Raw genomic sequence first — 461,373 nt, forward strand, 5'->3', positions numbered from 1 at the left:
CATTATCTGTAAGATGTCCGTCATTTTCAGCATAGGTTGTATTATCTACGGTCACTGTCAATGCATCACTAGAATCTGCTGTTCCCTCAATTATTGGGGTGGTGTCTGTGGTTACTTGAGAGATTACCGTTGGAATACTAGGAGCATTCGTATCGATTATCAATTCGTCTGTTGTCGTATCCGAAGCAGTATTTCCAACCGTATCCTCAACAGAAGCATCTACATCATAGGTTCCATCTAATAATTCACCTCCATCAGGTATTTGTAGTGACCACGTATCATCACCATTATCGGTAAGATTTCCATCACCTTCGGTATACGTAACTCCATTTACAATTACTGTTAGCTCATCAACAGAATCTGCTGTACCTGTAATCAGTGGAGTGTTGTCATTGGTAGTTTGCGGATCAACCGTTGGCGTCGTTGGGGAAGCAGAGTCAATGGTTAATTCATCAATTGTTATATCAGAAGCCGTATTTCCAACCGTATCTTCCACAGAAACATCTACATCATACGTTCCATCTGGAATTTCGTTTCCATCAGGAATTTGTAGGCTCCAAGTATCATCACCATTATCGGTAAGGTTTCCATCACCTTCGGTGTAGGTAGCTCCATTTACAAGTACTGTCAGCTCATCATCAGAATCTGCTGTACCTGTAATCAGTGGAGTGGTGTCATTTGTAGTTTGAGGATCAACCGTTGGCGTTGTTGGGGAAGCAGAGTCAATGGTTAACTCATCAGTAGTAATATCAGAAGCCGTATTTCCAACCGTATCTTCCACAGAAACATCTACATCATAGGTTCCATCTGGTAGTTCATTTCCATCAGGAATCTGCAAGCTAAAAGTGTCATCACCATTATCGGTAAGGTTTCCATCACCTTCGGTGTAGGTTACTCCATTTACAATCACTGTCAGCTCATCATCCGAATCTGCTGTACCTGTAATCAGTGGAGTGGTGTCATTTGTGGTTTGAGGATCAACCGTTGGCGTCGTTGGGGAAGCAGAGTCAATGGACAATTCATCAATTGTTATATCAGAAGCCGTATTTCCAACCGTATCTTCCACAGAAACATCTACATCATACGTTCCATCTGGAATTTCGTTTCCATCAGGAATTTGTAGGCTCCAAGTATCATCACCATTATCGGTAAGGTTTCCATCACTTTCGGTGTAGGTGATTCCATTTACAATCACTGTCAGCTCATCATCCGAATCTGCTGTACCTGTAATCAGTGGAGTGGTGTCATTTGTAGTTTGAGGATCAACCGTTGGAGTTGTAGGCGCAGTAGCGTCAATTATCAATTCGTCGGTAGTAGTATCAGAAGCAGTATTTCCAACCGTATCTTCCACAGAAACATCTACATCATACGTTCCATCTGGTAATTCATTTCCATCAGGAATTTGTAGGCTCCAAGTATCATCACCATTATCGATAAGGTTTCCATCACCTTCGGTGTAGGTCACTCCATTTACAATCACTGTCAGCTCATCATCCGAATCTGCTGTACCTGTAATCAGCGGAGTGGTGTCGTTTGCAGTTTGAGGATCAACCGTCGGCGTCGTTGGCGCAGTAGCGTCAATGGTTAATTCATCAGTTGTAGCATCTGAAGCAGTATTTCCAACTGTATCTTCCACAGAAACATCCACGTCATAAGTTCCATCTGGTAGTTCGCTTCCATTAGGAATCTGCAGGCTCCACGTATCATCACCATTATCGGTAAGGTTTCCATCACCTTCAGTATAGGTGATTCCATTTACAATTACAGTCAGCTCATCATCCGAATCTGCTGTACCTGTAATTAAGGGCGTGGTGTCATTGGTAATTTGCGGATCAACCGTTGGCGTCGTTGGGGAAGCAGAGTCAATGGTTAATTCATCAGTAGTATTATCAGAAGCAGTGTTTCCAACCGTATCTTCAACAGAAACATCCACGTCATAAGTTCCATCTGGTAGTTCGCTTCCATTAGGAATCTGTAAAGACCAAGTATCGTCACCATTATCGATAAGGTTTCCATCACCTTCAGTGTAGGTGATTCCATTTACAATTACGTTCAACTCATCATCAGAATCTGCTGTACCTGTAATCAATGGCGTGGTGTCATTGGTAGTTTGCGGATCAACCGTTGGGGTAGTAGGTGCTGTTGCGTCAATTACTAGCTCGTCTGTTGTTGTATCCGAAGCAGTATTTCCAACCGTATCTTCTACAGAAGCATCGACATCATAAGTTCCATCTGGTAATTCATTTCCATCAGGAATCTGCAGGCTCCAAGTATCATCACCATTATCGGTAAGGTTTCCATCACTTTCGGTGTAGGTGATTCCATTTACAATCACTGTCAGCTCATCATCAGAATCTGCTGTACCTGTAATCAGTGGAGTGGTGTCATTTGTAGTTTGAGGATCAACCGTTGGAATCGTTGGGGAAGCAGAGTCAATGGTTAACTCATCAGTAGTAATATCAGAAGCCGTATTTCCAACCGTATCTTCCACAGAAACATCTACATCATAGGTTCCATCTGGTAGTTCATTTCCATCAGGAATCTGCAAGCTAAAAGTGTCATCACCATTATCGGTAAGGTTTCCATCACCTTCAGTGTAGGTTATTCCATTTACAATCACTGTCAGCTCATCATCAGAATCTGCTGTACCTGTAATCAGTGGCGTGGTGTCATTGGTAGTTTGCGCAGTAACTGTTGGAGTAGTAGGCGCAGTAGCGTCAATTACTAATTCATCAGTTGTATTATCAGATGCAGTATTTCCAACTGTATCTTCTACAGAAGCATCTACATCATAGGTTCCATCTGGTAGTTCGCTACCATCAGGTATTTGTAGAGACCACGTATCATCACCGTTATCGATGAGGTTTGTATCACCTTCAGTGTAGGTTACTCCATTTACAATTACTATTAGCTCATCGTCAGAATCTGCTGTTCCTGTAATCAGCGGAGTGGTGTCATTGGTAGTTTGCGGATCAACCGTTGGGGTAGTAGGTGCTGTTGCGTCAATTACTAGCTCGTCTGTTGTTGTATCCGAAGCAGTATTTCCAACTGTATCTTCCACAGAAAGATCAACATCATAAGTTCCATCTGGTAGTTCATTTCCATCAGGAATCTGCAAGCTAAAAGTGTCATCACCATTATCGGTAAGGTTTCCATCACCTTCGGTGTAGGTGATTCCATTTACAATCACTGTCAGCTCATCATCCGAATCTGCTGTACCTGTAATCAGTGGAGTGGTGTCATTCGTAGTTTGAGCAGTAACCGTTGGCGTTGTAGGGGAAGCAGAGTCAATGGTTAATTCATCAATTGTTATATCTGAAGCCGTATTTCCAACCGTATCTTCCACAGAAACATCTACATCATAAGTTCCATCTGGTAATTCATTTCCATCAGGAATCTGCAAGCTAAAAGTGTCATCACCATTATCGGTAAGGTTTCCATCACCTTCGGTGTAGGTTACTCCATTTACAATCACTGTCAGCTCATCGTCAGAATCTGCAGTACCTGTAATCAGTGGAGTGGTGTCATTTGTAGTTTGAGGATCAACCGTTGGAGTCGTTGGGGAAGCAGAGTCAACGGTTAACTCATCAGTAGTAATATCAGAAGCCGTGTTTCCAACCGTATCTTCCACAGAAACATCTACATCATAGGTTCCATCTGGTAGTTCATTTCCATCAGGAATCTGCAAGCTAAAAGTGTCATCACCGTTATCGATGAGGTTTCCATCACCTTCGGTGTAGGTTACTCCATTTACAATCACTGTCAGCTCATCCTCAGAATCTGCCGTACCCGTAATTAGCGGAGTGGTGTCATTGGTAGTTTGTGCTGTTACTGTTGGAGTTGTAGGCGCAGTAGCGTCAATTATCAATTCGTCGGTAGTAGTATCAGAAGCAGTATTTCCAACCGTATCTTCCACAGAAACATCTACATCATACGTTCCATCTGGTAATTCATTTCCATCAGGAATTTGTAGGCTCCAAGTATCATCACCATTATCGATAAGGTTTCCATCACCTTCGGTGTAGGTCACTCCATTTACAATTACTATTAGCTCATCATCCGAATCTGCTGTACCTGTAATCAGCGGAGTGGTGTCGTTTGTAGTTTGAGGATCAACCGTCGGCGTCGTTGGCGCAGTAGCGTCAATGGTTAATTCATCAGTTGTAGCATCTGAAGCAGTATTTCCAACTGTATCTTCCACAGAAACATCAACATCATAAGTTCCATCTGGTAGTTCGCTACCATCAGGAATTTGCAGAGACCAAGTATTATCACCGTTATCGATGAGGTTTCCATCACCTTCGGTGTATGTAATACCATTTACAATTACGGTCAACTCATCATCCGAATCTGCAGTACCCGTAATCAGGGGAGTACTGTCGTTTGTAGTTTGAGGATCTACTGTTGGAGTTGTAGGTGCAGTAGCATCAATTACTAATTCATCTGTAGTTGTATCAGAAGCAGTATTTCCAACCGTATCTTCCACCGAAGCATCCACATCATAGGTTCCATCTGGTAGTTCGTTTCCATCAGGGATTTGTAAAGACCAAGTATCGTCACCATTATCGATAAGGTTTCCATCACTTTCGGTGTAGGTGATTCCATTTACAATCACTGTCAGCTCATCCTCAGAATCTGCTGTACCTGTAATCAGTGGAGTGGTGTCATTGGTAGTTTGCGCAATAACCGTTGGCGTCGTTGGGGAAGCAGAGTCAATGGTTAATTCATCAGTAGTAATATCAGAAGCAGTGTTTCCAACAGTATCTTCCACAGAAGCATCTACATCATACGTTCCATCTGGAATTTCGTTTCCATCAGGTATTTGTAAGCTCCACGTATCATCACCATTATCGATAAGGTTTCCATCACTTTCGGTGTAGGTCACTCCATTTACAATCACTGTCAGCTCATCATCCGAATCTGCTGTACCTGTAATCAGTGGCGTGGTGTCATTGGTAGTTTGCGGATCAACCGTCGGCGTCGTTGGACTGTTAATATCTACTGTGTAAGCCTCACTATCAATAGCTGTGGCAGTACATATAGAACCAACAACCGTTATAGATGCATCAATGGTTGAATCTGCGTCAGCTACTAATTCTGCGCCTGAGATATCTGTAGCGAAGCTTAAGGTTGCATCTAAGAATGCTGTGTAATTTGTATTATTTACCGTTATAGTTACCTCATCGTTTTCTTGAGCATCACCTGTAACTACACCAGAAATGGTAATATCATTATTTTGCTCAATACTATTAACGACATCATCTGCGGTAATATTTTCCGTGAGATTTATAGAGACATTTGGGGTATTTGCAAGAATTATAGACACTTGTCTCAAATCACCAGAACTATTTTCACAACCAGTAGCAGGGTTAATGGTTGATATAAATATATTATCAGGATTATTTACCTCATTTAATCCAGTAATTTCAAGCTTACTGTCATTAATTACATATACAATACCATCTGCTGTAAGGCCATTAGTAATCTCTTCATTTTTATTAGAATCAAAATAATATTTGAAGTCATTTGAGATGGTACTTGACGGAGCAATCTCTAATACTTCTGGTAAGCATATAGCAGTATCAAATCCTGCTACTAGAATATCAGAAGCTTTAGGAGTAGGGTTAATGGTAACTAAAACAGCAGTTCTCACAGACGCTACAGTACATCCATTTGCGGTAGCAGCAGCATAGAAAGTAGCACTTTCTGTTAACGATGGGGTGGTAAAAGCTTCACCGCTATCAACTGTTGCAAGTAAAGTCCCACCTTGCTCTGCATCATACCAATTTATTTGTGAGTTTGTAGTATCAGTAGTAGCAGTAAGATCTGCAGTGTTATTTTCACATAAGGTAATATTTTGCGAGTCTGCAGCAATTTCTGGAATAGCAGGAGTCACCGCAACATCATATAAATCAAGTCGCTGACTCAATGAGGTATTCAATAATGAAGAATAACTAACTACAATCCTATCTACAGGAGCCGAAACGTCAAAACCAATATCTACCGGGTTATTACTCTGTAATAAATTAATAAGCTCAAGATTTAACAGCGAGCCTAAATCTCTTGTGGCAACTAGATCTATACCATTATAAGCCTCAAATTGAATATTATTTGCCACTCCTAGTGCTAATAAACTTGGATCGACAGCAAGGCGAATTTTAAAATCTTCTGTAGGCTGTGTTGCATTTTGAAAATAAATTTCTTGTTCTATAGTTGCAGCAACTGATAATACTCCCAAACTTAACTCTGAGAATGTTGTAAGATCTCCATCAATAGCATTTTCAATATTTGTAACTCCAGCGCCTCCTAGGTTTATTAAATCTAGATTAAGTCCCGTCCCATCAAAAGATGTAAATGAAGGAGTATTACAAATAGGTGTATCTGCCCCAAAGAAAGCCCCATAAACTCTTAAAGAACGTTCCTGACTTAGTCCTATTAAAGAGCCTATACTATTTGTGATTTCTATGCTACTATAAGGTTGGTCTGGGGTGAGAGCTATGTAATAATCACCCTGAGCATCTGTCACGATTTGTGTTCTAGCACCGCTAAATGAATTTGGGTCTGATGACACTGCGCTTAATACAGTAGTGTTACCATTTAATGCCTTTACCGTAAATTCTTGATTACCTATTAATACAATTCCCAACACATCTGCAAGTAAATTACCAAGATTACCACCTAATAAAGAAGGTAATAGGTCATCTTCTGTCTCAATTTTAATATATGATGTGGTATTTGCAGGTAGTAGTTCTCCGTATGATAACTCAAGTATGCCGTCATATGCACCAAAAAAGAGTGTTCCAGAGTTTGCTCTAACCTCGGCAAAATCAGTTAAGTTGCCATTTACAGAAAGATTTGCATTGTCAACATTCTCTTGATTGAGAATGGTGGTTGCAAATGATTGTTCTTGCGCATTCATTGAGAAGCAGGCAAGAAAGAAAATCACTATGAAACTGTTCAAGGGTGATGGATAGGTAGTTTTTCTCATCATGGTAGTCGTTTTAAATTATTTTAATAAAACATCTAACTAATGAATGTCGAGTACACATCATTAAACAATAAAATTCAAATTTGATTAATCGTATAAGAGTCCGTTTAATCAAAGTGATACCTACTGCTTGTTCTGTTTAAGACTAGTGCTTGGTATCTGAGTAATTAAGAACTTTTACTTGTACAAAATTGGTTGTAGAATGTTGATTTATACAAGTTTAATATGTAAGAAAATTAATAATTTGTTTTAGTATAAGCAAGACTAAATACTATTAAAATGAATAAATTAACACTTTGCCTGAATAAATTAGCATTTCATAGAATATTACAAGTATAAAGTAATGAGATTGTTAACTCTGATTTATATAATTTCGTTTTCGCGAAAGCAGGATTAAACAAAATTGTTAATAAAAGTATTTTTGTTTTACAATATTATACTTGTACAATAATTGATGTAGTTACATTTGAGTAAAAAAGACCTATACTATTAGTAGGAAAGACCAATAAGTAATCACTTAAATTTGCAGTTATAAGAGAACTCTAGAAAAGAGAATACTGTACTATGAATACACTACAATTAAGAACTGTAAATGTTGTGCAATACTTGCAACCTTTACGAGAAGGAGGATCACTTCCAGCTTTAGTTAAAGCAGATGATGATTATTTATATGTGCTCAAGTTTAGAGGAGCGGGGCAAGGAAAGAAAGCACTTATAGCCGAACTTCTAGGAGGCGAAATAGCCAGAGCGATAGGACTTCAGGTTCCTGAGCTTGTGTTTATGAATCTAGATGACTCTTTTAGTAAAACAGAGCCAGATGAAGAGATTCAAGATTTACTGAAATTTAGCGTAGGGTTAAACTTTGGGCTTCATTTCTTATCAGAAGCGATTACTTATGATCCGCTGGTTAGTACGGTAGATGCGCTTACTGCTTCAAAAATAGTGTTACTAGACTGTATTATCAGTAATATAGATAGAACCGCAAAAAATACAAATCTCCTGCAGTGGCATAATGAGATATGGGTGATAGATAACGGTGCGAGTTTTTATTTTCACCATGACTGGAAAAATTGGAAAAATCACCTAGAGCGTACATTTCCGCTTGTAAAAGATCATGTATTGTTAGAGAAAGCAACACGCTTAACAGAAGCGGCAACTGCAATCAAAGAGCTATTAACGCAAGAAAAGCTAGAAGATATTATAGCACATATTCCAGAAGACTGGTTAATATCTGAGTTTGATACCATGACGCCTGGTGACATGAGAGCAGCCTATCTTGAGTTTGTAAATTCTAGATTATCAAAAATTGATATCTTAGTAAAAGAAGGAGAAGATGCAAGATAAATATACCTTTGAGTACGCCACCATTAGAATTGTGCCTAAAGTAGAACGAGAAGAGTTCTTTAATGTAGGTGTCATTGTCTTTTCAAAAAAGAAAAAATATCTAGGCATAAAGTTTCATATATGTCCAGATAAGTGGAAAGCCTTCTGTACAGATGTAGAGATTGCCAAGTATCAAGCATATCTAGAAGCCTGGGAGCTTGTGTGTAAAGGAACACCTGCTGGAGGTCGCATAGGCGCAATGGAACTATCAGACAGATTTAGATGGCTTACTGCTTGTAGAAGCACTATTATACAAAGCTCAAAAACGCATCCGGGTTTATGTGAAGATCCAGCGAGTATGCTAGAAGAGATCTTTGCAAAGAACGTGTTGTAAACTTATAACTCTTTCTAGTTGGCTTTCGCCAAAATTAACGATACCCACCCATGAAGAAAATACTTGTATTATTCTCGCATCCTAAATTTGAAAAATCTAGGGCAAATACGTCACTAGTATCACACATTCAAGATATGGAAGGTGTTACTTTTCATGATCTTTATGAGCAATACCCAGATTTTCATATTGACGTAGATGCCGAAAAGGAGTTGCTTGCTGCACATGATATCATCGTATGGCACCACCCATTATATTGGTATAGCTGTCCGCCTTTAATGAAGCAGTGGATTGATATGGTGCTAGAATTTGGGTGGGCATATGGACCAAATGGTAATGCCCTTAAAGGAAAAACCTGCTTAAATGTGATTACCACAGGTGGCTCAAAAGAGGTGTATTGTGCTCAAGGAAGCAATAGCTTTACCATTAATGAATTTTTAAGACCCTTTGAACAAACAGCAATCTTATGCGGGATGCAGTATTATCCACCATTTGCAGTCATGGGTACGCACCAATTGAGTGACAATCAGTTAAACACTCACTCGAGTACTTATAAATCATTATTAGAGTTACTGCAGAAAGAGGCTGTTGTACTAGGTGTAGATAACTGCGTATTTTTAAATGATTTGCCGCAATTAAAAACTCACTAAATTATGACAGGAAGTATTCTTTTTGAAGCGATAGTCTTTCTTGCGGGAGCAATAATTTGTGTGTCCATCGCAAAGCGACTTGGGCTGAGTTCCGTAATAGGTTATTTACTAGCAGGCGTACTCATAGGCCCTTACGTATTAGGGTTTATAGGTCAAGAGGGAGAAGATATATTACACTTTGCAGAGTTTGGTGTGGTGGTAATGTTATTCTTAATAGGCTTAGAAATTGAACCTAAGAATTTCTGGAACATGCGCAAGACCATCTTAGGCATGGGAGGACTGCAAGTAGGAGGGACCATGCTACTAACATATTTCTTGTTCACCTTTCTAGGCTACGACTGGAAAGTCTCTCTTGTAATCTCTATGGCCGTAGCACTATCGTCTACAGCAATTGCTTTGCAAACCATAAAGGAGAAAGGGATGATGGATACCACTTATGGAGCATCCTCATTTTCTATTTTACTTTTTCAAGATATCATTGTAATTTTCATGCTAGGTGCATTGCCACTGCTCTCTACTGCTACAACGGTGGCTGGTGGTGAAGGTCATGGAGCGTCTGAGAATTTATTAGATGGTTTGCCTATCGGTTTTCAAACGCTCGCAATTATTCTTTCTGTAGTTATTATCATAGTTGCTGGTAAATTTTTAATTGTACCTATGCTGCGTAAAGTCGCAAATACAGGAGTACGAGAACTACTTATAGCCTCTGCATTATTGATTGTATTTTCTATTTCTTTTTTAATGGAATATGTAGGTCTCAGTCCTGCGCTAGGTGCTTTTCTAGGTGGCGTAGTGTTATCTAATAGCGAATTCAAACATGAGCTGGAGAGCACCTTGGAACCTTTTAAAAATCTACTGTTAGGCTTGTTTTTTATGGCAGTGGGAGCCTCTATCAATTTTATTGTGATTGCTAAAAATCCGCTCACTATAAGTGGAATATTAATTGCAATTGTAATCGTAAAGGCGCTTATCTTATTTATTACCGGTTATGTTTTTAAACTAAAATTAGATCAGAAGTTACTGCTCACTTTTAGCTTATCACAGATAGGAGAGTTTGCCTTTGTCCTGCTTTCCTTCGCGTTTAGCTTGCAATTATTAGAGCAAGATCAAATGGACATGATGCTAGTAATTACAGCACTTACTATGTCGCTTACTCCTATTACTGGAATGATAAATGAACGTTATATCTTGCCTAAAATAGGAACTAAAGAATCAATACAGAGACCTATGGATCATATTGCAAAGTCACAAAATGTGATACTTGTAGGTTTTGGACATTTTGGAAGTACCATAGGACGTTTTTTGAGGTCGCACGGAGTAGAAGCTACCATACTTGATCAAGATTCAAATCGTGTAGATTTTCTTCGTAAGATGGGCTTTGAGGTGTATTACGGTGATGCCACGCGCTTAGATTTATTGGAATCTGCTGGAATTGCGCAGGCAAAAATTCTAATTTGTGCGATAGATAATCCTACGGTAACAAAGCAAGTGACAAAACTTGTAAAAGAAAAGTATCCCCATGTAGAGCTTATGATTAGAGCAAGGAATAGGGATGACGCTTATGATTTACTCAACTTAGGTATAGAAAATATTTACAGAGAATCCCTAGATACTTCACTCAGCCTTGCCAGTGACGCATTGCATAAATTAGGGTTTAGAAAATATACGTTAAATAGACAGGTCCAGAACTTTATAAAATACGATGAAGCTATTTTGAGACGTCTTGCCAAGGAACCAAAGAAAGGTACAGATAGCTATATTTTTGTCGCTCGTCAAGAGTTAGAAAAGCAAGAACGTTACCTCAATGAAGACTTCAATAGAGGGATTGTAGCTTATGATAATCACTGGGACAGCGAGCACATTAGAAAAACACTAGAAGAACAGCAAGATAATAGTGAAGTAGATAGCACAAACTAGATGAGTTTTAAAAGTATTTTTTAAGAGTTTTCTTTTTCAGGAACATGAGAAATCTGGAAATATTTATATTAGGTAGACACTCATACAACTTTTAGTAATCTACTACGAGAAGTGATAAAACGAAGTTCTAACTAAAATCCATACCCAAATCTAAATCAATATCATTCTTTACGGCGGCATCTTTATGAGCTGTAAATGTAGTTTTTGGAGAGGTTTGACTAGCAAGGTGATCTGGAAGCTCTTCTAGAAAGTAGGCGCTATTTTCTCCTAGTTCTTCTTGCGTATCCGTTTTATGATGAAAGGCGTTTATGGACTCTGTAGCTCTTGTGATAATGAGTTCATTTTTTGCTCTGGTGAGCGCTACATATAGCACACGTCTATCTTCTTCTACTTCGTCTAGATTCCCCAGACTGTAGGAGGAAGGGTAGGACTTAGGGGATACATTAAGCACAAAACAAACGTCTGCTTCAAGACCCTTAGCCGAGTGTACGGTAGAGATGGTGACGTGATCCTGATGATCTGTGGTAGTTAATTTACTGCCTTCTAAAGTATTTTGACCTGAAACATGTGCAGCATTATCTAGAATCCCTTCTGAGATAAAAGCACCAAGGGTCGCATAGTTTTCAGAAAGCATTTCTAGTACGGGAAAATCACCTTTGCGTTTTTCTGTCCAGTCTTTGCTATATTTCATAGCAAGATCAAACTCCATCGCGCTGTACAATTCTTTGATTGCTTGCTTTACGTTGCCTTTATTATCAAAAACAGTTTTGTAAAACTTAGATACTTTTTCTCCTTCCGTTCCAGAGATGATAGAGGTGAAGGTATCTGGTATTATATCTTCTGGTGCGATTTGCATCACTTCCGTCATATAAGACGTTGCTTTTACAGCACCAATACCGTGAATAAAAGTAAAAAAGCGAATCCATGCAATCTCATCTAGCGGATTGTTAATTACTCTCAATACCGAAACTAAATCTTTTATGTGAGCAGCTTCAAGAAACTTTCTTCCGCCAAAGGTTTGATAAGGAATCTTCTTTTGGAGAAATACTGCTTGTAGTGGTCTTGTGTAGTATTGCGACCTGCTCAAGATTAGAAAATCAGAAAATGAACTTCCGCCACTAGAAAAGGCTTCTAGAATTTTATTGGCTATATAATTTGCTTCTTCAAATTGGTTATTCACATTCAAAATCACAGGTACTTTTCCTGGTCCTCTGCTTGAGATCAGTTTTTTATTATACTGTACAGGTGATTTTTCTAGTAACCAGTTTGAGATATCCAGTATCTCCTGTGTAGAACGATAATTCTTGTCTAGCACTTTTACCGTAGCATCTGCTACACGTTCTTTAAATAAGTGAACATTCTTAAAATCTGCGCCACGGAAACTGTAAATAGATTGGGCATCATCTCCCACACAAAATAGGTGACAGATATGCTCAAAAGGCTTTAATAAAAACCATTGCAGCGGATTAGTATCCTGCATCTCATCAATCAAAATATGCTCGTAGGAGGAAGCTAGAATCTCTCTTGCTTTCTCATCTTTATTTAATCTATTTGCTATAACAAGCAGTAAATCGTCATAATCGAGGTACTGCTGTCTCTTCTTTTGTAGCTGGTACTCTTTAATAAGATGCTCTAGTTGTGGTCGCAACGTAGCGATATCTTCAGTTACTTGAGGATCATCTTTTCCTTTATAGAGCAACTTGCGTATGGTATCAGTGAGGTTACTTCTCGTGTTACGTGCAAAGGAAAATATATCGAGAATTTGCTGCGGTTTAATTCTTACTTTTCCATATTCCTCACTGGCATTTCCACAAGCCATTTTCATCAAACTTAATTGATCATCTGGATCAATTACCGTAAAACTTGCCGCACCAAAAAGATTTGGAAACTTCACAATAAGCTGGTTACACCAGCTATGAAAGGTACTGCCATTAATCGCGCCGCTTGTACCAGCAGGTAATCCTGCTTTTACACGCTCTACAATCTCGCTCGCAGCCCTTTTTGTAAATGTGAGGATCTGTATCTTTTCTGGACGCACGCCAGATTGAATGAGATATTCCGCTCTACCTACAATAGTCTTGGTTTTACCAGTACCTGCTCCTGCAAGTAGTAGTAAGTGTTTACCATCAAAAGTGATGGCCTCACGTTGCTTAGTGTTATATGAATCTATAATAGCAGTTTTTTTATTTTCAAAGATAGGAAATTATTCATAATTTTGGATTTTATCCTACACTTCAATATATTGAGAAGAGCCTTCTTAGATTTACAAACTAACAGCAATAATTTAAAAATAGCGAGCGCTATTGCATTTTCTGTGGTCGTTTTTGATGATGAAGAGGAGTTGTATTATCATGAGAGCCTTATCAAACCGCTTCAAGTGCTTTCCCCAGATCAGGAATTCACTTATGGGATTACTAATATATCACTGCGCAAAGCACCATCATTCATAGATATCGCGAGTTTACTCATCGACAACTTGGAAGACTGTGAGATTGCATATTTTGATAATTTCTCTCAGCAATTGCTACGCGGCTCTTTTAGAGAGATTGGGTATCCACTAAGGAAGTCTTCCCTTATTTTTAATGCTACTTCCTCCAGAAAGAGTAGCAGCGCTGCACAACTATCTTTTGCGGAAACTGCAGCTATTCATTCGGTGGAATATGATTCTTTGAAAGCTGGCATGAATGCTCGAGCACTGTCTCAATTGTTTCAAATTAAGGCTAGTGTGGATGATAATAAGAGTTCCGCTTTCGCGAAAGCGGAACAAAACACCATCGCTACCACAAGCCTATATGACCATTTACCGAAAACAAGTGGCGTGTACTACTTTAGGAATGCAACCGACGAAGTGATTTACGTAGGAAAAGCAGTCGACTTAAAAAAGCGAGTGATTTCGCATTTTAAGAGCAGATTAGTTTTTGAAAAGACACTGTGCAAAGAAACCGTCGCTGTAGAATATGTTGAAACCGGAAACGAGTTAATCGCTTTACTCAAAGAGTCGGCAGAGATAAAACAGCTTGCACCTACCTATAATTCGCAACAGATAGAGACCAACAACCCTTGGATTGTGGAATCTAAAATAGATGCCAAAGGAATCTTGAGAATTGTACCCACAGAAAAGAGCTACACAGACTCCTGTCATACCGTTTCTTTTAATAGGGATTCTGTAATCCAGCAACTCAAACTATTACAAATAATGCATGCGCTATGTCCAAGATTTATGGGTGTAGAACGCACTGCTGGTTCTTGCTCTAGCAAAGCTTGTAAGGGCGTATGTAGGGGAGAAGAACCCAAGGAAATATACAATGCAAGAGTATACAAAGCGCTGGAAACTCTCACGAGTAAAGAAGAAACCTACTACCTAGACCTCATAGGGAGAACTAGCAACGAGCGATCATTTGTGCTTGTGGTAGACGGGATTTATATGGGATATGGATATATTACAAATCAAGAGACGGTAAATACCATAGAAGATCTTGAGGCGTATCTTATTCCTCAAGAACATACGTATTACACCAGCCGAAGTATCCTCACACACCTCAAAAAACGCGGAGTTATTAAAAATTTCTTAAGATAGCGCGCTTCAATATTCAACTTTTTACTGCCATTTTGCTGTTTTTATGTTCATTAAAAGGCACTTTTTCTTATTTAATACATCCTCTTGTGTGTAGGAGGTAAGAGCTGTTTTGGTTGATTTTTTTGTCCGAAAATAATATCATTTTCGGTTGTCATAATAATATCTGTTACGGCACTTTTCATTTTAAGAACGCTCTAACACATGGAGTTAAATAAGATTAAATGTCATTTCAAAACTGAGAGTCTCTCGTAATTTTATGAAAAAAAAAGATGGAAAAAGATAAAATAACGAAGACAGATATAAAGGATACAAACGAACGTCCCAACGGATTAGGATATGGTGGAAGAGATAAACCATCATCCAAAGATCTTAGTAAGAACGAGGAAGAGTAGCACTTGTAATATTGCTACGATGTACCGATAACGTGCACATATTAACTAATCATGTGTTTCTTTTAAGAGACACTTTTAAAACTAACAATTATGAAACAGACAACAGCGGAAGCAGCAAGAGAACAATCTCACATAGATATCGTAAACAACTTACAAGGAATTCTAGAAAAGAATTACGATGCAGAGGAAGGATACAAAGAAGCAATGCTCAAGGCAGATAATAGTTACTTAAAAGACTACCTTAAAAACAAGGCAGCAACAAGAGCAACATTTGCCACAGAAATAAGTGACATTATTTTAAAGCTCAATGAAACTCCAAAGGAATCTGGAAGCACAAAAGGAAGTATCCATAGAACATGGATGAGTATTAAAGATGCTTTTAGCTCAAACTCAGACGAGGGAATCCTTGAAGAATGCATACGTGGAGATAAAGCGAGTATAGAGGAGTACAACGAAGTGATGGAAAACCAAGCGTTTCCAGTTGAAATTACAAGCGTACTCACAAATCAATTACTACAGGTAAAAAAATCTGTAAATGATATAAAAAAGATAGAAGATTTGTTCTAGACCCTATCAAGTAAGAAAAAAGTCACCTTCGGGTGGCTTTTTTTTTGCTACCTTATGAAGCAATATGATATTTGGCAAACTTTTTAAATGGATTGGCAGCTCCCCAAAGAGGTTCAAAACCGTTTGTTATATCAGTGAGCACCATTGTAATTTAACTCATTCAGAAGTAAATATACTTCTAAAAAGATCTCAAATTTATAATATTGGACACGGTGTAAATGGTGTTCTTATAAGTGCATCAAATCGATTTTTTCAAATACTAGAAGAAGAGGAAAAGGAAATCAATGAGCTGTTTGAAAGAATTCAAGCAGATAACCGCCATACAAATATTTTAAACCTGTTTAATACAACGATTGACCGTCCATTTTTCTCATCGTACAATAGTTCTTTTAGAGTAGGTCTAGGAAGTGATGAGATTAACGAGATAAATAAATACCTTTCGATTTCCACAAACCATCCCTTTGAAGCAAATGTTGTAGGTATCCTCAATTCCATGGCACTTTCTGCAAGGCTAGCATGAAAACATGAGTTATTGGGATTATAATTTTAAACAGATATTACCTTTAGTCTAACGTTAATAACTGCGGCTACCATTAACACTTCTCCCGCTTCCCGTTAAATTATTCTTTAGGTTTTTATAATGTATATTGAGACACGGCTTTATGTTTTTAAATTTATATAAAACCAATTATTATGAAAGCACAAGCATATTTATCATTTGACGGAAATTGCCAAGAGGCATTAAATTTTTATAAAGGAATTCTAGGTGGAGAGGTTGTAAACCGCGAGACTTGGGAAGGAAAGGAAACAGATATTCCAGAGCACTACCGCAACAAGCTGCAACATGCAGAACTTAAAGGAAAAGGATTTCACTTTATGGCGTATGATGCAGCACCAGATACACCACTTACTTCAGGTAATAAGGTGTGTATGAGTCTAGATTATAGCGATACCGCAGAGGCTCAATCTGCATTTGAGGCGTTAAGCGCGCAAGGAAAAATTAATTCACCATTTCAAGAGACTAGTTGGAACGCACATTATGGACGTTGCACAGATCAATTTGGAGTAGAGTGGATGGTAAATGCCAAATAAATCCACAGAAAACACAAAGTAAAGCCCTCACAAGAGGGCTTTTTTAATCTTAAAAATAAAAATACATGGAAAACTGGATGACCGCATCAATGCCCATTTTAGGTAAAGTATTAATATCAATAATAGCCATATTTACAGTAATGATTATTATCACGAGAATTTCTGGTTTACGCACATTTGCAAAGATGTCAAGCTTTGACTTTGCATCAACCATTGCGGTAGGTTCTGTACTTGCATCCATTATTCTCAACCCAGACCAATCACTTCTTAAAGGAGGAATCGCACTAGCGGGTATTATTGCTTTTCAAACTTTATTTGCCTTGCTAGTGAGGAAAAGTACATTTTTTAAAAATCTAGCTACTAATGATCCATTATTGTTAATGAAGGACGGGAAGATTCTTTATAAAAACTTAGAAAAATCAAATGTAGGTGAGGGAGATTTGATTGCAAAACTAAGAGAAGCAAACGTGCTCGACTACAGTGAGGTAAGAGCTGTTGTACTAGAAAGTACAGGAGACATGTCTGTACTTCATGACGACGGAGACAACAAACTTAATGATCAACTTTTAGAAGGCGTGCGCATTCATTAATTGACTTGTTTTCATTTTTATACTTAAGATAGACATAAATATAGGAGCTGATATAAGTCATAGTTTACTTTCATAGATGTATGTAGGTTTGAGAAAGACCATTACTATTATGAAAAATATTCTCTTACTTACAGACTTTACGTTAAAATCTGATAATGCTCATGCATATGCTTTTGACTTTTTTAAAGGGCAAGAGTGCGAGTTTCACTTACTCAGTATTCAAAAAACGTGGGAGTACACCACAGATGATTTAATGGCCTCTAGTCCTAGAGGCAATATAGACAACGCATTACTTGGTGATAATAGAACCAAGGTGGATGCAATGATTGGTCATTATAAAGAAACTTATAACAGTAGTTCATTCACTTTTCAAGGTCATGTGGATTATGATGTATTTACAGATGCCATAAGCCAGGCTGTTACTGCATATAATATTGATTTAGTAGTATGTGGTACAGATGGCAAAACCGGGATTGTTGAAAATATATTCAGCTCACATGCTCTTAGAATTATAAGAAAAGTGGAGTGTCCTGTACTCGTAATTCCAGAAAAGTATAGATTTATAACTCCTAAAAGAATACAGTATTTACTTGATTATGATGATACTTTTGAGATGTGTGGTAAGGAGCCATTAATTGACATAACTCATAAATATGCATCTAGTATAGATGTTCTGAGACTCACCTTTGGCTTTCATATGGAAGATCATGAATTTGAATATGAGCATACAGAAATTCAGAAGTTATTTCCAAGCACAACCATAAGATACGCTAGGCACATAGATGAAAATCCCGTAGCGGTAATAAGAGAATCTCTATTGAAGAGATCTTGCCAACTTCAAGTACTATCCGCCAAAAATCAAACTTTTTTAGAACGTATATTTTCATATTCGCATCTATCACAGATTGTTAATACTGTGACTACACCCTTGTTGATATTAAGAGATTGTAACTCTTAACCTTAGGTTGTATGCTCACTAGATACCTTCCCGTATTTTTATTACTAGCCTTACTGGCCGAAATTTTAGGAACCGTAGGTGGATTTGGGTCATCAGTATTTTTTGTGCCCATAGCAAATCTTTACTTCGATTTTCAATCTGTACTTGGCATCACGGCACTATTTCACTTGTCTAGCAACGTTACTAAGATCGCTTTTTTTAGAAAAGGATTAGACAAGCGTCTCTTGCTTTACCTAGGTATTCCTGCTGTAATTTTTGTGACGATAGGAGCATTTACAAGCAAGTATGTAGACCCTACATTTCTAGGACTTATACTGGGCATATTTCTCATTCTCTTGAGTCTTACTTTTTTGATATTTAAAAAACTAACCATCAAAGATTCTCCTAAAAATGCAATCACGGGAGGTATACTTTCTGGTTTGAGTGCAGGGTTGCTAGGTACAGGAGGAGCCATACGAGGTATTACTATGGCAGCCTTCAAGATGGATAAGGCAACTTTTATTGCAACTTCTGCAGTGATTGATCTTGGCGTAGACTTTAGCAGGACTGTCATTTATTTTTATAACGGATACATACATAGGCATGATCTTTACCTAGCTCCATTATTACTCGTAGTAGCAGTCGCTGGTACATGGATAGGTAAGAAAATTTTAAACCATTTTTCTCAAGAGCAATTTAGAAGTTTTGTACTTGTATTGATTTTACTCGTTGGTATCGCCAGTATTGCGTCAGATTATATTTGAACGAGTTCAGCTATCTAGAGTTATGAGCTCTCTGTTGTAAATGCTATGATAGATGTAAAAGGTTGTTACGCTTTCGCGAAAGCGTTATTATCACTATACAAAGTCTTGAAAACCTATTTAAAAAGATCAGAATTTTCAAGTTGCTTACAAGCCTCTTCATAACCAATCTCAAAAATCGCAGGAATACTTCGCATGCTGAAAGTGCCAAATTTGGCTAACTTCTCTGGGCATATTAATAAATCACAGTCTTTAAACTTGTTCAGTCCTTTTTGATGTAAGTTGATTTCATAAGCTCTATTGAGTACTTGATATGAGTATTTTAAATCTCCTATTTCAATAGTACTCAGCGGATTTACATAACTACCGATAATGACGTCACACTTGGGTACAAGTGGTTCTATAGGAAAGTCATCTATCACACCGCCGTCAAAGTAATGAACACCGTCAATCTCTATGGGAGTAAAAATCCCAGGAAAAGAAGCAGATGCGATAACTGGATTAATTAAAGGACCAGCGTCAAAGGTGCGCAGTTGGCCAGTAATCACCGTAGTCGCTGTAATGGATAATGGTAGTTGTAGCGACTCAAAACTATCTTCTGAGAAATATGCCGATAGGTCTTTGTGAAATAACAAGGAATCTAAGAAGCCAGGTTTCCTTCGAGCAAATCTTTTTATGGAGAAAACAGGCGTTGTTTTAAAAAAATCATAAATCGCTTCCCAGTCGTGACCAGCAGCATATAGCGCACCTACAATAGCGCCAGCACTAGTGCCAGAAATATGCGTAGGTTTAATATTATGTTCTGATAATGCTTTGAGTACGCCCAGATGAGCAACACCTTTAATTCCGCCTCCAGAAAAAGAAAGACCTATATTCATGATTGATTTATTATAATGCTAAGATAGCAAACCGTGTAACGGAATATCTTAAGATTTACTTACAACTTCACACCATAACTCAAATCTCCAGCATCACCTAGACCCGGAATAATATATCCTTTTGAACTAAGCTTATGATCAATAGCCGAAATCCACAAATGCGTGCTCTCTGGAAATTCCTTTTGCACATAATCAACTCCTTCTTGAGAACCAATTACTGAGATAATGTGTATTTGTGCTGGTGTGCCATGAGGTTTTAATGCATCAAGCACATTTTTAAGCGTTTTACCCGTTGCAAGCATAGGATCCGTAAGGATTAACGTCTTACCCTCAAGCGATGGAGCCGCTAGATATTTTACAATAACCTCAAATTCATCATCATCATTAGGGTGATTTCTATAGGCAGATATAAATGCATTTTCTGCTCCGTCAAAATAATTGAGGAGTCCTTGATGTAATGGTAATCCCGCACGTAATATAGAGCACAACACAATGTCTTGTTGTGGTAAACTCATTTCCTTTTCTCCTAAAGGAGTTTGTACCTTTTTAGTATCAAACTCTAATGATTTACTCATTTCATAAGCTAGAATTTCTCCTACACGTTCAATATTTTTTCTAAAACGCATTGCATCTTTCTGAATATCATGGTCTCTCAACTCATAAATAAACTGGTTAAGGATAGAATGATCTTTAGAGTAATCGTGTATGTGCATATCAAGAATTTTTAATGAGATATAAATATATAGAAAGGCAGACTTATAAGACCTTTTTTAACACGGAGTACATAAAGGATTGTAGTCGGTACATTTCTGTTCTACCTGTTTTTTTTCCTATTCTACCCGCAATATAAAGACCAATCCAAATAAGAAAAAGCAGTATCATGCCTAATAATGGAAATATGTAAGATAGTGTCAAAGTAATGTTAGTGTATAACCATACTGCACTTGCCATAAATAGAATAAAAACTACAAAATGAAAAAACATAAATAGTGTCCATACCGTTGGGCTAGGTCCATAAAGTCCCTTTATTACAGTAGGTTGTGTATCTATTTTATAGACTTCAAGATGTAGTTGTGGAGACCAGAAATGTTGCTCATTCTTAGGTATGCTTATGAAGATATGATCATCTGCTCGATGTACTATAAAGTCTTTTGAGACTGCCCCTACATCTTCATAAGCACGTAGAATCGTTTCTGGAAGCACAGTATACTCAAGCGTAAAACGCGGTCTTAATACAATATCATTAGGAAGTTCCATAGGTCAGATGTTTCTAGTAATTATTATCATACTAGTAGGGCGATGTATATTATAAATATAGTTCTGTTCTATGGTATGTAATATGACCGTTGTCATAGTATTCCCTATACGTAGCCAATAGCTTTGAGTAGTTATACCTCTTAATAATTACGACATATGAAACATCTTTTCCAACTTCTTTTGTTAGGTCTTACCATGTCCAGTTATGCTCAAGTATGGAGTGTAGAGTTACGACCTACTTTACATATTCCTACTCGGGAAGTAGCAAATCAAAAGTTGCGCATAGGTAATGGACTAGAGTTGACAGGAGTTTTATCTATAGGTAAGCGCACAGATCTATATGGCGGTCTTATCTGGAATCGCTTTGATACGGATGAAGGTTTTGAAGAGTCTGATATAGAATTTATACAAAAAGGTTTTCTCTTTGGGGGGATGGTGTCATTCTCTATACTTGAATCCCAGAAAAATCCTTTTTATGTACGAGCTGGCTTAACCCTAATGACCGTAGACACAGAGCGTACTGAAGGAAATTTTATTATTAAAACAGATCCCGCAATTGGTACTCATCTAGGGCTGGGGATGAAAATTATAAGCTTAGGGAACTGGCATGTGCTTCCAGAGGTGCGCTACGGAAACTCTTCACACAGATATCAAGAAGCAGGTGAATATCGCCATATCTCCTTTGGTAATATTTCTATTACAGCAGCATTGAGAAGGAGTTTTTAATAGGATTAATGATGATAAAAAGTAAGTATACAGCAGCTGATAATTATCATAGTATACACTGCTCTTTCTTTCTAGATTTACTGTAAACACTACATATTATGACAATTACATTTCAATACGTAAAAATTCAAGAGAGTGATACATTAAGTGCTGCTACGATAGAGCATCTCAATAAACTTAATAAAAAGTATCCAGAACTTATAAGAGCTCAGGTTTACTTTAAGGTAGAAAATACTTCTGCAGCTGCCCATCAAATATGTGAGATAGAAATAAGTGCTCCTGGGCCTAGACTATTTGCCACTACAACTGCTGTACACTTTGAAACAGCAATGAAGGAAACCATCTCAGACCTCAATAAACAACTGAGTAAACGCAAAGCAATATTAAAAGCACACTAAAACAACTGTTATGAAAAAGATATTAGTACCTGTAGACTTTTCGAAACATTCAGAATATGCACTTGAGACTGCTTCCGCTTTCGCGAAAGCGCACAACGCAGAGATTATATTACTCCACATGTTAGGCTTATCAGATAGTCTTCTTCCTAAGGATGAAAGCGAAGGAGTAAACCAAGCTGTCTTCCATATGAAACTTGCCGAAAAGCAATTTAAAGAGTTTAAGGACAAACCTTATATGAAAGATATCACAGTCACTGAAGAAGTTCAAAATCATACAGTTTTTCAAGATATCAACGAGCTGGCATCTCAGCAGGAAGTAGATTTAATAGTCATGGGGTCGCATGGGGTTAAAGGACTCAGAGAAGAGTTTGTAGGGTCAAATACTGAGAAAGTGGTGCGTAGCTCCACAATTCCCGTGCTAGTAGTTAAAGAAAAAATGACCTCTTTTATACCTAAGAATGTTGTTTTTGCTTGTGACTTTAAATTAGAAAATATCAAAGCATATAGAGACGCAATTCCACTATTTGAAGAAATGGAGGCTCGTATCCATCTTGTATATGTGAATCTCCCTACAGATCGCTTTAAAAGCTCAAAGGAGATAGAAGAAACCATGGCAGCCTTTATGCGTGCAGCAGAGTTTGGGACAGAATTACATCAAGAAGATCTTATGATTGTAAACGGTTATACCATAGAAAGCGGACTTTATGAATATGCAGAAAAGGTAGGAGCAGATGCACTGGCAATGCCTACTCACGGTCGTAAAGGCCTAGCACATTTCTTTGCAGGTAGTGTAGCAGAGAATGTGGCAAATCATTCTAAACTACCAGTATTTACTTTTAAAATGTAACACACAAGTTTCAATAAAAAAGGGTGAGTTTTTCAAGAAACTCACCCTTTTTTTATGCTTGGCGTTAAAATGAATTATCTCGAAGCTAGCAAGAAAGGTAGTTGATAGCGTTCTATAAGATGCATAATTTCTATGAGCGGTATTACAACGCTATACTGGCCGGTGTATGAAGGGCAAATGATACAGTCATCAAAGTAAAACTCAATTGCGTTATCGTTAATTACAAAGTTATTTTTATAGGCTCTAAAATCGGTATCAGATATTTCCCAGCAGTCATAAAACATTTCCCCAGAGTGAATTTGCTCATAAATGGTTTGATTAATTAAATCAAATACTTTCTTCTCTGCTCCAGCGATAAAAAAGTCGTCAAAATAGATGAACTCCTCCTTATCTACATTGTAATTAAGACAGTCAAACATGTAGGTAGAGTGCAACATTCCTGAGTAATAATTTTCTTTATAGAGCAGTATACTCACAAGATTTCTCTCATTTGCGTGAAGTTTAAAATTTATAATACGTTTATCTCTAAAACGTTTAATACTTAAAGTGTCGCATAGTAATTCTTTATCCTCAAGAATCTCATTTACAGTGCGCTCTACATTTAAGTAGCTCTCTGCCATATATTCATTAAACGCCTTGTACTTAGGGTTTATAGTCTCATTAAGATAAGGATAGGTGTAATCTAGAAGATAATCGTCTGCCTCTTTATATAGATTTTTTGACTCTACAACGGCTTTTAAAACTGTGCGATCATCTGGTATTTTGATCAACGCTTCTTTTTTTGAAAGCTGACTTTTTGCTTGAATTTCCATGATGTCCTTATCTGTGAGGTACAGAGAATCTGCAGAGTCTGGATCGAGTAAACCAGCTTCCTTCTGAGGTTCGGTATTTAATGGTGTTTTCTGCAGTTTATCTGTAGGTTCTTTGCAGCTAGCTAGTAATAATATTGTGATTAGGGTTAGATAGGTTTTCATAATAATGTTTTTAAGTGTCGTAAATGTAATTTTGAGATTGATGGATTACTATGATATCCGTCAGCTTAGATGTGTTACAACAAGAAGAAGTACATGTTTTTTTAATTCGCTTTCGCGAAAGCGTACTTTAAAAATCCACCCTACTTTGTGGTAGTTGTAGTCATATTAATGGTGGTAGGAGGCATTTTAATAACCTCAAGAGTGGTAGAGGCGATAACCACTTGGTCATTGGTTTTAAGAATCGCTTCTTGAATGCGAGACTGGAGGAGATCCTTTGTGATTCTACGCTTTTTGTAGTCTACTATATATCTCAAATTAAATTGCACCCAGTTATCTGTGAGCGTGATGGCAAGGGTAGGAGCAACAAGGGCATCTTCTATGTAGTACTTTGCAACAACTTGCTGCCAGTGATCGCGCGCAAAATTTACATAGTCTGCAAGTACCTCTTGTGCAACCTTTGTGATAATCTCTTTTGTAAGTGCCATATCTGAACTATGATGAATGGGGAGATTAAATTCATCCCAGATAAAAGGGAAATCTTGGGAGTAATTATAAATAGGTCCTTTAAAAACAAAGGCATTACTCAGTTTTACAATTCGGTCACTATAATTATCTGAGCTTACCCATTCTCCTATTTCCATCATGGTGGTGTAAATGCTATCTATATCAATTACATCTCCTTTAATCCCATTAATCTCTATGCGGTCTCCAGGCGCATATACTTTTACTAGAAAAATGTACAAGGAGCCAGCAATACTGAGGATAAGTTCTTGTAAAGTAAATGCTATTCCCGCAGAAAATAACCCAATGACGAGCGTAAAGTCTTCTATGTTTCCAGTAAAATATGAAACTGATAATAAGGCTATAAAGACGTAACCCACAATCTCAATCGCCTTTTGAGATTTGTAACGAGTGTTTGTATTGGGTAATCTTTTCTTAAGAAACTTACGTACTAGTTGTACGATTATAACAATAAAAAGTACCCATAAAGCATAGCGTATTACATGAACACCTTCTGGATGCTCCGTAAACCAGTTTCTTATGTATTCTAGTTGATCCAAGATAATTAATTTTTCACCTCACCACATTTGAGAATAATCCCGATTTGTCCTGCGTGATATGCAGTATGTGATGTGATACGACCTAGGGCTTGCGCTTTTGTTTTTGCACCAAACTCTTTGGTTTCAATAACTGTCTCCCAGTCTGCATCTGTTTGCTTCTCTATAATTGCCTTTAAAACAGATTTTGCCCTGATTATGATATCATTAAGCGCTTTGGGATCTATCCACTCACCAGTATCATGCTTTGCTATTACTGTTTTTGCCCTGATTTTTGTGTCTTTTGCTCCAAAAATATTTTTGGCAAATAATAATTCCACCTCTGCAATATGTCTTAGTAAGAAACCTAAACTATTAGGCGATGGAGATAGTTTTTTTTGTAAATCTTGTTCTGTAATTAAATGGAGTTTATCCTCTAGTCGTGTATGCGCTTCTTCCCATAATGCTAGTAATAATGAAGTTCGTGTAGCCATTATTGAAATCTTTTAAGTTGGTTTTCTAGCTCGCTCAGATGATGTTGTAATTTTTCAAGACGTTCTAAAAGATGAAAAATAGTTTCAATACCTGGTAGGTTAATGTCGAGCTCTTGATTAAAAACAAGAATGCGTTCAAGTTTTTGAACTTCTGTTTCTGGTATAAAGAGCGTGTTCTCTTTAGTCACTACAGTAACAAGTCCAAAATTGTTTAAATCTTCTAGAAAAGTAAGTGCAATCTCATGACTTGTGCAGAAGTTTTCGGCGGGTATTAAGATGTGTTTTTCCATAATTAATCAAGTGCTGCAAGTTCTTCATAAAGCTCTTTTTGTGCTGGAGTAAGAGTAGTAGGTATGGTGATTTGATAAGTCACAAACAAGTTTCCGAAGGTGTCATCCTTTTTATAAACGGGAAATCCTTTTCCGCTAAGTTTTACTTTGGCACCATTTTGAGTACCAGGCTTTACCTTGAGCTTTACGGTACTGTCTAAAGTTTTTATGTGAATATCTCCACCTAGTACGGCCGTGGTGAGCGGGATGTTATGTGTAATAAATAAATCTGCTTTTTCGCGATGAAAAGGAGTGTTATTTGTAATTGCAAAAGTGATATACAAATCCCCTTTAGGACCGTTATTAGGACTTTTACCACCATGATTTTTGATCTTAATGGTTTGACCATGTTCTACACCGGCAGGTATGGTAATTCTTATGTTTTTACCATTTACAGTGAGGGTACGCTTTGTGGTTTTAAACACATCCATTAAGTTGAGATGCAACTCTGCTTGCACATCTTGCCCGCGATAAGTAGCTCGCTGTTGCTGTCTTCCAGCACCTCCAAACATATTTTCAAAAAAGTCTGAAAAGTCTTCTTCACCACCTCCAGAATATCTTTGATATTGCTGTCCTGATTGCTGGCTATTACGTTGCTTACTAGCTTTTTCATAAGCCTCTGCATCTTTCCAGTTTTCACCGTATTGATCGTATTTTTTACGATTTTCAGGATGGCTTAAAACTTCATTTGCCTCGTTTATTTCCTTAAACTTATGTTCTGCCTCTTTATCATTAGGATTGAGGTCAGGATGGTACTTGCGTGCGAGTTTACGATATGCTTTTTTAATATCTGCTTCGCTTGCACTTTTGGTAATACCTAGTATCTTATAGTAATCTATAAATTGCATCTTTAAGAAAATATATTAATGTGAGAGCGCTATTTCTAATTTGCCTAGCATGACAAGTTCAGATTTATTAACGCCAGCAAATGCTCGCGCAATTGTCCATGCTGTTTGTAGAATGATGTTCTTAACTTCTAGTGTAAAAAACTGTGGCTGTTCATTTCTATAGGTAATAAATGCATCATACATATCTTGAGGATCTTCATTAAAAGCTTCTACACCTTCAAAAATAATCTCTATGAGATATGCAGCATCAGTGCCAAAAGCATCCTCCAGATCATCAAGATCTAGCCAGTAGTCATGAATACACGATTGGAGTCTAGAAAACTCCTCATCTTTTACAACCTTATCTGCTGCGGCAACAGCATAAAAGAGTTTTCCTAGCTGGTGATAAAATGTATTGTCTTTTTTATTAGTAAGAGCCATTTGGATTGTATTTACACCTGCAAATTAAGTCCTTGAAACGGTGTAGTCTATGATATTTATCATAGGCATATCTTGCTTTTATTCTCAAGTTTATAGGGTATTAAAAGTTATACCCACGAGCACTAGACAGCACATTACCAAGACAAGAAATTACTTTCTTTATGGAATAGTATAAGTACGCTTTCGCGAAAGCGTAAAAAATTAGTAATAAGCGCTGTAATTAACAATCATAAAGTGCCTTTAATATGAGGTGTGCAAGTTTCTTAGTAAGTCGCAAATCAGATTTTGTTTTTGGTGTGTATTAATTTCTAGTTTCATTACTTCATACTTTATTATTCTTGTACTTTTAGACGTATGGAATTTTTTGAAGAAAGTATTGAAGAAGCTTTTATGATTCTCTTTGAAGGAGCGTCTGAGGGGATTGTAGTTGTAAATTCAGACCAGATGATTGTGGCAACAAATCAATCTGCTCGCGACATTTTTGGCTATGAAAAGAAGGAGTTAGAAGGCAGGTCGCTAGAAACCTTAATCCCTATGCGTTTTCATAAGAAGCACGTGGGGCACTTTGATAAGTTTATGCATCATAGTGATAAACGTGAGATGGGCAAGGGACGTGATCTTTATGGGCTATGCAAAGACGGAAGTCAAGTACCTGTAGAAGCCGGACTTAATCCTTTTGTTCTTCACAAAAAGAAGTATGTCATGGCACTCGTGACAGATATTACTGTGCGTAAAAATGCCGAAAAAGAGCTCAAGCAATGGGCAAACATCTTTAACGAGTCTTTAAATGAGATTTTCATATTTGACGCTGCAAGCCTGCGCTTTATTGATGCAAATATAGGCGCAAGAGAAAATATAGGGTATACGCTCGAAGAGCTGTCATTAATGACACCCGTAGATATTAAGCCAGACTTTACAGAAAAACAATTCCGAGATTACATAGCGCCCTTGATTAATGGTACAGAGCGCAAAATGATTTTTAACACCACCCATGAGCGTAAAGATGGAACTACGTATCCAGTAGAGGTACACCTACAACCATCTAATTCTGAAAATACGAGTACTCTTGTTGCCATTATTCTTGATATTACAGAGCGTGTAAATTATACAGATAGACTTGAGAAGACCGTAGAGGAGCGCACCCATCAGCTAGAAGAAGCCTTGCAAACAGAAATAGAACTCAACGAACTTAAAACAAAGTTTTTGTCTCTTGTTTCTCATGAGTTTAAGACACCATTGAGTGGTATTTTAACTTCGGCGACACTCGCAGGAAAGTATACAACAGAAGAGCAACAAGATAAAAGAGTAAAGCACCTTACCACGATACAGAATAAGGTTAAGTATCTCAATACTATTATAGATGATTTTCTATCTATCGAGAGGCTAGAAACTGGAAAAACTAATTATGCATACACGACGTTCCCACTTAGCAAAGTGCTTAACGAGGTAATTTATGATGCAAACATGCACCTTAAACATGGCCAGCATATTAAGTATCCAGCAGATGCAGATGAGTTTATTATTAATTTTGATGAGAAAATTATGGAGCTCGTGTTGAGCAATTTAATTTATAACGCCATCAAATATTCATCTGAAGGAACTATAGTAGATATCCAACTCAAAATGAATAAGCAAGGACTCGAGATTAAGATTATTGATCAAGGAATAGGGATACCAGAACACGAGCAAAAATTTATTTTTAATCGATATTTTAGAGCAGAAAATGCATTGTTAAGTGCAGGAACAGGGATAGGACTTAACATAGTCAAGACGCATTTAGAAAACCTTGGAGCTTCTATTACTTTTGAAAGTAAGCATAATGAAGGTTCTACATTTACAGTTACAATACCAATCACATAGATTATGAAAAAAGTACTTTTAATAGAGGATGATATGGCGCTGCGTGAGAATACAGCAGAACTTCTAGAGCTTTCTAACTATGAGGTTACGACGGCTCCTAATGGTCGCATTGGTATTGACCTAGCTATAGCAAACCCACCACAAATAGTAGTTTGCGATATCATGATGCCTGAGGTAGACGGTTATGGAGTGCTAGAAGCGCTATCTAGCAACCCTAGCACAAGTCATATTCCATTTATTTTTCTTTCGGCTAAGACAGAGCACAAGGAAATTAGAAAAGGAATGGACATGGGAGCAGATGATTATCTTACAAAACCTTTTGAAGAAGAAGAACTTATAAGTGCCATAGAGAGTAGAATTGCAAAGGCAACGATACTTAATAACATATTTAAAGAAGAACCAGTAGTAAAGGAGGAAGACTCACTGCGTAGTCTCAATGAGCTTAAAAACTTTTTTGATGATGAGGGTGAAGAATTAAGTTTCAATAAAGGTGAATCAATCTATAAGGAAGGAGAACATTCTAACATGATTTACCTCATCCTCAAAGGTGTGGTAAAAACACATAAGATGGATGAAAGTGGAAAGGAGCTTATCACCGGACTTTTAAAAGCAGATGATTTTCTTGGTTTTACCTCATTTATTGAAAACATAGCTTACCTCGAGTCTGCTACAGCTATAGAAGATACTGTTGTCGTAGGAGTGAGTAAAAACGAACTAAAAGAAGTGCTTGAGAAAAGTAAGAACGTATCCTTAGAGTTAATGGAACTTCTTACAGATAACCTTGCAGAGGTTAAAGGACAGTTGTTACAGATGGCATACAGCTCTGTGCGTAAGAAAACAGCGCAAACCATCTTACAGTTTGCTGTAATCCTTAATAAAAAGCCAGAAGAAGGAATTAAAATTGCACGTAATGATCTAGCAAGTGTGGCTGGTATCGCTACAGAAAGTTTAATCAGAACACTATCTGGTTTCAAAAAGGAAGGTCTTATTGAAATAGAAGGACGCAACATCAGGTTGATTGACGTGGAAGGACTTGAGATGATAGACTAAATCGTGTAAACTGACTTTTGTCATATTTTATGGCTCAACAGTAAAATACATTTGTACTATTATATATAGTACTCATGAAGCATATTCTTATACCTGTAGATTTTTCTGACCAATCTTGGAACACGGCCTTATGCGCCTTTAACTTGCATAAGAGTGCAGGAGTACGATTCTATATTTTCTTTTCGGAGCAGCATGACTATGCTACAGGTGAGGCAACCGTTATCTGTGAGCATCCCGCACAGCAGCTCTCTTCTTGGGTAAAAAAGCTAGAAAAATTAAAAGGTAGTGGTCAGGTAATCATTCCATTAAAATGGGAGAGCGACTTTATATCAGACATGAGAGGAGCCGTTGCCGATAATAATATAGATCTTATCGTAATGAGCACGCATTATCCCAATATATTTTGTGATGTACTAAAAGGAAGTCATGTGCGAGAAGTAATCACACGTTTAAAATGCCCTGTACTTATCGTGCCTAGAGAGTTTCAATGTAAAAATCCTAAGCAGGTAGTTTTAATTACAGATTACAATTTTAATCATAGGGCAGAGCCCACTTCTGTAATTAATAATTTTATAAAGCGCACAAGTGCACACCTCAATATTCTACAATTATCAAAAACAGGTAATGCGCTTAGTGAAACACAGCAAACTAATAAAACCTTCTTGCAGACTTCTTTTCATGACATACCACACAGTTTTCATTTTGTAATGGAAAGAACAATGGATGAGGCTTTGCAATTTTTTGTAGATGTGCAGCAGGTAGACCTAGTGGTTTTATTTGCAAAAAATATTAATCTGTCTGAGAATGTTCTTTTTTCTCCAGCCCTTTCAGAAGAGAAGGATTATCACAAAAACATCCCGTTTCTAATAGTACACGAATAATTGGCGAGCTGACAAAAGTCATAGTTTACAGAGTGTTAAGTTTCTAGCTTTGAGTATCAATAAACACTTACTACTATGAGAGTTATTATCGTACCCACAGATTTTTCAGAAAATGCTTTTAATGCACTTCGTTGTGCGCAACAGTATTTTAAATATGAAAAAAGTAAATTCATATTAGTTCATACCTATGCAGATGAAGTTTATGAGAATAAAGAGGTTCTCTCAAGAGATATTCTAGAAGAATATAAAGCAGTTAAACATAAAGAAACGGAAGCATCTCTTGCCTTAGTCTTAGAGCGAGCTATGGGTCTAGAGCCTAATCCACATCACACATTTGAATCTAAAGCTATTTTTGGGACATTACTAGATGAAGTAAATTCCCTAGTAAATAGTAAAAACGCAGATCTGATTGTAATGGGATCTCAAGGTAACTCGGCACATCGATCCATTACCTATGGTAGCAACACATTACAAGTTATAAAATATGTAAAATGTCCAGTATTAGGCATTCCGCTAGGGTACAAATATGAGCGACCAGAGCGTATTTTATTCCCTTCAGAATTGTTGATTCCTTATAAAAATAGAGAGTTGAAACTCCTTAGTTGTTTAGCAAAAAGCTATCGTTCTGAGTTGCACTTACTATATATCTCAAACTTTGATAGATTATCCCTTAGACAAGAAGATGTCAAGAGTGGTTGGGAATACCGCTTTCGCGAAAGCGAACAAACCTACACACGTCATGACGAAGGAGATATAGCTCAAATTATAAATGAGCACATAAGTAGCAATAAGATTGACATGGTGGTGCTAGTAAACTCAAAGCATACCTATATGGAAACATTGTTACATACATCGACCATTGATACAGTAGGTCTCAATACCAAAATCCCATTTTTAATTTTACAGAATCTCTCACGCTAAACCATCACTTTATGAAACATATATTAATACCTACAGACTTTTCTAATGCTTCATATAACGCACTTGAGTATGCAGTGCAGTTATTTATAAACGATGCATGTACTTTTTATGTGTTGAATACCTACACACCTGTTGCTTTATATACCACCACTATTTACGATAATCATACAGCGCTTAATATAGACTTGGGTGAGATTTATAAAAACAACTCCTTAGAGCGACTCGAGACTATTATAGATAAAGTAAAATATGCTTACCCAAACAGTAAACATACTTTTACTCCTATAGCAAGCTATAATGTATTAACACTGGAAATAGATGAAATTGTTACAACTTCAAACATTGACGCCATCGTTATGGGAACCAGTGGAGCATCTGGACTTAAAGAAGTTTTTATAGGTTCTCAAACAATGCATGTTGTAAAAGATGCAAAAGTGCCTGTGATAGGCGTACCAGAGGGTTATACTTATAAAGCGCTCAAGGATATTCTGTTTGCTACAGATTATCGCACGGGAACCCATCAAAAGGGGCTTTCACTTTTAGAAGAACTTTGTAGAAAGCATATATCTAGGCTCATTTTTTTAAACGCGTATTTTGGTCTTTCTCTAGATGAAGAACAGCTTGAAAATAAAGAGAGCCTTGATACTTATTTTGAACGCGATGCACATATTAATGAAATAGCAGATGGCATGACTGTGCTTGAAGCCGTTGAAGATTTTCAATCTAAGCATGCGATAGATTTACTGGTACTCGTGCACAATAAGCATAGCTTTTTTGAGAACCTATTGTTTACACCTGTTGTAAATAAGATTGTCCATCATGCAGCTCTTCCTTTTATGATTTTACCACCCGTTAATACTGCTATATAATGATACGTGTTTTAGTACCTACAGATTTCTCCAAGCATGCATTAGATGCATTCACTTATGGGCAGCAGCTTTTTAAAGGAGAAAAAGTGACGTTTACATTATATCATGCTTATGAGCCATCTGCATTACAATTATTAGGAAATAAAAGTCCGCTCGCACTTTCTAAGATCTATAGGGATTTAAAAGACGAGTCAGAAGTGCGCTTACCTGTATTTCTATCAGAAATTCTAAGTAGAGATAAGAGTACGACTTTCTTTTACAAAACGGTAAGCTACTCTGGCCACCTTAAGGATGGTATTGCAGCGCTAGAGGAAAACGCTTATGATTATATAGTGATGGGAACAAAAGGAGCAACGGGACTTAAAGAAGTTTTTATGGGTAGTATGACCCATAGTATAGTAGCACTCCACAAAAAAATACCGCTACTTGTCATTCCAGAAAATGCTGTATTTAATGAGCCCGACAGCATAGGCTTTGCAACAGATTTTGCAAGACCGTATAGCCATGAGGATTTACAACCACTTATCGAGCTTACTAAGTTATGGAAAGCAACGGTGCGCATGGTAGAGGTATATGAAAAACCAGAGATTACTCAAGTAAAAAAAGATCATTTACAACAACTAGAAGACTTACTTTCAGGGGTAGATTATCGATTTCATACAGTCCCTGAGTTTTCATCATTAGAAAATTGTATAAACGTGTTTGATGATGAACTCAACATAGATTTACTTGTGATGATTGATTATCCTAAAACATTTTTTGAAAGACTCACGCGCGAGCCTGTTGTAAAGAAGATGACATTCCATACCACACTACCATTTCTTATACTTCCCAGCCATAACTGATTATTGTCATAGAATAAGAGTGTATCTCTCACTAGTTTAGAGGTATAAAACTTATGAAAATGGCACACATACTAGTACCCACAGATTTTTCTAAGAACGCTTACAACGCATTATTTTATGCAACTAGATTGTATCCTAATGAGGAATGCATAATAACGCTAGTACACTCTTTTGAAAATTTATTTTCCACCAATACGAGTCGTATAGATATAGGTAGAAATGAGCAATTATATGATGAGTTAGAACGTGCAGCTTTTGATAAGCTTGATACGTTGAAGCATGAAATAACACTTGATAGTGAGGGCATTTCTCTTGTTATTGATATGGTAACGAGCGCACAGCCTTTATACAAAATAGTAAATAAGCTTATCATAAATACAAACATAGATGTAGTGGTGATGGGAACTAAAGGCTCTTCAGGAATACGAGAAGTATTTTTAGGAAGCCAAACGGTAAAACTAATTAAGAAAATAAAGCCTGTGCCTGTGCCTGTGTTTGTAGTGCCTCAAAGCGCCACTTTTCAAGCGCCTACAAAGGTTGCTTATGCTACAGATCTTAAAATTGACTATGCTCAGTATCCACTAGAGATTATAAAGGAAGTCATAAGAACACATAAATCTAAGCTGTACATCACGCATATTTATAATCAAATGAGCCCAGGTCAAACTGTGGAGACTAATTATAGAAAACTTAAGCACAAACTGGAAGACGTCTCTTATACTACGCACTGGCTGTCTAGTATCACTAAGATGGAAGATGCACTAGGCCTCTTTATTAATGAACATGATATCAATTTACTAGTATTGATGTACCACAAAAGTGGCCTTTTAAAGAAACTCTTTAATAAATCGTTTGTAGATAAATTAAGCTTTCACTCAGAAATACCTCTACTCATATTACCAGAATCATTCTGATATATATCATAGTTTATACAATAGTACTCCCGTATTTTTAATTAATAATCAAACACTTACACGATGAAAAAGAAGATTCTAATACCTACAGATTTCTCAAAAAATGCTTGGAACGCGCTCACCTATGCAGCCGATCTTTTTAAGCATGAAGAATGTTCTTTCATTGTTCTCAACACCTATAGAACTAAAGGTTACAACTTAGGTGATTTGATGGTTCCAGAACCTGGAACACCATCGTATGAGAGTGCAAAAACGGCATCAGAGAAGCACATGGATAAGTTGGTGAGTATGATAGAATTTAGGGATACTAACCCTAAGCATGAGTATGAAATCATCACAAAGTTTGGTGGTCTTATGGAGGTGATGGAAGCTATAATTGAGCAACGAGATATAGAGTTAGTGGTGATGGGTACTAAGGGAGCAAGTAATAGTAGGGGAGCTCTTTTTGGTACAAGTACCATTCTCGCGATGGAAAAACTACGCAATTGCCCTGTGATGGGAGTGCCTCTCGATGTACGAGTAGCCAGTCTCAAAGAGATTGTAATGCCTACAGGATATAAAACTCATTATAAACGCAAAGAGCTCAGCAATCTCACAACAATTGCAAACCTTCAAGACGCAAATATCTGTGTGCTTTATGTAAACCCAGATGATACGTTAAGTAAACAACAAGAAGCAAATAAAGAGTTGCTGGCAGAGTGCCTAGAAGATGCATCCTTTAGTTTCCACCATCTGAGTGGAGTGGATGCTACTATTGGTGTGAGAAATTTTGTAGAGAGTCGTGATAGCGATATGGTTGCTATCATTAATAGAAAGCATGCCTTTTTTGGGAGTGTTTTTACCACACCTATGATCAAGGAGCTCGGTATGTTCAGCAAAGTGCCATTATTAGTGATGCATGATTTACGCAATTAATGGTGTGATGGTTACGCTTTCGCGAAAGCGTAATTGCACTATTTAGAAAACTAAGTCGCTGTAAAATAATTTGATAACATAAACCCAGCTTTACTCGTGATTAAAAAGTCTATCCAAGTCAAAAAGTCCTCTGGTGAAAAAGTAGATTTTTCACTAGAGAAACTGAAAGCCTCTTTACATCGCAGCGGCGCTGGAGAAAATGACGTAAGTCATATTCTTAATATAGTTCGCGATGAGCTTTATCAAGGCATATCTACTAAAGAAATTTACAATAGAGCCTTTGCATTGCTCAAAAAAAAGAAATCTGTTTTTGCGTCAAAATATAAATTAAAGAAAGCCATTTATGAATTTGGGCCTACAGGCTTTCCCTTTGAAAAATTTATAGGGCAGGTGTTAAAGCATAGTGGCTATGACACAGAAGTAGGAGTTCTTATGGATGGAAAATGTGTACATCATGAAGTGGATGTGGTGGCAAGTAAAGAAAACCGAACGCTTTATGTAGAGTGTAAATTTCACGGTGAAGAAGGGCGTAACTGTAATGTAAAAGTGCCGCTTTATATTCATGCGAGATACAGTGATATTATTGCTGAGACCAAAATTAAAGGAGCTATAAGTACTGAAGGATGGGTAGTTACTAACACTCGTTTTACAAAAGATGCTATAGATTATGGAACCTGCGCAGGTCTTACTTTATTAAGTTGGGATTATCCTAAAGATAACGGACTCAAAGATCGTATAGACAGCTTAGGATTATATCCCATTACCGTTTCTACACTTCTTACAAAGCGAGAAAAAAACTTTTTACTTGGTAGAGATGTTGTACTGTGTAAGCAATTACTAGGTGATAGTTTTTACCTCGATCATCTAGGAATTTCTGAGACTAGGAAGTCAAAAATTTTAAAGGATATTCAATTTCTGTGCAATGTAAGTGAGTAATAAATACTGCTCAATAGCTGATAATTATCATAGTTTAGGTAGCTCTACTACGCTACTTTTAAACTAGTTAACACGTAAAACTCTTTTAGTATGGAAACGACACTCCCACTCACAATAGACCAGTTTCATCAAGATGTCAAGGTCTGGAAATCTAATGTTGCACTCGCAAGCGACGAAATTCAGTTTATAGAAAATCTGACACATTCTTACATTTTTGAACCTAGTTCACCTAATCTTTTTGAGCGTTTAGAGCATTACAAAATAGAAGTTTCTAAAATCAAAGTATTACTCAAGAGTATTGAGGTTTTACTTGTAAAACACGATGCAGAACTAAGCGGGATGCTAGAGTGCGACACCGTTTCTTGCGATGTGTTTTTTCAAGAAAAACACTTGACAATTAAAGAGCAATACAGACAATTTATTGATTCTTATAATAAAACCAAAAGTGAGATTTTTAACTACTGTGGTAATATTCTTAAGACAAAAAAGAAATAAAGTATAAACATATAAATCTTCATATTAATTGGAGATTACATGAAGAGCCACCTCCTGATTAGAGGGGAATCAGGAGTGGTTTTTCTTTGCTTTTGCGAAAGCGTATTCTCAAAAATATCAAAACCTCATAGTTATTATGAAACATCCATTTTTTAATCAGTATAAGTTTAAATATCTTGAGTGGAATGATGCTCAAGCCATACACGATGTCACACTACTCTGGAAATCACAAGTGGAATTTATAGCTGTTGAGCCAGCTTTCTTAGGAGAGCTTTTAACCGAGCATACCCTGCAGCTACTTTCTGAAACAAGCTTTGAATATGCAAGACATCTCGCCGTAGAACTTGATGCTTTTGAAAAAGAAGTTCCAAAATTACTTAAACGTATTACAGAGCATTTAAACGAGGTAAAAGTCCTTATGGATGGTAAAGATGAGTTCCAGAAGGAGCGCACTTTTCAAGATGCCCATATCTTGCTAGAACTTAAAATGGGTGACTATCAAGATAAGTACAAACTCTTAAAAGAGGAGATATTTAAAACGATGAAGTCTGTCTTTGCTAATAGCAAAAGCAAATTAATAGCTTAAAACGTATTAAGATGAGAATATTATTAGTGTGTGTGAGTATATGTATAATAAGTCTGTTGCAAAGTTGTAACAGCTCAGAGCTTATTGAAAATTGGAAAAATCCAGATATCGATGTTTTTCAAGCAGAGAAAGTGCTTGTACTTGCAATGACCAGCGATGTAAAAAACCGAAAACTGTTTGAAAAACGATTAGTAGATCTTCTTAAAGATAAAGGAGTTAACGCGGTAGGAAGCGATGCTTTTTTTAATCCAGAATTTACCTCTAGACCGCGCACAGAAGAAGAGTTAGGAGATCTTGAGAGAGCTATGCTCTCAGAAGGATTTGACGCAATTTTAGTTTCAAAAGTGCTAGGGGCAGAGGATAAGGTGACGCTAGTACAATCTTATCGTAACTGGGATAAAAGTGTAAATGGTTTTGAAGATGATTATTATGCACATCAAGGAATTTATGTGGAGGATGAAGAGATGCAAAAGTATACAGTCTATCATGCAGAGAGTGCACTGTACTGCATCTGCCCGACCAAGGAGCGTGAGATTATCTGGAAAGGATCTATAGATGTTACAGAGCCAGATAATGATCGTAAGGCGATTAAAGATTATATAAGCATGTTAGTATGGGCGCTTGAAGAGCAAGAATTATTAATAATAGGACCTGTCGATTATTAAGCGTATAATTTATAACGCTAGCAACCTGCGATTTTAGTACCACGAGTTGCTAGCGTAATTTTTATAAAACTTTTAAACTTTAAGAACGTCCTCGGTGTGGGAAGTCCTCATACCTATCCTCAAAAGTTTTATCAGTAACATAGTTGTCCTTAAGAACTTTGTAAACCATTACCACCACAGATGCTTGACCTAGCATGGTAATATAAAATATCCAGTTAAAAGCTAGATTCATTGTTGCAAAAATGGTGACTGTAATCAAAAGTAGGGTTGTGATCGCTACCCAGTGCATTGCTGTAATTTTCGTAGTTATCTTTTCTACTAAAGATAATAATTTTTGTAACTATTTAAAAGTGAGCACAGAAAAAGAGGATAATCGCACACAGCAATATCCTCTTTATGATTTTATAGAGCTATGTTCTAATATTGATCTAGTAAATAATTTATTAAGTCTGTAGTGGTAACAATCCCTACTAGTGTATTGTTTTGTAGTACTGGGAGTGCGTGAAACTCTTTGCTAGCAAGAATTTGTGCCACTTCCTTTACGGTTGTATCTGTGGTTACGGTCACAAGTTTTTTTGCCATTACTTGCTCGATGGTAAACATATTATAGACGATGGTATCTACATCTTGCTCATCTTCATCTATTGCATCTGCAAAGCTTATTCTCAATAGATCTGTATAGCTCAAGATACCTATAATATTATTACCGTCTACTACAGGAATATGTCTTATACTATGATTTTTAAAAAGTTGCTCGGCATGCTCTAATGAGTCAGTTTTATGTAGTGTGACCATATTTGAGGTCATTATGCTAGAAACGGGCGTTCTCTTTTTCATCTTTTAGGTTTTAATGATTTCTCAAAAGTAGCTGATGGCTTGCTTGAAAAAGATGATATAAATCAGCTTTTGGGATGACTTCTTGAGTACTCATTAATAGCTCGAAAATTGCCCAATTAATTTATAAAAATCTTCTAAAAATGATATTTGTCATAATTTAAAAACCAACATAATCTCAAATTTGCCATAGGTATAATGGACTTTTTAAAAGTCTGAGCAAATTAGAATTATGGATAATTGTTTCCATTGTGGTGATCCCTGTACAACAGTGATACACCATCAAGAAAAATCGTTTTGTTGTCACGGTTGTAAGACGGTGTATGATATCTTGAGCGATAACGATATGTCGTATTACTACGACCTTGAGAATACACCAGGTACGTCTCCGCTACTTCAAGAAGGTAAGTTTGACTTTTTAGAAAATGAACAAGTAGTTGCCAAACTTTTAGAGTTTGATGAGCAAGGAACACAAGTTGTATCCTTATTAATCCCTACCATACACTGTAGCTCTTGCATCTGGGTGCTAGAAAATCTTAACAAATTGAATCCTGCGGTCAAAACCGCGCAAGTAGATTTTCCTAAGAAAACCATAAGAATCACTTATACATCTAAGGAGTTGTCACTACAAGATCTGGTTATCCTTCTAGCAAGGATAGGCTACGAACCTTACATTTCGTTAGATGATACCACAAAGAAGAAAAAGGCGGTAGACAGGAACTTGACGTATAAGCTAGGTGTGGCTGGGTTTGCTTTTGGAAATATTATGTTTTTATCATTTCCTGAGTATTTTGAGGTAAGTGAGTTTTGGTTAGATAAGTATAAATATGTCTTTAGAGGGTTAATGCTTTTGTTTGCCATTCCGGTAGCCTTTTACTCAGGACGTGACTATTTTATCTCTGCCTACAAAGGATTGCGGTCTAATATCCTCAATATAGACGTGCCTATCGCCATTGGTATTTCTGTACTATTTATAAGATCTACCGTTGAGGTTTTGATGGATTGGGGTTCGGGATTTTTTGATAGTATGGTGGGACTTGTATTCTTCTTGTTGCTGGGTAAATTCTTTCAGCAAAAGACCTACGCGTACCTCTCTTTTGAGCGTGACTATAAGTCTTACTTTCCTATTGCTGTAACACGATTATATAGGGATGATAACGCTTTCGCGAAAGCGCAACCTTCAAGAAAAGAAGAGCAAACACAAGTATACGACCTTAAGAAAGGCGACCGAATTTTAATACGCAACAGTGAGTTATTGCCTGTAGATGGCGTTTTGATTAACGGAAATGCACTCATAGATTACAGCTTTGTTACAGGAGAAGCCGAGCCTGTAGCCAAAAAATCTGGTGATCAGTTATTTGCTGGTGGAAGACAGCAAGCGGGATCCATAGAAGTAGAAGTACTGAAGCCAGTGGCGCAAAGTTACCTCACACAATTATGGTCTAACGAAATATTCTCAAAAGGCAGACAGACCGTTTTTGAAACCCTTACAGATAGTATAAGTAGACGTTTTACGGTGAGTTTACTCATTATTGCTGCGATTGCAACGGCTTACTGGTTATTTATAGACATATCAAAAGCACTTCAAGTATTTACGGCAGTTCTCATTGTGGCATGCCCTTGTGCTATCGCGCTAGCAGCACCATTTACATTAGGAAATATACTACGCATTTTTGGGAGACATAAACTGTATCTAAAAAACAGCGGCGTTATTGAGCAGCTTGCTCATATTGATACCATTGTCTTTGATAAAACAGGAACACTTACTACGAGTGCAAAAAGTGTAATCACTTATGAGGGAGTGGCGCTTACACCAGAAGAGGAATCACTATTAACAAGCACGCTGAGAGCTTCAAACCATCCCTTGAGTAGATCTCTTTATGATTTACTAGAATCTCACGATATAAAAACACTAGACTCCTTTACAGAAGAAGTAGGACAAGGAATCATAGGAACACATAATAATCATACGATTAAAGTAGGTTCTTATGGATTTGTGGCAACTGCACAAACAACTTCTCCAGCAGCCGGTGCCGAACGTACTGCTGTGCACATAAGTACAGATAATGAGTATAAAGGTTGCTACATCTTTTACAATGAATATAGAGAAGGTGTGCAATCGCTTTTTAGTGAATTAAAAAATAACTATGAGATTATCATACTTTCTGGTGATAATGATGGAGAGCGTACTTTTTTATCACAGATATTACCAGATAATGCAACGCTACTTTTCAATCAGAAACCTGGAGATAAATTAGACTTTATAAAAAACTTACAAGAGCAAGGTAAGAATGTACTCATGGTGGGAGATGGGCTTAATGACGCTGGTGCGCTAGCGCAGAGTCATGTGGGTATTTCTATCTCAGAGAATGTAAATGTTTTCTCACCAGCTTGTGATGGGATTCTAGACGCATCGAGATTTACAGACATAGCAACTTTTTTAAGGCTCTCACACAAGGGAGTGAGCATCATTAAGTATGCTTTTATATTCTCATTATTCTATAATCTTATAGGATTGGGGTTTGCCGTTACGGGCAATCTTGCTCCTGTTGTTGCTGCTATTTTAATGCCGCTTAGCTCTATAAGTATCGTCTTATTTACAACGATTGCCACCCATTTTATGGGAGGAAATCTCACTTCAAAAAAACTATAATATGAACAGTATTATTAATCTACAAAGTACACCTCAACTGGCTCAAGTAGCTTTTAAAAAAGCATCTTATACGGAGCGTGATCTTATAGGTCTCTTTCATAAGTCTGCACATAAAGGCGCAGATGAAACGGTTTTTAATAGTTGGGTGAGAGACACCGAGAAGCGAATTTACAGCTTGCAAAGCGGCTTATATGGGCGGTCTTCTGTGTGCAGTACAGTGAGCTTGAGTATTGCATCTATGCTCAACATGTATGTAAATGCGATTACTCGTTTTGAGCAGCAGTTTATGATGAGTTGTCCTTGTGCTACAAATGGAGCAGGACCTATACTCAACAGGCTTAAAAAAGTATCACAAAGTGCGCAAGTAGCGCTTTTGTATGTGGAAGTATAAGTGCCGCTAGCATTATGACTAGTCTATGTTTTAAGAGATAATCTTACGTGCAAAAAGATAAGCTTTAAGGAAAGCATTTTTCGCGAAAGCAAATCCAAAACTATTTATCTAAAACTGACAATTGTCATAATTCAAAAACAACTTCAATCTTAATTTTACACCATAATTCAGGTAGGTATGAGTATTATTTATATGCTTCTCGCAATCAGCGTTGTTGTTGCTCTCGTCTTTTTTGTCGCATTTATTGTGTCTGTAAAGAAGGGACAATATGATGACACCTATACGCCATCTGTGCGTATGCTTTTTGATGACGAGTTAGTAAAAGAAAAAAGTGCTCCTACAACGCCTGATATTATTGAAAAATCCATCCAAATAAAAGAGTAACTAATCAAACTATGGAAGTACAACAATTCTATTACGATAACAAGATCGTACGAAAATTTATAGTGGCTACAATGTTCTGGGGCATCGTAGGGATGAGCATAGGGCTACTTCTAGCCTTTATGTTTTTATTCCCTAATGTAACAGACGGCATCTCGTGGTTGAGTTTTGGGCGTTTACGTCCGTTACACACTAATGCAGTAATATTTGCCTTTGTAGGTAATGCTATTTTTGCAGGTGTATATTATTCTTCACAGCGTTTGCTTAAAGCTCGTATGTGGAAAGACTGGCTTAGTAATGTAAACTTCTGGGGATGGCAAGCCATCATTGTAGGGGCAGCAATTACACTTCCGCTAGGGTTTACTACATCAAAGGAGTATGCAGAGCTGGAGTGGCCATTTGATATTGCGATTGCTCTTATATGGGTAGCTTTTGGAGCCAATTTGATAGGTACTATCCTTAAAAGAAGACAGCGTCACTTGTATGTTGCTATATGGTTTTACTTAGCAACCTTTGTTACCGTTGCAGTACTGCATATTGTAAATAGTATGGAGCTTCCAGTAAGTGCTCTTAAGAGTTACTCTATGTATGCTGGAGTGCAAGATGCACTGGTACAGTGGTGGTATGGACACAATGCGGTTGCATTTTTCTTAACTACGCCTTTCTTAGGGTTGATGTATTACTTTGTACCTAAGGCAGCAAACAGACCTGTGTATTCTTATAGGCTTTCTATTGTACACTTCTGGTCACTTATATTTATCTATATCTGGGCGGGTCCTCACCACTTATTATATTCTGCATTGCCAGACTGGGCACAGAATCTTGGTGTTGCATTCTCCATCATGCTTCTTGCTCCATCATGGGGAGGAATGATAAACGGACTACTTACACTACGTGGAGCGTGGGATAAAGTACGCACAGATCCTGTTCTTAAATTTATGGTTGTTGCGATTACTGGTTATGGTATGGCAACCTTTGAAGGGCCTATGCTCTCGCTCAAAAATGTAAATGCGATCGCTCACTTTAGTGATTGGATTATTGCTCACGTACACGTAGGTGCACTTGCTTGGAATGGTTTCTTCACATTTGGTATGGTGTACTGGATGGTTCCAAAATTATTTAAGACAAAATTATGGTCTACTAAGTTAGCCAACTTCCACTTCTGGATAGGAACGTTAGGTATTATACTATATGCATTACCTATGTATGTTGCTGGTTTTGTACAAGCCTTTATGTGGAAACAATTTAATCCAGATGGAACGCTTACCTACGGTAACTTCTTAGAAACAGTAAGTGAGATTATCCCTATGTACTGGATGCGTGCTATAGGTGGTAGTATGTTTATTGTAGGAGCCCTTATAGGTGTTTATAATATGATCATGACTGCTCGTGCAGGTAGCAACGTTACAGATGAACTTGCAGAGGCTGCTCCTTTACCTAAAGTAACAAAGAAACGTACCTCAAAAGAAGGATACCATACATGGTTAGAAAGACGCCCGGTAAAGCTTACCATTTTTGCAACTATCGCTATTCTTATTGGAGGTATGGTACAAATTATACCATCACTTATTGTTGATGATTATATCCCAGTGATATCAAGTGTGAAACCATATTCACCACTAGAGCTACAGGGTAGAGATATTTATATACGTGAAGGGTGTGTAGGGTGTCACTCTCAAATGGTACGACCATTTAGAAGTGAGGTAGAGCGCTATGGAGAATACTCAAAAGCGGGAGAGTATGTGTATGATCACCCATTCTTATGGGGAAGTAAGCGTACTGGACCAGATCTTATGCGTGTAGGAGGAAAGTACAGTGATAACTGGCACTTAAATCACTTCTATGATCCACAAAGTACTTCGTCTGGTTCTATAATGCCATCTTATAAATGGTTATTACGTAGAGAACTAGATAAAGATCTCACAGAGACAAAAATGGAAGCAATGGTAACCTTAGGAGTACCATACACTCCAGAAGATATTGCAAATGCTCAAGAGTCTATGACCGCACAAGGAATAGCTATAGAGAAGAACCTCTACTCAGATCCAGACTTTGCAAAAACTCATGAGGCAGATAAAAAGTATGCCGAAGAAAACGGTGAAGACTTTGTGGAGATGCGTAACCGTGAGGTGGTAGCTCTTATAGCTTACATACAGCGACTAGGAACAGATATTAAAGTTAAAAACGCAGATGGTACTACATCCATCTTAAACGACTAGCACCATGTTTAAATTTATAAAAGGAAACTTAGAAAATATAGATGGAGTGGAGATCTATCCTATAGTATCATTACTCATATTTTTCATCTTTTTTGCTGCACTATTCTTTTGGGTATTTACAGCAAAGAAAGCACACATCACAGAGGTAAGTAACATCCCGCTTAATGATGATACACTCAACGTAAATACTATAGAAGAATGAGAACCACAGCATCATTTTTAAGAATACTAGGCTTTTCACTATTAGGATATTTCCTCATAGATTACGTAGGGACTACAGGGGAGACTTCTATATTTCTAGAGCAACCGTGGGTCTGGGCTATACTTGGCGTAATCATGCTTTTTTATACAGCAGGAGAAGTGAGCATGGCTGCGCTGCGCAATGTTCTTTACAAAACGCTTAAGCCACAAGCACAAGCAAAGTTTGATGAGCAAGAAGCACTTGCAGAAGCAAATCAGTTTAAGTGGATTAAAGAGAAGTATAAAGCATCTCTAGGAAGTAAAGAGATAGCTCAAGAGCATGAGATTATACTAGATCATAACTATGACGGTATACAAGAGCTTGATAATAACTTGCCACCATGGTGGGTGTATATGTTCTACGCATCAATAGTCTTTGCAGTAATATACTTAGTGCGTTTTGAAGTACTAGACGACTACAACCAAGCCGAAGAATATGAAGTTGCTGTAGCAGAAGCAAAAGCAGAAATAGAAGAATGGAAAAAAACGGCAAAAGATCTTGTCGATGTAAATACGGTAACACTCCTCACAGATGCGAGTGATATCAATGCTGGTAAAGCCATTTTTACAAATAACTGTATTGCTTGTCATAAAGCAGATGGTGGCGGAGGTATAGGACCTAACCTCACAGACCAGCACTGGATTCTGGGTGGAGGAATTAAAAATGTCTTCAAAACTATCTCAGAAGGTGGTCGTGATGGTAAAGGTATGATCTCATGGAAATCAGAACTTAAGGCTGCAGAGATGGCGCAAGTAGCTAGCTTCGTGTTAAGCTTACAAGGCACCACTCCAGCAGAGCCTAAGGAGTCAGAAGGTGAGTTATGGGTAAATCCAGATGCCCCTGCTGCTCCTATAAAGGATGTTGTTACAGATAGCACAGTAGTGCAATTAACGAGTAACTAAATATTAAACGGATGATTCAAGATATAGCGATTGTATTAAGTTCAAGTACTGCTCCGATAATGAAGCCTTATTACGAAAATGATACGACTAAAATTATAGCAATAGGACTTAAAAAGGATGTGGTGTTAGAAAAACATACAGCACCTAGCAAAGCGCAAATCTTGATCATACAGGGAACGGTCACTTTTAGAACAGCGACCTTCTCAAAATCTATAGACACCTATGAGACTTTTGAAATACCATTAGAGGTAGAGCATGAGGTCATAGGTGATACAGACTGTATTTTTCTGTTAATCTTATCTAAGTAATATATAATGGCAGAGCAAGGAAAAGATAACTTTAGAGATACTATGGGAACCCTTGATAAAGAGGGGAAACGCGCATGGGTATTTCCTAAGAAGCCAAGTGGGAAATGGTACGAGTACCGCAAGTACGTAAGCTATGTATTGCTTGCTATCTTACTTAGCTCACCGTTTATAAAAGTAGGAGGGAATCAGCTGTTCATGTTTAATGTGCTGGAGCGTAGGTTCAATATTTTTGGGTATCCATTCTGGCCTCAAGATTTTCATCTCTTTGTGATCATGATGATCATTGGGGTGGTATTTGTAATCCTATTTACGGTAGCATTCGGTAGAATATTTTGTGGCTGGATTTGCCCGCAAACTATTTTTATGGAAATGGTTTTCCGTCGTATTGAGTATTGGATAGATGGCGATCGAGGTAAGCAGATACGTCTTAAGAAAATGCCTTGGAACAAGGAGAAAATTAAAAAGAGAGTTTTAAAGTGGATCATCTTTTTTATCATCTCATTTATTATTGCAAATGTATTTCTTGCGTATCTAATAGGGAGCGATCAGCTTATTAGGTACATCACAGATGGACCTGAGAAGCACACAAGCACACTTGTATCACTACTTATTTTTACTGGAGTTTTCTATTTCATATTTGTATGGTTTAGAGAGCAGGTGTGCATCATAGCCTGCCCTTACGGAAGGTTGCAAGGAGTGTTGCTAGATAACAAATCTATTATCGTTGCTTATGATCATAAACGTGGAGAGAAGGAAGAAGGAAGAGCTAAGTTTAAGAAAAATGAAGACAGACCATCTACTGGAAAAGGAGACTGTATAGATTGCTTCGCATGTGTGCATGTATGCCCTACAGGGATAGACATACGTAACGGTACACAGTTAGAATGTGTAAACTGTACCGCTTGTATAGATGCTTGTGATCATATGATGGAAGCAGTAGATCTCCCTAAAGGTCTTATACGCTATGCTAGTGAAGATAATATTGAAAAGAAAGCGCCATTTAAATTCACACCTCGTCTTAAGGGGTATGTTGCTGTACTAGGTATACTTACTGCGGTACTCATAGGGATGTTGTTTTTACGTAATGATGTAGAAGCTCGCATTCTCAGATTACCAGGCCAACTTTATGAGCATAAAGACAATAACATGATTAGTAATGTCTACACCTTTAAGCTGGTTAATAAAACAGTAGAGGAGATAGAAGATGTGCATTTTGAACTACGCTCTCACAAAGGAACGATAGAAGTAGTTTCGGGTAATAGTTTCAGTGTAGATGCACAGGGACTAGCAGAGGGAACACTATTTATTGAAATCAATGCCAGCGGTATTAAAAGCGATAAAGAACGTTTGGAAATAGAAGTGTACAGCGGCGACCAATTGATTGAGACGACAACAACGGCATTTTTAGGCCCTAGAAGTTATAAGTAAGAGTACGCTTTCGCGAAAGCAAAACAAATAAACGATGAGTACAGAGCATAAAAAATGTTGTGATGGTTGTAAAAAAGGACAGCCAGGAACTAACGAAGCATGCAGCGCAAAGTTAATGATGGAAGCGCTGAAGAAAAATCAAGAAATCACTAAAACACAAGAGTTATGAAATGGAACTGGGGAAAGGGAATTGTAGTGGCGATGGCTTGTTTTATGGGCTTTATCCTGTACATGGTAATCACCATGAGTACAGACGATAATTATAGCCATGATCTTGTGACAGAAGAGTATTATGCTAAAGAAATGGCATATCAAACCGAAATAGATGCAGAGACTAATGCGCGCAATCTCGTAGGAGAGATTAGCGGAAAACGCACGCCAGAAGGATGGTTACTCACCTTCCCATCGTCTATTTCAGAAAGTACAAATAAAGGAACAGTGTTTCTATACAGACCGTCTAATCAGCAACTTGATTTTGAAGTGCCTTTGGCTATTTCAGGATCTAATTTGCTCATACCTGACAATCAGCTGATAGACGGTCGATGGAACATTATCATAGAGTGGACAGACGGGGAAGAGGAATACATGTATAAAAAGTCAATCGTTTACTAATGCTGTGGTCTGCACTCATATTTGGTCTTTTGGGCAGTTTCCACTGTGTGGGAATGTGTGGTCCCATTGCATTTATGTTGCCCGTAGATCGTAAAAGTCCTGTAAAAAGAGCTTTCCAATTAATGAGTTATCACGCGGGGCGTATACTTACTTATAGTGTTTTGGGCTTAGTATTTGGGATTGTGGGTAAAAGTTTTAATTTCTTTGGCATCCAGCAGCAACTATCTATAATCATAGGTGTACTTATGATTGTAGTTATTCTCATACCCACTAAAATTTTCAATAAATACAACTTCTCACGACCATTATATAAGGCAGTTGGTAAAGTAAAGAGCTCCATGGGAACCGCTCTTAAGAAAAAAGATCCAGGTACGTTTTTTACTATAGGATATCTCAACGGCTTATTACCGTGCGGACTTGTATATATGGCGATTTTTGGCGCACTTGCTTCTGGTGGTGCTTGGGAAGGAGGATTGTATATGGCAGTTTTTGGACTAGGTACCATACCACTTATGACCACTGCTATTTATTTAGGTAATTTTTTAAAAGGAAAAGCAAAGCAGCGCATCGTTAAAATGATTCCTGTTTTTGTGGTAATCGTAGGAGTCTTATTTATAGTACGCGGCCTTGGTCTTGGTATACCATACGTATCACCATCAAAGATGGTAAGTGTAGAAAAAGTGGCTGCACAACATTCTTGTCATTAATAACAACCAAACATTTATAATTATGGAACATTTTTTAATACTTCTCGTAGACTGGGGAATGGGAGCATTACTCATAGGAGTATTTGCCTTAGTTTGTATCACTCTTGTACTTATCGTACTAAACATGATAAAGGGAGACTCAAAAAAATCTGATACTGATGAAAAGTAGAGGATTACAAATAGTAAGAGAATATACAAGTACTTTATTAAACTGCTTAGTTTTTAAAGGTCTCGACCTATTTATATCATTACAATGGCTTTTAACTTACAAGAAAGATCGTATTAGTTCGCAAAGATAATCGTGAACTTGATGAGGTCTTATAATCTTCAAGAGCATAAAAAAAGGGAAGCAGTAATGCTTCCCTTTTTTAGTATATGTTGAGGTGACTTTTAAACAGTCATAGAAAATAGCTGAGTCTCTGGTTTATTGCGCTGTAATCTCATGTCAAACGGAAGGCATATATTTCTTACAAAAGGACGTCCCTTTTCTGTAACAATTAATTTTCTTGCATGTATTTCTAGAAGCCCATCGTTTTCAAGTTCCTTTAATTTTATAAGCACATCTGGAAGCTCTGCAAAATTCCCTTGATTATCGTCCCAGGAAGTCTCAAAAGAACACATCAAATTAAGAATATGTTGTCTGATGATAAGATCTTCTTTAGTAAGGATATGACCTCTAAAAATAGGTAGAATCCCATCTTCTATAAGTTGTTGATACTCTTCTATATTTTTTACATTCTGAGCAAAACTATACCAGCTATCACTTATGGCAGATACTCCTAAGCCTATCATAACCTGTGTTTTGCTAGCGTTATATCCCATAAAATTACGATGTATAGTTCCCGCTTGCTGGGCTCCAAATAAAGCATCTGTTTTAAGCGCAAAGTGATCCATACCTATCTCGACATACCCTGCTTTTATAAGCATTGTTTTACCTATTTCATATTGCATTCTCTTTTGGTCTGCGCTAGGTAAATCTCCATCCTTAAATCCTCGCTGTCCGTTTCCTTTTATCCATGGCACGTGAGCGTAGCTATAAAAAGCGATACGGTCTGGCTCAAGAGAGATGGTTTTATTAATGGTATTTATAACATCATCTTGCGTCTGGAAAGGTAGTCCATATATGATATCATGCCCTACAGATTCATAACCTGTTGTACGGGCGTTTTCTGTAGCGCTTTGCACGTGTACATAAGGTTGCACACGATTTATTGCTCTCTGTACCGTTGTATTGTAATCTTGAACTCCATAACAAACTCTAGTAAATCCTTTATTGTACAGAGCTTCAAGGTGTTCTTTTGTGGTATTATTAGGATGTCCTTCAAAGCTGAGTTCAAAAGTGCTAACCTTTTTTGTAAGTGCAAAAATCCCGTCCATAAGACGTTCTAGATGTGCTGGTGAGAAAAATGTAGGAGTTCCTCCACCTAAGTGTAGTTGTTTAATCACCGGCTTGTCTCCTAGTAAAGTTACGTACATCGCAAGTTCCTTAAGTACAGATTGTATATAAGGAATCTCAACATCATGATTCTTTGTAATACGCTTGTTACATCCACAAAAAGTACACATACTCTCACAATAAGGTAAATGTATATAGAGACTTATTCCTTGTGAAGTATTGCTTTCGCGAAAGCTTTCTTGTAAAGTATTCTTCCACTGGGTGAGTGAAAAGTTATCTTGATCCCAATAAGGCACAGTAGGATAACTTGTATATCGTGGTCCTGCCACATTGTACTTTGATATAAGGGTACACATTGATTTTGAGTTTTTTCAAAATTACTATATGACAAAAACAGAGAATATGATGAATATCAGCTTTTGAGAAAATACTATTTATGGACGGTAATAGTAGTTCATTTAAAAAATGATAAATTATACATGTAATTTACCACTCGTCGACACTTAAACGTCATCCGTCTATAGTAAAGGACTCGTTAGACTTAATTATTGAAGAATATTGACTTTAATTGACCAACTTTGGAAATATAAAGATCAATACTTTGGGGACAAGAAAATTAAGAATACTGCTCGTTGAGGACGATGCCATTGAGGTAATGAAACTCAAGCGAGCTATAGCAAAGCTAGAAATGAACCATGAGCTCATAGAGGCAAAAAATGGTGAGGAAGCACTTGAAATACTTAAAGACCACTCGGTCTTACCAGACGTGCTGTTTCTCGATCTTAATATGCCAAAAATCAACGGAATAGAGTTCTTGAAGATTTTGAAAAAAGACGAAATTTTACGATTTTTACCAACAGTCATGCTCACAACCTCAAGTAACCGCAAGGATATACTAGCTTGTTATGACACGGGAGTAGCAGGTTATATTATCAAACCTTTGAAGTACGATCACTACGTTGAGAAAATAAAATCGGCGTTAGAGTACTGGAGTATGAATGAATTAATCAAAGCATAATGAAAGGAATTGTATTTACAGAGTTTTTAGATCTTGTTGAAACAAAATTTGGTTTAGAAATGGTTGACACCATTCTTAATGAATCTGAATTACCTTCTAATGGTGTTTATACAGCAGTAGGAACGTATAGCTTTACAGAAATGGTGAGCTTACTTACTAATTTAAGTAAGGAAACGGGACTTGTAATTGATGATTTATTACTGGTATATGGAGAGCACTTTTTCTCAGTGGTAGAGAAAAGTTATCCTTCTTTTTTAAAGCAATATACGGATCCAATAGAGATGCTTTCATCTATAGAAAACCACATACATGTGGAAGTTAGAAAGATTTATCCAGATGCAGAGTTGCCTACTTTTACCATAGAAGAGAAGACTCCAGAAAGTCTCGTAATGATCTATAAGTCAAGTAGAGCCATGCATGCCTTCGGTCGCGGATTAATGAATAAGACTTTTGAGTTTTTTAATACAAAAGCTACTATCTTAGTTGAAAAATTAAAAGAAAACGGAACCGAAGTAAAATTCAGCATAGCAACATATGAGTGACTCCAAAATTAAGATGTACGAAAGAGCGCTAGCGCGTGAAAAGGCCGCTAGAAAAGAAGCCGAGCGTATTCTTGAGGAAAAGTCATTAGAATTATATCACAAATCTGAGGAGTTAAGAGTTTCAAATTCAAAACTTGAAGATGTTGTAAAAGAACGCACTTCTGAACTTGAGGGAGTATTTGAAAACATAGTAGATGCCTATGTAGTTATGGAGTTATCTGGCAATGTTATCAAAATGAATGACGCAGCCATTACACTTCTTGGGTACACGCTAGAAGATAACTTCAACCTTTGGGACATTGTTCACCCAGATGAAAATGATAAAGTTGTTGAAGGTTTTGAGGTTCTCACCACAAAAGGAGCAATAACAGATTTTCAAATAAAAATAATAATGTCTTCAGGATCCATTAAATTGGTTCACATTAATGCAAGTATTGTTTTTAATGATGAAGGAAAACCTATCGCTGCTCAAGGTATTGTAAGGGATATTACGCAAGACAAGGCAGCCGAGCAGCGCCTTATAGATTCAGAAAATCGATTATCTGCACTTATTTTAAACCTAGAAAGTGGTATTCTACTTGAAGATGAGCATCGCAATATTGTAATCACAAATAATCGCTTCTGCGATTTTTTTAATATTCCATCAAGTCCAGAGCAACTTATAGGTGTAAACTGCGAGCATGCAGCTGAAGATAGCAAACATCTTTTTAAAGATCCAGAAGAATTTGTATCAAGAATAAATACGCTTACGCGAAAAAAAGAACAAGCGCTATCTGATGAGCTTAAATTAGTTGATGGTCGTATCTTGGAGAGAGATTTTATTCCTATTTATGAAGAAGGTATTTATAAAGGTCACCTTTGGACGTATAGAGATGTTACCTTGAGAAGAAAGTTTCGCGAAAGCATAGAAGCAGAACGTCAAAAATATAGTGACATTATTGCAAACATGAACTTGGGACTTATTGAGGTCAATCTTGATGATGAAGTCTTGATGATCAATAACAGTTTTGAATTGTTATCTGGTTATACCGAAGAGGAACTCCTAGGTAAAAAAGCGAAGGAGATATTACTTACTCCAGCGTCTCAAAAACAACTCACTCAAGAGAATAATGATAGGTTGAGCGGAGCGTCAAATTCATACGAAGTGCAGGCTATAACTAAGAGTGGTGAATTGAAACACTGGCTAATAAGTGGTGCTCCAAACTATAATCTTAATGGTAAAGTCATAGGCTCTATAGGAATACACCTCGATATAACAGAGCTCAAAAGTTTAGAGATACAAAAGGAAAATCTTTTAAAGAAGCTTGAAAAAAGTAATGATGAGCTGCAGGAGTATGCACATGTAGTTTCTCATGATCTTAAAAGTCCGCTTAGGAGTATAAATGCACTTGTAAATTGGATTAAGGATGATAATGAAGATGTCTTCACTAAAGAAACAAAGAGTCATCTTGAGATGATAGATACTACTTTAGAAAAGATGGAGCAGCTTATATCTGATGTTCTTGAATACTCCAGTGTAGGATCTGAAAATGCACCTCGAGAAAAAGTAAATTTACAAGAAGTACTAGCAGATATAGAAACTTTACTTCACTGTCCAGAACATATAACATTAAATATTCATCCAGATTTACCTACGGTAAATGGTGATAAAGTCAAGTTACAACAGTTATTTCAGAATTTGATGAGTAATGCTATACGTTATTGTGATAAAGAAGAAGGTCTCATAGAAGTAGGATACACAGAAAACAAAACACATTATACCTTTACGGTTAAGGATAATGGAATCGGGATTCCTAAGGAATACCATGATAAAATATTTAAAATTTTTCAGTCACTTAATAACCATAAAGACTCGACGGGTATAGGACTTTCTATTGTTAAGAAAATAGTAGACCTTTATAAAGGAAGTATCTGGTTAGAGAGCAACGTAGGAGAGGGGACTACTTTCTTTTTTACATTACAAAAATAATATAATGAGAACAGTACAACTACAACGCGACTCGTCTGGTTCATGGCACTATTTAAGTGAATCAATAACACTTAATAATCCGCTGGTGCTTATTCTAGGAAATCGTTTTCTTCTAGAAAAAGAAAGCGTTTTTGAGGAAGTAAGAGACTTATTTCCTTCAGGGCATCTTGTTTTTGGATCTTCTAGTGGTGAGATTGTAGCTGGAGCAGTAAATGATGAACATATCACCATAACTGCCATAGAATTTGAAAAGTCTTCCTTTGAGATTCAAACATTTAATATACATGAAGTAGGAGATGATAGTGAGAAGGCGGGATCTACGATAATTAAGAAGTTAACTGCAGAAGGCCTTAAGCATGTATTTGTGTTATCTGAAGGAAGTTTTGTAAATGGATCTGCGCTCACCAAGGGAATGCAAGGAGCATTGCCTAATGTTTTAATTACTGGCGGACTGTGTGGAGATGATGCACGTTTTGAAAAAACACTTGCTTCTTATAATGAGGCGCCAAAGGAAGGCGAGATTGTAGTCATAGGTTTTTATGGAGAAACTTTTGAAGCGTCATTTTCTATTTATGGTGGGTGGACACCCTTTGGACCAGAAAGGCTAATTACAAAATCTGATGGTAATATCTTATACGAGATAGATGGTAAACCAGCATTAGATTTATACAAAACCTACCTAGGCGATAAAGCAAAAGATTTACCAGGCTCTGCGCTTATTTATCCGCTCAATGTAAAAAGTGCAGAAAATGACCAGTCATTTGTGCGTACTATTTTAAATATAGATGAAGAGAAAAACGCGATGATTCTAGCAGGAGATGTGCCAGAGCAATCTAAGGTACAACTTATGATGACAAATATGGATAGCATCGCTTCGGCATCAGAAACCGCAGCATTGAGGGCTATGGAGGGAAGGAATAATCCGCCACAATTAGCATTGCTTATAAGTTGTATAGGACGTAAATTAGTATTAGATCAACGTATAGAAGAAGAAGTTGAGGAGGTAATGAGTGTGATAGGTGATGATGTAGTGATAAGTGGGATGTACTCTTACGGAGAGATTGCCCCTTTTTACGGAGAACGTAGTTGTAAATTGCACAACCAGACCATGACAATTACCTTAATAAGCGAGTAAATGAATCCACTGTTAAAAAGACAAATACGTAAATATCTTCCTGACGATCTTAAAGAGCGTGAGGATATGCAGGTCTTTTTTAATGCGGTGGCAGCATCGTATGATAATCTTGACGATCAATTCAAGATGAACCAGCGAGCTATGCAAATAAGCTCAGATGAGTTATATGAGGCAAATAAGCAGCTTAGAGAAGAATCAGAACGCCAGCAAGGTTTATTAATACGTTTACAGTCTGTAATAAATGCTGTACAACCTTTTGGTGAAGAAGATGGAGACATAGATATTGGAGAAACAAATCTAGCCGAATATATAAGCCAGCAGGCAGAGCAACTTATCCTAGTAAATAGGGATCAAGAATTACTTGTAAAAGAGCTTGCATTACAAAACCAAGAGCTCAATGATTATGCACACATTGTATCTCATGACCTCAAGTCACCACTGCGCAGTATTGAGGCATTAGTAAGCTGGCTTAAAGAAGATTATGGAGATGCTATAGGCGAGGAGGGAAAAACACAAATAGGGCTTATAGTAACCCATTTAGAAAAAATGGATGCCCTTATTACAGGAATCTTAAATTACTCTTCTATTGATAAGGAAGTTCGTACAGAGCGAAAAATAGATTTAAATATTCTTGTAAAAGAGACTGTAGATCTCATGCATCTACCAGAACATATTACTATTAATGTACATAAGCTGCCCACTATTCTAGCAGATCGTTTTAAAATTCAGCAGTTGTTTCAAAACTTGATAGGTAATGCTGTGAGTAGTATTGATAAGCCTAAGGGAGTTGTAGAAGTAATTGCACGAAATCTTGATGACGTTTTCCAGTTTGAAATAAAGGATAATGGAAAAGGAATTAATCAGGCATACTTCCATAAGATTTTTCAAGTCTTTCAAAAGCTAGAAAATGATTCTGAAAGCACGGGAATAGGCTTATCTATCGTTAAGAAAATTGTCCATTTTTATGATGGTAAGATTTGGTTAGATAGCACCGAAGGTGTAGGGACCACATTTTATTTTACACTACCTCAAACTACATAATATGGAACAGCCTAATCTTAATTATATAAAGGAACTTTCAGGTGGAGACGCAGGTTTTGAAAAAAAACTTATAGGCGTTGTACAAACAGAATTACCTCAAGAAATCGCCGAGTATGAAGGTAATATGAATGATTCCGCTTTCGCGAAAGCGGCCGAAAACGTACATAAGATAAAGCACAAATTAGGAATCGTAGGATTAGAAAAAGGGTACGAACTGGCCATTGCCTATGAAGATGAACTTAAGGAAGGAAAGTCTACCTTGAAAGAAGAATTTGATAGCATTCTAACCGCTGTAATCCATTTCATAAAAGATTTATAATCTGTAAATTGCATAATAAATCACAAAATATCTAAATGTTGAACTGTATAATTGTAGATGATGAAACTGCGGCACGTACTATCGTATCGCATTTATGTAGCCAGGTAGATGAACTCAATGTAATTGATGAGTTTCCTAATGCAATGCAGGCAATCAAGTTTTTAAATAAGAACGAGATTGACCTCATATTCTTAGACATACACATGCCAGATTTTACTGGTTTTGACTTTATAGATTCGCTCAAAAACCCGCCTAAAATTGTACTTACAACATCAGATCGCGACTTTGCGATAGAAGCTTTTGAGTATGATTGTATTGTAGATTATCTAGTAAAGCCTATAACGCTGCCTAGATTTCTCAAAGCCATGCAAAAAGTAGAGAACTTTAAATCTCCGGTTGCACAAAAAACTGCGTTGCCTCAAGAAGCAAAACAAGAAGAGGCTTCAGAAAAGGAGATGTATGTAAACATAGATAGGCGTCTCATAAAAATTGAGTTTGATAAAGTCTTTCTAGTAGAAGCAAAAGGTGACTACGTACTTATAAAAACCGAAGGAAAAAATTATACCGTACATTCTACACTTAAAAAAATAGGAGAAAAACTACCAGATAGTCTTTTCTTAAAAATACATCGCTCTTACATTATTAATATTAAGAAAATAGTTGATATTGAGGACAATAGTGTCCTGATAGCTAGAGATGTAATCCCAATAAGTCGATCTAACAGACCTGAACTTATGAAGCGTCTTAACTTGCTATAAAACGACAAATTCCATTCGTCTACAGTAAATTACCACTCAACGATACAAGTATCAGTGCGGTCGAATAAATTGAAAATCAGGGTATAAACTGCCTAATTTTGTTTCTATAATCACATCAATAGAAGCATTATGATTGCAAATTTCTACTCTCTTACAAGACAATTAATCGCACTAAGCTGCTTGTTGTATTTATTTACAGCCAGCGCACAAGATGTACCTTTTAATTGTGATTATAGTGCATATTTATTTCAATACAATGACGTGTACGCTATTGACCTTGCTTCTGGAAACTCTTTTCTAGCAGCAAAGGATATCACAGCAGGAAACATTAATGCAGCAGCATATAATCCAGCAGATGGGTACATCTGGGGATACTTATCAAGCCCTGCAAAATCTATTGTCAAAATAGGTAAGAACTTTGAGACTACTACTATCACTATAGATGCATTACCTTCTGGTAACAAGTATGTAGGTGACATAAGCGCTACAGGACAATATTATTTTAAAGCTGGTGGGAGCACATACTACACTGTAGACCTCGACCCAAATTCAGAAACATACACAGAGCTTACTGCAACTGCATCATTAACACAAAGTTTAAATATACACGACTGGGCTTTTAATGCTGTAGATAACCAATTATATGCAGTAGAGAAAGTAACAAACATATTATATAGAATTAACCCAGAAAATGGACAGGTGCAACCTTTAGGTATTGTGCCTATCTTATCAGGGCTTAATTACACTTATGGAGCCGTTTATTTTGATGCATCAGGACGTTTCTACGTATCTGCAAATCAAACAGGGACTATCTACGTGATACAGAGTGTTCAAGACCTTGATGGGATAGGAGTAATAGATTCAAATCTTTTTGCCTTTGGGCCATCTAGTGCAAGTAATGATGGCGCACGTTGCCCTACAGCACCAGTGTTACAAGAAATTTGTGATAACGGAATTGATGATGACGGTGACGGACTTATTGATTGTGAAGATCCATCATGTTCAGGATACGGGATGTGTGCGACTATTGACCCAGAAGCATCTACAGGAAATAAAGGAGGACTAGAAAGTAACAATAGACTGTCTAACGCCATTGCAAAACGTAATTTTAATCGTGCAAAGGAGAGTTATGAGTTTAACAAAGACCTTGCACCACTAGTAGATAAGAAAGAAACCTATGCCGTAAGAACTGCACAGGCCTTTACGCTAGCAGATCTTATCCCACTAGAGGAGATTGATGAAGATTATGTAGTAGAGTCTACACCTACAGATCTTGTAGCTATCACAAATGCAACAGATGTATATGCTGTAGATTATATAAAAGGAGAGCTCTCAACCGCATCTATACTTGCACTTAAGACAGAAAATGGCGTGTATGAGCACACTAAGTATATCTGTGATCGTTTATTAGGAGCAGAGCTTATCTCTGTCTCTACCATAGCAATTAATGATCAACAATTTATTAAGTCCCTCATTAAAAATATAGATGGGAGTGTAGAATTTGTTTTAAGCCTTTCGGCGAAAATGGTAAACAACGAGACTGAGTTTGCTGTAGAAAGCCACTGGAATCTTGATAGCTATGAAGATGATGTAACATTTTACAACTTCCAAATATGGGCAAACTCGATAGATGATTTACACAAACTAGGACAACAAGTTTTGAATCTTCTAGAAGTACAGAAGGCAGTAACTTCATATAATACCTCGACACCACCTACCGTATTTGTAAAAAAAGGAAACTATAACAACGGAGCTTTACAACTAGAAATCATCAATACAAACGCAACCGAAAGTGTAACTTTTGACGCAGGAATAAGAGCAACAGAAACAAGCGAGATTGTAACGACGACATCTAGCATCTCACTTGGCGAAAATTACATCACACAAGTAACCATAGATACTGGATACTTATTTGACATAGGCTTTAGAATAGGCGACGGGATTAATACTCCAGATGATTTATTCTTATCTGACGGGCCATGGGGAGTAGATGCATCTCAAGAAGGGACAGAAGTAGTATCCTATGAGATTTCAGAAAATGAAGAAATATACGGGGATGACACCTATGCTATAGAACGCAACCTGTCACTCACTGCAACTACAAACAGTTATGTTGCGTCATATAGAGCACTTACAGCACGTTTTCAAGCAGTAGATGTAAGCATGTTTAATGCATTACAAATGACAGCAAAGGGAACAGGAAACTTAGAAATCACTTTTGTAAAGGAAAGTATAGAAATCTGGGAAGATCAGTATAAAGCAACAATAGTACTTACAGACAACTATCAAGATTTTGATATCTCATTTGAGAACTTTACAAGTCCGTCGGGAACACCGTTGTTGCTTAATGATCTAGTAACGGTAGTATTTACCATGGTCTCTCAAGATGGAACGATGGTTACAAAGGAAATGGATGTTAATGATATACAATTTGCAAACTCAGAAGTACTCTCAACCGAAGAAAATATAGTGGTAGCAGATGCATTAATAAATTACCCTAATCCATTTATATCGCAGACCACAATACGCTTACCACAATCAAGTGCAACAGTACAAATCACAGTAGTAGATATGCTAGGACGCATAGTAGATGTACAAGATATAACAACAAATAACGGAGGCCTAACAGCAGCCTATAACGCTCCAAATTTACAAACAGGTATCTACACTTATAAAATAATAGATAGTGCCTCACAGCAACACAGTGGCAAGTTTGTCATAAAAAGATAAGTAGTTTTTTGATTTGATTTGATTGATGTTTAGCCATCACCGGGGACGGTGGTGGCTTTTTTTTGTGGGGTGGGGTAAAATGTACTTATGAGCGATAATACTACATTGCTTAGTTCGCTTTCGCGAAAGCATACCTCAAGTATGAGAAATAAAACAATTTCATCGCAGTAATAACTAAGCTCTCAAATAAGCTATTACCTTCAGAGAAGTAGTAAGATCAAATGGCGAAAATTATAGGTTAAGATTAGCTTAGAAGTGCTTACTGAGGGGAGTTGAGCTAGGCTTGTGTTTTAATTGAGTTGTTTGTTTTATGGGGATATTCATTGTAGTTTAGGTTGATTATCTAATGCTTCTTTCACTACTTGAGCAACACTGTCTTTCGTAATTCCTTTGTCATTACAGTATTTACTTTCAAGCCATATTTCCAGTAATTTAGCACCTTTACTAGCATTACAAGACATACAACAAAGTGCAATATTATCAACTCCATTGATTCTTATATCATTAACTATATGTTCCCAAGATTGTTTTGTTTTTCTGGATTTGTCGTCTTCCGTAAACGTTACTCCGCAATAAACACAAGATTTATCTCTTGATAACACTAAGTTTTCTACTTCAATCGGAATTCCCCATTTATTTGCCATATTAATTAATCATAAAGACTAGTTATTAAGTTATTCCATTTTTTAGAAGCAAATAATATTCTTCTATTTGTTAAAACATTAGATATTCTTTGAGCTAAAAGTCCTCCATAAACCATAAGTTCTTGAATGTTCATACTACTTTGAATGTGCTGATTACATCTTGCAGAGTAAAGACCAATATTTTCTATCGAACTACTTTTTTCAGGCATTTGATTTTGTGATAGTAAATGTCCCCATTCATATTTTATATAATCAATATTCCAGTCCGAAGGTCTATTCCAACAAAGAGGTAATTCAGTTCCTTCCACGTGAAAAAATGGTCTGTGCTCTTGAGCCTCAAAAAGTAGAATTACTATTTCTCTTAAAATCTCTCTTTTCTGTTTGTCGAATCTAACATTTGAAAAATCATTCCTAATATGGTTAATTATTGATTTAACTAATCGTTCAGATTCTAAATCCGTTTCATATGCTTGAGGATTCTTATTAATAATTCTTCGGTGTTCCATTAGTTTCATCTGTCAAATTATACTTAACAACCTACAACATAAAGCCAGTGCAGCTCTCTTTATCAATCGAGATTGCAGTCGTGTTAGTTTGATTTAAATATACAATGATTATTGCAGTTCTATGCTTCTTAAAACTAACAGTATACTAACTCTATGAAGAAGTATAATCTGTATGTTATAACAAAAAAAAACGCCCAGCTGGGCGTTTTTTTTTGTTAAATAGCATCTTAAAGATTACATCTTTATAATTCCTTTTTCAAGCACTTGCCATCTCAGTTTTAAGCCTACTTCCATGAATTCAAATCCTGCTGCGGTTGCAGAGGCGATGTTACTGTACTTTCCATAAGCACCCACTTGAAAACGGTTAGATATTGCATATTGTAGTCTAGCTTCTAAGCGAAATAGCGTGGTAGCCTCATCTTCTTCTACTACTTGTAAACCTCCAGCAGCGTTTGCTGCATAGCTCCACTTTCCTGCTTGTCCTGTAAGATCTAGAAACAACTCAACTGCTTGGTATTTTGATGGGCTAAAATATAAGGTAGGTACTTGATCCTTAAAACCTACATACTGGTAATTGATACCACCTTTAAGCGTTGGGTTTTTTGTAAAGTTGTAGTATAAAGAAGTAAATAGTAAGTTACGAGAGTTGCCATCCGTTTGCTGCGTGTGCATAAGACCAGAATACCAACCTAAATTAATGTTTGTTCCCATATTGTAATTAAGGGAGTAGTTATTCATAAATATCTTTTCGTCTAGTAGCGCTGCGTTAAAATCTTGTAACGTTCTGCTATATCCTATCTCTAAATATTGTAGTGGTAGTGGTCTTGATTTTATAAAAACAGATCCATTTACATCGGTGTATTCATTTTCGCTTGCATTTGCTTTTACAAACCCTAGCGTACCTTCTAACCACGTATTATTAATCACTCTATAGTGAGCACCTATAGATGCATCTGTATTATATGCCATCGTATTTGTAGTCATATTTTCAGTAGTTCTATAGTTATATGAGAACACTGTTTTAAATCTACTTGTAAATGGTAGGGTTGCCGTCATTCCAGCAGAGTAAGCTTGGTTATCGCCATTATCAGAAGTGTAGGCAGCTCGTGTTTCAATCACTGGAGCAAGGCTACTTTCTATTGTTTTCATTAACCCAGTAGCATCTTTCTGATTAGGGTAGAAGGTTAAGGTATTTTTCGCGAAAGCGTAAGCCTCATCTAGATTCCCCTGTGCGCGGTATGCATTTGCAATCCCTAGGTTTCCGTCAAAAGAGGCACTGTCCTTCTCGAGGATACCGTTATACACCTCGATACTCTTCTTGAAAGTCCCAGTGTACATCCCTAGCGTAGCTTTGAGTGCAGCGACGCGCTGGTTTGTTGGGAATGTCACTTTTAGATCGGCAATGGCAGTTCTTGCCGTGGCGTATTTTCCGTTCCAGATAAGTGCCTGGATATAGCGCTCGTTTGCGGTAATGATTTTTGTAGTGTCCGCTTTCGCGAAAGCGATACTCTCCTGCGCTAGTGATAAAGCAAGTTTGTCGTCCTTCTGTAAGTGAGCAACTAATGACTTTCCTACCTGAGAAGTTAAGGTATCTGAAAGTTGGCTATACATCGTGTTTGCATTCTCATAATCCTTCTTTGCGATATACGTATTTGCAAGCGCGCTTATGATTTGCTCATCGTTAGGCATATCCTCAAGAGCACTTTTAAGCAATTGTATAGCAGCATCATATTGAAAAGCAGTCGTAAGTTGGTTTGCTTTACCCAAACGCATAAACTTTTTTGACACGGCAGCATTTGCATTACCAGGTTGTACCGTAAGTGCTTTGTTTACATAAGTGATTGCAGCGTCATATTCCTTAAGGTTAGAAAGCGTGTTTGCATAACCGAGTAGGGCAGAGAAGCTTGTACTGTCTTTGGCAACGAGGGTTTCATAAAAGTCCTTTGCAGCGCCAAAATCGCTATCCCATAAAAGAGATTCGGCATAGTTTAAGCCAACTTCAAAATCTGTTGGGTAATCTGCTTTTAGTGTTGTAAATAATAATCTAGCTTCTGCGCTATCACCGCTCAGGCCTAAAGCACGACCGTAACAGAGTCTTGCTGTCTTATTATCTGGATAGTCATTAAGTACTTCTCCAAAAAAAACTTTTGCCTCCTCATATTTTCCAGTTTCTAATAAAGTGAAACCTGCAGACATATCTTGAGCGTATGTTGTTGCACTTAAAAGGAAGACGATAATTAATGTTGCTATTCTCATTACGTTTGTTTTACAGTTGCAAGTTATGGTCATGTATCAAGATTTCAATCTGAAGATAATTGCAACTCATCGACACTTATTGTCGACTGGTGGAGGTTAAGATCTGGTAAAGGGTAGTTTTGAGTTTATAGGTAATAAAAATATTCAATATTTAGCCAAGAACCATCTAATTTTTAGGCTTTTATGTTGCGTTGTAAATAGATAGGTGAAAATAGGGTAGTGATGAGTTTTAGGTAGATGTTGCACACATTTTTCAAATGTGGCTTGCTCTCAATCTAAGATTTGAATTATTCCTACTGTTGCTAACATCTCCTCAAATGTGCCTTCCTCTCCTTCTAAGGTTTGATAAATTCTTACTGTTGCGAACATCTCCCCAAACCCCTCTTCGAAGAGGGGCTTTCCCCAAACCCCTCTTCGAAGAGGGGCTTTCTATTTTTTAACTCCTCCTCTTCGAAGAGGAGGCTGGGAGGAGATGTTTTGAGTTCGAGTGAGAAAAACAACAACTAAGTCAATTACAAACATTCCTCTATTCTATCTTCAATAGCAATAATAACGGCATCTATATCTTTAAACACTTCCTCATTTGTAAATCTTAAGAAGTGTACACCTTTCTCCTCTAGACGACCTTGACGAAGTCCGTCTTCTATGATTTGGTTTTCATGAATGCTTCCATCTAACTCAATAGCAAGACCTATTTCATGACAATAGAAATCGACGATGTAATCTAATAACGGCACTTGTCTATGAAATTCTGCTCCGGTTGCCTTTCTTCTGATTTTATCCCAAAGAGTTAACTCTGCTAGCGTCATATTCTTTCTCAGTTCCTGAGCTCGCTCTTTTAAGTCTCTACGGTATGGAATCAATCTTCGCATTAGTTTTTGTTGTAAATATATGTAAATCAATAAAATAGATATTTTTTTAAATATATTAGGTTGCTAATATCTCCCCAAATGTGCCTTCCTCTCCTTCATACTTCAGTCGTCGGAGGCAGGTTCAAAGAGGGGCTTCATTTTTTTTACTCCTCCTCTTCGAAGAGGAGGCTGGGTGGAGATGTTTTGCGTTCGAGTAAGAAAATCGTTGCTACATCTCCCCAAATGTGCCTTCCTCTCATTCCTAAAGTCATTCGTCGGAGGCAAGTTCCAAGAGGGGCTTTCTATTTTTTTACTCCTCCTCTTTCTTGCATCCAACGAGGGAGGAACGACCGAGAGGAATGCACAGAGGCTGGGTGGAGATGTTTTTTGCGTGCGAGTAAGAAACAGAGAAGTTGAAAATTAAATATTTCACACCCTAAAAATCTATAAACCCTCTCCTTATATAGTAACAAGTTAACCTTTCGCGAAAGCGATATAACCCTAAAACATACTTTAAAGAAGAAATCCTACCACTCGTCTACAGTAAAAATGTGCTCATCGAAATTTCAACCGAAAGCCTCTTAATTGCTTGCATCTTTGTACCAGAATCAAACAACAAACTATTATGGGACTTACAGTAATAAACAACAAAAGCACATTAAGAATAGTGCACAACGCAAGAACGATGTCAGCAGGAGCTACATTAAATGTAGTGCATAGAAAGGTTGATAAGCCAGTTATCCAACTAATGACTTATTAATCATCAATCATGATCGCAATCCAACAAAAAATCAAAAAAGCACTTTCACCAGAGCAAATATTTATGCTCAGTGCCTTTGTAGTAAATGGAGGGAATTACCTCTATAACTTAGGCTTAGGTAGAGTACTAGGACCTGGAGCTTTTGCAGATGCTGCTATATTAATTACATTACTTCTAGTATTATCTTTTGTAGCGATGACTTTCCAACTCGCAGTTGCAAAGTTTACTACAGAGTTTGACGCATCAAAACAAGAAGCTTTTGTAAAAAAAGCTTATAAGCAGGCGACGACTTTTGGAATTATACTTGGAGCGATGATTGTAGTTTTTGCAACATCATTGCAATCGCTTTTTCAAACGGCATCTCCTATAATGTTTACCATTTTTGGTTTAGCAGTTCCACTATATTTTGTGATGAGTGTAAATCGTGGAAACCTTCAAGGACGCAAATCTTTTATTGAACTCTCTGTCACGTATCAGCTAGAGATGGTATGTAGACTTGCTCTTACTTTTGCATTCTTACTGTTTTTCAATATAGAATCCTCTGTAGCAGTATCTACAGCAATAGCAATTTCTTTTATAGCTGGAGTGTTTCCTTTTAAGAAACTCACTTCAAAAAAAGCAATAGAGACAGCACTTACCTCAAAAGAGAGTAAGGCCGTAACTCAGTTTTTTGTACTCACAGCATGTTACGAGCTTACTCAGATCATTTGTAATAATAGTGACATATTGCTAGTCAAGCATTTTTTCCCATCGTATGATGCAGGATTGTATGCCTCACTAGCTCTTATAGGTCGCGTTGTATATTTCGTAACTTGGATGTTTGTAATGTTATTACTTCCTACCGTAGTAACCATGCGTAAAGAGGGTAAAAACTCTGTTCCAGTACTTATGAAGTATGTAGGTTACATCACAGCCCTTGCAAGTGCGATTGTATTATTCACTTTTCTATTCCCATCATTTGCCGTTCAGGTCCTCTTTGGAGATCAATATATGGCAATTGCTCCCTTACTTGGTTGGTATGCTCTTGCCACATCTTTTTTTGCTCTATCTAATATTTTTGCCTACTACTATTTATCCCTAGATCATTATAAGCCTATTGTAATTGCGGCCATTTTTGGAGTGTTACAAATAGTGTTAATCATATTATTCCACGATTCGTTATTTGATGTTGTGTTAGCCCAAGTTGCAGCGATGGGTGGTTTACTTATCGCACAACTACTTTACTTCTGGAAAATGCAAGTAAAGTAAAATATACCCCCAGATTGTAGTTTGCCCTCTTATAGAAGCTATTGCTTTGATAAGAGGGTTTTGTTTTAGCAATACTTTATAAAACTGCTATTGCCATGCAAGCGTCGTCCTTTTAATATGTTCTACATTGATAGAAAATAGTTTTGATAGCATTCTTAAGTGCTGTAATATAGTCTGTTGAGCTATATACATGATAAACCGCCTATTTTCAAAAATCGTTTATCGAAGGTCAAATACCATTCGTCTACACTAATGGTCGAGTAAACGTTTTTGGTCCGCTTTCGCGAAAGCAAAGCCGCATATTTGTACTATCAAAAAAACATAACTACTTAAAAATAAATATCATGGCTTTAGAAATCAACAACATTTACGGAGTAACTTGTATCAAAGGAAAAGTATCTAGCACACACGTTCAAGAAGTAAAAGGATACTTCAAAGCATTACTTACAATACAAGATAATGTAATCATCAACCTATGTGAAGTGAAAAAGGGAACTAAGAAGCTAGTAAGTGTTTTAGAAAACTTACAAGCTGAAATTTCAGAAGAAAAATCACTTAAGTTTTTTAGCTATCCAGAGCCAGCAGTAAAAGAATTATATGCACAGCTAAATAGTGAAGCCAACTATTACCAGGCAGCAGCATAAAAAAAGAATACTACTACAACAACATCAAATCTATATATCATGAAATTAGCAATCGTAACGGCCTATCCACCGAGCAAAGTAACTTTAAACGAATATGCATATCACTTAGTTAAGCACTTTCGTCAAAACCAAGAAGTAACAGAACTTGTACTTCTTACAGATGTAACTCCAGAACAAGCAGATATCACTTTTGAAGAAGATGGATGTGCAATCACCGTAAAGCAGTGCTGGAAATTTAACAGCTTATCTAATGTACTATCTATTGCAAAGGCAGTAAGAACTACAAAGCCAGATGCAGTACTTTATAACCTACAGTTTATGAAGTTTGGAGATAAGAAAGTAGCAGCGGCTCTAGGACTGTTTTCTCCTTGGGTTTCTAAGTTAATGGGAGTAAAAACAACGGTGTTACTTCACAATATTATGGAAACTGTAGATCTTGATAGCGCAGGATTTACATCTAATAAACTTAAAATTAAAGCCTATAACTTTATTGGAGAGATGCTTACTCGTGTAGTTCTTAAAGCAGATACTGTAGCACTTACCATCAGTAAGTATGTAACTATCCTAGAAGAAAAATATAACGCAAAAAATTGCGTACTCATCCCTCATGGAACTTTTGAAATTCCATTAGAACCTTCTTACCAAGCTGCTCCGGGTCCTCTTAAGATAATGACTTTTGGAAAATTTGGAACTTATAAAAAAGTAGAAATACTTATAGAAGCTGTACAAAAGGTAAGAGAAAACACAGGACGTGATCTTGAAATCGTAATTGCGGGAACAGATAGCCCTAACACACCAGGATATCTAGCCGAAGTACAAGAGAGATATAAGCATGTTCCTAATCTTACTTTTACAGGTTATGTAGAAGAAGAAGATGTACCAGTGATATTCTCAGAGAGTGCGATGGTAGTTTTTCCATACACATCTACTACTGGAAGTTCTGGAGTATTGCACCAAGCAGGAAGCTATGGTAAAGCAGTAGTAATGCCAGATCTAGGAGATTTGAGCATCTTAGTAAAAGAAGAAGGATATAGAGGTGAGTTCTTTAATCCAGAAAGTATGCACAGTCTTGCATCTGGTATAGAAAACCTAGTAATGAATGAAACGTACAGAACAGAAATAGCAAAAGCTAACTACAAAGCAGCAACAGCATTACCTATGAGCCGTATCGCTCAGATGTATCTAGATGTTTTTGCTGGAAGAAGTACTACTAATAACGAAGTAATATTGAAGGTAGCATAATTACCGGTTCTTAATAATCAAATAGGCATCGTCTTTCACCCCAAGTGTATTCACAATTCCAAAAAAAGCCTGTTTGTTCTTTCGCCACGGTAATCTACCAGCCACTTCAGTCGGTATGTCCCTAAAGTCGTAAAGTGTCCAAGAGAGATAGTGTAAGCTATCTCTTTTCTGGGTTATATAAAACTCCTTAAAATATGCGGCTTGATCGTCCTCATTAGGTCCTAGAGGATTCCATAATCCGTGATAAGCTGCAAGACCAAATTCTTGCAGAACCACAGGCTTAGTAGTGGCATCTGTAAGTACTTTGTGAGCTGCTGCAAGATCCTCAAGGTCTTTGTAATAATGATAAGAGACAATATCTACTTGCTTTTCAAGATGTAGCGCAGCCTCTGGTGAAGACCACCCTATAGTTACTGGATGCGTATTATCTATAGTCTTGAGATAATCTATCGTTTGACTCAGCCACGATAATACTTCCCGCTCCCCACGACTTTCAAAATCGAGGTTAGGTTCATTTTTAATATCCCAACCTAATAATGCAGGATGGTCTTTTATATGCGTCACGATACTATACAGATGAGCATTTGTAATAGTCCAGTCTTGTATGCGATAATCTCCATAAAAGTCAAAAAGTGTGACTACAACCTTAAGTTTTGCTTTTTCTGCTTCGTCTAGAAGTGAGGTGAGTTTCTCAAGCTTTTCTTTAGGAACACGTGCTTTTCCAAAATCTTCAAAACCTACAAAGACTCTTATGGAATTAAGTTTAAGATCATTAATAATTTTAAAATCTGTAGCGAGTGTGTCCTTACTAAATGTAGGGCCAAAGGTGTCCCAAGGACTTCCTTGTGGGTAATAATTCATACCTTCCAGCATAGCAAGATCTAGAGGGATAGTTTCATTTTTAATTTCGACAGGATGTGAGGCTACTTTTTCAAAATGACGTACCCTCCAGAAGCCATCTTCTAGCAGCAATATAATTTTATAGTCATTATTAAAAGCTCGTTGTACGAGAAATTGTTCATTTTTAAAAACACGCTCTACACCAGTCACATTGCGATCTGTGAGCACTACTAGAGTACCATCTGCACTATAAAATTCTACAGAGAGGTGATGTGTAAGCGTTGTGCTTTCTATATAGGTTTTTGTTTCATTATTAAGAGCTAGTAAGTCAAGAACTTTCCCTCGAGCGCGTTCTGTATAATGGTCAAAAATCCCTGCATCTTCTCCGGTGTAAAAAGCCCTATTTTTTACATACCAAGCATCTAGATAGTCTTCTTCTATACTCGCTAGATTTGCTTCTTCCATAGGTCGTCCAGGGTTTTCAATAGATTCCCAAGTAACTTCTGGCACATAATGACGGTCTTTTGTTTCATCCAGATGGAGCATTTTACTTCTATCTGCACCCGTGTTTAAAAAAGCAATCACCTGACTGATGCCATAGAGCACACCTGCATTTATGAGAATAAATCCAGCCAAAATTAAAATACGATATAGCGTCTTATTACTTTTCAATCTATTAATATTTGGGCGTTGCTTTCTAGTCCTAAACAACGTACTACAACGTCATACGTTCCAGTAGGATAATCTTCTTCTTTTAGATAAAAGGTAGCCTCACCATTTTTCGTTTGTCCGTTGCGGGTTTCTTTTCCTATGGTGACAGATACGTCAATTCCGTTTTGCACTAATTGTCCTAAGTAGCTTGTAAGCGGTCCTACAATCAAGTTTCTTTCTGTTATTGTTGGAGTAGGGATAGAGGTAATGATGGATTCAAATTGCTGTATTATGGAGTTGCTTTGTGCAATACCTGTCACGGCTGCTCTTACATTCCACGTGGTAGGAGATTGTGGGTGTAACGCTTTCGCGAAAGCGTACCCATTAACCGTACTCGCTTTATTCTGCCAGTGGGCACCTGTAGCATCTGTCATATAAAAAGTAACGAGCGTTCCATCTGTCATCACATTGCCATGCTCATCGCGTATTTGTGTACTCTGAAAGCTGATGATCTCGTTGCCATCTGCATAGTTATGATTACTATTTGCTTCTATCTGAAAATTTTGAGCAACATCTGGAAACACATCTGCTACGAGTTCTTTTGACGAGATATTTTCTAGCGTACTTCCTGTGCTTACTCTTCCTGTGCGTAGTGGAGAAGAAATGCGTTTCCACACAAAACCAGAGTTTATAGGATGCTTAGTTGTTGTAATAGCCGATTTAAATTGTGACTTAAGTGCTACCTGAGTATTGTCTGGAAGGGTGTTATCTAGTGTGTCTGTCGGGATACTAACCAGCATGGTGTAGTCGCGCACATTTGCAACAATACTGCGCGGACCAAGATATGTCTCAATAGTGCCTAGTTGGTTTGTGTCTGGTAATAAGGTGAACTGACCTTCTTGAGTGATGTTCTCAGTACTATAAAGGCTATAATTCACGACACCGCTTCGTTTAGTAAAACTAGGCGGGATGTAAAACTGTGCTGTATTATCTAGTAATTCTGGTTTAATAACGATGGTCGCGTAGGTACTTGATAGAATTAGATAAACAGTTTGCTCGTCGAGCGCGATGCCTGTTCTAATTGGTATATACAATCCCTTATCTGTAACTGTTTGATCACCTATATCTTCTAATGTTATTGCAGTATGTTGCACTGTTTTTACTGCAGCTTTATCTGAACATGAACAGAACACCGTGAGCAGCAATAGTGCAACGATAGCAAAGGATGATATGTGTGTGCTACGCTTTATCATTTTGGGTTACCTACATAATTGTTAGTGGTAATTGTAATATATGCATACGGCATATTTTTGATAGGTATAAATGATTGCTCACTTCCAGATGCATTTCTTTGTGGCACCACCTTATCAGATATACTCTGGTTGGGTAGTCCGTTTACAGAAGCTGTTTTTAATCCAGAGGCTACTTCTGTAGGTAAGATATCTGAGTATAATAGCTCAGAAAATGGTCTTTTACGTTGCTGGCGCACACTCTCATCTATATACCTACTTTCTACCCATAGCAATTCTTTTTCTTCGTTATAGTAGCCTATAAGCAGTTGTGGTATGGTCGCTTCTTCTATACTTGTATTGAAGAGGAAACCATTAAGTGTATTTTCTTCTTGCTGCACCTTAGAAAGATCTACTGCTTGATATAAATCTGTGGTAGCAACATTTGCGCTCACTTGTACTTCAAAATTTACAGGGATATCTGTAAGATCAACGTCTGTAAAAGCATCTGGTTCATAGGTAGCCGGTTTTTCTTCTGTGGCAGAAGCCCATGCAATACCTTCAAAATTGATACGGTAAAGTGTAGTCTCCTTAGGTAACAATTTATGTTTAACTACATCCTTAGCATTAAATCTGGCTAATTCTTCATTATTCTCATTGTATATTGCTCCCGTCACAGAAATATCTGCAGGGATATTATCTACATTTTGAATTTCTCCTACGATAGCATAGGTTGTATCTAGTTGCACCAGTCTTGCAGAGAGCACCTCTACAACTGGTTGCTTGAGTACATCCTCATGAAAAGTTTGCTCTGATGTTACAGCCCGTTTTCCGTGGTTATAAAATCTAGTTCCACTCTGTATGAGAAGCTGCTCAGGCGGTATATCTGGATCTACAGTTTTAGGAACGATATACCATTTGCTTCTCTTTTTAAGTAGCTGTAACTCGTCGTGAGTTTCAATTTCTTTAAGTGGTGTAATCCACGTAGCATCCACAATTCCTAAAGCAGTGGTATCTGTTTTTGGGATAATGTCTATGTATAGACTATCCAACTTCGCATATGAACTTAATAAACCATCTGAGACAGAAATCTCTAACATAAATTGAGATAGTTTCTTGTCACTATCTGGATCTAGATAAGAATGGGCACGCTCAAATTCTTTAAAATCTACCGCATCATAATATGCCGTTACCACATTGTTAGCCGAAAGTTGGGTGGTGTTTTTAACATAAAATAAATATCCGCCAAAGGCAATCACAATTAGTAAGATAATAGTCCACACCACAGATGCCCGATACAATAGCGACGGTGCACGCTTGTAAACTGGAGCAAAGGCAAAGTATAATGGCAGCTCTTTTTTTCTTTTAAAGGAGCGCGTCCAGAGCGAACCCAAATGAAGTAAAAAAGCAATGATCACTGTGGTAAATGGTATAATTCCCCACATGAGCTTTAAAACTAGCGGAGCATCTTCTCTAGGTAAAACACTTGGCAAAGGAGCGATACCTGCTTTTTCCCATACCATGATACCATTTTCTAGTAGGCTCAATCTATGCCAACCAGCAAAATAGAGTAGAGGGTCATAAAACTTATCGTTTGAAAAGACATACTTCAAGTGGTATTTTTCTGGTACTGTAAGAAACTGCTGGAGCGATCCTATACCTTCTATACCTCTATATTTTGAGTTTTCGAGACGCTCCACCGCTCTTGTGGTAAGCTCTGGTAATCTTCTAGCAGAGTGATAATCACCATCTACCGTAGTAGCCTTAGTTTGCGCAGATAGCCATGCCATTTGGTCTCCAAAACCTAGAGGTAAATATCTCCATTTATAATGCTCATCTTCATTTAAGAAGTTTACAATAGGAGTCATTTTTATAGCATCTGGCTGACTCGGTCTAAACTTCCCTAAGGTTATCGTGAATATGGCGATAAAGATGAATAAAAGTGATAAGAATGCTCCAGACGCTCTATGCACTAGTGTTCCCCATTTTTCTTGCAAGTAGTCTTTATAGTCACCTTCTACAAAGCGATAACAGAACTCTCCAAAAACGGGCAGCGCCATAATAGATGCCCATAATGTAAAACGATCTAAGGTTAATATATTAAAAGCGTTTTCTCCCAGCATTGCAAGAGGTACCGGAGTAGTTCCGCCGGTTCCTAAAATCAATAACAAGGTAAATGATATCCCAAAAAAGAGTAGTCTTTTACTGTAATACCTATAGAAAAAATAAGGCAGTAAGAACATCAAAAGTCCCCAAGGAATCACAAAGAATACTAAACCAGAGGAGAGCACTTCAAGAAAATTATCTCTAGATCCATGCGGAATAGGTACCTGTGTGATGGGATTATTTTTCGTGTTTACCCAATATGGAAAAATGCAACCTACGATAAGTACGAGCGAGCAAGCTCCAAATATAACAATGCGCCTTAAGTGAGTCCATACCGCTTTCGCGAAAGCGATAATAGTAACCTCCTTTGTACTATTCACCTTTTCTCTTGCAGCATCCATAACCACCATACCTAATAAGGGAAATATAAAAAAGACCATCCCAAATATAGGTGTTACGTGATGTGAAGTAACAGTAACCGAAAGTAATGCAAGAGCTTTAAATAGGTGTCGTTTGCGTGCTGTCTTTACCCATAGATAGATTTCGGGGAGGCAGTGCATTAATACGGAGATACCTATAATACTAGGTAGTTGCCCAAAAATGTGCAGCGTCTCTACGAAAGACGAGCTAAAAACAGCCATTAAAGCAGCATATCCTGCAACCTTTTTATTAGGTATTAAGACTTTGGTAAAGCGATAGACACCAGTAATAAATAGCACAACGCCTGTAAGTGCAACCGTAAACATCCCAAATTTGAGTCCACCTATATAAGACAGGGCACCAATAGTTTGATGTACAAGTGGCGGATAGCCCATGACGGTAAATCCAGTATACCAACTATAACTCCATGGCTCAAACCAGCTCGTTGCATAATGATTTGCAAAAAACAAATGTATAAGCGCGTCATATGTGCGCTCTACAGTAAAGAACATAGCTGTCCCGTGGAAAATCATTCCAAGGAGCACGGCGCTTACTAGGTATTTGTTTGTTTTTGACTGCATTGTTTGGGAGTGAAAAGATACCCTTTTTAATATTCTGAATCAAAGATAGTTCTTTCGATAAATGGTTTAACCTTCGACGAGTGGTAACCGTCTATAGTAAGCCACTAGCCATCGAAAACACTGGCTGTCAACGAGAAAAGCGAGGTATGTTTGTACTGTAAAACAATAACAACACACAAAAACACACATTATGAAAACTGGAATAATCATCCCTTGCTACAACGAAGAAAAGAGACTTAACACAAACGCATTTGTGTCATTCATTAAAGAAAACAGCGATTATCATTTATGTTTTGTAAATGACGGAAGTAAAGATAAAACCCTAGAGGTTCTTTATAGTATGAAAGAACAAGCGCCTAATGCAATAAGCATTGTAGATGTAAAAAAGAACTCTGGTAAAGCAACAGCGGTAAGAGCAGGAGCTAGATTCTTATATAGCAAGTCTACTATCTCTACGATAGGATTTATGGATGCAGACCTCTCAACAGACTTCAGAGATTTTAAGGACCTCGTTAAAACTCTGAAGACTGAGGGAAAGCTCGTAGTATTCGGTTCTAGAAACGCTTTAGGAAGCGGTACGATAGAACGTAACTTTATGAGAAACATGTTTTCAAAATTTGTGAAGCAGTTTATCTTACTAATCTTAGGATTACCTATAAGAGACACGCAGTGTGGAGCAAAAGTATTTACAAGAAGCATCGTGCCTGTAGTATATGACAATGCTTTTACTAGCAGATGGTTATTTGATGTTGAGATCTTCTTACGTCTTAAGAGCTACCTAGGAAAAGATAACACAATGAACAACATCTTTGAGCAGCCACTTATGAGATGGGTACATGTAGATGATTCTAAGTTAGGAATGAAAGACGCTTTACAAATCCCAATGAATCTTACACAAATCTGGATGAACTATGCTTTTCAAAGCAATACAGCAGCCAGTGTTATCCCTACAGAATTTGCATTAGACACGATGTCTCAAGAATTTTCTATAGCAGCATAACAATTACTGTTTCCTAGTCCCCATAAAACATCATTTATCCACATCAAATCTACTATTATGAACATCTATCCAATAAAATTTGAGCCTATTCTTCAAGAAAAAATCTGGGGCGGATCTAAACTACAATCGGTACTTAACAAGAAATGTACTAGCGATACGACTGGTGAGAGCTGGGAAATATCTGGAGTAGAAGGAAATATATCGCAGGTAGCAAACGGATTATACGAGGGAGAATCACTGGTTTCTCTTTTAGAAAACCACACAAGCGAGTTTGTAGGAGCTGCAAATTATGAACGATTTGGAAATGAGTTTCCGTTGCTTATAAAGTTCTTAGATGCAAAAACTAATCTTTCTGTTCAAGTACACCCAGATGATGAGATGGCACAAAGGGATCATAACTCATACGGTAAAACCGAAATGTGGTACATCATGGATCACGAAGAAGAAGCAGAGATCATATTAGGCCTTAAAGATAAAAACGCAAATACAGAAATCTTACGTGATGTAACAGGAGATAACGTATATGATGTATTTAATAAAGAAAAAGTAACAAGAGGTGATGCATATTTTATCCCAGCAGGAAAGGTTCATGCTATAGGAGCAGGAGTACTCGCAGCAGAGATACAGCAAACTTCAGATATCACTTATAGAGTATATGACTGGGATCGCAAAGATAAAGAAGGTCAAAAAAGAGATTTGCATCTTGATCAATCTGTTGCCGCAACAAGAGAATTTTATGAGGAGTGTAAAAAAGAATGCCATACAGATGGTAATACTTCGTCAAATGTGGTTGCTTGCGATTACTTTACAACCAACGTGTTACGAGTTAATAAAGCCTATGAAAAGTCTTATGCAAATCTAGATTCTTTTGTAATACTTATGTGTGTAGAGGGTTGTGCCTCTGTAACCGTAAATAATAAGACAGAAATTGTATTTAAAGGTGAGACCGTTTTACTTCCAGCAAATACTAAAGAAGCTTTTTTCTTTGCAAAAGATGCTCAATTTCTAGAAGTATATATTGATTAATAAATTAAATCTGTACGCAAATTCCTTAGTAAATCTAGGATGTACGTTGTTGTTATTGTTACTTCTATTAGATTAAGCAATATTAAGGTTACGTAGAGATTGTATAATAAATCCTCATTGTCATCGGACTGTGAGGATTTTTTGCGTCATCCTAATTTATTAGAAAGGTCCTAAGTGATTATATGAATTAATAATACTTGTAATAGTTACACTTTCGCGAAAGCGTACCACGATTATGCAATAATCTTATGTATAGAAAGACAAAAGCCCCATACAACGTACGGGGCTCTAACCAAATAAACAAACCAATCAATCAATTATTCCATAATCATTCTTTAAGGGTTAATAGTATTCTTTCTGCGCACTAGTGCAATAAATACTAGTCCAGCAATGAGTATGAAAACAAATGCCATAATAGGCGGAAATAAGCTAGCGCGATGTGCTGTTACTTCAGTAAAATTTTTACCATCTACTCGCAGTGATAAGGTGTGATTGTTATCATCATTAAGTACAAAGTGTTTCTTATTAAACCCATCTTTAAGTAGGATTAATGCACTCTGGCTTTTGTGAATATCAACAAACGCTGTGTTTTCTATAACTGCACTTTGTATAGTGGTAGGCACTCCAATCACTTTAAAAACTACCTTAGTTTCATGCCCTAATTGTACAATGCCGTTTAATAGCAATACTTCTTTATTCTCGTCAAAACGTATATGCAGGTTGTTCTTAATATGAGTAAGAACCATTTCTTTAAACTCCTCTGGAGTAGTATAAGGCGTGTCTGAAAAATGCGTGTTTATCTCTTGCTGAAAAGCAGTGAGAGATGCACTCACTTGTAGCACCCATGTTTGATCTTCTTGCTGCACTAACATTGTAGTGGAAGCGTCTGATTGATGTGCAAGTGCTTTAAAGGAAAAACACAATACGCATAGAACAATCAATAATGATTTTAGTTTCTTTCTAGTTTGCATAAGCTCCGTTTAAACAGTTAATAAAGTTATTTGCTCCAGCTGCATCTACATGGTAATGATATCCTCTCACATCATCCTCATGACCTCTACAAGCATCTAGGTCGCTAGGCTCGTTACCATCACTATTAAGTTGTGCATATAGTCCATGTCCATCAAGTGCATAACCTATCATTGCAGCGTGTCCATCTTCTTGGGCTAGCTGGGTAGTAACTCCTGTAGCTGCATGATAGTGATAACCTGCGTTGAGATTGATATGCCCACCAGCATCATCAAATGGTGCTAGTGTATATGCTCCTAGTATGGCATCTGTAGGTGCAGGTGCGTCAAAAACTACTCCGTTAAAAGCTACACCTCGCTGTGATGGGCCGTTTCCTCCCATAGGACCTCCGCCACCAAAATTAATAGAGCTAGCAACTCGTTGAGGTGTTACAGGGATGAGGTACGTTCTTGTGAGGTCTGCCACGTAAGAGGGCAAACATTCTACACAAAAATTCTCATATTCTTCTCCCACGTTTGGGTTTGCGGCATTTGCACAGTCTTCTAGTGAGTCTGTGGTATAAATATCACCGTTGTCGTCATACATAAGCCATGTGGTGTCATTGTAAAAGGAAGCCATATTCTCAATAAATGCTCCATCTACATCATATACTTGACCGTTTTCTAGCCAGATTCCTCCAGCCTCAGCATCATCTGCAATATTATCTGGACACCATGGGCCCATATTGTGATCTGCTGGTGTACTTGTAACAACAAGTTCGTAGCAATCTGTAGTTACTCCATTAGATAAAGTACACGGTACGGTGGTAATAGTAACAGAATTGTCACTAGTATAAAATAGTGATGCATCTACATCTATTACGACACCATCAGTATCTGTAGTTTCCTCTGTTTGAATTGTATTATCGTCGCTTGAGCAAGAGTTGCATCCTATTAATATCATTGAGGATATAAATAATCCTATGAGTGGTAATTTTGAGAAGTATGACATATTTTTTTGATTTTATTGGTTGAGGTTTTTTCCAAGTTAGATGGGAGTGATGTTTGTTATTTAAAAGCTCTGTGATTACTCACAGAGCTTTTGGCTAATTAAAAACAATTCACTTTTTACATATTACTTTTTTTCCCTGCGTTGTGGTTTTGGTGCTTTTTTAAATTCTTTTTCAGAGATGAAACCATCTTCGTTTGTATCTACTTTATCAAAGTCATTTTTTAGTGGACCTTTGATTTCAGATTTTGCAAGTTTGCCATCTTCATTCTTATCCATTTGCTCCAATAGTTCAGCATAGGTAGGTGGTTTTTTTCTATCGTTTCCTCGTTGTGCCTGTGCCTTTGAAACACTTGCAAATGCTACACAAAATATAGCCGTTATTACCGCCGTTTTAAATTTCATAGTTTTCATATTTCTAGTTTTATGTTACACTTATTTGACATCAAATGTACTAGGTTGTTTAATGGTTATGAGTCACTTTAAGTGAATGGGCGCTAGTTTTCTGTGAATGGCATTATCTAGCCTTTTTCTTATAATTTGATACTGTGTAAATGTGCTTATTCTAGCCTATAATAGCTATTCATAAAGGTTTCTTTGATTTGTTTGATGCGTTGTTTTCTTAGATAAATAAGTTGAATTAGCGCATAAAAAAAGCTGGGTAATGATTTCTCATTACCCAGCTTTCTATAAATGTTTTGTTGCTCTTTACAAAGAGCATGTTTTAGTAAGTCACTCGAGATTTAATGCCTTTATATCAGTAATGAGTTGAGCAATGGATGATCTATTTAAACCATTATATATCCCTCTTATGTGCTTATTACTATCAATGAGGAGAAAATTTTCTGTGTGAAGGAAGTCGTCTATTGTTTTTTCTTCTCCTAAGTCATTTTCTACAAAATAGAAGTCTCTTCCTAGTGAGTATATATCCTTCTTATCTCCAGTAACGAGATGCCACTTATTATCTATAACACCATTGTCTTCGGCATACTTTTTTAATACTTCGACAGTATCAGAGGTAGGCATCACGGAGTGAGATAGCAATACTACGTTAGGGTCGTCTTTAAACGCTTCTTGCACCTTGAACATATTATCTGCCATTTGCGGGCAAATACCTGGACACACAGTAAAAAAGAAGTCCGTCACATAAATCTTATTATCAAATGTTTTTTGAGTGATAGTTTCCCCTAACTGATTAGTAAGCGCAAAGTCAGGAATTGTGTGAAAGTCTTTTTCCTCTTGTGATCCTGGTACAATCCAGTTAGGTGTAAATGACTTCTCATTATAATAGGGTAGATACTCTGTTCTACTAGTTTCTACTACTTTGACGTTTTCCTTCTTTACTTCTTGATTACAACTAGTGAAAGAGGTAATTGCTAGAAGTACCAAGAGGCTCATTAGTTTATTTTGTGATAATAACTTCATCTTCTAATTTATAACAGGAGTTAGCTTTTCTCATTCCAAAAATTCGCCCATTACGAGCTTCATAATTCACGTATAATGTTCCGTTCTCAAGCCAAGCTTTTTGCAAACCGCTTTCTTGTCCATTGTCTAAGTTCCTTTGCTTTGCAAGCACGCCAGTAGCATACCATTCTCTTTCTACACCTTCCTTCACTCCTTTACTGTAATTGGATTGAGAAGCCAGAACTCCATTTTCCCACCAGCTTTTATAAATACTATCTAGCCGATTGTTTTTATAGTAAGATTCAATACGAAGTGTACCATTTTCTGACCATTTTTGAGCTATTCCTTCTCGTTTACCTTGGATATATCCTATTTTCTCGGCAAGTGTATCGTTAGGATAAAACCTTAGTGAGTATCCAGAAAATAATTCGTTATTATAATACCAAGCACCTTCTAGCGGATTAAGAACCAGCTCTTTTTTTAATACCTCTATGTCGCTGATAGTTTTAGGTTCATCAGCATGTATAGCAATATCCATTTCCTGTAATGAATAGTCATTACAGGAAATTAATAGGATGCTTAGTATAATAATAAATGATCTAATAAACATGATTTAGTATCCTTGGTAAGGTCCAGCAAAAGCGATATATGAGCCAGTGTTAGAATATAATTCGTTAATAATGTGGTAGTGATATTCCTCATCTCCTTGTGTAAATTGTGTGGTAGTAGTGTGACCTCCAGATGCATCTAGATCTGTAGGATACGTTCCTGTAGCATCACATTTTCTACCATAAAGAAAAACACCGTCTAGCAATACACCTACAAGGTTATCATCATCATTTGTAAATGCTTTTGGTTCTAGGTGATAGTGATATACACCAGGCCCTATGTGAGCTCCTGTCCAGTCTAAACTTGCTGCAGCTTGATCTAGCGCACCGTTTCCTTCTTGATCATTAAATATTGATGCACCACTCACTGCAATACCAATAGTATTTAATTGCGTCATAACAGTGCTACCAGTTAGGTTAGGCGTACCATCTACAGTAATAGTTGTTGCATTATTATTACTACTCATAATAGAAGGCGTCACGGCAACGTCTGGCTCTTCTCTATACAAGGAATTGCCTTCTCCCCAGTATACGGTCTCATGGTTAGGTAAACCAGTAGTCTCAATCACTACGTTAGATCCATCAATATAAATGGTAGTTGCTTCTGTGTCAAATGCAGTATAAGCCTGGTGCAGCTCTGTAAGTGCAACTTCATCATCATTATTTGATGCTGTAGTCACATCTCCCTCATCACTACTACATGCGAGAATAGTAATAGCAGTAGTTGCTAAGATTACGGATAGCGGGACGATTTTGTTCATTAGATTCTTTTTCATCACAAATGGAGTTTTAGCTGTTATCATTAAATCTGAATCTTAGAAAAATCATTACGTAAAATTCTTAAATTCAGTCTTTTGTTGAGGTAAATGTACATCTTAAAGAGATTTTGATTTGCTATCATTCAGCGAACCACCGTAAGTTTTAAGTGAATGACCGTAATTGATAGTTGAGTGCAGATTCTAAGCATTCAAAAATGGCTCATATTGAGAACTGTTACTTAAGAATAGCTTTAATTTGCGGTATGAAAAGAGCGTCTTACATTCTAATACAGATTATATTTTGGGCCGTCGTTTGGTACCTTATGAGTCTTAATCAAAGAAATACTAGTCAGTTTATTCTTGATACAGTACCTACATTTCTATTTCAAATAGGTGCGATAATCTTTGCTACTTATTATCTAATACCACGTTTTCTTTTTACTAAGAAATACCTCTATTTTTTGGCAATCTCCGTTCCTTTATTATTAATTTTTGCCTACTTATCTTCTCTTTTTATTAATCCTATAAACCCTGAAGATATAAGGCCTATGGATCCAAGAAGGCCTTCGCCAGTACTGTTACATTTTCTAGCAATCGCCCTGGCATTTATATTTAATATTCTTATTGAGACTTTTATTTACGTACAAGAAAAGGAAAAGATGATCGCTTTTGCGAAAGCGGAATTATTAGAAAATGAGCTTAAAATGCTTAAGATGCAGATCAACCCACATTTTCTATTTAATGCGCTTAATAATATTTATGCACTTTCTGTAACAAACTCAGATAAAACCCAAGAAAGTATAAGTACGCTTTCTGAAATGTTGCGATATGTCATTTATGATTGTGAGCGACCGAAGGTAACTTTACAGAAAGAGGTGGAGTATATTGAAAATTACATTGCTCTTTTTAAGTTGAAAAGCAGCAAGCCTTTTAATATTTCGTTTGAAAATAATGTGACTAATGCGGGAATGCCTGTAGCTCCTATGTTATTTATACCTTACATCGAGAATGCTTTTAAACACAGTGGTATAGAAAAAGGAGAGGAGCGCTTCATTAATATTGCTCTTACTACAAGTGATAACCAGATTGAATTCATAGTAGAAAATAGTATTCCAGAAACGCCACAGCATATCGATGGAGTAGGGGGAATAGGATTGCAAAATGTAGAAAAACGATTAAACATCTATTACCCTGGGAAGCACTCCCTACATATTGAGACAACTCCAAATTATAGTGTACACCTTAAAGTAACAGTACAATGAAGAAATTGAGATGTATCATCGTAGACGATGAGGAACTAGCAAGAACACTACTCACGACTTACGTCGCTAAGGTTGCCCATGTGGAATTACTGGCTTCTTTTGAAAATCCATTACATGCATTATCATATATCAAGGAAAACGAGGTAGACCTTGTCTTTATGGATATACAGATGCCAGAACTTAAAGGAACCGATTTTGCCGAACTTATCATAAACGACAATATAAAAGTAATATTTACTACTGCATACTCAGAATATGCTCTCAAAGGATTTGAGCTTAATGCCCTAGACTATCTAGCTAAACCTATCACTTTTAAACGTTTTCTAGCAGCAATCAATAAGTTTCCTGTGGTAAGTAAAGAAGCAGAGACTTCGCTAGTAATAAAATCTGGTTATGACTTGCATAGAGTCCTTTTTCAAGATATGCTATACATAGAAAGCGATAGTGAGTATGTAAATTATCACTTTGAAGATGGTAAGAAGATTATGGCAAACCAATCATTGAGTAAATTATTAAATGAATTGCCTTCTCAATTTATAAGAGTGCATAGATCTTATATTGTAAATAAAAATAAAGTCACTAGTCTTAAAGGTAGGTCTTTAATGCTTTCTAATACAGAGATACCTGTAAGTGATAGTTATTTTGAAGCTGTAAAAAACACTGTTTTTAATAAATAATATCAAGGGCTATAAAACAAAAAGGGTCAACATAACAGCTGTTAAGTTGACCCTTTTTATTGTAGTTACGTTGGCTTCTTAAATAGCTAACTGCATTAACTCAAGTGGTAAATCTACCCCTTGATTTTTAATCGTGTTGATTCTATGTAGATAAGCTGCACCTTCTAATAAATGAGTAGCAACATCTGCAACTTTTCTATTTTTAGCTTCGCTTAAATAAGAATTTTTTGTCCACTCATTAAATGCTCCCATTGCTGGGCCACACCATATTTGATAATCCATTACTCTGTCTGGAGTACCTGCATTTGCCCAGTTGGAAGACAGTCCTAAATACCATCTAAAAATTAAGGCCATTTTGCGCTTTGGATTTCCTTGCGCTTTTTCTATTTGTTCTGGATCTCTTTCTTCAAAGAAGCTCACACAACCATCCCAAACTTGTTCTAGTGACATTTTAAAAGTTTTAGTCTCCAGTTTAAGTCTTTCTTCTGCTGGGATATCATCAATCCCGTCATAGCGCGTGTAGACCTCATAAAGTTTTTTTGCTCTCGCACCAAACAAGGTTCCACGTTTCAACACTTGTAATTCTACACCAAGTTCAAACATATCTGACGCTGGTGCCATCGTGACATCTGTAGAGGCAACTTTAGAAAGTAATTCCTTTACAACATCAGAAGTTCCAGACTCTACACAGGCCTGATTAATGGATCCAGTTACTACATAAGCAGCTCCCATAGAAAAAGCAGCTAGGGCAGAGGCTGGAGTCCCTATTCCTCCTGCGGCGCCCACTCTAATTTGCTTTTTGTAATTGTAGGTTGCCTGAATTTCATCTCGCAGTTGTAAGATGATAGGAAACAACACTACCAGAGGACGATTATCTGTATGCCCACCAGAGTCTGCTTCTACCGTAATATCATCTGCCATGGGTACTTTCTGAGCAAGGTCATATTGTTCTTGCGTTATACTTCCAGCAGCCAATAACTTTTCTAAAAATTGAAGCGGAGCTGGAGACATAAAACGTTGTGCGACTTCTTTTCTAGAAACCTTACCTATTACTTTATTGCCAATCACTATTTCGCCTTGAGCGTCAAGACTCAACCCTACCGCTCTATACTTTACAATTTGCTCAGATAAGTTCATATAAGCCGAAGCTTCTACCACCTTTACACCGTGTTCTATATATAAATTTACAGCGCCTTCTTCTAGTGCCTTTTCAATAGGACTGTGTATAAGGTTACACGCATAAGCTTGTGTAGGTAAGGCGTTCTGGATGGTTGCAATGGCTTCCTTAACACGAGCAGGAATCATCCCAGCAGCACCAAAAGAACCTATCATCTCGTTCTTTCCTAAAGCGATTACCATATCTGTAGAGGCAATACCGTTTGCCATAGCGCCTCCTTTATAAGCGTATTTTAACTGGTAATCTTCTTTAAACGAAGTGTCCCCAAAATCGGCAGCAGTAAATGCGGGTACGATGGCTTTTAAAAACAACCCCTTTCCTTTAGACTGGATAGTGCCAGTATTTGTAACGCCAGTGCGACCTGATAAATCCTCAACAATATAACAAGGAGTGGCAGTGTTTTTCAATTTTTCAGACATTCCTTGGATGTCAAATGAAATCTCTCTCGGAGATCCTATCCATTTTAAGTCAATCATTTCTTATTTTTTATTTCAGCACTTATGTAAAATCTTAGATTTTTGATGCGCTGTATTGTTTTATAAATTAATCATCGAATAAGCCTTCCCCAACCCTAAAGGGTGGCTTATTCTTTATCTTTGATTTTCGCTCTCTTTAGGGCAGGGGAAAATAAAAATCATCGAATAAGCTTTCCCCAACCCTAAAGGGTGACTTATTCATCATCTTTAATTTTTGCTTCCTTCATGGCTGGGAAACAAAAATTGGTTCAATATTCTAATTTTTTACGCTTTCGCGAAAGCGTACTCAAACTACTAGATTTCGAATAAGCATTCCCAACCCCTAAAGGGTGGCTTATTCATTTACATTGATTTTGCTCCCTTCAGGGCTGGGGAAACAAAAAATCATCGAATAAGCATTCCCGAGCCCTAAAGGGTGACTTATTCATTTACATTGATTTTTGCTCCCTTCAGGTCTGGGGCAACAAAAATCGGCCCTACGTCTTTTTACTCCCTTCAGAGAGGGGAAAACAAAAAATCAATTCTATATTTTTTTAGCTCCTCCTCTTTGAAGAGGAAGCTGGGAGGAGATGTTTATCTAACCTAACCCTCTTGAATTCCTAGTGCCAAATCTGTCAACTGATAAATTCTTGTACCTTCATTCCAGAGATAGGCATTTGCAATTAATACCAGTGTATCTCCTCGTTTTTCGATGGTTTTAAAATGCACTTCTAGATGCATATTTTCTACATTAACTTTAATTTGACCACGGTATTTCCATTCCGTTTTGTTGTTCTCTACTTGTACAAAACGCGGCTTTTTAAAATCCTTACCTAAATCTTGTTGTAACGCAAATAATTGCATCGCTTGTGAAATCGCCTCTACGCCTAAAGATCCTGGCATTACTGGGTCAGAATAAAAATGACAGGTAAAGAACCAGTCGTAAGTATGTATTGCTTTAGAACAATGGATATATCCTTTACCAAACTCTCCTCCGTTTTTAACCACTAAACCACTGTCTAATAGATCTAGTTGATTTTCGGCCAAGCGGAAGGTATTTGTTTTATCATTTTCTTTATACAGCTTCATTTTTGCATAAAGAGAATCAAGCTTGATTTGGAAGTAATTTTTGGTGGTCAAGTTGTTTTGCACATACCAAGCTGCGACATCCTCTCCTTTATCGAGACCGACTTGCTGCGCTAAGGCCTCTTTAGGGAAGAATCCAAAAGAAGAAAATCCTTTATAAAATACGTGTCCATCTACCGATACTTCAAAAAGGTATTTCTGAATCACAAAACCTCCTAATGAGGTAGAAGACGTTAAAGTCGATTTGTTTGCGATTACTTTTCCTCTAAAATCTGTGCCGGTAGGCAAGTCAAACATTTCTCCGTCACCATCTAGATTTCTAAAGTATAAATCCTTGTCTGGAAACTGTAGCGTACTTCCTAAATATGCACCTAGTAATCCACAAGGTTGTAGAGCGATTTCCATCAATACTGCATACGGCATTGTCATAGAGGCATTTTGCTTGTAATACCAAGCATCTTGAGGCACATCATATTCTGTCCAGATATTTGTTGGCTTTGAAAAATCAAAACGTTTTCCATCAATCTTAATCACACGGCTTACCACTTGTAAGTCGGTATTAGGTTGACGCGACAACGCTCTATTATCATACACCGCATATTCTGGACCAAAGCAATCTGCAAGTCTACCTAAAGCAAATGTTTCAATATCGTTCTCGTTTAAAAGTACATTCTCGGTTATTTTTTTAGGTTGCTCTAAGTATTTTGGATTGTCTTTTTCTCTTAGTTGTAGTCCTAGATTTTCAAAATGAACGGTAATCACACCATCTACAATAATCTCTAAATCACCTATTACATAAGGATCAGGCAATAAGTCAATTTCCTTAATCACTAGACGATATACTAATTTTTTATCAGTAGGCGTCACCTCTTTTCTACATCTTACTTTTTGCGGAAGGTCATAAATAGGCTGGAAACGAGCATCTTTTTTAAGACGTTGTAACCCAAGCATCATCATAAAGAAACGCAATAAGTTACCGCCGCCTTCTGCTTGTAAAGAACCCGCTAGCACTTGGTCATCTCTAAAATGACAAGGAAAATACCAATCGTCTGGACTCAGGTCTTTTTCTGCTATAATTTCTCCTAAACCATAAGCTCCTCCGTGTACATCTGCTTTGGTAATGCGATCTAGCATCAACATTTTTTCTGGAGCTAGACGTATAGATTCATTTCTACCATTTGGGAAATATGAAATATCATCAAAACATTTATGCGCATCTCCATTGATGAGATGTCTTAAATCTTCTATGTCAAAAGCAGTTTTCTTGGTGGTCAAAAAAGGAATGAATTTTTTCTTTTCTACACCTGCCAGTGCTTTCTTTTCGCTGTCTGTGTATACCACTCCGTTTCCTTTACTCAATTCTTCATCAGTAAAGAAACCAGCAACACCATTGGTCATTTTTAAGACCATACGATCTTCTACAAAACACTCGTAGCTAAAGAAAAACAGCAAGTTTCCACCATTTCTTACAAATGAATTGATAGATATATCATAGCGTAATGTTTGCCCTTCAAAAGGCAAATCATCTAGAAAAGTAAGCGTACAATCTAGAAGGCGGTACACATACTCTCCTTTATTTTCAAGATCAATTCCCAGATAAGAAATCAACATCAAATCACACTGCCCAGACTCTACAGAGACTGCCCAAGGAATTTGGGTGTCGGTTGCATAGCCAGAATTGTATGGGATATCATATTCGGTTTGCATTGTAGAAGGCTTGTATTCTCCTAGTTTTGCATCAAGACCTGTTACTCTACTCACCAATAAATATGGGTCCATAGGTAACATTACTCGCCTTTTATACTGATCAATCACATTGTATTCTGCTCCAAAAACATTACCTATTTTTCCTTCAGAAAATTCAATGAGATCTTCTTTGGTGAAAATGATGTTCTTATCTTTTAGATGATTTGGATCATTGTAATCTTGTAATTTCAAACCATTCTCTCCGATTTTAGTCGCAGTTTTTGGCTGTTCTGTATCTATCATACTAGCTATTTTTTCTACTCTATGTGTGGTGGTTGGTTTTACGCTTTCGCGAAAGCATATACTTGCATCTTCAGTTTTTTCTAGAGAAGCTGTTTTTTCTTTTCGTTTGATTGTGGCAAACTGTTGCTTCATCTCCTCAGATAATAACACGTCATATACAGGGTTACCACCTGTTGTTACTTTTTTAGTGAATCGTTTTTTGACGGGTTCTTGATTAGCATTAGGATATAGCAAGCTCAAATCAATGTCGATCCCGTTTGAAATTAATTGTGCTAGACACTCGTATAATGATTGTATAGAACTTGTGCCTTTTTTATCAATCGCACAAGCGGCGTGATTGTTTTGATCTAGTGTATCTTTTATCCAGCCAGTACAGGTACTATTAGGACCAAGTTCTACAAACGTGCTAAATCCGTTGCTAGACATTCTTTTCGCGAAAGCGGGAAAATCAACGGTTTTATAGCACACTTTTGTTGAATTCTCTGCAATTGTGAGCGAATCCTTAGGGATTTTCTCTCCTGTTAAGCTAGAGTAAAAATCAATTTCTGGCTTATTTTCTAATGGGAAATTATGCATTTCAATCAATCCGTCATACTCTTTTTTACAGAACTCATTGTGGATAATATTTTGAAAAGGCACTAATACTGACGGACAATTAAGCACAGCAATCAATGCTTCACATTGGCTTTTATCACCAGAAACGATTAATTCTTTTTCGGAGTTTACAAAAGTGATTGACACTTTATCAAAAGCTGAGATTTGTGTTACTACTTTTTCTTTAGTTTCTAGTAAAATCCAACTCTGCCATCTTGCTTTTGCTTCTTCTGAGCTGATGTTCCATTCTTCGGCTAGGAGTTCTAGATTACCAGAAAACTTGTTTTTAAAAATAGGGGAGTTGCGGAAAACTTTTGTTCCCTCACCTGGATTCCAAATACCAAAGGAATACCACATGGAGCTACATTCTCCCATAGAATAACCCATCGCAGCTTTGGGTTGTACACCAAAATAAGAGGTCAATATGTGCGTGTATAAGGTAGAGTACAATACTCCTGCAGACATCATAGAGATAGCGTCTCCTTGAATATTGGGAGAAGGCGTAGCGCTGTCTTGCTTTTTTGGGAATAAATAGTCCAAGCCAAAGAAGTCTTTCAAGTTGGGGATACGATTTTCAAAATCACTTAACAGATTAGGAAAAAACTGAAATAAATCTTGCCCCAAGCCCTCATAAGTAGTTGCCGAACCTGGATATACAAATGCCAAATCGCCTTTTGTACCACTCGGATTTGGGCTAAAGAAAGAACCGCTAGGTAATTTTATATCTGTATTATCTGCAAAGGACTGCTCGAGTTTTTTATCAATAAAAACGATGTCTTGCGCTATCGTTTTTGTGGTTGACGCAATAAGAACAATACTATAGGTTGCTTTTGTGGTCGCAGCTTTATCAAAACAGGCTTGTGCAACAAAAGCTAAGTCATTAGTAAATATATCTTCATTAAGTTGCTGTAACTGTTCCTTAAGTTCTGCTGGCGAATTTCCTTTTAAAATAAATAAATGCTTCTTTAAGAAATTGTCAATATTGAGAGGTTTAGGTTGTGTAAATTCTGATAATTTTACACGAGAATGTTGACTCAAATTAACTAGCGCTTGTCTGGGTTGTTCTGTTTCATTAACCCAAGGTCGTGATAGGCTAGGGAAGTAGTAATTACTGTTTTTGAAAGCATCATTTTTCGCCGATTGCCAATTTGGAATTCCTGGAATAAATTGATGATATACACATAAGGCTGTTTTTACAATAGAAGCGAGTCCAGCCGTTGCAAACGTATGACCAATGTTTGTTTTTACAGATCCTAAGGCAATTTTACTGACAGGATTAATAGCTAATAGCCGTTCTTGTTCTAATTGGTTTTCGTGATCAAATCCAGAAGCTACAAGCTCTTGTAAGGCGATATTCTCAGTTGTGGCGATATCTCCTATAGCTTCAATTTTTGCAAAGACTGTATCGTTCTCATCAATGCGGTCACTTGCTTTCAATACAATCGCAGAGGCTCCTTCTCCTATTAACCAGCCATAATCATCTACATTAAAAGATAAACTTGGTTGTTTATTTTGATTTATGCTAGTCACTAGATTACGCAACAATACCGCTTCCATACTTGCAGAAAACTCGACGGCTCCCACAACCACAGCATCTACTTCGCCTAGAGAAAGCATATTTTGTGCAACTTCCAGAGCTCTTGTGGTACCGTTATCACCGTTTGTAATCGTAAATGAAGGCCCATTAAAATCCCATAAAGCAGAAATACGACTCGACATAATATTACCCACAAAACTAGTGTGCTGACTAGGCGTTTGTACATTGCCTATCTGGTATAATATATTGCGACACTCGGCAAGTAATGTTTTTTTTTGTGTTTCCTCTAGTGCAATATCAGCACTGTCCAATGCCTTGTCTAATTGCCACTGACTGTCCCAACGCGCTAGATAATGATGTATCGCAAGTTCAGGATTCATAGCAATTAGCACCGCTACGTTTTCTCCTCTTTTTAGATTAGATTTTTGAATCGCTTGATCTGCAACTTTGAGAATAAGTGCCTGTTGTGGCTCCATAGTGCTAATCTCATTAGGCTGGATTTTATAGCGCATCAAATCCATATCAAAGTCCTCTATAAAGTTTCCTTTAATAGGATTTTGAGTATTTAGACCAAACGTAGCGAGCAGTTCGTCATTTTTCTCAAAGCCCTTCCATCTCGTAGATGGCATTACAGAGAAGTGCTGTTTCCCATTAAAAATGGATTGATAAAACGTTTCCAGATTATCACAATCTCCAAAATGAACTTCCATACTCGTGATGGCCATTTCTTTTAATGAGACATCCGTATGTGTGTTAGTTTCCTTTTTTTGATGACTCTCAACAACAAGGTGTGCATTAGTTCCTCCAAAACCAAAAGAATTTACTGCCGCTTGTTTATAATTTGTCTTCCATGCTAGCGGCTCTTCTATGATCTGATCTTGTGTAAACCAGCCGTTTTCAGATTGTATCGCCGTTTCCATATTGATTCCTGGAGGAATACTATTATGCTCCATAGAAAGCAATATTTTCATCAAGCTAGGCATTCCTGCCGCCGTAAGCATATGCCCCATATTTGACTTTACAGAACCTAGACGTACTTTCTCTGGATTGTTACCAAAGAAAGTTTCGAGCGAATTGATTTCTGTAACATCACCCAGCGGCGTTCCCGTCGCGTGGCATTCTATGTAAGAAGTGTCCTCTTTTTTAATGGTGCCATTATACGCTCTTTCATAAGCAAGTGTTTGACCTTTTGGGTTCGGACTCAATAAGAATTTACCTGCGCCATCGTTTGATAATCCTATTCCAGAAATAACACCTATGATATTATCTCCATCTCGCTCTGCATCAGATAAACGTTTTAATAGAATCATTCCAGCCCCTTCAGAAGATACGAGTCCAGCAGAATCTTTATCTAGCGGCGAGTATTTTTTATCGTGTGCCGCATAGGCGTGAAAAATTGAAAAACCCATGTGGATAAACAATTGATCAGACGAGCAAACAGCTCCTGCAAGCATCATATCTGATTTGCCAGTTAATAGCTCATCACACGCCATTTTTATGGCATATAATGAAGAAGCACACGCAGCATCGAGATCAAAATTGGTTCCTTTTAAACCAAGGGTATTCTTCACTAATTCTGAAACATCACCTTCAATAGGATTGTTTTCTGGAATCTGAAATTCAGTTGCTGGCATTTCAAAATCATCGACTTTCAACAAGGTTTTAATTCCTTTTTCAAGTGTTTTTGTATAGACAGGCGCAAGAATCTTGTGAGAAGACTTTGTGGGAAATGATAAGTTCCCAAAAATAACGCCGCAACGATCTAAGGCTTCCTCATTTTTCCAATACCCTCCGTGCTGCAAGGCATCTTTAGTTACCTGTAATCCCCATTGGTACATTTGGTCTAAGTTGTCTAAATTCTCAGTACCAAAATCTGCGCTATTAAAACTATAATCACGTATATATCCACCACGTAGGGAATAACAACTATCTATAGTTCCTTTATCTTTTTTATAAAATAATTCTGGGTCTGCGCCAAAATCATCTTTTGTTGCCATACCGGTTAAGTCCTTTTTATCCATAAGGTTATTCCAAAACTCTTGAAGTGTTTTAGACCCTGGAAAAAGGGATGACATACCAATAATTGCTATTTTTTCTTTCATTATTTCTTGTTAGATGTGGCTTTTGTGGAGGCGCAATGCAATGCGCCTCTACAGTTTGCCATTACCAAACTAATTCTCTTGAAACAGTTAATCCGGCACCTTCCGTAAACAAAATAACATCTTCGTTATCGTCATAAACGGTACAGTCTGCAATCATTTTCGTCTCCGTGTTTTCTTGAATTTTTATGTGTACGTAGTAACTTTTATTAGCTTGAATTTCTCCATACACCATCCCTTTCAAAGTCTGTAATGGCAGGCTATTAGCGCCATTATGATATTTTTGTACCCAAACCACCATTCCTTGATATTGAATATCTAAGAAGAATGCATTCAAACTCGTACTAGGGAACTGACCTTGATCTTCATAAGAAACCGCTGGAGCTTTACATTTTAATAATACCTGCGATTCATCCATCGCAATAACCTCCTCTATGCCTTGGTAAAATGCACCGTGGAATAACGAACCATCTTTATAAAAAGTAGCTCCGTCTATTTTATTCTCAACTAGTTTTGGTGTTTTGAATGTTGGTTTTTCAGTACGCTTTCGCGAAAGCGTAACTGTAGCTCTATAATGATTGAGTGGTAGTTTTGCTCCTTTACTGTACACGCTTACTTCACAGACGATGGTGTCTACTGTTTTTAATTGTTCTTTCACTTTCGTGAAATACACCTCTTTTTCAGTCCCGTCAAAAACAATTCCTTTGAAAAGTTTTACATCTTCTATGCTTGCCAGTTTATAATCTGGAAATAGTTTCACACAAGAATCTGCCATCCAAGCCGTAGCATTTACCATAGGTAATACAGGACTTCCCTGAATTACGTGATGTTGTAAAAACGCATTCTCTTTGAGACTCAAGTTTCTTTGAATCGTATGCGTTTTTAGATCTCCAGAAATATCTGAAATACCAGCTGGTAATGTACCGCCGATAATCACTTGAGATTGGTTATCATATGCTCCGTTTAATTCTTGCACAAAACGAGCAGCGCCTCCAGGGTGATTTACTAGAGAAACACCAGCCTTTTCAAACATTTTTTGTAGCTCTGGACTTACCATTCCGCCTTCCCAAGCTCCCCAGTTTATTGCGGTAACTTTAGTGTTAGGGTGGTTTGTACTAAATAAATGTGCGGCGGTACTTAAAATTTCATTTGCCATTGCATAATCAGACTGCCCTACGTTTCCAAAAAAACCAGCAACAGAGGAGAACATAATGAGATGTTTCAATTCATTGATATTAACCATTTTTAGAAGGTTTAATAAACCGTCCAATTTCACGGAAGTGACATTGTCAAAAATTTCTTCTGTTTTATCTTGAATGAGTTTATCTGCCAGTCGGCCAGCACCGTGTATGATGCCTGTGATTTTACCCCATTGCTTTTCAATCTTTAGCAATTCTGGCTTGATGGTTAAGTTTGTCACATCACCAGCTACATATACTGCATCTCCACCAGCTGCTTTGATTGTAGCAATAGTTTCTTCTATTTCTTTTTTGGCAACATATTTATTGAATAGACTATTTAATCCTTTAATAGAAACTTTCTCTCCGCTAGCTTTCAGATCCTGCATAATCGCGTTCTTAAGCTTGGCAGGATTGTTTTCGGTTAACGCATACGCTGGCAATTCAAAATCTAAGGAAGATCTTCCCAACAAGATAAATTTAGTTTTAAAAGCTGCGTTCATCTCCTTGATACAGGTTGCCGTAACACCTCTACCGCCTCCAGCGACTAAGAAAACATCTTTATCTGTCACCGTTTGTTGGTAATCATCTGTCGCAGCAACTTCATTAGGTGTAACCTTATAGGTCATTCTTCCTGTTTCATTAATGGCTACATCTACATAACGAACATCTGCATCGTGTAATTCTAAAAATAAATTCGTAGCAATTTCTTCTGGGGACAATTCAGGCTGAGCATCAATGGCTCTACAAAAAACAGGAGACCATTCTAAGTTCATACACTTAGTTAATCCTGATAATCCGCCTGCGATGATAGAAATATCTGAACGTTTATCCATCCCAAATTTTCCATCTAAACGAGAAACCGTCATAAAGGCTGTGCGCTGTGTTTTGCTCGTTGTATTTAATGGAGCTTGTAAATGCTTTGCCAATAAGAATGTGGCTTTTAATAAGGTGCGTTCTATCGCAAAATGTTGTGTGAAATTATGACCAGAAAAGGTGAAATGTGGGTGTAAATAAATAAAAGCGCCAATTTCATTGTTGGCTAAGATGGTATCTACAGCGTTCTTAATATTTTGATCGTTTATTTCGGCAATCGAAATTCCATCTTTAATGGACGTATTCTTTTTGATTGCGTTAAATTGAAGTACAATAACTTGATGTCCTTCGTTCTCTAATTTAGTTTTTACAGCAAGTGTCAAAGGACCTCCTTCATCTGTTATGACAACAGGTTTTAAAGAAGAAATATCTTGCACGAAAACATCAACTCTAGGAATAAACTTTAAGCCAATTGATTTTCTTGGTACACTATGAAAATTAGTAGGTAAGGAGAATTCTTGTTGTACTGTATTTTCCTTACCTACTTTGTTGTTCTGATCTTGAGTTACGCTAGGCTCAGGCTTTTTTTTTTACTTGAAATACCAGCTTTTGCAGAGATGTAGTCAACAATTTCTTGTAAGGTTCTAAGCTCTGTTAAGTCGTTAGGGTTAATGTCTGATAGCTTGTCAGATTGCTCTGTAATCGCTCCAAATATCTCCACACGTTTAATAGAATCGATCCCTAGATCTGCTTCCATATCCATGCTTAATTCTAACATCTCTGATGGATATCCTGTTTTATCTGCGACTACGCTTAACATCAAGTCTAGCATTTCTGAATTACCCTCGTTAGGAGCTGCTGTCTCAACAATAGGAGTAGAGAATAAATCGGTGCCAACAACTTCTGGAGAAGCTGTGACTGCTGTTTCAACTGTTGCAGCCGTTGTGCTTATTCCTGCTTTTACAGAGATATAATCTACAATTTCTTGTAATGTTCTAAGCTCTGTTAAGTCGTTCGGATTGATGTCTGATAGTTTATCTGACTGTTCTGTGATTGCTCCAAATATTTCCACACGTTTTATAGAATCGATCCCGAGATCTGCTTCCATATCCATGCTTAGTTCTAGCATTTCTGCTGGATATCCCGTTTTATCTGCTACAACGCTTAACATAAGGTCTAGCATTTCTGAGTTGCTAGAAGTTGTTGTTGTCGTTTGTGCTGCAGGAGCGGCAACAGGAGCGGTAACAACCTCTTTTGCCCTTTGTGCAACTGGAGTTGCGGTTGTACGTATTCCTGCTTTTGCAGAGATATAATCTACAATCTCTTGCAGTGTTCTAAGCTCTGTTAAGTCATTAGGGTTGATGTCTGATAGTTTATCTGATTGCTCGGTAATCGCTCCAAAAATCTCCACACGTTTAATAGAATCGATCCCTAGATCTGCTTCCATATCCATGCTTAATTCTAACATCTCTGCAGGATATCCAGTTTTGTCAGCTACAACGCTTAACATAAGGTCTAGCATTTCCGAGTTTCCAGCGGTTGGTGTCGCTTGTGCTACTGGAACAGTAACAGGAGCTGCGACTACTTCCTTTATAGTTGGAGAAACTGGAGTTGCTGTTGTACTTATTCCTGCTTTTGCAGAGATATAGTTTACAATTTCTTGTAATGTTCTAAGCTCAGTTAAGTCATTAGGATTGATGTTTGAAAGCTTATCAGATTGCTCAGTAATTGCTCCAAAAATCTCCACACGTTTAATAGAATCGATGCCTAGATCTGCTTCCATATCCATGCTTAGTTCTAACATTTCTGCAGGATATCCTGTTTTGTCTGCTACAACGCTTAGCATAAGATCTAGCATTTCTGAGTTACTAGTGGCAGGAGCAGCAGTTTCAGATACACTAGAAGGAGTAGGGGTTGCAACATTCTTTTCTACACTAGGCTGCACAGCAATAGGAGTCACAATCGGTTTTGTCACAGCAGCTTCAGGAGCTGGAGTGTCAATAGATAATGGAGCTGTAGGAGCTTCTAGAATATTTTCATCTGGGGCAAAGTTTCCAGATAATAAGTTTAGTAATTGTGCGGTTTGTTTATTTTGTTCCATCAAGATAGTTTGGAACATATCTAATGTTTTAGATTGATTCTCTTTGATGCCTTCTATGGCACTTTTAATAACATCTACCATCATATCTTCTTCTGTTTCTTGGTCTGTAGGATCTTCTTCACTTGTGTATGTAGGAACTGCGTTTATCACTTCTGAGATAACTTCTATTTCCTTAATATCTTCTTCAGTTTTAATAATATCTGTGGCGCAACTTACTTTGAACCCGTTATTCAACACATCTTTATAGGCTTTTTGCGTTGCTGGACTCACATAGTTATTCCCTGCAATTTTAACGGCTACTTTAGGCTCAGTTACAGGCTTCTTTTCTTGACGAGCATTGCGATCAATTGCATTTAATTTACACCCTAGTACTTGTAGCTGTATTGCTGCTTCTCTGATTTGTAAGTCACTGTCTTTTGTTGCTTTTGCATTTGTAGTAACTACAAAATGCTCTTTGTCTGCCAGTATATCTTTTACCAGGTTTGTAAGAATAGACTTAGGTCCAAACTCAACAAAAACCCTCGCTCCTGCAGCATACATATTTTCGATCTCGCTCTTAAAGTCAACTGAATTTAAAATATGCTGCCCTAAAATTTTCTTTATCTCACTTGGATCAGTTGGATAAGAATTTCCAGTAGAATTTGAGTATACCGGAATGGTAGGGCTAGTAAATTCTATAGTCTCTATACTTTTTTCAAATGGTTTTTGAGCATGACCTACACAATCTGTGTGGAAGGCTGCAGAAACAGGTAATAAGATAGAGCGGTAATTTTTACTATCTAATAGTGTCTTAGCTTTAGTAATACCTTCTGTGGTTCCTCCTAATACTATTTGACTCGAAGAGTTGATATTGGCAATAGAAACATCTGGTATAGCGGTAATCAAAGGTTCGATTTCTGAAGCCGAAGCTTTTACAGCTAGCATTGTACCCGCGTCACCACTTGTATTTTTACCTGCCATGGCATTTCCACGTGCGATAGCAAGCGTCATATAATCATCTTGACTTATAACTCCAGAAGCACAAAGAGCTGTAAGTTCACCAAAACTATGTCCAGCGACCATATCACTTATAAAACCGGCATCTTTGAATACATTGTAGTACCCTAAACTAATAGCCCCGATTGCGGGTTGTGCAAACTCAGTATTAGTAATGTTTTTTTCTAAAATAGCTTTATCCTCTTCTGTGAATACAGGTTTTGGATATATTTTATTTGCTAAATCATATCCTTTTTTGGCATCAAAATCTGCAATGGTTTGTTGTATCCTTTCAAAACTACTGGTAGCTTCTTTTGCCATGTTTGCATACTGCGAACCTTGACCTGAGAATAATGACGCAACTTTTGTAGTGCTTGAAATTCCATTAGGTCTAAAGAACACGCCTCTAGGGTGAGACCAAGCATTCTTATTGCTTTCTAATTGTTTGATTGCAATTTCTAGTTTTGATATACAATCAACTAGAGACTCGGCTACAAAGCCTAAACGAGCTTCACTTTGTTCTGCTGTGCCTTCCTTTGAAATTTCTTTTAAATTGTAAAATGCAGTGTTTCCTTCTTTGCTATTTAAGGAAGTATGAGCATTTTTAAGAAGCGTTAATAAGTCTTCTGTATTCGCTCCTTTAATGTATATACTATGAAAAGATTGATGTATTCTATCTGTAAAAGAATTTTTCTTTTCATATTCCTCCATTGCAAAATGGACATTAACACCACCAAAGCCAAAAGCAGACAATCCCGCTCTACGAGGAACCCCATTTTTAAACCAAGGTCTTGTTTCTGAATTTACGTAAAAAGGAGAGTTTTCTATTCCAAATTTGTCATGCGGCTTTGTAACATTTATGGTGCCAGGTAAAACTTTATGATATAGCGCTAAGGCTGCTTTAATCATTCCGGCTGCACCTGCAGCAGCTTTGGTATGTCCTACTTGTGATTTTACAGAGCCTATCCCAATATTATTTTTTGTCGCATTGTTTTTACCAAAAACCATTGACATAGACTCAAATTCTGCAGCATCACCAGCTCCAGTAGCAGTACCATGACCTTCTATTAGTCTTACGGTAGAGGCATCATAACCTGCTTCATCATAGGCGCGTTGCATAGCTAGCGCTTGTCCTTGTGGACGGGGAGCGTAAACCGATTTATAGCGACCGTCACTAGAAGAACCTACACCAGTAAGTAAACCATAAATTCTATCTCCATCACGCTCTGCATCTTCTAATCTTTTTAAGACAAGCATTCCTACACCTTCGCCTATTAACATACCATCAGAGTCTGTATCAAATGGACGAATACTTCCCTTACGAGAGAATGCTGGCGTTTTAGAAAACGACATGTACATAAAAGGAGAATTGTCTGTATCGACCCCTCCTGTTAACATCATATCACATCTTCCTTCTATTAACTCAGAAACAGCCATTTTTACAGCTGAAAGCGAGGCGGCACAAGCAGCATCTACTACAGAGTTAATACCTCCTAGATCAAAACGATTTGTAATACGGCCAGAAATAACGTTACCTAACATACCTGGAAAAGAATTTTCATTCCATCCTATATATGCTTTCTTCATTTTATCTACAATGTGAGGAATGTCTGTATCGCTTATTCCACTACTTCTCAAAGCAGCTTCCCAAATAGGAGCTTGTAATCTAGAAGTAAGTGGGGTAATCAATTTTTGTCCACCACCTACACCGAGAATTACTCCTGTTTTTTCTTTTAATAACGCTGTAAACTTATCAGATTCTCTACCATAACCCGCATCCTCAAATGCATCTCTAGCAGCTATTAAAGCTAGTAATTGAGAGGCATCTGTTACTTCCAAAATATTAGGAGGCAATCCAAATTCCATTGGATTAAAGTCTACATCGGGAATAAAACCACCTTTTTTGCAGTATGTTTTATCTGCAACCATAGGATCTGCATCGTAATAATCTTCTATTTTCCAACGCGATGCAGGAACATCTACTATACTATCTTTTTGACTTATAATATTATTCCAAAACTGCTCTACATTTATTGCATCTGCAAACATAGCAGATAAGCCAATAATTGCTACAGGCGTTTTTTTGAGTGAACTATTAATAGTGTCCATATTTTCTTATTCTATAGTTAAGTAAAGATGCTTTTGTTTTTCAACTTCCAAAAGACCTTTGTCAGTACATAATCCTCTCAAGTAAGCAACCATAATACCTTCGGTAAGTCTAGCTTTAGAAAAATGTTCTGATGGAAAGACTTTGTTGTTATTACATAATTTCAAAAGAGTTTGAACCGTAGCCATCGTAACTTCTGGGTCCAAGTCTTTCCTGAATAACCCATCTTTTACACCCCATTTAGATAAATAGAGTAACTCTCGAAAAGCAAACTCTGCATTCTTTTTATAGGAGTCTTTTAATATACTAGGGTAATATTTAAGTACCTCTTTATAAAAGTTAGCGTTGCTGTAATCTGCTCTTTTTAAAATCTGTTGCTGAATCATACCCATTGCTTCAATAGCAGAGCTAGAGGTATTAATGATATCGTCATTTTTAGTTCTGATTCCTGCAAGATATTGCTCTACACAAGCTTGCATTAAATCAGTTTTGTCTATAAAGTGATTATAGATAGTACGCTTAGAGGTACTCAACTCCTTACTGATATCTGCCATGGTTACAGATTTTACTCCATTTTTTAAATATAGTTGAGTTGTTATCTCTATGATATGTTCCCTGGTAATCATATTGTTTTCCTAAATTTGACCAAGTGGTACCAAAAAAGTATTAGTTGGTACCACAAAAAAAGGAATTATAAACGAGACTAATTGAGATTTTATCATAAATGTTTTTCAACAATAATAAAATGGGAGAAATTTGGATCGTTAATTTTTCTAATAACAGTCAGCAATTCATCGATGAGGAATTATTAAAAAATTTACCTGAGTCCACAGTCAATAGGGCATTAAGGTATCTCAATAAGGAAAGTTTCTTAAGCTTTATAACGGGAAGATTACTATTGAAAAAAGCAATTTCAGAAAGTGAATATTCAAGTTTTTCAATAGAAAATATCACGTATTCTGATAAGGGAAAACCAAGTTTCACTAATGTCAATTTTTCAATATCGCATAGTAATGGGTACGTAGTTTTAATTTTTGGTACCGTTTTTCAGGTGGGCATCGACATTGAGAAGAGGAAGGATATAGATTTAAAGTTATTTAAATATCTCTTCACGGATTTAGAGTGGAGCGATATTAAAGAAGATAATAATCCATTAGATAGATTCTATTGGTATTGGGTAAGGAAAGAAGCTTTACTCAAAGCAGTAGGTTGTAGTTTGAAGGAAATAAAGAAACTTTTCGTTTTTGAAAAACACGGTATCTATAATAACGAACGATTTTATTTTGAAGTCTTCAATTTTCATTCTGATTATAATGGTATAGTTGCAATGGAGAAAGAACTATTCCTAAAAGTTAGATGTGTTGAATTAGAAGAGTTATTAAATTAATATTTGTCTCAGAATTTTCAAAAGCTAGACGTCTCTATTTGGAAAGTTTAAATAAGTTACTTCATAGTTTAATCATTTAGAAGGCGTTAACTCTTGCAAGTTTAAATGTCTTAATCTTATTAATCAAGCTAGGCTTTCTTTTAATTTTAGGTAAAACTAAAACAACTAACATGAAATTAATAGGTAAATTATTCAGAATAGTTACAATCGCTCAATTAGGGTATTACACTTACGATTGGGTAAAAAATAAACGGTCTTTTAAAGAGAAATTTATTCCAAACTTGAGAAAAATTAAAAGAAAATTAATATAGCTTAATAATTATGGATACTACAGATAGAGCGGCAAACATCGATAGTAAAGAGCATGGTGTTCATAAAGGAAAGCGCATAAATCAGTATAGAGATCAAAATGAGTATTCCACCAAAATTAAACGAGATGCTGGGGAATCTAGTAAAATTGGAAGTAAGACTTTATCCAACTAGGAAAATGCTGTACACTAAAAAAATCATAAGGTATCAGAACAAAAATTAAAATAATAATTTCAATAAAAAAAGCTTGTATGATGCAAGCTTTTTTTATTGAAATTAATTTAAAAACTTATAAAATAAAAAGTCAATATTTATCGTAGAATGGTGATCTCTATAGTTTTGAAATATAAGGATACAGATAGATAAATATAGTTTATTTATGAGACTAAAATTTCATGTAAGTCTAACAGCTGTAAAAGTTTATCACCTAATCAGTCTTAGGAAACCGATAGGAATTGCTTTTCATTTGCGAACTAACTGTAGTTACCAGCGACATGTTAAAGTACAAGAATTCTATTTGATAGATTAACAAATCTATTAGACAACTCCATTACTGTGAAGTAAAACACCTAATTGAAATGATGTTGTAGCTTTGTATTTTTTCTTAAGTTTCATAACTAGTTTCTCTATGTGAGAAACGCTACTAGGCGACTCATTGTTTGCGGCTAATTTTTTTGAAATCTCTAATTGAGTCATTCCTTTTGACATCAATTTTAAAATCTTCTTATCAGTCTTGCTAAGTATTAGATTAGTATTACTCATTATGTTAGTATGTTAAGGGTTTGCAATAGCAAATGTATTCAAATCTATCAATAGAGTTAACTTTACGTCTCATAATTTGAGTTATTGATATTTTTTTAGTATTTCAGTCTGTTATTTGTAAGAAAATGGGAAGATTTTGAATGAAATTTAATTTCATCTATTAGTTGTAGCAAGTTATTGAGCTATTGTATATTAACTAATGAAGATACGTAGGTAATTCGAAAGTACTTTGTGGTAGCAGTTGCTACCTTACATTTTGCAGTTAAATCATATTAAACGAAACCATATAAAATAAAAAACTGCGCTAATCCTAGGATTAGCGCAGTTATGGTGCTTTTTGCAAAGCTTTTCGTGACCTCGACAGGATTCAAACCTGTAACCTCTTGAGCCGTAATCAAGTGCGCTATTCAGTTGCGCCACGAGGCCTAATTGAAAGAATAATTACTTATTCGTTTCGGGGTGCAAATATACAACTGTTTGTTTCATTTAAACAAATAAAATGAAAAAAACATTGCAATTATTTTTTGATATCTTTCTATCAAACTTGAAGTCAAATAATTACGCAAATAGAGTAAATAATTAAGATAGCAGTCTCAACGGATTTAATCGAAAATGCTAACTTTACCCGATGCAAATTTCAGATTACATAAGAGATATTCAAGATTTTCCTAAAGAAGGAATTACGTTTAAAGATATTACCCCATTGTTGGGTGATGCAAACGCTTTCGCGAAAGCGGAAGAGATTTTATATACACTCGTTCCAGAAATTAATATTGATGTAGTAGTAGGGATTGAGGCAAGAGGTTTCTTCTTTGGTACGTTGCTCGCCAAAAGACTTAATGCTGGTTTCATACCCGTAAGGAAGCCTAATAAACTACCATCAGAAAAAATATCACAAGAGTACGCCTTAGAATACGGTACAGATATTCTTGAGATGCATAGTGATGCTATCAAATCTGGAGATAAAGTATTATTACATGATGATGTGTTGGCTACAGGAGGAACAGCCGCTGCCGTAGTAGCACTTATAGAAAAATTAGGGGGAGAAGTAGTACAGTGTAACTTTCTTATCGAGCTAGACTTTTTAAATGGTAGAGATAAACTAGTTGGAAGGCACGTAGCAGCCGCAATTACTTATTAAAAATTATACTGAAAACTAAGGTTTGGTGTAAAGCCAAGTGATTTTACAGTCATTTGCTGGACTTCATTCTTACTGTCAACAAGATAATAGGTATTAAGAATATTATTGTTGTTTAGTAGATTCCAGATAGATGCGCCTATTTGAGCATCATTCTTAAGTATTTTGAAATTGTATATAGTAGAGATATCAAACCTCAGAAAGCTATCTAATGATGAAGAGTTAGGTTTCTCATAAACAATCTGATTATTTTGTAGAATACTTTGATTTTGTGGGCGTGTAAATGGTGTTCCAGAGCGCCAATTAAATCCTAGCGAAAGTTTAAAACGTTCCAGACTATACGAAGTTCCTGCGCTTATAGAATGTCTTATGTCTTTGTTGTTAGGGAATCTGCGGCCTTCATTTAATGTGCTAAAAGTATAATTGTTTTTTGAATAGGAATAACTGAGCCAACTAGTAAAAGATTCAAACCGCTTGCGTGCAAGAAAATCAAGCCCTGTAACATGATAGGATCCAGTAGCATTTGTAAATTGAAATTGGTTCTGAAAGCCTTGACTTCTCGAGGAAATCCCTGCAACTTCTTTTAGATAACCCTCTATACTAAATAACCATTTGTTTCTAGTATAATCTAGGCTTATAGATGCTTGCTTACTTCTTAATACTGGTAATTTTTCGTTATCTGCCGCGACCCATCTTCTTCGTTCAAGTCCTAAAAAATCATTGGGTTGATCAATAATTTGAAAAATAGATTGGTTTTTGCTCTCACCAAGAGCACTTAACTTAAAATAATTTGAAAACCGCTGGCTAAAACGTAGTCTTGGTTCTAAAATAAGCTTGTTAAAACGCTCTAGGTAGCTTGCTCTTGAGCCCACAATAAATTGTGTAGTATTATTGTTAGAGAGAAATGAGAGCTCTGTAAATAGCGCTTGAATACGTGTAATGTGTTTCTCATTTCTAAAAAAGAGCGGATTATTAGTTTGTGCAAGGTTTCTAGTTCCTACCTCTGTAAATTGATATCCATTTCCCCAACCAAAATTATCACCTAGCTTTAATTGTGTGTTTAATGTAAGACCTAGGTCAAGAACTTCGTTTTCTTGGTCAAGTTGTTGGTTATTTTCTATATTAAAATTACGTGACCTTAAATTGTAGTTTGAGGCATATAAATTAAGATCAGTTTTAAATTGTCGATTCCACTGTCTTGCATATTTAATTTTTAAACCTCGGTTTCCTTGATTTATACCACTACGTTCAAAGACTCCTGCCGCCGTCGTGTTTTCATCGTATTCTAACTTATTAAATAGTGTGGTAGCACTTACACTTAGATAATCACGATTGTTTATGTTGTAGATGTATTTTGCGCTAATATCATAAAAAAAGAAATTAATATTTGATGCAGAAATGGGAAGATTTTCGCTCATTTCAAGATCTGTGTCTTGAAAAATACGATTTGTATAATTGCGATATGTAGGCGTTTCGGTTATATCTGTATGAGATCTTCTAGCAGATAGGAGCAAAGAAGCTTTCTTGGTGAGCGGTAGTTTAGCAAACCCTTTAACGTGCAGCAAGTTTGCACTTATGCTTCCGCTTTTTTCATTAGAAAGGCTGTCCTCTAGTCCTATTTTGAGTACTCCAGAAACACCATCGCCATACCTTGCGCTTGTGCCATTTTTTATGACTTCAACTCGTTTAGTTAAATAAGGATTAAAAGCAGATATGAGACCGAAAAAATGGCCAGATTGATACATTTTGATTCCATCCCAGAGTATTAGGTTTTGATCGTTTGTTCCTCCTCGTATATTTAGATTGGATACCGTCTCGTTGGTGCTTATAATTCCTGGTAAGGCTTGGACTGTTTGTAGTACATCTGGCTCTATGACACCAGGGAGAATACCAAATTGCTTTGGAGCTATTATTGTAACCCCAGAGCTAGATTTAGATATTCCCGAAGTTAGTAGGGATGCGATGTAAATATTATCGAGTTCTTGAATTTCGTTAGGACGATTGAGATCTCTTAAAACTATAAAACGATTATTAAGTTTATCAAAATCATAGCCTGTATAGTTGGTTATAAAAAGGAGCGCGTCGTCAAGAGTTTTATCATTTGAAATACGTGGTATTTTAATGGAAGAAACGAGTTCATCTACATATGAAAATCTTACATCATACTTTGTCTCGATGCTTTTTAAAACAGCAACCAGAGGTATTCTCTCGCTATTATTCTCTTGAGATCTTACATCAGAAAAAAATAAAAAGAATATTATAAGAAAAAGTATTGAGAAAACTTTTTTAATCACGAGCTAAAGTTACCTTATTTTCCTCTTTGGTATAGGTTAAATTAAAAGGTAGACTTATAGATTTGAGAGCAATATCTATATTGTCGTGTGTAAATGTTCCCGTGTAAAGCTCTTGAGCAAATACTTCGTCTACATCAACGTGTACTTGATATTGTCTTTCTAATTCTGCAATAACTTCTCTCAAGGGAGTTTTTTCAAAGGAGCTTTCATTGTGAGTCCACGAAGGTGATTTTATAGTGCTAGCAGTTGTAGTTCCTGTAATAAGTACGCTTTCGCGAAAGCGGTCTCCAGCTTTTAATATTACTTCCTGTGCCGCGGTTGTTACTTTTACAGAACCTTCATAACATACCACGTCAAAGTATTCATTTCTATTTTTGATATTAAATTGTGTACCTAATACTGTTACAGTTCCATTTGTAGTTTTCACATTAAAAGTAGTTCCCTTTGCCACTTTGAAATAAGCTTCTCCTTCTAGAGATACATTGCGCTGAGCCTGCCAAGTATCTTCATCATAAGAAATAGAAGACATCGCGTTGAGCATCACTGTGGAGTTATCGGGTAATGTGATGGTTTCTTTTTGAGCAAATTGTGTATTATGATTAGTACCAGTAGATCTTACTGATAGTGCATAATAAACCCCTAGAAATAGTAAAAATACTGCTGCGATACGTAAAAAAGGTTTCAGCGAAATCACTTTAGATTTCTTAGCATTCACACGGGTATGTAGCGCCTCAAGTTGCTTGTCTACATGGTAAGTAGGAATCTCTAGATGTTTGACGGTATCAGAAATACGCGTGTATTGATGGTACTCTTCAAGATTTTTAAATGCTTGAAGCTCACTCTCGCTAAGCTCATTATCGAGCCATTTACGTATTAATTGTTCTTTTTCCATAGCGTTACTATATATGTAACAAGGTTGTTGTTATATTTCCTACCTGAGCTCTGTGATTTCTTTTTTTAATTTTTTTAGAGCACCATAAATTCTTTTTTCTACTGCCTTTGTAGAGATGCCTAAAAGCGCTGCAATTTCCTTGTGTTTTTTTCCTTCTACGCGGTTAAGTAAAAAAGCTGTGCGCTGTGCCTCTGTGAGATTTACAATCGCTTTTTCAAGTTTTTGTTGGTACTCTTGTTCTTCAAGTACAAATTCTGGAGTCTCATTTGTATAACCTTTAGGGGTATTCTTTTTAAATTTTAAAACCACCTTCTGGTGTGCATAGGCGTTAAGCGTAAGGTTATTTGCTATGGTAAACAGATAACTTTTTGCCTTATCTTCTGAAACTTTTGCACAGTTTTCCCAGAGCTTAATAAAAGCCTCTTGTACTTTATCTTCGGGATTGTAGTCGTTCCCGAATTTATAATAAAGAAAATTAAACAGATTTTTAGAATGCGCCTTAAAGACTCTATTGTAAATAGTCTCTTGGCAAACACCCTTTTTATTTTCCTTTTTCATTATGTACAATAATAGAGAATTGTAAATAATAACTTAAATAGGGTAGGAGTTTTTTCTTTAAAGATGTTTTATTATTGCAGTACCTTACAAAAATATGCAAACCACAGTACTCTCATCTTTAAGACCTTTACAGCGGCTATTGTTGCTGGCATTACTATGTATAACAATAGGTTGTCAAGATGATTTTATTGAAGAAGATTCAAGTCAAACAGGCGTAGAGGATAATGCGAGTGCACAGTTAATGCAACTAATGTACAATGTCGCTCTTAATGATGGGTCTCACGATGATATCATTGATAGAGCTCCTTGCTTAGAACTTGTGTTACCAGTTACTGTTACTATAAATAATGAAATTGTTGTAGTAAATGGCACTGAAGATTTTCAAACGGTAGCAGCACTCTTCGAGCAACAAGGAAATGCAGACGATTATGCCATTAATTTTCCTATTACGATACTCACTTCTACACATGAGCAAGTTGCGGTTGCGTCGCAGTCGGCCTTTAATGATCTTATAGGAACTTGTGGACAAACTAACCAAAATGACGCAGATATAGAATGCGTTGATTTTGTATATCCGCTTGGATTTAGCACTTTTAATCCAGAATTTACGATAACAAATACAGTAAGTGTGCAAAGCGACAGAGAGTTGCTTTCATTTGTTAATAGCATGCAAGAAACTAATCTTGTGGCGGCTGTAAACTTTCCTATTGAGATGAGAGCTCATGATGATAGTACTGAGGAGATGTCAAGCCATAGTATGCTATCATCTTCGCTGGTACAGGCTTCTTCAAGTTGTGATGAAGGTGATACCTATTACTTTGAGGAAGATGTATGTTTAGAGAGTGAGGTGAATGATTTTCTCATGAATTGTTACTGGCAGATAACTTCTTACAATAATGAGGACACGCTTAGCAACTACGTATTTTCTTTTGGTGCAAATAATTACCTTCTATATTTTGACGTGAATGTAATTGCAGAGGCTGGATGGAGTACAGCTACAACTACTTCAGGTGTTAGACTTAGCTTTTTTAACCTTCCTATCCTTAATTCACAAGTGGGAGGTAACTGGACGGTAACGCAGTGTGATGAAGAGATGCTACTATTGGCAAAAGGTGATGATATAATGACACTCCAACGAAATTGCTTTCAAGAGCCATTAGATTGTTTTGTGAGTGCTGTACTTAACGTTTGTGATAATGGTCAAGAAGGTGAGGCTACTTTTGATCTTACAGAAACACTTTTAGGTTGTGATACCTCAGAAGTTGATATTGCTTACTACTATACTCAAGAAGATGCGAGTAATCAAACAAACGCGATACCAAATCCAACTAATTACACGACAACTACTAGTCCAGAGCTCCTATGGGTAAGGGCTACACTTTTAAGTGATGATAGCGAGTTTAAAATAATTTTCATTAGTCTTACTGTTGTTGACTGTTGATTTGATTCCTAGGTAATCTTAATTACATCTTGATTTATTTACCTTTATCTGTGTTTCCTTTAGAGCTTATAAGGGGTTACTTAAACGGCGCCACGGCAAATGAATCTGTGGTTGATAGGAATGGATCAGATTACTGCACATTAGTTTTAACCAAGATGCTTTTACTAATCCTATTACTGCAGAAAATAGTACTGCGCAAGGTTTTGAGTATTTTGTAAGACTCTAGTCTAAAATACAAATCTCATTCTTTAGTGATGTAGAAATTATGTTTCAGAAGGGTAGAGATCCAAGTCAAGAAGGGCTTGTAAGAAGTGTATCTAGCTTTAAATACTACTCTTTTTTTTAGATAGTTTTCAATTTGGTGATGAATACACATTGGTATTATCTAGCTATTACCGTAGATGCTACAAATGCTATAAAACTTTACAAGGATGCTATCATTCGTAATGAGGTAATTAACGCCACGCTTGGTATAGGAATTGCAGATTTAAATGAATATACACTTGGCCAGAATTTCCTAGGTCATGTAGATGATCTTAGAGTGTATAAAAACACACTAAATGCTACCGAAATACAACAACTCTTTACTTTAGGAGGTGATTGCTATACTTGTCTGTAAATCTTTAAAAACAAGACTTTATAAAAAAAGGCTAGCTGTATAGCTAACCTTTTCTTTGTTTTTTACGCTTTCGCGAAAGCGTGATACTATAAAGTTGATACTCGCGGAATGCTTTTATAGAGTGAATAGTGTACATCTAATATAGAGACACTTTCTACAAGTATCTTTTTCTAGTTATATTACTTGAAACGATAGCCTATACTGATTCCCGCTCTACCACTCACTTTATCTTGATTGGTTTCAAAAACGTTTCTTCCCATTCCAAAATTTGCTTGTAAAATGATTCCTTCTTTTGAAATCCACTTGTAACCTGCGCCTAAACCTAGAAGTAGATTATTATCTGTATCTGGTATAGCATTGGGCTCAAGGATTTTGGTACTGTGAAACATTGTAAACCCTTCGACAAAAAGTCCGCTGGCATATTTCTTGCTTAAATAGCGTCTATAAAAACCGTTGATTCCACTGTCATAATCATATGAAAAAGCTGCGCCGGAGTCATTAAAAGTGGTAAATAATGACGTCCCAAAAGAAGAGTTTTCATTAATTGTTCTTTCAAATTCTACCTCGATTGTACCTAAGGCGGTAGAGAGCCCGTTTAATTTTAATTCTGAAAAATTTGAATTTTCAAACTGTTCTTGTGCAAACATAGTAGCACAAAATAATAGTAATGATAAAGTGATTAATTGCTTCATGATGAATGAATTATAAAGTTAGTTATAAATTCAAATCTATACGGTTTTCCTTCTTGAAATAGTTAAGAATTTGGTAAATAACATAATGCATAAGCTATTTAACTTTTATTTTGGCAATAAGAATATTGTCGTTGTTCGGGAACTTTCTGCTATAAGAGGTGATTGCTATACTTGCTTGTAGATTTTTCAGCAGCAGACTTTATCAAAAAAGGCTAGCTGTGTAGCTAACCTTTTTTTTGTTTTTTACGCTTTCGCGAAAGCGTAATTCTATACCTTAAAGCAATCTTGCTCTTCTTTTCTTTCTAAAGTCTCTCACGAAGTACCATGCAGCGCAACTTAAGATGATAACGATACTTATAAGGTTACCAAAGATGAGAGTAAGAAGTAAATAGCCTAAGTAAAAGGCGCTAGCATAAAAGGCTACCGCTAGTAACATGACTAAGTATAAAGCAATCGTTTTAATCATTTATAGACACTTCACTATTTAGTTTTAGGCTCAAATACAGGAAGTAATTTTGTCGAAACCTCGCCAAAACCTATGCGTGGATAATCCTTTGTTTTTGAGTAACCACGTATAATTACAGTGTCATTATCTTCAATAAACTTACGATCACCACCTTCTTCAAGTTTAATAGGCTTTTCTCCTCTCCATGATAACTCGAGCATAGATCCGTAAGAATCTGGTGTTTTTCCAGAAAGTGTACCACTTCCCATCATATCTCCAGCATTTACAGGACATCCATTTACAGTATGGTGTGCGAGTTGCTGGCTCATGTTCCAGTACATATACTTAAAGTTAGATTTACAAACGGTAGTCTCTTTCTTTCCTTCTGGTTGTAATGCTACTTCAAGATTGATATCAAAACTCTTCTTTCCTTCATATTGTAAGTAAGGAAGTAGTTCTTTTTTAGGCTTAGGGCCTTCAACACGGAAAGGCTCAAGCGCATCTAGTGTTACGATCCAAGGAGATATTGAAGAGGCAAAGTTTTTTGCAAGAAACGGTCCTAGTGGCACATATTCCCATTTTTGAATATCACGAGCACTCCAGTCATTAAAGAGTACAAGTCCAAAAATATTTTCCTCGGCATCTGTAGTGGTGATAGATTCGCCTAAGTTATTTGCATCTGTAGTAATAAAAGCCATCTCTAGTTCAAAATCTACTAATCTTGATGGGCCAAATATAGGCTCTGTAGCTCCGTTAGGTAATTTCTGACCATTAGGACGGTGTACCGGAATTCCCGATGGTATTACAGAAGAACTTCTCCCGTGATATGCAACAGGTAAGTGCAGCCAGTTAGGCATCAAGGCATTTTCCTCACCGCGGAACATTGTTCCTACGTTTGTAGCGTGTTCTATGCTTGAGTAGAAGTCTGTATAATCACCTATTTGTACAGGTAATTGCATCTCAACTTCTTCCATTTTGAAAATTACAACATCGCGATCTTTCTGATTACCACGTAAAGATTCATTGGTTTCTTCAAAAATTTCGGCAATGCGGTTACGTACTAGTCTCCACGTTTTACGACCATCTGCAATAAAATCATTGAGCGTGTCTTGTAAAAAGATATCATCTGTAAGTGGGATACCTTCAAAGTAACCTAATTGGTGTAAAGCACCAAGATCTATTGCGTAATCTCCTATACGCGTCCCTATTGTAATAACGTCATCACGCGTTAAGAATACACCAAAAGGAATATTCTGTATTGGGAAATCTGTATTTTTTGGCGTTTCGAGCCAAGTTTTTCTAGAGGGATCGTTAGCAGATAGTGGCATTGTCTATATTTTGATAAGTTGTTTGTAATTCTCTCTTCAAATATAGGATTTATCGCATACTTAAAAAGTCTTTGTAGTATTTTTGTATCACTTTAACAAACAATTTTACTATGCAACGTGATACTGCCATTTTTGACCTAATCCAAGAAGAAAAAGAACGCCAATTAAACGGACTTGAGCTTATTGCTTCAGAGAACTTTGTAAGTGACCAAGTAATGGAAGCTGCAGGTTCTGTGTTAACAAACAAATATGCCGAAGGATACCCGGGAAAAAGATATTACGGTGGTTGTGAAGTAGTAGACGAGGTGGAGACACTTGCTATAGAGCGCGCAAAGGAACTCTTTGGAGCAGCATATGCAAACGTACAACCACACTCTGGATCACAAGCAAACACAGCAGTATTCCATGCTTGTTTAAAGCCAGGAGATAAATTTTTAGGTTTTGATCTTGCACACGGTGGTCACCTTACTCATGGATCTCCAGTAAACTTTTCTGGACGTTTATATAATCCAGTTTTTTATGGAGTAGAGAAGGAGACAGGACTACTTAATTATGATAAAATTCAAGAGATAGCAACAAAGGAACAGCCTAAGATGATTATCGCTGGAGCTTCTGCTTATTCTCGAGAGATAGATTATAAACGCTTTCGCGAAATTGCAGATTCTGTTGGAGCAATTCTTCTTGCAGATGTTGCACACCCAGCAGGGCTTATTGCAAAAGGAATCATTGCAGATCCCATCCCACACTGTCACGTAGTAACAACTACTACACACAAAACCCTAAGAGGACCACGCGGTGGAATGATCATGATGGGCAAGGATTTTGAAAATCCTTTTGGGATCAAATTAAAGAATGGAAATCTAAGAATGATGTCTTCATTACTTGATAGTGGTATTTTTCCTGGTAATCAGGGAGGACCGTTAATGCATGTGATAGGAGCAAAGGCAATCGCTTTTGGAGAAGCACTTACAGATGAGTTTTTACATTATATGGTGCAGGTTAAGAAAAATGCAACAATGCTAGCTGATGCACTTGTACTTAAAGGTTATGATATTATCTCTGGAGGTACAGATAACCACATGATGCTTATAGACCTGCGCAATAAAAATGTAACAGGTAAAGCAGCCGAAGAAGCACTAGGAAAAGCAGATATTACAGTAAATAAAAACATGGTACCATTTGATGATAAGTCACCATTTGTTACTTCTGGTATACGTATAGGTACAGCTGCAGTGACCACTCGTGGTCTTGTAGAAGGTGATATGCATGAGATTGCAAACTTTATAGATAAAGCAATACAGCATCACGATAATGATGAAGTACTTGCAAACGTTGCAGCAAGTGTAAACGAGATGATGGGACACAGACCATTGTTTAAAGCATAACACTTGTCACTTTAAAATATAAAAGCCCGCTATATGCGGGCTTTTATATTTTATAATAGTTTCTTACAGCATGTTATACTGCAGTGATGTTATTAAGGTTTCAGTACGAGTTTTATAATCACAAGTAAAGCGATAAAACCCATAAAACCTACCAGCACCCACTTACTTCCTTTGTATTGCTTTTTGTGAAGGGATAAATCCTTTCTATAACTCCATACCATTAGAAGGATGAAAGCCACAATAAAAAAAACAACAAATATAATCTGACCAGTACTAAACATTTAAAGTATTTTAGGAGTTGTAAAAATACGACTGAGTACGCTTTCGCGAAAGCGTAACAAAATAAAATCCTTTATGAAAAATAAAATAGCCGCCGTAACATTATTTCATGACACTTATGGTCTTGATCGAAAAGATAAACCTACTGCAAATCTCCCGCTATCGAAAAATGAGCTACGCTTTAACCTCATGAAAGAGGAAAATGAAGAATACCTAGAAGCTGCAAACGCTGGTGACCTAGTAGAGGTGGCAGATGCCCTAGGGGATATGCTTTACATATTATGTGGAACGATCATCGAGCATGGGATGCAAGATAAAATTGAAGAAGTCTTTAATGAAATACAGCGTTCTAATATGAGTAAACTAGGAGCAGATGGTAAGCCTATCTATCGTGAAGATGGAAAAGTGCTTAAGGGGCCTAATTATTTTAAGCCAGACATTAAGAGTATACTTGACAAGTAATCACATAAAAAAGCCGCTTCTATCTAGTAGAAGCGGCTTTTTTATAAAATATAGTGGAAGATTACTCTTCTACTGTGATTCCTAGTTTTGCAAGAACAGCCATTGTAATATCTGCTGCAGGGTCTGCATATGCAAAGTTGTTATTGTTACCTATAGTAAGGATGTGTGAGTAGCCTTGTTCTTTTGCTACTACAGTTACCATTTCTCCTATTTTCTTGTAAAGTGGCTGTACAACTTCAGATTGCTTTAATTGTAAAAGCTGTGCACCATTCTGACGAAATTTTGAGATATCTTCTTCAAGAGCAATGATTTCTCCTTGTTTTGTTTTCTTGTCTGCATCTGTAAAAGTTGCTTGACCGCTTTGGTATAATTTCACCTTAGCTTCATAGTCTTCAATCTTTGCTTTCATTTGTGTTTCAAGATCAAGATTGTAAGCTTTCACTTTTTCATTTGCTCCTGTAAGCTCGGGCATTTTTGTGAGGATAAAGTCGGCATCTACAGTTCCTATTTTGCTTTGAGCAAAAGCGGTTGTTGTAAATAGCACTACAAACATTCCAAGTACGATTTTTTTCATTGTATAGTATTTATTAAGATTATCATTTGCGCGTGCAAATATATGTGATAGAAGACAATATCTGTGCCAAGTGGTAAGTTTTAAGTAAATAGCTGCCCGCGGTGAGGCTTAAGCGCATCTCTTACGGGCTTCATCGCTTCTCTATCTACCACTAAAAATGCAATGCTGTGGTCTTCTGTAACTTGTTGGGTACCTGTTATGGGAGTGTTTAATGTCTGTGCAGTTGCATACTCCTTTAAGTGAATCTCGTGATGTAAAGCAATTTTATGTGCGTCTGGACCTCTAAAATCCCAGATTAGTTTAAGTCGTTCTTCTGTAGACATAATTTGATTTAATTTCTAGCAAAAATATAGCATATATGTTCTACCTAGCTCAGTAGGTACTAAATATTCTATAATCTCGTTGCTATGGTACAACAGTTCATAATACTTATTTTTGCACATACTTAATACACTATGAAGCACCTTTTTTTATTGCTTATTTTCCTTTGTGGATTTTCGTTTGCTCACGCTCAAAAAGATATTCTTCTTACAATAAATAATGAAGTTATTGATAGTGAAGAGTTTACGAGGGTTTATGAGAAAAATAGCGAACTCATAAAAGAAGATGAGTCTAATGCTCCAGAAGATTATCTAAAGCTTTTTATAGATTACAAACTCAAAGTCCAAGAGGCCTACAGATTGGGACTTAATAATAAAAAGTCTTATCAAGATGAGTTATCTGCTTATCGTGCACAACTTGCAAAAAACTATCTCAATGACGTCAAGGTAACAGAAGAGCTTGTAAAGGAAGCTTACGATAGAACTGTAAATGAACTTAATGCACGTCACATTCTCGTGAGAGTGAGCCCTGATGCTTCACCTAGTGATACGCTAGTGGCCTACCGAAACATTACTCAAGCGAGGGAACGTATTATTAATGGTGAAAACTTTGAAAAAGTAGCAAGAGCGATAAGTGAAGATCCATCTGCCAAAAAGAACGGCGGTAACCTAGGATGGTTCAAAGCTTTTAAAATGGTGTATCCGTTTGAGAATGCAGCCTATAATACCGCAATTAATGAAGTTTCTAAGCCTTTTCGAACCAGTTTTGGATATCATATCGTTCAGCCTATTGCCGCTCGCAAGTCAAAGGGGAAAGTACAAGTTGCCCACATAATGGTTGCTTTAAATCAAAATGATAGTACTATTATCCCAGAGGAAAGAATTAATGAGGTGTCGAAGCTATTAAGTCAAGGCGCTTCTTTTGAGACAGTAGCACTTAATTATAGTGATGATAGGGCGTCTTATAAAAAGGGAGGAAAACTAGAAGAGTTTGAGCAAGGACAATTGAGTAGTGCTGCGTTTGAAAAAACAGCATTTTCACTTGAAAATATTGGTGCTATTTCGCAGCCTTTTAAAACTGAATTTGGATGGCATATCATAAAATTACTGTCTAAAACTCCTGTGCCAACCTATTTGGATGCTCGAGTTGCACTTACCAATAAAGTAACAAGAGATGCTAGAGCACAGGTAATATCAAACAAGTTAGACAGCAAGTTGAGAAATAGATATAATGTAGCTCTTAATGAAGGCTTGCAATCATATCTAGAAAGTCTCTTCCCAGAGAAATATTCTGAAACCAAAATTGTTCTTAATAACGAACCGGCATTAAGTAATGTGGCATTTACTTTAGGCAAAAAGAAAGCTACATACACCTATAAAATGGTAGCCGACTATTTACTGGCGAAGTATCCACGTAATAAATTTAGGTCTAGGAGTCAGTTTGTAGAAGAGGGAATTCAATCTTTTGTTAGTGTTGTACTTAAAAATTATCATTTGGAGCACTTGGAAGAGGAAGATCAGGATTTTGCCGATATATTAAAGGAATACAAAGAGGGTTTATTGTTATTTGATTTACTAGAAACTAATATCTGGAAAAAAGCTCAACAAGATAGCATAGGTCTACAAGAATTCTTCTTAAGAAATAAAGAAGATTATAGAAGTGTAAAGACTTATGAGGCTACAGTATGTACTACAAAAAGTAAGAGTTTAGCGAAAAATTATAGAAAAATTATTTCTAAAGGCCTCTCGCCAGACGAAGCCGTATTATCTTTAAAAAGTAAGAGTGACACTCCTGTGCTATTATCTAATAGAGTTTTAACTCAACAAGAATTTCCGAAAGGACAGTATCTATCTATAGGTATAAGTGATTTAATAGAAGATGGAGATAACTTTATAGTCTATGACGTTACTGCCATCACAGAGGCAAGAGATCAATTACTAAAGGATGTGAGAGGTGTAGTTATAAGTGACTATCAGAAAGAGTTGGAAAATAAGTTTGTAAAGAATTTAAGAGATAAAAGCACAATCACTATTAATAAAGAGATTTTAAATAGGTTAATAACGAAATATGAGAATTAAAAACACTAGGGTCGTTGTATTTCTGCTGTTTACAGTAGTCTCGCTGTCTATAGTGAGTTGCCGCTATTTCAAGAGTGACAACACAGAAACAATAGTTGCTAGGGTAAATAATCATACATTATCAAATCGCACTATTGAAGATGTCATGGCAAAAAATGTGGTGAGTGATAGCGCAGCCTTCGTTCAAAACTATATCAATACTTGGGCTACAAGTCAGCTACTACTTGATGGAGCATTGAGAAATTTACCAAAAGAAGATCAAGAAGAATTTGAGGCGCTCGTCTCATCGTATCGAAGTGATTTGTACACGCGTTTTTATAAAGATGCACTTATTAATAAGCAATTAGATAGTGTTGTTTCTGATAGCGAGGCGATGAAATTTTATGAGAATAATAAAGTAAACTTCTTACTTAATGAGCCGTTAGTTCAGTTTAAATTTATTCAAGTAGATGAAGATTATCAAAATCTTAAATTGCTCAAATCTTATTTTATCGGTACTGATGAAAAGGATAAGTATGCCTTAGATTCACTAAAGTTTCAATACAAGAATTTTTTCTTGAATGACTCTGTTTGGATAAAAAGACGTGTAGTTGTTGATCAAATAAATGCTATAAACAAGGAGAATGCAAACAACTTATTAAAAAAAACAAATTTCTTACAACTGCGAGACTCATTAGGATTATATTTGGTAACTGTAAAAAGTACCCTTGAGCGCGGTGAAAATGCACCGTTGGAATATGTAAGACCAACGATCAATCAGATTATTAAGAATAAAAGGAAATTAGCGCTTATACAAAAGCTTGAAAAGGAGATTAAAGATGATGCTATTAAAAACAAACAATTTGAAATTTACAATTAATATAGTTGTACTGCTTGCAGCAACACAACTAAGTTTTGCACAAGAAACAACAGTAACTCCAGAAGTTACAGCGATAACAGAAACAGCAGTAGCTGCTCAAAAGGATACTGTAAAAACTCCTTTTAAGAAATTTAAGGTAGATGGTGTAGCTGGGGTAGTTGGTGACTACTTGATTTTAGAAAGTGATATTGATCAAAGTCTTATTGAGATAAAGCAAAGAGGTCAAGCTTCGGCAGATATCACATCTTGCCAAGTTCTAGGAAGCTTACTAGAAAATAAACTTCTTACACACCAAGCTGTTCAAGATAGTATCGTAGTACAAGATAGTCGTGTAAATTCTGAGGTAGACCAGATGGTGCAGCGTTTTGCTTCACAACTAGGTTCTGAGCAGAAAGTAGTTGAGTTTTATAGAAAAGAAAGTATGGCAGACTTACGTGCCGAGTTATTTAGCATTAGAAAGAATAATATACTTTCTGATCGTATGAATCAGAAGATAGTGGAATCTGTAGATGTTACTCCAGATGAGATTAAAACGTTTTTTAATAGAATACCAGCAGATGAGCTTCCTACTTTTGGAGTAGAGCTAGAGATTGCACGTATCGTAATTGAGCCTAAAGCTACTGAGGAAGAGCGCCAGAAGGTTATAGACCGTCTTAAAGGTTTCCGTAGAGATATTCTTGAAAATGGAAGTAGCTTTGCAACAAAAGCTGTTTTATATACAGATGATGGAGCATCAAGACCTGATGGTGGTTTAATGGTAATAGACCGTAAAACACCTTTGGTAAAAGAATTTAGAGATGTAGCCTTTAGTTTACAAGATGGAGAAATCAGTGAGCCTTTTGAAACAGAATTTGGTTTTCACATTGTTACTGTAGAAAAAACCAAAGGTGAGCGTAAAGACATCAGACATATACTGCTTGTCCCAGAAATCAAAGAAGCTCAAGAAGAGGAAGCAAAAGATCTTGTAAATAAAGTGAGAAAACGTATCATAGATGGCGAACTAACTTTTGAAGAAGCTGCCAAAGAATTTTCTGATGAGACGGAAACAAAATTTGAAGGAGGAACACTGACTAATCCTCAAACATTAGATAAACGTTTTGAACTAGGTAGACTAGATCCGGATATTTATCCTAAAGTAAATAACCTGGCAGATGAGGAGGTATCATTAGTTTACACAGACCAAACAAGAACTGGGACTAAACAATTTTTAATATATACGGTAGATAATCGACTTGAAGAACACAAAGCAGATTATGTAAAAGATTATATTAAGATTAAAGAACTTGCTCTGCGTGAAAAACAAATTGCTGCAATAGAGAAGTGGCAAAAGGAAAAAATAACAGAGACTTACATCAAAATTAATGGAGACAATCGTGACTGCGAGTTTGTAAGTAATTGGTTAAAAAAATAAAAGATATTTATGTCTGACGTTGCGGCTATCAAGAATCTAGTTGAGAAACACAAGATTCTAAAAGCAGAAATTTCAAAGATTATTGTAGGTCAAGATAAAGTAATTGATGAGATTCTTTTATCTATATTTTCTGGAGGTCACGCTTTACTTATAGGTGTTCCTGGGCTCGCGAAAACCTTGATGGTAAATACCATTGCAACAACTCTCGGACTTGATTTTAAGAGAATACAATTTACACCAGATTTAATGCCCAGTGATATTCTAGGTTCTGAAATTCTGGATGAATCTCGTAAGTTTAAATTTATTAAAGGACCTATATTTTCAAATATTGTCCTTGCAGATGAGATTAACCGTACACCTCCAAAAACGCAGGCTGCACTTTTAGAAGCAATGCAAGAGCGCGTGGTAACGGTTGCAGGAGAGCGATACCCACTGTCGCTTCCTTACTTTGTGTTGGCCACTCAAAACCCAATAGAACAGGAGGGAACCTATCCATTACCAGAGGCGCAATTAGACCGTTTTATGTTTTCTATTAACCTCGATTACCCTTCTTTTCAAGAAGAGGTAGACGTGGTAAAGGCAACGACATCTGCGGCAAAACCTACGGTAAATGCACTGCTAAGTGCACAAGAGATTATAGATGTTCAACAGCTAGTAAGACGTATTCCAGTTGCAGACAACGTAATTGAATATGCTGTAAATCTTGTAAGTAAAACCCGACCTAAAACAGACAAGGCGGCTCAGATTGTAAATGATTACATAGACTGGGGAGCGGGGCCAAGAGCATCACAAAACTTAATACTAGGAGCAAAAACTCATGCGGCTGTGCAAGGTAAATTCTCACCAGATATTGAAGATGTTCAGGCAGTAGCCACCGGTATACTTCGCCACCGAATGATAAAAAATTATAAAGCAGAAGCAGAAGGTCTAAGTATAGAAGATATTATTAAGAGCTTATTCTAATACGCTTTCGCGAAAAATTGCTGCTGTAATCTCAAAAGTAAGATACCTACGGAAGCAGTCTTTTGATAACAACCTATTTATACGCTAATTTGCTAAAAATCTTAAGCCATTATATCCATCTCGTGATATAATGGCTATTTCTATTTCACATAATTTCGGGATTATTGAAAAGGATTCATAAATGTCAATTTTACTTCAATTTTCATGCTTTCTAGATAGCATAAGTGTATATGCGTGATATTATATTCAATAAAATCACATTTTCGCGAAAGCGGACCATTACAATGAGGAAATTTTATGAGGGTTAAATTGTCAATATGATAATTTGAGTTACTTCTTTTTTTGAATTTGATAATTACTTCGCAATATTTAAGATGGTTTATCAATACGCGCTATAGGCTAACTATGGGGCTTGCAGCTATTGTTATTCTTTGAGGTATTTTGTATTTTCGTGAACCGCAAATTTGAGCGGTACTAATTAACAACCCTAATACACTATATATGGCATTTGATATTGATATGATCAAGAAGGTTTATGCAAATATGACTGAGCGTGTAGACGCCGCTCGTGACCTTGTAGGTAAGCCCTTGACACTTTCTGAAAAGATTTTATATTCTCACCTATGGGAGGGAAAAGCTTCTAAAGCGTTTACTCGTGGTAAGGATTATGTAGACTTTGCTCCAGATCGTATCGCTTGTCAAGATGCTACTGCACAGATGGCATTATTGCAATTTATGCAAGCTGGAAAAGATAAAGTTGCAGTGCCAACTACGGTACACTGTGATCACTTGATTCAAGCAAAAGAAGGTGCTGAAAAGGATCTTAAGAACGCAAACGATGTATCTAGTGAGGTTTTTAACTTCTTAGAATCTGTTTCTAATAAATATGGTATCGGTTTCTGGAAACCAGGAGCTGGTATTATACACCAAGTAGTTCTTGAAAACTATGCTTTCCCAGGTGGAATGATGATAGGTACAGACTCTCACACTGTAAACGCTGGCGGACTAGGAATGGTTGCGATAGGTGTAGGTGGAGCAGATGCTGTAGATGTGATGGCTGGAATGGCTTGGGAACTTAAATTTCCTAAATTAATAGGAGTTAGACTTACAGGAAAACTTTCTGGATGGACAGCGCCTAAAGACGTTATTCTTAAGGTAGCTGAGATTCTTACTGCAAAAGGAGGAACCGGAGCAATTGTGGAATATTTTGGCCCAGGAGCTACAGCAATGTCTTGTACTGGTAAAGGTACTATCTGTAACATGGGAGCAGAGATAGGAGCAACAACTTCTACTTTTGGTTATGATGAGTCTATGGAGCGTTACTTACGTGCTACAGACCGTGCAGATGTTGCAGACGCAGCAAATGATGTAAAAGAATATCTTACAGCAGATAAAGAAGTATATGCAAATCCTGAGCAGTATTTTGATCAAGTAATTGATATTAATCTTTCTGAGTTAGGACCTTTACTTAATGGACCTTTTACTCCAGACCTTTCTACAACGGTAGGAAAGGATATGACTGAGAAAGCTACTAAAAATGAATGGCCTCTTAATGTAGAGTGGGGACTTATAGGTTCTTGTACAAACTCTTCATATGAAGATCTATCTAGAGCTTCATCTATTGCGCAACAAGCACTAGATAAAGGAATAAAAATGAAATCAGAACTTGGGATCAACCCTGGATCTGAGCTTGTACGTTATACTACAGAGCGTGATGGAATCTTAGGAATCTTTGAAAAACTAGATGCTAAGATTTTTACAAATGCTTGTGGACCATGTATTGGGCAATGGGCACGTTACAGTGATCCAAAAAATGCTCCTAAAAACAGTATTGTACACTCATTTAATAGAAACTTTGCAAAGCGTGCAGATGGTAACCCTAATACACACGCATTTGTAGCTTCACCTGAAGTTACTGCAGCAATTGCAATTTCTGGACGCTTAGATTTTAACCCTATGACAGATACGCTTCTTAATGAAGATGGTCAAGAAGTTATGTTTGACGAGCCTACAGGATGGGAGCTTCCTCCAAAAGGATTTGAAGTTAAGGATAATGGTTACCTTGCTCCAGTAGAAGATGGTAGTGGTGTAATTGTAAAAGTAGCTGCAGACTCTGAGCGCCTTGAGTTATTAACTCCGTTTGAGCCTATCCTTGATAGTGAAATGCAAGGAATGAAATTGCTTATTAAAGCTTTTGGGAAATGTACTACAGATCACATTTCAATGGCTGGGCCATGGTTACGTTATAGAGGTCACTTAGATAACATTTCTAATAACTGTTTAATAGGTGCTGTAAATGCATTTGGTAAGAAAACAAACTTTGTTAAGAACCAGATGGATGGAGAATTTGGTGGAGTACCAGATACTGCACGTGCATATAAGAAAGCGGGAATTAAAACTGTAGTAGTAGGAGATCATAACTATGGTGAAGGTTCTTCACGTGAGCACGCTGCTATGGAGCCTCGCCACTTAGGTGTAGCTGCCGTGATTGTAAAATCATTTGCACGTATACACGAGACAAACCTTAAGAAGCAGGGAATGTTAGGTCTCACATTTGCAAATGAAGCAGATTATGACTTAATCCAAGAAGACGATACATTCAACTTTATAGATATTGCTAGCTTTGCACCAGACAAGCCACTTACAGTAGAGCTTGTACATGCAGATGGAAGTAAGGATACTATTGAAGTAAACCACACGTACAACGATGCTCAGATAGCATGGTACCGTGAGGGAAGTGCCCTTAATTTAATAAAAAAGGAGAACGCTGCATAAGTAGTAATCTTTTTAAACTATAAAAAATCTCCGCTGGTAACAGCGGAGATTTTTTTTTTGAAGTATGAACACTTTTTATTCTGCGTAGGCTCCAGAAGAATATGTCAACTCATAACTGTGAGTGTATATTTCAAATACAATTCCAAAAGGATCTTCTACGTAACACATCTTATAAGGTTTGTCTTTTGGGTAGTACTCTCTTATGGGCATTCTTTGCTTTCCTCCATAAGAAACAATTTTTTCAATGAGTTCTTCAATATTTGGATCTTGAACGCAAAAGTGAAAAAGTCCTGTATTAAAGGGGTTGAATTCTGGAGCTTCTTTTACACCGTGAGGGAACGAAAATAACTCTACTCCTATACCATCAGAAGTAGATAGGTGTGCTATCTCAAAAGTTTCCCAATCGTCGCCAAAAACATCAATGCACATTTGACCTATTGCAGTCTCTTTTTCTTTTTTTACGACAGATGGAGGCATAATGACATACCACCCCATAACCTCTGAGTAAAACGCAACCGCTTTTTTGATATCTGGAACAGATAAACCAATGTGAGAAAATGATTTTGGATAATTCTTAATAGTGCTCATAATTATATTTTTCTTCAAAATTAGACTATATTGTTTAAGATGTCAATAACTTACCAAAATGTTATATACATTACTAAAAGAGTAAAATTCTGAAATACAATAATATAAACTTAATAAATGAGTAATAAAATTGCCTGCCCGCTTAATTACACTATGAATTTAATAGGTACCAAATGGAAACCATTGGTTTTATTTCACTTAATAGAAGGAGCTTTACGTTCTGGTGTATTACAAAAGAAAGTGCCAGGAATTTCCAATAAAATGTTTACACAAACCGTACGCGAATTAGAAAAAGATGGTCTTGTTAATAGAAAAGTTTTCCCTGTTGTACCACCGAGGGTAGAGTATAGCCTTACAAAGAGAGGGGCTTCTTTAATACCTATTTTAAAAAGCCTTGATGCTTGGGGAGCTATCGATGGAAATAATATTTACTGAAGTGATTGCTTAATGTAAATAGCAGAATGATTTATAAGAGAAAAAAGAAAGCGCTATTTGTATATAAATAACATAAGATGCAATAAGAAGAATTTATCACAATTACGAATCCTAGGCTATGTAGTTATTTTCAAATGTTTATTTATTGTGTTGGTTAGTATGGTTGTAGAAATTGGTTTTGATATGTAATCATCAAAGCCAGCATTAAGCATTTTTTCCTTATCTCCTGACATTGCTAGCCCGGTTTGAGCAATGATTGTAAGTTCTTTATTAGTCTTCCTTATTTCCTCTAATGCTTCATTACCATCCATAATAGGCATATTGATATCCATCAACACTAAGTCTATGTTAGAATTTTTGTGAACTAGCTCAACAGCCTCTTTTCCATTAATAGCTCGTAAAATGGTACAGTCATAATCCGAAAGGCAAGCTTGTATATAAAGAAAACTTAAGTTGTCATCTTCTGCTATTAAGATTGTAAAATCACCACTTTCTAAAGTAGTTTCATTAAATGTATTTGCTAAGTTAGTTTTGCTGACTATTTTTTTATAAGGTATTGTAAAGAAAAATGTTGATCCTTCTCCTATTTGAGAATCGATCCACACTTCTCCATTTAGAAGTTTTATGAGACCTTCTACAATAGAAAGGCCAAGACCTACACCGAGGTTATGAGTTTGCTCGCGTCTTCCTTGTGTAAACCTGTCAAAAATGTTTTTTTGTTCTTCTTCTTCTATTCCAATACCTGAATCTTTTACAAAGAATTTAAGGTTCTTTTCATAAAGGGAGTATCCAAATTCAATTGTTCCTTGTTTAGTAAATTTTATAGCATTCTCTAATAAGTTTGATATAATCTGTACTAATTTATTTTCATCTGTTTCAATGAAGCTATCTGCGTCATCAAGCCCCATTTCTATAATGAGTTTCACTCCTGAATTCTCTAATTTTAAAAGATATTTTGAATAAATATCTTTTATGATAATATTTAGATTAACTCGTGAATTATCAATATGAATAATGTTTGATTCAATCTTGGAAATATCAACAATGTTAGAAATAAAACTTAATAAGCGATGTCCCTCTTTTTCTATAAGTTCTAAGTAGATATCTCTTTTTTCTTCTGATATATTTTTTCTCCTCAATAATTCTGAAAATCCCAAAATACCGTTCATAGGAGTACGCATCTCGTGACTTAAATTTGCAAGAAAAGCAGATTTTAATCTATCACTTTCTTCCGCTTTTTCCTTGGCACTTATTAATTCTCTAGATAATAATTTTTGTTGTGTGATATCTTGATTTGTTCCTGCAAGACTTATGACATTTCCGGCATCATCCATTATAGGTTGGCATATTGCCCGTACAGTTTTTTGAGGATGGTCAGGAATACAAATTCTATATTCAATCTTATATGGCGCACCAGAATTAGTGGCTTCATCTACTGCATTTTTAAGTATTTCTCTATCATCTGGATGAACTCTATCAATGACGCTTAGATACTCAGGGTTGTCCTTTCCATATTTATAACCCCAAATGTTATACATTTCCTTAGACCATTCCATTTTCATAGTTAATGGCTTAACAAGCCAGCTACCTATTTTAGCTAGGGCTTGAGCATCACTTAATTCTTTCTCTGTTTTATCTAATAATAACTTAGCTTTTAGTTTGTCTTTTTCATTCTGTCTCTGCGCAGTTATATCAATGAAAATCATCACAATTTCCTTGATCTCCCCAGTACTACTTAATACTGGGAAGCCATTGAGAGTTACCCAAGTAATATCTTCTTTATCTTCTCGCTTCAAGCCTATAACTTGGTTTTTTATTGACTCTTTTGTCTTTGCAATTTTATTTACAGGATAATCTGCAATTGCTAGTGGGGATGCATTAAGATTTACAAGTTTCAGTTCCATACTTTCACCTGTTTTTCCTTGTACATACTTCTCATCAAAACCTAGAATCTGAGATGCTCTATAGTTGCACTGCACAATTGATGTATCTGGTGCATGAACAACTACACCAGCTTCTAGATTAAGCATTAGTATACGAAAGCGTTCTTCATTTTCTTCTGCACGTTCTTTTGCTTCTTTTATTAAGTTTTCTGTTTTAAAGCGTTCTGTAATGTCATGTATAACTCCAACGATAAAAATATTTCCGTTAGAATCAATAAAGCGTGTCTTTCTTGTAGAAATTCTTTGAGTTTCACCCTCTCTTATAGTCAGTGACTCTTCTGTTATGTTTTCTATTCCATCAATTATTAATTGTTTATCTATACTTAAAAAGGCTTCTCTTTCAGCAGGTGAGACCTCCTCAGCGAGTGTCTTACCAATAATTTCTTGTCTCTCAAATCCAAAAAGTGTGCAGAAGGCTTCATTAACTATTACCAACCTGCTTTGGTCATCTTTTACAAAGACTGGATCTCCTATATTCTTTATTATACTATTTAAATGATTTTTGCTTTCTTCAGCTTTTTCTTTTGCCTCTATTAATGCTTCATCTATAAGTTTTTGCTCTGTAATATCTTGACCGGTTCCTTTTAAACCAATAACAGTTCCGTTAGGACCTAGTACAGGTTCACATATACACCTTATTACTTTTTGTGTTCCATCAGGCAGACATATCCTATGTTCTATATCATATGGAATTCCTTGAGAGCTAGCCCTTTTAATACAACTATCCCACAATTCCATATCATCTGGATGGACATGATTAAGCAATACTTTGTAGGGAGGTGTGCCTTGACTTGGATCAAATCCCCAAATGTGGAACATCACCTTAGACCATTCCATTTTTCTTACATCAGTATTAAATATCCAGCTTCCTACCTTGGCAAGTTTTTGTGCTTCATTTAGATCGTCTTCTATTATTTTCCTATCTGTTATATCTTGAGTTACACCATAAACTTTATCCTTTATAAACTCTATACCTAGGATACTTAGATGTCTTATTTCATTGTTTGTCCTTACAATTCTAAATTCGAACGGCTCCATTGATCTTTCGGTAAAAAGTTTTTTGATAACGTTCTTTACCTTAGATCTATCTTCTTCAAAAATTAACTCCCTTACATTGTCACTAGTAGGATCAAATTCTCCTTTCTTAACACCATAAATTTTATACATTTCATCAGACCAGTAAGCTTCATCTGTTTTCCACTTCCATTCCCAACTACCCATTCTCCCTAATTTTTGAGCCTGTTGTAATTTTAATATAGATTGTTTCTTGGCAGATTGTACGGCTTTTAATTCACTAATGTCTTGGATAGTGACTGGCACTGATTTTTGTTCTAATAAAGTTTGAGGTATACGTACAGATAACAAAGCCTTAAATTCAACTCCCTTTAAGGTTTTATAGTTTACTTCAGAGATGAATGCTTTCTTCTTTTTCCAAATCGCAATTATAAGTTTTGTAAAAACCTTTGATGCTCCTTTTCCAAATGTGTTTTGAATATTATTAAAAAAATCCTCTTTATTTTCTGCTTTAAACAATTTTAAAGTAGCCCCATTTACATTATTTACTTTTAACTTTCCTAATAATGTAGATAAGGTCTCAGGGTTTTTCTTAAGATATTTTTTGATATTGGAGACATTGAGAGTTCTAAGTCTTTCAAGTTCTTCAAATACGAGAGTGAAGTCTTCGTTCCATATAGAAATTGTAGAGTTATCAAACAGCGTTTTATAATCGTGCTCCCTTGCAGATTCTAAATCCTCTATTTGTCTTTCTAATTCTTGAAACTTAGACTTTTTATTTATTTCCATATTTGTTATAGCTTCAGCCATAATGCTGTCATTTAGACGGCTAATTGTCTTATTACTAATTCAATAAATAAAATTATTAAAAATATATAATATACTACTTACATTAATAAAAAAGATTAGATTCCGCTTTCGCGAAAGCGTAAAAACGTCGCAAACGTTTGTAGAATTTAATGCTTTATCGGCTTGTAAATGCGATAGATTAAGATTAATTTTAAATCATTTATCTGTTTGGGCTGATAGAATATAAGCATCATTTTTTTAATAATCTTTAATAGTTGTAAAGATTGTTTTCTTTTATTTTTGTAAGAAAAGACAATCAAATACTCTCTGCGACACCGTGTATTTAGTATTTAAATATATAACTACTTCTTATGGAAGATACCCAGTCTCACCTAGCACTTTATAATGAAGCAGAAAAGTTTATTTACTGTCTAGAGGCGGTTTCAGATGTGGATCACGAGATTACTACAGAGGTAATTACTACGTTAGAAGATATTGCTTTAAAACAAGGAATCGCTAGTATTTATAAAACCTGTGATTCTATAGAAAGCCTAGAGGAAAGCCTCAATATCCTCATCTATGATGACCATAATTTTAAGGATTATGAAATTATTTACCTTATTATGCCAGGCCAGCCTAATAATATCATGCTCAATGATTATTACTACAGCATTGAAGAAATTGCCGAAATTTTTGAAGGAAGAATGACAGGTAAAATCATTCATTTTTCAAATAAAAAAGCACTCGACTTAACTGACGAAGAATCACAATACTTTCTTGATGTTACTGGTGCCCGTGCAATCTCTGGCTATGGATCTAGCAAGAACACATTATCGAGCACAGATACTATAGATAGAGTGTTTTTTAGTATGTTTCAAGAAAACGAAGACTTTAAAGAAGTGGTGGAGGAGATGTTTCAAAAACATTATAAACTCTGTAAACTGCTTGATTTTAGATTGTATTATTAATCGTTACTTAAAGTGTGATTTTGTAAAATTCGCTTTCGCGAAAATGTGAAAAATCAACATTATCTTCTCATTCATTAAGCACATTAATAACAACGGAATGATAAACTCGATATCATTATAATTGTTGAAATATAGTATACTAGAAAGCGCTCTAAAGTAACAGCATAATAAGATTCCCTACTGTTAAAACTTGCAGGACAAAAAGCAGGATGCTCATATCTTTTTTAAAGCGATAACTGATGCCTATTGCAAGAAGAACAAGCAGTGGAAGCACCAGTCCAAAAACTACTCTAAAAGAGTAGATTTGATTCTTATTTGATGAAGCTAGCTTGTACCCATTAACTTCTTTAAAGAGCAAAGACAGTGCATAATCAATTTGTTTATCTTCTGCAGTAGTAGCAACATCCTTTGAAACCGAAAACTGACGAGTAGCAGTCACTACATGATACGTATTGTGCGAGTTTCCGCCAGCATTATAATATTTTTCTTTGTTTTTAGATATGGATACCACATCTTCCGTATACCGAGTTCCAGGCAAGGCAAAATCCATTAGTACCACCAGTGTTATAAGTATGGTAATGCCATGTATTATGCGGTTTGGGAGTGATAGTCGGCTCTTCATAATAAGTTGAAAACTACTATTAATTTGTTAACTCTATAATATCAGGATTTACTTGTTTTATTATGGAAGCTAGGTTGACTTTTTATTTGTCTCGCTATTCAAATATTGTTACAATCTTCAAGTTTTCGAGTCAGAGAAATCATTAGCAAAAGCTTAAATAACTGGCTTCCTATAATCTATTAGCGTACTATTAATCTTCTATCGCGAGACTTTAGACTTTATGGATTTAGTAGTCTCTTAAGTGTAAATATGAGTTGTTATACAATTGTCGTTGCCGTTTTACTCTTTCAACCTTCTCAATCTTTATCAAACATATTCATTCTTAATACATTAATCATAATTATAAAAAAATAATTTAGATTAATTCTAAATAGCTTTTTTGCTAAAAGGAATCATGCTAGTTTTGCGATCTATTTATATTTAATCTAAATAAAAACAAATAATGAAATATTTATTACTTTTCACGCAATTACTTTTTCTATCAGTCACAATGGCTCAGACAAATCCTACTATCGAAGGAACCGCAAAAGGAAAACATAAGGAGGCAATACCATTTGCAAATATTTATATTCCTACTCTCAAACAAGGTACAATGGCAGATGAGGAAGGTATGTACACACTTACTATAAAGAATGAAGGTATTTATAAAATTGAGATAAGTGCCATCGGTTTTGTAACAAAAACCATAGAGGCAAGCTTTATATCAAATCAAATAAACACTTATAATATTGTACTAGAATTTGATAATTCGCTTGAACAAGTGGAAGTCTTTGGAAGACGTAATAGTCATCCAGATAAAATAGAAGCTTTAACTAGGTTACCGTTAGCTCCACACGAACAGATACAAAGTATATCTGTTATTTCTGAAAAACTTATAGAAAAGCAAGGAGCTTTGACAATCTCTGATGCAACAAAAAACGTACCTGGAGTTTACACATTTGCCACATATGGCAATAAAAGAGAAAGTATTTCTTCCAGAGGCTTCAGAGGAATTCCAATTTTAAAAAATGGCGTTCGTGTGCATTCAGATTTTAGAGGTGTGGGTATCCTTACAGATATGCAAGGAGTAGATAATATTCAAGTTCTTAAGGGAGCTGCTGCTATAACTCAAGGTGTAGCTACAGATCTAGGAAGCCCAGGTGGAGTCGTCAATATTGTTACTAAAACTCCTAAATACCGCTTTGGAGGTCAGGTTTCGCAACGCTTAGGGAGTTATGGACTCACACGTACAACAGTAGATGTTTATGGACCGCTTAATGAAAAAGAAACTATAGCTTACAGATTCAATGGGGCTATTCAAAGATCAGATAGTTACCGTTCTGGAATTTCATCACAGCGATTTTATATCAATCCCTCACTTGAGTTTAAGATAGATGATAAGTCAAAACTTACCCTAGAACTTGATCATTTTTATGATAGTCGTACTCCTGATATAGGAACGGTAAATCTTGACGAGAATGATACAAATGCAATTTATGACTTGCCCCATCATCAATTTTTAGGTTTTGAAAATGACAAAGCAATTACCAAGAATACAACATATTCTGTACGATTTGATCGTATTCTCTCAGATAAGCTCACTCTTAAAGCAGCTTACTATGCATCACAGTTAGACCTCCAAGATAAAGGGGCAAGTCTAGGCGGGGCTATTGCTACAAATGATGAGATACAGTACAATCTAAGACAGAGAGGTTACTCAAATTCATATAGAAAAGATGATAACAGTACTTTACAATTAGACTTAGTGGGTAAGGATATTCAAACTGGCGCCATAAAGCATACATTTCAAATAGGTTTAGACTACAGGACAACAAACGCTTCTACTGGTAGTGAAACTATAAATGTAGTAGATACCCTCAATGTATTTAAAGCTAACAGTAGCGTATTACCTAGTATAAGTTTTCAAAATGAAAATCTAAGTTTTGCCGAGACCAATGCTCTAGGGTTTGTAGTACAAGATGTTATTTCTTGGAATAAATGGCTTAACACGTTTATTGGTTTGCGCTATAGCACTACAGAAACAATAACTGTTAATGAAATTACAAGTAGCGACACATTTAGTCCTCTTGTAGGTTTTGTAGTGTCACCAGTATCACATCTTAATGTTTTTGCTTCATATACAAATAGTGCCTACCCTCGTACAGGTAGTAGAATAGATATTAATGGTAATGCATTAGGAAATGAACGTTTTGACCAATTTGAAGCAGGTCTAAAAACGAGCTGGTACAACGATCGACTACGTTTTAATGCAACCTATTTTAAAATAAATAATCGTAACATTAATTTACCAGTTTATGACAGCAACTTTATCGCAACAGGATTTTATGAAAAGGGAGGTAATGACCAGAGACAAGGTATAGAATTAGAACTTACTGGTCGTATATTAGAAAACCTAACGGCAGTAGCTGGGTATTCATTCATAGACGCGCAATATAAAGAGCATACTTCATTTGTGTATGGTTCTTCACCTCTCAATACACCTAGTCATACAGCAAATCTTTATTTAGATTATAACTTTACAAATAAGCTCAAAGGCTTAGCATTAGGTGGAGGTATTTATTATACTGGAGATAGACCTGTGAATGATTGGTCTGCAGGAGCAATAAGCCATGAGGGAATTATACCTAACCAAGAGCCGTTTAACATAGCATCTTTTACTCAAGTAGATCTTCAAGCATCATATACCTTTAATGAGCATTGGAGTGGGAGATTATTAGTCAATAACCTTTTTGATGAGATTGGATATAATGCTTATAGAACAAGATTTATAAACCAGACAGATCCTAGAACGCTATCTGCGGTTATAAGCTATAACTTCTAATTTCCAAATAAATTAATTTACTAAAAATAAAATAGAATGGTCATCTCTTTAAGGTGATCATTCTCATTTTATATAATTTATGACAGCCTATGTTTTATTTACTCAAATAAATCTTCTATGAGTTTTTTTTCTGTCCTTATGCCAAAAGGCAAAAAGGCTACACATATTATATATGAAAGTGAGAACTAGCTATATGTTCTAATCATTTTCTTTTTTTTGAGCTTCTAAAATCACATCAGTTTCAAAATATTTTATTTTACAAATCTATTTTGAATATTTATATCTATTGTGTTCTCATCATTAGTGTACCACTCTACGAATGCGTCATATTCTTTTTGATGAGTATCTAACCATTCATTGTATTCTTTTTCGTTACCAATTTGGAACAAGTAATGATTATAAGCGTCAAATAGATTTTTATCAAGAAGCTCTTTTTGATAAGCAAAAAGTATATTTTGATGTATGCTCAAATCTTCTTGGTAGTAATTCTCAATAAATCGTTCTCTTATTCTTGATAGTGAATTTAAAGTAATTTCTTTTTCTTCAATTATAGCTAGGGTAATATTCTTACCAAAAATGCCGCAAAATGGAAGATTTACAGGCTCGTCAATATTTACTTTTGTTGCATCAATGTTAATCTCACAGAAATCAATAGAGATATCTGTATCTCCAAAAGTAATGGAGGATTTATAGGTCTCATAGAGAAGCTCACTCATCTCGATGGTGCGGTCGGTGGTTCTTTCTAAGTTCATGAATATCTCTCCATCAATTAGACCTGAAAGCTTATCAGGAGAATTTAAATAGAGCTTAGCAAGTCTAAAGTAGTTGGAAGCAAATGTAGGATCAACTTCAATCCCTTTTTGATAGTTGACTATTGCCTGATCATATTCTTCTTGATGGTGATATACGTTTCCTTTTTCAAGATGTAAATTACCGGCATTAGGAAAGCGTTCCATTCCCTCTTCATATTCTTTAATAGCCCTTTCTGGTTTGCCTAAATAACTATAGCAGTTACCAGACATTTGATAGACTTGGCTATTTAAAGTGTCATATTTCTTTATTTTTTTTAGAATTTTTAAAGCTTGGTTGTAGTCTTTAGTTAACACATGGGCGTAAGCAATCTCATAGGGGTAGGAATAGTTTATAGGATCGAGCTTCTGGCTTTCTTCCAAAAGCTTAATGCTTTCATCAATTCTACCCTCATCCATTATAGTGATGGCCTCCTTTGCTTTTTCTAGAGCTAGCTCTTTATTGGTTTGAGCGAAAGCAGTAAATACAATGAGTTGAAGAATGATAAATAGAACTATTTTATTCATAAGATGGTATTGTTATAAAAAGTCAAATTTATATTTAGTTTAATTATTGGGGTTATCCAAAACTCTTTTATCTAATAGTGCTTTTTCATAACACGTTCCAAACCCAATATAACTAATAGCATTTATTTTAATTTTTTCATTTTCAATCCATTCCGCATTTTCATTTATTAATTTTAATTCCACTTCGTTTTCAGATATATTTTCAATTCTTCCTACATAATATGAATCATCATCAGTTTCTGTAAACACTGTAATCAACTCTTCATTCTCTAATATCAACAAGCACTTAAAGAAATTATTCATTTTTTCGAGCGGTAGTTTTCCAATAAAATTCGTGTAATTGTTATTCTTTATTTCACTTAATTCGTTGTCGTCCCATTCTCGATATTTTTGTATTTCAAAATTCCTAATTATTGCGAAACCATCGTATTCTTTTGAGTCATCATTAAAATTGATAAAGACAAAAATATTATTATTCGATTTTAGGTAAATTCCAGAATAAACTTCATTTCGATTTGGAGCTAAGTCAACGTGAATTGGAATTCGATTTTTAATTATCTTTTGCATTTTTATAATTTGAACAAATTTTTGTTAATTCCCTAAAATTACAAAACGATTGTACCTTAATGACTGTGTAGATATCTGATTTAAAAATATTTAGAGTATAGGCTGTGGGATTAAACATACAATAAATTTTAAAGTTATGTGCCGCGCATAATATTACAAATAAAGCTTTAACATCATCTCAATAGATGTCAAAATAACACATCAACCACTTCTTAAAACCCAAAAAGGAGTTGTTAAACATACAACTCCTTTTTATTATTTACATACGGTTATCCGTATTATGGTGGTATTTAATGCAATTATGTGATTAGGATTCACATTTTCGCGAAAGCGTACTTTTAATAACGCACGTCTTTCATATCAATTTCGTCGGCAACTTCTGCTTTGTTATAGTTACCTCCTAGATCTGGGCATGCCATGAGGGTAGCGGCTCCTTTAAAGGGTACGGCTACTTTATTGTATCCATACACATCTGCTAGGGTCTGGGTGAGGTTTTTATCTCCTAGATTAATATCTACATCGTCCATGGTGAGCTGGCAAGGGTGCTCATAGCCGCAGGCGCGAGTGATTTCTAGTAGTTCTTTCTTGAAATTTTTAAAGTAATAGTGTGTGCGCTCTGCCTTATCTGGAATATCTATACCGCGCTGTAACCACTTGTTTTGGGTCGCAACACCAGAAGGGCAGGTATTGTTGTGGCATACCTTTGCTTGTATACAACCTACGGCAAGCATGGCCTCTCGGGCTACATTGATACAGTCTACACCCATCGCAAAAGCCATGGCGGCTTTAGCTGGGAATCCTAACTTTCCTGAGCCTATAAATACCACACGCTCTGTGAGCTGGTATTCCTTAAAAATTTTATAAATATCTGAGAATCCATAAACCCAAGGTAGCGCCACATGATCTGCAAAACTTGGCGGGGCAGCGCCGGTTCCTCCTTCACCACCATCTATGGTTATAAAATCTGGTCCTTTACCAGTAGTTGCCATTATTTTTGCTAGTTCGCGCCACGCATCCAGTTTTCCTATGGCAGCTTTAATTCCTACTGGGAGTCCTGTTTCATGAGCGATACTTTCTACAAAGTCAACCAATTCTGGCACATTAGAAAATGCTTTATGGTTAGGAGGAGAGAGTACATCTTTGCCCACTTCCACACCACGTATTTCGGCAATTTCCTTAGTAATTTTTGATCCTGGGAGTACACCTCCTTTTCCAGGTTTGGCTCCTTGTGAGAGTTTTACTTCTATGGCGCGTACTTGTGGGTTCTCGTCTACAAGTTTTTTCATTTTTGGCATAGAGAATCCGCCGTCTTCGGTGCGCACTCCAAAATAACCTGTTCCAAAATGAAACACTACATCACCGCCTTTTTTATGGTAAGGGGAGAGTCCGCCTTCACCAGTATTGTGATAGGCGTATGCTTTTGCACAACCTCGATTTAAAGATTCTACCGCTTTCGCCGAAAGGCTACCATAACTCATAGCACTTACGTTAATAATAGAACTAGGTCTGTAAGGGCGCGCTCTTCTGCCAGCCCCCATCACTTTTGCACATGCAAGGAAGTAAGGGTCTTTTGCATTAGGGTGATTTTCTTCCACCTTGTAGGGCATCATCGCATTATTAATAAAGATATAATGCGACTGGTTGATGTCACGGTCGGTACCAAAACCTTCGTAGTTATTTTCATTTTTGGCAGAGGCATAAATCCACCCACGTTCAATACGATTAAAAGGAAGTTCCTCACGGTTATTTGCGACAATATACTGGCGTAACTCTGGTCCAATACTCTCAAGCATATACCTAAAATGTCCCACAACTGGGAAGTTGCGCGTAATAATATGCTTTTTGTTGAAAAATATATCTCGTATAGCGACAATTATTACCACCAAAATCAGCCACATCCACCATGAGATATTACCTAAAAACTCAAGAACTCCTTCCATGTATTCAATTTTTGCACTAAAATACAATTTACTATCTCCTAGTCTGAAATTTTAATTCAAGTTTATTACTTACTTCTCTGGGGAAGTTTTGGTTGATGTACTATACGTAACATCTCCCTGACTCCCTCTTCAATGACGGACACTGTTGTGGGGTTTAAGTTTTTTTGCTGCGCAAAAAGAACTTCTTTAGTTCTCCTCTTCCTTGCCTCCGACGAGGGAGAAACGACCGAGAGGAATGCATAAGGTTAGGGGAGCGTTGAGTTCGAGTGAGTACGTAGCATCACATCACATCAAACCACTCACACCCTCACAAATCAAATAACTTATCATAAATTTACGGAAGACTATAAAGAGCACATCTACATTGAAAAAACATAAAACCTTATTAATTATTGGCTTACTTCTCATTCCGCAGATGGTCTTGGTTCGCTGGCTGGCGAGTTACCCGCAACTGGTAGAGCAATATTATAGCAACGGATTGTATCCTATCATGTCAAAGGCGTCTCGATATGCTTTTGGCTGGCTGCCGTTTTCATTTGGTGAAATCATGTATGCTGTGCTTATTGTGCTCGCTTTGCGCGAAATTGTACTACTCATTAAAAACAAGTTTAGAGGATTTAAAACCTTTCTTCTAAAAATGCTAGCCATTACTTCTATAGTGTATGGTGCTTTTAATTTGCTTTGGGGGATGAATTATAATAGGCTTCCCTTGCACGAATCTTTAGGTATCGGTAATGAGTACACCACCGAAGAGCTAGTACAACTTACAGAGAAGCTCATTACAAATAGCAATAACCTCCACAATCAACTTGCCGAAGATGAAAATAGCCGAGTGGTTTATTGTGACAATACAGAAGGTGAAAGTACTTGTCTTCAAGAAATATTTAAGGGAACGCTTAATGGTTATGAGACGCTTAAAACTCAGTTCCCAAAGCTTAGTTACCCACCTCAGGGTATTAAGAATTCGCTATTGCGATACCCTCTGTCTATAATGGGGTATAGTGGTTATCTCAATCCTATTACTAATGAGGCGCAAATTAATGGAATGGTGCCAGCTCATCGATGGCCAGTGATTTCTTCACATGAGCAAGCACATCAGCTCGGTTTTGCAAAGGAAAATGAAGCCAACTTTATTGCTGTGATGGCAACGCTTAATAACGAGGATTTATATTTTCAATATTCAGGGAGTATTTTTGCGTTGCGCTATGCGCTCAATGATGTGTACAGCCGTGATAAGGAATTAGGAGAAGACTTGAAAGCACGTCTTAATCCAGGTATTTTAGTAAACTATCAAGACTCTAGAGATTTCTGGGATGCGATGGATAATCCGCTGGAACCACTGTTTGATCTGTTTTACAGCAATTACTTAAAGGCAAATAATCAACCAGGTGGATTAAAGAGCTATAGTTATATGGTAGCACTTTTGGTTAACTATGATCAGCGTTTTCCAGATACATTCTGATGTTAAAAGTCTCTTAAAAGTTTCCTAAACCTTAATAGAACGTTAATACGGTGGCTATCTTTAGGATCTAAACTTTCAACCTATGTTCTTTAAAAAATTACTTGTCTTTGGGCTAGTAAGCTGCTCATTTACGATGTATGGGCAAGATTATTTTCCAGCAAACGCTGGAGTCAAGTCCAAAAACCAAAATTACACGGTGTTCACAAACGCCACCATTCACACCACTCCTACAGAAACCATTAAAAATGGAACGCTTGTAGTGCAAGATGGAAAAGTGGTCTCTGTAGGCAAATCTTCATCATATGCAAAAAATGCTATTGTTATAGATCTTAATGGTAAACATGTCTATCCATCCTTTGTAGACATCTATACTAATTTTGGTATCGATAAGCCTAAGCGTGCAGGAGGATCTGGACGTGCTTCACAATATGATAACTCTCGCGAGGGAGCTTACTGGAATGATCACATCTTATCTGAGCAAGATGGATATCAAGATTTTAAATACGACTCAAAAAAAGCATCCGAATATCTTGAGGCTGGTTTTGGCGTAGTTGTAACACATCAACACGATGGTATTGCACGTGGTACAGGAGCGCTTATCGCACTTAATAATGATGGAAATACTGCAAACCGCGTGATAGAAGATCGCCTTGGTCAGTATTTCTCATTTGATAAGAGTGTAACCTCACGTCAGTCATATCCATCTTCTAAAATGGGAGCAACAGCATTACTACGCCAGTTGCAGCATGATTTAGACTGGTATGAGAAAGGAAATATAGACACTAAGGATCTTTCTTTGGAGGCGCTTTCGCGAAACAAAGGTCTTCCGCAGTTTTTTGAAGGTGATGGTTTATATGATGACCTTCGTATAGATAAACTAGGAGACCAGTTTGGTATCGACTATGTAATTATTGCCGGTGGTGATGAGTATAAGCGTATCGGAGAAGTTAAGGCGATGAATCGTAAGATGATTCTCCCACTTAAATTTCCAGATGCCTACGATATGGAAAACCCATATGCCGCCGAATATGTAGCGCTTTCTGATATGAAACATTGGAATCAAGCACCTACTAATCCTAAGGCATTACAAGATGCAGGCGTGACATTTGCACTTACTACATTCTCACATAAATCTCCAAAAGATTTTAAAGACCACTTGATGAAGGCAATCAAGTATGGTCTTTCTAAGGAAAGAGCGTTAGAAGCACTCACTACTATTCCAGCAACAATGATTGGAAAGAGCGGTCAGCTAGGAGTTCTTAAAACAGGAGCTTGGGCAAACTTTATGATTACTTCTGGAGAAGTATTTGAAAAAGACACAGAGCTTTATGAGCACTGGATTCAAGGTAACAAAACAGTTATCAAGGATATGAACACAGTTGATATTGACGGTGTTTATACCATGAATATTGATGGAGCAGCATATGAGCTTGAGATTAAAAATTCAACAGAAAAAGCAAAAGCTAGTCTCAAAAAAGAAACAGAAGATGTAAAAAGCGAATTTTCATATAGCGATGAATGGGTAACAGTAACCTTCCCTCAAAGCGAAGGAAAATTTGTACGTCTTGTAGCAAGAGCATCTGCAGATGGTCTAAGAGGTAAAGCAATTCTTGCAGATGGTTCTGAGAAAAACTTTACTTCTACTAAGAAAGCATTAGACGCAAGTAAAGATAAAGACGATAAGAAAGAAGAGGACAAACCTCTTACGGTTATGCCACTTACCTTCCCTAATATGGCTTTTGGTTTTGAAACAAGACCGACACAGCAAGATATTTTAATCACAAATGCCACTGTGTGGACAAATGAAGCCGAAGGTATTCTAGAAAATACTGATGTCTTAATAAAAGATGGAAAGATTAGTGCAATAGGTAAAAACCTTTCTGCTCGTGGTGCTATGGTAGTAGATGGTACTGGTAAGCATGTAACTTCTGGTATTATAGATGAGCACTCTCACATTGCTGCATTTGCAATCAACGAGTCTGGTCATAACTCTACGGCAGAGGTTCGCATGAGTGATGTAGTTAACCCAGACGATTCTGATATTTACCGCAATCTTGCTGGTGGAGTTACAGCTATTCAATTATTACACGGATCTGCAAATCCTATTGGAGGACAGAGTGCAGTAATGAAATTAAAGTGGGGATCACCTATTGATGAGATGGTGATTTCAGATAAGAAGTTTATCAAATTTGCTTTGGGTGAAAACGTAAAGCAAGCAAACTGGAATAGCTTCTCAAGATTCCCACAAACGAGAATGGGAGTAGAGCAAGTATTTGTGGACTACTTTACAAGAGGAAAAGAATACGAAGCAAAGAAAAAGAGCGGTCAACCTTATCGCATGGATGAGGAGATGGAAACTATTGTAGACATCCTTAATATGGATCGTTTAATTTCTTGTCACTCCTATGTGCAAAGTGAAATTAACATGACCATGAAAGTGGCAGAGCAGTTTGGTTTTCATATCAATACATTCACACACATACTTGAAGGATATAAAGTTGCAGATAAAATGGCAGAACATGGTGTAGGAGGATCAACATTCTCAGACTGGTGGGCTTACAAATATGAGGTAAATGACGCTATTCCTTATAATGCAGCAATCATGCATAGAGCAGGAGTAACCGTTGCTATTAACTCAGATGATGGTGAGATGTCTAGACGTCTTAATCAAGAAGCTGCAAAAATTCATAAGTACGGTGGTATCTCTGAAGAGGATGCTTGGAAAATGGTAACTCTTAATCCAGCAAAACTATTACACATGGATGATCGCGCAGGTAGTTTAAAGCCTGGTAAAGATGGAGATGTTGTCATATGGACGGATCACCCACTTAGTATAAAAGCGAGAGCAGAGAAAACGATTATAGAAGGAAAAGTATTTTTCGATATGAACAAGGACGAAGAACTTCGTAATACAGTACAACGCGAGAAAGCACAACTTACTGCAATGATGCTTGCAGAAAAGAATAAAGGCTTACAAACGCAACCTGCCAAAAAGAAAGAAAAACAACGTATGCATTGTGATACAGAACAAACACTTTACTAAGATGAAGACACTACAACAACTATTAGTAGCCGTTGTTTTCCTTTTAGGAGCAACTGCAAGCGCACAACAAACACCGGCCTCAGCGCAATCTGCTGCCTACACTATTACAGGAGCAACCGCTCACGTAGGTAACGGAACCGTAGTAGAAAATGCTACGATTGTTTTTGAAAACGGTAAAATAAGCACGATTCAAAGCGGAGGTGCAACCACTAAAGGTGAAGTCATTAATGCTACTGGAAAGCATATATACCCTGGTTTTATAGCTACAAACACTACATTAGGTCTTGTAGAAGCAGCGGCCGTGAGGCAATCTAATGATGATGATGAGATAGGTGAGTTAATACCGCACGTACGTGGTATTATCGCTTACAATGCAGAATCTAAAGTAGTAGAGAGCATGAGACCAAACGGCGTACTTATGGCGCAAATTCGTCCTGTAGGAGGTACTATTTCCGGTTCTTCATCTCTTGTTCAACTTGATGCATGGAACTGGGAAGATGCTGCTTATAAGACAGACGAAGGTATCTTTATGGACTGGCCTAGTTCTATGCGACGCGGTCGCTGGTGGTTAGGTGAGGAGCCAGGTTATAAACCAAATAAAAATTACAGTAAAGATGTAAACGAAATCAAAACTTTTTTCAATAATGCTCGTGCTTATGGAAAAGGAAACACATCAAAAAATCTTCCTTTTGAAGCGATGCGTGGTATTTTTGATGGAACTCAAAATGTATATGTCTCTGCAAATGATCAGAAGCAAATACTTGATGTGATAGCATTTGCAAAGGAGATGAACCTCAAAAATGTAGTTCTTGTGGGAGGATACCAGTCTTACAAAGTAACTGCAGAACTTGTAGCGGCAAATATGCCAGTAATTTTACAGCGTGTACAAGAACTACCTTCTATGGAGGATCACGATTATGATTTACCTTATAAGTTGCCTAAGTTACTTACAGATGCTGGTGTTACTGTAGCGCTAGGATACGACTCAGAGTACTGGCAAGTGCGTAATCTTCCTTTTTATGCAGGACAGGTTACTCAATTTGGTATGAGTGATGAAGATGCACTTAAAATGATTACAATGAATCCTGCAAAAATCATGGGAGTTTCAAACACTGTTGGGACACTTGAAGTAGGAAAAGATGCAACACTTTTTATAAGTGAAGGAAATGCACTAGACATGAGAGGAAACATTCTTTCGAGAGCATTTATCCAAGGGCGTGATATAAGTTTAGAGTCTCACCAGACCAAGCTTGCAAAGCGTTATGCAGAGAAGTATGGACAAAAGGAGTAATCCTTACTCTTAGTTATATTAATGAATAAAGCCCGAGCAATTGCTCGGGCTTTTATTTTGCGGTAGATTACTAATGGCTATTTAATCACTATACAACCTTTACCAGAAATTCGGCTGGAGTAGCTGTCTACTTGAAGTCCATTACCTTCATAAAGTGCGGTACTTTCAGATAGGTATTGATCTATATCCGCTTTCGCGAAAGCGAGACAAAACATACTAGGTCCGCTGCCAGAAATACCAAAGGCTATGCATCCATTTTTTTGAGAAATCGCTTTAATCTCATCAAAATGGGGAATCAATTGCTTGCGATGTGGCTCTACAAGTACATCTTTGATGCTTTCCTTAAATAATTGCTTATCCCATTCATAAAGCGAGGCAACAAAGCCTGCCAGATGTTGTGATTGTGCAATGGCATCCTTGAGAGGCACGTGCGTGGGTAAAATCTCCCTCGCTTCTTTAGTTTTAATAGTAATATGAGGATGTAAAATCCCGACGAAAACCGTATCCATGGGAGGTAATGCAATTACTTTAAATGGATTGTAGCCAGTAACGAGCGTGGTACCTCCATAAATGCAAGGAGCCACATTATCTGCATGCTCATTGCCACTTGCTAGTGCTTCGCCTTTCATGGCGTAGCGCGTGAGTTCAAGATTAGATAATGGCTGTTCTAAAAACTGATTAATACCATACACCGCACCTGCAGCACTTGCACTACTGCTGCCTATTCCAGAACCGGAGCGTATCTTTTTATGAATTTCTATTTCTACTCCAAAATCTGCATTAACGCCTTCTAGCATTGCATTACCCGCCACACCAGCCACATTATTATGAGCTTCCATTGGGAGCTTATCACCTGTAATTTCTGTAATCGTAACTCCGCGACCTTCAGTTTTTCTAAAAACCATCTCGTCACCTATACCCTCGAGGGCAAATCCTAGCGAATCAAAACCGCAGTTTACATTTGCCACTGTAGCGGGACAAAATACGCGTATCTCAGTAGGATTATCAAGGCTTTGTACCGTGGCTTTTTTATGCATTTCTTGAGACATATAATTATTATCTAAGTCTTATGATATCGCTAAAAAGTCCGCTGGCGGTAACGTCACCACCTGCACCTGCACCTTTTACTATGAGCGGTTGCTCTGGGTAGCGTGCAGTGTAAAATAATACAATATTATCAGAACCTTCAAGGTTGTAAAACGGACTATCTGCACCTACAGATTGTAAGCCTACGCTTGCTTTGCCACTATCTAACTGTGCTACATATTTAAGGCGTTTACCAGCTGCTGTAGCATCGGCAACTAGTTGTTCAAAGTGTGCGGCGTCTTCTTTAAGTGTTTCAAAAAAGTGAGGAACGTCTGTGCTTTCAAGGTTGTTTGCTGTGAGAAATGGAGTATTTACAATATCTTCTAGCTCTAATTCAAGTCCGCTTTCTCTTGCGAGTATTAGGATTTTACGAGCTACATCTACACCACTTAAATCAATACGAGGATCTGGCTCTGTGTAGCCTTCTTCTTTGGCTTGTTGAACTACATCATAAAAGCTATCACCACTTTTAAAGTTATTAAAAACAAAGTTTAAACTTCCAGAAAGTACTGCTTGTACTTTAGTAATACTATCACCAGACGCGATAAGGTTTTGTAAAGTATCTATGATAGGTAAACCAGCGCCTACGTTGGTTTCAAACTTAAAGGGAGCATTATATTTTCTGCTCAATCGCTTGAGATTTGCATAGTATTCTTGTTTTCCAGCAGCGGCAATTTTATTACAAGCAACTACGGCAATACTATTTCTCAAGTATTTCTCATATGCCATCGCTACTGGTTCGTTTGCAGTAATATCTACAAAAACTGAGTTGCGCTGGTTGAGTGCAATTACTTTTTCGCGAAAGCGTACAATATCTGCCTTTTCACCTTGAGCCAGCGCTTCTTCCCAATTATTTAAATCGATAGCTCGTTCTGAGACGAGCATCATTCTACTGTTAGAAAGTCCTAGCACTCTTATGTTAAGGTTAAGGTGGTCTTTTAGATATTTTTTCTGAGTGTTAATTTGATCTAGAAGTTTTGCTCCCACATTTCCTACACCTGTAATAAAAAGGTTGATTTGCTTTCTGTTTCCTTCAAAGAAGACTTCGTGCAGGCTGTTAAGCGCTTTCTTTACATCTTTCTCGGCAATTACTGCAGAGATATTTTTCTCACTCGCTCCTTGTGCAATGGCGCGTATGTTTACGTTGTTTTTGCCAAGTGTAGAAAACATTTTACCAGAAATGCCTTGATGACTTTTCATAGATTCACCAACTAGTGCAATAATTGCAAGCGAAGTTTCAACAATCACCGGGTCAATCTTTCTTAGCGAAAGCTCGTAAGCAAACTCTGTTTCTATTGCTGTTTTTGCACGCAAGGCATCTGCTTCCATAACACCGATACAAATGCTATGTTCGCTCGAAGCTTGGGTAATGAGTATCACATTAATCTGCTGTAAAGAGAGTACTTCAAAAAGACGTTTTGAAATTCCAGAAATACCCACCATTCCCGCGCCTTCTAGCGTGAGTAGCGCAACGTCACTTATATGAGAAATCCCCTTTATAGGGTTTCCATTGCTTCCTTCTTGCTCTCCTATACGAGTTCCAGCTTCTTCTGGAGCCATTGTATTTTTGATATAAATAGGGATGTTTTTACTAAGCGCAGGCACAATAGTAGGAGGGTAGAGCACCTTTGCTCCAAAATGCGATAACTCCATCGCCTCGTGATATGATATGTCCCGTATAGGTTTTGCCTGTTTTACAAGCTTCGGATTTGCAGAGAACATCCCACTTACATCTGTCCATATTTCTAGTTGGTCAACTTCTAGCGCAGCTGCAATTATAGCCGCAGTAAAGTCTGAGCCGCCGCGGCCTAGCGTACTTGTTTCTCCCGTAGCAGTACTTGCAATAAATCCTCCTAGGATGGTGATGTTTTGTGACGCTTTCGCGAAAAATTCCTTGATATTTTCATTAGTGAGATCATACAATACACTGGCTTTGGTATGAGTGCCATCGGTAATGATAACTTGTCTACTGTCTTTTAATGTAGCTTCAATCCCTTGATGGTTGAAGGCTGCCGTTATGATACGACTACTTGTAAGTTCGCCAAAAGCAGCGAGCTTGTCTAGTGTTTTAGGAGAAAGCTCGTTGATTAAGAAAATACCCTTAAGTAAGTCGTCTAAGTGCGACATAAGCGCACCTATATCAGCCATAACTATGGCATCACCTTCGGTAAGTGCTTTTGCAAAAGCTGTGTGTTTTTGGTGTATTTCTAAAAACACATCTTTATAGGTTTCATCTTTTTGAGCAGCAAGCGTTCCGGCTTTTAGCAATAAATCTGTAATTCCACCCACTGCCGAAACAACCACAGCTACTGGATGTGAAGCAGCTTGGTTATTTACAATGGCAATTACTTTTTCTATGTTTTTAACACTCCCCACAGAAGTGCCTCCAAATTTTAATACGCGCATAGTATGCAATTTTACATTTTCGCGAAAGCGAAAATGGTATGAATAAACTAATTAATTTTTGTGTGTGGAAGAGATCCTTGCTCGCGCAAGTAATAGATAGATGATATGTACGACTATAACCCCAACGGGGTAATTGTACCAATAGTAATAGTGGTAGTCAAGAAAATCGAAGTGTATTGTGTTGTTCTCATCTTGTTTATGATATGTTAAATGTAGTACATTTACCTAAGGAGGCAAGATGTAGTTCTGAGTTTTGAGGATATGACAATTCTAGTCTTACATCTAGCACGATACTGATAATGTGATAATTTGACGTTTACTTTCGTGAATATTTAATGAATTAAAGAACATTTTTCTTCATGAAGATGAAGAAACTACCTAATTATAGCTAAATGAAAATATACAGCGCCAAACAAATTTACGAAGCAGATAAAGCAACCATTGAAAAAGAAGGGATTCCATCTTATAATCTCATGGAACGTGCCGGTGGGTACGTTTATGAGTGGATGAACCAGCGTTTACAAGGGCAGCCGGTGCCTATAAAAGTATTTTGTGGTATAGGTAATAATGGTGGTGATGCACTTGTAATAGCGCGTTTACTCCTTAAGAATGGCTATAATGTAGATACTTATATAGTACACTGTAATGATAAGCGATCTCCAGATTTTTTAAAAGCGTATGATGCCCTCAAGAGCGAAGTAAAAAAATGGCCAGAAATCATTAAAAGTGCCGAAGACTTCCCAGTAATCACTCCACAAGATATTGTGGTAGATGGAATCTTTGGGATAGGCTTAAATAGATGTCCAGATGATTGGGTAAAAGCACTTTTTGTAAAAATCAACGAGTCTAAGGCTTACACACTTTCTATTGATATTCCATCTGGAATGTACTCAGATAGAGGACCAGCAAAAGAAGACGTAATTGTACATGCTACTTTTGTACTTAGTTTTATGTCTCCAAAACTTGCCTTTTTCTTACCAGAAACGGGTAAATATATCAATATGTGGGATACCATTGATATAGGACTAGATCCAGAATTTCTTGCAAAAACTCCTACCGACGTTACGCTAATTTCAAAACCTGAACTCCAGCAGATGTATAAGGGAAGATCACAATATTCACATAAGGGAATGTACGGTCATAGCTTAATTATAGGTGGTAGTTTTGGAAAAATGGGTGCTGTGCAACTTGCTAGTAAAGCTGCTTTAAGAGCGGGTAGCGGTCTGGTAACTGCTTATGTACCGCAAATAGGCGTTCCTATATTACAAACGGCACTTCCAGAAGTAATGGTGGAGACCGATAATTATAATGGAAAAGTGTTTGAAGAAATAGATTTTCAAACCGAAGCAAATGCGATTGCAATAGGCCCAGGAATGGGAACCGATGAGAAAACGGTAAGAGCAATGGAGTCTTTTTTAAAGAAGCAAAAACAACCATTAGTGATAGATGCAGATGCGATTAATATCATCTCAAAACGACCATCACTTATGGAGCAAGTACCTCCATTATCTATTTTTACGCCACATCCAGGTGAGCTTGAGCGTTTGATAGGGAAGTGGGATGACGACTTTGATAAGCTAGAGAAAACAGCAAAATTTGCCAAAAATCATAATGTCATTATCGTAATTAAAGGTGCTCATACCATTACTGTTTATGATATGAGACTTTATATAAATACTACTGGTAATCCTGGATTATCTACTGCTGGTACTGGAGATGTGCTTACAGGAGTTATCACTGGACATATAGCTCAAGGTTACCACCCTATGGAAGCCGCTATGATGGGAGTTTATTTTCACGGACTTGCAGCAGATGTTGCCGTAAATCAATATGGAATAGAAGGACTCATAGCAGGTGATGTGACAGAGTTTTTAGGAAGAGCAGTAATGAGTCTCTTTGAAAAACCAGAGCAAGAAGGTGGGGCAGCACCACAGCAATAATTTATAGATATATCAAAAAAAAAATGGATAGCGTGTAAACGCTATCCATTTTTTTATACATGAAAGTTGTCTTATTCTGTAATCGCTACAGGAAAAGAAACTTGCACATCTGTCTCTCCTCCAGCATTACCTAAAGTTCCATCGTTAGGCTTTGTAGGCTCATGACGTAGTGTGATAGTAAGTGTACCAGAACCTGCAGTAGCGCCAGTTGTAAGTGTAACTTGAGTTCCTAGTGGATTACCGTTACCATCAAAATCCTCATAAGTCACAGCAGCGTCAAGGCCTGTACTAGGAGTATAAAACACTTGGTGCTCGTCAGATTCTTCTACTACTTCTTCGGTGATATCCTCGGCTGGGCTTTCTGTTTCATTCAGAAACTCAATACTGCCATTGTAGACAGTACTTACATCTAAGTCACCAGATACTGTTACTATAGGTGCATTAGGTCCATCTCCATCAAGATCTTGTGATGTAAGAACGATAGTGTCAGTACCTGAAGTTAAGGTAAGAGAAACTGTTGTTATAATTTCTTCTTCATTTATAATTTCTGGTATTGTTCCATCATCATCACTAGAACAAGCTGCAAGGCTAATAGCAGTAAGGGCGATAAGTGTGTAATTTCTAAAGTTTTTCATTGTTTGTGTGTTGTTACGCTTTCGCGAAAGCGTGATATTAATAATTAATTTTAAGTTGTAATAATACATTTCTACCTAGATCATCTGCAAAGTAGCGCTGGCGATTTAAGTACTCTCTATAAGAGGTGTCAAATAGATTATTTACCATTAACCCTACATTTAGTTTACTCTTATTACTGATTGCAAAATCAATGGAGCTTCTAAAGTTGAGTAGATGATAAGCATCGGGAGGTGTACTTATATCTACTAACTCTGTAGTGTTTGTTTCTGGTATAAAAACGTCAAAATTTGTATCTGGAAATTCATTTTGACGAAATACATAGTTACTTTCAAGTGACAGCTTTAAGTTATTTACCTCTGGAATACGGTATGTAATCGTATTACGAGTACTTGCCGAAGGCATATTAATTAAAGCACGGTCTAAAGTTTTATCCTTCCCTTTTACCAGTGAAAACTGGTTAGAAAATTCAAAACGATCTGTTACCTGAACGTTGTTATCTATGTCAAAACCTAACAGTCTTGCTTGTGTCTGTCTATACTCCCATACAGGAAAACTACCTCTTATAGTTTGCTGTACGCCTGTAGGCTCTATAAGGATAAAATCCTCAATAAAGTTTGCAAACGGGGCAATAGTAAAACTCCAAGTATCTGTAGATCTTGTAAAATTCAATGAAATTTTATTTGCGACTTCTTGATTAAAACTTAGATCACCTAGTTCTATACGGGCAGCACTCTGGTGTAATCCATCAGAAAATAATTCTGATACATTAGGCGACCGTGAAGCCAGCGCATAGTTTAAGGAAACTGTAGTCGCATCATTTACCTCATAAGAGGCTCCAGCAGTTGCCGAAAAGTTGTGATACTCAAACTCAGGTTTGACAAAAATTTGATTCTGAAATTCTTCGCGCTCAAACTGAGGGAATTGAACATCATAACCTCGGTCTTCCCATAAGCTTGTTGCATAAAACTTTTCTGCATTGATGCGGTTATAATCAAATCTAGCACCAGCTTCTAAAGTCCATTTACCAAAGTTTTTAGAACCTAACGCATATACACCAAAATCAAAAGCTTGGTAATCTGGGATAAGTCTTCTCACTCCGGTAGACGGATCAGGAAAATGATCTTGATAATTACCAGATACTCCCACTTTTGCATTGATGGAATTATCTGCCGTATAATCAAAGTCTATTTTCCCTCCAAAAGTTTCTAGTTGTAAATCAATAGAAGGTCTTAAGTCATCACTATCGCGACGTATATCAAACTCTAGTCTGTTGTTGCGCTGGTAATCTACTTGAGCGCTCAATTTTCCAAAGTTATCAAAGCGATAGAATGATTTAAGTTTTGCTATCTGGTGTGTTACTTCTTGTCTAGGGGCCTCAATATCGTATGTAAATGGCTCTACCACAAATGGCTCTTGGCTATTTATTGCAACCGAGAGATCTGAAGCATTACCTACGTGTGATGAGCGTAAAATACCAGACTCTTTGTCAAAAATCGAGTAACTACCCTCCACACCGTAACGGTATTTATTAACTCCTAAACGTACAGATATATCTTTCTCTGAAAGTGCTGTATTACTCAATACATAATCTGGTGCTTCTGCATCTCCAAAACGTTTTAAAGTCCCGTTTATGCCTCCGTACCAGCCATTGTTATAAGACTTTATCAATGAAGTTGTAATAGAACCTCCACGACCATTGGTCGCGCCGGTAATAATAGTTCTCCCAAAAATTGTGTCTTTAACAGGTACTTGCTCAGGTTCTATAATTATAGTACCACCTATAGCATCACCGCCATATTGTAAACCGGCAGCTCCTTTAATAACAGTGACTTCACCAGCTGCATTCACATCAATATTTGGCGCATGTTCTACACCCCATTCTTGATCTTGTAAACGCGTACCTTCTGTAATGAGAACAACCCTACTAGAGTGTAGTCCTTGTATTACTGGTTTTACTACAGAGTTACCTGTGTTTAATGAAGTGACACCGCTTAGACTTTTAAGCGCATCACCTAGTGAGGCTGCACTGTTACTTTCTAGAAAATCATGGTTTACAATAGCTTCTGTCGCTGTGCGACTTTTACTTTTATGAGCATGTGCTACAACTTCGACATCGCCTAGTGACTCTAGGTGATGTTCCATGTTGATATTACGAGTAGTATTGCTGTTTACATCTACTTTTACTATTTGAGTTTTACATGCAGGATGCGACACTTGTAGCGTGTAATTGTTTGTACAAAGTCCTGTAATAACATATTTGCCTAGGCTATCAGTCATCACAGCATCTTCAGACCCGGCAACTATAATAGTTGCACCAGATAATACTTCATTATCATGCAGGTCTATAATATAACCAGATAGGGTATAGGTACACTCTTGTGCTGTACTCGTAATACTCAGCAAGGCAATGCTAAGCCATAAATAAAATTTCATATAAAATTGTTTTGCTAATTATTGAATGTAATTCAATGCTTAACAAAACGGGGGACCACGATCTGAGGAACTTAAGATGGTGGTTGTGTATGATGTCTGTAATAAAACATCTACTTCTTTTGAGATGTGTATGGTGGGTGATGGGTACGCTTTCGCGAAAGCGTAAACTCCAGCCTTTACAATATGCAAATCACCAAGATCACAATCTAGTTTTGATTCGTGAACATGCACATCTCCTGTGAATTTACAGGTATCATAATGTTCATGGTTTGCTGTGCTGTGAGAAAAAGAAACTACAGCAGGCAACAAGAGAACAAGCATTGTAAGTAATGCTATAAGTCTTATAATAATAGAGTTGTCTTTTTTCAAGCTTTCTTTGAAAATAAAAATCCTAGTCCCATTCTTGAGACCATTTTAGTAGCGAACGCTTTGAAGAACGCATACTGACCAAATATCCATCCAAATATCACCAAAAGAACTTGATAAATGGGAAAAATTAACAAGATTCTAACAGGCCAATAAATCCATCCATTTGTAGCGTCTTTTCCTAAACCTATAAGTTCCATTAAGGGGTTTGAAATACGTCCAGCAGTAGATCCAGTAACCGCAAATGCTAAAAATATAGCGATAAGTTCCCAGCGATACGTCACTCCCCATCGTGAATATAGTTTTTTAAATAGCCAAAGCGTTATCCATATAATTAAGAATGTAATAGGCAAGCTAAGTAATATAGTGGCTATGGGAACTGATGTTTCATAGGCAGGAATATAAATAGCTCTTGCTATTAAGTATCCTGAGAAAAGAGCGGCAATTAATCCAAGTACCACATGAATAAACTGCCAATTTTGAGTGATTTCCCAGCGTTTTTTAAAGTCTTTCATAACGCTGCAAAAATACGATTATCGTAGTTTCTGATTGTTGCGTTCTTGGAAAAATTCAAACCAATTATATAATAGGTAATTAACTTCATACCCATAATCGGTATTAGAATTGTAATCTATGCGCTGGATGTATAGATTAGGGTCGTATTGTGATATGTTATTTACTCTGTTGTTATATTCAGTGACATAAAACCTATTTTTATTTTCTAAGAAAAACTGCCCATAAAACCCTCTAGGTCTTTGTGTAACTAGCCATGTATTAAACCCTGGTTCTATAATAATAATTTCATATTCTAGGCTGTCATTTGCAATGCGTACTGTGTCTGATGTATTATCTGCAGTATTGCCTATATCTTTTGTACCACTTGTAGTTGCGCAACCTATTATGGTTGCGGTAAGAATTGCTAAGTAAATTATCTTTTTCATAATCTTAAAGTTAAAGATTTTACCTGTGATACAGGTTTGTTTTATCGTAGTATTAACGATAGTACTAATTGTTATACCGTGTAAACTTACTAAGCAGTAACCTTTATTTAAAGCTATAATGAGTAAAGGAGACCTCTCAATGAGGGAACAAAAAAAGAGTGCCTGAAAAGGCACTCTTTATATATGAATAAATGTTTAATGGATTATTTTCCAAAAAGTCCTCCTAGAAGGCCTCCTATACCACCTTGTTTTTTATTGCTTCCTAGTACCATTCCTGCTACGTCATCTAAGATGCTTCCATCTCCATCTGCATCTAGTAGGGTAGTGATTAAGCTTTGGTTTTCTTGAGGTTGACCACCTAGCATGCTGCCTAGTAGTGCACTCATACCAGTACCATCACTTACGTTATTTTCTTTAGTTTGCTTTCCCAATACTCCCATAAGTATAGGCGCAGCAACTTTTAATATTTGAGCTACAGACCCGGCATCTACACCAGACTTGCTACTCAATGCATTTTCAACAGCAGGTTGTTTGTTTCCTAAAAGGTGTCCTAAAATTCCAGCACCATCATTTACTACGTCATCACTAGGTCCTCCGTTACCCATAAGGTCTCCAAGTTGGTCTAAAATACCACCACTGTGTTTTCCTGATAAAGCGCCCATTAAACCAGCTGCTCCTTCTGGTGTCTGTACGTTTTTCTTCATAGCTCCCATAAGTACTGGAAGTGCCATGCTTAAAACCTGTGCAGTTGCACCTTCAGATTGTCCTGACTTTGCACTTGCTCCGCTAATAAGAGATTTTCCTATATCACTATTTAATAAATCTAATAATCCTGCCATCGTTGTTATTTTTTAATGTTTACAAGATTCAAGGTACAAAATATTATAAGTCCTAAAATTACACATATAAAAAAACCACCCTTACGGATGGTATTTTTAGAATCTTGTCGATTATAGACAGTTTTAAGTCGATAAACAGTAAATTTTAAATTAAATGTTGGTGCTTACTGCATTTAAAAAAGGTGCTGTTACTTAAGGATTTCGATGATTTGCTCTGCTAGCTCTGTACCTATACGATCTTGTGCTCCACCAGTTGCTGCTCCAATGTGTGGAGATAAACTTACTTTAGGATTCATAAGCACTTGTACCGCTGGAGTAGGTTCGTTTTCAAAAACATCTAAACCTGCAAATGAAAGTTTGTTGCTATCTAAAGCAGCTACAAGTGCTACTTCATCTATAACCCCACCTCTTGCAGCATTTACAAGTGCAGCGCCATCTTTCATAAGATCAAACTCTGCTTTACCTATTACATAGTCTTTTTGTGCAGGAACATGAAGTGTTATAAAATCTGCAGATTTTAAAACTTCCTCTTTTGATACAGAAGTAAGATCAAACGCTACTGACTGTCCGTCAAAAAAAGGAACAGTAACTGTCGCTTTTTCTGTAAACGGATCATGAAAGATAACTTTCATTCCAACTCCCAAAGCAATTTTTGCAGTTTCTTGACCTATACGCCCAAAACCAATTACACCTAGTGTTTTACCACGTAGCTCGGTTCCTTTCGCGTAAGCTTTCTTTAATCCTTTAAATTTTGTGTCACCTTCAAGTGGCATATTACGGTTAGAATCAAATAAGAAACGAACTCCGTTAAACAAGTGAGCAAATACGAGCTCTGCCACAGATGCAGACGATGCTGCAGGTGTATTAATTACATGGAGTCCCTTATCTCTGGCATATTGCACATCAATATTATCCATTCCTACGCCACCACGTCCTATGATTTTTATGGATGGACAAGCGTCAATAAGTTCCTTACGTACTGTGGTAGCACTTCTTACTAAAATGACATCAATCTGTTTTTCATTAATGTAGTTTTCCAGTTGGTCCTGAGCAACATTTGTAGTAATTACTTCAAATCCTCCAGCTGTAAGAGCGTCTACTCCCGTTTGTGATATTCCGTCGTTTGCTAATACTTTCATCGTAAATGCTATTATATGCGGTTTAATATTGTTGTTTTGTCCTTGTGGATCTAAGCTTTTCTTTCTAGTTCGCTCATTACGTCTACTAGTACACCTACACTATCCATAGATAAAGCATTATACATAGAAGCTCTGTAGCCGCCTACACTTCTGTGACCATTTAAACCATTAATGCCTGCTTCTTTCCACATGGCATCGAAGGCATCTTTAAGATCACCATCTGTAAGTGAGAATGTAGCGTTCATGGTAGAACGATCTTCTTTGGCAGCAAATCCTTTAAATAGTGGATTAAGTTCTATCTCACTATAAAGTAATGTCGCTTTTTTATTATTGATTTCTTCAATCGCTTTTACGCCACCTTGTTCTTTTAACCAGCGCATAGTAAGCATTGAGATATATACTGCATATACAGGAGGCGTATTAAACATACTTCCTTTACTTATGTGCGTTTGATAATCCAGCATAGATGGAATCTTACGAGTCACTTTACCAAGAATATCTTCTCTTACTACAATAAGTGTAGTTCCTGCTGGTCCCATATTTTTCTGAGCACCTGCATAGATTAGGTCAAATTGATTAAAATCAATCTCTCTAGAAAAGATATCACTACTCATATCACATATAAGAGGACAATCTACCTCTGGGAAGTGCTTAATTTGTGTCCCAAAAATAGTGTTGTTACTTGTGAGGTGTAGATAGTCTAAGTTTTCTGGAAGTATAAATCCTTTAGGGATGTAATTGAAATTTGCCTCTTTACTAGATGCAACCTCAGCAACTTCTCCAAAAAGTTTTGCCTCTTTGATAGCCTTATCACTCCAAGTTCCAGTATTTATATAACCAGCCTTAGTTTCTAGTAGATTATAAGCGACCATTAAAAATTGCATACTCGCTCCACCTTGTAAAAAAAGTGCTTTATAGCCTTTACCTTCTAAGCCTAGTAATTCTAACGCTAGATTTCTAGCCTCGTCCATTACATCTACAAAGTCTTTACTTCTATGGGAAATCTCTAGAATAGAAAGTCCAGAATCATTAAAGTCTAATATAGCCTGTGATGCTTCTTTAAAAACATCCTGAGGTAAAATACAAGGTCCTGCGCTAAAGTTGTGCTTCTTCATGGTGTGCGTTTTTATGCGTTTTGTGCTTTACAAAGATGCCCAAATCGTTAGAAAAACCCACAGATAAATTGATAAAATATTGGCTATAATGTTGTCAAAAATGTAATAGTATCAACCCCATCTGCATAATCATAAAGCTCAGGTTTCTGAGTTTTTCCAATAGGAGTGAGTTCTTTAACTTTATCCTCTAGTGTAGTATTACCAACGATGCATTGAATACGATCTTTATCTATTTCAAGCTTTTCAACTAGGCTTTCTAGAGACTCATATTTCTCATAAAATAGAGTCGCAATAGGTGAGCCGTAGCTTCCATCTTCCTTAAGCATTAAGAAACCATTCTCTAAGAGCTCAAAAAGGCTCATTAGATATACCGCCTTGTTGTAATCATAATTATTGGCATATTTTGCACCATTCATAATATCGCTCCAGTGATAAATAGCTTTAAAAAAGGCATTAAAATTGTAATCTTGTGGTACATATAATTTTGATACATTACGGCATCCTAAACCGTAATACCTAAATATATCTTCACCTAGTGCAACAAGCTCATCTTCTGTTTCATTACCAGTAAGTACGGCAACAGAATTTCTGTTTTTACGGATAATGTTAGGCTTTTTACCAAAGTAATATTCAAAATACCTAGCCGTGTTATCGCTTCCCGTTGCAATCACTGCATCGTAAGCTGGTAATTTATCTTCAGTGAAGCTTATGGTTTCCTTAAAAGCAGGTTCTGCATATTCTAGATATTTTGCAAGAAAGGGTAGGAGGTGCTTATCATTAGACGATTGTTTTCCTACAAATTTATGCCCAGCAATTAATACGCACATAAAGTCATGAAAGCCTACTAATGGAATATTACCTGCCATGATTACGGCAACGGTTTGTTGTGATTGCGCTTTCGCGAAAGCGGTATCATACCCATCAAGCCACTCAGTAAGTTTTTCTTGAGTAAGTGACTGTGCCCAGCCTTCTAAAGCGAAGAGTATATTTTCTTTAGTGAACCAGCCGTTGTTTTCACTAGCTAGTTTAAACTGATGCTGCATTCCGTCAAAGAAGAGATCATTGTGTAATACTCCTTCTTTTTGGGCAATTGAGTCACGTGTAAACTGACTTAAAAATTTTCCTAGCTCAATAAAAGCGTTAATTCGTAGTTGAAGTGTCATAGGTTTTGGCAAATCGGTGTCTAGGCGTTATTTTTGTGCAAAGTTACCCAAAAAGAAAACTATGGCAATTATCATAACAGACGAATGTATAAACTGTGGAGCTTGCGAGCCTGAGTGTCCTAACACTGCCATTTACGAAGGCGCAGATGACTGGCGCTATGCAGATGGAACAGACCTAGAAGGAAATGTTGTCTTACCTAACGGAAAAGAAGTAGATGCAAATGAAGCACAACAACCTGTGAGTGATGAGATTTACTATATCATTCCAGATAAGTGTACCGAATGTAAAGGTTTTCATGACGAGCCACAATGTGCTGCAGTATGTCCAGTAGATTGCTGTGTACCGGATGATGAGCATGTAGAAACAGAGGAGGTATTGCTAGCAAAACAATCATTTATGCATAAAGATGCATAAGTATCATGCTCTATAAAACAACAAAGCCATCCCGTAAGGATGGCTTTGTTGTTTTAAATAACCGCTAGAAGTTCTCCAGTAATATTATGGATAACTTGCTGTAATCTTCTAGCATAGTCCAGCAACGCTTTAATTTCTTTAATCGTGGCAGGTCGCTCTTTGTTAAAAATAAGTAGCTGATCTCCTTTTGATTCTATGTGGTAATAAGGATTGCTCTCTAAGAAATGAATAAGCTCATTAGAAAAGAAACTCTTAATGGCATACTCGTTTTCTCCTAATAAAAAGAATCGATTAGAAAAATCTGTATGGCCATCAATGTTGATGTCATTCCACCCAGTTATTGCATAAAACTTTTCTAAAAATCCTTCTTTATCTATTGTAAACGATGGAATAGGAGTAGGCAAGTCTATGGTGATCATAGTTGAGCGTACGGTTCCCTGTGCTATAAATTCTCCTTCGGAATAGATAATATCAAAAAGATGCAGCACATTATCATCATCCTTAAACTCGTTATATGAGTGATTTATATGTTTTGTCTGGAAATAAAGGAAATCTGTAAGCTCATGAACATCTTCATTTTTTTCTGGATGATATTCTAGATTATAGCTTTGAGCAAGTTCTTCAAGTGATACTTGGCGTTTGGTTTTACTCTTTGTAAACATCTTAGGCACTGTTATCATCTTGCGAAGTGCAAAAGGATGAGCAGAGTCTGTATCATGCATGTCTAAACCTACAACCTCAAAGTGCCCACCTTTTTTACTGAATACTTCTTGAAAGTCGTGAAGATTCTCCATGACTGTGTGATCTACAAAGCTACATTTTGAAAAATCTACTACCACATCCTGGCTCTCAGGAATAGCTTCGAGCTTTTGTTTGAGTTTGTAAAAGTTTAAAAAAGTACAAAAGTGTTTTACACTCACATAATAGTTACTTCCTCCTTTGTCTCCAGTTTCTTGGAACATCAACACGTTAGGCTTAAACATGTTTCTAAGAAATAGCCCTGTGCTTTTATTTAAAAGAATATGAATGATAAATGTGATGACAATACCTGCTAGAATACCAGATATAAGATCTACAAACAAGGTAGTTAGTAATGTAACAAAGAAAATAAGTACTTGTTCTTTTCCTATGGTAAACATCTTTCTCACAACTACAGGTGAAGCAAGCTTATATCCTGTATATACAAGAATAGCCATTAAAGCCGGCAATGGAATACGTGTAAGTTGTGTGCTAAATAATGCAATAAAAATAACTAAGAATGTAGCGTGGCTAAAGTTGGCACTTCTATTAGTACCTCCATTATTTACATTTACAGAACTTCTAGCAATTACAGTAACCACATTAAGTCCACCTAGAAACCCAGAGCCTACAGTCGCAAGACCTAAGGCCTTGAGGTCACGATTAATATTTGATCTACGTTTGAGGGGATCTAGCTTGTCTACTGCTTTTATACTAAGCAACGATTCTATACTTGCGATGAGGGTAAGTGACAAGACACTTGTCCAGAAGGTAAATGTCCCAACAGACCCAAAATTAGGTATAGGTAAATCCTCTACGATATCTCCTAGTGCTGGGATACCACTTATCATATATTCTTGAGCAATAGGATTAGGTAAACCAAGTACAAGCTCATAATAATAACTAAAACCTATAGAGAGTAACACGATCCACATAGGTGCAGGGACGAGTTGTAAATATTTGTTTCTGATTTTTCCATAAAAAATCATGATTGCAAGACTGCCTACGCCAAAAATAGCGGCAAAGATGAGTCCTGTATCTGTATAACTGAAAACGCCAATAATTGAATTTGGGATTTCAAGTAGATAGTCAATGCTCCCGTCGCGTGTAATTTTATTCCCGAGCATGATGTGGAACTGCTTTCCTAGGATAATAAGACCGATGGCGGCTAACATCCCTTGTATGGCAGAAGAGGGAAAGAAATCTGCTAGTTTTCCCATACGCAGAAAACCTAACAACATAAGTAGTCCGCCAGAACAAATAATAGCAGCATAGGTGCTTTCTAAGCCTAAAGCTGTAATTGCTATGAGTACTACTCCCACAAGACCATTTCCGGGTCCTGTAATGGTCACATTACTACCACCAAGTATGGAGACTAGTATTCCTCCTACAACAGCAGTAATAATTCCTGAGATAGGCGGAGCCTCACTAGCCATTGCAAGTCCTAGACCTAATGGTAGTGCAATAAGACTTACCACGAATCCTGAAAAAATATTTCGCGGAAGCGTTTTAAAAAAATTATTTATGGAATTCTCTTTTGGACTCATCGTACAATTAAAACATCTGTAGGGAGTTCTGTGAGAATATGCTCAATATCATGTGGAAATAAACGATCCAAAAATGATGTTTTTGATGGGGCGTTCATGATTAATAAATCTGCTCTTACGACCTCTGCATAGTGACCGATGGAGTATCCTCGTTTTCCAAAAATGGCTTGAGACCTTGCATCTACACGTTGCTGTATTTCTTTAGGCACTTTATTTATAATTTGCTGTACTCTGCTTTCCTCTCGTCTACGCAGTTTTTCTTTAGCAATATTTGCTCGGCGTAGTGAGGTATCATCATCTACATTTACGTGAATTTCGTTCTCAGTAATTTCTTCTACGATGGTCATTTTATCTGCACTCAGACCGTGAGCAACGTAAAAGGCAGTGGTAATGGTTTGTTCTGTTTTTGGATCTTCAAGCCCATTTACAACTACATGTTTACACGGAATACGTGTAACAGAGGGATTGATAAGTAAGAGCACAGAGCAAGAGGCACCTCGCGTTATTTTTCTGGCAATAGACCCTAAGTAGTAATTGACAAAATTTTCTCTTTGAAGGGCACCAACAATGAGTAAATCAATCTTTAAAGTACTGGCAGCTTCTATCATCACTTTAACAGGGTCTCCAGGCTTAAATACTATTTCAGATTTAAGACCTTCTTGATGAAAACTAGTGAGTAACTTCTCAAAAGATTGATGTTTCACATCTGTATGATCACCTACGTGAATCACTACTAACGTTGCATTAAAATGAATACATAGTCTAGCAGCCTCGTACAAGTTTGCTTTGAGGTTAGGAGAGAAGGTGGCGCCTACGCCTATAATTTTAAAGGGATTGGGACTCACAGAGTCGTTTAGTTTTATGAGTGAGTCAAGGTAACATAATTATACATAACAATGATGTATATCCTGACTTTCCAGATATGATGACAACAAGCTGTTGTAAAACATAACATCCAGATGCTTGAACATCTGGATGTTATTATAATGTAGTTTTTAATTACTGTTTTTTGAGACTGCTGTATATAGCATATTGCTCTTTAGTTAAAAACGTTTGCATATTACCATCTTTACGCTTGGCAAGTTTAGCAAGCTCTTCTTTTTTATCTGCAGCGCTAAGACCTCCAGCTCTAAGTCTATCTTCTGTAGATTTAAATGCTTTTATAGTTTTAGAAATATTTGCTACTTGTTCTGAGCTAAGATTGAGTTTCTGTGTAAGCATGTCAATCTCACTTACTTTTTCTTTATTTACAGTACTTACGCTAGGGCTTTGTGCTTGAACATTTGATATTCCAACAAAGACAAAGAGTACTAATGCGATAATTATTTTCATAATATTTATTTTTAAAATTATAAGCTCAATAGTTTTTCTATATTTTCTAGAGGTCGTCCAATAACGGCCTTTTTTCCGAGAACTACAATGGGACGCTCTATTAATTTAGGATGTTGAGACATAGCGGCTACAACATCCGTATCGCTAAGTTCTTTTCCTTTATAGTTTTCCTTCCAGATAGCTTCGCCTTTTCTTACGAGTTCCATAGGAGCTATATCAAGCATATCAATAAGAGACGTAAGCGCTGATTCAGAAAGAGGATTATCAAGATATTTTATTACCTCAAATTCTTTTCCGGACTCTTCTAGCAAAGCTAGACCTTGCCTACTCTTTGAACAGCGAGGATTGTGATATATTTTAATCATATGTAATAGTTATTTTTTTGTAGTGTTACGTGCACTCCTTTTGATCTAAGTTGGACCGCAAGTGTTTGTGCATCTGCAAAATGAATACCTGTTATTCCAGCCACTTCACAACCTTGGATATTTTTTAGACTATCATCTATAAATAAAGCTTGAGACGGTTCAATCTTATAACGATCCAGCATAAGATCATAGATATCTTTATAGGGTTTGCGAGTTCCCTCATCACCAGACACTAGAATTCCCTCAAACCATTGCAACCAAGGAAACTTTTTAAGCGCAATAGGGAATGTCTCACCACTCCAGTTAGTAAGTGCAAGCACTCTATAGTCGGGATTATCTATAAGCTGTTTTAGGATGTTGAGAGTTCCCTCATGAGTAAAACCTAGCATTTCCTCCCATCGGCCATAATACATTTTTATGAGCCTTTCATATTCTGGAAACATTGCTATGCGTTCTTGTGTAGCTTTTTCTAGAGAATAACCAGCGTCTTGGTTAACATTCCAGTCCCATGCGCAAACGTGATTGAGAAACCAATCCATCTTTGCTCGATCTCCTCTAAATTCTTTGAGATAAACGTATTCTGGACTCCAGTCTATGAGTACACCGCCTAGATCAAATATTATAGTATTTATATTTTGTTCTTTCACAGCGCTTTTTTTAGTCAATAATCGTGTGTGGGACGGTATCTAGATTCCAGTCTATCACTAATCCTCCTGCTAGTGAACGTGCTATTTCTGCACCATATAAGTGTTCTGTAAGGTAGAGTGCAGCCTCAAAACTTTTGGCACCACCAGCAGAGGTGATGTATTTCCCGTCGTGAACAAATAGGGTTTCTTTTCTAATATCAAGGGCTGGAAACTTAGCTCTCATTTTATCTATATCACTCGGGAAAGTAGTAGAAACTTTATCATCGAGAAGTCCTGCCTGTGCAAGCACAAAAGCACCATCACAATGAGAAGTCATAAAAAGAGCTTCTTTATCTACTTTCTGAACAAAAGAAATCATCGCCTCATCATCTAGATCTGTATCTAGGTGATGCTCTGCGCTAGGGATTACTAGAATGTCAATCTTAGGCATTTTCTCTTGTGTATAATCAAAATCGGGTAGGAGGTACATACCTTCAAATGTTCTAATAGGATCCAGTGTATTTGCAACTGTAAACACATTCATCGCTTTAATGCTATCTCTATAGATTGTGTGCTGAAAAATATCAAAAGGCGCAGTGAGTTCCGTATTAAAAGTGCCATCCATAATTAAGAAAGCTACGTTATACCTAGATGTATCTAATACAGGTTGCGCTTTCGCGAAAGCGTTATTTTCATTTGAAGTTTTTTCTTGTAATGAGTTTTGATTGTCCTTATTAGTATTGCATGCTTGTACCACAAGGGCACTTAAAATGATAATGATAATTCTCATAAATCTTATTTTGAAGTTAAAGATACAGGTTCTGGCGGTGTTTCATTTGCAAGCATGCGCTTAACAATATATAACAATAGCCAAGCGATAAGGGTGAGTCCTATCAAAAATATCCACGTTGTTTGAAAACCAAATGCTTCTGTGATTTGCATACCACTATTGTGCCCAAAAATATGCGCTACCGAAAACGACATGCTGTAAACGCCCATGTATGCGCCTTGTCTTCCTAACTTAGAGCGATCTAAAGCAAATTTATTACTAAAGGGAAACGAAATCATCTCCCCAAAGGTTGCGATAATCATCCCAATGACTATAATGCCTACCCATGTTTCCCATAGTAGTAACACAAAACTAGCACCTGTCATGAGTAATCCCAAGATGGTGCTTTGTACGTTAGAGAGGTTTTTCTTTTCCATCCAGGCGATGAGTGGCATTTCAAAAACTACAATCAAAATACCGTTAAGAGCAAGAATGAGTCCTATGGCATCCTCACCAAGCTTATATTCATCTTTATAATATAATGGCACTGTCGAAAAGTATTGCACAAAGACAATCCCAAATAGCGCAAGCGCAACGAGAAACAGTACATAAGGCGTGTCAAGTAAAGGTTTTTTAGGGTTTTCAATCATGACTTCTTTATCAAGTTCCTTTGTTTTTTTAGGATTTAATACTTGAGTCATCAAGATTGCAGCAAAGAGACACGTCAAGCCGTCTACATAGAATAGTGCATCATAGCCTGCTGTGGCAATAAGAATTCCTCCCACAGCGGGCCCTACAGAAAAACCTAGATTAATAGCAAGTCGTATGAGGGTAAGCGAGCGTGTTTTATTTTCTGGTTTTGAGTAGGCACTAAGCGCTACAAAAAATGCAGGACGCCCCATATCTGCTAGTGCCATGAGGATAAAAAATGAGAAGCACATTACCCAGAAAGTCTCTACATGCATCACCCATAAAAAGTTTATTCCAGTAAAAATTAAACTGACAAGGATGACTTTATAATAACCTATAACATCACATAATTTACCGCCTAGCCATGCTCCTGCAAAAGACCCAAGACCATAAGATGTCATGATCCATGCAACATCAGGCAGGCTAAAATGAAGATCTTTATTTAAATAAATAGAAAGAAAAGGAATCACCATCGCACCCGCTCTGTTTATCAATGTGATGAGCGATAGCCACCAGATTTCTCTAGATAGCCCCTTAAAGGTATTTGTATAGTTGCGTAGTAGTGTTTTCATAAATGATAGATTAGATGGTAAAGACCTACGCTAGACCATAAAATTAAAGAGTCCAGCGTGGTGGCCGGACTCTTTTATATTGTTACTCTTTATAATCATATAGTGACAACATATCAAGTCCGGCGCAGCGTTGCGCACGAGATGAATGTATATGTTGTGACTAATATCATACTATGTGTAAAGTTATAAAAATAATTGAGTTGAATACGCTTTCGCTAAAGCGTAACGTTTATACAATCTCTCCTCTTGATTTCAATTCTTTTTTGATAGCCTTTCTTATAATAATCTGCAATGGAACAGTACCCAAGCAAGAAATGCCAACTACTAGTGTACCTATAAAAGAATTTGAGTCTTCTCTTGTAGTAATCCCGTAAATCGAGATACCAATGAGAAATGATATCACGATAAGTAAGGCAATAATAATTACTGTAATCAAGTTAAGATTAGAGCGAAGTTGGGCAGAGGTTTTATTAGAAAGGTCTATTTTCATATTGATTGTGAATATGATTTAAAAACAAATTATAAGTTACGATTACATCTCGCTACCAAAGAAGATAGCGTTCATTAATAATTTATTAGTACCATACCAGAACGCTCTAAAGTTTGTATTATCTGTAAATAAAATAACCTCTCCACGTCCACTACTTTGGTGTACAAATGGTCTTGTTTCTGGAATTGCTTTTAGGTTAATTTTGGAAATATAACCAGCTTGTAAAGGAGTCTTAGTATACTGGATAGGGTTTTTATAACTGGTAGAGTCGGCTTTAACAAAAATAGTGGTGTTTCTAAATAAGGAAACCTTATCTCCTGTATATCCAAAGTTAATAGGGTGAGATCTATCTTGCTTTGCTTCAAAGATTGCTCCTCCTATTACTTGCGCACCGCTAAAATCTCTGCGCTGCTCAAAGCTCACATTCTTAGCAGGATTTTTAGTTTCCTCAAAGGAAATATTCAGCATTTTGTTCCCCTTGAACCAGTTGGCTACATTTTTATATCCTATAAGTGTACCACCATCGCGTACCCATTGTTTAAGATCTTCTGTAGTCCCTTTATCTATAGCGCTTCCCCATAGATTAGGTAGAATGATATCTGTGTATTGAGATAAGTCTGTGCGTCCTAAACTCTTAGTGTCAAGTTTTGTGATACGCATATTATAACGTGTATCGAATAGATGCCAGATTTCTCCTGCATCGTACGGGTTAATGCCTTCTCCTACAATAATGGCAACTTTTGCAGGCTTGAGCGCTCTAAATTGATTACTACCCAGATCTATTCCTTGTGTAAGTCCGGTGCTTACAGCTTTGATGGTTATATGAGCGTCTTGAGCTACCTCATTTATAAAGGCATTTAACTCTTGCGGATTCAATGATTGATTTTGCACAGGAATCATAATAGTCCCATAGTCATAAGTAGCACCTTCTAGGGTGAATTGCTCCATGCCAACTTTTGCTCTTATTCCTTTATTTAAGATACTGTTAAGTGCCTTAGGAGTATAGTAGTCATGCCATTCCATTAAGTATGCATAGGTACTTGAAGCTACGGCAGGCGTTGGTTTCATTGATAGTTCTTGAATCTCATTTCCAGCATTATTTAAAGATGCGTTTTCTGAGAAGTCTACACCAAAAGCTAGTGGGAAAGACCAAGCGCTAATATCATAAAATAAGCTGTCTTGAAATGTAGTTCGTTTTTCAAACATTGCTTTTATAAGACGGCTTTGTTTTTGGTTTTTTGGAACCATATAGCTCATTCCTTTTTTGAAGTTGCTATTACCTTCGGTAAAATCTTTAGCTACTTCATGCACTTTAATTTTATGACGTTTTAGTATTTCGGCAAGGTGATAAGAGCTACTAGCGTCTTTTTCACTTCCAAAAACGTAGGCACCATTCGCTTTTTCGCCTCGAGCGTTATTAAAGAAATCGCGCTGATAGTCTAGTAATTTTGAACGCATTCCTTGCGCTGCTTCTAATGTGGATAAGATAGCAGTAAACTGATTGCGTATGGTGAATTTAAATTCTAGTAATCCATTTTCTGTTTCTTGAGCGTGGCCGCGGCTACTTCCTTGTTCAAAAAGAATCCCAATACCTCCATTTATATCTGGAAATGTAGATCCTTTTCCATAGTAAAAATCATCAAAGCTTTCTTCTGTGTAGTAGAAGCTACCTATTTTATCTAGTGCTGCTGCGTGGTAATTACCTATTTGCTTTGTGAGCTCTTGGTTTAAGGCAGGCGTAAGTGGGTGTGTACGTGATTGTATTCCTGGCTGGAAGAAAAAACTACTGTTAGATCCCATCTCGTGGTGATCTGTAAGAATATTAGGATACCAGTTATGGAAGGTATTGATGCGAGCACGGGATTCTGGAAGTTGTACAGGAAGCCAGTCGCGGTTCATGTCAAACCAGTAGTGGTTAGTACGTCCACCAGGCCATACCTCATTATATTCACGATCTTGTGGATCAGGATTGATGTTTATACTCTTATTAGTATTTGCCCAGTATGCAAATCGTTGTAAACCATCTGGATTAAATGAGGGATCAAAAAGGATAACTGTGTTCTTAAGTAAATCATCGATTTTAGGGCCTTGTGCAGCGGCAAGATAGTAGGCAGCTACAAGTCCAGCATTTGCCCCAGAAGGCTCATTACCATGTATAGAAAGGCCTTGATATACTACGATAGGCATACCACTAGTATTTAAAGAACTGTTTCCGTTTTCTGTAAGTTTTACGTGCTCTGCGCGTATTGCTTCTAGGTTGTTATGATTGCTAGGAGAAGTTATTGTAAGTAAAAGAATAGGGCGACCCTCAAAAGTTTTACCTCTGTTTTCTATTGTAATTCTATCACTAGCAGCTGCGAGTGTACGCATGTACTCAGAAAGTTTATCATGACTTACGTGCCATTCTCCAGGCGTATAGCCTATAATGCTTTCTGGTGTAGGAATAGATTGATCATAAGTTACATCTTTAGGAAGATAGTAATCCATATCTACACTGCCAGTTTGAGCAAGTGTGTTAAGGCAACTTAATAGTAGGGTAGTAAGTGTAAGTAATAAACGCATTCTTTTGGTCGATTTAAAGTTTTTACGCTTTAAAAGTAAACAAAAGAAATCGTGCTCGCACGTGAGAAGTGTAAACTCAAATAATAACTACTAGTAAATGAAAATTAATATTATTTACGTTCCATTTTATCAAGATACCCACAAGCTGCTCCTATAATACCTGCATGATTTTTCGTTTTGGCAGCGACAATAGGGATATCTGTAGTAAGATATTTTTCAAATTCCTCCATGTGTTTGCTTATGCCACCACCTATGATGTAGTGGTTAGGAGTACAAATCAACTCTACATTTTTTAAGAAAAAATTAAAACGCTCTGCCCATTCTTTGTAAGTCAAGTCTTCTGCTTTGCGTACAGAGTTTGCTGCATATTGTTCAATAGGCTTTTTCTTGTATGGTAAACGACCTAATTCAAAATTAGGGATGAGCTGGCCATTATAAAATAATCCAGAACCTATTCCAGTTCCTACGGTTATTACCGCTACAAGACCTTTTAGATTTTTTCCGGCGCCATATCTTACTTCTGCAAGGCCAGCTGCATCTGCATCATTTATGGCAGAGCATGGAAGTCCTGTTTTTTCGGTAAAAAGCTCGTCTATTTGAACACCTTGCCAGCTTTTATGCATATTTCCGTAAGCCATGGCTTTACCATCAACCACGACTGTAGGAAAACCTACACCTATGGGACCTGTCCAATTAAAATGTTTCACAAGTTCTTGTACACACTTTGCAATAGCTTTGGGTTTTGCTGGACGCGGTGTTTCTATTCTAAAACGTTCTCCTAGATATTCTTGAGTTTCGAGATCTACGGGAACTCCTTTAATTCCAGTTCCGCCTATGTCTATGCCTAGTATTTGCATGTAGTGATGGTTTGCTTTGGGAAGTGAAAGATAGGAATTTTGAATAAAACTCAAAGAATGATCTCTAAGTTACGCTTTCGCGAAAGCGTAACCATCCTAATTACAACTTTTTAAAGTACTTCGGTTTCTTTATTAGAAATCTCTTTGCCATATTCATGCTTATAAATCTTAACGATAAGTAGAAAAATACTAACTACAATAGGTCCAAAAATCAAACCGATAAAACCGAAAAGAGGCACACCTACAATCACACCAATAATTGTTACTAACGGATGCACATCTGCAAGTCGTTTCTGTATCACTAATCTAAATAAATTATCTGTAGATCCCACAACGATAATTCCGTACAACGCAAGGACTATAGATTGCCAAACATCACCAGCCGCATATAAGATTATACATACTGGAATTACACCTAAGGCGGTCCCGACAAATGGAATCATAGAGCCAACGGTTACTATGGCAAACCAGAAAAAAGGATCTTCTACACCTAAAATTAAGAAACCTATGAGCGCTACAGCCCCTTGTAAGAGCGCTACTAGCGGTATCCCGATTGCATTAGACTTCACAAGATCTACACTATCTTTTCCTATTAACTTTAAGTTTTTATCACTAAGCGGGATATACTCTAATAGGGATTCTCTAAATGTTCTTCTATTAGTGAGCATATAATAAAGCATAAAGTACATGATTCCTATAGCGATAAAGATGTTAAACGTACTTCCTACGAGGCCTTGAAGATTATTACTAACCCATTCTGTAATGGAGCTTGTATCTATTGAACTAGCGAGATCCATCCCAAAACTAGCCTCTAAAGATGATAATTCCGTTTTTAAGATATCTATAACTTTTCCGCTGTTTTCTACAGCCTTACTTATTTTAGAACTAAGCATAAGTACAAGTCCAGCGATAGGGAGAAGGATTACAAGAAAAGAAGCCGTCATTAACAATCCGGCTGCGACACCTGGATTCCACTTACGTTTTTTTACAAGATGACCTTGCCATTTGCGCATTAGTACAAATAGCGTGATTGCTCCCAATACTCCTGAGAGATAGGTTGCCATTTCTTTAAAAATAAGCCATCCTAATAGTATAATTAGGAAAATAACAAAGGCTTGTCTAAGTAATCCAGGTTTTATTGATTGCATATATTATGTTGCAAAGATTTGAGAATCATCTTTAAAGGCTTTAAATTCTAAAGCATTGCCGCAAGGGTCATAAAAAAACATAGTAGACTGTTCTCCTACAAGTCCTTCAAAGCGGGTATATGGAGCTATTACAAAAGTAACGTGGGGTGCAATTTCCTTAGCAAATTTTTGAAATTGATTCCATTCTAAAACCACTCCAAAATGAGGAACAGGCACAGCTTTACCATCCACCTCATTGCGAACTTCATCAACTATTGATTTTTCTTTATAATGAATCACTAGCTGGTGCCCAAAAAAATTAAAATCTACCCAATGGTCACTGCTGCGACCTTCGGGTAGATTTAAAATATCTCTATAAAAAACTCTTGCTTTCTCTACGTCATCTACGGGGATAGCGAGGTGGAATGGTCGTACTGTCATAGTGGTCATTTTTTAAGTACTAATTTACACCATTTTTTGTTTTGTTTATTTTTCAGATGCAATAGTATCAGTATCTTTTCTATGTTTAAGTAATGAGATGCCTGCAAAGAAAAATACTACGCCAAGTATAGTAAATGCCCATGGACTCATACCAGTACTTAAACTTCCAAATATTCCCATAACGCCCAGCACTAACATTATTGCCCCTGCAACAAGCGCTATTACTCCTATAATCTTAATCATAATGTAAAATTTTATGTTTAGAATTTAAAAGTAATTGATATTAAAGATGGTAATGCATTACTTAACACCGCATTATTATACATTTAATATGACTTTGTGAATATGAGGTAATAATTGACAGAGTTTGGAAAAGCAGTTTTCATTTTGTGGGGTAGTAGCGGCACTTTTATTTAAATTTGCATCCTTTAATACTAATCTTTTAGACGTTCCGCGTGATTACAAAACGAATTATCCCTTGTCTTGATATTAAAAATGGTAGAACTGTAAAAGGAACTAACTTTGTAAACTTGCGTGATGCTGGAGATCCAGTAGAGCTTGCAAAGCTATACTCTAATACTGGTGCAGATGAGCTTGTTTTTCTAGATATATCTGCAACAGAAGAACGTCGTAAGACCCTTGCAGATCTAGTATTGCGAGTAGCATCACAAGTAAATATCCCATTTACAGTAGGCGGAGGAATCTCATCTGTAGAAGATGTAGATATCTTACTACAAAACGGAGCAGATAAAGTTTCTATTAATTCTAGTGCTGTAAAAAGACCAGAATTGATAAATGAATTAGTAGCAAAATTTGGTTCTCAGTGTATCGTCGTAGCTATAGATGCAAAGTTTATAGATGGCGAGTGGATAGTACATTTAGTAGGTGGTAAAGTACCTACAGAGCTAAATCTTTTTGATTGGGCAAAAGAGGTAGAAGTTCGTGGAGCAGGAGAAATCTTATTTACCTCAATGGATAATGATGGTACAAAAGACGGATTTGCAAATGAAGCACTAGCGAGACTTTCTGAAAGTTTAAATATACCGATTATCGCCAGTGGTGGTGCGGGAAATATGCAACACTTTGCAGATACTTTTATAGAAGGTAAGGCAGACGCAGCACTAGCGGCAAGTGTATTTCACTTTAAAGAAATAGAAATAACAGATTTAAAACAAGAGTTAACTTCGCAAGGAATAGCGATGAGATTATAACACTCGTTCATAAAAAAAAGTAATGGAAATAGATTTTAAAAAATACGAGAATGGTCTCGTACCAGCAATCATTCAAGATTCAAGAACTAAGAATGTCTTGATGCTAGGTTTTATGAATAATGAGGCTTATGAGAAGACGATTGCTACAAATAAAGTAACATTCTATAGTCGCTCTAAGCAACGTCTATGGACAAAGGGAGAGGAGACTAAGAATTACTTATTGCTAGATAACATCAAGAACGATTGTGATAATGATGCACTGCTTATCCAGGTAACACCACAAGGACCTACGTGTCACAAAGGAACAGATACTTGCTGGGGAGAGCGCAATAAAAGTAACTTCAGTTTCTTAACTCAACTAGAAGAAATTATAGAAGATCGTTGGAATAATAGGGAAAATGCAGATTCATATGTTGCCTCCTTATTTAATAGCGGTATCAATAAGGTAGCCCAAAAAGTAGGAGAAGAAGCAGTAGAGGTTGTAATAGAAGCAAAGGATGATAATGATCACTTATTCTTAAATGAAAGTGCAGATCTTCTTTTTCACATCATGGTACTATTACAAGCAAAAGGTTTCCATTTACGTGATGTAGAGAAAACTCTTATATCCAGACATAAATAAAAAATCAATGGAGAAGTAGCAATAATACTACTTCTCCAGTTGACCAGCTATCACACTTAATTAGTTGTTATTTGCTATAATTTCTAAGGTTTGAGTAATCCAGTCCCTGTCAAAACTTAATTTGATTTCTGGTTGTACACCTACATATTCATAATTGATAAATTTATGAAAATTCATATCTGTAGGGTATATTGCAAAATGACCAGATGGTGATTCAATTAGATTTCCATAATTAGAACCATAAGCAAGAGCTCCGTAAGTTCTCTGTCCTAAATGTTTTGCATTTTTTAATCCTCTCAATTTGAGAGTAAATTGCTCACCATTACTTCCACACCAGAAGTTTGTAATGACATAAACATTCATTTTGTTCTTTTTAAATATTTTATAAAATGGATCTGAATATTTAGAATTACCTCCAGAATTATCACGTAGATCAACAATAATATTTTTTGCAGTAAACTTATCTTTTGTTTCTTCATAAAATTTCTTGTAAGCACTTACTTTTTCTTCGTTATTAGAAAAAGCACCCATATATACATACTGCGTGTCTGGCGTAAGTTGTTTAAATTCCCAATCTATTTGGTCTTGCTTTACCTCAGAAATCATATTTGTTGCTTCTTTTTTAAGATGCCATAAGCGTCCGTTAGAATGTAATAAACCTCTCACATATCTTAACTTACCGCCTGGAATATCGCTTGTAAGTACATCATACATATTTTCGCCATTTGGAGTAATTCTGTAAGCGATTTGTCCAGGAATCCAGCCTTTATTACTAGAGGTAAGTACAACTCCTTCATAAGCATCACCTTTCTTAATAACGCCTACGGTCATAGAATCTTTTCTTTCATAAATACCTTCTAGACTTTCAAAAGACTTCTCAGATAATGTTGCTATAAGCTCTTCAATACTCGTACTGGTCTTAGGATGATTCTTAAATAGTTCGCTTTCGCGAAAACGGTTCAAAGCTACATTCTCATCTACCATTTCGGAGGTGATTACAGGCTTTATATGGCGTATGTGAGCATGTTTGTCCTTTACAACAGATAGTAGCGTGTTGAGCTTAGAAAAGCAATCTGTCACATTCATTTGTTCAGTTACTTCTCGCTCTAATTTTTTTAAGGTGGTTGTGTATTCTGAGAGTTTATCTCCTTTCATTTGTTTCTTAAATGAAGTCATTTCTTTTATTTGTTCATTAATAAAAGAGAGTTCCTCTACGCAGTTGCACGTTTGAGTAGATTGTGCTTTCGCGAAAGCGGAAAAAAGAAAAAAAACGGCTATTGAAAGTGTGATAAGTGTTTTCATAATAGATGATTTTAAAGATTAATTCTAAAAACTTGATGAGACAAATCTAGAATTACAAAACCAACAAACTCAATAAATACAGTGCTTTGGGGTGAGATGTCCTTAGTTTGTGGTAAAATCTAAGGCTTCTTTTGTGCTAAGTGTAAAAGTTTTAGACACGGGTATAAAGATTTCATGCGAGAGAACGAGGCCTAACTTACCAACTTCTGTTTTGTAGGATAAAAAATGCGAAGGATTTATTAAATAAGAGCGATGCGTTCTCATCATACTAGGCAGTGATTTTTCTAGGTGAGATAATCGAGCTCTAATTAATTGTTTTCTATAGGAGCCATTGTCTTGAAAATGAATTTCTACATAATTATCTGACGCTTCTAATGCTATTAAATCTGATAAGAATAACCTGATTCCTTCATAATTACCATCACCTTTTATTTCTATTTTTTGCTCTTCAATCTGCTTTTGTTTATACTTCCCAAATCCAAAACGCCCTATGAGAACTATAGGGGAAATGGTAAGAACTGCAGGAAGAAAAATAGAAGTTAGATAGTAGTAAAGAGAGTATGGGTTAGGTTCGTCACGTACTACTACGTACATGTAAAAACTACGCATTACGACAAATGACCAAATAACAAACAGAAGAAAAAAGCTAATCTCGTTAATAAGTAACCATTGGTTTTTAGTTTTTTTAAATAACCAATATTGAAATGGTAGTATGGTAACATAGCAAAGTGCGCCCAGAAGACCGTAAAGTGATAAGATAAATAGACGTTCACTATCATGTAGCTGAGAAACATCAAGTGGCTCTGTAAAATATAGAAATGTAAAAATCCACAAAGCCATGCCTAAACCTATAATAAGGTGATGTTTTACGGAAGGATCGAAAGGGTATTTTTTCAATATGAATTATTTTAATTTCAAATTATAAAAATTCACTTCTCTAGTAACTATAATATATACTGAAAGGTAATCGCTATAAAATGCCTAAGAAGAATTTCTTAAACTTAAGAATTAGGAGTTTTACCACCAAACTACAAAGCATTTTTCTAGTACATTATTATCCTTTTTGATCCATAATAGCGGTGCTCTCTTGTTGATATGCTTATCAGCTATGAGTTTAAGTACATTTTTGTGGTTTATATAATCTCTCTCTAGATGGGGCTCGTGAAGCCACTCATTTTTGAGTGTAATATAGAAGGAGTGTGGCTTAAAATCACTGCTGTCGAAATTTTCCATACGTATCCAATATCCAACGATGCACTGCCCGTCAAGTGGCTCAATAATAGTTGATAACTGGCCATAAGGTTTAAAAACCTGCGCTAGAAAATAGGTTTGTTGCTCTAATTCCTCAGGGTTAATATTAAATGCCGAGAGGGTAGCACGTCCTTCTGGAGTAAAAACAAGAGGTAACTGTTTATCTCTCGTTTTTTCCATTTTGGTAAAAAAACTGTCTTTTCTATTGGGTCCTATAAGTCTATGTATAGGATCTTTAATCGTGTCATCCAGAATGTAGAATTTGTAGGTAAGTTCAATGTGGATTTTCTTGTTTTCGCGAAAGCGGTCTTCAACTATAAAATCTAATTCTCCAATAGTGTTCTTACCTCTCAAAATCTGAATATTGTGTGCCAGCACCGCGTATCGCTCTGTATGGTCTAAGAGTTGTTTGAATATAAATTCAATTTGATGGCCTAATCTAAGTTTAGAAGGAATAGGCTGCGCAATGAACGTTGAAAGATTAATGCTAGGCATTTCAAACTGGGAAAGGCCAAATGCTGATTGCGACCAAAGTGATGGCGTAGCTAAAAATCCATTGATATGCTTCATATGTTAAAAATACTCATTATGAATCCATAACAAACAAAAAGAGCTACCGCATTAATTGTGATAGCTCTTTAAGTGATTTGCGTGGAGACTTACTTGAGCCATCCTTTTGATGCGCTATAATGACTCCACCAGTATTCAAAAAGTGCAAGTACAATAATGACGAGTGGAAATATGAGTCCTTCTCCCACACCAAAAAGTTCCATAGCGCCTGCAAAACCTATATTATATACTGTATGTATAATTACAGCTATAAGAGATATAGCATATACTTGAACAGCTTTTGTTTTTCTAGTAATCAATAATATAGCTGCAATGAGACCGCCTATTGTTGAAATACCGTATAATATTTTTGACCATATAGGTGTTGCATTTATAGCAGCCATTTGTTCCTCATTATAAGTGCCAGCGAGTGCATCGGTAAAGAAGTTGTCTACTATAAAAGCACTTGCTCCCATAAAATTCCATAGAAGCAATACAAATGCTATTACCCAAAATAGCGTAGAAGGTTTTTGTGAAGTTGTCATAGAGATTGGTTTTTGATTAGTTGTGTTTTAATTTACAATTATTTTTTAATTATCAAACTTTAATTGGTGTAAGGCAATTACTTTTGAAGAATGTTTGATAAGCGCTTTTATTACCTTCTTAAAATTCAATATCTAGGATTTCGTTATCATGGCTGGCAGAAACAGCCAGATGTTCTCACTGTAGAACGTATGATGGAACGTACTTTTTCATATGTATTAGATCGTAAAAACTTTAAACTGCTCGCTTCTGGAAGAACAGATGCAAAGGTTTCGGCAAATGTGGCTTATGTTGAGTTATTTTTAAATGATAGTCCGCTCCCTGAAGAGGGATTTCTCAAGCTTCTTAATAATAATTTACCTCAAGATATAAGATGCCTTGAGATAACTCAAGTAGATAAGAAATTTAATGTGATGGATGCTCCTATAGCTAAGGAGTATGTGTATCTATTTTCTTATGGAGAAAAAAATCATCCATTTGCTGCTCCATACATGATTAATATTGCTGGATCACTTGATATTGAGTTGATGAAGGAGGCTGCGCGATTATTTGAAGGAGAACATGATTTTAGGTCTTATGCTTATAAGCCCAACCCAGAGACAAAGACTATAGGTAATATATCTTCTTCTCTTATAGAGCCAAACGAACTATACACAGCAAATTTTTTTCCCAAGGAAAGTTTTGCCTTTCGCGTAAGCGGTAAAGGTTTTAAGAGGCATCAAATAAGGTTAATGATGGGGATGCTGTTTGATATAGGCGAGGGTAAGGTAGACTTAGATTTTTTCAAGAAAACATTAGACGCTAGCAATGATATTAAACTGTCTAGAATTGCTCAAGCCAGCGGACTACTTCTTCAAAATGTCCAGATTTAACAATCTTAACAAATAAATCATTGCATTAATAAAGGTTTAACCCAAAGTTCGGTATTGTTATATTCTCTTTAACGGCTACAGCTTTAGTGTCCTAGTATCTTTGTATTATAATTAATTGTATAACCAAAAGATAGAAAGATTATGAATAAGAGAATAGCAATATTAGCAACAGACGGATTTGAAGAAAGTGAGTTAAAATCACCTATGGAGGCTATGAAAGCTGAAGGATTCACTGTAGATATAATAAGTGAGAAAACTGGGACTATAAAAGGATGGGCAGATGGAAATTGGTCTAATTCTTATGATGTAACAGATACATTAGATAATGTAAGTGCAAAAGATTATAATGCACTAATGTTACCAGGAGGAGTTATTAATCCTGATAAATTAAGACGTAATGATGATGCGCTCATCTTCATTAGAGACTTCTTTAAGCAAAGTAAGCCAGTAGCAGCTATATGCCACGCGCCACAATTATTAATTGAGGCAGATGTGGTAAAAGGAAGAACAATGACTTCATTTAATAGTATTAAAACTGACTTAGAAAACGCAGGAGCTCTGTGGGTAGATAAAGAAGTTGTAGTTGATGAAGCTTTAGTAACAAGTAGAAATCCAGATGATTTACCAGCATTTAACGCAAAGTTGATTGAGGAAATTAAAGAGGGAAAGCATGATTTACAACATGCATAATTTATTGTCACATCAATAATTTTAAAAACCATCACACTCATGTGATGGTTTTTTAATGCCATTACATTAGATAATGTATACCTTACCTAAGGTAAAGGATTGCTACTCTAATGCTAGATAACTAATTTAGCAACTCAGCAAAAACAAAATATGACTACTTCGATACCTCAGTCTACTTTATCATTTTTGGAATCTCTACGTGAGAATAATACACGTGAGTGGATGACAGAGCACAAGAAAGATTACCAAGCTAGTGAGAAAGACTTAAAGCAAGTTTATGCATCTATAGTAGATGGACTTAATGAAACTGACGAAATTGAAAAACTCAAGGTATTTCGTATAAATAGGGATGTTAGATTTAGTAATGACAAAACTCCATATAACGTACATCGTTCTGCAAGTTTTAGTAGAGTAGGAGCACATCGCCGAGGTGGATATTATTTGAGAATTGAGCCCGGTAATAAATCTGCAATTGCAGGCGGGTTTTTCAATCCAGAACCAGCAGATTTAAAACGTATACGTACAGAATTTCAAATGGATGCTAGTGAGATACGTGAGATTCTTTCTGATACCGCTTTCGCGAAAGCGTTCGGAGGTTCCTTTGATGCATGGAATCCTGTCAAGACAGCACCTAGGGGCTTTGACGTAAATGATCCGAATATTGATCTCATAAGACTCAAAAACTTTGTAGTTAGAAAGAATTTCACAGATAAAGAAATCACATCTCCAGACTTCACAAAAATTGCCTTGAGTCACTTTAGATTATTGAGACCCTTTTTTGATTATATGAGTGATGTATTGACTACAGACCTCAATGGTGAATCATTACTCTAGTTCTCTTTCTGCTTGTTTTTATTTTTGACCCTTTTTCTGTTTACGAAGTAAACAATAATCAAAAGGACTGGTAGTACTATAAATATTAATAGCTCTATAGGTGATGAAGGATCTATAGGGCTATTATTTTGCGGTTTAGGTACTTCTGTTGGTATTTGCATAATTATATGGTATGTACTGTTTCTATAGGTTTATCAAAGAGTTGAACTTGACTTATGAGGCGTTCCCTTATTAAGTTGGCGATACGTTTATTGTACGCCGAGGAATCTATATTATATAGCAGATACTCATCTACAGTAAAGTGGCCTACAATCATACCTCTCACGCTATTACGAAATTTCATATCCTTATTTACTGCATTCTCGATATATAATAATCGTTTTTCTAAGCTCAGATTATGAAAGACATTCTTTCTCTTTATAATATATGATTTAAATACCTCAATAAGAAGCGGGTTTTGCAGCTTAACTATAGGTCTAAGAGTAGTATTTTGAAACCGCTCTTCATCACTCATCTGGTCGTGTATTTTTGCCTTAGGTACTTCTGGTCTAATTCTTTTAATATCGTTAGGTCTATCATTCATAACACTTTGTTTTTATTTAAAGTTAAGCAATGATTAGGCGCTTAGCAATTGATATACCATAACTTCTCAATACTTTATTAACGAGCAAAGCCCCCGATAAATCGGAGGCTCTGCAATTAACACTTAAAATAATCTTACGACTAGTTAAGTTTAAAAGTAACTCTACGTACTAATTGACGTGCAGGAGCAGAAGCTTTGTCTACAGAAGCATCTTCACCATTTCCAGTAACAGAAAGACGGTCAGCAGATATACCTGCAGCAACCATAATATCTTTTACCATTTGAGCTCTCTTCTCAGAAAGACGTTGGTTTGAAGAAGCATTTCCAATTTCGTCAGCATATCCTACTAATTGAGCAGAAGCACCTGAGTTTTCAGTCATATATTTAATAAGGTAGTTAATAGACTCTAAACTGTAAGTTTCAGGCTTAGTGCTATTAAACTGGAAGTATACGTTTACGTATCCATCCTCGATTAATTTCTTGATTACGTCGTCTCCAGAAGAGATTGATGGAGCGTTAACTTCACCTTTCTTAGCGTAACGTGCATCTAAAGAAGATTCTAATTCGTCAGGAACTCCGTTTCCATTTTTGTCTACAGCGATACCTTTAGTATCTACAGCAACACCAGAAACAGTATTAGGCTCACGATCTAAGTAGTCAGCAACGCCATCTTGGTCAGTATCAATAAGATCAGTCTCTACTTTAGAAAGACGATCTTGTAAGTCTGCAATTTGCTCTTGAGCTACATTTTCTCTAGAGTAAAAATCTGCATGTTTTTCAGCTTTACCTAAGTATATGTTTATACCTGCAGTTGCGTTTACATAAAAACCATCAAATCCTTTAGTTCCTCCAGCTTGAGCACCGTTAAAAGTTAAGTCTTGACGTACATTACCTACAGCAGTAAGATCTGCAACAAGTGCGATTCTGTTTGAAAGTTTAATTTGTGGAGTAACACCAACCATAAAACTTAACATTTGATCTGCATCACCGAAATCTCTTTCAACAGCAGGAGCGTCAGTCGTAAGGGCAGAATATCCCATACCTCCATGTACAAGTACATTAAAAGTATCTGTCCACTCTCTAAAACCAAGAATGTTACCAGCGTTTACAACACCTTCTAAAGAGAAGTTGTAAAGTGCAGTGTCAAATTCGCGGCTTTCATCATCATTTTTGAAGCTGTTGTAAGCAACACCTCCTTTAAGTCCAAATTTTTCGTTGAACATGTATCTCGCTCCACCAGTTACAGTGTAAAGAGAAGGCGTGTTAGAGAAAGATCCAGAAGATAATGGTCTTACAGGTTTGTTTACACCACCAGTAAGCTCTACAGACCACTTATTAAAGTCGTTTGTAGGAGTATCAAGTGTTTCTTGTGCATTTGATGCTAATTGCATTCCGACAAGGGCAACTATAGCAAGTGAAATTTTTTTCATAATAAAGTATTTGTTTTGAAATATTCAAGATGCAAAAATACCAATATTTACATCTTAGTCAAGATATTTGGTATTTATTAACGGCTTATTGTCAAAAGCTTAACACAAAGGTCTTCTTGATAGATTAGTAATAAAATTTCATACATTTTTTTTCATTTTTACGAGTAAAACTCTTAAATAATAGCTATGTTAAAATTTTATTTAAGTAATTGTTAATTATTATTAAATAGACAAGGTATATTTAGTTGTACAAATATTTTTATAAAAAAAAATAAAATGAAAAAAGCAAATACTGATTTTGAAATACTTCCAATATTAGCAAGTAGATGGAGCCCAAGGGTTTTTACTAATGACGTTATTAAAGAGGAAGAGCTAAGAACTATGTTTGAGGCGGGTAGATGGGCAGCTAGCTCTAATAATTTGCAACCTTGGTTAATTATATGGGGCATTAAAGGAACTTCTGCTTTTGATAGAATTTTTGACTGTCTTGATGAGTTTAATCAATCTTGGGCAAAGAATGCTCAAGCACTTTTTTTAGGTGGCTATAAAAAAACTAATGATGACGGCAAGGAAAGTTTTCATGCCTTACACGATTTAGGGTTATTTATGGGTAACGTTTCAGCACAAGCACAACATATGGATATTGCACTACACCAAATGGCTGGGGTAGATTATAAAAAAGCAATGTCAGAATTTAATGTACCAGATAATTATCACATTGCCACTGGTATTGCTGTTGGATATTATGGGGGAGATATTGAAAAGCTTCCTGAAGATTTACAAGAAGAGGAAACAAAAACTCGCTCTAGAAAAAATCAAAATTCGTTCACTTTTAACGGAGACTTTAATGAAAATATTTTCAAAGGAGAATAATTTAAACTTTACTACAAGAAATGAAAAGAGCCACATATTATAATATGTGGCTCTTTTCATTTCTTGTATAAACAATTAATCTACTTGATGTTCATTATCAGTGTTAGATGAAATTTCAGGACTATCACCTACGTTGTGTTTTTCAAGCCCAGCAGAATCTACGTCTATAAATTTCATTGCCTGCGACGGAGAGGTTATTTGCTTTGCCCGCTTGCCTTGTATCAAAATAGGGTTTTGAATAGCATTTGGGTTATTCTGTATAAACTTAATCCAGTGATCATCACTCATTGTTGCATCTTTAACAAAGTCGTCAACATCTGGGTGATCTTTAGATACTAATTCATCTATACTCGCACCTAGTAAATCTGCCACTTCGGTCCACTGCGTACCTGTAAGTCCCGCATCCGATATATTAATCAGATTTAGTTTTGCATCACTACTTTTTGCATAACCAAGTGTTTGTTTTCCAATACTCGATTCTGAAGAATAGATTACTATTAATTCATTATTATCTGTTGCTAGTGTCATATCGGTTGGCATGGTGATTTAGATTAATGGTGAGACTGCATTTTTTCCTTCTTTTTTCTAAGTTGGCGATCAACCTCATTTATAGCTTCTTTTAGTGAAGGATAAAAATCGTCAGAGCTATGTTCTGCAAATAATCTTGGACCAGGCATACTTATTTGTACCCCTGCTATTTTTCCTGTTTGATCACTTGAGGTATTTTCTACTTTAAAAAATACATCTGCTCTATGTGCAAATTGATACTTATCGCTCAATTTTTTTAATTCCGCTTTCGCGAAAGCTTCTAATTCTGCACTTGCAGTTACATCGTGGTATTCAAATATTACTTCCATAGAATTTATTTTTAATTAAGATAGTTATTATTTGTCAGCTAGCTGACGAAGGCTAAGTGGAAATTCTTTCACACCGCCATAAAGTTTAATTTCTTGTATATCTGCTGGCATATAATATCCAGCATCTTCTAAAGCTTCTTTTACATTACGGACTACATTTCCTTTTGTAATCAAAGCTTGTTTTCTAAAATCTTTAGTATCTACCCAAAAATAGACTTTCAGATTTACTGTACTTGTTGCAAGTTCATCTTCAATAACAAAGTTCTCATGGATATTGTCATTAATTACATTTGGTTCTTGTTGCAATGCTTTGAGTACTGTTTCCTTCGCTCCTTCTATATTGTCCTCGTATGCTATACCAATGATAAAATCCCATCTAAAGAAGCCATCCTCTGTATAATTTGTAACAGGTTCAGTGAGTACATCACTATTAGGTATGTAGACGTCTTTACCATCAAAGGTTTTTAACTTCGTGTATCTGAGATCTAAAGTTTTGACTTTGCCAAAATTAGACCCTATTTCAACAGTGTCATCTACATCAAAGGGTCTGTTGAACGCTAGTATAATCCCTGCAATAAAATTTTCACCAATATCTTTAAATGCAAATCCTAAAACTACTGCACTCGCTCCAGCTGCTGTCAATATTCCTGCAGCAATACCGCCTAAGCCTGCAGCTCTCAATGCAAGCATAATTGCTATGATAATAAATGTATATCTAATAGCAGTGCCTAAAAACTTACTCATTAATGGATCTTCTGTTCTGGCAGAAATTCTTCTTCTAGCAAATCTGCCTATCCACCCAGCTATTAAAATTCCCAAGACAACAATAAGAATACCCATTGCTATTTGTGGTAGCTGATCGATAAAATTGCTTACAGAGTTTTGAAATGCTTCTGTAATAGACGTTTTTGTATTTTGTAAAGACATAATTCTGATTGGTTCATTAAAAATACTGCTCCTACCTGCATTTATTCTTAAAACCTTATCAATTCACATTTTGTTAAGACCTTTTAGAACAAGGGCGTTAAAATGCTCTTAACCTTTCTCATTTACCACTAGGCACGTATTAACTTTATAAAAAAATGACTTATGAATATAGTATCTACAAATCCGTACAACGGAACAGAAGTAGCCAAAATAAAAGCACTCAACTTAGAAGAGATAGAAGATAAAATTGAAAATGCACAACAAACGTTTCTTTCTTGGCGCAATACCACTTTTGCAGAGCGCTCACAACACCTTAATAATGTAGCCAAAGAATTAAGAGATAATGCAAGAGAGTACGCAGAAACAATGACTAAGGAAATGGGTAAGCCCATCACACAAGCCATTGCCGAAGTAGAAAAATGCGCTTGGGTGTGTGAATATTACGCAGAAAATGCTCCATCACAACTAGCACCTAAGGAGATAAAAACAGATGCTTCAAAAAGTTATGTACGTTATGAACCTTTAGGCGTTGTGCTTGCGGTAATGCCATGGAATTACCCATTTTGGCAAGTATTTAGATTCATTGCTCCAGCGCTTATGGCAGGTAATATAGGTGTGTTGAAACATGCAAGTAATGTAATGCAAAGTGCAGAAAATATTCAAAAAGTATTTGAACGTGCAGGACTTCCTAAGGGGTGTTTTCAAAACATGGCGATAGGTAGTGAGCGTATTGAAAATATCGTTCGAGATTCTCGTATTAAGGCAATAACACTTACTGGTAGTAAGCCAGCAGGAGCAGCTGTAGCAAGTACAGCAGCAAGCGAAATTAAAAAATCAGTCCTTGAGCTTGGAGGTAGTAATGCACTCGTAGTTTTTGACGATTGTAATTTTGAGGAAACGGTACAAACGTGTGTGCAAGCGCGCTTTCAAAATACAGGGCAGAGTTGTATCGCTGGAAAGAGACTTATAATTCATGAAAAAATTCAAGAGAAGTTTTTAGAAGCTTTCGCGAAAGCGGTGACAGAATTAAAATCTGGTGACCCCATGGATGAGGATACGTACATAGGAGTGATGGCACGTGAAGACCTCGCCGAAGAATTAGAAGATCAACTCAAAAAATCTATTGCCGAAGGTGCAAAAGTGCTTATAGGTGGTCATAGACAGAAAGCTTATTTTGAGCCAACAATTGTCACGGGAGTAACACCAGAGATGACAATATTTAAAGAAGAAACCTTTGGGCCTGTAATAGGAGTTACTACATTTAAATCTGACGAGGAAGCACTAAATCTCGTAAACCAATCTGATTTTGGCCTAGGAGTATCCATTTTTACAGAGAGTGAAGAACGTATGGAAACATTGATTCCGAAGTTTGAGGATGGCGCTGTATTTGTAAATGATATGGTGAAGAGTAATCCTAATCTTCCTTTTGGAGGAACAAAAATTTCAGGATACGGTCGCGAACTCTCTATAGACGGTATACAGGAGTTTGTAAATAAAAAGACAGTTTATATTAAATAGTAGGACGCTTTTGCGAAAGCGCATTTAAAAAAACAGCCGATTCATAATCCTATGAATCGGCTGTTTTGTTGATTATATAAATAACACTGTTTACAACAAGAGCCATATCTCGATGTCTCCTTTCCAATTCCATCAGTAACCTTATCTTAGCTACACAAAATAGAGTTTATGAAATTTGGCGTAGTAGAGCAACCAGAGTTAATTGATTTTACACTACCTCCTGATCATCCAGATACTAAGGGTGTGATTGAGCATGCTTTCGCGAAAGCGGAAAACAAAGAGTTACAAGTCTTCGTAGGTTGTGCAAAATGGAATAAAGCAGAGCTCAAAGGCTTCTACCCAAAAGGTACAAAAGATGAGCTAGGGTATTATGCAAGTCAGTTTAACAGTATAGAGCTTAACGCTACTTTCTATAGATTATTTCCTAAGGAGCAGTTTCAAAAGTGGTATGATAAAGTTCCAGAGGGTTTTAAATTCTTTCCTAAAATTACAAATATGATAAGCCATCGCAAGCGGCTTATAGATTCTCAAGATTTTATTCCGGAGTATGTTGAACACGCAACAATCCTCAAGGAAAAACTTGGTACTGTGTTCTTGCAGATGCACAACAATTTCCAGCCTAAGGATTTTGACCGAGTAGATAATTTTGTAAATCACTGGCCAGAAGATTTATCTATTGCCTTAGAGTTTCGTCATACCGATTGGTTTAACAATCCCGACGTGGCGGAGCGTCTTTATCTTTTACTTGAAGAGCACAACATGGCAAATGTGCTCGTAGATACTGCTGGGCGTCGCGATATTATGCATATGCGTCTTACTAATGGAGAAGCTTTTATACGATATGTAGGAGCAAATCATCCTAGTGATTATGCTCGGCTAGATGCATGGGTAGAGCGCTTGAAGTATTGGGTAAGTCTAGGATTGCGTAAAATTCACTTTTTTATCCATCAAAATGTCGAGGTCGAGTCTACATTACTATCTGCATATTTTATAGATAAGCTCAATCCAGCATTAAACATTAATCTGCACATTCCTCATAGTGCGAGCGGTGGAGTAAATACCTTATTTTAATGAAGAATGTTTACATAGTTATGGGCGTTTCCGGTTGCGGAAAAAGTACCATAGGTAAGATGTTATCAAAGCAATTACAAGTTCCTTTTTACGATGCAGATGATTTTCATCCCCAAGTTAATGTAGATAAAATGGCATCTGGTACACCATTGCAAGATGAGGATCGATGGCCGTGGCTCGATAGCCTAGCTCTAGAGATACAGCAGTGGTCAAATGATAAAGGGGCGGTACTTGCTTGCTCTGCACTTAAGGAGAGTTATAGAGAGCGTTTATTTTCTGATTCCGCTTTCGCGAAAGCAAAACAAAACTTTATCTATCTTGATGCAAATTTTGAAGCATTAAGAAAACGGCTAGCTTTTAGAAAGAATCATTTCTTTGATCCTTCATTATTGCAATCGCAGTTTGATACACTAGAAGTACCCAATTATGGTGTTCATGTAGAAGCGACTCTAGCAAAAGAAGACATCATTAGAAGAATACAACAAATTATAGAACAATAGGTTTATGGATTATCAACTACTTCTGGCAGTAATTGTTGGGATTTCGGTCTTACTTTTTTTAATCCTTAGGCTCAAAATTCAGGCATTTCTAGCACTGCTTATTACTTGTATTGTTGTAGGTGTAATTGCTGGTATGGAACCGAAATCTATTCTCGATTCTGTAAAGAATGGAATGGGAGGGACCTTAGGTTTTGTAGCAACGGTAGTGGGGCTCGGAGCTTTATTTGGCGCTATTTTAGAACGATCAGGTGGAGCACAGCGACTAGCAGAATCCTTATTAAAAAAGTTTGGGATAGATAAATCTCCTTGGGCAATCATGCTCACTGGATTTTTTGTGGCTATTCCCGTATTTTTTGATGTAGCATTTATCATTTTAATACCTATCGTTTACGCATTACAGAAGAAAACGGGAAAATCCTTACTGCTCTATGCTATTCCGCTGCTTGCGGGTCTAGCAATCACGCATACTTTTATACCACCCACACCAGGACCTATTGCTGTAGCCGAAATTTTAGGAGCCGATCTTGGCTATGTCATAATATTTGGATTTTTAGCTGGATTACCTGCGGCTGTTATTGCTGGGCCATTGCTTGCACGATATTTATCAAAAAAGATGCATATCACATCTCCAGAAGATATGGTGACAGAAATGGAAGTGCCAGCAAATGCACCAAGTGCCGGAACAATTCTCTTAATAATCGCAATTCCTATTTTCTTAATAGTGTGCAATACCGTGTTAAACAGTCCGCTATTTGAGGAAGGAACTTTACCTAGTTGGCTGATTTTTGGAGCAGATTTATTAGGTCATCCATTTGTTGCACTTATCATTGCAAATGTTGTTGCGTGGTATTTCTTAGGAATCAAAAAAGGATTTACTAAAGACGAACTTCTTGATATTTCTACAAAATCTCTCTATCCTGCAGGAGTTATTATTTTATTAACCGGTGCCGGTGGAGCTTTTAAACAAATACTAATAGATACTGGCGCAGGAACAATGATTGCAGAAAGTTTGAGCGGTGATTTTTTTCCTCCTGTGGTTTTCGGCTTCCTTGTTGCGGCTATTGTAAGAGTATTGCAAGGAAGTGCAACGGTGGCTATGATTACCGCCGCTGGAATAACAGCTCCGTTGTTAGGACTAACAGAAACTAGCGCGCCACAGCTCGCAGTATTGGTAATTGCAATAGCTTCAGGTGCTAGTATATTTTCTCATGTAAATGACAGTGGTTTCTGGCTTGTAAAGCAATACCTAGGTCTAACAGAAAAAGATACATTTAAGTCATGGACAGTCATGACTTCACTCATTGCAATCGTAGGACTTATTGTCTCTACAATACTTTGGTTTATAGTATAGTTGAGATCTTCCTAATACATCAAAAAAAAAAGGGATAAGCATTGTGCTTATCCCTTTTGTAATTTTATAACGCTTTCGCGAAAGCGAACTACTATATCCCTGTATAATTTTGAGGAGTAATTGCTTTTAATTCTTTCTTAATTGCCGTGCTTACCTCAAGTGTATCTACAAACTCAGCCATAGACTTTTTTGTGATTTTACTATTTACTCTAGTAAGTGCTTTAAGCGCTTCATAAGGATTAGGATATCCTTCTCTTCTTAGAATAGTCTGGATAGCCTCTGCTACTACAGCCCAGTTATTCTCTAAGTCGGCAGCGATTTTTTCTTCATTTATTAATAATTTGTTCAATCCTTTTACGGTAGATCGTAATCCTATTAATGTATGTCCTAATGGAACACCTATGTTTCTTAATACCGTGCTATCCGTAAGATCTCTTTGTAATCTTGAGATAGGAAGCTTTGCAGAAAGGTGCTCAAAAATAGCGTTTGCAATACCTAAGTTTCCTTCACTGTTTTCAAAATCAATAGGATTTACTTTATGTGGCATTGCACTAGAACCTACTTCTCCAGCTTTAATTTTCTGCTTGAAGTAATCCATCGATACATAGGTCCAGAAATCACGATCAAGATCTATTAAAATTGTATTTATACGCTTTAATCCATCAAATAATGCAGCCATGTGATCATAGTGCTCTATTTGTGTAGTAGGGAAGGAGTGGTGCATTTTAAGCGTATCATGTACAAATGACTTACCAAATGCTCTCCAATCTATAGATGGGTATGCTACTTTATGTGCGTTGAAGTTTCCTGTAGCACCACCAAACTTTGCAGCACTAGGAATATCATTTAATAAATTAAGTTGCTCCTCTATACGAACTACAAAAACCTCAATCTCTTTTCCTAAACGAGTAGGAGAAGCTGGCTGTCCGTGTGTACGAGCTAATAAAGGAATGTTTGCCCACTCGTCTACAAGCTGCTTCAGGTGATCTACAACCTCCAATAGTTCTGGAATATATACTTGATTCATCGCGTCTTTAAGGGACATCGGGATCGCAGTATTATTAATGTCTTGAGACGTTAATCCAAAGTGGATAAACTCCTTGTAAGATGCAAGGTCAAGTGCATCAAATTTTTCTTTGATAAAGTATTCAACCGCTTTTACATCGTGGTTTGTTACTTTCTCTATGTCTTTTATTGCTTGTGCATCTTCTGTAGTGAAGTCTTGGTAAATTTCGCGCAAAGCGGTAAAAACACTTTTATCTACACCTTCAAGTTGCGGAAGTGGTAGCTCACACAAGGCGATAAAATATTCTACTTCTACTTTTACTCTGTATTTGATAAGTGCGGCTTCAGAAAAGAAAGGAACTAAAGTTTCTGTTTTTGAGGCGTAACGACCATCAATAGGTGAGATGGCTTGAAGTGGTGACAACGACATTTGTTGTGATTTTAGTTAAGGGACAAATATATATAGAAGACTTCGTCTATCCGAATTCTAATGCAAAAATCGACAGATTATAATAGGCCTCTTGCTTTAATTTCTAGATATTTATTAATAGTACTTACCGTGAGATCATCTGGCTTGGTTAATATGGTTTGAATACCGTATTGTTCAAGTCGAGCAACCATTACTTTTTTATCAAGATCTGCTTTTTGGGCAATCGTTTTATGATACACCTCGGGAAGTGTTTCGGCAGGTGCTGCAATAAGCTGATCGAGTTCTGTGTTTTGGAAAAAGATAACCACCAAGACATGTTTTCGCGAAAGCGCTTTTAAATAAGGCAACTGTCTTTCAAGCGCAGTTATGTGCTCAAAATTTGTGTACAATAGTAGTAAGCTGCGCTGTGTGATTTTACGTTTTACTTGGTTGTACAACGCACCATAATCACTGTCCAAAAACTTAGTGTCAATATTGTAAAGCACCTCTAAAATGGTCTGTAAGTGTGTTTTCTTACTACTCGCAGGAAGGTGATTTTTAATAGTCTCTGCAAAGGTGAGCATGCCTACTTTGTCTTTTTTCTTTAAAGCAATATTAGAAAATGCCAGCGTACTGTTAATCGCATAATCTAATAGCGTCAGGCCTTTAAAAGGCATCTTCATCACACGGCTAGCATCTATGAGTGCATATACAGGTTGTGACTTCTCATCTTGAAACTGATTTACCATCAGGCTTGCACGTTTCGCAGTTGCTTTCCAGTTAACGGTACGTGCATCATCACCAGGGACGTAATCTTTAATTTGCTCAAACTCCATCGTGTGTCCCAGGCGGCGTATTTTTTTCATGCCGTGCATAGTAAGTCTATTATCTAGGGCAAGAAATGCATACTTTTTCATCTGGATAAAAGATGGGTACACCTTTACCATCTGATCTTTCTCAAAGCGGTAGCGACGTTTTACAAGTTTAAGCTTCGTACTCACATACACATTGAGATGCCCAAAGGTGTACTCACCACGCTCTGTAGGACGCAAGGAATATACAAATGATCTTGTTTCTCGTGCTGGGATCTCAATTACTTTACTAAAATCACGTTTTTGAAACTGCTCTGGTATTTCATCAATGATATCAAGTGTTACTGCAAATGGATATTTATTCTCGAGGGTGACAGGAAGCTCGTTTGCATCACTGTTTGAGAATTTTTCTGGTAGCTCTCTCACACCTTTTATTTTTCCGCTTGCGCGAAAAAGAACTAAGGCATCCACAAAAAATGCGAGCACCAGTAAAAGCAATAAGATATTAGTAATTCCAAACAGGCTATGAAACCAGTAGGAAATCAAATAAAGCACACCGATAACTCCCAGCGCATAAAACAGGCGCTGGTGAACAAAAAAACTTTTTATAAATCTTATAATAGCCAATATTATCTTGGTATTTCTACAGATTGAACAATCATATCGATAACTTGTTCTGTGGTCATTCCTTCCATTTCACGCTCCGGAGAGAGTATTAAACGGTGACGCATTACTGGTATGACTGCACGTTTTACATCTTCTGGAATCACAAAGTCTCTACCTGCAATGGCAGCAAATGCTTTTGAAGCATTCATGATTGCTAGTGATGCACGAGGAGAACCTCCAAGGTATAAATGTGGGTGCGTTCTAGATTTTACAACAATCTCTGCGACATAATTTAAAATCTTTTCTTCTATAAGCACCTCTTGTGTTTGCTTTCTAAAATCTGCAAGCTTAGCTGGATTAAGTACGGCTTCAATACCTTTTTGTGGAGCGCCACCTTTACGATCGTGATGACTCTGCAGTATAGCAACTTCTTGTTCTAGCGTAGGGTAATCTACTTTAATCTTAAATAGAAAACGGTCTAGTTGTGCTTCTGGAAGTGCGTATGTTCCTTCTTGCTCTACTGGGTTTTGAGTTGCAAGCACCATAAAAGGAGGTTCCATGGTATATTTTGTGCCATCTATAGTAATCTGGCGTTCTTCCATAGATTCAAAAAGTGCAGCTTGTGTTTTAGCAGGTGCACGGTTAATCTCATCAATAAGGACGATGTTTGAAAATATAGGACCTTTCTTGAATTCGAATTCGCTAGTTTTCATATTAAGAATCGAAGTTCCTAATACGTCACTTGGCATCAAATCCGGTGTAAACTGTATACGTCCAAACTGTGTGTCTAGAGTCCTTGCAAATAACTTTGCCGTTACTGTTTTTGCAATACCAGGAACTCCTTCTATGAGTACGTGACCATCAGAAAGTAAAGCAACAATGAGGAGCTCTATAAATTCGTGTTGCCCAATAATAATTTTACCAAGCTCTGCTCGTATTGCTTCGGCAGCATTGCGTAGTTCTTCTAATGGGATTCTATTAGTAAACGCGATTCCTTCATCTGCTTGATTTACATCTTGCGATGGAGTAGGAGTAGCATTAGTGATTCCATCTGTTGTATTTTCTGGATCTTGTGGTGTGATATCGTCCATTATTTTTGATTTTTAAATGCTTCTATGCGTTTATTAAGTTCTAATAATTCTTCCTGATTTATGATCTGTTTAGCTCTTAGAGCCACCATATAATTAATCAGTAATTTAGTTTGCTCTAGTGTGTTGCCACTTTTAGATGCTAGCTTATTGATAAAACCTTCACTTATTACATTAGTGTCTAGAGCATAATTACTGCGTATAAATTCTAGAAAATGACTTATTTGATGGCTTACGATGCTCTTGTGATCTTTCTTGTCAAGATACATTCCCGCAATAGTCTTTGTAAATGTGAGCGTCTGGTTAGGTAGTGGTTTTATGATTGGGATAGCTCGCTGCTTGCGTCTTCCTTCAAAAACTACCCACAAAAAGGCACCTATGAGCAAGATGTAATAAGCCCACTTCAAATATCTATTCTGAAAGAATATATACAGCGGACTCGTATAAATGGTTTTACCGTTTTTATAGTGATTATCCCAGTAAAGGACTTCATTCTGATCTAGATAGGAGAGTACATTTTTTGTATACGTATAGTTATCCTCTCTCAGTATAAAATAGTTAGTAAATGTCTCAGGCATAAGATGGATGATAATCTCACCTTTGCCAAAATCTTGTTTTATAAAATTTATTCTAGGCTCTGCGACGGTTATGGTGTCTTTGTCAACCATGAGGCCAAACTCCCCTAAAGCAAGGGTATTTATAGTGTCGACCTCTTCAAAAAAACCAGCGGTGGTCTCTACGTCATGATAATAAGGAGTTTCTCTACGTAAGCTTGGGTTTACGAGATTTACAAGCGGCTTGCGCTCAAAATTATCATAATCATAATATAGATCAGTTTCTAGTGATAAGGTATCTAGTATCGTCTCTCCAATACCTCTTGCTGCAATAAATAGCGTGTTACCCTCACTAACCCACGATAACAGTTTGAGTGATTCATCTTCACTAAAAAGGATGTAATCATTTACAAATAAGTAAGTACCACGTGCATCTGTACTATCTGACATAAACTCATAAGGAGGTATGCGCACTTCCTTAAACTTATCCTTTTGCCAGTTGTTTTCTAGTAGATCGTGTAACACATACGTTCCGTATGGAATTTTATCTGTCTTCGTATAGCTAGGATACCAGTTTATATCTTCCTTAGTACTTGACTCCATATAAATAACGAGTGCAAGAGCAAGTAGCAGCACACCGGCAATTACTTTAAATTTATTGCTCATAGCTGATTATTTATTTGGGTGAAAGATGTTTTTGCTTTCGCGAAAGCGGTCTCATCGACCTCAAAATTACCATACCAGATATAGTCGTAAATATCTGTCACTTTTCTGAACTGGTTTCTTAAGTTTAGGTCTTCTATTTCGAATAAATAGTCATGATTTGTTTTCTGTACTTGCCAATCTATAAGATCGTGCTCACTCATTTTCTGAAGTACACGTAGATAATAAAAACGGACAGCTAGTCTGTAATTACCAGCAGCAATAGCCTGTTCTATTAATTGGTCAAGGTCTTGTCTCTGTATGAGCTCCTCATCATCTGAGAGTAACGTTTCAGGAGCTTTTATTTTTTCCATTAATAAGGAACCGCTATCTATTTTCATAAATAGCCATACAAAGAATACTAGTAAACCTACAATTAATAAGTAGGGTAGTAGTTCTACTATGACTGCCCAGACACCTGTTGCTTCGTTACCACCAGTAAGCCAGCGTATGAAAGCGTTATATAAGTCATCAATTTTTCTTTTGAAACGTGACCACCAGGTATCTTCTGGAGTCGCTTCTCTATAATTAAATTCGTCGTCTTGTTTGTACTCATCAAGACTATTTTCAGAGATGGGAAGCGGTATTACTGTTCCCTCATCATAAGAAACAATACCACGAGGATCATGATAGGTGTTTTCGGGATAGATTACTTTCTCTTCAACGATTTCCTCAGTAGTAGTTTCTTCTTGAGTTTTTTGTATAGCGGTAGCTTTCGCGCAAAGCGAACATAGAAACAGCATACATAGCAACCACAGTTTATGCATTAGTGCTGCCTATATTGTTTATCTGACCAAGACTTCCCGTTTGATTTTTACGCTCGTTAAGGTTAAAATAAATGAAGTTTGTAGAGATAGCGAGTATAGTGTATAAGATATAGTTCATTGCAGATGCAAGAACCTGCAACACAAGATAAACGTTATCAAAAAGTGCTGCTGGATCACCCATAGAACCAGATTGTACACTAGTTATGGTCTTAATAAGCGTATAAATAACCACGGGAACTTGAAAAACAAAACCTATTACACCTATTAAAAAACCAATGATGATAAGTGTTATAAACGTCATCCACCATTCATTTTTAATCAAGCTTGAACTTTCTTTTATAGCTTCCTTTATGCTAAGTTTCTTGTCTATAAGTGCAGGAAAGATGACACTTAGCTTTACATACACATAAAGTAATGGAAAGATAGCTAGTATGACAACCAAGACACCTACCGCCTCAGATCCCGTAGCAAATATGGCGCCACCTAATACAACTGGAACTAACGCTACTACTAGCACAATTAATAAGTTTGTAAAACCTAATCCTAAAAAAGTGCCAGTCTTGGATTTAATGGTATCTACCACTGCAGTAGTGTCTGGAATGTCACCTCCAGCGATGTATGCTTTAATATATTCAGAAACACTTCCATAAAGCATTGAGTTGTAAATAATACCTACAATGGCAAGACATACAACCGATATAAAGAAACTACTCATATCTGATCCGTCACCAAAACTTGTTAAGAAGTTTGCGCCTGCCGTAGCGTTGGTATAGAATCCTACAGCAACTATGAGGAGAATAAAAGGGATAGCACACGTGCGCACAAGTACACTAAGAAGTGGTTTTGCATTACGGCGTAAAAAGGTGAATGTATCACTTATTATCTGGCCAAGTTCACGCTGTTTTCTAAATTCCACTAGTTTAGTTAAGGTCATTAATTATAGATTTTCAAGATTAGGAACAAGCGCTAGTCTAGCAGCTTCTTCTTTATGTTTTTTAATAGGGTAGTACACGTAATAAAATATGATTAAAGCGAGGGAGCTAGCAATAATTACTATAGCAAGCCAGTCTGGCATTTCTGTGTGTCGTGTTACAAACCCTTCTAGAAAGCCTGCTATTACAAAAAGAGGTATGGTGCTTACAACGATTTTGAGACCATTTTTCATTCCTCTTTTAAAAGATTCTAGGCGTGTGTATGTTTGAGGAAATAAAATAGAATTACCTAGCACCATGCCTGCGCATCCTGCTATGATTATGACTGAGATTTCTATAGTACCATGTATCCATATAGTACGCACAGATTCCCAACCTACGCCTTGCTCAAAAAAGAAGTATTGAAAACTGCCCAGCATGATAGCGTTGCGCATAATGATATATAAAGAGCCTATAGTTAAGAAGATCCCGTAGACAAAAGCCATCAACGCAACTTTTATATTGTTAATGGTAATTCCTAAAAACATATTGAGCTCTCCTTGTTTTTTATAAACACCCATTGGGTCGCCTTTCTCAATATTACTAAGAGTCATATTGACATAACCATCACCCATAATGCCCCTTACAAAAGAGCCATCATTTGCAGCGCTGTAAGCACCTATAATACTAAACAGTAAAAAAGTTAAGAAAGCTATAAGCAATTGTCGCTGGTAGCGATACATAATAAGTGGGAACTCCTCGGTAAAGAATGTTATAAAGCGCTTGCTTGACTCCCGCTTTGTCTTATAAATGATTTGATGAGACTGAGAGGCGAGGTGATTTAAATACTCTAGCGTCTTACTTTGAGGATAAAATGTTTGTGCATAACTAAGGTGATCTGTCACTTCCATGTAAAGATTAGATAGCTCATCTGGATGAATCTGATCTTTGTTGACCAGAACACTTTCAAATGTTAACCATTTATCCTTATTTTGCTTGACAAAAGCAGCCTCACGCATATACCCTATGTTATAGAGGTAAAGAAAAAGAATATATGGATAACTTTCAAATAGAAACCGCTCAAAATGTAAGTATTTATCAGAATGTTGCGAGCATAGGCGATCGCATTCTTGCATATCTAATTGATGGATTGATTTTGATAGCTTATTGGATTCTTTCTTTGTTTTTGATTGCGCAATTTGGTTTAGACTCGCAGTCTATGGGTGATATATGGGTGTACTATATGGTATTAGGATTGCCCATTTTCTTATATTTTATTCTTTTTGAAACATTTTGGGATGGTAAAACACCAGGGAAAGCAGCAATGAAACTAAGAGTGGTAAAACTAGATGGTTCAAAACCAGGTTTTGGAAGCTATTTTGTGCGATGGATTATGCGCATTATTGATATCGCGGGTTCCTCTGGAGGAATTGCCGTTGTAAGTATCTTAATAAGTGAGAAAGGACAGCGCTTAGGAGATATGGCAGCTGGAACTACCGTAATAACAGAAAAGAAACGCGTGCGTCTTTCTGATAGTCTCATAGTAGATATTCCTGTAGATTATATACCTACCTATCCTCAAGTAACGGTATTTAATGACAAAGATGTGCAGCTTATTAAGACGCTATTCTTAAATGCTAAGCGTAATGGTAATCACAATGTTATTGTAAAACTAGCAGATAGACTCAGGGAGAAAATGGATGTAACTACTCCAGACGAGAATAATATTCAATTTGTAGAGCGCGTCCTCGCAGATTATAATTACTACACACAGCAATAATGGAGATTACTACAATTATTGATATTCTAGGTACTATCTCCTTTGCAATATCTGGTGCGCTTACGGCTATGCGTAAAAAAATGGATGTTTTTGGGATTCTTATTATTGCGCTTGTCACCTCTGTAGGTGGTGGTACCCTAAGAGATATACTTATAGGTAAAACGCCTGTAAGCTGGATGCTAAATATGACGTTTGTTTATGTGATATTTATAGCAACAATCATCGCTATTATTTTTAGAAGTCAGCTTAAGTATGTGAGGCGTTCTCTATTCTTGTTTGATACGATAGGTATTGCTTTATACACCATTGCAGGAGCTCAAATAGCAAGTGCGGCAGGGCTGCATCCTGTAATATGTATTGTGCTAGGTACTATTTCTGCCTGTTTTGGAGGTGTGCTACGCGATATATTATGTAATGAAATTCCTGTGATTTTTCATAAGGAGATATATGCAACCGTATGTATACTAGGAGGAAGTATTTATTTGTCACTTGAAACTTCTGGCTTACCTAAAGTATATGCGATGCTTATTGCAGGCAGTATTACTATTCTTATAAGAACACTTGCAGTAGTAAAGAAATGGAGCTTACCTAGTGTTTATAGAAAATAGCAAGCATAAAAAAAAGGTTTCTGCGCTAGCAAAAACCTTTTAAAACCTAATAGACTCTTTAGAAAACAGGTTTAAAATATTTTAAAGGCTAATTCAAATAATTTATAAAACCAAATGTTAGTTCCAGTATTGAGACTACAGTATATACACATAGACGAGAAAAAGTGAGCAAAGTTTCAAGACAAGGATTGAATTAACAATTTTTTAACCTCGGAAGGCTCATTTGGCCTGAATAATGTCCAAAAATAAAATCCCGAGACTCGAGTTCTCGGGATTTCTTTGCTAGGTATCGTTTTTAATAAACACTAACCATCAAAACGAATTAAAAACGTTCCTAACAAATAAGTTAACTTATTCTATAGACGGTTTAATTGAGTTAACGTTACACCATAATTATTATTTAACTTTACCTTATGTTAAAAGCAACCATGGTTATAGGCGCTTCATTGAAGCCTCAGAGATATTCGCACAGCGCTATTATACGTTTAGACGCTCTAGACATTCCGGTAATTGCCGTAGGGTTGAGAGAAGGAAGAGTAGGCACTACAGATATTGTAACATTTGACACTGCAGTGGCACAATTAAACACCTTCAAAGAAGATACAGACACGGTAACTTTATATCTGAATCCACAGCGTCAAGAGGAGTATTATGATTTTATCATAGACCTCAACCCGAGGCGTGTGATTTTTAATCCAGGAACAGATAATCCTTTATTTGCTGCCAAATTACAATCAAAAGGTATTCTCACAGAATCTGCTTGTACCCTTGTAATGCTCGCTACTGGTCAATATTGAGACTAGGCTTTTTTTAATCACGCTTTCGCGAAAGCGTACCTATTATTTTTTAATAATAAGCAGTCCTAAGAACGTTAAGGCACCATTCAAGATCAAAATAAAGAAGCCAAATTCAAACCCAACCGTTGAAGCAAAAGCGCTTATAAAGTAGGCTAGAATAGGCGAAGCTATCGCAACGACAGGGACATACTTGTCGTTTACATTCCACTTTGTAAATAAGCCGAAGGCATAAAGTCCTAATAGCGGACCGTAAGTATATCCGGCAAAGGTGAAGAGTTTTGCAATTACCGTAGCATCTGCAATTACATATTTAAATATGATGATTACAAGTATAAGCACTATAGACATAGCGATGTGTATGCGCTTGCGTATGGCAACTTGTTTGATGGCGTCGTATTTCTTTTCAATCTCTAATATGTCTATACTAAAAGAAGTAGTAAGTGATGTAAGGGCGCTGTCTGCACTAGAATATGCTGCAGCAATTAGTCCTAGTAAGAAAACAATTGCAAGCCCTATTCCTAAACCGCTATTTACGGCAATAGTAGGAAAGAGTTCATCTTTATGTGCATCGATGCCATTTTGAGAAGCATATACTGTAAGTAGTAAACCTAAAGCAAGAAAAACGAGATTTACAATAGTAAGCACGATGGTAAACCAGAACATATTTTTTTGTGCGTCTCCTAGGTTTCTACAGGTAAGATTTTTTTGCATCATATCTTGATCAAGTCCTGTCATTACAATAGAAATGAAAGCCCCAGATAAGAATTGCTTTACAAAGAAGTCGCCGCTTTTCCAATCGTCAAAAAAGAAAATCTGACTCATGTCACTTTCAGAGATCAGGTTCACTACGGCACTAGCATTCAATCCCATCTCGTCACTTACAAAGTAAATAGCAACACCTACCGCGATGAGCATAAAGAGTGTCTGTAAGGTATCTGTCCATACAATTGTTTTGATACCTGCTTTAAAGGTGTATAGCCAAATTAGAAGTATAGTAATCGTTACGGTTACAAAAAACGGAACACCCATCTCATCAAAAACAAGTAATTGCAATACGTTTGCTACTAAGTATAGTCTAAAACTCGCGCCTATAATTCTGCTTAATAAGAAAAAAGAAGCTCCCGTTTTATAAGAGTACATACCAAATCTTCCTTCAAGATAAGTATAAATGGAGGTAAGGTTTAGTTTATAGTATAGTGGTAGTAATACAAGACTTATCACAGCATAACCCACAGTGTACCCAAGTACGACTTGAAAATAACTAAAATTAGAAGCTTCAATCCATCCAGGTACAGAAATAAAGGTAACTCCAGATAGTGAGGCACCTATCATCCCAAAAGCGACAAGGTACCAAGGGGATTGCTTTCCTGCTTTAAAAAAATCTGTGTTAGAATCTCCTCTACTTGTAAGGAAACTTATAAGCATTAAGATACCGAAGTATCCTCCAATGAGAAATAAAATATGAATGGGTTGCATACATGAATCGTTAGGTCATACGAATATAGCCTTTTGATAAATAATTGCAGATTGTAAGAATAAAATTATCTAGATAATTACTACGCACTACTCATAGCGCAATGACTCTACTGGATCGAGTTTAGCAGCTTTTATAGCAGGAAATAATCCAGATAGAATTGCAATCACAAAAGTGATAATAGTAGCCGCAATGATTGCTCCCCAGGGAGTTGTAAATACAAAACCGGCAACAGAGGCTATTAGTGCTCCTATACTTATACCAAGTATGATTCCTAGAAGTCCGCCTAGTTGCCCTACGATAATCGCTTCATAAAGAAATTGTGCAGCAATTACAGATTTTTTTGCGCCTAGCGCTTTCCTTACACCTATCTCACGTGTACGCTCTGTTACAGAAACTAGCATAATATTCATAAGGGCAATACATGAACCAAAAATGGTGATAATACTAATTACCCAGGCTGCAACACCTAATACACCAGTAATCTCACTAATCTGATTAATCAGGTCATCACTACGTCCTATACCAAAGTTATTTTCTTCTACAGGGGAGAGACCGCGTATGTTTCTAAAGGTTAAGATCGCTTCTTCCTCAGCACTATCTATATACTCGGCATCTTCTACCATTACACTCACATTGTAATTGATATTAGCTTGTGTAAACATGGTTCTTGCTACTTGTATCGGGATAAGTACTCGTAAATCTTGATTATTCCCAAAGGTGGCACCCTTTTCCTCAAGCATCCCAATCACGTTAAATTTAGTACCCCGTATACTTATCGTTTTTCCTATAGGGTTATCATTCTTAAAGATATTTTTATAAAAATCACTTCCTAGTATACACACTCGGGTATTATTGTCTACGTCAAAAGAAGTGAAGTTTCTTCCTTTTTCTAGCTTGAGCCCAGAGTTGTTTAAAAAGTTCTCATTAACACCAACTACGCTTGCTTCTGGATCTGTTTTATCATTTTCATACTTCACCTCAGCACTTCGTGTTCCTTGAAAAGAGATAGCCGTAAGCGCAGTAGGATAATTGTATTGTTCTGTAAATTCCTTTACTTGACGATAGCCTATAATCGGGTTTATGACTTGCTTTTCATCAGAGCGCCTAGAGGTAAACTCATAACGTTGTAAGTTAAATGTATTACTTCCCATACTTGCAAAATCTGAGCTTATTGTATTCTCAAGCGCCTTTACAAGGCTAAGTATACCTACTAAAGCCGTAATTCCTATCGCAATAATAAAAACGGTTAAGACAGTTCTAAGAAGCTGACTTTTGATACTATCAAAGGCAATACGAAGATTCTCGCGGAAGAGTGAAAACATATTTTTAGATCAGAATTGGTTGGAACAATTTACAATAAGACTATCAAGTGGTCAAAACGTTACCATTATTTCTAGATTCTTTTTTGTTTTAGCTTTTAGGAGCGTATTAAGTTCTGTGTATTTGCTAGCGTTTCCTCCCGCTTTCCGTTGCAATTCCTCAGCATGGCCACGCCATTGCTTGCGGGATTTACACTACAATCGGGGCTATAGAGCATTGTTTTTGCGTAGCGACTCACATGAGTAAAAGAGAATGAAATAAGAAGTCTTGTCAAAGTTTCAAAATCTTGCTCGCAACCCCTCATTTTTTAAGATATTTGTGCAATGCCGTTTGCTACCGTTGCTATTGAGCTTACAGTAATTTTTCTGTAAACAACACCTCGGTAATTATTTATATCAAATAGCTTTTGGTGAGTGTTTATCACGTTTTCGCGAAAGTGTAAAACAGATACTTATCTCTAAAAATCTATTTCTTTGATGAGAGAGTCATGAAAATGGAAGCAAGAGTAATTACCTCTAGCATAATTAAAATTTAAGGTGATATTCTAAAAGAATCAATTGCCAGATTACCAAAATAAAAACGTAAAGGATTAACGTCTAACATATAATATGAGTACAAAACCTTCTATACCTAAAGGAACCAGAGATTTTTCACCAGAAGAAGTTGCAAAGCGCAGCTATATTATGAACACCATACGCACGCAGTTTCAGCGTTTTGGTTTTCAGCCTATCGAGACGCCTAGTTTTGAAAACAGCAGCACATTGATGGGTAAGTATGGAGAAGAAGGTGACCGCTTGATATTTAAGATTCTTAATAGTGGAGACTATTTGAAAAGTTTCAACACCTCTCTTATTGAGCTAATAAAAAAAGCATTGTTCGATTTCCAAAAATTTTTAAGGAACTCGGAGGGTGATTTACAACTCGAAAATTTCGAAGAGTATTTCACAAAAGTTTTACCTCAAATCATTAAATCTTCTAGAGAAATAAAATTAGAAGAAGGCAAAACCAATTTTACGAGGCTAACGAACGATTTATGGTATTTTATTAAATCAACTATAATTAAAGAAGATAAGCTAGAGATTTTAAAAAATGCGAATAATGAAGTCCTAACCGACCTAACTCTAGTTATTTATGGAAATTATTATTTTAATTTAAAAGAAACTCATCTAGGAGGATATATCTCAGAAAAAGCACTTCGTTACGATCTTACCGTGCCTTTTGCGAGATACGTAGTACAACATCAGAATGATATAGTATTCCCGTTTAAGCGTTTCCAGATGCAACCTGTATGGAGAGCAGACCGCCCACAGAAAGGACGTTTCCGCGAATTCTATCAGTGTGATGCAGATGTGGTAGGAAGTGATTCTCTATGGCAAGAAGTAGAGTTTGTACAGTTATACGATGCTGTTTTTAGCGCATTAAAGTTAGAAGGAGTGACTATCAAGATGAACAACCGCAAGGTTCTCTCAGGTATTGCAGAGGTGATAGGCGCAAGTGATAAACTCATAGATTTTACCGTAGCGCTAGATAAGCTTGATAAAATAGGAGAAGAGGGCGTGACTAAAGAAATGCTTGCCAAAGGCATTACTCAAGAGGCGATAGATAAGGTAGCACCGTTGTTTACATTATCTGGAACGTTTGGTGATCAGCTAGCAACACTTAAAACCTTGCTTGCAGATTCTGAGACGGGAATGGAAGGAATTAACGAACTGCTATTTATCAATGACGCCATTGAGAACTTAGGTTTACAAACAGCAACATTACAACTAGACGTAACCCTAGCCCGCGGACTCAATTATTACACGGGAGCTATTTTTGAAGTAAGTGCTCCAGAAGGTGTAAAAATGGGAAGTATAGGTGGCGGTGGTCGCTATGCAGATCTTACAGGTATTTTTGGGCTTAAAGATATGAGTGGCGTTGGGATCTCTTTTGGTCTAGATCGTATTTACCTCGTGATAGAAGAGCTAGGCTTATTTCCAGAAGAGACGACAGAAGGTGTAAAAGTGTTTTTTGTAAACTTTGGTGATCAAGAAGCGGGTTATGCAATGAAAGCGATAAGCAAGCTACGCCAATCAGGAATCTCAGCCGAGTTATATCCAGATGCCGTGACGAGCAATAAGCAAATGAAAAAGCAAATGACCTACGCAAACCGACGTAATATTCCGTTTTTAGTACTTGCAGGAAAAGAAGAGATGGAAGCAAAACAATACACGCTCAAAAATATGGTAGAAGGCTCACAAGAAACTGTAAGTATAGATGAGCTAGTAGCCGCTTTGAAATAAAATTTAAACAGAGCCAACCTTGAAGAACGGAAAGGCTCCGCCACTAACGACTATTGACTTAACACCTATGAACATCGATTTTAAAAAATTCCTTCCGCATATTCTAGTTGTACTTGGCTTTATAGTCGTGGCGCTGGTTTACTTCAATCCGGTGTTATCTGGAAAGCGCATTTATCAAAATGATATCAAGCTCTATGAAGGGATGGCAAAGCAACATCGAGATTTTAGAGCAGAGACGGGTGAGGAGACTTACTGGACTAATAGTGCCTTTGGAGGGATGCCTACTTATCAGATGGGAGCGAGGTTTGAGTATGATATGATGGATAAGTTGGACCGTGTGATTCGCTTTTTACCACGCCCGGCAGATTATCTTTTTCTATATTTTATATCCTTTTATGCATTAATGCTTGTGATGCGCGTCCCTTGGAAGCTCGCCGTAGTTGGCGCACTTGCCTTTGGTCTGTCTACGTATCTCATTATTATTATAGGCGTAGGGCATAATTCAAAGGTGCACGCCATCGGGTATTTCCCGCTTGTTCTTGCGGGTATTATACTTACGTATCAAAAAAGATATCTCTGGGGATTTTTACTCACTGCCGTTGCAATGGGACTAGAAATACAGGCTAATCACTACCAGATGACCTATTATCTAGGGTTGCTTTGTGTGATTTTAGGGATTGCATACCTCATAGATGCTATCAAGAAAAAACAACTTCCACATTTCTTCAAAGCTTCGGGAATACTAGTAATTGCTGTATTATTAGGTCTCGCTACAAACGCAACCACCTTACTTGCTACTGCAGAGTATGCAGAGACAAGTATACGTGGCGAGCAATTATTAAAAGATGACCTTGCCAAAGACGCCGTAGAAGACGGTCTTGGTTTTGATTATATCACACAGTGGAGCTACGGTAAGCTAGAGTCTCTCAATCTCATCGCATCAGATTTTATGGGAACTGGTACCGCTGCCGATTTGGGTCGTGATTCCGCTTTCGCGAAAAAATTAAGCACATTAGGAGTTCCTGCAAACGAAGTAAGTTATTATGCTCAAGGAACGAGATTATACTGGGGAGAACAGCCATTTGTAGAAGCTCCTCCATACCTTGGAGTAACTGTTTTTGCACTTGCATTATTAGGACTGTTTCTAGTAAATGGAAGATTGCGCTGGTGGTTACTTGCAGGTATGATCGTTTCCCTAATATTAAGTTGGGGAAAGAACGTAGAAGGAATTACACGTTTCTTTATTGACTATGTGCCGTTGTACAATAAGTTTAGAGCGGTTACGAGTATACAGGTAATTTTAGAGTTGTTATTACCTATTGCAGCAATGGTAGGCTTGCACAGATTCTTTTATGACCGCGTAGATCAAGCCGAAAAGCAAAAGAAGTTACTTATCGCTATAGGTTCGCTAGCAGGGCTTTTTGTGGTACTCTACCTTTTTAGCGGAAGCTTATTTAACCTACGCTCTGCCGCCGAAGGACAGATGGCCATCGAGCAACCAGAAATATTAAATGCCATAAAAGAAGATCGACTTGCTGTATTGAAAAGTGATGTGTTGAGGTCTTTATTATTTGTGTTTTTTATAGGTGTAGCCTTGTGGTTAACACTCAAGAAAAAGATTTCAGAAAATATCGCAATAATCACCATTGGTGCGCTCATAGTTTTTGACCTTGTAGGTGTAGATAGACGTTCTGTAAATGAAGAAAACTTCATCACCCAGCGACAGTATGATCAGAACTTCCAGATTACTCCTATCGATGAAGAAATCAAAAAGGATGATAGCTACTTTCGTGTGATTGATCTTGCGAGAGGATTTAATAATAGCCATACTTCGTACTATTTCAATTCGCTTAACGGATATTCTGCCGTTCAACCGCGTACGATAGATGATTTATACAATCAGCAGATTGCTCAAGGGAATACCGAGGTGCTTAATATGTATAATGTAAAATACATCCTTCAAGACAGCGAGCAGGGTATGAAAATAAGTAAAAACCCCGAAACAAACGGTCCAGCTTGGTTTGTAAATGAGATACAGTATGTACCAGATTATAATGCAGAGTTTGATGGTCTCACTAAAGTAGACACAAAAAATACAGTACTCATCCGTGAAGAATATCGTGAGGAATTAGGAAACTTTCAGCCGCAACGTGATAGCACGGCTGTGGTAAAAACTAAAGAGGTGCAACCTAACAAACTCGTGTACCAAGTAGAAAATGGAAGCGATGGCTTTATGGTTTTTGCAGAGAACTATTACAAAAATGGATGGATTGCCACGGTAGATGGTGTTGAGACTAGCATCTTGCCAGTAAACTATGCCTTGAGAGGCATAAAAGTACCTGCAGGCACTCACGAAGTAGTAATGACTTTTGAGCCACAAGTGGTAAAAACGGGAGGGATGATTATGCTAGGCAGTAGTTTATTACTTTTCTTACTAGTTGCCGGAGGAATATTCTACACGGTAAAAAACCGTTATACAGAAGCACAGGCTTAATGAATAACAAGGTACTCATCATCGCATATTATTGGCCGCCTGCTGGTGGTCCCGGCGTGCAACGATGGCTCAAGTTTACAAAGTACCTGCCAGAATTTGGCATAGAACCTATAGTTTATGTTCCCGAAAATCCTAGTTACCCTATTATAGATGATTCTTTGGTTGCTGAGGTTTCAGGTAAGGTGACCGTGATTAAACAACCTATTAAAGAGCCGTATGGGTGGGCGGGGACGCTTTCGCGAAAGCAAACTAAAACCATCTCATCGGGTATTTTACCCAAAGAAGGAAAGCAGAGTCTGTTGCAAAAAGCGATGCTCTACGTGCGTGGTAATTTTTTTGTACCTGATGCTAGAGTAGGATGGGTAGCACCTTCTGTAACGTTTTTGAAGAAATATATCGAAGAAAACGATATTGAAAAAATCATCACTACAGGACCACCACACAGCCTACATCTCATAGGGAACCAACTTAAAAACTGGAAGCCTAGCCTTAATTGGCTAGCCGATTTTAGAGATCCGTGGTCGACTATTGGGTATCACGATAAATTGCGAATGACCGCCAAAACAAAAGCGCGTCACAAGCAGTTAGAAAAGCAAGTACTTACCACTGCAGATCATATAATTGTAACCAGTCCTGGAACAAAAAGAGAATTTCAAGCGATTACCGAAAGACCTATTACGGTTATCACAAACGGGTTTGATGATAGAGTAATCACACGATATAAACCTACAGAGCGATTTATATTATCTCACATTGGTTCTTTACTCTCAGACCGTAACCCGCAGTTGTTGTGGAAGGTGTTGAGAGAATTAAGTGATGAGTTACCAGCCTTTTCTGAAGCGCTAGAATTACAACTTGTAGGGAAAGTAAGTCAAGAAATCATTGACGAAATAACGGCAGCAGGTCTCAAGTCACAATTAAACCTTGTAGGTTATGTAAGTCACCAAGAAGCACAGCGTTTACAAGAACAAGCAAACGCCCTACTTCTTATAGAAATCAATGCCGAAAAAACAAAAGGCATTATTGCCGGAAAACTCTTTGAATACCTAAGCGCACAAAGACCTATAGTTGCCATAGGTCCTGAAGGAGCAGATCTAGGAGCTATTATAGAAAAAACAGCGACAGGCAGTTTTGTAGATTACAGTCAGGAAAAAAAGTTAAAAACAGTAATTAAAGATTTATTTACTGGTGGCTATAAGTATGCTAGTAATGAAAACGAAGTAGCTAAGTATCATAGGAGAGAACTCACAGCACAACTGAGTAATTTAATAGCGCATCTATAATGTCATAACGTGGGAATTGTATTAAAACAATCTTTTCAGAATCTTATAACGACTTACTTAGGCTTTGGACTAGGAGCGGTAAATACGTTGTTTCTGTACGTGAATTTCATGAGCGATACGTATTATGGTTTAGTGAGCTTTATTCTTTCTACGGCTTTTATTTTAGTGCCGTTTCTAGCTTTTGGTGTTCAAAATACGATGGTAAAGTTTTATTCTTCTTTTGAAGGAGAAGATCAAGATCGCTTTTTGAGTTGGATGCTGTTATTGCCATTATTCTTAATTATACCTCTTACTGGAATCACCTATTTCTTACATCAACAAATAGCAGATTTCCTTTCGTCAAAAAATGAGATTGTTGCTGGTTATGTTTGGTATATTTTCATCATAGCGTTGTCTTCGGCGTATTTTGAGATTTTCTTTTCTTGGTCAAAGGTGCAGCTCAAGAGTACATTTGGTAATTTCTTAAAAGAGGTTTTTCATCGCTTAGGGGTTACACTGCTACTTGTTTTACTAGCAATATCTGCAATTGATGTAGATACCTTTATAATTCTAACAGTCGTAATTTATATAGTTAGAATGATAATCATGATGGTGTATGCCTTCAAGCAGCGTAGGCCGTTAATCACATTTTCGCGAAAGCGTGCGAATACCACTTCAAAACTTGATGTGCAACGTACTTCAATTATTAAATATTCTACACTTATAATCATCGCGGGATCTGTAGCGACTTTACTTATAGATATCGATAAGTTTATGATAGGGAAGTATGTGGCGATAGAGAATGTGGCTTACTATGCTGTTGCTATTTACATCGCTACGGTGATTGGTGTGCCTTCTAGAGCGATGCATCAGATTACGTATCCTATGGTGGCAGAGATGCTTAATAAAAAACAGTGGAGTGAGATGAGTGTGCTATATAAAAAGAGTAGCTTGAGTTTGCTGGTAATTTCTGGTTTGTTGTTTCTCCTTATCGTTTGTAACATTAAAAGCTTGTACTTACTCGTAGGTCCAGAGTATGCTACTGGCCTGTATGTGGTACTATTTATAAGCGCTTCAAAACTATTAGATAACTGCCTTGGGATCAACAATGCAATCATTTTTAATAGCGATTATTATCGCATCGTGCTAGTAATAGGTGTGGTTGCCGTGATTGTAGCAATTATATTGAATATGATTTTGATTCCAGCATTAGGGATTAATGGAGCAGGAGTTGCTACGCTTATTGCTACAGTAGGATATTCTGTTGCTAAGCTTCTTGTGGTACAATCTAAATTTAAAATGCAACCATTTTCAAAGAATTCGCTTAAGATATTTGGGCTGATTATAGGTGTGTTTTGTCTTTGCTATTTTTGGGATTTTAATTTAAACCCAGTAGTAGCAATTGCTTTAAAAGGCTCGCTTATTACTATAGGATATTTATTGATTTCTTACGTATTCAAGCTATCTATGGAGATCAATATTGCTATGGATAAAGTACTCAACATCGTTAAAAAGAGAGATTAATTTATTCCATAGAAAAACCCCAGTCTGTAATGAAACAGACCGAGGCTTTAAAAAACCAACCAAAGTTATCGTTTAGTCATCGTCGGGATTATCTCTAACCTCTGAGACGCTTATTATTTTTAGTATTCACTTTTATTTTATTTGCTTTATAAGGTGCGTTGTTTCCGCGTGCAAATCTTGAAAGCTTTACAATACGGCCGCTTCTGTTATAAATAACGTGCATGTCGCCTACACGAGCTAGTTTGCCATTTTCATAACGAAGTGCAACAGTACCTATTTGATTTACTTTTCCTTTTCGGTTATAGTTTATGACATTACGGCCTACTTGATAGATGTCTCCGCGACGATCATATTTTACAAAGCTGTTACCTCTGTATGGAAAACTCACTCCGTAAGTTGTACCTGGTGTACTTTTAGCATATCCTCTGCGACCTTGATTGCGAATTTGAAAACGTTCTCCAGAACGAGCAAAATCAAACTGTCCATTTATAAAAACTTCAAATTCAACACCACGTTCTGTAAATGTGATAGACTGTGGCTGGTTGTAACGTTTCCCTTTTTCTATAGTGTGATCGAGATCTGTCACTGTGTTTGCTTGTGCAGTCATTCCTCCTAGGAACAATACTGCGAGTAATAGCTTTTTCATATTAAAAGTATTAGGGTTTATACGTTACCGTCTTTCGGTATGCGCTTGTTAGATAGTTTGCAATCAGCGTGCCAAAAATGAAAAAATACTGTTATGTGCTGTATTCATAGGCGTTCACGCTTTCGCTAAAATGTGAAATGAATCATACATTTGCAATTTGTTGTGTACAGTGCGAAGACCTTCTTGTAGGTTTTAAAGATTTACTCTTTTATGCTTAGGATATTTTAGTTCATAACTGAATTCCTTTTTTGAACTATCTGATGGCGCAAGTTTTATTATCCATTCAAGCAAACCTGTATCCTTATCATAAGTTGCATCAGAGGTTTCGATATCATCTACTTTGATTTCTTTGTTTTGAGATACAGGAACACGATCTACCATCTTTAGATTGATACCTGTACTTTTATTATTCTTCACTGTTGTTGAGTACGCCATATCGACAATGCGTTGCGAACCAATAAATGAAGTTGACTTAAAGTTATCTAGTTGTTTGCGCTTTACGACGATATTTGGATCTACGCCAAGTGATACAGACAACTCCTTTGTTGTCTCTAGCGGATTGATATACGTCTTACCAGAAAAACTGCCTTCAAAGTAGATATTTGCTTCTCCAGGAAGTAAACTATAACGCACCCAGTCTTTTATAGAAGCTGTAAGAAATACATTTTCATTAATAGCAGGAGCGACAAAATATTCATAGGTTGCTGGTACCTCAAACTTATCAATTTCTATAACTGTCACATCTCCGTCGGAGTCAATTGAGTATTTCTTATTGATTTCAAAAGTAGTGGTGGTGATTCCTTCTGTTTTGGTGTCTCCAGTGGCTGTTAATATTGAGTTCTCAAATCCATTCTCGGTTTTAATGATTACCACTCCATTTTTTGCTTTAGCGCCATAAATCGATGTAGCGCTTAGACCTTTGATTACTTTTATATCTTTTATGTTACTAGCATCTATATCATTGATTTCTCTAATTGATTTTTGAGAACTAAACGGAACTCCATCAATAATAAATAATGGGGGATTACTAGAACTTATAGATGAATAGCCTCTTATTACAACATTTGTTGAGCCACCAGCCAAACCTGATGCGTTATTTATAGCCACACCTGAAGTTTTCCCTGAAAGAATATCATTAAGTGTATAATCTTCTTTCTTTGCAGGTTTTGGTGATTGCCCCCTTTTAGACCCAGATGTTCCATAAGCGACAACAACTACCTCTTCCAGCGCATTATCTGCTTCTAGGTTTGCATTGATAATACTCGCATGAATGGGAATTTCTGAAGTTTTAAATCCTACGTAAGAGAACTGTAACGTTTCTCCTTCGTTTACTTGCAGTGTGTACTTTCCATCAAAGTCAGTTTGCGTCCCGTTTGTTGTTCCTTTCACTACTACAGTTGCTCCTGGTAGTGGTCCATTAGTTTCAGTCACGATACCTGTGATTGTTTTAATAGTTGGGTTGTATTTATAGTTGTAGGCCTTCGTAGCATTACTATTGTTACGGTAATTACGATTTACAAAACGTAAGTACTTTGTGTCAATAGTTGGCTTAAGGTTATTAGTGTTAGGATCTCCTGTTGATAATACAAGATTCACATCATCCCAGTCTATTCCTGTTTTTTGATATAAATGAGCTTTATAAGATAATTGTAAAGGTGCATTTGTAGTAATTGCTTTTAAGTCATATTCTGGATACCAACCTGCTTCGCTTACATTATAGGTGATTTTAAGTTTTAAAGTCTCTCGCTGCTCACCATTAAGTTTTAGAGTAATCTGTCCTTTACTTTTTTCTTCTGTGACATTAAACTCATTAAATTGCTTCGTGAGGTCATTTACACGACGCTGTAAATTTGTTTTTTCAATTTCGGCATCGAGAATAGCATTTTTGATTTCGGTTACTCGTTTTCTGTAGTAAGTAGATAGTTCCTTGATTTTAGCTAGATCTATTTCTGTGGTGTTGCTACCTAGTCGTTGGTTGGCTGTAATTACTTCTTCCTCTTTATGTAAACCATTCATGAGGCTATTGAGCTTTAGGATATCTGTCTCAAGTTTGGTTTTTAAACTTCGCAGACTGTCTACTTTCTTCGTATTAAGTTGTTCTGTGAGATAGTTAATTCCGAAGTTAATAGAGAGTATAGAGGTATTTTTTAAGCCAGAAATCTGGATGCTACTTTCATCAATATCGTTTGAGAGGTTATCAAATAGAAAGCTATTTGTTCCCTCTGTAACCATAACATCCGCAGTACGCTCTATTTGTGCGCCGCTTAAGTAGACAGTTACTTTTGATAGGTTAGTACTTTTAGTTTGTGGTGGGGTAGAAGACGCTTTCGCGAAAGCGTAACTCATAAAACATAAGGCGAGTAATAATGTAGTTCTTTTCATTGGTGTGATTTTTATAGTTGGTCAAATCTATAAGCACACCATTGGAAATAAAACAGCTATTGAGCGAGTGGGTTATCTTAATGAGTGAACGAGCTATTGTGGCTGTTCGTAATCTAAAAACTTGCTCTTAAGCTCAGGAGTAGGGATCATGCAAGCATCTTTTTTACCAAACCACTTATAGCGATTGCGGGCTATAAAATCATACACAGCATTGCGCAAAAACCTCGGAAGAATTAAAAACACAGCCAATAAAGGCCATCCACCATAAAGATGCTTTGCAATGCGAAGCGCCGCCGTAGATTTTGAGTAGGCTTTATCTTCTGTAACTAAAATAATAGAGTCTATCTTATTGAGGTCTATATGATGCTTTGCAGCAAGGTTTTTGCCAACCTCGCTTTGCAAAGGCGCATATCTAAACACATCATTTTTATCACGTTGTATGATAAAAGTGATGGCGCCGTTGCATAAGTTGCAAACTCCGTCAAAAAGGATAATTTTTTTATTTTGCATTCTTCTTCTTGCGTTGTACAAGTTCTAGTTGCTCCAGAGAGACATTTGTAGTAAACATTCCGTAATCTACAGTGGCTTTACCTTTTTCTATGTTATCAATAACACCAACAGCCTTCCCATCAAACATGCGCACGCGATCTCCTTCTTTTAAAGTCACCTTTGGCTTCATTGCTTCGGGTTCTTTTTTCTTAGCCTCCTTCTTTTTCTCGCGTATTACTTGTACATGTTTTTCTGCTTCTTTTTTTGTGGCAAGCTCTTTTGCTTTATCAGCTTTTGCTTGCTTAGCACTTTGTTTTTTACGCTTGCTATTTTCTATCTGTACGATTTTCATAAACTCTGCTACGAGTTCGCGTTTTTTCTTATCGTGGTAGAATTTTTTACTGATTCCATCTAGTTTTGTACCTAGATAAATCAAGCGCTGGTTGCTATCATACAGTTCTTGATAAGCCTCGAGCTTACTTTGTACTTTCTCATTTATTTCGGCAAGCTGTGCTTTTTCTTTTGCCGCTTGTAGTTCTTTCGCTTTAAGCGAACTCGTAGTTTTTGAGAGTTTGCTGCGTTCCTTTTGTAGGTTTGCGATACTCTTGTCAAAACGTATTTTGCCACGCTCTACCTTCTTCTTTGAGCGATTGATAAGCGAGTAGGGGATGCCATTTTTTTGTGCTACCTCAAAAGTAAAGGAGCTACCAGCTTCTCCCATATGTAGTTTAAAAAGTGGCTCCAACGTGCGTGCGTCAAAAAGCATATTTGCATTTACAATCTCTGGCGTTTCATTTGCCATCATCTTGAGGTTTGCGTAGTGCGTGGTAATAATTCCAAAGGCCTCGCGCTCGTGAAAAACTTCTAGAAATGTCTCTGCCAGTGCACCACCAAGCTCAGGATCTGATCCAGTACCAAATTCGTCAATGAGGATAAGCGTGTTTTTATCGCACTTCTTTAAGAAGTAATTCATGTTCTTAAGGCGATAACTATAGGTGCTCAAGTGATTTTCTATACTCTGGTTGTCACCTATATCTGTAAGGATTTTATCAAATAAGCACATGCGTGAATACTCGTGTACAGGTATGAGCATTCCACTTTGTAACATTAATTGAAGTAATCCTACGGTTTTAAGTGTAATACTCTTTCCACCTGCGTTAGGTCCAGAAATCACAATAATTCGGCTTCCTTGATCTAGATGAATATCTTGTGGGTAGGTTTTTTCTTTTTTAGCATTATTACTTAAAAGCAATAATGGATGATAGGCTTCTTTTATAGTGAGTTCGCGATCTGTAGTGATTTTAGGCAGTAAGCCATTCATCTTTTCGGCGTACTTCATTTTAGCCGCAATCAGATCAATATCACTGAGCAACTCTTGATATTCTTCAAAAAGCGGAATATAAGGTCGCATTCTATTTGTAAGCTCTTTGAGTATACGTTTTACCTCTTCATCTTCTTCAAAAACTAAGTTATTAAGCTCTCTTTGTGCCTGCAATGTCGCTTCTGGCTGGATGTAGGTAATACTTCCAGTCTTTGAGCTTCCCATAATAGAACCTTTAACTTTACGTCTGTGCATTGCAGTAACAGCAAGCACGCGCACATTATCTACTATAGTTTCTCGTATATCGTCCAGATATCCATATCCAGCGTACTGACCTAGTGCGCTAGCAAAACTTGAATTAATACGTCCTTTAGTTTGGTTAATTGCTCTACGTAATGTGCCCAGTGTAGGTGTTGCATCATCACGTACCTCGCCGTATTTATCAATAATGCGCGTGATGGTATCAATAATATCTGTAGTATACTCTGTCTCTCTTACCGTATTATATAAAGTAGGGTAGAGCTCCTCAAATTTCTTAAAGAATTTGAGGTGAATATTTACAGTCTCAGAAATACTAGAAAGTTTTTTAAAACTCCCTTTTTCTAAGGTACTATCTTCAATAGCAAGATACTTCACCTCATGATCAAGACTATCAAAACCATGATTAGGTATCGCGGCATCTGCAGTGCGAGAAGAGAGATATTCATTAGTTTGATGAAGCCCAAAAATTGCTTGTTTAGGAGTAGGGTAAGGCTCTATAGCTAGCGCCTTTGCCTTTCCTTTGTCTGTAGTACAGCGCTCTGAGACTTGCTCACATACGGTGTCAAACTCTAAATCTTGTAATGTTTTACTAGTGATCTTTATCATAGGGATCTCGCTTTCGCGAAAGCGTAATAGAGCCACAAACGACTCTTGTAATTATTTTGTTTTTCTATAGCTTTGGGTTGTCTAATAATAAGAACAAACTCCTTAACAAAAATACGGATAATGCACGTAAAAATAGAAGCAAGCTGGAAGCAAGAACTCAAGGAAGAATTTGATAAGCCATATTTTAAATCTCTTACAGATTTTGTAACACAGGAGTACCATACACATACCTGTTATCCACCCGGCGAAGAGATCTTTTCGGCTTTTGATCATTGTCCCTTTGATAAGGTTAAGGTGGTGATTATAGGTCAAGATCCGTATCATGGAGCAGGGCAGGCTAACGGATTATGTTTTTCTGTACAAGATGGTATTGCTCATCCACCGTCACTTAAGAATATATTTAAGGAGCTAGAAACAGATGTGGGAATAGCTACACCAGCTTCTGGAAATCTTGATAAATGGGCAGCTCAAGGGGTTTTACTTCTTAATGCAACGCTTACGGTACGAGCAGGTGAGGCTGGATCACATCAAAAACAAGGATGGGAGCATTTTACAGATGTGGTGATAGATACGCTTTCGCGAAAGCGTGAAAACATTATTTTCCTACTTTGGGGAGGATTTGCCAAAAGGAAAGGAAAGAAAATAGATGCTTCAAAACATTTTATACTACTCTCTGGGCATCCATCACCGCTAAGTGCAAATCGCGGTTACTGGTTCGGTAATAAGCACTTTAGTAAGGTAAATGAGATTTTATTGAGTAAAGGAGAGGCTCCCATTGAATGGTAGATTAAGACAAAAAAAAACGACGCCGAAAATTTGAATTAGCTTTCAGCGCCGTTTACTTTAAAGGTTGAATGTTATTCTTCTTCTTCCTCTGCTTCAGGATCTGTAACTTCATTACATGAAAATTGCAATAGCAGGAAATTGATAGCAATAAGGATTGCTATCACACTAAAAAAAATGGTCATTAGAAAAAATGTGTAGTTTGTACCCTATAGATGCATATCTATGGGAAAGGTTGCGTGAGTATGTAGTAAATATTACAGCGTTGCTTTAAAGAGACTCGCTTCGAGCTTATTTTCAATCATTTTTAAATCTGCTAGTCGAGATTGTATGCGCTCAATTTCTTTGTTTGTGATTTGCTCTTGAGACCAAGTGGTCATCGTGAGCCATTTCTGAATATCTTCTAGCTGTTGCTCATATCTATTTGCAAGCGTGCGGTCTATAGAAGGTATATTTTTAAAATCTGCCGAAACTGTATTGATGGTTTCTAGTACGACATTAATAGCGTCATTATGTTCAGCAATAAAATCTTCTCTACCCGCAATCACAAAGCAACTCCAAGGCGTAGGAAAATCACCTAATCTCTTGAAGACTCCTTTATCTACAATAGGTTTTGTAGTAAAGTGTTCCCACATAAAATAATCTGCAGTACCTTCTGTAAGTGCTGTAATAGCGCCATCCAAGGTGTTAATTACTTTAAATTTAAGTTCATCCGTATTCCACTCTCTTTGTTCTGCTTGAACGTGAGCCATTACGTGTGATCCAGAGCCATAGCGGCTTATTGCACATACTTTGTCCTCAAGTTCTTCTATAGTTTGTAATGTGCTGCTGCCAGCAACGTGAACACCCCATTGCAGTGGAGAAGATACAAATATTTGTAAAATTTTTGACGGGTTACCATTTGCGATATCCTTAATGATCCCACCAGTTAGAATAACCGCAAGATCAATCTCATTATCACGTAAAGCTTTATTCATAGCGCCAGTACCTTCTGGAAAATCTATCCACTGTACATCTACTCCCTGTTCTTTAAACATTTCATCTTCTATCGCAAGATGCCATGGAAGGTTAAAATGTTCTGGTACTCCACCTATTCGTACTGTAGTCATATGCTTAATTGTACTTCGCTTTTAGATAGTCAAAAATAGCATATTGTGATCTAATTTTTGGTGTTTCTTTTTCTGCTTTCGCGAAAGCGTTATTCTCTTCTTTATTTTGAATACGAGCCTTGACATTATCTGAGAGCTGAATGTCAAAAATCTCTTTTAACTCCTTGCGACAATCTGCGTCTGTAATAGGCACTAATACTTCAATACGTCTATCCAGATTTCTTGTCATCCAGTCTGCACTGCCCATAAAAAGTTGCTCATCGCCATCATGGTTAAACCAGTAAATGCGACCATGCTCGAGATATCTATCTAAAATTGAAGTCATATAGATATTCTCGCTCAGCCCTTTTACTCCAGGGATAAGAGCGGTAAAGCCGCGCACAAGCATTGTGATTTTTACTCCGGCTTGACTCGCTTTATAGAGCAATTTAATCATATCCTTATCCTCAAGGCTATTCATTTTTATCTTGATCTCTGCGTGTTTTCCAGATTGAGCAAAATCAATCTCATCATTGATGAGCTTTTCAAAAGTGCGTCGCGTGGTAAAAGGCGAGACCAATAAATGCTTGTTGCGAGGTACAATGAGGTCTCCTTCTAGCACTTTAAACACACGGTTTAATTCTTTGCCCAGTTTCTTATCTGCCGAAAAGAAACCATGATCTGCATAGATTTTTGAGGTTTTTGCATTAAAGTTACCAGTGCCTATATAAATGTATCGGCGGTTTTTACCTTCCTCTTTGCGCTTTACAAGTAATATTTTTGAATGTACTTTGATACGTGGATAGCTATAAATAACAGTAGCTCCTTTTTCTTCAAAAGTGCGTCCCCAAGTAATGTTATTCTCTTCATCAAAGCGAGCTTTTGCTTCTATAAAGATGAACACCTTTTTACCATTATCTAACGCCTTAAGAAGCGCCGAAGTAAGTGGAGATTCACTTGCAACACGATACAAGGATATCTTTATTTCTGTTACATCTTTATCCTCTGAGGCCTGCTCTATAAAACGCTCCACATAATTAAAAGACATAAAAGGAAAGTGTACGAGATGATCACGTTCTTTTAATACCTCAAAATAGTCTGTAGCTTTCTCGAGCGCATTATGTTTTATTAAGGGTTGTTTTTTAAAGTGTAGCTCAGGATTTTCTGTAGGATCCGGAAATTTAAAAAAGTCGTTAAAGTTATGATAGCGACCGCCTGGCATCATATCAACTTTACCTACACGCAAGAGCTTGCGCAATTTTTTTGCGTCATCTTTATCCATAGATGCATCATAAAGCAATCTTGTAGGCTGCCCTTTGTGGCGTCTCTTTAAGGATTCATAAATACGATCTGCAAGAATACCGTCAAGCTCATCATCTAGATATAACTCTGCATCTCTAGAGATTTTCACTTCAAAAATCCCACGTATTTCCTCATCAGGAAAAATTGTATCCATTTTATAATGAATAATGTCATCAATAAAAGTAAGATAGTGCTCGCCATTATCTTTAAGTAGGTGTACAAAACGATCTACTTTATGGGTAGGGATAGTGACAAATCCCACCTTTGAGCTGTCCTTAAAAAGTACGTAAAAGTACAGTGACTGATCTTCTAGAAAAATATCATTCTTGGCTGCAAGGTCAACCTTTTTTACATCAAGATGTTCTCTTATGGTAGAGGTGTACCAACCATCTGCAAGAATTTTATGCTTGTCTGTGTAGGTTTTTGAGGTAAGGATGTGGATATGATGCTTTTCAAGTTCTGGGATAATCACTTTTCTAAACGTGTGACCAAAACGTTGCTGCTGCTCATGTACCGTAGCTTTTATCTCTTTTACAATTTTATTTGGTTTGAGGGATAATTGCTTTCTAATTTCTTTTTTTACTCTTTTGAGTTGGCGCAACTGTGACACGCGAACTCTAAAAAACTCATCGAGATTAGTAGAATATATCGCTAGAAATTTAAGACGCTCATACAGCGGATTATTCTCAACATCCTCAGCTTCTTGAAGTACTCGCTCATTAAAACTAAGCCAGTTTAAATCTCTATGTCTATAATTATCGTCGGTAAGTTTAATCATCTCAGGGTATTTACTCAAATGTACAAAAGCACTACCCTGAAAGGATTAAGTCTATGTTAAAAGAGGAGCAATAAATGCTCCTCTTAAAGTAAATGATATTGACCTAAAGCGTATTAATCTTTAGTAATCGCGTCAAGTGTATACTGGATAAGAGCTTCGGTCTGCTCTGTAGGTTGCTCGCTAAATGTCATATTTGCTCTATTGGCAATAATACAATTAAGAGACACAGCACGGTGTCCTAGTAATTTTGCAAGGCCATATATTCCAGAAGTTTCCATCTCTAGATTAGTAACCTTAAGTTCTTTGTTAGTTGCGCTTTCGCGAAAGCAAAAAGTTCCCAATTTGTCATTCATGTTAGCGTCAGTTGTTTTAAGTCTTAACACTCTTCCTTGCGGTCCATAAAATCCAATATTTGTAGCAGTAAATCCATCGACCATTTTGTCTGAAGCAAATTTATCTGCAAGTTGCTCATCGCAAGCCACTACATAAGGATCACTTTTTTCTGGTGCCCATGACATGTGTTCTATAAAAGCTTTTTGGATTGCTGGATGCTGTACATGTTTACTATCATAAAAGTGGAGTAGGGCATCTAGTCCTATCGCATAGCGGCTCATTAAGAAAGAGTTTACAGGAATGTATGCCTGGATAGAACCACTTGTACCTATACGTACAATATCTAAGCTAGTGTGCTCTTTATTTATCTCTCTTGTTTCTAGATTTATATTAACTAGCGCATCAAGTTCATTGAGTACAATGTCGATGTTATCTGTACCTATTCCAGTTGAAATAACTGTGATTTCTTTTCCTTTATAAGTTCCGGTGCTTGTTTTGAATTCGCGTTTTTGTGTTGTAAAACGCACACTGTCAAAATATTTTGTCACCGTATCTACACGGTCAGGATCTCCTACAGTTATTATTGTAGATGCAAGGTGTTCTGGTCTTAAATTTAGGTGGTAAATACTACCGTCTGGATTAAGTATAAGTTCTGATGGTGCTATTGCCATGTATTAAGCTTTTGTAAGTTGGTGGTTATCGTTTTTATAAACGTATTCATATTTTGATGCACCTCCTAATGTGCAGGGGTACTTCATTTCTTTAAAAACATTGTATGAATTGTCTAGAATGTTATTTGCTTTCTCTGTGAGGGTAAGACGACCTTCTATGTCCGTAAAAAATGAAGACATGCGAGTTATCATTTTTTTGATTTGTATATCACCGTAGCCATAGTAACCTTGGTAATTGAGCATATAACCACATAATTGATGTGGTGTTTTAATATTATACTTTCTTATGAGTCTAAGCATATTTGTCTCTAGCGTATTGAGCCCTGTAATTACACTAGGAAAACGTTCTTTATGAGCGCTTATACAATTAGATAGATAGGTGAAATTAGAATCTTTGGCTCTTTTTGGATCCAACTTAAGAGGGTCTTTACCACAATAAAGTCTCCATAAATCATCTGCAATAAAAAGGTCATGATTATTGAGAAGCACTTTATCATTATAATGACTCAGTAATTGCTTTTCAAATAATTGAGAGAGCGCAAATAAATCCTTTTCTCCAGAGATCCTGCCACTGCATACTAGATAAACGTTTCCTTTATATCCACGAGATTTTATAAAACTTATACAGGCGAGCATATTAATATGGCAAAAAAGGTCATATTCAAACCACAGTATAATTTCTTCGTAATGATGAGCATCTGCAATAATTGCTAGCTGACTCCCAAATTTCTCATCATAATCTCCCGCTTGGTCAGGGTAGTTGTTTTTAAAAAAATCAACACGTGTTTTTCTAAAAGCGCTACTCGTAAGATCTACTATGGTTTTTCCCTCACAAAGCATTTCTCTCCATACTGCATAATCACCTTCTATTTTCATAGTTAATAGGCGGTCATTAAGACTGTCACCATTAGTAACGTGTAACGTTTTCTTCATAATACGGAGGGATATTTTAAAATGGCAACAGGTTAAATAATAGATGTACTAGCCGCCTACACGCTTTGTTTTGAAGCCTTTTTCTTTTAAAAAGCTCATGATGCGATCTCTGTAATCGCCTTGAATGATAATACTTTCATTTTTAAAACTTCCTCCTACACCTAGTAAGACCTTAATCTCTTTAGCAAGGATTTTAAAGTCTGATGTTTCTCCAGTATAACCTTCAATTATTGTAATGGGTTTGCCTTTGCGTTTCTCATATTTACAAATGAGTGGGTCATTTTGAATCCAGAGCGTATCTTCTATGTCAAGATTTTCTATAGGATCTTTTTCCGGAGTGTGATCTGGAAAAAGATTCTTTAATTGATCTCCTAAGTCCATACTTATTCTTTAATCAATCCTATTTCTACAAGGCGCTGGTGTAAAAACTCTCCAGCTGTGATATCCTCAAATGCTTTAGGGTGCTCTTCATTTACACACTCATCAAGACAGTTAAGTTTCATATCTGATCGTGGGTGCATAAAGAAAGGAATGCTGTAACGAGCCGTCCCCCATTCTTCTTTAGGTGGATTAATCACACGGTGTATGGTAGAACGTAACTTATTATTAGTATGGCGCTCCAGCATGTCACCTACATTAATCACAAGCTCATCTTCGTTAGGTATAGCGTCTATCCACTCTCCATCTTTACGTAATACTTGAAGACCTCCAGCAGATGCACCCATTAATAACGTAATCAGGTTAATGTCTCCATGTGCTCCTGCACGTACTGCTCCTTTAGGCTCTTCACTGATAGGTGGGTAATGAATAGGGCGCAAGATGCTATTTCCATTATTTGCCCAGTGGTCAAAATAGAATTCATCAAGACCTATATAAAGCGCTAGCGCTCTAAGTACATAAATACCTGTCTTCTCAAGCATGCGATATGCTTCCATACCTTTTTCATTGAACTCAGGTAATTCTGCTACTTCAATGTTTTCTGGATATGCTTCGGCAAGGTTTGCGTCTTCGTCTGCTTCTTGTCCAAAATGCCAAAATTCTTTTAAATCTCCTTCTTTCTTTCCTTTTGCATGTTCTTTACCAAAAGAAATGTAACCACGCTGGCCACCACCACCTTCTATTTCGTACTTTTTCTTAGTATCTTCTGGAAGGGCAAAAAAGCCTTTCACATTCTTATATAATCCGTCTACAAGTTGGTCATCTAGAAAGTGATTCTTCAGTGATACAAATCCTATGTCTTCATATGCAGAACCTATTTCTTGAACAAATTTTGCTTTACGATTAGGATCTTCACTTAAAAAATCTGCGAGATCTACACTTGGTATATTATTCATCTTTTCCTTCTTTAGGGTTGTGTTACGAAGATAAGAATTTTCTATAGGTTTTATCAGTAGTTAATAGGGGTGAAGACGTGATTTTTTAGGGTTACGCTTTCGCGAAAGCGCACTCTTAAAAGTTTCCTCATAGTGTTAATAACTTTAATGAATAACTTAAATATTGTCGTATTACTATTAAATCATAGTTAAACTGAGCCCCATTTTTTTCAAAAGATGCGGTAAGCCCGTACCTTGAGGTCATGGAACAGATATTAGTAGCAGGTGCACATGGTACCACAGGAAAAAAAATAGTTAACTTATTAAAAGAATCTCAATATTTCAACCCGATTGCAATGGTGAGAAAAGAAGAGCAAAAAAGCTTTTTCGAATCACAAGGAGTAGATACGGTTATGGGAGATCTAGAAGAGGATGTAAGTCCCGTTTTTAATCAATCATACGATAAAGTACTTTTTGCAGCAGGATCTGGAGGAAAGAAAGTAGTAGAGGTTGATCAAGAAGGTGCAAAGAAAATGATTGACGCATCAAAACAGCATGACATTAAGAAGTTTGTAATGTTAAGCTCCATGGGAGCAGATAATCCATCTGAGGCAGAAGAGTTACAAGATTACTTGAAAGCAAAGCATAATGCAGATGAATATCTTAAAGATAGCGGATTAAATTATGCTATTGTAAGACCTGGAAGTCTTACAGATAACGAACTAACGAATAAAATAGAGCTTGCCGAAAAGCTGAATAAAAGAGGTGAGATAAGCCGTAATGACGTTGCACAAACCTTAGTACGTACATTAAATGATGACGTAGCTAATAAGTCAACATTTGAAATCATTAAAGGAGAAACAATCATTGCAGACGCTTTAAATAAAGTAGCCGTACATTAATAAAGTACGACCGACTAAAAAAATGCGACTTCCCTAAGGAAGTCGCATTTTTTTTGCTCTTTATTTTATAGTATAATTATCTAAGACGAACAGGCAGGTGATTATAAGCTTAATTTTTTTATGATTTTGGTAGCAGTTTCATTTGCCGATGAAATTGCACCATCCATATATCCTGGAAACTCTTTTGCACTTTCTGAACTTGAGATAAATAAACTGTTATTCCATAGAGATTCACGAAACAACGGATTACCATTGTTTTGATGCGGGAATAATGGACTCTCAGATACTACATGAGTTTGAGGCTCTTTACTCCATACGCATTCATGATATGCTGTATACTCTTGAGCACCATTACCAAAAACACTCACCAGCTGATTTATAACTAGCTTTTGACGTTCTTCACTACTCAGTTTGCTATAAGAGGCGTTTATAAAACCGCAAAGGGCAAAGCTTGTTTTTTCTACATTTTCATGGTTGTAAAATTCAGTTACGGGGCCTATGTTGCTAAAAAGTGTACTAGGCTTTTGCTCTTCTTTCCAGAAAGGTGTAGGATAGGTAATCGCCACTTTTATGGAGTCTTCCATCCAAGTTTGGGTTTGTAATGAAAGTAGTCTTAAGTTATTTGATAACTGCGGCTCAAAATTGATTTGAGAACCCCAAAGTTTAGGCGGTAGTGCCAGAACGACAACATCTCCATCAAAGGCTTTTTTGCTTAAAACTTGTACTTTATTATTGACGTATCGTATAGATTTTACGGATTGATTCAGTAATACATTTGCGCTATCAAGCTTGTCATAAATCGCATTGATTAAAGCAGATGTTCCGCCGGCTACTCTATAACTTGCGGCTTGTGGTGGGATTTCTACTTGCTGTGCTCCATTGCTTTCCACAGGCTCATAAAAAACAGTTGCATCCATGTGCTGTGTAAACCTAGGAATGTCTAACTCCTCCAAAAGTCGAACAACCTCCGTATGATAATCTCCGAACCATGTTGCGCCCATTTCTACGGGAGCTTGCTTCTCATTGTAAAGTGTGTGTATTCTTCCTCCTATGCGAGATCTCGCCTCGAGAATGGTGTAGGGAATCCCTTGTTCTTGTAATCGATATGCCGTAAGTAATCCTGATAATCCAGCTCCTATAATTATAACCATCTTACAAAAGTATGGAAATAGCGTACAGTTTGAGATTGTCAACTATGTGTTTTATTATAAAAAGTTGAGCTGCTTTTACTCACATTTTCGCGAAGGCGGAAACATTATTATAGTCACCCTTAAATACTTCAATTACTTTTTATATCGCCTTATATCGCCCTATATTGATGGGTTTTAATAGCGTACCTTTAAAAAGCAGTTTATATCTTCGCGCACTGCAATAATTGATTATGGGATGTTCTCTACAACTTATAATTATAGAGTTCCAATCCCAATACTAAACGACATAACAGCATGAGTACAGACATACCATTACATAGACCGACTCCTATTACTTCTGAAAAGAGAAGAGGTACTTTTGAGCGTGATACAGATGTAAAACGCACCATTAGATTACTAGAGCAAGGAAAAGAGGTGTTAATCTCAGCATTTTATAGTGATGGGTTGACGCTACTTAAAGCGCTTAAGGTTCATCTAGACAGAACAATGCCTAATGATTCTTTTGAAGAGCAGCGTGCGCACCGTGAAGCGTATCACCGAATGTCAAATTTTATTGTGATAGAAGTGGTAAATCATGCGCTTGCTGTAAAAAAAGCACCTTCCATAGGTTGGTTTGCAAAACTATATCCAAAAACAGAAGACTTTTTACTTACGTTTCCTCAAGTTCAAGGACTTAATAGTGCATGGCAGTGGTATAAAAATGGAATTGTAATCCCTGTATTGCGTAATAAGGTACATCCTTATTATGGAACATATTTTCCAACTCGTTTTGATCATCTCAAGCTTTTTGATAACTGGTTAAAGCGTTATGAAGGCCCTAAGAAAACGGCTATTGATGTAGGTATAGGTAGTGGAGTGTTATCATTACAGATGGTACAGGCTGGTTTTCAAAAAGTATTTGGTACAGATACTAACCCCAATGCAATTATAGGTTTAAAGGAATCTATGGGAGACACAAAGCTCTCGCGTAAGATTGAGTTGGATTATGCGCCGTATTTTGGTAAATTTAATAAGCCTACTGAGCTTATTGTTTTTAATCCGCCGTGGTTGCCATCTTCTCAAAAGCTTGAGAATATTGATGAGGCAATGTATTACAATGAAGATCTTTTCCCAACATTTTTTGCTAAGGCAAAAGAGGCATTATTACCTGATGGAAAACTAGTACTCATATTTTCAAACCTTGCAAAAATCACACACCTAATAGACACGCACCCTATAGAGCAAGAGCTTGAAAAAGGTGGAAGGTTCCAGTTAGAAAAATGTTTGAAGAAGAAAGTTAGAAAAGCCTCAGAAGAGACAAAACGTGACCAACACTGGCGCGAGGATGAGGAAGTTGAACTATGGATACTTACTCATAAAGAATACATAGCACCTGAATAGGAGAGTTTTTTGAATATAGACTAATAGCCCATTACGGTACTTGTATCTTAATGGGCTATTTTATGCTAGAGAGAGAACGGTAAATTAGAAACGAAATCAAATTAAAATCGCGATATCGTTTTCGTTCTTATAATTCGCTACATTTGAGGTAATAGACAACAACCTAATGGCGACTACAACAAAATCTAGCATACCCTTTATTTACAATAGAGCATCCTTAGATAACGATACCTTACTTAGACTATACAGAGCAATGCTTAAACCTCGATTAATAGAGGAGCGCATGCTTATTTTACTAAGACAAGGAAAGGTTTCAAAATGGTTTTCTGGAATAGGCCAAGAAGCAATCTCCGTAGGAGTTACTGCTGCGATGAAGCCAGAAGAGTACATATTACCTATGCACCGTAACCTCGGTGTTTTTACTACTCGTGAGATTCCTTTATATAGATTATTTACACAATGGCAAGGGAAAATGAGCGGCTTTACAAAGGGACGCGATCGTAGTTTTCACTTTGGGACACAAGAATTTAATATTGTAGGTATGATATCTCACTTAGGTCCACAACTTGGCGTGGCAGACGGTATTGCACTTGCACATAAATTGCGCAATGAGAATGCGGTTACCGCTGTTTTTACTGGCGAAGGAGGAACAAGTGAAGGAGATTTTCATGAGGCGCTCAATGTTGCATCAGTATGGCAATTACCTGTACTATTCTGTATAGAGAATAACGGCTACGGACTATCGACACCTACTAGTGAGCAATATAATTGTGAGCATCTTGCAGATAGAGCAAAAGGCTATGGGATGGAATCTCACATCATTGATGGGAATAACATTCTAGAGATTTATACCAAAATTTTGGCAATAGCGGAAGACATACGTAACAATCCGCGACCTGTTTTAATAGAGTTTAAAACGTTTAGAATGCGTGGTCACGAGGAAGCAAGTGGTACTAAGTATGTTCCTGAGGAGTTAATGGAAGCATGGGGAGAAAAAGACCCGCTACTTAATTTTGAAAAGTACTTAATACATGAAGGGATTCTCTCTCAAGAGACAAAAGATGCTTATGAAGTCTCTATTAAAGAGGAAATCACAGAACACCTAGATAAGGCATATGCAGAGGAGAGTATTACTCCTAATCTAGAAACTGAGATGAAGGATGTATATGCTCCGTTTAGCTTTCGCGAAAGCGTGCCTAGCGAAGACACAGAAGAGCTCCGCTTGATTGATGCAATTTCCCAAGGACTAAGACAGTCTATGGAGAAGTATGATGATCTTGTGATTATGGGGCAAGATGTAGCCGAATATGGAGGTGTATTTAAAATCACCGATGGTTTTGTGGAGCAGTTTGGTCGCGATCGTGTGCGCAATACTCCTATATGTGAGAGCGCCATTGTAGAGACTGCTATGGGTCTTGCAATCAATGGTAAAAAAGCACTAATGGAAATGCAATTCTCAGATTTTGCAACTTCTGGCTTTAATCCTATTGTAAACTACCTCGCAAAATCACACTATCGCTGGTCACAACCTGCAGATGTGGTGATACGTATGCCTTGTGGTGCTGGTGTGGGGGCAGGTCCTTTTCACTCGCAAACTAATGAAGCGTGGTTTACCCATACACCAGGTTTAAAAGTGGTGTATCCAGCGTTTCCAGCAGATGCAAAAGGATTGCTAGCGACTGCAATAGAAGACCCTAATCCAGTGCTGTTTTTTGAGCATAAAAAATTATATCGCAGCATACGTCAAGAGGTGCCAACTAACTACTATACATTACCTCTAGGTAAAGCTTCATTAGTAAGAGAAGGCGAGCAAGTAACTATTATAACTTATGGCGCAGGCGTACACTGGGCAATTGAGTTGCTAGATAGTATTAATGTCTCTGCAGATCTTCTAGACTTGCGTACGTTACAGCCGTTAGATAAAGAAGCAATAATTACCTCTGTACGTAAAACGGGGAGAGTGTTACTACTTACAGAAGACAGTGCCTTTGGATCTGTAATGTCTGATATTTCTGCAATGATTATGGAGGAATGTTTTGAAAGCCTAGATGCACCAGTGAGACGAGTGGCGAGTATAGATACTCCTATTCCTTTTGATGCAGAACTTGAGAAGCAGTACTTACCTGTGGAGCGATTAGCGACTACACTTCAAGAGCTGCTAGATTACTAAGTAATTAATTAGAGATTTTTACAAACCCCTAACTATAGAATATAGTTAGGGGTTTTCCCATTATGGTCAAACAAGCATGTTAATATTTTAAGCAAAAATTAGTGATTGCTAGTATTATTGGCGTATCGTTAACAGATCCTAGTTAAAAGCTGCTAAAGAATAAAAATAAAGCGACATATCCCAATACTTTTACAGCATACTAATCAATAAAAACAATATATTATGTTACGCTGGACAGTTATTTTTATCATCATTGCAATCATCGCAGCAGTCTTCGGATTTGGCGGAATCGCTTCAGGTGCGGAAAGCATTGCAAAAATATTATTCTTCATCTTTATTGTACTCTTCTTGCTTTCTTTAGTAAGTAGATTATTCAAGAGATAAGACTATTTAAACATACTTAAAATGCAGCCTTTCATTTACGAAAGGTTGCTTTTTTTAATTTAACCCTAATTATTATGAATTATATAAAATCAGTAATACTCGTTCTTTTAGTTGCTACTATAGCAAGCTGTGGACCATCTCAAGTGGTAAAGCAATCTAAAAAAACACTTAAAGGAACTTGGACGCTTAACGAAGTAAGTTATGATCGTCAAGGAACTTTTAATATCAACCTTTTTAATGACGCATCACAAGAATGTATGGAAGGAAGTACATGGCGTTTTATCCCTAATAATAACTTTGGAAACTACGAACTTTCTGGAGTAGGTTGCGATACGGAGAAACGTTACTTCGTTTGGAGTATTCCAGATACAGAGGGTGATGATATGAATTATAACATCCTTGTGAAGCCAACAGATGCCAAAATGAAGTCTGAAACTAATGCTGGTTTTAGGGTTGCACTTTCTTACCTTTCTGAAGACCAATTACAAATGTCACAGACAGTAAGCGTAGAAGGAAAGCCATTTAATATCACAATGAATTTTACAAAAATAGCAGAGTAATCTGTAGTCAACAATCAACTTAAAGAATTAAGATTATGAAAAATATAGTAAGAAATATTACAGCAGTAGCATTAGGAGCAGCAATGCTTACAGGTTTCACAAGTTGTGAGGCTACAAAAAATGCAAACAACAAACAGAAAGGAGCTGTTATAGGAGCTACAGGTGGAGCAATCCTTGGAGCTATTATTGGGAACAATGCTGGTAAAGGTGGAAATGGAGAGCTAGGAGCCGTAATAGGTGGTGTAGTAGGTGGTGGAGCAGGTGTTCTCATTGGTAACAAGATGGATAAGCAAGCACAACAAATTGAGCAAGAACTTCCAGGAGCTACTGTAGAGCGTATAGATGATGGTATTGTAGTGACATTTGACGAAAATTCGGGTGTTTACTTTGATACTGCGAAGTATAACGTGAATACAGCAAGCCAGACGTTACTAAATAAGCTTTCTAATATTATGAAAGAATATAATCAAACTAATGTTGTAGTTGCTGGACATACTGATAGTGTAGGGTCTGATACAAATAACATGACCTTATCACAAAATAGAGCTAACGCAGTTACTAATTATATGGTGGGTACTGGATTATCTGCAGGAAGATTTACAACGGTATGGTACGGTGAAACGCAGCCAGCTGCAAGTAATGATACTGCAGAGGGACGTGCTCAAAACAGACGTGTACAACTTGCTATTGTTCCTAACGAAGAGATGAAGCAAGACGCAATGAAAGAAGCAAACGGAGGGAACTAAACCCTTCTGTTAAACAGAAATCACAAAATCCTCAAAACTTATGTTTTGGGGATTTTTTATGCAATGTAATCTGTAAATTCACATAGTGGAACAAGATTGCGATATCATTATAATAGGTGGAGGTCTTGCGGGACTCACAGCCGCTGTACACTTGCTGCAAGCTGACTTCTCTGTGGTTCTTATTGAGAAAAATACATACCCTAAGCATAAGGTATGTGGAGAGTACGTTTCTAATGAAGTGTTGCCATATCTAGATGCGTTAGGTATATATCCCATAACTAATGGCGCTAAGAAAATAAACCGTTTTCAATTTTCTGGACTCTCTGGTAATGCGCTTGAGATTGCACTTCCCTTAGGAGGTTTTGGGATTAGCAGGTATGCTTTAGATCTAGTGCTATACGAACGAGCTTTAAGTTTAGGGTTGGTATTTGAGCAGGCAACCGCTACAAATGTTACTTTCGGGAGAGAGGAATTTGAGGTTACCACAAAAGATAAAAGTTTTAGAGCACCCTATGCTCTTGGAGCTTATGGTAAGAGGAGCGGATTAGATATTACGCTTTCGCGAAAATTTATAAGTACAAAATCCCCTTGGATGGGTGTAAAAGCACATTATGCTGGACAATTCCCAGAAGATCTAGTGGCTTTACACAATTTTTCAGGAGGTTACTGCGGATTATCAAAAGTGGAAACAGATGCGATAAATGTTTGTTATCTAGCAGATGTAAATTCATTTAAGAAGCATAAAGATTTAGACACATATCGAGTTGAGGTATTAGAGCAGAATCGTTATTTAAAAGAATTTTTCGCGCAAGCGGAACCTATTTTTGAAAAACCACTCACCATTAGTCAGATCTCATTTCAAGATAAATCTGTTGTGGAAAATCACATACTTATGATAGGTGATAGTGCAGGACTCATACATCCTTTATGCGGTAACGGTATGGCAATGGCAATTCATAGCGCAAAGATTGCAAGTGAGTGTCTTAGTAACCATATAAGTACTTCAAAAAAGCGGGAGCAGCTAGAAAAAGAATATACGAAGCAGTGGAAGCAAACCTTTGCGACTAGAATGCGCAACGGGGCACTTATACAGCGTGGGTTGCATAATACAACGATAACTAGATTAGGAGTAGGGATACTTCAAAAATCGCCTAGATTATTGAGTAGCGTGATACAGTCTACACATGGAAATCTTATAACATAATGAATTTTAAGAATCGTAGTACAACCCCAGAGTTAATGGATGACCCCAGTCTTCCAGAGGCAGACTTACATCTAGCATTAAAGGATCTCGCTACGGTAAATAAATACTTAGGAGGTAATCATATTACGATTACGGCGCTAGAAGAATTAATGAGTGAGCATCCTGAAAAAAGTAAATGGAAGATAGTAGATGTGGGGTGTAGCGATGGAGAGGTGTTGAGACACATAGCTAAGCACTTTCAAAAAAGCACTATTGATATTTCGTTTTTTGGGGTTGATATCAATGATAAAAGTATTGATAGCGCCCGAGAGAAATCTAAAGACTATGATAACTTAACCTTTAGCCGCCAGAATATATTAACGATAGATGAAACTACGTTTGAATGTGATGTGATTATCTGTACCTTAACAATGCACCATTTTTCTGATGAACAACTACTGGTGTTTATGGAGAAATTTAAAAAATTGGCAAGTATAGGTGTCATAGTAAACGATTTACAGCGAAGTAAGATAGCGTACCGTTTATTTCAGCTTTTTAGCGGTATATTTATGAAAAGTAAGATTGCCAAATACGACGGAAGAGTGAGCATTGCCCGCTCTTTTAGAAGAAAAGAATTAGAAACCTATTCAAAACAACTTGCACTAGACGACTATTCCATACAATGGAAATGGGCCTTTAGATATTTGTGGGTGATAAAAACTATATGAGCGTAACCATTACGACGGTAGCAAAACAGTTACCACAATATTCACGTACTACAGCAGAGATAATGCCTTTTCTAGACATATGGCTAGATGGGCAAGAAGATCGTTTTAAACGAAAGGTTAAGAAGATTTTTGGTAATGCAGCAGTAGATAAGCGCTATAGTATTATGGCGCCAGAAGAGGTATTTACAGCCACTAGTTTTCAAGAGAAGAATGACATTTATACTCGTGAGGTTGTAAAGCTAGGAGAGCAGGTATTATCTAAAGCGCTTACTAAAGCTTCATGGGATGGTACTAGCCTTGACTATATTATTACAGTTAGTTGTACGGGTATTATGATCCCTTCGCTAGATGCATATTTAATTAATGCGCTCAAACTACGCCAAGATATTGTACGATTACCGGTAACGGAGATGGGTTGTGCTGCTGGAGTAAGTGGTGTGCTATATGCAAATGAATTTCTTAAAGCAAATCCTGGAAAACGAGCAGCTGTTATAGCGATTGAAAGTCCTACGGCTACTTTTCAACATGATGATTACTCGATGGTAAACGTGGTGAGTGCAGCTATCTTTGGAGATGGTGCGGCTTGCGTTCTCATGTCAAGTAAAGAAGAAGATAGCGGACCGCAAATAGTGGATACAGAAATGTATCACTTTTATGATGCGCAGGAAATGATGGGCTTTAAGCTTGTAAATAGTGGTTTACAGATGATTCTAGATCAACAGGTGCCACAACAGATAGTAGATAAGTTTCCAGATATAATTCATCCATTTTTAGAAAAAAACGGCTACAGTATAGAAGATGTAAACCACTTGATATTTCATCCAGGAGGGCGTAAGATTGTAGAAACGGTTGAAGATCTTTTTGGTAAGCTTGGTAAAAATATAGATGACACGAAGGAGGTACTTAAGTTATATGGGAATATGAGTAGTGCTACTGTATTGTACGTTTTAGAACGTTTTCTTGATAGAGAATGTGAGGAAGGTGATCTGGGAATTATGCTAAGTTTTGGCCCAGGATTTTCGGCGCAACGTGTATTATTAAAATGGTAAGTGATGAGTCAATCTTATAAAAATAAATACGCAGTAATATTAGGAGGTAGCTCAGGTCTTGGGCTAGCCACCGCAAAGAAACTAGCGCATGAGGGAATGAACATTATTATCATTCACAGATCTCGTCGTAGTGTGATAGCAGCTTTTGAAGACGCTATGCGCGAGATGGAAGTACCTGGAGCGACCATTTTATCATATAATACAGATGCCCTTAATGCAGATAAGCGTCAAGCTACTATTTCAGAAATAAAGGATACTGTAGGTGCAGGAGCCATAAAAGTAGTGGTGCATAGCATCGCGCGTGGTAATTTGAAGCCATTATATTCAGAAGATAGTGCCACACTTAGCAATGAGGATTTTAAAGGTACTCTAGACGCCATGGCGGTGAGTTATTATGATTGGGTATCCGCTTTCGCGAAAGCGGAATTATTTACCCCATCTGCAAGAGCCATTGCATTTACAAGTGAAGGTAGCAGCAAAGCATGGCCACAATATGGCGCAGTTGCTGCAGCCAAAGCAGCTCTTGAAGCCATCTCGAGAGGGATTGCATTAGAGTTTGCACCACTAGGTCTTACGTCTAACTGTATTCAAGCAGGAGTGACAGATACAGAGAGCTTACGCCTCATACCTGGGAGTGAGCATATGAAAGAAATGGCACAACAACGTAATCCCTACAAGCGATTAACACTGCCTAAGGATGTAGGCAATGCTGTGTATTTGTTAACACGTGATGAAGCAGCCTGGATTAATGGCGCTGTGATTCACGTAGATGGAGGGGAACACATACGATGAGCAGTGAAGAGATTATAGCGTTATTACCTTACACGGGGCCTTTTCTATTTGTAGATCAAATAGAAGAGCTGGGCGACTCATATATTGTTGGTTCTTATACATTTTCTAGAGAATCTTATTTTTATGAAGGACACTTTAAGGGTAATCCTGTTACACCTGGCGTGATACTCACAGAATGCATGGCGCAAATAGGTTTAGTAAGTCTGGGTATTTCTAAGTTGGCAGGTCAAGATCTAGCTGCTTTAAAAGTAGCATTTACTAGCGCAGATGTTGAGTTTTTACAACCTGTGATGCCTGGCGAGAAAGTGACCGTTGTGTCAGAGGAGGCCTATTTTAGATTTAATAAATTAAAATGTAATGTGAAGCTTCTTAATGCGCAAGATGAGGTGTGTGTAAAAGGAACACTTGCAGGAATTTTTAGTACTAAATAATGAAGCATAGAGTAGTCATAACAGGAATGGGCGTTTGTGCACCTAATGGAATAGGGCTCAAAGCATTTTCTGATGCCATTTTTTCAGGTAAAAGTGGAATTAAATTTCACCAGAAACTAGCAGACCTCAATTTTGGGTGTCAGATTGCTGGACAGCCAGAAATTCCCGAAGGAATGCTCGAAAACTACTTTACAGCCTTGCAACTTCGAGATTTACAGAGCTCTGGTATTGAGTACGGAATGATAGCTGGAGTAGATGCATGGACAGACGCTGGACTCGCGCCTACAGATAAAGATACTGTCGATTATGATAGCGGAATCGTCTTTGGAGTTTCCTTACTAGGCGCCGAAAAATTTAGAAGTGCTATTTACCTAACTGATGAAGGCAAAGTACGCCGCTTAGGGAGTACTTCTGTTGTGCAAACGATGGCAAGTGGTATTAGTGCATATTTAGGAGGGTATCTAGGTTGTGGAAACCAAGTAACTACAAATTCTAGTGCTTGCACTACGGGACTAGAAAGTGTACTTATGGGGTATGAGCGTGTGCGCAACGGTGATGCAGTGCGAATGCTTGTAGGCAGTTGCAATGATAGCGGTCCTTATATTTGGGGAGGTTTTGATGCGATGCGTGTACTCACAAAAAAATATAACGAAGATCCAGAAGCTGGAAGCAGACCTATGCAGGAAGATGCAAATGGTTTTGTGCCAGGTGCTGGTGCAGGAGCATTAGTGCTAGAAACTCTCGAAAGTGCACAACAACGAGGCGCAAAGATATATGCCGAAGTTTTAGGTGGTGCAGTAAATAGTGGAGGACAGCGTAATGGCGGTACCATGACTGCACCTAATAGTGAGGCAGTACAGCATTGTATAAAAACTGCCGTTAAAAATGCAGGAGTATCTGCGACGGAAATTGATACCATAAATGGGCATCTCACTTCTACAGGAATGTGCCCAACAGAAATTGCAAACTGGAGTGAAGCTCTTGAATTGAAAGGAGAGGATTTTCCTTATATCAATTCGCTTAAAAGCATGACTGGACACTGTCTCGCGGCGGCTGGGAGTATTGAGACGGTAGCGACTATTTTAGAACTTAAGGAAGGTCGTATTTTTGGGAATATTAACTCTACTCACATACATCCGGAAATATTAGAGCGAGTAGCTCAGGTTAAAGTACTTACACAAACCATTGATATGCCTGTAAAGGTAGCAGCAAAAGCTAGTTTTGGTTTTGGCGATGTTAATTGCTGTATGATTTTTAAGAAATTTGAATAACTAGAGAAAAAAATAACAAACTGTGGTAATTATCACAGCTTACACATAAGATTATGAATAACGAACACTACGAAGCATTAAAGAATATCATCAAAATTTACCTACCAGAAGATGTCTCTGTAGATGATATAAAACCTACTAGCCACTTAACTCAAGAACTCAACGTAAATTCTGCAAACCTTGTAGATATCGTGCTTGACGTAGAAGATCATTTTGATATTACTATTGAAGATGATGAGATAGAAAAAATGGAAACGGTGCAGTCTGCTATCGAGATTATCGAGGCAAAAGTACAGTCTTAATTTACTTTATTTCATAGTTTGAGTAGTCGTAATCTGCTCTTAAGTATTGTCTCACTTTTAAGGAATCTGTGCGGTAACTGCTACGCTTTCGCGAAAATTGAAATTCATCCACCTCTGTCATTTCATCATTAATAACAAGGCTATAGTGATCTGAAGTTTGCACCCAGTAACCGAGCCATGCGAACGTTTTTGGCTCATAATAAAGGCTCCAGACATCTTCGCTACCTGTAAATGTAACGACCAGTTCATGTGATCTTACGCCTTCAAAATCTTGTAAGCCATTGTATGTTTTTGTTGAATTATCAGTATTTAAAGTATAGGGCAATCCTAAAACGAAAGTAGCGGCGTTTAGTTTATTTTGCAGTGAAACTTTTGTTGCGGTAGTGTCTGTCGCTCCATTTATAGTCTGGTATATATCTGAGTCCTTTTGTATGAGCTCATAATTTGTAGTATCTGATGACCAACTTACATTGCGTTGTGTTCCATCACTAAAATCATATTGATGTAACTCAGTACGGTCTATTTCTACAGTTCCATCTTCGTGGTATAGATGAAAAGCTTTTTCAAAGCGTATGCTTTTTATGTTTTTGTAACGCTCTTTTGTACCACTGGCGTTCATTACTTTTTCTAATAAATCTTCGGCAGTATGAACTTCGGGTGAGGTTGTTGTTTGGTTTCTATAAATCAGTAGTATAGCAATGGCGCCACCTACAAAGGCGATTAATAATAATCTTCGATTTAATCCATTTAGTACTGCCATAAAATCTAACTTTGTAAGGATAGAAAGATACAAATCACATGGTTTGTAAGGAAAAAGGACAGAGAATAATTTAATCATATTTTCGCGAAAGCATAGAGAATTTGGTAATCAACAATGCTATTTTTAAAATTGTTAATTATTTCTTTATTTTGAGGTTCTTTAAGCCATTGCAAGTCCTTATATTAGCGACTCCACGACATTTTATGACTCAAGAAACACAATACAACGAAGATAATATCCGATCGCTCGATTGGAAGGAGCACATCCGCATGCGTCCAGGGATGTACATAGGTAAACTAGGTGATGGTTCTAGCGCAGACGACGGTATCTATATCCTTGTAAAGGAGGTGCTTGATAACTGTATCGATGAGTTTGTAATGGGAGCCGGGAAGACCATAGAGGTTTCTATACAAGGAGAAAAAGTGATTGTACGTGATTACGGTCGTGGTATTCCGCTTGGAAAAGTAGTGGATGTTGTTTCAAAAATGAACACGGGAGGTAAGTATGATTCGCGTGCATTTAAAAAATCTGTAGGTCTAAACGGTGTAGGTACTAAGGCGGTAAACGCATTATCCAGCTACTTTAGAGTAGAATCTACTAGAGATGCAAAATCTGCAAGTGCAGAGTTTGCTCGTGGCGAACTAACAAATCAAGATTTGCTAGATGAGACCTCTCGCAGACGCGGTACTAAAGTGTCGTTTGTTCCAGATGCAGAGATTTTTAAGAACTTTAAATTTCGCTCTGAGTACGTAGAGCGTTTGATTAAGAACTACGTATATCTTAATCCAGGACTTACCATCGTTTTTAACGGTGAAAAGTTCTTTTCTGAAAATGGACTGAAAGATTTACTTTCAGAAAGTATCGCAGAAGGAGATCGCTTATATGATATCATCCACTTAAAAGGGGAGGATATCGAAGTTGCAATAACACACAGTAAATCGCAATATTCAGAAGAGTATCATTCATTTGTAAATGGACAGAATACTACGCAGGGTGGAACGCACCAGGCAGCTTTTCGCGAAAGCATAGTAAAAACCATTCGTGAGTTTTACAATAAGAGTTACGAGGCATCAGATATTAGAAAGTCAATTGTATCTGCGATTAGTATTAAAGTGATGGAGCCTGTTTTTGAATCGCAAACGAAGACCAAACTAGGATCTACAGATATGGGAGGTGAGTTACCTACCGTGAGAACGTATATTAATGATTTTCTTAAAACTGCACTTGATAACTTTTTACATAAAAATACTCCCGTAGCCGATGCACTGCAACGTAAGATATTACAAGCAGAACGTGAGCGAAAGGATCTTTCTGGAATACGTAAGCTAGCAAAAGACAGGGCAAAAAAAGCAAACCTTCACAATAAGAAATTAAGAGATTGCCGTATCCACCTTACAGACAGTAAGAAAGAACGTAACCTCGAGACTACCTTGTTTATTACCGAGGGAGACTCAGCATCTGGATCAATTACAAAGTCACGTGATGTAAACACACAAGCTGTTTTTAGTCTTAAAGGAAAGCCTCTTAATAGCTACGGACTTTCAAAGAAAATCGTTTACGAAAACGAGGAGTTTAATCTCTTGCAAGCTGCACTTAATATAGAAGAGTCTATAGAGGACTTACGTTATAACAACATTGTGATAGCAACAGATGCCGATGTTGACGGTATGCACATACGACTATTACTAATAACCTTCTTCTTGCAGTTCTTTCCAGAGCTCATAAAAGAAGGGCATTTATATATTCTTGAAACACCTCTTTTTAGAGTGCGTAATAAGAAAGAAACAGTGTACTGTTATAGTGATCAAGAAAAGGCAGATGCTATGGCGCGCTTAGGAGCAAAGCCAGAGATTACCCGATTTAAGGGACTTGGAGAGATATCTCCAGATGAGTTCCAGTTTTTTATAGGAGAAGATATAAGGCTAGCGCCAGTAATGCTAGATAAAGCTTTGATGATTGAAGAATTATTGTCTTTCTACATGGGTAAAAACACGCCAGATAGACAGAAGTTTATTATTGAAAATCTCAAGGTAGAACTAGATAGAGTAGTGGAGGAGGACTAGTAGTACGCTTTCGCGAAAACGTGAATAAAGAAAGATTGAGGCAACCATTAGAAAAGTAAGTGTTATTATAACCAATTAATGAGCGAAGAAATAAACGACCATAACGAAGACGAAGAATTAAATCCAGAGACACTTCCAGCAGAAGTTGTGGATGGAGGTGGAGAAACCATCACCCGCGTTTCGGGGATGTTTGAAGACTGGTTTCTAGATTATGCATCTTATGTAATCTTAGAACGTGCTGTACCGTCTATAGAAGACGGTTTCAAACCGGTACAACGTCGTATTATGCATGCTTTAAAAGAGCTTGATGATGGTCGCTATAATAAGGTTGCTAATGTGGTAGGTCACACGATGCAGTATCACCCTCACGGTGATGCGAGTATAGGTGATGCCATGGTGCAAATAGGCCAAAAAGATTTACTCATTGATACTCAAGGTAACTGGGGAAATATTCTAACTGGTGACCGTGCAGCGGCATCTCGTTACATAGAAGCAAGACTTACCAAGTTTGCACTTGATGTCGTTTACAATCCAAAAATCACAGAATGGCAAGCTTCTTACGATGGTCGTAAGAAGGAGCCTATAAATTTACCAGTAATGTTCCCAATGCTTCTAGCGTCTGGTGCAGAGGGTATTGCTGTAGGTTTAAGTACAAAGGTACTTCCCCACAATTTTATAGAACTGATTGATGCTTCTATCAAGCATCTTAAGGATAAGAAATTTACATTATATCCAGATTTCCCTACAGCAGGTATAGCCGACTTTACTGATTATAAAGATGGAATGCGCGGTGGTAAAGTACGTTGTAGAGCACGTATAAGTCAGCAAGATAAAAACACGCTTGTCATTACTGAGTTGCCTTTTGGGCAGACCACAACATCGCTTATAGATTCTATTCTTAAAGCAAATGATAAGGGTAAGATCAAGATTAAAAAAATAGAAGATAATACCTCTGCAAACGTGGAGATATTAGTACATCTTCCAGGAGGTATTTCACCAGATAAAACAATTGATGCATTATATGCATTTACAAATTGTGAGACTTCTATATCACCGCTTAGTTGTGTCATAGAAAATAATAAACCACTCTTTGTAGGTGTAACAGAAATGTTACGTCGCTCAACAGACCGCACAAAAGATTTATTAAAAGCAGAACTTGAGATACAGCTAGGTGAATTTGAAAACCAATGGCACTATGCTTCACTAGAGCGTATTTTTATTGAAAATAGAATTTACCGTGACATTGAAGAGCAAGAAACTTGGGATGGCGTAATCAAAGCGATTGATGACGGTTTAAAGCCACATATAGGTCATCTAAAAAGAGCTGTTACGGTTGAGGATATAACAAGATTGACGGAGATACGTATAAAACGTATTTCTAAGTTTGATATAGATAAAGCACAACAGAAGATAGATGCGCTAGAGGATCAAATCACTCAGGTGAAATATCATTTAGATAATCTCACGCAATATGCGATAGATTATTTCACAAGATTAAAAAAGGACTACGGCAAAGGAAAAGAACGCAAAACAGAGATTAAAATCTTTGATGACATTCAAGCAGCCAAAGTCGTGCTTAGAAACACGAAGCTCTACGTAAATAGAGCTGAAGGGTTTGTGGGAACATCTCTTAAAAAGGATGAGTATGTAACCGATTGTTCTGACATTGATGATGTAATTGTATTTACAAAGTCTGGAACGATGATGGTGGTAAAGGTGGAGTCTAAAACATTTATAGGTAAGGATATTTTGCATGTCGCTATTTTCAAGAAAAAGGATAAGCGTACTACTTATAATATGATTTACAGAGCAGGTAATGGATTGCCTACTTACGTTAAGCGCTTTAACGTTACCTCAGTTACACGTAATAACGATTATAAGCTAGCTGGTGATCAGAAGAGTGCTCAGGTACTTTATTTTAGTGCAAATCCTAATGGAGAAGCAGAACTAGTTACGGTATACTTGAGAGCTGTTGCCTCCATAAAGAAGCTCCGATTAGAAATAGACTTTGCAGATGTTATCATAAAAGGAAGATCTTCAAAGGGTAACATCGTTTCTAAAAATGCAGTAAAATCTGTAGAGCTTAAGGAAAAAGGATTGTCCACTCTTAAACCACGTAAAATTTGGTTTGACAATACGGTACAGCGTCTTAACCTAGATGAACGTGGTGATTTACTTGGGGAATTTCGTCCAGAGGATCGTCTATTGATTATTAATCAGCATGGTAATGTGCGCACAATTATTCCAGAAGTAACACATCATTTTGATGAAGATATGATTGTGTTAGAAAAGTGGAATCCGCAAAAACCTATTACGGCTATATATTGGGATGGTAATAAAGATCGTTATTATGGTAAGCGATTCCTGATAGATTCTCCAGATAAAGAAGAAACATTTATATCTGATCATGAGAATAGCGTGCTAGAGCTTGTCTCCACCGACTGGCGACCTGTCGCTGAAATGATATTTTACAAGCAGCGAGGTAAGGAAGCCAAGGAAAATGAGATAGTATCCATGGAAGACTTTATAACAATAAAAGGGTTAACCGCTCTAGGTAATACTTTCTATACAGAAAAACTTAAAGGTTTAAACTGGATGGAGTCTTTACCTTATGAAGAAGAAGTAGAAGAAGAAAAGGAAAATATAGATGTTGTAGGTGAGGAAGAAGTAACTCCCGAAAAGAGTTCTCCTCAAACCGCAAAAAAAACAGACGGTGAAGTAAGTAGCGATGATGATGATTCTAAGTCGCAAACTTCTTTATTTTAGATTTTGAAATAATATTTTATCGCTCCTAATTGATTCAAAATCATATCTAATTTTTCCTACAAGATGCGTTAACGGCTGGTCAGTATAATTGACAGGTCTTTATTTTGAAAACTTTGTAGAATGAATTTGAGTAGTAGAGAGGGTTGCCTTCGGTTCTATTTAATAGGATTGTTTTGTGTTTTTCACGTTTTCGCGAAAGCGGCCGTTCAAGACACCAGCTGTGCTTTGCTTATTTCTCCCGCTCAAGGAGAAACCAATGTTTCTGTAATTGCGCCAATAAGTTTTGAGCCAGTAGCAGGAGCTGTTAATTATTTTATAGACTTAGGTACTACTACAGGAGGTGCAGACATACTCAATAATTTTAGTGTAGGTATTTCAGCGAGTTTTAATCCTCCGCAGGGAATGCCAGAAAGTACAATCATCTACATTACGATCCGAGCCTTTTTTGTAAGTGGCTCGCAGTCATGCAATAGTCAGTCTTTTACTACGCAAGATGTTACTGTTGTTCCGTCCTGTACGCAAATAAGTTTTCCAGTAAATGGAGCAGTAGACGTTCCTTTAAACACTACAATAAGTTGGCCTTATGCACCTAGAGCTACGGGTTACATTATAAATATAGGTACTTCACCTGGAGGAATCGATGTTGTAAATGCCCAGAATTTAGGAAATACTTTGACGTATAATAACGCTGTAAATTTTAACCCTGATACGACGTATTATGTTACCGTGATAGCATACAATGAGAATGGACAAGCGGTAAATTGTGTAGAGACATCATTTACTACAGAAATAGTTGCCACAGAAGTTCCAGAATGTACACAACTTATCGCGCCGATAAATGGGGCTACTGAAGTTGCCTTAACACCAATACTTGAATGGCCAGCAGTGACTAATGTAGAGGGTTACCTTATAAGGATAGGTACAACACCCGGAGGATCAGACGTACTTGCAAATACAGATATTGGTCTAGCTACATCTACAGCTGTACTTGACTTTCTTGAAGGAACTTTATACTTTGTAACTATAACACCTTTTAATGCTGCTGGAGAGGCACAAAATTGTACGCAAACAAGCTTTACGACCACCTATGGTTGTGGCCCTTACACAGATGGAATTACAGGTGAAATGGTTGATTTAAATCCCATAATTGATCTCGCCGAAAATTATGAGATTTGCAGAGATAATGCTCCATTAGTCCTGAGCTATCTAGAACCGTATGAGCGCATTGTGTGGAATACAATAAATGATGGTGAAATGGTAAGTATATCATCAGACGCTCTAGTTACAATCAATACCTCAGGAGTGTATATGGTGGAGGTGAGTACAGAAACAGTTATTGATTCTGGAACTATTATTTGTACAGCAACCCACTCGTTTGAGGTTTCTATAATTGATCCTCCTATTATTGATAACTTAGTGATTTCAAATCAAGGAAACACAGTAAACGTTCTTGTAGAATTAGAAGAGGAAGGCGATTTTGAATATTCTAGCACTACTGAGAATGGCCCTTATCAATCTAGTGCATTACTTATAGATGTTGATGCGACAGATATTCAGGTATATGTAAGAGACCGCAATGGTTGTGGGATGGACAGCAGACGTATCAAACCTGACCCAGGATTTCCAAAATACTTCACTCCTAATGGAGATGGTGTTAATGACACCTGGCAGGTGAGGGGAGTAGTGGTAAATGGGGAAACGGTTACGAGTATAGAAATTTATGATCGCTTTGGAAAACGTCTCAAGACCATTTCTCCATATGGGCAAGGTTGGGATGGAAGCTATCAAGGTAAAGCGCTATTCGATAATAGCTTTTGGTACAAAGCAAATACGCGTTCAAACGTGACCTTCACAGGATATTTTGCTTTAAGAAGATATTAAGGTATTCCGCTTTCGCGAAAATTTGATGATTTATAAATTATTTTATTTGCAATAATTAGAGGTGAGTATCTGATTTTTAAATGAATAGATTACTGACATATATGACCTTTAATTTTTTTTGAATTAAAGTTGAAATTATTCTTGTTTTCTTCTATTTGTTGATGTAGATTTGCATCCGCTTACAACAAGCAAGTTCATTATTTTATTAAAGGAGAGGTGCCTGAGTGGCCGAAAGGAGCGGTTTGCTAAATCGTCGTAGGTGGAAACACTTACCCAGGGTTCGAATCCCTGTCTCTCCGCAAGTCATAACAAAACAGATGAGTAATCATCTGTTTTGTTATTTAAAGATTTATACACTTAGTGTATATTTCGGGGTATAGCGTAGCCCGGTTATCGCGCCTCGTTTGGGACGAGGAGGTCGCAAGTTCGAATCTTGCTACCCCGACTTATTGTTGATTAGGGCTCTTAGCTCAGCTGGATAGAGCACCTCCCTTCTAAGGAGGCGGTCGCAGGTTCGAATCCTGCAGGGCTCACATCACTTTAAAAACCACATTCTTTTTAGAATGTGGTTTTTTTTTTGCTCCTCTAAATTAAATAACCTAATTATAACAATATGACATACAATCACTTATTTGTAGCTCCATATTTTTATATATTCGAACTTTGCAATCAATAACTTAGATAATTCCAATATTCTCAGTAATAGTTTGGGTGCATTTATTAAAGGTTATGGATTTTATTGTTTGAGCTGTTCTATATAGTAGGACAGTAAATATTAATTATAAACTGAAGGTGTTGAAGAATTTGCTTAGCGTAATTTACCAAGTGTTTTTCTGCTTTTTGATTTTAAGGATTTATTGATGAAAAAATTTTTACTTGGTATTATTTTATCGTTTTCTAGTTACGGCGGACTATTAGGACAAAGCATAGCTGTCAATAATCCAATCTTTCCCGAATCTTCATTCACTGCAGAAGAGCTCATTCAAAATGTATTAATAAGTGGCTCTTCTTGTGCTGATGTATCGCTAACTAATTTTCAAGAAAATCCTAGTGGCGTTAGTAATCCTAATCAAAAAAGTTGGGGTTACTTCAATGCAAATGGATCTAATTTTCCTTTTCAAGACGGAATAATTCTTACTTCTGGATTTGCAAGTTTGGCTGAAGGACCTAATGATGATGTAGGTGGTAACAGTGGTGGAAGTTGGAATGGGGATACTGATCTTCAAACAATTTTAGATAATTTGTACGGGACTTTTGTGCCTACAAATGATGCAACTGTTTTTGAGTTTACATTTTCTTCAAATATTGATACTGTTGATTTTGAATTTATTTTTGCGTCTGAAGAGTATGAGAACGAATTTGAGTGTGATGACGTATTTAGAGATGGTTTTGCATTTTTAGTAAAAGGTCCAGGAATCCCTGATGATTCTGGTACTGCTTTTGGAGGTACTAATATTGCAGCAATCCAAGGCTCATCAAACGTTGCTGTAAGCACAGCAACAATACATTTAGATCCCACCCAAGATGCTGTTAACGGGTTTTTATGTGGTACAGAAGACTTAGGTGTAAACTATTTTCCAGAATTATATGTAAGTAATTCAAATGATAATCTTAACGATTTGCCTACTCAATTTGACGGATTAACTACGGTACTAACCACAACAACCGTTACAATTGTACCTAATGAGACATACACACTTAAAATGGTTATAGCAGATCGTTCTGATAGCGGTTTCGACTCTGCTGTCTTTTTACGTGGAGGTAGTTTAAGTTTAGGGGTAGATATTGGAGCAGACCAAGTAGGTATTAACTTTAATGCTGCTTGTCAAGGAGAAACAGTAACCCTGGATGCTACTAATAATACAACTGCATCAACAATATTTGAGTGGCAACAACTGAATACTATGACCAATATGTTTGAGCCCTTTGTGCCAGCTCAAGTTAATGGGACCCTTGATGTAACAAGTGATGGTCAATATAGAGTATTAGTCGATACTGGCACTGGTTGTTTAGGTGAGGATACAGTAACAATAGAGTTCGCATCTGCTACTTATAATGATCCAATGGATATTATGGTTTGTGATGATTCATCTGGTGATGGGATTGAAATATTCAACTTAGAAGATCAAATTCCTGCTATAACGTCAGGACAAACAGATGTCTTTGTAACATTTCATAGCTCACAAGTTGATGCGGAAATGGATATTAATGATATTGCTAATCCAGAGGTTTATAGCAACACAGCACCATCTGAAGAAATTTTTGTCCGTATAGAGACCACTCTGAGTGAAAGCTGTTTTGATGTTGGCTCATTTATAATATCTGTAAGTGATCAAACCGTGGCCAATGATCCTGGTCCGTTTTTAGTTTGTGATGATGCTACAGATGGAGATGATACTAATGGAATTACTGTTTTTGATTTATCTAGTATAACGGATGCTATTTTAGGAACCCAAGATCCTGCGTTATTTAATGTTAGTTATCACAGTGGAGGTGTAGATGCTAATAATAATGACAACCCTTTGCCGCTCGCTTATACTAATTCCAATGCAGGTGGAGAAACTATAGTTGTCCGTGTAGAAAATAGTAGTGACGTAAATTGCTTTGCAACAAGAAATATTTCTCTTGTTGTAGGTGAACTCCCAATGATAACCACACCAGTAACCTTACGTCAGTGTGATGATGATACAAATGGTATTACGACTTTAAACTTAACACAGTCACAGAGTGAATTAAGTACAAACTCAGCTAATGAGACTTTTACATACGTAGACGCTTCTGGCGCACCTATAACTGATCCAACGGCTTATGTAAATAGTGCTTCTCCTTTTACAGAGGCTATTGCTGTAACAGTTACAAATCTAGATGGATGTTCACGAGAAGGCGTTATTAATGTGATTGTGAGTGCTTCTCAAATTTCAGATGGAACGCTCTTTGCAGATGAGATTGAGTGTGATACTGATGGTGATGGTATCGCTGTATTTGATTTCTCTGCTGCTACCACCGCGATAATGACATCGTTCTCACCACAGGTAGTATCTGTTGCTTATTATGAAACAGAACAAGAGGCTTTATCTGAGATTAATCCTATTACGGATATTGCTGCTTATAGCAACAACCCACTATTTACAAGTGCTAGCGGTGTTCAAGACATTTGGGTTCGTGTAGAGGCAGCTACAGATAGTGGATGTGTAGGTCTTGGAGAGCATGTGAGACTCACCGTCACCCCCAACCCAACATTCCTACCAAGCATCAGTAGTATTGAAACCTGTTCTGCTGTAGCCAATGCTGCTACTTTTGATTTGACGCAGAATATAACGGAGATTACTGGTGGAGATACAGATCTAGAAGTTACTTTTTATGAGAGCATTGCAGCTTACACGGCTACACCTCCAGTAGCGATTGCAAGTCCTGCCTCTTTTTCAAATAGTAGTAACCCGCAGACTATTTTCTATAGTCTAAGAAGTACAAGCAGCACGTGTACGACGTTTGATACAGCAATGAACTTTGAGATTATTGTGAATCAGAATCCTGTGGCAATTACGCCATCAGAGCTTCAAGTGTGTGATGATGATGGCGTAGTAGATGGATTTACCACGGTTGATCTTTCTCAAAAAGATGCCGAAATCACTAGTGGTTTTAATGCAAATCTCACGGTAACCTATCACTTGGACGCTGCTGGCGCTACTACTGGCGATGCAAGTATTCCAGATAGCACGATGTTTACCACCACGAGCAATCCTCAGATTGTAGGGGTACGTGTGACTAATAATATAACAGGTTGTTTTTCAACGACGAGTATGAGCATTCGAAGCTTCCCAGTGCCTGTGGCTGTCACTCCAGCGGATTATGAGGCTTGTGATGATGATAATGATGGTGTATTTGACTTTTTTGTACTTTCTTCTAGAGATGCCGAAATCACTGGTGGTGACCCTAGTTTAAATGTTGCCTACTACCTTACCCAGGCAGATGCAGATAATGCGCCTGTAGGTCAAGAGCTGGACGCAGCAATGTATATCAACAACGATCCTTTTGAGCAAATCATTTTTGCTCGTGTATTTAATGCGATAGGTTGTTATGACACAACACCACTTACCTTGAGAGTGCTTAACACTCCAATGCCTAATGAAAATGCAACTCCTTTTACGCTTTGTGATGATAATAGCGACGGACTACAGATTTTTGATTTAAGCACGCAAGTGGTAAATATTTTAGGAGGTCTAGACCCTGCAACCCACAGTGTAGTATGGTTTTCTTCTCTCGCTTCCGCGGAAGCTGGAACTCCTGCCATCGCAGCTCCTACCGCTTACACCAGCAACACGGCAACCGTTTTTGCAGTGGTGACAGATACGGCGCAACCAACGACCACAGCTACTTTTTGTAGTAACATAGCGACCCTTTCTCTTGTTGTAAATCCGCTTCCTACACCAATACAACCTGCCGAATATGAGCTTTGTGATGATTTAGCCAGTGGTAGTGATACCGATGAGTTTGCGAGTTTTGACCTACGTAGCCGTGATGATGAAATTACTGGTGGTAATGATGACTGGGCAGTGAGCTATCACCTTACCCAAGGCGATGCCGATGCAGGTGCACCAGCGCTTCCAGATGTATATCAAAATACCGTAATGGCCAACCAAACTATTTTTGCTAGAGTAGAAAATATAGTAACTAGCTGTTTTGAAACCACCACGCTTACTTTAGTGGTAAACCCACTACCATCACCTACTACTATTGCAGCGGTAGAAGAATGTGATACCATGGCAAACGATGGAGATGTAGATAATGATGGAGATGCCATATTTGACCTAACAGGCCAAGTAACTACAGATATTATCAATGGAGAGACGTTTATGTCACTCACTTTTCATGAGACACTCGCTTCCGCGGAACTAGGCAGTCCATCGATAGCAACACCAGCGGCTTATGAGACTGTATCTAGAACAATATATGTACGAGCAACCGATACGGACCCAGCAACAGCAACCCAGTGTTACCGTGTTATCGAACTAGTACTTACCGTACAACCAGCACCTGTACTTCCTACAGTAATCCCAGATTTAACCTCTTGTGATGATAATGAAGATGGACAAGCGCTTTTTGATCTTACTCAAAATGATGCAATTGTTCTAGGAACACAAACTACTGCTGATGTTACTTTAACGTATCATGAAACGCTGGCTAGCGCAGAAGCGATGGTAGGAAGCGCAAGTGACATGCCAGTTGCCGATCCGCTGAATTACTTAGCAAGTGCGCCAACCACGCCAATCTGGGTGCGTCTAGAAAATACAACTACAGGATGTACGGTCGTTGGCACTTTCAATCTAAACATAGCGATGATTCCAGTAATCACACCTCCTGGAGTTTTTGAGCAGTGCGATAGCGCAGGAGCACTGGTAGGCAACGATACTGATGGGATTACAAGTTTTGATTTAACGAGCCTTGATACTTTAATTACTGGAGGAGACACCACTTTAAGTGTTAGCTATTATGAATCGCAAGCCGACTTAGATGCTGGGGCAACCAATGCGATTTCTACTCCAACAGCCTATGTAAATACAGGCATGAGTCCGCAGACCATTTTCATTTTAGTTACTAGTAATCAGGCAGGAATGTGTGGTGCTCAAACTACGGTAGACCTTCAGGTGAATCCACTGCCAGTCATTGGAGAGCCATTACCAGCGGCAGTAGCTTGTGATGAAGATAATGATGGCTTTGGAGCATTTGACCTGCAGCAATATAATGACGACTTACTAGCAACAGTAACGAATGTAGCCTTACGTTTTTATGAAACACTAGATAATGCAACGGCAGATACAGGAGCAGGTCAAATAGATATTACGCTTCCTTATAATAACATTTCAGGAATGACTTCGCTGTATGTCGTTGCACAAGATACGGATGCTACCACAGCCACAAGTTGTACGAAGATCTATGAGTTTGAACTTATTGTGTTCCCTATTCCTGAACTTCCTACAACATTAGCAACTCTTGCTGCTTGTGATGATAACAATGATTTAATGGAAATCATTGACCTTACCCAAAATGAGTCAGCGATTATAGGAACGCAAGATCCAGCAACCCTTGTTATTACCTACCATAATACACAAGTAGATGCCGATTTGGGAATCAATCCAATTGTAAACCCTACCGCTTATACAGCAACACAGATAATACCACTAGAAACTATCTGGGTACGCTTACAAGTAAGTGATGGCTCTCCAAATATATGTGCTGCCATTGGTTCTTTTCAGATATCGGTAGAGACACCACCTACGGCAAATCCGAATGGTGATGAGCTAGACCTGATGATTTGTGATGATGATATAGACACCTTTACCGTATTTGACTTGAGCGTAAACCAAGCCGGTCTCACTGGTGGTGATCCGCTGCTTACGGTAACGTATTATGAGAGTCTTGCAGCTTTGAATGCAGGAACTCCTATTACAGATCCTTCGGCGTACACAAATACATTAAATCCTCAGACCATCCAGGCAGTAGTATCAAGCCCAGCAGGATGTAGTGATGGAACGACCTTTAATATTGAAGTGTTACCACTGCCAACGCCGAATACCAACCCAGATGCGCTAGAAGTGTGTGATACGACTACAGATATTGATACTGATGGTGACGGAGTGATTGATGCAGGTTCAGGTTCGGCAACAGATGGTTTTGAAGTCTTTGATTTAACACCTGCTATCGCACAGATTGCTGGAGCAGAACCTGTGAATATAACAGTGTATACAGAGCTCGCTTTCGCGGAAGCGAACCCAGAAGACACCACGCTAGCCATTGCAGATGTGACTGCGTTTATCAATACCGTGACTGGCAACCAAACATTATACGCAAGAGTGGAACGTGATGTGCCAGGAAACAGCGACTTAGATAGCGACGGAAATCTATGTTTTGTAGTAGTTCCTTTTGAAGTGGTGGTAAACCCGCTACCGATCTTGGCAGCAGCTGGACCTGTAGATTATACCTTCTGTGAAGAATTTGATGGTGATGACGCGATGGGAAGTGTCGATTTAACAACCCTCGCAGATTTGGCTGGATTACTTGCTGCGCCGCAGGTAACCAGTGATTTTATTATCACTTACCATGAACTAGAGGTGCAAGCGGCAGCAAATGCAGCAGCGCTTAGCTCGCCATACACGGTGGCAGATAATCAGGAATTATTTGTACGTATAGAAAATGCGACCACAGGATGCGTGAGTTTTACCAGCATCATCTTTACGGTAGAGTCACGCCCAGAGGTATTTCCAGCATTTAATATCGTGCAATGTGCAGACGATTTTGGAGTAAATATCGCACCAGAGCAGAGTACGGCAACTTTTGATCTTACTCAGCAAAACGCTGTCATCACTGGAAACGTAGCCGCAACTTCCGTAAGTTATTATACTAGCCTTGCAGATGCGCAGGCGATGACAAATGCGATTGCTACTCCTAGTGCTTTTGAAAACACCATAAATCCGCAGGTGATTTATGCTAGAGCGGTAAACACTGCAAGTAGCTGTGAGAGTAGCACGATAGAGAGTTTTGAGATATTTGTACAACCGTTGCCATACACCAATTTAACTAATGAAGGCGGACAGATTTGTGTAGATGAAATTACAGGCGAAGCGCTTAATCCGTTTATCATTGATGGTACGGTGGAGAGTCCGCAGATTGGGGTTACTTATAGTTATGTTTGGACACGTGACGGCGCATTAGTATCGCTAAACCCTGAGGTAACTATTGATGCTGCAGGGACGTATCAAGTGATGATTACCGCTACTTATGGAGATGGCACGAGCTGTGATTATGTAGCAGAAGCGGTGTATAGCGCAGAGAGCGCACCCGTTTTTGAAGCCGTCGTTGTAGAATCTTCCTTTAACAATAGCGGATTATACACGGTAGAAGTAATTAATGTTACAGGAGCAGATGTCGCTTCAGCATATGAGTTTGCGATAGATGATGGGCCGTTCCAGAGTAGTACTACTTTTACAGGAGTAACACCGGGGACACACACTGTTTTTGGAAGACTGGCGAGTGGTAACTGTAGCGTATCAGAAGTAGAGATAGGGATAATTGATTACCCAAGATTCTTCACGCCAAATGCAGATGGTTTCCATGATACATGGAATATCATAGGACTGGGAGTAGCACCAAACTTAAACGCAAAGATCTTCATCTTTGATAGATACGGAAAACTATTAAAGCAAATCAGTCCAGTAGGTGCTGGATGGGACGGTACTTTTAATGGACAGCCTATGCCATCAAACGATTACTGGTTCCGCGTAGAGTTTACAGAAGTAGACGAGCTAGGAACACAGAGAACCGTAAACGGACACTTTACGTTGAAACGATAAGCAAAGCATACATTGATTACAAAAAGCCCTCAGTATGTGTTACTGGGGGTTTTTTTATGTCTTGATATTTAGGATAGAAATAGTCAGTTATCTGCTAAGCAATCTTAATGTTTAAACAAGCTTTAGCAATTTATAATGCATGGATAACCTTTAATTACCCGCGTGAGGGATAGCAGTGGTTACCCTGCAGTGTTGTGGAGCGATAGCGACATAGCACGAAGCGTAAAAACGTATAGCCCGGTCACTAAACTTCAAGAATGAAATGAATGAAGGATAGGGGCACGCCCTCAGGGAAAGAAAGTGTGCTATAAAAGTATATAATTGCCTCTGTAGCGTATAACTATAGTGTTATTGATTAATCCTCCAGCTCGTCATCTACTTCATCATCACCTACTTCGGGAATATTAAGTGGAGAGTCTGCGGGGATTTTTACAATTTTTCCATTCCAGCGAACACGCTTGAACTCTTGATCTAGATCTACGCCGTATAAGCGATCAAAGATTTTGGTTCTTATGGCGTAAGTTATAGCTGCGACAATAGCAATTATAGGAATTATATAAGTGATTTCATTTGTATCGTTAAATTCTAAATCTTGATTAAGTGAAATATAAATCTGAATTACATACATACTGATAGGTACAATGATGGAGTGATACCACCAATGCTTACAAGTAAAGAACCAAAGAAGTAGAAGGAAAAGCGGTACAATTTTGCCAAATAATACCCAAGCTAAAGTGTAAATGCTCTCGTAATAGTAACTATTTATAGTACCAAATAAAGAGGATTCCCAAGATTTAACATCTGGGAATCCTTGATATACATAAAAAAGTATTGGCGATAGCACTATAAATAATGCAATCATTGTGCTTGATGATAGAATTTTTATTCTATCCAGCTTTTGGTACTTTGATTTTGCTCCTGTCGATTGCTTGTGATTCATTATCTGTTATTGCTGTGTACGATAACGCTGTTGCACCAGCGATCACTAGTGCTAAAAATAAAGCTTTAATTTTCATAATTTAGAGTGTTTTGAGTAATGATTTGTTGTTGCAAACATCACTCTAATCTCTCAAAATATTGCTAATTAATTTTTTATGTATATTCGCGCCCGTTTTGAAAAAAAAGGCACCCAGTATTATATGTGTACGGTTTAAGGGGTTATCTATTAAATTCTTTAATTTCGTTTAAAGGTTTTAACCTTTGTTTTTTGCCTTTGTTAAAAAAACCCTAAAGAGAAAATTCTTACAATTATAAATAATCGCTTTAACTTTTTTTTAACATATCTAATGTAATCTCAACTGTCTTTTATCTGCACTTATTGTGGTAATCGTAATTTTTTGTGCATTTAATGGTAAAAAGGAGGTGATTTTTTCTGGCCATTCAATAAAAACCCAATCTCCTTGAGTTAAATATTCTTCAAAACCGAGATCCAAAGCCTCTTCTTCTTTTTCTAGCCTATAAAAGTCAAAATGGTATAACACTTCGTTATTATCAGAAATATATTCGTTAACAATTGAAAAGGTAGGGCTACTTGCAGTCTCTTGTACGCCTAATTCTTTTGCAAGCGATTTTACAAGTGTAGTCTTTCCTGCTCCCATTTCTCCATAAAAGAGAAGGATATTACTTTTTGAAGAAGAGATTATTGTTTTTGCAATATGCTCAATTTCAGACAAATTATAAATCATCTGCATTAGTAGGGTATTTAAGGGTGTTGCGAAGATAAGAAAATCTTAAAGTTTTAAGATTTTAAATTATAAAAGTAGATTTTATATGCCTTTAAACGATAATTTCTCGCTTTTCTAGGGATATATACTTAAATATATAATTATTGGAGTGGTGTCCTTAATTCAAAAAGACAGAAAGAAAAATAATATAAATAGAGTGGTTGTGGTAAGAGGTGTGTAGGTGTAAAATAAAAATCGATGTCAACCTATAAATAGGTTTGAAGAATGTATTGAAAATATATTCTCCCTAATTACTAGTTAAAGTGCAAACCCCTAAAATGTAATTTCAAACTAGTTGTTAAACACCGATTTTAATTCTTCTTACTTGTAAGACTATAATTTGTGTTTGATGAAACACTAAATGATGTAAGTCCGTTTTTTGATTGATGAACATATAGTTATTTTGTAACTAACTATATTGATGATTAGGAGTGTAAAAGTCAGCTATACTTAAGAGGATATCAAGAGTTGTGTAGGAACATTCATAAATTTTCGCTTTAAATTTATGATTTTTCCCATATTTATGAATCTTCCCTTTAATTCTTCGTTTTTTAACGGTGCCTATCATAAAATTGAGGAATTTAGTAGTCATGAGATTTAATAATAGGGATATAAACTTTAACTTGCAGCCCGCTTAAATTAGCCTAAAACCATTTTTAATATATAGAGGAGTAAGATTTTTCTTATAAAATAGTGCTCCCAATCGTTTCGTTAATGATTATAAAGTCCCCTTTATTTATAGTAATCTTTATGTGCTCTTTTTTCTCTATAAGTGCACAAGAGCTTCCATATCTATCAGATATTACTGTACCTGATTCTATAGCTGTAAAAAGTTACCCTGTATTAAGAACTGAATTTTTTGCTCTTTTTAATGAATGTAAAACTTCGGTTGATTCATTGGCACTTGAATTAAAAGGAAAGGAGCTTGTAAGACGGGCTACATTAAGTAGAAACAAGTCCGATGTCGCTAAATTCTATTTGACTTTAGAAAATGTAAGAGATGGTGATTATGATATACTTGAATATATACTTGAGTATACAAGAACTAATGAGTTAGATGATTCCTATGAAGAAGGGTTGTTGCAAAAAGCTATTGCTCTTTACTATGATCAGCGAATTAAAGAGGCTTTAGCAGTAGCAGAAGAAGCGTATAGATTTTCTGAAAAAACTCAAAATATATCTAATAAATGGGTTTTAAAAAGTCTTATTGGTAATCTACAAGTTGATTATGGTAATGTTTCTATTGGATTGCAACATTTAAAAGAGGTAGAGTCTATTTATATAACAGGAGAGGTTCAAACAATACACCCTTACAATACAGATAGCTATAATAAAGATGTGCTGGCATCTATTCGATATTCAATTGCAAAGACATATTTTGAAATTGATAGTCTTGATGAGGCAGATGATTATATTGAAAAAGTTAGGATATATGCTGAATCAGTAGGAAATAAAGATCATTTAGATTATTACCTTGGTTTAAAAGCAGGAATACTAATCAAACAAAAGAGATATTTAGAAGGGTTAGATGTAACCAATCAATATATTTCTAATGATCTGAAAAAAAGTAATCAGGAGTTGTCTCATTCTTATGCCATGCAGGGTATTGCCTATGAAGGGTTGAATTTAGACGAAAAAGCAACTACTTCTTTCCTTACCGCTGATAGCCTTTTCGTAGCTGCAGGATCAGATTATTATTTTGATGAACTCAAGCAAACATTTAATTATTTACTTAATCATTATAAGAAAGAAGCAAACACAAAAAAGCAAATAGAATACCTAAATAAAATGATTGCCTACGAGGAATCAGTAGGCAGTATGAAGGAATATGTGAGCAACGGTGTATCGACTATGTATACAATCCCAGAGCTTATAGTTGAGAAAGAACTTTTAATACGTAAGCTAGAAAAGGAAAAGTCAACAAGTCATGCTGGTGTTATTCTATTCTTAATTTTGAGTTGCATAGGTGTCATCGTAGCGATATTTCAGTACAGAAAAAAACTTATCTATAAAAAGAGGTTTAATAAGCTCAGAGTAACACTCGAGAAGCGCATTGAAAATGAGATGTCATCTCCTATAAAACCTACTAGTGCGAATGAGACAACTATAAATAATTCTACACCTCAATTAAAGTCTCAACAAACAGATAAAATTAAAGCTGGTCTAAAAACTTTTGAGGACACATTAATGTTTACAGAAGAAAATATTACGCTTAAGCGTTTAGCTCTCCAAGTAGGTACTAATACAGCATATCTGTCTAAGTATATTAATGACAAGAAATCAGAGAATTTCTCTGTTTATATTAATGACTTGCGTATAAATCATGTACTTAAATTGCTTTATAGTTCTGAAAAAATAAGAACGTACACAGTGAGTGCTCTAGCAAGAGAAGTTGGTTTTTCTAATTCTAAATCTTTTTCAAATCACTTTAAACGCATCACTGGGCTCTCGGTGACTTATTTCATAAAAAATCTTGAGGATATTAAAGCGGCACCTACAAAAGAAAAGGGTGATAATGTGATTGATTTTTTAGAGCGAATTAATAAAACGGGGTAAGCAGTTTTACACTTCAGTTATATGTCCTGTCCTTCAATAACAATACACTAAATTCTCCTTTTAAATCTATGGTTGTTTCCATATTTATGAATCTTCCCTTTAATTTTTAGTTTTTTAAGGGTGCCAATCATAAAATTGAGGAATTTAGTAGTTATGAGATTTAATTATAGGGATACAACTATTAACTTGCAGCCCTCTTAATTATGCCTGAAACCATTATTAATATATATAGGAGTAAGATTTTTCTTAAAAAATAGTGCTCTCAATCGTTTAGTTAATGACTATAAGAACCCCTTTATTTATAATATTTTTTCTGTGCTCTTTGCTCTCCATAAGTGCACAAGAACTTCCGTATCTCTCTGAAATTGCTGTACCAGATTCTATAGCTGTAAAAAGTTACCCCGTATTAAGAACTGAATTTTTTGCTCTTTTTGAAGAAGATATGACATCAGTTGATTCATTGGTGCTAGAATTAAAAGGGAAAGAGCTTATAAAACGAGCAGCACGAAGTGAGAATAAATCTGATGTTGTTAAATTTTATCTTGTTTTAGCTGAATTAAGAAATAATGATTTTGATTTATTTGATTACATATTAAATTTTACTGAAGAAAATAATTTGCTCGTTTTGTATGAAACAGCTCTGTTGAGTAAGGCAATATCATATTATTATAATGATCAAATCGATATGTCTTTACAGTTAGCAGAAGAGGCGTATAAATATTCTGAAGAATCCGGAAATTTATCTAACAAATGGACTCTAAAGAATTTTATTGGGGTATTACAGATAAATTATGGAAATGTAAGTCGCGGTATTTCAAATTTAAAGGAAGTAGAGTCTATTTACACAACTGGAAAAGTTAAGAATATTCACATCTACAATAGTGATTCTCAGAACAAGAATATTCTTGCTTCCGTTAGATATTCTATTGCATCTTCTTACTTTGATATAGATAGTCTAGATGCTGCAAGCGATTACATAGAAAAAGTGAAGATTTATGCTGATATTGATAATGATAAAGAGTATCAGAACACTTACTTAGGGCTTAAAGGGGCTATTTTAATTAAACAAAAAAAATACCTAGAAGGGTTAGATGTAGCCAATCAATATATTTCTAATGACTATGAAAAAGGAGATGATGAGTTGTCTCATTCTTTTGCCATGCAAGGAATAGCCTACGAGGGATTAGATTTAACAGAAAAGGCGACTACTTCATTTATAATTTCAGATAGTCTTTTTGTAGCAGCAGGATCTGATTATTATTTTGATGAGCTCAAGCATACATTTGATTATTTACTTAATCATTATAAGAATGAAGGAAACACAGATAAGCAAATAGAATACCTAAATAAAATGATTGCCTATGAGGAATCATTAGGTAGTATTAAAGAGTCAGTGAGTAACGGTGTCGTGTCTATGTATACTATCCCTGAGCTTACAGCTGAGAAGGAACTTTTAATACATAAGCTAGAAAAGGAAAAGTCAACAAGTAATGCTGGTGTTATTCTATTCTTAATCTTGAGTTGTATAGGAGTCATCGTAGCGATATTTCAATATAGAAAAAGGCTTATTTATAAAAAGAGGTTTGATAATCTCAAAGCGGCAATTGAAAAGCGCATTAAAAATGAGGTGTCATCTCCTATAAATACTACTAGCACGACTGAGACAACTATTAAAAGTTCTCCGCCACAATTAAAGTCTACACAAACAGATAAAATTAAAGCTGGTCTCAAAACTTTTGAGGACACATTAATGTTTACAGAGGAAAATATCACGCTTAAGAGTCTAGCTCTCCAGGTAGGTACTAATTCAACATATCTATCTAAGTATATTAATGATGACAAATCAGAGAATTTCTCTGTTTATATTAATGACCTGCGTATTAATCATATACTCAAACTACTCTATAGTTCTGAGAAAATAAGAACGTACACAGTGAGTGCTCTAGCAAAAGAGGTTGGTTTTTCTAATCCAAAATCTTTTTCTAATCACTTTAAGCGTATTACTGGGCTTTCGGTGACTTATTTCATAAAAAATCTTGAGAATATTAAAGCGGCTCCTGCGAAAGAAAAGGGTGATAATGTAATTGATTTTTTAGAGCGAATTAATAAAACGGGTTAAGCAGCTCTTTTAGTTTATATACAAACATAAAAAAACCACAGCTTGTATTGCTGTGGTTTTTTTGTTTGTGGTCACGCTTTCGCGAAAGCGTAACATTTCTATTTAGGTTCAAGCACGACAAAAGGAATCACCATTTCTTCAAGGCTTACGCCACCATGCTGGTATGTATTTCTATAATAACTTACGTAGTGATTAAAATTATTAGGATACGCAAAGAATAGATCTCCCTTTGCAAATATGAATGAGCTACTCATATTAATAGTAGGTAGGTGTATCGTGCGAGGATCTTCGGCAGCGAGTACGTCTTTATTTTCATACGTCAGACTTCTTCCTGTTTTATAACGCAGGTTGAGACTTGTATTCTTATCACCAATAACTTTAGATGGATTTTTGACATTAATAGTGCCATGATCTGTAGTAAGTATAAGCTTCATGCCTAGCTCTTGCGCTTGCTGTATCATCGTGAGTAACGGTGAATTTTTAAACCAACTCTCTGTAAGTGATCTGTAAGCCTTGTCATTACTAGCGAGTTCTTTAATTACTTCCATTTCTGTCTTAGAGTGAGAAAGCATATCTACAAAATTGTAAACGACTACCGTAAGGTCATTATTTTTCTGAGATTTAAAATTATCGGCAAGTTTTTTACCGTTTTTTAAGTTGGTGATTTTGTGATATTCCCAGCTTAGGTCAAGACGTAGTCTTTTAAGTTGTGCCTCAAGAAAATCTGCTTCGTGCATATTTTTTCCTCCCTCATCTGTATCATCAAGCCATAAGTCTGGATGCTTCTTTTTCATCTCTTCTGGCATGAGTCCAGAAAATATAGCATTACGAGCATACTGAGTTGCAGTAGGCAAGATGCTGTAATAAGGTTCTTCTTGTACTTTTTTATAATGCGCATTAAGGTGAGGCTCAAAAGCCTTCCATTGATCATAGCGCATGTTATCTATGACAATGAATAGGGTAGGACTACCTTTTTTAAGGTGTGGTTGTACCTTGTCTTTAAATAATGTGTGAGACATCGTAGGTCCCTCATAGCCGTTAAACCAGTCTGGGTAATTTTTATCAATAAATTTACAAAACTGATTATTTGCTTCAGATTTTTGAGATTCTAATATTTCAAACATTCCAGTATCTTCTATCCCCTCAAGCTCCATCTCCCAGTAAATAAGCTTTTGGTACAGCTCAGACCATTCTTCAAAACTATTTACCATAGATAAATCCATAGCAATCTTGCGGAATTCTTGCTGATATGAAGAAGTAGTTTTCTGACTTATTAATCTACTATGATCAAGATTTTTCTTTAAACTCAGTAATATCTGGTTAGGATTTACTGGTTTAATGAGATAGTCTACTATTTTAGAGCCTATCGCTTCCTCCATAATATACTCTTCCTCACTTTTAGTGATCATGACAACAGGAACATTTTCCCGTTTATTTTTGATTTCGCTCAGAGTTTCTAGACCTGAGAGACCTGGCATATTTTCATCAAGAAAAATGATGTCAAAGTTTTGCTCATCTATCATTTCTACAGCTTCGGCACCATTATCACAAGTAGTTACGCTGTAATTCTTCTTTTCAAGAAATAAAATATGTGGCTTAAGTAAGTCAATTTCGTCATCTACCCAAAGTATTTGTATGTTGCTCATATAATTAGTTAAGTATGTTAGTTTTTAAGAGGCTCCTTGTTTGCAAGGCGAAACCTTATATTTGTAAGTAATACGCTTTCGCGAAAGCATAAAAAATAGAAATCCAAAATTTTTAATATTGAGGTCTCCCAAAGTTACAATTATTAACGACCCTATTTATGGGTTTATTACTATACCTAATGGTATAGTCTTTGATTTGATACAGCACAAATACTTTCAAAGACTACGACGTATCACGCAGATGGGATTGTCATATCTTGTATATCCTGGTGCGCATCATACTCGTTTTCAGCACGCGATAGGATGTCTGGGCGTTATGCAGAAAGCCATCAAAGTCCTTGAAGACAAAGGTGTTGAGATATCACCTGAAGAAAAAGAAGGTGTGTTTATAGCAATCTTACTTCACGATATAGGTCATGGTCCTTTCTCTCATGCTATGGAACATAGTATTGTAGAGGGTGTAAGTCATGAGCACATTTCTAGCTTATTTATGGAGGGTCTCAATACGGAGTTTAACGGAAGTTTAACGCTGGCAATAGAGATTTTCAAGGGATCATATCATCGCTCTTTTTTAAATCAGCTGGTTTCTGGTCAGCTAGATATGGATCGTACCGACTATTTAAAACGTGATAGTTTTTATACGGGAATGGCCGAGGGTAACATTAATACGGAGCGTATAGTTGCTATGCTTAACGTGATGGATGACAAGCTTGTAGTAGAAGAAAAAGGAGTCTATACTGTAGAGAAGTTTCTTGTCGCTAGAAGGCTTATGTACTGGCAGGTGTACCTACATAAAACAGGTATTGTAGCAGAGCAATTAATAACGAGGGTACTCAAGCGTGCAAAAGAGCTCTCTCATAACGGAGTTGTGCTAACTTCGAGTAAAGCTTTACAGTATTTTTTACAACATAGAATAGATAGTGATACCATAAAAAATAGCCTTGATACGTTTGCTCAGCTAGACGATTATGATATTATTTCTGCTATGAAAGAATGGTGTTTTCATGAGGATTTTGTGCTTTCTGAGCTGTCTAAGGCGATTATAAATAGAGATCTTTTGAATGTAAAAATTAAAAAGAAACCATTTGCACCGTCTAAGCTTGAGCAACATAAGTCCTTATTAATGGAGAAGTTTAATATAACGGAACATGAGGCATCATACTTTGTGTTTACAGGTACTATATCAAACCAAGCATATAATTATGAGAAAGGTGGAATCAATATTCTTCTCAATAGTGGGAAGATTGTAGATGTGGTAAAAGCAAGTGATCAATTAAGTTTAAAGTCACTTACAAAAGAAGTAGTTAAAAACTATCTCTGTTACCCAAAACCTAAACGTTAATTTTTCCTATTTTTGTCATCCATGAAATTTACCGCAAATCAAATCGCAGGAATACTAGAAGGAACTATAGAAGGTAACCCCGATGTAGAAGTATCAAAGCTTGCAAAAATAGAAGAAGGGATCCCAGGGTCTCTAACCTTCTTAGCAAATCCTAAGTACACATCATTTATATATACTACAGAGGCAAGTATTGCCATTGTAGGTAATGACTTTGAACCAGAGCAACCCGTTAAGCCTACGCTTATACGAGTAGAGGATGCCTATAAGTCATTTTCAAAACTTCTAGAATATTATAATCAAGTAAAACTTAATAAGTCGGGAATAGAGCAGCCTTGCTTTATTTCTGAAACAGCTACTTATGGAGACGGACTGTATCTAGGAGCTTTTTCATACCTAGGAGAGAACGTAACTATAGGGAGTAATGTAAAAATTTATCCTAATGTTTATATAGGGGATAATGTTACTATAGGAGACAATTGTGTGCTCTTTGCAGGATCTAAAGTGTATTCTGACTGTGTTATAGGTAACACGGTCTACATACACAGTGGTGCTATTGTAGGTGCAGATGGTTTTGGCTTTACTCCAAATGAAAAAGGAGAGTATAGTAAAGTACCACAAACAGGAAATGTAATTATAGAAGATCACGTAGATATAGGAGCAGGAACTACGATAGATCGTGCAACATTAGGATCTACTGTGATTAGAACAGGTGTTAAACTTGATAACCAGATTCAGATTGCACATAATGTAGAGATAGGTTCTCATACAGCCATTGCTGCACAAACAGGTATTGCTGGTTCTACTAAAATAGGAAAGCACTGTCTTATAGGTGGTCAAGTGGGTATCTCTGGACACCTAACCATAGGTGATAATGTGCGTATACAAGCACAATCTGGAATAGGAAGAAATATAAAGGATAATGAAGTGCTGCAGGGATCTCCATCATTTAATTATGCTGATTGGAATCGTTCTTACGTACACTTTAAAAATTTACCAAAAATTGTACAAACGGTAAACGAATTAAAAAAACAACAAAATAATGAGTAACGCTAAAGCACAACAACGTACGATAGCTAAAGAAATAAGCTTACAAGGTGTAGGTTTGCACACAGGTGCAGATGTACTAATGACCTTTAAGCCAGCTCCAGAAAACCACGGCTATAAATTTAAACGCCTTGATCTTGAAGGAGAGCCAGTACTAAATGCAGATGCTTCTCTTGTAACCAATACACAACGAGGAACAAACCTTGAAAGAAACGGCGTTTCTATTCAAACTACAGAGCACGTACTTGCTGCTTGCGTAGGACTTGAAATAGATAACCTTCTTATTGAGCTTAATGCTTCTGAGCCTCCTATTATGGATGGCTCTTCGAAGTTTTTTGTAGAAGCACTTGAAGAAGCAGGGGTTCTAGAACAGGATGCTGTACGTGATGAATATGTGGTGAAAGAAATTATCACTTATCTAGACGAAGAGTCTGGGAGTGAGATTATTTTAATGCCGGCAGATGAGTATCAAGTTACTACTATGGTAGACTTTGGTACTAAAGTGCTAGGTACTCAGAATGCAAGCATACAACACATATCGCAATTTAAGGAGGAAATTTCAGATAGTAGAACATTTAGTTTTCTACATGAGATAGAGATGTTGCTTGAGCACGGTCTCATTAAAGGTGGAGATCTCAATAATGCGATTGTATATGTAGATAAAGAATTATCTGCTAGTACAATGGAAAAATTGAAGGTAGCCTTTAATAAGGATGATATCGCTGTAAAGCCTAACGGCATACTAGATAACCTTACTCTGCACCATGCTAATGAAGCAGCACGTCATAAACTACTTGACGTTATAGGAGACTTAGCACTAGTAGGTACAAGAATACGTGGTAAAATCATTGCAAATAAGCCTGGTCACTTTATAAACACACAGTTTGCAAAAAAACTTCAGAAAATTATTAAGAATGAACGCCGTAATTATGTTCCAGATGTAGATTTGCATGCGACCCCTGTAAAGGACGTAAATCAAATAATGGAGATGTTACCTCATAGACCTCCATTCTTGCTTGTAGATAAGATTTTAGAGCTCACAAAAGAGCATGTGATTGGAGTGAAAAATGTAACAATGAATGAACCATTCTTTGTGGGGCATTTTCCCGGATCTCCGGTAATGCCTGGCGTACTTCAAATAGAAGCAATGGCTCAAACGGGAGGTATTTTAGTTTTAAGTACCGTTCCAGATCCAGAAAACTATCTAACTTATTTACTTAAAATAGATAAAGTAAGATATAAGCATCAGGTGGTACCTGGTGATACTCTTATTTTCAAATTAGACCTAATGTCACCTATACGTAGAGGAATCTGCCAGATGCAAGCTCGCGCTTATGCAAATGGTAAACTTGTCTCAGAAGCCGAAATAATGGCGCAAATAGTAAAAGTAAAAAATCTCTAGTATGAATCAACCACTAGCATATGTACACCCAGGTGCAAAAATTGCAAAGAATGTTGTTATCGAGCCATTTACAACCATTCATAATAACGTTGTAATAGGCGAGGGTAGCTGGATAGGGTCTAATGTGACTATTATGGAAGGTGCTCGTATAGGAAAGAACGTAAGTATCTTTCCAGGCGCAGTAATCTCTGCAGTACCACAGGATAAAAAGTTTAATGACGAGGATACCGTTACTATTATAGGTGATAATACAACGATACGTGAGTGTGTGACCATTAACCGTGGCACCTCAGATCGTATGAAAACTCAGGTAGGAAACAATTGTTGGATTATGGCATACTGCCATATTGCTCATGATTGTATCGTAGGTGATAATTGTATTTTTTCTAATAACAGTACGCTTGCTGGGCACATTACTGTAGGTGACTACGTGGTACTAGCTGGTATGGCTGCTATACAGCAGTTTTGTACGATAGGAAGCCATGCTTTTGTAACTGGTGGGTCACTAGTACGTAAGGATGTACCGCCTTTTGTTAAGGCCGGTCGCGAGCCGTTGAGCTACGTAGGGATTAATTCTATAGGACTACGTCGTCGCGGATTTACAACAGAAAAAATACGTGAGATCCAGGATATATTCCGCATCTTGTATCAGAAGAATTATAACAACTCTCAAGCTGTTGCGATTATTGAAGCAGAGATGGAAGCTACTCAGGAACGTGATGAGATATTGCAATTTATACGTAATTCTCAACGCGGTATTATGAAAGGATACTTCAATTCATAAGTTTTCTTTTTACGCTTTCGCGAAAATTTGACAACATAACACTCATGCTTTTGCCTAACATAAGGTGAGCGGTGAAATTCATAAAACGGAGAGATTGATAATCTTTTCATATTTTCGCGAAAGCGAGATTAACTTTTAATTAAATAAGAATTCTGCATTTGCAGAAACTTGATACTATATATGGCAACAACATCAGACATACGCAACGGACTTTGTATACACTACAATCACGATATTTATAAAATCATCGAGTTTTTACACGTAAAGCCGGGTAAAGGCCCAGCATTTGTAAGAACAAAAATGAAAAGTGTTACCTCTGGAAAAGTATTAGATAATACATTTTCTGCAGGACATAAGATTGAAGAAGTACGTGTAGAAACACATAAGTTCCAGTTTTTATATAATGATGGAGAGGGGTATCACTTTATGAATACAGAAGACTACACGCAAATCGCTTTACAAGAGACTGCGTTAGATCGTTCTGATTTATTAAAGGAAGGAGAGGTTGTTACCGTACTTATAAATACGGAAGATAACGCACCACTTTCTGTAGACATGCCTGCTTCTGTAATACTTGAAGTGAGTCACACAGAGCCAGGAGTAAAAGGTAATACAGCAACTAACGCTACAAAGCCAGCAACTGTTGAGACAGGAGCAGAGGTAAACGTTCCTTTGTTTATTAATGAAGGAGATAAGATAAAAATAGAGACCGATAAAGGGACCTATAAAGAGCGCGTTAAGGAGTAAATAATCTTCCATTAACTTATTATATAAATCCCGTCAAATGACGGGATTTTCTTTTATATTCGTAATCGTGAAATTTAAAAAACAACATACGCTTCAAGATATTGCAAGTCTTCTTAATATCACTTTTGTGGGTGATCCTTCGTTTCCAGTTTTGGGTATGAATGAGATCCATGTAGTAACACCAGGAGATATTGTTTTTGTAGATCATCCTAAGTATTACGACAAGGCGCTACAAAGTGCCGCGACTATTGTGCTTATAAACAAAGAAGTAGCTTGCCCAGAGGGTAAAGCACTTTTAATATCTGATGATCCTTTTAGAGATTTTAATAAGCTTACAGATCACTTTAAACCTTTTAAAAGCGCTGCTGCTGCTATAGCAGAGACGGCAATTATAGGTCAAGGAACCGTTATACAGCCTAATGTCTTCATTGGGAATAATGTGGTTATAGGTGATCACTGTACCATACATCCTAATGTATGTCTCTATGACAATACGATTATAGGTGATAACGTTACTATACACGCAGGAAGCATACTAGGTGCAGACGCTTTTTATTACAAAAAACGTCCAGAAGGTTTTGATAAACTTAAATCTGGTGGTCGTGTTGTAATAGAAGATAATGTAGATATAGGAGCTGGGACGACTATAGACAAGGGTGTTACTGGTGATACTACTGTAAGAAAAGGAACTAAGATTGATAACCAGGTTCATGTAGGGCATGATACTGTTATAGGAGAACGTGTTTTAATCGCGGCTCAAACTACCATAGCTGGTTGTGTCGTTATAGAGGACGAGGTGACGTTATGGGGTCAGGTAGGAGTTACTAGTGGTATATCTATAGGGAAGAAGGCTATCATATCTGCACAAAGTGGTGTGAGTAAGTCCCTAGAAGGAGAAAAAAGTTATTTTGGGTCACCAGCAGGTGATTTCAGAACAAAATATAAAGAGCTTGCAGCGTTGAGACAAGTGCAAGAATTATTAGAAAAACTAAAGCAACAATAATGGCTAAGAGTAATAAGAAAATCGTAAAAGAGTTTTATAGCTCAGACTTTTTTAATGACACAACTGCTTTTGATGAGTATATTCATCCTGATATGCAGCTTTTTTGGAATGCAAAAACAGGCTACAACCATATGGAAATAGCAGGATTAAAAGAAATGGCAGCAGAGGCTGGTAAATCTTTTGATGCAGTACGTCCAGAGATTACACACCTTCTTTCTAAAGAGGATCAGGTAGTGATAAGGTTCACGTATTTTGTAACTACGATTGAGCAACCAGATACAGAGCAACCTATGGCACATTTTATGGCTATATGGGAAATGAAAGATGGTTTGATGTATAGAGGGTACCAAATGAGCCAACCAGCAGAAGAAGCAAAAGAGAGCATGAAATCTTGGAAGTAAATTTCATTGTTTTTACTTCATAATACTTAACCAAACTGTTACTTTTGCAATGCAAAATTTTAAAACAAACCGATGAGCGTTTTAGTTAATAAAGATTCGAAAATAATTGTTCAAGGATTCACAGGTAGCGAGGGAACTTTCCACGCGGGCCAGATGATTGATTATGGAACAAACGTAGTAGGTGGTGTAACTCCAGGAAAAGGAGGACAAACACATCTTGATAAGCCTGTTTTTAATACTGTTCAAGAAGCAGTAGAAAAAGTAGGAGCAGATACTACCATTATTTTTGTACCGCCAGCATTTGCTGCAGATGCAATTATGGAAGCTGCAGATGCAGGAATCAAAGTGATTATCACAATTACAGAAGGTATCCCTGTTGCAGATATGATCAAAGCATCAGACTATATCTCAACAAAAGAGTGTCGCCTTATAGGACCTAACTGTCCAGGAGTTATCACTCCAGGTGAGGCAAAAGTAGGTATCATGCCAGGTTTTGTATTTAAAAAGGGTACTGTAGGTATTGTTTCAAAATCTGGAACACTTACGTATGAAGCGGCAGATCAGGTTGTAAAACAAGGTCTTGGTATTACTACAGCAATCGGTATTGGAGGAGATCCTATTATAGGAACTACTACAAAAGAAGCAGTAGAATTACTTATTAATGATCCAGAAACTGAAGCTGTTGTAATGATAGGTGAGATAGGTGGTCAACTAGAAGGTGACGCTGCAAAGTGGTATAAAGAAAGCGGTAGTAAGAAACCAGTGATAGGTTTTATCGCAGGTGAGACTGCGCCAGCAGGACGTACTATGGGTCATGCAGGAGCAATTGTAGGTGGATCTGATGATACAGCACAAGCTAAAAAAGCAATCATGAGAGAATGTGGTATTCACGTTGTGGATAGCCCAGCAGAAATAGGTAAAAAAGTTGCCGAAGTTTTAGGTAAATAATTTTACGATATATTATAAAGAAACCTCCTTTTTTAGGGAGGTTTTTTTGTTTCTAGTCGGTATCGTAATTCTTATATTTGAGTAAGTAAATTTAGTGATGTATGCTTTCGCGAAAGCGTGACGATACAACCTACTATTTAAGTTAATTAGATCAATAAAAAATAACCTCAGATAGTAATCATACTGGTTAACTATCTATTCATAGCATTTATATATGAAATTATTAGAAGGAAAAACAGCTATCATCACTGGTGCTAGCCGTGGCATAGGAAAAGGAATCGCAGAAGTATTTGCTCAGCATGGAGCAAATGTTGCTTTTACATACAGCTCATCATCTGCTGCGGCAGATGAGCTAGAGAAAAGCCTAGAGAGTACAGGTGTAAAAATCAAAGGATATAAAAGTAATGCAGCAGATTTTGAGCAGGCTCAAGAGCTTGTAAAGAACGTGCTTGAAGATTTTGGAACTATTGATATTCTTGTAAATAATGCAGGTATTACAAAGGATAATCTCCTTATGCGTATGTCTGAAGAGGATTTTGATAACGTAATAGAGGTAAACCTTAAGTCTATCTTTAATATGACTAAAGCGGTGCAGCGCACGATGCTTAAAGCTCGCAAAGGAAGTATCATTAATATGAGCTCTGTAGTAGGAGTAAAAGGAAATGCTGGTCAAGCAAACTATGCTGCCTCAAAGGCTGGAATGATAGGTTTCTCTAAGTCTATGGCACTTGAGCTAGGTTCTCGTAACATACGTACAAACGTGATTGCTCCTGGATTTATCGAAACTGAGATGACAGGTAAGCTTGATGAAGCTACTGTAGATGGATGGAGACAGTCTATACCATTAAAACGCGGTGGAAGCCCAGAAGATATTGCAAACGCTTGCGTATTTCTTGCTAGTGATATGAGTGCATACATCACAGGTCAAGTTATTAATGTAGACGGAGGAATGCTTACGTAATTTACGAGTTACGTGCTTATTGCCCATTCTCAAAATATTTGAGATAAGAACAACCACGACATTTGCAAACAGAAACATTATTATTAATTATTGGAGCTGCTATTCTCGCCTTGGGAATAGCGGTTTTTCAGTATTTTTATAAGGCAAAATATAAGACCAGCCGCAATAAAGTTTATGCGCTTATTAGATTCTTAAGCGTTTTTGGATTGCTTATTCTTTTAATTAACCCTTCTTACAAACAAGTTACATACGTTATCGTAAAACCATCACTTGCCGTAGCTGTAGATAATACGGCAAGTATTAAACACTTGGAATATGATGATGAGAGTAGTGATTTAGTTTCACGCTTTCGCGAAAGCGAACCTTTAAACAATGCTTTTGACGTAGAGTTTTATAGTTTCGGTCAAGAATTTAAACGTTTAGACACCTTAGATTTTCAAGAAAAGCAGACTAACATTTCTAATGTTCTTCATAGTCTTGAAGACATTTATGCTACAGAAATAGCACCAGTTATCTTACTCACCGATGGAAACCAAACCTATGGTGAGGCTTATCAATACACCTCAAAAAACCTTAATCAGCAGATATATCCTGTAGTTCTAGGAGATACAATTACATACGATGATCTTAAATTAGGGCAGGTAAACGTAAATAGATATGCGTATATCAATAATAAGTTTCCGGTAGAGATTTTTGCCTCTTATAATGGCAACAATACAGTAAGCTCACAATTAACGGTTAGTTCAGGAGGGACAGTAGTACATTCTGAGCGAGTTACTTTTAGTCCAGACAAAGAATCACAGGTTTTCAATTTGCTATTACCTGCAACGAGCGTAGGAGTTAGGCAATATGCTATACAGCTTGCACCTAGTACGACAGAGAAAAACATAAAAAACAATAGTAAGAACTTTGCGATTGAAGTTATTGATCAAAAAACGAATGTTCTTATAGTAAGTAACATCATTCATCCAGATGTGGGCATGCTTAAAAAGAGTATAGAAAGTAATAGACTACGCACGGTTACTTTTTCAAATCCTCTAGAAAGTATAAGTAAGCTTAATGACTATGAGTTAGTAATATTGTACCAGCCAGATACACGTTTCAAGAATGTCTATGAGCAACTTACTTCGCTATCCAAAAATAGTATTATAGTCGCTGGCGCAAATACAGATTGGAATGCTGTAAATACCTTCCAGAATACCATTAATCAAGAAATCACTGGACAGCAAGAAGAAGTACAAGGCGAACTCAATGTGAATTTCTCTGCTTTTGTGATAGAAGATATAGGCTTTGCTGACTTTCCGCCGTTAAAAACAAGCTTTGGTGACGTTAATTTTAAGACAGAAGTAGATGTCGCACTGACCCAAACTATAGGATCTTTAAATACAGAAAATCCACTTATAGCTACTACAGATACAAATGGACAACGTGAAGTTTATATTCTAGGAGAAGGTTTGTGGCGATGGCGAGCACAGAGTTTTATTAATAATAATAGCTTTGAAGATTTTGATAATTTTATTGATAATCTCGTGCAATATGCAGCATCAAATAAGAAAAAGAGTCGTCTTAACATAGATTATGAGTCCTTTTATTACGGTAATGGTGATGTTACATTGTATGCGCAGTACTTTGATAAAAATTACACCTTTGATACACGAGCACGTTTATCCATACGTCTAGTCCATGAAGAGACAGGTAAAGTGACAGATATACCGTTATTGCTTAATAAGAATACATATCAGGTTGCGATGAATAATCTAGAGCCGGGTAATTACAAGTTTACCGTGTCGGTTATAGATCAAGGACTCGCTCGATCTGGTAGTTTTACAATAGTTCCTTTTGAGATAGAACAACAATTCTTAAATGCAAATGTAACAGAACTACGTACTCTAGCGTCTAATACCGCAGCAGCCCTTTATACGAGCGCAACAGGAGACCAACTTATTGAATATCTTTTGAAAGATACTCGATACAAACCTGTACAGAAAAGCACGGAAAAAATCGTACCTTTAATAGATTGGAAATGGTTATTATTTATAATAGCCTTACTACTTTCTATTGAGTGGTTTATGCGCAAGTATAATGGACTCACGTAAATAAAAATCAAAAAATTATTATGGAAAAATTACCAAAGATTGGCGTACCTATAGTTATAGGTATCATTATTTTATTAGTATTAGTTACAAAATCTGCTGTAACCATAGATTCTGGAGAGGCAGGAGTATTATTTAAAACGTTTGGAAATGGTGTGGTGACAGATGAGCCACCTATGAGTGAAGGGTTTCACTTAGTTGCACCATGGAATAAGGTATTCGTTTATGAAGTAAGACAACAAGAGCTTTTTGAAAAAATGAAAGTTTTATCGTCTAATGGATTAGAAATACAAATTGACGCCTCTGCTTGGTATGAGCCAGTGCGCAAAGATTTAGGAAATCTACACCAAACACTAGGTAAAGATTATTTACAACGAGTGATCCAGCCAGCTATACGATCTGCAGCACGTAGTGTAGTAGGTAGATATACACCTGAGCAATTGTACTCAAGTAAAAGAGATGCTATACAGGACGAAATATTTGTAGAGACTAAAGCTATTTTGTCTAAGCAATATGTGCAACTTAATGAGGTATTAGTAAGAGACGTGACGCTTCCTAATACTATAAAAGACGCAATTGAAAGAAAACTAAGACAAGAGCAAGAATCTCTAGAGTACGAGTTTAGACTTGTAACAGCATCTAAAGAAGCAGAAAAAGTACGTATTGAAGCTCAAGGTAAAGCAGATGCAAATAAGATTTTAAGTGCTTCTTTGACAGATAAAATTCTTCAAGACAAAGGAATAGATGCAACTATAGAGTTATCAAAGTCACCTAATTCTAAAGTTATCGTTGTTGGTTCTGGTGATTCTGGACTTCCACTAATTTTAGGAAATAATTAGAATACTTCATAAAACTATAAGAAAGCGTTAAGAAGACGCTTTCGCGAAAGCTTATATCTTTACAATCCGCGCGAATTCACGTGTGGATTGTAAAGATTCTTTTATGTACAATTATCAGAAAATACTTTTTTTGTTTGGATTCATACTTACTATAAGCTGTGGTCAAAATGTAGAAAGTCAAAATAGCGAAAAGGGATATGCACCAGAAGCAGTAAAGAAAACATTTCAAGCAAAATATCCAGGAGAGAATGACCCAGACTGGCATGTAGATTCAAATGGGAACTATGAGTCTAGGTTTAGAGTAGATGGAGTACGTCACAGAGCAGACTTTAGTCCTAACGGTTCATGGATTGAGACTGAGGTAAGCATAAAGAAAGATGATTTACCTAAAGCTGTTCAAAAAGCAATAGATAACAATTACTCAGACGAGGAAATAACAGAAATAGAACGCGTTCAAAGTGCTGAAAAAGGCTTGTTTTACGATGTAGAGTTTAAGAGAAAAGGAAAGAATATGGATGTTGAGTTTAATGAATCTGGAGTTAAGATTAATTAAGACTAGACATCAATAGTACTTATAAAAAAACCACCTAATAGGTGGTTTTTTTATGTTTCATCTTTTTTTTTGGATCTTGAGCATCTTCCAGTAATTGTTCTTTGAGCCTGATTGCTTTGGCTACCCATCGATCATTTTTAATTCTATCCGGAAAAAACTTAATAAGTTTCGTTATAATTTCAATATCTTCCTTCGTTAATCGGCTTATTTGATCAAAAGTGTAAATGCCTAACTCATTTAATTTTGCTTCAGTGTAAGGTCCTATACCTATAATTTGTTGAAGTTCATTTTTGTCAAAAACTGAAGCTGTGCCTATTCTGTCAAAATTAATTATGTCAGAATAATCTTTCTCTACTAATTTTTCAGAGATTACTTCTTGAGAAAAAGCTCGATTTCTCACCTTAAGATGGTCAAACTCGTCATCCATTCGATCTTTCCTAAAAACACCATCTCCCTTGCGATCTAATTCATCCTCAAGATTAATAATAGTTTTCTTTAAATTTTGTATCGTTTCACTTTGAGCTGCGAGACTCTTTTTTAGAATAATTTTATTATACAGATTAGAGCCTATATAACCAATTAAAAATGCAACAAGAGTCATTATAAATGTCTCTAAGTATGCGACTGGTATAGATATGGCCTCTTGTGATACAAACATATTAATCTACTATAATTTCTATTCTGTTGTTCTCTTGTCTGCCAGAGAGGCTCTTATTATTTGCTATTGGTTCTTCTTCCCCTCGGGAAGTTGCCGTTATCTTATGTCTTGGTATTCCTCTTCTCGCAGTAAGATACCATTTTACTTGTCTAGACATCTTAAGGCCTTGATCAAAATTATCTTTACTACTGCCTACATTATCGGTGTGGCCTAATATGGTAACTTTTTTTTCAGGATGTTTTTTTAATAATGCTTTAAGTTCTGTCGTATATTTTACTAACTCTTTATCTAATATTAGATCTGTATTGTTATAACGAGGATAAAATATACTACTTGAAAAAGAAGGCCCCATTAATGAATTAAGTTCCTTTTCAAATTCTAAAGCAGGCTCATCCTTTGTAATATCTATAGTATCACTAATTGCGATAGATTTTTGAATTTCTTCAGCAAGCATAGAAGAAGTCTCATGTTCAATTCCAAATAAATCTAAACTATCTGGAGCAAAACTAGTAGTTGTAAACTTTGTTTTAGAAACTTCTGAGGAAGATGATTGAGTATCTTTTGATTTAGGAATGTTTTTTTTTGAATTATTCTTTTCATAAAGAACTTGTTGTATATCACTGTCGTTATTAACCTCTCTTGTACTTATAAAATAAATACAACCAGAAGTCCATAGTAAAAAAACGAAGAATGCCCCAAAAAATCCCTTCATCGATTAAGCTAAGAGAGTATTACTATATATAAGCCTACTGTTTTCAAAGTTACAGAAAAGTTGTCAATGTTAAGAATTAATTAAATCAGGTTATCCACTTGTTTTTAACAAAGAACTTCTTAAATTTGTACAACAATGAATAATAACAATACACATCACCATCATACTTCAATCATCGCTCAAGCGAGGTAAAGAGTATGTATATATTTCATATTAAAAACCCGTTTGAATTACTCAAGCGGGTTTTTTCTTTTGAGTAATTTGGACATTAAAAAATTATCATGAGTCAAAAAATTAGAATTGCTATTCAAAAATCTGGACGCCTTAATGAGGAATCGTTACAACTACTTAAAAATTGTGGTGTATCTATTGATAATGGAAAAGACCAGCTCAAAGCAACGGCTAGAAACTTTCCGTTAGAAGTACTTTATTTACGTAATGGAGATATACCTCAATACTTAAGAGATGGTGTTGTAGATATCGCAATCTTAGGTGAAAACACTTTAATTGAAAAAGGTAAGGATTTACCAATTGTAGAGAGATTAGGTTTTTCAAAGTGTAAAGTTTCATTAGCTATTCCTAAGGGTCAGAAATATAATTCTGTTAAGGACTTTGAAGGTAAACGCATTGCCACATCTTATCCGAACACTGTAAAGGAGTATCTAGATAGTAAAGGTGTAAAAGCAGAATTACATATTATCAATGGCTCTGTAGAAATTGCCCCAAGTATAGGCCTAGCAGATGCTGTTTGTGATATTGTTTCTAGTGGTAGCACATTATTTAAGAATAACCTCAAAGAAGTGGAGCAAATGCTTACTTCAGAAGCTGTTCTGACAGTGTCGCCTAACATCTCAAAGGAGAGAGAGGCAATTCTTGAGACGCTTAAATTTCGTATAAGAGCTGTACTTACAGGTGAGCGTAGTAAGTATGTACTTATGAATGTACCTAATAATAAACTAGATGAAGTGATTGCAATGCTTCCTGGAATGAGAAGTCCTACTGTTTTACCTCTAGCAGAAAAAGATTGGAGTAGTGTACACTCTGTGATAGATAAAAATAGTTTCTGGGATGTTATAGATAATTTAAAATCTGCAGGAGCCGAAGGTATTTTAGTATGCCCTATTGAAAAAATGGTACTATAAATTTATTTTGCTATGAATAAGATCTATAATCCAGAAAGAAGTGAGTGGGAGAGTATCCTTAAAAGACCTACTCAAACAGTTGATGATATTGAAGCAACTGTAAATAATATATTTAAAGAAGTTAAATCAGACGGCGATGTAGCGGTTGCAAAATACACGGCTATTTTTGATAAGGTCACGTTAAACGCCATTGCTGTATCAGATCGTGAAATACAAGAAGCCGAAAATTCTTTACCTATAGAGTTAAAAGAAGCAATACAGCTAGCAAAAGGAAACATTGAAGGTTTCCATAAAGCACAAAAAACGTCTAGAGTGGCAGTTACTACAGTAGAGGGAGTAGATTGCTGGCAAGAAAAAAGACCTATTCAAAAAGTGGGACTTTATATCCCTGGAGGAACAGCGCCATTATTTTCGACAATATTGATGCTTGCGACACCAGCAAATATTGCTGGTTGTAAAGAAATTGTATTATGTACACCTCCAGATAAAAATGGAAATGTAAATCCTGCAATTTTATACACCGCAAAGCTGAGCGGAGTTACTAAAATTTTTAAAGTAGGAGGTATCCAGGCGATTGCCGCGATGACTTTTGGAACAGAGACTGTACCCCAAGTATATAAAATATTTGGTCCAGGAAATCAGTTTGTCACAGTTGCAAAACAAATAGCAACAAAGCATGGTGTAGCGATTGATATGCCTGCTGGACCTTCAGAGTTATTAGTGGTGGCAGATGATTCGGCAGATACGAGTTTTGTAGCATCAGACTTATTAAGCCAAGCAGAGCACGGTGTTGATAGCCAAGTTATTTTAGTAGCAACTTCTCGTAAACTCATAGATGATGTAGAAAGAGAAGTGGAAATGCAAATGAGTACGCTTTCGCGAAAGCATATTGCAGAAAAAGCCATCGAAAACAGTAAACTAATATATGTTGAAAACGATGAAACTGCTTTAGCACTAATTGATGAGTACGGCCCGGAGCATTTTATTGTATGCATGAAAAATGAAGACTTTTATGTGGATAATATCATGAATGCAGGATCTGTATTTATAGGTAATTATACGCCTGAGAGTGCTGGAGATTATGCATCTGGAACAAATCACACCCTACCTACTAATGGTTATGCAAAACAATACAGCGGTGTAAATCTTGATAGTTTTATGAAGTCTATGACCTTTCAAAAAATATCACCAAAAGGGATTCAAAATATAGGTCCAGCTATTGAGCTTATGGCTGCTGCAGAAGGACTTGATGCACATAAAAATGCAGTAACTCTCAGACTTAAAAAATTACAATAAGCTACACCTTTTAGTATGAATAAAACCTTTAGTATCTCTAGTCTCGTCCGTCCTAACGTGGCAAGCATGCAAGCTTATAGCTCTGCTAGAGATGAGTTTACAGATTTTGATGAGGAAATGATATTTCTTGATGCAAATGAAAATCCATTTGAAAATGGTGTAAATAGATATCCAGATCCGCAGCAACGCACTTTAAAGAGCCTTATAGCTGCACAGCGTAGTATTTCTGAGAGCCAACTGTTATTGGGTAACGGTAGTGATGAAGTGCTTGATTTAATATTTAGAGCATTTTGTATTCCTGGCAAGGATGAAATCATCACTGTACCACCTACATATGGAATGTACAAGGTACTTGCTGGGACTAATGATATTAAAAATACAGAAGTCTTACTTAATCAAGATTTCCAACTTGATACTGCGGGTATTTTGGCTGCCATAAATGAGCATACAAAGCTTATTTTTATTTGCTCGCCAAACAATCCAACGGGTAATGTTATTGATGCAGCTGCTATTATTGAGATTTTAGAAACTTTTAAAGTTCTAGTAATTCTTGATGAAGCATATATAGATTTTGCAACTACAGAAAGTTGGTCAAAACAATTATCTCAATATCCTAATTTAATAATCACGCAAACACTATCTAAGGCGTATGGCCTTGCAGGTATACGTTTAGGCTTATGCATTGCAAGTGATGAGATTATTACTGTTTTAAATAAAATTAAACCTCCCTATAACGTAAACGCTCTTACACAAGAAAGAGCTTATAATAGGTTGGTGCAAACGGAGACTATAAATACAGAAATAAATACGCTTTTAGAGAACAGAGCGGCTTTATCAAAGGTCTTACAAGAAGTATCATTTGTTAAAGAGATTTTCCCATCTGATGCAAACTTTATACTTGCGAGAGTAGATGATGCAAACCAGAGATATCAGCAACTTATAGCTCTTGGGATAGTTGTACGTAACAGAAGCACACAACCTTTGTGTGAGAATACACTACGTTTTACAGTAGGAACTATAGAAGAAAATACACAACTTATAAACGCATTAAATACATTAAAATAATGGCTAAAAAAGTCCTTTTTATCGACCGTGATGGTACAATGATTAAAGAAACGGTAGATGAACAAATCGATGCGTTTGAAAAAATGATATTCTATCCTAAGTGTTTTACTTGGTTAGGTAAGATTGCGCAGGAGCTCGATTATGAGCTTGTAATGATTACAAATCAAGATGGTTTAGGTACAGACTCTTTTCCAGAAGACACCTTCTGGCCAGTGCACAATTTTATAATGAAGTCTTTTGAAAACGAAGGTGTTGTTTTTGATAATGTATTTTTAGACCGCACATTTCCGCACGAAAATAAAGACACTAGAAAACCTGGAACTGGTTTACTAAAGCAATACTTTTCTGAGGAGTATGATCTTGAGAACTCTTTTGTAATAGGTGACCGCCTTACAGATATGCAACTTGCAACAAACTTAGGGGCAAAGGGTATATTTATTAATGATGATACTAATCTTGGTACGGGAGAAATCACTATCTCACAAGATGATTTAAATAAAGATATTGCCCTAGAGACTAACGATTGGCAGAAGATTTATGAGTTTCTTAAGTTAGAAAGACGTGTAGCTACGCTTTCGCGAAAAACGAATGAAACAGACATAAACATTACTCTGAACCTTGATGGTACTGGTAAATCAAATATAGATACTGGTCTTTCATTCTTTGACCATATGCTGGATCAGATTGCTCGTCACGGGCAAATGGATCTAGATATCCAAGTAAAAGGAGACCTTGAAGTAGATGAGCACCACACGATAGAAGATACGGCAATCGCCCTAGGAGAAGTGTTCGCCATCGCTTTAGGAAATAAATTAGGAATAGAACGTTACGGTTTTTGCTTGCCTATGGATGATTGTCTTGCGCAAGTTGCTATAGACTTTGGAGGAAGAAACTGGCTAGTTTGGGAAGCAGATTTTAATCGTGAGATGATAGGTAAAATGCCTACAGAAATGTTTTATCACTTCTTTAAATCGTTTACAGATGGTGCAAAGGCAAATCTTAATATCAAAGCCGAAGGAACAAACGAGCACCACAAAATAGAGGCCATCTTTAAAGCATTTGCAAAGGCTATTAAAGTAGCGGTAAAGAGAGACGCAGATAAGATGATTTTACCATCCACAAAAGGTATGCTGTAATGAAAATAGTAATAATTAATTATGGCGCTGGTAATATACAGAGCATAAAATTTGCGATAGAACGCTTAGGATTTAAAGCTACTTTGAGCAATGATGAAGAAGAAATTCGGTCGGCAGATAAGGTGATTTTCCCTGGAGTAGGTGAGGCGAGTAGTGCCATGTCAAAACTGAGAGAAACGGGTCTTGATAACGTAATTCCTACTTTAAAGCAGCCTGTTTTAGGAATTTGTCTTGGGATGCAACTTATGTGCAACCGTTCTGAGGAAGGTAATACAGAAGGTCTAGGAATCTTTGATGTAGATGTGATACGCTTTCGCGAAAGCGTAAAAGTCCCACAAATACAGTGGAACAAGATTACAGATCTTAAATCTCCATTATTTAAAGGAGTAGAGGATGGATCATTTATTTATATGGTGCATAGTTTTTACGCCCCAGTAACTACCGAAACCATAGCAACCACCTCTTATGGAATTCCTTACGGAAGTGCTTTTGCAAAGGATAACTTTTATGGAACACAGTTTCACCCAGAAAAATCTAGTAATGTGGGAGAACAAATACTTAAAAACTTTTTAGAATTATGAGGATTATACCTGCAATAGATATCATAGAGGGAGCTTGTGTACGCCTTTCTAAGGGTGATTATGCAACGAAGAAAGTGTATAATGAAAATCCGCTTGAGGTTGCAAAGCAATTTGAAGCACACGGGATTACACACTTGCACCTTGTAGATCTAGATGGTGCAAAAAGTAAGCATATTGTAAATCATAAAATTCTGGAACAAATTGCTTCTCAAACGAGTTTAAAAGTAGATTTTGGCGGAGGATTGAAAACAGATGAGGACTTAAGGATTGCTTTTGAAAGTGGTGCTTCTCAAATCACTGGTGGAAGTATTGCTGTAAAAAATCCAGAGACATTTCAGAGCTGGTTATCAAAATTTGGGAGTGATAAAATTATCTTGGGAGCAGATGCTCATAATAGAAAAATTGCAATCTCTGGATGGCTTGAAGAGTCTGATGATGATGTGGTAGAGTTTATAAACTCTTACAACAAGGAAGGGGTGTCTTATGCTATTTGTACAGATATAAGTAAAGACGGTATGCTTGAAGGTCCTAGTTTTGACTTATATGAGGAGATATTAAAAAGTACTCCAGATTTGAAATTAATTGCGTCAGGCGGAATTTCGACATTTGATGAGCTTCCTAAGCTTGCAGCGATGGGTTGCGAAGGGACGATTATAGGAAAAGCTATTTATGAGAATAGAATCTCATTAAAGCAGTTAGAGAATTATATTTTAGAAACAAAGGCGTAGTATGCAAAGTAGCTGGCACGAAGATTTTAAAGAAAATGCTATTTTTCGATTAGACGAAAATGTGCGTATGATTAGTATTGCTTTATCCAAAATCTCAGAAGACGAAATCTGGATAAAGCAAAATCAAGCGCTCAATACACTTGGTAACCAACTATTACATATCTGTGGCAATCTTACTCAGTATATAATATCTGGCCTTGGAGGTAAGCCAGATGAGCGTGATCGTGAGTTAGAATTTTCGACAGAAGACGGTTATACAAGAGATGAGCTTCTTCAAAAATTGTTGCTTACAGTACAGTCTGCAACTATTATAATAGAAGATGCATTGCCTGAAAATCTTTTGAATAAAAGACAAGTGCAAGGATTCAATTATTCTGGAATAGGACTTGTGCTTCACGCAGTAGAGCATTTTTCATTTCATACTGGTCAAGTTGCTTCACAAGTCAAATTAATTATAGATGAACCATTAGGTTTTTACGTGGGTTATGATTTAAATGTACACAATGAAGGTCCTAAAAGTTCTCAAGATGACATTGAAGATATAGAAGATTTAAGCTAAAAAATCTATAATATGCTTACGTACTTCTTCTTGATACAAGGAATGTCCATAGCCTTCGGTTTCAATATAGATGCTTCCTTTCCAATTTTTATGGATATTTTGTGAAGCAGAGACAGGCGTTATTTTATCATACTTATCATGAATAATCAACGCCGGTAGGGTAAGAGATTTTGCAAAAGTAGCTCCAGAAAATTCTTTAAAATTATAACCAAATAATTCCTTGACTAATTTTTCTAAGGCAGTCATAGTCCTATTATTCAAGCCAAGAATTGCCTTATAGCCCACCATAATTTCTGCAAGCTCTGAAGCAGATCCTAAGATCACTGCAGATGTCAAGCCTTGAGGCTTGTAAGTAAACTGATGAAACACCGTAGCAAGACCGCCTATCGAGTGCCCGATAATGTGATCAGGTTGATAAGTATTGATAGCAGTTTCTATTGCCTGAGCATATCTTGGAACGTTAAGTAATTTTCCAGTTGAGTATCCATGAGCAGGTGCATCTATTGCATAGATGTCGTAATTTTCTTTCTGTAGATCTTCTATAAGTCTATACCATCTGTAGGTGTTGCTCTCCCAGCCATGAATGAGAAGAACCTTTTTGCCAGTTCCTTCCCAATGATATGACTGAAGCTCACAAGATCCAGAATCTAATTTTTCAAATTTTGGTTGTTCTAAATATGGAATTTGCTCCCCATAAGGCCTGCCTTTACGTGGCGTACAAAAGATATTAAATGACTGCTGCGCTGCTGCTGCAGGATTTACAATACTAATGCTATTAATTTTTGCCCCTATAAGTTTAGGTATAAGGCGTTGTAGTGACTTTTTCAATAGTAATATTATTCTCTGTTAACGGAATCTGGCGAAAATGCAGGAGTACAAATAGACATATACTCACATTCCTCATTAAATGGATTGCTGTATTGCACTCTTGTGTTGCGATCTATTTTAATACTTTGCCCCGTTTCTAGTATTAATGTTTCGTCTTCTATGATAAATTGTTTTTTACCACGTATGATATAAGTATACTCATCAAACTCTGGAGTTTGAAATGGCTCACTCCATCCTGGCGGAGCAACCATATGAGCAATACTTACAGCAGTATTACCGTCTGTAGCACGACCCCAGTGTTCTTCTATTAATTTACCATCTGTAGTAGGAACTACAAAAGGACTTTTCTGAATCTTATATTTTTTACTCATTACCAGCTTATTTGAACATATTTTATAGGTGCATCATCTGGTATTTGAGAGAACTCTACTTTTGATTGTGTATCAAACATAAGCTCAGATGGAAGGTGCTTTTTATCAATTGTAAAGAAGATGTCATTATCCTCAATAAGAACAACTATAGTAGATATCAAGTTGTCTATGCGCTTGATTTTATAACCATCTTGAATATCTTTAAAAGTGCTTTTGGTAGTGATACCTTCGGTTGTTTTAAAGCGCTCATCATATACTCGAATATAGTTGATAGTCGCATCAGTTTCATTTGAACTTGGACCTAGTTCTAATAGCTTTTTACCTCCTTTTTCAAAAACGGTCACATATCCTTGTGGCGTTTTAAAGTCTGTGGCTCCTGTAGCATCTACAAGACTATCATTTGCAAAAGTTGTTTTGAGTTCGCTTACCTTAGTAGTCTTTGTAAGTGGCCCTACAGTTTCCTTTGAGATGCTAAAGTTGCCAGAATTACTACAGCTTGCGAGTATAAGTCCTAAAATTGATAATGTTATAATGTGTTTTTTCATAAAATATTGATGCACCTCATGTGTGATGGATGCTATTATTTGTAATAAAACTACCGTTAGGGGAGCTTTTAATCATTTTAATGATTTCTAATTATTTCAGCATTTTACCAAGTATTCCAAATACTCCGCGTATTACTGTAGCACTGGTAAGTACCTTAATTAATGCTTTTGCACCAGCACTTTGTGTGCTTTTTGAACTAGATGATCTAGAAGAAGATTTTGATGCTTTGGCGCGTTCCTCTTTAGCTTTTTCCTTTGCTTCAGATTCGTTTGCTTTATCTATCTTTTTCTGTAAAAGTTCATAAGCACTCTCACGGTCTGTGAGTTCGCTATACTTTTCTAATAGTTCAGATCTATCATTAATACTATCAATCTCTTTTTGAGTAAGCACGTCCATACGTGACATAGGAGCACGTAACATTGTTGCAGCAAGTGGAGTAGGGCGACCTTTCTCATCAAGGGCAGAAATTAATGCTTCCCCTATACCTAATGAGGTAAGTACCGACTTGGTATCGTAGTATGGAGAATCCGGATAGTTTTCGGCAGTAAGTTTTATGGCTTTTCTATCTTTTGCAGTAAATGCACGTAATGCATGTTGCACTTTTAGACCTAACTGACTCAATACTCCATCTGGAATATCTGTTGGGTTTTGAGTTACAAAATAAATTCCAACCCCTTTAGAACGTATTAATTTTACAATACTTTCTATCTGGCTGTGCAGTGCTTTTGAGGCTTCTTTAAATATAAGGTGTGCTTCATCTATAAAGATTACAAGCTCTGGTTTACCGCTGTCTCCTTGTTCTGGAAAGGTAGAATAAATCTCTGCCAGCAAGCTTAGCATAAATGTAGAAAACAGTTTAGGTCTATCTTGAATATCTGTAAGACGAATCACGTTTATAACGCCACGGCCATCCTCAGTTTTTCTAGTAAGATCATCTGTATCAAAAGATTTTTCTCCAAAAAAGATATCTGCTCCTTGTTGTTCTAGTTCTACTATCTTGCGTAAGATGGATCCAGAAGATGCAGGAGATATTCTTCCGTAATTTTCTTCTATCTCTCCTTTACCTTCCTTAGTAGCGTACTGCAAGATTTTTTTGAAATCCTTTAAATCTAGTAAAGGCAATTTATTATCATCACTATATTTAAAGAGAATAGAGATAATACCAGATTGTGCAACAGTAGCATCAAGAATACGAGAAAATAACACAGGTCCAAACTCACTTACCGTAGCTCTTAATCTCACCCCATTTTGATCTGAGAGTGTGAGAAGTTCTACGGGAAAATCTTTTGCTTCAAAGGGAACTCCAATTTTTGCATGGCGCTCATCTATTTTAGCATGTCCTGGGCTTGCTTTTGCAATACCAGATAGATCACCTTTCATATCCATTAAAAGTACAGGGATACCTTTGTCAGATAAGTTTTCGGCTATTATTTGTAGTGTTTTTGTTTTTCCAGTTCCAGTTGCTCCGGCTATGAGGCCGTGACGATTCAAGGTTTTAAGGGGCACTTTTACGTGTGCATTTGTAATCGTCTCACCATCTAGCATCGCAGCTCCCATCGTTATAAAGTCTCCCTTAAACGTATTTCCTGCTTTAATAAATTCTAGAAATTCTTGTTTTTTATCCATATGGGTAGGTTGTTAGTGCGCTTTCGCGAAAGCGTACTACATCATGTAATCTAAAAGTTTAAAAATACGTAATCCTTAAAAAAGGTTCTCATCTATGTGTACATTTATTGTCTAAAAAACAATCTATATGAAAAGACTTTCCTTATTCGCCGCGTGTTTATTACTTTTTTTGTCTTGTCAAGAAAGACATTCTCTTACAAGACCAGCACTAGAAACCAAGGTTGAAATTATTGAAAAACCTGTCTTTCATAAGTCTCACGAGATCACAAAGAAAGATGCTCCTTTTTCTGATGTAGTACAAGTAGGCGAGATGTATTTTCTCTCTGGTCAAATAGGTTTAAATCAAAAAAACCGCACACTAGTACCTGGTGGAATAACTGCCGAAACAACGCAAACCCTTGAAAACATAAAAGAGGTATTAGCGCAGCACGATATGGATATGAGTAATGTGGTGAAGGCATTAGTAATACTTGATGATATAAAAGACTTCAAAGCATTTAATGAAGTGTATAGCTCTTATTTTCCTCAGAAACCAGCTAGAACAACCTTTGCCGTCGAAGCACTAGCTCTAGGTGCAAAAATTGAGATAGAGGTGATCGCTGTTAAAAATTAATAAGTACCTTTTAGAAAAAAATGAAGCTATTAACCAGGTTCTCTTTCATACTTACATGTATCGTATTTATAAATTGCGATAATGACGACGCATTTTCTTCAGCTATTGATGAAGAGCAAATAACATTACCTACGATAGCTATATTAGGTGACGATCTTAATACAGGAGCAAACTTTAACTTAGTGAAGTGGACCGCATCTTATGAGGATATGATAACTACAAATCTTCAAGAAACGATAGGATTTGAGTTTGGGTTTTTGCAAAGTACCATAGGAACAGAACTTGCATTTGCTCTAGATTTTCCAACTACTTCGTATGTATTTTACGATGTGGCTACAGGCGGTATGCGAAGTGTAACAGATTTTTTCAATCCTGAGAATACTTCAAATAATTTCTATACTATAAATGCACATCAAAGTTTACTCACCTATTACCTAGATGCTACTAGTACTTGTTGTAATATATATGTGCATAGCTATAACCAACTATCAGGAGCGTCTTCAGAGTCGTATATAGGTAACGCAGATATAGCGCCTGTTCAATTTAATGTCTTTGCCAGCGATAATAGATCTTTTGCCATAGCTGTAGATACTTTTACGGGAGTGCGTAATCTCTATGTAAATAGCGCAATAGATGGCGAGCGCTTAGGTGTTATAGATGTAAGTGAGTATGGTGGTTTTATGTACAATGATGTGCGTGATGAGATGTATCTATTTAGTTTTAATGGTGATGCAGTGTCTCATGTCGTTCTTGATATAAATACTTTTACTACTAGCGAGGTTAATTCGTTTCCTTTGGGATTAAGTATAAGTGACGGCTTTAATGAGGCGCATTTTTCTCAAAATGAGATGGTTTTTAAGGAATTTGATGGAATTGTTTCTAGTATCTACTCCTACGAAACAGATGCTATTATTACTTATAATAGTACAGATTTAATAAATAGAATTTTTGAAGAAACGGGTCGAGGGATCAATATTATAAATACGTCAATAGATCTAGATACGAGAACATACGTTGTGATGGGAACGTATATGGAAGATAATATTACGTATGGTCTTGTGGTATTAATGAGCTTAGATAAGGAAGTAATACTCACGCTAGAAACGGATAGTGTGAGACCTCAAGAAGTAATTTTCATAAGAGGCTAGCAAAAAAAAATACCACTTCGTGAGAAGTGGTATTTAAATATTTTAAGCAATTTAATCTTTAAATATCATCAAAGCTTACATCTGTAAACTTATCTGGGCTCATGCTACTAGGCTTCTCTGAAGAAACAGCACCTGAGTCTACAACTTCTGTTGGCTCTGGGCGTGAGTAATCATTCTGGTGACGATCTGATATTACTTCTTCACCTTTTTCATCAAGAATATATGAAGTCATATCATTCAAGTTTTCTGTAAAACCTGCGAAGTCTTCTTTATATAAGTAGATTTTATGTTTCTTAAAATGGAAAGACCCATCATCATTTGTAAACTTCTTGCTCTCTGTAATGGTAAGGTAATAATCTCCTGCCTTCGTAGATCTTACATCAAAAAAGTAAGTGCGTCTTCCTGCTCTTAATACTTTTGAGAAAATCTCTTCATTGTCACGTCCTTCGTAATCACTCATAATAGTCCTTATTGTTTGGATTGTGTTTATCTACTTCAAAAATGATAAAAAATTAGCCATTGCCCAATTATTTCTACATTTCTTTTTCGTCTAGTTGTTTTACGTAAAGTTCTTTATAGTATCCCTGTTGTTCTATTAGTTGATTATGAGAGCCTTGCTGTGTTATTTTTCCATCTTCAATAATAAGAATTTGGTCAGCATTTTTTGCAGATGATATTCTATGGCTCACGATGATGGTTGTAGTATCGACAGTTAGTTTCTCTAGATTGTTAAGTATTTCTTCTTCTGTCTCGGTGTCAACTGCGCTTAAACAGTCATCTAGAAGTAATATTTTGGGGTTGCCTATAAGCGCTCTTGCTATAGATACTCGCTGCTTCTGACCTCCAGAAAGAGTGATTCCTCGTTCTCCTAGAATGGTGTTATAACCATTTTTAAAATCAATGATGTTGTGGTGTACAGATGCTGCTTTCGCGAAAGCGTAAACCTGTTCATCACTTGCGTTTGTATCACCAAACTTGATATTCTCACCTATAGTATCAGAAAACAAGAACGCATCTTGAGGTACATACCCTATTTCTGAACGCAAATCGTCAAGATTAACGTCTCTCATAGCATAACCGTCTATTTGAATTACACCACCTGTGACGTCATATAATCTACCTATAAGCTCAAGTATAGTTGACTTTCCAGAACCTGTAGGACCTATGATAGCAAGTGTCTGCCCAGGATTAATAGAGAAAGATACATTCTTTAAGGCCGTGATATTTGTGTCGTCATAGGTAAATGTAACATCCTTAAATTCGATAGCACCTGTAATAGGCGTGTGGTTACTTACCGTATTCTGAATTTGAGGTACTATTTCTAGAAACTCATTAATACGTATTTGTGAAGCCTCTGCAGCTTTAATTATCGAGGTAACCCATCCTACCGTAGCCACAGGCCAGGTAAGCATGTTTACATACATTATAAACTCTACTAGTGTACCTAAATCTGGTATAGTACCGTCTATATATTGCTGTCCTCCCACAAAGATTACAATAAGGTTACTAGCGCCTATTAATCCTATCATAAGAGGGAAGAAGAAGGCTTGTACCTTTACAAGATCTAAGTTTTTCTCTTTGCTATCTTCACTAAGTTGAGCAAAATCCTTGAAGGTGTTTGCTTCAAGCGTGTAAGCTTTAATCACAGATATCCCGCTAAAGGATTCCTGAGTAAACGTAGTAAGTTTTGAAAGATACTCTTGAACGATAGTACTCCTTACATGTATTGCACGACTTAGTTTGTAAATAGCAATAGATAATATAGGTAATGGGATAAGTGTGTAAGCGGCTAGGGAAGGAGCCATTCTCACCATATACGGTATTACCACAGTAAATAAAACAAGTGCTTGTAAGAGGTACATGATTGCAGGTCCTACATACATACGTACTTTAGTTACATCCTCAGAGATCCGGTTCATGAGATCTCCGGTTCTGTTCTGTTTGTAAAAACCTAAGCTTAGTCTCTGGTATTGCTGGTACACATCATTTTTAAGGTCAGCTTCTATATATCGAGAGACTACGATAATAAGTTGTCTCATTAAGAATGTAAAGAACCCAGAAAGTAATGCCGCTCCTAATAATAAGCCCAGTTTAAAAAGCATCGATTTTTTAAGTCCAGGAAGGTTATCTTCTCCAGCGTCGATATAAATCTCTACGTCGTTTATGATGTCACCTACGATATCCACATTAAAAACTGCAAAGAATCTTGCAGCAATAACAATGAAAAACCCAGCGATAAGACGCCATCTATAGCGTAAGAAATATTTGTTTAATGATTGTAGTGCGCCCATGGCGATATTGTGCAGTTTTTTTGAACCGCTAAGGTCGGTTTTTTTTAAGACCTATGCGAGCCAAATTTTAGTGTAACATAATCCATAAAACATGGAGATACTTTTAGAAATACTGTATTTTTGCACCGATTTTAAAAATGATCTTTTTTCATTTTATAACCAAACTAAAAGTTCTTTGTCGCTATGTTAAACAGACGCCATATCCGTGTCAAAGTAATGCAAACCATCTACGCACTAGGTAGTAAGGAGCATTTTGATCTTCAACAAGAAGATAAATTTACAGTAGAGAGTATGAACCAGATGTACAATCTGTATCTCTTAATGCTAGATTTAATGGTGGAGGTTCACGCTTTCGCGAAAGCGGAACAAGAAAAATTCTCTAAAAAGATTCTAGCAACCGAAGAAGAAAAAAATCCCAATACAAAGTTTATCCAAAACCAAGTGCTTGTCAAATTATCTGACAATGCAGAGCTACGCGACGAGGTAAGTAAGCGTAAACTCAAGAACTGGAGAATGAATGATGAGTATGTAACTCTTATTTATAATGAGCTTATAAATAGTGAATTATACGTCTCTTACATGGAACAAGAGGAAGCTGATTTTAAATTAGATAAAAAATTCCTTGTTGCGGCTTACACAGAAATTATCGCCCCTAATGATAAATTGTACGATTATATAGAAGATTCACGCCTTACTTGGGTAGATGATGTGCCTATGGTGAATATGGCTGTATTAAAAAGAATAGGGAAGATGAAACCTGCATCTCCAGACTCTATGTTGCTTCCAGTATTGTTTAAGAATGATGAGGATTTACTATTTGGAACTACCTTACTTGAGAAAACTATTGCAAATGAAGAGTTCTTGTCTTCTGAAATCTCAGAAAACACGCCTAATTGGGATAAAGAACGTATTGCAGATGTAGACATGGTATTGATAAAAATGGCACTTTGCGAATTTTTGAAATTCCCTACTATTCCGGTGAAAGTGACTATCAATGAGTACCTTGAGATAGCAAAGGAATACTCAACCCCTAAGAGTAGTATTTTTATAAACGGAATACTTGATAAGCTTGTAAAACAGTACGAGTCAGAAAAAAGGTTAAAGAAAGAGGGTAGAGGTTTAAAATAATTAAATTTTCTTATTTTTACATATCATTATTTAATAAAAAAACAACAATGAAAAAAGGTTTATTAGTATTAGGAGTACTTTCGGCTATGGTATTTACTTCATGTAAGGAAGATGCAGCTAGCAAAGTAAAAGAAGAAAATGTAGAAGTTGCTGCAGCGAGAGATGCACAAGCTACTGTATATCCAGTTATTGCTTTTGATGAATCTGAATTTGATTTTGGAAACATTGAAAAAGGAACAACTGTTGAGCACAAATTTACATTTACAAACACTGGTAAAGCACCATTAGTAATAGTAGATGCAAAGAGCTCTTGTGGTTGTACTGTACCAGAATATTCTAAAAATCCAGTAGCTCCAGGAGAAAAAGGAGAATTACTTGTAAAATATAACGGTAGTGGTGCAAACCAAGTAACTAAAACTGTTACAATTAAAGCAAACACTGAGAAAGGTACAGAGACTGTACTTATCAAAGCATTTGTAAACCCTGCTGCAGGAGCAGCTAAATAAGCACTATGGGCGAAGGAATGCAGGGCATACTAGGCCCACTTTTACTCTTTACGGTATTTATAGTATTTTTTATTGTACTACCGCAGCGTAAAAAACTCAAGCAAGAAAAGAACTTTGATAAAGATCTTGCCAAGGGAGATCGCGTGATCACAAAAAGTGGTTTACACGGTAAAATCCTTGAACTTAATGATAACGGTACTTGTGTATTGGAAACAATGTCAGGTAAAATGAAATTTGAGAGATCTGCTCTATCTATTGAGATGAGCCAGGCCTTAAAAAAATCTGCTGTAGAAGTTAAGAAGTAATCTTATCAAAAGAACTTACTATAAAAAAAGTCCTCGCATTTGCGAGGGCTTTTTTGCGTTATGATATTTTCTAGTTACAAATTTTAATAAGCATGGCCTGTTTGCTATACGTTATATGTAGCGAAATAACTCAGTTTATATCATCAACCATAGAGATATGGATGTAACAGAAACTATCTAACGTCTTATTTATAGCGAGTGATACTTCCCTAGTATTATGTAAAAAAGATTCTAATACACGTAAATACCAATTAATATGGTCACAATAGCGCATAAAAAAGCCTCACCGTTGTGGTGAGGCTCTTCTTATAAACTTGTTAGTGGTCTTTATTATTTAATGATACCTCCACAAGAGATACGCTTTCCAGCTGCACCACTAGGTTGAGATGTAAAGTCATCTGTTCCTTGGTGTACAATAATAGCTTTTCCTACAATATCTTTTTTAGGATCTCCACAACCTATACACCACTGATCTGTAGTCATAGTGATAGTTCCATTTCCGCTTTCGTCTGCTGGGAAGTTTCCTATATCGCCTTTATGGAAGCCCTCTGTTGCTCCCCATTTACCGTGTTGCTCATTAGTAGGATTCCAGTGACCTCCAGCTGATGAACCATCTGCGCTAGAGCAATCTGCACTCTCGTGTATGTGTATTGCATGCATTCCTTCATCAAGACCACCTATAACAGCTGTAAAACTTACTTGGCCATCTTCTTCTTTAAAAACAACACTCCCAGTAGCTTTGCTATTGCTTTTAGGTTCGAGTTTCATTATAATTTTTTGCGCTACTGCTGCTGCAGGAGCTTCTACTTCTACAGTCACTTCCTCAACTTCTTCTACAGTTTTGACGTCTTTTTTACAACTTGCAAGTGCTGCTGTCGCTAGTATTGCTAGGGTAATATACTTGAATTTCATAATTTAAAATTTTGTGATTAGTGTTTAATAACCTCTAAGATACCAAGGTTAGCTAAGAAATACTAAACATTTATAAAACCTTTTAGATACTTATAGTACTTAGGGCTGGTGTATCTGTAATATCTTGAGCATTTAGTGCATATTGAAAAACGCCACTTTCTCCTACAGCAATTAACAAGTCTCCTTGGATTATCACATCAAATGCCAGTCTATCAATGCTATGCACTAGCACAGACTCGGCTGGGTTTGTTACGTCAAATATTTTGATCTCATCATCGCATACTATTAAGTAGTCTCCGTAAAGTCCAAGACCTTTTGGGAATGTAAGTTGGCGAATATTAACAAGCATAGGGTTAAGTACATCAGATACATCATAAACTTCTAGCTGATTAACAACACCTCCACATCCTAAATCACTCCATAATGTCACAAAAGCATAATTGCTATTTGCTACGACAGGATCACAAGAAGTAAAATGTTGCACAGATGATAATTGTACAGGAAACTCTGGATTATTCACATCATAAATAAACATTCCGTTTCGAGAACCTATGTAGAGGTAATCTTTGTAACTGAATAAAGTTTCAATATCAAAACCAATAGGAACTGTATTTACAAGGACAGGATCTGTAGTTGTAGTGATATTAAATACATTGAGATCTTCGTTATCTACGGTATAAAGATAATCTCCCTTAATTGCAAATGTTGCTAGCGATCCGCCTTGACCTACACTATCTGCACTATTAAAATTACTGCTTTCATTACTGTCAGAACTGCATCCTAATGAAACGATTGCAAATACTACTATAAATATGTATGTTCTCATCGTGATTTAGTTTTGAAGTTCGTAATCAATAATTATAGCTCCATCCTCCACATCTGGAATATATCCATCTGGAGATTGTTTTACGGGAAACACATCGCGTATGCGTTTTGTGACAACCAGATTTGCATTAAGTTTATCATAAGTAACTGCTATGAGATCTACAGCTTGATTGATGTAGTACACATTGTTTTTAATAGCGAGATCTGTTGCACCAGGAGCTTTAATAAATGCCAGGGCAGCAGGATTTTCTGGGTCTTCATTATCAAAAATGTGAAAGCCTTCATTCTTTTCATTTACAAAGAGTAAATCATTAATGACATAAATTTTCCCTGAGTTGATAATGTTTCTTGCGTCTTCAAGAGTGACGCTTGCTTCAAAAGTAGGACGATCAAGAATAATCGCATCGTAGTTTGATAATAAATCAATAGTATCTATATCATCACTACTTCTGTCTGTGACACAGCTCAGTAGTGAGTAAGATACGAGTAGTAGGATACATACGTGTTTCATAATATTGTAGTTTATAACTAGATGCATAAATCTCCTGTGCGTTGCGTGTATCGCAAGTAATTTACAATTTGATAACCTAGGTAATAAAAAAAGTTCGAAAAGGATATGGTATCCCTTTCGAACTTTTGATGTTTGTTGATGATGTGTTTTTATGGGGTACGCTTTCGCGAAAGCGTAGCTATCCTATATTAACTTCGTAAGAACCTGAGTCTCGCTGTGTAGTGTTTTATGAACTGGACATTTATCTGCTATTTGCAGGATGCGCTTAAGTTGTTTTTCATCAAGATCTGATGTGATTTTAATTTCTCTATGGAATGTATCTATTTTACCTGCGGTGTCACTTTCTTCACAAACAGCACAATCTTGAGCATGTGTTTTTGAATAGCTAGTATGTACCTCAACATTTTCAATATGCCAGTTTTTACGCTTTGCATACATCTGTATGGTCATCGCAGTACAAGCAGACAAACTTCCTGCTAGTAATTCATAAGGAGTAGGGCCATAGTCGTTTCCTCCTACACGCACAGGCTCATCTGCTTTCATGTGGTGGCTTCCAAGCTTAAGAAGTGTAGAAAATCCATCTTCGGCATCTAGGCTTGCTACTACTTGGTGTGTGGTGCTTATTGAAGCTTCATCTTCAGTAGGGATATATCGAGCAGCCCATCCAGCAATAATCTTTCCTACATAAGAAGCATTTTCTTTGTCAATCAATAAATGCTCAGAGCCATCAAGAGTTACAAAGCTTTTAGGGTGATGTGCCGCAAGGTAAATTTCTTCTGCATTTTTAATAGATACAGTATCATCCTGCGGTGAGTGAAGTATGAGTAACGCTTCATGCAAGTCACGTGCAGCATCTACACATGAATTTTCTTCTAAGTTATCTATAAATTGCTTTTTAAACGTAAAGTCACGCCCAGCTAGTTTTACCTGAGCTTGACCTTCTTCTCTTATCGTAGCGAGCTGTGCGCCTAGTTGTTTTTGAACGTGTACAGGATTACTAGGAGCGCCTATAGTTGCTACAGCTTTTATAGTGTCAATCTTACCGCCAGCAAAAATTGCAGCGGCACCTCCTAATGAGTGGCCTACCAAGAGGGAGGGAGCTTTATATTCTTTGGCAAGGAAATCTGCAGCGCTTATGAGATCATCTACATTGCTTGAAAAATTAGTATCTGCAAAGTCTCCATCGCTATCTCCTAAACCAGTAAAGTCAAAGCGAAGTACTCCAAATCCTTGTGAAGCCAAAGCACGACTCACATTGCGCACTGCGCTAAAATCTTTTGTACAAGTAAAGCAATGTGCAAAAATGGCAAAGTTATGAGGATCTTGGTTTGCTGGTAAATCAAGTTTACCAGATAGTACTTCTCCTTGTGCGTTTGTAAAATTTATTTTGCTTGATCTCATAATAAGTTATTAGTTGAATGGTTGTAGCCCTTCTGTCGAAGGAAATTGAGCAACCTATCTTTAAAGATTTTAATGTACGATTATTACGGCTACTTAGTAAGTTAAAGAGCTTGTTCTTGTAAATTTTTACACTTTTATCATATTTTTATCCCGCTTTCGCGAAAGCGTAAAAAAAGAAAACCCCAATCATAAGATTGAGGTTTTTCAATACTATGTGAATAATGTCACCCTTTTTTCTTTCTTAAATCTGTTTTGATAAACAGTGCTACTTGAAAACGATCGTAGGTGTCTACCGAAAAATCATTTTTAAGATAGCCTACTTGCGTGCTCACATTCTTATTGAAATTATATCCTACTGCGCCATATAAACGGTTTTGACCGAAAAAGTCATTCTGCAGATTAATAAAAATCTCATCATAAGCTGTCAAAAACCAAGTGTCGTTAAGAGGATAGGTTACTCGTAAAAAGTAACGCGCTCTATGCTCTGTTGTGTTCTCACTAAAAGGCCTATTAATGAAGCGTTGCTCTAGACGGTACCTATGACTGAATTTAAAATTACCCAAGGAGTTTTTTAATACAAATTGCTCATAAAGTCTATTTTCAGTTACATTCTTTTCACCGTCAAACTCCTCAAAGTCGGTGTCTGTAGTGATATATCCATAGCCAAAAGATACCATAGCATTCTCAGAAATATGGTAATTTAAAGCAGTACGCAATAGCAACTGATTAAAATTGGTCCCAAATTCATAAGTACGGTACTGCGCCTCTGCGTGTATACTTAATTTTTCTGAGATTTGATTTGAAGTAAAGAGCATACCCCATGATCCTAGCTTGTCCTCACCGCGATCTTGCGCGGTAAGGGTGGCTGTCATGATTATCGTAAATACTATTAAAAGAATTCCTTTTCTCATTAGTCTATAGTAAAGGTTTTGATTTCTTTAAATGCACTTACATTCATTGCTTTAAGTTTATTCTCAAATGGAGCCCACTCTTCTGCAAAGAAGGTATTTGTCTTATCAAGCGCAGTTTGTAACTCGTTGCGAGCATGCGATATTAAAGTAGTCTCTGTAGATGTAAGTCCATTAGGACGACTACGAGCGTAACCACTTGCAGATCTTATGCGATTCATGACGGTGATTTCTGGATTACGAGTAATCCCCTGTCTTTTATCTATAGTACCTATATACATTGCAATAACCTCATCAATGCGCTTAGTCATTTCTCCTATAGATTTGAGTTCGCTTTTATAAGCTTTATCATCATCTAGTTTTTTAATCATCTTCTTATAATCACTAGCGATTGTTTTGCTCTGTACTAGTTGCTTTACAGCATCTGCAGCAGTTTGTGTCATTGCTTCAAGTTGCTTTCCGGTGTTATAAGCATCATTAATAGCCTTAACAGGAACGTCATAACGGGGATCACTCGCTACATTAATAGAAGACTCACTTGATTGATCACCATATTGCATTACTAGTTTGTAAGTGCCTGGCTTTACAGAAACTCCTCCTGGCTCGTTATTACGTTTTCTAATAGAACGCGAAGGACGATCTCCACCAGCTTCACGCATATACCAAGTCATTTTATGAATTCCTGTACTGTCTGGAGTTTTCCACTTCAAATGACGAATCTGGCGTGCGCCGTCGTATACTTTTAAATGGATAGAATCCCACGTTACACTTTTAACTTCTGTATCGCTATCAGTATCTTCTTCATCAGTATCATCTGTGGATGCTTTTGAAGATGCTGTTTCATCTTTTACAAAGTAATACGCTATTTGCGCTCCACTTCCGCGATTTTCTCCGTTATAAAGAGCATCTGCGCCAAAACGACTTCCCGTAGGTTGCTGGTATGCGGCATCATATGCTGTAGGAGGGTTGAAGAGTTGAAGCTTTCGCGAAAGCGTACTTCTATCCTTAGCAATCGCTCGTAATGGTCTTATGTCGTCAAGAACCCATGCAGCACGTCCAAAAGTTCCAATCACAAGATCCTGCTCTCTAGGATGAATTACAAGATCCTTGACCGAAGTGGTAGGGAATCCTTTAGTCCATTTTTGCCAGTTATTACCAGCATCAATAGACACATATAAACCATCATCTGTACCTAAAAAGAGAAGGTTTTTCTCTTCTGGATCTTCTATAATGGCAAGCGCATAACTTTGCACATCGTTCTCATCTACAATGCGAGTCCATGATTTACCATAGTTTGTAGTTCTGTATGCATAAGGAGTATAGTTGAAACGACGGTAATCATTTGCGACTAATAGTGCTTCCCCTTTATTTTTATTACTAGCCTTGATTTGTACAATCCAGCTTCCTTCTGGAAGACCTTTTAGGCTTTTTGATACATCAGTGTACGATTGCCCACCATTCTGAGTATAATGAACACGACCATCATCTGTACCTACCCAAAACATATTCTTTTCTAATGGCGAAGGCTCAATTACAAGAATCGTTGTATGATTTTCTGCTCCTGTAGCATCCATAGAAAGCCCACCAGATTCTGATTGTTTTTGTTTCTCTGGATCGTTTGTCGTTAGATCTGGAGAGATCACTTCCCACGTAAGTCCTTTATCTGTAGATTTATGTACAAACTGACTTCCAAAGTAAATAGTGCTATTATCAAAAGGATCAATGTTTATAGCCGAGTTCCAATTAAAACGTAAAAATACATCTGGGTCTGGATGTGTAGGTTTTACTCCATAGTTGTTTCCAGTTTTCCAATCATAGCGACTCACAGATCCCTGCTGACTCATAGTCCATCCAAACTGACTATCATCTGGATCAGGGATTACATCAAATCCATCTCCAAAGGAAATCTCTTGCCAGTAATCATTACGTATTCCTTGAGCTTTCCACACATAAGCAGGACCTCTCCAAGAGCCGTTATCTTGCATACCTCCATATACATTATAAGGAAACTCATTATCTACATTAATATGATAGAACTGTGCTACAGGTAGGTTGCCTATAAATCGCCATGTTTTCCCACCATCTTTTGTGATGTTAAGTCCGCCGTCATTACCATCCATCATAAACTTCCCATTATTAGGGTGAATCCACCATGCGTGGTGATCTGGGTGTACTCCATTATCTACTCCATAAGCACCCATAAGTTGGTCAAAGTTCTTTCCGCCATCTTCAGATACATTTACATACGTAAACACAGAAAAAATACGATTCTCATTTTGAGGATCTACGTGAATATCACTGTAGTAAAATGGTCTGTTCCCTATATCACTCTTATCGTTAATCTTCTTCCAGTTGAAACCACCGTCGTTAGAACGGTATAGAGCATTCTTTTTTGCCTCTACAAGTGCATACACTACATTAGGGCTTCCTGGGGCGATAGATAAACCTATACGTCCTAGTTCGCCTTTAGGTAAACCATCTTTATCACTCAATTGTTTCCAAGTAGCACCACCATCATGAGTCATGAAGATGCCAGAACCTTCACCACCAGATTTAAAAAACCATGGATCACGCTTGTGTTCCCACATGGCAACAATAAGCTTGTTAGGATTAGTTGGGTCCATCACCATATCTGCAACGCCAGACTTTATGTTTGTAAATAAGATCTTATTCCATGTCTTACCACCATCTGTAGTTTTATAAACACCTCTTTCTTGGTGTTCACCCCATGGCGAACCTATAGCGCCTACGTAAACGATATCTGGATTAGTAGGATCTATAATTACGCGGTGTATATGTCTAGTTTTCTCAAGTCCCATAGACTTCCAAGACTTACCACCATCAAGAGATTTATAAACACCATAACCACCATTAAGAGAGTTACGAGGATTACCTTCTCCCGTACCTACCCATATCACAGATGGATTAGATTGTTGTATCGCAACAGCCCCTATTGATGCCGTAAGCTCGTTTTCAAAAATAGGATCCCATTTAATTCCGCCAGAGGTAGATTTCCATAGACCACCAGAAGCAGTACCTACGTACATTACATCTGGATTATCTGTAACTACATCTATTGCAGTCACACGACCAGACATACCGCCTGGACCTATATTACGTGGTTGCATGTCCTTTAGTAAAGACATGTCAAGTTTTTGGGCAGAAACTACCGTACAGACGCACAGTAGCAACAGAGAGAAGAGTTGTTTCATTTTATATTATTTGGTTGATTCTTTATGACGTTACAGTCAAGGGACTAAAGTTAAAGAAAAGCTAATTTGAAATTCTTAAAGGGATGTTAATGGATGAGCTATGTTGTAAAGGTTTTATTCACGCTTTCGCGAAAGCATAACTTAAAACTTTGAAAGCTTTATGAAATGATTAACAAGGAATTGAGATATTATTATGGTTTGTCTAATGAAATGGAATTATCTTTGAACAAATTAATATTCAAAAAACCAATTATTATGAAAAAGATGTTATTAATGGTTGCAGGAGCAGGATTATTATTTGCTTCATGTGCCGAAGGAACTAAAGAGAAAACTACAGAAGTAAACAACGAAGTAGCAGAAGCAACAATGGAAGTAGAGGAGCCAGTGATGGATGAGCCTGGTACTATAGTAGAGATTGCCGTTGGAAATGAGAATTTCTCAACACTCGTTACAGCAGTAAAAGCGGCTGGATTAGTAGAAACGTTAAATAGTGCAGGACCATTTACTGTGTTTGCACCTACTAACGATGCATTTGCTAAATTACCAGAAGGAACTGTTGGAACTCTGGTAAAGCCAGAAAATAAAGCAATGTTAACTGATATTCTTACATATCACGTAGTGTCTGGAAAATATATGGCTGGTGATGTTGTCGCAGCAATTAAAGAAAACAACGGATCTTTTGAGACTAATACAGTAATGGGACAGAAAATTACTTTAATGTTAGATGGAGAGAATGTTGTAATCAAAGATGCTAAGGGCGGAATGTCTACAATCATTATGACAGATGTAGCAGCTTCAAACGGAGTTATACACGCTATTGATACTGTGATTATGCCAAAAGCATAAGTACCTTTCTTAAGAAAGATTTATGAAGCACCTCTGTCGAGGTGCTTTTTTATTGGACTATTAGGTAGTATTTTTATAGAGCTATGAGAAGACAACAAGAAAGGAGTGGGTTTGTCTTTAAAACCTATGATGCTCCGCAACAATCATTATTTGATCAGTTGCTCGATATTTTCCAAGAACTAATCACACATACCTCTGGAGACTTTGATGAGGCTATGGATTGGCTTAAAGACTTGGATAAAGAATATAAACTAACAAACGAGAACTACACTCTAGACGACTTTGTTCAAGAGTTAAAGGATAAAGGCTATATACGAGAAGAATTAAAGCCCGACGGCAATAGTGGTACCGCGATAACAGAAAAGACAGAACGCGCCATAAGAAAGCGTGCTCTTGATCAAATTTTTGGTAAACTCAAGAAAAGCTCCCAGGGAAACCACCGTTCCAAACTAAATGGAAGAGGTGATGAGCACACGGGGGATCATCGTGAATATCGATTTGGCGATCCGCTAGATCGTATATCTATGACTGAGAGTTTGCGTAATGCGCAAATTAATAATGGAGCAGATGACTTTAGCTTACGCGAAAGTGACCTAATCGTTGAGGAAACGCATTTTAAAGCTCAAATGAGTACTGTGTTAATGATTGATATCTCTCACAGTATGATTCTTTATGGTGAAGATCGTATTACACCTGCAAAGAAGGTAGCGATGGCACTCGCACAGCTTATTACCACCCGTTATCCCAAGGACTCTCTTGACATAATCGTGTACGGTAATGATGCCTGGCCTATTAAAATTAAAGACTTACCGTATTTACAAGTAGGACCTTACCACACCAATACAGTAGCTGGTCTTAATCTCGCTATGGATATCTTGAGGCGCAAGCGCAACTCAAATAAACAGATATTTAATATTACAGACGGGAAGCCATCTTGTTTAAAACTTAAAGATGGGCGCTATTATAAAAATCCTAACGGACTAGACGAGTATATTGTAAACAAGTGTTACAGCATGGCTAGACAAGCACGCAAGCTTCATATACCTATCACCACTTTTATGATAGCAAATGATCCTTATTTACAACAGTTTGTAGATAATTTTACAGAAGCAAACCAAGGAAAAGCATTTTTTACAGGCCTGCAAGGATTAGGTGAGATGATTTTTCAAGACTACGAGACTAATAGAAAAAAGAGAATTAAGTAAGAACTTCTATAATAATCACTTGTTACAAAGAAGATACCGTTGCTTGTAGACTATAGATACAAGCAGCTATTACAAAAAGGAAATAAAAAAATATTATGAATTACGAAACGATAAATACACTAGGACAACTTAAAGAAGCCGGATGGATATCTCGTAGCATAAAGGATGAGTTACGAGAACACTTAATAGAAAGATTACAATCTGGTAAGCCTACATTTGAAGATATACACGGTTATGAGCACACAGTTATCCCTGAGCTTGAGAGAGCTATTCTTAGTAAGCATAACATAAACTTGCTTGGGCTAAGAGGACAAGCCAAAACACGTCTTGCACGTCAAATGGTAAATCTACTTGATGAGTGGATGCCTATAGTAGGCGGATCTGAAATTAATGATGATCCACTTAATCCTATTTCTAGATACGCTACGGAGCTTATTGAAGAAAAAGGCAGCGACACTCCGATTACATGGATTCATCGCTCTGAGCGCTTTGCAGAGAAACTAGCGACTCCAGATGTAACTGTTGCAGATATTGTAGGGGATGTAGATCCTATAAAAGCAGCAAATTTAAAACTGAGCTATGCAGATGATCGCGTGATACATTATGGGATGATTCCTCGTGCAAACAGATCAATTTTTGTAATCAATGAATTACCGGATTTACAAGCAAGAATACAAGTGGCGCTATTTAATATCCTACAAGAAGGAGATATTCAAATACGCGGATTCAAATTAAGATTGCCACTTGACATGCAATTTGTATTTACTGCAAATCCAGAAGATTATACAAATAGAGGAAGCATTGTAACACCGCTTAAAGACCGTATAGGTTCGCAAATACTTACCCACTATCCAGAAACAGTAGCTATTGCAAGAACCATAACAGATCAAGAAGCAAATCTTGACGAGCGTCAAAAAACGAAGGTTCATGTTCCTAATCTAGTGAAAGACTTAATTGAAGAAATAGGATTTGTTGCTCGTGAAAGTGAGTTTATAGATGAAAAGAGTGGGATAAGTGCCAGAATGAGTATTACTGCTTTTCAAAACCTAATGAGTACTGCAGAACGTCGTATGTTGCTATCGGGAGATGAAACTACTACGATACGTTACTCAGATCTACTAGGAATCGTTCCTGCAATTACAGGGAAGGTAGAACTTGTTTACGAAGGGGAACAAGAAGGTGCAGGAGAGGTTGCCAAAATTTTAATAGGCGATGCAACAGCTTCTTTGTTTGATGACTATTTCCCTAAGATTGAAAAACTAACTAAGGATGATGAGAAAGATCCTTATGAAGAAGTACTAGCATGGTTTTTTGAGCAAAGCGGTTTTGAGCTAGAAGATACGCTTACCAATAAAGAATATGAACTTATGCTAGATAGTATTACACCTCTTGATGATTTAATCAAGAAATATCAACCTGAAATAGCAAAAGAGGATACATATTTCTTAAAAGAATTTATACTTTTCGGACTAGTAGAATTCAAGAAATTGTCAAAATATAAGCTTACGACTGGTATGCGTTTTAATGATCTTTATGGGTCTTACTTGTCAGGATTAGCCTAAAATACGTAATTAAATAATTACTTTAATAGGTCAATTTATATATTTGATTTATAGATGGTTATGCATATAATTTAGTTTAGACTAAAAATAAAAAAGCTCCCAATTTGGGAGCTTTTCTTATAGATAATTATCTATAAGAAAATGATGCTATCTTATAAATTTGGAATCACAAGATTTTGATCTGGGTGTATAACATCTGGGTTTTTTAAGATGTCTTTGTTTGCTTCAAAAATCTCTTTGTACTTTATTGCATCACCATAATAGTGCTTTGCAATTTTTCCTAAAGTGTCGCCACTTACCACTGTGTGTTGTGCATATACAGATGTATCTGCAACTTTAATATCGGCTACTATATCACTTGGACTTTCTCCTCCAGCAGCTTTAATAGCATCCCAAAGTTGGTTTTTCTCATACTGATTTGTAGCAGTACCTGTTACGTGAAGTACTCCGTTTTCTTCTTTTACATCTCCGTTCTGGATGTTTAGTTTTTCTCCTAGATCAAGAACGTTTTGATATTTTGCTTTTACCATTATTCAAGTTTATTGTTATTACTGATTAAAAGATACAATGTTTTCTACAATTAGATACTCTTTAGTCTTCAAAGATAAGTTGTCCTGTAAATAGCACTTCTACCTCGACTAAAGGTGGTTCGTTTACAACTAATACATCACCCGTCGCACGTATGGTGCCCTTAAGGCTATTTATGGGGTTTATTACCATAGCCGCAGCACTTGTGTGTCTAAACTGGATATCATCTACGAGAAAGTCTCTCCCATCAAACTGCGGAAACTCATCACTAAAGTTGATATTCATTTGATCTGCTCTGCCGGATATTTTAAAGTTGCTAGAACCATTTGCAGATATTGTTAACGACGGTACATCTAGAGTTAAATACACATTACCGCTTTTATTAGGATCATCTATGTTAACGCCATTTGGACTTGTGTTGCTCCATAATGTTAGAGCTGGGTAGGAGAGGACTCCTTCACTTTCTATGTCAAAAGAAGATGCCTGTCTTATAAAATTAATGTCTGGAGACGTTATGGTCACTAGTGTGCGTCCATATTCTCTTAAAATATTACAGCTATTGTTATTTTGAAGCACTAGTGTTTCTTCTTTCACTTCAAAATTTAAGTCCGATACAAGATTTTCTCCTGTTTCAATAATTACTTGTTGTTCTGTTCCCTGCTTTAAGAGCACCCGAATATCGTCTTCCATTTGGATTTTAGTAAAAACAGGCACTTCAATTTCATAAGTGATGATATCACCATCTGTTTGAAGGCAATCATTTGCATTTTCTGTATCACAAGAAAATAGCAGTACTACAAGTAGCTGCAGCATAGTGTTACGCTTTCGCGAAAGCGTACTTAAAAAATGTATTTTTTGTTTTTGTAAACTCATAATCGTATCCCTAATCCAAATTCTATTGCCTCTGCCTTTGCTCCGTGGGTTTTTACAGCCACACTACCAAAGTATTTTTTACCAAAGGTGCGTTTAAGTCCTACGCGTTGATAAAATCTACCTTCAAAATCATATGGATAATAAAGATAATATCCCGCATGTGTTATTAATGCTGTATTGTTGAGGTGTAACTCGTGACCAATAAATAATCCTACACGTTTCCAGTCTTGATTTGCAGTTACGCCACGATTTGGGAAAGCAACAGACAAGAATTCAATTTCATTTTCAAGAAATTTTGAGAAAAAAGCTTCAGCACCTGCGAGAACAGTGCTTTTCTTGCTTAATCTCTTATCTGCATATGCAGAGATTATTGCAAATGGCTCTCTGCCTAAGCCTATAAAGTCGCTCTCGTTGAGTCCTGCGCTTAGGGCAATATTATAATGGATAGGCTCTTTGTAAGATACTTTTTTTCCCTTTGGGATAAAATCTGGAACGGCATGATCTTTATAAATAATCCCGGCATTTAAAGCTATTGTGTTTGTACTCGTGTTGGGCGCTCGTAAATTTCCATTAGAACCGTGTAAAAAAGTAAGTCCAGTTTGAAATGAAAGCGTAGGAGTGATGGCTTGTTTATAGTTAAGCATTACGAGTGTTGCGCTAAATAAACGAGAACCATACGCATTGTTTTCCACATTAGTTTCTAGGTCAAAGGGATTTGTAGTATAACCAATACCTTGACCTATTCTAAACATGAGCTTGCGGTTCAAGAAATAAAAATTGTAATGAGTAAGCGCATTGTAGGTATCTCCTAGATTTTCATTTTTAAGATCTTGATATGCAAAGGTAAATCCCCAGTCTGGATAATTATAGAGTCGTTCCCACTCCTTTAGCCCATAAGTTTTTCTATTATAACTCAGGATAATTCCTTCGGGATGCCCAGTAATAAGAGAGGATACATCTTTATTATGTCTTAAAATACTTCCGTAAAAATAGTTGGCTTCTAGTTCGTAGGGTTGTACTTCTTGAGCGTTTACTTGTAGTATGGTAAGTAAAGCAATTGTGGCGATAAGTAGTTTTTGCATCATAGAGATATATGCGAAAATATCAATAAAAAACTGAGATATGATTTATTTTCTAGATATCGATTAATCACTCAAGAGGATTTGAGTTTTTGGTGTTTATTAATCCACGTTGTGATATGCCTACATCTCGCTTTATATGCTGCACTACTAGCTGTATAGTCGTCTTCCATAATGCGTAGTAAATCTCCGTGTATCCAGTCAAATTCTGTTCCTAGATGAAATAGTGTGGTCATGGAGTATGCTTTAACGGCCACCTTTTGATCTGATACCAACCAGTCAAAACAAGTAGTAATCATGCGCTCCCTTTGAATTTTACTTAGAGAAGCTCTTATTTCTGGATTCATTATTTTATAATGGGATACGGCTAGCTCCTCACAGATCTTGCTCACAGGTCGTAGTGCGGAATCTTGATAAACTGTATGCATCTTGCTTGTAAAATACTCCAAATAAGGTAAAAGGGTTTTGATTTCTTTTCTAATTGCAAACTCTGCTATCCAGCCGGCCTTAGGAGATCTAGGGTCGTCTATCATAAATAGAATTTCAAGAACATGTAACATGAGATGAGGCTCATGTATGACTATTTGTGCGTAGTACGCGCGCTTATCGCGAGTATGGTTCACATGTGATAGTTCATTATAAAGTTCGGATAGTGTCATTAACTAGGCTTGTCTTAATAATGTTTCAACCACTTTTTTAATTCCGGTAGATGCTATTTCTGGAACTATGGTAAGACGTTCTCTCTGTGCTATTGAGGGTTTTGGATCTATAAAATAAATCTGAGCGTTAGGTTTTGCAAAATCAATAAGTCCAGCGGCTGGATATACTTGCATGGAGGTTCCTACAATAATTATAAAATCTGCTTTACTCACAAGCTCTGCAGCTTTTTCTAGAAGTGGTACCTCTTCGCTAAACCATACTATATGTGGTCTTAGTTGGGACCCTAGTGCACATAAATCCCCTTTTTTTAAGTCGGTTGTCCACGGTTTTACATCGCTTTCATCTTTACTACTACGCACTTTGAGCAACTCTCCGTGCAAGTGTATCACATCTGAGCTACCTGCGCGTTCATGCAGGTCGTCTACATTTTGAGTGATAATTGTAACATTATAATCCTCTTCTAGTTGTACAAGGTCTTTGTGTGCGGCATTAGGTGTGACCTCTAGCAGTTGTCTTCTTCTGTCGTTATAGAAACGTAAAACGAGTTCTTGATTATTGCGCCATCCTTCTGGAGTAGCGACTTCCATCACATCGTGACCTTCCCAAAGACCATCTGCATCTCTAAAGGTTTTTAAACCACTTTCGGCACTTATTCCCGCTCCAGAGAGGACAACTATGTTTTGTTTAGACATTCTAGTTTGTTTTGCATTTTAAAAGTACAGTATCTTTGGCCTGTAAACAACAATCATGGATCAAGAGCTGCTAGCATATTTACAATCATTTCTTACAGAAAGACGCGTTCAATTATTTGATAAAGTGCTCAAAGAGCGTACAAATCATTTTACTGTTGCGGTGGAGGATGTGTATCAATTGCATAACACCAGCGCTGTAATACGTAGCTGTGAGTCTTTTGGGGTTCAAGAACTACACGTTATAGAAGAGGTTAATGTTAAGAGAATAGATCGTGAGATTGCAATGGGTGCTCAAAAATGGGTAGATGTGCAGCGCCATAGCAGTGCAAAACATTGTATTGAGAACCTAAGAAAGCAAGGATATAAGATTGTTGCCACTTCACCTCATAAAGATGCTCATCGATTAGAGGATTTTGACATTACTGAAAAGGCGGCTATATTTTTTGGTCGTGAGACAGAGGGATTAAGTGATACGGTGCTTGACATGGCAGACGATTTTATTTATATACCTATGGTGGGTTTTACAGAGAGTCTCAATATCTCAGTTTCTGCGGCAATAACCTTACAGCATATTATGACTAAGCTCAAGCAATCAAGTAATTCTTGGCAATTTACGGAGCAAGAGCTTTTTGATAAAAAACTTGAGTGGACACGTAAGATGATTAAAGATGTGGAAGGAATTGAGCAAAGATTTCTAGAAGAAAGAGGGTAGAAGTACGCTTTTGCGAAAATTTGATTTCTTAAAATATAAGCTGTCGATAAGTATAAAGTTGATGCACTTTCAAAGACCAAGATGTAAATTGAAAAATTCAAATTATGAAACTTACCGTATCGCTAAAAGAACTTGCAGATAACAGTATAAAACGTCATCCTGGCGCTGCTCAAGATATCATGAGAAAAGCTATTGAAGATCTTGATGCTACAGGTATATTGAAGCATGCTGTAAAGACAGGAGATAAATTTCCAGACTTTACATTGCCAAATGCTCAAGGAAAAACTATCACGCTAAGTAAGCAATTACAAAAAGGTAAGGTAGTGATTACCTTTTATAGGGGTGGATGGTGTCCTTATTGTAACTTAGAGCTTAAAGCTTTTCAAGAGGTGTTACCCCAAATTAAGGAGAAAGGCGCAACACTTATTGCTATTACTCCAGAGACACCAGATAATTCTTTGTCTACTAAGGAGAAAAATCAGCTAGATTTTGAAGTGCTTACTAGTGAAAATAACGAATTAGCAAGATCACTCAATTTAGTTTTTAAACTTCCAGAGGCGCTTGCAGAATTATATGGGAATTTTGGTATTGATCTTTTAGAGAGTCAAGGTAATGATGCAAATGAGCTTCCTATCGCTGCCACGTATATTATTGATCAAAACGGAGAGGTTTCTTATCACTTTCTGTCAGAAGATTATAAACTTAGAGCAGATCCAGAAGATATTATAGCTGCATTATAAAAAGCATATTTTTGCGAAAGCGTATTATTTAGAATAGTACATAAAACAGAAAGCCCGCTAAATATAGCGGGCTTTCTGTTTATATATAATAGATAATTAATCTTTTCTTTGAAGAACTCTGTACTCTTCATAACATTCACTTATTGCATCGAGAATTTGAAGATCATTTGCGCTCATGATAAAATTATCTGAGTAGCTACAATTTTTAAGTATTGCGTCTATATCAACACGATCTATTTGAAGTAAAGCACTTAGTGTCTCACGGTCAAATTTTCGTTCAAGTAGATTACGCACTTTATCATCTTCCTTCATTTGCCTAAGCTTGCGAAGTTGGCCTTTCTTTCTGCTAAAAATATTATAAAGAAAATCTGCAGGATTGAAAATAGAGCTCAATACTCTAGATATAGCTCCTGGCTGACTTTTCCCTACCTCGTAACCAGAATTTAGACCAGATATACTGTATCGCTGATTGCTGTAAATAGGAACTCTCTTTGCATCAATTTCCAAATATCCAGTAAGCTCAATTTCTTGAACCACAACTTCTTCAAGTGCGATACCTATCTCTGTCATTTGGATTTTTACGTCACCGTATTTAATCCAGTCACCGCTCACGCGTACTTTAAGAGATTTGTATCCTAGGTAAGAGAAGTATAACGTATCATTTACCTCAGCCTTAATTTCAAATTTACCATACTCATTAGTAGTAGCTCCTTTAAAATTTGAGAGGTTGAGAATGTTTACGTTCTGTAATGCAATATCTGTACTACTGCTTAATACTTTTCCATCAATAAATCCATCCTCTAGCTTTTCTTGAGCTTCAGTTGGGTCTGATGTAGTATCTATTTCTTGTGAATATCCTACTGCAATGGCAGAGAATATAAGTAGGTTTAGTATGATCTTCTTCATATGCTAAGGCAATTTATGCATTCCATTGGGAAAATCATACCAAATCTATTTATTTACAATAATTCTAACATTTAATGTGCGTTAGACTAGCTTCTGCGACGTCTTTTGCCAGAAAATGGGCTCTTGTTTCCTTCAGACCTGTTATCTGGCGTGCGTGGAGAAGAACTGCGTTCTGATCTCTCAGACCTTGCTGGCCTTTCTGATCTACTTCTAGAGCGACCACCTTGGTCATCTCCATAGCTTGATTTGCGATCGCTGCGTTTTCTATCTGAAGATCCTCCGCCACTACGACGACGATCTCCGCCACCGCTGCGACCACTAGATCTAAATCCATCATCACCACCTCTACGACGATCACCACCACCGCTGCGACCTCCGCCACCACGACGACGATCTCCGCCACCGCTACGACCTCCGCCACTACTGCGACCACCGCCGCCTTGAGTTTCCTCAACGCTCACGCGACGACCATCTAGCTCAAAGTTTTCAAAGTGAGATAAGATTTTATCTTTGTGCTCAGTATCTGTGTTAAAGAATGAAAAGGCATCTTTACAGTCTACGCGGTATACACCATCTTGACCTAATCCTAATTCTTCCTTCAAGAAGTCTTTAAGTTTCATCCAGTCAAAATCATCTTTGCTACCTACATTTATAAAGTAACGTGTAGAGTCTCCAGATTGCTCCTTAGCTGCTCCAACTGCATTTTGATTAAGGTCTTTTGATTTCTTATAATAATTAAAGAAACGTGTGAACTCTACAGAAAATACTTTTTTAATAAGCTCTTCTTTCGTATTATCTTTTAATACTTCTTCTATTTCTGGAAGATAAGCATCAATCTCGTTATTAATCTCTGTTGTGTTAATGCTATTTGCAAGGTGAAATAACTGTACTTGCGTGATTTCCTTTCCGTCTGGAATGGTTTTTTGTTCAAACTTCTTACCTAAGATTTTCTCAAGTTGTTTGATTTTACGCATTTCACTTTTAGTAACAATCACCAGAGAAGTACCTGTTTTACCAGCACGACCAGTACGACCAGAACGGTGTGTATAGGTTTCTATCTCGTCAGGTAATTGGTAGTTTACTACGTGTGTAATATCATCTACGTCAATACCACGTGCAGCAACATCTGTTGCAACAAGCATTTGTATCTGACGGTTTCTAAAGCTCTTCATTACCAGGTCACGCTGGTTCTGACTTAAATCTCCGTGTAATGCTCCTGCGTTGTATCCATCTTCAATAAGTTGCTCGGCAACTTTTTGTGTATCGCGTTTAGTACGACAAAAGATTACAGAGAAGATATCTGGATTTGCATCAGAAAGTCTTTTAAGTGCTTGGTAACGATCTCTAGTGTGTACTACAAAGTACTCATGAGATACGTTCTTTGCACCTTCATTTTTATGTCCTACCGTTATTTCTAACGGGTTTACCATAAATTCTTTTGCTATACGTGATACTTCTCTAGGCATTGTAGCACTAAATAACCATGTAAGCTTATCTTCTGGAGTATCTGCAAGAATATTTGTGATATCCTCATAGAATCCCATGTTAAGCATCTCATCTGCTTCATCAAGAACACAGTAGCTTAATTTTGTAATATCTACCATACGACGACGCATCATATCTTGCATACGTCCTGGTGTAGCTACTACAATTTGTGCTCCGCGAGAAATCTCACGAGCTTGCTCTTGTATGTTTGCTCCTCCATAAACTGCAACAACACGCACACCTTTCATGTGCTTTGAATACAGTTTCATCTCGTTTGTAATCTGGAGACATAGTTCGCGAGTAGGAGCTATAATAAGACCTTGAGTAGTCTTACTATTTTCATCTATATTTTGTAATAATGGAAATCCAAATGCAGCTGTTTTTCCTGTTCCTGTTTGTGCAAGAGCAACCATATCGCGGTCTTCTGCGAGTAATTGTGGGATAGCTTCTTCTTGAATTTTTGATGGGGTTTCAAATCCCATATCGGCAATAGCCTGGAGTAAAGGCGCATTTAGGCCTAGTTCATCAAATGTCATATGACAATAGTATATATAAGTGTTAGCGTGTATAGGAAGCGCAACGACTTATAAACCAATTGCTTCGATCAACACGTGCCAAAAAATCTGGCAATACCTCACCCTGAGGTTTTTCAAGGTGCAAAAGTACTCAATAAAACTATAATGAAAGCATTTGGGTTCAAAAAACTTATTCCTGATTATATAGAAACTCAAGAAAAGCAGAAACAGCAAAGCCTCTGTGGCTTATTTTTCCTTTTAAAGATGGAGCCATTTGTGCAAAAGTTGCATCGTAACCTTTTGGTCGGAAGATAGGATCGTAACCAAAACCGCCATCACCATGACGCTCTTTAGTGATTTTACCTCTGCATATACCTGTAAAGGTTTCTGTTTTATTTGCTTTCGCGAAAGCGATAACTGTTTTAAACTGTGCTCCACGGTCTTGCTTAGTAGCGAGATTAATTAAAAGCTTGTTCATGTTATCTGAATCATCTTTTTGCTCACCAGCATACCTTGCTGAATATACTCCTGGTGCACCATCAAGTGCGTCCACTTCAAGACCAGTATCATCTGCAAAACAATCATACCCATAGTTAGTTAGCACATGATTTGCTTTAAGAAGTGCGTTACCTTCGATGGTATCTGCATCTTCAGTGATTTCTTCTGTGCATCCTATGTCTGTTAAAGATAGGAGGGTAATATGATCAGGCACTAATGCTTGAACTTCGCGAAGTTTATTGTGATTGTGTGTTGCAAAAACTAGTTTCATTATGATACAAGGCTAAAAATTGCTGCTCCGTATATTGCATATCTTACAAAACGAGCAAGACCAAATAATGCCCAATATTTAAACTCGAAGCGAATCATACCCGCAGCAAGACTTGCTACGGCAAAAGGAAGCGGGAGTAAAGCTCCTACGAGAATTAAAAAGCCTCCCCATTTACGAGCATTTTTTAAGTGCTTCTCCATCTTTACCTCTAGGTAATTATGAACGGATGGAATTTTTAAAGTTGCTCTTCCTGTAAAATAGGAAACTGCCCCTCCAGCATAAGATAATATTGCTATAAGAGTTAGGTATAAAATAGGATTACTCGTTTTATCACTCCATGCTATAAAAAGCTCTGGAGGAATTATACCAAGTATAGATTCTGAAACAAAAAATAAGGTAAGGACAAGCAGGTTTGAATAGTTGTCTATTACATATTGCAATGCCGTATTAAGGTCTATTACAAAGAAGTGAATAAGAACTATAGCTGCTACTACAAGTAGAATAGGAGGGAGTGCTTTTTTAAGAGCGTCCTTTAAAAAAGTATAAAAACCAGTGTACACGTAGTACTGGTGCAATAATTGCAGCCTGTTTTTCCTTTTTGTACCTGATTGTGATCCCATGTAATTGTAGTCGTATTGAGCATACAAAAATAACACGTAGCGGTAATTATATTGCTACTTATGCTCATAAATATAGGTTAAACCCGTTTAATATTTAACGTTATAAACTCAAGGTAATTGTAAGCTCATTCTTATTTTAGAAATTATCCTTATTGATGATGATATGGTTCCCCTTTTAATATAGTATAACCTCTATAAATTTGCTCAGTAATAAAGAGTCTAACCATCTGGTGAGAAAAGGTCATGGATGATAAGGATACTTTTCCTTGTGCTTTTGCATAAACCTCTTGCGAAAATCCATAAGGACCACCTATAACAAAGACTAGGGTCTTAATACCACTATTCATTTTCTTTTGTAGAAATTTTGAAAAGCCTACGCTTGTAAACGTTTTTCCATTTTCATCAAATAGCAAGAGGTGATCATAAGGCCCTATTTTTGATAAAATAAGGTCGCCTTCCTTGTTTTTCTGTTCTTGCTCACTAAGATTTTTGACATTCTTAATATCCGGGAGAATTTCTATGGAGTATTTCACATAAAAATTGAGCCGTTTACTATACGCATCTATCAGTGCTTGCAACTGTTTATTATCGGTCTTGCCTACGCAGAGAAGTTTAATATTCATGTGGCAAAAATACAAAACTACCATACAGAAGTAAGAAGCTTTACCTTTTGCTTATTTTTACATCAAAGGAATAATACAAATATGATTTCAGAAGCACAATTTCAGATTGAGATAGAAGGTATAATTGCAAATGCTATAAGAGAGGATGTAGGTGATGGAGACCATAGCTCACTGGCTTGTATACCAGCCACCGCCACTGGAAAAGCAAAATTACTTGTAAAGGATGAAGGTATTCTTGCGGGTTGCGCTTTCGCAAAAGCGGTATTTGCACACGTAGATCCTTCATTAGAAGTAGAGGACGTATTAAAGGATGGAGACGCTGTAAAATATGGTGATATTGCATTTTATGTATCTGGTTCAAGCCAGAGCATTCTCAAAGCGGAACGCTTAGTGCTTAATGCTATGCAGCGTATGAGTGCTATTGCGACGAAGACAAAGTTCTTTGTGAACCTTTTAGAAGGAACAGATACTAAAATTCTAGACACAAGAAAGACCACACCAGGAATAAGAGCGCTAGAAAAATGGGCTGTAAAAATAGGTGGTGGTGAGAATCACCGTTTTGCGCTGTATGATATGATTATGCTTAAAGATAATCACATCGATTTTGCGGGTGGTGTTACAAAAGCGATTCTCAAAACAGTAGATTATCTTAAGGAAGAGCAGCGAGATCTTAAGATTATTGTAGAGGCTAGAAGTCTAGAAGAGATTAAAGAAATACTTGAAAATCACGAGCATGTATATCGTATTCTTATAGATAATTTTAATTATGAGGATACTCGCACAGCAGTAGCACTAATAGGCGATAAATGCCTTACAGAATCTTCTGGTGGTATTAATGAAGAGACGATACGTGAGTACGCTCTTTGTGGTGTAGATTTTATTTCTAGTGGAGCGCTCACGCACTCTGTCTATAACTTAGATCTTAGTCTGAAAGCAGTTTAATGGCATCAGATAAGACGATAGAGCAACGTTTAATGAGATTCAAGCCTTTTTGTTGGCTTGTGAGTATCTTGGATAGTGTCGTTATTCCTGGGTTTGAGGGAATGACGCTTCTTTACTTGCTACGCGCATATTTTAATGGGATTATCCAAGGAGCTCTGGGATCTCGCGCAAGTTCTATTGCTTATAGTTTTTTTATGGCCATTTTTCCGGCTTTGTTATTTTTACTCAATCTAGTGCCTTATGTGCCTATAGAGAATTTTGATATCAAATTCATGGCTTTTATTTATGAGCTCATACCTGCGCAATCCTTAGATTTCTTTAAACCTATCATAATCGATATCTCACAGAATGAGAGAGCAGGTCTTGCTTCCTTTGCTGGTTTGCTTGCCTTGTTTTTAACGGCAAACGGTGTTAATGCTATTTTTAGTGGTTTTGAGGGTTCTCATTACAATGAGATAAGTCGTAATTTCTTTAGACAATATGCGGTTGCTTTAGGGACTTCTATTATTCTGGCATTGTTGTTGGTTACTACTATATCAGTAGTGATTTATTTTGAATTATTACTTAATTCATTGAGAGAGCGTGACTTTATGAGTAATGATATGGATATCGCGCTATTAAGTATAGGTAAGAACCTGTTTTTAATCATTATGATTTATTCGGTAATTGCTACGCTATATTATTTTGGAACCAAAGAAGGGCGTAAAAGCCGTTTCTTTTCACCAGGAGCATTGATGACAACAATATTATTTATGATAACTACTTATTTATTTGGTATTTATATTGATAATTTTGGCACATATAATGAGTTGTATGGCTCTATTGGTGCATTATTAATAATGATGCTTTATATTTGGTTAAATTCAAATTTGATTTTATTGGGATATGAGCTTAACGCTACCCTTCAAAAATTACGAATTTTACATAAAAACCCTAGTACAAATTAAATAACACACACACACACACACACACACACAAATTATGAAAAAGTATTTATTAGCTTTAGTAGCCGTATGTAGTCTTACAGTTAGCCAGGCACAAACAGTAGTAGGAGATGCAACCTTACCTAACTCAGTAACAATGGGAGGTACAGAACTCATCCTTAACGGTGCTGGTATGAGAGAGAAGGTAGTATTTGACCTTTATGCTGGAGGATTATATCTAGCGTCAAAAAAGAGTGATGCTGCAGCTATCATAAATGCAGACGAGACTATGGCGCTTAAATTAGACATCGTTTCTGGAATGGTTTCTAGTAAGAAAATGATAGGAGCTGTAGATGATGGTTTTGATGCTTCAATGAATGGAAACACAAGTTCGCTAGATGCGAAGATTGAGCAGTTCAAAGGTTTTTTTAGCGATAAGATTGTAAAAACAAACGTTTTTGATATTGCTTACATCAAAGGTAAAGGAACTGTAGTTTATAAAAACGGAAAAGAAGTAGGATCTATTGCAGGTCTTGATTTTAAGAAAGCTCTTTTCGGAATCTGGTTAGGTAACGACCCAGCAGATGATGATCTTAAAGATGCGATGTTAGGTAAAAACTAATAATCACAATCATATTAAAAATGGCGATCACTTGTGATTCGCCATTTTTTATGCATTATAATCTCTCTGTAAATCACATTAATTTTAGAATCTTAAAACTTGAATACTATGAAAAAACACATAACCCTACTTATGCTGCTATTTTTTGCAGTGAGCATACAAGCGCAACAAGGAACTATTTTTGGTCAATGGAAAACTATAGATGATGAGACTGGTGAGGCAATGTCAATCATAGAAATCTATAAAAAGGATGATAAAGTATTTGGTAAGATTATAGATATATTAAATCCAGCAAATCGTGACAAGACTTGTATTTACTGTAAAGGTGAAGACTATGATAAACCACTCATAGGTCTTGATATCATTAAGAGTCTTGAAAAAGATGATGACGAATATGAGGGAGGAACTATTTTTGATCCAGAAAAAGGAAAGGAATATAAAGCTAAATTATGGATTGACGAGGATGATAAAAACATCTTAAACGTACGAGGGTATATAGCATTCTTGTTTAGAACGCAACAGTGGGTAAGACGCTAGTGATGATGCTGTTTAATATAGGAAGCCGTTTCTTTTGGGAGCGGCTTTTTTTATGCTTTCGCGAAAGCGTATGTCAAACATTAATAGTCTTTTTATTTACGATTAGCACCTACGTTTGATCTGCTTCTGTAACTTTGTATATTCATACTTTCTTATCACAATTTACTATGCCTTATTTTATAGATGTTATACTTCCTATCCCTGTAGAGAATACGTTTACGTACCTCGTCTCTGAGGCAGAGTATAACTATATTCAAAAAGGGATGCGGGTTGCTGTTCCTTTTGGTAAAAAGAAAGTATATGCTTCTATCGTAAAAAACAAACATGAGCAGGCACCTACCATTTATGAAGCCAAGGAAATACAGCAAATTCTAGATGAGGACCCTATAGTCACTGAAGAGCAGCTGAAATTCTGGAGTTGGATTGCAGATTACTATATGTGTACCGAAGGAGAGGTCATGCGCGCTGCACTCCCTAAGGCTTTCTTACTGGAAAGCGAGACTGTGATAAGACTTAAGGAAGATGGGCTTGACATAGATGAGACATCGCTTAAGGATGATGAGTTTCTCATATATGAAGCATTACAGCATCGTTCAGAATTAAAGGTTCATGAGGTAATGGATATTCTTGATAAGAAAAAAATCCTACCTTCTATACAGCGTTTAATTGATCAAGGTGTGATCGAGATGCAAGAAGAGATTTATGAGCAATATGTACCTAAGCTTGTAAAATTTATCACTATTGCCCCAGCATACGAAGGCGAGGAGGGACTTACAACTGTGCTAGAGGAATTATCGCGAGCTCCAAAACAACGAGAGATGGTGCTCACATTTTTCTCGCTTAAAGCGAAAACAAATAAACCAATATCATCTCAGGACTTACAAAAAGCATCTGGCGCTACTGCTAGTCAGCTCAAGGCACTGGTTGATAAAGGTGTTTTTCAAACCTATCAAAAACGACAGGACCGTGTAGGTTTTGACGGCGAAGTTTTTGAAACAAAGGTTCTCAACGAATATCAGCAGACGGCTTATGATGAAATAAAAAGTCATTTTGAAACAAAAGATGTCGCCTTGTTGCATGGAGTAACTGCTTCAGGAAAGACAGAAATATATGTGCAGCTCATAGAAGAGATGCTTGATTCTGGTGATCAAATACTGTATTTACTTCCGGAAATAGCACTTACTACCCAGTTAATAACTAGGCTACAAACATACTTTGGTGAGCGCGTAGCGATTTTTCATTCTAAATACTCAGTAAATGAGCGAGTAGAGGTGTGGAATAATGTATTGAAAAAGCTAGATAAAGCTCAAATTATTATAGGGGCGCGTAGTGCTCTTTTATTACCCTTTAGAGACTTAAAATTTATTGTAGTAGATGAGGAGCATGAAAGTAGTTTCAAGCAATACGACCCTGCACCAAGATATCATGCTCGTGATGCTGCTATTGTGCTAGGTGCCATGTTTAAGGCAAAAGTGTTATTAGGTTCTGCAACGCCATCTATAGAAACAGTATACAACGCACAGCAAGGGAAATATGGTTATGTGTCTTTAAAACAAAGACATGGAGGTATTTTAATGCCTGAGATTAATCTTGTAGATATTAAGGAGAAAAGCAAAAAGCGTGAGATGACGGGTCACTTTTCTGATACCTTAATACGCGCAATTACAGATGCACTAGCACTAGGGGAGCAGGTAATTCTCTTTCAAAACCGTAGAGGTTTCTCACCTATATTAGAATGTACTACTTGTGGTCACGCGCCACAATGTCCTAATTGTGATGTAAGTCTTACCTATCATAAATACAGGTCACAGCTACGTTGTCATTATTGTGGTTATAATATCGCTTTACAGCAGAAATGTATGGCTTGTGGAAGTGCAGAGCTTACTACTAAGGGTTTTGGTACAGAGCAAATAGAATTGGAACTCAAAGAGCTATATCCAGATAAATCTATTGCAAGAATGGATTCTGATACTACTCGTGGCAAATATGGATTTGAAAAGCTCATTACTGCCTTTGAACAAGAGCAAATAGATATTCTTGTAGGTACACAAATGCTAACTAAAGGTTTAGACTTTAGAAATGTGACTCTTGTGGGAATTATGAATGCAGATAGCATGCTTAATTTTCCAGATTTTAGAGCACATGAACGTAGTTACCAGTTGATTGCACAAGTGTCGGGTAGGGCAGGGCGAACAGAAAAACAAGGTAAAGTACTCGTGCAGACTTATAATCCTTACCATCAGATCCTACAGCAGGTTTCTGCAAATAAGTTTGAAGAGATGTACAAGGAGCAATTAGAAGAACGACGTAATTTTAAGTATCCACCTTTTCATAGATTGATACGTATTACTTTAAAGCATCGAGATTATCAAAAAATAGAAGAGGCGAGTATCTGGCTCGCAAAAGCATTGCGTCAAACACTAGGAGCAGATACTGTTTTAGGGCCTGAGACGCCTTCTGTAGCTAGAATAAGGAATCAATATAGACGTAATGTACTAATTAAGATAAGCCGCCGCCAGAAACTTTTAGAAACAAAGAAGGCTATAAAGCGAGTTGTCACTAGTTTTAATGCGATTGCTCCTTACAGAAGTGTACGGCTTGTGATAGATGTGGATTGTTATTAGATGAAATTTTCACTTCATTTTAGATATAAAAAATCCCACTCAACGAGCGGGATTTTAAATTTTATATCTAAATTTTGTCTAACGTCTATTTATGCAGATAGAGCATCTATAAGCTCTGACTTTTTATGTCTTGATAAAGGAATTTTCTCTCCGTCTATCTCAATATTTCTACTATTGTATTTATCTACCTTGTCTATATTGATAATATAAGACTTGTGTATACGCATAAAACGTTCCGGTGGTAATTGTGCTACAAAAGATTTCATCGTTGCAAGCACAACAATAGGATCATGCACAGTAACTAATTTTACATAGTCTCCAAGGGCAGTGATATATTTAAGCTCATTGAGCATCACTTTCTTTTTCTTAAGGTTACTTTTTACAAAGATGTAGTCATCATCTTCTACAGCACCTTCAGTTTTAAGTTTATGCAGGCTTATGGCTTTGTAAACAGCATTTGTAAAGCGATCCTTAGTGAGGGGCTTACGTAAGTAATCGATTGCGTTATAGTTAAAAGCTTTGTAAGCATATTTTGTTTTACCCGTCACAAATATAATCTGTGGCTTATGGATAAGATCATCAAGTAAATCAAATCCAGATAGGATAGGCATTTCAATATCAAGAAAAAGTAGGTCCACTTTTGTCTCGATAAGGCCATTTTTAGTTTCTATGGCGTTATTATATTCGGCAACTAGGCGTAAATTAGGATGATCATTAATCATCTTTACGATAGCTAGACGTTGTAAACTTGAATCATCTACAACTGCGCAGTCTAATAGTACTCCTTCCACGGCGATCAATATTTAATTAGGTTAAGTGCGTCAATATTAGGTAAAAATAACCTATTTACCAACAAAAATGCGACTTTCGTCGATTATTTGTGCGATTGGTCGAATGATTTTTCCTTTATTCTCATAGGGAACGGCGATTTTAACGTCTTAATCGGTAAAAATTTGACTATTGACGATTGAGCGTAGGTTTAGACAAATTAAAGAGACCTAAAATTTCAGTTTTTAAACGACTTAACTTTAATTATAATCTATGAACTAGATGATACTTAGAACTACTTGAGAAGTGTCCTTATTATATAGTAATTGCGTGGTTTTATAAATTCACTTTTTCGCGAAAGCAAAGCTAAAAACGAGGTTCTATAATTAAGGTAGCTTTTTTTTTAAATTTATAAACTAATTGCTATTTGAATATTAAAAGTAAATCGTTACTTTTGCACTCATTTTTAATTAAACTCATATTATATGAACCATTACGAAACTGTTTTCATCTTGAATCCCGTTTTATCTGATGATCAGATAAAGGAAACAGTAAAGAAGTACGAAGGTCTTCTTAAAGAAAAGGGCGCTAAGATGATTAGTAAAGAGGATTGGGGCTTAAAAAAGCTTGCATATCCTATCCAAAACAAGAAAAGCGGTTTTTACCACTTACTTGAATTTACTGTTGATGGACAAGCTATCAATGATTACGAACTAGCTTTTCGCCGTGACGAACGTGTGATGCGTTACTTAACGGTAACACTTGATAAGCACGCGATCTCGTGGGCTGAAAGAAGACGTGAAAAACTAAAAAAGCAAAAAGCGTAAGTTATGGCATCTTTACAACAACAAGCTAAAGGAAAGAAGGACGGAGATATCAGATATCTTACACCTCTTAATATTGAAACTAACAAAGCAAAGAAATACTGTCGCTTTAAGAAATCTGGTATCAAGTATGTAGATTACAAAGATGCAGACTGGCTAGCAGGTTTTGTAAACGAGCAAGGTAAATTGTTACCTCGTCGTCTTACAGGAACTTCTTTAAAGTACCAACGTAAAGTGTCTGTAGCAGTAAAACGCGCACGTCACCTTGCATTGATGCCTTATGTAACTGATTTATACAAATAGAAACTAGATAACAGATGGAACTTATATTAAAGAAGGACGTTGAAAATCTAGGATTTGCAGACGATCTAGTAGAAGTAAAAAACGGATACGGTAGAAACTACCTAATCCCTAACGGTCATGCTGTACTTGCAACGCCTAGCGCAAAGAAAGTACTTGCAGAGAACCTTAAGCAACGCGCTCACAAAGAACAAAAATTTGTGGACGATGCACAGAAGCAAGCAGATAAACTTAATGGACTTGAAGTTAAGATTACTGCAAAAACTGGAGATGGAGACAAGCTTTTTGGATCTATTAACAATGCAGACGTTGCAGAATACCTAGCAAAAGAAGGTGTTTCTATCGATAAGAAATTTATTTCTATCGCAGGAAACGTTGTAAAACGCTTAGGTAACTATGAAGCAAAAGTACGTTTCCACAAGAATGTGGTAGCTACACTTCCTTTTGACGTAGTAGCAGAGGCTAACTAAGTCATTAGACATTATATGAAAAGCCGTTCTTACAACCGTAAGGACGGCTTTTTTATGAAATTTATTTTTTAATACGCTTACGCGAAAAAGTGATTCACAATGAAATACGCTCGCCTTACAAAAGAACAACTAGAAGAACTAAAGCCAGAATTTATAAATTTTCTAGCAACGCAATCTATCACTGGTGATGAATGGGCAACCATCAAAGAAAAACAACCACAAGTAGCCGAAGAGGAAATAGATGTTTTCTCAGATCTTGTGTGGGAAGGTGTGCTTACTAAAGCGCAATACCTTGAGCACGTATCTCCTAACCAGATGCACTTATTCTTACTAGGAGAAAATAATATGTCACTTATTGCCGTAAAAATCAATAAGGAAGATATAGACATCACCACTGCCGAAGGCTATGCATGGCTTAAAGAAAACTTAGGGGATGATGATGTTGTCTTTATGAGTGCAAGTAAAGATTATAGCGCAGATCGTAATGCAGATAAGTTTAAACTTATAAGTGAAGGTGCTGTGATAACTCGAGGAGACCTTTATAAATGGTTTGCTCGCTTTGTAGAGGTAAAGTAATTCTTATAGACCAAATTAGTTATCATTAAAAAAGGATTGTAAAGACTATTCATAAAACGTAGTTTTACAATCCTTTTTTTTTAAAGGCTTCTCTAAGCGTGTTGTATTCTTAATTTTGCCTTTTTAAGTCGCTTGTTATCTAGTCTTTTTATCATTTCTTCTGCGATACTTTTATGTACAGATACAAATGATTGTGTGTTTTTTACTTCAATAGTTCCTAGGTGTGCTCTGTCTATATTTCCTTCTTTAAAAAAGAAACCAGCAATATCACCTTTAGAAATCTTATCCTTACGCCCTCCAGAAAGTTCTAAAGTATGCCACTGTGATCCGTCAGGGATACCTTTGTCATGTATAAACTCTTCATCCATTTGTGGCATAAACTCTGGCAGTTTTTCATCTTTCCAGTGTAATACGTATGCTGTACCTTCAGACCGCATACGAGCAGTACGACCATTACGGTGCGTAAATTCTTCTGCATGAATAGGTAAGTGGTAGTGAAGTATAAATTTTATTTCTGGCACATCAATACCACGGGCTGCAAGATCAGTAGCAAGTAGTAATTGGTGTGTACCGTTACGAAACTTAAGTAATGACAGCTCACGCTCTCTTTGTTCCATACCACCATAAAAAGTCCCGTGAGCAATACCACGATCACTAAGGTATTCACTTATACGTGCGATAGTCCCTTTGAAATTGCAAAAGATAATCCCTGGCTGATCGCCTAGATGGCACAACGCCTTAACAAGCATATCTAGCTTATCCTTATCTGGGGATAAAATAGCTTTTATCTCAAGTTTTGATCCTCCTTCATGCAAGTAGTCTACTTCCACCGGAGTAGTAAGGCCTACAAACTTTGGGATTTCTATTCCTTGTGTAGCAGAGGTAAGCACTTTCTTTTCTAGAGCTGGTAGAAAACTAAGGATTTCTGTCATTTCTCCTTCAAAACCTACCTCTAGTGATTTATCAAATTCGTCTAGAATTAAAGTTTTAATGTGATCTGTAGAAAATGTCTCTCTGCGCATATGGTCTGCTAGTCTACCAGGCGTACCTATTAAAATAGCTGGGCGATGTTTTATAGCTTGCCTATCTGTATTAAAACTTTGCCCACCATAAGCAGCATGAATTTTATATCCTGTCCCCATGTTACGAGCTACATTTTCTATCTGGATAGCAAGTTCTCGAGAAGGAACGACAATTAATAATTGCACTTCTTCACAATCTGGATCAAGTGCTTCTATTACAGGTAATAAAAAAGCGAGTGTTTTACCAGTACCCGTAGGAGATAGTAATATCACCTCTCTTGCAGATTGTATTGCTAGTTGAGCTGCTTCTTGCATCTCATTGAGGGTCTTAATCCCTAGCTTGGCAAGGATTTGTTTTTGCGTTTTTTGGTTACTTGTCATAGACTGCAAAGATAATTATTCATTCATGAGTTATCATATTTTATAGAGGACATGTGAAATTGTTGTTTGTGAATTAAATAAGTTATTTTAGAAAATTTTGGATTTATAACATGATGGTAATGAGGTGTTATCGATATTGTTTATGATGATTTTACGCTTTCGCGAAAGCGCACCTAAAAAGTATTTAACAATTGTTAAGAAAATGCTAAAGAAATGTTACTAAAATGAGCGTCTACCTTGATTTACTCTAGTATTTTTACGGAAACAAATTCAAACTTTATGTTCAAAAAAATTTTCTTATTAATTGTAGTACTTGGCGCTTTTAGTTTGCAAGCACAAGTAACTACTTCCTCTATTTCGGGAGTAGTAAATGGAGGTAGCGAGACTTTGCCGGGAGCAAACGTACTAGCAGTACACACTCCTACAGGTACAAAGTATGGTGCTATTACAGACTTTGACGGTCGTTTTAGTCTATTAAACCTACGTGTGGGTGGACCTTATACGATCACAATGAGCTATGTAGGTTTCCAAAGTCAAGAGTTTACAGGTGTAAATCTTAACTTAGGAGAAACGTATAACGTTGAAGTAACTCTTAGTGAAGATAGCAATGCGCTAGAAGAAGTAGTAATTACAGGTTCTCGCAACAACACATTTAGTGATGGCCGTACAGGTGCAGCGACAAATGTAGGTGAGAGACAATTAAAGTCACTTCCTACAATATCTAGATCTGCAGCAGATTTTTACCGTTTAGAGCCTAGTGCTTCTAGTAACGGATCTTTTGGAGGTCGTAATGATCAGTACAATAACTTTAGTCTTGATGGCGCGGTTTTTAACAATCCATTTGGACTTGATGCAGCAACTCCAGGAGGACAAACAGGTTCTCAACCTATATCTCTTGATGCTATTGAGCAAATTCAAGTAAGTACTGCTCCTTATGATGTAACGCTATCTGGATTTACAGGAGCTTCTGTAAATGCTGTAACAAAAAGTGGAACTAATGAAGTAAAAGGAACTGTTTACGGTTTTTACAGAAATGAAGATCTTACAGGAGGTAAAGTTGCTGGAGATGATGTTTTTAAAGCAGATCAAAGCCAGAATACTTATGGTATCTCTATAGGAGGACCTATTATCAAAAACAAACTATTTTTCTTTGCAAACTTTGAAAAGGAATCTAGATCAGATCTTGGAGCTCCATGGGCACCTAACAGAAATACTGGAGCAATCAATGAGTCTCGCGTATTACCAGCAGATCTTGATGCTGTTTCTGCTGCACTAGGAAGTATCCAGTATGCAGATGGTTCTTTTTATGAGCCAGGAAGATATGAAGGATTTAACTTTGATGCAGGTTCTACAAAAGCACTTTTCAAGTTAGATTGGAACGTGAATGACAAGAACCGTGTAGCGCTTGTTTATAACTTACTACGCTCTTCTAAGGAAAATCCAGCAAACCCAAATGCTATTGCATTACGTGGACCTAACCAGACTACACTGCAGTTTGAAAATGCAGGATATGAAATTAACAACAACATAGATTCTTTCCAGTTTGAGTGGAATAGCGACATTGCTAGTAACATTTCAAACAAATTACAAGTAGGGTACACGTTCTTTGATGATTTTAGAAAACCTTTTTCTACACCAGGTCCGTCTATAAACATTACAAAAGGAGGACAAAACTATATCATAGCTGGTCATGAGCCATTCTCAATTTCAAATGTACTTGAGCAACAAGTTTTCCAAATCACAAACAACTTGAATATTGTTTCTGGAAGTCACACATTTACTTTAGGAACATCATTTGAGAAATTTAGTTTTTACAACTCATTTAACTTAACAGGTTACGGTTTTGATTTATTTGGAAGTGTAGCAATCGATCAAGACATGGATTTTGATGGTGATGGAGTGCTTGATACAGATTATGTAAATGATACAACGGGAGAAACTGATCTTGTCGCTTTTCAAGATTTCTTAGTAAACCAATATCAAGGTACTTTCTTATCTGCAGAGGCAGAATTTAACGAGAATAATGGGCTTCCTATTGGCGACCCTAATGGATGGGCTCTTGCCGAAACTAACGTAGGGCAGTTTTCTCTTTATGGACAAGATCAATGGAAAGCAACAGACGATTTAACGCTTACACTAGGACTACGTCTTGATAAGCCATTATACTTTGATACAGAAGATAAAATTCAAGAGAACATTGATCGTAAAGGAACGTACCAACCAGAAAACGTTTATGTAGATCCATCAACTGGAGAAGATATTCTTCTAGATAGTACAGTACTTCCAGACAATGGATTCTTATTCTCACCTAGATTAGGTTTTAACTGGGATGTAGAAGGAGATAAGACTTTCCAAGTACGTGGAGGAACAGGGATATTTACAGGTCGTTTTCCTTTTGTATGGTTAGGAAACCAAGTACAAGGCGTTGACTTTTTCTTTTACCAAACGGTAGATCAAGATTTCAAATGGCCACAAGTATGGAGATCTAATATAGGTGTAGATTACCGCCTAGACAATGGTGTGGTACTTACAGGAGACTTCTCTTACACAAAAGATCTTAACGCTGCACACGTTCAAAACTGGGCACTTGATAATCCTTCTGCTACATTACAAGGTGTAGATAACAGACCTATCTATCAAGCTTCAGATTTTTCTACTAATGCCTTTGGAGGACCTACAAATGCATATGTATTTACAAATTCTGATAACGGTCGTACTATTAACGCTACATTAAAAGCAGAAAAATCATTTGGTAACGGACTTTATGCAAGTGTAGCATATAACTACCTAGATTCTAAAAATGTAAACTCTATTGATGCAGAGATTACAGGTGATGCTTTTAACGCAAATGCAATACGTGGTAATGCAAATGATGCAGTATTATCAAACTCACGTTATGGTGATCAACACAGAGTGATTGCTGTAGCTTCAAAGAAATTTGAGTATGGTGATGGCAAGTTTGCTACTACCATTTCTACATTTGCAGAGTGGGCTAGAGGAGGACGTTTTAACTATACGTATGCTGGTGATGTTAACGGTGACGGAAGTAACTTTAACGACCTTATTTACATCCCAACTGCTGGAGAGGTATCACAGCAAAATTTTGCTACACCAGAACAAGCAGCAGCATTTAACCAGTACATCGAGCAAGATGATTATTTAAGTGATAATCGTGGTCAATATGCAGAGCGTTATGGAGCACTTGCACCATGGAGAAGTCGTGTAGATTTCCGTTTATTACAAGATTTTAATTTTGATGTAAAAGGAAAGAAAAACACAATCCAGTTTAGTGTAGACGTTCTTAACTTAGGAAACTTCATCAATTCTGATTGGGGACTTGTTGAGCAACCTAACAGTATCCAGCCAGTAAGTGTAAGCGTTGCAGACGGTGTACCTACATACACATTCAACGAAGAGCTTACGCAAACATTTGGAACAGATGCAAGTCTTTTAAACAGATGGCAAGCACAATTAGGACTACGTTATATCTTTAACTAAGCTATTGTAGATTCTTATTATTAGCAATAAAAATGCCCCTCATTGAGGGGCATTTTTTGTTTTATAATCCTCGAAAAGTTTTAAACTCCTACGTAGTTGTAAACTGCAATAAAGTGAGAAGCCGTCCCTCCCAAAACAAACACATGAAAAATAGCATGATTATAAGGAATGCGAGAAATGCTATAAAGAACAGCACCTATCGTATATAAAATACCTCCAGTAAAAAGCCATTGCACACCAGCTGGGTCAAGGTTTGCTAGTAATGGTTTATATGCAAAAACAATAAGCCATCCCATCGCTACATACAGTATGGTAGAAAGAATATCAAACCTTCCTGTAAAAAAGAGTTTTAATATTATTCCGAATAAAGCAATAGACCATGCAATCCCAAAAATCCACCATCCAGTATTTCCTTCTAGAGTTACAAGTGTAAAAGGAGTGTAAGTACCTGCAATGAGCACATAGATAGCCGCGTGATCAAATATCTTTAGTCTAGCTCTACGTATAGGTTTTACAGCGCTGTGGTAAGCCGTAGATGCAAAATATAGCACAGACATACTTACTCCAAAAATAATAAGACTAATGGTTGCTGTGGTTGATACGCTTTCGCGAAAACATAAAAAACCCAATGCAACTACACTTGCAACAAAACCAAAACCATGCGTCCAAATGTTGAGTTTTTCCTCAAGTGGGGAGTAATCTGGAGTTGGTTCTACGGTGTTTTCCATTAGTTATCTGCGAGTAAGTAATCTAGGTGTTCCTTAAGAATTTCTGTGACCTCTGCGGCTGGGCCTCTGCCTTGAGCCATTACTGCATTTTCTACAAAACGCACAGTACCATTGCGATCCATAAATACGAGCTTAGGATACGTATTGGTTTTTAAGTCTTGTTTTAAATAGCTCGCACCATCTACTAGGTGTTCAAAATCAAAAGGTTTCTTAGTCAAAAAAGCATCGATTTTGCTTTTTGGTTCAAAAGTGATGGCTACAAAATTTACGCGATCCTCATATTGCTTTTTAAGATCATTGAGATATGGAATCTCTGCGATACAAGGAGGGCAGCTTGTAAACCATAAGTTGATGAGTGTAATTTTATCATTATAACTCTCTTTAGACTTTAATCCATTTGCAAGATCTTGCAGCTGAAAGTCGGGTAGGGGTTTATTAATTAAACCATTCACACCCACATTAATGTCTAGAGGCGCGCTATTAGATTGCGATAGCATCACCTCGACCTCTTGTATAATTGAGTCTTGTCGCACACGAGAATGGCGAACTTTAAAGTTGGCTTTTGTGTATTTCCAGCTTCCTTGCGCACCATAAACCTCCTCAATAGATCTTAGTTTAGCTTGAAAGCTTTCTTCGTCATAGGTGTCGCCTTGAAAAATGTAGTAGTTATCTTGGGCGTTAAGCGCTAGCGCAAAGAACAATATAAATAGGCATTGTATTTTTTTCATCATCATAGGTATGTCTTACAAAGATAGCTATTGCTACCAAACACGCACCTATATACATTTATCGAGCCTTAGTGGGGCTTAGGGATAATTTTAGTAGGTGTTTCTCTAATTGATTAAGAGCTAATATTGTAAGGTGACGTATCTTATTCTAAAAATTTATTTTCTAATTGAGTCATTAATTCTTTATCACGAATCGATTCCGTTTTCTTTTTTAATTCTTTCCACGATTTCAATCCAATGTTAGTAATGTTAATCCAATCAACATCTTTAAGAATATCTTTGTCCGATAAATTCCATTTTTCTGTACGTTCTATATATTCTTTAAAATTAGCGTGTAATGCCTTTACAATTTCATATTCCAATTCTGATATTATTCCGTTTTTAATAAAGTAAGAATATCCATTTTCCAAATCTAAATCGTCAAAATAACTACAAACACATTCGCTATAATCTCCAACTGAATTTTTATGGTCTGCATTAATCCAAAGTCGGTTTTGAAATTCCAAGTGAGCAATTTCAAAAAAGGATGAGATCCATCTATTTCGTATGTTTCTTTTTATTTCTGAGTTCATTTCAATTGCTACACAACAGACTAAGACATAATGTAAGTGCATTTCCCGATAATTATCAAGGTTTCCGATGCTCCTGTTTAAATTTTCATTATTACACTTACCTGTGGAGGCGTGCACCATACAGTTTTCAATTTCCGGTGTAAATCGGGACGACTTATGTATTGTCATGTCTAACTGCAATCACAATTGAACTTTCTATAATTGAAACGTGTGCTTTTTGGCAAACAGCCGCAGTGTTTTATGTATGGTGAGTTTTTTTAAATATCCTTTCTTAGTTTGTCAGGATTTTGTCTTGTATCAAAAATTGTAATGATTTCAATTTCGTCTAGTTCTGTCGAAATTCTATAATAAAAGGTAGTTTGTTTTGTTACAACACACTTATACAAGCCTTTGAGTTCTGAGGATTGAGGGCAGCTTTCTGGTTGAAAAGATATCTGTTTAATTTTTTCAGTTAGCTTTTCAATAAACTGATCACGTGTTTTTGAATTCCAATTTTCTAAAAGATATTCGGATAGTTTCAGGAGTTTTCTTTCTGCTAATTCAGATAAGAATACCTTCATTAAGAAATCTTTTTCAAGAATGAATCAAAAGAAACTCGTTTTCCACTATCAAGCTGATTAATTCCTTCTTTAATTTCACTTTGTTCAGAAGTAGTTAATTCATTCCAAAAATCAACTTTTTCAGCATTTACAAAGTCAGCTACTTTTTGAATAAAATCACTATTTTCTATCGCTAAGATAGTTTTTACTAATTCTATTTTTGTTGATTGAATATCCATATTAATTGAGTTAACTCATCAAATATACAAAAAGAGTTTTTATCAGTTTGATGAGTGATTAGGCATCTCAACAAACCACTACGTAAACCAAGTGCATCTCCGGTAACTATCGTAAATGCTAGTGAGTCTGTTTTTTATTTGATTATTTAAATATACAAATATCTAAGAAAGATGACGTTTTCGCGAAAGCGTAACATAGGGAAGTCCGAATGATGAGAATATTAATAAAATTCATCTTATACTTTCAATCGCTATTGATTATGTAATCTTTTTTTATTCCATTTTATTTCACAAAAAATAATTTTTCTACATCTTTACCGTTAAAGCTGTTATCTATGCGTTTAACAATTATACTTCTATTTACTTCCATGCTTGTTCATACTCAGGAAGTAAGCTACTTATCCATATATTTTAATACAGACAGTTATGAGGTTGTATCTAAGGAGAGAGTAAAGCTAGATAGTTTAGTCAAACATCATGATAGAGATTCTATTAGACTTGTTTTAAAGGGGTATACAGATCAATTTGCAGGAAGAGATTATAACCTGAAACTAGCACAACGAAGAGTAGCAGCAACAAAAGAGTTCCTTAAAGCCTTTACAATAGATACGCTTCAAGCAATAGGTGAGCTACAAGATGCTTCGTGGAGAGCACGACGCGTAGATATTTCTGTAATAGTTAAAGAAAAGAATATTCCAGATAGTTCTAACTTTATTGTAAATGAACCAAAAAATGAAGGAAATAAAAGACGAATGTTGTCTTCACGAAATCTTGATATTACTTCTTATAGCGAATTAGAAATTAATGAAACAACTGTTTTATTTGGCGTTTTCTTTAAAGGTGGAACAGACAAAATGCTGGGTAGTAGCAGTGTTATAACGCTTAGAAAAGTAGTACGTTTTTTAGAAGGATATCCTACTAGAAAGATTTTAATAACAGGCCATATTTGTTGCTCCCCTGATAGAGAACCACAACTAGATGGATATAATAACAGAACAGGTAGTATGACACTATCTGAAGATAGGGGTAAAATGGTATATGATTATCTCATAAAAAACGGAATTTCGGCAGGTAGATTGAAATATCGTGGAAAGGCCTATACAGAACCATTAGACTGGGAAGAAACTAAGAATCGTAGAGTAGAGATGACGATTCTAGAATAGTCAAAAACAGATTTTGGGTAGTCCCTTTAAACCACAAAAAAAGTGGATACCTATCGCTAGATATCCACTTTTCATCATCGTCAATTAATCCTTATTCTTCTTCTCCTGTGCGTTCTCCTTCGTTTCTAAAAACGAGTTTGTCGTCAAAGGAATCTACTAATATCACACTGTCTGATGCAACTTTACCGCTCAAAATTTCTTTTGATAACTGGTTGAGCACCTCGCGCTGCATTGCTCGTTTTACAGGTCTTGCACCATATTCTGGCTGGAAACCTGCTTCCGAGATAAAGTCTATTGCTTGTTTTGTAGCATCTAGGGTAATGTTCTGTTGAGAGAGCATTTTTTGAATCCCTTTAAACTGCAACTTCACAATATCCCTAATATCCTTTCGCGTAAGCGGACTAAACATCACAATATCGTCGATTCTATTTAAGAATTCTGGTCTTATGTTTTGTTTTAATAAACCTAATACGTCAACCTTTGCAGACTCCATCGCAGCATCTACATCTGGAATTGCCTCAAAACGCTCTTTTATGATATGACTACCCATATTTGAAGTCATAATTATAATGGCATTTCTAAAGTCGGCAGTGCGGCCTTTGTTATCTGTAAGTCTACCTTCATCAAGCACTTGTAATAACACGTTAAAAGTATCTGGGTGTGCTTTTTCAATCTCATCTAGTAAAACTACAGAGTATGGACGACGTCGCACGGCTTCCGTAAGCTGGCCACCTTCGTCATATCCCACATATCCTGGAGGCGCTCCCACTAGACGGCTCACACTGTGACGCTCTTGATACTCACTCATATCTATGCGCGTCATCGCATTCTCATCATCAAAGAGATACTCTGCCAGTGCCTTTGCAAGTTCTGTTTTACCTACACCGGTTGTTCCTAAAAATAAGAACGAACCAATTGGTTTTTTCTGATCTTGCAATCCTGCACGACTGCGTCGTACGGCATCACTTACTGCTACAATAGCTTCTCGTTGTCCTACCACACGTTTGTGCAGCTCGTCTTCTAGCTGAAGTAACTTCTCACGTTCTCCCTGTAGCATTTTTTGCACTGGGATTCCTGTCCATTTTGCAACTACCTCTGCAATGTCTTCGCTGGTTACTTCTTCCTTAATAAGCGAAGTATCTGCTTGACTTGCAAGATCCTTTTGTAGCTCCTCAAGGTGCTCTTGAGCATCTTTTATTTTACCATAGCGTAGCTCTGCCACAAGACCATAATTACCTTCTCGCTCGGCAATTTCTGCTTCTATTTTATAGTTTTCTATGTCTTGCTTTGCAGTCTGTACACTCTCTACAATGTCCTTTTCAGATTGCCACTGTGCGTTAAGATCATTGCGTTCTTCCTTAAGGTTTGCTAGATCTGCACGTAGGCTTTTGAGCTTATCTTCATCTTTCTCTCGCTTGATTGCCTCAATCTCAATCTCTAGCTGCATCACACGACGGTCTAATACGTCAAGCTCTTCTGGCTTAGAGTTGATTTCCATACGCATTTTTGCAGCAGCTTCATCCATAAGGTCAATTGCCTTGTCTGGTAAAAATCTGCTTGTAATATAGCGTTGAGATAACTTTACCGCTGCGATGATTGCATCATCCTTAATACGCACCTTGTGATGTGTCTCGTACTTATCTTTAATACCTCTAAGGATAGAAATAGCACTTTCTGTATCTGGCTCATCTACCACCACTTTTTGGAACCTACGTTCAAGTGCCTTATCTGCTTCAAAGTATTTTTGATACTCATCAAGCGTAGTAGCACCTATGGCGCGAAGTTCGCCACGGGCTAGTGCAGGTTTTAAGATGTTTGCCGCATCCATTGCGCCTTGACCACCACCGGCTCCCACCAGTGTGTGTATCTCATCTATAAAGAGTACGATATCGCCATCACTTTCTGTTACTTCTTTAATAACCGCTTTAAGACGTTCTTCAAACTCTCCTTTAAATTTTGCTCCAGCAATAAGTGCACCCATATCGAGGGCAAATATTTGCTTGTTCTGTAGGTTTTCTGGGATGTCACCATCTACAATTCTATGTGCAAGACCTTCGGCAATGGCTGTTTTACCAGTACCTGGCTCTCCTACGAGTATAGGATTGTTCTTTGTACGACGCGTTAAGATTTGTAATATGCGTCGTATCTCTTCGTCACGTCCTATTACAGGATCTAGTTTACCATTACGCGCAAGTTCATTTAAGTTTTTTGCGTATTTGTTTAAAGAATTATAGGTTTCTTCAGCGCTTTGAGAAGTTACACGATTTCCTTTACGTACTTCGTCAATCGCTGCGCGTAAATGCTTTTCTGTCACTCCTTGATCTTTTAAGATTTGAGCTACTTTGCTTTTAGTGCTAAAGATTGCGAGTATCAAATGCTCGATAGAGACATACTCATCGTTCATTTTTTTAGCAATAATACTAGCCTCCGTGAGTGCTTTATTTGCCTCGCGACCTAGTACAATATCTCCACCAGATACTTTAGGATAGCTCTGTAACGTACTATCTAAAACTTGCTGGAATAACGGAATATTTACATCAAGCTTTTGAAGTAAGAATGGTGTAACGTGCTCATCTATTTCAAAGATTGCTTTAAAAATATGCTCATTTTCTATCTGCTGGTGGCCCATTTCCTGAGCAATTTGCTGTGCTCTTTGGATGGCCTCCTGTGATTTTATGGTATAATTATTTATATTCATAGTATATGTTTAATAGACTTTAAAAGAGATAAGTACCTCTCTTTAATGTCTTGGTTTGTCCTTTGTTTGATGGACTAAAGTCAATTATTATTCCACAGCGGCTTATAGACAAAATGTCTTGTAAACTCTTGTATCAGCTGACTTTATGACTTATTTAAGAACTATTTCACGCTTTCGCGAAAGCGTAACACAGACACAACGACTACCTTTGTAAAAAAGAACTTAATTACAATGGGAATATTCAATTCAATGTTTGGAGGAGATAAGGAGCCAAAAGAGGAAAAAGCACCTATGCCTTGGAAGCAATTAACCACATTAGAGCAACTCGATCAAATCGCAAAAGATTCTGAAACGAAGCCACAGGCAATTTTCAAGCATTCTACAACTTGCGGTATAAGCCGTATGGTAATACGCCAGTTAGAATCTCAGTACGATATAGACCCTAATCAGTTAGATATTTATTATTTAGACCTTAAGGCGTATAGAGAAGTGTCTAACGAAGTAGGATATAAATTTCAAGTAATACACCAAAGTCCTCAGATGATTTTAATCAAAAATGGGACAGCGGTTTATGCAGATAGTCATGGAGCGATAAGTGCACAAGCACTCGCCGAAAAGATTTAATCTAACGCTCTTTTTGTAACCCAGATTCTATACCCGATAATCGCAAGCTGTACTTTACTAGCTTGTGTAAGGTCGAGACCACGTTTTGAATAGGAGGGAAGTACTGCCTTATTAACTTTGGCAAGAAATTTATAGAGTGTTTGCATACCGTCAAAAGTAGCTAAAAAACAAAGCCGTAACGCTATGCGTTACGGCTTTTATCTATTTATAAAGACTAGTTATTATTTCTTAAAATAATGTCTTTTATACGGTTTTTGAGGTCTTCACCAGCGTCGTACACCATTTGCTCATTAGTAGGAAACGGAACTGCTCTATTGCGAGTACGGTCATAAAGCTCATCTTCTAGTGCTCTTCTATCACCTCTATAGGTAGCATATCTGTGATCAAAAATAAACTCAGATGCTAGCGGAAGCGACTGCAAGACCTGATTAGTATTACTATCAGAATAGCGCACGCGGCCTACTACATTTACAGCTTTGTTCTGGATAAACTCAAAGTACGTGCAACGTACCGTAATCATATTATCTACCAGTACTTTCTCACCATCCTCATCATAAACCACATTACCATCTTCATCCTTTAGAACGATGGTACCGTCTTTAATTAGTTTTTCTTGTTGCACCTCTCTTTCTTTGATGCGTTCTGGTGAAATATTAATCTCTGTAAAAGCAACTTCCATATTGTAGTCGTAGGATACCTCATTAAGCGGATTGCTATGATACACGGTCCAGAAATCGTTAAGGCCGTAGGTAGAGAAGTCTAACAGCTCGTTTTCTAATCGCACTGGTAACGCTATGTTACTATCATTAAATAAAGTAACAGCAACAAAGTCTGTCCCTTTAAGATGTACAGATTCCATCATATTTTTGATGTCTTTATAACCTGGCTTAAGCGTATTTAAATAAGCTAGATCATCATAAATATTACGATAATCCTCTTTTGATGATGCAGCGGTTATGGCATCAAGGCTACTACTATATAACGAAGCAGCTAGTTTTTCCTTAGAAGATATGAGTTTATCTGTGTAGTTTACAAATTCAAAACGTGCAGATCTATTCTCGTCAATTACTTGTAAAGGTAAGATAGGTCTTATACGATCTTGACGTCTTTGTAACGATACATAGGTCTCATATATTTCTTCAAGATTTGACTGCTGATTTTCTTTTACGAGAAATGAAATACGATCTGTATCGCGCGCAGATGCTTTTGCAAATGCATCTTCAAGAAGGAGTACAAAATCTTGCTTATTCTTTTTATCTGGATTTCGTTGCAACTTCTTAAGAGTAATTGCGATGGCATCATCATAATTACCGCTATTAAGCGTTGCAGTAGTCTTTTTTACCGAATTGCAGCTTACTACAAATACGGTAGTAAGGATTGCGAGAAATAAATTTTTCATCGTACAATGGGTATTGATTGGTGATGACAACTCCAACGAGCGTGCCAAATTTATAAAAGCCCAAATGTAGCTGAAAATATACTATCGGAAAGAATGGGAAGGATGTGATTAGTACGCTTTCGCGAAAACGTGCTATATCTAAAGTAAGTTTTTAAAAAACACACACAGAGCAGGCCTTAACTCGGCGGTGTGAAGAGGTCAATTATTTATCCGAAGATAAGTTCTAATGCAGTGATGATAATTTGGATCATAATAAGATTTTTTGATTGATGATTGATTGATGAATGTTGATTGATGAATTACGTAATAATTAGTTTCCTAAATGCAAGAATGTGGTTACTATATAAGAGATGCTAAGGCTCACCATAAATACGGTATAGATTCCTAGTACTTTGTTTGTTTTTACTTGCGGCTTGTTGTTTACTTGCGTTTTCATAATGGATGGTTTTTGATTGATTAGTAATGATTGATTGATGAATGCTGATTGATGAATCTTGATTGATGAATGTTGATTGATGAATGTCGGAGTGATTAATTCCCTAAATATAAAATGTAGTTACTATATAAGAGATGCTAAGGCTCACCATGAAGATGGTATAGATTCCTAATACTTTGTTTGTTTTTACTTGCGGTTTGTTGTTTGCTTGCGTTTTCATAATGGATGGTTTTTGATGGATTAGTAATGATTAATGATTGATGATTGATGAATGCTGATTGATGAAAGCTGATTGATTAATTCCCTAATTGTAAAAAGGTAGTAACTATATAAGAGATGCTAAGGCTTACCATAAATACGGTATAGATTCCTAAAACTTTGTTTGTTTTTACTTGCGGCTTGTTGTTTGCTTGCGTTTTCATAATAGATGTTTTTGATTGTTACTAGATGCGTTGTTTGTTATTGATGAAGCAAAGAAGTCATCTTGAACGCAGTAAAACAAATTGAAAAGAAGTTTTTAATGAAATTAACATGAATATTATAACTAGATTAATGACATAGATTAAAATGTGTAATACCAATGTCTTCAAGTTGGTTGATATATGTTAGCCACAATGCTAATAATCATTCATTGTGTTAGTTCTGTAGGGACTTTTTGAGCTATTTAGAATTTTTGTAGGCAAATTATGGCTCATTTGAACCTTATTAATCCGATTTCATCATTTTGGAGTGAATTTTTACAAGTGGAAGTTGAAAAAAACAGCGCATAAAAAAGTCCGCTTTCTGATTGAAAGCGGACTATTGAAATGATATAGCTATTCCGTCCTAAATTAGAGTGCTTTAAATGTGCATGACAAAAATCCTTTCAAAAACTATTAACCTGAACAGCGATTAATTAGATTATTCTATAATCATCCAATAGTTTGTGTAAAAATGATAAGACGCAAACAAAGAAGATGCGTTTTAGAAGGGGTAGGGTCTAATCAAACTCTTGAAAACAAAAAAAGTCCCATCGTGTAGATGGGACTTTTTTTTACTTAAAATCGTTTTATGACTTTACCGTCTTTTCAATATTCTCTGCAGTGATGTCAATTACATCTTCTGCGTGATCTATATTTCTATTTACAGAGTTCTTAGCTTTTGCAGTCTCGCGCTCTAAAGCGTTTTTTAAGCTTGTAAGTTTTTCAGACACTTGGTCTTCAACTTCATTGTAACTTTCTTTTAGAGCGTCTCCGGCTTTTCTCGCTTTGTCTTTTAAAGCTGCTTTCTCTTCAGGAGACATTTTCTTGTATTTGTATAATCCTAAAGCTCCTGCTGCTACAGCGATTAGTCCTAATATACCTTTTGTGTTATTATTCATAATTAAGTGGGTTTGATTGTTGTGATATAAAGATAATGTCAAATTTGAGCTATTGATAATACTATGATTAGATTGTGTTTTAATTAATATATTTTTGGCAATAAACACCTGCTTTTTAAGAATTAACAAGTGAGAGGTGTATGCTATTTTTTGATTTTACGCTTTCGCGAAAGCATAAAAAAAGCGACTCAATAAGAACCGCTTTTAATTACTATTAAGCTACCGCAGCATTACTTGCGTAGTAGTGTAGTATATTTTTATAAAATGCCACGTTACTTGGCTTATTGCGAATACATGACTTTAAGAATTTTTCTAGATTATCAAACTCTATAGTCACTTCGGCACCTTTGTTTAGTACATCTATTCCTAAGCAAACGCTATTTGTATCAATATCTAAAACAACAGATGATGCATTAAAAAAATGTTTGATTAATGCAATGTGAAGCTGTTGAAAGCTAGCACTACGTTGAAACCTAAAATCTGTTGAATATTCAATTAAATCATTGAGACTTTTTAAGATGGTGTTGTTTGAGTGTTGCATAGCTTTTGATGTTTTTGGTTTCGTAAATTTAAAATCTAAAGTGTTAACAAAAATCTAAGGCTGAACGTTTTATAATTAGTTTAACGATAAATGACCTTTTACAAAGTACCCGAAGAGTCTATTACTCTTATGAAACTATTGGGTGAAATTATATCGCAGTTTCTTGACTAGGATAGAAATGAAAACTGATAAAAGCCTTATTATCATTTATTTATGCGGATGCTTTTTATTGTTGCTGTTATATGCTATCACGAGAGCTATCTCAAGAATTATAAGTTTTAATTCAAAAAATAATCTTAAAGAATTTGTGAAGTGTATAATTTATATTTTTTCAATTTGGTGTGTTTACTTTCACAATGCAACAGTACGCTTATATCTTATGGCACCATGTTTGCATAACTTTAATTATTAATAAATTAAATTATAATACAATGAGTAAAGGAACAGTAAAATTTTTCAACGACACTAAAGGTTTTGGATTCATCACTGAAGAAGGAGTTGAGAAAGATCACTTTGTACACATTTCTGGATTAATCGACGAGATTAGAGAAGGTGATGAAGTGGAATTTGACCTTAAAGAAGGTAACAAAGGATTAAATGCAGTTAACGTAAGAGTTATCTAAGTTATATATACTTTCAATTAAGAGAAAATCCCGTCAAATTTGACGGGATTTTTTTTGCTATTATACAATGATAGTAGCTGGTAGTTTTAAGATAAGCGTAGTAGTGTCATCTTTTCCTGTGAGGAAAGAGAGGTTACCGTGGTGAATTTCGGCAACCATTTTTGAGATATAAGTACCTAATCCCGTTCCTCTTTCTTTACCATCTGTGGTGTACTTATCAAAGAAATTGTTTCTGATTTTTTGAGGGATAGTCCCAGTATTTTTTATATTGATTATAATAACATTACTGGTTTCTACGTGAATTAAAACTTTCTTTTTTATTGGAGAAGCTTCTATAGCATTGCGTAGCAGATTTTGAAATAGATGGCTCATGTAGAACTTATCTCCTTTTATTTCTAAGATATCTTCTTCCGGCTCGGCTAGTGTTTCATTGAGATATAGCTCAATTTCGGTTTCTTTTTCATCTATAAGGTCTCTCATCTCGCTAGTTGTACTAGCAATGAGCTCTATAAGATCAAAAGTAGAAATTTCTGGAGTATATTCTCCACGTTCCATCTCTGCATAATCTTTTGCAGAGGTAAGTAAGTTTAGGGTATCATTACCTATGTCCTTAAGCATACGTACCCATTTATTTTGTGACGGATTAAGGTCTGATTTTGAAAGAATGTCTGCAATAGAAACCATAGAGCCTATGCGGTTACGCATATCATGTTCGGCAAGTTTATTTGCAATATCTTGAGTTTTTATTTTATTTTCGAGAATATCAATAGTGGTTTTTAGCCGCTGTATGGTTAATTCTAGCTCATTAGCTTTTACGACTAATGTCATTTTTCGGTTTTCATTAGTCTCTGCATCTTGTAAAAAGGCTGCATTTGTAATGATTTCAAACTCTTCCTTATTTTTATTTTTTACCGTCCATCTACCTTGTAACTCCTGCTCCTGTTCCATAAAGTCTGCATGCAGTTGTTCTAAAACAGCAAGACTTTGGTCTGGTACAACTACGGTAAATGGCTTTCCTATAAGTTCTTCACGAGTATAGCCATAGATGTCACAGTAAGTAGTATTTACATCTGTAAAGTAACCTTTTGGATTTGTAATACAGATACCAATAGGCATTTGCTGGAAAATCTCGTAAGAGAGGTCTTGATTAGACTCAAAAGCACTCTTAATAGAGGCTAGTTCGTTTTCTGTGTTTCTTTGAAAAGCTTCAGACATGATACTCGTAATTCTTTAAAAAATATGTTGCAATAAGCTAAACCCTTTTGAATGCTTTCAAAAATCTCATTCACAATGAACTAAGCAGTAAAAATAATATAGATTATATAAATATCTTATTCAAAAAACGTGCAAGAGATTAATAATCTACAATAAGCAAAATTACATTAAAAAAGATTATTTTCGCGCTTTGATAAAAGCCCTGATTATGAAGAGAATAAATGAATACAAGAAACTCTTTGGAGTTGAAAAAGAAATTGACCTTAAAATGCTCAAAAAGAGCTACCGTAACCTTGTAAAAGAATGGCACCCAGATAAATTTCAAGATGGCGATGTAAAACAAGAGGAAGCAGAGATACAGAGCCGTCGCATTATTGATGGTTACCATTTTTTAGTAAGTATGGCACCAGAGACCAAAGCTGCAAACCTAGAAGCATATACGGATACGATAACAAATGCCGCTATCGCAGATTACCAGCACAAAGGATTACTACTAGAAATCACATTTACAGATGGGACTACCTATGAGTACTTTGGAGTTACGAAGCCTATTTATATTAAAATGGTAAATGCTGGAAACCTTAATCGTTTTGCAAAGCGCAATATTTATCCTAAGCATAACTACCGTAAGTCTAAAAGACACTTACAAGAAGCATAAGATTACTACATCCTTTTACTTAGATAGTCATCGCACATTGCAGTAAATAGGAGATTATTATTTAATAAATATTGAGACTATGACAAGTACTTTCACAGCATTAGGTGTAATGGATGCTATCCAAGAAGCCTTAAAATCACTAGAGATTACTTCTCCTACAGATATACAGCAGCAGGCTATACCAGCAATGCTCACGTCTAAAAAGGATGTCATAGCGCTCGCACAAACTGGGACTGGAAAAACGGTAGCCTTTGGGGTACCGTTATTACAGCTTATAGATCGCACAAACCCAACTACACAAGCTGTTATTCTTGTGCCTACTAGGGAATTAGGGCAACAGATACAATCTAACATTGCGGCACTTGCTGCGCATCTTCCTGAGGTGAGGACTGCCGTTTTTTATGGTGGGGTCCCTGTAAAAGATCAAATAGAACGACTTAAGGAACCTGCTCAAATAATCGTAGCAACACCTGGACGTCTCATAGATCTTATGGAACGCCAGGCTATCAATATTACGCAAGCAAATTATCTTGTGCTTGATGAGGCAGATGAGATGGTAAGCTCACTTAAAGATAGTCTTGATACTATTGTTACTGCTATGCCTAATAATAGAAGGACTTTTCTATTATCTGCTACCATGCCAGGAGCAATCAAACAAATAGTTCAAAACTACCTTTCTAAGAACCCAATAGAAGTTAGCGCCGAAATGGCAACCCTAGGTAGTCAAAAAATTACACATGAATATGTAGTTGTTGAGCCTATTGAAAAACTGGACGTTTTAATGCATTTCTTGAACTCAAGAATAGGGCAGAGGGGTATCATTTTTTGTAAAACAAAAGCAGCAGTAAACAAGCTAGCCAAAAATCTAGCGATTAATAAATTTTCCTCGGGAGCAATCCATGGAAGTTTGAGTCAGCCCATACGTGATCGTATGATGGGACAGTTTAGAGAAGGGCATATTGACATTCTTGTAGCAACAGATCTTGCTGCTAGAGGTATTGATGTAAAGGAGATTGAGTACGTAGTAAATTACCACCTTCCAGAATTTTACGACATGTATGTGCACAGAAGTGGTCGTACAGCTCGTGCTGGTGCAACTGGATATGCTTTAACTATTTTGCAAGAAGAGGAAGTAAAGGAGATTCCTGAGTTTGAACATGAGCTTGGTATTTCTTTTTCCGCTTTCGCGAAAGCGTCACCACAACAAATAGAGGATAATAATACGGTGCTTTGGGCTAAGAAAATCTTCAAAACGAAGCCTAACAGAGAAATTGCTACGGAGCTAAAAGAGAGCGTTCACGCAGTTTTCCATCACCTAACAAAGGAGGAGCTTATTGATAAACTTATGGCAGAGCGTATCGCAACCGCTATTAAAAGTATCGAGCTTAAAGTACTTCCAAAGAAGAAGAAAAGGAAATAGGATCTAAGGATAGAGAGTTGTTTTTTTCTTTCACTGATTCAGTTTAAGTATTAAATTACAATAGCTCAGCTTTTACACTAGTAATTTAATCTCTTAAAATGATGAAAAAACAACTTCTCATATTTGTACTACTGTTATCTTACGGCCTTTCATTTGGACAAGAAATCACACGTGAAAAGTTTAATGATTCTTTACAAGGTTTACCTTCATTTTCTAGTTACCAAGATAATTACTTTGTAACGGGCTTACCTACTAACAGAGATATAGATCGCAATAGCGCAGATGCTAAGTATCAAGTAAGTTTCAAGCAAATTATCTCCAGAGATTTACTTCCATTTGAGTCCTATTTATACTTGACGTACACACAAAAGGCATTCTGGAATATTTATAAAGAGTCATTGCCCTTTAGAGATGTGAATTTTAATCCTTCTATCGCTATAGGTAAAGCGATTTACAATAAAGATAATCACTTAAAAGGTATTGCCTCACTTGAGTTTGAGCATGAGTCTAACGGTAGAGATAGTATTTCTTCTCGTAGTTGGAATCGTATTACAGCCGGATACACTACACCACTATTTAAAAATACAACGGCAAGATTTGAACTATGGCTGCCTTTCGGCTATCAAGAAAGTAATGCAGATTTGTTAGACTATGTAGGAGTGGGGGAAGTTCATATAAATCATGAGATTAAACATGATAAGCTTACTCTTAATCTCATGCTACGCAAAGGACTAGGTTTTGATGGTAGAGGCGTACTACGTTCTAGATTATATTATAATCCTTTTAAAACCAGTAAACTCAACCAATACATCATGTTGGAGTGGTACTTAGGTCAAGCAGAATCCTTGCTAGATTACCAGCAATCTAGTAGTATCATTAGGTTAGGATACGTAATTAAGAGTACAGAGTTTAACTGGTTTAGAAACAAGAACTAGTCAATTTTTAGGGAGACTTGTATTTGATAAATTGTATCATTTTTGCATATAAATTCTTAATGATTATGATATAATCTGAGCCATCTCAAATTTAATTACATTTGAGAATGATAAAAAAGCTACTTTTTCTCCTCGTAATCAGTTTAATTTCAGTTTCTGCCACTTCACAAACAGAGCTGCCTTCTCAACAATTTTGGAATACGCTCAAGGCTCATTGTGGCAAATCATACCAAGGAGTACTTGAAGAACCTAAAGAAGATGAGGCTTTCGGTGGTAAACAACTCACTATGCATGTGCGTTTTTGCAATGAAAACGAGATTAGAATCCCGTTTTTTGTAGGTGATGATAAGTCGCGTACGTGGATACTGACTATGAATGACGGTATTATCTCGTTAAAACATGATCATCGTCATGAGGATGGTAGCGAGGATGAAGTAAACTTCTATGGAGGTACTGCTAGTAATGCTGGAAAAGCTAATATTCAATTTTTTCCTGCAGATGTCCACACACAGCAAATGATTCCGGGAGCAGCGACTAATGTATGGTGGATTACCGTAGATGAAACTTCATTTACATATAATTTAAGAAGACTGGGTACAGATCGACTATTTACAGTGGTTATGGATCTTACAAATCCTATAGAAACTCCTGGAGCTCCATGGGGATCAGAAGATTAATTTTAATTCTTACATTGATTGTATCTAGATTAAAAGTATAACATTATGAAAAATCTCATTTATTCGGCAGTCATTGCTGTTTTGGTAATTTCTTGCAACACTAAGAATGACGGTCAAGACGAAGCTCATAAAAAGCAACAAGCCATCACCTTTGACGGAATAGATACTTCCATTGCACCGGGAGATAATTTTTACAATCACGTCAATAAAACCTGGTATGACAAAGCCGTTATAGCAGATGACCAAGTAGGAGTAGGAGCCTATAGATTTTTAAATATTCCGCAACAAGAGTTGTTAAAGAATATTTTAGAAGAAGTTTCAACGCAAACTCATCCTAAAGGTTCTGTCGAGCAACTTGTAGGTGATTTTTATGCTTCAGGTATGGATACTTTAAGTATTGATAAACGAGGGATTGAACCTATGGAACCTATTTTCAATCGAATTGAGTTCATTGGTAATGTTTCAGAGATGATGAACTTTGTGAGCACGCAAATCATGAGTGGAGATTATTCGGTAATTGCTCCTTATATATCTCCAGATCAAAAAAACAGTAAGATTAATATTTTACATATTGGTCAGACTGGTTTGGGATTACCTGACCGTGATTATTATTTCAATGAAGATAGCTCTTCAAAAGCTATACAAGAGGCTTATAAAAAGTACCTAGCTACCATATTTGAATTAGTGGGTGAAGATAACGCTTTCGCGAAAGCGGAAACAGTATACAGCATTGAACAACAACTTGCGAGCGCTCATAAAACACGTATCGAGCGCAGAGTCATAAAGGATAATTACAATAAGTTTTCTGTGGAAGATCTAGCAGCTAAACAAGCTGCTATAGGTTGGCCAAAAATGCTAGAAAACTTAGGAGCAAGCGTAGACTCTCTAGACGTTAGACAGCCTGCATACTATGATGCATTAAATAGTATGTTATCAAGTGTGCCACTAGCGCAATGGAAATTATATCTAAAAGCGCATTCTCTAAGCAGTCATGATACTATGTTGAGCACTCCATTTCAAGATGCGGCATTTGCTTATACTAAGGTGATATCTGGACAGTCTGAGCAACAATCTCGATCTAAACGTATGGTGCGCAATGTAGACAGGCAAATTGGGTTTGCATTAGGACAATTATATGTTAAGCGTTACTTCAATGAGGATGCAAAAAAGAGAGCACTGGAACTTGTAAATAATTTTCAAAGCGCACTTGAAGTTCGCATTGAAAACCTAGCATGGATGAGTGATAGCACTAAAGTAAAAGCTAAAGAAAAGCTATATGCTATCAACAAGAAAATAGGATATCCAGATGTATGGCGCGAGTATAATGTGTCAATCGACAGAGGGCAGTTTTTTGAAAACGTAGTAGACTTGCGTAAAGATAGTTATGAATACGAACTTAAACAATTGAATAAAGCGCCTAATCGTGATGAATGGGGTACAACTCCATCCACTGTTACAGCATATTATAACCCATCTCTTAATGAAATAGTGTTTCCTGCAGGAATCTTACAGCCGCCTTATTTTGATCTTTATGCAGACGATGCTGTAAATTATGGAGGTATAGGTATGGTAATAGGACATGAGTTTACACATGCTTTTGATGATCAAGGAGCGCAGTATGACAAAGATGGAAATGTAACAAACTGGTGGACTGATAATGACTACACAAAATTTAAGGCAAAGACGCAGCAAATTATCGAGCAGTATGATTCTTTTACTGTGTTAGATAGTGTACACCTTAAAGGAGCACTCACAGTAGGTGAGAACACTGCAGATAATGGCGGAATCGCAATTGCTTATGATGCTTTTAAAATGACAGAGCAAGGAAAAGACACAATCTCTATAGGCGGTTATACTCCTAATCAACGTTTTTTCATGTCTGTAGCTCGCATATGGAGAGTAAAGACAAGAGATGAGTATTTGCGTAACTATGTTGCTACAGACCCACACTCACCACCTATGTGGCGTGTAAACGGACCATTAATGAACTTTACGCCTTTTTACGAAGCCTTTAATGTTACTGAAGGACAAGAGAACTTTAAGACCGAGGAGGAGCGTATAGAAATTTGGTAAAAAAAATAGGGTATGCTTTCGCGAAAGCATACCCTACATTATTTCTATTGTAATTCTTATCTAAGCTTATTTTTGCTCACTTGGCACAATATACACATCATTAATATTGACACGCGCTGGCTGGCTTAAAGAGTAGTAAATTGCACTTGCAATATCCTCTGCTTCTAGCGTTGTCATTTCTTGCATTCCTTCCATCATTTCCTTGACATCCTCATCTGTGATTGTCTCAGTAAGGCTAGTGCTTACTGCGCCTGGCTCGATAGAGGTAACATTAATTCCATATTCTGGAGCTAGCTCTTGACGTAGTCCTTCAGAAAACATCTTTACGGCGCTCTTTGTAGCGCAATACACAGCTCCACCTGGGAAATAGCGGTGTGCTGCCATGGAAGAGATGTTTATGATATGGCCTCCTTTATTCTTTTTAAGTTCTGGTAAAACGGCTGCAACTCCATTTAATACTCCTTTTATATTTACATCTACCATTTGCATCCACTCATCTGTTTTGAGCTTTTCTACAAAAGATAATGGCATTAATCCTGCATTATTAATAAGGCCGTCTACTTTGCCATATTCTTTTACCGCGGCAGCAACACCTTTATCAAAATCTTCTTTGCTTGTTACATCACCTGTTGCTACAATCGCTTTTCCACCATTATCGGTAATTGCTTTTTGTAGCTCTTGCAATTTATCTTCACTACGAGCCATTAATACCACATTTGCACCGTGTGATGCTAGTTTGTGTGCGGTTGCTTCACCTATACCACTTGATGCTCCTGTTATGATTATTGTCTTATTTGTAAGTTCCATAATTTTGTTTTTTTATAAAATTAAGTGGACTTTACAGCTTTACCATGGGTCTTAATGGTATTTTAAGAAGGTGATAAGAGTGTTTTAACGCATTAGAGCATTGTTAAATGAGAAGATGCAATTTATGATATAACGATATATTTATATTTTCAAATAACTGATAATCAATACTGTTTATTGCTTTTTGGTGAGAAGCTCTTCTAGGGTTTCCCAGACAGTTTCGGCAACAATCTCATGACCTTCTTCTGTAGGATGAATACCATCATTTTGATTAAGAGCTTTAATACCACCTACATCTTTTAAAATAAATGGAATAAAAGCCATATCATTTGACGTTGCAAGCTCAATAAACATACTTTTAAAATTTGCGGTATATACTTGACCAAAATTAGGAGGTAGTTGCATTCCAGCAAGAACAATAGTAGTAGACGGACTTTTGGCACGTACAGCATCAATAATAGCTTGAAGGTTTTCTCTGGTTTCTTCTACAGCAACGCCTCGTAAGCCGTCATTTGCACCAAGTTCTAGCACAAATACATCTATAGGTTGATTTAGTATCCAATCTATCCTGCTTCGACCACCTGCACTGGTTTCTCCGCTTAAGCCTGAGTTTATCACCTCATAATCTAAGTTTAGACTGTCTATTTTGTTTTGGATGAGTGCTGGATAGGCATCATTTGTATCATCTAGGCCATAGCCAGCAGTAATACTATCTCCAAAGAAGAGCAGAGATTTCCTTGAATCATGTATTTCTTCTTGAGAAACCGCTATTGTGGGTTCTTGTACAACTTGTTCTTTTGTAGCCGTATTACTGTTACATGAAGCGAAAGAAATCGACATTATAACAATACTAAACTTTGTGATAATGTATTGTAGCGACTGTGGGCTTTTTAAAGACCATTGTGTTAATTTTATAGAGAACATAATTAGTTGTATTTATTTAAGGAAGCATGTCAAAGATATTAAAGATAAGCGGGCTAGAAAAGACGTATACCAGCGGCTCAAAACAGCTCACCGTATTACAAAATATAGATTTTGAAGTAGAAAAAGGTCAAACTTTTTCTATCATAGGTCCGTCAGGTAGTGGTAAAACGACTCTGCTAGGTTTATGTGCAGGTCTTGACCAGCCTAATGCTGGTACCGTTGAGTTATGCGGTCATAACTTAAGTGCATTAAACGAAGATGAGCGTGCTGCATTACGCAATAAAGAGGTAGGTTTTATCTTCCAGAATTTCCAACTATTACCAACACTTACTGCCATAGAGAATGTGAGTGTTCCTCTTGAACTTCAGGGAGACAAGAATGCTAGTACACGTGCAAAAGAACTACTGGAGCAGGTAGGTCTAGCTGATCGTATAGATCATTATCCTTCCCAACTTTCTGGTGGAGAGCAACAGCGTGTCGCTCTTGCACGAGCTTTCGTAAATAAGCCATCGATACTTTTTGCAGATGAACCTACGGGAAATCTTGATGAAGAAACTGGCGAAAAAGTGATAAAACTCCTTTTTGAACTAAACAAAAGTGCCGGAACTACCTTAGTGATTATATCACACGACTTAGATCTAGCAAATAGAACGCAACAAATCTTACGATTAAAAGGAGGTCAAATTTTAACTAACGAACGCACCACAGCATCTTGAATAATCCAAAACTAATCACTAAGGCAGCTACAAGTTGGTTGTTTAAAATGGCATGGCGGGATGCTAAGGCAAGTAAAGTGCGTTTGTTGCTCTTTATGGCTTCCATCATATTGGGAATTGCAGCGGTGGTTTCCATTCAGCTATTTAGCCAGAATCTTACAGAAAATATACAGCGACAATCTAAAACCCTCATGGGGGCAGATTATATCATTGACAGTAGGCAAGCTCCAAGCGAGCGTGCTCAAGCTATCATAGACTCGCTTCAACCAGATGCATCAGAGGTGAACTTTGTATCTATGATTGCGTTTCCTAAAAATGGAGGAACAAAACTGGTACGTGTAAGAGGTCTAGAAGGCGATTTTCCATTTTATGGATCCATGCAAACTAATCCTGTAAACGCAGGAACTAGTTATCAGGTTAATGGCGGAGCTCTCGTTGACGCTACACTTATGTTACAGTACAGTGTGGTTCCTGGAGATTCTATCAAAGTAGGAGCGATCACGTTGCCTATCATTGGGGAGTTAATATCTATGCCAGGAAGTAGTGCCGTATCAAGTTCTGTTGCACCGCCCGTAATAATCCCTAATCGCTTTATCGCAGAGACGGAGCTATTGCAGTTTGGTAGTCGTAAGGAATATCAATTTTTTTATAAAGCACCGTCCATAGATCTTGAAGCTTTAGAAAAAAACATAGATCCTATTCTCAAATTAGAAAATGCAGATATAGATACGCATACAAGCACCAGCGCACGATTAGGACAGCGATACGAGAATGTAGGAGCATTTCTCAACCTAGCAGCATTTATAGCGCTTCTATTGGGATGCGTAGGTATCGCTAGTTCTGTAAACATCTATATCAAAGAAAAACTGAAAGCCATCGCTGTTTTAAAGTGTATGGGAGCTTCTAGAAAACAGAGTTTTTTAATTTTTCTGATACAAATAGCTGGCATAGGATTAATAGGTGGAATCATAGGCACCATCATAGGTGCAGGTCTACAAGAGTTATTCCCTTATATCCTACAAGAGTTTTTACCTTTTGATGTGACCATAAATATTTCCATACAGCCACTCATCATGGGAGTATTACTTGGTTTATTTATGTCTGTTTTATTTGCGCTATTACCACTTATTCGTACTTGGTATGTGTCTCCATTAGATGTGTTAAGAGTAACGGAAACATCTAATCAAGAAAGTGCAAAAGCTAGATTAGTGGTCGTAGGACTCATTATGGTATCACTGTATTTATTTTCCTTTTGGTTATTAAAGGATGGTCTATTTGCACTTACTTTTGTAGGCGGTGTTATCGTGACATTTGCTGTTTTAGCCGGAGTAGCAAGAGGTACGATGCTCATCGTTAAGAAGTACTTCCCCAAGAAGGCGTCATTCACCATGCGCCAGAGTCTCCTCAATTTATACCGACCTAATAATCAAACTTTAGTATTACTAGTTGCCATAGGTTTAGGTACTTTTTTAATAAGTACGCTTTATTTTACAAAGGATATATTACTTGCCAAAACGGAAGTAGGCAACACTTCAAATAGTGCAAATATCATTACGCTAGACGTCCAGCCAGATCAAGTTGAGGAGGTAGCCACTACTTTCAAAACTAATGACTTACAAGTTATTGATAATATTTCGCTAGTGACTATGCGTATGCACAGTATTAATGGAATTCTAGTAAACGCCTTACGTACAGATAGTACCGCACAAATACGTAAGTGGATTCTCAACCATGAGTTTAGAACTACTTACAGGGATGAGCTTATAGCATCAGAAGAAATTATAGAAGGGGAGTGGATAGACGCTATAGCACCTAACGAACCTATAAAAATTTCTATCTCTGATAATCTTGCAGATGATGCAAATGTGACTGTAGGTGATCCTATTGTTTTTAATGTGCAAGGAGTGCTTATGGAAACTATTGTAGGTAGTATACGCAAGGTTGATTGGGCACGATTACAACTCAATTTCTCCATCGTTTTTCCTAAGGGTGTACTTGAGAATGCTCCTCAATTTAACGTGTTAACTACATATGCAGATACTAAAGAAAAATCGGCGGGATTACAGCGGGATTTAGTCACGGCATTTCCTAACGTCTCTATTATTGATTTAAGACAGGTTTATAATGTGGTAGAAGATATCTTGAGCAAAGTCTCGTGGATAATCAATTTTATGGCATTCTTTAGTATTCTTACAGGGATCATCGTACTTATAGGTTCTGTACGTACGAGTAAATATCAACGCATTAAAGAAAGCGTGCTACTGCGAACATTAGGTGCAAAAAACAAGCAGATTCTTATGATTTCGGCATTTGAGTACTTCTTTCTAGGTGTTTTGGGTAGTTTAGTTGGGATCTTACTGGCATTAGTGAGTAGTTTGATGCTAGCAATATTTGTATTTAAAGAGCCATTTGTCCCATCATTAATCCCATTCCTAGTATTTCTGCCTGGCATCACATCATTGGTTGTGTTTATTGGCCTTAGTAATATAGGAGGTGTATTGCGCAGTTCTCCTCTTGAGGTGCTTAGAAAGGCAGAGTAGGAGGTGTAGCACTATATTCTATGTTTTTATGCTTTCGCGAAAGCGTAACCCTTCTATAGCAAACAAATTAAAGATTATCACACTTTACCGCATAAAAAAAGGTTGCCAAACGGCAACCTTTTCACTTGTAAGAAATACATCAATTACTTGATGCTCTCTAATAATTTATCTGCAACTAGTTCTGATGAAGCTGGGTTTTGACCTGTAATAAGGTTTCCATCTTGGATTGCATATGCAGCCCAATCTTCTTTTTTAGAATAGATACCACCGTTTTTAGTTAGCATGTCTTCTACTAAGAAAGGTACTACCTCAGTAAGTTGTACAGCCTCTTCTTCAGTGTTAGTAAATCCTGTTACTTTTTTCCCTTGTACTAATGGGTTTCCATCAGTTCCTTTTACATCTTTTAATGCAGCTGGAGCGTGACATACGAAAGCAACTGGCTTATCTTGACTATTGAATTTCTCAATAAGTGCGATAGATTTTGCGTCATTTGCAAGATCCCATAATGGTCCGTGACCTCCTGGGTAAAATACAGCGTCAAAATCGTCTGCATTCATATCTGCAAGTACTTTTGTGTTTGCGATAAGGTTTTTTGCAGTTTCGTCTTTGTCAAAACGCTCTGTAGCTTCTGTTGCAGCGTCTGGAGAGTCACTACTTGGATCTATAGGTGCAGCTCCTCCCTTTGGAGTTGCGATTGTAATGTTTACACCTTTGTCAAGTAACGAGTAATATGGCGCAGCAAATTCTTCTACCCAAAATCCTGTTTTCTTTCCAGTGTCTCCTAGTTGGTCGTGTGATGTTAATACAAATAAAACGTTCATTTCTTTTTCTTTTTTGGTTTCTGTTGTTACTTCCGAAACTTTTTCAGAAGTTGTTTTTGTGTTTGATTCCTTACAGCTTGTTGCTGTGATAATAGTTAGCACAAGTGCTAGTGATTGTATAATCTTCATAATTGTTATTAGTAAGCCATTTTGACTATTTTCTCCACATTATCTGGAGTTAGTGATTGGTGTTCTCCTAATCCTTCCCAGCCACGATCTGTAAATCGCTTCGAAATTTTCTCAGCAGTTCCTTCGTAATTTTCTGTGTAATCTGAGAGCTTCGTATCTATTCCTAATTCTTTGAAGAATGCCTCTGTCTTTTCGATAGCAGCATAGGCTTTGTCATCTACACTACCTTCTGTGACGTTCCATACACGTTCTGCATATTGAGCAAGCTTCTCTTTCTTAGCTTCAAAATTGAATTTATAGTGACTAGGAGCAATAACTGCTAGCGTACGTGCGTGATCTATACCAAACATTGCTGTTAGTTCATGACCAATGGCATGTACCGCCCAGTCTGTAGGAACTCCTTTTTGGATCAATCCATTAAGAGCCATGGTACAACTCCACATAAAATCTGCTGCGGCTTTGTAATCTGTTGGGTCTTTAATAACAGTAGGAGCTACCTCGATTAATGTTTGTAAGATACTTTCGGCAAAACGATCTTGTAAACGCGCACCTATAGGGTACGTCATATATTGCTCAAGAACGTGGGTAAATGCATCTGTAAGGCCATTCGCTAGTTGTCGTTCTGGAATAGAAGTAATTACCTGCGGATCTAAGATAGAAAATACTGGAAATAATCCTGGACCTCCCATAGCAAGCTTCTCTTGCGTTTCCTTTCTCGTAATTACAGATCCTGAATTCATCTCAGATCCTGTAGCTGGTAGTGTTAATACCGTTCCAAAAGGCATTCCTTTCTCAGTTTTGATATTCTGTGTAAGAATATCCCAAGGCGTATCTCCTTCATAAAGAGCTGCTGCAGATAAAAACTTAGTTCCATCGATTACAGAACCACCACCCACAGCAAGTAAATATGTAATTTCTTTGTCTTTAATTACCTCTAACGCTTCCATAAGTACTGCATACTCAGGATTTGCAGGAATACCTCCAAACTCAGTAACATGTACATCTGATAGTGCTGTTTTTACTTGGTCATAAATTCCATTTTTCTTGATACTTCCACCACCATATAATAATAGCACTTTGGCATCTGCAGGAATTTCTTCACTCAGCTTTGCAATCGTATCCTTTCCAAAGATGACTTTAGTCGGATTCTTAAATTCAAAATTGTTCATCGTACTTTTCTTTTTCTTTTTTCTTTCAATAATCTTTAGATCTTTACGACCATTTTCCCTTTGTTTTTACCTTCAAACAAGTCGATAAAAGCTGTTGGGATATTTTCAAAACCTTCTACTACAGTTTCCGTGTAAGTGAGTTTACCTTCAGATAACCATGTAGCCAGTTGTTTCATAGCCTCAGGAAATTTTTCTGCATAGTTCGAGACAATAAAACCTTGCATTAGTGCGCTATTTTTAACTAAAAATGGCTGTACACTCATACTCATTGGTATTTCTGTATTGTTGTACACAGAGATTGCTCCACAAATAATCATTCTTGCAAAACGATTAATATTTACGAGCACTGCGTCAGAGATGGGTCCACCTACATTATCAAAGTAAACATCTACACCATCTGGCGCTGCAGCTTTTATTGCCGCCGCCATATCATCTGTAGTGTTGTAGTTGATAGCTGCATCAAAGCCAAATTTGTCTTTAAGCATTGCTACCTTCTCATCAGTTCCAGCAATTCCTACTACGCGTAGTCCTAATATCTTTCCAATCTGTCCTACAACACTACCTACAGCTCCGGCTGCACCAGAAACAACGAGCGTTTCTCCAGCTACAGGTTTTCCTATTTCATGTAACCCTAGAAAAGCTGTTAGTCCAGTCATTCCTAAAATACCTAGGTACGCACTTAGCGATGCTTTTGATGGATCTACTTTAAGAAGTCCTTCTCCTGTGTGCACTTGAGCAGTTGCCCAATCTAGCATTCCAGAAACATAATCACCTTCCTTAAAAGCGTCATTATTAGATGCTGTTACTTTTGCAACTACACCAGAGTGTATAGGTTTACCTATTTCAAAGGGTGCAATGTATGACTTTGCATCACTCATTCTACCTCGTAAATAAGGATCTACAGAAACATATGCTGCCTCTACCAAAATTTCACCCTTACCAGCAGATAAGTTTTTTTCGTCTGTCACAAATTCAAAATTTGATACAGATGGTGTTCCTTCTGGTCTACTTTTTAATAATATATTTTTAGTCATCGCTATATATCTTTTACTCTATTACAGTTACCATATCTTCCATAGGCTTTCTCACCTTTACAAGATTTACTAACCAGTCTTCATCTTCTTTTCTGTAACCTAAAGGAAGTAATACTGCACTGCGTAAACCTTTTTCGCGTAAGCCTAATATTTTATCTACTTCTGTAGCGTCAAAACCTTCTAGTGGTGTTGCATCTACATTTTCATAAGCTGCGGCGATAATTGCGTGCGAAAAAGCGATATATGCTTGTCTTGCAGCGTGCTCAAAGTTTTCTTGCTCGTCTTTTTGAGGATAAGAGTCTAGTAACATCTGGCGGTAATTTTCCCAACCTTCATTTTTAAATCCTCTTATATCATTAGTAAGATCAAACATGTAGTTGATTCTCTCAGGAGTATATGTGTCCCAAGCTGCAAAAACTAATAAGTGTGAACAATCAGTAATTACAGACTGGTTCCAGGCCGCAGGTCTTATTTGTTCTTTAATATCCTGGTTCTTAATCACCATAACCTCAAAAGGCTGTAGTCCGCTTGAAGTAGGAGCAAGTCTTGTAGCTTCTAAAATTCTTTCAATTTTATCTTCGGCTACTTTTTCACCATTCATTGCCTTTGCGGCATATCTCCAGTTTAACTTATCTAATAAATCCATATTCTTATTATTTACGTTCTTGTTGTTTTTTATTGACATGCTTTAATACTACTCCATGCAGATTGATAAGCTTCTTCCATGTGAGTTTTATCTAATTGAAATGCTCCTCGCTTTTGGGTCATCATTAAAAATGAAAGCGGATTAATTGCATATGCGTATAGTATAAAATCTGATAATGGTTTGATAATTCCTTCCTTTTTACCGCGTTCCCATAAGTCGAGTAGGGGCTGTAAGTGCTTTATTCCTTCTTGTCTGCTTTCCTCATCAATCATAGGAGTGTTATCACACTGAGCAAGAAACATTGCTTTCTCACATTCCTTTAACTTGAAATCTGCAATACGTTTCCAGATGTACTCAAAACCTGACTCTACTGGGAGCGAAGCATCATAAGATGCAAATGCATACTCTGTATATGACGCCTTAACTTCTACATAAGTTTTATTAACGAGGTCTTGTTTATTTTCAAAATAGAGATAGATAGTGGCAGGAGAAACGCTTGCCATTTTGGCAATTTTACTCATAGGTGTAGCGTGAAAACCATTATTGTTTACAAGCTCTATGGTCGCCTTTACAAGCGCATTACGTTTATCTATACTTTTTTGAAGTTTTGCCATGTTATTTAATTGCTGCAGCAAAGGTAGTGTTAAAAATGAACGTTCATTCTTTTTTAACAAACATTTAATTTGATAGCTGCAAGTGAAATAATATTCATGTTTTACCTAAAGCACGTTGAATAATCAGGAAGGCGAGTAGGTGGGATGTTACGCTTTCGCGAAAGCGTAAAAAGGATACAAATTATTTATGATGAAAAATTATCTATGGAATATTATAAGTTAGTTATGGCGAACGGCAGCTTACTAAGAATATAAAATGAGGAAGACCCCAATTAATATACCTGCGAGCGGAACCAATTTCTTGCGCTTATTCTTTTCCTTGAACACTAGTCCACCAATAACTACTGCTATTATAAGTTGGCTACGTTTTATTGCCGAGAGTAACATGATAAGCGCATCTGGATCCTGCAGTGATTTGAAGTAAAAATAATCGGCGGTTTGTAACAAGATACCTACGGCAATAATCGTCCACCTAAAGGTAAATGCACTTCTTTTTTCGGCTTTAGGAAACCATGTAATTGAGAGTATTACTAGTAACATCAAAATAGTATACCAACAAAACCAAAACTGCAACGTTTGTGGATTAAGCACCAGATTCTGAATTAAGAACTTGTCGTACAATCCGCTGGAGGCTCCTAGAAAAGTAGCACCTACAATTGCAAAAATCCATTTGTTTTTTCTAAAGTGAATCCCTTCTTTCTTACCAATATTTGCATACAGAATTACTGATAGAATAATCACAAAGAAACCCACCCATTGTAGTGCATTAGGTTGTTCTCTATAAATAAATATTGCTCCTAAAAATGTAAAAAACGGTCCAGCAGATCGTATAGGAGTGACTATGGTGATAGGTAAGTGCTTTAAAGCTTGGTATGCTAGAATCCATGAAGCGGTCATAATCATGGATTTTATAATGATAAAACCATGCGTTTTCCATGGAATAGGAGTGATATAAAACCCTATTTCTCGAGTGTATTCTGGAAAAAATCTTGAACCTATAAAAAATGGCAGTATTAATACAAAACCTGCACATAGTGTTCCTAACAATATTGGTAACACCTCGTTACCTTGTACAGCATGTTTCTTTGCTAAGTTGTGTAATCCCAGAAAAAGTGCGGCCAGTAAGCCTAAATACATCCACATGGCGCGAATATACTTTTTTGTGAGATTTTAAAGTGCGTAGTATTGAGGATTCTCAAAGCTTTCGCGAAAGCGTAATTCAAATATATTTCAAGAAGAATACGAGTATTTATCATCTTCATAAAACGCAGTATAATTACCTTTGCAAAAAATATGATTGCAGTTCATTATGCCCGAAGATCAAAGTAAAAACGCCCAAGATAAAAGTCTCTCTCAACAAGAAATTGATGCATGTATTAATACATTGCAGCAACTAGTAGCCGATACAAATCAGCTTTTTGAGCTTCCAGAAGAACAGCGTACAGAGCTTCTCAAAGCTTCAGGAATGTTATCTCGTCCTAATCGAGATGAGTTTCAGCGTAGGAGGAAAGACGCCAAGAAGGCTGCCAAACGTAAGATGATTACTAGAGATAAGCACGCTCGTAAAACTACAGGAATACGCTCTGCTAGAGAAGCATCGCTTTTTGTAGCACCTAAGTTACTTGGCGCAGCTGCAATTCCAGAAGATACTCCAGAACTTGAGTCTCCAAGAAACTGCTATGTATGTAAAACAGTTTACACAAAGCTACACCACTTTTATGACACGATGTGTACTTCATGCGGTGATCTTAATTATGCAAAACGTTTTCAAACAGCCGACCTTAATGGTCAAGTAGCGGTAATAACTGGATCGCGATTAAAAATAGGATACCATATAACCCTCATGTTATTACGCTCTGGTGCGACGGTGGTAGCAACCACACGTTTTCCAGCAGATAGCGCTATACGATATGCAAAGGAAGAAGATTATGGTGACTGGAGCGACCGTTTACACATTCATGGACTGGATTTACGTCATATACCAAGTGTAGAGATATTTTGTAATTATATAGAGCAGAAGTACGATAGGCTAGATATACTAATTAATAATGCGGCACAAACGGTGCGTAGGCCATCTGGTTTTTATTTCCACTTAATGGAAAATGAAAAACTACCAGTAGATCAACTTCCTAAGCTCGCACAGCCACTCTTACAAAATCACATTACCTGCTTGCAGGAGTTATCAGATTTAAGCGTAAGTACTGCAAAAACTAGTAAGAATAATGTCTTGCCAGTTACTTGGCATGGGCCTGAACCAGGAATAGGTCTGCGCAACTCGGCAGAGCTTTCTCAGATTCCTTATAGTTTTGATAATTCGTTACAAACTAGCGAAGTCTTTCCAGAAGGAAAACTAGATGCAGATTTACAACAAGTAGATTTACGTAAGACTAATAGCTGGCGTTTAAAACTAGGTGAGATAGAAACTACTGAGATGGTAGAGGTACAGCTAGTTAATGCCGTGGCGCCTTTTGTATTGTGTAACCGTCTGTCTAATCTCATGATGAAAGAAAATACTGGACAGAAGCATATCATTAATGTGTCTGCTATGGAAGGTAAATTTCACCGTTTTAAAAAGGAGGATAGACACCCGCATACCAATATGGCAAAGGCTGCATTAAATATGCTTACACATACTTCTTCTGCCACATTTGCAAAGTCTGGAATATATATGAATGCCGTAGATACGGGATGGGTGACAGATGAGGACCCTGCAGAGCTATCAAAAAAGAAAGTAGAAGTACATGATTTTCAACCACCATTAGACATCGTAGATGGCGCTGCTAGGGTGATGGATCCACTTATTGATGGAATTAATACAGGTAAACATTGGTCTGGAAAATTTTTAAAAGACTATTTTCCTATAGATTGGTAATCTTTAGTTGTACTTTTGCTCCGTGATAAAAAATAATCACAATTATTAAATACATTATATTATGAATAACGGAACAGTAAAATTTTTCAACGACACTAAAGGATTTGGTTTTATTACAGAAGAAGGTGTTGAAAAAGACCACTTTGTACACATTTCAGGGTTAATCGACGAGATTCGCGAAGGTGATCAAGTTGAATTTGAACTTAAAGAAGGTAACAAAGGATTAAACGCAGTAAACGTAAGAGTTATCTAATACATATACTTCAAGTTTTAATAAAAGCCCATCTATTAAATTAGATGGGCTTTTTGTTTATAATCTTTTTCACGCTTTCGCGAAAGCGCAATCAAAACCAATCATCATTAATATAAGCAACGCTTTTTTATTCAAAACTATGACGCTGTTCTTGTGTAGAAGATGCTCCTAGCAGCTCATTAAACGAGCGAATGCTATTAAATTCTGTTGTAATTGCTTGAGAAACTGCAATACCATCGATACCCGCTTCCAAAATATTTTTGACGTCATTAAGGGTGATGCCTCCTACAGCCAGCATAGGAGTAGTGGTAGCTAGCTCGTCAATGATTGCTTTATAACCAGAAGTTCCTAGTGTTTTCGCTGTGGTTTCTTTTGTAGTAGTAGTGCTGTAAGGTCCTAGACTAATATAATCCACTTGCTTCTCAATTAGTGCCTCACAATCTTGTAAAGTATGTGCGGTACCTCCTATAATTTGCCAAGTGTATAAGTGTTTTCTAGCAGTTATAGGGCAGGCATCTGCGCTTCCTAGGTGCACTCCATCTGCTTTTACCTCTTTTGCAATTTTATAATCATCATTAATAATTAACCGTGTCTGGAAATGAGCGGTAATCTCTCTAGCTTCTTGTGCAATGGCAAGCAGTTTTTTTTGAGAACAGTCTTTTACACGGAGTTGCACGAGCTCAGCTCCGGCATTACATGCTTTTTGTATATGTTCTATGTGCTCTTTGAGTGAGCTTCCTTGCGATATGTAATGAAGTTTTGGAATCATAATCTTCTTATTTAATAACTACGTAAAACGGTTATATAGTAATCTAGCAAAGATACTCATCCCGCGTGGGTCTTACTGTAGTTATGATGAGCATGTGTTATTAAAAACAAAAGGCTGCCTATATGTTTATAAGCAGCCTCTTTATCGTAGATCTTACGTAAGATCTACTGGTTTATTCTTCTTCGGTAGTAAGTGAGTCTGCCATGGCTTGCTCCTTATTCTCGCTATAATCTACAGGAACAGAATCTTTAATCCTAGTAAATTCTTCTAGACGCTCTAGATCATCTTCCTCACCAGAAAAGTATGGGAAGACATCCATAATAGGTGACTCAGATACTGCTGGGATTGTATATTCTCCCATCGTATCTTTCATAGTGACAACAGTATTATCAAAGGCTTCTTTTACATCATTTGCTTGTACAAGCAAGTATTGATTAGTCTTACGTTCTTTGCCGCTTTCCTCATCATAAGCGATGAGTGAGACACGAGATTTAAACCATCTATCAGAATTTTCAAATGGGTGAATCTCTGCGTAGTTTGCTACTTTTATGTTTGTGATTTTGATTTCTTCGCTATCACTTAAGTAAGCTGTCATTTCTTGTGTTATTCTACTTTCTGCTTCTGTGTAAGAAATAGCATCTACAAGAAAAGGCTCTGTTTTTACCTTTTGAGTTCCTGATGCTTCATCAAATTTTCTATACTTTACTTTGCACTCATACCAAGTTGCACTCATATATCTTTTATTTTAAGATTGCCAAAAATAGGGGTTAGCTCAAGGCGAAAAAGTAAAAAACGACAATAGATATTCACAATCTCAAAAGTGTGAAGCTAGCGCTTTATATACGAGAGAATTACTAGTAATTAAAACAAAAAAAAGCGCCATCTGCAATGTACAGTGACGCTTTCAAAATTGGGTATTTTAAAATTATTTAGCTGGTAAAACTACGGTATCTACTACGTGTATTACACCATTAGACTGGTTTACATCTGCAATAGTTACTGTAGAGCTGTTTCCGTTTTGATCCATAAGAACTACAGACGATCCTTTTACAGAAGCCATTAATTTCCCACCGTTTACAGTAGTAAAGGTTGCTGTACCATTATTCTTTTTGATCTCGCTCATAATAGCCGCTGCATCATATTTTCCTGCAACTACATGGTATGTAAGTACACCTTGTAAAGCAGTTTTACTTTCTGGCTTAAGTAATGTTGCAACCGTTCCTTCTGGAAGTTTTTCAAAAGCAGCATTTGTTGGGGCAAAAACTGTAAATGGTCCTTCACCTTGTAAAGTCTCTACAAGACCTGCAGCTTTTACTGCAGCAACTAGTGTTGTATGGTCTTTTGAGTTTACTGCGTTCTCTATTATGTTTTTAGAAGGATACATTGCTGCTCCACCTACCATTACTGTCATTTCATCCATCATGTCTTCACCCTCAGACATTGTATCGTCCATCATGTCCTTACCTTCAGACATTTTATCATCCATCATTTCTTTTTGGTTTGATACTTCCTCTTTACCAACATTTTTTGAGCCTTCACATGAAGCTAGTGATAAAAGTCCTGCACAAAGTGCCATTGATAATACGTTTACTGTTTTCATAATTGTTTAGTGTTTGTGTTATTTAGATTTACATATATAACGCAGCAACTTCCCGTACGGTTCTCAGTAGGGTTTGATTTTGGGATAGGTTTAACAATAAAGCCCTAAATTCTTATGAATTGCCAATTTATATAAGAAAAGAGGCAATTTGGCTAAAAAAAAGTTTTGTTTGGAGTATCTCTTTTTCCGCTTTTGGAATTTTTTTTATATGAATGCAACACGTTCGTAGTGCTCACATTGTGCTTTGCGATGTACTTATGCAGCTTTCGCGAAAGCGTGCTTTTTTGTATCACTTCTAAAGATGATATATAAGATGGTAACTACAAACAGCAATAGTAAATACCAAGTATTACCTACAAGATCTAAGTAATTGATATTACCTTTTGAAAAACTTAGAATCATTAAAACCTGCGCTCCATAAGGAAGTAAGCCCTGAAAGATACATGCAAAAATATCTAGAATGGAAGCTGTTTTCTTATTGTCTAAGGCATATTCATCATTAATGGTTTTTGCAATAGGACCAGCAACAATAATAGATACCGTGTTATTTGCAATTGCCATATTGATAGTGCTCACTAACGCAGCAATACCTAATTGTGCCGTTTTTTTACTTTTGATAAGTTTTTTGATATTCACTAATATAAACTCAATCCCGCCATTACTAGCCACAAGAGCAGCAAGACCACCGGTAAGTAGTGACAATAAGAAAATCTCCGTCATATTTGTAAAACCTGTATAAGCAATCTTTGTAGACTCTATAATCGTAAAATCACCATAAATAATACCTAACAATGCTGCTGCAAGTACACCTACAAGAAGCGTTACAAAAACGTTGAGTCCTATGACAGAGAGAATAATGACAAGGACATAAGGTGCAATTTTAATTACATCATATTCATAAACAACGGTCTCTGTTACATCTGTTGTGAGATCTACTCCTTGAAAAATAAAAATAGCAATAGTAATGAGCGCTGCGGGAACAGCAATTTTTATATTTTGCTTGAATTTATCACTCATTTTTGTACCCAGAGATTGGGTCGCAGCTATCGTAGTATCTGAAATTACGGAGAGGTTATCACCAAACATACTACCACCTAGCAAGGCACCACAAAGTATGGCAAGGTCTGCACTACTTTTATCTGCAAAACCTACCACAATGGGTGCTAGCGCGACAATTGCACCCACAGATGTCCCTGTAGAAACCGATAAAAACCCAGCAATGACAAAAATACCTACGTAGATATATTGTATCGCAATATAATCTAAGCCTAAATTTACAATCGCATCCACACTCCCTGTAGCATTAGTAATTGCGGCAAATGCCCCAGCCAGTAAATAAATAAGGCACATGGTTAAAATTTTGTCATCACCACAACCTTTAAGTAAGATGTCAATCTTAGCATTTATAGTCTGTTTAAACATTATAAAAGCCACGATGATTCCTGCAATAACCGCCATAGGGGCAGGCAGCGCATAGAAGTCATCTTGATAAATACCAACTCCTAAAAATGTTATTACAAATACAAATAGCGGAACTAGGGCTGAAAATTTTGGGAAAATTTGTGTAGTCTGTGTCATGTTCTTCTTCATTCTTGCAAGGAGATAATAGCAATTTAGATAGAAGTATGAGTTAACATTGTTTCCAACTAATTGGCTTATCTATTTAGCACCTTGCTCGTTATTGCAGGTTGCTATCTCCTAATTGAGATTCTTGATAAATAATTTAAGGGTGCAAAACTAGTGTTCAAATAATATTCTAAACCTTAAAAAAGGTTAATTTTTCAATATTTATGTAATTAAATAGCTGAAAGTATAATTTGTACTTGCATACAGTCATTTATAAGATTGATATTCTTTTAAACGATTTGTACTCTGACGATATCATCCCACTTACAATACAAGAGAACCCATTTATTTTTATAATAGACTCATCAATCCTTTATTTATGATATAGTTGACCTGTATAATTAGTTTTTTATGTGCGTTTTAAGTTTTTTAACGCTTTCGCGAAAGCGTAACATCCATCTAGAAGTACATTTTCTTTACCTTTTTAGTACATCGTTATAGTGGTTATGCAATCCTACTTTTTTTAAGAAATAATTATCTTTGCACCCCTTTATGAAAAACGACACATTACAACTAATAGATTTTGTCACAAGCGAACTCTCGAAAGCTGGTTTTACCATTGCGCCAGATACTAATAGAGTAGCAGGCCTTGACTTTCTCATCACAGCACCTACGGGTAAAACAAGCGAGCTACAACTACGTTCTATCCAAGTAGAAGATGAGGAAAATATTAAAATACAAAAGCTTGATTATGGACAGGTTGCAGGACACCGTTTTTTAGGTTTAGTGACAGTCATAGAGGATGCTCCAAGAGCTTTTTATATCATTCCATCTGCTACGTTTACAAAGGCAGATAATGTGATATTCTTTGAGCATCCTATGGAAATGATGCCGCATTTGAGTCACTGGGAGGTAAAAGTATTTACAGGAGCTATTCCTAAGTTGGCTCAATATGAAATAAGCAATTTTTATAAGATCTAATAATCAATTTTCAACCAGTAAAAGATAACCAATTGCACTAGTATCTTATTGAATAGCGTTCAAGCTTCTCTGTGATTAAGAGTAGTTTTGCGCACAATTCAAATGAATCAAGATCGTGAGAGGGGCTCACGATTTTTGAGTTTATAAAGGTCTGGCAGGGGTGTCAGGCCTTTATTTTTGAGATAATATTGGTTATTATGAATCATCGTAAAACTACATATCACAGTACAAGCTTTTACAGTCTTTAGATTCATTGATGGATTCCTTCGTAAGCCGATTTTCTTCTTGTAGTTTTGTAAATTATAATTGGATTAAAAACAAGTAATTATGAGTAAAGTAAAAGAAAGTGATGTAGTAAAAGTACACTACACAGGAAAATTAGAAGATGGACAGGTGTTTGATAGCTCTTTACAAAGAGAACCTTTACAGGTTGAACTTGGAAAAGGTCAACTTATCCCAGGATTTGAGAATGCTTTAATAGATATGGCGGTTAACGAGAAGAAAACGGTTACTATAACTAAAGAAGAAGCATACGGAGACGTACAACAAGAGTTATTTCAAACGGTACCCAAAACACAATTACCTGAAGAAATCAAACCTGAAGTAGGAGTTATATTAGTAGCTTCTAGACCTGATGGTTCTGAGCAGCAGTTACGTGTATCTGAAGTAAATGAAGATCACATCATTGTAGATGCAAACCACCCACTAGCAGGACAAACTCTCGAGTTTGAACTTGAATTACTAGAAATCGCATAATACACGATTTTTATAAGATATAAAACGCCTTAGCTATGCTAGGGCGTTTTTTTTATGGATAACACTTTCGTAACTATGAAAAACTTATATAAACCAGGTTCTTAAAGTCCACGTTTCAAATACACGATAATCATTACTTAAAATTCTTTGAAATGAACATCCATAAAAGAAATTAATATATCCTATAAAAAGATTTAAGTTTCAATTACTGTTTTTAAGCACCTAACAACAGAAATTTCGATTATAAATAATGTATTATTACAATAATTAATTGTTTATAATTTAAAAAAAATAGTAAATTATTGAATTATAAATAGAATATTAAACTAATCAATTCATTATTTAAAATCACCTCTATGCAAAAATTATTACTCTTTTGTGTTATCATCCTCGTTAGCACTTCGCTTTATAGTCAAGACTACTTAGATGTTTTAAAAGTAACGTATAATGGGGCTACATTAGGCAATGTAGATACAGAAGTAGAAACAGAGGTTGATAATACTTTTGTAGAATTTTACTTCCCGCTTCCTGTTACAAGTGATATTTCTATCATAGGAGGATTTACTTATGAGAATACACGATTAGGATTAAATTTTTCACCCTCGAGAACTAATCTTATTATGACCCGACTTAACTTAGGTATTAAGTATGATCATGGTAATAAGTGGAGTGGTACTTATGTCGCTTTGCCTAAGTTGGCGTCAGATTTTAATCAAGGTGCTGGTGATAATTTTCAAATGGGCGGACTCGCATTATTAGAGAAGCGTTATTCTTCTAAATATTCGTTTAAGTTTGGTGCTTATGTATCATCAGAAAATTTCGGGACAACAATCACTCCACTCATAGGATTATGGTATAAGTCAAAAGATAAAAAGTTTACTATAAACGCAACTTTACCAATACGTACAGACGTAAATTATGCGATTACAGATAACTTTAGCTTAGGAGCTAATCTAGTGACTTCTATCAAATCTTATAATCTTAGTGCTACAGAATCAAGACTCTATGTGCAAGAGGAGTCTATTCGTTTTTCACTTTTTGGAGCCTATGCTTTTTTAGACAATACTCTAGTTGCTCGAGCAAAAATAGGTTTAGATACTACAGATTATGGTCTTTATCGTCAAGGGGATAAGGTAGGTGCACAATTGCTTACTTTCCAATTGGGAGGCGACGATCGTGATAGGCTAAATAATGAATTTGACAGTAGCGTATTTTATGGAATAGATTTTATTTACAGACTAGGACTTTAGAGAAGTTCATTCTTTATATCAATAATAAAAAGTCCATTCTTAGAATGGACTTTTTTAATTTATTAAAGAGAAGCAATCAAAAAATTACTGCTCGCCAGCTACAACTTATAAGCGACTGACTTTAACTTTTGAAAGATTATTTAAAGAGTGTAATAGAGATCTACACTAAAATGATAGATGTACTAAGAAAATTAATAACATTTGGAAAAAGCTTCCCTTCAAATATAAAAGCCTGCACTGAAAATCTTCTTCTTGCAATAATTTGATAGCTTTTTTACTACGTACACCAGCTTTACAATACACAACCAGGTCTTTAGTTTGTAAGACTTCTTGTATTCTACTCTGTAGCTCGCCTAAAGGAATATGTTGGCCTCCAATATGATGTACTGCTCTTTCATTACCTTCCCTAACGTCTAGGAGATTATATTTATCTGGATGTTTATAAATCTCATCTATTGTAATTCCCATATTATCAATAAGAAGCTCACATTGTAACTCGTACTTATCTTCAAGAAGACTGACTATGATACTGGTATCCTTATCAAATACCAAAATCATTTGTTCCATGCTTAACATATTATAGGTGAGCAGTTTGCCGGAAAGAACATCACCTATTCCACAGATGATTTTTAATACTTCATTGGCTTGTAAAGATCCTATTATACCTGCTAGTGCGCCTAGAACTCCCGCTTCAGAGCAATTAGGCATTTCATTTTGTTTAGGTGGTGTTGGATATAAACATCTGTAAGTAGGACCATTTTTATAATTATATACGGCCAGCTGACCTTCAAATTTATAAATAGAACCCAGCACGACAGGTTTATTTTTTAATACAGCAGCATCATTTACTAAATATCGAGTAGCAAAATTATCAGAACCATCCACAATAATATCATAGTTTGCAAAGAGCTCTAGCGCATTATCTCTAGTAAGACGCATTGGGTATGTTTCAAATTTAATATAAGGATTGAGTTTTTCTAAGCGCCTTGTAGCTGATATCGCTTTGTTACTCCCAATATCATCATGAGTATATAAAATTTGACGTTGTAAATTGGATTGTTCAACAATATCGTTGTCTATAATACCAATGCTACCAACACCCGCAGCAGTAAGGTATTGTAACACTGGGCAACCTAAGCCACCTGCACCTATGACTAAAACGCTTGCTTTTTTGATTTGTAATTGACCTTCTAATCCTATTTCGTCTAGAATGAGGTGTCTGCTATATTGTTGTTTTTCGGCGGTGGTTAGTTCCATGCTAAGCAATTTCAAAATAACTTTTATCCCAATCTTTCCAAACTGCTTGGTACCCTTGAGATTCAATCATTTGTTTAATTTCTTCCGTATCTCTTTCGTCTGAGATTTCAAATTGTTCTAAAGATTGTGGATCTACCACATATCCTCCAGGGTTTGTCTTAGATTGCGCACTTATAGATGTAATCCCTAGACTTATGATGTTATTTCGGAAGCGTTCACTTTCTCTAGTAGACATAGATAACTCCACATCTTCATCTAGTAATCTATATGCACAAATAAGCTGTACCAGATCTGCATCTGTCATTTCAACCTTAGGTTGTACTTCTCCTTGATGTGGTCTAAGTCTAGGGAAGGAGATGGAATACTTAGTTTTCCAGTAGGTTTTTTGTAAATATTTTAAATGTAAGGCTGTATAAAAACTATCTACACGCCAGTCTTCAAGACCAAACAATGCACCAATACCTATTTTATGTACTTCTGCTTTGCCAAGCCTATCTGGTGTATCGAGACGATAGTCAAAGTTTGATTTTTTACCTTTCGGGTGATGCGTTTTGTATGTTGCTTTATTATAGGTTTCTTGATATACTAACACAGCATACAATCCAGCATCAATGAGCTGTTCATATTCCTCTTGATCTAGTGGCTGCACTTCTATGCTAATGTTTGAAAAATGTGCTCTTATGAGCTCAATAGCGTTCTTTAGATAAGAAATACCTACCGTTTTGTTTGCTTCTCCTGTAACTAGTAAAATGTGATCATATCCTTTAGATTTTAAAAATGCAACCTCTTTTAGAATCTCTTCATCTTTGAGTGTTCTACGAGGGATTTTATTAGTCATACTAAACCCACAGTACGTACATATATTCTGGCACTCATTAGACAGATACATCGGTATATACATCTGGATGATGTTACCAAAACGCTTCTTAGTAAGTGAATGACTGCGTTGTGCCATTTCTTCTAGAAAACCCTTTCCAGCAGGAGATATAAGTGCTTTAAAATCCTCTAAATCGATCTTTTCCTTATCAAGAGCATGCCGTACATCTTGTGCTGTGTAGCTATAGATTTCTTTTTCTACAGTATCCCAATCATAGGTATCAAAAGTGCTTTTAAAAGACATAACTGGTTGTTTTAATTAAGAAAAGAAGTGAGCGGGCTGCTAGCTTCTGCATATGTTTTTATTGGAGCTAGTTTTGCATTGTATGCTATGCGACCAGCCTGTACTGCCATTTTAAATGCTTTTGCCATAGCTACAGGATTTTTAGACACTGCGATGGCCGTGTTCACTAAGACAGCATCAGCTCCTAACTCCATGGCATAAGCCGCATGCGACGGACTACCAATACCGGCATCTACAATTACTGGCACATTACTTTGCTCAATGATAATTTCTAGAAAGTCTACCGTTTTTATTCCTTTATTAGTGCCTATGGGTGCTCCTAAAGGCATCACACATTGTGCGCCCACATCTTCCAGCCTTTTACATAACACAGGATCTGCATGTATATATGGCATCACCACAAAACCTAACTTTACAAGCTCTTTGGCAGCTTTGAGAGTTTCTATAGGGTCAGGTAAAAGGTATTTGGGATCGGGATGAATTTCTAGTTTTATCCAATTAGTTTCTAGTGCTTCACGAGCTAGCTGGGCTGCAAATACTGCTTCTGTTGCAGTTCTTACTCCAGAGGTGTTAGGTAGTATATTCACATGAGGACACATAATGCTTTGCAGCATAGTATCCTCTTCATTGGCAACATCTACACGCTTTAGAGCAACGGTTATTAGTTCGCTCTCAGATGCTATCAAAGCCTCTCTCATTAAATGATCTGCGCTAAATTTTCCAGTTCCAGTAAATAATCGTGAGCTGAATTCCTTGTCTGCTATTTTTAAAATATCGTTCATATATTATTCAATGTATGATGTTGTTCTTTATTAAATGATGCTCCTAGTGATTTCTGGAAGGCTTCTATTTTTGTAAAATCATGGGTAATTTCTCCAGATACAGCGATTCCATGAATACCTGTTTCTAGTAGATCTGTTACGTCATCTACGGTGATTCCTCCAATTGCGATAATGGGAGTTTTAGTTTTTAATGTCTCTGTAATTAGGTGATAGCCATTATAACCTAAAACCGGACTTAAATTCTTTTTGGTAGTTGTAAATCGTAAGGGACCAAGACCTATATAATCCACTCCTTTGTCTCTTAATGATAGACAGTCTTCTAGCGTATTTGCTGTGCCACCTATAATTTGCCAAGAGTATAAATGCGCTCTAGCGACAGTAGGGCAGGAGTCGGTTTTTCCTAAGTGCACACCATCTGCTTTTACTTCTTTTGCTACTTCATAATGATCATTGATGATGAGTTTTGTATCATATTGTGCGGTTATTGTTCGCGCTTCTCTTGCTATAATTAGTACCTGATCTAGAGGAACATTCTTTAAGCGGAGTTGTACCAGTGTTGCACCATGAGAACATGCTTTCTGTAAGTTATCAAGATGCGCTTCTGGCGTATTACCCTGAGAGATATAATGTAGTTTTGGTATCATTACGACTTAATTTTCATTGGAGGGTAACTGTGTTGTCCCAGTGAGTTATCGGTTGAATTTAAGAAGGCTTCTGTATAGTATTTTGCGTTTATCGAGGCTTCTTCTATCCCTTGCTGCAATAAAATATTACTCGCAAGCGCAGCCGAAAGCACACAACCGCTTCCATGTTTTTGTAACACCTTTTCTACCTTAGGAGTAATGTTTTTTACAGCGGTTTTACTGTGGTAAAGCACGTCCCAGCCTGTTTTATCCTTTCTATGTCCGCCTTTTAAGTGAATGTTTGTGAACCTACTTATGTGTGATATTGTTTTTTCAACACTGAGGTCTGGATACAGTAGTTGGATCTCATCATAATTAGGAGTAATCACATAACATTGTGACCATATTTTATTCAAAATATCTTGATGCTCGAGGCTATGAAAATCAAAACCAGCGCTCGCCTTTATGATGGGATCTACAATGACTTTTATCTCAGGATTAAGCATATGTAACCTATCCAAAACAAGAGAGAGCACTTCCCATGATTGAATAATACCAATCTTCACTACGGAGATTTTAAACCGTTCAAAAAGCGTTTCTATTTGAGAAATAATCACAGCTTTGTCAATCCACACGCATTCTTTAAAATCGATGTCATTTTGAACCGTAACTGCGGTGCACACTGATAAACCGTATAGCCGGTGCGCTTCAAAGGTTTTAATATCTGAAGTGATTCCTGCGCCGCTTGATGGGTCTAGGCCTGCAATGGTTAGTATGTAGTTGTTCGTTTTCAATATTATTTTACTGGTTTTATTTGGGCGTTCCTTGTTTTCTTTTGCTTTTTATGTGGGCGTTCCCTTTCAGGTCAGGCTTTCGCTACTCGCTTTTTATGAATGAAATATTCATAAAAGAGCTCAGACATGCCACTCAATCCTTAACGTGAACTGTTTTATTGTTTGTACCTGTTCTCTAAATGTGACGTTCTTGCCTTTAAATTATCAACTGACTCTGCTATTCTTTTTTTAAACTGTATTTGGGCGTTCCCTTTCAGGTCAGGCTTTCACTACTCGCTTTTTTATGAATGAAATATTCATAAAAAGAGCTCAAACATATAGCCTGCGGTGAGCGCAGTCGAACCGCTCAATCCTTAACGCCAATTATTCATTGATTTGAAATATGTTATCCAAATACTGCTTTTATTTTTTTAAAACTCTGCAACGGATTCTCTGCTTTCCAAATACTTCCCAACACAGCGATTCCATTATATCCTAGTTCATTGACTTGTGCTACATTTTCTGGACAAATACCGCCTAGGGCTATGATTGTTTTATCACTATTATTTACATCAAAGCCACGGCCTTTATAGCCTTCCTTTGAAATGGAATCAAACACAGGACTCAAAAAGTGATAGTCAAATTCAAAATAGCAATCTTCTAGATTTTGCAAATCATGAAAGGAAGAGCTTATCGTTTTTCCGAACATGTTTAATCCTTTAAAATACTTACCAGGATTATTTATGTGATCCATGCGATGTTGTTCCTTAAAATGGATTCCTTTGAGATTGAATTCGTTGATTATCATATGATGATCGTGCACTACAATCTTGTCATGAAATGCAGTATCTATCTGCTGTATATAGGCGCAATATTCCTCATAACTTTTATGTGGCTTTCGTAAATGATAACATGCTAATCCTTGTTTAAATAACTGAGGCAGTATTTCAACTTCATTAGAGATATTATTTTCTGGTGATAGTACGATGATCATGTTTTTGAGTTAAGGATTGTAATGAAAATCCTTTTGCCTTTTTCTGGCAAAAGATTGTAAAGGAAAGCCTGCCCACGCTTTTGCAGCGTGGGAACTCCCACATCTTTTTACAGATATACTTCGGAACCTTTGGCTTTAAATTCTTTAGATTTTTCTTCCATACCTTTTTGAATGACCTCGTTATCAACTATGTCATTTACAGCAGCAAAATCTCTTACTTCTTGAGAAATTTTCATGGAGCAGAATTTTGGTCCGCACATGGAGCAGAAGTGAGCCACTTTTGCTCCTGCAGCTGGTAAGGTTTCATCGTGATACTCACGAGCGCGCTCTGGATCGAGACCAAGATTGAACTGGTCTTCCCAGCGAAATTCAAAACGTGCCATACTCAGCGCATTATCTCGATGTTGTGAACCAGGGTGACCTTTGGCCAGATCTGCAGCATGAGCAGCAAGTTTATAAGTAACTACACCAACACGCACGTCTTCCTTGTTAGGTAATCCAAGGTGTTCTTTTGGAGTAACGTAGCATAACATCGCACAACCGTACCAGCCTATCATAGCGGCACCAATTCCAGAGGTAATATGGTCATATCCAGGCGCAATATCTGTTGTAAGCGGCCCTAAAGTGTAAAATGGAGCTTCATCGCAAAGTTCGATTTGCTTCTCCATATTTTCCTTAATCATGTGCATAGGCACGTGACCAGGACCTTCTATAAAACACTGCACATCATGCTTACGAGCGATTTTTGTAAGTTCGCCTAGTGTTTCTAGCTCAGCAAATTGTGCCTCATCATTTGCGTCTGCTACAGATCCTGGACGCAAACCGTCACCTAATGAAAAGGCGACATCGTATTGTTTTAAAATCTCACAGATATCTTCAAAATGTGTATACAAAAAGCTTTCTTTATGATGTGCAAGACACCACTTTGCCATGATAGATCCGCCACGAGAGACGATACCCGTCACACGATTTGCGGTCATAGGCACATAACGTAATAACACACCAGCGTGTATGGTAAAATAATCTACGCCTTGCTCTGCTTGCTCAATTAAGGTGTCCTTAAAAATCTCCCACGTTAGATCTTCGGCAACGCCATTTACTTTTTCTAACGCTTGGTAAATAGGAACTGTTCCCACGGGAACAGGGGAGTTACGTATGATCCACTCGCGTGTTTCATGTATGTTTTCTCCAGTAGATAAATCCATGATATTATCTGCTCCCCAGCGGCATGCCCATACTGCTTTTTCTACTTCTTCCTCAATGGACGAGGTAACTGCAGAGTTTCCAATATTTGCATTGATCTTTACCAAGAAATTACGTCCTAAAATCATAGGCTCTGCTTCTGGGTGGTTAATGTTTGATGGAATTACGGCACGACCTCTTGCAACTTCTGAGCGTACAAATTCTGGCGTGATCTTATCAGGAATAGACGCACCAAAATGTTCTCCTTTATGTTGCTTTCTAATCTCCGTCATCTCATCGATACGCTGATTTTCGCGAATAGCGATATACTCCATTTCTGGAGTGATAATTCCTTGTTTTGCATAATGGAGCTGCGTAACATTTTCACCTTTTTTTGCACGCAAAGGTTTCTTTAAAAGCTTAAAACGCATGTGATCTAGACTCTTATCATTAAGACGCTCATTGCAATAGGTAGAGGAGTAGCTGTCTAATTGTTCTACATTATTGCGCTCCAAAATCCACGACTCACGTATGCGCTCTATACCGCTATGGATATCGATTTCCTTGTTTGGATCTGTATATGGTCCAGAAGTATCATACACCGTTACTGGCTCGTTAGGTGTTTTCTTTTTGGTCATGGAATCCACGGTATCACTAAGCGCAATCTCGCGCATAGCCACTTTAATCTGTGGGTGAATCTTACCGTTTACGTAGATTTTTTTTGAATTAGGAAATGGATTTCGGGTAATGCCGCCTTGCTTAGGCGCAGTGTCTCTATTTTTCATCTTTCTGGATTAATTAATGATGTTTTTCTACTCTTGAAGTGCCTAGAAGTAGCTATTATCCACCTTGTGTGGCTTTAATAATAAGCACAGCATCTCCATCATCAGGAATGGTAGAAACCCAATGTGATCTGGTAATAATGCGCTCATTAATAGCCACAGCAATCCCACTAACCGAAATATCGAGTTGGGTAAGAATCTGATCTAGTGTGACCTGTGCTGGAAATTGATACGAGGTTTGATTGACCTTTATGTTTATCATGTTTAATACAATTATGAAGCATTTGCTTCGGTTATATAAACGATAAAGAAATGAGAAGGATAGAATTAAAAATAGAGGGAATATGCAAGCACTGCAATACCTCTAACTTTTCCCTACGTTGGTATTAACCAAATCAGGTTCTAAGGATTTTTCTCAAACTAATTTAATAGCTACTCCTAAAGTTTAGACTTTAAAAGTAGTAATTATTCTCAACTAGACGAGAGAAAATGTAAAAAAATATAATGTTATGTTTTGGTTGGTAGGTTTTTATAAGGATATAGGAAACAATCTGCTTATTAATAAGTTACTTGATAAACTCTTATAGACACAGCGTAAATCAGCTATTATTCACCGCAAAACGCATTACAAATTGAGTGCCTTCATTGGGTGTACTCGTACAGAAAAGTTCGCCTCCATTCATTTCAACAAAGTCTTTTGAAATGAGTAGCCCAAAGCCAGTTCCTTGTTCTCCCTTAGTACCTAATGTGGTCTTTGGTATGCAATCTTTAACAAGATTTTTGTGCCAATTAGTTTTCATTCCCACACCAAAATCTTGTACGCCTATTTCAATACCCTCAAGCCCTTTCATACTTGATAATATGACATTTTGATTCTTTGTACTGAATTTTATGGCGTTTGAAATCAAATTACGTAATACCACTTTAAACATATTTTCATCAATAAATAGGGTAGGGGTTTCAATTTCAAATAATAGCTTTATGTCCTTTTCTTTTGCTGGGCGTTGAAATTGCTTTGCCATAGTATTAAATATTTCTTCAATATCGCAGTGCTTTTTATTGAGTTTAATTCCTTCTAGCTGATTATATGACCAGTCTAATAAGGCGCTTACCATGGCAATTCTCTCATCCAACTCATTTTTAAGACTTTGTGAGATTTCTTTTAATTCATTGTCCTCTATTTGGTTTTCAAGTAGATTGACCAGTAAAGAAATATTATGCAGCGGTCCTCTAACGTCATGTGTAAGCAAAGAAAACAGCTTGTTTTTAAGAGAATTGACAGATTCAAGTTCGCGATTTTTACTCTCTACATCTTGCTTTGCAATTTGTAGATCTTTCGTCTGCTTGTCTACTTCTAGAGCAAGCATTTTATTAGTTTCTACCTGCGTCCTCATGTTAGACTTTTCTATAAACTTAAACTTATAACTAACGAGAATAGAAAATAAAATAAGTTGGAGTGTAATAAGTAATGATGTAATGAATACGATAAACTCCCTATCAACATCATAGTTTTCCTTTAAAAACCATGCACTTATATAGATGACTGAGGAGAGCAGCATCGGGGAATATGCATACAAATAGTATTTATTAAAACGCTCTTCATTAAATAAACGAATCCCAGAAAAAATATTCAAAAGTACAGATAGCAAAGCAGTAATCGCTGCAGACATTACGAGCGAACTATGTAACCAAGGAATATGGATAGTTAGAATATTAAGAACAAAAAGAATTGGGATTAAAACTGTGCTATATTTTAAAAAAGTATAACTACGCGATATTTTAGGATGATTGCCGCGATGAATATTTAAATAATTGGTTGTAAACAATAAAAATCCAAAGGTGGTAGTCATTGCAGAGATAAGCGATCCATTTTTTTGAATAACCTCAGGAAGAAATCCTTCTGGAAAAAGTGACCAACTCCAATGTAGTGTGAGTCCAAAAAGAATGATACAATAGTGACACAGAATTTTGTGCCTTAAAATTAAATAAGAAACAAAGTGATAAACTCCGAAAACACCAAAGATGGCGGTAAATGAGGAAACTATTAAAAAATTAATATCAAAACTATTCATATGGGGCGGTGGTTAGTTAAGAATATAATACAAGTACAATAATTAAGAATACTTGATTTTCATCTAGATTCTTAATTACGTTTCTAAGGCTCAAAACTTATATAAAATGTAATTACAATTAGGGGTTATAATAACTTAAATATGAAGTAGTTGTCTCTGTAATATAGTAAAAAAAACAATTCCTTTGAAAATTGTCTACTTAAAATTTACAGTAAACAATTCTGAATTACAGAAAATTTAGTTGGTGAATTCTAAAAAATATACCGACTCTATATAACGTATATTTCTCTTAACAATACTAAAAACAGCTTACACATAACTACTGAATAGTAGATTTAAGCGTCTATAACTAAAGAAGTAACAATTATTTATTTTGTGTGCATTTTATCGTAATAATTTCTTTTCCAGTGACTTTTAAATTATTCTTTGCTATCTTACTAGTGCCCCAAAAGTTATTTAAGTTGAAAAACAAGCTACTTTTAGTCCTACTTGTATATTGCTATTGCGTGCCTATTGTATCTCAAAATAGCGCTAGTGGCGATATTGATAGCGTGAGTATTTTAATTTCCTCTTCTAAGGAGGAAAACCTAAACGGGAATTATAAGGATGGATTAAAATTTGCAACATCAGCCGTGCAATATGCAAATCAAGGTAAGGATAAAACCTTACAGGCAAAGGCTTATGTGAGTCTGGCAAATACCTATCAAGCTATAAAAGATTTCGCTTCCGCGAAAAAGTACTATAACCTCGCACTCCGTAAAAAAACAGATGATTACTTCGTAAACGTAGCTTCACTCAACGGTCTCGGTAATATATACTCAATGGATATAACCACTGCAGACGAGGCTGCTGCTTATTTTGAAAAGTCTATCGTATACACACTAGAGGCAGGCAAAAATGAGCATTCCTTTTATACCTATTACAATATAGCGGGCATGTACCTTAATTTTAAAGATCCAGATAAAGCATATCCTTACATTCTAGAAGCCGATACGTTGTTGCCTCTCATTGACAAAAAAGACCCAATCTACGGGCTTTTACAACAGTTGAACTTTGCTATTTATCACAACCAAAAAGAAGATCATAGACTCGCGCTCACCTTTATCAATAACGCACTAGAGATAGGAGAGGAGCATAGCCTCATCAGAGGACTCATAGATATTTATGATTTTAAAAGTGAGATACACCAAGAGCTAGGAGAATATGACGCGGCTCTGGAAAGCCTTAGAAAACATTTCTATTATAAAGACTTAGATTTTAATGAGATAAAAAATCTCCAAATAGAACAAGTTGAAGCAGATTTTAAAGTAAAAGAGTTCCAACAAAAAGCCGAATCGTCTCAATTAAAATCTAACGCTATCTTTATAGGAGGTATTAGTGCGCTGCTATTTTTAAGTACCGCCTTTTTAATCTTTTATAATCACAAAAGGCGGTTGTCATTCTTAGCACTAGAAAAAAATAATAAAGCCCTATTACAAGCAAAAAATGAAGCAGAACACGCCCATAAATTAAAATCTGAGCTATTAGTTAATATTAGTCACGACTTAAGAACACCCTTATATGGAGTGGTAGGTATAACGGAGATGCTTATAGAAAATCCTTCCATTATTAAGACAAATAAAGGTCTTTTAAATGCTTTAAAATTCTCTGGAGATCATTTAAAATCGGTGGTAAATAATATATTGAAGATTAATGAAGTAGAGTCTAACAACATTACGATTAAGCGTACAAAGGTTCATTTAGGCAACCTCTTAGAGAATATTACTACCTCCTTACATTATCTAGCAAACGAGCAACAAACGGAACTAAAACTAGCTATTGCAGATGAGATTTCTAGCTACTACATCTTAGATGAAACTAATCTCACAGAGGTTCTTTTAAAACTCATTGATAATGCGCTTAAAAACACAAAAAATGGTACTGTAACGCTCTGTGTAAATTTAGCTGAAAGAGAAAAAGGTAAGGATCACATCGCTTTTAAAGTCTCAGACACAGGAACAGGTATCTCAAAAGAAAATCTAGCAGTCATTTTTGATAGTTTTAAACAAGCTAACACAGAAGAAAACACCTCATACGGTATTGGTCTTGGATTGCCTATCGTTAAGTCCTTAATGAAGGTTATGGACAGTAAATTATCTGTCACCAGTGAAGTAGGAGTAGGATCGCAATTCTCGTTTATCCTAGCATGCGAAGTTGCAGATAAGCTTGATGAGCAACCGATGGTTTCTGAAACTAAAAGCCTACACATACTAGTCGTTGAGGACAATAAAATCAACCAACTAGTAACTCAAAAACTAATAAGCACGCTAGGTCACAAGTGTACCGTTGCTGTAAATGGAAAGGAAGCTATAAAAGAATACCACAACACCCATTTTGATCTCATCTTAATGGATCTCAATATGCCCGTGATGAACGGCTTTGAAGCCTCAGAAGTGATTTCTGCAGAAGATGGTGATATACCCATCATAGCATTAACAGCTCTAGAAATAAGCGAGGTAAAAGAGCGATGCCACAATGTGGGCATACGTGATATTATCAATAAGCCTATCAACAAAGAAGCGCTTGAGGCTATCATACAGGAGAATATACACTGTACAGATACTATCTAGACTTAAAAAAATGCACAACCTCCCGCATAGAATCCACATTTCCTCTCCGTTAAGGAATCAACATCTATTTTAAGGTAATAAAAACTGTAAGTGAGCAGTAATACGCCTTAGACTTTTATGTGGGTAGTTAATCGCTTTTGTGGAGGGTATATTACAGAAGGGAATAACTGAGTTATAGCTAGAAGTGGTTTTTAGGGGAAATGTTGGGCTTTGGGAGAAAAGATTGTTGGTTTACGGTTTCTCGTAAAGGTTGTTGGTGATAGAGGTTTATTTTTGGGGATCTGGATGACACACTCTTTACAGCGTTGGCTAGAGTAATGTGAAGGAAAAGTGTGTGAAGTGGAATTCCGAGGCTAATTAATATTGTAAGATTTAGAATTTTAAAAAGAGTTTGTTTGAATCACTGAGTAATTTGATAAGCTATAATAATTACTATAATTTTATATATTAAAATCAGTGTATGAGTAGTTTAATTAATTGGGAGGACCTTAAACCATATAGAAGTGATCAAAAAAAGAGTTTTGAAGAACTCTGTTATCAAATCACATATGAAAGATATCAAGGTGAAGGAGTTTTATCATCTATTGATGACAGTGGTGGTGGTGATGGCGTTGAGTTTTATATTGAATTTCCAAACGGAGATATATGGGGCTGGCAATGCAAGTTTTTTGGACGATTCGACGAAGGTGGTGGTAAAGAACAGATAAAAAAGTCTCTTAAAAAAGCAGGCGAAGTTCACGGAAGTAATCTAAAAAAGTGGATTTTATGCTCTAAACTTTCTCTTACTCCGAATGAAAGGAATTGGTTTTATAATAAGTTAGATAAAACCAAAAGAAATGGGGAACAAGTTTTACCTGACCTACACTCTATTACATTAGATCATTGGGGTGAGAGTGAGATATTAAATTTCTTGAGGATTTATCCAGACATACATAAATACTTCTTTTCTGAGAAAATGCTTGATCTCGATTGGTTCAAGAAAAAATTTGAACTCATTTTAACCTCTAGTGTTATAAAAGCAAAATACCTCAATGGTCTACACATAGAAGGTCAGGCCGATACATCAATTGCTCGTGTTATGTGTGATGAACGTTTGATTACACTAATAAAAGAGCACGCTGCTGAATTAGATATAGAAGGATTTGCCGTCGAGTTTTCTACTAGAATCAAAGCGATTGAAAACAATGAGAATGCGATTGGTTTTATGGATGATTATGAAACTGTGAAAAAATACGTTTTGTCTAGAGGTATTCCAGAGATCATAGATAGAGGTAATCAGCTCATTAATAAATCAATCGAACTTATTGAAAAAGAAGAATTCACAGAACTCGATTCATTGATTGGCAATATAAAGTCCTATGTGGGAGAGTTAGATAAATTATACAGTGAGTATTCTGGATATAAACTTATCGAGAAAATACCAAATATCCATTGGAATACTGAAGAAGTTGAAGAAAATGAGGATGTCAAAAACAAGATTAAAAAATGTAGAGAAACGATCCTCGGTCCATATTTTACGCTTAGAAATTATGTCGATTCCTACCAAGGGATTTTCTATTACTTTGAATTTATAAAATTAAATGAACTACATATAACTGGGAAAGCATCTAAAGGAAAAACCCATCTTGCCGTAAACACTGTTGAGTATCAAATTAACAAAAATAAACCTGCAATATTTTTATTTGGCAAAGATTTTAAAAGTGATATGCCATTTCGCGAGCAACTTAGAACTCTATTAGACATTCCTAGTAATTGGAGTGTTAGTGATTTGCTAGGGGCACTAAATATCTCAGGACGAATTCATAAAACAAAAGTAATTCTATTGATTGATGGACTTAACGAGGCTTATCATTGGAAAAAAATATGGTCAAATGATTTAGAGGCATTTATCAATGAAATAAATCAAAATTATCCACACATTTTATTTATTACTACTTATCGCAGTTCATACGAAAAGGCGATTTTTCCTGAGAATTATTTCAAATACGGTGAAGGAAACTATAAGAAAAAAGCACGAGTAGATGGTTTTGAAAATTTTAATCTGGATGAAGCTATAGATAAATATTTCAAATATTATAAGATAACTCTAGAAAATAGATCTGGAGCATTAAATTCTTTTAGAGAACCTCTTTATTTAAAGATATTTTGCGAAGCCAAACAAGGTCAAAAGGTTTCATTTCAAAATGAAGATTTATTTGATGTTTTTGATCAATACATTAAAAAATCTAATGATAGTGTATTGGCAAAACTTGAGAGAGAACCAAGGTTCAATAGGACATTTTTGTTTGACAAACTAAGTATAATTTCAAATAAATTATGGAATTATGGAGCAAGAGATATTGACTTAACTGAGGTGGTACCTTCAGCCCTTTCTGAGGATGAATTAATCGCTTTAGAAAGAGAGGATTTATTAATCTTTAGAGATTTTGGCGAATCTGAAGTCGTAACATTTACTTATGATCTTTTAAGTGGATATTTTATTGCAAAATCAATACTAAATGGAATTACAAGCGTAGATGACTGTAGTAGTTTTATTTCAAGCTCAAAATTTTATGATGAATTATTAGTGCAAGGCTCGCTACATCCACTTTACAGTGACATATTAAGATGTTTCTGCGTATTAGCTATTAAGAAATTTGGATTAAAGTTCTACAAACCTTCATTTCATAATAGATTAACAACAAATATTGTAAAAGCCCTTTTTGAAGTGAGTACTAACATCGTTGTTGAAATTAGAACAGATTCAATAAGATTCATATCAGATGTATTTACAAAAATAACGAATAGGTCTTTATTATTTAATTTATTTTCTAACACTGAATTTGATAATAATCATCCGCTAAATATGAATCTATTATCAGATTTATTATTAGAACTACCTATGGCTGAAAGAGACTTAACTTGGACTGAATACATTAGAAAAGAATATCTAGGGTTACGAGGATATGGTTTTAAAAAACTTATTCAAAATTTTGAGGAAGTAACTATCAAGGAAGAAAATCACTCCGAGCGACTGCATTTAGCATCAAAAAAAATTATGTGGTTTCTCACTTCGACTAATAAAGATATGCGTGATTTTTCCACCAAAGCACTTTACTATTATGGAAAAAAGTACATAAATAAATTTTTTGAGCTCGTTATATTTTCATTAAAAATAAACGACCCTTATGTTTCAGAGAGAATGTTAGCCAGCCTTTATGGGATTGTAATCGCTCTTTTCGAATGTAAACTTTTATCAAAAGGTGATAAAGAAGATCTGAAGAATATCGGGCTAAAGATGTATGAATTAATATTTCAAATGGAAGCAGAATGTAGTACTACGCACATTTTAACAAGAGAATATGCAAGACGTATAATTGACATTGCTTATAAACATTGCCCGAATTTACTCTCAAAAGATCAATATGCACTTTCTCAGCCTCCTTATTCATTTGGTGGAATAAGAGATTGGGGGGAATATGATTATGGCGAAAGAGATTATCATTACGAATCGCCCTTAAGGATGGATTTTAGCAATTATACCTTGGGAAGAATTGTGCCGAACGGACATTCATACTCCAACCCACCTGAAAAACAAAAAGTAAGAAGACAATTATACTGGAGAATTTATGAGTTAGGTTGGAATTTTGAGGCTTTTGGGGAGGTAGAAAAAAGACTTGGCGATGATAATTATCTATATCCACGAGATGAACAACCTACAATAGATCGTTACGGAAAAAAATATTCTTGGATAGCTTATTTCGAGATATACGGTTTTAGAGAGGATAATGATTTAGTTAAAGAAGAATATCCTAATTTTAGACCATCTGGAGCCGACATTGATCCCACATTTCCTGTGCTTCCAGAAAATAAGTTATACTTCGAAGATGACTTATTGGGAGATAGGCATCTACCATTAATTGATTGGTACAAGATAAAAAATATACCGTCGATGTCAGATTACCTTAATGTGAAAAATCTGGATGAAGATAATTTAGATTGGATTTGCGTAGGGGGAATGGTTTCGCAGATTGAGGAAGAATCAAATAGAAAAACCTTTGTTGTATTACAGGCTTATATAGTAGCAAATGAAGACTATGATGACTTTTTATGTTTTCTTAAAGACAAGGATGCAGTTTATGGTAATTCAAATCAATTATCTGAAAATTATTATACCTATGCTGGAGAAATGAATACATTGATGGACTCTACTTATGACAATTACCGTGATATATATTTTAAAATAAAAAGAAGAAAGAGGAAAGTAAAAAAAGGAGAAGAAGGTTATTATCCAAAGGTTGTATTTAATAAAGGAAGTATTTCTATGGAGTCTCCTGATGAAATAGAAATTGAAGAAAGAATTAATAAAGAGTTCAAAGTCCTTAGCCCTGTATCAGGATATAATTGGGAATCATATCATAGTAAAACAAATCAAGCTGGGCATCAAAGCGTACTCTCCAAAGAATTATCATTTCACTTAAATTTATTCCCAAAACCGCAGACATTTGATTTATTTGATGATAAAGGACAACTTGCGTACAAGAAATATCATTTCCACGAAAATTACAATTCACACCAAAATTTTGAATACCTGAGAAAAGATTTATTACAAAAATACTTGGAAGACACAAATCAAAATATTGTTTGGAAAATTTGGGGTGAAAAACAGACTTATTTTGAAAATCATAATGAGTCAATAAATTTTTACAAAAAACACAGAGTAGATGGATATCAGAAATTCAAATCAATACTTTCAGAAGAACAAGTTTTAGGATGATTTGTTTGTGAACAAGTTTAATATTACACATAAAAATTAATTTTAGGTTGATATTTTTTTGATGGCCTCAGAAACTTTGGTAATAAAATAGGGGAGTAGAATGTTAAGCCCTTTATAGTGTTAGTCGAAGATACTCTAGATTAATCCTAATGCTATATAGCTGATTTTTTGTCGTTTCTTAAATTGTTCTTTATATTATATTCCTCTTTTTTCAAGCTAGTTATATGAATAAATACACCCTAATTTTTTTCTTATTTTTCTGCCAATTTTCATTTTGTCAAACATTTGTGGATGATGTTGAAAAAGTAGAAAATGTTGTTATCACTTATAAAGTTGACAACATCGGTAAACGATATGATGTCAAAATAGATAGTAATTTAACGACCTATCACAACGTAGGTTGGCAAAAAGGCTGTCTAGAACATTTTATGAATGGCGAGCTCAAATATCCAATGAGAATGCTAAATGAAGAATGGAGATCAGTATATTATTTCGTAAATCCTAAATACAAAACAAGTTCCCTTAGAAAAGAAGATTTGCAAAAATGTGGGCAATTTAAGAAAGGTGAATTTAAATATATGGCCGCAGCATATAATCAGACACGTATACTCAGAAGAAGAAAACGACAAATTGAAAAGAGTGGCTACAAAGGTGAACGCCAAGTATACAATATAGATTGGACAGATGAAAATATATATGTTTTAACAACTCTCAAACTACCGTTACATAAAGACAAGGAAAAAATAGGGAATGTTATTAATGTAGAAATTATAGAAATATTAGATGACAATTCTTACTTATATCGTTCATCTTCGTCACAAAGTGATAAGTTAATATTTGGAGTTATTAAAAAAGTAAAATAGAAGGATTGAATAGTTAGATATTGTTATGTCAAATAGAATCTTAATCTAAAGTTGAATTAGCAACCCACAAGAATCGCTCAAACAAAATCATCCCGCATATTTTCCCATATAAGCGAATTATAACCAAAAGAATTACCAAGCATTTTGCAGCTGTAATAATTGATCAGTCTGAAAAAGAGCTCTTTCAAAAAAATATTCTCCCAGGTTTTTATTTTAGTTATAAGATTCCGTGAATCTCTTAAAGTCCACTATAGCAATAAGTACGTAAAAGGGCTGTTACATAAATGCTGACGATATAGACCTAAAGGCGCTATATCTGCATTTATGTAAAATAGAACCGAAAAGGTTCTATTCGCCATTTAACTTATATATCAATTTGTACTATAATTTATATTATGTCAAATAGAATATTTAATTACACAACACAATAGTTCTTTACTTCACTTGTATACCCTCTTTAAATTAAAATCGCTCTAATTTTCATTAGAGCGATTCATTTCACTTTGAGTTATTAAGTTATCCGTGCTGCATATTATTTTCGCGAAAGCGTACCACTCATTATAACTAATCTATAGTTTCTGTAATACCGCAAGTTTTTTCTTTACCGTAGATACGAGTTGATTTGTAGGATGTTGTATTATAAACTTTGTATAATTTGCAATTGCTTTATCAGTTTGTTGCATTTCTTCTTGTGCGCTTGCTAGACTGTATAATGCTCCTGTAGACGCTGGATACATTTCGGCCACCAGTTCTAGAATAAACAATCCGCCTTCTTTATTACCACCTGAAAATAGTCTGTAGCCAGCTGTACCAAATTCATCTTCAAAATCATAGTATTTATATCTTGTATCTTTTGCCACTTCTATACCTACAGATTTTACCTCTGCAAATTTACCTGCGGTAAATAACTCCGTGAGATAATCCATTGGGTTTAAAATAGCTCCGGTCTCGTTGTAATTGAGCGCTACGTCAAGTACAGGATCTTGATTTGTAAAATACTCCTCAGATGTCATCGCTACAGCTAGATGTGGTATGGTCCAGTCTTTATTATCCCATTGAGATCTATCTTGCCACCAGGCAAATGAGAGATATGCGTTGAGTCCTGAGTTAGGTAAAGTAACGCGTTTAGTATCTCCATAAAAGTTTATATTTTCGGCAGTGGGCTCTCCTACTATAATCGCCTCTGTGTACTGCTCTATCTCATTTGTAAGATTTTGACAAGCAGAAAAGGTGTTACGACCTATTATATAAAAAAAATTACCACGGCTATTTATCTCAGGTCTTGCCATAAGTCCTTTTATGAGGGGTTTATTGTTATAATTATTTCCACCACCATTGAGACGCACGTCATACACAAGCTTCTGTACGTCTGTCGTATCTATAAACTCAAAAAGACGTTTATAAAAATCGTGTAGCGTTTCTTCATCATCGTGGAAAACGGAGCTCTGACGCACATACAAGGTTTTTGTACCTGGTATCATTTCAAAATAATACAGCTTGTCGTTAAGATGTTTTAAATAAAAGGGAGTCGCATCTTGCGCTCTACCACTCTCCCACTGCTCACTAGGGATTGTAAAGCCATAATCTCTTGATAACTCTTCAAGCGGTATCGCATTAAGGGTATGGGTAAATTGTTTCCCCTCCTTTTCTAATGTGAGTGTAACTGCCGTGCTGTACTTAGGGATTACTCCTTGTGCGTGCAATACTGCTGGCACGGTGAGAAACCGCATCCCGTAGGCTTTTAGATATGATTCATTTTCAACGGGTACAACGGCACGTACTTTTTCTATAGCTTGTAATACTGCTACAGTTCCTATTTTAAGAACTTTGGCGCCTATAATGGCTGCATTTTCTTTAGTTGCCCCTTCTACAAATACTCCGTCTTCAAAATGATATAGATTTACAGGCAGCACTCCCTGTGATGCAACCGTACTAAAAGGTACTTGGGTGTGACCGTACTCAAAGAGTGACACCATACGACTTAACCCTACTTTTACCTCGTGCTCTTGCATCGTAGGGATTTTGTTATAAAATGCATCTGCGGCCGAATTCCATTTTTCGGCAGTGACTTTTTTAAATAAGAAGGGGTATTCCTTATGTACGGTTTCTTTTAGATAAGTTAGATCTTCTTGCCACTGTGCAGCGGTAAGAGGCTTCTGAGCAAAAGCGCTAGCACTGCATAGTAGTACTAAGAGTGTAAGGCTAAGTTGTTTAATGATGGTCATTGGTTCGTTTTTTGATTTATATAAGAGACCACAAATAACACACAATGTTACACCACCGCCACATGATATGCCCTGAACAGTCACAATTCACTCCCGAATTGTAATTCATTCATTACAAACTGTTTTACAGGTTTAAAAATGCATTTTTACGCTTTCGCGAAAGCGTTATTAAAACATTATTCAGCATCTAAATCCATAAATCCATCATAGCGAATGCTTGTGCGCTGCACGCTGTTTACAGAAATCTGTACTTTCTTGGTATTAAAAAATTCTATAAATACCTCATAGGTTTCAGCATCTTGAGATATAGAAAATGTTATTTCTGTACGATCTGTTTTTTTGTCTTTGGTAATTTCAAAGGATTTTGGAATTCCAGAAAATTCCACACCATTTGATGAGTTGTAGCCACCGCCCATCCTGCGCTCGCCATAATACGGTAAATAAGCGCTCACGCTATCATTATGTATTTTGAGAAAGTTACCGTTACCCAGTAAATTGATGCGGCTGCCGCTGTTACCAGCCCCTAGCCCATTATTTACTGCTAGTTGGTTGAGCACATTACTTGCCAGTGGGTATGCCCAGGTTGCTGTAATATCAATCTGGCGATTGTCTATTAATTCTTGCACACGGCTTGCGGTTGCGAGCTCCTGCTGCGTCATGGGTTGCTTAGTTTTACACGCGATTGCGAGTATAAGAAACGGGATGATGATGATGATGATGATGTATTTTTTCATAGGGTGCAATTTTATTAGATAGTTAGCAAAAACTATTCCTTTGTGGGATGTTAACACGATGTTAGATTTTACATAAAACGACCATCGCTCGTAAGGCATTCCCGTACTTTTGCCAAATGCAAAAAACGAAAGGATCACAAATAGAATTTATCGCACTTATGGCGGCTTTAATGTCTGTCACCGCACTATCTATTGATGCCCTACTTCCAGCACTTGATATTATAGGTGTTGCTATACAGACCAAAACTCCAGCCGATAATCAGCTACTCATAAGCATGATTTTCTTAGGTCTAGGCCTGGGACCACTCGTCTTTGGACCACTAGCCGATGCTAAAGGTAGAAAATCTTCTGTTTACTTTGGGTTTACCGTCTTTATAATCGCTTCATTTTTATGTATGTACACACGTAGTTTTGAAGTAATGATATTAGGAAGGATATTACAGGGAATCGGACTTTCGGCGCCGCGTACGATCTGTATTGCGATTATAAGAGACCTTTATGAGGGCGACTACATGGCGCGTATTATGTCTTTTGTCACAGTAGTTTTTTTACTTGTTCCTATAATCGCTCCCGCTATGGGTAAAGTGATTCTGGATACCTGGAACTGGCAAGCGATTTTCTTAGTACAGGTAATAATAAGCCTCTTTGTAATGCTGTGGTTCTGGAGGCGCCAAAAGGAAACACTCAAACCAGCAAATAGAATTCCGTTTTCTATGAAGCGTATCTCAAAGGGATTCCGCGAAACCATAAAATACAAGCGTACCATGGGATTCACGATTATACAAGGCTTTATTGTTGGTTCGTTTATTGTGTACATTAGTGCTAGTCAGCAAATTTTCCAAAATCAATATGGTCTCGTAGATGAGTTTCCTTACATTTTTGCCGGACTTGCCTCGGCTATAGGCGCTGCTATCTTACTTAATGCCAACTTTGTCGTGCGTTTTGGGATGGAAAAAATAGTCACCGGTTCACTCATAGGTTTCCTTGCCGTGTCCTTATTATATCTAATTCTGTTTAACAATATACTACATCCTCCAGTGTATGTGCTTATAGGGTTCTTTGCAATGCAGTTTTTCTGTATTGGTTTTATGTTTGGAAATCTTAGAGCGCTAGCGATGGAGCCTGTAGGCCACATTGCTGGTATAGGAGCGGCAATCACGGGTCTTATCTCTACACTCATGGCGGTGCCCATCAGTACATTTATAGGTCGTTTTATTGAGGAAACCACGCTCCCACTCTTCATTGGTTTTTCTTCGTGTGCTGCAATATCACTCTGTATTCTATTCTGGATAAAGAAAAAGGCTCCAAGAATAGTTGTCTTGAAGCCTTAATATCATTGTAGTGGTTTTTAGTACGCTTTCGCGAAAGCGTAACTCCATAATTACTCGTTCCAAACCGCAGCTGCCTCTTCTCCAAGAAACTGTTGCATGTTAAACTCTTGATCACGTGCCTCAATATCTCTAGCGTAAAACATATCGCTATAGATAAAGCCAGCATCTTTTGCCATCGCAGCAGAAGCTCCGTAATAGATATTCTCAAATCGAGCCCATCTCGCTGCGCCTAAACACATCATGCAGGGAACGCAACTCGTATACAAATCACAATCTGAAAGATCTTTTGTACCCAGTGCTTTACAAGCTAGTTGAATACAACGTAACTCTGCATGCTGCGTAGGGTCTTGCGAACCTCCCACGAGATTATGACAAGCCGCAATGACCTGCCCTGAACGAACAATGACGGCGCCAAAAGCGCCGCCACCGTCTGTATCTTTACCTTCACGAGCTAGCGCAATGGCTTGCTTCATAAAAGATGATTGATAACTCATATTATTCATTTTCTACTAATAATATAGACTTAGCATTAACAAATTCTTTCATCCCGAATCCTCCATGCTCTCTACCATATCCAGAGTCTTTTACTCCTCCAAAAGGCATCATAGGCTGTGCAAGTCCGTAAGAGTTAATGAAAATCATCCCAGTATCAAAGTGCTCTTGAGCAAGTTTGATTGCAGCTTTTTCATCTTTTGAGAAAATTCCTCCTCCTAGACCAAAACGGCTATCATTTGCAATGCGCATTGCATCTTCATTATCCTTAGCTTTAATTAAAGAAGCCACTGGGCCGAAGAGTTCGTCATCATAAGCTGGTTGTCCAGGCTGTACGTTACTTAGTACTGTAGATGGGTAATAATAACCGCTTCCATCTGGTATTTCTCCTCCAGTTTCAATTTTTGCTCCTTTATCTACACTTTCTTTTACTTGGTCGCTTAGCAACTCCTGTAAATCTTTACGAGCAATAGGTCCGAGTTGTGTTCCATCTTCATTAGGATCTCCCATGACCACATCTTTCATTCCTTGTACGAAGCCTTCCTTAAATGCATCATACACTTTATCTACTACGATAAAACGTTTTGCAGCAATACAAGTCTCACCATTGTTTATGATTCTACCTTGTACACAGGCTTTTACAGCTTCTTCTACATCTGCATCGTCAAGTACGATGTATGCATCGTTACTTCCCAGCTCTAACACTGTTTTCTTAATAGATGCTCCTGCAGTTTTTGCTATGATTTTTCCTCCAGCAGAACTTCCTGTAAATGTAACGCCGCGTACTTTATCATTGCTTATCACCTTATCAGACTGTGCGTGATCTATCACAAGTACTTTAAATAATCCTTCTGGAACACCAGCTTTCAAGAGCATCTCCTCTATTAGTAAAGCACTTCCTGTTACATTCTGAGCGTGCTTTAATAAAATTCCGTTACCCGCAAGTAAGTTTGCAATGGCAACTCTAAGTGGTTGGTATGTTGGAAAATTCCAAGGCTGGATACTATATATAACACCTTCAGGAGAATAGGTAATAATTCCTTTACCACCATCCATTAATGTTCTTTCTATTGGTTGTAGTTCTTTAGTTCCGTTTTCGGCAGTATATTGAGTGATGGCAATACAAAGGTCAATCTCACTTTTTCCTTGCTCAATGGTTTTACCCATCTCATCGGTCATTAGTTGTACAAGTTGATTTTTATAATTTTTAAGTTGCTCTCCTATATTCTTTATTACAGTGGCTCTATCGTCAAGCGATTGCATTTTCCAATCATTAAAAGCGTCGTGACATTTGTCTATCGCTTCTGTAACCTGATCATCTGTAAAATATGTATACTCCTTAATTGATTGTTCGGTATGAGGATTTATGGTTCTAAAGCCTCCTTTAATTTCTCTTTCCATTGGTAATGTTTTTTTTGTTGTTGTAAAATTACGGGGAGACTACATGCTGAGAATGCACTTTAATAGTATTTAAGAGTTGTCTTTAGAGAAGTTTAACGAGTAAGGTATCATCTCTATAATAGGAAAAAGCCACTACCTTATATGTGGTAGTGGCTCTTTATCAAGGGGTTTATCTTAAAAAAACTTACAAGTATTATATAAGTCTTACTCATTATCTAAAGTAACGTCTCCATTACCTTTAATCTCAAATTCTTCTTTTGGAATGGTACGATTAAAGTTTGAAGATCTTCTGTGTGCATCTTGAAAATCTGCGTGCTTTTTGTTCTGTGTAGTATTCATAGCTTAATGTTTTTTTTGATAAAGGTATTTTAAAGCATCATAGCTAGTTGTTAATCAAAATGCTAATTCAGAGTTATTTAACGTTTTACACGTACACATATCACATGCATTTCTTAGAAATTAAATCCCATAAGAGCTACTAAGGATAGAAAATATCAAGGTAACTTTCTACAAGGTGATTATATTCTCACACTTCGAACATCAACTTCATTTATAGTGATTTAACTAAGTATAATGAATTAATATTTTCGCGAAAGCGGTACTACTACCCTACTTGGTATAGAGTGCTTTTCAGACTTTGGCACGCTACTTGTAATTACCTAATTGTGAACATCAATCCACACAATTAATTAAAAACGAACATTATGAAACATCTTGCATTATTATTTATAGGACTACTTACCTTCTCGGCAAGTACCTATGCAGCAGAAGAAGATACATCAATACGACGCGGTACCGTATATGACGGTAGCAAGTATATTTTTGTAGAAAACGGTATCGAATTTTCAGTATTTCCAGATGGAGAGTTTGATTTTTATATTCCACAGTATGTAGAAGGAGTAAGCCTCTCTGTAAACGCTGGGCCAGTAGGCATAAGCTTTAATACAGGTTTTGACTACGATCCATATGTACAGTACGATGAGTATGGAGCTGTGATACAAGTAGAAGACACTCCATTATATTATGATAATTTCGGGCGCCTTGCACAAGCTGGTGACGTACGTATCAACTATAGAAATAACAGAATATCTCGTGTAGGTGGACTACAGATTTATTACAACAATCGCGGACTATTTTCTCACTATACAGGCTTCATCAACGTGTATAACAGAAACTATGTGTTCCACCCATACCATAATTACTACTATAGACCTGTATTTAACAGATGTCTAGTGTTTAATACACCATATAGAAGATATTATAATCCAGTACGCTATAACTACGCATATCATAGAAACAATTATAGCAGAGGTTACAACCGTGGGTATGCAAATGCTCGCCGTGACTTTAGACGTCCAGATAGAGGTCGTGTAGCTCATAATAATGGTAGACGTGATAATGTAGATCGTAATAACGCTCGCTTTACAAGAGCAAACACAGGACGTGTTGCAAGTCGTGCAAATACTACTGCTTCAAGAAGAAATAACACCTCTGCACGTAGAACAACTGCAGCAAATACATCAAGTAGAAATGGTCGTGTGGCACAATCTACAAGCCGTAATGGTGCACAACGTGGTACTGCTACTACAACGTCAAGAAGAAGTACAAACAAGCGTGCTGTAATTTCTGGACGTAATGAAACAAAACGAGGAAGACCTACAGCAACTACTACGCCTAGACAACGCCCATCTGTGTCATCTAGATCTGGCAATAGCGTACGTAAGAGTACTCCTAGAACAACAAGACCTACAACGCGTACTACAAACAGAAGCACTAAGTCTGTAGCAACAAATAGAGGAACACGCACACAGTCTAAAGCTGCACCTCGTACCTCACAAAAAAGAGCGGTAACTACTAAGAGTAGAAGCTCAAGTAAAGTAAACACTCAGCGATCTTCTTCTCGTAAGGCTGCACCACAGCGCACGAACAGAAGTTCAAATAGCAAGTCAAGTAGAAGTACATCTACGAGATCTAGAAGAGGATAAGAATTAGATTTTTGGTTGGTTAGTTTGGTAGACCCTAGTTGCTATAAGCGCTAGGGTCTTCTTTTTTTTATAACTTAGCTACTATTAACCATAAGTATCTAAATATGAGAATTTTAAACGTATTACTCGTTCTGGTAGTGCTTACTACCAGTTGTAAAAAGAAAAAGAAATCTAACACCACCACTAGTCCGCCTATTACATCTACGAGCAACAGACCCAGTGATAGTAATAGAGAAGCTGCCATCTTACGGCTTGTAAATGACTACCGAGACAGTCTTGGTATCTCTACTTTGAGAACCACTACTCTATCTCAAGCCCAAGCCCTTGATCACACTAACTATATGGTAGACAAGCGACTTATGAGTCATGATAACTTCTTTAAACGCAGTGACTACTTGAAATATAAAGGAGCGACCTCTGTGAGCGAGAATGTAGGTAAAGGTTATCTCACAGCACAAGGAGTTGTAAAAGGTTGGCTTAAGAGTACTAAACATAAAGCAGCTATAGAAAGTAATGCCACACACACCAGTATAGCATCTATACAAGATGCAAATGGTATATGGTACGACACACAGCTCTTTATTAACTTTTGAGATTTTTACGCTTTCGCGAAAATGGGAACATTCAATTTCAGTATCTTAGGATCTTCAAAAACCATCATAACCAATGATTAGATCCATTACTATTACCGCATGTTTACTAGCGATGTTTTCGTGTCAAGAAACAAAGAAAAAAGAAGTTGAACCACCTAAAGAAATGACGGAGGCTGAAGTACTTACAAAAGCAAAAGAAATACACAGTAACGTGATGACACTAGACACGCATTGCGATATAAACGTAGATAATTTTACAGATACTGTAAACTATACTCAAAATCTTGCTTCACAGGTAAACTTACCTAAAATGCAAGAAGGTGGTCTAGACGTGCCGTGGTTTGTAGTGTATACAGGTCAAGGAGAGCTTAACGAAGAAGGTTATAAAGCAGCTTATGAGAATGCAATGTCAAAATTTGATGCCATTCATAAACTCTGTGAAGAGATAGCTCCAGACCAAATCCAGCTAGCAACTACTTCTCAAGAAGCAAGAGATATCTGGAAATCTGGTAAAAAAGTAGCCATGATTGGTATAGAAAATGGATATCCAGTAGGCACAGATGTTTCTAATGTAGAGAAGTTCTATAATCTAGGAGGTCGTTATATGTCTCTAGCGCATAATGGGCATAGCCAGCTAAGTGATAGTAACACCGGTGAAGCAGATGATGTTTGGCTTCACAATGGACTAAGTGACTTAGGAAAAGAAGTTATTGCAGAGATGAACCGTGTTGGGATGATGATAGATGTATCGCATCCTAGTAAGGAAGCAATGCGCCAGATGATTGAAATGAGCGAGACGCCTATTATAGCTTCTCACTCTTCGGCAAGAGCATTATGTAATCATAGCCGTAATCTTGATGATGAGCAATTGCAATGGATGCAAGATAATGGCGGTGTCGTGCAAACAGTTGCTTTTAAAAGCTACTTAAACACAGAAAAAAACGACGCATACCAAGCCGAAGCAAATCAAGTAATAAAAAACATCGCAGATTCTCTTGGAGTTACATGGCTTGATCGCTCGGCAGCGAGAGCGCTACCAGAAGCCGAAAGAAAAGCGTATTACGAAACGTATACAAACGTACTACTGCCTGCACAGAAGAAGAAACTGGCAGAACGCACAGACCTTCCTCCTGCGGTAGATGTGACAGACTTTATAGATCACATAGACTACCTAGTAGAAAAGATAGGAATTGATCACGTAGGTATCTCATCAGACTTTGATGGCGGTGGCGGTGTAGAAGGCTGGAGCGATGCATCAGAAACTATGAATGTTACTATAGAGCTTGTGCGTCGTGGTTATACACAAGAAGAAATCGAGCAACTATGGAGTGGTAATTTATTACGTGTTCTTGATGAAGTGCAAGCATATGCCGCAGAACAGAAAAGCTAATTTCTCATTATAGAAATTAATCATCCTCAAAAATAAAAGAGCCCAGAAGTTTATACTTCTGGGCTCTTTTTATAAATATACTATGGTAGTTTCTTGCAGAGATTACATATCTCGTTCTCTACAAATCTGATTAACTCTAAGCTTTAACTTACGCTCGTAATCTTCTTGTAACCAGTCTCTATAGTTTTTAGTGTTATTCATAATACTATATGAATATAGACGCACTCGATACGCGATATCATCCTTTAACTTACGTGCAAGGATTCTCGCATCAAAAACATCTTCACTATTTTCAATCACCATTTCTGCATGTTGCTCGATGGCATTTTCTAATGCTGTTTTTGCTTTAAGTCCTTCTTTAATTACACGTTTGTATTCCTTCTTGATATCAAAATAAACATTCTTAGTATTTGCAAATTCCTTGCGTAAATCTGGAGGCATCACGTAGGTGAAGTTGCGCTCTATCTCCTCATCTGCAATTAGGTTTTCAAGATAGAAATCTGGGTATGCAAAAATCTCTTTCCAGTCTATTGGTGCTTCCCAAAGTCCAAAACGTGCAGCGTTATTTCCTAAATCAAGTACCTTAAATGTAGTTTTACCTGGAGCAATACGTGATCCACGACCTATCATCTGGAAGTATAAGGTAAGTGACTTTGTTGCTCTGTTTAAGATAATAGTATCTACTGTAGGTTCATCAAAACCAGTAGTAAGAATACTTACAGAAGTAAGTATTGCATCTGGAGTATTTTTAAACCAGTCCAAGATTTCTGTTCGCTCCTTAGCACTGTGGGTATTATCAAGGTGGCGTATGTCATACCCTGCCATTTTAAACGTCTCATAGACGTAGCGAGAGGTATTTATACCATTATTAAAGATAAGCGTCTTCTTCCCTTTAGATTGATCCTCATAAGCGCTTAACAGCTTTTGCTGCATGATGGTATCTGTGTACAGAATGTCTGAAGACTTCACTGTATAATCACCATTAATACCAAGCTTAAGCGAACTCAACCCAACATTGTAGCTTATTGTTTTTGCTTTAGATAAGAATCCTCTCTTTATCAAAGCCGGTATGCTCTCCCCTATTAAAAGTTCGCTATAGTTGTCCTTCATGGGCAACTTAATGTTAGAACTTAAGGGAGTCGCTGTTACCCCAAGTATAAAAGCCTTTTCAAAGTAGCTGAAGAGTTTTCTAAAAGAGTTATAATGCGCCTCATCAATAATAACAAGACCCACATCATCCATATTCATCTGCTCCTCTTGTAATCTGTTAGTAAGCGTTTCTACCATTGCCACATAACACATGTAATCTTCACTATCATCTAGTGTCTTAACATCACTGCTTATGATCATATTAGGAACCATAAATTCAGTAAGCATTCTCGAGGTTTGATTAGAAAGTTCAATACGGTGCGTGAGGATTACAACTTTCTTATTAGCCCTTTTTATATAGTTACGAACTATCTCAGAGAAAATAACCGTTTTTCCACCACCAGTAGGCAGTTGATACAACAAGTTATAATCTTCCGATGTACGATCCATTACGCTAAAAACAGCCTCAAGATCCTTGAGTTGGTAATCGTATAATTCTTTTTCTGGAGTTTCTTTTTCTTGAATAGCGTCGCTCAAAAGTGTAGGTTTCTTCGGTTAAAAGTCAATCTTGCAAAACTAAGGGATTTTTATGCTTTTGCGAAAGCGTACCGCAAGAATTCTTGACACAATTTTAAAAATTATGTCGAATTTCAGATAAATGAATGAAAGTGAATGTCTTTATGATGGATCTGCTGCTTCATCAAACAAAGCTGCATTAGGCCACTTTCCATCCTCGGCTAGTGAAACTATGCCTTCTATTCGTTCGCCAAGATCCTCTAATAAATGATGATATGTAACATACTGCACGAGTTCTTTAAAGGAATTGAGCATACTTTTATAAAACGCATCTGGAAGTCCTGGACTAGATTGTTCAAAAGTCTGTGCTATTTCAATATTAAAAATCATCACATCAGAAAGCAACAGCGGGTTCATACCTAAAGTTTTAAAGTGCTTGATATACTTCTGTGCAATAGAACGTCTTTTTCTAGGGCGTTTACGTCTTGTGGGAAAATACTCGTTACTTATTTTAATTTTTGCCTCGTCTACGAGTTTGTCTTCTTTAGGATTAAATACAAAGTCATAATAGGTCTTAACCTCAGGTATACGCTCATAAAGCTCTATAATTTGCTCTTGCAATTCTGCATTGCTTAGTGTGGAAATTTGCTTTTTTAACGCCCGTTTGCTCATTGCTAATTGATTACTTATTGCGAATTTATAATAAAAAATAGTCGTAAAAAGCGAATCAAAAACCTATTTTTGCAACAATACCAACTTCATATATAAATCATCATTTTACAATGAATACACTTCAAGATAGTAAAGCCGTAAACTTGATCAAAAAACTCATAGGAGATGTAGCTCAAAACGGAATTATAACAAATACAGTGGTTGAAGACCTTAAAGCACTTCGCCCACATACTATTACAGAGCAACTACCTTTATTAGCCAAAGCGACACGCCTTGCCGCTGAACACATAGAGGAAACAGGAACTTTTGCAATTCCTATCCCTGCAGATGATGATATTGAAGATGAAAATGAAGAAATTATTGCAGCTGCAGATCCTGCCGAAAGCACTCCGGAAGAAAGCTTACACTACTTCTTTTGCTTAATAAGAGATGTAGATAAAAAAACAAATGAAGACGAATTACGTGAATACGTAAAGGCGTTAAGAGAGTACTAGTATACAATTACTCTTTATCAATATCATAAAAAAGCCACTCGATTGAGTGGCTTTTTTTTATAACAAAATATTGTAGTTCAAATTGTAATTGAGAAGACTATTCAAATTTCTTCTCAATACTTTGCCCTATTGCAGTACTTTTCAAAACGTACGTATATAGCCACATTAAGGTAAAAGAAGGAATGATGTCTAATCCAGGTACAACCTCTTCTACAAAGGTGATTACACCCCCTACTTTTCCCGCAGTGCCTTTATACATTCTTGTCATAAGCCATGCAGATAATGGCGCCCAGACCACGTCTGACATATCTCCTATTACCGGGAATACCCAACTTGAGGTAAGTATCCCTAAGACGTCTATAAGAAGTCCAATTAATAAAAGCTTGTATTTATTTGTTTGATTATCCATAAGTATATTAAATATAATACTTTAAGCTAATCAAATAACATTCCAAAATTATTAATCTAAATTAGAGGAAATCAATTTGAGAAACTCATTACGAGTTTCTTGCTTTTCAAATTGTCCTCTAAAACCAGAAGTCGTCGTTGTGGAGTTTTGTTTTTGCACACCTCTCATCATCATACACATATGAGACGCTTCAATCACAACAGCAACACCTTTAGGGTTTAATGTGGAGTTAATGCACTCTAAGATATCATGTGTAAGTCTTTCCTGTACTTGTAGTCTTCTTGAAAAAACGTCAACTATACGTGGTAATTTACTTAATCCTACAATATGTCCATTAGGTATGTATGCAATATGAGCTTTACCAAAGAATGGTAGCATGTGATGTTCACATAATGAATAGAGCTCTATATTCTTTACGATAACCATATCATCATAATCCTCTTTAAACATAGCGCCTTTAAGTATAGCACTTGGATCCATCTCATATCCTGAGGTAAGGAATTGCATTGCTTTTGCGGCTCTTTCAGGTGTCTTTAGAATACCTTCTCTGTCGGTGTCTTCTCCTAATTTTTTTATAATTGACGTAAAATTATCTTTTATTTCGTCTGTAACTTCAATGTTGTATTCTTCAAAGCTTCTGTATGGCATGAGTGCAATTTATTTTTTTTGTTTAATCAAATATACTATTTATTAAACATTTTTATTTCTCTATTTAACTTTTTATTTGGAGTTTTCTTAGAATCTCACGGTTAGATTTGTCGAGCAAACCAAACACATGTCATGCGCATTTTTCTATTGGGAATTTTCTCCCTTGTTTTATTACCCTCATTATCAGTATACGGTCAGCAAACGAAAACGCTCAATGCAGAGCGTATAAGCACGCCGCCTAAAATAGATGGGGTACTTGATGATGCCGTATGGAAATCGCTGGCAACTTATGATGATTTTAACATGTTTGAGCCTGGAAATGTAGGAACAATAGATGAAGATCAGCGTACAGAGATTAAAATGGCTTACGATGATAATGCAGTTTACATAGCAGCTTATTTATTTGACCCGGACCCAGAAAGTATTCCTAGTCAGTTCAGTCAGCGAGATCAGGTATTTGCCCAAGCGGATCACTTTGTAGTTGCATTAAACACCTATAATGACGGGATTAATGAAACTCGATTTTATGTGACCAGTGCAGGAACCATAGGTGATCAACGTATAACACAAAATAACAGAGATTTTGGATTTAATGTAGTGTTCGAGTGTAAAGTTTCAAGAGATGATAAAGGGTGGTATGCAGAGTATCGTATTCCTTATAATGCACTGCGGTTTCCAGAGGTTACTGTTCAAGACTGGAGTGTAAATTTCTATAGAAGATTAGTAAAAAAGAATGAAACGCATACATGGAATTTTATAGAACGTGGTGTTGGTAGAGACACACAATACAATGGAACCGTAACAGGTGTGCGCGATATTGATCCCCCTGTACGACTTACTTTATTTCCATTTGCTCAAACATCTACTAATTTCTTTGATGGGAATAATGAGACCAACTTTGCCGGAGGTCTTGATATAAAATACGGTCTTACAGACAGTTTTACACTTGATGCACAATTAATTCCAGATTTCGGTCAGGTAGCTTTTGATAATGTAGAGCTTAACCTAGGTCCTTTTGAGCAAACCTTTGGGGAGAATAGAGCATTCTTTACAGAAGGAATAGATTTATTTAATAAGGGGAGAATCTTCTTTTCAAGACGTATAGGTGGTGCACCCTCTAATAGCCCAGAGCTCTTAAGTACAGAAGAAGTGATAACTTCACCTTCTACCGTAAAGCTTGCAAATTCTGTCAAGATTTCTGGACGTACAAAAGGAGGTTTGGGTATTGGTTTTTTGAATTCTATAGGTCAAGAGACATTTGCAACCATAGAAAACACAATTACCACAGAAGTGAATGGAACCACAGTTATTGAAAAAACTAGACGTGACGAAGTGATAGAACCTCTTACTAATTACAATGTTTTTGTTTTAGATCAACAGTTTAATCAAAACTCTTCCGTTTCTCTTATTAATACTAATGTAACTAGAAGTGGCAGTAAATTTAGAAATGCAAATGTAACAGGAGGTGTGTTTGACCTAGCAGATAAGGGAAATAACTTTAGAGCCTCTGGGCGCGCAATCTTTAGCAATGTAAGAGAAGCAGGAGAAACTACTAGCGGTTTTTTATCAGAATTTGATTTTAGGAAAATAAAAGGCAACTGGCGATACCGTTTTGGACATGACTTTGCAGATACCAAACTCAATATAAATGATCTTGGTTTAAATTTTAGAAACAATTTTAACAATTTTGCAGTGGGTGGTTCATATGAGTTAATACAGCCTAGAGGTAAATTCAACAGATATCGCTTTGATCTTACCGTAAGACATAGAAGGCTATACGAGCCAAGCATAAAAACTAGAAACAGTATACGCTTTGATTCTTTCTTCTCAACTACAGAACGCTTAGCTTTTGGAATCGACATGAGTCTTAATGGAAAAGAGCAAGATTATTTTGAACCCAGAGTAGACGGAAGATTTGTAACCTTTGAGTCTAACCTAGGGAGCAGTGGCTTTATCTCAACCGACTTTAGAAAGAAATTTGCATTTGATTTAAGAGGTTCTATACGTTCTTGGTTTGGCAATCAAGACCAATTTAATCACAGTATTAATTTCTCGCCTCGTTATAGGTTTTCAGATAAACTACTCGTTATTTTATCATCAAATTACTCAAGCAGAAAAGACAACTTTGGATGGGTAGATAATACAGATACAGAGGTATTCTTAGGTCTTAGAGATGTTAAATCCTTGGAAAATAGAATTAATGTAAATTATAATTTTGACCCATACAAGGCGCTTAATTTGAGTTTACGTAATTTTTGGGCGGTTTCAGACCACAGTAGTAATATATATTACTTACTTAACAATGATGGATCGAGATCTCAAATAGATAACTACGATACCACCGTACAGCGTGATCCTAATGCAAATTTCAATATCTGGAACCTAGACGTGAGCTATCGCTGGCGTTTTGCTCCAGGAAGCGAAGCATCATTACTATACCGCCATCAAATTTCGAATTTTGATGAGCAATCTACTTTAGATTATGGCCAGAGTCTTGGTAACTTGTTTGATGAACCTCTTAACCATACATTATCACTTAGAGTCACTTACTTTATAGATTATAATAATGTAAAAGGCATCTTTAAAAAGACCGCCTAGTCCGTTGGTAAAAAGCAGGTATTATAGTACTTTCACAGTCAATATTGTATTATGGTAAAGGCAGAACATATATCAAAAACTTTTGGAAACCTACAAGTTCTTAAAGACGTTGCTTTAAATGTAAAAAAGGGTGAAGTGGTTTCTATTGTTGGTCAAAGTGGCGCAGGTAAAACTACGCTACTACAGATTCTAGGCACTCTAGATATGCCTGATAATAATGCTCAGGCACAACTTACCATTAACGGAAAATCTCTCACAGGACTTAAATCTAAGTTACTAAGTGCTTTCCGTAATGAGCACATAGGGTTTATTTTTCAGTTTCACCAGCTACTTCCAGAGTTTACAGCGATGGAAAATGTGTGTATTCCTGCATTTATTGCCAAAAAAGATAAGGCACCCACAGAGGCTCGTGCTAAAGAGCTTCTTGACTTTTTAGGGCTGTCCCATCGCTATGATCACAAACCTAATGAGCTATCTGGAGGAGAGCAACAGCGTGTGGCAGTAGCTAGAGCACTTATAAACAATCCAGCACTCATTCTGGCAGATGAGCCTTCCGGTAACCTCGATACAGAAAGTGCAGATCATCTACATAAACTATTTTTTAGATTACGAGATGAGTTTAATCAAACGCTTATTATTGTTACTCATAATGAAGAGCTAGCAGATATGGCAGACCGTAAGCTTGTAATGAAAGATGGTGAGTTTGTGAATAATTAATATGAATACGCTTTCGCTAAAGCGCACCACACCCTACTATATACAGCAGAGTAACACATGAATAAAACGGATCTTAAAATTTTCTTGGATGAAAAAGCAATTCAATATGAGAATGGCGATTTTATTCCACACGATCCTATACAAATCCCTCACCAATTTGAACTAAAAGAAGATATCGAGATTGCCGCTTTCTTAACAGCTACTATTGCCTGGGGCAATCGCAAGAGTATCATAACGAATGCTACAAAAATGATGGATATCATGGGGAATGCACCTTATGATTTTATCTTAAACTACGATCCAGAACAAGCGCACCTTTTTGATGGGTTTGTACATCGCACTTTTAATAGCGGAGATTTAGAGACATTTATAAGGGCATTACAGCACATTTACCTCAATCATGGCGGTCTAGAAAATGCTTTTAAGAAGGGAATCACAAGTGAAGGCCTACAACCCGCTATTTCAAATTTTAAGAAATTATTTTTTGAGGTCGAACATTTACCAAGAACACAAAAGCATGTGAGTGACCCACTCAAGAACTCTGCTGCAAAACGTATCAACATGTTTTTGAGATGGATGGTACGTGATGCAAATGCGGGAGTAGATTTTGGAATATGGAACACTATTTCCCCTAGTTTACTTTCATGCCCATTAGATGTCCATACAAGTAATGTAGCTAGAAAACTTAAACTGCTTAAGAGAAAGCAAAACGACGGAAAAACATTGCAGGAGCTAGATAAAGCGCTAAGAAAAATGGATCCTAATGATCCTGTAAAATATGATTTTGCATTGTTTGGATTAGGAGCCTTCGAGAAGTTTTAATTATTCTCGATGCACTATAGGTATTATTTATATAGAATATGATTAGCTATATTTTAGAAAGACTATTTTTGATTAAAATTACACTGTGATAGCACCTCAAAAGCCAATTAACGAAAGCAAACGACTAGAAGTATTAAAGTCATATAAACTTCTTGACACGCTTCCAGAAGATGCTTATGACACGATAACAAAGCTTGCTTCTCACATCTGTAATACACCAATATCACTAGTTACATTGCTAGATGCAGATCGTAATTTTTTGAAATCAAGACGTGGTATTGATATGTCTGAATCTCCTAGAGATATCTCATTTTGTGGTCACGCTATTCTCACAGAAGAGCCCATTTTTCTAGTAGAAGATGCTCGTTTAGATAAACGTTTTCAAGATAATCCATTAGTTAAAGATTTTAAAGCAATTTTTTATGCAGGTGTTCCTTTACGCACAAGTGACGGTTATGCTTTAGGCACTTTATGTGTTTATGATCACAAACCAAGAACGTTATCCTTAGAAGAACAAGATGCTTTGCGTGGTCTTGCAAAGCAAACAGTTTTATTATTTGAGGCTCGCAAACGCAATATGGACCTCGCAGCCTCAGAAAATGAAACTGCACAACGTAATGATCGTTTAGAAGATTTTGCTCGATTAGTAGCTCATGATCTTAAGTCTCCACTTGCAAGTATAGAAGGTTTACTCAACCTCTTGAAAGAAGATTACCTGGATAGCAATGATGAAGATTTTGCACTGTATTTAAAGCATCTAGATACTTCGGCAAAGTCTATGAGAGGTTATATAGATGGGCTTCTGGACTATTATAGAGCAGATACATTACTGGCAACAAAAGAGAATACTACACTTTTTAAACTAGTTAAAAACGTAGCAGATTTACATAAGTCTAGTGATGTCGCTATTAACGTTACAGATGATATCAAGTTAGCATCTGTTTCTACAATCGCCATTGACCAGATAATATCAAATCTTGTTGATAATGCTACAAAATACAATGACAAGGATACTCCCACCATCCAAATAAGTGCAACGGAATCTAAAGACTTCTACACTATATCTGTAAAAGATAATGGTACCGGAATTCCAGAAGACAAACAAGACATTATTTTTGACCTATTTAAAACTACAGGAACTAAAGATCGTAATGGCAAACAAGGTTCTGGAATGGGATTGGCAACCGTGCGTAAACTGGTAGAAGGATTGGGTGGTACTATTAGTGTTTCTTCTGTGGTTGGTGAAGGGAGTATTTTCACTTTTACCATTAGGCGATAAAGTCCGTTTTAAGTATTTTTGAACAAACCTAAAATCGCACATGCAGTTTAGACATCCAGAACTCCTTTATGCACTGTTCTTACTGCTTATCCCTATCCTCGTTCACTTATTTCAACTTCGTAAGTTTAAGACAGAAGCGTTTACAAATGTTGCCTTTCTTCAAAAGCTCAACATTCAAACTCGTAAGAGTAATTCCATAAAGAAATGGCTCGTGTTATTGTCTCGTATGGCTGCAATTGCTGCAATTGTGCTAGCATTTGCTCAACCATTTATCACACAATCAGATAGCGCAACCCGAGAAAAGGAAACTATCATTTATTTGGATAACTCATTCAGTATGCAAGCAAAGGGTTCTTCTGGACAATTGCTACGCACGGCCACCCAAGATATTATTACTAATATTCCCGAGGATCAAACCTTCACTTTAATTACAAATACAGATACGTATAGAAATACCACTGTCAAAAACATGCGTAACGAGTTGCTACAACTACCATATGCAGCATCACAGTTATCTGAAACTGCCATAACACTCAGAGCTCAGAAAGAATTTTCTAGAGACCAATCAAAAGATAAGAGGCTCATTATGATTTCTGACTTTCAGGATAATGGTGAGGCGTATCAACTACAAACAGATGGTGTAGAAAAACATTACGTGCAGCTCCAGCCTGTCATAAAAAACAATGTAAGTATAGATTCCGTTTTTATATCACAAAGAAAATCAGGAAGCATAGCCCTTACTGTAGCGCTTTCAGCAGGTGAAAAGAAAGATATAAATACTGCCGTTTCTCTATACAACGGTGATCAATTACTGGCTAAGGGAACAGCATCTTTTGATAGCGAACTAACGACTACCGTAGTTTTTGATATAGACACAAAAGAAGAAATCGCAGGGCGTATCGTCATTGAAGATCCCCTACTCGCTTTTGATAACACCATGTTTTTTAACATTAATAAAAGTCAGCCCATAAAAGTACTCGCAATAAATGGTGCAAACTCAGATTATTTGTCACGTATTTTTACGGCTCCAGAGTTTGAGTATAAAAGCACAAACATTAAGAATCTGGATTATAGCAGCATACCAGATTTTAATTATATCGTTATAAATCAAGTTTCAGAAATAGGCGTATCTCTTAGTGGTGCTTTGAACGCTTTCGCGAAAGCGGGAGGAATTACCACCATTATTTTAGATTCAAATGCAGATGCGACTAGTTACAACAATGCGTTAAGCAGTTTAGGAAACTTTGATATCTCAAAAAGTGAAACTACCAAGCGATTAGTAACCACCATCAATTATGACCATCCTGTTTATAAAGATGTGTTTGATGCAAGAATAAAAAACTTTCAATATCCGTCCGTTTCAAAGTCTTTTGCCATACAAGGTGGAGATGCGTTACTTCGTTTTGAAGATGGAAGTCCTTTCTTGTCTTATTCTTCAAATTTCTTTGTAATCTCTGGAGGTATAGATGTAGCAAATTCAAACCTCCAAAGTTCGCCGCTCATAGTCCCTACATTTTACAATATGTCGCGACAGAGCTTGCAGTTGCCACGATTATATATGCCTGTAGGTAAAAACACAACATACGACATACCTGTCGCGCTTCAAGAAGATGATATTTTAAGTCTGGAAGACATGTTAGACCGCTCAAATACACTTATTCCTCTGCAACAATCCAAAGGAAATAAAGTACAAATTACAACGAGTGACTCGCCATCTAAAGCAGGTATTTACAATATTAAGCTATCAGATAATACGGTACAGCAAGTCAGTTATAATTACAGTCGCAGTGAAAGCACATTACGATATGCAGCATTAAACACGGGTGCTACAGATCATTATAACACCTCTGTAGAAGATCTTTTTGACGAATTCAAAACAGCAGATAGTGTCCAATCGCTTTGGAAATGGTTTGTTATTTTTGCCTTGTTATTCCTAGTACTAGAAATCTTGATTTTAAAATTCTATAAATGAAAGCACTCATAAAGAACGCCATAATTGTAGACAGTGATAGCCCACATCACAGTAGTACAAAAGATGTTAGAATTAAGGATGGCCTCATTATAGAAATAGGAGAACATCTAGAAAATACAAAAGGAGAGACGCTTATAGAGCGCGATAATCTCCATATATCACAAGGTTGGTTTGATAGTAGCGTGAGTATGGGGCAACCAGGATTTGAGGAGCGAGAAACTATAGATCACGGCTTACAAGTTGCGGCATTAAGTGGCTTTACAGCAGTAGCACTCAATCCAAACACCTACCCTATTATTGACACAAGCTCTGATGTCACTTTTGTAAAAAAAATGGCCGAAGGACATGCAACTTCTCTTTTTCCTATAGGTGCGCTTACGCGAAATAGTGAAAGCGTAGATCTAGCAGAATTATACGATATGCAGCAATCCGGAGCTGTGGCTTTTGGTGATTATCAACAACCTATCGCAAATCCAAATTTGCTTAAAATTGCACTGCAATACACGCAAGGATTCAACGGACTTGTTTTATCATTTCCTCAAGAGCAGAAAATTGCTGGAAAAGGAATGGTAAATGAAGGAGAAATAAGCACCCGAGTAGGTCTTAAAGGAATTCCCGCTATAGCCGAAAGTCTTCAAGTAGCAAGAGACTTACATATACTAGAATATGCTGGCGGAAGCCTTCATATCCCTACAATTTCCACAAAGGCAAGTGTTGAACTTATAAAACAAGCTAAAACGAAAGGATTAGACGTTACTTGTAGTGTTGCAATACATAATTTGTACTTATTAGATACAGTTATAGATGATTTTGATACTCGTTATAAAGTATTACCACCACTAAGAAATCAAGAGCATGTAGATGCATTGATAGAAGGTGTAAAAGATGGCACTATCGATATGGTGACTAGTGATCATAATCCCCTAGATGTTGAGCGCAAGCACGTAGAGTTTGATAATGCTATGTATGGCGCTATATCCCAAGAAGCTACATTTAAAGCGCTACTTACCATTGTGAGCGAGAAGCGCGCCGTAACACTACTTACTGCCGGTAGACGTAGATTTATAGGCCAAAGTAATCCAATACAAGAAAATAGCCCAGCAGATATCACCTTATTTACAACAAAAGGCACGGCTACATTTACTAAAGAACACATCAAATCAACTTCAAATAATGCCATATTCCTTAATCAAAAAATGAAAGGAGATGTGTATGGAATTATTGCAAATAACCAACTAGTACTTAACTAATGGATGAAAACACCGTTTTTGAAGGAAAAACAGCTGCAGTTTTAAGCTACATTACCTTCGTAGGATTAATTATAGCCTATTTTATGAATAGCGAGTCAAAAAATGAGTTTGCTGCTTTTCATCTTAGACAGTCATTAGGTTTAACCTTGAGCTACTTCTTAGTAATGATGCCGCTCAGTTACCTAGACATACCTATGGCATCTATAGGATTTCTAGTGCTGTTTTTTGCACTGTGGCTTTTTGGAATTATTTCTGCTTTTCAAGGTAAACGCCAACTTGTACCTTTAGTAGGTGCCTTTTACCAAAATGTTTTCGGCGGAAACAACTAGTCTCCCTACGAGCAAGCAACAATTATACATCAGGACATTACTTGCTTTGTAATGTCTACTATTTCAATTATATGTTATTAGAATATATCACACGTAAACCATCAAAACCTTCTACGGGTAAAGCTCCATTAATTATTCTCCTTCATGGTTATGGAAGTAATGAAGAAGACCTCTTTAGCTTTGCAGAAGAAATTCCTGAGGAGTATTTCATAGTGTCTGCAAAGGCTCCTATTGCGATGCAACCTTATGGAAATGCGTGGTATCATATTACTATAGATGGTGATGGCGTAAAAACCTCAGATAATGATGGTGCTCGTGAGTCTAGAGATATCATCGCACGATTTATAGATGAGATTGTAGCGGAGTACGATGTAGACAAGCACAACGTAACCTTGCTAGGTTTTAGCCAAGGAACGATATTAAGCTATGCAGTAGCACTCACCTACCCAGAAAAAATTAAGAATGTTATAGGCTTGAGTGGTTACATCAATGAAGAGATTATAGATTTAAAGAGTAGTCCATCATATGCACATCTTAATATTTATAACTCACACGGAACTGTAGACCAAGTAATACCAATAGATGCTGCTCGCAAGACACCTGGCTATCTCAAAAATATAGGGATTGAATCTACCTTAAGTGAGTTTCCTGTAGGTCACGGAGTTCATCCTACTAACTTCTATGAGTTTAAGGAATGGTTACAAAGTAAATAGAGACATAAAAAAACAGGCGTAAAGCCTGTTTTTTTATGTCTGATCGTGATGTAAAATCACCTAAATATAATTTCTTAATTAGGATACACTAAACTCTCCACGGTTTTATAATCTACCGTTCCGTCTTCATTTACAAAATACTCCACCAGCATTTCTCCCCATTTCTTACCATCAGAAAAGTCGGCGATGATCCAGCGATGGTTTAAGATCTGTACTTTATTGATTTGGAAAGGTCTTCCGTCACCTACAAATGTGATAAGCTCGTTACCTTGAGCTGTATTTTTTGCATATAATCCATCTTCTATAGCTGGTTTAATTATAGCTAAGTCTAGATCATCATTATCAAAATACTCCTTTGCATTATCATTACCTAATAACGTGAAGTACTCCACATGTGCAAGACGTTCTTGGTACATTCCTGCAATAGAATCTTTGTCTGCTAGTTTTCTTTCTATCTTTTCAATCTGCTTCCCTTGGTATTCTAATCCCTTGCTACTGTTGATATATTGAAAAATAATATACAATGCTGCAAAAAGGAATAAGTATAAAAAAATATTACGTCTCATAAATTATGTAGTTAAGGTAAGTCCGTCGTAAGCTAGAAAGACATTTTTGGGTAATTTTTGTTCGGCTTCTGCGTGAAAACCTAGATGATGACTTATGTGCGTAAGATAAGTGCGTTTAGGTTTGATTTTTGCCACGAGATCAAGCGCTTCCTCTACATTAAGATGTGTATAATGCGCTTCTTCCCTCAAGCAATTTAACACGAGAATATCTAATCCTTGTAATTTTTCAATCTCGTCATCTGCAATAGTCTTAACATCTGTGAGGTAAGCAATATCTTGAAAACGATATCCAAAGACTTGCAATGATCCATGATATGCTTCAATAGGCTGCACTTCGATATTACCTAATGTAATAGATACACCATTTACAACTTCTTTTGAAGCTACACTAGGTGCTCCTGGGTATCTATTTTCTGTCGTAAAAATGTAATCAAAACGTTCGGCAAGAGTTTTCAAAACTCGTTTATGAGCATAAATAGGCATATCACCTTGTCTAAAAACAAAAGGTCTTATGTCATCCAGCCCAGCAACGTGATCGGCATGTTCATGCGTTAATAATATACCATGCAAGGGCGCTGGATCTCCTTCGGTTGTGCGCTTTCGCGAAAGCGTACTCAACATTTGTTGTCTAAAATCTGGACCACAATCTATTACATAATTATAATCTTCCCATTCTATTAGAACAGAAACACGTAATCTTTTATCCCTAGCATCTGTGCTTAAACACACGGGATGTGTGCTTCCTATTACAGGAATTCCTTGTGATGTGCCAGTACCGAGAAAGGTGATTTTCACTAATGTTTGAGAAAATAATGCGCTTATCACGCCGTTAATTGTGTAACAAAAATACAGTTATTTTTTTGGCTACTACAACCTTTTAGTATCTTTGAGTGACCATTAATTAATGGATAAAAACACACTATGGCTGTTAAAATTTTAGGAGACAAAGACTTTGAAAAAGTACCTCCTCTCAAGAATAAGGTACTTCGCGTAAATCTAAACGCAAACATATATGGAACTTTTGCCGAAATAGGTGCCGGACAAGAAACGGTTCGTCATTTTTTTAGAGCAGGTGGTGCAAGTGGTACCATAGCAAAGGCAATGAGTGCATATGATAAAGACTTCTCTGATGCTATTTATGGTGTAGAAGATGATGGTCGTTATGTAACAGAAAAGCGTCTTAAGAAAATGCTTTCGCATGAGATGAAACTCATTGAGGACCGTATCTCACGCTACAAGCAGCCAGATAAAATCTTCTTTACATACGCAAACACGGTGGCTACCATAGATTTTGCAAAAAAATATAAAGGTCACGGATGGGTAGGAATTAGATTCCAGATCACTCCAGAAGGGGAATTTAATGAGATTATACTACACGTTCGTTTTCATGAAAACGACGCTCGTTTACAACAGCTTACCCTAGGAACATTAGGTGTAAACCTAATTTATGGTGCTTTTTATAAGCATGATAACCCTAAAAACTTACTTCGCTATCTATACGATCATATTGATCAAGATCAGATAGAGATTGATACTATAAACTTCTCTGGACCTCAGTTTGAACATGTAGATAACCGTTTAATGAGTTTACAACTTGTTAAAAATGGAATGACAGAGGCAGTAATGTTTGATGCAAAAGGTAATAATATCCTTCCAGCGGCATTACTATACAAGAAAAACGTACTTGCGCTGCGCGGTAGTTTCCGCCCTGTAACTAAGGTAAACATGGATATGTTTGAAAAAGCATATAAAATGTTTGTAGAGGCAAATCGTGTAAACGAGAAAAAGACAGAAGCTATTTTTGAAATCACACTGTCTAACCTACGCGCCGAAGGTGATATTGATGAGGAAGATTTCATGGCAAGAGCTCGATTATTAGGTTCTCTTGGACAGACCGTAATGATTTCAAACTTTAAAGAGTATTATCGCGTTGTTGAGTATTTCTCAAACTATACTAAGGAGCGTATGGGTCTGGTTATGGGTGTGAATAACCTAATTGACATCTTTGACACTAGCTACTACCGTCACTTAAGTGGAGGTATTCTAGAAGCATTCGGTAAATTATTCTTTAAAGATCTTAAGGTGTTCTTATACCCTATGAAAGATCCAAAAACAGGAGAATATACTAATAGCGATAATCTAAAAGTACATCCACGTATGAAAGAACTGTATAAGTTCTTTAAACTCAATGGAAAAGTACTTGATATTGAAAATTACGACCCAGAAATTACAGATATCTTCTCTAGAGAAGTGTTAAGAATGATTTCTGACGGTGAAAAAGGTTGGGAAGGTATGCTTCCAGAGGGAGTTGCAGAGCTTATTAAGTCTCGTAACCTTTTTGGGTATCAATCTCAAGCACTTTTAGAAGCTGATAAATAATGAATGTGCTTAATTACATAGTTGGTATCTCTTTAATATTTCTTGTATCTGCTTGCGGAGATAAGAATACTACAAGCGACATAAAAGGGGAAACCTGGCAACTTGTTGAGATGACCGCCGGCATGGTACCACCATCAGATCAAGAAGGTGAGCTTTCCATGAGTCAGACCTATGTATTTACTCCAGAAATGACTTTCACAAAGCAGCAAACTAAAGATGGACCCACTATAGAAGCATCTGGAAATTATACTACAAAGGAAACTAGTGAGGGTATTTTTTATTCATTAAAGTACACAGATGGTTTACAGATAGTAGGTAGTTGCACCGGAAATGATAGTGAGGAATTACTATTACGTAAGGACGGTAAATTACAGAATAGTTGGATGATGTGCGACGGACCATTACTGGTTTATGAAAAACAATAATTACATAAATTCTTATATAACAAAGGGCGATACATTAAATGTATCGCCCTTTATACTTTGACTAAGTTCACAACACTATGCGTCAAGCAATTGTGCAGCGTGGTCTTTAGTTTTTACTTTTTGTATCACATCGCTCACCACACCTTCTTCATCTACTTTAAAAGTCATACGGTGAATACCGTCATATTCCTTACCCATGAATTTCTTAAGTCCCCAAACACCAAAGGCGTTGATTACTGTTTTGTCCTCATCTGCTAGTAGCTGGAAAGGAAACTCATATTTAGTTGCAAAATTCTTCTGGCGTTTTTGAGAATCTGCGCTCACTCCTAGTAAGTGATATCCTTGCGCCTGTAATTCCTTGTAGTTATCTCTTAAATTACAAGCCTCTGCGGTACAACCTGGTGTACTTGCTTTCGGGTAAAAGAAAACGATAAGTTTCTTGCCTTTGAAACTCGCTAGTGTTACTTCGTTTCCATCTTGATCTGTTGTTGTAAAATCTGGGACTTTATCGCCCACTTTTAATGTATTCATCTGTGTTTGGTTTTGGCTAATTAGGAATTCTCATCCATCATTGGCACTAGTTAATTATCTTTACATAGCAATGTTATGCTTTCGCGAAAGCGTAAACTATCACATCTAGTGAAAGCATTGAATTATAAAGTTACGAGTTCTCGCAATTACAATAAAGGAATACGTTTAAGCTTTATGGATTACACCATAAAGAATAATTATGCACACCATATGACTAAACAAGAAAAGGTAGACTTCACGATAAAAACGTTACAAGAATTATATCCTCAGATACCTATTCCATTAGATCACAAAGATCCGTATACACTTCTTATTGCTGTGTTAATGAGTGCTCAGAGCACAGATGTTAGAGTTAATCAAATCACTCCCCTTCTATTTGAAGTGGCAGATAATCCGTATGATATGATCAAGCTCACAGTAGAAGATATACGAGATATCATAAAGCCTGTAGGACTATCACCTATGAAAGCAAAAGGCATTCATGGCTTGTCACATATGCTCATAGATAAGTATGATGGCGTGGTACCTGCCAGCATAGAGAAGCTTACAGAGTTCCCAGCAGTGGGCCATAAAACAGCTAGTGTTGTGGTGTCTCAAGCTTTTGGCATTCCTGCATTTCCTGTAGATACGCACATACATAGATTAATGTATCGCTGGGGCTTCACAAATGGTAAGAATGTGGTACAAACAGAAAAAGATGCAAAGCGTTTATTTCCAGAGCATGTATGGAATGATCTTCACTTGCAAATTATATGGTATGGTCGCCAGTACTCACCAGCAAGAGGCTGGGATCTAGAAAAAGACATTATTACAAAAACCATAGGTCGCAAGACAGTAATAGCCGACTATGAGAAAATGATGGCAAAAAGGAAGAAAAAATAAAACCTCGATGACTGGTCGAGGTTTTATCAAAGTTTAGTTGATGAATGCTTCAAACTTCATCGATTTATAATGCATAACACTTAAAGCCTTAGAAAAATTCAAGAGAAAATCTACAGTCTCTTGTTTCGGTTCAAATTGGTTCGTCTTATTATGACCTGACGAGGGTGTAGTGTAAGTTTTTGCCATGCGGTTTTTGTTTGATTCTTATTAAGAACGCAAATATGTACCGCATATTATATTAATCTGTTAGAATTATATTATTGGTATCAATTATTTTTCTCATATTGATAAGTGCATAACGCATTCTACCTAAGGCAGTATTGATGCTCACACCTGTACGATCAGAGATTTCTTTAAAGCTCATCTCTTGATAAATACGCATTTTGAGTACTTCTTTCTGATCTTCTGGAAGCTCTTCAATAATACGCTTAACATCTCTGTTTACTTGATCTCGCACCATTTGCTTTTCGGCATTGAGGCTATTATCACTCAAAACAGAAAATATAGAAAACTCACCTGCATTATCAAACTTAGGCATCCTATTATTACGACGGAAGTGGTCTATCACCAGGTTGTGCGCAATACGCATCGTCCATGGTAAAAATTTACCTTCCTCATTATACTTGCCCTTCTTGAGCGTCTTGATAACTTTAATAAAAGTGTCTTGAAAAATATCTTCAGAGATATCGCGATCATACACCTTCGAGTATATAAAACTGTATATACGTTGCTTATGTCTCGCTATGAGCATAGCTAGTGATTGTTCGTCTCCTTTGATGTAATTGCTAACGAGCGTAGCATCGTCTATTAATACACTTTTCATAAGTACTACTTTGTAGGTTAAAATTGCAAGGGGAATTCCCTTAGCCCAAAATTTTATAAAGTAGTTCTATACTATACGCAGTGTATTTGTTCGTGAATATTTCGGTAAATATATAATAAATCTGTTAACATTTGCAAAAAAACATTCATTTTGCACAATAAATTAAAAATAACGTTCAAAATGCTGCCAGCACTTGGTTTCAATAGCAAAGCACTTTCGGTATCTTTGTAATAGAACTAAAGAATTGCGATGCTTATAGACGTTAAGGATGTTAATCCTAAGAAGAATATTATCATTAAGGGTGCCAAACTGCACAATCTTAAAAATATTAATGCAGTAATTCCTCGTAACAAGCTCGTTGTAATCACGGGACTTTCTGGGTCTGGTAAATCTTCTCTAGCTTTTGATACCCTTTACGCAGAGGGACAGCGCAGGTACGTGGAGAGCCTCTCCTCCTATGCTCGCCAGTTCTTGGGCAGACTTGATAAACCTAAGGTAGATTATATAAAAGGAATTGCTCCAGCCATTGCCATCGAGCAAAAGGTAAATAGTACAAACCCTAGATCTACAGTAGGTACAACGACGGAGATTTATGATTATTTGAAGTTACTTTTTGCCCGTATAGGTAAGACATATTCTCCTGTTTCCGGAAATGAAGTTAAAAAGGATACAGTATCAGATGTGGTTGCTCATGTTTCCGCTTTCGCGAAAAGAGAAAAACTACTCCTACTCGCTCCTATTCATTTAGAAAAAGGAAGAAAAATAGAATCTAAATTACAAGCCTTATTACAACAAGGATATTCACGTATACAAGTAAAGGGCGAAGTAAAACGTCTAGATGAAGTTGCTGAAATAGGAAGCAAACTGAAAGCAAAAGATGTACTACTCGTTGTAGATAGAATTATTAATAATCCAGAAGATGAAGACTTTATAAACCGACTTTCAGATGCGGTACAAACGGCATTTTTTGAAGGAAAGGGCGAACTATTTATAGAAAAGCTAGCAGATAATTCTCGTCGCCAATTTTCAAATAAGTTTGAGCTTGATGGAATTACTTTTTTAGAACCTAATGTTCACTTATTCTCCTTTAACAATCCTTACGGTGCATGCCCTACTTGCGAAGGTTATGGTGATGTAATAGGAATAGATGAAGATCTTGTAGTACCTAATACTGGACTATCAATCTACGAGAATGCTGTATTCCCTTGGCGTGGTGATAGCATGAGCCATTATCGTGACCAGCTAGTAAATCGTGCTTATAAATTTGATTTTCCTATCCATAAGCCTTGGTTTGAGTTAACTCCAGAGCAACAACAGCTTGTTTGGGACGGAAATAAAGAATTTGATGGGCTCAATAAGTTCTTTAAATTCTTAGAATCTAAGGCATATAAAATTCAGAACAGAGTAATGCTATCGCGCTATCGCGGTAAGACAAAATGTAACACTTGTAAAGGAAAGCGTCTACGCCCTGAAGCGACTTATGTAAAAATAGGTGGTAAAAATATCGTTGACTTAGTAGAGCTACCACTAGACGAAGTAGCAGCTTTCTTCAAAAGCCTAACGCTTAATGAGTATGATACTACGGTCGCAAAAAGATTACTTACAGAGATTACAAGTAGACTGAGTTTTCTTGAAAAAGTAGGGCTCAACTACCTTACGCTCAACAGAAAGTCAAATACACTCTCTGGTGGTGAGTCGCAACGTATCAATCTTGCAACTTCTTTAGGGAGCAGTCTTGTAGGTTCTATGTATATTCTTGATGAGCCAAGTATAGGTTTACACCCTAAAGACACAGAAAAGCTCATTGAGGTGCTACAATCGCTACGCGATCTAGGTAATACGGTCATCGTTGTAGAACATGACGAGGATATCATGAAAAAAGCAGATTTTATCATTGATATTGGGCCAGAAGCAGGAACCTTTGGAGGAGATGTGGTTGCTGTAGGTGATTATGATGAGATTTTAAAAAGCGATTCTTTAACAGCAGGATACCTTAACGGAACATTAGAAATTGAAGTTCCTAAGAAGCGTAGAACTACAAAATATTATGCCGAAGTTATTGGCGCTCGTGAAAACAACTTACAAAACGTAAACGTACGTTTTCCACTTGGTGTATTTACCGCTGTAACCGGTGTTTCTGGAAGTGGAAAATCTACCTTAGTTAGAAAAATATTATACCCTGCCATGCTTAAAGCAATAGGCGGCTATGGTGAAAAGGCAGGCCAATTTACAGAACTCAAAGGAAACTATGACAATATAAAAACCATAGAATTTGTAGATCAAAATCCGATTGGGAGATCTTCTAGATCAAATCCTGTGACTTACATTAAAGCTTACGATGATATTCGTAAATTATTTGAAAGTCAGAAGCTTAGCAAAATAAGAAACTATAAAGCAAAACACTTTTCTTTTAACGTAGATGGCGGAAGATGTGAGACTTGTAAAGGTGAAGGTGAAGTAACCATTGAGATGCAATTCATGGCAGATGTGCACTTAGAATGTGAAACTTGTAAGGGCAAGCGTTTTAAGAAAGAGGTACTCGAAGTACAATTCAATGATAAGAATATTGATGATATTCTCACGATGACTATTGATGATGCCGTGGCATTTTTTACAGCACATAATGAGACAAAAATAACTCGCAAACTTAAACCTCTACAAGATGTAGGTTTAGGGTATGTAACACTAGGACAAAGTTCCTCTACCCTATCTGGAGGTGAAGCGCAGCGTATAAAACTTGCAAGTTTCTTAGTAAAAGGAACCACTAAGGATAAAACACTGTTCATTTTTGATGAACCTACAACAGGCTTGCACTTTCATGATATTAAAAAACTCTTAGCTTCCTTTGAGGCACTTATTGCAAAGGGTCACTCTATTATTGTTGTAGAACACAACATGGATCTTGTAAAATGCGCTGACCATGTTATTGATATGGGGCCAGAAGGTGGAAAAAACGGAGGTATTCTAGTCGCTTCTGGAACTCCGGAAGAGGTCGCAAAAAACAAGAAGTCCTTTACTGGAAAATACTTGAAAGAAAAACTCTAGCCATTCTCAAACATATTATTCTATCGAAAGTCCTATTTTAGTACAATGGGACTTTCTTCATTTTTAAAAAGCCTTGTGCAATCTGCGAGTACTCCGGTGTTTGACCCTGCGGTATTTAACCATGAGCTTGCCTCAAAAACAAGCTGGTCTCCTAAGGCTGGTGGTGGTGCAAATTTTAAAACCAAAACACTAGAAGTCGTTTCAGATAATGAGCTTCGCTATAAAGCCTCGTCTTTCGGTAAGATTTTTGGCGGTATATTTATTTTATTTCCACTCATCTTTATTGGAATAAGTATTGCGACTATTATAAATCAAGGTTTTAACATTGAATCATTACTTTTTGCGCTGTTTCCTTTATTATTTATTGGTGTAGGGATCTTTTTTATAAAAAAATTCAACACTACTACTAGTTTTAATAAATCAACTGGTTATTTCTATAAAGGTAAAAAACAACAGGTTAAAAGTCTTACTGTCACAGAAGATGCTCATACCTTTAAACTAGAAACTATAAAGGCACTCCAAATTTTGCCAGAACGCGTTAGTGGTGATAAAAGCTCGTACACAAGCTACGAGATTAATCTTATTTTTGAAGATGGCTCGCGTTATAAAGTGGTAGATCATGGGCACCGTAAGAGTATAGAACAAGATGCTGTTGTGCTCAGTGATTTCTTAGGTATTCCTGCTTGGAATAAAATGACTGCTACTACTTATTTTTCAAAAAATACTGATACTACTGATGGCTATAATAGTCTCGAACCAGATATTGCTCATCGAGATAATACAGAAAGTAGTTATGACAGCACTTCAACAACCTATTCGAACAAAGAAGTTATAGTTGACGAACTTGATCAAGACTACGACTCATCAAAACCAAGGAAAATGTAAATAAGTATGCTTTCGCGAAAGCGTACTAAACGACAATACATCTATAATTTATGAAAAACGTACTTCTAATACTATTAATTCTTACAACACAGTTTGCAGCATCTCAAGCAGAAACAGAAATTTTTCTACTTGACATTAATAAAGCCGATAACGGAGATACGCTCACAAACAAGCGAAACATAAGTAATAATCCCGGATATGATAGTCAGCCGCAATTTTTAGCTAATGACATTATTATTTATGCAGGAGCACGTGATGGTCAAACAGAAATTATTCAATACACACGTGGCACTACAAGACAGTTTAACAAAGCTACATCTGGTGGTGAGTATTCACCACAGTTTATGAAAGGAAAACGAGGAATATCGGCCGTACGACTAGATCCTGATGGACTACAACGTCTTTACTCCTACTTACCTAGACAAGACAAAGCACCCGTGTTAATTAAAGATGCTGTGGTTGCATACTATACATGGGCAAATGAAGACTATATCGTGGGAGCCGATATTGTTGAGAGTAACTTACACCTTGTAATTCATAATGTAAAGAATCAAACATCTGATGACTTAGAAATCCCTGTTGGTAGATCATTTCACAACATACCAGATACAAATCTCATTAGTTTTATTGACAAATCTACAGATCAATGGGTCGTAAAATCTATCAACCCAGACACTAAAAAAATAAAGAGTATTACAGAACTTCCAGAAGGTATTGAAGATATTAACTGGTTACCAGATGGTACGCTACTAGCTGCAAAAGGAAATACACTGCTCAGTAAAACTAATAAATCAGCATGGAAAGTCTACCAAACATTTGAAGACGAAGAACTCCAAGATATTTCAAGATTTGCTATCTCCCCTAACGGTTCACAAATCGCCATAGTCGCTGCTAAAAAGGATAAAAAATAAACAAAGCAACAATCTCAATATTCAACTAAACCAACACACATCAATGAAGCATTTCTGGTCATTAAGCTTATTCTTAATCGTTTTCACTAGCTGCAATAACAATCCAAATCAACAAGAAAAAACATCAGATCTCATTGAGGACACCTCAGAAATACCCAACTCAAAAACAGATCACCAGTTACGCCAAGTAATAAAGGCGACCATAACACCAGAGATTGATGGGCTTGCAACAGACGCAGCTTGGAAAGACGTGCAATGGCAATCACTTGATCAAAAATGGTTAGGTGAAGACTATACAGCAGAGGACTTCTCAGGTAAATACAAGCTCACATGGACTCCAGAAGCTTTATACATCATAGCTGAGATTACAGACGATATTATTTATGATAAAGAAGATGACCCGCTTACATTGTGGTGGGATGATGATTGCCTTGAGATCTTTATAGATGCAGATAATTCTGGTGGTGGGCACCAGTTTACACATAATGCTTTTGCCTATCACGTTGCCCTAGATGGAAACGTGGTAGATGTCGCTCCTGGTCAAGTCCCTACGCTTTATAATAATCACGTGGTGTCTAAGACAATGAAAACAGGAGAAAATACAATGATTTGGGAATGTAAGATGACCGTTTATAATGATACCTACAAAGATGGTGGTGTCAATGAACCAAAAATTCTGGATGTACATCAGAAACTTGGTTTTGCGCTTGCTTATTGTGATAACGACACAAGTGCAGAACGAGAGAACTTTATAGGTTCTGTAGCTGTGCCTGGTGAAGATAAAAATAGAGGCTGGATAGACGCTGGAATCTTTGGCACCATAGAGCTAGTAGAGCAATAAAATAAGACAGTAAAAATCCCAAACATAGGTTTGGGATTTTTTTTTGCTTTCGCGAAAGCGTACTTCTAGCACATACATTGTTTTAGTATCTTTAAAACATAACAATTTATTAAACACTTTATAATGTTAAACACGCATACTTCTACCCTATTTAGAGCTACTAAAAGACTACCCATAACCTTAGGTTTTATGGTGTTTACACTACTTTTTTCTGTAGTAACAGCAAATGCACAAACCGATAAGAGAATCTACGAAATCATAGATGCAGTATCTGAAGATCGCTTGAGAGCAGATGTAAAGAAACTAGCAGATTTTGGAACGAGACACACCTTAAGCGATACCGTATCAAACACAAGAGGAATAGGAGCTGCGAGAAGATGGATAAAAAACGAATTTGAAAAGACTTCGCAAAACTGTAATAACTGTCTAGATGTATTTTATCAAAGTAACCTTATAAAAAAAGGTGATAATGACCGTATCACAAAAGATGTGATGGTTGTAAATGTACTGGCAGTTCAAAAAGGAACTAAATATCCTAATCGCTATGTAATTATGAGTGGGGATATAGACAGCCGTATATCTGATCCTAATAATTATACAGATGACGCGCCGGGAGCAAATGATAATGCGAGCGGAATGGCTGGAACGATGGAAGCTGCAAGAGTACTTTCTAAATATTCTTTTGAGAACAGTATTATCTACGTAGGTCTTTCTGGTGAAGAACAAGGACTTTATGGTGGAAAAGGACTTGCTGCCCATGCTAAAGAAAAAGGATGGGAAATCATCGGGATTATGAATAATGACATGATAGGTAACATTGAAGGTGTAGATGGTGTTATTGATAACCGTACGTTTAGAATTTTCTCTGAGCCTGTACCGCCTACAGAGACAGAGCAGCAACGCAGAGCTCGCCGTTTTTATGGTGGTGAGGTAGATGGAATCTCTCGCCAACTAGCAAGATTTATTTACAAAACTACACAAGACTACATGCCAGAAATGAACCCTATGATGGTGTACCGTTTAGATCGTTTTGGTCGTGGTGGTCACCACAGACCTTTTAATGACGCTGGTTTTGCAGGTATCCGTATCATGGAAGCTCATGAAAACTACACACAACAACATCAAGATATACGTACAGAAAATGGCATTAATTACGGAGATACATTTGAGCATGTAAATTTCCCATATAACGCAAAGCTTACCGCTGTAAATGCGATTAATCTTGCAAGTATTGCTTGGGCTCCTCCTACACCTAAAAATGTAGGCATTGGTGGTATTGTAGAGGCAAACGCAAGATTACAATGGGATGAAGTTGAAGGTGCAGTTGCTTATAAAATATACTGGAGAGATACTACCTCTCCTACTTGGGACAATGCACGATTGATTACAGATGGAACATCGGCGACATTAAAAGGTATTGTTATAGACAATTTCTTCTTTGGCGTTGCCGCTGTAGGTAAGGATGGTCATGAAAGTCCTGTTGCTTTTCCTAGCCAGATTATTAGATAATACTACATATTGATTTTAAATCATCACAACATATACCTTATGAAAAAAGTATTAATACTAAGTGCCCTTATTGCTGGTACCGCTTTCGCGAAAGCGCAAACCTCTTTTGACAAAGACATTGCCGCTGTAGAAAAAAAGGTCATAGAATGGCGCAGAGACTTTCATCAAAATCCAGAATTAGGAAATCGCGAATTCAAAACTGCCGAGAAAATAGCAAAACATCTTGAATCTTTAGGAATTGAAGTACAAACAGGAGTTGCCAAAACTGGTGTCGTAGGTTTACTTAAAGGAGATATGCCAGGTAAAGTGGTTGCGTTGAGAGCAGATATAGATGCGCTTCCCGTTACAGAACGAAATGACCTTCCTTTTAAATCTGAGGTAGTTACTTCTTTCTTAGGAACAGAAACTGGTGTGATGCATGCTTGTGGTCATGACACGCACACTGCTATTCTTATGGGTGTGGCAGAAGTGCTATCTAAAAATAAAGACAAAATCAAAGGTTCTGTAAAATTCATCTTTCAACCATCAGAAGAAGGACCACCTCCAGGTGAAGAAGGCGGTGCAAAACTTATGGTAAAAGAAGGTGTACTTGATAATCCTAAAGTGGATGCTATTTTTGGTTTACATATTAATAGTGCTACTCCTGTAAATACTATAAAATATAAACCAGGTGGAACGATGGCAGCTACAGAGCGTTTTGTAGTAAATGTAAAAGGAAAGCAATCTCATGGTAGTCAGCCTTGGTCTGGAGTTGACCCTATTTTAATTTCGGCACAGATTATCAATGGTTTCCAGAGTATAATATCTCGTGAGAGTGAATTAACAGAGGAAGCTGCAGTAATTACTGTCGGTAAAATTACATCTGGAACACGCTTTAACATCATCCCAGAAAGTGCCGAAATGATAGGTACAGTACGTACACTTGATCCAGACATGCGTGAGAAAATCATACGCCGTATGGATGAAATGGCTGCTGGTATTGCAAAGGCTTATGGCGGTGAGGCTACGATAGACTGGCAAAACATGACTGTCGTAACTTATAACGATCTTGATCTTACTGCACAAATGCTCCCTACCTTACAAAAAGTAGGTGGTACAGAAAATGTGTCGCTACAGAAAGCGGTCACTGGTGGAGAAGACTTTTCTTTCTTTCAAGAAAAAGTACCTGGATTCTATTTCTTCTTAGGAGGTATGACTGCAGGAAGCACTGAAGCTTTTCCTCATCACACACCTGATTTTGTGATTGATGAAGCTGGATTCCAGCTCGGTGTTAAGGCTTTGAGTCAGATGAGTATTGACTACTTAAACGGTAAATAAAAATTAAATCCCTATGAAGACATTTTTCAAAACATTAATACCGTTTGCAGTTGCTGCAATGGCGGCTACCAACTTACATTCACAACAGAATGATCAACCAATTTTTAAGGACGGAGAAGCGCAGATAGTTCCAGCATTTGATACGCCTTCTACTTGGATTCGCGAGGATTTATGGGTTGAAACAGAGTTTGACACTGATGGCGATGGCGAGCTAGATCGCATGCACGTAGATGTAACAAGGCCAGCACAAACCGAAAGCGGACTAAAACTGCCTGTTATTTATGAGACAAGCCCTTATTATGCTGGTGTTGCAGCAAATGATCCAAACTTGTTTTATGATGTAAAGCATGAAATAGGAGCTCAAGAAAAACCAATAGCAAACGGAGTTGTCGTACGAAGAGGAAAACGTCCTGTAATTTCAAATTCGCTCATTAAGACTTGGATTCCTAGGGGTTATATTGTGGTGCATTCTTCCTCTCCAGGAACTGGACTATCAGAAGGATCTCCTACAGTAGGTGGTGATAATGAGTCACTAGCGCCTAAGGCCGTTGTAGATTGGCTTAATGGTAGAGCAAAAGGTTATAAAGAAATTGACAGTAATGAAGAGGTAAAAGCATTCTGGTCTACGGGGAAAGTTGGAATGACAGGTACTTCTTATAATGGTACCTTACCGTTAGCCGCTGCAACTACTGGAGTTGATGGTCTTGAAGCTATCATTCCTGTAGCTCCTAATACTTCATATTATCACTACTATAGATCAAATGGTTTAGTGCGCTCCCCAGGAGGGTATCTTGGTGAGGATATCGATGTACTGTACAATTTTATTCATAGTGGAGACGAATCAAAAAGAGCATATGCCGATAGTCTTGTGAGGGATATCGAGCTTAAAAATGGTATGGATCGTGCCACAGGAGATTACAACGATTTCTGGGCAGAAAGAGATTATCTCAATGATATGAAACCAATGAAAGCCGCACTACTCATGTCACATGGTTTTAACGATTGGAACGTGATGCCTGAGCATAGCTACCGCATTTATAAGAGAGCTCAAGAAATGGGAATCCCTAGTCAGATTTTTTATCATCAGAATGGTCATGGAGGTCCACCACCTATGAAAATGATGAACAGATGGTTTACAAAATATTTACACGGAATAGATAATGGCGTTGAAAATGATCCTAAAGCGCAAATTGTAAGAGAAAACGATGCCAGAGATCAACCTACACCTTATGAAAACTATCCAAATCCACAAGCAGAGGATATAACATTATACTTAGGACAAAGTATAGATGGAGCTGGAACATTATCTATTCAAAAAGCAAAGAAATCACCTAAGGAAACACTTGTAGATGATGCTACTGTGAGCGCTAAAGATATGATGAAAGGTTCTGCATCTCAAAACAGATTATTGTACCTCACTTCTACTCTTAAGGAAGAATTACATATTTCCGGAACACCTAAAGTGACTATTAGTGTTTCTAGCAGTAAGGAAGCAGCAAACTTAAGCGTGTACTTGGTTTCATTACCTTATGAAGAAGGAAAAGGGATTAAGATTACAGATAATCTTATCACTCGTGGATGGGCAGATCCTCAAAATCATGCCTCCATCCGTAAGAGCGAGCCTCTTAAGAAAGGTGAGTTTTATGAAGTGACATTTGACTTAATGCCAGATGATCAGATTATAAGAAAAGGACAGCAAATAGGCTTGATGATTTTTTCTAGTGATAGCGAGTTTACAGTACTTCCTAATCCTGGAACAGAGCTAACTGTAGATCTATCAAAAACCAAACTTACACTACCAGTTGTAGGTGGAGAAACGGCCTTTAGCACAACGATTAATTAAAAATATCATTACCATAAATGAAGTATACAACAACCTTACTATTTTCTAGTGTGTTACTTTTTACCGCTTTCGCGAAAGCGCAATCAAATCTAGATAAAGAAATAGCAGCTGTAGAATCAAAAGTAATTGAGTGGCGTAGAGATTTTCACCAAAACCCAGAATTGGGAAACAGAGAGTTTAATACTGCCGATAAAATTGCAAAACACCTTAAATCCTTGGGCATTAAAGTGCAGACAGGAGTTGCAAAAACAGGTGTAGTAGGAATTCTTGAAGGAAAACGCAAAGGAAAAGTAGTTGCTTTACGTGCGGATATTGATGCCCTCCCAGTTAAAGAACGTGCAGATTTACCGTTTAAATCTACAGCGATGGGTGAATACCAAGGTAATCCTGTACCTGTAATGCATGCTTGTGGGCATGATACGCATATTGCCATACTTATGGGTGTTGCAGAAGTACTTGCAAAAAATAACGACTTTGCAGGAACGGTTAAATTCATTTTTCAACCAGCTGAGGAAGGCGCACCTCCGGGAGAAGAAGGTGGTGCCGAGTTGATGGTTAAAGAAAATGTTCTTAAAAGCCCTGATGTGGATGCCATCTTCGGACTTCATATAGGTTCTGGTCAAGATGTAAATACCATCGCATATAAACCAGGCGGGATTATGGCAGCTTCCCAGAGTTTTGAAATCCACGTAAAAGGAAAACAAAGTCATGGTTCTACACCGTGGACAAGTCGTGATCCTATCATGGCTGCTGTAAAAATTATAGATGGACTGCAAACCATTATTTCTAGAGAAATACCACTTACAGAAGAAGCGGCTGTATTATCGATAGGACAAATTAACGCAGGTGTGCGAAGTAATATTATCCCAGAAGAAGTACACATAGTAGGTACATTACGCACGTTAGATTATGATATGCAAGCTTTTATAAATCAGCGTATGAAGGAAATGATTCCTGCTATTGCTGCGGCGTATCGTACAGAGGCTACGCTTACTATTCCTGAGGGCTACCCTATCACCTATAATGATGTAGTACTTACGGCACAAATGCTTCCTTCACTCGAGAAAGCTGCTGGTAAGGAAAATGTCTCTGTGATAAAAGCCATTACAGGCGCCGAAGATTTTTCATTCTTTCAAAAAGAAGTTCCTGGGCTTTATTTCTTTTTAGGAGGTAAAACACCAGGAAGCAGAGAAGCTTTTCCTCACCACACTCCAGATTTTTACATTGATGAAAGCGGGATGCTGCTAGGAGTAAAAACATTTATACAACTTACGCATGACTATTTAGGGCAATAACCCCTACTCCATCATTACACTAAAGATTATATTAACGACAGTTAACCAATGTGTTAACTGTCGTTTTTTTATGTAAAAAATCAATGAAAACTATAAATTTCGTTCAATAACTATAAAAATAGTTGTGTAACTATACTTTTCGTTGTAAGTTTGAATTATCAATCATTAGATAATCAATTGTATACATGGAAAAACTAACAAATAAAGAAGAAGAAGTGATGCACGCACTATGGAAGTTAGAGCGCGCTTTTGTTAAAGAAGTGGTTGCTAGCTTTCCAGAAGGCAATCATTACAATACCATATCTACCATTGTGCGTAACCTCGCAGATAAAGGGTATGTGGGTTACCAAGCGTTTGGGAAGACGCATCAATATTTTCCTGTGGTATCTCTTCAGGCTTATAGAAAAGAGTTTATGGAAACTACGAGTCAAAAGTTTTTTGGGAACTCCTATAAAAATATGGTGTCATTTTTTGCCAAAGAAGAAAAGATTTCTGCAGATGAGCTTAGGGAAATTTTAGCAATCATAGAAAAAAAGTAACTTATGGAAATCCTTATTTTAATAGCAAAAAGTATTGGAATTCTATCCTTGTTTTATGTGATATACATTTCCATCTTGCACAAAAACACGCTCTTTACAGCAAACAGGCATTTTCTCATTGCTGGTATCATTGCAGCGCTCACGCTACCCTTTTTAGAATTTACTCAAGTTACAGAAATCGTATTGCCTTCACAGCAAGTGTTTGATACTGCAAATGTAGTTCCATTATCGCAAGTTGAATATCTTCCCACGGCAACCACAACAGAGGTGCCAACAATTGATTGGTGGCAAATTGCATTGCTTATATACATTGCAGGCGTTATTGTCATGTGTATTAGATTAGGTATGCAACTATTCTCACTTAGAAATCTCATTTCTTCCGGAACTGTGGTACAAAGGAATGCATACACGTATGTTATTGTCACAAATAATATAGCACCCTTCTCCTTCTTCTCGTGTATCGTCTATAATCCCGAGCTACATACGCTAGAAGAGCTCGAAATGATTTTAGCTCACGAGCAAATTCATGCAGGACAACGCCATTCCATAGACATCCTGATTACACAAATTATATTAGCGCTTCACTGGTGCAATCCGCTGGCGTGGTTGTATAAGCAGAGTTTAGAACAGAACTTAGAATACATTGCAGATGCTCATGCTATCCAGCACATCAACAATCCGCAGCAATATCAACGCACACTGGTTAAGGTTTCATCTCCCTCATTTAAACCAGCGCTTACTAATCAATTTTATCAATCATTCATCAAAAAACGAATCGTTATGCTCAACACACCACAATCAGGTAAACACCATCTTTGGAAACTGGGATTAATCATCCCGCTCGTATCTTTCTTTCTATATTCTTTTAATGTAAAAGAAGTTGTCACTTATGTTGAAGAGGACAATACCGCTTTCGCGAAAGCGGAAACAACTAAAAATCCGACTAATAAAGGAAGAGATGTCTTTTTTATAGATCGTGAGACTACAAATGACAAGCTAGACAGAATCGAAAAGTATGTCACAGACCATTGGAAAGAAGTCGCAATCAAATTTTCAAAAAGAAGCTATACTTCTGAAAATGACTTGTCAGCTTTTACGTTGCAGGTACAATTTGACGAGGAGGAAGGTTTTGTAAATAAGCTTTCTTTTAATTCTAAAGAAATTAACCAGTGGGAAGGCTATAGCCTAATGGTTAATACTGAACAGGAGATTGTTGTAATGGAGCAAAACGATGGCACATTTATAAACATCACTCCAGATAAAACAATCATCACAGATGAGAAGGTTGCTGTAAATACAGAAAAAACAGTAGCTAAAGAAAATAATATTACAAAGGATGCACTAGGACCTAATCCCGTAATAGTTGTGAATAATAACGTTGTATTGGGACAAGAAAAAGAGAAAAGAGTCACAGGTGATAGTATCACAAGCTTACCTACTGCCCAAGCTATCAAAGCCTACGGAACTATTGCACAAGACGGTGCGCTCATTGTACACAGTAGTCCCAAGGCAGACACCACACGAGTAGTATCGCGTATAGTACAAGAAACTTATAGCTATATAATTACCAAAAATACAACGGATAATGAGATTGATGCGCTCATTAAGGTAATGAGAGAAAAGCACAAGGCTACTCTGAAGGTAAGTGGTATTAAGAGAAATAGAAATCTAGAAATAGAAAAAATTTCGGTCAATCTTAAAGATGAGAATGGGAATAATAAGAATTACACTTTAAAGAGCTCTAATCCTATCAGCGACATATATATATACCGCAATGCTGACGGTAGTACAGGCATGGGAAATGTCAATATGGAGAACAATACTGGAGATACATATGACAACAGGAGAGTTAGCTTAGAAGAACGACGCAACTCAATGATAACTAGCAGAGACAGTATGCGTAAAAATATGGAAGCTCGTAAACAAGAACTACGCGCTCGTATGGATGAACGTAGAAACCTGCAAGGCCGTGCACAAAGTGACTCTATGCGCCAGTCTATGATGGCTAGACGTGATAGCATGAAAACGCAAATGAAGGAGCGACGTGAGAATTTAAAAAGCGATAGAGAAAACTATAAAAATAGCAGACAGCAAAGAGACGTGGGCTACTTAACACTTGATGATAAAACTTACTACTTTGTGGTTAGCCCAGAAGGGTCAAAGAGTTTCTATGATCGTTGGGGAAAACAAATAAAAGAAGACACTCCACTCTATAAAAGGCTTTTAAAAAAAGGTTACTTTACAGTAGATGACAAGAGCAAAGATGAAGTAATGAATATGGTACCTAAGGATGGGATTATTAAAAGTGGCTCCTCCGATAAACCTATTATCTATATTAATGGAAAATTACTTACTTCAGGAAATTTTGATAATTTAGATCCAAATGATATTGAAAGCTTATCAGTTGTCAATGGTGAAAAAGCAATTGAACTTTATGGACAGGCAGGAAAAAACGGAGTAATACTCGTAAAAACCAAAGATTAACTACACTCACATTATTTTAAAAGTCCGCTTTCAATCAGAAAGCGGACTTTTTTTATATGGTGTTCTTTACAACTACCACTCATGAAAATTCAATTAAAATGATGGAATGAGATGAATACGCCTAAAATGAGCGATAATTTTCCTATAAAAATTCTAATCTACATGAAGATTTTTTTGTTTGAAAAGTTCGGTTATACCCTACCTCTTCTAAAACGCATCTTCTTTGTTTGCGTCTTATCATTTTTGCGTACGCTATTTATAAAATAAACACCGCTCAGCAATACACATGCTGCAATAATAGACTGAGTAGTGATATTTTCATCTAGAAAATACCAACCTAAGAATAAAGCAACAACAGGATTTATATATGCAGAGGTTGCCACTTTTTCTGTTGATACATTTTTGAGTAAGTAATTGAACGAAGTAAATGCTGCGATACCTCCAAAAATAATAAGGCATACCATGGATATCTGTGCACGCGAACTCCAATCTACCGGAGAACTCCATGTTTCTCCTATAATAAAACTCCACGTCCATAATAAAATACCAGCGCTTACCATTTGATAACCAGTTGTAATAAAGAAATTTTTAGGTAAATCTGCTTGTGCTACAAACAAGCTTCCTATACTCCAACTTAAGATACAAGTAAATATCATTATAATCCCTAAGGTTGCTCCTTGTTGCATCGCTATCTCTCTTTGAGAAACCAGTAAGTACATTCCTATTAAACCTAAGGTAACCCCTATAATCGATTTGAGTTTTAAACCCTTTTTTTGAACAATGCGCATTAGTAAAAGAATTGATAATGGCTGTAAGGCCGCAAGGAGCGCTGCAAATCCACTATCTACATACTTGAGTGACCATACAAAAACACCATTCCCATACACTAAAAAGAAAAACCCTGCTAGAATAGAATTACGCAGCTGCTTTCTTGATATTTTAAGTGATTTACCGCTTAATCCCGCTATTAGAAATATGATTAGACCTGCAGTGGTAAAACGTAAACCGGCCAACATAAATGCAGGTACTTCGCTTACTACAATTTTATTCCATAGATAAGTTGATCCCCAAAAAACATAAATAGAAAAAAAAGCGAGAATAGCTAGATAGGTTTCCTTCTTCATTGTAAGGCCGTAAATAGGTTAAAATTTATAAGTTACGAACTTAGCTATTTTATGCATGCGGAGTGTATCTTTATTTTAAAATAACAACAGCAATAGAATTTATAATTTATTCAAGTAAACTGCGCTCTTGAGTAGTATCTTTACTCTTATTTATAAACCATCTTGGACGAAATACGCACCTATATAAACCAGTTTGCTCCCGTATCTGATATAGATTGGAAACTTTTTACATCAAAGCTTGTAGAACGCACGTTCAAAAAGAAAGAAACCATTCTTGAAGCTGGTGTAACAGAAAACTATATTTCCTTTATTAAGGAAGGTTCTGTACGTTTATTTATACCAAAGGAATCATCAGATAAAGAAATCACCTTTGGCTTTTGTTTTGAAAACCAATTTGTGAGTGCATATGATTCGTTTTTAGTTCAAGAACCATCAGATCATTCTGTTCAGGCGCTTGTCGATACCGTGATTTTGAGTGTTTCTTATAAGGATTTACAAGAAATTTACGAGAAAACGGCCATTGGTAATCTTATAGGCAGACTTACTGCCGAAAGTCTTTTTATTACCAAATCAAAAAGACTACAATCACTCCTAGATCAAACTGCCGAAGAGCGTTATTTGAGCATCTTTAAAGAACGCCCTCAGTTACTTAAGGAAATTCCTCTTAAATATATCAGCTCATACATAGGCGTGACGCCACAGGCTTTAAGCCGCATTCGCAAACGTATTAGTTAATACAGGTTCATTGTCTGGCATTATTTGTGAAAGTACCTTTGTAAAAAAAAATGCTTATAATATTCTTTATAGTAATCCTCTGGTATAGCGGGTTATTTTTTCAGTCATTCTTTCTCCATAGATATGCAGCTCACCAGACATTTACAATGTCTAAAACCACAGAAAAAATCACATTTATATTAACCTGGCTTTTTCAAGGACCAAGTTACCTAAGTGCTTATGGTTATGGGATTATGCACCGCATGCATCATGCTTATACAGACACAGAAAAGGATCCTCACTCCCCTTCTTATGATGCAAACCTTTTTGCAATGATGTGGAAGACTAAGACTATTTATCAAGATATAAATAACGATCGTATTGAGGTAGACCCTAAGTTTAAGAAAAACGTACCACAGTGGAAGAGTTTTGACACTTTCGCTAGCTCGCGTCTATCACGCTTACTTTGGGTAGGTTTATATATCGCTTTCTTTGCCGTATTTGCAACAGCATGGTGGCAGTGGTTATTGTTACCTGTTGCCTTTGCGATGGCTCCTATACACGGAGTGATTATCAACTGGTTTGGTCACATTCTAGGGTATACAAATTTCAAAACTAAAGACACTTCTAAGAATTTATTCCGCTTTGACTTCTTAATGATGGGAGAAGCATATCATAACAACCACCACAAATTTGCGGCTAGGCCTAACTTTGGAGGGATACACTGGTATGAGATTGATGTTACTTATGTAATCATGAAAGTGCTTCACCGCACAGGAGTGATAAAAATGAAACCCATCACGATAGACGTGCACTCACACCATTAAAAATCGACCATTCTGTGAGCAAACGTATTCTTAAGTTCCCCCAGCTTAGGTGATATGTAACGCTCACAGAAGGGTTTATTTGGATTTTTCTTGTAATAATTTGTAATCTCTTCTCTTGAAGGATTAAAGTCTTTAAAAGGCAATACAGTAGTAATTATCTTTTCTTCGTTACTTTTTTGTAAACTATTTAATACCGCTTTCGCGAAAGCGTTATCCCGAACATTATAAACATACACTGCAGATCGATATGTATCTCGCATGCTGTGCATCTTTGTACTCTTATGCGTAAGAAGATGAATTTCGATTAAAACCTCCAACGGTATGACGTTCCTATCATAATGCACAATAACAGCCTCAGAAAAGGAAGCGTTTATACCCTCTGAAGCAATGTACCCTTGCTCTACATTTACAACACCCAGTAAGGACTGGAAGACCGCCTCTGTGCACCAGTGACAGCCGCCACCAAATCCTATTTTATGTATTTCCTTGTCTTGCAATTAATCTAGGTTCAATAATGTAGAGGTTCGTTTTAACTCACGGTTAAAATGCTCTTTTGTTATTTCCTGCTTATAGCTAGGTACAATCTCACTCAAACGTTGTTTACCCTCAGCTGTTTCCATAATCTCCGGAAATGCCTTCTCTAGTACGTCTAGCATAATTCTAGGCGCTGTAGATGCTCCTGGTGAAGCCCCGAGTAAACAAGTAATCTTCCCATCAGAACCACTTACGATTTGAGTACCAAATTCAAGTTTACCACCTTCAAACTCATCTCGTTTTATGGTTTGTACGCGCTGTCCAGCCACTTCTATACGCCAGTCTTCATTTTTTGCATCTTTTATAAAAGTGCGTAGGTCTTTCATGCGATCGTCAAAGTTCATGGTGATCTGACCTATCAAATATTTGGTGAGATCTAGATTATGCCAGAAAGCACCAAGCATAGAAGGTATATTTTTAAACGTCACACTGTCGAGCAAGTCAAAATTAGATCCTTCCTTTAAAAACTTAGGGCTAAAACCAGCAAAGGGACCAAACATTAATTGTCGCTCTCCATCTACATATCTAGTATCTAGATGCGGCATGCTCATAGGTGGTGCGCCCTCGCCTGCCTTGCTGTACACCTTTGCATAATGCTGATCTATAATTTCCTTGTTCTTACAAACAAGCCATTCTCCACTTACGGGAAAACCACCAAAACCATCTTTCTCTTCTATTTCAACGGTTTCTAGCAGCAGTAAAGCACCACCACCAGCACCTATAAAGATATGATCTGCTTCTATAGATTGCTTAGTTCCTGTTTTTAAATCTTTTGTAATTGCTGTCCAATTCCCATTTTCAAGCGGATCGAGATCTTTTACTTCTTTATGGAAATGAACAGGAGTATCAAATTCTGTTTCTAGAATCTCATATAATCGCTTTGTAAGAACGCCAAAGTTAACTTCTGTCCCTCGATCTATACGCGACCCTGCCATCACCTCATCCTCTGTGCGCCCCCTCATGATAAGCGGGAACCACTCCTTCATTTTTGATACGTTACGAGTAAACTCAATAGTATCAAACATAAAGTGATCTTTAAACGCCTCATAACGCTTCTCTAGATAATCTGCGTTCTTTTCTCCAGTCACCCAACTATGATGTGGGATAGACTTTAAAAATGCTTGAGGATCCTCTATAAGACCTTCTTCTACAAGATGCGCCCAGAACTGCTTTGTGATTTCAAACTGTTCGCATATTTTAATTGCCTTATCAATAGAAACAGAACCATCACTTTCTTCAGGGCAGTAATTGAGTTCGCAAAGAGCAGAATGACCCGTTCCTGCATTATTCCATGCCGCCGAACTCTCTTGAGCTACATCTCCTAATCGTTCTAAAATTAAGATGCTCAATTCTGGTTTTATCATTTTGGCTAGCAATGCCAGATTTGCACTCATAATTCCTCCGCCTACACAAATGAGGTCGTAATGTTGTTTTGGGATGGCTCCAGTCATAGTAATTTTTTACACTCTAAAGATATTAATAAGCTTGTTGAGTTTGAGTAAAACATCAAAAAAGAATGAGTCGGTAAAGATTGTAAATAATAACAATTACGCTTTCGCGAAAGCCTAAAAAGGCAACACAACAATCTCACAAATATCATAAATTTACACTTTTAGTCTTGTCTAAAAATTAACCTAATACAGCAATCAAAAACCTCAAAATGACTACTCTTTTCACTTTGCACTTATCATCACAAATTATCTTAAAATCTCTGATGCCAATCTTAAATAGCTATTCTTTATGATTAAACAATAACTTTAAAAATACTATACAACTAATTGATTTTAATAATTTTACTATCATTTTAAACTCTAAATAGATAACGTCTATAGTTAGCAATTACTGATGATTCATTTGCCATTGATTTGCTAAACAAAAGTCTTAAACAAGCATTATTTATTGAGTCTGAGGATTCAAAAATTAAGTGCAATTTGCTATCTATTCTGCTTTAGAATATTCCGAAACTTACTAGCTTTACATCCAGAATGTATTGTACAAAAAAGAGGCGATGATTATAAAATCATCGCCTCTTTCAAGTATTAATTTATGTTTCTGAAGTTACTTTAGAAGTCCTTCTATTTTTTCGATTACACCTTCTGCTGCTCTCTCCCCAGAAACCATTGCTGCATTTAATGATCCATTTAATAAATGATCACCAGCAAGAAAAATGTTGTTAGTAAGCTGCGTTTCTGATGGCGCGCAATTGTTACGGAGATTGCTAAGCTCAGGTAATGCTTTTCTTATTTCATATGATTTGAGAAAAGTAGTCCCTTTTATACCACAATACGTACTGAGCTCTGATGACACCATTGCGCTAAGCGCTTCCACGCTCAAATCATTATGATCTACCACGGTAACAGATAATAAACTTTTTGCACCTGTTGTAACAGTTTCTAGCGTGTCGTGATAGAATATATTGTTAATTCTAGTATTCTCATCTGCCACAAGACCAATGAGCGGCTTACGATCTTTAGGAGCATCTGCTTCAAAATACAAGTTTACACATGATTTCCATGGAGTTTCTTGACCTCTGAGGTTAGGAACTATGTGACTCGCCTCTGTTGCAATGATGATGTAGTCACTCTCTAGAACCTCGCCATTTTCTAATGTGATTGTTTGCCCGGACACTTCCTTAACAGCAGTGTCTAGTCTAACCTGAGTAGTTGCTAGCTGCTCTTGTAATTGTTTTGGTATTGCTCCTATACCTGCTTTTGGCAATGTTGCCATACCAGTACCAAACATTTTATAAACGAACTCAAACATCCTGCTAGATGTTTCTAGTGAAGATTCTAAAAATATCCCACTAAAGAACGGCTTAAAGAAATCTGTAATCATCGATTTACTAAAGCCTTTATCTTGTAAATACTTTAAGGTAGTCTTTTCTTCCTCTTTAAAAATATCCTCGAGCGATTTCTTCTTAAGACTTTTATTAAGTTTCAAAATTTTGACCTTATCCCCCAGTGTACCTATAGATGAGCTCATAGTCGGGATGAGCATTTTAAAACTACGTGTAGGATCTCCTATAGATTGCGAGTTTCTATTTTTGTAAATAGTAGCTCCAGGCAAAAAAGATTGTAACTCTAGCTTTTTGTAATCGAGATACTCTTTGGCTTTCGGGTAACTCTCAAGTAACACTTGAAAACCGTGGTCTAACTGATATCCTTTTACAATATCTGTTTTTACACGTCCCCCTATGCGATCTGTCGCTTCAAGAATTATAGGTGCGTAGCCTTTTTTCTCTAAGTTAATAGCTGCAACAAGGCCGCTTATTCCAGCGCCTATGATGTAAATCTTCTGGTCGGTTTGATTCATAACTCAAAAATAAGGTATGTATGTATTGTTTGGTCTGTTGGTTTGATAATTCTTGTACTATAAAAATCCCCTGGCTGTGACGTGATTTCTTTCTAATAATAGTTTGTTTCACATTTTCGCGAAAGCGAGATTGTTTTAGAATGGATATCCAATAGCAAAGTTGAAAATAGGTTCGTCAAATTTGAAATCCCATCGCTCGCCCTCCGGTAATGATGGATCGTGAAAAGGAGCTGCGAGATCAAAACGAATCACAAAGCCCTGAACATCTACTCTAAGTCCAAAACCACCGCCTATTCCTAATTCATTAATGAAATCTGAGGTGAACTTATCTTTACCTTCAAGATCTTCATTTTCTGTGCTATTCCATATGTTTCCAGCATCTACAAAAAAGGCACCTTTGAGATAACTGAAAATTGGGAAACGATACTCTGCATTTGCCTCTAGCCTGATGTTTCCTATTTGATCAAAGAAGTTTCCGCTAGATTGGTTTCCAGAAGATGTTCCAGGCCCCAAAGAGCGTATTCTAAAGGCGCGCACACTATATGGCCCACCAGAATAGTATTGCTTTACAAATGGTAATATCTCTGAGTTGCCGTACGCATACCCATATCCTGCAAAGAGTCTCGTTGCGATTTTTTGCTCATTTGTAATATTAAAATGATACCTAAAATCTACATCTAACTTAGCAAACTGTGCATATTCCAATCCTATAAATGTTTTATTTTGAGTGTCTGCATCATCTTTACCTAGCAAACTAATGGCGTTACCTGCAAGTTCAAAGTTAGAATTGAAAAATATTTGATGTGTTTTCTGGGTCTCTACCATCCCATTATACGTGAAGCTATAATTAAGTCCAGCAATAAACTGCTGATCAAAACTCTGTCTTAACAAAGGATTTGCAGTGAGTATATCTTCAAACTCTGTCGTAGTATTAGAGAGTCTCGTATAGCTCACAGAAAGAGGATTAATACGGTGTGTGACATATTTATTTGCATCCCACACATAACCAAATCCAGCATTACCAGACAATAAGGTGTATAATCTAGAACGGCTCAAATAATCTACACCTAGTGCTGCAACCGTTTTTGGAATATTATACTCAAAAAAATCTGTTGAAATATCAATAGGAAATATCACTCTTGGGAATACGAGTTCGCTGGCCAGACCTAGCTCTATACTACTTAATGACTCTCCTCCTCCTAGTTGTACTTCGTATCCTGCAGATCCTGTAATATTAAGAATCTCCCCACCATTAAAGAGATTTCTATTGCTATAGGTTAGTGCTAGTCCAGGTCCAGCAAAATTATTAGACTTAGTTACTGCTTGCACTTCGGCTCTTAAGGCTCGTTTATTTAAAGGTGATAAGTAAATATTTGCCTCAAGAATACCTAAACTATCTGTGCGCAAGCTATCAATCTCGTCATACTGGATATTTACAAATTTATAGGCTCCTATAGTAGACAGGCGTCGCGCAGTGTTACGGGAGACATCTGGATGATACAATTGTCCTTCTTCAAGTTGTACAAATGGCGCAAGGTATTTAGGTTTAAAATAAAGCTCTTCTTGAATAAAATTTAAACTATCAAAGCGAACCACATCAGATTGTAACGAGTCTTTGAGCGCATAATTAGGATACACATTTACCTTGCTTATTTTGTAAGGAACAATGACCTTATTAGGCACATCCTTCTTAATCTTCAAGAACATATCAAAACGCTTATTGCTGTATTGATTGGTATCTATCTCAAATATTAAAAACGAAGGATTGAAGTTGTAATATCCTTTTCTTTTAAGGAGATAATCAATACGATCGCGCTCAAGTTTAAGATTAGACAAGTCATATCTCATGCCTTTTTCAAGCGGTGAGGAAGCCACCGTGCTTATCATCTCTCTATAAATAGGCGGTGATAACGTATCAAGTTGATACGTCTCCATGCGGTATGGCGTAGGTACTTTGAGGTTGTAAGTAATAGATGCTCTTTTTTTTGTCTCGCTTTCGCGAAAGCGTGAACTCACCGTACTATAGAAAAATCCGCGATTTTCTAGTCTGTTACGTAGTAATGATTCTACTTCAAATTCTTCTACATCAGATTGATAAACAGGCTCCTCTCCTATCTTTTTATTAAGCCATTTATTGATTACTCCTGGTTTTTCACGCTGTGCTTTGTAATAAACACTTAAATAAGGATAACCTCCTAAGATTTTAGAATTAGGTGTAGGTCGCAGCACACCTTCAAGCTCTGTTTGTAGCGAACTTTGATTTGTGATGGTGCTATCTGGGGATATGACAATTTCGGCGCCAGTATATAAACGTTCTCCCTCTGGAATGTACTTTTCAACACTACACGACGCGCAAAAAGCGATCAAAACTAGAGCTGAAAAATATGTAGATAATCGGTATTGCACGTGCTAGTTGTTTTTATTGTTTTCAATAGTTTCCTGAGGTGGAGTTGCTTCTTTCTTGGCTTTTTCCTCCTCTACAAGCTGCTGCTGTTTCTTTCTTAAAATAGCATCCCACAGCTGACTAAATTTATTGAACTCTTGCTGAAATATTAGAGATATACCACTTACGATTGTTTGCCCATCAATTACATTTTCAAACTCACTACGACGGAAGCCTTTAAGACGGTATTGGCCATCCTCGGTAAGCTCATACTCAAGACTCACATTACCTATGAGCGGATTGCTCTCGCCAGAGGCACTTTGACCAGCTACATCAACACTACTGCCTACGCGTACTGTAAGCTTATCACCAAAAAACTTACGTTGTGCTGCAATATCTAGCTGTGTACGCTCTTGTGGTGTGGTTCCTTGATAATCTGTAAAACTATCTAATCCGAAATCAAGTTGAAATCCTGTTTTTCCCAATAACTTATCAGAAAAAATATTAAGCTGATCCGATAGAGCGTCATTTAAGTTATCTCTTGCAATACTTGCAAAACCACCACGACTTCCATCAGAATTGGAATCTGGGTAAAATCTATTTAATACAAGCAATGAGAATACCTGACGGTTGAGCTCTCCTTCTTGCTGGTTTACTTGCTGCACACGGCTATAAACTTGGCCACCTATGGCGCCTTGCTCATCTTCTGGCAAATCAAGAGCAAAATTAATTTTTGGACTCAGTAGTTCGCCATCTATATTTAAATATACTAAGAATGGTAGCTGCTGTCTGTATTTACTACTTTGAGCAGGATCTGCTCCCGCATTTGCGCTTGCCATTAAAGGTGATGCAGAAGCCTCCACTTCATATACAGCACGTACATCAAGTTTTGCATCAAATGGATCACCAGACCAGCTTACTCTACTACCAGGATCTAATTTGAATGTGCGGTTCACTAAATTGTAAAGATTCATTTCATACTGACCACTAGTTACGTCGTACACACCCGTGAGCGTCATTCTACCATTAGGTTGTAATGTAAAATTAAAATCTCCTTCTCCTTGTACTTTAAGATTATCACCTGTTTCTTTATCTATAAGAACAGTTACTTGCGCTTCTTTGTTTACCTTAAAAAGTCCTTTGAAATCGAAACCTGTAATAGTTCCGGTCTCCTCTTCTGTTCTTGTAAGTATGGCATCTGGATTTTCACGATTTACAAAAACTACGATTCCGTCACTAGATTCTATATTTGCTGCCGCCGTAGGCATCACATAAGTAACATCTGTAGCACCTCCTACTGTCGCGTCCACTGTAACAATTGGAATTTGTAAATCCCCCTTGATACTTGCTTTTGCATCAAAAACAGCCGTACCATAAATGAAGTCATTATCTTTTGGCTTAGCATTTAAAGCTTGAAAATCTTTTGCGTTGATTGTTAAATCAAAAGATGGGTTAATAAAACTCTCCGTACCAATGAGCCCAGAGACTACAAGTGTGTTTTGTTTTTCATCTAATACTGTAAAATTAGACATTGAGATTTCATCGTTATCTAAGGAGATTGTTTCGTTCTTTAAAGAAAAAGGAGCATTAAGCTTTGACACTATAAATCCAGCATTCTTAAACCTCAAAAATCCTTGATATTCTAAGCTTGCTAGTGCCCCATTTAATTTAAAATTACCCTCAAGACTTCCTGAGCCATCTTTAAGCTCTCCAAGTGAAAAGCCATCTATAGCTTCCATTTTAATCTCGTTAATATCGAGATCCATGTTAATTAATGCGCCATCTACATCTGCTACATAATCACCTGTAAGATCAAGATCAACACTTCCACCCTGAATGCCCAAATTAAAATCATAACGGTCTCCATTGAGTGACCTACCTGTAAGCTCTGCTGTACCTAAATTTTCTCCTAATAAACCAAGATTTTCTACATATAAGTCAGCCAAGAAACCTAAATCTCCAAATGGCTCCTCTAATACCAGATCGCCGTTAAGATTTCCAGTAGCTAGTTGCTCATTTGGATTGAGATAAGCTAAGAATTCGCTAATCTTAAAATTCCTAAAATCTATTGCAATATGGTCTTTCTCAATGGTAGGAAGCTTATCTGTAATCTCTACTGATTGGGTATTTCGCTTAAAGCGAAAATCATTAAAGGATAATTTTTTATCTGTGATGAGGACTTCATTAGTAACAGGGATTCCCCATTGTTTTTTATTAAAAATCAAACTATCTCTCAATACATGAAAACGGAGATTTTCTCTACTTCCTGTAATTTCAGATTGAACTTGTATAAGTTTATCCCCTCCAGCATAAGCAAGAAAGTCTAATGCTAGCTCATTATTCGTTTGATTACCGCTTATCTCTGTACGTTGAATAGCAAATGGTCCAGCTTTAATTCCTTTAAAGCCTAGATTGAAATTAAAATCATCCTTATCTGTATTCATTACAAAAGCAAGACTATCAATCTCATTACCTCCATAATTAACATGTGGTGCTTTAATAGAAGCATTTAAGACACGCTCTGCTTGCGCAAAGTCTAGATCAATTGATACCGTATCAAGATCTTTCATGTTTACTAAAAAGACTTCATTAAGTAAAGGAGACTGTCTGATTTTTCCTTTGAGAATAAGGTTTACAGGGTTTGCTAGCGTATCTGCAACAGCCACATCTCTATAAAAATAGCTATAAATATGATCCTGAAGTGCTGTTGTTATGCGTGCTGGATCTGCATTTGATTTTAAATCAAGATTCATGATTTTATTATCAAAAGTAACTGAGGTACTATCTGGGCGAACTCTCGCAGTACCATCTAGGTTCCCAATGAGGTATGAGCGGTCATCATAAACAACAATACCATCATCCATCGTAGCAGCTACGTCATAACTCGTTGCATTACCCTTAAAATTTCCTTTTAGTTTAAAACCTGTGCGCACATCTCTTTGCATGAGACCAAGCGCTTGAAGATCTGCTCCTATGATGTCTAAATCTATAGACGCTTCAGGAGCTATAGAGTCTAACACTACTAAGCCATCTAAGGTCATATTAAGATTTTCATCTTTATAAGTAGATTTAAATGCTCCTTTACCATTTGTGACTTGACCTTTGAGGTTAAGGTCCTTAATGGCATACTTGTTATATTGGAAAGTATTTACAGTCGCATCTAGACTTGCATCGAGTGTATTTATAGTGCTTCCTGATCCACTAGTTTTAACAGATAAGGTGAGTGCTCCTAATTGGTCATTGCCCAATAATTCTCCCATCGCATATTCCTGCACAGCTACATCTGCTTCAAATGCAATGGTGTTACCATTTTTAAATCTACCAACTATGGTTGCTGCACCTTGGCTTGAAGTCAATGCTGCCTTTGCAGTTATATCTTCCATACTACCTTTTGCATTACCCACTAGTTTAAACTTCGCAGGTAAGTTAATTGAAAGGGAATCTGCACTTACAAACTTAGAAATATCTCGCTTGGTGGTTTGTGCTTGTATCTCTGGTAGGTTCATGTAGAGATTATCTACATCGCTTAGATTACTCAGAGCGCCACTGGCAGTAATCGATGTTTCTTTACCCCAATTCATACGTAAAAATGGGACATCAAGTGAAGCTAATGATCCAGATGCATTTACAAATCCAGTTAAAAACTGCTTACTCAATGCTCTTATATATTCATTATTTAACAAGTCTGGCTGAAAACGATAGGTATCTTTTACATCAAATCTAAAACTTGGTATCGATACATCAAGAGTCACCTTTTCAGGTTGTGATGTTAATGATTTAAATGAAGGGTAATTCATTGATATACAACCATCTATAGCACTATTATTTAACTGAAGCTTCAAATCATCGATAGTCAGATTCTGCTCTGACACAAGGAAATTAGTTGCTAGAGATTTTAAGTTAATACCACTTGACTCATATCCCGAAAGATGCGCTATAGTGCTACCCGCTTTAAAATCTTTTAAAAATGTATTTGTTGCGTCAAAGGCAATATTCTCAATAGTGACTGCATTAGGATTAAACGTCCCCTTAGAGGAAGTCGCACCATCCACAGTATATGAAACACCTGTGTTTTTAATAAGTGCTTCGGTAATTTGAATATTATAGGCAGGGAATATGGAAGTACTAGTAGCGCCAATAGTCGAAGCAGATGCAACAGTAGTCATATTAATACCTAAGTTGCTATCTGAAATATTAATCGTATTTACATCAATGGTAAACGTATTAAAATCTGCTTTTGGGATTTCGGCATATAGTTCTTTTAAATCGAAGTCAAAATCAATTCCTGCTTCTGTGCCAGTATAATTACCGCTTACGTTGTTAAGTGTTAACTCTTCGAAAGCTAGAAATGGCAACGGAATTTCTTCTGCATTCGGATCTGAAGGTACAGGAACTTGGTAGATATTAAAGCGTCCATTTTGAATTAAACCGCTATTAGCAGTGAATCTCATTGCGTCGAGATCTACTACATCCATCTCTACTTCTAGTACATCAAAAACATAGCTACTTGTAATTCCAGTTACACCATCATTGTAAGTGATGTCAAAATCTTTTAAAGAAATATCTCCTATAATTATATCAAGGGGATTTGTCGCAATGGTATCTACTTCCGCAGTTGAAGGACTAGCAAATGCTTCTGCTATAAAGTCAAAATTAAATCCAGAGATACTATCGTTTCTTATGATGTTTGCACGAACGCCTTCCCACTGTGCATCCTCTATCCCTATTCCAGAACCTTGTAATATAGGAAGAAACGGGATATTTGCCTCTAATGATCTGCTGTAAACCAGTGTATCGCCCTTCTTATCTTCTATGTAAAGTCCTTCAACCGCAATATCACCATCGAAGGTGATAAACACCCTTTCTAGTTCAACTTTGGTATTTGTCTTCTCAGATAAATAGGTAACTGCTTTAGAAACTATAATATTCTGTCCCCACTCACTGCGTATGAATAGAACAAGTAAGAATAATATAAGAAATATGATCACTAAGATTCGACCAATAATGCGAAGCCATCGATATTTTCTCTTAGGCTTTTTTGGGATAGACTGTTGTTCTTCTGACAATGAAAATAGAGGGTTTGATAAGCTTTAACAAATTAACGTCGATAATCGCTTTTAACATAATTTGACGACGTAATCTTCTGTTAAATAGTATCAACCTACTATTAAAATTTTAACATTGTTGTGGGTTACGCTTTCGCGAAAGCGTGATAAAATCACTTACAAATAAATAGAGGAGATATTTGACTATTCTCACGAAAGGTGCTAATTGAAAAGCTAGTCAGCCATTAAAACGCTGTCTATAATATACAAAGAACCGTTTGAGGGACTCATATCTGCAGATAGTATTCTAGCAGTATGCCCGCTTTCATCATTGAGAATAATATTTGTTTTGTCTAATGTCGCGCGGATGCTACCTCCATTTTGGGTAGGCAATTCTAAAGAACCACCACTCTTTATAATTTCTGATTCTAGTTTTTCTGCTGTCCACTTATTTTTAACTACATGGTACTTGAGTGCTTTTTTTGCCTCAGACTTGTCATAATCACTAGATTTCTTATCTAAGACACCTAAGTTTTCATTATTAAACGCCTTATTATTTGGGGCGAATATGGTAAGAAATCCTTGGTTCACTAAACATTCATCCAAATCTAGTTCCTTAATTTGTAATTCAAATTCAGAAAGCTCTTCGGTATTGTTAATTTTAGAAACTATTCCATGTACCTTATTATCTTCAATTATTATCTGTTCTTTTAAGGCTTTTTCTGATAATTTCTTTTGCACAATCTCACGCTCAGCTTCTTCACGTATTTGTTGATCTCTTTGTTTATTATCACAAGATGATAGCGTAACGAATGCAGATATACACCCTACTAACAGTATCGTTTTGTTTAAAAACATGCTAATTCTTTTTTTACAAATATCACAAGCACTTAATAGAAACTCCGCTAAGTTATCGTTAAAACTAAATGTAAAGACGTTAAAAACATAAAAAACGAGCTATTACAGCTCGCTTTTTACAACTTTTTAATAAATAAGACACCTACTATAGGGTATCCATATCAATTACAAATCGATATTTTACATCATTATTTTGTACTCGCTCATAGGCTTCATTGATATTTTTCATGTCAATCATTTCAATATCACTTACAATATTGTGCTTGCCACAGAAATCTAGCATTTCCTGAGTCTCTTTAATTCCTCCTATAAGAGAACCTGCAACACTTTTACGTCCCATAATAAGATTACCACCATGAACATCTGGTAATGGTTCTATAGCTCCTACCATACACATTGTTCCATCTACGCCTAACAATGCTAAATATGGATTAATATCGTGACTTACAGGGACTGTGTTTAATATAAAATCAAAAGTTCCGTGTTGCTCTTCCATCGCATCTTCATCCTTAGAGATCAGCACGCTATCTGCACCTAGGCGTTTTGCGTCATCTGCCTTTCCTTTTGAAGTGGTGATCATTACTGTCTCTGCTCCCATTGCATGAGAAAACTTAATTCCCATATGACCAAGTCCACCTAGACCTACAATTCCTACTTTCATTCCTTCCTTGATTCCCCAGTGGTGCAACGGTGAGAATGTAGTAATACCTGCACATAATAAAGGTGCAACGGCTTTAATATCTAAATTACTTGGTATGTTAAGTACAAAATTTTGATCTACAGTTACTTCTTGAGAATACCCTCCAAAGGTGTGCCCATCTGTATGCTTGTCTTTACTGTTGTAAGTCCATGTCGCTCCTTCTTTACAGAATTGCTCAAGGTCACTTTTACATGATGAGCATTCTTGACAAGAATCTACTAGACACCCTACTCCTACTACGTCTCCTTTTTTAAATCCTGTGACATCAGATCCTACTTCTATTACTTCTCCTACAATTTCATGTCCTGGAACTACTGGGTACATTGCTGGTCCCCAATCACTTCTTACCGTATGTATATCACTGTGACAAACACCACAATATGTAATTTTTATCTTTACATCTGTAGATAGTGTATCACGACGTTTTATTGTCATTTCTTTTAAGTCGGCTTCTTTATCTTGAGCGCCATATGCTTTTACTTCTGTCATAGTTTGTTATTTTATTTATTATTAATTGGTAGTTTTCGCGAAAGCGTAACTATTCTTCTTTCTTTTTAAAATGTTGAAATCTTCTGAAACCTATTCCTGTTTTTAATTGGTGCGCTTCATTATAATATGCGTCTGCATATACTCTAGTAAAATTTGCTCCAAAAAATAAAATCAAGCTGCTATAAGAAACCCACAGCATAATGAGGATTATAGATCCTGCTGCTCCATAAGTAGAACCAGGCTCCATGGTATTGAAGTAGTATGCCATAGCAACTTCTCCTAAAATAAATAATATGGTTGTAAGACCGGCGCCTACTCGTACTGCTTTCCAACGCACATAAACGCTAGGTAAAAACTTAAACAGTGCTGCAAATAGCATGTAAATAACTATAAGCGAGATTGCTATATCAATTATAAATATAAATTCTATTAAAGAAGCTGGTAAAAATTCTGCTAGTCTGTTTGAAAATGCGCTAAGTAGTGAAGTGGCTATAAAACTGATGAGAAGTAAGAACCCAATAATTAAAATAAATCCAAATCCCTTCGCCCTACTTTTTATAATATTAAGAATCCCATCTTGCTCATTGAGATTAACTCCCCATATCGTGTCTAGCGCCTGCTGTAATTGAAAAAACACACCTGTCGCACCATATAATAGTACTAAGATACCCACAGTAGCTGTAAAGAAACCTGTTTCTTCATCTCCTCGGTCTACCATCATGAGTCGTATAGATTCGGCAGTTTCCTGTCCTAATACTTTAGTAATTTCGGCAAGTAACTCACCTTGAACGATATCTCTACCCCAGACTGCACCAACAATGTTTAAAATAATAACAACAAGTGCAGGCAGTGATAAGATGGCATAATAGGCAACGATAGCACTTAACTTAAATGGGTCTGATGCCATCCATTTTTTATAAGTGTCAACCATAAGGCGAGGCACATCCTTTATTTTAAAAGAACGCCTACCTTGGTCTGCCGTCATATAATTATCTGTTTTTTCCATAAAAAAAACCCTTTTTCAAGGGTTTAAAATTTATGCGTTATCTTTTTGCTCTTCGAGTGTTGGATAATCAATATAACCTTCTTTTCCTGGAGTGTAAAAAGTATCTGGATTAGGCTCGTTAAGAGAAGCATCGTTTTCAAAACGCTTTACTAAATCTGGATTTGCTATAAAATTACGTCCAAAGGCAACTAAATCTCCATTCTTATCAATCAAATCTTGATTTGCTGTGGCAGCATCATAACCACCACTAAGGATAAGTAAACCACTAAAACGGTCACGTATATTTTTCTTAATATCTGCTGGCAGGCCTGGTGCTCCCATTGATTCATGGTTAACGAGATGGATATAAACTGGTGCAATCTCCTCTAACTTTGCAGCTAGGTAATCAAATGTCTCTTTTTGACTATCAAAAGGTCCTATATCATTCATTGCTCCATTAGGAGATAAACGGACTCCTACTTTTTCTTTACCTAATGCCGCAACAACACGTTGTGTGACTTCAAGTGTAAAGCGACATCTATTCTCTACAGAACCACCATAATTATCATCTCTCTTATTTGTTCCAGTATTTAAAAACTGATCTAATAAATAACCATTTGCACTATGAACTTCTACCCCGTCAAAACCAGCTTCAATAGCATTTTTTGCTGCCGTAACATACTCTTCAATGGTATGCTCTATATCTTCAATGCTCATCGCGGTAGGTTCTGGAATAGGTAACTCACCTTTTCCATCTACATACATCTTAGTATCTTCTGGTCTAATTGCAGACGGAGCATATACTACTGCATCATCAGACATGTTATCTGGATGGGATATACGACCAGAGTGCATAAGTTGCATAAATATCTTTCCACCATTTTTGTGTACAGCACTTGCTACTGGCGTCCATGCTTTTACTTGCTCACGACTATAAATACCTGGGATACGAGGATATCCCACACCATTAAGTGACGGCGATGTTCCTTCTGTTATAATAAGTCCTGCACCGGCACGCTCACTATAATATTGAATCATTATATCTGTCGGAATATGTGCAGCTGTAGATCTTGACCTCGTAAGAGGCGCCATTACCACCTTATTTTTTAATTTAAAATGCTCAGTGTTTAATGGGCTTAAAAGTTCTTTATAATTTTCCATGCAATTTTTTTTTTACAAAACTAGTCCATGCTATCGCTCATTGCGGTTAATGCGTTGTTAAAACAATGTTTTCATTATCATAAGGTTTTCACTTTCGTGAAAAATTGAAATCATAACCAACTATCTTTTTGGCGCAAGTAAGTGAAGTTGTACTTTTATATCTCAAAACGAGTAAAAAATCGTAATCACCTCATTACAAAAGAAAAAACGTATGGCTACTAAAGACATGATTCTCAAAAAACTTCAAATCTTAATTACACAAGAATTTGATAGTCCAGAGCAGGCTTTTGCTTTTTTTGACGAAGATGGCAACGGTACTTTATCAAAAGATGAAATCAAAGAACTTTTGAAAAAAGCAGAAATAAGTGGTTTTATAAGATCTATGGTTGCCTCTGCATTAATAGACGGATATAGTAAGGATGGTAACGATAATGTGAGCTGGGAAGAGTTTAAAAAAGCACTTGACGAGATCAAACACTAATTTCTTACCAATAGGATTCACTTTTCCCAAATAGCATTCATAATATTTTCCATTTTTTAGGAATTATTCCTAATATTTCAAAATAAAGAGTAACTTTGTAACTCATTTATGAATGAGACAGAGCCTACATATCATTGTGTTATAGACGTAGAAACTACGGGAAAAGGAATTAATGGCAATCGCATTACAGAAATATGTGCGGTACGCCTTAAAGATGGTGAAGTAGTAGATAAATTTACTTCACTAGTAAATCCTGAACAATACATTCCGCCATTTATTACTAATCTTACGGGTATAGATGACGCTATGGTGGCAGATGCACCATTATTTAATGAAATCGCAGATCGAATTATTGAGATATCGTCAGGAGCCATATTTGTAGCACATAACGTCACCTTTGATTTTAACGTGTTGCGTAGCGAGTTTAAGCGACTCGGCCATTCATTTACTAGAAAAAAACTGTGTACGGTGAGGCTTTCGCGAAAGCTTATACCTAGTCTCTTCAGCTATTCGTTAGGTAATCTTTGTGCCTCTATAGGAATTCCTCTTAACAATCGTCACAGAGCCGAAGGTGATACAGATGCTACTGTAATTCTTTTTAAACGATTACTCACCCTCGATGAGGATGGCAAAGTAATGAGTTCCTTCCTCAACGTTCGCTCTAAAGAAGCCACGCTCCCACCTCATTTACCATCACGCATTATTCAAGAGTTACCAGAAACAGCTGGCATTTACTTGTTTAAAGATCGCGCTGGTAAAGTGATTTATGTGGGCAAGGCAATTAATATAAAAAAGAGAGTCCTCTCGCATTTTTACGATAAAAAGAATAAGGAATATTTATTAGGTCAAGAAACCTATCAAATAGATTATGAAGTTACTGGAAATGAACTTTGCGCACTATTACTAGAATCTGAATATATCCAGCAATATTTCCCAAAGTTCAATAGAGCTCAAAAAATACCCACAAGCAACTACTCTATTATATCGTATGAAAATAGAAAAGGTATCATACAGCTCGCGGTAGCCAAGACAAAATATAGACATACAGCAACTCAAAAAGTATTTACTAGAGCCAAAGCTACAGAGCGACTCATGGAGCTTTGTGAGATGTATGAATTATGCCCACGTTTTTGCGGTTTGCAGGCAACCTTTAATGAGTGCTCACATTATAGTCTAAAAAATTGTAAAGGTATCTGTAGTAATAACGAATCTGTAACTGATTACAATCTACGCGTTCGTGAAGCATTACAATCCTTTGATGCAGAAAATGAGAGTTATATTATAAAAGAAGACGGTCGTACAGATAATGAAACAGCCTTCATATACATAGATAAAGGCGTTTATAAAGGTTTTGGCTTTGTACCTGAGACAGAGCAAGTGAGTCATTTTGATGAAGTAGCCTCACATTTACTACCTAAAAAGAGCACGTATCATACAGACATTATATTGAGAAGTTATTTACGTAGACATAAAAATCCGCATATTGTATCACTTGCTATTTCTGCTTAATTATGGACACAGCCTTAGATTTTAAAACCTATTACCTTGAAATACCTGAACTATTAGTAAGTCATTATCCTGATCTTAATTTTCAAAATCATTGCTATCTACGCATTGCGCTAGATAATGTTATAGGTACAAAGTGGGATACTCAGATTGCTAAGCCAGCATATAAGCATCTTACTACAGATCAAAGAAAACTGGTCATATCTTATCTCTCATCTTACGTGAAGGACAAGAACTTACTTTTATCACATAATATGATCTCACTAGCATATAGAGGAAAGTTAGTGTAAACAGATACTTTTTCCTACCCAAAGAAAAAGGCTTGCTTCTCTTACTAAGGAAAGTATAATTGGTAATTTTGCAACGTTAATCACTTTTATACTAATTTGATATAAGGTGACTAATAAACTGCCGAGATAACATATTATCAGGGCGTTACTAATTATCCAGCTATGCATCCAAATAATAAAAATATAGGTCCTTATCTTTTTAAACAGCTTAGAAAAGCAAATAAAGAGCTTGCTCCTTATGTTCTAGAAACAGACCGCGGAATTCAAACAATAGATTTTACAAATCCTAAAGCGGTTTTAGAACTCAATCGTGCTATTTTATTAAGCGATTATTCTTTAAACTGGTATGAAATCCCTGAAGGCTATTTGTGCCCAGCAATTCCGGGACGCGTAGATTATCTACATTATCTCAATGATTTTATAGGAAAAGAAGATGTGCACGGCCTTGATATAGGTACTGGGGCAAACTTTGTCTACCCACTTCTAGCAGGATCTGTTTTTAATTGGAAAATGAAAGGAGTTGATATCGATGCAAAGGCTATTAGAAATGCAAATACAATTCTTGAAAAAAATACGCATCTCAAAGGATTCTTAACAGCTACCTATCAACAAGATCGTGCTAATATTTTTACAGGCGCTATTTTACCTGGAGAGCATTACGATTTTACAATGTGTAACCCTCCTTTTTACAGCTCTGAAAAAGATGCTTTTAAAGCAACTAAGGAGAAATCAAAAGGGCTTAAACTCAAAGAAGTTGAACGTAACTTTGCAGGACAATCTAATGAGCTTTGGTGTAATGGTGGAGAAGCACTATTTATTAAGCGCATGGTAAAGGAAAGTGTAAACTTTAAATCACAAGTGGGCTGGTTTACAACGTTAGTTTCAAAAAGCGAACACCTTGCTAAAATCAAAAAGCAACTTGAAAAGCTTAATGCTGAGCATAGAACGGTAGATATGTCTCAGGGTAATAAGAAATCAAGATTTCTAGCTTGGAGATTTAAAGAGTAGTACAAAACATCACTCTTTTTAATAATCAACTTTATTTATTTTACTCTTCCTTTAATTAGATATGAGCCATACTCACTTCAAATTATTCAAACCTTATGGTTTTATTAGTCAGCTGCTTAGTAATGATGAGCGACAGGCCAGAAAGAAGAAGTTTTTGAGCGAGCTACATGATTTTCCTGAGGGTACAATGGCTATAGGCCGTCTTGACGAGAAATCTGAGGGGTTACTACTCATGACAACAGATGGTAAACTGTCTGATACTATTAATCGATCAGGTATTGAAAAAGAATACTATGTGCAAGTGGATGGTATGATTACTGACGACGCTATTGACCAAATGGCGGCTGGAGTTGAGATTGGTTTTGACGGTAAAAAATATCAAACAAAACCATGTAAAGTAAGACGATTAATTGAGAATCCTACGCTGCCAGAACGTTCTAAAAAAATAAGAGATGCTCGTCATGGTCCTACACCATGGATAGCTGTTACTATTACAGAAGGAAAATTTAGACAAGTACGTAAGATGACGAGTGCTGTAGGTTTCCCTACACTGAGACTTGTAAGAATAAGAATAGGCTCACAAACCCTAATGGGTCTGGAGCCTAGACAAGTTATTGAGGTAAAGGAGTTACTTTAAGCAACTTTACTCACGCGTACTGCGTTCATTCCTTTTTGTCCTCTTTCTATTTCGTAAGACACTTTATTGCCTTCTTTAAGTTCACCATCGCGCACTTCAGAAATGTGTACAAAGTACTTTTCTGGAGTATCGGCATCTTTGATAAATCCAAAACCTTTTGAAGAGTCAAAAAATTCTACAAAACCAGTTCTGATAGGATCTGGCTCATCGCCTTCAACTTTCTTAGGAATCCCTAAAACAATATCCTCTACATCTACCTCTTCCTTCAAAGCTGGATCTGGTGGAGTATCTACTAATTGTCCTAAGTGGTTTACGTACACAAACTCGTTTGCTTTCTCTCCGCTTTCTTTTCGCGCTGCTTTTTTCTTGCGCTTGTCTTCGGCTTTCTTAAGCCTTTTCTTTTCTCGTTCTTTTTTACCAAAGGTTTCTTGTGGTCTAGCCATTAACTCTTTTCTCGTATTAAATGAAGTCGTTATAAGAATATCTCGTAACGCTCACGTTTACGCAGTTTAAAATACTATTAAGTCTGTAAAAGATTTTTGAACTGTGTAACCTACCTTTTGATAAGGTATTCGTGAATATTTGTAAAGATACAAAAAATAATGTGATTTTTTAACTTTCGCGAAAGCGTAATTATGTACACACCCCACTATGACTTGTATTTAACACCATTTGTTATCCTTTTCTTATCAATGGGTTAAAGCCCATTTTATAACTATAATATCTTCTTAACTTTATAAAAAACAAGAGATATGAAAACACAAGCAAATACCAATAACAAATTAAAAGAAGACCAAAAGGATACATCATACAACTCTGACATTACGAGTGAAGACCTTAAAGTATTAGGGCAAGACATTGAAAATAACATTCGTCAAGATGGTGGAGATGATGTAGCATTAACCAATAGGGAAGAAAATGTTGATTTTTCTGGAAAAGACTTAGATGTTCCGGGACGTAGTGCGGCTAGTAAGAAGACTACAAACCGAATTAAAGACGAGGAAAACATGTTATATAGTCAAGGTGGAGAAACAAAAGAGAATCTTGAAGAGCAAAGTGATCAGTATATAAAGTAACCATTTACAATAAACGATAAAAAGCGACCAAACGGTCGCTTTTTGTTTATCTGGAAGTTAACTTTACAATTAGTATATCTTTATTAAATGACAATAGCACATACAGTACTTATAGGGTTAATAGGCTTTTCATTCCTTTATTACGGTGTGAGTTGTTTGTCTTCCAATTTTATGACTGCCGAATTTGAGCGTTTTGGGTTATCTAAGCTACAACGAAAAATTACTGGTGTCGCGCAAATTATAGGTGGACTAGGAGTCTTAATAGGATACTTCTACAAACCCTTACAAATTGCAGCTCTGATGGGGATTTCACTACTAATGTTATTAGGATGGGGTGTTCGCCTTAAGATAAAAGATTCCTTTATAGCCGCTTTGCCATCCTTTGTATTCTTTGTGCTCAATGCTTATCTAGCTTATTATCTGATTTTCCTTAGATGAGAATAATCAATACTGAAAGTGCTAAAAACAGAAATGCAGGAAAAGACTTTTTTAAGGCATCCCCTACTTTCAAGTGCATTGCAATTGCTCCTACCATCATCACCGCAATACCTAAAGCACTATAAAATTCTAAAACTGGTACAAAAATAGAAACTAGAAGCCCCACAGCAAGTAAACACTTAATTGTACCTACCGCTTTCATCGCTGTTTCTGATAATCCATAATGAGCAAATTCTTCTTTTAAGGAATTTGCATTTCCTCCTCTCCAAGGTGAAGATTGTCCTTTACGCAACAGCCAAACATTAAGAATGCTTAAACCAACAATACATTTTAAAACAATCGATAAATATTCCATTTCTAATTTTTATTTAAAATTAAGATTTTAAGACATGTAATAAACGAATTTTACTTAAAAAATTAATTTCTGATTTAAAATTTATCATTAGATTAAGATTTACAACTTTTACTTAACAAAATATAAGCATAATTATGAGCAATGACATTTCAAAAGTATTTAATGTGCTAGGATCGCCGTTAATAGGATGTTGTAATGATCCTATTACAGGATATTTTAGAGATGGATCCTGCAGAACTGCAAGCATAGACCGTGGAACCCATGTAGTATGCGCTATTATGACAGAAGAGTTTCTTACTTACACCAAGTCTAAAGGCAATGACCTCTCTACTCCTATTCCTCAATGGAATTTTCCTGGGCTTAAACCTGGTGATGGGTGGTGTTTGTGCATTTTAAGATGGCTAGAAGCAGAAAAAGCTGGGGTTGCACCACTGGTAAAGTTGGCTGCCACAGATCAAAAAGCACTGGAGTATACTACTATTGATATGCTTAAAAAATATGCTTGCGATTAAGAACAAATAGTTTTTAATAGCATTTAGACTGTAAACATAGTATAGGGAATCGTTTAATTACTAACTATTTAATAATCATTAAATCTTAGCTTGATACGTGTATAGGTCAAAATACCTTCCTTCTTTACCTATAAGTTCATCGTGAGTTCCTTGTTCTGCAATGCGGCCATCTTCTATCACTAAAATCTGATCTGCTTTTTTTATAGTACTTAGCCTGTGAGCAATGACAATAGTCGTCCTATCCTTTACTAGTTGTGATAAGGACTTTTGAATAAGCGCTTCGCTTTCGGTGTCTAGGTTTGAGGTAGCCTCATCTAGTATAATCACTTTAGGAGCAGCAAGTATTGCTCTAGCAATCGCAATACGCTGGCGCTGTCCACCAGATAGCTTTACACCTCGCTCACCTATAAGTGTATCAAGTCCATCTTCAAAACGATCTGTAAATTCATTTACATAACCAGCTCTTACTGCTTCTTGTAATCGCTCTTCTGAGGCATTTGGTCTAGGAAACATTATATTGTCCCTTATGGTTCCCTCAAATAGAAATTCATCTTGTAATACAACCCCTAAATGCTTTCTAAAACTAGGTAGTTTTACTCTTGATAAATCTTGACCATCTACAGACACCACTCCCTGTTGAGGATTTAAGAATGTTGCAGATAATCCGGCAATAGTTGATTTTCCAGAACCAGAACTTCCTACAAGTGCTACCGTAGTTCCTGCTTTTGCTTCAAAGGAAATGTTATGTATCACTTCTTTTCCTTTTTCATAAGAGAAGGATACATTTTCAAATTTTATATCTCCTTTAAAATTTTCTAGTTCTATATCACGATTCCCTAATTCATCCTCAGGTGTCATATTCATTAATTCTTCCGTACGGTCTAATCCTGCTAGCGCCTCTGTAAGTTGGCTCCCTATATTACTCATTTGTACGATAGGCGCAATCATAAAGCCTAGCAAGAGTGTAAAAAACAGAAACTCTCCCGTAGTCATCTCCCCTTGTATCATGAAATAGCCACCTATACCCATAATTCCCACAGATGCTAAACCAAGTAAAAATGTAGAACTACTAGACATCACTGCGGTAGCAGTAAGACTTTTTTTGACGTTTTGAAATAATCTATCAACACCTTCTTCAAAGGATTTATTTTCTTGTTCTTCTGCCCCAAAGCCCTTGATTACTCGTACACCAGATAGTGTCTCAGTGAGTCTTCCTTTTACTTCGGCATTGATTTTACCTCTATTTCTAAAAATAGGACGGATATACTTGAAAGCACGTAAGGCAACATACCCAAAAATGGCTACCGGTAAGAACACAAACAACGTCATTAACGCATTAATACGTATCAATAGCACTAATGATATAACGGCGGTAATGCTCCCTCCCACCAGCTGTACTAATCCTGTACCTATAAGATTACGCACACCTTCTACATCACTCATGATGCGTGATACAAGCGCTCCGGATTTTGTGTTATCAAAAAAGCTAATAGGTAATGACAATACTTTTTTCTGTACCTGAGCTCTAAGTTCTGAGATGAGATACTGTGCTTGCACACTCAATATACGTGTAAGTAAAAATGATGTGATGGCTTGTATAAGAAGCGCAACCCCCACGAGCCACAATAAATCGTATAGTGCAGCCATGTCCTTATTAGGGATAATGTCATCTAGTAAAGCTTTTGATTTCCATGGCAACACGAGACTCGCTAGACGACCTATGACAATAAGAATGAGTCCAATAAATACTAGCTTTCGACGTGGCCAGATAATGGTTTTAAATGCAGATGTTATAGTTACTTTACCTTTCGTATTTTTTTCTTTTGACATAGCACAAAACTAGCTATAATTGCGCTTTCGCGAAAGCGTAACTCACCCCCGTCGTTTTATTTGAAAGTTGTAACTAAGGGGTAATTATCTTATGCTCATGGCATCATACACTATTACCTTTTCCCAAAGATGAGCGCATTTTTCTATAAATGTCTTGTGTGCATCCTCATCTTGATACGCCTGCTGATCCTCTGCTGATGCAAAACTCAACACTAGATTATAAGTAAAGCCGTCATCTACAACTTCCCTTATTGCCTTGGGCGGTGTGCCTATAAAATGTGTTTTGGCATATAGCGAACTATCCAAGAAAGTGCGCAGGGACTTTTCAAAAAGTTTCTTATCCTCTTCGTTAGTAGGGTCTTTGAACCAAAAGTAAACGACATGTGCATAGTTTTCATTAAAAACAGTCTCGCTATCTGTTGAGATAATGACATCACTCTTGATCGCAGTATTACTCGCAGCAAATTCTCCTTGATCACAAGAAGTAATGAAAATGCTGGAAATGAAAAGAATAATGAGTTGTAATTGTATTTTCATGCCCTATAATTATGAGTTAAATGTAACAAATCTTACCTTTGTGCGTTATACATACTTAATAATAGAATACATCCATTATTATAACGCTATCATATCTTAAAATTATCATAACGTAATTTTTATAAATTTCAGTTTTACTGGGCTTATCGCATGTTTTTTAACTGTTTTAGTTAAATACTTGCTTTTATGAATCATTTAGGTTATAATGGGGTAATACTCACTTAATATATAGACAATACATGAGACAACTCAAAATCACCAAGCAGGTTACTAATAGAGAGACGAAATCCCTGAATAACTATCTTCAGGATGTGAGCAAGATTGATTTAATTACTGCCGAAGAAGAGGTTGAGTTAGCACAACGTATTCAAAAAGGAGACGAGAGAGCACTAGATGCTCTTACAAGAGCAAATCTTCGTTTTGTAATATCTGTAGCAAAACAATATCAAAATCAAGGTTTATCCCTTTCTGATTTAATTAATGAAGGAAACGTTGGGCTTGTAAAAGCAGCAAAACGTTTTGATGAAACCAGAGGTTTCAAGTTTATCTCATATGCAGTATGGTGGATTAGACAATCTATCTTACAAGCTATTGCAGAGCATGCACGTACGGTACGTCTTCCTCTCAATAAAATTGGTGAGATAAGTAAGATTAACAAAGCAATGGTTTACTTACAGCAGGTACACGAGCGTAAGCCTACCTCTGGAGAAATTGCAAAGTATCTTGACATCTCTGAGGAAAAAGTAAAAATCTCACTTAAAAACGTTAGTCGTAGTTTAAGTATGGATGCTCCTTTCGCCGAAGGTGAAAATGATAACAACTTATATGACGTTTTAAGTTCTAGCGAGTCACCTCGTCCAGATAGAGAGCTTATGCAAGAGTCTTTAAGTATTGAGATCAACAGAGCGCTTGATACACTTACAGAGAAAGAAGCAGAGGTTGTACGTTTGAACTATGGTCTTGGTAATCAGCCAGCAATGACACTTCAAGAGATAGGCGATATTTTTGACCTAAGTCGTGAGCGTGTACGCCAGATTAGAGAGAAAGCTATCAAGAGATTGCGTCACACTTCTAAAAGTAAAATCTTAATGAAGTATTTAGGATAATATCCTATTTTACAATAAAACATAAAAAAAGCCCGTTTTTACGGGCTTTTTTAGGTTAAGTAGGTTAGACATTAATGCTAGCTTCGGGGCCTAGACACTAAAAACTATTGTAAAATCAACTTATGAATTTGGGGATTCTAATTGACCATCTTTTAATGATGATTCAAATATAAAACCCTAAATTCAATCCCACAAGCTATTTGTGTATTTTATCGTGATTAAATGCATTTTATCGATATTAATATTAGATACATGTTAATGTCTGCTAATTAAGACTACAGATTGATATCTGGATTAAACCTTTAAGTACATTAGAAGTCTTATAATTTATAAAAACGCATCTCATAGAAGAGCAAGACCTTATACACGCATTACAGCAAGATCCCAATAATGGATCATTTGCTATATTACTTGATAAATATCAAAAGCCGCTGTATTGGCATATACGAGGGATTGTAAAAAATCATGAAGATGCAGATGATGTGTTACAAAACGTTTTTATTAAAGTTTATAAGAGTATTAAAAACTTCAAAGAAGATAGCAAACTTTATACTTGGTTATATAGAATTGCGACTAATGAATCGCTAACGTTTTTAAAGAAACGTGCTAGGCATTTACAAATTTCAAATGAAGAGCTTCAAACGCGCATTGTTGAGAACCTAGAAAGTGATGTCTATTTTAATGGAGACGACATACAACTAGCATTAGAAAAAGCAATAGCGCAATTACCAGAAAAACAACAGCTAGTCTTCCAGATGAAGTATCATCAAGATATGAAATATGATGATATGAGTGAAGTACTAGGCACTTCTGTAGGAGCTCTCAAAAGTTCTTACCATATCGCTACAAAAAAAGTAACCGCCATATTACAAGCAGATTAAACCTTTTGACTTTTTAAGAGTCTTATTTATAGAACCGTGAAAACAACAAACAACATACCGTCTAAAAGAGGTTTTAAAGTTCCTCAAGATTATTTCGACACTAGTCGAGAAGTAATTCTTGATAATATCACTTTAGAAGCATCATTATCTAGCTCAAGTAATGAGCGCTATGATATCCCTGATGGATATTTTGAGAACTCTAAAAATGAAATACTTGCTACGCTTTCGCGAAAGCTAGAAGAAGAAAGCACACCAGTTCAAAAAACTGCTACTAAAGTAATATCTCTTAAAAGTTATTATTATTCAATTGCGGGAGTTGCGGCTGCCCTCCTACTCTTAGTAAGTATTGTTTGGTCACAACTAGACACAACGGCGGGAATCGAGAGTATTGCTATAGCAGAATATCTTGATGGCGAAGCAGGTGATCTTGAACAAATAGAATTTGCAGATTGGTTATCTGATGATGACATTGATGCGCTTCACAACGATATTGCCTTAGACCAATCAGTTATTATCGACTATCTAGATGATCGCACAGATAGCTACCACTTTTACTTAGATTAAATTATGAGACTACTTATAACATTTATAGTTACCATCATGATCACTGCGACTGCAGTAGGTCAAGAGGAAGATAGAAATTCAAAAAAAGAAAGAATACAAGCACTTAAGGTTGCTTATATAACAGAAAAGCTATCGCTTACTCCAGACCAAGCACAAGTGTTTTGGCCTATCTACAATACCTACGGTGAGCGCATGTCTGAGATCTATAGCAGAGAACGTAAAGTACTTAAGGAAACCAGAAATCAGTTTGATACTATGGATGAAAGCAGTGCAAAAAACACGCTAGATAACATTCAGTCTTTTGAGCAACAAAAACTTGATGCTAGAAAAGAACTGTTTGTGAGTTTAAAAAATAAGCTCTCTTATAAAAAGACACTTATACTTCTCAAAGCCGAAGGAGATTTTAGACGTGATTTATTACACAAACTTCGTGGTGATAAAGATGGAAAGCGCGATCACAGAGAGCCATAATAACTCTCTTATCTTTTAAAATTAAGGCTTGCTAGTGCGTTTTTTCCTCCCGCATAAGCTGTAGAATCATTTGCAAATCTTACCGTCAAAAAAGGCGCATCAGATAATTGTTTCCATGAAGCACCTGAGTCGCTTGAATATGAGATACCTGTAAATCCAGCTGCAATGATTTCTTTTCCATTTGAGTTAGGAACATACTGAACACAACTTTTATAGCCATCATTTTTACCAGAAGCAGTAACTATCCATGACTTACCACCGTCGTTTGTCATGGCTATATTGTCAATATTATCTTCTGGGGTAGTATAATCACCTCCGTATATAATACCTGTTTTATTGTCATAAAAATCCATGGTATAAGCACCTTGAGTATCTTTTCCTTGAGCTACTGGAACGTTATAAATACTCCAAGAAAACCCTTTGTTTGCAGAGTAGTATAATCTAGACGTACCACCACCGGTAATAATCCACGTCTCGTCGCCTATGGTTTTAATATTAGTATTACTAGCAGCGAAAGCTCCTTCTTTTTCTAGTTGATTAGGCAATGATCCACAATCTAGCTTTCCCCAAGTAGCACCACCATCCCTTGTAACAATAATAGATAAACAACCGTTTACAGAATCCCCTATCGCGATTCCCTCTTCCTCATTCCAGAAAGTCATAGCATCATAAAAAACACCATCTTGTTGCTCTGTATATACTAATGAAACCTCTTTGCTTCTTCTATCATAACGATATAGCAATGCTGGATTTTCAATAGAGAGTATGTAAAAAGCCTTGCTAGTACTAGCAATACTTCTAAAAGCTGGATTTTTACCCAAAAAGTCTATTCTACCTTTATTAGTCTCTTTAAATTGTGAAGCCATCGCAGCATCTGTAGACTTGGTTTTATCAAGATTCATCTCATAAATACCATAGTGACCGTCGCTACCTGCATACATCACTGCATCGTGAGCTACTTCTAGAGCACGTATACTCGTACTATCCTGATGTAAAAATTCGATATCTACTTTCGTGAAAACTTGAGCATCCTCAACCGCAGGATGTTGGCCATTGGTTTTTACATCCTTACAAGATGTGATAAGAAGAAATAAAATGAAAAAAGTAGATAGAAAACGCATTGTCAAAATTTTAGTAAAAATAGCACTATTACCTAAAGAACCAATACCTTTACACCCTCAAAATAAAGTATGAAATTACACAGAAATTTAGTCTTTGCCGCAGTTGATGCATTAGGGATGATATTTAATGACGGAGAACAAGCTGATAAGGTTTTAAGAAAGGTTCTCAAATTTGACAAAAGATGGGGATCCCGTGATCGCGGTTTCATTGCAGAGACAGTATACGATATCGTGCGCTGGCAACGATTATACTCAGAAATTGCAGAAGTAAAAGCACCATATAGTAGACCTAATTTATTTAGGTTATTTGCTGTTTGGGCTACATTAAGAGGTATTGAAGTTCCAGACTGGAAACAAATGGAACCTATACCTACGCGTAGAATAAAAGGACGTTTTGATGAGCTTTCAAAAATCAGAAAATTCAAGGAGTCTATTCCAGACTGGATGGATGAAATGGGAGAGAAAGCTCTTGGTAAAAAATGGGCTGCAGAGCTTGCTGCTTTAAATACGCAGGCACAAGTAGTACTTAGAGCAAATACGCTAAAAACTACTCCTAAAGACTTGAGAAATACGCTTGCAGATCAAGACATTGACACCCGATTATTAGATGGGTATCCTGATGCTATAGAGCTTGTAGAACGTAAGAATGTATTTACAACAGAAGCTTTCAAAAATGGCTTCTTTGAAGTACAAGATGCCTCATCTCAAAAAGTGGCACGTATGCTTGATGTACAACCAGGAATGCGCGTAGTAGATACTTGTGCAGGAGCTGGAGGAAAAACTTTACACTTAGCAGCCTTGATGGAAAATAAAGGTCAGATTATCGCCATGGATATCTATGAAGGTAAACTTAAGGAACTTAAAAGAAGATCTAAGCGTGCTGGAGCGCATAATATTGAGACTAGAGAAATCACCTCAACAAAGATTTTTAAGAAACTCTACAATACAGCAGACCGTGTATTGATTGATGCACCATGTACTGGACTAGGAACTATTAAACGTAATCCTGATCTAAAATGGAAATTGCAGCCAGAATTTATAGACAAGGTCGTACAAAGACAAGCAGAATTACTAGAAAGCTATAGTAAAATCGTTAAGGAAGATGGTAAAATGCTTTATGCTACTTGTTCTATCTTACCTAGAGAGAATCAAGAGCAAGTGCAAGCCTTCCTAGCTACAGAACAAGGTCAGAAGTTTCAACTTGATAAAGAAGAAACAGTAAGCCCTGCAAAGACTGGTTACGACGGATTCTACATGGCATTGCTTTCGCGAAAGCAATAAAAAAACACCTCGCCACTTCTCTTATTTATTATAGAAGAGTTCTGAGATTATACTTAAAAAAAAAGGCCTTATTATCGATTGATAATAAGGCTCTTTTTTTGTATATATCTTATGTAAGAATTAAAATCTATTGGACTATAATCTTTTTTGTTTTAGTAAATCGACCAGATTGATCGTTTACAGTTACGATGTAAACTCCAGTTGGAAGATTAGCTAAATTCAATAAAACTCTAAACCCATCATTACCTCTAGCTATAGCTTTATAAGTTAATTGTTGCCCCAAGAGGTTAGAAACACCTACATACACTTGACCATCATAATCTGTTGGCAATTGAATATCAAATTGATTGTCTTCTAGTGAAGTGATAACTAAATCTGTAGTTCCTTGTAGAAAATCATCAATGCTCAATGTATCATCTATAGTAACCGTATAATCCTGGACTTCCCCAAAACGGAAATCTGAACACGGATTATTAATGTCACCTGGCTCTGCACCATCAATAGCTTTAGCTCTTAAAGTATGACTTCCTAAAGGAGCGTCTACTGGGATTACCAGATCAAAACTATCTAGCGTATTTGCTCCTGGAAAAGGAACACCTTGAATTAATTGTTCAGACTGTTCAAAAATCCCGTCGTCATTGAAGTCAACCCATACAGACAATACTTCTATACCAGCTCCCGCATCATAATTATGACGCGCTTGAAGTACGTATTCATTTTGACCAGCTACATTACTTAGTGTTGTTTCTAGATCTGTACGGTCTGCATAACCTTGAGGCCCGTTAGTTGGTTCTGTGTTACATCCATCACCACCATCATCAACATTGATGGTGTTTAATATAAATTGCTTAATCCCGTCTGCTTGACAACCTGCACCATTAGGTTCGGTCGCGCGAGGCATACAAGAGTTAGTTACTTCTGTAGTTGCAGCGTCATTTGAAGGATCTTGATCACCCACGCTATTAGTTCTTGCTTCTAATTGATAGGTGGTAAATACTGTAATATCTGCTTGAACTGCAAATGTGAAATCTTCAATCGCTCCAGGAGCGATAGCGCCAGTAAATGTTTCTACTACAGCTGTTCCTCCATCTACAGCATACTGTACTTCAAAATCTGATTGGGTATTAGCTCCAAAGTTCTTAATACGAATAACCACTGTTTCTTGTGACAACCCTCCAGCCGATTCTGGTGAAGTGATACTCACAACTCCAAGATCATTTTCAAATAAATGTGTTACTGTTTTTACAGCATTATTATTTACTGGAGCTTGATCTGTAGCTAGACTAGTTTCTGCAGCTATCAAATACGATTGCCCTTGTACAGATAAATCTGCAGTGGTTGTAAATTCATATGAGCTGTTAGAGTTAGGTGCAATAGGTCCAGCAATCACCTCATTTGCTACCACCACCCCATCTATTGATAATGAAATAGGAATATCTACTTGAGGATCTGTCCCAAAGTTTCTTACTGCAACTTGAATTGTTTCTGCACTTGTGAGAATTCCGTCTACTGGAGAGTCGATGGCAATTACACCTACATCATTAGTAAATCCATCAGATAATCTAAAAGAAGCTATCTGAGTATCCCAAAAATTAGTTGCCGAGAAATATTCGGCGGTATGCCAGAATGAAAAGTCATTTGGATCCATTGTTAAATGTGAGTAATCTCCAAAACGATTAGAAAAAGTTTGTATTCCAGAACCTTGTACAATAATGGCTTCACCCAGTGTCATCTCACCAGCTGTATCGCCATCAAAACGTCCGGTATATCTTATTCCGATAAAATCATTTGCACTTCCTACATTAAATGCAAGGCCTATATTGCCTTGAGCATCCATTGCCCCACTTCCCATAAAACGGCTTTTTCCATCAGAAGGAGCATAAGTTCCTTGCTGGAAAACACTCCACGGTTCTGTATCGCTGTTACGTAACTCTGTCCATCGTATTCCTGATCTATCATTGCCGTCTACATCTACATTAAATGTGATAAGCCATGAGTTATGATCTTCAAAACTTCTATAATTTGCAGCATAAGATATGACACCTCCTATCATATCTATTTTTTGATTAGAACCTGGTTGAGCAAGATCTCCCTCTCCAAATTCTCCGAAAACAGAATCGAAAGGGGCAACAGGAATTTCTAATGGCATAGATACCGTGGAGTTTCCGGGCTCGTCAAAATCTACATCTAGTTCCCAGACTTTTAAGTGATCTTCTGTAATTGCTCCACCCCAGCCATCATCTTGTAAATAAACAATGTAACCTGGTGCGTCCTCTGGAAATGAAAAGCCCGTTAAATTTGCTGGTTCTGGACTAAAAACAGTGCCGGGATTGCGCACAATCCCTGGCAGATTAAAACCTACTAAAGTCACAGTATCCTCTCCGGCAAGCATTGCTGCTCTATCTAACGCATAGGTGGTGTTTCCTTGATTTTTATTTGCAGTTAAATAATAGGCATCTGGCCAAACTGCATAATGTGGGTAATCTGGAAAAGCATCTAACTGAAATTGATATATAAAGTAAGCTCCTGTAGGATCCGGAGTTTCTGACACTCCTATAACAAGAATATTATTTAAACTAGCAACGGTAGACGTTTGAAACTGACTCACAAAAAATCGATCTGCAAGTTGGTCATACATAACTATAGGATCTCCTTCATTCTGTCCATTTCCTAGAAAATCTCCTAACGCTACAGGCCCCAAGAGTAACGTTCCTTGCTTATCAAATATATTAATGACACTATTTATACCTTGTACATAGTGATCAGGCCCTACCGCTCCAGATGGGTCTGGCGGTGTAAAATTGGACTGAGAGGAGTTTCCACCTCCAAAATTTGCTTCAGTTTCAAGCATTCTAAACTGTCCCGAAGCAAACTGTGTAATAGGATCTGCACCTAGTGGTAATGCTTGATCATTTATCTTTCGGTTTCCTCGTAAATTATTAGGAACAATCGTAATCTCTGATACTCCTAAAGATTTATTTGAGGTAATTATAGGTTGATCTCTCAGTGCTGCTGTTTTACCTATAAATTTTCCCTTAGTGATCTCTGTAGGAGGTAATAACTCCTGCGCAATGAGATAATTAGAAAATGTAACTAGCAAAATAATTAGTAGTTTGTTCTTCATAATTTGGGGAGTTTAGTTTCTGTTTACTAAAGATAATACATTTTATTCCCCTTATCTTAATAAATGGTTAACAACTCTTTTAAAGAACATGACAAAGAGATATTATCCTACCTATCATATCAATAAATATTGTAGTAAATTTACGTCCTTAAACAACGCAACAAAACCAATCGGATGATCCACTTCTTTGGAAACCCTCAAGGCACTGTTTACGCAGTACAAAGCACACAAGCATTTTCACAAGACGATACCGCTAAGCTGGTATGGCTTTTTGGCAACTCTCAAAAAATTGAAGCGTCTCATATTGACGCTTTTTTTATTGGTCCAAGAGCAGCTATGATTACGCCTTGGAGTACTAATGCTGTAGAGATTACCCAGAATATGGGAATTTCAAATATTATAAGAATAGAGGAGTTTCACGCTTTCGCGAAAGCGAACTCTTCATCACAACAAGTTAACACGACTCCTTTTCCATCTATAGAAGATGCTACAGGCGTAGTTACAGAAAGTACTCTTGATTATGATCCTATGATCTCTCAAGAGTACGCAGCTTTAAATCAAGATATTTTTACGGTTAACGTTACTCCAGAACCTATATTATCTATAGAGGATATTGCTGCATATAATGAGCAAGAAGGTTTGTCGTTAAGCGATGAAGAGGTTGCTTACCTTGATGGTGTTGCTGCCAAAATAGGCAGACCACTTACAGACTCTGAAGTTTTTGGTTTTAGCCAAGTGAACTCTGAGCACTGTCGTCACAAGATTTTTAATGGAACCTTTGTGATTGATGGAGAAGAGATGCCTTCTTCCCTATTTAAGTTAATAAAGGAAACTTCAAAAGTAACTCCAGGTACTATTGTATCTGCATATAAAGATAATGTTGCATTTATAGAAGGACCTAGAGTAACACAATTTGCTCCAGACACTGCAGATAAGCCAGATTTCTATACAGAAAAAGACTTTGACTCTGTGATTTCTTTAAAAGCAGAAACGCATAACTTCCCAACTACCGTAGAGCCTTTTAACGGAGCTGCTACCGGTTCTGGTGGAGAAATACGCGATAGACTTGCTGGAGGTAAAGGATCACTTCCTCTTGCTGGAACAGCTGTGTATATGACTCCGTATTCTAGATTAGAGCAAGAACGCCCGTGGGAACATGGCATGGATGCCCGCAAATGGCTTTATCAAAACCCAATTGACCTCCTTATTAAAGCTTCAAATGGAGCATCAGATTTTGGAAACAAATTTGGGCAGCCTTTAATCGTAGGTTCAGTTCTTACTTTTGAGCATCAAGAAGACGGTCAGCGTCTTGGGTATGACAAGGTAATTATGCAAGCTGGTGGTATTGGTTACGGAAAGCGTGAGCAAGCGCTTAAAGACACTCCGCAAGATGGTGACAAAATTGTAATCTTAGGAGGTGAAAATTATAGAATAGGAATGGGTGGTGCTGCTGTTTCAAGTGCAGATACTGGAGCTTTTGACTCTGGAATAGAACTTAATGCGGTACAACGTTCTAACCCAGAAATGCAAAAACGTGCTGCAAATGCAGTGCGAGGAATGGTAGAAAGTGATGTAAACCCAATCGTATCTATACACGATCACGGTGCTGGAGGACATCTTAACTGTCTTTCTGAACTTGTAGAAGATACTGGAGGTCGTATCGATCTTGATAAATTACCCGTAGGTGACCCTACCCTATCCGCAAAAGAAATTATAGGAAACGAGTCGCAAGAACGTATGGGTCTCGTAATAGGTGAAAAAGATATCGATATGCTACAGCGCATCGCAGATCGTGAGCGCTCACCTATGTATCAAGTAGGCGATGTTACAAATGATCACCGTTTTACTTTTAAAAGTAAAACAACAGGCTTGAGCCCTATGGACTTGCATCTAGATGATATGTTTGGGAGCTCTCCAAAAACAATAATGACAGACAAGACGGTCGCTCGTGATTATAAAAACCCAGAGTATCAACTGGAGCACTTCCACGATTATCTTGAGCAAGTATTGCAACTAGAAGCGGTTGCATGTAAAGATTGGCTTACTAATAAAGTAGACCGCTGCGTAGGTGGTCGCGTTGCAAAACAACAATGTGTAGGATCCTTACAAATACCTCTTAACAATGTGGGTGTAATGGCACTTGATTATAAGAGTACAGAAGGAATTGCTACTTCTATAGGACACTCACCAGTTTCTGGTCTTATTGATCCTGTAGCGGGAAGTAAAAACAGTATTGCGGAGGCTCTTACAAACATTGTGTGGGCACCTCTTAAAGATGGATTACAATCTGTAAGCCTCTCAGCAAACTGGATGTGGCCCTGTAAGAATGAAGGAGAAGATGCTCGTTTGTATAAGGCTGTAGAGGCAATATCTGCAATGGCAATTAACCTTGGGATTAACGTCCCTACAGGTAAGGATAGTCTCTCAATGAAACAAAAATATCCAGATGGAGATGTAATTGCTCCTGGAACGGTCGTTATTTCGGCAGCTGGAAATTGTAATGATATTAATAAAGTAGTAGAGCCAGTTCTTCAAAAAGACGGTGGTGCGATTTATTATATCAACATGTCTGGAGATACCCATAAACTAGGAGGATCTAGTTTTGCACAAGTATGTCATGCTATAGGTAACGAAGCGCCAAGTGTTGTGAGTGATACCGCTTTCGCGAAAGCGTTTAACGCCATTCAACAACTCATAAAAGACGACAAAATTCAAGCTGGTCACGATGTTGCGAGTGGCGGACTTATCACTACCCTACTTGAACTTTGCTTTGCAGATGTAAACTTAGGTGCAAACTTAGATTTGACTCCACTTGGAGAACAAGACCTTATCAAGGTGCTTTTTTCTGAAAATGCAGGATTAGTTTTCCAAGCAGATGCATCTGTTGAAAAAATACTTACTGATAATGGTGTTACATTCTCAAAAATAGGAACGTTAACAACCACTGCAGAGCTAACAATCAAAAATAGTGGCGTAGAATTAGGTCTTAACATTGCATCACTTCGTGATACTTGGTTTAAGACTTCTTATTTACTAGATAATAAGCAAACGGCAAATGGTCTTGCAAAGGATCGTTTTGACAATTATAAAGTACAACCACTACAATATACTTTTCCTGGAAACTTTACAGGAAAAAAGCCAGTATTAGATACTAGCAAAGCTAGACCTAAAGCGGCAATCTTACGTGAAAAAGGAAGTAACTCTGAGCGCGAGATGGCAAATGCGATGTACCTCGCTGGTTTTGACGTAAAGGATGTACACATGACAGATTTAATATCTGGACGTGAAACGCTAGAAGATATTCAGTTTCTTGGAGCTGTAGGAGGGTTTTCTAATAGTGATGTATTAGGATCTGCCAAAGGATGGGCTGGTGCCATAAAATATAATGAGAAGGCAAATAAAGCGATTGAGAACTTTTTTGCACGTGAAGACACACTCTCTGTTGGAATCTGTAATGGTGCCCAATTATTCTTAGAACTTGATCTTATAAACCCAGATCACGAAAGGTTAGCTAAATTAAAACACAATAAAAGCCGCAAGCACGAGAGTAACTTTACTTCTGTGAAGATTGAAGAAAACAACAGTGTGATGCTTTCTACGCTTGCTGGAACAACCTTAGGTGTATGGATTTCTCATGGTGAAGGTAGATTTGATTTACCTATGGGAGCAAATGCATATGATATTGTAGCGACCTATGGTTATGAAGGATACCCTGCAAACCCTAACGGGTCTGACTTTAATACAGCGATGATTTGTGATACTACAGGTCGTCACCTTGCAACAATGCCGCATATTGAGCGATCTACATTCCCATGGAACTGGGCGCACTACCCTGCTGGAAATAGTGATGAGGTGAGTCCTTGGGTTGAAGCATTTGTAAACGCAAGAAATTGGGTAGAGAAAAACTCATAATATTATATACTTCTAATTACAGAATGCCTCACTTATCACTAAGTGAGGCATTTTTTTATAAAACCTTGTAATTAAGTTACATAATATTTCAACGAGTATATAATATGTAATACTATTTATATATTACCGACTAGGTAGGACAATTTGATTGCAGCTTGTTTTATCTTTAGTTGCACATATTCAACCAAGTAAGACACTTTTATGCGCTTTAAAAAACTACCAATTATTGTTTGTATATTTTTCTGTTACGCTTTCGCGAAAGCGCAACAAGAAACCCCTCAATATAAACGTATAAAAGTATTTTTAAACCAAACTCAAACGCTTGCACAATTAAACCTAACTGGTGTTGCTGCAGACCATGGTATACATAAAGAGGGAACTTTTATCATATCTGACTTTTCATTGCAAGAGCTAGAGAAAATTAGAAATGCAGGTTTTCAATACGAAACCATTGAAGAAGATATTCAAAAAGCCTATAAAGAACAATCAACACGATCCAGCACTGCCACTCGCAACGTAGCTTGTAGCTCCAGCGATGCTCTGACATATGAAACTCCTGCAAATTTTAATCTTGGATCTATGGGTGGCTACTTGACGTATCAAGAACTACTCGATGAACTTGATGACATGGCTGAGCAATATCCAGACTTAATAACTACGAGAGCTTCGATAAGTAACTTCCTTACGGAAGGACTTCCAGATGATGGTGTCACGCCGTCCATAGGAGGAAATCCTATTTACTGGTTAAAAATAAGCGACAATCCTGAAAACGATGAAACTGAGCCAGAAGTATTATATACGTCTATACATCACGCTAGGGAGCCTATGTCACTTATGCAACTGGTATATTATATGTGGTACTTGCTTGAAAATTATGATACTGATGAAGAGGTACAAGCTATTGTAAATAATACGGAGCTTTATTTTATACCTGTAATAAACCCTGATGGTTACTTATATAATGAGCTAACAGATCCTGATGGTGGTGGCCTATGGCGTAAGAATAGAAAAAATGGAAATGGTGTTGATAATAATCGCAACTATGACTATCATATTAATGGTAATCCTAATGATGGTAGCTGGGGCGGTCCTGGATCTTCATCAAATACAAATAATGAAACATATCACGGTACAGGCCCTTTCTCTGAAGTAGAGACTCAAGTAGTGAAGTGGTTTGTAGAGCAGCATGATTTTGTGATTGCTCTTAATAATCATTCTTTTGGCGAGTTAGTTTATTATCCTTTTGGCTATGCAGATGTGGACACTCCAGACGATGATTTATTTCAAGGGATAGGCGATGCTCTTACCTCTATAAATGGCTACAATGCATTTAATGATTTCCCATTTGCTGGAGACAGTGATGATTTTATGTACGGAACAGTGGGAACTCATGATAAAATTTTTGCTTTCACCCCAGAGATAGGAACATCATTTTGGCCGCCTGCAAGCTCGATTATTAGCACTTCGCAAAACATGATGTTTCTCAATCTTACGGCCGCTCAAATAGCTGGTAATTATGGCAAACTAACCGAGACCTCACCTACTTTTACTGGTGAGTCTGCTGCTTTATCAACTTCTTTTGATTTAGAGAGACTGGCTGTAGAAAATTTAGGAGATTTTACTATTACCTTTTCTCCCGTATCTTCTAATATTATTGATCAAGGAGCGCCAATTACATTATCGAGTTTAGCACCCTTAGCGACACAATCTGGAAGTATAACCTATTCCCTATCTACAAGCGTAGAAGTGGGTGATGCTATTGAATTTGATTTAATTATAGACAATGGCTTTTTTGAAAAGGAGGTTCGCGTTAGTAAAATATACGGTAGTACAACAGAGATATTTTATGCAGATGGAAATTCGCTCGCAGATTTTGGATCTACAAGTTGGGGAACCACAAATGTAAGCTTTGTTTCCACTTCCTCTTCGATAACAGATTCGCCTTCTGGTAATTATAGTAACAATGCTAGTAATATCATTGAACTAACACAATCTTTAGACCTCACAGATGCTATTACAGCAACAGTAAGCTACCATGCAAGATGGAACATTGAAGATACATGGGATTATGTGCAATTTGAGATTTCTAAAGACGATGGTATCACCTGGGAACCACAATGTGGTAATTTTACCACTATCGGAACAAATATTCAGCCTCAAGGTGAGCCTTTATACGACAGTATCCAGAATGATTGGATACTCGAAGAAATTAATTTAAGTTATTATATAGGAGAAACAATTAGGGCAAGATTCCGTTTAGTTACAGATGGTGCCGTAACGAGAGATGGTTTTTACTTTGACGATTTATCTTTTTCTATACTCTCAGGAGAACAATTAACTGTAGATAATGAACAATTTAATAATGCTTTTGAAGTGTTTCCAAACCCAGTTTCAAATCAACTTAATATACGTACATCACTAAGCTCGTATGAGACTAGTGTTTACAATATCCTAGGTCAAAATGTAACTCCAGCAGTCCAACAAACCGGAAACGCAAGCGTAGACTACGCTTATTTACCTCAAGGAATGTACTTTTTAAAGCTTCAAACTTCAAAAAACAGTACTATTTTAAAAATTGTTAAAAATTAAGTTAAAGCGCATCTTAAAGAAAATCAAAGGGATATCTCACTTTTATGAGAAATCCTCTCTCATTTTATGAATATCTCAATAAAAACCGTGCAAATTTTCCTATTTTGTAACACTATTTAAAAGCAATCTATGGAAATTACCAGACTTTTTGATTTTCCTTATTATCAACTGGAAAAATTTAATCTCTCAGACGCACTCAACACTAAGAAAGATGGTGTTTGGGTTGCTACGTCTACTCAGGAATATATTGATCAAGCAAACGCAATTAGTCGAGGACTCTTGCGATTAGGTGTTAAACCTAATGATAAAATTGCTGTCATCTCTATGACTAATCGCACAGAGTGGAATATTTGCGATATAGGGATCTTACAATTAGGAGCTCAAAATGTACCTATTTATCCTACTATATCTGAGGAGGACTACGCTTATGTACTTAATCACTCTGAGTCTAAGTATGTATTTGTGTCGTGTAACGAAGTACGTGATAAGGTAATGTCTATAAAAGATAAAGTGCCTTCTCTTATTGAAGTGTACTCTTTTGAAGACATTGATAATTGTAAAAACTGGTCTGAGGTTCTAGAATTAGGAGCAGACACTTCTAATCAATCAGAAGTAGAGACACTTAAAGCTGCTGTAACCACTAAGGATCTCGCAACGCTAATATATACATCTGGAACTACTGGACGCCCTAAAGGGGTAATGCTATCACATGAGAACATTGTGAGCAACGCTTTGGCCAGTGCGCACCGCCTGCCTCTTGCTGACACAGGTATGAGAGCCTTGAGCTTTTTACCTGTTTGCCACATTTATGAACGCATGTTGATGTATTTATATCAATATAAAGGGGTTTCTATTTTCTTTGCAGAGTCGCTAGAGACTATAAGTGATAACTTAAAAGAGGTAAAGCCTCAAGTTATGACCGCAGTACCACGTTTGCTTGAGAAAGTATATGACAAGATTATTGCAAAAGGTGCTGCACTTACTGGAGTCAAAAAGAAATTATTCTTCTG

The 461,373-nt window shown here is 36.8% G+C and carries 405 protein-coding genes, 4 tRNA genes and 2 riboswitches (2 of these 411 cut by a window edge); of the genes, 215 read left to right on the forward strand and 194 right to left on the reverse strand.

The genetic code is table 11. The features are described from left to right. A protein-coding gene (locus KRODI_RS11685) for a T9SS C-terminal target domain-containing protein (RefSeq protein WP_013751808.1) crosses the window boundary here: on the reverse strand, positions 1–6,991 show its 5' portion. It extends 1,790 nt beyond the left edge of the window; 6,991 of the gene's 8,781 nt are visible here — the first part of the coding sequence; the start codon lies at positions 6,989–6,991; its stop codon lies beyond the left edge, outside the window. 561 nt (positions 6,992–7,552) lie between these two features. On the opposite strand from KRODI_RS11685, the gene KRODI_RS11690 reads away from it, so the two are divergent. The 4 genes from KRODI_RS11690 to KRODI_RS11705 are packed head-to-tail and all read left to right on the forward strand — an operon-like array spanning position 7,553 to position 11,269. Next, positions 7,553–8,332, forward strand: a complete 780-nt coding sequence (locus tag KRODI_RS11690; protein WP_013751809.1) for a HipA family kinase — start codon at positions 7,553–7,555, stop codon at positions 8,330–8,332. After that, positions 8,322–8,705, forward strand: a complete 384-nt coding sequence (locus KRODI_RS11695) for a DUF3037 domain-containing protein (RefSeq protein WP_013751810.1) — start codon at positions 8,322–8,324, stop codon at positions 8,703–8,705. Before KRODI_RS11690 ends, KRODI_RS11695 begins: the two co-directional genes overlap by 11 nt. A 50-nt stretch (positions 8,706–8,755) precedes the next feature. Further along, positions 8,756–9,352, forward strand: coding sequence for an NAD(P)H-dependent oxidoreductase (locus KRODI_RS11700; protein WP_013751811.1), 597 nt, complete (start codon positions 8,756–8,758; stop codon positions 9,350–9,352). 3 nt (positions 9,353–9,355) lie between these two features. Then, positions 9,356–11,269, forward strand: a complete 1,914-nt coding sequence (locus KRODI_RS11705; RefSeq protein WP_013751812.1) for a monovalent cation:proton antiporter-2 (CPA2) family protein — start codon at positions 9,356–9,358, stop codon at positions 11,267–11,269. Positions 11,270–11,396: 127 nt separating this feature from the next. Here the strand turns inward: KRODI_RS11705 and KRODI_RS11710 are convergent, their stop codons facing one another. Then, the gene (locus KRODI_RS11710; RefSeq protein WP_013751813.1) at positions 11,397–13,466 is read right to left on the reverse strand and encodes an ATP-dependent helicase; all 2,070 of its coding nucleotides are present in this window, start codon (positions 13,464–13,466) and stop codon (positions 11,397–11,399) included. A gap of 18 nt (positions 13,467–13,484) precedes the next feature. On the opposite strand from KRODI_RS11710, the gene KRODI_RS11715 reads away from it, so the two are divergent. The 7 genes from KRODI_RS11715 (at position 13,485) to KRODI_RS11745 (ending at position 19,188) form a co-directional block, all read left to right on the forward strand. Next, positions 13,485–14,846, forward strand: coding sequence for a GIY-YIG nuclease family protein (locus KRODI_RS11715; protein WP_013751814.1), 1,362 nt, complete (start codon positions 13,485–13,487; stop codon positions 14,844–14,846). 482 nt (positions 14,847–15,328) lie between these two features. Further along, complete coding sequence (locus KRODI_RS11720; protein WP_013751816.1) at positions 15,329–15,805, forward strand: ferritin-like domain-containing protein; 477 nt, start codon at positions 15,329–15,331, stop codon at positions 15,803–15,805. Positions 15,806–15,869: 64 nt separating this feature from the next. Beyond that, positions 15,870–16,325, forward strand: a complete 456-nt coding sequence (locus KRODI_RS15145; protein WP_013751817.1) for a BLUF domain-containing protein — start codon at positions 15,870–15,872, stop codon at positions 16,323–16,325. A gap of 173 nt (positions 16,326–16,498) precedes the next feature. Beyond that, a complete protein-coding gene (locus KRODI_RS11730; protein WP_013751818.1) occupies positions 16,499–16,897 on the forward strand; it encodes a VOC family protein in 399 nt (132 codons plus the stop codon). A 65-nt stretch (positions 16,898–16,962) separates the two neighbouring features. Beyond that, the gene (locus KRODI_RS11735; protein ID WP_013751819.1) at positions 16,963–17,487 is read left to right on the forward strand and encodes a DUF421 domain-containing protein; all 525 of its coding nucleotides are present in this window, start codon (positions 16,963–16,965) and stop codon (positions 17,485–17,487) included. A gap of 109 nt (positions 17,488–17,596) precedes the next feature. Next, on the forward strand, positions 17,597–18,445 hold the full coding sequence (locus KRODI_RS11740) for a universal stress protein (RefSeq protein WP_144784361.1): 849 nt from the start codon (positions 17,597–17,599) through the stop codon (positions 18,443–18,445). A gap of 11 nt (positions 18,446–18,456) precedes the next feature. Then, positions 18,457–19,188 (forward strand): sulfite exporter TauE/SafE family protein, encoded by a 732-nt coding sequence (locus KRODI_RS11745; RefSeq protein ID WP_013751821.1) that lies wholly within the window; start codon positions 18,457–18,459, stop codon positions 19,186–19,188. Positions 19,189–19,301: 113 nt separating this feature from the next. Here the strand turns inward: KRODI_RS11745 and KRODI_RS11750 are convergent, their stop codons facing one another. Genes KRODI_RS11750 through KRODI_RS11760 form a run of 3 tightly spaced genes read right to left on the reverse strand, consistent with a single transcriptional unit; the run spans position 19,302 to position 21,320 of the window. Beyond that, complete coding sequence (locus KRODI_RS11750) at positions 19,302–20,063, reverse strand: patatin-like phospholipase family protein (RefSeq protein WP_013751822.1); 762 nt, start codon at positions 20,061–20,063, stop codon at positions 19,302–19,304. Positions 20,064–20,122: 59 nt separating this feature from the next. Further along, positions 20,123–20,776 carry a uracil phosphoribosyltransferase gene (gene upp / locus KRODI_RS11755; protein WP_013751823.1) on the reverse strand — a complete coding sequence of 218 codons (654 nt, stop codon included), beginning with the start codon at positions 20,774–20,776 and terminating at the stop codon, positions 20,123–20,125. A gap of 43 nt (positions 20,777–20,819) precedes the next feature. Further along, positions 20,820–21,320 carry a hypothetical protein gene (locus KRODI_RS11760; RefSeq protein WP_013751824.1) on the reverse strand — a complete coding sequence of 167 codons (501 nt, stop codon included), beginning with the start codon at positions 21,318–21,320 and terminating at the stop codon, positions 20,820–20,822. A gap of 156 nt (positions 21,321–21,476) precedes the next feature. On the opposite strand from KRODI_RS11760, the gene KRODI_RS11765 reads away from it, so the two are divergent. From KRODI_RS11765 to KRODI_RS11775, 3 genes are all read left to right on the forward strand, one after another. Continuing rightward, positions 21,477–22,046, forward strand: coding sequence for a hypothetical protein (locus KRODI_RS11765; RefSeq protein ID WP_013751825.1), 570 nt, complete (start codon positions 21,477–21,479; stop codon positions 22,044–22,046). A gap of 98 nt (positions 22,047–22,144) precedes the next feature. Beyond that, the gene (locus KRODI_RS11770; protein WP_013751826.1) at positions 22,145–22,444 is read left to right on the forward strand and encodes an HPF/RaiA family ribosome-associated protein; all 300 of its coding nucleotides are present in this window, start codon (positions 22,145–22,147) and stop codon (positions 22,442–22,444) included. 10 nt (positions 22,445–22,454) lie between these two features. Then, positions 22,455–23,291: a universal stress protein gene (locus KRODI_RS11775; protein WP_013751827.1), complete on the forward strand. Its 837-nt coding sequence runs from the start codon at positions 22,455–22,457 to the stop codon at positions 23,289–23,291. A 74-nt stretch (positions 23,292–23,365) separates the two neighbouring features. Here KRODI_RS11775 and KRODI_RS11780 read toward each other — a convergent pair whose 3' ends face one another. The 6 genes from KRODI_RS11780 to KRODI_RS11805 all read right to left on the reverse strand — a co-directional run bounded on the left by KRODI_RS11780 (position 23,366) and on the right by KRODI_RS11805 (position 27,393). After that, positions 23,366–24,265, reverse strand: coding sequence for an RsiV family protein (locus tag KRODI_RS11780; RefSeq protein ID WP_013751828.1), 900 nt, complete (start codon positions 24,263–24,265; stop codon positions 23,366–23,368). 140 nt (positions 24,266–24,405) lie between these two features. Next, the gene (locus KRODI_RS11785) at positions 24,406–25,326 is read right to left on the reverse strand and encodes a mechanosensitive ion channel family protein (protein ID WP_013751829.1); all 921 of its coding nucleotides are present in this window, start codon (positions 25,324–25,326) and stop codon (positions 24,406–24,408) included. A gap of 5 nt (positions 25,327–25,331) precedes the next feature. Further along, positions 25,332–25,796, reverse strand: coding sequence for a DinB family protein (locus tag KRODI_RS11790; RefSeq protein WP_013751830.1), 465 nt, complete (start codon positions 25,794–25,796; stop codon positions 25,332–25,334). Beyond that, positions 25,796–26,086, reverse strand: coding sequence for a chaperone modulator CbpM (locus KRODI_RS11795; RefSeq protein ID WP_013751831.1), 291 nt, complete (start codon positions 26,084–26,086; stop codon positions 25,796–25,798). Before KRODI_RS11795 ends, KRODI_RS11790 begins: the two co-directional genes overlap by 1 nt. 2 nt (positions 26,087–26,088) lie before the next feature. Beyond that, on the reverse strand, positions 26,089–26,973 hold the full coding sequence (locus KRODI_RS11800; RefSeq protein ID WP_013751832.1) for a DnaJ C-terminal domain-containing protein: 885 nt from the start codon (positions 26,971–26,973) through the stop codon (positions 26,089–26,091). Between the two features lie 15 nt (positions 26,974–26,988). Continuing rightward, positions 26,989–27,393, reverse strand: coding sequence for a hypothetical protein (locus KRODI_RS11805; protein WP_013751833.1), 405 nt, complete (start codon positions 27,391–27,393; stop codon positions 26,989–26,991). A 354-nt stretch (positions 27,394–27,747) separates the two neighbouring features. On the opposite strand from KRODI_RS11805, the gene KRODI_RS11810 reads away from it, so the two are divergent. The 12 genes from KRODI_RS11810 (at position 27,748) to KRODI_RS11865 (ending at position 38,330) form a co-directional block, all read left to right on the forward strand. Further along, positions 27,748–29,253: a PAS domain-containing sensor histidine kinase gene (locus KRODI_RS11810; RefSeq protein WP_013751834.1), complete on the forward strand. Its 1,506-nt coding sequence runs from the start codon at positions 27,748–27,750 to the stop codon at positions 29,251–29,253. Between the two features lie 3 nt (positions 29,254–29,256). Further along, complete coding sequence (locus KRODI_RS11815; protein WP_013751835.1) at positions 29,257–30,303, forward strand: response regulator; 1,047 nt, start codon at positions 29,257–29,259, stop codon at positions 30,301–30,303. A gap of 74 nt (positions 30,304–30,377) precedes the next feature. Further along, complete coding sequence (locus tag KRODI_RS11820; RefSeq protein WP_013751836.1) at positions 30,378–31,184, forward strand: universal stress protein; 807 nt, start codon at positions 30,378–30,380, stop codon at positions 31,182–31,184. A 75-nt stretch (positions 31,185–31,259) separates the two neighbouring features. After that, complete coding sequence (locus KRODI_RS11825; RefSeq protein WP_013751837.1) at positions 31,260–32,105, forward strand: universal stress protein; 846 nt, start codon at positions 31,260–31,262, stop codon at positions 32,103–32,105. Between the two features lie 11 nt (positions 32,106–32,116). After that, positions 32,117–32,974, forward strand: a complete 858-nt coding sequence (locus KRODI_RS11830) for a universal stress protein (RefSeq protein ID WP_013751838.1) — start codon at positions 32,117–32,119, stop codon at positions 32,972–32,974. Beyond that, the gene (locus KRODI_RS11835) at positions 32,974–33,819 is read left to right on the forward strand and encodes a universal stress protein (RefSeq protein ID WP_013751839.1); all 846 of its coding nucleotides are present in this window, start codon (positions 32,974–32,976) and stop codon (positions 33,817–33,819) included. Before KRODI_RS11830 ends, KRODI_RS11835 begins: the two co-directional genes overlap by 1 nt. Before the next feature lie 59 nt (positions 33,820–33,878). After that, positions 33,879–34,733 carry a universal stress protein gene (locus KRODI_RS11840; protein WP_013751840.1) on the forward strand — a complete coding sequence of 285 codons (855 nt, stop codon included), beginning with the start codon at positions 33,879–33,881 and terminating at the stop codon, positions 34,731–34,733. 63 nt (positions 34,734–34,796) lie between these two features. Next, complete coding sequence (locus KRODI_RS11845) at positions 34,797–35,648, forward strand: universal stress protein (RefSeq protein WP_013751841.1); 852 nt, start codon at positions 34,797–34,799, stop codon at positions 35,646–35,648. Positions 35,649–35,744: 96 nt separating this feature from the next. Beyond that, positions 35,745–36,584 carry a restriction endonuclease gene (locus tag KRODI_RS11850; protein WP_013751842.1) on the forward strand — a complete coding sequence of 280 codons (840 nt, stop codon included), beginning with the start codon at positions 35,745–35,747 and terminating at the stop codon, positions 36,582–36,584. A 90-nt stretch (positions 36,585–36,674) separates the two neighbouring features. Continuing rightward, the gene (locus KRODI_RS11855) at positions 36,675–37,079 is read left to right on the forward strand and encodes a hypothetical protein (RefSeq protein ID WP_013751843.1); all 405 of its coding nucleotides are present in this window, start codon (positions 36,675–36,677) and stop codon (positions 37,077–37,079) included. Positions 37,080–37,215: 136 nt separating this feature from the next. After that, positions 37,216–37,665, forward strand: a complete 450-nt coding sequence (locus tag KRODI_RS11860) for a hypothetical protein (RefSeq protein ID WP_013751844.1) — start codon at positions 37,216–37,218, stop codon at positions 37,663–37,665. A gap of 11 nt (positions 37,666–37,676) precedes the next feature. Next, a complete protein-coding gene (locus KRODI_RS11865; RefSeq protein WP_013751845.1) occupies positions 37,677–38,330 on the forward strand; it encodes a hypothetical protein in 654 nt (217 codons plus the stop codon). A gap of 79 nt (positions 38,331–38,409) precedes the next feature. Here the strand turns inward: KRODI_RS11865 and KRODI_RS11870 are convergent, their stop codons facing one another. Both KRODI_RS11870 and KRODI_RS11875 read right to left on the reverse strand, forming a co-directional pair. Beyond that, entirely contained in the window at positions 38,410–38,619 is a 210-nt protein-coding gene (locus KRODI_RS11870) for a hypothetical protein (protein WP_013751846.1), read from the reverse strand. Positions 38,620–38,747: 128 nt separating this feature from the next. After that, positions 38,748–39,167, reverse strand: coding sequence for a CBS domain-containing protein (locus tag KRODI_RS11875; protein WP_013751847.1), 420 nt, complete (start codon positions 39,165–39,167; stop codon positions 38,748–38,750). Between the two features lie 229 nt (positions 39,168–39,396). Between KRODI_RS11875 and KRODI_RS11880 the strand changes: the two genes are divergently transcribed. The 12 genes from KRODI_RS11880 to KRODI_RS15670 all read left to right on the forward strand — a co-directional run bounded on the left by KRODI_RS11880 (position 39,397) and on the right by KRODI_RS15670 (position 49,175). Continuing rightward, positions 39,397–41,817 (forward strand): heavy metal translocating P-type ATPase, encoded by a 2,421-nt coding sequence (locus KRODI_RS11880; protein WP_013751848.1) that lies wholly within the window; start codon positions 39,397–39,399, stop codon positions 41,815–41,817. A 1-nt stretch (position 41,818) separates the two neighbouring features. Beyond that, positions 41,819–42,208 carry a hypothetical protein gene (locus tag KRODI_RS11885; RefSeq protein ID WP_013751849.1) on the forward strand — a complete coding sequence of 130 codons (390 nt, stop codon included), beginning with the start codon at positions 41,819–41,821 and terminating at the stop codon, positions 42,206–42,208. A 177-nt stretch (positions 42,209–42,385) separates the two neighbouring features. Then, positions 42,386–42,592: a cbb3-type cytochrome oxidase assembly protein CcoS gene (gene ccoS, locus KRODI_RS11890; protein ID WP_013751850.1), complete on the forward strand. Its 207-nt coding sequence runs from the start codon at positions 42,386–42,388 to the stop codon at positions 42,590–42,592. Between the two features lie 11 nt (positions 42,593–42,603). Next, entirely contained in the window at positions 42,604–44,808 is a 2,205-nt protein-coding gene (gene ccoN / locus KRODI_RS11895; RefSeq protein ID WP_013751851.1) for a cytochrome-c oxidase, cbb3-type subunit I, read from the forward strand. A 4-nt stretch (positions 44,809–44,812) separates the two neighbouring features. Next, positions 44,813–45,010 (forward strand): CcoQ/FixQ family Cbb3-type cytochrome c oxidase assembly chaperone, encoded by a 198-nt coding sequence (locus KRODI_RS11900; RefSeq protein ID WP_013751852.1) that lies wholly within the window; start codon positions 44,813–44,815, stop codon positions 45,008–45,010. Next, positions 45,007–45,951, forward strand: a complete 945-nt coding sequence (locus KRODI_RS11905; protein WP_013751853.1) for a cbb3-type cytochrome c oxidase N-terminal domain-containing protein — start codon at positions 45,007–45,009, stop codon at positions 45,949–45,951. The genes KRODI_RS11900 and KRODI_RS11905 overlap by 4 nt, the downstream gene beginning before the upstream one ends. An 11-nt stretch (positions 45,952–45,962) precedes the next feature. Continuing rightward, positions 45,963–46,259 (forward strand): hypothetical protein, encoded by a 297-nt coding sequence (locus tag KRODI_RS11910; RefSeq protein WP_013751854.1) that lies wholly within the window; start codon positions 45,963–45,965, stop codon positions 46,257–46,259. 6 nt (positions 46,260–46,265) lie between these two features. Then, the gene (ccoG, locus tag KRODI_RS11915; RefSeq protein WP_013751855.1) at positions 46,266–47,687 is read left to right on the forward strand and encodes a cytochrome c oxidase accessory protein CcoG; all 1,422 of its coding nucleotides are present in this window, start codon (positions 46,266–46,268) and stop codon (positions 47,685–47,687) included. A 34-nt stretch (positions 47,688–47,721) separates the two neighbouring features. Further along, positions 47,722–47,856, forward strand: a complete 135-nt coding sequence (locus KRODI_RS15765) for a hypothetical protein (protein ID WP_013751856.1) — start codon at positions 47,722–47,724, stop codon at positions 47,854–47,856. Beyond that, the gene (locus tag KRODI_RS11920) at positions 47,853–48,299 is read left to right on the forward strand and encodes a FixH family protein (protein ID WP_013751857.1); all 447 of its coding nucleotides are present in this window, start codon (positions 47,853–47,855) and stop codon (positions 48,297–48,299) included. Before KRODI_RS15765 ends, KRODI_RS11920 begins: the two co-directional genes overlap by 4 nt. Next, positions 48,299–49,006: a sulfite exporter TauE/SafE family protein gene (locus tag KRODI_RS11925; protein WP_013751858.1), complete on the forward strand. Its 708-nt coding sequence runs from the start codon at positions 48,299–48,301 to the stop codon at positions 49,004–49,006. Before KRODI_RS11920 ends, KRODI_RS11925 begins: the two co-directional genes overlap by 1 nt. A gap of 22 nt (positions 49,007–49,028) precedes the next feature. After that, a complete protein-coding gene (locus tag KRODI_RS15670) occupies positions 49,029–49,175 on the forward strand; it encodes a hypothetical protein (protein WP_013751859.1) in 147 nt (48 codons plus the stop codon). A gap of 221 nt (positions 49,176–49,396) precedes the next feature. Here the strand turns inward: KRODI_RS15670 and hemN are convergent, their stop codons facing one another. Further along, positions 49,397–50,758: an oxygen-independent coproporphyrinogen III oxidase gene (gene hemN, locus KRODI_RS11930; RefSeq protein ID WP_013751861.1), complete on the reverse strand. Its 1,362-nt coding sequence runs from the start codon at positions 50,756–50,758 to the stop codon at positions 49,397–49,399. 245 nt (positions 50,759–51,003) lie between these two features. Here hemN and KRODI_RS11935 point away from each other — a divergent pair, with 245 nt between their 5' ends. The 8 genes from KRODI_RS11935 to KRODI_RS11970 all read left to right on the forward strand — a co-directional run bounded on the left by KRODI_RS11935 (position 51,004) and on the right by KRODI_RS11970 (position 59,914). Beyond that, positions 51,004–51,420: a response regulator gene (locus KRODI_RS11935; protein ID WP_013751862.1), complete on the forward strand. Its 417-nt coding sequence runs from the start codon at positions 51,004–51,006 to the stop codon at positions 51,418–51,420. Beyond that, the gene (locus tag KRODI_RS11940) at positions 51,420–51,962 is read left to right on the forward strand and encodes a heme NO-binding domain-containing protein (protein WP_013751863.1); all 543 of its coding nucleotides are present in this window, start codon (positions 51,420–51,422) and stop codon (positions 51,960–51,962) included. The genes KRODI_RS11935 and KRODI_RS11940 overlap by 1 nt, the downstream gene beginning before the upstream one ends. After that, a complete protein-coding gene (locus tag KRODI_RS11945) occupies positions 51,955–53,931 on the forward strand; it encodes a PAS domain-containing sensor histidine kinase (RefSeq protein ID WP_041295695.1) in 1,977 nt (658 codons plus the stop codon). Before KRODI_RS11940 ends, KRODI_RS11945 begins: the two co-directional genes overlap by 8 nt. 4 nt (positions 53,932–53,935) lie before the next feature. Then, entirely contained in the window at positions 53,936–55,066 is a 1,131-nt protein-coding gene (locus KRODI_RS11950) for an FIST signal transduction protein (protein WP_013751865.1), read from the forward strand. Next, the gene (locus KRODI_RS11955; protein ID WP_013751866.1) at positions 55,067–56,107 is read left to right on the forward strand and encodes a sensor histidine kinase; all 1,041 of its coding nucleotides are present in this window, start codon (positions 55,067–55,069) and stop codon (positions 56,105–56,107) included. It begins immediately after the preceding gene. 1 nt (position 56,108) lies between these two features. Continuing rightward, positions 56,109–56,426, forward strand: coding sequence for an Hpt domain-containing protein (locus tag KRODI_RS11960; protein WP_013751867.1), 318 nt, complete (start codon positions 56,109–56,111; stop codon positions 56,424–56,426). A 38-nt stretch (positions 56,427–56,464) separates the two neighbouring features. Then, complete coding sequence (locus tag KRODI_RS11965) at positions 56,465–57,184, forward strand: LytR/AlgR family response regulator transcription factor (RefSeq protein WP_041295911.1); 720 nt, start codon at positions 56,465–56,467, stop codon at positions 57,182–57,184. 129 nt (positions 57,185–57,313) lie between these two features. Continuing rightward, positions 57,314–59,914 carry a DUF6923 family protein gene (locus KRODI_RS11970; RefSeq protein ID WP_013751869.1) on the forward strand — a complete coding sequence of 867 codons (2,601 nt, stop codon included), beginning with the start codon at positions 57,314–57,316 and terminating at the stop codon, positions 59,912–59,914. Positions 59,915–60,234: 320 nt separating this feature from the next. Here KRODI_RS11970 and KRODI_RS11975 read toward each other — a convergent pair whose 3' ends face one another. The 4 genes from KRODI_RS11975 to KRODI_RS11990 all read right to left on the reverse strand — a co-directional run bounded on the left by KRODI_RS11975 (position 60,235) and on the right by KRODI_RS11990 (position 64,192). Further along, positions 60,235–60,558 (reverse strand): hypothetical protein, encoded by a 324-nt coding sequence (locus KRODI_RS11975; protein WP_013751870.1) that lies wholly within the window; start codon positions 60,556–60,558, stop codon positions 60,235–60,237. Positions 60,559–60,563: 5 nt separating this feature from the next. Next, positions 60,564–61,073: a hypothetical protein gene (locus tag KRODI_RS11980; protein ID WP_041295696.1), complete on the reverse strand. Its 510-nt coding sequence runs from the start codon at positions 61,071–61,073 to the stop codon at positions 60,564–60,566. A gap of 225 nt (positions 61,074–61,298) precedes the next feature. Beyond that, entirely contained in the window at positions 61,299–63,320 is a 2,022-nt protein-coding gene (locus tag KRODI_RS11985) for a tetratricopeptide repeat protein (protein WP_013751872.1), read from the reverse strand. 512 nt (positions 63,321–63,832) lie between these two features. Further along, the gene (locus KRODI_RS11990; RefSeq protein WP_013751873.1) at positions 63,833–64,192 is read right to left on the reverse strand and encodes an endonuclease domain-containing protein; all 360 of its coding nucleotides are present in this window, start codon (positions 64,190–64,192) and stop codon (positions 63,833–63,835) included. Between the two features lie 604 nt (positions 64,193–64,796). Between KRODI_RS11990 and KRODI_RS15770 the strand changes: the two genes are divergently transcribed. From KRODI_RS15770 to KRODI_RS12005, 4 genes are all read left to right on the forward strand, one after another. Beyond that, positions 64,797–64,931 carry a hypothetical protein gene (locus KRODI_RS15770; RefSeq protein WP_013751874.1) on the forward strand — a complete coding sequence of 45 codons (135 nt, stop codon included), beginning with the start codon at positions 64,797–64,799 and terminating at the stop codon, positions 64,929–64,931. Between the two features lie 9 nt (positions 64,932–64,940). Beyond that, complete coding sequence (locus KRODI_RS11995) at positions 64,941–66,179, forward strand: oligosaccharide flippase family protein (protein ID WP_013751875.1); 1,239 nt, start codon at positions 64,941–64,943, stop codon at positions 66,177–66,179. 344 nt (positions 66,180–66,523) lie between these two features. Beyond that, positions 66,524–66,823, forward strand: a complete 300-nt coding sequence (locus KRODI_RS12000; protein WP_013751876.1) for a hypothetical protein — start codon at positions 66,524–66,526, stop codon at positions 66,821–66,823. 39 nt (positions 66,824–66,862) lie between these two features. Beyond that, positions 66,863–68,065, forward strand: a complete 1,203-nt coding sequence (locus KRODI_RS12005; protein ID WP_013751877.1) for a glycosyltransferase — start codon at positions 66,863–66,865, stop codon at positions 68,063–68,065. On the opposite strand, the gene KRODI_RS12010 is transcribed toward KRODI_RS12005, so the two are convergent. From KRODI_RS12010 to KRODI_RS12020, 3 genes are read right to left on the reverse strand one after another with little or no spacing between them, the layout of a single operon-like run. Beyond that, positions 68,066–69,577, reverse strand: a complete 1,512-nt coding sequence (locus KRODI_RS12010; protein ID WP_013751878.1) for a glycoside hydrolase family 2 TIM barrel-domain containing protein — start codon at positions 69,575–69,577, stop codon at positions 68,066–68,068. It abuts the gene before it with no gap. Further along, positions 69,574–70,809, reverse strand: coding sequence for a hypothetical protein (locus KRODI_RS12015; protein WP_013751879.1), 1,236 nt, complete (start codon positions 70,807–70,809; stop codon positions 69,574–69,576). The genes KRODI_RS12010 and KRODI_RS12015 overlap by 4 nt, the downstream gene beginning before the upstream one ends. Next, a complete protein-coding gene (locus tag KRODI_RS12020; protein WP_013751880.1) occupies positions 70,806–73,892 on the reverse strand; it encodes a membrane protein in 3,087 nt (1,028 codons plus the stop codon). Before KRODI_RS12020 ends, KRODI_RS12015 begins: the two co-directional genes overlap by 4 nt. Before the next feature lie 190 nt (positions 73,893–74,082). Here KRODI_RS12020 and KRODI_RS12025 point away from each other — a divergent pair, with 190 nt between their 5' ends. Together KRODI_RS12025 and KRODI_RS12030 are read left to right on the forward strand one after the other, a co-directional pair. Then, a complete protein-coding gene (locus tag KRODI_RS12025; protein WP_013751881.1) occupies positions 74,083–74,892 on the forward strand; it encodes a dolichyl-phosphate beta-glucosyltransferase in 810 nt (269 codons plus the stop codon). Positions 74,893–74,949: 57 nt separating this feature from the next. Then, positions 74,950–75,918: a type I phosphomannose isomerase catalytic subunit gene (locus KRODI_RS12030; protein WP_013751882.1), complete on the forward strand. Its 969-nt coding sequence runs from the start codon at positions 74,950–74,952 to the stop codon at positions 75,916–75,918. Between the two features lie 335 nt (positions 75,919–76,253). Here KRODI_RS12030 and KRODI_RS12035 read toward each other — a convergent pair whose 3' ends face one another. The 6 genes from KRODI_RS12035 to KRODI_RS12060 all read right to left on the reverse strand — a co-directional run bounded on the left by KRODI_RS12035 (position 76,254) and on the right by KRODI_RS12060 (position 80,662). Beyond that, positions 76,254–76,889, reverse strand: a complete 636-nt coding sequence (locus tag KRODI_RS12035; protein ID WP_013751883.1) for a hypothetical protein — start codon at positions 76,887–76,889, stop codon at positions 76,254–76,256. Then, complete coding sequence (locus KRODI_RS12040) at positions 76,879–77,877, reverse strand: YHYH protein (protein WP_013751884.1); 999 nt, start codon at positions 77,875–77,877, stop codon at positions 76,879–76,881. Before KRODI_RS12040 ends, KRODI_RS12035 begins: the two co-directional genes overlap by 11 nt. Before the next feature lie 123 nt (positions 77,878–78,000). Further along, positions 78,001–78,288 (reverse strand): EF-hand domain-containing protein, encoded by a 288-nt coding sequence (locus tag KRODI_RS12045; RefSeq protein ID WP_013751885.1) that lies wholly within the window; start codon positions 78,286–78,288, stop codon positions 78,001–78,003. Between the two features lie 318 nt (positions 78,289–78,606). Then, complete coding sequence (locus KRODI_RS12050) at positions 78,607–79,299, reverse strand: SCO family protein (protein WP_041295697.1); 693 nt, start codon at positions 79,297–79,299, stop codon at positions 78,607–78,609. Continuing rightward, positions 79,277–79,888: a toxin-antitoxin system YwqK family antitoxin gene (locus KRODI_RS12055; protein ID WP_049783450.1), complete on the reverse strand. Its 612-nt coding sequence runs from the start codon at positions 79,886–79,888 to the stop codon at positions 79,277–79,279. The genes KRODI_RS12050 and KRODI_RS12055 overlap by 23 nt, the downstream gene beginning before the upstream one ends. 3 nt (positions 79,889–79,891) lie before the next feature. After that, positions 79,892–80,662: a YHYH protein gene (locus tag KRODI_RS12060; protein WP_148236001.1), complete on the reverse strand. Its 771-nt coding sequence runs from the start codon at positions 80,660–80,662 to the stop codon at positions 79,892–79,894. A gap of 305 nt (positions 80,663–80,967) precedes the next feature. Between KRODI_RS12060 and KRODI_RS12065 the strand changes: the two genes are divergently transcribed. Next, complete coding sequence (locus KRODI_RS12065; protein ID WP_013751889.1) at positions 80,968–81,906, forward strand: sensor histidine kinase; 939 nt, start codon at positions 80,968–80,970, stop codon at positions 81,904–81,906. Further along, on the forward strand, positions 81,903–82,583 hold the full coding sequence (locus KRODI_RS12070) for a LytR/AlgR family response regulator transcription factor (RefSeq protein WP_013751890.1): 681 nt from the start codon (positions 81,903–81,905) through the stop codon (positions 82,581–82,583). The genes KRODI_RS12065 and KRODI_RS12070 overlap by 4 nt, the downstream gene beginning before the upstream one ends. Positions 82,584–82,661: 78 nt before the next feature. On the opposite strand, the gene KRODI_RS12075 is transcribed toward KRODI_RS12070, so the two are convergent. The 5 genes from KRODI_RS12075 to KRODI_RS12095 form a co-directional block, all read right to left on the reverse strand. Further along, the gene (locus KRODI_RS12075) at positions 82,662–84,236 is read right to left on the reverse strand and encodes a PfaD family polyunsaturated fatty acid/polyketide biosynthesis protein (RefSeq protein ID WP_013751891.1); all 1,575 of its coding nucleotides are present in this window, start codon (positions 84,234–84,236) and stop codon (positions 82,662–82,664) included. A 582-nt stretch (positions 84,237–84,818) separates the two neighbouring features. Beyond that, positions 84,819–91,523 carry a type I polyketide synthase gene (locus tag KRODI_RS12080; protein WP_013751892.1) on the reverse strand — a complete coding sequence of 2,235 codons (6,705 nt, stop codon included), beginning with the start codon at positions 91,521–91,523 and terminating at the stop codon, positions 84,819–84,821. A gap of 61 nt (positions 91,524–91,584) precedes the next feature. After that, on the reverse strand, positions 91,585–93,951 hold the full coding sequence (locus KRODI_RS12085) for an SDR family NAD(P)-dependent oxidoreductase (protein WP_013751893.1): 2,367 nt from the start codon (positions 93,949–93,951) through the stop codon (positions 91,585–91,587). 128 nt (positions 93,952–94,079) lie between these two features. Continuing rightward, complete coding sequence (locus KRODI_RS12090) at positions 94,080–98,699, reverse strand: type I polyketide synthase (protein ID WP_013751894.1); 4,620 nt, start codon at positions 98,697–98,699, stop codon at positions 94,080–94,082. Between the two features lie 6 nt (positions 98,700–98,705). Next, a complete protein-coding gene (locus KRODI_RS12095; RefSeq protein WP_013751895.1) occupies positions 98,706–99,323 on the reverse strand; it encodes a TetR/AcrR family transcriptional regulator in 618 nt (205 codons plus the stop codon). A 119-nt stretch (positions 99,324–99,442) separates the two neighbouring features. Here KRODI_RS12095 and KRODI_RS12100 point away from each other — a divergent pair, with 119 nt between their 5' ends. Both KRODI_RS12100 and KRODI_RS15675 read left to right on the forward strand, forming a co-directional pair. After that, positions 99,443–100,084 (forward strand): 4'-phosphopantetheinyl transferase family protein, encoded by a 642-nt coding sequence (locus KRODI_RS12100; RefSeq protein ID WP_013751896.1) that lies wholly within the window; start codon positions 99,443–99,445, stop codon positions 100,082–100,084. A gap of 321 nt (positions 100,085–100,405) precedes the next feature. Next, positions 100,406–100,567, forward strand: a complete 162-nt coding sequence (locus KRODI_RS15675; protein ID WP_013751898.1) for a hypothetical protein — start codon at positions 100,406–100,408, stop codon at positions 100,565–100,567. A 940-nt stretch (positions 100,568–101,507) separates the two neighbouring features. Here KRODI_RS15675 and KRODI_RS12110 read toward each other — a convergent pair. Further along, positions 101,508–101,581: transfer RNA gene (locus tag KRODI_RS12110), tRNA-Arg, on the reverse strand. Between the two features lie 202 nt (positions 101,582–101,783). Here KRODI_RS12110 and KRODI_RS12115 point away from each other — a divergent pair. After that, positions 101,784–102,296, forward strand: coding sequence for an adenine phosphoribosyltransferase (locus KRODI_RS12115; protein WP_013751900.1), 513 nt, complete (start codon positions 101,784–101,786; stop codon positions 102,294–102,296). Here the strand turns inward: KRODI_RS12115 and KRODI_RS12120 are convergent. The 3 genes from KRODI_RS12120 to KRODI_RS12130 are packed head-to-tail and all read right to left on the reverse strand — an operon-like array spanning position 102,293 to position 106,037. Next, entirely contained in the window at positions 102,293–104,587 is a 2,295-nt protein-coding gene (locus KRODI_RS12120; RefSeq protein WP_013751901.1) for a TonB-dependent receptor plug domain-containing protein, read from the reverse strand. The genes KRODI_RS12115 and KRODI_RS12120 overlap by 4 nt on opposite strands. Next, a complete protein-coding gene (locus KRODI_RS12125; RefSeq protein ID WP_013751902.1) occupies positions 104,580–105,479 on the reverse strand; it encodes a FecR family protein in 900 nt (299 codons plus the stop codon). Before KRODI_RS12125 ends, KRODI_RS12120 begins: the two co-directional genes overlap by 8 nt. Positions 105,480–105,518: 39 nt before the next feature. Beyond that, the gene (locus KRODI_RS12130) at positions 105,519–106,037 is read right to left on the reverse strand and encodes an RNA polymerase sigma factor (protein ID WP_013751903.1); all 519 of its coding nucleotides are present in this window, start codon (positions 106,035–106,037) and stop codon (positions 105,519–105,521) included. Positions 106,038–106,131: 94 nt separating this feature from the next. Here KRODI_RS12130 and KRODI_RS12135 point away from each other — a divergent pair, with 94 nt between their 5' ends. Then, positions 106,132–107,478, forward strand: coding sequence for a hypothetical protein (locus tag KRODI_RS12135; RefSeq protein ID WP_041295698.1), 1,347 nt, complete (start codon positions 106,132–106,134; stop codon positions 107,476–107,478). A gap of 364 nt (positions 107,479–107,842) precedes the next feature. Continuing rightward, positions 107,843–108,097 (forward strand): LamG-like jellyroll fold domain-containing protein, encoded by a 255-nt coding sequence (locus tag KRODI_RS12140; protein ID WP_041295699.1) that lies wholly within the window; start codon positions 107,843–107,845, stop codon positions 108,095–108,097. Between the two features lie 179 nt (positions 108,098–108,276). Here KRODI_RS12140 and KRODI_RS12145 read toward each other — a convergent pair whose 3' ends face one another. The 3 genes from KRODI_RS12145 to fahA form a co-directional block, all read right to left on the reverse strand. Then, positions 108,277–108,789, reverse strand: a complete 513-nt coding sequence (locus KRODI_RS12145; protein WP_013751904.1) for a DUF3575 domain-containing protein — start codon at positions 108,787–108,789, stop codon at positions 108,277–108,279. Positions 108,790–109,063: 274 nt separating this feature from the next. Further along, entirely contained in the window at positions 109,064–109,255 is a 192-nt protein-coding gene (locus KRODI_RS15540) for a hypothetical protein (protein WP_108879059.1), read from the reverse strand. A 14-nt stretch (positions 109,256–109,269) separates the two neighbouring features. Then, complete coding sequence (gene fahA / locus KRODI_RS12150) at positions 109,270–110,562, reverse strand: fumarylacetoacetase (protein WP_013751905.1); 1,293 nt, start codon at positions 110,560–110,562, stop codon at positions 109,270–109,272. Positions 110,563–110,672: 110 nt separating this feature from the next. Between fahA and glyA the strand changes: the two genes are divergently transcribed. Both glyA and KRODI_RS12165 read left to right on the forward strand, forming a co-directional pair. After that, positions 110,673–111,947, forward strand: coding sequence for a serine hydroxymethyltransferase (gene glyA, locus KRODI_RS12155; RefSeq protein ID WP_013751906.1), 1,275 nt, complete (start codon positions 110,673–110,675; stop codon positions 111,945–111,947). A 354-nt stretch (positions 111,948–112,301) separates the two neighbouring features. Beyond that, entirely contained in the window at positions 112,302–112,688 is a 387-nt protein-coding gene (locus KRODI_RS12165) for a nucleoside triphosphate pyrophosphohydrolase family protein (protein ID WP_013751908.1), read from the forward strand. A gap of 61 nt (positions 112,689–112,749) precedes the next feature. Here the strand turns inward: KRODI_RS12165 and KRODI_RS12170 are convergent, their stop codons facing one another. Both KRODI_RS12170 and KRODI_RS12175 read right to left on the reverse strand, forming a co-directional pair. Then, a complete protein-coding gene (locus KRODI_RS12170; RefSeq protein WP_013751909.1) occupies positions 112,750–113,262 on the reverse strand; it encodes an OmpH family outer membrane protein in 513 nt (170 codons plus the stop codon). 80 nt (positions 113,263–113,342) lie between these two features. Continuing rightward, positions 113,343–113,585: a hypothetical protein gene (locus tag KRODI_RS12175; RefSeq protein WP_013751910.1), complete on the reverse strand. Its 243-nt coding sequence runs from the start codon at positions 113,583–113,585 to the stop codon at positions 113,343–113,345. Between the two features lie 132 nt (positions 113,586–113,717). On the opposite strand from KRODI_RS12175, the gene KRODI_RS12180 reads away from it, so the two are divergent. From KRODI_RS12180 to KRODI_RS12200, 5 genes are all read left to right on the forward strand, one after another. After that, positions 113,718–115,661 (forward strand): peptidylprolyl isomerase, encoded by a 1,944-nt coding sequence (locus KRODI_RS12180; RefSeq protein ID WP_013751911.1) that lies wholly within the window; start codon positions 113,718–113,720, stop codon positions 115,659–115,661. Then, the gene (locus tag KRODI_RS12185) at positions 115,651–116,520 is read left to right on the forward strand and encodes a hypothetical protein (protein ID WP_013751912.1); all 870 of its coding nucleotides are present in this window, start codon (positions 115,651–115,653) and stop codon (positions 116,518–116,520) included. Before KRODI_RS12180 ends, KRODI_RS12185 begins: the two co-directional genes overlap by 11 nt. Beyond that, a complete protein-coding gene (locus KRODI_RS12190; protein WP_013751913.1) occupies positions 116,480–117,931 on the forward strand; it encodes a peptidylprolyl isomerase in 1,452 nt (483 codons plus the stop codon). The genes KRODI_RS12185 and KRODI_RS12190 overlap by 41 nt, the downstream gene beginning before the upstream one ends. Positions 117,932–117,940: 9 nt before the next feature. Continuing rightward, positions 117,941–118,894: an AAA family ATPase gene (locus tag KRODI_RS12195; RefSeq protein WP_013751914.1), complete on the forward strand. Its 954-nt coding sequence runs from the start codon at positions 117,941–117,943 to the stop codon at positions 118,892–118,894. Between the two features lie 501 nt (positions 118,895–119,395). Beyond that, on the forward strand, positions 119,396–121,669 hold the full coding sequence (locus KRODI_RS12200) for an aconitate hydratase (protein WP_013751915.1): 2,274 nt from the start codon (positions 119,396–119,398) through the stop codon (positions 121,667–121,669). 75 nt (positions 121,670–121,744) lie between these two features. Here the strand turns inward: KRODI_RS12200 and KRODI_RS12205 are convergent, their stop codons facing one another. Further along, positions 121,745–122,257 carry a lactoylglutathione lyase family protein gene (locus KRODI_RS12205; RefSeq protein WP_013751916.1) on the reverse strand — a complete coding sequence of 171 codons (513 nt, stop codon included), beginning with the start codon at positions 122,255–122,257 and terminating at the stop codon, positions 121,745–121,747. Positions 122,258–122,374: 117 nt separating this feature from the next. On the opposite strand from KRODI_RS12205, the gene KRODI_RS12210 reads away from it, so the two are divergent. After that, on the forward strand, positions 122,375–122,692 hold the full coding sequence (locus tag KRODI_RS12210; RefSeq protein ID WP_013751917.1) for a winged helix-turn-helix transcriptional regulator: 318 nt from the start codon (positions 122,375–122,377) through the stop codon (positions 122,690–122,692). Between the two features lie 116 nt (positions 122,693–122,808). On the opposite strand, the gene KRODI_RS15150 is transcribed toward KRODI_RS12210, so the two are convergent. Further along, complete coding sequence (locus KRODI_RS15150; protein ID WP_013751918.1) at positions 122,809–126,459, reverse strand: PAS domain-containing protein; 3,651 nt, start codon at positions 126,457–126,459, stop codon at positions 122,809–122,811. A gap of 350 nt (positions 126,460–126,809) precedes the next feature. On the opposite strand from KRODI_RS15150, the gene KRODI_RS12220 reads away from it, so the two are divergent. Further along, the gene (locus KRODI_RS12220; protein ID WP_013751919.1) at positions 126,810–127,406 is read left to right on the forward strand and encodes a DUF6642 family protein; all 597 of its coding nucleotides are present in this window, start codon (positions 126,810–126,812) and stop codon (positions 127,404–127,406) included. A gap of 151 nt (positions 127,407–127,557) precedes the next feature. On the opposite strand, the gene KRODI_RS12225 is transcribed toward KRODI_RS12220, so the two are convergent. Continuing rightward, the gene (locus KRODI_RS12225; protein WP_013751920.1) at positions 127,558–128,028 is read right to left on the reverse strand and encodes a hypothetical protein; all 471 of its coding nucleotides are present in this window, start codon (positions 128,026–128,028) and stop codon (positions 127,558–127,560) included. A 442-nt stretch (positions 128,029–128,470) separates the two neighbouring features. On the opposite strand from KRODI_RS12225, the gene KRODI_RS12230 reads away from it, so the two are divergent. Next, positions 128,471–130,849 carry a TonB-dependent receptor gene (locus KRODI_RS12230; RefSeq protein ID WP_013751921.1) on the forward strand — a complete coding sequence of 793 codons (2,379 nt, stop codon included), beginning with the start codon at positions 128,471–128,473 and terminating at the stop codon, positions 130,847–130,849. 251 nt (positions 130,850–131,100) lie between these two features. On the opposite strand, the gene KRODI_RS12235 is transcribed toward KRODI_RS12230, so the two are convergent. From KRODI_RS12235 to KRODI_RS12245, 3 genes are all read right to left on the reverse strand, one after another. After that, positions 131,101–132,165, reverse strand: coding sequence for a tetratricopeptide repeat protein (locus KRODI_RS12235; protein WP_013751922.1), 1,065 nt, complete (start codon positions 132,163–132,165; stop codon positions 131,101–131,103). Between the two features lie 39 nt (positions 132,166–132,204). After that, positions 132,205–132,732, reverse strand: a complete 528-nt coding sequence (locus tag KRODI_RS12240) for a hypothetical protein (RefSeq protein WP_013751923.1) — start codon at positions 132,730–132,732, stop codon at positions 132,205–132,207. Positions 132,733–133,070: 338 nt separating this feature from the next. Then, positions 133,071–134,672, reverse strand: a complete 1,602-nt coding sequence (locus KRODI_RS12245; RefSeq protein ID WP_013751924.1) for an FMN-binding glutamate synthase family protein — start codon at positions 134,670–134,672, stop codon at positions 133,071–133,073. A 364-nt stretch (positions 134,673–135,036) separates the two neighbouring features. Here KRODI_RS12245 and KRODI_RS12250 point away from each other — a divergent pair, with 364 nt between their 5' ends. The 3 genes from KRODI_RS12250 to KRODI_RS12260 all read left to right on the forward strand — a co-directional run bounded on the left by KRODI_RS12250 (position 135,037) and on the right by KRODI_RS12260 (position 140,468). Then, positions 135,037–136,134 carry a DUF3810 domain-containing protein gene (locus KRODI_RS12250; RefSeq protein WP_013751925.1) on the forward strand — a complete coding sequence of 366 codons (1,098 nt, stop codon included), beginning with the start codon at positions 135,037–135,039 and terminating at the stop codon, positions 136,132–136,134. Positions 136,135–136,216: 82 nt separating this feature from the next. Next, positions 136,217–139,177, forward strand: coding sequence for an amidohydrolase family protein (locus tag KRODI_RS12255; RefSeq protein ID WP_013751926.1), 2,961 nt, complete (start codon positions 136,217–136,219; stop codon positions 139,175–139,177). Position 139,178: 1 nt separating this feature from the next. Next, complete coding sequence (locus tag KRODI_RS12260) at positions 139,179–140,468, forward strand: amidohydrolase family protein (protein WP_041295702.1); 1,290 nt, start codon at positions 139,179–139,181, stop codon at positions 140,466–140,468. 77 nt (positions 140,469–140,545) lie between these two features. Here the strand turns inward: KRODI_RS12260 and KRODI_RS12265 are convergent, their stop codons facing one another. Next, on the reverse strand, positions 140,546–141,517 hold the full coding sequence (locus KRODI_RS12265) for a homoserine kinase (protein WP_013751928.1): 972 nt from the start codon (positions 141,515–141,517) through the stop codon (positions 140,546–140,548). 7 nt (positions 141,518–141,524) lie between these two features. Beyond that, positions 141,525–143,960 (reverse strand): bifunctional aspartate kinase/homoserine dehydrogenase I, encoded by a 2,436-nt coding sequence (gene thrA / locus KRODI_RS12270; protein ID WP_013751929.1) that lies wholly within the window; start codon positions 143,958–143,960, stop codon positions 141,525–141,527. Between the two features lie 392 nt (positions 143,961–144,352). Here thrA and KRODI_RS12275 point away from each other — a divergent pair, with 392 nt between their 5' ends. Then, positions 144,353–145,900: a bifunctional ADP-dependent NAD(P)H-hydrate dehydratase/NAD(P)H-hydrate epimerase gene (locus KRODI_RS12275; RefSeq protein WP_013751930.1), complete on the forward strand. Its 1,548-nt coding sequence runs from the start codon at positions 144,353–144,355 to the stop codon at positions 145,898–145,900. Positions 145,901–145,971: 71 nt separating this feature from the next. Here the strand turns inward: KRODI_RS12275 and KRODI_RS12280 are convergent, their stop codons facing one another. The 9 genes from KRODI_RS12280 to KRODI_RS12320 all read right to left on the reverse strand — a co-directional run bounded on the left by KRODI_RS12280 (position 145,972) and on the right by KRODI_RS12320 (position 154,532). Beyond that, entirely contained in the window at positions 145,972–146,535 is a 564-nt protein-coding gene (locus tag KRODI_RS12280) for a hypothetical protein (RefSeq protein ID WP_013751931.1), read from the reverse strand. Positions 146,536–146,572: 37 nt separating this feature from the next. Continuing rightward, positions 146,573–148,969, reverse strand: a complete 2,397-nt coding sequence (locus tag KRODI_RS12285) for a TonB-dependent receptor (RefSeq protein WP_013751932.1) — start codon at positions 148,967–148,969, stop codon at positions 146,573–146,575. Between the two features lie 39 nt (positions 148,970–149,008). Continuing rightward, positions 149,009–149,338, reverse strand: a complete 330-nt coding sequence (locus KRODI_RS12290) for a hypothetical protein (protein ID WP_013751933.1) — start codon at positions 149,336–149,338, stop codon at positions 149,009–149,011. Then, positions 149,335–149,850 (reverse strand): DUF6787 family protein, encoded by a 516-nt coding sequence (locus tag KRODI_RS12295; protein ID WP_013751934.1) that lies wholly within the window; start codon positions 149,848–149,850, stop codon positions 149,335–149,337. The genes KRODI_RS12290 and KRODI_RS12295 overlap by 4 nt, the downstream gene beginning before the upstream one ends. A gap of 18 nt (positions 149,851–149,868) precedes the next feature. Next, positions 149,869–150,276, reverse strand: a complete 408-nt coding sequence (locus tag KRODI_RS12300) for a DUF6146 family protein (protein WP_013751935.1) — start codon at positions 150,274–150,276, stop codon at positions 149,869–149,871. Positions 150,277–150,479: 203 nt separating this feature from the next. Further along, on the reverse strand, positions 150,480–151,115 hold the full coding sequence (locus tag KRODI_RS12305; protein ID WP_013751936.1) for a DUF937 domain-containing protein: 636 nt from the start codon (positions 151,113–151,115) through the stop codon (positions 150,480–150,482). Positions 151,116–151,303: 188 nt separating this feature from the next. Continuing rightward, positions 151,304–152,254, reverse strand: a complete 951-nt coding sequence (locus tag KRODI_RS12310) for a D-2-hydroxyacid dehydrogenase (protein WP_013751937.1) — start codon at positions 152,252–152,254, stop codon at positions 151,304–151,306. Between the two features lie 50 nt (positions 152,255–152,304). Continuing rightward, entirely contained in the window at positions 152,305–153,369 is a 1,065-nt protein-coding gene (serC, locus tag KRODI_RS12315; protein ID WP_013751938.1) for a 3-phosphoserine/phosphohydroxythreonine transaminase, read from the reverse strand. A gap of 83 nt (positions 153,370–153,452) precedes the next feature. After that, positions 153,453–154,532: an acyl-CoA reductase gene (locus KRODI_RS12320; RefSeq protein WP_013751939.1), complete on the reverse strand. Its 1,080-nt coding sequence runs from the start codon at positions 154,530–154,532 to the stop codon at positions 153,453–153,455. Positions 154,533–154,593: 61 nt separating this feature from the next. Here KRODI_RS12320 and KRODI_RS12325 point away from each other — a divergent pair, with 61 nt between their 5' ends. Next, complete coding sequence (locus KRODI_RS12325; protein ID WP_013751940.1) at positions 154,594–154,947, forward strand: 4Fe-4S dicluster domain-containing protein; 354 nt, start codon at positions 154,594–154,596, stop codon at positions 154,945–154,947. Between the two features lie 53 nt (positions 154,948–155,000). Here KRODI_RS12325 and KRODI_RS12330 read toward each other — a convergent pair whose 3' ends face one another. The 13 genes from KRODI_RS12330 to KRODI_RS12390 form a co-directional block, all read right to left on the reverse strand. Further along, positions 155,001–157,232: a SulP family inorganic anion transporter gene (locus KRODI_RS12330; RefSeq protein ID WP_013751941.1), complete on the reverse strand. Its 2,232-nt coding sequence runs from the start codon at positions 157,230–157,232 to the stop codon at positions 155,001–155,003. Next, entirely contained in the window at positions 157,229–158,077 is an 849-nt protein-coding gene (locus KRODI_RS12335) for a universal stress protein (RefSeq protein WP_013751942.1), read from the reverse strand. Before KRODI_RS12335 ends, KRODI_RS12330 begins: the two co-directional genes overlap by 4 nt. Positions 158,078–158,231: 154 nt before the next feature. After that, positions 158,232–158,564, reverse strand: a complete 333-nt coding sequence (locus KRODI_RS12340) for a hypothetical protein (protein WP_013751943.1) — start codon at positions 158,562–158,564, stop codon at positions 158,232–158,234. A gap of 17 nt (positions 158,565–158,581) precedes the next feature. Next, positions 158,582–158,929 carry an arsenate reductase (glutaredoxin) gene (gene arsC, locus KRODI_RS12345; protein WP_013751944.1) on the reverse strand — a complete coding sequence of 116 codons (348 nt, stop codon included), beginning with the start codon at positions 158,927–158,929 and terminating at the stop codon, positions 158,582–158,584. Continuing rightward, positions 158,926–159,576, reverse strand: a complete 651-nt coding sequence (locus KRODI_RS12350; protein WP_013751945.1) for an HAD family hydrolase — start codon at positions 159,574–159,576, stop codon at positions 158,926–158,928. Before KRODI_RS12350 ends, arsC begins: the two co-directional genes overlap by 4 nt. Before the next feature lie 10 nt (positions 159,577–159,586). Next, entirely contained in the window at positions 159,587–160,345 is a 759-nt protein-coding gene (locus KRODI_RS12355) for a DJ-1/PfpI family protein (protein ID WP_013751946.1), read from the reverse strand. A 5-nt stretch (positions 160,346–160,350) separates the two neighbouring features. Beyond that, a complete protein-coding gene (locus KRODI_RS12360) occupies positions 160,351–161,586 on the reverse strand; it encodes an MDR family MFS transporter (RefSeq protein ID WP_013751947.1) in 1,236 nt (411 codons plus the stop codon). 229 nt (positions 161,587–161,815) lie between these two features. Beyond that, positions 161,816–162,076: a hypothetical protein gene (locus KRODI_RS12365; RefSeq protein WP_013751948.1), complete on the reverse strand. Its 261-nt coding sequence runs from the start codon at positions 162,074–162,076 to the stop codon at positions 161,816–161,818. Between the two features lie 42 nt (positions 162,077–162,118). After that, positions 162,119–164,638 carry a M14 family zinc carboxypeptidase gene (locus tag KRODI_RS12370; RefSeq protein ID WP_013751949.1) on the reverse strand — a complete coding sequence of 840 codons (2,520 nt, stop codon included), beginning with the start codon at positions 164,636–164,638 and terminating at the stop codon, positions 162,119–162,121. A gap of 110 nt (positions 164,639–164,748) precedes the next feature. Further along, a complete protein-coding gene (gene ppgK, locus KRODI_RS12375; protein ID WP_013751950.1) occupies positions 164,749–165,495 on the reverse strand; it encodes a polyphosphate--glucose phosphotransferase in 747 nt (248 codons plus the stop codon). Between the two features lie 110 nt (positions 165,496–165,605). After that, the gene (locus KRODI_RS12380) at positions 165,606–166,643 is read right to left on the reverse strand and encodes an AI-2E family transporter (protein WP_013751951.1); all 1,038 of its coding nucleotides are present in this window, start codon (positions 166,641–166,643) and stop codon (positions 165,606–165,608) included. A gap of 3 nt (positions 166,644–166,646) precedes the next feature. Then, positions 166,647–167,063, reverse strand: coding sequence for a VOC family protein (locus KRODI_RS12385; RefSeq protein ID WP_013751952.1), 417 nt, complete (start codon positions 167,061–167,063; stop codon positions 166,647–166,649). 45 nt (positions 167,064–167,108) lie between these two features. Further along, positions 167,109–167,306: a hypothetical protein gene (locus KRODI_RS12390; RefSeq protein ID WP_013751953.1), complete on the reverse strand. Its 198-nt coding sequence runs from the start codon at positions 167,304–167,306 to the stop codon at positions 167,109–167,111. A gap of 212 nt (positions 167,307–167,518) precedes the next feature. On the opposite strand from KRODI_RS12390, the gene hisF reads away from it, so the two are divergent. After that, entirely contained in the window at positions 167,519–168,274 is a 756-nt protein-coding gene (hisF, locus tag KRODI_RS12395) for an imidazole glycerol phosphate synthase subunit HisF (protein ID WP_013751954.1), read from the forward strand. A 22-nt stretch (positions 168,275–168,296) separates the two neighbouring features. Next, the gene (gene hisIE / locus KRODI_RS12400; protein WP_013751955.1) at positions 168,297–168,896 is read left to right on the forward strand and encodes a bifunctional phosphoribosyl-AMP cyclohydrolase/phosphoribosyl-ATP diphosphatase HisIE; all 600 of its coding nucleotides are present in this window, start codon (positions 168,297–168,299) and stop codon (positions 168,894–168,896) included. 60 nt (positions 168,897–168,956) lie between these two features. Here hisIE and KRODI_RS12405 read toward each other — a convergent pair whose 3' ends face one another. The 4 genes from KRODI_RS12405 to KRODI_RS12420 all read right to left on the reverse strand — a co-directional run bounded on the left by KRODI_RS12405 (position 168,957) and on the right by KRODI_RS12420 (position 172,543). Further along, positions 168,957–170,198, reverse strand: coding sequence for a S41 family peptidase (locus tag KRODI_RS12405; RefSeq protein WP_013751956.1), 1,242 nt, complete (start codon positions 170,196–170,198; stop codon positions 168,957–168,959). A gap of 102 nt (positions 170,199–170,300) precedes the next feature. After that, complete coding sequence (locus KRODI_RS12410; protein ID WP_013751957.1) at positions 170,301–171,095, reverse strand: LytTR family DNA-binding domain-containing protein; 795 nt, start codon at positions 171,093–171,095, stop codon at positions 170,301–170,303. A gap of 120 nt (positions 171,096–171,215) precedes the next feature. Further along, the gene (locus tag KRODI_RS12415) at positions 171,216–172,019 is read right to left on the reverse strand and encodes a DUF1853 family protein (protein WP_013751958.1); all 804 of its coding nucleotides are present in this window, start codon (positions 172,017–172,019) and stop codon (positions 171,216–171,218) included. Positions 172,020–172,108: 89 nt separating this feature from the next. Continuing rightward, positions 172,109–172,543, reverse strand: a complete 435-nt coding sequence (locus KRODI_RS12420) for a hypothetical protein (RefSeq protein WP_013751959.1) — start codon at positions 172,541–172,543, stop codon at positions 172,109–172,111. Between the two features lie 90 nt (positions 172,544–172,633). Here KRODI_RS12420 and KRODI_RS12425 point away from each other — a divergent pair, with 90 nt between their 5' ends. From KRODI_RS12425 to KRODI_RS12435, 3 genes are all read left to right on the forward strand, one after another. Then, positions 172,634–173,413, forward strand: coding sequence for a tRNA pseudouridine synthase A (locus KRODI_RS12425; RefSeq protein WP_013751960.1), 780 nt, complete (start codon positions 172,634–172,636; stop codon positions 173,411–173,413). Between the two features lie 141 nt (positions 173,414–173,554). After that, positions 173,555–174,103, forward strand: a complete 549-nt coding sequence (locus tag KRODI_RS12430) for a type 1 glutamine amidotransferase domain-containing protein (RefSeq protein ID WP_013751961.1) — start codon at positions 173,555–173,557, stop codon at positions 174,101–174,103. 150 nt (positions 174,104–174,253) lie between these two features. Further along, a complete protein-coding gene (locus KRODI_RS12435) occupies positions 174,254–174,937 on the forward strand; it encodes a DUF2461 domain-containing protein (RefSeq protein WP_013751962.1) in 684 nt (227 codons plus the stop codon). 163 nt (positions 174,938–175,100) lie between these two features. Here the strand turns inward: KRODI_RS12435 and KRODI_RS12440 are convergent, their stop codons facing one another. After that, complete coding sequence (locus tag KRODI_RS12440) at positions 175,101–175,520, reverse strand: hypothetical protein (protein WP_013751963.1); 420 nt, start codon at positions 175,518–175,520, stop codon at positions 175,101–175,103. Positions 175,521–175,660: 140 nt separating this feature from the next. Next, entirely contained in the window at positions 175,661–176,950 is a 1,290-nt protein-coding gene (locus KRODI_RS12445; RefSeq protein ID WP_013751964.1) for an OmpA family protein, read from the reverse strand. A gap of 276 nt (positions 176,951–177,226) precedes the next feature. Between KRODI_RS12445 and KRODI_RS12450 the strand changes: the two genes are divergently transcribed. Then, on the forward strand, positions 177,227–177,823 hold the full coding sequence (locus KRODI_RS12450) for a nitroreductase family protein (protein ID WP_013751965.1): 597 nt from the start codon (positions 177,227–177,229) through the stop codon (positions 177,821–177,823). A 75-nt stretch (positions 177,824–177,898) separates the two neighbouring features. On the opposite strand, the gene KRODI_RS12455 is transcribed toward KRODI_RS12450, so the two are convergent. From KRODI_RS12455 to KRODI_RS12465, 3 genes are read right to left on the reverse strand one after another with little or no spacing between them, the layout of a single operon-like run. Continuing rightward, a complete protein-coding gene (locus tag KRODI_RS12455; RefSeq protein WP_013751966.1) occupies positions 177,899–178,363 on the reverse strand; it encodes an arsenate reductase family protein in 465 nt (154 codons plus the stop codon). Positions 178,364–178,374: 11 nt separating this feature from the next. Then, entirely contained in the window at positions 178,375–178,680 is a 306-nt protein-coding gene (gene hpf, locus KRODI_RS12460) for a ribosome hibernation-promoting factor, HPF/YfiA family (protein ID WP_013751967.1), read from the reverse strand. Positions 178,681–178,707: 27 nt separating this feature from the next. Beyond that, the gene (locus tag KRODI_RS12465; RefSeq protein WP_013751968.1) at positions 178,708–179,607 is read right to left on the reverse strand and encodes a mechanosensitive ion channel family protein; all 900 of its coding nucleotides are present in this window, start codon (positions 179,605–179,607) and stop codon (positions 178,708–178,710) included. A 162-nt stretch (positions 179,608–179,769) separates the two neighbouring features. Between KRODI_RS12465 and KRODI_RS12470 the strand changes: the two genes are divergently transcribed. The 4 genes from KRODI_RS12470 to KRODI_RS12485 all read left to right on the forward strand — a co-directional run bounded on the left by KRODI_RS12470 (position 179,770) and on the right by KRODI_RS12485 (position 184,047). Then, complete coding sequence (locus KRODI_RS12470) at positions 179,770–181,125, forward strand: NAD-dependent succinate-semialdehyde dehydrogenase (protein WP_013751969.1); 1,356 nt, start codon at positions 179,770–179,772, stop codon at positions 181,123–181,125. Positions 181,126–181,293: 168 nt separating this feature from the next. Then, the gene (locus tag KRODI_RS12475) at positions 181,294–182,196 is read left to right on the forward strand and encodes a DUF72 domain-containing protein (RefSeq protein ID WP_013751970.1); all 903 of its coding nucleotides are present in this window, start codon (positions 181,294–181,296) and stop codon (positions 182,194–182,196) included. Then, entirely contained in the window at positions 182,196–182,696 is a 501-nt protein-coding gene (locus tag KRODI_RS12480) for a gluconokinase (protein WP_013751971.1), read from the forward strand. Before KRODI_RS12475 ends, KRODI_RS12480 begins: the two co-directional genes overlap by 1 nt. A gap of 4 nt (positions 182,697–182,700) precedes the next feature. Next, positions 182,701–184,047: a GntP family permease gene (locus KRODI_RS12485; RefSeq protein WP_013751972.1), complete on the forward strand. Its 1,347-nt coding sequence runs from the start codon at positions 182,701–182,703 to the stop codon at positions 184,045–184,047. Between the two features lie 91 nt (positions 184,048–184,138). Here KRODI_RS12485 and purB read toward each other — a convergent pair whose 3' ends face one another. The 7 genes from purB to KRODI_RS12520 form a co-directional block, all read right to left on the reverse strand. After that, complete coding sequence (gene purB / locus KRODI_RS12490) at positions 184,139–185,482, reverse strand: adenylosuccinate lyase (RefSeq protein WP_013751973.1); 1,344 nt, start codon at positions 185,480–185,482, stop codon at positions 184,139–184,141. A 77-nt stretch (positions 185,483–185,559) separates the two neighbouring features. Further along, on the reverse strand, positions 185,560–186,894 hold the full coding sequence (locus KRODI_RS12495; RefSeq protein ID WP_041295925.1) for a DUF58 domain-containing protein: 1,335 nt from the start codon (positions 186,892–186,894) through the stop codon (positions 185,560–185,562). A gap of 8 nt (positions 186,895–186,902) precedes the next feature. Then, complete coding sequence (locus KRODI_RS12500; protein ID WP_013751975.1) at positions 186,903–187,970, reverse strand: AAA family ATPase; 1,068 nt, start codon at positions 187,968–187,970, stop codon at positions 186,903–186,905. After that, positions 187,970–189,187, reverse strand: coding sequence for a DUF4350 domain-containing protein (locus tag KRODI_RS12505; RefSeq protein WP_013751976.1), 1,218 nt, complete (start codon positions 189,185–189,187; stop codon positions 187,970–187,972). The genes KRODI_RS12500 and KRODI_RS12505 overlap by 1 nt, the downstream gene beginning before the upstream one ends. Beyond that, positions 189,184–189,966, reverse strand: coding sequence for a DUF4129 domain-containing protein (locus KRODI_RS12510; protein ID WP_158307012.1), 783 nt, complete (start codon positions 189,964–189,966; stop codon positions 189,184–189,186). Before KRODI_RS12510 ends, KRODI_RS12505 begins: the two co-directional genes overlap by 4 nt. A gap of 16 nt (positions 189,967–189,982) precedes the next feature. Then, positions 189,983–190,924: a hypothetical protein gene (locus KRODI_RS12515; RefSeq protein WP_013751978.1), complete on the reverse strand. Its 942-nt coding sequence runs from the start codon at positions 190,922–190,924 to the stop codon at positions 189,983–189,985. 3 nt (positions 190,925–190,927) lie between these two features. Continuing rightward, complete coding sequence (locus KRODI_RS12520) at positions 190,928–191,920, reverse strand: stage II sporulation protein M (protein WP_013751979.1); 993 nt, start codon at positions 191,918–191,920, stop codon at positions 190,928–190,930. A 35-nt stretch (positions 191,921–191,955) separates the two neighbouring features. Between KRODI_RS12520 and KRODI_RS12525 the strand changes: the two genes are divergently transcribed. The 3 genes from KRODI_RS12525 to KRODI_RS12535 all read left to right on the forward strand — a co-directional run bounded on the left by KRODI_RS12525 (position 191,956) and on the right by KRODI_RS12535 (position 194,086). After that, positions 191,956–192,681, forward strand: a complete 726-nt coding sequence (locus KRODI_RS12525; RefSeq protein WP_013751980.1) for an RDD family protein — start codon at positions 191,956–191,958, stop codon at positions 192,679–192,681. Next, a complete protein-coding gene (locus KRODI_RS12530) occupies positions 192,681–193,289 on the forward strand; it encodes a trimeric intracellular cation channel family protein (RefSeq protein ID WP_013751981.1) in 609 nt (202 codons plus the stop codon). Before KRODI_RS12525 ends, KRODI_RS12530 begins: the two co-directional genes overlap by 1 nt. A gap of 413 nt (positions 193,290–193,702) precedes the next feature. After that, entirely contained in the window at positions 193,703–194,086 is a 384-nt protein-coding gene (locus tag KRODI_RS12535) for a CoA-binding protein (protein ID WP_041295703.1), read from the forward strand. Between the two features lie 42 nt (positions 194,087–194,128). Here the strand turns inward: KRODI_RS12535 and KRODI_RS12540 are convergent, their stop codons facing one another. After that, positions 194,129–195,562, reverse strand: coding sequence for a sodium:solute symporter (locus tag KRODI_RS12540; protein ID WP_013751983.1), 1,434 nt, complete (start codon positions 195,560–195,562; stop codon positions 194,129–194,131). Between the two features lie 87 nt (positions 195,563–195,649). Continuing rightward, positions 195,650–196,885 (reverse strand): ABC transporter permease, encoded by a 1,236-nt coding sequence (locus KRODI_RS12545; protein WP_013751984.1) that lies wholly within the window; start codon positions 196,883–196,885, stop codon positions 195,650–195,652. A gap of 606 nt (positions 196,886–197,491) precedes the next feature. Here KRODI_RS12545 and hisS point away from each other — a divergent pair. From hisS to KRODI_RS12565, 4 genes are read left to right on the forward strand one after another with little or no spacing between them, the layout of a single operon-like run. Beyond that, entirely contained in the window at positions 197,492–199,165 is a 1,674-nt protein-coding gene (hisS, locus tag KRODI_RS12550) for a histidine--tRNA ligase (protein WP_013751985.1), read from the forward strand. 19 nt (positions 199,166–199,184) lie between these two features. Then, entirely contained in the window at positions 199,185–201,659 is a 2,475-nt protein-coding gene (locus KRODI_RS12555; RefSeq protein ID WP_013751986.1) for a YfhO family protein, read from the forward strand. Beyond that, positions 201,659–202,942 carry a glycosyl transferase family 1 gene (locus tag KRODI_RS12560; RefSeq protein WP_013751987.1) on the forward strand — a complete coding sequence of 428 codons (1,284 nt, stop codon included), beginning with the start codon at positions 201,659–201,661 and terminating at the stop codon, positions 202,940–202,942. Before KRODI_RS12555 ends, KRODI_RS12560 begins: the two co-directional genes overlap by 1 nt. 9 nt (positions 202,943–202,951) lie before the next feature. Continuing rightward, positions 202,952–204,445: a lipopolysaccharide biosynthesis protein gene (locus KRODI_RS12565; protein WP_013751988.1), complete on the forward strand. Its 1,494-nt coding sequence runs from the start codon at positions 202,952–202,954 to the stop codon at positions 204,443–204,445. Positions 204,446–204,539: 94 nt separating this feature from the next. On the opposite strand, the gene KRODI_RS12570 is transcribed toward KRODI_RS12565, so the two are convergent. The 4 genes from KRODI_RS12570 to KRODI_RS12585 form a co-directional block, all read right to left on the reverse strand. Next, positions 204,540–205,091, reverse strand: coding sequence for a hypothetical protein (locus tag KRODI_RS12570; protein ID WP_013751989.1), 552 nt, complete (start codon positions 205,089–205,091; stop codon positions 204,540–204,542). Between the two features lie 192 nt (positions 205,092–205,283). Beyond that, positions 205,284–207,473 (reverse strand): DUF4139 domain-containing protein, encoded by a 2,190-nt coding sequence (locus KRODI_RS12575; protein ID WP_013751990.1) that lies wholly within the window; start codon positions 207,471–207,473, stop codon positions 205,284–205,286. A 93-nt stretch (positions 207,474–207,566) separates the two neighbouring features. Further along, positions 207,567–207,983, reverse strand: coding sequence for a thiol-disulfide oxidoreductase DCC family protein (locus KRODI_RS12580; protein ID WP_013751991.1), 417 nt, complete (start codon positions 207,981–207,983; stop codon positions 207,567–207,569). After that, the gene (locus KRODI_RS12585) at positions 207,973–210,150 is read right to left on the reverse strand and encodes an endonuclease MutS2 (protein ID WP_013751992.1); all 2,178 of its coding nucleotides are present in this window, start codon (positions 210,148–210,150) and stop codon (positions 207,973–207,975) included. The genes KRODI_RS12580 and KRODI_RS12585 overlap by 11 nt, the downstream gene beginning before the upstream one ends. Positions 210,151–210,270: 120 nt before the next feature. Here KRODI_RS12585 and KRODI_RS12590 point away from each other — a divergent pair, with 120 nt between their 5' ends. Further along, positions 210,271–210,936, forward strand: coding sequence for a uracil-DNA glycosylase (locus KRODI_RS12590; RefSeq protein ID WP_013751993.1), 666 nt, complete (start codon positions 210,271–210,273; stop codon positions 210,934–210,936). Between the two features lie 254 nt (positions 210,937–211,190). Here KRODI_RS12590 and KRODI_RS12595 read toward each other — a convergent pair whose 3' ends face one another. The 6 genes from KRODI_RS12595 to KRODI_RS12620 form a co-directional block, all read right to left on the reverse strand. Further along, on the reverse strand, positions 211,191–212,042 hold the full coding sequence (locus tag KRODI_RS12595; RefSeq protein WP_013751994.1) for a substrate-binding domain-containing protein: 852 nt from the start codon (positions 212,040–212,042) through the stop codon (positions 211,191–211,193). Positions 212,043–212,046: 4 nt separating this feature from the next. Next, positions 212,047–214,101 carry a polyphosphate kinase 1 gene (ppk1, locus tag KRODI_RS12600; protein ID WP_013751995.1) on the reverse strand — a complete coding sequence of 685 codons (2,055 nt, stop codon included), beginning with the start codon at positions 214,099–214,101 and terminating at the stop codon, positions 212,047–212,049. A gap of 113 nt (positions 214,102–214,214) precedes the next feature. Then, complete coding sequence (locus KRODI_RS12605) at positions 214,215–215,105, reverse strand: nucleoside phosphorylase (protein ID WP_013751996.1); 891 nt, start codon at positions 215,103–215,105, stop codon at positions 214,215–214,217. Positions 215,106–215,108: 3 nt separating this feature from the next. After that, a complete protein-coding gene (locus tag KRODI_RS12610; RefSeq protein WP_013751997.1) occupies positions 215,109–216,038 on the reverse strand; it encodes a hypothetical protein in 930 nt (309 codons plus the stop codon). 48 nt (positions 216,039–216,086) lie between these two features. Beyond that, on the reverse strand, positions 216,087–216,419 hold the full coding sequence (locus KRODI_RS12615; RefSeq protein WP_013751998.1) for a translation initiation factor: 333 nt from the start codon (positions 216,417–216,419) through the stop codon (positions 216,087–216,089). Between the two features lie 2 nt (positions 216,420–216,421). Next, positions 216,422–217,372 carry an isopenicillin N synthase family dioxygenase gene (locus KRODI_RS12620; RefSeq protein WP_013751999.1) on the reverse strand — a complete coding sequence of 317 codons (951 nt, stop codon included), beginning with the start codon at positions 217,370–217,372 and terminating at the stop codon, positions 216,422–216,424. 242 nt (positions 217,373–217,614) lie between these two features. Between KRODI_RS12620 and KRODI_RS12625 the strand changes: the two genes are divergently transcribed. Further along, positions 217,615–218,253 carry an SDR family oxidoreductase gene (locus tag KRODI_RS12625; protein ID WP_013752000.1) on the forward strand — a complete coding sequence of 213 codons (639 nt, stop codon included), beginning with the start codon at positions 217,615–217,617 and terminating at the stop codon, positions 218,251–218,253. Positions 218,254–218,354: 101 nt separating this feature from the next. On the opposite strand, the gene KRODI_RS12630 is transcribed toward KRODI_RS12625, so the two are convergent. Next, the gene (locus KRODI_RS12630) at positions 218,355–219,404 is read right to left on the reverse strand and encodes a flavin monoamine oxidase family protein (RefSeq protein WP_013752001.1); all 1,050 of its coding nucleotides are present in this window, start codon (positions 219,402–219,404) and stop codon (positions 218,355–218,357) included. Positions 219,405–219,698: 294 nt separating this feature from the next. On the opposite strand from KRODI_RS12630, the gene KRODI_RS12635 reads away from it, so the two are divergent. The 12 genes from KRODI_RS12635 to KRODI_RS12690 all read left to right on the forward strand — a co-directional run bounded on the left by KRODI_RS12635 (position 219,699) and on the right by KRODI_RS12690 (position 230,400). Continuing rightward, a complete protein-coding gene (locus KRODI_RS12635) occupies positions 219,699–220,784 on the forward strand; it encodes a methyltransferase (protein WP_013752002.1) in 1,086 nt (361 codons plus the stop codon). A 166-nt stretch (positions 220,785–220,950) separates the two neighbouring features. Continuing rightward, positions 220,951–222,954 (forward strand): thiamine pyrophosphate-dependent enzyme, encoded by a 2,004-nt coding sequence (locus KRODI_RS12640; protein WP_013752003.1) that lies wholly within the window; start codon positions 220,951–220,953, stop codon positions 222,952–222,954. 222 nt (positions 222,955–223,176) lie between these two features. After that, on the forward strand, positions 223,177–223,338 hold the full coding sequence (locus tag KRODI_RS15470) for a DUF1328 domain-containing protein (RefSeq protein ID WP_013752004.1): 162 nt from the start codon (positions 223,177–223,179) through the stop codon (positions 223,336–223,338). Between the two features lie 74 nt (positions 223,339–223,412). Beyond that, on the forward strand, positions 223,413–223,898 hold the full coding sequence (locus KRODI_RS12650) for a lipocalin family protein (protein WP_013752005.1): 486 nt from the start codon (positions 223,413–223,415) through the stop codon (positions 223,896–223,898). A gap of 35 nt (positions 223,899–223,933) precedes the next feature. After that, positions 223,934–224,644: an OmpA family protein gene (locus KRODI_RS12655; protein WP_013752006.1), complete on the forward strand. Its 711-nt coding sequence runs from the start codon at positions 223,934–223,936 to the stop codon at positions 224,642–224,644. An 85-nt stretch (positions 224,645–224,729) separates the two neighbouring features. Next, a complete protein-coding gene (locus KRODI_RS12660; protein WP_013752007.1) occupies positions 224,730–225,848 on the forward strand; it encodes an NAD(P)/FAD-dependent oxidoreductase in 1,119 nt (372 codons plus the stop codon). Next, positions 225,848–226,555, forward strand: a complete 708-nt coding sequence (locus KRODI_RS12665; protein WP_013752008.1) for a methyltransferase domain-containing protein — start codon at positions 225,848–225,850, stop codon at positions 226,553–226,555. The genes KRODI_RS12660 and KRODI_RS12665 overlap by 1 nt, the downstream gene beginning before the upstream one ends. Then, on the forward strand, positions 226,552–227,604 hold the full coding sequence (locus KRODI_RS12670) for a type III polyketide synthase (protein WP_013752009.1): 1,053 nt from the start codon (positions 226,552–226,554) through the stop codon (positions 227,602–227,604). The genes KRODI_RS12665 and KRODI_RS12670 overlap by 4 nt, the downstream gene beginning before the upstream one ends. Positions 227,605–227,607: 3 nt before the next feature. Beyond that, a complete protein-coding gene (locus tag KRODI_RS12675; RefSeq protein ID WP_013752010.1) occupies positions 227,608–228,396 on the forward strand; it encodes an SDR family oxidoreductase in 789 nt (262 codons plus the stop codon). Further along, positions 228,393–228,827: a 3-hydroxyacyl-ACP dehydratase FabZ family protein gene (locus KRODI_RS12680; protein WP_013752011.1), complete on the forward strand. Its 435-nt coding sequence runs from the start codon at positions 228,393–228,395 to the stop codon at positions 228,825–228,827. Before KRODI_RS12675 ends, KRODI_RS12680 begins: the two co-directional genes overlap by 4 nt. Continuing rightward, positions 228,827–230,098: a beta-ketoacyl-[acyl-carrier-protein] synthase family protein gene (locus tag KRODI_RS12685; protein ID WP_013752012.1), complete on the forward strand. Its 1,272-nt coding sequence runs from the start codon at positions 228,827–228,829 to the stop codon at positions 230,096–230,098. Before KRODI_RS12680 ends, KRODI_RS12685 begins: the two co-directional genes overlap by 1 nt. 53 nt (positions 230,099–230,151) lie before the next feature. Next, positions 230,152–230,400, forward strand: coding sequence for a phosphopantetheine-binding protein (locus tag KRODI_RS12690; RefSeq protein WP_013752013.1), 249 nt, complete (start codon positions 230,152–230,154; stop codon positions 230,398–230,400). Position 230,401: 1 nt separating this feature from the next. Here the strand turns inward: KRODI_RS12690 and KRODI_RS12695 are convergent, their stop codons facing one another. Continuing rightward, positions 230,402–231,160 carry a hypothetical protein gene (locus KRODI_RS12695; RefSeq protein WP_144784181.1) on the reverse strand — a complete coding sequence of 253 codons (759 nt, stop codon included), beginning with the start codon at positions 231,158–231,160 and terminating at the stop codon, positions 230,402–230,404. Positions 231,161–231,363: 203 nt separating this feature from the next. Between KRODI_RS12695 and KRODI_RS12700 the strand changes: the two genes are divergently transcribed. The 7 genes from KRODI_RS12700 (at position 231,364) to KRODI_RS12730 (ending at position 246,218) form a co-directional block, all read left to right on the forward strand. Continuing rightward, the gene (locus KRODI_RS12700; RefSeq protein WP_041295706.1) at positions 231,364–233,223 is read left to right on the forward strand and encodes a DNA topoisomerase IV subunit B; all 1,860 of its coding nucleotides are present in this window, start codon (positions 231,364–231,366) and stop codon (positions 233,221–233,223) included. A 78-nt stretch (positions 233,224–233,301) separates the two neighbouring features. Further along, on the forward strand, positions 233,302–235,989 hold the full coding sequence (locus tag KRODI_RS12705; protein WP_013752016.1) for a DNA gyrase/topoisomerase IV subunit A: 2,688 nt from the start codon (positions 233,302–233,304) through the stop codon (positions 235,987–235,989). 120 nt (positions 235,990–236,109) lie between these two features. After that, positions 236,110–237,870: a T9SS type B sorting domain-containing protein gene (locus KRODI_RS12710; RefSeq protein WP_013752017.1), complete on the forward strand. Its 1,761-nt coding sequence runs from the start codon at positions 236,110–236,112 to the stop codon at positions 237,868–237,870. A gap of 210 nt (positions 237,871–238,080) precedes the next feature. Then, a tRNA-Ser gene (locus tag KRODI_RS12715) sits at positions 238,081–238,169 on the forward strand. A 71-nt stretch (positions 238,170–238,240) separates the two neighbouring features. Continuing rightward, positions 238,241–238,315 (forward strand) — tRNA-Pro (locus KRODI_RS12720). A 14-nt stretch (positions 238,316–238,329) separates the two neighbouring features. Continuing rightward, a tRNA-Arg gene (locus KRODI_RS12725) sits at positions 238,330–238,403 on the forward strand. Between the two features lie 327 nt (positions 238,404–238,730). Next, the gene (locus KRODI_RS12730; RefSeq protein WP_013752018.1) at positions 238,731–246,218 is read left to right on the forward strand and encodes a T9SS type B sorting domain-containing protein; all 7,488 of its coding nucleotides are present in this window, start codon (positions 238,731–238,733) and stop codon (positions 246,216–246,218) included. Between the two features lie 355 nt (positions 246,219–246,573). Here the strand turns inward: KRODI_RS12730 and KRODI_RS12735 are convergent, their stop codons facing one another. The 3 genes from KRODI_RS12735 to tsaE form a co-directional block, all read right to left on the reverse strand. Next, a complete protein-coding gene (locus KRODI_RS12735; RefSeq protein WP_049783452.1) occupies positions 246,574–247,080 on the reverse strand; it encodes a hypothetical protein in 507 nt (168 codons plus the stop codon). A gap of 25 nt (positions 247,081–247,105) precedes the next feature. Beyond that, positions 247,106–247,234: a hypothetical protein gene (locus KRODI_RS15775; RefSeq protein ID WP_013752020.1), complete on the reverse strand. Its 129-nt coding sequence runs from the start codon at positions 247,232–247,234 to the stop codon at positions 247,106–247,108. 267 nt (positions 247,235–247,501) lie between these two features. Beyond that, on the reverse strand, positions 247,502–247,903 hold the full coding sequence (tsaE, locus tag KRODI_RS12740) for a tRNA (adenosine(37)-N6)-threonylcarbamoyltransferase complex ATPase subunit type 1 TsaE (protein ID WP_315897941.1): 402 nt from the start codon (positions 247,901–247,903) through the stop codon (positions 247,502–247,504). 753 nt (positions 247,904–248,656) lie between these two features. On the opposite strand from tsaE, the gene KRODI_RS12750 reads away from it, so the two are divergent. Beyond that, positions 248,657–250,498 carry a helix-turn-helix domain-containing protein gene (locus KRODI_RS12750; protein WP_013752023.1) on the forward strand — a complete coding sequence of 614 codons (1,842 nt, stop codon included), beginning with the start codon at positions 248,657–248,659 and terminating at the stop codon, positions 250,496–250,498. Positions 250,499–250,775: 277 nt separating this feature from the next. Next, a complete protein-coding gene (locus KRODI_RS12755) occupies positions 250,776–252,617 on the forward strand; it encodes a helix-turn-helix domain-containing protein (protein WP_013752024.1) in 1,842 nt (613 codons plus the stop codon). Between the two features lie 98 nt (positions 252,618–252,715). Here the strand turns inward: KRODI_RS12755 and KRODI_RS12760 are convergent, their stop codons facing one another. Next, a complete protein-coding gene (locus KRODI_RS12760) occupies positions 252,716–254,263 on the reverse strand; it encodes a bifunctional response regulator/alkaline phosphatase family protein (protein ID WP_013752025.1) in 1,548 nt (515 codons plus the stop codon). A gap of 118 nt (positions 254,264–254,381) precedes the next feature. Here KRODI_RS12760 and KRODI_RS12765 point away from each other — a divergent pair, with 118 nt between their 5' ends. The 12 genes from KRODI_RS12765 (at position 254,382) to KRODI_RS12820 (ending at position 266,380) form a co-directional block, all read left to right on the forward strand. Then, on the forward strand, positions 254,382–255,605 hold the full coding sequence (locus KRODI_RS12765) for an HD domain-containing protein (RefSeq protein WP_013752026.1): 1,224 nt from the start codon (positions 254,382–254,384) through the stop codon (positions 255,603–255,605). A gap of 21 nt (positions 255,606–255,626) precedes the next feature. After that, positions 255,627–256,652 (forward strand): UDP-3-O-(3-hydroxymyristoyl)glucosamine N-acyltransferase, encoded by a 1,026-nt coding sequence (lpxD, locus tag KRODI_RS12770; protein WP_013752027.1) that lies wholly within the window; start codon positions 255,627–255,629, stop codon positions 256,650–256,652. Further along, positions 256,645–258,051, forward strand: a complete 1,407-nt coding sequence (locus KRODI_RS12775; protein WP_013752028.1) for a bifunctional UDP-3-O-[3-hydroxymyristoyl] N-acetylglucosamine deacetylase/3-hydroxyacyl-ACP dehydratase — start codon at positions 256,645–256,647, stop codon at positions 258,049–258,051. The genes lpxD and KRODI_RS12775 overlap by 8 nt, the downstream gene beginning before the upstream one ends. A gap of 1 nt (position 258,052) precedes the next feature. Next, on the forward strand, positions 258,053–258,835 hold the full coding sequence (lpxA, locus tag KRODI_RS12780; RefSeq protein WP_013752029.1) for an acyl-ACP--UDP-N-acetylglucosamine O-acyltransferase: 783 nt from the start codon (positions 258,053–258,055) through the stop codon (positions 258,833–258,835). A gap of 180 nt (positions 258,836–259,015) precedes the next feature. Then, complete coding sequence (gene efp, locus KRODI_RS12785) at positions 259,016–259,582, forward strand: elongation factor P (protein WP_013752030.1); 567 nt, start codon at positions 259,016–259,018, stop codon at positions 259,580–259,582. Between the two features lie 67 nt (positions 259,583–259,649). Then, positions 259,650–260,585, forward strand: coding sequence for a UDP-3-O-(3-hydroxymyristoyl)glucosamine N-acyltransferase (locus KRODI_RS12790; RefSeq protein WP_041295930.1), 936 nt, complete (start codon positions 259,650–259,652; stop codon positions 260,583–260,585). Next, the gene (locus KRODI_RS12795) at positions 260,585–260,986 is read left to right on the forward strand and encodes a nuclear transport factor 2 family protein (RefSeq protein WP_013752032.1); all 402 of its coding nucleotides are present in this window, start codon (positions 260,585–260,587) and stop codon (positions 260,984–260,986) included. Before KRODI_RS12790 ends, KRODI_RS12795 begins: the two co-directional genes overlap by 1 nt. 72 nt (positions 260,987–261,058) lie before the next feature. Next, on the forward strand, positions 261,059–261,934 hold the full coding sequence (gene sucD, locus KRODI_RS12800) for a succinate--CoA ligase subunit alpha (RefSeq protein ID WP_013752033.1): 876 nt from the start codon (positions 261,059–261,061) through the stop codon (positions 261,932–261,934). A 214-nt stretch (positions 261,935–262,148) separates the two neighbouring features. Further along, positions 262,149–262,895: a 3-oxoacyl-[acyl-carrier-protein] reductase gene (fabG, locus tag KRODI_RS12805; RefSeq protein ID WP_013752034.1), complete on the forward strand. Its 747-nt coding sequence runs from the start codon at positions 262,149–262,151 to the stop codon at positions 262,893–262,895. A gap of 62 nt (positions 262,896–262,957) precedes the next feature. Beyond that, complete coding sequence (locus KRODI_RS12810; protein WP_013752035.1) at positions 262,958–264,991, forward strand: hypothetical protein; 2,034 nt, start codon at positions 262,958–262,960, stop codon at positions 264,989–264,991. A 20-nt stretch (positions 264,992–265,011) separates the two neighbouring features. Beyond that, positions 265,012–265,827 (forward strand): prohibitin family protein, encoded by an 816-nt coding sequence (locus KRODI_RS12815; RefSeq protein WP_013752036.1) that lies wholly within the window; start codon positions 265,012–265,014, stop codon positions 265,825–265,827. A 130-nt stretch (positions 265,828–265,957) separates the two neighbouring features. Then, complete coding sequence (locus KRODI_RS12820; RefSeq protein WP_013752037.1) at positions 265,958–266,380, forward strand: PepSY-like domain-containing protein; 423 nt, start codon at positions 265,958–265,960, stop codon at positions 266,378–266,380. A 34-nt stretch (positions 266,381–266,414) separates the two neighbouring features. On the opposite strand, the gene KRODI_RS15155 is transcribed toward KRODI_RS12820, so the two are convergent. Together KRODI_RS15155 and KRODI_RS15160 are read right to left on the reverse strand one after the other, a co-directional pair. Further along, positions 266,415–267,038, reverse strand: a complete 624-nt coding sequence (locus KRODI_RS15155) for a hypothetical protein (protein WP_013752038.1) — start codon at positions 267,036–267,038, stop codon at positions 266,415–266,417. 1 nt (position 267,039) lies between these two features. Then, positions 267,040–267,750, reverse strand: a complete 711-nt coding sequence (locus tag KRODI_RS15160) for an OmpA family protein (RefSeq protein WP_013752039.1) — start codon at positions 267,748–267,750, stop codon at positions 267,040–267,042. Positions 267,751–268,031: 281 nt separating this feature from the next. Here KRODI_RS15160 and hisG point away from each other — a divergent pair, with 281 nt between their 5' ends. The 7 genes from hisG to KRODI_RS12865 are packed head-to-tail and all read left to right on the forward strand — an operon-like array spanning position 268,032 to position 274,257. Further along, entirely contained in the window at positions 268,032–268,892 is an 861-nt protein-coding gene (gene hisG / locus KRODI_RS12835) for an ATP phosphoribosyltransferase (RefSeq protein WP_013752040.1), read from the forward strand. A gap of 12 nt (positions 268,893–268,904) precedes the next feature. After that, positions 268,905–270,188, forward strand: coding sequence for a histidinol dehydrogenase (gene hisD, locus KRODI_RS12840; RefSeq protein ID WP_013752041.1), 1,284 nt, complete (start codon positions 268,905–268,907; stop codon positions 270,186–270,188). A gap of 15 nt (positions 270,189–270,203) precedes the next feature. Continuing rightward, positions 270,204–271,253, forward strand: coding sequence for a histidinol-phosphate transaminase (gene hisC / locus KRODI_RS12845; RefSeq protein WP_013752042.1), 1,050 nt, complete (start codon positions 270,204–270,206; stop codon positions 271,251–271,253). Further along, a complete protein-coding gene (hisB, locus tag KRODI_RS12850; RefSeq protein WP_013752043.1) occupies positions 271,253–272,389 on the forward strand; it encodes a bifunctional histidinol-phosphatase/imidazoleglycerol-phosphate dehydratase HisB in 1,137 nt (378 codons plus the stop codon). The genes hisC and hisB overlap by 1 nt, the downstream gene beginning before the upstream one ends. Further along, on the forward strand, positions 272,389–272,970 hold the full coding sequence (gene hisH / locus KRODI_RS12855) for an imidazole glycerol phosphate synthase subunit HisH (RefSeq protein WP_013752044.1): 582 nt from the start codon (positions 272,389–272,391) through the stop codon (positions 272,968–272,970). Before hisB ends, hisH begins: the two co-directional genes overlap by 1 nt. After that, entirely contained in the window at positions 272,967–273,698 is a 732-nt protein-coding gene (hisA, locus tag KRODI_RS12860) for a 1-(5-phosphoribosyl)-5-[(5-phosphoribosylamino)methylideneamino]imidazole-4-carboxamide isomerase (protein WP_013752045.1), read from the forward strand. Before hisH ends, hisA begins: the two co-directional genes overlap by 4 nt. Position 273,699: 1 nt before the next feature. Next, entirely contained in the window at positions 273,700–274,257 is a 558-nt protein-coding gene (locus KRODI_RS12865; protein ID WP_013752046.1) for a DinB family protein, read from the forward strand. Here the strand turns inward: KRODI_RS12865 and KRODI_RS12870 are convergent. From KRODI_RS12870 to KRODI_RS12885, 4 genes are all read right to left on the reverse strand, one after another. After that, positions 274,249–275,085, reverse strand: coding sequence for an alpha/beta fold hydrolase (locus KRODI_RS12870; RefSeq protein ID WP_013752047.1), 837 nt, complete (start codon positions 275,083–275,085; stop codon positions 274,249–274,251). The two genes, KRODI_RS12865 and KRODI_RS12870, sit on opposite strands and share 9 nt — an antisense overlap. Before the next feature lie 8 nt (positions 275,086–275,093). Next, entirely contained in the window at positions 275,094–275,456 is a 363-nt protein-coding gene (locus tag KRODI_RS12875) for a cupin domain-containing protein (protein WP_013752048.1), read from the reverse strand. Further along, a complete protein-coding gene (locus KRODI_RS12880; protein ID WP_013752049.1) occupies positions 275,456–276,001 on the reverse strand; it encodes a hypothetical protein in 546 nt (181 codons plus the stop codon). Before KRODI_RS12880 ends, KRODI_RS12875 begins: the two co-directional genes overlap by 1 nt. A 91-nt stretch (positions 276,002–276,092) precedes the next feature. Next, positions 276,093–277,628, reverse strand: a complete 1,536-nt coding sequence (locus KRODI_RS12885; RefSeq protein ID WP_013752050.1) for a helicase HerA-like domain-containing protein — start codon at positions 277,626–277,628, stop codon at positions 276,093–276,095. 127 nt (positions 277,629–277,755) lie between these two features. Here KRODI_RS12885 and KRODI_RS12890 point away from each other — a divergent pair, with 127 nt between their 5' ends. Together KRODI_RS12890 and KRODI_RS12895 are read left to right on the forward strand one after the other, a co-directional pair. Beyond that, positions 277,756–278,241 carry a RidA family protein gene (locus tag KRODI_RS12890; RefSeq protein WP_013752051.1) on the forward strand — a complete coding sequence of 162 codons (486 nt, stop codon included), beginning with the start codon at positions 277,756–277,758 and terminating at the stop codon, positions 278,239–278,241. 20 nt (positions 278,242–278,261) lie between these two features. Further along, positions 278,262–279,389 carry a hypothetical protein gene (locus tag KRODI_RS12895; RefSeq protein ID WP_013752052.1) on the forward strand — a complete coding sequence of 376 codons (1,128 nt, stop codon included), beginning with the start codon at positions 278,262–278,264 and terminating at the stop codon, positions 279,387–279,389. A 58-nt stretch (positions 279,390–279,447) separates the two neighbouring features. Here the strand turns inward: KRODI_RS12895 and KRODI_RS12900 are convergent, their stop codons facing one another. Together KRODI_RS12900 and KRODI_RS12905 are read right to left on the reverse strand one after the other, a co-directional pair. Further along, entirely contained in the window at positions 279,448–279,849 is a 402-nt protein-coding gene (locus KRODI_RS12900) for a PUR family DNA/RNA-binding protein (RefSeq protein ID WP_013752053.1), read from the reverse strand. A gap of 73 nt (positions 279,850–279,922) precedes the next feature. Beyond that, positions 279,923–281,680 (reverse strand): ABC transporter ATP-binding protein, encoded by a 1,758-nt coding sequence (locus KRODI_RS12905; protein ID WP_013752054.1) that lies wholly within the window; start codon positions 281,678–281,680, stop codon positions 279,923–279,925. A gap of 216 nt (positions 281,681–281,896) precedes the next feature. Between KRODI_RS12905 and nusB the strand changes: the two genes are divergently transcribed. The 3 genes from nusB to yajC are packed head-to-tail and all read left to right on the forward strand — an operon-like array spanning position 281,897 to position 283,619. Continuing rightward, positions 281,897–282,808: a transcription antitermination factor NusB gene (nusB, locus tag KRODI_RS12910; protein ID WP_041295711.1), complete on the forward strand. Its 912-nt coding sequence runs from the start codon at positions 281,897–281,899 to the stop codon at positions 282,806–282,808. A gap of 47 nt (positions 282,809–282,855) precedes the next feature. Beyond that, positions 282,856–283,314: a DUF1573 domain-containing protein gene (locus tag KRODI_RS12915; RefSeq protein ID WP_013752056.1), complete on the forward strand. Its 459-nt coding sequence runs from the start codon at positions 282,856–282,858 to the stop codon at positions 283,312–283,314. 5 nt (positions 283,315–283,319) lie between these two features. Beyond that, positions 283,320–283,619 carry a preprotein translocase subunit YajC gene (gene yajC / locus KRODI_RS12920; RefSeq protein WP_013752057.1) on the forward strand — a complete coding sequence of 100 codons (300 nt, stop codon included), beginning with the start codon at positions 283,320–283,322 and terminating at the stop codon, positions 283,617–283,619. A gap of 330 nt (positions 283,620–283,949) precedes the next feature. On the opposite strand, the gene KRODI_RS12925 is transcribed toward yajC, so the two are convergent. From KRODI_RS12925 to KRODI_RS12950, 6 genes are all read right to left on the reverse strand, one after another. Further along, on the reverse strand, positions 283,950–284,531 hold the full coding sequence (locus KRODI_RS12925; protein ID WP_013752058.1) for a superoxide dismutase family protein: 582 nt from the start codon (positions 284,529–284,531) through the stop codon (positions 283,950–283,952). An 82-nt stretch (positions 284,532–284,613) separates the two neighbouring features. Next, positions 284,614–285,357, reverse strand: a complete 744-nt coding sequence (locus tag KRODI_RS12930) for an LVIVD repeat-containing protein (RefSeq protein WP_041295712.1) — start codon at positions 285,355–285,357, stop codon at positions 284,614–284,616. Positions 285,358–285,363: 6 nt separating this feature from the next. Continuing rightward, positions 285,364–285,867 carry a hypothetical protein gene (locus KRODI_RS12935; RefSeq protein WP_041295713.1) on the reverse strand — a complete coding sequence of 168 codons (504 nt, stop codon included), beginning with the start codon at positions 285,865–285,867 and terminating at the stop codon, positions 285,364–285,366. Between the two features lie 183 nt (positions 285,868–286,050). Further along, positions 286,051–287,268 (reverse strand): bifunctional alpha/beta hydrolase/OsmC family protein, encoded by a 1,218-nt coding sequence (locus KRODI_RS12940; RefSeq protein ID WP_013752059.1) that lies wholly within the window; start codon positions 287,266–287,268, stop codon positions 286,051–286,053. A gap of 224 nt (positions 287,269–287,492) precedes the next feature. Next, complete coding sequence (locus KRODI_RS12945) at positions 287,493–288,179, reverse strand: DUF2490 domain-containing protein (protein WP_013752060.1); 687 nt, start codon at positions 288,177–288,179, stop codon at positions 287,493–287,495. Further along, a complete protein-coding gene (locus KRODI_RS12950) occupies positions 288,179–291,388 on the reverse strand; it encodes a WD40/YVTN/BNR-like repeat-containing protein (protein ID WP_013752061.1) in 3,210 nt (1,069 codons plus the stop codon). The genes KRODI_RS12945 and KRODI_RS12950 overlap by 1 nt, the downstream gene beginning before the upstream one ends. Before the next feature lie 255 nt (positions 291,389–291,643). Between KRODI_RS12950 and KRODI_RS12955 the strand changes: the two genes are divergently transcribed. The 3 genes from KRODI_RS12955 to KRODI_RS12965 all read left to right on the forward strand — a co-directional run bounded on the left by KRODI_RS12955 (position 291,644) and on the right by KRODI_RS12965 (position 295,001). Continuing rightward, entirely contained in the window at positions 291,644–292,234 is a 591-nt protein-coding gene (locus KRODI_RS12955) for a fasciclin domain-containing protein (RefSeq protein WP_013752062.1), read from the forward strand. 83 nt (positions 292,235–292,317) lie between these two features. Beyond that, complete coding sequence (locus KRODI_RS12960; RefSeq protein ID WP_013752063.1) at positions 292,318–293,439, forward strand: vWA domain-containing protein; 1,122 nt, start codon at positions 292,318–292,320, stop codon at positions 293,437–293,439. Between the two features lie 95 nt (positions 293,440–293,534). Continuing rightward, complete coding sequence (locus tag KRODI_RS12965) at positions 293,535–295,001, forward strand: sigma 54-interacting transcriptional regulator (RefSeq protein WP_013752064.1); 1,467 nt, start codon at positions 293,535–293,537, stop codon at positions 294,999–295,001. A 152-nt stretch (positions 295,002–295,153) separates the two neighbouring features. On the opposite strand, the gene KRODI_RS12970 is transcribed toward KRODI_RS12965, so the two are convergent. The 5 genes from KRODI_RS12970 to KRODI_RS12990 form a co-directional block, all read right to left on the reverse strand. Then, positions 295,154–295,531 (reverse strand): LysM peptidoglycan-binding domain-containing protein, encoded by a 378-nt coding sequence (locus KRODI_RS12970; protein WP_013752065.1) that lies wholly within the window; start codon positions 295,529–295,531, stop codon positions 295,154–295,156. Positions 295,532–295,592: 61 nt separating this feature from the next. Beyond that, positions 295,593–296,402 carry a head GIN domain-containing protein gene (locus tag KRODI_RS12975; RefSeq protein ID WP_013752066.1) on the reverse strand — a complete coding sequence of 270 codons (810 nt, stop codon included), beginning with the start codon at positions 296,400–296,402 and terminating at the stop codon, positions 295,593–295,595. After that, on the reverse strand, positions 296,399–297,487 hold the full coding sequence (locus tag KRODI_RS12980; protein ID WP_013752067.1) for an acyloxyacyl hydrolase: 1,089 nt from the start codon (positions 297,485–297,487) through the stop codon (positions 296,399–296,401). Before KRODI_RS12980 ends, KRODI_RS12975 begins: the two co-directional genes overlap by 4 nt. Before the next feature lie 68 nt (positions 297,488–297,555). Beyond that, positions 297,556–298,140, reverse strand: a complete 585-nt coding sequence (locus tag KRODI_RS12985) for a hypothetical protein (protein ID WP_013752068.1) — start codon at positions 298,138–298,140, stop codon at positions 297,556–297,558. A 3-nt stretch (positions 298,141–298,143) separates the two neighbouring features. Beyond that, positions 298,144–298,833, reverse strand: a complete 690-nt coding sequence (locus KRODI_RS12990; protein WP_013752069.1) for an SIR2 family NAD-dependent protein deacylase — start codon at positions 298,831–298,833, stop codon at positions 298,144–298,146. A gap of 55 nt (positions 298,834–298,888) precedes the next feature. On the opposite strand from KRODI_RS12990, the gene KRODI_RS12995 reads away from it, so the two are divergent. Together KRODI_RS12995 and KRODI_RS13000 are read left to right on the forward strand one after the other, a co-directional pair. Beyond that, positions 298,889–299,545 (forward strand): TrmH family RNA methyltransferase, encoded by a 657-nt coding sequence (locus KRODI_RS12995; RefSeq protein WP_013752070.1) that lies wholly within the window; start codon positions 298,889–298,891, stop codon positions 299,543–299,545. Positions 299,546–299,649: 104 nt separating this feature from the next. Next, entirely contained in the window at positions 299,650–300,285 is a 636-nt protein-coding gene (locus tag KRODI_RS13000) for a peroxiredoxin-like family protein (RefSeq protein WP_013752071.1), read from the forward strand. A 96-nt stretch (positions 300,286–300,381) separates the two neighbouring features. Here KRODI_RS13000 and KRODI_RS13005 read toward each other — a convergent pair whose 3' ends face one another. From KRODI_RS13005 to rlmH, 5 genes are all read right to left on the reverse strand, one after another. Then, positions 300,382–301,191 (reverse strand): carboxypeptidase-like regulatory domain-containing protein, encoded by an 810-nt coding sequence (locus KRODI_RS13005; protein ID WP_013752073.1) that lies wholly within the window; start codon positions 301,189–301,191, stop codon positions 300,382–300,384. An 86-nt stretch (positions 301,192–301,277) separates the two neighbouring features. Beyond that, complete coding sequence (locus KRODI_RS13010) at positions 301,278–303,212, reverse strand: DEAD/DEAH box helicase (protein WP_013752074.1); 1,935 nt, start codon at positions 303,210–303,212, stop codon at positions 301,278–301,280. A 169-nt stretch (positions 303,213–303,381) separates the two neighbouring features. After that, on the reverse strand, positions 303,382–303,960 hold the full coding sequence (locus tag KRODI_RS13015) for a non-canonical purine NTP diphosphatase (protein ID WP_013752075.1): 579 nt from the start codon (positions 303,958–303,960) through the stop codon (positions 303,382–303,384). Beyond that, the gene (locus KRODI_RS13020; RefSeq protein ID WP_041295715.1) at positions 303,960–304,580 is read right to left on the reverse strand and encodes a YqaA family protein; all 621 of its coding nucleotides are present in this window, start codon (positions 304,578–304,580) and stop codon (positions 303,960–303,962) included. The genes KRODI_RS13015 and KRODI_RS13020 overlap by 1 nt, the downstream gene beginning before the upstream one ends. 149 nt (positions 304,581–304,729) lie before the next feature. Further along, positions 304,730–305,203 carry a 23S rRNA (pseudouridine(1915)-N(3))-methyltransferase RlmH gene (gene rlmH / locus KRODI_RS13025; RefSeq protein WP_013752077.1) on the reverse strand — a complete coding sequence of 158 codons (474 nt, stop codon included), beginning with the start codon at positions 305,201–305,203 and terminating at the stop codon, positions 304,730–304,732. 81 nt (positions 305,204–305,284) lie between these two features. Here rlmH and nadC point away from each other — a divergent pair, with 81 nt between their 5' ends. From nadC to priA, 5 genes are all read left to right on the forward strand, one after another. Then, positions 305,285–306,145 (forward strand): carboxylating nicotinate-nucleotide diphosphorylase, encoded by an 861-nt coding sequence (gene nadC, locus KRODI_RS13030; protein ID WP_013752078.1) that lies wholly within the window; start codon positions 305,285–305,287, stop codon positions 306,143–306,145. Beyond that, positions 306,145–307,092 (forward strand): YihY/virulence factor BrkB family protein, encoded by a 948-nt coding sequence (locus KRODI_RS13035; RefSeq protein WP_013752079.1) that lies wholly within the window; start codon positions 306,145–306,147, stop codon positions 307,090–307,092. The genes nadC and KRODI_RS13035 overlap by 1 nt, the downstream gene beginning before the upstream one ends. 34 nt (positions 307,093–307,126) lie before the next feature. After that, entirely contained in the window at positions 307,127–307,690 is a 564-nt protein-coding gene (locus tag KRODI_RS13040) for a chalcone isomerase family protein (protein ID WP_013752080.1), read from the forward strand. 108 nt (positions 307,691–307,798) lie between these two features. After that, the gene (locus tag KRODI_RS13045) at positions 307,799–308,227 is read left to right on the forward strand and encodes a DUF2147 domain-containing protein (RefSeq protein WP_013752081.1); all 429 of its coding nucleotides are present in this window, start codon (positions 307,799–307,801) and stop codon (positions 308,225–308,227) included. A 167-nt stretch (positions 308,228–308,394) separates the two neighbouring features. Further along, positions 308,395–310,851, forward strand: coding sequence for a primosomal protein N' (gene priA / locus KRODI_RS13050; RefSeq protein ID WP_013752082.1), 2,457 nt, complete (start codon positions 308,395–308,397; stop codon positions 310,849–310,851). Between the two features lie 89 nt (positions 310,852–310,940). On the opposite strand, the gene KRODI_RS13055 is transcribed toward priA, so the two are convergent. Beyond that, on the reverse strand, positions 310,941–311,642 hold the full coding sequence (locus tag KRODI_RS13055; protein WP_013752083.1) for a LytR/AlgR family response regulator transcription factor: 702 nt from the start codon (positions 311,640–311,642) through the stop codon (positions 310,941–310,943). Positions 311,643–312,104: 462 nt separating this feature from the next. Here KRODI_RS13055 and rpsF point away from each other — a divergent pair, with 462 nt between their 5' ends. From rpsF to KRODI_RS13075, 4 genes are all read left to right on the forward strand, one after another. After that, positions 312,105–312,446 carry a 30S ribosomal protein S6 gene (rpsF, locus tag KRODI_RS13060; RefSeq protein ID WP_013752084.1) on the forward strand — a complete coding sequence of 114 codons (342 nt, stop codon included), beginning with the start codon at positions 312,105–312,107 and terminating at the stop codon, positions 312,444–312,446. Between the two features lie 3 nt (positions 312,447–312,449). Then, entirely contained in the window at positions 312,450–312,746 is a 297-nt protein-coding gene (gene rpsR, locus KRODI_RS13065; RefSeq protein ID WP_013752085.1) for a 30S ribosomal protein S18, read from the forward strand. A gap of 14 nt (positions 312,747–312,760) precedes the next feature. Continuing rightward, the gene (rplI, locus tag KRODI_RS13070) at positions 312,761–313,213 is read left to right on the forward strand and encodes a 50S ribosomal protein L9 (protein WP_013752086.1); all 453 of its coding nucleotides are present in this window, start codon (positions 312,761–312,763) and stop codon (positions 313,211–313,213) included. A 99-nt stretch (positions 313,214–313,312) separates the two neighbouring features. Beyond that, positions 313,313–313,789 (forward strand): DUF6495 family protein, encoded by a 477-nt coding sequence (locus KRODI_RS13075; RefSeq protein WP_013752087.1) that lies wholly within the window; start codon positions 313,313–313,315, stop codon positions 313,787–313,789. A 92-nt stretch (positions 313,790–313,881) separates the two neighbouring features. Here the strand turns inward: KRODI_RS13075 and KRODI_RS13080 are convergent, their stop codons facing one another. After that, the gene (locus tag KRODI_RS13080) at positions 313,882–315,192 is read right to left on the reverse strand and encodes a DEAD/DEAH box helicase (RefSeq protein ID WP_013752088.1); all 1,311 of its coding nucleotides are present in this window, start codon (positions 315,190–315,192) and stop codon (positions 313,882–313,884) included. A 279-nt stretch (positions 315,193–315,471) separates the two neighbouring features. On the opposite strand from KRODI_RS13080, the gene KRODI_RS13085 reads away from it, so the two are divergent. Continuing rightward, positions 315,472–318,690 (forward strand): TonB-dependent receptor, encoded by a 3,219-nt coding sequence (locus KRODI_RS13085; protein ID WP_013752089.1) that lies wholly within the window; start codon positions 315,472–315,474, stop codon positions 318,688–318,690. Between the two features lie 80 nt (positions 318,691–318,770). Here KRODI_RS13085 and trhA read toward each other — a convergent pair whose 3' ends face one another. The 5 genes from trhA to KRODI_RS13110 all read right to left on the reverse strand — a co-directional run bounded on the left by trhA (position 318,771) and on the right by KRODI_RS13110 (position 321,496). After that, complete coding sequence (trhA, locus tag KRODI_RS13090; RefSeq protein ID WP_013752090.1) at positions 318,771–319,418, reverse strand: PAQR family membrane homeostasis protein TrhA; 648 nt, start codon at positions 319,416–319,418, stop codon at positions 318,771–318,773. Continuing rightward, a complete protein-coding gene (locus tag KRODI_RS15165) occupies positions 319,418–320,146 on the reverse strand; it encodes a TlpA family protein disulfide reductase (RefSeq protein WP_158307013.1) in 729 nt (242 codons plus the stop codon). Before KRODI_RS15165 ends, trhA begins: the two co-directional genes overlap by 1 nt. Before the next feature lie 143 nt (positions 320,147–320,289). After that, entirely contained in the window at positions 320,290–320,718 is a 429-nt protein-coding gene (locus tag KRODI_RS13100; RefSeq protein ID WP_148236002.1) for a hypothetical protein, read from the reverse strand. Positions 320,719–320,975: 257 nt separating this feature from the next. After that, positions 320,976–321,278, reverse strand: coding sequence for a type II toxin-antitoxin system RelE/ParE family toxin (locus KRODI_RS13105; protein ID WP_013752093.1), 303 nt, complete (start codon positions 321,276–321,278; stop codon positions 320,976–320,978). Further along, positions 321,278–321,496: a hypothetical protein gene (locus KRODI_RS13110; RefSeq protein ID WP_013752094.1), complete on the reverse strand. Its 219-nt coding sequence runs from the start codon at positions 321,494–321,496 to the stop codon at positions 321,278–321,280. Before KRODI_RS13110 ends, KRODI_RS13105 begins: the two co-directional genes overlap by 1 nt. Before the next feature lie 335 nt (positions 321,497–321,831). On the opposite strand from KRODI_RS13110, the gene KRODI_RS13115 reads away from it, so the two are divergent. Next, positions 321,832–322,659 (forward strand): OmpA family protein, encoded by an 828-nt coding sequence (locus tag KRODI_RS13115; RefSeq protein WP_013752095.1) that lies wholly within the window; start codon positions 321,832–321,834, stop codon positions 322,657–322,659. Between the two features lie 91 nt (positions 322,660–322,750). Here the strand turns inward: KRODI_RS13115 and clpB are convergent, their stop codons facing one another. Next, entirely contained in the window at positions 322,751–325,357 is a 2,607-nt protein-coding gene (clpB, locus tag KRODI_RS13120; RefSeq protein WP_013752096.1) for an ATP-dependent chaperone ClpB, read from the reverse strand. 231 nt (positions 325,358–325,588) lie between these two features. Here clpB and ytxJ point away from each other — a divergent pair, with 231 nt between their 5' ends. Then, complete coding sequence (gene ytxJ / locus KRODI_RS13125) at positions 325,589–325,981, forward strand: bacillithiol system redox-active protein YtxJ (RefSeq protein WP_013752097.1); 393 nt, start codon at positions 325,589–325,591, stop codon at positions 325,979–325,981. On the opposite strand, the gene KRODI_RS13130 is transcribed toward ytxJ, so the two are convergent. The 6 genes from KRODI_RS13130 to KRODI_RS13145 all read right to left on the reverse strand — a co-directional run bounded on the left by KRODI_RS13130 (position 325,978) and on the right by KRODI_RS13145 (position 329,717). Further along, positions 325,978–326,127 carry a hypothetical protein gene (locus tag KRODI_RS13130; RefSeq protein ID WP_013752098.1) on the reverse strand — a complete coding sequence of 50 codons (150 nt, stop codon included), beginning with the start codon at positions 326,125–326,127 and terminating at the stop codon, positions 325,978–325,980. The genes ytxJ and KRODI_RS13130 overlap by 4 nt on opposite strands. Positions 326,128–326,195: 68 nt before the next feature. Then, a complete protein-coding gene (locus KRODI_RS13135; protein WP_013752099.1) occupies positions 326,196–327,380 on the reverse strand; it encodes a hypothetical protein in 1,185 nt (394 codons plus the stop codon). 310 nt (positions 327,381–327,690) lie between these two features. Further along, positions 327,691–327,816 (reverse strand): hypothetical protein, encoded by a 126-nt coding sequence (locus KRODI_RS15780; protein WP_013752100.1) that lies wholly within the window; start codon positions 327,814–327,816, stop codon positions 327,691–327,693. Between the two features lie 296 nt (positions 327,817–328,112). Further along, on the reverse strand, positions 328,113–328,238 hold the full coding sequence (locus KRODI_RS15785; protein ID WP_013752102.1) for a hypothetical protein: 126 nt from the start codon (positions 328,236–328,238) through the stop codon (positions 328,113–328,115). Positions 328,239–328,864: 626 nt separating this feature from the next. Then, positions 328,865–329,176: a hypothetical protein gene (locus KRODI_RS13140; protein ID WP_013752103.1), complete on the reverse strand. Its 312-nt coding sequence runs from the start codon at positions 329,174–329,176 to the stop codon at positions 328,865–328,867. 214 nt (positions 329,177–329,390) lie between these two features. Then, a complete protein-coding gene (locus KRODI_RS13145) occupies positions 329,391–329,717 on the reverse strand; it encodes a hypothetical protein (protein WP_013752104.1) in 327 nt (108 codons plus the stop codon). A 431-nt stretch (positions 329,718–330,148) separates the two neighbouring features. Here KRODI_RS13145 and KRODI_RS13150 point away from each other — a divergent pair, with 431 nt between their 5' ends. Next, on the forward strand, positions 330,149–330,340 hold the full coding sequence (locus KRODI_RS13150; RefSeq protein ID WP_013752105.1) for a cold-shock protein: 192 nt from the start codon (positions 330,149–330,151) through the stop codon (positions 330,338–330,340). A 60-nt stretch (positions 330,341–330,400) separates the two neighbouring features. On the opposite strand, the gene KRODI_RS13155 is transcribed toward KRODI_RS13150, so the two are convergent. Continuing rightward, on the reverse strand, positions 330,401–331,555 hold the full coding sequence (locus tag KRODI_RS13155) for a PAS domain-containing sensor histidine kinase (RefSeq protein ID WP_013752106.1): 1,155 nt from the start codon (positions 331,553–331,555) through the stop codon (positions 330,401–330,403). 208 nt (positions 331,556–331,763) lie between these two features. Here KRODI_RS13155 and KRODI_RS13160 point away from each other — a divergent pair, with 208 nt between their 5' ends. The 5 genes from KRODI_RS13160 to KRODI_RS13180 all read left to right on the forward strand — a co-directional run bounded on the left by KRODI_RS13160 (position 331,764) and on the right by KRODI_RS13180 (position 337,318). After that, positions 331,764–332,213, forward strand: coding sequence for a KTSC domain-containing protein (locus KRODI_RS13160; RefSeq protein WP_013752107.1), 450 nt, complete (start codon positions 331,764–331,766; stop codon positions 332,211–332,213). 79 nt (positions 332,214–332,292) lie between these two features. Beyond that, on the forward strand, positions 332,293–333,633 hold the full coding sequence (locus tag KRODI_RS13165; protein WP_013752108.1) for a DEAD/DEAH box helicase: 1,341 nt from the start codon (positions 332,293–332,295) through the stop codon (positions 333,631–333,633). Between the two features lie 98 nt (positions 333,634–333,731). Beyond that, entirely contained in the window at positions 333,732–334,568 is an 837-nt protein-coding gene (locus KRODI_RS13170) for a phospholipase A (protein WP_013752109.1), read from the forward strand. A 107-nt stretch (positions 334,569–334,675) separates the two neighbouring features. Further along, positions 334,676–335,245, forward strand: a complete 570-nt coding sequence (locus KRODI_RS13175) for a hypothetical protein (RefSeq protein ID WP_013752110.1) — start codon at positions 334,676–334,678, stop codon at positions 335,243–335,245. Positions 335,246–335,290: 45 nt separating this feature from the next. Continuing rightward, the gene (locus KRODI_RS13180) at positions 335,291–337,318 is read left to right on the forward strand and encodes a M13 family metallopeptidase (protein ID WP_013752111.1); all 2,028 of its coding nucleotides are present in this window, start codon (positions 335,291–335,293) and stop codon (positions 337,316–337,318) included. Between the two features lie 66 nt (positions 337,319–337,384). On the opposite strand, the gene KRODI_RS13185 is transcribed toward KRODI_RS13180, so the two are convergent. Both KRODI_RS13185 and KRODI_RS13190 read right to left on the reverse strand, forming a co-directional pair. Continuing rightward, on the reverse strand, positions 337,385–338,125 hold the full coding sequence (locus KRODI_RS13185) for an SDR family oxidoreductase (protein WP_013752112.1): 741 nt from the start codon (positions 338,123–338,125) through the stop codon (positions 337,385–337,387). Between the two features lie 174 nt (positions 338,126–338,299). Continuing rightward, on the reverse strand, positions 338,300–339,049 hold the full coding sequence (locus KRODI_RS13190; protein ID WP_013752113.1) for an arylesterase: 750 nt from the start codon (positions 339,047–339,049) through the stop codon (positions 338,300–338,302). 26 nt (positions 339,050–339,075) lie between these two features. Between KRODI_RS13190 and KRODI_RS13195 the strand changes: the two genes are divergently transcribed. After that, complete coding sequence (locus KRODI_RS13195; RefSeq protein ID WP_013752114.1) at positions 339,076–339,765, forward strand: ABC transporter ATP-binding protein; 690 nt, start codon at positions 339,076–339,078, stop codon at positions 339,763–339,765. 47 nt (positions 339,766–339,812) lie between these two features. Beyond that, the gene (locus KRODI_RS13200; RefSeq protein ID WP_041295717.1) at positions 339,813–342,305 is read left to right on the forward strand and encodes an ABC transporter permease; all 2,493 of its coding nucleotides are present in this window, start codon (positions 339,813–339,815) and stop codon (positions 342,303–342,305) included. Positions 342,306–342,448: 143 nt separating this feature from the next. On the opposite strand, the gene KRODI_RS13205 is transcribed toward KRODI_RS13200, so the two are convergent. The 6 genes from KRODI_RS13205 to KRODI_RS13230 all read right to left on the reverse strand — a co-directional run bounded on the left by KRODI_RS13205 (position 342,449) and on the right by KRODI_RS13230 (position 347,861). Further along, positions 342,449–343,255, reverse strand: coding sequence for a type 1 glutamine amidotransferase domain-containing protein (locus KRODI_RS13205; RefSeq protein ID WP_013752116.1), 807 nt, complete (start codon positions 343,253–343,255; stop codon positions 342,449–342,451). 8 nt (positions 343,256–343,263) lie between these two features. Beyond that, positions 343,264–344,424, reverse strand: coding sequence for an iron-containing alcohol dehydrogenase (locus tag KRODI_RS13210; protein ID WP_013752117.1), 1,161 nt, complete (start codon positions 344,422–344,424; stop codon positions 343,264–343,266). A 35-nt stretch (positions 344,425–344,459) separates the two neighbouring features. Further along, complete coding sequence (locus KRODI_RS13215) at positions 344,460–345,458, reverse strand: NADP-dependent oxidoreductase (protein WP_013752118.1); 999 nt, start codon at positions 345,456–345,458, stop codon at positions 344,460–344,462. Positions 345,459–345,471: 13 nt separating this feature from the next. After that, positions 345,472–346,104 (reverse strand): NAD(P)H-dependent oxidoreductase, encoded by a 633-nt coding sequence (locus KRODI_RS13220; RefSeq protein ID WP_013752119.1) that lies wholly within the window; start codon positions 346,102–346,104, stop codon positions 345,472–345,474. 29 nt (positions 346,105–346,133) lie between these two features. Further along, positions 346,134–346,718 (reverse strand): TetR/AcrR family transcriptional regulator, encoded by a 585-nt coding sequence (locus KRODI_RS13225; protein WP_041295718.1) that lies wholly within the window; start codon positions 346,716–346,718, stop codon positions 346,134–346,136. Positions 346,719–346,961: 243 nt separating this feature from the next. Next, the gene (locus KRODI_RS13230; protein WP_013752121.1) at positions 346,962–347,861 is read right to left on the reverse strand and encodes an EamA family transporter; all 900 of its coding nucleotides are present in this window, start codon (positions 347,859–347,861) and stop codon (positions 346,962–346,964) included. A gap of 166 nt (positions 347,862–348,027) precedes the next feature. Here KRODI_RS13230 and KRODI_RS13235 point away from each other — a divergent pair, with 166 nt between their 5' ends. After that, on the forward strand, positions 348,028–349,590 hold the full coding sequence (locus KRODI_RS13235) for an SDR family NAD(P)-dependent oxidoreductase (protein ID WP_013752122.1): 1,563 nt from the start codon (positions 348,028–348,030) through the stop codon (positions 349,588–349,590). Positions 349,591–349,651: 61 nt separating this feature from the next. Beyond that, positions 349,652–349,843 carry a cold-shock protein gene (locus tag KRODI_RS13240; RefSeq protein ID WP_013752123.1) on the forward strand — a complete coding sequence of 64 codons (192 nt, stop codon included), beginning with the start codon at positions 349,652–349,654 and terminating at the stop codon, positions 349,841–349,843. A 127-nt stretch (positions 349,844–349,970) separates the two neighbouring features. Here the strand turns inward: KRODI_RS13240 and thiE (KRODI_RS13245) are convergent, their stop codons facing one another. From thiE (KRODI_RS13245) to KRODI_RS13260, 4 genes are all read right to left on the reverse strand, one after another. Further along, the gene (gene thiE / locus KRODI_RS13245) at positions 349,971–350,612 is read right to left on the reverse strand and encodes a thiamine phosphate synthase (protein ID WP_013752124.1); all 642 of its coding nucleotides are present in this window, start codon (positions 350,610–350,612) and stop codon (positions 349,971–349,973) included. A gap of 172 nt (positions 350,613–350,784) precedes the next feature. Further along, on the reverse strand, positions 350,785–351,345 hold the full coding sequence (locus KRODI_RS13250) for a DUF4494 domain-containing protein (protein ID WP_013752125.1): 561 nt from the start codon (positions 351,343–351,345) through the stop codon (positions 350,785–350,787). Between the two features lie 192 nt (positions 351,346–351,537). Next, positions 351,538–352,212 carry a fasciclin domain-containing protein gene (locus KRODI_RS13255; RefSeq protein ID WP_013752126.1) on the reverse strand — a complete coding sequence of 225 codons (675 nt, stop codon included), beginning with the start codon at positions 352,210–352,212 and terminating at the stop codon, positions 351,538–351,540. Between the two features lie 255 nt (positions 352,213–352,467). After that, a complete protein-coding gene (locus tag KRODI_RS13260) occupies positions 352,468–353,802 on the reverse strand; it encodes a Na+/H+ antiporter NhaC family protein (RefSeq protein WP_013752127.1) in 1,335 nt (444 codons plus the stop codon). Between the two features lie 36 nt (positions 353,803–353,838). Then, positions 353,839–353,935, reverse strand: a riboswitch (SAM-I-IV-variant riboswitch). 395 nt (positions 353,936–354,330) lie between these two features. On the opposite strand from KRODI_RS13260, the gene KRODI_RS13265 reads away from it, so the two are divergent. From KRODI_RS13265 to KRODI_RS13275, 3 genes are all read left to right on the forward strand, one after another. Beyond that, complete coding sequence (locus tag KRODI_RS13265) at positions 354,331–354,759, forward strand: hypothetical protein (RefSeq protein WP_013752128.1); 429 nt, start codon at positions 354,331–354,333, stop codon at positions 354,757–354,759. A gap of 327 nt (positions 354,760–355,086) precedes the next feature. After that, positions 355,087–355,515, forward strand: coding sequence for a peptidylprolyl isomerase (locus tag KRODI_RS13270; protein WP_013752129.1), 429 nt, complete (start codon positions 355,087–355,089; stop codon positions 355,513–355,515). A 356-nt stretch (positions 355,516–355,871) separates the two neighbouring features. Further along, positions 355,872–356,765: a DUF6268 family outer membrane beta-barrel protein gene (locus KRODI_RS13275; RefSeq protein ID WP_013752130.1), complete on the forward strand. Its 894-nt coding sequence runs from the start codon at positions 355,872–355,874 to the stop codon at positions 356,763–356,765. Between the two features lie 165 nt (positions 356,766–356,930). Here the strand turns inward: KRODI_RS13275 and moeB are convergent, their stop codons facing one another. The 9 genes from moeB to KRODI_RS13320 form a co-directional block, all read right to left on the reverse strand. Next, the gene (moeB, locus tag KRODI_RS13280) at positions 356,931–358,022 is read right to left on the reverse strand and encodes a HesA/MoeB/ThiF family protein (protein ID WP_013752131.1); all 1,092 of its coding nucleotides are present in this window, start codon (positions 358,020–358,022) and stop codon (positions 356,931–356,933) included. A gap of 1 nt (position 358,023) precedes the next feature. Next, a complete protein-coding gene (gene thiH / locus KRODI_RS13285) occupies positions 358,024–359,142 on the reverse strand; it encodes a 2-iminoacetate synthase ThiH (RefSeq protein ID WP_013752132.1) in 1,119 nt (372 codons plus the stop codon). A gap of 11 nt (positions 359,143–359,153) precedes the next feature. Beyond that, positions 359,154–359,924 carry a thiazole synthase gene (locus KRODI_RS13290; RefSeq protein WP_013752133.1) on the reverse strand — a complete coding sequence of 257 codons (771 nt, stop codon included), beginning with the start codon at positions 359,922–359,924 and terminating at the stop codon, positions 359,154–359,156. After that, positions 359,921–360,568 carry a thiamine phosphate synthase gene (thiE, locus tag KRODI_RS13295; protein WP_013752134.1) on the reverse strand — a complete coding sequence of 216 codons (648 nt, stop codon included), beginning with the start codon at positions 360,566–360,568 and terminating at the stop codon, positions 359,921–359,923. Before thiE (KRODI_RS13295) ends, KRODI_RS13290 begins: the two co-directional genes overlap by 4 nt. Continuing rightward, entirely contained in the window at positions 360,568–361,341 is a 774-nt protein-coding gene (locus KRODI_RS13300; protein ID WP_013752135.1) for a hydroxymethylpyrimidine/phosphomethylpyrimidine kinase, read from the reverse strand. Before KRODI_RS13300 ends, thiE (KRODI_RS13295) begins: the two co-directional genes overlap by 1 nt. 385 nt (positions 361,342–361,726) lie before the next feature. Further along, the gene (locus KRODI_RS13305; RefSeq protein WP_013752136.1) at positions 361,727–362,314 is read right to left on the reverse strand and encodes a thiamine phosphate synthase; all 588 of its coding nucleotides are present in this window, start codon (positions 362,312–362,314) and stop codon (positions 361,727–361,729) included. Between the two features lie 107 nt (positions 362,315–362,421). Beyond that, complete coding sequence (thiC, locus tag KRODI_RS13310; RefSeq protein ID WP_013752137.1) at positions 362,422–364,281, reverse strand: phosphomethylpyrimidine synthase ThiC; 1,860 nt, start codon at positions 364,279–364,281, stop codon at positions 362,422–362,424. Between the two features lie 55 nt (positions 364,282–364,336). Continuing rightward, the gene (thiS, locus tag KRODI_RS13315; protein ID WP_013752138.1) at positions 364,337–364,540 is read right to left on the reverse strand and encodes a sulfur carrier protein ThiS; all 204 of its coding nucleotides are present in this window, start codon (positions 364,538–364,540) and stop codon (positions 364,337–364,339) included. Positions 364,541–364,633: 93 nt separating this feature from the next. Continuing rightward, positions 364,634–364,728, reverse strand: a riboswitch (TPP riboswitch). A 149-nt stretch (positions 364,729–364,877) separates the two neighbouring features. Continuing rightward, positions 364,878–366,350 (reverse strand): sensor histidine kinase, encoded by a 1,473-nt coding sequence (locus tag KRODI_RS13320; protein ID WP_013752139.1) that lies wholly within the window; start codon positions 366,348–366,350, stop codon positions 364,878–364,880. A gap of 461 nt (positions 366,351–366,811) precedes the next feature. Here KRODI_RS13320 and KRODI_RS13325 point away from each other — a divergent pair, with 461 nt between their 5' ends. From KRODI_RS13325 to KRODI_RS13335, 3 genes are all read left to right on the forward strand, one after another. Beyond that, positions 366,812–368,959: a response regulator gene (locus KRODI_RS13325; RefSeq protein WP_158307014.1), complete on the forward strand. Its 2,148-nt coding sequence runs from the start codon at positions 366,812–366,814 to the stop codon at positions 368,957–368,959. Between the two features lie 460 nt (positions 368,960–369,419). After that, entirely contained in the window at positions 369,420–373,715 is a 4,296-nt protein-coding gene (locus tag KRODI_RS13330; protein WP_013752141.1) for a hypothetical protein, read from the forward strand. A gap of 224 nt (positions 373,716–373,939) precedes the next feature. After that, on the forward strand, positions 373,940–374,578 hold the full coding sequence (locus tag KRODI_RS13335; RefSeq protein ID WP_013752142.1) for a hypothetical protein: 639 nt from the start codon (positions 373,940–373,942) through the stop codon (positions 374,576–374,578). Positions 374,579–375,147: 569 nt separating this feature from the next. Here the strand turns inward: KRODI_RS13335 and KRODI_RS13340 are convergent. Further along, positions 375,148–376,803, reverse strand: a complete 1,656-nt coding sequence (locus KRODI_RS13340; protein WP_013752143.1) for a tetratricopeptide repeat protein — start codon at positions 376,801–376,803, stop codon at positions 375,148–375,150. 176 nt (positions 376,804–376,979) lie between these two features. Then, entirely contained in the window at positions 376,980–377,537 is a 558-nt protein-coding gene (locus KRODI_RS13345; RefSeq protein ID WP_013752144.1) for a DUF4251 domain-containing protein, read from the reverse strand. Between the two features lie 116 nt (positions 377,538–377,653). Between KRODI_RS13345 and KRODI_RS13350 the strand changes: the two genes are divergently transcribed. Continuing rightward, on the forward strand, positions 377,654–378,868 hold the full coding sequence (locus KRODI_RS13350; protein ID WP_013752145.1) for a multidrug effflux MFS transporter: 1,215 nt from the start codon (positions 377,654–377,656) through the stop codon (positions 378,866–378,868). A gap of 50 nt (positions 378,869–378,918) precedes the next feature. On the opposite strand, the gene KRODI_RS13355 is transcribed toward KRODI_RS13350, so the two are convergent. The 3 genes from KRODI_RS13355 to KRODI_RS15790 form a co-directional block, all read right to left on the reverse strand. Beyond that, positions 378,919–379,362 (reverse strand): nucleoside deaminase, encoded by a 444-nt coding sequence (locus KRODI_RS13355; RefSeq protein WP_013752146.1) that lies wholly within the window; start codon positions 379,360–379,362, stop codon positions 378,919–378,921. Position 379,363: 1 nt separating this feature from the next. Next, positions 379,364–380,761: an NAD-dependent succinate-semialdehyde dehydrogenase gene (locus KRODI_RS13360; RefSeq protein WP_013752147.1), complete on the reverse strand. Its 1,398-nt coding sequence runs from the start codon at positions 380,759–380,761 to the stop codon at positions 379,364–379,366. A gap of 204 nt (positions 380,762–380,965) precedes the next feature. Further along, the gene (locus KRODI_RS15790) at positions 380,966–381,100 is read right to left on the reverse strand and encodes a hypothetical protein (protein WP_013752148.1); all 135 of its coding nucleotides are present in this window, start codon (positions 381,098–381,100) and stop codon (positions 380,966–380,968) included. Between the two features lie 365 nt (positions 381,101–381,465). Here KRODI_RS15790 and KRODI_RS13365 point away from each other — a divergent pair, with 365 nt between their 5' ends. The 3 genes from KRODI_RS13365 (at position 381,466) to KRODI_RS13375 (ending at position 384,729) form a co-directional block, all read left to right on the forward strand. Next, complete coding sequence (locus KRODI_RS13365; protein ID WP_013752149.1) at positions 381,466–382,746, forward strand: hypothetical protein; 1,281 nt, start codon at positions 381,466–381,468, stop codon at positions 382,744–382,746. 104 nt (positions 382,747–382,850) lie between these two features. Next, the gene (locus KRODI_RS13370) at positions 382,851–383,339 is read left to right on the forward strand and encodes a CAP domain-containing protein (RefSeq protein ID WP_013752150.1); all 489 of its coding nucleotides are present in this window, start codon (positions 382,851–382,853) and stop codon (positions 383,337–383,339) included. Between the two features lie 73 nt (positions 383,340–383,412). Further along, on the forward strand, positions 383,413–384,729 hold the full coding sequence (locus tag KRODI_RS13375) for a dipeptidase (protein ID WP_013752151.1): 1,317 nt from the start codon (positions 383,413–383,415) through the stop codon (positions 384,727–384,729). A 102-nt stretch (positions 384,730–384,831) separates the two neighbouring features. On the opposite strand, the gene KRODI_RS13380 is transcribed toward KRODI_RS13375, so the two are convergent. Further along, on the reverse strand, positions 384,832–386,355 hold the full coding sequence (locus KRODI_RS13380) for a DEAD/DEAH box helicase (RefSeq protein ID WP_013752152.1): 1,524 nt from the start codon (positions 386,353–386,355) through the stop codon (positions 384,832–384,834). Between the two features lie 141 nt (positions 386,356–386,496). Further along, positions 386,497–387,006, reverse strand: a complete 510-nt coding sequence (locus KRODI_RS13385; protein WP_013752153.1) for a DUF6155 family protein — start codon at positions 387,004–387,006, stop codon at positions 386,497–386,499. A 110-nt stretch (positions 387,007–387,116) separates the two neighbouring features. On the opposite strand from KRODI_RS13385, the gene KRODI_RS13390 reads away from it, so the two are divergent. Continuing rightward, entirely contained in the window at positions 387,117–387,500 is a 384-nt protein-coding gene (locus tag KRODI_RS13390; RefSeq protein WP_013752154.1) for a hypothetical protein, read from the forward strand. A 97-nt stretch (positions 387,501–387,597) separates the two neighbouring features. Here KRODI_RS13390 and KRODI_RS13395 read toward each other — a convergent pair whose 3' ends face one another. Both KRODI_RS13395 and folE read right to left on the reverse strand, forming a co-directional pair. Then, positions 387,598–387,909, reverse strand: coding sequence for a hypothetical protein (locus KRODI_RS13395; protein WP_013752155.1), 312 nt, complete (start codon positions 387,907–387,909; stop codon positions 387,598–387,600). A gap of 51 nt (positions 387,910–387,960) precedes the next feature. Beyond that, complete coding sequence (folE, locus tag KRODI_RS13400) at positions 387,961–388,557, reverse strand: GTP cyclohydrolase I FolE (RefSeq protein ID WP_013752156.1); 597 nt, start codon at positions 388,555–388,557, stop codon at positions 387,961–387,963. A gap of 132 nt (positions 388,558–388,689) precedes the next feature. Here folE and KRODI_RS13405 point away from each other — a divergent pair, with 132 nt between their 5' ends. The 8 genes from KRODI_RS13405 to KRODI_RS13440 all read left to right on the forward strand — a co-directional run bounded on the left by KRODI_RS13405 (position 388,690) and on the right by KRODI_RS13440 (position 398,237). Beyond that, the gene (locus KRODI_RS13405; protein WP_013752157.1) at positions 388,690–391,155 is read left to right on the forward strand and encodes a DUF5916 domain-containing protein; all 2,466 of its coding nucleotides are present in this window, start codon (positions 388,690–388,692) and stop codon (positions 391,153–391,155) included. A gap of 51 nt (positions 391,156–391,206) precedes the next feature. Beyond that, entirely contained in the window at positions 391,207–391,872 is a 666-nt protein-coding gene (locus KRODI_RS13410) for an ABC transporter ATP-binding protein (protein ID WP_013752158.1), read from the forward strand. Positions 391,873–391,929: 57 nt separating this feature from the next. After that, a complete protein-coding gene (locus KRODI_RS13415) occupies positions 391,930–392,694 on the forward strand; it encodes a TIGR02757 family protein (protein ID WP_013752159.1) in 765 nt (254 codons plus the stop codon). An 85-nt stretch (positions 392,695–392,779) separates the two neighbouring features. After that, positions 392,780–393,973 (forward strand): sensor histidine kinase, encoded by a 1,194-nt coding sequence (locus KRODI_RS13420; RefSeq protein WP_013752160.1) that lies wholly within the window; start codon positions 392,780–392,782, stop codon positions 393,971–393,973. Between the two features lie 40 nt (positions 393,974–394,013). Continuing rightward, positions 394,014–395,945 (forward strand): BatA domain-containing protein, encoded by a 1,932-nt coding sequence (locus tag KRODI_RS13425; protein ID WP_013752161.1) that lies wholly within the window; start codon positions 394,014–394,016, stop codon positions 395,943–395,945. Further along, complete coding sequence (locus tag KRODI_RS13430) at positions 395,942–397,195, forward strand: dihydroorotase (RefSeq protein WP_013752162.1); 1,254 nt, start codon at positions 395,942–395,944, stop codon at positions 397,193–397,195. Before KRODI_RS13425 ends, KRODI_RS13430 begins: the two co-directional genes overlap by 4 nt. Next, positions 397,195–397,524 carry a DUF4870 domain-containing protein gene (locus KRODI_RS13435; RefSeq protein ID WP_013752163.1) on the forward strand — a complete coding sequence of 110 codons (330 nt, stop codon included), beginning with the start codon at positions 397,195–397,197 and terminating at the stop codon, positions 397,522–397,524. The genes KRODI_RS13430 and KRODI_RS13435 overlap by 1 nt, the downstream gene beginning before the upstream one ends. A 71-nt stretch (positions 397,525–397,595) precedes the next feature. Next, positions 397,596–398,237 carry an alpha/beta hydrolase gene (locus KRODI_RS13440; protein ID WP_013752164.1) on the forward strand — a complete coding sequence of 214 codons (642 nt, stop codon included), beginning with the start codon at positions 397,596–397,598 and terminating at the stop codon, positions 398,235–398,237. Positions 398,238–398,311: 74 nt separating this feature from the next. Here KRODI_RS13440 and KRODI_RS13445 read toward each other — a convergent pair whose 3' ends face one another. Together KRODI_RS13445 and KRODI_RS13450 are read right to left on the reverse strand one after the other, a co-directional pair. Continuing rightward, the gene (locus KRODI_RS13445; RefSeq protein WP_013752165.1) at positions 398,312–398,803 is read right to left on the reverse strand and encodes a hypothetical protein; all 492 of its coding nucleotides are present in this window, start codon (positions 398,801–398,803) and stop codon (positions 398,312–398,314) included. Between the two features lie 3 nt (positions 398,804–398,806). After that, positions 398,807–399,598 (reverse strand): MBL fold metallo-hydrolase, encoded by a 792-nt coding sequence (locus KRODI_RS13450; protein WP_013752166.1) that lies wholly within the window; start codon positions 399,596–399,598, stop codon positions 398,807–398,809. A 126-nt stretch (positions 399,599–399,724) separates the two neighbouring features. Here KRODI_RS13450 and KRODI_RS13455 point away from each other — a divergent pair, with 126 nt between their 5' ends. Next, the gene (locus KRODI_RS13455) at positions 399,725–401,182 is read left to right on the forward strand and encodes a hypothetical protein (protein WP_013752167.1); all 1,458 of its coding nucleotides are present in this window, start codon (positions 399,725–399,727) and stop codon (positions 401,180–401,182) included. Positions 401,183–401,187: 5 nt separating this feature from the next. Further along, positions 401,188–401,607, forward strand: a complete 420-nt coding sequence (locus KRODI_RS13460) for a hypothetical protein (RefSeq protein WP_148236003.1) — start codon at positions 401,188–401,190, stop codon at positions 401,605–401,607. Positions 401,608–401,682: 75 nt separating this feature from the next. Here KRODI_RS13460 and bcp read toward each other — a convergent pair whose 3' ends face one another. Further along, positions 401,683–402,138 (reverse strand): thioredoxin-dependent thiol peroxidase, encoded by a 456-nt coding sequence (gene bcp / locus KRODI_RS13465; protein WP_013752169.1) that lies wholly within the window; start codon positions 402,136–402,138, stop codon positions 401,683–401,685. Positions 402,139–402,348: 210 nt separating this feature from the next. Between bcp and KRODI_RS13470 the strand changes: the two genes are divergently transcribed. Further along, complete coding sequence (locus KRODI_RS13470) at positions 402,349–403,020, forward strand: endonuclease III domain-containing protein (RefSeq protein ID WP_041295941.1); 672 nt, start codon at positions 402,349–402,351, stop codon at positions 403,018–403,020. Positions 403,021–403,258: 238 nt separating this feature from the next. On the opposite strand, the gene KRODI_RS13475 is transcribed toward KRODI_RS13470, so the two are convergent. Then, the gene (locus KRODI_RS13475; RefSeq protein ID WP_013752172.1) at positions 403,259–403,843 is read right to left on the reverse strand and encodes an RNA polymerase sigma factor; all 585 of its coding nucleotides are present in this window, start codon (positions 403,841–403,843) and stop codon (positions 403,259–403,261) included. 249 nt (positions 403,844–404,092) lie between these two features. Here KRODI_RS13475 and uvrA point away from each other — a divergent pair, with 249 nt between their 5' ends. From uvrA to KRODI_RS13525, 10 genes are all read left to right on the forward strand, one after another. Beyond that, positions 404,093–406,888, forward strand: coding sequence for an excinuclease ABC subunit UvrA (gene uvrA, locus KRODI_RS13480; RefSeq protein ID WP_013752173.1), 2,796 nt, complete (start codon positions 404,093–404,095; stop codon positions 406,886–406,888). A 45-nt stretch (positions 406,889–406,933) separates the two neighbouring features. After that, entirely contained in the window at positions 406,934–407,773 is an 840-nt protein-coding gene (locus KRODI_RS13485; protein WP_013752174.1) for a hypothetical protein, read from the forward strand. Between the two features lie 50 nt (positions 407,774–407,823). Beyond that, positions 407,824–408,684 (forward strand): hypothetical protein, encoded by an 861-nt coding sequence (locus KRODI_RS13490; RefSeq protein ID WP_013752175.1) that lies wholly within the window; start codon positions 407,824–407,826, stop codon positions 408,682–408,684. Between the two features lie 43 nt (positions 408,685–408,727). Further along, on the forward strand, positions 408,728–409,525 hold the full coding sequence (locus tag KRODI_RS13495; RefSeq protein WP_013752176.1) for a sugar-binding protein: 798 nt from the start codon (positions 408,728–408,730) through the stop codon (positions 409,523–409,525). 189 nt (positions 409,526–409,714) lie between these two features. Further along, positions 409,715–411,034: a M28 family peptidase gene (locus KRODI_RS13500; RefSeq protein WP_041295943.1), complete on the forward strand. Its 1,320-nt coding sequence runs from the start codon at positions 409,715–409,717 to the stop codon at positions 411,032–411,034. Between the two features lie 39 nt (positions 411,035–411,073). Next, a complete protein-coding gene (locus KRODI_RS13505) occupies positions 411,074–412,351 on the forward strand; it encodes an amidohydrolase (protein ID WP_013752178.1) in 1,278 nt (425 codons plus the stop codon). Positions 412,352–412,364: 13 nt separating this feature from the next. Beyond that, on the forward strand, positions 412,365–414,194 hold the full coding sequence (locus KRODI_RS13510) for a Xaa-Pro dipeptidyl-peptidase (protein WP_013752179.1): 1,830 nt from the start codon (positions 412,365–412,367) through the stop codon (positions 414,192–414,194). A gap of 17 nt (positions 414,195–414,211) precedes the next feature. Next, positions 414,212–415,489 carry an amidohydrolase gene (locus KRODI_RS13515; RefSeq protein ID WP_013752180.1) on the forward strand — a complete coding sequence of 426 codons (1,278 nt, stop codon included), beginning with the start codon at positions 414,212–414,214 and terminating at the stop codon, positions 415,487–415,489. Between the two features lie 185 nt (positions 415,490–415,674). After that, complete coding sequence (locus KRODI_RS13520) at positions 415,675–416,028, forward strand: BlaI/MecI/CopY family transcriptional regulator (RefSeq protein WP_013752181.1); 354 nt, start codon at positions 415,675–415,677, stop codon at positions 416,026–416,028. 3 nt (positions 416,029–416,031) lie between these two features. Next, positions 416,032–418,512 carry a M56 family metallopeptidase gene (locus KRODI_RS13525; RefSeq protein ID WP_013752182.1) on the forward strand — a complete coding sequence of 827 codons (2,481 nt, stop codon included), beginning with the start codon at positions 416,032–416,034 and terminating at the stop codon, positions 418,510–418,512. A 191-nt stretch (positions 418,513–418,703) separates the two neighbouring features. On the opposite strand, the gene KRODI_RS13530 is transcribed toward KRODI_RS13525, so the two are convergent. Then, entirely contained in the window at positions 418,704–419,636 is a 933-nt protein-coding gene (locus KRODI_RS13530; protein ID WP_013752183.1) for an EamA family transporter, read from the reverse strand. A gap of 162 nt (positions 419,637–419,798) precedes the next feature. Between KRODI_RS13530 and KRODI_RS13535 the strand changes: the two genes are divergently transcribed. Both KRODI_RS13535 and KRODI_RS13540 read left to right on the forward strand, forming a co-directional pair. Continuing rightward, positions 419,799–420,371, forward strand: coding sequence for a Crp/Fnr family transcriptional regulator (locus KRODI_RS13535; RefSeq protein ID WP_013752184.1), 573 nt, complete (start codon positions 419,799–419,801; stop codon positions 420,369–420,371). Positions 420,372–420,421: 50 nt separating this feature from the next. Continuing rightward, a complete protein-coding gene (locus KRODI_RS13540) occupies positions 420,422–421,177 on the forward strand; it encodes an acyl-CoA desaturase (protein ID WP_013752185.1) in 756 nt (251 codons plus the stop codon). On the opposite strand, the gene KRODI_RS13545 is transcribed toward KRODI_RS13540, so the two are convergent. The 9 genes from KRODI_RS13545 to KRODI_RS13585 all read right to left on the reverse strand — a co-directional run bounded on the left by KRODI_RS13545 (position 421,174) and on the right by KRODI_RS13585 (position 436,644). Then, positions 421,174–421,674, reverse strand: a complete 501-nt coding sequence (locus tag KRODI_RS13545) for a peptide-methionine (S)-S-oxide reductase (protein ID WP_013752186.1) — start codon at positions 421,672–421,674, stop codon at positions 421,174–421,176. The genes KRODI_RS13540 and KRODI_RS13545 overlap by 4 nt on opposite strands. Then, positions 421,675–423,162 carry a malate dehydrogenase (quinone) gene (gene mqo, locus KRODI_RS13550; protein ID WP_013752187.1) on the reverse strand — a complete coding sequence of 496 codons (1,488 nt, stop codon included), beginning with the start codon at positions 423,160–423,162 and terminating at the stop codon, positions 421,675–421,677. Between the two features lie 607 nt (positions 423,163–423,769). Beyond that, complete coding sequence (locus tag KRODI_RS13555) at positions 423,770–425,023, reverse strand: NAD(P)/FAD-dependent oxidoreductase (RefSeq protein WP_013752188.1); 1,254 nt, start codon at positions 425,021–425,023, stop codon at positions 423,770–423,772. A gap of 135 nt (positions 425,024–425,158) precedes the next feature. Further along, positions 425,159–427,429, reverse strand: a complete 2,271-nt coding sequence (locus KRODI_RS13560) for a BamA/TamA family outer membrane protein (protein ID WP_013752189.1) — start codon at positions 427,427–427,429, stop codon at positions 425,159–425,161. Between the two features lie 3 nt (positions 427,430–427,432). Continuing rightward, positions 427,433–432,472, reverse strand: a complete 5,040-nt coding sequence (locus KRODI_RS13565) for a translocation/assembly module TamB (RefSeq protein WP_013752190.1) — start codon at positions 432,470–432,472, stop codon at positions 427,433–427,435. Positions 432,473–432,685: 213 nt separating this feature from the next. Next, complete coding sequence (locus KRODI_RS15170) at positions 432,686–433,309, reverse strand: fasciclin domain-containing protein (protein WP_013752191.1); 624 nt, start codon at positions 433,307–433,309, stop codon at positions 432,686–432,688. Positions 433,310–433,454: 145 nt separating this feature from the next. Then, positions 433,455–434,498, reverse strand: coding sequence for an NAD(P)-dependent alcohol dehydrogenase (locus KRODI_RS13575; protein WP_013752192.1), 1,044 nt, complete (start codon positions 434,496–434,498; stop codon positions 433,455–433,457). Positions 434,499–434,547: 49 nt separating this feature from the next. Further along, positions 434,548–435,504, reverse strand: coding sequence for a YihY/virulence factor BrkB family protein (locus KRODI_RS13580; RefSeq protein WP_013752193.1), 957 nt, complete (start codon positions 435,502–435,504; stop codon positions 434,548–434,550). A gap of 30 nt (positions 435,505–435,534) precedes the next feature. Then, positions 435,535–436,644, reverse strand: a complete 1,110-nt coding sequence (locus tag KRODI_RS13585) for an alkene reductase (protein ID WP_013752194.1) — start codon at positions 436,642–436,644, stop codon at positions 435,535–435,537. A 211-nt stretch (positions 436,645–436,855) separates the two neighbouring features. Between KRODI_RS13585 and KRODI_RS13590 the strand changes: the two genes are divergently transcribed. From KRODI_RS13590 to KRODI_RS13610, 5 genes are all read left to right on the forward strand, one after another. Beyond that, positions 436,856–437,125, forward strand: coding sequence for an EF-hand domain-containing protein (locus tag KRODI_RS13590; protein WP_013752195.1), 270 nt, complete (start codon positions 436,856–436,858; stop codon positions 437,123–437,125). Between the two features lie 108 nt (positions 437,126–437,233). Continuing rightward, positions 437,234–438,634, forward strand: coding sequence for an exonuclease domain-containing protein (locus tag KRODI_RS13595; protein WP_013752196.1), 1,401 nt, complete (start codon positions 437,234–437,236; stop codon positions 438,632–438,634). A 2-nt stretch (positions 438,635–438,636) separates the two neighbouring features. Further along, on the forward strand, positions 438,637–438,921 hold the full coding sequence (locus tag KRODI_RS15175; protein ID WP_013752197.1) for a hypothetical protein: 285 nt from the start codon (positions 438,637–438,639) through the stop codon (positions 438,919–438,921). Between the two features lie 162 nt (positions 438,922–439,083). Beyond that, positions 439,084–439,929, forward strand: coding sequence for a 23S rRNA (adenine(1618)-N(6))-methyltransferase RlmF (gene rlmF, locus KRODI_RS13605; protein ID WP_013752198.1), 846 nt, complete (start codon positions 439,084–439,086; stop codon positions 439,927–439,929). A 61-nt stretch (positions 439,930–439,990) separates the two neighbouring features. Further along, the gene (locus tag KRODI_RS13610; RefSeq protein ID WP_013752199.1) at positions 439,991–440,566 is read left to right on the forward strand and encodes a pseudouridine synthase; all 576 of its coding nucleotides are present in this window, start codon (positions 439,991–439,993) and stop codon (positions 440,564–440,566) included. Here the strand turns inward: KRODI_RS13610 and KRODI_RS13615 are convergent. Further along, the gene (locus KRODI_RS13615) at positions 440,563–441,009 is read right to left on the reverse strand and encodes a cold-shock protein (RefSeq protein ID WP_013752200.1); all 447 of its coding nucleotides are present in this window, start codon (positions 441,007–441,009) and stop codon (positions 440,563–440,565) included. The genes KRODI_RS13610 and KRODI_RS13615 overlap by 4 nt on opposite strands. Before the next feature lie 309 nt (positions 441,010–441,318). On the opposite strand from KRODI_RS13615, the gene KRODI_RS13620 reads away from it, so the two are divergent. Further along, entirely contained in the window at positions 441,319–441,642 is a 324-nt protein-coding gene (locus KRODI_RS13620) for a hypothetical protein (RefSeq protein WP_013752201.1), read from the forward strand. 87 nt (positions 441,643–441,729) lie between these two features. Further along, complete coding sequence (locus KRODI_RS13625) at positions 441,730–442,080, forward strand: DoxX family protein (RefSeq protein ID WP_013752202.1); 351 nt, start codon at positions 441,730–441,732, stop codon at positions 442,078–442,080. On the opposite strand, the gene KRODI_RS13630 is transcribed toward KRODI_RS13625, so the two are convergent. Continuing rightward, positions 442,073–442,435: a DoxX family protein gene (locus tag KRODI_RS13630; protein WP_013752203.1), complete on the reverse strand. Its 363-nt coding sequence runs from the start codon at positions 442,433–442,435 to the stop codon at positions 442,073–442,075. The two genes, KRODI_RS13625 and KRODI_RS13630, sit on opposite strands and share 8 nt — an antisense overlap. A gap of 134 nt (positions 442,436–442,569) precedes the next feature. Here KRODI_RS13630 and KRODI_RS13635 point away from each other — a divergent pair, with 134 nt between their 5' ends. Then, positions 442,570–442,947 carry a DUF2237 family protein gene (locus KRODI_RS13635; RefSeq protein ID WP_013752204.1) on the forward strand — a complete coding sequence of 126 codons (378 nt, stop codon included), beginning with the start codon at positions 442,570–442,572 and terminating at the stop codon, positions 442,945–442,947. A 78-nt stretch (positions 442,948–443,025) separates the two neighbouring features. Here KRODI_RS13635 and KRODI_RS13640 read toward each other — a convergent pair whose 3' ends face one another. Continuing rightward, positions 443,026–444,777 carry an ABC transporter ATP-binding protein gene (locus tag KRODI_RS13640; RefSeq protein WP_013752205.1) on the reverse strand — a complete coding sequence of 584 codons (1,752 nt, stop codon included), beginning with the start codon at positions 444,775–444,777 and terminating at the stop codon, positions 443,026–443,028. Between the two features lie 84 nt (positions 444,778–444,861). Further along, a complete protein-coding gene (locus KRODI_RS13645) occupies positions 444,862–445,314 on the reverse strand; it encodes a Dabb family protein (protein ID WP_013752206.1) in 453 nt (150 codons plus the stop codon). A gap of 239 nt (positions 445,315–445,553) precedes the next feature. Here KRODI_RS13645 and KRODI_RS13650 point away from each other — a divergent pair, with 239 nt between their 5' ends. From KRODI_RS13650 to KRODI_RS13665, 4 genes are all read left to right on the forward strand, one after another. Next, positions 445,554–446,420: an RNA polymerase sigma factor RpoD/SigA gene (locus KRODI_RS13650; protein ID WP_013752207.1), complete on the forward strand. Its 867-nt coding sequence runs from the start codon at positions 445,554–445,556 to the stop codon at positions 446,418–446,420. Between the two features lie 404 nt (positions 446,421–446,824). After that, positions 446,825–447,301 carry an RNA polymerase sigma factor gene (locus KRODI_RS13655; protein ID WP_316927829.1) on the forward strand — a complete coding sequence of 159 codons (477 nt, stop codon included), beginning with the start codon at positions 446,825–446,827 and terminating at the stop codon, positions 447,299–447,301. A gap of 36 nt (positions 447,302–447,337) precedes the next feature. Further along, complete coding sequence (locus KRODI_RS13660; RefSeq protein WP_013752208.1) at positions 447,338–447,865, forward strand: hypothetical protein; 528 nt, start codon at positions 447,338–447,340, stop codon at positions 447,863–447,865. Positions 447,866–447,868: 3 nt separating this feature from the next. After that, complete coding sequence (locus KRODI_RS13665; protein WP_013752209.1) at positions 447,869–448,336, forward strand: hypothetical protein; 468 nt, start codon at positions 447,869–447,871, stop codon at positions 448,334–448,336. Between the two features lie 8 nt (positions 448,337–448,344). Here KRODI_RS13665 and KRODI_RS13670 read toward each other — a convergent pair whose 3' ends face one another. Beyond that, positions 448,345–449,457 (reverse strand): WD40/YVTN/BNR-like repeat-containing protein, encoded by a 1,113-nt coding sequence (locus KRODI_RS13670; RefSeq protein WP_013752210.1) that lies wholly within the window; start codon positions 449,455–449,457, stop codon positions 448,345–448,347. Positions 449,458–449,526: 69 nt separating this feature from the next. Here KRODI_RS13670 and KRODI_RS13675 point away from each other — a divergent pair, with 69 nt between their 5' ends. Further along, positions 449,527–450,738 carry an RsmB/NOP family class I SAM-dependent RNA methyltransferase gene (locus tag KRODI_RS13675; RefSeq protein WP_013752211.1) on the forward strand — a complete coding sequence of 404 codons (1,212 nt, stop codon included), beginning with the start codon at positions 449,527–449,529 and terminating at the stop codon, positions 450,736–450,738. A gap of 127 nt (positions 450,739–450,865) precedes the next feature. On the opposite strand, the gene KRODI_RS13680 is transcribed toward KRODI_RS13675, so the two are convergent. Then, the gene (locus tag KRODI_RS13680; RefSeq protein ID WP_013752212.1) at positions 450,866–453,862 is read right to left on the reverse strand and encodes a GEVED domain-containing protein; all 2,997 of its coding nucleotides are present in this window, start codon (positions 453,860–453,862) and stop codon (positions 450,866–450,868) included. 174 nt (positions 453,863–454,036) lie between these two features. Between KRODI_RS13680 and purL the strand changes: the two genes are divergently transcribed. The 3 genes from purL to KRODI_RS13695 form a co-directional block, all read left to right on the forward strand. Further along, entirely contained in the window at positions 454,037–457,774 is a 3,738-nt protein-coding gene (gene purL / locus KRODI_RS13685; protein WP_013752213.1) for a phosphoribosylformylglycinamidine synthase, read from the forward strand. A 201-nt stretch (positions 457,775–457,975) separates the two neighbouring features. Next, positions 457,976–460,363, forward strand: coding sequence for a M14 family zinc carboxypeptidase (locus KRODI_RS13690; RefSeq protein ID WP_013752214.1), 2,388 nt, complete (start codon positions 457,976–457,978; stop codon positions 460,361–460,363). A gap of 129 nt (positions 460,364–460,492) precedes the next feature. Beyond that, positions 460,493–461,373, forward strand: partial view of an AMP-dependent synthetase/ligase gene (locus KRODI_RS13695; RefSeq protein WP_013752215.1) — the 5' end (the start) only. It continues 889 nt past the right edge of the window; only the first 881 of its 1,770 coding nucleotides appear in the window; it begins with the start codon at positions 460,493–460,495; its stop codon lies off the right edge, out of view.

This window comes from Dokdonia sp. 4H-3-7-5, from assembly GCF_000212355.1.
Lineage (GTDB): Bacteria > Bacteroidota > Bacteroidia > Flavobacteriales > Flavobacteriaceae > Dokdonia.

What these genes read in the sequence shown, in the direction of transcription:
- KRODI_RS11690 (WP_013751809.1), top strand. Translation starts at nt 7,553, where the DNA reads ATGAATACACTACAATTAAGAACTGTAAATGTTGTGCAATACTTGCAA.
- KRODI_RS11695 (WP_013751810.1), top strand. Translation starts at nt 8,322, where the DNA reads ATGCAAGATAAATATACCTTTGAGTACGCCACCATTAGAATTGTGCCT.
- KRODI_RS11700 (WP_013751811.1), top strand. Translation starts at nt 8,756, where the DNA reads ATGAAGAAAATACTTGTATTATTCTCGCATCCTAAATTTGAAAAATCT.
- KRODI_RS11705 (WP_013751812.1), top strand. Translation starts at nt 9,356, where the DNA reads ATGACAGGAAGTATTCTTTTTGAAGCGATAGTCTTTCTTGCGGGAGCA.
- KRODI_RS11720 (WP_013751816.1), top strand. Translation starts at nt 15,329, where the DNA reads ATGAAACAGACAACAGCGGAAGCAGCAAGAGAACAATCTCACATAGAT.
- KRODI_RS15145 (WP_013751817.1), top strand. Translation starts at nt 15,870, where the DNA reads ATGATATTTGGCAAACTTTTTAAATGGATTGGCAGCTCCCCAAAGAGG.
- KRODI_RS11730 (WP_013751818.1), top strand. Translation starts at nt 16,499, where the DNA reads ATGAAAGCACAAGCATATTTATCATTTGACGGAAATTGCCAAGAGGCA.
- KRODI_RS11735 (WP_013751819.1), top strand. Translation starts at nt 16,963, where the DNA reads ATGGAAAACTGGATGACCGCATCAATGCCCATTTTAGGTAAAGTATTA.
- KRODI_RS11740 (WP_144784361.1), top strand. Translation starts at nt 17,597, where the DNA reads ATGAAAAATATTCTCTTACTTACAGACTTTACGTTAAAATCTGATAAT.
- KRODI_RS11745 (WP_013751821.1), top strand. Translation starts at nt 18,457, where the DNA reads ATGCTCACTAGATACCTTCCCGTATTTTTATTACTAGCCTTACTGGCC.
- KRODI_RS11750 (WP_013751822.1), bottom strand. Translation starts at nt 20,063, where the DNA reads ATGAATATAGGTCTTTCTTTTTCTGGAGGCGGAATTAAAGGTGTTGCT.
- upp (WP_013751823.1), bottom strand. Translation starts at nt 20,776, where the DNA reads ATGCACATACACGATTACTCTAAAGATCATTCTATCCTTAACCAGTTT.
- KRODI_RS11760 (WP_013751824.1), bottom strand. Translation starts at nt 21,320, where the DNA reads ATGGAACTTCCTAATGATATTGTATTAAGACCGCGTTTTACGCTTGAG.
- KRODI_RS11765 (WP_013751825.1), top strand. Translation starts at nt 21,477, where the DNA reads ATGAAACATCTTTTCCAACTTCTTTTGTTAGGTCTTACCATGTCCAGT.
- KRODI_RS11770 (WP_013751826.1), top strand. Translation starts at nt 22,145, where the DNA reads ATGACAATTACATTTCAATACGTAAAAATTCAAGAGAGTGATACATTA.
- KRODI_RS11775 (WP_013751827.1), top strand. Translation starts at nt 22,455, where the DNA reads ATGAAAAAGATATTAGTACCTGTAGACTTTTCGAAACATTCAGAATAT.
- KRODI_RS11780 (WP_013751828.1), bottom strand. Translation starts at nt 24,265, where the DNA reads ATGAAAACCTATCTAACCCTAATCACAATATTATTACTAGCTAGCTGC.
- KRODI_RS11790 (WP_013751830.1), bottom strand. Translation starts at nt 25,796, where the DNA reads ATGGCTACACGAACTTCATTATTACTAGCATTATGGGAAGAAGCGCAT.
- KRODI_RS11795 (WP_013751831.1), bottom strand. Translation starts at nt 26,086, where the DNA reads ATGGAAAAACACATCTTAATACCCGCCGAAAACTTCTGCACAAGTCAT.
- KRODI_RS11800 (WP_013751832.1), bottom strand. Translation starts at nt 26,973, where the DNA reads ATGCAATTTATAGATTACTATAAGATACTAGGTATTACCAAAAGTGCA.
- KRODI_RS11805 (WP_013751833.1), bottom strand. Translation starts at nt 27,393, where the DNA reads ATGGCTCTTACTAATAAAAAAGACAATACATTTTATCACCAGCTAGGA.
- KRODI_RS11810 (WP_013751834.1), top strand. Translation starts at nt 27,748, where the DNA reads ATGGAATTTTTTGAAGAAAGTATTGAAGAAGCTTTTATGATTCTCTTT.
- KRODI_RS11815 (WP_013751835.1), top strand. Translation starts at nt 29,257, where the DNA reads ATGAAAAAAGTACTTTTAATAGAGGATGATATGGCGCTGCGTGAGAAT.
- KRODI_RS11820 (WP_013751836.1), top strand. Translation starts at nt 30,378, where the DNA reads ATGAAGCATATTCTTATACCTGTAGATTTTTCTGACCAATCTTGGAAC.
- KRODI_RS11825 (WP_013751837.1), top strand. Translation starts at nt 31,260, where the DNA reads ATGAGAGTTATTATCGTACCCACAGATTTTTCAGAAAATGCTTTTAAT.
- KRODI_RS11830 (WP_013751838.1), top strand. Translation starts at nt 32,117, where the DNA reads ATGAAACATATATTAATACCTACAGACTTTTCTAATGCTTCATATAAC.
- KRODI_RS11835 (WP_013751839.1), top strand. Translation starts at nt 32,974, where the DNA reads ATGATACGTGTTTTAGTACCTACAGATTTCTCCAAGCATGCATTAGAT.
- KRODI_RS11840 (WP_013751840.1), top strand. Translation starts at nt 33,879, where the DNA reads ATGGCACACATACTAGTACCCACAGATTTTTCTAAGAACGCTTACAAC.
- KRODI_RS11845 (WP_013751841.1), top strand. Translation starts at nt 34,797, where the DNA reads ATGAAAAAGAAGATTCTAATACCTACAGATTTCTCAAAAAATGCTTGG.
- KRODI_RS11855 (WP_013751843.1), top strand. Translation starts at nt 36,675, where the DNA reads ATGGAAACGACACTCCCACTCACAATAGACCAGTTTCATCAAGATGTC.
- KRODI_RS11860 (WP_013751844.1), top strand. Translation starts at nt 37,216, where the DNA reads ATGAAACATCCATTTTTTAATCAGTATAAGTTTAAATATCTTGAGTGG.
- KRODI_RS11865 (WP_013751845.1), top strand. Translation starts at nt 37,677, where the DNA reads ATGAGAATATTATTAGTGTGTGTGAGTATATGTATAATAAGTCTGTTG.
- KRODI_RS11870 (WP_013751846.1), bottom strand. Translation starts at nt 38,619, where the DNA reads ATGCACTGGGTAGCGATCACAACCCTACTTTTGATTACAGTCACCATT.
- KRODI_RS11875 (WP_013751847.1), bottom strand. Translation starts at nt 39,167, where the DNA reads ATGAAAAAGAGAACGCCCGTTTCTAGCATAATGACCTCAAATATGGTC.
- KRODI_RS11880 (WP_013751848.1), top strand. Translation starts at nt 39,397, where the DNA reads ATGGATAATTGTTTCCATTGTGGTGATCCCTGTACAACAGTGATACAC.
- KRODI_RS11885 (WP_013751849.1), top strand. Translation starts at nt 41,819, where the DNA reads ATGAACAGTATTATTAATCTACAAAGTACACCTCAACTGGCTCAAGTA.
- ccoS (WP_013751850.1), top strand. Translation starts at nt 42,386, where the DNA reads ATGAGTATTATTTATATGCTTCTCGCAATCAGCGTTGTTGTTGCTCTC.
- ccoN (WP_013751851.1), top strand. Translation starts at nt 42,604, where the DNA reads ATGGAAGTACAACAATTCTATTACGATAACAAGATCGTACGAAAATTT.
- KRODI_RS11900 (WP_013751852.1), top strand. Translation starts at nt 44,813, where the DNA reads ATGTTTAAATTTATAAAAGGAAACTTAGAAAATATAGATGGAGTGGAG.
- KRODI_RS11905 (WP_013751853.1), top strand. Translation starts at nt 45,007, where the DNA reads ATGAGAACCACAGCATCATTTTTAAGAATACTAGGCTTTTCACTATTA.
- KRODI_RS11910 (WP_013751854.1), top strand. Translation starts at nt 45,963, where the DNA reads ATGATTCAAGATATAGCGATTGTATTAAGTTCAAGTACTGCTCCGATA.
- ccoG (WP_013751855.1), top strand. Translation starts at nt 46,266, where the DNA reads ATGGCAGAGCAAGGAAAAGATAACTTTAGAGATACTATGGGAACCCTT.
- KRODI_RS15765 (WP_013751856.1), top strand. Translation starts at nt 47,722, where the DNA reads ATGAGTACAGAGCATAAAAAATGTTGTGATGGTTGTAAAAAAGGACAG.
- KRODI_RS11920 (WP_013751857.1), top strand. Translation starts at nt 47,853, where the DNA reads ATGAAATGGAACTGGGGAAAGGGAATTGTAGTGGCGATGGCTTGTTTT.
- KRODI_RS11925 (WP_013751858.1), top strand. Translation starts at nt 48,299, where the DNA reads ATGCTGTGGTCTGCACTCATATTTGGTCTTTTGGGCAGTTTCCACTGT.
- KRODI_RS15670 (WP_013751859.1), top strand. Translation starts at nt 49,029, where the DNA reads ATGGAACATTTTTTAATACTTCTCGTAGACTGGGGAATGGGAGCATTA.
- hemN (WP_013751861.1), bottom strand. Translation starts at nt 50,758, where the DNA reads ATGTGTACCCTTATATCAAAGTACAATGTGGCAGGACCACGATATACA.
- KRODI_RS11940 (WP_013751863.1), top strand. Translation starts at nt 51,420, where the DNA reads ATGAAAGGAATTGTATTTACAGAGTTTTTAGATCTTGTTGAAACAAAA.
- KRODI_RS11945 (WP_041295695.1), top strand. Translation starts at nt 51,955, where the DNA reads ATGAGTGACTCCAAAATTAAGATGTACGAAAGAGCGCTAGCGCGTGAA.
- KRODI_RS11950 (WP_013751865.1), top strand. Translation starts at nt 53,936, where the DNA reads ATGAGAACAGTACAACTACAACGCGACTCGTCTGGTTCATGGCACTAT.
- KRODI_RS11955 (WP_013751866.1), top strand. Translation starts at nt 55,067, where the DNA reads ATGAATCCACTGTTAAAAAGACAAATACGTAAATATCTTCCTGACGAT.
- KRODI_RS11960 (WP_013751867.1), top strand. Translation starts at nt 56,109, where the DNA reads ATGGAACAGCCTAATCTTAATTATATAAAGGAACTTTCAGGTGGAGAC.
- KRODI_RS11970 (WP_013751869.1), top strand. Translation starts at nt 57,314, where the DNA reads ATGATTGCAAATTTCTACTCTCTTACAAGACAATTAATCGCACTAAGC.
- KRODI_RS11975 (WP_013751870.1), bottom strand. Translation starts at nt 60,558, where the DNA reads ATGGCAAATAAATGGGGAATTCCGATTGAAGTAGAAAACTTAGTGTTA.
- KRODI_RS11980 (WP_041295696.1), bottom strand. Translation starts at nt 61,073, where the DNA reads ATGAAACTAATGGAACACCGAAGAATTATTAATAAGAATCCTCAAGCA.
- KRODI_RS11985 (WP_013751872.1), bottom strand. Translation starts at nt 63,320, where the DNA reads ATGAGAATAGCAACATTAATTATCGTCTTCCTTTTAAGTGCAACAACA.
- KRODI_RS11990 (WP_013751873.1), bottom strand. Translation starts at nt 64,192, where the DNA reads ATGCGAAGATTGATTCCATACCGTAGAGACTTAAAAGAGCGAGCTCAG.
- KRODI_RS15770 (WP_013751874.1), top strand. Translation starts at nt 64,797, where the DNA reads ATGGGACTTACAGTAATAAACAACAAAAGCACATTAAGAATAGTGCAC.
- KRODI_RS11995 (WP_013751875.1), top strand. Translation starts at nt 64,941, where the DNA reads ATGATCGCAATCCAACAAAAAATCAAAAAAGCACTTTCACCAGAGCAA.
- KRODI_RS12000 (WP_013751876.1), top strand. Translation starts at nt 66,524, where the DNA reads ATGGCTTTAGAAATCAACAACATTTACGGAGTAACTTGTATCAAAGGA.
- KRODI_RS12005 (WP_013751877.1), top strand. Translation starts at nt 66,863, where the DNA reads ATGAAATTAGCAATCGTAACGGCCTATCCACCGAGCAAAGTAACTTTA.
- KRODI_RS12015 (WP_013751879.1), bottom strand. Translation starts at nt 70,809, where the DNA reads ATGATAAAGCGTAGCACACACATATCATCCTTTGCTATCGTTGCACTA.
- KRODI_RS12020 (WP_013751880.1), bottom strand. Translation starts at nt 73,892, where the DNA reads ATGCAGTCAAAAACAAACAAATACCTAGTAAGCGCCGTGCTCCTTGGA.
- KRODI_RS12025 (WP_013751881.1), top strand. Translation starts at nt 74,083, where the DNA reads ATGAAAACTGGAATAATCATCCCTTGCTACAACGAAGAAAAGAGACTT.
- KRODI_RS12030 (WP_013751882.1), top strand. Translation starts at nt 74,950, where the DNA reads ATGAACATCTATCCAATAAAATTTGAGCCTATTCTTCAAGAAAAAATC.
- KRODI_RS12035 (WP_013751883.1), bottom strand. Translation starts at nt 76,889, where the DNA reads ATGCAAACTAGAAAGAAACTAAAATCATTATTGATTGTTCTATGCGTA.
- KRODI_RS12040 (WP_013751884.1), bottom strand. Translation starts at nt 77,877, where the DNA reads ATGTCATACTTCTCAAAATTACCACTCATAGGATTATTTATATCCTCA.
- KRODI_RS12045 (WP_013751885.1), bottom strand. Translation starts at nt 78,288, where the DNA reads ATGAAAACTATGAAATTTAAAACGGCGGTAATAACGGCTATATTTTGT.
- KRODI_RS12050 (WP_041295697.1), bottom strand. Translation starts at nt 79,299, where the DNA reads ATGAAGTTATTATCACAAAATAAACTAATGAGCCTCTTGGTACTTCTA.
- KRODI_RS12055 (WP_049783450.1), bottom strand. Translation starts at nt 79,888, where the DNA reads ATGTTTATTAGATCATTTATTATTATACTAAGCATCCTATTAATTTCC.
- KRODI_RS12060 (WP_148236001.1), bottom strand. Translation starts at nt 80,662, where the DNA reads ATGAAAAAGAATCTAATGAACAAAATCGTCCCGCTATCCGTAATCTTA.
- KRODI_RS12065 (WP_013751889.1), top strand. Translation starts at nt 80,968, where the DNA reads ATGAGTCTTAATCAAAGAAATACTAGTCAGTTTATTCTTGATACAGTA.
- KRODI_RS12070 (WP_013751890.1), top strand. Translation starts at nt 81,903, where the DNA reads ATGAAGAAATTGAGATGTATCATCGTAGACGATGAGGAACTAGCAAGA.
- KRODI_RS12075 (WP_013751891.1), bottom strand. Translation starts at nt 84,236, where the DNA reads ATGATTGACTTAAAATGGATAGGATCTCCGAGAGAGATTTCATTTGAC.
- KRODI_RS12080 (WP_013751892.1), bottom strand. Translation starts at nt 91,523, where the DNA reads ATGAAAGAAAAAATAGCAATTATTGGTATGTCATCCCTTTTTCCAGGG.
- KRODI_RS12090 (WP_013751894.1), bottom strand. Translation starts at nt 98,699, where the DNA reads ATGGACACTATTAATAGTTCACTCAAAAAAACGCCTGTAGCAATTATT.
- KRODI_RS12095 (WP_013751895.1), bottom strand. Translation starts at nt 99,323, where the DNA reads ATGATTACCAGGGAACATATCATAGAGATAACAACTCAACTATATTTA.
- KRODI_RS12100 (WP_013751896.1), top strand. Translation starts at nt 99,443, where the DNA reads ATGGGAGAAATTTGGATCGTTAATTTTTCTAATAACAGTCAGCAATTC.
- KRODI_RS15675 (WP_013751898.1), top strand. Translation starts at nt 100,406, where the DNA reads ATGGATACTACAGATAGAGCGGCAAACATCGATAGTAAAGAGCATGGT.
- KRODI_RS12115 (WP_013751900.1), top strand. Translation starts at nt 101,784, where the DNA reads ATGCAAATTTCAGATTACATAAGAGATATTCAAGATTTTCCTAAAGAA.
- KRODI_RS12125 (WP_013751902.1), bottom strand. Translation starts at nt 105,479, where the DNA reads ATGGAAAAAGAACAATTAATACGTAAATGGCTCGATAATGAGCTTAGC.
- KRODI_RS12130 (WP_013751903.1), bottom strand. Translation starts at nt 106,037, where the DNA reads ATGAAAAAGGAAAATAAAAAGGGTGTTTGCCAAGAGACTATTTACAAT.
- KRODI_RS12135 (WP_041295698.1), top strand. Translation starts at nt 106,132, where the DNA reads ATGCAAACCACAGTACTCTCATCTTTAAGACCTTTACAGCGGCTATTG.
- KRODI_RS12140 (WP_041295699.1), top strand. Translation starts at nt 107,843, where the DNA reads ATGAATACACATTGGTATTATCTAGCTATTACCGTAGATGCTACAAAT.
- KRODI_RS12145 (WP_013751904.1), bottom strand. Translation starts at nt 108,789, where the DNA reads ATGAAGCAATTAATCACTTTATCATTACTATTATTTTGTGCTACTATG.
- KRODI_RS15540 (WP_108879059.1), bottom strand. Translation starts at nt 109,255, where the DNA reads ATGATTAAAACGATTGCTTTATACTTAGTCATGTTACTAGCGGTAGCC.
- fahA (WP_013751905.1), bottom strand. Translation starts at nt 110,562, where the DNA reads ATGCCACTATCTGCTAACGATCCCTCTAGAAAAACTTGGCTCGAAACG.
- glyA (WP_013751906.1), top strand. Translation starts at nt 110,673, where the DNA reads ATGCAACGTGATACTGCCATTTTTGACCTAATCCAAGAAGAAAAAGAA.
- KRODI_RS12165 (WP_013751908.1), top strand. Translation starts at nt 112,302, where the DNA reads ATGAAAAATAAAATAGCCGCCGTAACATTATTTCATGACACTTATGGT.
- KRODI_RS12170 (WP_013751909.1), bottom strand. Translation starts at nt 113,262, where the DNA reads ATGAAAAAAATCGTACTTGGAATGTTTGTAGTGCTATTTACAACAACC.
- KRODI_RS12175 (WP_013751910.1), bottom strand. Translation starts at nt 113,585, where the DNA reads ATGTCTACAGAAGAACGACTTAAACTAATCTGGGATTTTAGAGGTCCA.
- KRODI_RS12180 (WP_013751911.1), top strand. Translation starts at nt 113,718, where the DNA reads ATGAAGCACCTTTTTTTATTGCTTATTTTCCTTTGTGGATTTTCGTTT.
- KRODI_RS12185 (WP_013751912.1), top strand. Translation starts at nt 115,651, where the DNA reads ATGAGAATTAAAAACACTAGGGTCGTTGTATTTCTGCTGTTTACAGTA.
- KRODI_RS12190 (WP_013751913.1), top strand. Translation starts at nt 116,480, where the DNA reads ATGATGCTATTAAAAACAAACAATTTGAAATTTACAATTAATATAGTT.
- KRODI_RS12195 (WP_013751914.1), top strand. Translation starts at nt 117,941, where the DNA reads ATGTCTGACGTTGCGGCTATCAAGAATCTAGTTGAGAAACACAAGATT.
- KRODI_RS12200 (WP_013751915.1), top strand. Translation starts at nt 119,396, where the DNA reads ATGGCATTTGATATTGATATGATCAAGAAGGTTTATGCAAATATGACT.
- KRODI_RS12205 (WP_013751916.1), bottom strand. Translation starts at nt 122,257, where the DNA reads ATGAGCACTATTAAGAATTATCCAAAATCATTTTCTCACATTGGTTTA.
- KRODI_RS12210 (WP_013751917.1), top strand. Translation starts at nt 122,375, where the DNA reads ATGAGTAATAAAATTGCCTGCCCGCTTAATTACACTATGAATTTAATA.
- KRODI_RS15150 (WP_013751918.1), bottom strand. Translation starts at nt 126,459, where the DNA reads ATGGCTGAAGCTATAACAAATATGGAAATAAATAAAAAGTCTAAGTTT.
- KRODI_RS12220 (WP_013751919.1), top strand. Translation starts at nt 126,810, where the DNA reads ATGGAAGATACCCAGTCTCACCTAGCACTTTATAATGAAGCAGAAAAG.
- KRODI_RS12225 (WP_013751920.1), bottom strand. Translation starts at nt 128,028, where the DNA reads ATGAAGAGCCGACTATCACTCCCAAACCGCATAATACATGGCATTACC.
- KRODI_RS12230 (WP_013751921.1), top strand. Translation starts at nt 128,471, where the DNA reads ATGAAATATTTATTACTTTTCACGCAATTACTTTTTCTATCAGTCACA.
- KRODI_RS12235 (WP_013751922.1), bottom strand. Translation starts at nt 132,165, where the DNA reads ATGAATAAAATAGTTCTATTTATCATTCTTCAACTCATTGTATTTACT.
- KRODI_RS12240 (WP_013751923.1), bottom strand. Translation starts at nt 132,732, where the DNA reads ATGCAAAAGATAATTAAAAATCGAATTCCAATTCACGTTGACTTAGCT.
- KRODI_RS12245 (WP_013751924.1), bottom strand. Translation starts at nt 134,672, where the DNA reads ATGGAAGGAGTTCTTGAGTTTTTAGGTAATATCTCATGGTGGATGTGG.
- KRODI_RS12255 (WP_013751926.1), top strand. Translation starts at nt 136,217, where the DNA reads ATGTTCTTTAAAAAATTACTTGTCTTTGGGCTAGTAAGCTGCTCATTT.
- KRODI_RS12260 (WP_041295702.1), top strand. Translation starts at nt 139,179, where the DNA reads ATGAAGACACTACAACAACTATTAGTAGCCGTTGTTTTCCTTTTAGGA.
- KRODI_RS12265 (WP_013751928.1), bottom strand. Translation starts at nt 141,517, where the DNA reads ATGTCTCAAGAAATGCATAAAAAAGCCACGGTACAAAGCCTTGATAAT.
- thrA (WP_013751929.1), bottom strand. Translation starts at nt 143,960, where the DNA reads ATGCGCGTATTAAAATTTGGAGGCACTTCTGTGGGGAGTGTTAAAAAC.
- KRODI_RS12275 (WP_013751930.1), top strand. Translation starts at nt 144,353, where the DNA reads ATGAAAATATACAGCGCCAAACAAATTTACGAAGCAGATAAAGCAACC.
- KRODI_RS12280 (WP_013751931.1), bottom strand. Translation starts at nt 146,535, where the DNA reads ATGAAAAACTTTAGAAATTACACACTTATCGCCCTTACTGCTATTAGC.
- KRODI_RS12285 (WP_013751932.1), bottom strand. Translation starts at nt 148,969, where the DNA reads ATGAAATTTTATTTATGGCTTAGCATTGCCTTGCTGAGTATTACGAGT.
- KRODI_RS12295 (WP_013751934.1), bottom strand. Translation starts at nt 149,850, where the DNA reads ATGAAAGACTTTAAAAAACGCTGGGAAATCACTCAAAATTGGCAGTTT.
- KRODI_RS12300 (WP_013751935.1), bottom strand. Translation starts at nt 150,276, where the DNA reads ATGAAAAAGATAATTTACTTAGCAATTCTTACCGCAACCATAATAGGT.
- KRODI_RS12305 (WP_013751936.1), bottom strand. Translation starts at nt 151,115, where the DNA reads ATGGCAGGATTATTAGATTTATTAAATAGTGATATAGGAAAATCTCTT.
- KRODI_RS12310 (WP_013751937.1), bottom strand. Translation starts at nt 152,254, where the DNA reads ATGAAAGTATTAGCAAACGACGGAATATCACAAACGGGAGTAGACGCT.
- serC (WP_013751938.1), bottom strand. Translation starts at nt 153,369, where the DNA reads ATGAAGAAGCACAACTTTAGCGCAGGACCTTGTATTTTACCTCAGGAT.
- KRODI_RS12320 (WP_013751939.1), bottom strand. Translation starts at nt 154,532, where the DNA reads ATGACACTTCAACTACGAATTAACGCTTTTATTGAGCTAGGAAAATTT.
- KRODI_RS12325 (WP_013751940.1), top strand. Translation starts at nt 154,594, where the DNA reads ATGGCAATTATCATAACAGACGAATGTATAAACTGTGGAGCTTGCGAG.
- KRODI_RS12330 (WP_013751941.1), bottom strand. Translation starts at nt 157,232, where the DNA reads ATGAGTCCAAAAGAGAATTCCATAAATAATTTTTTTAAAACGCTTCCG.
- KRODI_RS12340 (WP_013751943.1), bottom strand. Translation starts at nt 158,564, where the DNA reads ATGAAAATAATTATCGCATTAGTACTCTTTGTCTTTGTTGGAATATCA.
- arsC (WP_013751944.1), bottom strand. Translation starts at nt 158,929, where the DNA reads ATGATTAAAATATATCACAATCCTCGCTGTTCAAAGAGTAGGCAAGGT.
- KRODI_RS12355 (WP_013751946.1), bottom strand. Translation starts at nt 160,345, where the DNA reads ATGAGAATTATCATTATCATTTTAAGTGCCCTTGTGGTACAAGCATGC.
- KRODI_RS12360 (WP_013751947.1), bottom strand. Translation starts at nt 161,586, where the DNA reads ATGAAAACACTACTACGCAACTATACAAATACCTTTAAGGGGCTATCT.
- KRODI_RS12365 (WP_013751948.1), bottom strand. Translation starts at nt 162,076, where the DNA reads ATGAAAATAGACCTTTCTAATAAAACCTCTGCCCAACTTCGCTCTAAT.
- KRODI_RS12370 (WP_013751949.1), bottom strand. Translation starts at nt 164,638, where the DNA reads ATGCGTTTATTACTTACACTTACTACCCTACTATTAAGTTGCCTTAAC.
- ppgK (WP_013751950.1), bottom strand. Translation starts at nt 165,495, where the DNA reads ATGCAAATACTAGGCATAGACATAGGCGGAACTGGAATTAAAGGAGTT.
- KRODI_RS12380 (WP_013751951.1), bottom strand. Translation starts at nt 166,643, where the DNA reads ATGCAATCAATAAAACCTGGATTACTTAGACAAGCCTTTGTTATTTTC.
- KRODI_RS12385 (WP_013751952.1), bottom strand. Translation starts at nt 167,063, where the DNA reads ATGACAGTACGACCATTCCACCTCGCTATCCCCGTAGATGACGTAGAG.
- KRODI_RS12390 (WP_013751953.1), bottom strand. Translation starts at nt 167,306, where the DNA reads ATGATTAAGATTATAGGAGTAATAGCGCTTGTTGCAGGGGCAATAATG.
- hisIE (WP_013751955.1), top strand. Translation starts at nt 168,297, where the DNA reads ATGGAAATAGATTTTAAAAAATACGAGAATGGTCTCGTACCAGCAATC.
- KRODI_RS12405 (WP_013751956.1), bottom strand. Translation starts at nt 170,198, where the DNA reads ATGAAAACACTTATCACACTTTCAATAGCCGTTTTTTTTCTTTTTTCC.
- KRODI_RS12415 (WP_013751958.1), bottom strand. Translation starts at nt 172,019, where the DNA reads ATGAAGCATATCAATGGATTTTTAGCTACGCCATCACTTTGGTCGCAA.
- KRODI_RS12420 (WP_013751959.1), bottom strand. Translation starts at nt 172,543, where the DNA reads ATGACAACTTCACAAAAACCTTCTACGCTATTTTGGGTAATAGCATTT.
- KRODI_RS12425 (WP_013751960.1), top strand. Translation starts at nt 172,634, where the DNA reads ATGTTTGATAAGCGCTTTTATTACCTTCTTAAAATTCAATATCTAGGA.
- KRODI_RS12430 (WP_013751961.1), top strand. Translation starts at nt 173,555, where the DNA reads ATGAATAAGAGAATAGCAATATTAGCAACAGACGGATTTGAAGAAAGT.
- KRODI_RS12435 (WP_013751962.1), top strand. Translation starts at nt 174,254, where the DNA reads ATGACTACTTCGATACCTCAGTCTACTTTATCATTTTTGGAATCTCTA.
- KRODI_RS12440 (WP_013751963.1), bottom strand. Translation starts at nt 175,520, where the DNA reads ATGAATGATAGACCTAACGATATTAAAAGAATTAGACCAGAAGTACCT.
- KRODI_RS12445 (WP_013751964.1), bottom strand. Translation starts at nt 176,950, where the DNA reads ATGAAAAAAATTTCACTTGCTATAGTTGCCCTTGTCGGAATGCAATTA.
- KRODI_RS12450 (WP_013751965.1), top strand. Translation starts at nt 177,227, where the DNA reads ATGAAAAAAGCAAATACTGATTTTGAAATACTTCCAATATTAGCAAGT.
- KRODI_RS12455 (WP_013751966.1), bottom strand. Translation starts at nt 178,363, where the DNA reads ATGCCAACCGATATGACACTAGCAACAGATAATAATGAATTAATAGTA.
- hpf (WP_013751967.1), bottom strand. Translation starts at nt 178,680, where the DNA reads ATGGAAGTAATATTTGAATACCACGATGTAACTGCAAGTGCAGAATTA.
- KRODI_RS12465 (WP_013751968.1), bottom strand. Translation starts at nt 179,607, where the DNA reads ATGTCTTTACAAAATACAAAAACGTCTATTACAGAAGCATTTCAAAAC.
- KRODI_RS12470 (WP_013751969.1), top strand. Translation starts at nt 179,770, where the DNA reads ATGAATATAGTATCTACAAATCCGTACAACGGAACAGAAGTAGCCAAA.
- KRODI_RS12475 (WP_013751970.1), top strand. Translation starts at nt 181,294, where the DNA reads ATGAAATTTGGCGTAGTAGAGCAACCAGAGTTAATTGATTTTACACTA.
- KRODI_RS12480 (WP_013751971.1), top strand. Translation starts at nt 182,196, where the DNA reads ATGAAGAATGTTTACATAGTTATGGGCGTTTCCGGTTGCGGAAAAAGT.
- KRODI_RS12485 (WP_013751972.1), top strand. Translation starts at nt 182,701, where the DNA reads ATGGATTATCAACTACTTCTGGCAGTAATTGTTGGGATTTCGGTCTTA.
- purB (WP_013751973.1), bottom strand. Translation starts at nt 185,482, where the DNA reads ATGTCGTTGTCACCACTTCAAGCCATCTCACCTATTGATGGTCGTTAC.
- KRODI_RS12500 (WP_013751975.1), bottom strand. Translation starts at nt 187,970, where the DNA reads ATGGACGATATCACACCACAAGATCCAGAAAATACAACAGATGGAATC.
- KRODI_RS12505 (WP_013751976.1), bottom strand. Translation starts at nt 189,187, where the DNA reads ATGAGCAATAAATTTAAAGTAATTGCCGGTGTGCTGCTACTTGCTCTT.
- KRODI_RS12510 (WP_158307012.1), bottom strand. Translation starts at nt 189,966, where the DNA reads ATGCTGTTTCTATGTTCGCTTTGCGCGAAAGCTACCGCTATACAAAAA.
- KRODI_RS12515 (WP_013751978.1), bottom strand. Translation starts at nt 190,924, where the DNA reads ATGACCTTAACTAAACTAGTGGAATTTAGAAAACAGCGTGAACTTGGC.
- KRODI_RS12520 (WP_013751979.1), bottom strand. Translation starts at nt 191,920, where the DNA reads ATGCGTGAGGCTGCTTTTGTCAAGCAAAATAAGGATAAATGGTTAACA.
- KRODI_RS12525 (WP_013751980.1), top strand. Translation starts at nt 191,956, where the DNA reads ATGGATAACTTTCAAATAGAAACCGCTCAAAATGTAAGTATTTATCAG.
- KRODI_RS12530 (WP_013751981.1), top strand. Translation starts at nt 192,681, where the DNA reads ATGGAGATTACTACAATTATTGATATTCTAGGTACTATCTCCTTTGCA.
- KRODI_RS12535 (WP_041295703.1), top strand. Translation starts at nt 193,703, where the DNA reads ATGTTAAAAGCAACCATGGTTATAGGCGCTTCATTGAAGCCTCAGAGA.
- KRODI_RS12540 (WP_013751983.1), bottom strand. Translation starts at nt 195,562, where the DNA reads ATGCAACCCATTCATATTTTATTTCTCATTGGAGGATACTTCGGTATC.
- KRODI_RS12545 (WP_013751984.1), bottom strand. Translation starts at nt 196,885, where the DNA reads ATGTTTTCACTCTTCCGCGAGAATCTTCGTATTGCCTTTGATAGTATC.
- hisS (WP_013751985.1), top strand. Translation starts at nt 197,492, where the DNA reads ATGAGTACAAAACCTTCTATACCTAAAGGAACCAGAGATTTTTCACCA.
- KRODI_RS12560 (WP_013751987.1), top strand. Translation starts at nt 201,659, where the DNA reads ATGAATAACAAGGTACTCATCATCGCATATTATTGGCCGCCTGCTGGT.
- KRODI_RS12570 (WP_013751989.1), bottom strand. Translation starts at nt 205,091, where the DNA reads ATGAAAAAGCTATTACTCGCAGTATTGTTCCTAGGAGGAATGACTGCA.
- KRODI_RS12575 (WP_013751990.1), bottom strand. Translation starts at nt 207,473, where the DNA reads ATGAAAAGAACTACATTATTACTCGCCTTATGTTTTATGAGTTACGCT.
- KRODI_RS12580 (WP_013751991.1), bottom strand. Translation starts at nt 207,983, where the DNA reads ATGCAAAATAAAAAAATTATCCTTTTTGACGGAGTTTGCAACTTATGC.
- KRODI_RS12585 (WP_013751992.1), bottom strand. Translation starts at nt 210,150, where the DNA reads ATGATAAAGATCACTAGTAAAACATTACAAGATTTAGAGTTTGACACC.
- KRODI_RS12590 (WP_013751993.1), top strand. Translation starts at nt 210,271, where the DNA reads ATGCACGTAAAAATAGAAGCAAGCTGGAAGCAAGAACTCAAGGAAGAA.
- KRODI_RS12595 (WP_013751994.1), bottom strand. Translation starts at nt 212,042, where the DNA reads ATGACTACAGTACGAATAGGTGGAGTACCAGAACATTTTAACCTTCCA.
- ppk1 (WP_013751995.1), bottom strand. Translation starts at nt 214,101, where the DNA reads ATGATTAAACTTACCGACGATAATTATAGACATAGAGATTTAAACTGG.
- KRODI_RS12605 (WP_013751996.1), bottom strand. Translation starts at nt 215,105, where the DNA reads ATGGCAATAGCACCATCAGAACTTATACTTAATCCAGACGGTAGTATT.
- KRODI_RS12610 (WP_013751997.1), bottom strand. Translation starts at nt 216,038, where the DNA reads ATGAAGAAAACGTTACACGTTACTAATGGTGACAGTCTTAATGACCGC.
- KRODI_RS12615 (WP_013751998.1), bottom strand. Translation starts at nt 216,419, where the DNA reads ATGGACTTAGGAGATCAATTAAAGAATCTTTTTCCAGATCACACTCCG.
- KRODI_RS12620 (WP_013751999.1), bottom strand. Translation starts at nt 217,372, where the DNA reads ATGAATAATATACCAAGTGTAGATCTCGCAGATTTTTTAAGTGAAGAT.
- KRODI_RS12625 (WP_013752000.1), top strand. Translation starts at nt 217,615, where the DNA reads ATGGAACAGATATTAGTAGCAGGTGCACATGGTACCACAGGAAAAAAA.
- KRODI_RS12630 (WP_013752001.1), bottom strand. Translation starts at nt 219,404, where the DNA reads ATGGTTATAATTATAGGAGCTGGATTATCAGGATTACTTACGGCATAT.
- KRODI_RS12635 (WP_013752002.1), top strand. Translation starts at nt 219,699, where the DNA reads ATGAGTACAGACATACCATTACATAGACCGACTCCTATTACTTCTGAA.
- KRODI_RS12640 (WP_013752003.1), top strand. Translation starts at nt 220,951, where the DNA reads ATGGCGACTACAACAAAATCTAGCATACCCTTTATTTACAATAGAGCA.
- KRODI_RS15470 (WP_013752004.1), top strand. Translation starts at nt 223,177, where the DNA reads ATGTTACGCTGGACAGTTATTTTTATCATCATTGCAATCATCGCAGCA.
- KRODI_RS12650 (WP_013752005.1), top strand. Translation starts at nt 223,413, where the DNA reads ATGAATTATATAAAATCAGTAATACTCGTTCTTTTAGTTGCTACTATA.
- KRODI_RS12655 (WP_013752006.1), top strand. Translation starts at nt 223,934, where the DNA reads ATGAAAAATATAGTAAGAAATATTACAGCAGTAGCATTAGGAGCAGCA.
- KRODI_RS12665 (WP_013752008.1), top strand. Translation starts at nt 225,848, where the DNA reads ATGAATTTTAAGAATCGTAGTACAACCCCAGAGTTAATGGATGACCCC.
- KRODI_RS12670 (WP_013752009.1), top strand. Translation starts at nt 226,552, where the DNA reads ATGAGCGTAACCATTACGACGGTAGCAAAACAGTTACCACAATATTCA.
- KRODI_RS12675 (WP_013752010.1), top strand. Translation starts at nt 227,608, where the DNA reads ATGAGTCAATCTTATAAAAATAAATACGCAGTAATATTAGGAGGTAGC.
- KRODI_RS12680 (WP_013752011.1), top strand. Translation starts at nt 228,393, where the DNA reads ATGAGCAGTGAAGAGATTATAGCGTTATTACCTTACACGGGGCCTTTT.
- KRODI_RS12685 (WP_013752012.1), top strand. Translation starts at nt 228,827, where the DNA reads ATGAAGCATAGAGTAGTCATAACAGGAATGGGCGTTTGTGCACCTAAT.
- KRODI_RS12690 (WP_013752013.1), top strand. Translation starts at nt 230,152, where the DNA reads ATGAATAACGAACACTACGAAGCATTAAAGAATATCATCAAAATTTAC.
- KRODI_RS12695 (WP_144784181.1), bottom strand. Translation starts at nt 231,160, where the DNA reads ATGGCAGTACTAAATGGATTAAATCGAAGATTATTATTAATCGCCTTT.
- KRODI_RS12700 (WP_041295706.1), top strand. Translation starts at nt 231,364, where the DNA reads ATGACTCAAGAAACACAATACAACGAAGATAATATCCGATCGCTCGAT.
- KRODI_RS12705 (WP_013752016.1), top strand. Translation starts at nt 233,302, where the DNA reads ATGAGCGAAGAAATAAACGACCATAACGAAGACGAAGAATTAAATCCA.
- KRODI_RS12710 (WP_013752017.1), top strand. Translation starts at nt 236,110, where the DNA reads ATGAATTTGAGTAGTAGAGAGGGTTGCCTTCGGTTCTATTTAATAGGA.
- KRODI_RS12730 (WP_013752018.1), top strand. Translation starts at nt 238,731, where the DNA reads ATGAAAAAATTTTTACTTGGTATTATTTTATCGTTTTCTAGTTACGGC.
- KRODI_RS12735 (WP_049783452.1), bottom strand. Translation starts at nt 247,080, where the DNA reads ATGATTGCATTATTTATAGTGCTATCGCCAATACTTTTTTATGTATAT.
- KRODI_RS15775 (WP_013752020.1), bottom strand. Translation starts at nt 247,234, where the DNA reads ATGAAAATTAAAGCTTTATTTTTAGCACTAGTGATCGCTGGTGCAACA.
- tsaE (WP_315897941.1), bottom strand. Translation starts at nt 247,903, where the DNA reads ATGATTTATAATTTGTCTGAAATTGAGCATATTGCAAAAACAATAATC.
- KRODI_RS12750 (WP_013752023.1), top strand. Translation starts at nt 248,657, where the DNA reads ATGATTATAAAGTCCCCTTTATTTATAGTAATCTTTATGTGCTCTTTT.
- KRODI_RS12755 (WP_013752024.1), top strand. Translation starts at nt 250,776, where the DNA reads ATGACTATAAGAACCCCTTTATTTATAATATTTTTTCTGTGCTCTTTG.
- KRODI_RS12760 (WP_013752025.1), bottom strand. Translation starts at nt 254,263, where the DNA reads ATGAGCAACATACAAATACTTTGGGTAGATGACGAAATTGACTTACTT.
- lpxD (WP_013752027.1), top strand. Translation starts at nt 255,627, where the DNA reads ATGAAATTTACCGCAAATCAAATCGCAGGAATACTAGAAGGAACTATA.
- KRODI_RS12775 (WP_013752028.1), top strand. Translation starts at nt 256,645, where the DNA reads ATGAGTAACGCTAAAGCACAACAACGTACGATAGCTAAAGAAATAAGC.
- lpxA (WP_013752029.1), top strand. Translation starts at nt 258,053, where the DNA reads ATGAATCAACCACTAGCATATGTACACCCAGGTGCAAAAATTGCAAAG.
- efp (WP_013752030.1), top strand. Translation starts at nt 259,016, where the DNA reads ATGGCAACAACATCAGACATACGCAACGGACTTTGTATACACTACAAT.
- KRODI_RS12795 (WP_013752032.1), top strand. Translation starts at nt 260,585, where the DNA reads ATGGCTAAGAGTAATAAGAAAATCGTAAAAGAGTTTTATAGCTCAGAC.
- sucD (WP_013752033.1), top strand. Translation starts at nt 261,059, where the DNA reads ATGAGCGTTTTAGTTAATAAAGATTCGAAAATAATTGTTCAAGGATTC.
- fabG (WP_013752034.1), top strand. Translation starts at nt 262,149, where the DNA reads ATGAAATTATTAGAAGGAAAAACAGCTATCATCACTGGTGCTAGCCGT.
- KRODI_RS12815 (WP_013752036.1), top strand. Translation starts at nt 265,012, where the DNA reads ATGGAAAAATTACCAAAGATTGGCGTACCTATAGTTATAGGTATCATT.
- KRODI_RS15155 (WP_013752038.1), bottom strand. Translation starts at nt 267,038, where the DNA reads ATGTTTGTATCACAAGAGGCCATATCTATACCAGTCGCATACTTAGAG.
- KRODI_RS15160 (WP_013752039.1), bottom strand. Translation starts at nt 267,750, where the DNA reads ATGAAGGGATTTTTTGGGGCATTCTTCGTTTTTTTACTATGGACTTCT.
- hisG (WP_013752040.1), top strand. Translation starts at nt 268,032, where the DNA reads ATGAGTCAAAAAATTAGAATTGCTATTCAAAAATCTGGACGCCTTAAT.
- hisD (WP_013752041.1), top strand. Translation starts at nt 268,905, where the DNA reads ATGAATAAGATCTATAATCCAGAAAGAAGTGAGTGGGAGAGTATCCTT.
- hisC (WP_013752042.1), top strand. Translation starts at nt 270,204, where the DNA reads ATGAATAAAACCTTTAGTATCTCTAGTCTCGTCCGTCCTAACGTGGCA.
- hisB (WP_013752043.1), top strand. Translation starts at nt 271,253, where the DNA reads ATGGCTAAAAAAGTCCTTTTTATCGACCGTGATGGTACAATGATTAAA.
- hisH (WP_013752044.1), top strand. Translation starts at nt 272,389, where the DNA reads ATGAAAATAGTAATAATTAATTATGGCGCTGGTAATATACAGAGCATA.
- hisA (WP_013752045.1), top strand. Translation starts at nt 272,967, where the DNA reads ATGAGGATTATACCTGCAATAGATATCATAGAGGGAGCTTGTGTACGC.
- KRODI_RS12865 (WP_013752046.1), top strand. Translation starts at nt 273,700, where the DNA reads ATGCAAAGTAGCTGGCACGAAGATTTTAAAGAAAATGCTATTTTTCGA.
- KRODI_RS12875 (WP_013752048.1), bottom strand. Translation starts at nt 275,456, where the DNA reads ATGAGTAAAAAATATAAGATTCAGAAAAGTCCTTTTGTAGTTCCTACT.
- KRODI_RS12880 (WP_013752049.1), bottom strand. Translation starts at nt 276,001, where the DNA reads ATGAAAAAACACATTATAACATTATCAATTTTAGGACTTATACTCGCA.
- KRODI_RS12885 (WP_013752050.1), bottom strand. Translation starts at nt 277,628, where the DNA reads ATGGATAAAAAACAAGAATTTCTAGAATTTATTAAAGCAGGAAATACG.
- KRODI_RS12890 (WP_013752051.1), top strand. Translation starts at nt 277,756, where the DNA reads ATGAAAAGACTTTCCTTATTCGCCGCGTGTTTATTACTTTTTTTGTCT.
- KRODI_RS12895 (WP_013752052.1), top strand. Translation starts at nt 278,262, where the DNA reads ATGAAGCTATTAACCAGGTTCTCTTTCATACTTACATGTATCGTATTT.
- KRODI_RS12900 (WP_013752053.1), bottom strand. Translation starts at nt 279,849, where the DNA reads ATGAGTGATTACGAAGGACGTGACAATGAAGAGATTTTCTCAAAAGTA.
- KRODI_RS12905 (WP_013752054.1), bottom strand. Translation starts at nt 281,680, where the DNA reads ATGGGCGCACTACAATCATTAAACAAATATTTCTTACGCTATAGATGG.
- nusB (WP_041295711.1), top strand. Translation starts at nt 281,897, where the DNA reads ATGCAAACCATCTACGCACTAGGTAGTAAGGAGCATTTTGATCTTCAA.
- KRODI_RS12915 (WP_013752056.1), top strand. Translation starts at nt 282,856, where the DNA reads ATGAAAAAAGGTTTATTAGTATTAGGAGTACTTTCGGCTATGGTATTT.
- yajC (WP_013752057.1), top strand. Translation starts at nt 283,320, where the DNA reads ATGGGCGAAGGAATGCAGGGCATACTAGGCCCACTTTTACTCTTTACG.
- KRODI_RS12925 (WP_013752058.1), bottom strand. Translation starts at nt 284,531, where the DNA reads ATGAAATTCAAGTATATTACCCTAGCAATACTAGCGACAGCAGCACTT.
- KRODI_RS12930 (WP_041295712.1), bottom strand. Translation starts at nt 285,357, where the DNA reads ATGAGAACATACATATTTATAGTAGTATTTGCAATCGTTTCATTAGGA.
- KRODI_RS12935 (WP_041295713.1), bottom strand. Translation starts at nt 285,867, where the DNA reads ATGAAACACGTATGTATCCTACTACTCGTATCTTACTCACTACTGAGC.
- KRODI_RS12940 (WP_013752059.1), bottom strand. Translation starts at nt 287,268, where the DNA reads ATGAGATCAAGCAAAATAAATTTTACAAACGCACAAGGAGAAGTACTA.
- KRODI_RS12945 (WP_013752060.1), bottom strand. Translation starts at nt 288,179, where the DNA reads ATGAGAAAAGGAATTCTTTTAATAGTATTTACGATAATCATGACAGCC.
- KRODI_RS12950 (WP_013752061.1), bottom strand. Translation starts at nt 291,388, where the DNA reads ATGAAACAACTCTTCTCTCTGTTGCTACTGTGCGTCTGTACGGTAGTT.
- KRODI_RS12955 (WP_013752062.1), top strand. Translation starts at nt 291,644, where the DNA reads ATGAAAAAGATGTTATTAATGGTTGCAGGAGCAGGATTATTATTTGCT.
- KRODI_RS12960 (WP_013752063.1), top strand. Translation starts at nt 292,318, where the DNA reads ATGAGAAGACAACAAGAAAGGAGTGGGTTTGTCTTTAAAACCTATGAT.
- KRODI_RS12965 (WP_013752064.1), top strand. Translation starts at nt 293,535, where the DNA reads ATGAATTACGAAACGATAAATACACTAGGACAACTTAAAGAAGCCGGA.
- KRODI_RS12970 (WP_013752065.1), bottom strand. Translation starts at nt 295,531, where the DNA reads ATGGTAAAAGCAAAATATCAAAACGTTCTTGATCTAGGAGAAAAACTA.
- KRODI_RS12975 (WP_013752066.1), bottom strand. Translation starts at nt 296,402, where the DNA reads ATGAGTTTACAAAAACAAAAAATACATTTTTTAAGTACGCTTTCGCGA.
- KRODI_RS12980 (WP_013752067.1), bottom strand. Translation starts at nt 297,487, where the DNA reads ATGATGCAAAAACTACTTATCGCCACAATTGCTTTACTTACCATACTA.
- KRODI_RS12985 (WP_013752068.1), bottom strand. Translation starts at nt 298,140, where the DNA reads ATGACACTATCCGAACTTTATAATGAACTATCACATGTGAACCATACT.
- KRODI_RS12990 (WP_013752069.1), bottom strand. Translation starts at nt 298,833, where the DNA reads ATGTCTAAACAAAACATAGTTGTCCTCTCTGGAGCGGGAATAAGTGCC.
- KRODI_RS12995 (WP_013752070.1), top strand. Translation starts at nt 298,889, where the DNA reads ATGGATCAAGAGCTGCTAGCATATTTACAATCATTTCTTACAGAAAGA.
- KRODI_RS13000 (WP_013752071.1), top strand. Translation starts at nt 299,650, where the DNA reads ATGAAACTTACCGTATCGCTAAAAGAACTTGCAGATAACAGTATAAAA.
- KRODI_RS13005 (WP_013752073.1), bottom strand. Translation starts at nt 301,191, where the DNA reads ATGAAGAAGATCATACTAAACCTACTTATATTCTCTGCCATTGCAGTA.
- KRODI_RS13010 (WP_013752074.1), bottom strand. Translation starts at nt 303,212, where the DNA reads ATGACATTTGATGAACTAGGCCTAAATGCGCCTTTACTCCAGGCTATT.
- KRODI_RS13015 (WP_013752075.1), bottom strand. Translation starts at nt 303,960, where the DNA reads ATGAAACTAGTTTTTGCAACACACAATCACAATAAACTTCGCGAAGTT.
- KRODI_RS13020 (WP_041295715.1), bottom strand. Translation starts at nt 304,580, where the DNA reads ATGGGATCACAATCAGGTACAAAAAGGAAAAACAGGCTGCAATTATTG.
- rlmH (WP_013752077.1), bottom strand. Translation starts at nt 305,203, where the DNA reads ATGAATATTAAACTTCTCTGCGTAGGCAAGACCGATAATAAACAGTTG.
- nadC (WP_013752078.1), top strand. Translation starts at nt 305,285, where the DNA reads ATGATTTCAGAAGCACAATTTCAGATTGAGATAGAAGGTATAATTGCA.
- KRODI_RS13035 (WP_013752079.1), top strand. Translation starts at nt 306,145, where the DNA reads ATGGCATCAGATAAGACGATAGAGCAACGTTTAATGAGATTCAAGCCT.
- KRODI_RS13040 (WP_013752080.1), top strand. Translation starts at nt 307,127, where the DNA reads ATGAAAAAGTATTTATTAGCTTTAGTAGCCGTATGTAGTCTTACAGTT.
- KRODI_RS13045 (WP_013752081.1), top strand. Translation starts at nt 307,799, where the DNA reads ATGAAAAAACACATAACCCTACTTATGCTGCTATTTTTTGCAGTGAGC.
- priA (WP_013752082.1), top strand. Translation starts at nt 308,395, where the DNA reads ATGCCTTATTTTATAGATGTTATACTTCCTATCCCTGTAGAGAATACG.
- rpsF (WP_013752084.1), top strand. Translation starts at nt 312,105, where the DNA reads ATGAACCATTACGAAACTGTTTTCATCTTGAATCCCGTTTTATCTGAT.
- rpsR (WP_013752085.1), top strand. Translation starts at nt 312,450, where the DNA reads ATGGCATCTTTACAACAACAAGCTAAAGGAAAGAAGGACGGAGATATC.
- rplI (WP_013752086.1), top strand. Translation starts at nt 312,761, where the DNA reads ATGGAACTTATATTAAAGAAGGACGTTGAAAATCTAGGATTTGCAGAC.
- KRODI_RS13075 (WP_013752087.1), top strand. Translation starts at nt 313,313, where the DNA reads ATGAAATACGCTCGCCTTACAAAAGAACAACTAGAAGAACTAAAGCCA.
- KRODI_RS13080 (WP_013752088.1), bottom strand. Translation starts at nt 315,192, where the DNA reads ATGACAAGTAACCAAAAAACGCAAAAACAAATCCTTGCCAAGCTAGGG.
- KRODI_RS13085 (WP_013752089.1), top strand. Translation starts at nt 315,472, where the DNA reads ATGTTCAAAAAAATTTTCTTATTAATTGTAGTACTTGGCGCTTTTAGT.
- trhA (WP_013752090.1), bottom strand. Translation starts at nt 319,418, where the DNA reads ATGGAAAACACCGTAGAACCAACTCCAGATTACTCCCCACTTGAGGAA.
- KRODI_RS15165 (WP_158307013.1), bottom strand. Translation starts at nt 320,146, where the DNA reads ATGAAAAAAATACAATGCCTATTTATATTGTTCTTTGCGCTAGCGCTT.
- KRODI_RS13100 (WP_148236002.1), bottom strand. Translation starts at nt 320,718, where the DNA reads ATGAACTCAGAAATAAAAAGAAACATACGAAATAGATGGATCTCATCC.
- KRODI_RS13105 (WP_013752093.1), bottom strand. Translation starts at nt 321,278, where the DNA reads ATGAAGGTATTCTTATCTGAATTAGCAGAAAGAAAACTCCTGAAACTA.
- KRODI_RS13110 (WP_013752094.1), bottom strand. Translation starts at nt 321,496, where the DNA reads ATGGATATTCAATCAACAAAAATAGAATTAGTAAAAACTATCTTAGCG.
- KRODI_RS13115 (WP_013752095.1), top strand. Translation starts at nt 321,832, where the DNA reads ATGCGTTTAACAATTATACTTCTATTTACTTCCATGCTTGTTCATACT.
- clpB (WP_013752096.1), bottom strand. Translation starts at nt 325,357, where the DNA reads ATGAATATAAATAATTATACCATAAAATCACAGGAGGCCATCCAAAGA.
- ytxJ (WP_013752097.1), top strand. Translation starts at nt 325,589, where the DNA reads ATGGGAATATTCAATTCAATGTTTGGAGGAGATAAGGAGCCAAAAGAG.
- KRODI_RS13130 (WP_013752098.1), bottom strand. Translation starts at nt 326,127, where the DNA reads ATGCAAACACTCTATAAATTTCTTGCCAAAGTTAATAAGGCAGTACTT.
- KRODI_RS13135 (WP_013752099.1), bottom strand. Translation starts at nt 327,380, where the DNA reads ATGAAAAATTTATTTCTCGCAATCCTTACTACCGTATTTGTAGTAAGC.
- KRODI_RS15780 (WP_013752100.1), bottom strand. Translation starts at nt 327,816, where the DNA reads ATGAAAACGCAAGTAAACAACAAGCCGCAAGTAAAAACAAACAAAGTA.
- KRODI_RS15785 (WP_013752102.1), bottom strand. Translation starts at nt 328,238, where the DNA reads ATGAAAACGCAAGCAAACAACAAGCCGCAAGTAAAAACAAACAAAGTT.
- KRODI_RS13140 (WP_013752103.1), bottom strand. Translation starts at nt 329,176, where the DNA reads ATGAATAATAACACAAAAGGTATATTAGGACTAATCGCTGTAGCAGCA.
- KRODI_RS13145 (WP_013752104.1), bottom strand. Translation starts at nt 329,717, where the DNA reads ATGCAACACTCAAACAACACCATCTTAAAAAGTCTCAATGATTTAATT.
- KRODI_RS13150 (WP_013752105.1), top strand. Translation starts at nt 330,149, where the DNA reads ATGAGTAAAGGAACAGTAAAATTTTTCAACGACACTAAAGGTTTTGGA.
- KRODI_RS13155 (WP_013752106.1), bottom strand. Translation starts at nt 331,555, where the DNA reads ATGTCTGAAGCTTTTCAAAGAAACACAGAAAACGAACTAGCCTCTATT.
- KRODI_RS13160 (WP_013752107.1), top strand. Translation starts at nt 331,764, where the DNA reads ATGAAGAGAATAAATGAATACAAGAAACTCTTTGGAGTTGAAAAAGAA.
- KRODI_RS13165 (WP_013752108.1), top strand. Translation starts at nt 332,293, where the DNA reads ATGACAAGTACTTTCACAGCATTAGGTGTAATGGATGCTATCCAAGAA.
- KRODI_RS13170 (WP_013752109.1), top strand. Translation starts at nt 333,732, where the DNA reads ATGATGAAAAAACAACTTCTCATATTTGTACTACTGTTATCTTACGGC.
- KRODI_RS13175 (WP_013752110.1), top strand. Translation starts at nt 334,676, where the DNA reads ATGATAAAAAAGCTACTTTTTCTCCTCGTAATCAGTTTAATTTCAGTT.
- KRODI_RS13180 (WP_013752111.1), top strand. Translation starts at nt 335,291, where the DNA reads ATGAAAAATCTCATTTATTCGGCAGTCATTGCTGTTTTGGTAATTTCT.
- KRODI_RS13185 (WP_013752112.1), bottom strand. Translation starts at nt 338,125, where the DNA reads ATGGAACTTACAAATAAGACAATAATCATAACAGGAGCATCAAGTGGT.
- KRODI_RS13190 (WP_013752113.1), bottom strand. Translation starts at nt 339,049, where the DNA reads ATGTTCTCTATAAAATTAACACAATGGTCTTTAAAAAGCCCACAGTCG.
- KRODI_RS13195 (WP_013752114.1), top strand. Translation starts at nt 339,076, where the DNA reads ATGTCAAAGATATTAAAGATAAGCGGGCTAGAAAAGACGTATACCAGC.
- KRODI_RS13200 (WP_041295717.1), top strand. Translation starts at nt 339,813, where the DNA reads ATGGCATGGCGGGATGCTAAGGCAAGTAAAGTGCGTTTGTTGCTCTTT.
- KRODI_RS13205 (WP_013752116.1), bottom strand. Translation starts at nt 343,255, where the DNA reads ATGAAGATTATACAATCACTAGCACTTGTGCTAACTATTATCACAGCA.
- KRODI_RS13210 (WP_013752117.1), bottom strand. Translation starts at nt 344,424, where the DNA reads ATGAACAATTTTGAATTTAAGAATCCGACTAAAGTCATCTTTGGAAAG.
- KRODI_RS13215 (WP_013752118.1), bottom strand. Translation starts at nt 345,458, where the DNA reads ATGACTAAAAATATATTATTAAAAAGTAGACCAGAAGGAACACCATCT.
- KRODI_RS13220 (WP_013752119.1), bottom strand. Translation starts at nt 346,104, where the DNA reads ATGGATTTATTAGATAAGTTAAACTGGAGATATGCCGCAAAGGCAATG.
- KRODI_RS13225 (WP_041295718.1), bottom strand. Translation starts at nt 346,718, where the DNA reads ATGGCAAAACTTCAAAAAAGTATAGATAAACGTAATGCGCTTGTAAAG.
- KRODI_RS13230 (WP_013752121.1), bottom strand. Translation starts at nt 347,861, where the DNA reads ATGTGGATGTATTTAGGCTTACTGGCCGCACTTTTTCTGGGATTACAC.
- KRODI_RS13235 (WP_013752122.1), top strand. Translation starts at nt 348,028, where the DNA reads ATGCCCGAAGATCAAAGTAAAAACGCCCAAGATAAAAGTCTCTCTCAA.
- KRODI_RS13240 (WP_013752123.1), top strand. Translation starts at nt 349,652, where the DNA reads ATGAATAACGGAACAGTAAAATTTTTCAACGACACTAAAGGATTTGGT.
- thiE (WP_013752124.1), bottom strand. Translation starts at nt 350,612, where the DNA reads ATGATTCCAAAACTTCATTACATATCGCAAGGAAGCTCACTCAAAGAG.
- KRODI_RS13250 (WP_013752125.1), bottom strand. Translation starts at nt 351,345, where the DNA reads ATGAGTGCAACTTGGTATGAGTGCAAAGTAAAGTATAGAAAATTTGAT.
- KRODI_RS13255 (WP_013752126.1), bottom strand. Translation starts at nt 352,212, where the DNA reads ATGAAAACAGTAAACGTATTATCAATGGCACTTTGTGCAGGACTTTTA.
- KRODI_RS13260 (WP_013752127.1), bottom strand. Translation starts at nt 353,802, where the DNA reads ATGAAGAAGAACATGACACAGACTACACAAATTTTCCCAAAATTTTCA.
- KRODI_RS13265 (WP_013752128.1), top strand. Translation starts at nt 354,331, where the DNA reads ATGAAAAACGACACATTACAACTAATAGATTTTGTCACAAGCGAACTC.
- KRODI_RS13270 (WP_013752129.1), top strand. Translation starts at nt 355,087, where the DNA reads ATGAGTAAAGTAAAAGAAAGTGATGTAGTAAAAGTACACTACACAGGA.
- KRODI_RS13275 (WP_013752130.1), top strand. Translation starts at nt 355,872, where the DNA reads ATGCAAAAATTATTACTCTTTTGTGTTATCATCCTCGTTAGCACTTCG.
- moeB (WP_013752131.1), bottom strand. Translation starts at nt 358,022, where the DNA reads ATGGAACTAACCACCGCCGAAAAACAACAATATAGCAGACACCTCATT.
- thiH (WP_013752132.1), bottom strand. Translation starts at nt 359,142, where the DNA reads ATGTCTTTTAAAAGCACTTTTGATACCTATGATTGGGATACTGTAGAA.
- KRODI_RS13290 (WP_013752133.1), bottom strand. Translation starts at nt 359,924, where the DNA reads ATGAACGATATTTTAAAAATAGCAGACAAGGAATTCAGCTCACGATTA.
- thiE (WP_013752134.1), bottom strand. Translation starts at nt 360,568, where the DNA reads ATGATACCAAAACTACATTATATCTCTCAGGGTAATACGCCAGAAGCG.
- KRODI_RS13305 (WP_013752136.1), bottom strand. Translation starts at nt 362,314, where the DNA reads ATGATCATCGTACTATCACCAGAAAATAATATCTCTAATGAAGTTGAA.
- thiC (WP_013752137.1), bottom strand. Translation starts at nt 364,281, where the DNA reads ATGAAAAATAGAGACACTGCGCCTAAGCAAGGCGGCATTACCCGAAAT.
- thiS (WP_013752138.1), bottom strand. Translation starts at nt 364,540, where the DNA reads ATGATAAACATAAAGGTCAATCAAACCTCGTATCAATTTCCAGCACAG.
- KRODI_RS13320 (WP_013752139.1), bottom strand. Translation starts at nt 366,350, where the DNA reads ATGAATAGTTTTGATATTAATTTTTTAATAGTTTCCTCATTTACCGCC.
- KRODI_RS13330 (WP_013752141.1), top strand. Translation starts at nt 369,420, where the DNA reads ATGAGTAGTTTAATTAATTGGGAGGACCTTAAACCATATAGAAGTGAT.
- KRODI_RS13335 (WP_013752142.1), top strand. Translation starts at nt 373,940, where the DNA reads ATGAATAAATACACCCTAATTTTTTTCTTATTTTTCTGCCAATTTTCA.
- KRODI_RS13340 (WP_013752143.1), bottom strand. Translation starts at nt 376,803, where the DNA reads ATGACCATCATTAAACAACTTAGCCTTACACTCTTAGTACTACTATGC.
- KRODI_RS13345 (WP_013752144.1), bottom strand. Translation starts at nt 377,537, where the DNA reads ATGAAAAAATACATCATCATCATCATCATCATCCCGTTTCTTATACTC.
- KRODI_RS13350 (WP_013752145.1), top strand. Translation starts at nt 377,654, where the DNA reads ATGCAAAAAACGAAAGGATCACAAATAGAATTTATCGCACTTATGGCG.
- KRODI_RS13355 (WP_013752146.1), bottom strand. Translation starts at nt 379,362, where the DNA reads ATGAGTTATCAATCATCTTTTATGAAGCAAGCCATTGCGCTAGCTCGT.
- KRODI_RS13360 (WP_013752147.1), bottom strand. Translation starts at nt 380,761, where the DNA reads ATGGAAAGAGAAATTAAAGGAGGCTTTAGAACCATAAATCCTCATACC.
- KRODI_RS15790 (WP_013752148.1), bottom strand. Translation starts at nt 381,100, where the DNA reads ATGAATACTACACAGAACAAAAAGCACGCAGATTTTCAAGATGCACAC.
- KRODI_RS13365 (WP_013752149.1), top strand. Translation starts at nt 381,466, where the DNA reads ATGAAACATCTTGCATTATTATTTATAGGACTACTTACCTTCTCGGCA.
- KRODI_RS13370 (WP_013752150.1), top strand. Translation starts at nt 382,851, where the DNA reads ATGAGAATTTTAAACGTATTACTCGTTCTGGTAGTGCTTACTACCAGT.
- KRODI_RS13375 (WP_013752151.1), top strand. Translation starts at nt 383,413, where the DNA reads ATGATTAGATCCATTACTATTACCGCATGTTTACTAGCGATGTTTTCG.
- KRODI_RS13385 (WP_013752153.1), bottom strand. Translation starts at nt 387,006, where the DNA reads ATGAGCAAACGGGCGTTAAAAAAGCAAATTTCCACACTAAGCAATGCA.
- KRODI_RS13390 (WP_013752154.1), top strand. Translation starts at nt 387,117, where the DNA reads ATGAATACACTTCAAGATAGTAAAGCCGTAAACTTGATCAAAAAACTC.
- KRODI_RS13395 (WP_013752155.1), bottom strand. Translation starts at nt 387,909, where the DNA reads ATGGATAATCAAACAAATAAATACAAGCTTTTATTAATTGGACTTCTT.
- folE (WP_013752156.1), bottom strand. Translation starts at nt 388,557, where the DNA reads ATGCCATACAGAAGCTTTGAAGAATACAACATTGAAGTTACAGACGAA.
- KRODI_RS13405 (WP_013752157.1), top strand. Translation starts at nt 388,690, where the DNA reads ATGCGCATTTTTCTATTGGGAATTTTCTCCCTTGTTTTATTACCCTCA.
- KRODI_RS13410 (WP_013752158.1), top strand. Translation starts at nt 391,207, where the DNA reads ATGGTAAAGGCAGAACATATATCAAAAACTTTTGGAAACCTACAAGTT.
- KRODI_RS13415 (WP_013752159.1), top strand. Translation starts at nt 391,930, where the DNA reads ATGAATAAAACGGATCTTAAAATTTTCTTGGATGAAAAAGCAATTCAA.
- KRODI_RS13425 (WP_013752161.1), top strand. Translation starts at nt 394,014, where the DNA reads ATGCAGTTTAGACATCCAGAACTCCTTTATGCACTGTTCTTACTGCTT.
- KRODI_RS13430 (WP_013752162.1), top strand. Translation starts at nt 395,942, where the DNA reads ATGAAAGCACTCATAAAGAACGCCATAATTGTAGACAGTGATAGCCCA.
- KRODI_RS13435 (WP_013752163.1), top strand. Translation starts at nt 397,195, where the DNA reads ATGGATGAAAACACCGTTTTTGAAGGAAAAACAGCTGCAGTTTTAAGC.
- KRODI_RS13440 (WP_013752164.1), top strand. Translation starts at nt 397,596, where the DNA reads ATGTTATTAGAATATATCACACGTAAACCATCAAAACCTTCTACGGGT.
- KRODI_RS13445 (WP_013752165.1), bottom strand. Translation starts at nt 398,803, where the DNA reads ATGAGACGTAATATTTTTTTATACTTATTCCTTTTTGCAGCATTGTAT.
- KRODI_RS13455 (WP_013752167.1), top strand. Translation starts at nt 399,725, where the DNA reads ATGGCTGTTAAAATTTTAGGAGACAAAGACTTTGAAAAAGTACCTCCT.
- bcp (WP_013752169.1), bottom strand. Translation starts at nt 402,138, where the DNA reads ATGAATACATTAAAAGTGGGCGATAAAGTCCCAGATTTTACAACAACA.
- KRODI_RS13470 (WP_041295941.1), top strand. Translation starts at nt 402,349, where the DNA reads ATGACTAAACAAGAAAAGGTAGACTTCACGATAAAAACGTTACAAGAA.
- KRODI_RS13475 (WP_013752172.1), bottom strand. Translation starts at nt 403,843, where the DNA reads ATGAAAAGTGTATTAATAGACGATGCTACGCTCGTTAGCAATTACATC.
- uvrA (WP_013752173.1), top strand. Translation starts at nt 404,093, where the DNA reads ATGCTTATAGACGTTAAGGATGTTAATCCTAAGAAGAATATTATCATT.
- KRODI_RS13485 (WP_013752174.1), top strand. Translation starts at nt 406,934, where the DNA reads ATGGGACTTTCTTCATTTTTAAAAAGCCTTGTGCAATCTGCGAGTACT.
- KRODI_RS13490 (WP_013752175.1), top strand. Translation starts at nt 407,824, where the DNA reads ATGAAAAACGTACTTCTAATACTATTAATTCTTACAACACAGTTTGCA.
- KRODI_RS13495 (WP_013752176.1), top strand. Translation starts at nt 408,728, where the DNA reads ATGAAGCATTTCTGGTCATTAAGCTTATTCTTAATCGTTTTCACTAGC.
- KRODI_RS13500 (WP_041295943.1), top strand. Translation starts at nt 409,715, where the DNA reads ATGGTGTTTACACTACTTTTTTCTGTAGTAACAGCAAATGCACAAACC.
- KRODI_RS13505 (WP_013752178.1), top strand. Translation starts at nt 411,074, where the DNA reads ATGAAAAAAGTATTAATACTAAGTGCCCTTATTGCTGGTACCGCTTTC.
- KRODI_RS13510 (WP_013752179.1), top strand. Translation starts at nt 412,365, where the DNA reads ATGAAGACATTTTTCAAAACATTAATACCGTTTGCAGTTGCTGCAATG.
- KRODI_RS13515 (WP_013752180.1), top strand. Translation starts at nt 414,212, where the DNA reads ATGAAGTATACAACAACCTTACTATTTTCTAGTGTGTTACTTTTTACC.
- KRODI_RS13520 (WP_013752181.1), top strand. Translation starts at nt 415,675, where the DNA reads ATGGAAAAACTAACAAATAAAGAAGAAGAAGTGATGCACGCACTATGG.
- KRODI_RS13525 (WP_013752182.1), top strand. Translation starts at nt 416,032, where the DNA reads ATGGAAATCCTTATTTTAATAGCAAAAAGTATTGGAATTCTATCCTTG.
- KRODI_RS13530 (WP_013752183.1), bottom strand. Translation starts at nt 419,636, where the DNA reads ATGAAGAAGGAAACCTATCTAGCTATTCTCGCTTTTTTTTCTATTTAT.
- KRODI_RS13540 (WP_013752185.1), top strand. Translation starts at nt 420,422, where the DNA reads ATGCTTATAATATTCTTTATAGTAATCCTCTGGTATAGCGGGTTATTT.
- mqo (WP_013752187.1), bottom strand. Translation starts at nt 423,162, where the DNA reads ATGACTGGAGCCATCCCAAAACAACATTACGACCTCATTTGTGTAGGC.
- KRODI_RS13555 (WP_013752188.1), bottom strand. Translation starts at nt 425,023, where the DNA reads ATGAATCAAACCGACCAGAAGATTTACATCATAGGCGCTGGAATAAGC.
- KRODI_RS15170 (WP_013752191.1), bottom strand. Translation starts at nt 433,309, where the DNA reads ATGTTTTTAAACAAAACGATACTGTTAGTAGGGTGTATATCTGCATTC.
- KRODI_RS13575 (WP_013752192.1), bottom strand. Translation starts at nt 434,498, where the DNA reads ATGACAGAAGTAAAAGCATATGGCGCTCAAGATAAAGAAGCCGACTTA.
- KRODI_RS13580 (WP_013752193.1), bottom strand. Translation starts at nt 435,504, where the DNA reads ATGGAAAAAACAGATAATTATATGACGGCAGACCAAGGTAGGCGTTCT.
- KRODI_RS13585 (WP_013752194.1), bottom strand. Translation starts at nt 436,644, where the DNA reads ATGGAAAATTATAAAGAACTTTTAAGCCCATTAAACACTGAGCATTTT.
- KRODI_RS13590 (WP_013752195.1), top strand. Translation starts at nt 436,856, where the DNA reads ATGGCTACTAAAGACATGATTCTCAAAAAACTTCAAATCTTAATTACA.
- KRODI_RS13595 (WP_013752196.1), top strand. Translation starts at nt 437,234, where the DNA reads ATGAATGAGACAGAGCCTACATATCATTGTGTTATAGACGTAGAAACT.
- KRODI_RS15175 (WP_013752197.1), top strand. Translation starts at nt 438,637, where the DNA reads ATGGACACAGCCTTAGATTTTAAAACCTATTACCTTGAAATACCTGAA.
- rlmF (WP_013752198.1), top strand. Translation starts at nt 439,084, where the DNA reads ATGCATCCAAATAATAAAAATATAGGTCCTTATCTTTTTAAACAGCTT.
- KRODI_RS13610 (WP_013752199.1), top strand. Translation starts at nt 439,991, where the DNA reads ATGAGCCATACTCACTTCAAATTATTCAAACCTTATGGTTTTATTAGT.
- KRODI_RS13615 (WP_013752200.1), bottom strand. Translation starts at nt 441,009, where the DNA reads ATGGCTAGACCACAAGAAACCTTTGGTAAAAAAGAACGAGAAAAGAAA.
- KRODI_RS13620 (WP_013752201.1), top strand. Translation starts at nt 441,319, where the DNA reads ATGAAAACACAAGCAAATACCAATAACAAATTAAAAGAAGACCAAAAG.
- KRODI_RS13625 (WP_013752202.1), top strand. Translation starts at nt 441,730, where the DNA reads ATGACAATAGCACATACAGTACTTATAGGGTTAATAGGCTTTTCATTC.
- KRODI_RS13630 (WP_013752203.1), bottom strand. Translation starts at nt 442,435, where the DNA reads ATGGAATATTTATCGATTGTTTTAAAATGTATTGTTGGTTTAAGCATT.
- KRODI_RS13635 (WP_013752204.1), top strand. Translation starts at nt 442,570, where the DNA reads ATGAGCAATGACATTTCAAAAGTATTTAATGTGCTAGGATCGCCGTTA.
- KRODI_RS13640 (WP_013752205.1), bottom strand. Translation starts at nt 444,777, where the DNA reads ATGTCAAAAGAAAAAAATACGAAAGGTAAAGTAACTATAACATCTGCA.
- KRODI_RS13645 (WP_013752206.1), bottom strand. Translation starts at nt 445,314, where the DNA reads ATGAAAATACAATTACAACTCATTATTCTTTTCATTTCCAGCATTTTC.
- KRODI_RS13650 (WP_013752207.1), top strand. Translation starts at nt 445,554, where the DNA reads ATGAGACAACTCAAAATCACCAAGCAGGTTACTAATAGAGAGACGAAA.
- KRODI_RS13665 (WP_013752209.1), top strand. Translation starts at nt 447,869, where the DNA reads ATGAGACTACTTATAACATTTATAGTTACCATCATGATCACTGCGACT.
- KRODI_RS13670 (WP_013752210.1), bottom strand. Translation starts at nt 449,457, where the DNA reads ATGCGTTTTCTATCTACTTTTTTCATTTTATTTCTTCTTATCACATCT.
- KRODI_RS13675 (WP_013752211.1), top strand. Translation starts at nt 449,527, where the DNA reads ATGAAATTACACAGAAATTTAGTCTTTGCCGCAGTTGATGCATTAGGG.
- KRODI_RS13680 (WP_013752212.1), bottom strand. Translation starts at nt 453,862, where the DNA reads ATGAAGAACAAACTACTAATTATTTTGCTAGTTACATTTTCTAATTAT.
- purL (WP_013752213.1), top strand. Translation starts at nt 454,037, where the DNA reads ATGATCCACTTCTTTGGAAACCCTCAAGGCACTGTTTACGCAGTACAA.
- KRODI_RS13690 (WP_013752214.1), top strand. Translation starts at nt 457,976, where the DNA reads ATGCGCTTTAAAAAACTACCAATTATTGTTTGTATATTTTTCTGTTAC.